Origin of the sequence: Bremerella sp. P1 (assembly GCF_028748185.1) — a bacterium.
Lineage (GTDB): Bacteria > Planctomycetota > Planctomycetia > Pirellulales > Pirellulaceae > Bremerella.
This window is the reverse complement of sequence record NZ_CP118164.1, coordinates 5,073,106-5,534,478: the sequence shown is the minus strand read 5'-3', so window position 1 is coordinate 5,534,478 and position 461,373 is coordinate 5,073,106. Positions and strand designations below refer to the sequence as shown.

The 461,373-nt window shown below is 54.7% G+C and carries 336 protein-coding genes, 2 tRNA genes, 3 pseudogenes and 1 riboswitch (2 of these 342 cut by a window edge); of the genes and pseudogenes, 169 read left to right on the top strand and 172 right to left on the bottom strand.

The window, feature by feature from the left end; genetic code table 11:
- The 12 genes from PSR63_RS22940 to PSR63_RS22885 all read right to left on the bottom strand — a co-directional run.
- A protein-coding gene (locus PSR63_RS22940; RefSeq protein WP_274328007.1) for a CpaF family protein crosses the window boundary here: on the bottom strand, window positions 1–1,317 show its 5' portion. Its footprint begins 3 nt before the window's first position; 1,317 of the gene's 1,320 nt are visible here — the first part of the coding sequence; the start codon lies at window positions 1,315–1,317; its stop codon lies beyond the left edge, outside the window.
- Window positions 1,318–1,632: 315 nt separating this feature from the next.
- The gene (locus PSR63_RS22935) at window positions 1,633–2,880 is read right to left on the bottom strand and encodes a nucleotide-binding protein (protein ID WP_274328006.1); all 1,248 of its coding nucleotides are present in this window, start codon (window positions 2,878–2,880) and stop codon (window positions 1,633–1,635) included.
- A gap of 95 nt (window positions 2,881–2,975) precedes the next feature.
- The gene (locus tag PSR63_RS22930) at window positions 2,976–4,616 is read right to left on the bottom strand and encodes a type II and III secretion system protein family protein (RefSeq protein ID WP_274328005.1); all 1,641 of its coding nucleotides are present in this window, start codon (window positions 4,614–4,616) and stop codon (window positions 2,976–2,978) included.
- Window positions 4,617–4,676: 60 nt separating this feature from the next.
- Window positions 4,677–5,855 (bottom strand): Flp pilus assembly protein CpaB, encoded by a 1,179-nt coding sequence (cpaB, locus tag PSR63_RS22925; protein WP_274328004.1) that lies wholly within the window; start codon window positions 5,853–5,855, stop codon window positions 4,677–4,679.
- Window positions 5,856–6,044: 189 nt separating this feature from the next.
- Entirely contained in the window at window positions 6,045–6,419 is a 375-nt protein-coding gene (locus tag PSR63_RS22920) for a TadE/TadG family type IV pilus assembly protein (RefSeq protein WP_274328003.1), read from the bottom strand.
- Between the two features lie 140 nt (window positions 6,420–6,559).
- The gene (locus PSR63_RS22915; protein ID WP_274328002.1) at window positions 6,560–7,126 is read right to left on the bottom strand and encodes an A24 family peptidase; all 567 of its coding nucleotides are present in this window, start codon (window positions 7,124–7,126) and stop codon (window positions 6,560–6,562) included.
- 342 nt (window positions 7,127–7,468) lie between these two features.
- Window positions 7,469–7,669 carry a Flp family type IVb pilin gene (locus tag PSR63_RS22910; RefSeq protein WP_105359717.1) on the bottom strand — a complete coding sequence of 67 codons (201 nt, stop codon included), beginning with the start codon at window positions 7,667–7,669 and terminating at the stop codon, window positions 7,469–7,471.
- Window positions 7,670–7,850: 181 nt separating this feature from the next.
- Window positions 7,851–7,928, bottom strand: a riboswitch (cyclic di-GMP riboswitch).
- A gap of 346 nt (window positions 7,929–8,274) precedes the next feature.
- A complete protein-coding gene (locus PSR63_RS22905; protein WP_274328001.1) occupies window positions 8,275–9,534 on the bottom strand; it encodes an MFS transporter in 1,260 nt (419 codons plus the stop codon).
- 110 nt (window positions 9,535–9,644) lie between these two features.
- Entirely contained in the window at window positions 9,645–11,093 is a 1,449-nt protein-coding gene (locus PSR63_RS22900; protein WP_274328000.1) for a sulfatase, read from the bottom strand.
- Window positions 11,094–11,214: 121 nt separating this feature from the next.
- Entirely contained in the window at window positions 11,215–12,813 is a 1,599-nt protein-coding gene (pckA, locus tag PSR63_RS22895; protein WP_274327999.1) for a phosphoenolpyruvate carboxykinase (ATP), read from the bottom strand.
- Window positions 12,814–12,984: 171 nt separating this feature from the next.
- Window positions 12,985–14,460, bottom strand: coding sequence for a DUF1501 domain-containing protein (locus tag PSR63_RS22890; RefSeq protein WP_274327998.1), 1,476 nt, complete (start codon window positions 14,458–14,460; stop codon window positions 12,985–12,987).
- A 65-nt stretch (window positions 14,461–14,525) separates the two neighbouring features.
- Window positions 14,526–16,934 carry a PSD1 and planctomycete cytochrome C domain-containing protein gene (locus PSR63_RS22885; RefSeq protein WP_274327997.1) on the bottom strand — a complete coding sequence of 803 codons (2,409 nt, stop codon included), beginning with the start codon at window positions 16,932–16,934 and terminating at the stop codon, window positions 14,526–14,528.
- Window positions 16,935–17,366: 432 nt separating this feature from the next.
- Here PSR63_RS22885 and PSR63_RS22880 point away from each other — a divergent pair, with 432 nt between their 5' ends.
- A complete protein-coding gene (locus PSR63_RS22880) occupies window positions 17,367–18,539 on the top strand; it encodes a XylR family transcriptional regulator (protein ID WP_274327996.1) in 1,173 nt (390 codons plus the stop codon).
- Window positions 18,540–18,581: 42 nt separating this feature from the next.
- On the opposite strand, the gene PSR63_RS22875 is transcribed toward PSR63_RS22880, so the two are convergent.
- A complete protein-coding gene (locus PSR63_RS22875) occupies window positions 18,582–20,237 on the bottom strand; it encodes a LamG-like jellyroll fold domain-containing protein (protein ID WP_274327995.1) in 1,656 nt (551 codons plus the stop codon).
- Window positions 20,234–20,767: a sigma-70 family RNA polymerase sigma factor gene (locus PSR63_RS22870; protein ID WP_274327994.1), complete on the bottom strand. Its 534-nt coding sequence runs from the start codon at window positions 20,765–20,767 to the stop codon at window positions 20,234–20,236. Before PSR63_RS22870 ends, PSR63_RS22875 begins: the two co-directional genes overlap by 4 nt.
- Before the next feature lie 380 nt (window positions 20,768–21,147).
- On the opposite strand from PSR63_RS22870, the gene PSR63_RS22865 reads away from it, so the two are divergent.
- From PSR63_RS22865 to PSR63_RS22845, 5 genes are all read left to right on the top strand, one after another.
- The gene (locus PSR63_RS22865; protein ID WP_274327993.1) at window positions 21,148–22,053 is read left to right on the top strand and encodes a DUF1559 domain-containing protein; all 906 of its coding nucleotides are present in this window, start codon (window positions 21,148–21,150) and stop codon (window positions 22,051–22,053) included.
- Window positions 22,054–22,105: 52 nt separating this feature from the next.
- Window positions 22,106–22,540 carry a carboxypeptidase regulatory-like domain-containing protein gene (locus tag PSR63_RS22860; RefSeq protein ID WP_274327992.1) on the top strand — a complete coding sequence of 145 codons (435 nt, stop codon included), beginning with the start codon at window positions 22,106–22,108 and terminating at the stop codon, window positions 22,538–22,540.
- Window positions 22,541–23,032: 492 nt separating this feature from the next.
- Window positions 23,033–24,121 (top strand): DUF1559 domain-containing protein, encoded by a 1,089-nt coding sequence (locus tag PSR63_RS22855; protein WP_274327991.1) that lies wholly within the window; start codon window positions 23,033–23,035, stop codon window positions 24,119–24,121.
- 21 nt (window positions 24,122–24,142) lie between these two features.
- A complete protein-coding gene (locus PSR63_RS22850; protein ID WP_274327990.1) occupies window positions 24,143–24,529 on the top strand; it encodes a carboxypeptidase-like regulatory domain-containing protein in 387 nt (128 codons plus the stop codon).
- A gap of 442 nt (window positions 24,530–24,971) precedes the next feature.
- The gene (locus tag PSR63_RS22845) at window positions 24,972–25,694 is read left to right on the top strand and encodes an SGNH/GDSL hydrolase family protein (protein ID WP_274327989.1); all 723 of its coding nucleotides are present in this window, start codon (window positions 24,972–24,974) and stop codon (window positions 25,692–25,694) included.
- 9 nt (window positions 25,695–25,703) lie between these two features.
- On the opposite strand, the gene PSR63_RS22840 is transcribed toward PSR63_RS22845, so the two are convergent.
- Window positions 25,704–26,960 carry a tetratricopeptide repeat protein gene (locus PSR63_RS22840; protein WP_274327988.1) on the bottom strand — a complete coding sequence of 419 codons (1,257 nt, stop codon included), beginning with the start codon at window positions 26,958–26,960 and terminating at the stop codon, window positions 25,704–25,706.
- A 217-nt stretch (window positions 26,961–27,177) separates the two neighbouring features.
- Between PSR63_RS22840 and PSR63_RS22835 the strand changes: the two genes are divergently transcribed.
- The gene (locus PSR63_RS22835; protein WP_274327987.1) at window positions 27,178–27,750 is read left to right on the top strand and encodes a hypothetical protein; all 573 of its coding nucleotides are present in this window, start codon (window positions 27,178–27,180) and stop codon (window positions 27,748–27,750) included.
- On the opposite strand, the gene PSR63_RS22830 is transcribed toward PSR63_RS22835, so the two are convergent.
- Window positions 27,669–28,643 carry an SgcJ/EcaC family oxidoreductase gene (locus PSR63_RS22830; RefSeq protein WP_274327986.1) on the bottom strand — a complete coding sequence of 325 codons (975 nt, stop codon included), beginning with the start codon at window positions 28,641–28,643 and terminating at the stop codon, window positions 27,669–27,671. The two genes, PSR63_RS22835 and PSR63_RS22830, sit on opposite strands and share 82 nt — an antisense overlap.
- A 144-nt stretch (window positions 28,644–28,787) precedes the next feature.
- Window positions 28,788–29,552 carry a hypothetical protein gene (locus PSR63_RS22825; protein WP_274327985.1) on the bottom strand — a complete coding sequence of 255 codons (765 nt, stop codon included), beginning with the start codon at window positions 29,550–29,552 and terminating at the stop codon, window positions 28,788–28,790.
- 246 nt (window positions 29,553–29,798) lie between these two features.
- Here PSR63_RS22825 and PSR63_RS22820 point away from each other — a divergent pair, with 246 nt between their 5' ends.
- Window positions 29,799–30,572: a helix-turn-helix domain-containing protein gene (locus PSR63_RS22820; protein ID WP_274327984.1), complete on the top strand. Its 774-nt coding sequence runs from the start codon at window positions 29,799–29,801 to the stop codon at window positions 30,570–30,572.
- Between the two features lie 9 nt (window positions 30,573–30,581).
- Here the strand turns inward: PSR63_RS22820 and PSR63_RS22815 are convergent, their stop codons facing one another.
- The 3 genes from PSR63_RS22815 to PSR63_RS22805 all read right to left on the bottom strand — a co-directional run bounded on the left by PSR63_RS22815 (window position 30,582) and on the right by PSR63_RS22805 (window position 34,205).
- The gene (locus PSR63_RS22815; RefSeq protein ID WP_274327983.1) at window positions 30,582–31,703 is read right to left on the bottom strand and encodes a vWA domain-containing protein; all 1,122 of its coding nucleotides are present in this window, start codon (window positions 31,701–31,703) and stop codon (window positions 30,582–30,584) included.
- 206 nt (window positions 31,704–31,909) lie between these two features.
- Complete coding sequence (locus PSR63_RS22810; RefSeq protein ID WP_274327982.1) at window positions 31,910–32,347, bottom strand: hypothetical protein; 438 nt, start codon at window positions 32,345–32,347, stop codon at window positions 31,910–31,912.
- Between the two features lie 136 nt (window positions 32,348–32,483).
- Window positions 32,484–34,205 (bottom strand): HAMP domain-containing methyl-accepting chemotaxis protein, encoded by a 1,722-nt coding sequence (locus tag PSR63_RS22805; protein ID WP_274327981.1) that lies wholly within the window; start codon window positions 34,203–34,205, stop codon window positions 32,484–32,486.
- A gap of 441 nt (window positions 34,206–34,646) precedes the next feature.
- Here PSR63_RS22805 and PSR63_RS22800 point away from each other — a divergent pair, with 441 nt between their 5' ends.
- From PSR63_RS22800 to PSR63_RS22790, 3 genes are all read left to right on the top strand, one after another.
- Entirely contained in the window at window positions 34,647–35,714 is a 1,068-nt protein-coding gene (locus PSR63_RS22800) for a DUF1559 domain-containing protein (protein WP_274327980.1), read from the top strand.
- Window positions 35,715–35,761: 47 nt separating this feature from the next.
- Window positions 35,762–36,214, top strand: coding sequence for a carboxypeptidase-like regulatory domain-containing protein (locus PSR63_RS22795; protein WP_274327979.1), 453 nt, complete (start codon window positions 35,762–35,764; stop codon window positions 36,212–36,214).
- A 283-nt stretch (window positions 36,215–36,497) separates the two neighbouring features.
- Entirely contained in the window at window positions 36,498–37,034 is a 537-nt protein-coding gene (locus PSR63_RS22790; RefSeq protein WP_274327978.1) for a hypothetical protein, read from the top strand.
- 2 nt (window positions 37,035–37,036) lie between these two features.
- Here PSR63_RS22790 and PSR63_RS22785 read toward each other — a convergent pair whose 3' ends face one another.
- The 3 genes from PSR63_RS22785 to nrfH all read right to left on the bottom strand — a co-directional run bounded on the left by PSR63_RS22785 (window position 37,037) and on the right by nrfH (window position 40,190).
- Window positions 37,037–37,732, bottom strand: a complete 696-nt coding sequence (locus PSR63_RS22785; RefSeq protein WP_274327977.1) for a hypothetical protein — start codon at window positions 37,730–37,732, stop codon at window positions 37,037–37,039.
- A 268-nt stretch (window positions 37,733–38,000) separates the two neighbouring features.
- Window positions 38,001–39,620 carry an ammonia-forming cytochrome c nitrite reductase subunit c552 gene (locus PSR63_RS22780; protein ID WP_274327976.1) on the bottom strand — a complete coding sequence of 540 codons (1,620 nt, stop codon included), beginning with the start codon at window positions 39,618–39,620 and terminating at the stop codon, window positions 38,001–38,003.
- A gap of 12 nt (window positions 39,621–39,632) precedes the next feature.
- On the bottom strand, window positions 39,633–40,190 hold the full coding sequence (gene nrfH / locus PSR63_RS22775; RefSeq protein WP_274327975.1) for a cytochrome c nitrite reductase small subunit: 558 nt from the start codon (window positions 40,188–40,190) through the stop codon (window positions 39,633–39,635).
- Between the two features lie 463 nt (window positions 40,191–40,653).
- On the opposite strand from nrfH, the gene amt reads away from it, so the two are divergent.
- From amt to PSR63_RS22760, 3 genes are all read left to right on the top strand, one after another.
- Entirely contained in the window at window positions 40,654–42,969 is a 2,316-nt protein-coding gene (amt, locus tag PSR63_RS22770; protein ID WP_274327974.1) for an ammonium transporter, read from the top strand.
- Window positions 42,970–43,185: 216 nt separating this feature from the next.
- The gene (locus PSR63_RS22765; RefSeq protein ID WP_274327973.1) at window positions 43,186–43,635 is read left to right on the top strand and encodes a MarR family winged helix-turn-helix transcriptional regulator; all 450 of its coding nucleotides are present in this window, start codon (window positions 43,186–43,188) and stop codon (window positions 43,633–43,635) included.
- Window positions 43,636–43,667: 32 nt separating this feature from the next.
- Entirely contained in the window at window positions 43,668–44,909 is a 1,242-nt protein-coding gene (locus PSR63_RS22760; protein ID WP_274327972.1) for an NAD(P)/FAD-dependent oxidoreductase, read from the top strand.
- A 23-nt stretch (window positions 44,910–44,932) separates the two neighbouring features.
- On the opposite strand, the gene PSR63_RS22755 is transcribed toward PSR63_RS22760, so the two are convergent.
- Window positions 44,933–45,799 (bottom strand): SDR family NAD(P)-dependent oxidoreductase, encoded by an 867-nt coding sequence (locus PSR63_RS22755; RefSeq protein ID WP_274327971.1) that lies wholly within the window; start codon window positions 45,797–45,799, stop codon window positions 44,933–44,935.
- Between the two features lie 31 nt (window positions 45,800–45,830).
- Between PSR63_RS22755 and PSR63_RS22750 the strand changes: the two genes are divergently transcribed.
- Complete coding sequence (locus PSR63_RS22750; protein WP_274327970.1) at window positions 45,831–47,243, top strand: sulfatase-like hydrolase/transferase; 1,413 nt, start codon at window positions 45,831–45,833, stop codon at window positions 47,241–47,243.
- A gap of 83 nt (window positions 47,244–47,326) precedes the next feature.
- Here PSR63_RS22750 and PSR63_RS22745 read toward each other — a convergent pair whose 3' ends face one another.
- Window positions 47,327–53,380: an alpha-2-macroglobulin family protein gene (locus PSR63_RS22745; RefSeq protein WP_274327969.1), complete on the bottom strand. Its 6,054-nt coding sequence runs from the start codon at window positions 53,378–53,380 to the stop codon at window positions 47,327–47,329.
- A 569-nt stretch (window positions 53,381–53,949) separates the two neighbouring features.
- Here PSR63_RS22745 and PSR63_RS22740 point away from each other — a divergent pair.
- From PSR63_RS22740 to PSR63_RS22705, 8 genes are all read left to right on the top strand, one after another.
- Entirely contained in the window at window positions 53,950–56,391 is a 2,442-nt protein-coding gene (locus tag PSR63_RS22740; RefSeq protein WP_274327968.1) for a hypothetical protein, read from the top strand.
- A gap of 226 nt (window positions 56,392–56,617) precedes the next feature.
- Window positions 56,618–58,591 (top strand): multiheme c-type cytochrome, encoded by a 1,974-nt coding sequence (locus tag PSR63_RS22735; protein ID WP_274327967.1) that lies wholly within the window; start codon window positions 56,618–56,620, stop codon window positions 58,589–58,591.
- The gene (locus tag PSR63_RS22730; protein WP_274327966.1) at window positions 58,588–60,243 is read left to right on the top strand and encodes a hypothetical protein; all 1,656 of its coding nucleotides are present in this window, start codon (window positions 58,588–58,590) and stop codon (window positions 60,241–60,243) included. Before PSR63_RS22735 ends, PSR63_RS22730 begins: the two co-directional genes overlap by 4 nt.
- Window positions 60,244–60,341: 98 nt before the next feature.
- A complete protein-coding gene (locus PSR63_RS22725; RefSeq protein WP_274327965.1) occupies window positions 60,342–61,484 on the top strand; it encodes a hypothetical protein in 1,143 nt (380 codons plus the stop codon).
- 22 nt (window positions 61,485–61,506) lie between these two features.
- Entirely contained in the window at window positions 61,507–62,721 is a 1,215-nt protein-coding gene (locus tag PSR63_RS22720; RefSeq protein ID WP_274327964.1) for an outer membrane protein assembly factor BamB family protein, read from the top strand.
- Between the two features lie 44 nt (window positions 62,722–62,765).
- The gene (gene aroA, locus PSR63_RS22715) at window positions 62,766–64,043 is read left to right on the top strand and encodes a 3-phosphoshikimate 1-carboxyvinyltransferase (protein ID WP_274327963.1); all 1,278 of its coding nucleotides are present in this window, start codon (window positions 62,766–62,768) and stop codon (window positions 64,041–64,043) included.
- A gap of 130 nt (window positions 64,044–64,173) precedes the next feature.
- Entirely contained in the window at window positions 64,174–64,428 is a 255-nt protein-coding gene (locus tag PSR63_RS22710) for a hypothetical protein (RefSeq protein ID WP_274327962.1), read from the top strand.
- Window positions 64,429–64,770: 342 nt separating this feature from the next.
- Window positions 64,771–65,424, top strand: a complete 654-nt coding sequence (locus PSR63_RS22705; RefSeq protein WP_274327961.1) for a hypothetical protein — start codon at window positions 64,771–64,773, stop codon at window positions 65,422–65,424.
- On the opposite strand, the gene PSR63_RS22700 is transcribed toward PSR63_RS22705, so the two are convergent.
- The 4 genes from PSR63_RS22700 to PSR63_RS22685 all read right to left on the bottom strand — a co-directional run bounded on the left by PSR63_RS22700 (window position 65,401) and on the right by PSR63_RS22685 (window position 69,824).
- A complete protein-coding gene (locus PSR63_RS22700) occupies window positions 65,401–66,126 on the bottom strand; it encodes a peptidylprolyl isomerase (RefSeq protein ID WP_274327960.1) in 726 nt (241 codons plus the stop codon). The genes PSR63_RS22705 and PSR63_RS22700 overlap by 24 nt on opposite strands.
- Window positions 66,127–66,252: 126 nt before the next feature.
- Complete coding sequence (locus PSR63_RS22695) at window positions 66,253–67,851, bottom strand: hypothetical protein (protein WP_274327959.1); 1,599 nt, start codon at window positions 67,849–67,851, stop codon at window positions 66,253–66,255.
- Window positions 67,835–68,803, bottom strand: a complete 969-nt coding sequence (locus PSR63_RS22690) for a glycosyltransferase family 2 protein (protein WP_274327958.1) — start codon at window positions 68,801–68,803, stop codon at window positions 67,835–67,837. The genes PSR63_RS22695 and PSR63_RS22690 overlap by 17 nt, the downstream gene beginning before the upstream one ends.
- Window positions 68,804–68,828: 25 nt before the next feature.
- Window positions 68,829–69,824, bottom strand: a complete 996-nt coding sequence (locus PSR63_RS22685) for a lysylphosphatidylglycerol synthase transmembrane domain-containing protein (RefSeq protein ID WP_274327957.1) — start codon at window positions 69,822–69,824, stop codon at window positions 68,829–68,831.
- A gap of 322 nt (window positions 69,825–70,146) precedes the next feature.
- Here PSR63_RS22685 and PSR63_RS22680 point away from each other — a divergent pair, with 322 nt between their 5' ends.
- Complete coding sequence (locus PSR63_RS22680) at window positions 70,147–71,742, top strand: hypothetical protein (RefSeq protein ID WP_274327956.1); 1,596 nt, start codon at window positions 70,147–70,149, stop codon at window positions 71,740–71,742.
- A 149-nt stretch (window positions 71,743–71,891) separates the two neighbouring features.
- Here the strand turns inward: PSR63_RS22680 and topA are convergent, their stop codons facing one another.
- Entirely contained in the window at window positions 71,892–74,648 is a 2,757-nt protein-coding gene (gene topA, locus PSR63_RS22675) for a type I DNA topoisomerase (protein WP_274327955.1), read from the bottom strand.
- Window positions 74,649–75,076: 428 nt separating this feature from the next.
- Here topA and PSR63_RS22670 point away from each other — a divergent pair, with 428 nt between their 5' ends.
- Window positions 75,077–77,653 (top strand): hypothetical protein, encoded by a 2,577-nt coding sequence (locus PSR63_RS22670; RefSeq protein ID WP_274327954.1) that lies wholly within the window; start codon window positions 75,077–75,079, stop codon window positions 77,651–77,653.
- Between the two features lie 83 nt (window positions 77,654–77,736).
- Here PSR63_RS22670 and glgB read toward each other — a convergent pair whose 3' ends face one another.
- Window positions 77,737–79,950 carry a 1,4-alpha-glucan branching protein GlgB gene (gene glgB / locus PSR63_RS22665; protein ID WP_274327953.1) on the bottom strand — a complete coding sequence of 738 codons (2,214 nt, stop codon included), beginning with the start codon at window positions 79,948–79,950 and terminating at the stop codon, window positions 77,737–77,739.
- Between the two features lie 80 nt (window positions 79,951–80,030).
- Window positions 80,031–80,555 (bottom strand): RNase H family protein, encoded by a 525-nt coding sequence (locus tag PSR63_RS22660; protein ID WP_274327952.1) that lies wholly within the window; start codon window positions 80,553–80,555, stop codon window positions 80,031–80,033.
- 422 nt (window positions 80,556–80,977) lie between these two features.
- Between PSR63_RS22660 and PSR63_RS22655 the strand changes: the two genes are divergently transcribed.
- The 5 genes from PSR63_RS22655 (at window position 80,978) to PSR63_RS22635 (ending at window position 85,052) form a co-directional block, all read left to right on the top strand.
- The gene (locus tag PSR63_RS22655; protein ID WP_274327951.1) at window positions 80,978–81,226 is read left to right on the top strand and encodes an acyl carrier protein; all 249 of its coding nucleotides are present in this window, start codon (window positions 80,978–80,980) and stop codon (window positions 81,224–81,226) included.
- A gap of 29 nt (window positions 81,227–81,255) precedes the next feature.
- Window positions 81,256–81,843 (top strand): DJ-1/PfpI family protein, encoded by a 588-nt coding sequence (locus PSR63_RS22650; protein ID WP_274327950.1) that lies wholly within the window; start codon window positions 81,256–81,258, stop codon window positions 81,841–81,843.
- 221 nt (window positions 81,844–82,064) lie between these two features.
- The gene (locus PSR63_RS22645; protein WP_274327949.1) at window positions 82,065–82,793 is read left to right on the top strand and encodes a hypothetical protein; all 729 of its coding nucleotides are present in this window, start codon (window positions 82,065–82,067) and stop codon (window positions 82,791–82,793) included.
- 387 nt (window positions 82,794–83,180) lie between these two features.
- Window positions 83,181–84,317, top strand: a complete 1,137-nt coding sequence (locus PSR63_RS22640; RefSeq protein WP_274327948.1) for a hypothetical protein — start codon at window positions 83,181–83,183, stop codon at window positions 84,315–84,317.
- 27 nt (window positions 84,318–84,344) lie between these two features.
- Window positions 84,345–85,052 (top strand): hypothetical protein, encoded by a 708-nt coding sequence (locus PSR63_RS22635; RefSeq protein ID WP_274327947.1) that lies wholly within the window; start codon window positions 84,345–84,347, stop codon window positions 85,050–85,052.
- Between the two features lie 160 nt (window positions 85,053–85,212).
- Here PSR63_RS22635 and PSR63_RS22630 read toward each other — a convergent pair whose 3' ends face one another.
- Window positions 85,213–86,331, bottom strand: coding sequence for a 3-oxoacyl-ACP synthase III (locus PSR63_RS22630; protein ID WP_274327946.1), 1,119 nt, complete (start codon window positions 86,329–86,331; stop codon window positions 85,213–85,215).
- A gap of 529 nt (window positions 86,332–86,860) precedes the next feature.
- On the opposite strand from PSR63_RS22630, the gene PSR63_RS22625 reads away from it, so the two are divergent.
- Both PSR63_RS22625 and PSR63_RS22620 read left to right on the top strand, forming a co-directional pair.
- Window positions 86,861–87,613: a gamma-glutamyl-gamma-aminobutyrate hydrolase family protein gene (locus PSR63_RS22625; protein ID WP_274327945.1), complete on the top strand. Its 753-nt coding sequence runs from the start codon at window positions 86,861–86,863 to the stop codon at window positions 87,611–87,613.
- Window positions 87,614–87,793: 180 nt separating this feature from the next.
- The gene (locus PSR63_RS22620) at window positions 87,794–88,975 is read left to right on the top strand and encodes an anhydro-N-acetylmuramic acid kinase (protein ID WP_274327944.1); all 1,182 of its coding nucleotides are present in this window, start codon (window positions 87,794–87,796) and stop codon (window positions 88,973–88,975) included.
- Window positions 88,976–89,794: 819 nt separating this feature from the next.
- On the opposite strand, the gene PSR63_RS22615 is transcribed toward PSR63_RS22620, so the two are convergent.
- From PSR63_RS22615 to PSR63_RS22605, 3 genes and pseudogenes are all read right to left on the bottom strand, one after another.
- Complete coding sequence (locus PSR63_RS22615) at window positions 89,795–90,244, bottom strand: hypothetical protein (protein WP_274327943.1); 450 nt, start codon at window positions 90,242–90,244, stop codon at window positions 89,795–89,797.
- A 198-nt stretch (window positions 90,245–90,442) separates the two neighbouring features.
- Window positions 90,443–90,919, bottom strand: coding sequence for a hypothetical protein (locus tag PSR63_RS22610; protein WP_274327942.1), 477 nt, complete (start codon window positions 90,917–90,919; stop codon window positions 90,443–90,445).
- Window positions 90,920–90,989: 70 nt separating this feature from the next.
- Window positions 90,990–91,223, bottom strand: a pseudogene (locus tag PSR63_RS22605) (tyrosine-type recombinase/integrase); the annotation flags it as partial.
- Window positions 91,224–92,184: 961 nt separating this feature from the next.
- Between PSR63_RS22605 and PSR63_RS22600 the strand changes: the two are divergent.
- Both PSR63_RS22600 and PSR63_RS22595 read left to right on the top strand, forming a co-directional pair.
- Window positions 92,185–92,961: a hypothetical protein gene (locus PSR63_RS22600; protein WP_274327940.1), complete on the top strand. Its 777-nt coding sequence runs from the start codon at window positions 92,185–92,187 to the stop codon at window positions 92,959–92,961.
- Window positions 92,937–94,145: a glycosyltransferase gene (locus PSR63_RS22595; protein WP_274327939.1), complete on the top strand. Its 1,209-nt coding sequence runs from the start codon at window positions 92,937–92,939 to the stop codon at window positions 94,143–94,145. Before PSR63_RS22600 ends, PSR63_RS22595 begins: the two co-directional genes overlap by 25 nt.
- Window positions 94,146–94,238: 93 nt before the next feature.
- On the opposite strand, the gene PSR63_RS22590 is transcribed toward PSR63_RS22595, so the two are convergent.
- A complete protein-coding gene (locus PSR63_RS22590) occupies window positions 94,239–94,871 on the bottom strand; it encodes a YdeI/OmpD-associated family protein (RefSeq protein ID WP_274327938.1) in 633 nt (210 codons plus the stop codon).
- Between the two features lie 203 nt (window positions 94,872–95,074).
- Here PSR63_RS22590 and PSR63_RS22585 point away from each other — a divergent pair, with 203 nt between their 5' ends.
- Entirely contained in the window at window positions 95,075–95,962 is an 888-nt protein-coding gene (locus tag PSR63_RS22585; protein WP_274327937.1) for a hypothetical protein, read from the top strand.
- Window positions 95,963–96,218: 256 nt separating this feature from the next.
- A complete protein-coding gene (locus PSR63_RS22580) occupies window positions 96,219–96,833 on the top strand; it encodes a class I SAM-dependent methyltransferase (RefSeq protein ID WP_274327936.1) in 615 nt (204 codons plus the stop codon).
- 7 nt (window positions 96,834–96,840) lie between these two features.
- On the opposite strand, the gene PSR63_RS22575 is transcribed toward PSR63_RS22580, so the two are convergent.
- The gene (locus PSR63_RS22575; RefSeq protein WP_274327935.1) at window positions 96,841–99,276 is read right to left on the bottom strand and encodes a heavy metal translocating P-type ATPase; all 2,436 of its coding nucleotides are present in this window, start codon (window positions 99,274–99,276) and stop codon (window positions 96,841–96,843) included.
- 493 nt (window positions 99,277–99,769) lie between these two features.
- Between PSR63_RS22575 and PSR63_RS22570 the strand changes: the two genes are divergently transcribed.
- Window positions 99,770–100,138, top strand: coding sequence for a hypothetical protein (locus tag PSR63_RS22570; RefSeq protein WP_274327934.1), 369 nt, complete (start codon window positions 99,770–99,772; stop codon window positions 100,136–100,138).
- 161 nt (window positions 100,139–100,299) lie between these two features.
- The gene (locus tag PSR63_RS22565; protein WP_274327933.1) at window positions 100,300–102,123 is read left to right on the top strand and encodes an arylsulfatase; all 1,824 of its coding nucleotides are present in this window, start codon (window positions 100,300–100,302) and stop codon (window positions 102,121–102,123) included.
- A 5-nt stretch (window positions 102,124–102,128) separates the two neighbouring features.
- On the opposite strand, the gene PSR63_RS22560 is transcribed toward PSR63_RS22565, so the two are convergent.
- Window positions 102,129–103,409 (bottom strand): alpha/beta hydrolase family protein, encoded by a 1,281-nt coding sequence (locus PSR63_RS22560; RefSeq protein WP_274327932.1) that lies wholly within the window; start codon window positions 103,407–103,409, stop codon window positions 102,129–102,131.
- 577 nt (window positions 103,410–103,986) lie between these two features.
- Here PSR63_RS22560 and PSR63_RS22555 point away from each other — a divergent pair.
- Both PSR63_RS22555 and PSR63_RS22550 read left to right on the top strand, forming a co-directional pair.
- A complete protein-coding gene (locus PSR63_RS22555) occupies window positions 103,987–105,261 on the top strand; it encodes a circularly permuted type 2 ATP-grasp protein (protein ID WP_338000655.1) in 1,275 nt (424 codons plus the stop codon).
- 17 nt (window positions 105,262–105,278) lie between these two features.
- A complete protein-coding gene (locus tag PSR63_RS22550) occupies window positions 105,279–106,232 on the top strand; it encodes an alpha-E domain-containing protein (protein WP_274327931.1) in 954 nt (317 codons plus the stop codon).
- Between the two features lie 36 nt (window positions 106,233–106,268).
- Here PSR63_RS22550 and PSR63_RS22545 read toward each other — a convergent pair whose 3' ends face one another.
- The 6 genes from PSR63_RS22545 to PSR63_RS22515 form a co-directional block, all read right to left on the bottom strand.
- Window positions 106,269–107,204 carry a transglutaminase family protein gene (locus tag PSR63_RS22545; protein ID WP_274327930.1) on the bottom strand — a complete coding sequence of 312 codons (936 nt, stop codon included), beginning with the start codon at window positions 107,202–107,204 and terminating at the stop codon, window positions 106,269–106,271.
- A 21-nt stretch (window positions 107,205–107,225) separates the two neighbouring features.
- Complete coding sequence (locus PSR63_RS22540; RefSeq protein WP_274327929.1) at window positions 107,226–109,775, bottom strand: circularly permuted type 2 ATP-grasp protein; 2,550 nt, start codon at window positions 109,773–109,775, stop codon at window positions 107,226–107,228.
- Between the two features lie 51 nt (window positions 109,776–109,826).
- Complete coding sequence (locus PSR63_RS22535) at window positions 109,827–113,240, bottom strand: transglutaminase family protein (RefSeq protein ID WP_274327928.1); 3,414 nt, start codon at window positions 113,238–113,240, stop codon at window positions 109,827–109,829.
- A gap of 269 nt (window positions 113,241–113,509) precedes the next feature.
- Window positions 113,510–115,492, bottom strand: a complete 1,983-nt coding sequence (locus PSR63_RS22530; protein WP_274327927.1) for an alpha-amylase family glycosyl hydrolase — start codon at window positions 115,490–115,492, stop codon at window positions 113,510–113,512.
- Window positions 115,476–117,608, bottom strand: a complete 2,133-nt coding sequence (locus tag PSR63_RS28170) for an HAD-IIB family hydrolase (RefSeq protein ID WP_443111057.1) — start codon at window positions 117,606–117,608, stop codon at window positions 115,476–115,478. Before PSR63_RS28170 ends, PSR63_RS22530 begins: the two co-directional genes overlap by 17 nt.
- A gap of 59 nt (window positions 117,609–117,667) precedes the next feature.
- The gene (locus PSR63_RS22515; RefSeq protein WP_274327926.1) at window positions 117,668–118,564 is read right to left on the bottom strand and encodes a PfkB family carbohydrate kinase; all 897 of its coding nucleotides are present in this window, start codon (window positions 118,562–118,564) and stop codon (window positions 117,668–117,670) included.
- A 98-nt stretch (window positions 118,565–118,662) separates the two neighbouring features.
- Between PSR63_RS22515 and PSR63_RS22510 the strand changes: the two genes are divergently transcribed.
- The 3 genes from PSR63_RS22510 (at window position 118,663) to PSR63_RS22500 (ending at window position 121,003) form a co-directional block, all read left to right on the top strand.
- Window positions 118,663–119,457, top strand: a complete 795-nt coding sequence (locus tag PSR63_RS22510) for an HAD-IIB family hydrolase (RefSeq protein WP_274327925.1) — start codon at window positions 118,663–118,665, stop codon at window positions 119,455–119,457.
- A gap of 177 nt (window positions 119,458–119,634) precedes the next feature.
- Entirely contained in the window at window positions 119,635–120,423 is a 789-nt protein-coding gene (locus PSR63_RS22505) for a lipoprotein N-acyltransferase Lnb domain-containing protein (RefSeq protein ID WP_274327924.1), read from the top strand.
- 160 nt (window positions 120,424–120,583) lie between these two features.
- Entirely contained in the window at window positions 120,584–121,003 is a 420-nt protein-coding gene (locus PSR63_RS22500) for a hypothetical protein (protein ID WP_274327923.1), read from the top strand.
- Here PSR63_RS22500 and PSR63_RS22495 read toward each other — a convergent pair.
- On the bottom strand, window positions 121,000–121,476 hold the full coding sequence (locus tag PSR63_RS22495) for a DUF309 domain-containing protein (protein ID WP_274327922.1): 477 nt from the start codon (window positions 121,474–121,476) through the stop codon (window positions 121,000–121,002). The genes PSR63_RS22500 and PSR63_RS22495 overlap by 4 nt on opposite strands.
- Before the next feature lie 76 nt (window positions 121,477–121,552).
- Here PSR63_RS22495 and PSR63_RS22490 point away from each other — a divergent pair, with 76 nt between their 5' ends.
- The 3 genes from PSR63_RS22490 (at window position 121,553) to PSR63_RS22480 (ending at window position 125,664) form a co-directional block, all read left to right on the top strand.
- Window positions 121,553–122,239 (top strand): SDR family oxidoreductase, encoded by a 687-nt coding sequence (locus PSR63_RS22490; RefSeq protein ID WP_274327921.1) that lies wholly within the window; start codon window positions 121,553–121,555, stop codon window positions 122,237–122,239.
- 7 nt (window positions 122,240–122,246) lie between these two features.
- Window positions 122,247–122,762, top strand: a complete 516-nt coding sequence (locus PSR63_RS22485) for a peptide chain release factor family protein (protein WP_274327920.1) — start codon at window positions 122,247–122,249, stop codon at window positions 122,760–122,762.
- Between the two features lie 82 nt (window positions 122,763–122,844).
- Window positions 122,845–125,664, top strand: coding sequence for a hypothetical protein (locus tag PSR63_RS22480; RefSeq protein WP_274327919.1), 2,820 nt, complete (start codon window positions 122,845–122,847; stop codon window positions 125,662–125,664).
- Window positions 125,665–125,670: 6 nt separating this feature from the next.
- On the opposite strand, the gene nadE is transcribed toward PSR63_RS22480, so the two are convergent.
- Both nadE and PSR63_RS22470 read right to left on the bottom strand, forming a co-directional pair.
- Window positions 125,671–127,683, bottom strand: coding sequence for an NAD(+) synthase (gene nadE / locus PSR63_RS22475; protein WP_274327918.1), 2,013 nt, complete (start codon window positions 127,681–127,683; stop codon window positions 125,671–125,673).
- A 110-nt stretch (window positions 127,684–127,793) separates the two neighbouring features.
- Window positions 127,794–128,189, bottom strand: coding sequence for a metallopeptidase family protein (locus tag PSR63_RS22470; RefSeq protein WP_274327917.1), 396 nt, complete (start codon window positions 128,187–128,189; stop codon window positions 127,794–127,796).
- A gap of 178 nt (window positions 128,190–128,367) precedes the next feature.
- On the opposite strand from PSR63_RS22470, the gene PSR63_RS22465 reads away from it, so the two are divergent.
- The 5 genes from PSR63_RS22465 (at window position 128,368) to PSR63_RS22445 (ending at window position 134,173) form a co-directional block, all read left to right on the top strand.
- Complete coding sequence (locus PSR63_RS22465) at window positions 128,368–128,655, top strand: hypothetical protein (protein WP_274327916.1); 288 nt, start codon at window positions 128,368–128,370, stop codon at window positions 128,653–128,655.
- Between the two features lie 38 nt (window positions 128,656–128,693).
- Complete coding sequence (locus PSR63_RS22460; RefSeq protein ID WP_274327915.1) at window positions 128,694–130,988, top strand: hypothetical protein; 2,295 nt, start codon at window positions 128,694–128,696, stop codon at window positions 130,986–130,988.
- The gene (locus PSR63_RS22455; RefSeq protein WP_274327914.1) at window positions 130,989–131,936 is read left to right on the top strand and encodes an ABC transporter ATP-binding protein; all 948 of its coding nucleotides are present in this window, start codon (window positions 130,989–130,991) and stop codon (window positions 131,934–131,936) included.
- Window positions 131,933–133,555: an ABC transporter permease gene (locus tag PSR63_RS22450; RefSeq protein ID WP_274327913.1), complete on the top strand. Its 1,623-nt coding sequence runs from the start codon at window positions 131,933–131,935 to the stop codon at window positions 133,553–133,555. The genes PSR63_RS22455 and PSR63_RS22450 overlap by 4 nt, the downstream gene beginning before the upstream one ends.
- Window positions 133,556–133,690: 135 nt before the next feature.
- Entirely contained in the window at window positions 133,691–134,173 is a 483-nt protein-coding gene (locus PSR63_RS22445; RefSeq protein WP_274327912.1) for a hypothetical protein, read from the top strand.
- On the opposite strand, the gene PSR63_RS22440 is transcribed toward PSR63_RS22445, so the two are convergent.
- The 12 genes from PSR63_RS22440 to PSR63_RS22385 all read right to left on the bottom strand — a co-directional run bounded on the left by PSR63_RS22440 (window position 134,170) and on the right by PSR63_RS22385 (window position 145,825).
- Entirely contained in the window at window positions 134,170–135,960 is a 1,791-nt protein-coding gene (locus tag PSR63_RS22440) for a secretin N-terminal domain-containing protein (protein ID WP_274327911.1), read from the bottom strand. The genes PSR63_RS22445 and PSR63_RS22440 overlap by 4 nt on opposite strands.
- A 127-nt stretch (window positions 135,961–136,087) precedes the next feature.
- Window positions 136,088–136,582 (bottom strand): hypothetical protein, encoded by a 495-nt coding sequence (locus tag PSR63_RS22435; RefSeq protein ID WP_274327910.1) that lies wholly within the window; start codon window positions 136,580–136,582, stop codon window positions 136,088–136,090.
- Window positions 136,583–136,718: 136 nt separating this feature from the next.
- Entirely contained in the window at window positions 136,719–138,233 is a 1,515-nt protein-coding gene (locus PSR63_RS22430; RefSeq protein ID WP_274327909.1) for a PilN domain-containing protein, read from the bottom strand.
- Window positions 138,234–138,240: 7 nt separating this feature from the next.
- Window positions 138,241–138,636: a hypothetical protein gene (locus PSR63_RS22425; protein ID WP_274327908.1), complete on the bottom strand. Its 396-nt coding sequence runs from the start codon at window positions 138,634–138,636 to the stop codon at window positions 138,241–138,243.
- A 17-nt stretch (window positions 138,637–138,653) separates the two neighbouring features.
- The gene (locus PSR63_RS22420; RefSeq protein ID WP_274327907.1) at window positions 138,654–139,169 is read right to left on the bottom strand and encodes a prepilin-type N-terminal cleavage/methylation domain-containing protein; all 516 of its coding nucleotides are present in this window, start codon (window positions 139,167–139,169) and stop codon (window positions 138,654–138,656) included.
- A complete protein-coding gene (locus PSR63_RS22415) occupies window positions 139,159–139,587 on the bottom strand; it encodes a type IV pilus modification PilV family protein (protein ID WP_274327906.1) in 429 nt (142 codons plus the stop codon). Before PSR63_RS22415 ends, PSR63_RS22420 begins: the two co-directional genes overlap by 11 nt.
- A 110-nt stretch (window positions 139,588–139,697) precedes the next feature.
- A complete protein-coding gene (locus tag PSR63_RS22410) occupies window positions 139,698–140,204 on the bottom strand; it encodes a prepilin-type N-terminal cleavage/methylation domain-containing protein (protein WP_274327905.1) in 507 nt (168 codons plus the stop codon).
- A gap of 5 nt (window positions 140,205–140,209) precedes the next feature.
- The gene (locus PSR63_RS22405) at window positions 140,210–140,536 is read right to left on the bottom strand and encodes a competence type IV pilus major pilin ComGC (protein ID WP_274327904.1); all 327 of its coding nucleotides are present in this window, start codon (window positions 140,534–140,536) and stop codon (window positions 140,210–140,212) included.
- A gap of 124 nt (window positions 140,537–140,660) precedes the next feature.
- A complete protein-coding gene (locus PSR63_RS22400; protein ID WP_274327903.1) occupies window positions 140,661–141,803 on the bottom strand; it encodes a type II secretion system F family protein in 1,143 nt (380 codons plus the stop codon).
- A gap of 9 nt (window positions 141,804–141,812) precedes the next feature.
- Window positions 141,813–143,504, bottom strand: coding sequence for a GspE/PulE family protein (locus tag PSR63_RS22395; RefSeq protein ID WP_274327902.1), 1,692 nt, complete (start codon window positions 143,502–143,504; stop codon window positions 141,813–141,815).
- A gap of 29 nt (window positions 143,505–143,533) precedes the next feature.
- A complete protein-coding gene (locus tag PSR63_RS22390; protein ID WP_274327901.1) occupies window positions 143,534–143,923 on the bottom strand; it encodes a response regulator in 390 nt (129 codons plus the stop codon).
- A gap of 144 nt (window positions 143,924–144,067) precedes the next feature.
- Complete coding sequence (locus PSR63_RS22385) at window positions 144,068–145,825, bottom strand: ArnT family glycosyltransferase (protein WP_274327900.1); 1,758 nt, start codon at window positions 145,823–145,825, stop codon at window positions 144,068–144,070.
- 195 nt (window positions 145,826–146,020) lie between these two features.
- Here PSR63_RS22385 and PSR63_RS22380 point away from each other — a divergent pair, with 195 nt between their 5' ends.
- A complete protein-coding gene (locus PSR63_RS22380) occupies window positions 146,021–146,788 on the top strand; it encodes a phosphatase PAP2 family protein (protein WP_274327899.1) in 768 nt (255 codons plus the stop codon).
- A 98-nt stretch (window positions 146,789–146,886) separates the two neighbouring features.
- A complete protein-coding gene (locus PSR63_RS22375) occupies window positions 146,887–147,462 on the top strand; it encodes a hypothetical protein (protein ID WP_274327898.1) in 576 nt (191 codons plus the stop codon).
- A 61-nt stretch (window positions 147,463–147,523) separates the two neighbouring features.
- Here the strand turns inward: PSR63_RS22375 and PSR63_RS22370 are convergent, their stop codons facing one another.
- Window positions 147,524–148,195, bottom strand: coding sequence for an FKBP-type peptidyl-prolyl cis-trans isomerase (locus PSR63_RS22370; RefSeq protein WP_274327897.1), 672 nt, complete (start codon window positions 148,193–148,195; stop codon window positions 147,524–147,526).
- A 123-nt stretch (window positions 148,196–148,318) separates the two neighbouring features.
- The gene (locus PSR63_RS22365) at window positions 148,319–149,728 is read right to left on the bottom strand and encodes a DUF1570 domain-containing protein (protein WP_274327896.1); all 1,410 of its coding nucleotides are present in this window, start codon (window positions 149,726–149,728) and stop codon (window positions 148,319–148,321) included.
- Between the two features lie 433 nt (window positions 149,729–150,161).
- Between PSR63_RS22365 and PSR63_RS22360 the strand changes: the two genes are divergently transcribed.
- A complete protein-coding gene (locus tag PSR63_RS22360) occupies window positions 150,162–153,428 on the top strand; it encodes a secretin N-terminal domain-containing protein (RefSeq protein WP_274327895.1) in 3,267 nt (1,088 codons plus the stop codon).
- 2 nt (window positions 153,429–153,430) lie between these two features.
- Here the strand turns inward: PSR63_RS22360 and PSR63_RS22355 are convergent, their stop codons facing one another.
- The 4 genes from PSR63_RS22355 to PSR63_RS22340 all read right to left on the bottom strand — a co-directional run bounded on the left by PSR63_RS22355 (window position 153,431) and on the right by PSR63_RS22340 (window position 159,399).
- Window positions 153,431–155,941: a response regulator gene (locus PSR63_RS22355; protein WP_274327894.1), complete on the bottom strand. Its 2,511-nt coding sequence runs from the start codon at window positions 155,939–155,941 to the stop codon at window positions 153,431–153,433.
- Window positions 155,942–155,995: 54 nt separating this feature from the next.
- Window positions 155,996–156,907: an ATP-binding response regulator gene (locus tag PSR63_RS22350; protein WP_274327893.1), complete on the bottom strand. Its 912-nt coding sequence runs from the start codon at window positions 156,905–156,907 to the stop codon at window positions 155,996–155,998.
- A 382-nt stretch (window positions 156,908–157,289) separates the two neighbouring features.
- Window positions 157,290–157,982, bottom strand: coding sequence for a pentapeptide repeat-containing protein (locus tag PSR63_RS22345; RefSeq protein ID WP_274327892.1), 693 nt, complete (start codon window positions 157,980–157,982; stop codon window positions 157,290–157,292).
- Window positions 157,983–158,178: 196 nt separating this feature from the next.
- Complete coding sequence (locus PSR63_RS22340; protein ID WP_274327891.1) at window positions 158,179–159,399, bottom strand: hypothetical protein; 1,221 nt, start codon at window positions 159,397–159,399, stop codon at window positions 158,179–158,181.
- Between the two features lie 311 nt (window positions 159,400–159,710).
- Here PSR63_RS22340 and PSR63_RS22335 point away from each other — a divergent pair, with 311 nt between their 5' ends.
- The 11 genes from PSR63_RS22335 to PSR63_RS22285 all read left to right on the top strand — a co-directional run bounded on the left by PSR63_RS22335 (window position 159,711) and on the right by PSR63_RS22285 (window position 174,846).
- A complete protein-coding gene (locus PSR63_RS22335; protein WP_274327890.1) occupies window positions 159,711–160,427 on the top strand; it encodes a hypothetical protein in 717 nt (238 codons plus the stop codon).
- 281 nt (window positions 160,428–160,708) lie between these two features.
- Complete coding sequence (locus PSR63_RS22330; RefSeq protein ID WP_274327889.1) at window positions 160,709–162,430, top strand: GspE/PulE family protein; 1,722 nt, start codon at window positions 160,709–160,711, stop codon at window positions 162,428–162,430.
- 41 nt (window positions 162,431–162,471) lie between these two features.
- Window positions 162,472–163,677 (top strand): type II secretion system F family protein, encoded by a 1,206-nt coding sequence (locus PSR63_RS22325; protein WP_274327888.1) that lies wholly within the window; start codon window positions 162,472–162,474, stop codon window positions 163,675–163,677.
- A 62-nt stretch (window positions 163,678–163,739) separates the two neighbouring features.
- Window positions 163,740–164,150 (top strand): type II secretion system major pseudopilin GspG, encoded by a 411-nt coding sequence (gspG, locus tag PSR63_RS22320; protein WP_274327887.1) that lies wholly within the window; start codon window positions 163,740–163,742, stop codon window positions 164,148–164,150.
- Window positions 164,151–164,258: 108 nt separating this feature from the next.
- Window positions 164,259–164,918, top strand: coding sequence for a prepilin-type N-terminal cleavage/methylation domain-containing protein (locus PSR63_RS22315; RefSeq protein WP_274327886.1), 660 nt, complete (start codon window positions 164,259–164,261; stop codon window positions 164,916–164,918).
- Window positions 164,919–165,401, top strand: a complete 483-nt coding sequence (locus PSR63_RS22310; RefSeq protein ID WP_274327885.1) for a type IV pilus modification PilV family protein — start codon at window positions 164,919–164,921, stop codon at window positions 165,399–165,401. It begins immediately after the preceding gene.
- Complete coding sequence (locus tag PSR63_RS22305) at window positions 165,401–166,381, top strand: prepilin-type N-terminal cleavage/methylation domain-containing protein (RefSeq protein ID WP_274327884.1); 981 nt, start codon at window positions 165,401–165,403, stop codon at window positions 166,379–166,381. Before PSR63_RS22310 ends, PSR63_RS22305 begins: the two co-directional genes overlap by 1 nt.
- A complete protein-coding gene (locus PSR63_RS22300) occupies window positions 166,378–167,982 on the top strand; it encodes a type II secretion system protein GspK (RefSeq protein WP_274327883.1) in 1,605 nt (534 codons plus the stop codon). The genes PSR63_RS22305 and PSR63_RS22300 overlap by 4 nt, the downstream gene beginning before the upstream one ends.
- A gap of 63 nt (window positions 167,983–168,045) precedes the next feature.
- The gene (locus PSR63_RS22295; RefSeq protein ID WP_274327882.1) at window positions 168,046–169,647 is read left to right on the top strand and encodes a hypothetical protein; all 1,602 of its coding nucleotides are present in this window, start codon (window positions 168,046–168,048) and stop codon (window positions 169,645–169,647) included.
- On the top strand, window positions 169,644–170,840 hold the full coding sequence (locus PSR63_RS22290) for a cadherin repeat domain-containing protein (protein ID WP_274327881.1): 1,197 nt from the start codon (window positions 169,644–169,646) through the stop codon (window positions 170,838–170,840). Before PSR63_RS22295 ends, PSR63_RS22290 begins: the two co-directional genes overlap by 4 nt.
- Before the next feature lie 268 nt (window positions 170,841–171,108).
- Window positions 171,109–174,846, top strand: a complete 3,738-nt coding sequence (locus PSR63_RS22285; RefSeq protein ID WP_274327880.1) for a secretin N-terminal domain-containing protein — start codon at window positions 171,109–171,111, stop codon at window positions 174,844–174,846.
- A gap of 1,020 nt (window positions 174,847–175,866) precedes the next feature.
- On the opposite strand, the gene PSR63_RS28270 is transcribed toward PSR63_RS22285, so the two are convergent.
- On the bottom strand, window positions 175,867–176,304 hold the full coding sequence (locus PSR63_RS28270) for a BON domain-containing protein (protein WP_443111104.1): 438 nt from the start codon (window positions 176,302–176,304) through the stop codon (window positions 175,867–175,869).
- Window positions 176,305–176,941: 637 nt separating this feature from the next.
- On the opposite strand from PSR63_RS28270, the gene PSR63_RS22275 reads away from it, so the two are divergent.
- Both PSR63_RS22275 and PSR63_RS22270 read left to right on the top strand, forming a co-directional pair.
- Window positions 176,942–178,738: a hypothetical protein gene (locus PSR63_RS22275; protein ID WP_274327878.1), complete on the top strand. Its 1,797-nt coding sequence runs from the start codon at window positions 176,942–176,944 to the stop codon at window positions 178,736–178,738.
- A 212-nt stretch (window positions 178,739–178,950) separates the two neighbouring features.
- On the top strand, window positions 178,951–179,631 hold the full coding sequence (locus tag PSR63_RS22270; RefSeq protein WP_274327877.1) for a DUF2461 domain-containing protein: 681 nt from the start codon (window positions 178,951–178,953) through the stop codon (window positions 179,629–179,631).
- Window positions 179,632–179,634: 3 nt separating this feature from the next.
- On the opposite strand, the gene PSR63_RS22265 is transcribed toward PSR63_RS22270, so the two are convergent.
- On the bottom strand, window positions 179,635–180,972 hold the full coding sequence (locus tag PSR63_RS22265) for an alpha/beta hydrolase family protein (protein WP_274327876.1): 1,338 nt from the start codon (window positions 180,970–180,972) through the stop codon (window positions 179,635–179,637).
- A gap of 166 nt (window positions 180,973–181,138) precedes the next feature.
- Between PSR63_RS22265 and PSR63_RS22260 the strand changes: the two genes are divergently transcribed.
- The 9 genes from PSR63_RS22260 to PSR63_RS22220 all read left to right on the top strand — a co-directional run bounded on the left by PSR63_RS22260 (window position 181,139) and on the right by PSR63_RS22220 (window position 190,455).
- Entirely contained in the window at window positions 181,139–181,900 is a 762-nt protein-coding gene (locus PSR63_RS22260) for a 3-keto-disaccharide hydrolase (protein WP_274327875.1), read from the top strand.
- Window positions 181,901–182,177: 277 nt separating this feature from the next.
- A complete protein-coding gene (locus tag PSR63_RS22255; RefSeq protein WP_274327874.1) occupies window positions 182,178–182,567 on the top strand; it encodes a response regulator transcription factor in 390 nt (129 codons plus the stop codon).
- Between the two features lie 777 nt (window positions 182,568–183,344).
- Entirely contained in the window at window positions 183,345–185,399 is a 2,055-nt protein-coding gene (locus PSR63_RS22250; RefSeq protein WP_274327873.1) for a PrkA family serine protein kinase, read from the top strand.
- 173 nt (window positions 185,400–185,572) lie between these two features.
- Window positions 185,573–186,676 carry a DUF444 family protein gene (locus PSR63_RS22245; protein ID WP_274327872.1) on the top strand — a complete coding sequence of 368 codons (1,104 nt, stop codon included), beginning with the start codon at window positions 185,573–185,575 and terminating at the stop codon, window positions 186,674–186,676.
- A gap of 23 nt (window positions 186,677–186,699) precedes the next feature.
- Window positions 186,700–186,900 (top strand): hypothetical protein, encoded by a 201-nt coding sequence (locus tag PSR63_RS22240; protein WP_274327871.1) that lies wholly within the window; start codon window positions 186,700–186,702, stop codon window positions 186,898–186,900.
- A 25-nt stretch (window positions 186,901–186,925) separates the two neighbouring features.
- Window positions 186,926–188,452: a SpoVR family protein gene (locus PSR63_RS22235; RefSeq protein ID WP_274327870.1), complete on the top strand. Its 1,527-nt coding sequence runs from the start codon at window positions 186,926–186,928 to the stop codon at window positions 188,450–188,452.
- Window positions 188,453–188,504: 52 nt separating this feature from the next.
- On the top strand, window positions 188,505–188,972 hold the full coding sequence (locus PSR63_RS22230; protein WP_274327869.1) for a hypothetical protein: 468 nt from the start codon (window positions 188,505–188,507) through the stop codon (window positions 188,970–188,972).
- A 159-nt stretch (window positions 188,973–189,131) separates the two neighbouring features.
- Window positions 189,132–189,986: a hydrogen peroxide-dependent heme synthase gene (gene hemQ / locus PSR63_RS22225; RefSeq protein ID WP_274327868.1), complete on the top strand. Its 855-nt coding sequence runs from the start codon at window positions 189,132–189,134 to the stop codon at window positions 189,984–189,986.
- Between the two features lie 16 nt (window positions 189,987–190,002).
- Window positions 190,003–190,455, top strand: coding sequence for a hypothetical protein (locus PSR63_RS22220; RefSeq protein ID WP_274327867.1), 453 nt, complete (start codon window positions 190,003–190,005; stop codon window positions 190,453–190,455).
- Here PSR63_RS22220 and PSR63_RS22215 read toward each other — a convergent pair.
- Entirely contained in the window at window positions 190,435–191,379 is a 945-nt protein-coding gene (locus PSR63_RS22215; protein WP_274327866.1) for a YdjY domain-containing protein, read from the bottom strand. The genes PSR63_RS22220 and PSR63_RS22215 overlap by 21 nt on opposite strands.
- Window positions 191,380–191,520: 141 nt before the next feature.
- On the opposite strand from PSR63_RS22215, the gene PSR63_RS22210 reads away from it, so the two are divergent.
- From PSR63_RS22210 to PSR63_RS22190, 5 genes are all read left to right on the top strand, one after another.
- Entirely contained in the window at window positions 191,521–193,323 is a 1,803-nt protein-coding gene (locus PSR63_RS22210; protein WP_274327865.1) for a hypothetical protein, read from the top strand.
- A 19-nt stretch (window positions 193,324–193,342) separates the two neighbouring features.
- Entirely contained in the window at window positions 193,343–194,044 is a 702-nt protein-coding gene (locus PSR63_RS22205; RefSeq protein ID WP_274327864.1) for a YggS family pyridoxal phosphate-dependent enzyme, read from the top strand.
- Window positions 194,034–194,342, top strand: coding sequence for a DUF167 domain-containing protein (locus PSR63_RS22200; RefSeq protein ID WP_274327863.1), 309 nt, complete (start codon window positions 194,034–194,036; stop codon window positions 194,340–194,342). The genes PSR63_RS22205 and PSR63_RS22200 overlap by 11 nt, the downstream gene beginning before the upstream one ends.
- A gap of 150 nt (window positions 194,343–194,492) precedes the next feature.
- Window positions 194,493–195,833: an efflux RND transporter periplasmic adaptor subunit gene (locus PSR63_RS22195; protein WP_274327862.1), complete on the top strand. Its 1,341-nt coding sequence runs from the start codon at window positions 194,493–194,495 to the stop codon at window positions 195,831–195,833.
- A gap of 18 nt (window positions 195,834–195,851) precedes the next feature.
- Window positions 195,852–199,073 carry an efflux RND transporter permease subunit gene (locus PSR63_RS22190; RefSeq protein ID WP_274327861.1) on the top strand — a complete coding sequence of 1,074 codons (3,222 nt, stop codon included), beginning with the start codon at window positions 195,852–195,854 and terminating at the stop codon, window positions 199,071–199,073.
- A 12-nt stretch (window positions 199,074–199,085) separates the two neighbouring features.
- Here the strand turns inward: PSR63_RS22190 and PSR63_RS22185 are convergent, their stop codons facing one another.
- The 6 genes from PSR63_RS22185 to dnaG form a co-directional block, all read right to left on the bottom strand.
- Window positions 199,086–199,838: a hypothetical protein gene (locus tag PSR63_RS22185; RefSeq protein ID WP_274327860.1), complete on the bottom strand. Its 753-nt coding sequence runs from the start codon at window positions 199,836–199,838 to the stop codon at window positions 199,086–199,088.
- Between the two features lie 82 nt (window positions 199,839–199,920).
- Window positions 199,921–200,883: a PmoA family protein gene (locus PSR63_RS22180; protein ID WP_274327859.1), complete on the bottom strand. Its 963-nt coding sequence runs from the start codon at window positions 200,881–200,883 to the stop codon at window positions 199,921–199,923.
- Window positions 200,884–201,020: 137 nt separating this feature from the next.
- Complete coding sequence (gene greA / locus PSR63_RS22175) at window positions 201,021–201,509, bottom strand: transcription elongation factor GreA (protein WP_338000679.1); 489 nt, start codon at window positions 201,507–201,509, stop codon at window positions 201,021–201,023.
- Between the two features lie 173 nt (window positions 201,510–201,682).
- Entirely contained in the window at window positions 201,683–202,396 is a 714-nt protein-coding gene (locus PSR63_RS22170) for a zinc ribbon domain-containing protein (protein ID WP_274327857.1), read from the bottom strand.
- A 170-nt stretch (window positions 202,397–202,566) separates the two neighbouring features.
- A complete protein-coding gene (locus tag PSR63_RS22165; RefSeq protein ID WP_274327856.1) occupies window positions 202,567–204,240 on the bottom strand; it encodes a sigma-70 family RNA polymerase sigma factor in 1,674 nt (557 codons plus the stop codon).
- A gap of 101 nt (window positions 204,241–204,341) precedes the next feature.
- A complete protein-coding gene (gene dnaG / locus PSR63_RS22160; protein ID WP_274327855.1) occupies window positions 204,342–206,336 on the bottom strand; it encodes a DNA primase in 1,995 nt (664 codons plus the stop codon).
- Window positions 206,337–206,638: 302 nt separating this feature from the next.
- Between dnaG and aat the strand changes: the two genes are divergently transcribed.
- On the top strand, window positions 206,639–207,337 hold the full coding sequence (aat, locus tag PSR63_RS22155) for a leucyl/phenylalanyl-tRNA--protein transferase (protein WP_274327854.1): 699 nt from the start codon (window positions 206,639–206,641) through the stop codon (window positions 207,335–207,337).
- Here the strand turns inward: aat and PSR63_RS22150 are convergent.
- Window positions 207,326–208,507, bottom strand: coding sequence for a CinA family nicotinamide mononucleotide deamidase-related protein (locus PSR63_RS22150; protein ID WP_274327853.1), 1,182 nt, complete (start codon window positions 208,505–208,507; stop codon window positions 207,326–207,328). The genes aat and PSR63_RS22150 overlap by 12 nt on opposite strands.
- Before the next feature lie 283 nt (window positions 208,508–208,790).
- Here PSR63_RS22150 and PSR63_RS22145 point away from each other — a divergent pair, with 283 nt between their 5' ends.
- The 3 genes from PSR63_RS22145 to PSR63_RS22135 all read left to right on the top strand — a co-directional run bounded on the left by PSR63_RS22145 (window position 208,791) and on the right by PSR63_RS22135 (window position 211,761).
- The gene (locus PSR63_RS22145; protein ID WP_274327852.1) at window positions 208,791–209,573 is read left to right on the top strand and encodes a YkgJ family cysteine cluster protein; all 783 of its coding nucleotides are present in this window, start codon (window positions 208,791–208,793) and stop codon (window positions 209,571–209,573) included.
- 159 nt (window positions 209,574–209,732) lie between these two features.
- Window positions 209,733–210,611, top strand: coding sequence for a UDP-N-acetylmuramate dehydrogenase (gene murB / locus PSR63_RS22140; protein WP_274327851.1), 879 nt, complete (start codon window positions 209,733–209,735; stop codon window positions 210,609–210,611).
- A 259-nt stretch (window positions 210,612–210,870) separates the two neighbouring features.
- Window positions 210,871–211,761, top strand: a complete 891-nt coding sequence (locus PSR63_RS22135; protein ID WP_274327850.1) for a cell division protein FtsQ/DivIB — start codon at window positions 210,871–210,873, stop codon at window positions 211,759–211,761.
- An 8-nt stretch (window positions 211,762–211,769) separates the two neighbouring features.
- On the opposite strand, the gene PSR63_RS22130 is transcribed toward PSR63_RS22135, so the two are convergent.
- The 6 genes from PSR63_RS22130 to PSR63_RS22105 form a co-directional block, all read right to left on the bottom strand.
- Complete coding sequence (locus tag PSR63_RS22130; RefSeq protein ID WP_274327849.1) at window positions 211,770–212,000, bottom strand: carbon storage regulator; 231 nt, start codon at window positions 211,998–212,000, stop codon at window positions 211,770–211,772.
- A 261-nt stretch (window positions 212,001–212,261) separates the two neighbouring features.
- Window positions 212,262–213,728: a DUF7133 domain-containing protein gene (locus PSR63_RS22125; RefSeq protein ID WP_274327848.1), complete on the bottom strand. Its 1,467-nt coding sequence runs from the start codon at window positions 213,726–213,728 to the stop codon at window positions 212,262–212,264.
- 54 nt (window positions 213,729–213,782) lie between these two features.
- The gene (locus tag PSR63_RS22120; RefSeq protein WP_274327847.1) at window positions 213,783–216,515 is read right to left on the bottom strand and encodes a c-type cytochrome; all 2,733 of its coding nucleotides are present in this window, start codon (window positions 216,513–216,515) and stop codon (window positions 213,783–213,785) included.
- A gap of 217 nt (window positions 216,516–216,732) precedes the next feature.
- A complete protein-coding gene (locus tag PSR63_RS22115) occupies window positions 216,733–218,991 on the bottom strand; it encodes an ATP-binding protein (RefSeq protein ID WP_274327846.1) in 2,259 nt (752 codons plus the stop codon).
- A gap of 4 nt (window positions 218,992–218,995) precedes the next feature.
- Window positions 218,996–220,483, bottom strand: coding sequence for a sigma-54-dependent transcriptional regulator (locus tag PSR63_RS22110; RefSeq protein WP_274327845.1), 1,488 nt, complete (start codon window positions 220,481–220,483; stop codon window positions 218,996–218,998).
- A gap of 286 nt (window positions 220,484–220,769) precedes the next feature.
- Entirely contained in the window at window positions 220,770–222,365 is a 1,596-nt protein-coding gene (locus PSR63_RS22105; protein WP_274327844.1) for an alginate export family protein, read from the bottom strand.
- 463 nt (window positions 222,366–222,828) lie between these two features.
- Between PSR63_RS22105 and PSR63_RS22100 the strand changes: the two genes are divergently transcribed.
- From PSR63_RS22100 to PSR63_RS22050, 11 genes are all read left to right on the top strand, one after another.
- Window positions 222,829–224,322, top strand: coding sequence for a CmpA/NrtA family ABC transporter substrate-binding protein (locus PSR63_RS22100; RefSeq protein ID WP_274327843.1), 1,494 nt, complete (start codon window positions 222,829–222,831; stop codon window positions 224,320–224,322).
- Window positions 224,323–224,429: 107 nt separating this feature from the next.
- Window positions 224,430–226,133: an ABC transporter permease gene (locus PSR63_RS22095; protein WP_274327842.1), complete on the top strand. Its 1,704-nt coding sequence runs from the start codon at window positions 224,430–224,432 to the stop codon at window positions 226,131–226,133.
- 39 nt (window positions 226,134–226,172) lie between these two features.
- A complete protein-coding gene (locus tag PSR63_RS22090; protein WP_274327841.1) occupies window positions 226,173–227,018 on the top strand; it encodes an ABC transporter ATP-binding protein in 846 nt (281 codons plus the stop codon).
- Window positions 227,019–227,038: 20 nt separating this feature from the next.
- Entirely contained in the window at window positions 227,039–227,941 is a 903-nt protein-coding gene (locus tag PSR63_RS22085) for an ABC transporter ATP-binding protein (protein WP_274327840.1), read from the top strand.
- 24 nt (window positions 227,942–227,965) lie between these two features.
- Window positions 227,966–228,829 (top strand): GAF domain-containing protein, encoded by an 864-nt coding sequence (locus tag PSR63_RS22080; protein WP_274327839.1) that lies wholly within the window; start codon window positions 227,966–227,968, stop codon window positions 228,827–228,829.
- 15 nt (window positions 228,830–228,844) lie between these two features.
- Window positions 228,845–230,455 carry a DmsC/YnfH family molybdoenzyme membrane anchor subunit gene (locus PSR63_RS22075; protein WP_274327838.1) on the top strand — a complete coding sequence of 537 codons (1,611 nt, stop codon included), beginning with the start codon at window positions 228,845–228,847 and terminating at the stop codon, window positions 230,453–230,455.
- 12 nt (window positions 230,456–230,467) lie between these two features.
- Entirely contained in the window at window positions 230,468–232,693 is a 2,226-nt protein-coding gene (locus PSR63_RS22070) for a molybdopterin oxidoreductase family protein (RefSeq protein WP_274327837.1), read from the top strand.
- Between the two features lie 228 nt (window positions 232,694–232,921).
- The gene (locus tag PSR63_RS22065) at window positions 232,922–234,922 is read left to right on the top strand and encodes an FAD-dependent oxidoreductase (RefSeq protein WP_274327836.1); all 2,001 of its coding nucleotides are present in this window, start codon (window positions 232,922–232,924) and stop codon (window positions 234,920–234,922) included.
- Between the two features lie 4 nt (window positions 234,923–234,926).
- On the top strand, window positions 234,927–236,282 hold the full coding sequence (locus PSR63_RS22060) for a cytochrome c3 family protein (RefSeq protein ID WP_274327835.1): 1,356 nt from the start codon (window positions 234,927–234,929) through the stop codon (window positions 236,280–236,282).
- Between the two features lie 69 nt (window positions 236,283–236,351).
- Window positions 236,352–236,960 (top strand): Tll0287-like domain-containing protein, encoded by a 609-nt coding sequence (locus PSR63_RS22055; RefSeq protein ID WP_274327834.1) that lies wholly within the window; start codon window positions 236,352–236,354, stop codon window positions 236,958–236,960.
- Between the two features lie 153 nt (window positions 236,961–237,113).
- A complete protein-coding gene (locus PSR63_RS22050) occupies window positions 237,114–237,602 on the top strand; it encodes a hypothetical protein (protein WP_274327833.1) in 489 nt (162 codons plus the stop codon).
- Window positions 237,603–237,622: 20 nt separating this feature from the next.
- On the opposite strand, the gene PSR63_RS22045 is transcribed toward PSR63_RS22050, so the two are convergent.
- Together PSR63_RS22045 and PSR63_RS22040 are read right to left on the bottom strand one after the other, a co-directional pair.
- On the bottom strand, window positions 237,623–239,035 hold the full coding sequence (locus PSR63_RS22045; RefSeq protein ID WP_274327832.1) for a hypothetical protein: 1,413 nt from the start codon (window positions 239,033–239,035) through the stop codon (window positions 237,623–237,625).
- Window positions 239,036–239,368: 333 nt separating this feature from the next.
- Entirely contained in the window at window positions 239,369–240,658 is a 1,290-nt protein-coding gene (locus PSR63_RS22040; RefSeq protein WP_274327831.1) for a DUF6666 family protein, read from the bottom strand.
- Between the two features lie 365 nt (window positions 240,659–241,023).
- On the opposite strand from PSR63_RS22040, the gene PSR63_RS22035 reads away from it, so the two are divergent.
- A complete protein-coding gene (locus tag PSR63_RS22035; RefSeq protein ID WP_274327830.1) occupies window positions 241,024–241,584 on the top strand; it encodes a hypothetical protein in 561 nt (186 codons plus the stop codon).
- A 112-nt stretch (window positions 241,585–241,696) separates the two neighbouring features.
- Here PSR63_RS22035 and PSR63_RS22030 read toward each other — a convergent pair whose 3' ends face one another.
- Window positions 241,697–242,842 carry a trans-sulfuration enzyme family protein gene (locus PSR63_RS22030; RefSeq protein ID WP_274327829.1) on the bottom strand — a complete coding sequence of 382 codons (1,146 nt, stop codon included), beginning with the start codon at window positions 242,840–242,842 and terminating at the stop codon, window positions 241,697–241,699.
- Between the two features lie 13 nt (window positions 242,843–242,855).
- A complete protein-coding gene (locus PSR63_RS22025) occupies window positions 242,856–244,055 on the bottom strand; it encodes a trans-sulfuration enzyme family protein (RefSeq protein WP_274327828.1) in 1,200 nt (399 codons plus the stop codon).
- A gap of 477 nt (window positions 244,056–244,532) precedes the next feature.
- Here PSR63_RS22025 and PSR63_RS22020 point away from each other — a divergent pair, with 477 nt between their 5' ends.
- A complete protein-coding gene (locus PSR63_RS22020; protein ID WP_274327827.1) occupies window positions 244,533–245,060 on the top strand; it encodes a CAP domain-containing protein in 528 nt (175 codons plus the stop codon).
- Between the two features lie 94 nt (window positions 245,061–245,154).
- On the opposite strand, the gene PSR63_RS22015 is transcribed toward PSR63_RS22020, so the two are convergent.
- From PSR63_RS22015 to PSR63_RS21995, 5 genes are all read right to left on the bottom strand, one after another.
- A complete protein-coding gene (locus PSR63_RS22015; protein ID WP_274327826.1) occupies window positions 245,155–245,631 on the bottom strand; it encodes a hypothetical protein in 477 nt (158 codons plus the stop codon).
- A 29-nt stretch (window positions 245,632–245,660) separates the two neighbouring features.
- Complete coding sequence (locus PSR63_RS22010) at window positions 245,661–246,692, bottom strand: DUF1559 domain-containing protein (RefSeq protein WP_274327825.1); 1,032 nt, start codon at window positions 246,690–246,692, stop codon at window positions 245,661–245,663.
- 262 nt (window positions 246,693–246,954) lie between these two features.
- Window positions 246,955–247,638 (bottom strand): DUF2293 domain-containing protein, encoded by a 684-nt coding sequence (locus tag PSR63_RS22005; RefSeq protein ID WP_274327824.1) that lies wholly within the window; start codon window positions 247,636–247,638, stop codon window positions 246,955–246,957.
- Window positions 247,639–247,686: 48 nt separating this feature from the next.
- Entirely contained in the window at window positions 247,687–249,027 is a 1,341-nt protein-coding gene (locus tag PSR63_RS22000) for an AI-2E family transporter (protein WP_274327823.1), read from the bottom strand.
- A 90-nt stretch (window positions 249,028–249,117) separates the two neighbouring features.
- On the bottom strand, window positions 249,118–250,977 hold the full coding sequence (locus PSR63_RS21995) for a sulfatase-like hydrolase/transferase (RefSeq protein ID WP_274327822.1): 1,860 nt from the start codon (window positions 250,975–250,977) through the stop codon (window positions 249,118–249,120).
- A 195-nt stretch (window positions 250,978–251,172) separates the two neighbouring features.
- On the opposite strand from PSR63_RS21995, the gene PSR63_RS21990 reads away from it, so the two are divergent.
- Window positions 251,173–252,075, top strand: a complete 903-nt coding sequence (locus tag PSR63_RS21990; protein WP_274327821.1) for an amidohydrolase family protein — start codon at window positions 251,173–251,175, stop codon at window positions 252,073–252,075.
- Between the two features lie 105 nt (window positions 252,076–252,180).
- Here the strand turns inward: PSR63_RS21990 and PSR63_RS21985 are convergent, their stop codons facing one another.
- From PSR63_RS21985 to mch, 12 genes are all read right to left on the bottom strand, one after another.
- Window positions 252,181–255,666 carry an Ig-like domain-containing protein gene (locus PSR63_RS21985; protein ID WP_274327820.1) on the bottom strand — a complete coding sequence of 1,162 codons (3,486 nt, stop codon included), beginning with the start codon at window positions 255,664–255,666 and terminating at the stop codon, window positions 252,181–252,183.
- A 545-nt stretch (window positions 255,667–256,211) separates the two neighbouring features.
- On the bottom strand, window positions 256,212–257,021 hold the full coding sequence (locus PSR63_RS21980) for an enoyl-ACP reductase FabI (RefSeq protein ID WP_274327819.1): 810 nt from the start codon (window positions 257,019–257,021) through the stop codon (window positions 256,212–256,214).
- 2 nt (window positions 257,022–257,023) lie between these two features.
- The gene (gene fabZ, locus PSR63_RS21975) at window positions 257,024–257,455 is read right to left on the bottom strand and encodes a 3-hydroxyacyl-ACP dehydratase FabZ (protein WP_274327818.1); all 432 of its coding nucleotides are present in this window, start codon (window positions 257,453–257,455) and stop codon (window positions 257,024–257,026) included.
- Between the two features lie 13 nt (window positions 257,456–257,468).
- On the bottom strand, window positions 257,469–258,920 hold the full coding sequence (locus PSR63_RS21970; RefSeq protein ID WP_274327817.1) for a phytoene desaturase family protein: 1,452 nt from the start codon (window positions 258,918–258,920) through the stop codon (window positions 257,469–257,471).
- A gap of 82 nt (window positions 258,921–259,002) precedes the next feature.
- A complete protein-coding gene (locus PSR63_RS21965) occupies window positions 259,003–260,394 on the bottom strand; it encodes a phytoene desaturase family protein (RefSeq protein WP_274327816.1) in 1,392 nt (463 codons plus the stop codon).
- A 181-nt stretch (window positions 260,395–260,575) separates the two neighbouring features.
- The gene (locus PSR63_RS21960; RefSeq protein ID WP_144974242.1) at window positions 260,576–260,827 is read right to left on the bottom strand and encodes an acyl carrier protein; all 252 of its coding nucleotides are present in this window, start codon (window positions 260,825–260,827) and stop codon (window positions 260,576–260,578) included.
- 28 nt (window positions 260,828–260,855) lie between these two features.
- Entirely contained in the window at window positions 260,856–262,109 is a 1,254-nt protein-coding gene (locus tag PSR63_RS21955; RefSeq protein ID WP_274327815.1) for a beta-ketoacyl-[acyl-carrier-protein] synthase family protein, read from the bottom strand.
- 64 nt (window positions 262,110–262,173) lie between these two features.
- Entirely contained in the window at window positions 262,174–263,169 is a 996-nt protein-coding gene (locus PSR63_RS21950) for an NAD-dependent epimerase/dehydratase family protein (protein ID WP_274334226.1), read from the bottom strand.
- Window positions 263,170–263,215: 46 nt separating this feature from the next.
- Window positions 263,216–264,166, bottom strand: a complete 951-nt coding sequence (locus PSR63_RS21945; protein ID WP_274327814.1) for a hypothetical protein — start codon at window positions 264,164–264,166, stop codon at window positions 263,216–263,218.
- A gap of 45 nt (window positions 264,167–264,211) precedes the next feature.
- Complete coding sequence (locus PSR63_RS21940) at window positions 264,212–265,900, bottom strand: fatty acid CoA ligase family protein (protein ID WP_274327813.1); 1,689 nt, start codon at window positions 265,898–265,900, stop codon at window positions 264,212–264,214.
- Window positions 265,901–266,845, bottom strand: a complete 945-nt coding sequence (locus tag PSR63_RS21935; protein WP_274327812.1) for an ATP-grasp domain-containing protein — start codon at window positions 266,843–266,845, stop codon at window positions 265,901–265,903. It abuts the gene before it with no gap.
- Window positions 266,846–266,853: 8 nt separating this feature from the next.
- Complete coding sequence (gene mch, locus PSR63_RS21930; RefSeq protein WP_274327811.1) at window positions 266,854–267,801, bottom strand: methenyltetrahydromethanopterin cyclohydrolase; 948 nt, start codon at window positions 267,799–267,801, stop codon at window positions 266,854–266,856.
- 323 nt (window positions 267,802–268,124) lie between these two features.
- On the opposite strand from mch, the gene PSR63_RS21925 reads away from it, so the two are divergent.
- Together PSR63_RS21925 and PSR63_RS21920 are read left to right on the top strand one after the other, a co-directional pair.
- Window positions 268,125–269,177, top strand: coding sequence for a tetratricopeptide repeat protein (locus PSR63_RS21925; RefSeq protein ID WP_274327810.1), 1,053 nt, complete (start codon window positions 268,125–268,127; stop codon window positions 269,175–269,177).
- An 87-nt stretch (window positions 269,178–269,264) separates the two neighbouring features.
- Complete coding sequence (locus tag PSR63_RS21920) at window positions 269,265–270,221, top strand: RluA family pseudouridine synthase (RefSeq protein WP_274327809.1); 957 nt, start codon at window positions 269,265–269,267, stop codon at window positions 270,219–270,221.
- Here the strand turns inward: PSR63_RS21920 and PSR63_RS21915 are convergent.
- Complete coding sequence (locus PSR63_RS21915; RefSeq protein WP_274327808.1) at window positions 270,179–270,970, bottom strand: PIG-L family deacetylase; 792 nt, start codon at window positions 270,968–270,970, stop codon at window positions 270,179–270,181. The genes PSR63_RS21920 and PSR63_RS21915 overlap by 43 nt on opposite strands.
- Window positions 270,971–271,026: 56 nt before the next feature.
- Window positions 271,027–272,283, bottom strand: coding sequence for a precorrin-6y C5,15-methyltransferase (decarboxylating) subunit CbiE (gene cbiE, locus PSR63_RS21910; protein WP_274327807.1), 1,257 nt, complete (start codon window positions 272,281–272,283; stop codon window positions 271,027–271,029).
- A gap of 125 nt (window positions 272,284–272,408) precedes the next feature.
- Between cbiE and PSR63_RS21905 the strand changes: the two genes are divergently transcribed.
- The gene (locus tag PSR63_RS21905) at window positions 272,409–273,383 is read left to right on the top strand and encodes a phosphoglycerate dehydrogenase (RefSeq protein WP_274327806.1); all 975 of its coding nucleotides are present in this window, start codon (window positions 272,409–272,411) and stop codon (window positions 273,381–273,383) included.
- Window positions 273,384–273,465: 82 nt separating this feature from the next.
- Here PSR63_RS21905 and PSR63_RS21900 read toward each other — a convergent pair whose 3' ends face one another.
- The 4 genes from PSR63_RS21900 to queA all read right to left on the bottom strand — a co-directional run bounded on the left by PSR63_RS21900 (window position 273,466) and on the right by queA (window position 277,159).
- A complete protein-coding gene (locus PSR63_RS21900) occupies window positions 273,466–273,798 on the bottom strand; it encodes a HesB/IscA family protein (RefSeq protein WP_274327805.1) in 333 nt (110 codons plus the stop codon).
- Between the two features lie 164 nt (window positions 273,799–273,962).
- Window positions 273,963–275,183 carry a cysteine desulfurase family protein gene (locus PSR63_RS21895; protein ID WP_274327804.1) on the bottom strand — a complete coding sequence of 407 codons (1,221 nt, stop codon included), beginning with the start codon at window positions 275,181–275,183 and terminating at the stop codon, window positions 273,963–273,965.
- Between the two features lie 60 nt (window positions 275,184–275,243).
- The gene (locus tag PSR63_RS21890) at window positions 275,244–275,861 is read right to left on the bottom strand and encodes a phosphoesterase (RefSeq protein WP_274327803.1); all 618 of its coding nucleotides are present in this window, start codon (window positions 275,859–275,861) and stop codon (window positions 275,244–275,246) included.
- Between the two features lie 251 nt (window positions 275,862–276,112).
- Entirely contained in the window at window positions 276,113–277,159 is a 1,047-nt protein-coding gene (gene queA / locus PSR63_RS21885; protein ID WP_274327802.1) for a tRNA preQ1(34) S-adenosylmethionine ribosyltransferase-isomerase QueA, read from the bottom strand.
- 128 nt (window positions 277,160–277,287) lie between these two features.
- On the opposite strand from queA, the gene PSR63_RS21880 reads away from it, so the two are divergent.
- Entirely contained in the window at window positions 277,288–278,409 is a 1,122-nt protein-coding gene (locus PSR63_RS21880) for a glycosyltransferase (protein ID WP_274327801.1), read from the top strand.
- Window positions 278,410–278,892: 483 nt separating this feature from the next.
- Window positions 278,893–279,780, top strand: coding sequence for a 16S rRNA (cytosine(1402)-N(4))-methyltransferase RsmH (gene rsmH, locus PSR63_RS21875; RefSeq protein WP_274327800.1), 888 nt, complete (start codon window positions 278,893–278,895; stop codon window positions 279,778–279,780).
- A gap of 77 nt (window positions 279,781–279,857) precedes the next feature.
- Here rsmH and PSR63_RS21870 read toward each other — a convergent pair whose 3' ends face one another.
- The 5 genes from PSR63_RS21870 to PSR63_RS21850 form a co-directional block, all read right to left on the bottom strand.
- Window positions 279,858–281,150: a cytochrome-c peroxidase gene (locus PSR63_RS21870; RefSeq protein ID WP_274327799.1), complete on the bottom strand. Its 1,293-nt coding sequence runs from the start codon at window positions 281,148–281,150 to the stop codon at window positions 279,858–279,860.
- A gap of 976 nt (window positions 281,151–282,126) precedes the next feature.
- Window positions 282,127–283,560, bottom strand: coding sequence for a cytochrome-c peroxidase (locus tag PSR63_RS21865; protein WP_274327798.1), 1,434 nt, complete (start codon window positions 283,558–283,560; stop codon window positions 282,127–282,129).
- 870 nt (window positions 283,561–284,430) lie between these two features.
- Window positions 284,431–284,503: transfer RNA gene (locus tag PSR63_RS21860), tRNA-Lys, on the bottom strand.
- A 183-nt stretch (window positions 284,504–284,686) separates the two neighbouring features.
- Entirely contained in the window at window positions 284,687–286,072 is a 1,386-nt protein-coding gene (locus PSR63_RS21855) for a DUF1501 domain-containing protein (RefSeq protein WP_274327797.1), read from the bottom strand.
- A gap of 42 nt (window positions 286,073–286,114) precedes the next feature.
- Window positions 286,115–289,399: a PSD1 and planctomycete cytochrome C domain-containing protein gene (locus tag PSR63_RS21850; RefSeq protein ID WP_274327796.1), complete on the bottom strand. Its 3,285-nt coding sequence runs from the start codon at window positions 289,397–289,399 to the stop codon at window positions 286,115–286,117.
- Window positions 289,400–289,574: 175 nt separating this feature from the next.
- Here PSR63_RS21850 and PSR63_RS21845 point away from each other — a divergent pair, with 175 nt between their 5' ends.
- Window positions 289,575–290,144 (top strand): DUF1802 family protein, encoded by a 570-nt coding sequence (locus PSR63_RS21845; protein WP_274327795.1) that lies wholly within the window; start codon window positions 289,575–289,577, stop codon window positions 290,142–290,144.
- A 480-nt stretch (window positions 290,145–290,624) separates the two neighbouring features.
- On the opposite strand, the gene PSR63_RS21840 is transcribed toward PSR63_RS21845, so the two are convergent.
- The 3 genes from PSR63_RS21840 to PSR63_RS21830 all read right to left on the bottom strand — a co-directional run bounded on the left by PSR63_RS21840 (window position 290,625) and on the right by PSR63_RS21830 (window position 295,232).
- Window positions 290,625–291,017, bottom strand: a complete 393-nt coding sequence (locus PSR63_RS21840; protein ID WP_274327794.1) for a hypothetical protein — start codon at window positions 291,015–291,017, stop codon at window positions 290,625–290,627.
- Between the two features lie 59 nt (window positions 291,018–291,076).
- Window positions 291,077–292,030 (bottom strand): DUF1559 domain-containing protein, encoded by a 954-nt coding sequence (locus PSR63_RS21835; protein ID WP_274327793.1) that lies wholly within the window; start codon window positions 292,028–292,030, stop codon window positions 291,077–291,079.
- Between the two features lie 253 nt (window positions 292,031–292,283).
- Window positions 292,284–295,232 carry a zinc-dependent metalloprotease gene (locus PSR63_RS21830; protein ID WP_274327792.1) on the bottom strand — a complete coding sequence of 983 codons (2,949 nt, stop codon included), beginning with the start codon at window positions 295,230–295,232 and terminating at the stop codon, window positions 292,284–292,286.
- Window positions 295,233–295,603: 371 nt separating this feature from the next.
- On the opposite strand from PSR63_RS21830, the gene PSR63_RS21825 reads away from it, so the two are divergent.
- Together PSR63_RS21825 and PSR63_RS21820 are read left to right on the top strand one after the other, a co-directional pair.
- On the top strand, window positions 295,604–296,605 hold the full coding sequence (locus tag PSR63_RS21825; protein WP_274327791.1) for a phosphotransferase: 1,002 nt from the start codon (window positions 295,604–295,606) through the stop codon (window positions 296,603–296,605).
- A 205-nt stretch (window positions 296,606–296,810) separates the two neighbouring features.
- On the top strand, window positions 296,811–299,438 hold the full coding sequence (locus PSR63_RS21820; protein WP_274327790.1) for a protein-disulfide reductase DsbD family protein: 2,628 nt from the start codon (window positions 296,811–296,813) through the stop codon (window positions 299,436–299,438).
- 111 nt (window positions 299,439–299,549) lie between these two features.
- Here the strand turns inward: PSR63_RS21820 and hisG are convergent, their stop codons facing one another.
- Window positions 299,550–300,401 (bottom strand): ATP phosphoribosyltransferase, encoded by an 852-nt coding sequence (gene hisG, locus PSR63_RS21815; protein WP_274327789.1) that lies wholly within the window; start codon window positions 300,399–300,401, stop codon window positions 299,550–299,552.
- 35 nt (window positions 300,402–300,436) lie between these two features.
- Complete coding sequence (locus PSR63_RS21810; protein WP_274327788.1) at window positions 300,437–300,763, bottom strand: phosphoribosyl-ATP diphosphatase; 327 nt, start codon at window positions 300,761–300,763, stop codon at window positions 300,437–300,439.
- A 217-nt stretch (window positions 300,764–300,980) separates the two neighbouring features.
- On the opposite strand from PSR63_RS21810, the gene miaA reads away from it, so the two are divergent.
- Window positions 300,981–301,940 carry a tRNA (adenosine(37)-N6)-dimethylallyltransferase MiaA gene (gene miaA, locus PSR63_RS21805; RefSeq protein ID WP_274327787.1) on the top strand — a complete coding sequence of 320 codons (960 nt, stop codon included), beginning with the start codon at window positions 300,981–300,983 and terminating at the stop codon, window positions 301,938–301,940.
- 13 nt (window positions 301,941–301,953) lie between these two features.
- Here the strand turns inward: miaA and PSR63_RS21800 are convergent, their stop codons facing one another.
- Entirely contained in the window at window positions 301,954–302,673 is a 720-nt protein-coding gene (locus PSR63_RS21800; protein WP_274327786.1) for a hypothetical protein, read from the bottom strand.
- A gap of 305 nt (window positions 302,674–302,978) precedes the next feature.
- Between PSR63_RS21800 and PSR63_RS21795 the strand changes: the two genes are divergently transcribed.
- The 3 genes from PSR63_RS21795 (at window position 302,979) to mqnC (ending at window position 305,604) form a co-directional block, all read left to right on the top strand.
- Window positions 302,979–303,545: a hypothetical protein gene (locus PSR63_RS21795; RefSeq protein ID WP_274327785.1), complete on the top strand. Its 567-nt coding sequence runs from the start codon at window positions 302,979–302,981 to the stop codon at window positions 303,543–303,545.
- A 135-nt stretch (window positions 303,546–303,680) separates the two neighbouring features.
- Window positions 303,681–304,499 carry a menaquinone biosynthetic enzyme MqnA/MqnD family protein gene (locus PSR63_RS21790; RefSeq protein WP_274327784.1) on the top strand — a complete coding sequence of 273 codons (819 nt, stop codon included), beginning with the start codon at window positions 303,681–303,683 and terminating at the stop codon, window positions 304,497–304,499.
- Window positions 304,477–305,604, top strand: a complete 1,128-nt coding sequence (mqnC, locus tag PSR63_RS21785; protein WP_274327783.1) for a cyclic dehypoxanthinyl futalosine synthase — start codon at window positions 304,477–304,479, stop codon at window positions 305,602–305,604. Before PSR63_RS21790 ends, mqnC begins: the two co-directional genes overlap by 23 nt.
- A gap of 277 nt (window positions 305,605–305,881) precedes the next feature.
- Here mqnC and PSR63_RS21780 read toward each other — a convergent pair whose 3' ends face one another.
- The 3 genes from PSR63_RS21780 to PSR63_RS21770 form a co-directional block, all read right to left on the bottom strand.
- Complete coding sequence (locus tag PSR63_RS21780) at window positions 305,882–307,927, bottom strand: prolyl oligopeptidase family serine peptidase (RefSeq protein WP_274327782.1); 2,046 nt, start codon at window positions 307,925–307,927, stop codon at window positions 305,882–305,884.
- Window positions 307,928–308,024: 97 nt separating this feature from the next.
- Window positions 308,025–311,885 carry an ATP-binding protein gene (locus PSR63_RS21775; protein WP_274327781.1) on the bottom strand — a complete coding sequence of 1,287 codons (3,861 nt, stop codon included), beginning with the start codon at window positions 311,883–311,885 and terminating at the stop codon, window positions 308,025–308,027.
- A 50-nt stretch (window positions 311,886–311,935) separates the two neighbouring features.
- Window positions 311,936–313,156, bottom strand: a complete 1,221-nt coding sequence (locus tag PSR63_RS21770) for a metallophosphoesterase family protein (protein WP_274327780.1) — start codon at window positions 313,154–313,156, stop codon at window positions 311,936–311,938.
- A gap of 486 nt (window positions 313,157–313,642) precedes the next feature.
- On the opposite strand from PSR63_RS21770, the gene PSR63_RS21765 reads away from it, so the two are divergent.
- Window positions 313,643–314,368 carry a hypothetical protein gene (locus PSR63_RS21765; protein WP_274327779.1) on the top strand — a complete coding sequence of 242 codons (726 nt, stop codon included), beginning with the start codon at window positions 313,643–313,645 and terminating at the stop codon, window positions 314,366–314,368.
- A 221-nt stretch (window positions 314,369–314,589) separates the two neighbouring features.
- Here PSR63_RS21765 and PSR63_RS21760 read toward each other — a convergent pair whose 3' ends face one another.
- Window positions 314,590–315,048, bottom strand: a complete 459-nt coding sequence (locus PSR63_RS21760) for a hypothetical protein (RefSeq protein WP_274327778.1) — start codon at window positions 315,046–315,048, stop codon at window positions 314,590–314,592.
- A 26-nt stretch (window positions 315,049–315,074) separates the two neighbouring features.
- On the bottom strand, window positions 315,075–317,099 hold the full coding sequence (locus tag PSR63_RS21755; protein WP_274327777.1) for an ATP-dependent helicase: 2,025 nt from the start codon (window positions 317,097–317,099) through the stop codon (window positions 315,075–315,077).
- Between the two features lie 208 nt (window positions 317,100–317,307).
- Here PSR63_RS21755 and PSR63_RS21750 point away from each other — a divergent pair, with 208 nt between their 5' ends.
- On the top strand, window positions 317,308–318,228 hold the full coding sequence (locus PSR63_RS21750) for a YihY/virulence factor BrkB family protein (RefSeq protein ID WP_274327776.1): 921 nt from the start codon (window positions 317,308–317,310) through the stop codon (window positions 318,226–318,228).
- On the opposite strand, the gene PSR63_RS21745 is transcribed toward PSR63_RS21750, so the two are convergent.
- A complete protein-coding gene (locus PSR63_RS21745) occupies window positions 318,229–319,680 on the bottom strand; it encodes an aminotransferase-like domain-containing protein (protein WP_274327775.1) in 1,452 nt (483 codons plus the stop codon).
- Window positions 319,681–319,847: 167 nt separating this feature from the next.
- Here PSR63_RS21745 and metE point away from each other — a divergent pair, with 167 nt between their 5' ends.
- The 8 genes from metE (at window position 319,848) to PSR63_RS21705 (ending at window position 329,450) form a co-directional block, all read left to right on the top strand.
- Window positions 319,848–322,136 (top strand): 5-methyltetrahydropteroyltriglutamate--homocysteine S-methyltransferase, encoded by a 2,289-nt coding sequence (gene metE / locus PSR63_RS21740; protein ID WP_274327774.1) that lies wholly within the window; start codon window positions 319,848–319,850, stop codon window positions 322,134–322,136.
- 261 nt (window positions 322,137–322,397) lie between these two features.
- The gene (locus PSR63_RS21735) at window positions 322,398–322,748 is read left to right on the top strand and encodes a Dabb family protein (RefSeq protein WP_274327773.1); all 351 of its coding nucleotides are present in this window, start codon (window positions 322,398–322,400) and stop codon (window positions 322,746–322,748) included.
- Window positions 322,749–323,040: 292 nt separating this feature from the next.
- Complete coding sequence (locus tag PSR63_RS21730) at window positions 323,041–323,361, top strand: hypothetical protein (RefSeq protein ID WP_274327772.1); 321 nt, start codon at window positions 323,041–323,043, stop codon at window positions 323,359–323,361.
- A gap of 225 nt (window positions 323,362–323,586) precedes the next feature.
- Entirely contained in the window at window positions 323,587–324,201 is a 615-nt protein-coding gene (locus tag PSR63_RS21725) for a carbonic anhydrase (protein ID WP_274327771.1), read from the top strand.
- 28 nt (window positions 324,202–324,229) lie between these two features.
- Window positions 324,230–325,963: a SulP family inorganic anion transporter gene (locus tag PSR63_RS21720; protein WP_274327770.1), complete on the top strand. Its 1,734-nt coding sequence runs from the start codon at window positions 324,230–324,232 to the stop codon at window positions 325,961–325,963.
- 406 nt (window positions 325,964–326,369) lie between these two features.
- Window positions 326,370–327,845 (top strand): OprO/OprP family phosphate-selective porin, encoded by a 1,476-nt coding sequence (locus PSR63_RS21715; RefSeq protein WP_274327769.1) that lies wholly within the window; start codon window positions 326,370–326,372, stop codon window positions 327,843–327,845.
- A gap of 97 nt (window positions 327,846–327,942) precedes the next feature.
- Complete coding sequence (locus PSR63_RS21710; protein ID WP_274327768.1) at window positions 327,943–328,479, top strand: hypothetical protein; 537 nt, start codon at window positions 327,943–327,945, stop codon at window positions 328,477–328,479.
- Window positions 328,480–328,616: 137 nt separating this feature from the next.
- Window positions 328,617–329,450 (top strand): TrmH family RNA methyltransferase, encoded by an 834-nt coding sequence (locus PSR63_RS21705; protein ID WP_274327767.1) that lies wholly within the window; start codon window positions 328,617–328,619, stop codon window positions 329,448–329,450.
- Here the strand turns inward: PSR63_RS21705 and PSR63_RS21700 are convergent.
- Together PSR63_RS21700 and PSR63_RS21695 are read right to left on the bottom strand one after the other, a co-directional pair.
- On the bottom strand, window positions 329,427–330,215 hold the full coding sequence (locus PSR63_RS21700) for a biotin--[acetyl-CoA-carboxylase] ligase (RefSeq protein WP_274327766.1): 789 nt from the start codon (window positions 330,213–330,215) through the stop codon (window positions 329,427–329,429). The genes PSR63_RS21705 and PSR63_RS21700 overlap by 24 nt on opposite strands.
- A 3-nt stretch (window positions 330,216–330,218) precedes the next feature.
- A complete protein-coding gene (locus PSR63_RS21695; RefSeq protein ID WP_274327765.1) occupies window positions 330,219–333,662 on the bottom strand; it encodes a pyruvate carboxylase in 3,444 nt (1,147 codons plus the stop codon).
- Between the two features lie 349 nt (window positions 333,663–334,011).
- On the opposite strand from PSR63_RS21695, the gene PSR63_RS21690 reads away from it, so the two are divergent.
- On the top strand, window positions 334,012–334,986 hold the full coding sequence (locus PSR63_RS21690) for an alpha/beta hydrolase family protein (protein WP_274327764.1): 975 nt from the start codon (window positions 334,012–334,014) through the stop codon (window positions 334,984–334,986).
- A gap of 40 nt (window positions 334,987–335,026) precedes the next feature.
- Here the strand turns inward: PSR63_RS21690 and PSR63_RS21685 are convergent, their stop codons facing one another.
- From PSR63_RS21685 to PSR63_RS21665, 5 genes are all read right to left on the bottom strand, one after another.
- Entirely contained in the window at window positions 335,027–335,434 is a 408-nt protein-coding gene (locus tag PSR63_RS21685; RefSeq protein WP_274327763.1) for a hypothetical protein, read from the bottom strand.
- 105 nt (window positions 335,435–335,539) lie between these two features.
- The gene (locus tag PSR63_RS21680) at window positions 335,540–336,298 is read right to left on the bottom strand and encodes a response regulator (protein ID WP_274327762.1); all 759 of its coding nucleotides are present in this window, start codon (window positions 336,296–336,298) and stop codon (window positions 335,540–335,542) included.
- A gap of 35 nt (window positions 336,299–336,333) precedes the next feature.
- Window positions 336,334–337,023: a phosphate signaling complex protein PhoU gene (gene phoU / locus PSR63_RS21675; protein ID WP_274327761.1), complete on the bottom strand. Its 690-nt coding sequence runs from the start codon at window positions 337,021–337,023 to the stop codon at window positions 336,334–336,336.
- Between the two features lie 156 nt (window positions 337,024–337,179).
- Window positions 337,180–338,967 carry a sensor histidine kinase gene (locus PSR63_RS21670; RefSeq protein WP_274327760.1) on the bottom strand — a complete coding sequence of 596 codons (1,788 nt, stop codon included), beginning with the start codon at window positions 338,965–338,967 and terminating at the stop codon, window positions 337,180–337,182.
- A gap of 194 nt (window positions 338,968–339,161) precedes the next feature.
- The gene (locus PSR63_RS21665; RefSeq protein ID WP_274327759.1) at window positions 339,162–340,550 is read right to left on the bottom strand and encodes a Gfo/Idh/MocA family protein; all 1,389 of its coding nucleotides are present in this window, start codon (window positions 340,548–340,550) and stop codon (window positions 339,162–339,164) included.
- Window positions 340,551–340,738: 188 nt separating this feature from the next.
- Here PSR63_RS21665 and PSR63_RS21660 point away from each other — a divergent pair, with 188 nt between their 5' ends.
- Window positions 340,739–341,782 (top strand): FAD:protein FMN transferase, encoded by a 1,044-nt coding sequence (locus tag PSR63_RS21660; protein ID WP_274327758.1) that lies wholly within the window; start codon window positions 340,739–340,741, stop codon window positions 341,780–341,782.
- An 8-nt stretch (window positions 341,783–341,790) separates the two neighbouring features.
- Here PSR63_RS21660 and PSR63_RS21655 read toward each other — a convergent pair whose 3' ends face one another.
- On the bottom strand, window positions 341,791–342,318 hold the full coding sequence (locus tag PSR63_RS21655) for an opioid growth factor receptor-related protein (protein ID WP_274327757.1): 528 nt from the start codon (window positions 342,316–342,318) through the stop codon (window positions 341,791–341,793).
- A 146-nt stretch (window positions 342,319–342,464) separates the two neighbouring features.
- Between PSR63_RS21655 and PSR63_RS21650 the strand changes: the two genes are divergently transcribed.
- On the top strand, window positions 342,465–344,012 hold the full coding sequence (locus PSR63_RS21650; protein ID WP_274327756.1) for a cryptochrome/photolyase family protein: 1,548 nt from the start codon (window positions 342,465–342,467) through the stop codon (window positions 344,010–344,012).
- Here PSR63_RS21650 and PSR63_RS21645 read toward each other — a convergent pair.
- Both PSR63_RS21645 and PSR63_RS21640 read right to left on the bottom strand, forming a co-directional pair.
- A complete protein-coding gene (locus PSR63_RS21645; protein WP_274327755.1) occupies window positions 344,009–344,332 on the bottom strand; it encodes a carboxypeptidase-like regulatory domain-containing protein in 324 nt (107 codons plus the stop codon). The genes PSR63_RS21650 and PSR63_RS21645 overlap by 4 nt on opposite strands.
- Before the next feature lie 177 nt (window positions 344,333–344,509).
- Window positions 344,510–345,571, bottom strand: a complete 1,062-nt coding sequence (locus PSR63_RS21640) for a DUF1559 family PulG-like putative transporter (RefSeq protein ID WP_274327754.1) — start codon at window positions 345,569–345,571, stop codon at window positions 344,510–344,512.
- Between the two features lie 187 nt (window positions 345,572–345,758).
- Here PSR63_RS21640 and PSR63_RS21635 point away from each other — a divergent pair, with 187 nt between their 5' ends.
- Window positions 345,759–346,526: an AraC family transcriptional regulator gene (locus PSR63_RS21635; protein WP_274327753.1), complete on the top strand. Its 768-nt coding sequence runs from the start codon at window positions 345,759–345,761 to the stop codon at window positions 346,524–346,526.
- A 322-nt stretch (window positions 346,527–346,848) separates the two neighbouring features.
- Here the strand turns inward: PSR63_RS21635 and PSR63_RS21630 are convergent, their stop codons facing one another.
- Window positions 346,849–348,423, bottom strand: a complete 1,575-nt coding sequence (locus PSR63_RS21630; protein ID WP_274327752.1) for a M20/M25/M40 family metallo-hydrolase — start codon at window positions 348,421–348,423, stop codon at window positions 346,849–346,851.
- Window positions 348,424–348,648: 225 nt separating this feature from the next.
- Between PSR63_RS21630 and PSR63_RS21625 the strand changes: the two genes are divergently transcribed.
- A tRNA-Ser gene (locus PSR63_RS21625) sits at window positions 348,649–348,738 on the top strand.
- 211 nt (window positions 348,739–348,949) lie between these two features.
- Here PSR63_RS21625 and PSR63_RS21620 read toward each other — a convergent pair.
- Together PSR63_RS21620 and PSR63_RS21615 are read right to left on the bottom strand one after the other, a co-directional pair.
- Window positions 348,950–350,164: a tyrosine-type recombinase/integrase gene (locus PSR63_RS21620; protein WP_274327751.1), complete on the bottom strand. Its 1,215-nt coding sequence runs from the start codon at window positions 350,162–350,164 to the stop codon at window positions 348,950–348,952.
- A 23-nt stretch (window positions 350,165–350,187) separates the two neighbouring features.
- A complete protein-coding gene (locus tag PSR63_RS21615; protein WP_274327750.1) occupies window positions 350,188–350,430 on the bottom strand; it encodes a helix-turn-helix domain-containing protein in 243 nt (80 codons plus the stop codon).
- Between the two features lie 180 nt (window positions 350,431–350,610).
- Here PSR63_RS21615 and PSR63_RS21610 point away from each other — a divergent pair, with 180 nt between their 5' ends.
- The 11 genes from PSR63_RS21610 to PSR63_RS21560 all read left to right on the top strand — a co-directional run bounded on the left by PSR63_RS21610 (window position 350,611) and on the right by PSR63_RS21560 (window position 367,550).
- The gene (locus tag PSR63_RS21610; protein ID WP_274327749.1) at window positions 350,611–351,819 is read left to right on the top strand and encodes a hypothetical protein; all 1,209 of its coding nucleotides are present in this window, start codon (window positions 350,611–350,613) and stop codon (window positions 351,817–351,819) included.
- A gap of 913 nt (window positions 351,820–352,732) precedes the next feature.
- Complete coding sequence (locus PSR63_RS21605) at window positions 352,733–353,608, top strand: DUF1559 family PulG-like putative transporter (protein ID WP_274327748.1); 876 nt, start codon at window positions 352,733–352,735, stop codon at window positions 353,606–353,608.
- Window positions 353,609–354,404: 796 nt separating this feature from the next.
- Entirely contained in the window at window positions 354,405–354,917 is a 513-nt protein-coding gene (locus PSR63_RS21600; protein ID WP_274327747.1) for a sigma-70 family RNA polymerase sigma factor, read from the top strand.
- Window positions 354,884–356,584 (top strand): LamG-like jellyroll fold domain-containing protein, encoded by a 1,701-nt coding sequence (locus tag PSR63_RS21595; protein ID WP_274327746.1) that lies wholly within the window; start codon window positions 354,884–354,886, stop codon window positions 356,582–356,584. Before PSR63_RS21600 ends, PSR63_RS21595 begins: the two co-directional genes overlap by 34 nt.
- A gap of 123 nt (window positions 356,585–356,707) precedes the next feature.
- On the top strand, window positions 356,708–357,274 hold the full coding sequence (locus PSR63_RS21590) for a sigma-70 family RNA polymerase sigma factor (RefSeq protein WP_274327745.1): 567 nt from the start codon (window positions 356,708–356,710) through the stop codon (window positions 357,272–357,274).
- 595 nt (window positions 357,275–357,869) lie between these two features.
- Window positions 357,870–358,871, top strand: coding sequence for a DUF1559 domain-containing protein (locus PSR63_RS21585; protein WP_274327744.1), 1,002 nt, complete (start codon window positions 357,870–357,872; stop codon window positions 358,869–358,871).
- A gap of 103 nt (window positions 358,872–358,974) precedes the next feature.
- Window positions 358,975–359,442, top strand: a complete 468-nt coding sequence (locus PSR63_RS21580; protein WP_274327743.1) for a hypothetical protein — start codon at window positions 358,975–358,977, stop codon at window positions 359,440–359,442.
- Between the two features lie 586 nt (window positions 359,443–360,028).
- Window positions 360,029–361,018, top strand: a complete 990-nt coding sequence (locus PSR63_RS21575; RefSeq protein ID WP_274327742.1) for a DUF1559 domain-containing protein — start codon at window positions 360,029–360,031, stop codon at window positions 361,016–361,018.
- Window positions 361,019–362,003: 985 nt separating this feature from the next.
- Window positions 362,004–365,162 (top strand): DUF1553 domain-containing protein, encoded by a 3,159-nt coding sequence (locus tag PSR63_RS21570; RefSeq protein ID WP_274327741.1) that lies wholly within the window; start codon window positions 362,004–362,006, stop codon window positions 365,160–365,162.
- Window positions 365,140–366,675 carry a DUF1501 domain-containing protein gene (locus tag PSR63_RS21565; protein ID WP_274327740.1) on the top strand — a complete coding sequence of 512 codons (1,536 nt, stop codon included), beginning with the start codon at window positions 365,140–365,142 and terminating at the stop codon, window positions 366,673–366,675. The genes PSR63_RS21570 and PSR63_RS21565 overlap by 23 nt, the downstream gene beginning before the upstream one ends.
- 722 nt (window positions 366,676–367,397) lie before the next feature.
- Entirely contained in the window at window positions 367,398–367,550 is a 153-nt protein-coding gene (locus PSR63_RS21560) for a transposase (RefSeq protein ID WP_443111056.1), read from the top strand.
- Between the two features lie 98 nt (window positions 367,551–367,648).
- Here the strand turns inward: PSR63_RS21560 and PSR63_RS21555 are convergent, their stop codons facing one another.
- Window positions 367,649–368,089, bottom strand: coding sequence for a GlcG/HbpS family heme-binding protein (locus PSR63_RS21555; RefSeq protein ID WP_274327739.1), 441 nt, complete (start codon window positions 368,087–368,089; stop codon window positions 367,649–367,651).
- Between the two features lie 119 nt (window positions 368,090–368,208).
- Between PSR63_RS21555 and PSR63_RS21550 the strand changes: the two genes are divergently transcribed.
- Window positions 368,209–368,970 (top strand): AraC family transcriptional regulator, encoded by a 762-nt coding sequence (locus PSR63_RS21550; RefSeq protein ID WP_274327738.1) that lies wholly within the window; start codon window positions 368,209–368,211, stop codon window positions 368,968–368,970.
- 340 nt (window positions 368,971–369,310) lie between these two features.
- Here PSR63_RS21550 and PSR63_RS21545 read toward each other — a convergent pair.
- A protein-coding gene (locus PSR63_RS21545) for an IS3 family transposase (protein WP_274327723.1) occupies window positions 369,311–370,485 on the bottom strand; the annotation gives its coding sequence in 2 pieces (ribosomal slippage) (window positions 369,311–370,221 and window positions 370,221–370,485; 1,176 coding nt in all).
- A 939-nt stretch (window positions 370,486–371,424) separates the two neighbouring features.
- On the opposite strand from PSR63_RS21545, the gene PSR63_RS21540 reads away from it, so the two are divergent.
- The 3 genes from PSR63_RS21540 (at window position 371,425) to PSR63_RS28265 (ending at window position 374,341) form a co-directional block, all read left to right on the top strand.
- Window positions 371,425–372,357: a hypothetical protein gene (locus tag PSR63_RS21540; protein WP_274327737.1), complete on the top strand. Its 933-nt coding sequence runs from the start codon at window positions 371,425–371,427 to the stop codon at window positions 372,355–372,357.
- Between the two features lie 204 nt (window positions 372,358–372,561).
- On the top strand, window positions 372,562–373,962 hold the full coding sequence (locus PSR63_RS21535) for a sulfatase family protein (protein ID WP_274327736.1): 1,401 nt from the start codon (window positions 372,562–372,564) through the stop codon (window positions 373,960–373,962).
- Between the two features lie 130 nt (window positions 373,963–374,092).
- Window positions 374,093–374,341, top strand: coding sequence for a transposase (locus tag PSR63_RS28265; protein ID WP_443111055.1), 249 nt, complete (start codon window positions 374,093–374,095; stop codon window positions 374,339–374,341).
- An 89-nt stretch (window positions 374,342–374,430) separates the two neighbouring features.
- On the opposite strand, the gene PSR63_RS21530 is transcribed toward PSR63_RS28265, so the two are convergent.
- A complete protein-coding gene (locus PSR63_RS21530) occupies window positions 374,431–374,967 on the bottom strand; it encodes a hypothetical protein (RefSeq protein ID WP_274327735.1) in 537 nt (178 codons plus the stop codon).
- A 40-nt stretch (window positions 374,968–375,007) separates the two neighbouring features.
- On the opposite strand from PSR63_RS21530, the gene PSR63_RS21525 reads away from it, so the two are divergent.
- The 12 genes and pseudogenes from PSR63_RS21525 (at window position 375,008) to PSR63_RS21470 (ending at window position 391,127) form a co-directional block, all read left to right on the top strand.
- Window positions 375,008–376,078, top strand: a complete 1,071-nt coding sequence (locus tag PSR63_RS21525) for a DUF1559 domain-containing protein (RefSeq protein ID WP_274327734.1) — start codon at window positions 375,008–375,010, stop codon at window positions 376,076–376,078.
- 38 nt (window positions 376,079–376,116) lie between these two features.
- Window positions 376,117–376,533 (top strand): hypothetical protein, encoded by a 417-nt coding sequence (locus PSR63_RS21520; RefSeq protein WP_274327733.1) that lies wholly within the window; start codon window positions 376,117–376,119, stop codon window positions 376,531–376,533.
- A 481-nt stretch (window positions 376,534–377,014) separates the two neighbouring features.
- Window positions 377,015–377,992 carry a DUF1559 domain-containing protein gene (locus tag PSR63_RS21515; RefSeq protein WP_274327732.1) on the top strand — a complete coding sequence of 326 codons (978 nt, stop codon included), beginning with the start codon at window positions 377,015–377,017 and terminating at the stop codon, window positions 377,990–377,992.
- A gap of 149 nt (window positions 377,993–378,141) precedes the next feature.
- Window positions 378,142–378,576 (top strand): hypothetical protein, encoded by a 435-nt coding sequence (locus PSR63_RS21510; protein WP_274327731.1) that lies wholly within the window; start codon window positions 378,142–378,144, stop codon window positions 378,574–378,576.
- A gap of 288 nt (window positions 378,577–378,864) precedes the next feature.
- Window positions 378,865–380,733, top strand: a pseudogene (locus tag PSR63_RS21505) (sulfatase); the annotation flags it as partial.
- 73 nt (window positions 380,734–380,806) lie between these two features.
- A complete protein-coding gene (locus PSR63_RS21500; RefSeq protein ID WP_338000654.1) occupies window positions 380,807–383,308 on the top strand; it encodes a family 78 glycoside hydrolase catalytic domain in 2,502 nt (833 codons plus the stop codon).
- Between the two features lie 111 nt (window positions 383,309–383,419).
- A complete protein-coding gene (locus PSR63_RS21495; protein ID WP_274327729.1) occupies window positions 383,420–384,799 on the top strand; it encodes a sulfatase family protein in 1,380 nt (459 codons plus the stop codon).
- 49 nt (window positions 384,800–384,848) lie between these two features.
- Complete coding sequence (locus PSR63_RS21490) at window positions 384,849–386,150, top strand: sulfatase-like hydrolase/transferase (RefSeq protein ID WP_443111054.1); 1,302 nt, start codon at window positions 384,849–384,851, stop codon at window positions 386,148–386,150.
- 1,114 nt (window positions 386,151–387,264) lie between these two features.
- A complete protein-coding gene (locus tag PSR63_RS21485; protein ID WP_274327727.1) occupies window positions 387,265–388,302 on the top strand; it encodes a DUF1559 domain-containing protein in 1,038 nt (345 codons plus the stop codon).
- Window positions 388,303–388,308: 6 nt separating this feature from the next.
- Window positions 388,309–388,449 (top strand): hypothetical protein, encoded by a 141-nt coding sequence (locus tag PSR63_RS21480; protein WP_274327726.1) that lies wholly within the window; start codon window positions 388,309–388,311, stop codon window positions 388,447–388,449.
- Between the two features lie 113 nt (window positions 388,450–388,562).
- Complete coding sequence (locus PSR63_RS21475) at window positions 388,563–389,012, top strand: carboxypeptidase regulatory-like domain-containing protein (protein ID WP_274327725.1); 450 nt, start codon at window positions 388,563–388,565, stop codon at window positions 389,010–389,012.
- An 84-nt stretch (window positions 389,013–389,096) separates the two neighbouring features.
- On the top strand, window positions 389,097–391,127 hold the full coding sequence (locus tag PSR63_RS21470) for a discoidin domain-containing protein (RefSeq protein ID WP_274327724.1): 2,031 nt from the start codon (window positions 389,097–389,099) through the stop codon (window positions 391,125–391,127).
- Here PSR63_RS21470 and PSR63_RS21465 read toward each other — a convergent pair.
- The 10 genes and pseudogenes from PSR63_RS21465 to PSR63_RS21420 all read right to left on the bottom strand — a co-directional run bounded on the left by PSR63_RS21465 (window position 391,120) and on the right by PSR63_RS21420 (window position 408,443).
- A protein-coding gene (locus tag PSR63_RS21465) for an IS3 family transposase (RefSeq protein ID WP_274327723.1) occupies window positions 391,120–392,294 on the bottom strand; the annotation gives its coding sequence in 2 pieces (ribosomal slippage) (window positions 391,120–392,030 and window positions 392,030–392,294; 1,176 coding nt in all). The two genes, PSR63_RS21470 and PSR63_RS21465, sit on opposite strands and share 8 nt — an antisense overlap.
- A gap of 383 nt (window positions 392,295–392,677) precedes the next feature.
- Window positions 392,678–393,916: pseudogene (locus PSR63_RS21460) on the bottom strand (DUF5722 domain-containing protein); the annotation flags it as partial.
- 309 nt (window positions 393,917–394,225) lie between these two features.
- Window positions 394,226–396,160 (bottom strand): sulfatase-like hydrolase/transferase, encoded by a 1,935-nt coding sequence (locus PSR63_RS21455; protein ID WP_274327721.1) that lies wholly within the window; start codon window positions 396,158–396,160, stop codon window positions 394,226–394,228.
- A gap of 32 nt (window positions 396,161–396,192) precedes the next feature.
- The gene (locus PSR63_RS21450; RefSeq protein ID WP_274327720.1) at window positions 396,193–397,341 is read right to left on the bottom strand and encodes an alpha-hydroxy acid oxidase; all 1,149 of its coding nucleotides are present in this window, start codon (window positions 397,339–397,341) and stop codon (window positions 396,193–396,195) included.
- Window positions 397,342–397,352: 11 nt separating this feature from the next.
- Entirely contained in the window at window positions 397,353–398,645 is a 1,293-nt protein-coding gene (locus PSR63_RS21445; protein WP_274327719.1) for a class II aldolase/adducin family protein, read from the bottom strand.
- A 14-nt stretch (window positions 398,646–398,659) separates the two neighbouring features.
- Entirely contained in the window at window positions 398,660–400,150 is a 1,491-nt protein-coding gene (locus tag PSR63_RS21440) for a rhamnulokinase (RefSeq protein ID WP_274327718.1), read from the bottom strand.
- A gap of 168 nt (window positions 400,151–400,318) precedes the next feature.
- Window positions 400,319–401,809 (bottom strand): aldehyde dehydrogenase family protein, encoded by a 1,491-nt coding sequence (locus PSR63_RS21435; RefSeq protein WP_274327717.1) that lies wholly within the window; start codon window positions 401,807–401,809, stop codon window positions 400,319–400,321.
- Between the two features lie 243 nt (window positions 401,810–402,052).
- Window positions 402,053–405,328: a family 16 glycoside hydrolase gene (locus PSR63_RS21430; RefSeq protein ID WP_274327716.1), complete on the bottom strand. Its 3,276-nt coding sequence runs from the start codon at window positions 405,326–405,328 to the stop codon at window positions 402,053–402,055.
- Window positions 405,329–405,710: 382 nt separating this feature from the next.
- Window positions 405,711–407,117, bottom strand: a complete 1,407-nt coding sequence (locus PSR63_RS21425) for a purine-cytosine permease family protein (protein WP_274327715.1) — start codon at window positions 407,115–407,117, stop codon at window positions 405,711–405,713.
- A 39-nt stretch (window positions 407,118–407,156) separates the two neighbouring features.
- Window positions 407,157–408,443 (bottom strand): L-rhamnose isomerase, encoded by a 1,287-nt coding sequence (locus PSR63_RS21420; protein WP_274327714.1) that lies wholly within the window; start codon window positions 408,441–408,443, stop codon window positions 407,157–407,159.
- A 181-nt stretch (window positions 408,444–408,624) separates the two neighbouring features.
- Here PSR63_RS21420 and PSR63_RS21415 point away from each other — a divergent pair, with 181 nt between their 5' ends.
- Both PSR63_RS21415 and PSR63_RS21410 read left to right on the top strand, forming a co-directional pair.
- Entirely contained in the window at window positions 408,625–409,488 is an 864-nt protein-coding gene (locus tag PSR63_RS21415) for a helix-turn-helix domain-containing protein (protein ID WP_274327713.1), read from the top strand.
- A 160-nt stretch (window positions 409,489–409,648) separates the two neighbouring features.
- Entirely contained in the window at window positions 409,649–410,569 is a 921-nt protein-coding gene (locus PSR63_RS21410; protein ID WP_274327712.1) for an AraC family transcriptional regulator, read from the top strand.
- A 575-nt stretch (window positions 410,570–411,144) separates the two neighbouring features.
- On the opposite strand, the gene PSR63_RS21405 is transcribed toward PSR63_RS21410, so the two are convergent.
- From PSR63_RS21405 to PSR63_RS21360, 9 genes are all read right to left on the bottom strand, one after another.
- Entirely contained in the window at window positions 411,145–411,405 is a 261-nt protein-coding gene (locus PSR63_RS21405) for a hypothetical protein (protein ID WP_274327711.1), read from the bottom strand.
- 356 nt (window positions 411,406–411,761) lie between these two features.
- The gene (locus PSR63_RS21395) at window positions 411,762–412,709 is read right to left on the bottom strand and encodes a hypothetical protein (RefSeq protein WP_274327709.1); all 948 of its coding nucleotides are present in this window, start codon (window positions 412,707–412,709) and stop codon (window positions 411,762–411,764) included.
- 34 nt (window positions 412,710–412,743) lie between these two features.
- Window positions 412,744–414,234, bottom strand: coding sequence for an AAA family ATPase (locus PSR63_RS21390; RefSeq protein WP_274327708.1), 1,491 nt, complete (start codon window positions 414,232–414,234; stop codon window positions 412,744–412,746).
- A 175-nt stretch (window positions 414,235–414,409) separates the two neighbouring features.
- Window positions 414,410–414,604, bottom strand: coding sequence for a DUF2997 domain-containing protein (locus tag PSR63_RS21385; RefSeq protein ID WP_274327707.1), 195 nt, complete (start codon window positions 414,602–414,604; stop codon window positions 414,410–414,412).
- A 3-nt stretch (window positions 414,605–414,607) separates the two neighbouring features.
- A complete protein-coding gene (locus PSR63_RS21380; RefSeq protein WP_274327706.1) occupies window positions 414,608–414,976 on the bottom strand; it encodes a DUF1257 domain-containing protein in 369 nt (122 codons plus the stop codon).
- A gap of 229 nt (window positions 414,977–415,205) precedes the next feature.
- On the bottom strand, window positions 415,206–416,129 hold the full coding sequence (locus PSR63_RS21375; RefSeq protein WP_274327705.1) for a hypothetical protein: 924 nt from the start codon (window positions 416,127–416,129) through the stop codon (window positions 415,206–415,208).
- Complete coding sequence (locus tag PSR63_RS21370) at window positions 416,126–417,028, bottom strand: hypothetical protein (protein WP_274327704.1); 903 nt, start codon at window positions 417,026–417,028, stop codon at window positions 416,126–416,128. Before PSR63_RS21370 ends, PSR63_RS21375 begins: the two co-directional genes overlap by 4 nt.
- A gap of 371 nt (window positions 417,029–417,399) precedes the next feature.
- Window positions 417,400–418,170 carry a S1C family serine protease gene (locus PSR63_RS21365; protein ID WP_274327703.1) on the bottom strand — a complete coding sequence of 257 codons (771 nt, stop codon included), beginning with the start codon at window positions 418,168–418,170 and terminating at the stop codon, window positions 417,400–417,402.
- Between the two features lie 622 nt (window positions 418,171–418,792).
- Window positions 418,793–420,037, bottom strand: coding sequence for a hypothetical protein (locus PSR63_RS21360; protein WP_274327702.1), 1,245 nt, complete (start codon window positions 420,035–420,037; stop codon window positions 418,793–418,795).
- A gap of 381 nt (window positions 420,038–420,418) precedes the next feature.
- On the opposite strand from PSR63_RS21360, the gene PSR63_RS21355 reads away from it, so the two are divergent.
- Complete coding sequence (locus tag PSR63_RS21355; RefSeq protein WP_261362067.1) at window positions 420,419–420,544, top strand: hypothetical protein; 126 nt, start codon at window positions 420,419–420,421, stop codon at window positions 420,542–420,544.
- Between the two features lie 213 nt (window positions 420,545–420,757).
- On the opposite strand, the gene PSR63_RS21350 is transcribed toward PSR63_RS21355, so the two are convergent.
- From PSR63_RS21350 to PSR63_RS21340, 3 genes are all read right to left on the bottom strand, one after another.
- Window positions 420,758–422,692: a recombinase family protein gene (locus PSR63_RS21350; protein ID WP_224437868.1), complete on the bottom strand. Its 1,935-nt coding sequence runs from the start codon at window positions 422,690–422,692 to the stop codon at window positions 420,758–420,760.
- A gap of 412 nt (window positions 422,693–423,104) precedes the next feature.
- Window positions 423,105–424,517, bottom strand: coding sequence for a DUF1501 domain-containing protein (locus tag PSR63_RS21345; protein ID WP_274327701.1), 1,413 nt, complete (start codon window positions 424,515–424,517; stop codon window positions 423,105–423,107).
- Between the two features lie 9 nt (window positions 424,518–424,526).
- On the bottom strand, window positions 424,527–427,568 hold the full coding sequence (locus tag PSR63_RS21340; protein ID WP_274327700.1) for a PSD1 and planctomycete cytochrome C domain-containing protein: 3,042 nt from the start codon (window positions 427,566–427,568) through the stop codon (window positions 424,527–424,529).
- A 303-nt stretch (window positions 427,569–427,871) separates the two neighbouring features.
- On the opposite strand from PSR63_RS21340, the gene PSR63_RS21335 reads away from it, so the two are divergent.
- The 7 genes from PSR63_RS21335 to PSR63_RS21305 all read left to right on the top strand — a co-directional run bounded on the left by PSR63_RS21335 (window position 427,872) and on the right by PSR63_RS21305 (window position 442,129).
- Window positions 427,872–428,945: a LacI family DNA-binding transcriptional regulator gene (locus tag PSR63_RS21335; protein ID WP_274327699.1), complete on the top strand. Its 1,074-nt coding sequence runs from the start codon at window positions 427,872–427,874 to the stop codon at window positions 428,943–428,945.
- On the top strand, window positions 428,942–433,045 hold the full coding sequence (locus tag PSR63_RS21330) for a PVC-type heme-binding CxxCH protein (protein ID WP_274327698.1): 4,104 nt from the start codon (window positions 428,942–428,944) through the stop codon (window positions 433,043–433,045). Before PSR63_RS21335 ends, PSR63_RS21330 begins: the two co-directional genes overlap by 4 nt.
- A gap of 234 nt (window positions 433,046–433,279) precedes the next feature.
- A complete protein-coding gene (locus tag PSR63_RS21325; RefSeq protein WP_274327697.1) occupies window positions 433,280–435,406 on the top strand; it encodes a DUF1588 domain-containing protein in 2,127 nt (708 codons plus the stop codon).
- A gap of 112 nt (window positions 435,407–435,518) precedes the next feature.
- On the top strand, window positions 435,519–436,892 hold the full coding sequence (locus tag PSR63_RS21320) for a DUF1552 domain-containing protein (protein WP_274327696.1): 1,374 nt from the start codon (window positions 435,519–435,521) through the stop codon (window positions 436,890–436,892).
- Between the two features lie 22 nt (window positions 436,893–436,914).
- Window positions 436,915–437,862 carry a formylglycine-generating enzyme family protein gene (locus PSR63_RS21315; protein WP_274327695.1) on the top strand — a complete coding sequence of 316 codons (948 nt, stop codon included), beginning with the start codon at window positions 436,915–436,917 and terminating at the stop codon, window positions 437,860–437,862.
- Window positions 437,863–438,156: 294 nt separating this feature from the next.
- Window positions 438,157–440,679 carry a PSD1 and planctomycete cytochrome C domain-containing protein gene (locus PSR63_RS21310; RefSeq protein WP_274327694.1) on the top strand — a complete coding sequence of 841 codons (2,523 nt, stop codon included), beginning with the start codon at window positions 438,157–438,159 and terminating at the stop codon, window positions 440,677–440,679.
- A 10-nt stretch (window positions 440,680–440,689) separates the two neighbouring features.
- Window positions 440,690–442,129 (top strand): DUF1501 domain-containing protein, encoded by a 1,440-nt coding sequence (locus PSR63_RS21305; RefSeq protein WP_274327693.1) that lies wholly within the window; start codon window positions 440,690–440,692, stop codon window positions 442,127–442,129.
- Window positions 442,130–442,156: 27 nt separating this feature from the next.
- Here PSR63_RS21305 and PSR63_RS21300 read toward each other — a convergent pair whose 3' ends face one another.
- Window positions 442,157–443,524 (bottom strand): DUF1254 domain-containing protein, encoded by a 1,368-nt coding sequence (locus PSR63_RS21300; RefSeq protein ID WP_274327692.1) that lies wholly within the window; start codon window positions 443,522–443,524, stop codon window positions 442,157–442,159.
- A gap of 205 nt (window positions 443,525–443,729) precedes the next feature.
- Window positions 443,730–444,557, bottom strand: coding sequence for a hypothetical protein (locus PSR63_RS21295; RefSeq protein ID WP_274327691.1), 828 nt, complete (start codon window positions 444,555–444,557; stop codon window positions 443,730–443,732).
- A gap of 88 nt (window positions 444,558–444,645) precedes the next feature.
- Here PSR63_RS21295 and PSR63_RS21290 point away from each other — a divergent pair, with 88 nt between their 5' ends.
- Window positions 444,646–444,966, top strand: coding sequence for a hypothetical protein (locus PSR63_RS21290; protein ID WP_274327690.1), 321 nt, complete (start codon window positions 444,646–444,648; stop codon window positions 444,964–444,966).
- A gap of 61 nt (window positions 444,967–445,027) precedes the next feature.
- Here the strand turns inward: PSR63_RS21290 and PSR63_RS21285 are convergent, their stop codons facing one another.
- Window positions 445,028–445,630 (bottom strand): hypothetical protein, encoded by a 603-nt coding sequence (locus PSR63_RS21285; protein ID WP_274327689.1) that lies wholly within the window; start codon window positions 445,628–445,630, stop codon window positions 445,028–445,030.
- A 448-nt stretch (window positions 445,631–446,078) separates the two neighbouring features.
- Complete coding sequence (locus PSR63_RS21280; protein WP_274327688.1) at window positions 446,079–447,605, bottom strand: hypothetical protein; 1,527 nt, start codon at window positions 447,603–447,605, stop codon at window positions 446,079–446,081.
- 230 nt (window positions 447,606–447,835) lie between these two features.
- Here PSR63_RS21280 and gltS point away from each other — a divergent pair, with 230 nt between their 5' ends.
- Entirely contained in the window at window positions 447,836–449,047 is a 1,212-nt protein-coding gene (gene gltS / locus PSR63_RS21275; RefSeq protein ID WP_274327687.1) for a sodium/glutamate symporter, read from the top strand.
- Window positions 449,048–449,085: 38 nt separating this feature from the next.
- Here the strand turns inward: gltS and PSR63_RS21270 are convergent, their stop codons facing one another.
- The 4 genes from PSR63_RS21270 to PSR63_RS21255 all read right to left on the bottom strand — a co-directional run bounded on the left by PSR63_RS21270 (window position 449,086) and on the right by PSR63_RS21255 (window position 455,305).
- A complete protein-coding gene (locus PSR63_RS21270) occupies window positions 449,086–450,720 on the bottom strand; it encodes an isochorismatase family protein (protein WP_274327686.1) in 1,635 nt (544 codons plus the stop codon).
- 208 nt (window positions 450,721–450,928) lie between these two features.
- Entirely contained in the window at window positions 450,929–451,843 is a 915-nt protein-coding gene (locus PSR63_RS21265; protein ID WP_274327685.1) for a dihydrodipicolinate synthase family protein, read from the bottom strand.
- 29 nt (window positions 451,844–451,872) lie between these two features.
- Window positions 451,873–453,603, bottom strand: coding sequence for an L-arabinonate dehydratase (gene araD, locus PSR63_RS21260; RefSeq protein ID WP_274327684.1), 1,731 nt, complete (start codon window positions 453,601–453,603; stop codon window positions 451,873–451,875).
- 55 nt (window positions 453,604–453,658) lie between these two features.
- Complete coding sequence (locus tag PSR63_RS21255) at window positions 453,659–455,305, bottom strand: GntP family permease (protein WP_274327683.1); 1,647 nt, start codon at window positions 455,303–455,305, stop codon at window positions 453,659–453,661.
- A 448-nt stretch (window positions 455,306–455,753) separates the two neighbouring features.
- Here PSR63_RS21255 and malQ point away from each other — a divergent pair, with 448 nt between their 5' ends.
- The 4 genes from malQ to PSR63_RS21235 all read left to right on the top strand — a co-directional run.
- Window positions 455,754–457,295: a 4-alpha-glucanotransferase gene (malQ, locus tag PSR63_RS21250; protein ID WP_274327682.1), complete on the top strand. Its 1,542-nt coding sequence runs from the start codon at window positions 455,754–455,756 to the stop codon at window positions 457,293–457,295.
- A gap of 276 nt (window positions 457,296–457,571) precedes the next feature.
- Window positions 457,572–459,215 (top strand): glucose-6-phosphate isomerase, encoded by a 1,644-nt coding sequence (gene pgi, locus PSR63_RS21245; protein ID WP_274327681.1) that lies wholly within the window; start codon window positions 457,572–457,574, stop codon window positions 459,213–459,215.
- Window positions 459,212–460,117, top strand: coding sequence for a fructose bisphosphate aldolase (locus PSR63_RS21240; protein WP_274327680.1), 906 nt, complete (start codon window positions 459,212–459,214; stop codon window positions 460,115–460,117). Before pgi ends, PSR63_RS21240 begins: the two co-directional genes overlap by 4 nt.
- Window positions 460,118–460,539: 422 nt before the next feature.
- On the top strand, window positions 460,540–461,373 hold the 5' portion of the coding sequence (locus tag PSR63_RS21235) for an outer membrane protein assembly factor BamB family protein (RefSeq protein WP_274327679.1). The gene runs 504 nt beyond the window's last position; only the first 834 of its 1,338 coding nucleotides appear in the window; it begins with the start codon at window positions 460,540–460,542; its stop codon lies beyond the right edge, outside the window.

Genomic DNA, 461,373 nt, shown 5'->3' with positions numbered 1-461,373 from the left:
GTCTTCGAGCATCACACGTTCACGGAAGGCGCTGGCCGGCAAGCGGACGCCTGCCGATTCAAGACGTTCCATGAAGTTGGGGCGAACGCCGGTCGAGATGAAGCGACCACGTGCGCGGCCTGTTTCATCGATACCGGATTGCTCGTAACGATAAATGTCTTGCATGACGACCGTTTCCTGCTCCATGCCGATCACTTCCGTGATGTGCGTAACACGTCGCGGACCACCTTGCAGGCGGTTGGCCTGAATGATCAAGTCGACGGCGCTGGCGATCTGCTGACGCATCGCTTTGACCGGCAATTCAAAGCCGGACATCGAAATGAGCGTTTCGATACGGGCGATTGCGTCACGCGGTGTATTCGAGTGAATCGTGGTCATCGAACCTTCGTGACCCGTATTCATGGCCTGAAGCATGTCGAGCGTTTCAGCACCACGACACTCACCGATGATGATTCGTTCAGGACGCATACGCAGGGCATTCTTCACCAGGTCGGTCGCGGTGACACCACCCTTGCCTTCGACGTTCGGTGGACGAGTTTCCAAACGCACGACGTGCTCCTGTTGCAGCTGAAGTTCCGCCGCGTCTTCGATGGTAACGATACGTTCGGCACCGCTAATGAAGCTCGAAAGCGTGTTCAGCAGCGTCGTCTTACCAGAACCAGTACCACCGGAAATGATGATATTCAGTCGGGCCTTGATCGCCCCTTCCAGCAGCATCACCATTTCTGGCGTGAAGGCCTTGTAGTTCAACAGGTCTTCCAACTTCAGCGGGTTGGAACCGAACCGACGAATAGAAACCGCCGCTCCATCAAGGGCAAGCGGCGGAATAATTGCGTTAAAACGCGACCCGTCGGGGAGACGCGCGTCGACCATCGGGCAGGTTTCGTCGACGCGCCGGCCTACCTTCGATACGATACGGTCAATGATTTGCAGGAGGTGTTCGTTGTCGCGAAACTTGACGCTGCTCAGTTCGAGCTTACCGCCCTTTTCGCAGTAGATCTGCTGGGGACCGTTGATCAGAATATCGCTGATCCCATGATCCTTCAGTAGAAGTTCCAGTGGACCAAGGCCAAACGTTTCGTCGAGAACTTCTTCGATCAGACGTTCTCGTTCGGTGCGATTGAGCAGGGTTTCTTCCGTATCGCAGAGGTGTTCGACCACCAGGCGAATCTCTCGTCGCAGAACTTCACCTTCCAACTCACCGATCTTCGCTAGATCGAGCTTATCCACAAGCTTCCCGTGGATCTTACGCTTGAGGTTTTCGAACTCCGCTTGCTTCGAGCCCGATGCTTTAGGATCTGTTGCCGCTGATCGCATGATCCGATTCCTTCGTCTTCTGAAATGCTGCCAAGGACGCTCTTACCGCTTAGTCGCATCTCCTCATGCAGTAGCAAGCCGAGGGGGTTAATCGAGACAATCGCATCATTGCGGTCGTCGATCGATCGACGGAGCTACCCAAAGGAGACAGGGTCCGTACCAAGCGATCGCCAGGCAACGGTCCCTGAAAACATAGCTCACGTAAAGTTGCGCGAGAGGAAGGAAGTTATGAAATTGGCAAACCGCACGGGATGTGCGGTCGCTATAACCTTCGCGGATTGCAAGAGATAATCCACGCGTGTTGATGCACCGATCTTATTCGGTTGCTTGGGCTTCCGATTCTTCCGACTTTGCGGTCTTCTCCCCCTTCGAAGAGAGGAAACCGAACCATCGGCCAATTCCGGACTTTCCGTTGGCATTCTTTTTCGCGCTATCGCCCGACAGCGACTCGGCCAAGCCGACCAGTGCCTGGGTAATACCAGCCCGCGGAGCTTGCTCGATCAGTGGCACGCCATTGTTGCGAACCTCGACCATCACGCGGTACTCGTTAGGAATCTGCCAGTAGATCTCGCTACCGATCGTTTCCTGAGCCTTCTTAAGGCTGATCTCACCGTTGTCTAAACCAACACGATTCACAATGACTCGAGTCTTTTCCTTCAACCCGTCGATTTCGCTGAAGCTCATCATCAGACGAACCACGTTGCGGAGGCAAGGCAGATCCAACTGAATGGTCATCAGGTTGATATTCGCTTCCTGCATCGCCACGATGTCGAGCGACGAGTAAGACTTGGATGTATCGATGATCAAGTGCGTGAAGGTCGCCTTCATCAGACCAATCACACGCGACAAATCGTCAGGACTAATCGGGGCTTCTTCCTGAAGCTGGACGGGGCGAGGCAGCAGATACAGCCCACTGCTATGACGCGTCAACGAACGCTTCAGCAGGTTGAAGTCGAGGCGTTTGATGTTCTGAGCAACGTCTAGCAATGTGTAGTCGGGAATCGTGTCCAGAAAGACATCGCTATCGCCCAGTGCCAGGTCGAGGTCGATCAGGGCGACGTTGTTACCTTCTTGAGCCGCCAGGATGCAACCCAAGTTGACCGCCATGCTGGTCGATCCTACGCCGCCGGTCGCACCACACACGGTGATGACCTTGCAACCACGCGACTTGGACTCCCCTTTGCCGAAGCGATGATGACCGATTCGCTCCAGGGCACTCACCAGGTCTTCGATGTCCAGCGGTTGGGTGAGAAACTCTTTGGCTCCGGCACGCATCGCTTTGAGGATGAGTTGGCCGTCGCTGGATCCACTGATGACCAAGATGCTGCAATCAGGCGTGCTTTCATGCACCTCTTGAATCAGGCGAATGGCCTTCTCAGGATCGGAATCGATCGCGACGATTCCAATATCCGGATTGGTTTGGCCTACGACGTCAGAAAAGAACTCGTAGCGTGAACACTCGGCTTCCAGCCAAACAATGTCCATCCCGAGCAGCGTTGACTTGAGCGATTCTCGCGATGAGTCCTTCGGATCGACTAGGGCGACTCGTAATACATTGCTCATGGCGATACGTACTTTCCTGACACAACACCAAACTATACGAAAAGAATTCCCTCAGGGGTTTGAGGGAATTCTAGTACGCAAAATACGCGTTCGTGTTAAAAATCAAGCGTATCGTAGCCCGATGGACCAATCATCGTGGGCATCGGTCCTGCCGGTTGAGCCGGTGCTGACGATTGTACGGAAGAAGGTCGCACTCCAGGGTTAGGCTGGATCGATACTGGGGAAGTTCGCGGCCCCGACGGAGTATGGACTCCTTGCATTCGAGTGTTCCCCTCAAACGTTGGTGCCGTGGCCGAGGTCGGCGAAGGAACCTCCATCAGAGGCGTGCCCTGCTCGATCAGTTCTCCTTCGATAACCGAAGGACCCGTTGGGCCAAGCATGCCGGTTTGGCAGGAACCAGGACCGCAGTTCGGCACTTCCATGTAACCTCGCCAGTACAGTTCGGTATCGTTGAGCGGGCCGCTCGAGGTGCCAGGCATTGCACAAGGCTCTTCGCCTGGATTCAGCGGGCCGACCAGTTCTGGCGTGACAATAATCAGTAGTTCGACTTCGTTGCGACGATCCTGAACGCGGCGGAATGCGGCACCGGCCCAAGGAATGTCAGCCAGGTAAGGAATACCGCGGTTTTCCGTTTCGATCTTTTCCTGGATCAGACCAGCCAGGGCGAACGTTTGACCAGCCTTCATTTCGACGGCCGTGTCGACCCAACGAGTACGGAAACCAGGTGTTCCATCGACCGCCAAGCTGGAGTCGACTTCGCTGACCAAAGGACGAACTTCCAAGCGAATGTTTCCGTTACCCAGGACGATCGGCACAACGTCGACGCGGGTACCAAATTCCTTAAACTCGATCGAAGTCGTACCCAGACCGGATGCAACCTGAATCGGCACTTCACCACCAGACAGGAAGCTTGCCGGACGGCCGCTCATGGCATTGATGGTTGGCTCCGAAAGCAATTTGGCCAGGTTGTTCTGTCGCAAAGCTTCGACAAAGCCAAAGAAAGAACTGTTGTTACCAATCACGCCGAAGGTGACCGTCTCTGCACCGGTGGACGTGACCGAACCACCACCTTGAGCAACGCTGGAGATAATACCGCTGACGCTTTGAACGATGTAATCGTTTCCGCTGACAGCTGCCCAGTCAAAGCCCATCGTTCGCAGCTTGGTTCGCGAAACTTCGTAGACCTTTACCTTCAGCATGACCTGCTGAACGCCACCCACGGTGATGTTGTTGATCACTTTCGGGTAGTAGTCTTCAGCCATCTGAACGATGCGGCTGATGGCGTCTGGGCGATCGACAAAGCCCGACAGCACCACGCTGCTCGCCAGGGGACGAACCTTGATGGAAGCGTTTGGAAATTCGCTTTCCAGAAGCATTTGGAGTTCACGACCATCACCGATGACAATGACGTCGACGGTGAAAATCGTGCCGTCCTCTGCCCACAGGTTGACCTGTGTGACACCAGGCTTCAAGGCCGAGACCTGAATCTTGTTCGGCGACAGTGGAGTCAACCGAATGAGATCAGGGTTGTTGACCTGAGCCTTGGGGATCTTCTCATCCAAGGTAAAGATGCGACTGGAGTTAACAATCATCTCCAACCGCTGATTTGGATTGGCGACCTGAAAGTTGACGCCGGGGGCCTCGTTCTGAGCCTGAATGCTTCCGCTAAAAGCGGTCAGCATCATCAGAGCTGCGGTCGTGACAAGTTGTCGCGCGAAGCGGTACTTGGTAATCATCCGTGATCTTCCTTGCGCCGAAATTATGATTTCCCAATCCGTGGAAAAATCTGGACGTGTTTAGGCGTCGTCCGGTCCAAAGTCTGAATCTGACTCCGCTGGCATGGAGTCACTATCATTATCGCTAGGCTTCATATCCACGCCGTCTGCGGAACCACTGTCCACAGGCTGCGAGGGTTGACCGACCGAGCCAGCTGGCAAGGTCGGAAAAGGTGCTGGCATCGAAGTTCGCATCGAGCTGGCTCGGCTCGAAGAGCCGGGGCTGACTTCCTGCGGAAGTTCTTCGATTTCGCCGAATTCAAAACGTCGCACTCCATCCGGGCTGAGCAGATCCATTGTCCATTCCGGTTCCGCCGGTGCTGGCATGGCGCCAACGGTAGGCGAAGTGAGAGCTGCTTGCGAGTTCTTCAGGAAGTCGAGGAATCCACCGCCCGAAGGCTTCTTGTCTTGAGCAACTGCCGGTTGCTTCGGCTGATTGTCCATGTCGGGATCAGCGTCTTCGGTAATACCGAGCAGTTCCGAGATCGTCGCGTCGTCGGTCGTACCTGCTTCGTCCTCGCCGCTTTCATCTGGCGGACGCAGCGACAGGCTCAGGCTACCCAATCGTGAGGCAAGGACGAGAATCTCGACCTGCTTCGGGTTGACCAAGAGCGATACGGTCTTGGCCGCGATCGAGTTCCCTTGCGAATCGGTTTCGCGATGAATTTGTTCGTTCACGGCGAACACGCGGCAATTCGTCAGAATCGTACGTGTCACCTGTTTCTTCTGGTTGCGGTTGTTCTGATTCATCACTTGCAGATAAACCAGCACGTCAACACGGTCACCTGGCAGAATCAGATTTCCAGCGGCACTCTCAGCGGTCACGCGAATCGAGTGAACGCGATACCCTTTGGGAATCAACTTGGAAGCACCCTGGTCTTCGTCAGAACCGAAGAGCTTTCCTTCCAAAATGACTTCGCCGGCGAACAGACGCGAACGAGGACGACGTTCTTCAACGTTTTCCAACTCGCGAATTGCTCCTTCGGGAATCTTGTCTGCGGGCCATGGTTCAAGCTTGATCATCTCGGGCTTGATCGGTTCGTTAATGTCGATGTCCTCAAGAGCAACGAAGATATTCTCCATTTCTACTTGAGGTACCGGCTGAGCCGACTGCTGCTCGAGCACCTGGCTGATGCCAATCGAGGCAACCAACCCGCACCCAAGGGCGATAATGATCAGAATTAGTGATTTAGGACGCATGTGCTTTTCCTTAGTACAGCTAGCCTCCCTGCCGGTGACATTGCTAGCTCTTCAAGCCCCTTTCATCGCGGTTGCGATGTATGGGGTTTCATCGGGACGTCGAGTTCAGAAGGTCACAAGTAACGTTCTGAGTCGGACGATCAATGCGTTTGGCAATTCCCGAACAATCGGTACAAATTGCATCAACGATCATTGAACGGTTTCTCTCCGCATTGCGGTCTTCGCTTCCAACGTTGTCGATCCCAGGTACATGGGAGACGGCAACCAGCTGACCTTCGCAAACGGAATCTGTACAGTGACTGTCACGGCCCCACCAAACCCAGCGTTCTCAGGTGGATCAGGAGACACAATGACATCGGCAGCATCACTGTCGACAGCTGCCGAATCCAGGATTTCATTTACCGCTGAGACAACCCCAGTGGTGGTCGCTCCGTCTAGAACAGCTCGTCGAGCCCCTTCGCGTGATGCGTTGGTTATCACTTGCTGCACCATCACCATTCGACCGTATTCAATCATTCCGAAGATCAGCAGGAAGAACAGCGGAGCTACAATGGCAAACTCCACGACCGCCGCCCCTGATCGTTTAAATCGGAATAACCGGCATCTCTTATCAAGGCCGAAATGTCGAGGACGCAAAGTCCTCTTCATCTCGCCCAAGTTAACAGATTCGGTTGCGCAGCCTGTGCATGCAGCAGGTGTTTGGCTCATACAAGCAGCCCCATCCAGAGGAAGTAACCGATGGTTCCGATGGCAATCGGAATACCATAGGGGAGCAGCAGCATAGTAGGCTTTCGCTCCGCAGCGATGCTCGAAAGCTGGTTCGGATCACGAATGGTCATGATCTCATTCAGGATGATTCGAGCGTTGTCCGAGTGCTTCTTCCAGGCCTTGCGAACGGCAACCATACCGACAGCCAGGACGGCTCCGACAATTGCCGAGATGCAGAAGGCATAGAAGGTGTGCGTTCCGTGCATCCAGGCTCCGACACCAGCCAAGAGCTTCACGTCGCCGGCACCCATGCCGCCGATTGAGTAGGCCGGAAGCAGCAGAAGCAGACCGACAACGGTGCCCAGCAAACTCCAACCCAGTCCTTCCAATCCAAACGCGCAGAAGCTGTAGACCCAGCCGCTAGCAACGAAGGGGAAGGTGATCCAGTTAGGAACCTTCAATTCAAAACCGTCGATGACTGCGGCCAGAATCAAGGTAAAGGTGACGACCCAGACGGGCCAATTTTCTGCAATTGCTTCCGCCAAGCTTACAAAAAGATCCATGACTTTCTCCTCACCTCGCGCGTCTTATGCGAGGCCGACCACTAAATGCGCAAATTAAGGGATACCACGACTTGTTTCCGGCAGCACTGCCAGCAGGCTCCGGCACAAAACAGTAGCTCACACTGGCCGTCATGCGGCCACTAAGGTCCGTTTTTTCGCCGATTTCTGCCTGTCCGGAATTGGTTTCCACACCGCGTTAATCGATGATCCCGCTAAAACCGAACTAACCTGAAAAAAGAAAAGCCCCGCAGGTCCCCGTGATAGGGCGCCCCGGGGCTTTCCAAGTGTTTCATGAAAAAACGCGTGAGCCAAAGTGGCACACGCGTCGTTGGGTTAGGCGGCTTATACCGCACCACCAGTGGTGTTAGCAGTTTGCATGTCCGTACCAATCTTGGTGAACGTAGCGTTCGCCTGGGTACCGATCGCTTGAATAGCGGTCAGACATACGATGACGATCAGAGCCAGCATCACGGCGTATTCAACCGCGGTGGGACCGTCTTCCGATACGAGAAAGTTCTGTACCTTCTGGATGAGACCTTGCATGAGAATTCTCCAACGTTGCCTAAAATCGGCACAATACTAAGGATGCTTACTACCGCTGTTCAACCACGACGAATCCATCACGCTGGTCTGCAAAAACTCGGTTGAATGCGGTCCTCTAAGGTGATGCCTCAGTCCCATACACAGCCATCAGGAAACGGACGGTTAAGTCCGTGGTCAACCCTTCGGCAGCCTGGCTACCACAATGAAGTGGTCCTTGGCTTTGCGTCCTGGCCTCGCGACCAGTTTGCCTTTGTCGGGGGACATTGGCGGCAGACCATTGCCCGCGCACCGGGATACTCGAGTTCCTAAAAAGGTGTTGATGAGTTCCAGATGAGACGAGTAATGTCCGGCAACTAATCCTGTTGCCATCCAGGTTATGCGGTGCACTCCCTGAACACCTGAAACCTATGTCACGTCTCTAGAGTGTCAAACTGCGAGCTTTAGAAAAACTCGGCAAATCACCCAGAATTTTCCCAGCGAGTGGGATAAACCATTGACAAACAAGCATTTACGCACGTATGAAAGTGCCCAAACGCCATGAAAAACGCCGCTCACGTCTTCACGTGGCGGCGTTTTTGAGAGTGATTTAATGCGCACCGTCGCGCTTAATGTGACGGTTCAGTCGCTGGAGCGTCGTCGGTTCCGTAGCCAGCCTCTTCATCCGAGGCGTCGACCTTATCATTAAACAGCAGACCAAAGATCACCATGATGACGCCGGAGGCAATACAAGGAATCAGCCAGAGCATTTGCCAGTTGGTCGCACCATCAGCGTCTGTCAGCGAGCCGAACAACCATCCCATGACCTGGGCTCCAATCCCTAAACCCAGACCCTGGGTAACCAAGACCAGGAATCCTTGGGCCTGACCGCGCGTCTCCTTCGTGCACTTCTTGTCCGTATAAATAAACCCGGTGACAAAGAAGAAGTCATAACAGATACCGTGCAGCAAGATGCCGCCGATGACCATGCCGTAGGCCAAACTGCCTTCCAGCCCTTCCGCACCGGCAAACAAACCGTAACGTAGCACCCAAGCCGCCATACCCACGAACAACATCCACTTCACGCCTAATCGTGCGAAGAAGAGAGGCATCAACAGCATGAATACGATTTCGGACATTTGCCCTAACGACATGTAACTGGCAGGTGCTTCAAAGCCGGTGTGCTTAACGAAGACTGGTGCGAATGCATAGTAAGCCGCCAACGGAATACAAATCAGGAACGATCCCAAAATGAAGATGAAGAACGATCGTTCCTTCATCATCGAAAGCGTATCGGCGCCAATGATCTCGCGAAAAGTAACGGCTTTCCCCTTCGATGGAGGTGGCGTGTGAGGCAGAAAGAAGCTGAAAATACCCAGCGCCACCCCTGCAACCGCCGTGATGTAGAACTGCTGAGCTGACGTATCGGCACCGAAAACACTACTGACGGTCAGGTTTGCGGCGATCCACCCAATAGTGCCGAATACGCGAATGATCGGAAACTGCTTTTCTTGGTCTTCGATGTTATGGAATGCCAACGTGTTGGTAAGCCCAAGCGTCGGCATGTAGCACAACACATGAACCAAAAGCGTCAGAATAAACGCCAGTGGGCTGATCGTGGCCGTGAATGGAGCGGCCAGCATCGCACAGGCACCCAAAATGTGCAGCGAGCCCAAGACCCGTTCCGATGCGAAGTACCTGTCGGCGACAAACCCCAAGAAGAAGGGAGAAATGATCGCCGCGATCGGAGCCACGGTGTAGGCCCAACTAATCTGGTCGGTCATTCCATTGGCAGCCATGAAATTACCGACCGTTACGTACCATGCTCCCCAGACAAAAAATTGGAGGAACATCATCACCGAGAGTCCGATGACCTTAGAATTCAGCATCAACCAGGTTCCTTTTAGCGTTTTTTCACGTGGAATAGCTATTTAACAGGCGGGATGTTGGGGCTCGATTGTAGCTCAGCTAGCAGTCTTCACAAACCGGGGGCAATGTTCTATTTCGCGCCGCCGCGATACTTAGGGTTAGGCTCTGGCATTTTGGCGTTCATCTTCTTCTGCCAGGCTTTTAGCTTCTCGCGAAGCTCGGTCGTCTTTTCCGGCATCGACTGGCTCAAGTCGTTCTGCTCGCCGGGGTCTTTGGCAAGGTTGTAGAGTTCGACCTCGTCATATTCGTAAAACTCGATCAGCTTCCAATCGCCGTCGCGAATCGAAGCACCCGGTGTCCAGGTCGAACCGTGGTAATGAGGATAGTGCCAATAGAAGGCTCGAGGTTCCGGCGACTTCTCCTCTTCCAACAAGTCGATCAGCGATTGACCATCGGCATGCAGCTTGGGCTGCAGCGGTAAATCGGCCAGGTCCAGCATTGTTGGGAAGAAGTCGGTGCTGACAACCGGCGATTCTGATACGCTACCCGCGGCGGTCACCCCGGGAGCACGCACGATCATCGGGCTTCGCACGCCCCCTTCATACAACCATCCCTTGCCACTTCGGAGCGGCAAGTTACACGTCGGGCCAGCGCCACGCAGGGTACACAGGCCGCCGTTGTCCGAGAAGAAACAAACGACCGTATTATCGTCCAGCTTCAACTCCTCGAGTTTATCGAGGATATCCCCAACGCTTTGATCGACCGCGGCGACCATCGAAGCGTACGCGGCGTTGTCCTGGCGGGCTCGCGATTGCCCGTTGTGCTCGACGATCGTCGGTGTCTTATCCTGAAAGGTCTTTTCGGCCTTTTCCTGGAAGTGCTCAACCCGCTTTTTGTAGGGGGTGATCGGGGTGTGAACATTGTAATAGCAGAGATACAGGAAGAACGGCTTCTCCACGTCGCGTGTCTCTAGGAAGTGAATCGACTCCTCGGTCAGTCGCTCGGTCAGGTATTCCCCATCCTTCTTGGCCTCAAGCGTGGGGTTTTTCCAAGGAGCGTAGTAACCACCAGGAGGCGAACCCTTATGATTCCCGCCGATGTTGGTATCGAAACCTTGATCGGTGGGCCAATGCCCTTCATCCCCTAGGTGCCATTTGCCCGCAAAGAAGGTTTGGTACCCCTCCCCTTTCAGCACCTCGGCGATTGTCACTTCATCTAGTGCCAGGTTATCGCGATCTTGGACCTGAAGGAACTTGCCGGTGCCCCCATTGCCAGGAATCCAGTCAGTCACATCCACCCGCACTGGGTGGCGGCCGGTCAGAATCGAGGCCCGTGTTGGCGAGCATACGGGACATGCCGTGTACGCCTGATTGAATTTCATCCCACTTGAGGCCAAGGCATCAATATTGGGGGTCTCGTGGAAGGTACTGCCGTAGCAAGTCAGGTCTGCCCAGCCGAGGTCATCCACAAGGAAGAAGACAAAGTTGGGGCGTTTGGCTTCGGCGGCTTGGGCAGTGACGCCCCAGCAACATGTGATCAGTAAGAAAAGCAGCAGGCAGGGGAAGACTCGAGTCGTCATGCCGTCTCATCTCCAGGTGGGGTTATCGCGATGCCGACAGGCCCAAACGTTTCAATCCGCGCAGGCCGATGCTTGAGCATAATCGGAATCGAGATGAGATTCACCCGGAGCCGAGATTCTTTTAGACAGAAGTTTCGGTGACTGGCCCTGCCTGACGTACTTCTTCCGTAACCCCAGAGGCGTACTTCTGGAAATTATCAATAAAAAGTGACGCCAATCTCGATGCGGTAGCAAAGTACTGGGCAGGATCCTCCCAGGTGCTTTGCGGGTTGAGCATCTCACTGGGAACCCCAGGACACGACTGAACCACATGAAGACCAAACACGGGGTCAACCGCCGTCGGAGCCTTGGCCAACTCGCCGTTGTGGATGGCATCGACAATAGCTCGGGTATATTTCAGCTTGATCCGCGACCCAACGCCGTGAGCACCGCCCGTCCAGCCCGTGTTCACGAGCCACACATTCGTGTTGTGCTTTCTCAACTTGTCGGCCAGAAGTTCGGCGTATTTGCCGGGATGCCACACGAGGAAGGGACCTCCGAAGCAAGGACTAAACGTTGCTTGCGGTTCGGTAACACCCATTTCGGTACCGGCAATCTTGGCCGTGTAACCGGAAATGAAGTGGTACATGGCCTGGGCAGGCGTCAGCCGGCTAACCGGCGGAAGCACGCCAAACGCGTCGCAGGTCAAGAAGATCGCATCGCTCGGATGCCCAGCAACGCACGGAATCTTGGCGTTGCGAATGAACTCAATCGGATACGCCCCACGCGTATTCTGCGTGATGCTGGTATCCGTGAAGTCAACGTGATGATCTTCTTTGTCGTAAACCACGTTCTCTAAAACCGAACCAAAACGCAGTGCCTGGAAGATCTCGGGCTCATTGTCAGGCGTCAGATCGATCGCTTTGGCGTAGCAGCCCCCTTCAATATTGAAGACGCCGTCATCGCTCCAGCAATGCTCGTCATCGCCGATCAACAGCCGCTTCGGATCAGCGGAAAGCGTTGTCTTGCCGGTACCAGAAAGGCCGAACAGGATACTGCTTTGATCCGAATCGGGAGCACAGGTCGCACTGCAATGCATCGACAGCACGCCCTGCTTGGGCATGTAATAGTTCATCATGGTGAAGACGCCCTTCTTCATTTCCCCGGCGTATTCCGTGCCGAGGATGACCATCTCGCGGTCTTCTAGATTGACGTCCACACTGGTCTTCGAGGTCATCCCAGGCGTATGGCGATTGGCCGGAAAACGGCCGGCGTTGTAGATCACCACGTCCGGATCGCCAAAATCCTTCAGTTCCTCGGCGGTTGGCCGGATCAGCATGGTGTGCATGAACAACGCGTGATAAGGGCGCGAGCAGATCACCCGAATCTTCAGGCGGTATTTCGGATCCCAGCCGGCAAACGCATCAATGACATACAGCTTCTTGCGCGTATTTAGATAATCTTTGGCCCGCTCGAGATTGATGCGATAGGTGTAGTCTTCGATGGGGATATTGATCGTTCCCCACCAGACGTCGTCCTTCGACTGTTCCGCTTCGACAACTCGCTTGTCTTTCGGAGACCGCCCGGTCTTTGCACCACTGTAGGCAATCAGAGCCCCGGAATCGGCGATGGCCGCGTCTTCCTCGTCTCGAATGGCTTCTTCATAGAGAGTCGAAGGGGCCATATTCCGGCGTACGTCTTCGACATCGATATCCAATCCTTTTAAATCGATCTTACTCATTGCTGCACCACTTCGTGGGGATGAAGGCCTCGCATCACATCTTGCCGTATTTTACCCCGTTTTCAGCCCGACGCGACCCCGACTAAAGCGCAGCAAAAAAGCGTCTCACTCGATACGAGCGAGACGCTTTCATAGGTATTGGTTTTCTCGAGAGAGTCGACGTCTGGAAGACTAAGAAATGATCTCGTGAATCGGATCGGTATGTTCCACGCCGACCAGCTTTTGATCCAGTCCACTGTAGAAGTAGCTGAGGTGATTCGGGTCGAGTCCCAACTGATTCAGGATGGTGGCATGAATTCGCTTGACGTGCAGCGGATTTTCGACCGCCGAGGCCCCGAGTTCGTCGGTGGCTCCGTACGAAACACCACCCTTGATACCGCCACCTGCCATCCACATGGTGAACCCGTACGAGTTGTGATCGCGACCGGTACCCTTTTCATATTCGGCTGTCGGCTGACGACCAAACTCACCACCCCAGACGATCAGCGTATCGTCCAGCATGCCCTTACGCTTGAGGTCTTTGATCAGACCGGCAATCGGCTTGTCAGTGCGACCGGCGTGGTAGTTGTGGTTCTTTTCCAGATCGCCGTGAGCATCCCAGTTATTGTCGTTGTGGTGACCGCCGGAATAGAGCTGAACGAAGCGAACACCTCGCTCCACCAATCGGCGAGCCAACAAGCAGCGACGACCGAACTCTTCGGTCTGCGGATTGTCGATACCGTACAGCTTCTTCGTGTCTTCCGTTTCGTTTTCGAGATCGACCGCCTCAGGAGCATGTTCCTGCATGCGATAGGCGAGCTCGTAACTATGAATCCGCGCCGACAGTTCGGTGTTGTCGACTCGCGAAGCGTAGTGCTGCTGATTGGCCTCTTTCATCGCGTCGAGGATACGACGCTGGGCTTCTCGGGTCATTCCCTCGGGCGTGGCCAGATCGATAATCGGTGCCCCCTTGCTGCGGAAGATCGTGCCCTGGTAGTTGGCTGGCATGAAGCCGCACGTCCAGTTTTTGGCACCACTGATCGGACCGCCCGTCGGGTCCAGCATCACGACGTAGCCTGGCAAGTTCTGATTGACCGTACCCAGCCCGTAAGTGACCCACGAACCTAACGTTGGGAAGCCGCTGAGAATACGGCCGGAGTTCATCATCAACATGGCCGATCCGTGAATTGGCGAGTCGGCCTGACACGACTTCAAGAAGGCGATGTCATCGACGCAGGTCGCCAGGTTAGGAAACAGGTCCGAGACCCATTGTCCTGACTGGCCATACTGCTTGAAGTTCCACTTCGGACCAACGACACGGCCTTCGTTCTTTTCGCCACCACGTCCCTTGGTCTTCACCGGAACGGTCTTGCCATCCAGGCCGTACAGCTTGGGCTTGTAGTCGAACGTATCGATATGGCTCGGACCGCCATACATGAACAGGAAGATGACGTTCTTGGCTTTGCCTTCGAACATCGGCTGCTTGGCGGCCAAGGGATTGTCAAAGGACGACACGCCATCGGCGGCTACGGCCTGGTTTGCCAGAAATCCATCCTTGGCCAACATGTACGTAAGCGCCAAGCCTGGGAACTTCGCCCCGGCATTCCACAAGAACTCGCGCCGCGTGTTGCCACAATAACTTGGTTTTGGCATATCCGAGTTCGACATGATTCACCTTCCTTCAAAATATATTTCATTCACTGAACGTTCACCGCTTCTCAAAGGAGAGCACGCTAGTCCAGGAAGAAGAATTCGTTCAAGTTAATCAGCATCAGGCAATACAAATCGAAAGCACGCTGGTCATCGAGACCGTGGTCTTTCTTCAAATCGTTGATCAGCGAGATGCCAACCTTGACATCTTGATCGTTTGCCTCACGAGCCATGGCGAATTGGACCGCCTCGCGAATCTGGTCTTCCGGTGTGGTCGCTCCTGTTTCGCGAACACGCTTGGCCAGTTCGGTGGATTGTGCGTTAGCAAAGTCGCCGTTGATCATCCCCAAAGCCTGGGCAGGCTGCGTGGTGACGAAACGTTCCTCACAAGGAGCGTCTGTCTCAGGAAAGTCAAAGTTCGACAGAATCGGCGTCAGCAGCGATCGTTTGACGTGAATGTAAACGGCACGGCGAGCTTGTTCTTCGTAGGAAGAATTGCCCCAGCCATCGCCTGGCTTCGACTGTCCTGCCATCACTTCCGCCGAGATTTTCGGATAGAAGCCGTGGCCATACATCTTGTCGTTCAACCGACCATTGACCAGCAAGATCGAGTCCCGCACTTCTTCCGCCGTCAGACGACGCGAATTGAACCGCCAGAAAAGATCGTTGGCTGGGTCTTGGGCCAGTCCCTTTTCGGCCCCTGCCGAAGACATTTGATAGGCCGACGAGAGCATCATCAACTTCTGCATGTGCTTGATATCCCAACCACTGCGGACGAATTCCTTCGTCAGCCAGTCCAACAGTTCCGGATGCGTCGGTGGAGTTCCAAGCTGCCCAAAGTTGCTGGACGATCGCACAAGACCACGACCGAACTGGAATTGCCAGATTCGATTGACCATGACGCGTGCGGTCATCAGGTTGTCTTCCGAGGCGATCCATTTCGCCAGGACGAGTCGACGCCCCGAGGTCTGCTGCTCGGCTGCCGGCGCCGGAATCTCTGGTTTTGGATCGTTGAAGTACTTCGGGAATCCTGGCGAGACGACATCGCCGGGGACGTGCGGATTCCCTCGCAGCATGATCGTCGTTTCTGCCGGATTCTTATTGGCCTTATTCACGGCCAAGGCGAACTCGCGAGCTGGAAGGTACTTTTCCTTATCTTTAACAGCATCCAGTTGCCGCTTCAGTTCTGCGTATTCCGAAGCTTCATTCGGGACGAGTTCGGCGATGCGATCGTCCATGCGTTCGCGACGGCGATTCGGATCGCGCTGGCGCTTTACTTCCTTCTGTTCATTTTCAGGCAATTGCTCAATTGCGGCTGAAACAATCTCGTTCAGGCGATTCTCGACTGCTTCACGTTCACGTCGATGATTGTCATGAGCCGAGATCACCTCAGGCGACGAGATCTCACGCTGACTAAACGATACATCTCCGCGATTGCCGTAAGGCTTCATTCCGCGGAAGAAGGATAGGAACTCGTAGTAGTTTTCCTGGCTGATCGGATCGATCTTGTGATCGTGACAACGGGCACAGCCGATCGTGATTCCCAAAAACGTTTTGCTGGTTGTCGAAATGATGTCGTCGTATTGATCGAACTCGTGCAGCAGAGGATCGGCTGGTTCATCATCCCAAACGCCCAACTTGTAATAGCCGGTGGCAATGATCGACTCAGGGGTTGGATTCTCGATTTCGTCGCCAGCCAACTGCTCGATGACAAATTGATCATATGGCTTGTTGTCGTTGAACGAACGAATCACGTAGTCGCGATACTTCCACGCATTTGGCTTCACACCGTCACGTTCGTAGCTGTTCGTTTCCGCGAATCGGACCAGGTCGAGCCAATGACGTCCCCACTTCTCGCCGTAATGCTCGGAAGCCAGTAGCTTATCCACCAAATTCTTCCAGGCATCGGGCGAATCATCTTTCTCGAACGCTTCGATCTCTTCCTTAGTCGGCGGCAAGCCAGTCAGGTTGTAATAAGCGCGACGAATCAGCGTTCGCTTCGAGGCTGGAGCGTTCGGCTCCAAACCGCTTTCTTCGAGTCGAGCGAGGATGAATTGATCGATTGGGTTTTGCGTCCAATCCGCGTGTTCGGTTGCTGGCGGCTTCGGGTCGGAAACAGGCTCAAATGCCCAGTGCCCTTGAAATTGAGCACCTTCCTTAATCCATGTCTTAAGAATGGCCAGCTCCTCTGGCTTTACCCCCTCACCTTCGGGGGGCATTTTCTCGAACTCGTCATGCGAAGTAATACGTCGAATGAGTTCGCTTTCTTCCACATTGCCGGGAACAATCGCAATCATGCCCGAGTCAGCTTCCGCCACGGCGCTATCCCGTTCGTCCAGTCGGAGACTGCTCTCTTGTTCTGCAGGGCCGTGACACGCAAAACACTTCTTCGCCAGGATTGGCTTCACATCGCGATTGAATTTGACGGTTGGTTCCGGAGACTCTTGGGCCTGGACCATCCCGGTGCAGACCAGGAACACGAGGCAAATCATCGCAGTTGACCGGAACCGCACAACATCACTTAAGTAGAGCATATGTAGTAACTTACAGCGTAGTTGAGGTAGGACTGTGCTTTGCTGAAGCGGAAGGCTTTCGACAAGGCATCGCTAAGGTTAAGAGAAGCTTTACTCCATCATTCTCTCTATTCTTCACATTGACAGGAAGTGAATCAATGAGATTTACCGAAAACGTATTGAGAGCCTTTTCTAGGCTGCTATCAATAGCGCCCAGCGAGCTTACGAGCACGCTTCCAAACGTGCTGTAGCCGACGTTCTCTATCTGTTTCAGCCTACTTCATGGCGGAAAGAAATTCTTAGAAAATTTGTCCTAACAATTAACTCACGATTGCGTTTGAGAATCATTTCGGCCCATAATGGGAATTCCTTTCCGACAAGAAACCTCATCGCAGACTGAGCCCCTTTTCTATGCAACGTCGTCGCGTCATGCTCATTGTTGAGACCTCTCTCGTTTATGGACGTGAGGTCCTTCGTGGTATTAATCGTTATGTGGTGGCCAATGAGCCCTGGTCGATGTTCGTCGACCTTCGTGAACTCGCCTATCGACCACCTGCCTGGCTGGAAAACTGGGACGGCGATGGCATCATCACCCGAAGCACGACCCCTGCCCTGGCGGAACAGCTAAAGGCGTGGAACATTCCCACCGTCGACCTGACCGACATTTACGGGGACCAAGGTCTCCCTCACATCGGCACCGACCACGAAGCTGTCGGGCGAATGGGCGCCGCCCACTTGCTGGAACGCGGATTCCGTAATTTCGCCTTCTGTGGGTTCAGTGGACACAACTGGTCGACCCGCCGATACCAAGGCTTCAAGGACGCGATCGAGAAAACGGCAGGCCCTGTGGAACTGCTTGAAGGACCATGGGACAGTTCGTCGGCACTTACTTGGGAACAACAACAAGCCCAACTTTGCGACTGGCTGCGGGGTCTACCTCGCCCGATCGGCATCATGGCTTGTAACGACATGCGAGGTCAGCACGTCCTGGACGCTTGCCGTCGAATCAGCGCTGCCGTTCCGGAAGAAGTAGCCGTGATCGGGGTCGACAACGACGAACTCGTCTGCGAACTGTGTGACCCGCCACTTTCGAGCGTGATGCCCAATCCGCAGCGAATCGGCTTTGAGGCTGCTGCCCTGCTCGATCGGCTGATGAAAGGGGAAGAACCGACCCAGATGAGCAAGCTGGTCGAACCACTGGGAATTGTGACCCGCCAGTCGACCGACGTGTTGGCCATCGAGGACCCACTGGTCGCTTCGGCCGTGAAATACATTCGCCAGCATGCCTGCGACGGCATCTCGGTAGTCGACGTCCTCCAACACGTGCCGGTTTCTCGCAGTATTCTTGAGCGTCGTTTTCGGAAGTTTATCGGTCGCAGCCCTCAGGCTGAGATCCGCAACGTGCAGCTCAAACGTGTGAAGCAACTATTGCGAGAAACGGATCTCCCTCTAGAACGAATCGCCGGCCTATCGGGCTACGATCACCCAGAGTACATGAGCGTCGTCTTCAAGCGAGAACTCGGCCAAACGCCAGGTCAGTACCGTACGCAAAATGTGAAGGGTGCCTCACGCCGCTTCCGATAGTTGTACGCCTGCGTTCACCTTGGCTTAATCGAAAGAGGATCCTTATGAGGGATCCTCTTCGGCCGGCATCGTCTGAATCTGATACTTCTCCATCAGCGCCAACGTCGCGAGTTGATATTCCTCTTCAGTGAGCAGTCGGTCGTAGACGACCACTTCAGCGATGGCTCCACGGTAGAAGTCCTGGCTTCGCCATCGATGGGCTCCGATGACACGCGACGAATTGGCCGCAATGTTCCCGGCAGCGGCACTCTCGATGGTCAGCTCGCCGTTGGTAAAGAGCTGAAAAAGATCTTCCTCGACGCTGTAGCGACAGCCACCGACGAAAAACTGGCCGTGCGTTAGCTGCTCGGGGCTTTGCAGTTGGTTATTGCCTTTATATTTACCGCCATGGGCATACACGCGGCCTTCGAGCCTGGGACCATCGATTACATCCAGCACCAGGATGGAAGGTCCGTTGAAGTTAATGATCTGTCCGTTCTGGTCATTCTTTTCTCGTGGTTGCGTTGCGGTGACTACCAACACCGATACCTCGTTGCCAAGTTTGAGCGGCGTGGTCGCTAAGAATTGACTCTCGTTGAAACGTAATGCTGGCCGGCCGTTCGCGGTCTCCGGTTCGAACGCGGGTCGACGGCCTGGGCCGACTTGCCAGGCGTTGCTTTCCACGTTCGCGCTGCCCATATTCTGCCAACAAATCACGCGGTCTTTGTTGTCGACTTGAACACCTATCGTCGCATCGAACCAAAGCTTGGGCCGCGGCAAGAAGTCAATTTTGGCGAGCCCTTCCTTCGGCATGGCATCCAGTGCTAACCGATCCGGTACACGAATGAACAGGCTCGGGTTATTGGGAATCTCAACATATGTCTTGTTGACCCGCGTGCGAGCGGCCATGGCCGTCGTCAGGCGAAACGACTCCGTTCCTTTCGAGGGAAAGACCTCGACCTCGCCTTCAAACACATGCGTTTCGGTGGCGCCATTAGCCCATACGAGAACGCCGAACTCGGTACCATGATCGACGATCTTCCCACTGGGCGTATTGATCTCGAAACCGTTGGCCGATGGAGGACAGACTGCCGAAATCCGTCCTTCGGTTAGAAAGGCGCTGTTTTCGGAAAGGATCTTGAGTTCGGCCGGGCCTTCGATGGAAACCTTCGCCCCACGAGCAAACTTCATTAAAGCGAGCCCCTCGGCAATCTGTAGTGTTTCCCCAATATGAAAGTGGTTCTCCTGCATCACCCCCCAGCGTTCACTCTCGAAGACACAGTCGATCCGCTGAATGATCTCGACCGGGGCCGGCAAGTTGTTCTTGGCCAACTGCTCGGCGCCGCGATCCGACATCAAATATCCGTAGCCTAATAGTCCTGCCACGAAGATCACGCTGGCAGCGAGCAAGGCCCAACGACTCGCGACAATTCGCTGCGTATCGTAAGCAGGCTCTTGCTGACTAAGCGGCATCGGCGGATCATCTTCGGTCGGCTCGTGCGCAGCACTATTAAGCAGAAGCTTGGTTGCGAACGCTTCCCCGCGATACTGTTGCGCGAGCATCGAGTTAAGGCGCGTTGCATCGGCGAACTGTTCGAGCAGTTCGGGAAACTCCGTCAACAACGACTCCAGTTCCGTCGTCTCGTGGGCCTCGATATCGCCCGAACACCAGCGGCTAGTAAGTTCGTTGAAGCGGGCTTGCTTGGGATCGGGGATCATAGTGGATTGACTCCGGGTTCCATATTCCGCTGGATACAACGTGACAGACGACTACGAATCTTCTGAAGTCGCTCGTAAATGGTACTAAGCCCCTTGCCGTGCTCAGCCGCGATTTCGCTGATCGACTTCTTTTGACGGTAATGTTTATCCAAAGTCGCTTGCTCGCTTTTCGATAGTCGCTCAATACAGCATTGTAGAGCGTCGATCTGTCGTTCCCGCTGGCCGTCGTCGTCGGATGCGGCAATCGCCAGTTCGTCGAGCTTGATGGAGATGGCTTCACTGAAGATCGCTTGAGGACGATTCTTTCGCATGAACTCGAGGGCCTTGAAACGTGCGATCCCTCGCCCCCATGCAACGAAGCTGCCTCGCTCGGAGGAGTAATCCGACCTCTTTTCCCATAAGGTGATCGCCGTCTCCTGCAATACGTCCTCCGCATCTTTTAAACGCGGGACCATGGACTGAATGTATTGCAGCAGCGGACCTTGTGCCTCTAAGAATGCCATCACGAAATCGTCATCAATTCCACGCATACCGCCTGACTAGTAACCTCTGGATGGGGTTTGTCGAAACGCGCATATCTGCTGCCATATTATCAATTGCTGAAACCGAGGGCTGATTCCGGAAAAAAATGAAAACAGCGCATTTTTTTCCGGAATGCGCCTCGGACTACGTCAATTAGATAGCGAAGGCAACGGTGGTCGCGTGAATCAATCGTTGTCCAAGTCCTTGTCAGACAATCTTTTCATTACTCATCGAACCCTTTTGATTTTCAGCTGGAACTCATTGCTCCTTTTTAAATTCGCATGAGTCTGAAAATAAATCGTTCTGACAAGACACCGAGCAAGATGCTTGCTCCGTCGATTTTCATTCTCTTTATTTTCTAGTCTTCGATTATTGCAGGAACATTTGCATGTCCCACAGAACGTCCGCCAGAGTTGGTTTTACGTTGGTAGAACTGTTGGTGGTTATCGCCATTATCGGCGTCCTTATTGCATTGCTGTTGCCAGCAGTCCAACAAGCCCGCGAAGCCGCGCGGCGTATGCAGTGCACCAACAACCTGAAGCAGTTGGGTCTGGCCGTGCACAACTATCACGACACCTTCGGCACGCTTCCGGCAGGTTGGATTCGCCCTTCGGACCGGAGCAATTTCCAAAACAACAACTTCTGGGGTTGGAGTACGCTCATCTTGCCCTTCATCGAGCAGAACTCCTTGCACGATAAGATCGACTTCAAGTGGGAATGGGTGAAGACCTCGACGCTCGGCAATCCAAATGCAGGTCTCTCAACAAACGAAATCAATGCATATCTGTGCCCTTCGGATATCACCGGCGGAAAGAATGGTAAAGAGAACGACAACGGAACGTCCAACTACCTGGGCAACTACGGCAACAAGTCGCTCAACGGAAGCGAATACGGTACCAGTGCTGACCGGGGCATCTTCTCCCGCAACAGTAATGTGGGATTACGTGACATCACAGACGGAACCTCGAACACGATTCTGTTTGGCGAAAAAACAGGCAAGACGATCAACGGCAACAACTTCCGTGCGGGCTTGTGGGCCGGTGTTCGTGACAACGATAACGGTAGCGGGCGCAAGCCGTTTCTCTGCATTGGTCGCGGACCGGGGAGTGCCACCGACTACGCGAACGGGGTCAATGGAACCAACACGTGGACCTTGGCAGTTTCCTTACATCCAGGCGGTGCCAATGTGAGCATGTCGGACGGCTCGGTTCGCTTTCTGCCTGAGACAATCAATCTGAATGCTTATCGCTTCATGACGCAGCGGGATGATGGCAAGGTCATTCCCAACGATTAAATCCATGTCGCGTTAACCAGCAGAGTTTTCTGTAGAAGGATTCAGATCAATCATGCTTAAGCTAAGCACATCCCTCTCCATCGCCGCCATGTTGATCGCGGCGATGGGCTGCGGGAGCAGTCAAGACGGATTCAACTATCAGCCCGTGACCGGGAAGGTCACATTGGACGGCCAACCTCTGGCCGGAGCGACCGTCGCGTTTATCCCTCAAAGCACTTCGCTTGAATCGGGTCGACCTTCCACAGGAATGACCGACGACTCAGGCGTCTTCACTTTGAAGTCGATGGGTGGTCAGGATGGTGCCGTTGTGGGTGAACATGTCGTTTCGATTTCGACGAAGCTCGTCGACAACGATACCAAGGAACTCCTTGCCGAAGAAACCGTTCCTATGCGGTACAACAACCGTTCCGAGTTGACATTCACCGTTCCTTCGAGCGGAACCGATATGGCGGACTTTGAGCTGGAGTCCGGCAAGAATAAGCGCTGATATCATTCAGCGAGACGTACCTGTGAAACTTAATTGCGTAAGGCCGGGGATCACCGGGCATCGTTGCCGCAACCAAGCTGGCCTCGGCTTTGATTGTTGCGATAGCTGCTCGGTTAGACCCGGCTTTTTCGCTAATCCTGTTAAGCTTCCCAATTGTCTTGCACAATCTTGCGACGCTGCCGCCTAAGATTTACACGGCTGGTCAATTCTTGATCCGATCCATTTTTGCATCGGCCTGAGGTTCTTTTCATCTCATCCTCGATGCTGAAATCACCATATCGCGTTTTTGTGCTTTTTCGGCACGATCGCGCGCGATCTAGCCACAACTTTTCTGGGATCACCAAATTCACACGAGTAAGGACGTGCCGCTGCTACTGCACGCGGCACGTGACTTGCCTCCCGATACGAAGTCAGCCGATCACTTTTTGAGATTCATTCACAGAAGTGAAACGGCAACGCGTCTTTATTTCATGTTTCGTTGGGAGTCTTCGTATGCAGAGTCGAATTTTCGCTATCCCTCGTGTTCGTCGGGGATTTACCCTCGTTGAACTGTTAGTGGTGATAGCCATCATTGGCGTGCTGATCGCACTTCTTTTGCCAGCGGTGCAACAGGCTCGCGAAGCGGCACGTCGCATGAGCTGCACGAACAATCTCAAGCAGATAGGTTTGGCGATCCACAACTATCACGACACGTTCGGTAGCTTCCCGGCCGGTGGGATGGGCTATTACAACTCCGGCGGCAACGGCGACAACAACGCTACCGCCTGGTCGTTGCATTTGTTTCCATTCTTCGAACAGAACAACATTTATGATCGCCTCAATCCTGGCGTGACTCGTCTGGATGAAGCCGCCACGCCTGGTAGTGCGGTTAACGGTGCGTCAGGTAGAGAACTGATCGACATCATGCAGACACCTATCGAGGCGTTTGTCTGCCCTTCGGACGCCGGGGACGAGATCATCCAACCGATTCAAGACGGCGTGGGACTACTGACGCGTGGCAGTGGTCGTCCGGTCATGGACCCGAGCACTAATCAAGCCAAAGGAAACTACGCCGCGGTCGCTGGTTCGCAGCGATACATCTGGACGGCCTACTGGGCTCCGCCAATTGGTGGCGGCGGCAAGACGAATTTCAACGGAGCGTTTGGCCTGGATGCGGTCGTCACCTTCTCGGACATTGTCGATGGCACGAGTAACACGCTACTCGTTGGCGAACGAGTTACCTTTCTCCAAGAACCGGCCGGGTACGACGCACCGGACGACGATGACTCCATTGCCGGGGGAAAGTGCTCCTGCGTAGGCACCAATCCATATGGCTTTGCCAATGGGGGCGGCTACCTATGGGACTCGGCTAACGCACTCGGATCGGTCGCTTACCCGCTGAACTCTCCGCTGTACACCTTCTGGTGCCGGGCCGGCTTCAACAGTCATCACCCTGGCGGCGTACAGTTTGTCTATTGCGATGGCTCCGTTCACTTCATCCCGGAAACGATTGACCACTCGCCCAACGAAGGGCACGACAACACCGTGCTGGAAAACCTGGCCAATCGCGCCGACGGTTTCGTACCCCGGACTTCTTTCTAAGGATCGAGAAGGATCAGAGACATGATTCGATTTACCTTACTTCTTACGTTTGCCTTGTGCGTTGGCTGCTCGAATTCGATGCCCAGCAACGTGGCAGATGTCTCCGGCATGGTGACGGTCGACGGAAAACCGGCTCCCGGAGCGATGGTTAGTTTTTCGCCAACAGGAGAAGGCCGAACATCGTTTGGCCTCACCGACGACACCGGGCATTACCGCCTGGTGTATACCAATGAAGTCCCAGGAGCATTGATTGGTGACCACGATGTATCGATCAACAACACACCGCCTCCCGGGAAGCCGAAACCGAGTGTGCTGGTTCCTGCCAAGTTCACACAAACAGGCAAGCTATCTGCCAAAGTCGTCCCAGGCGAAGTCAATGAGATCAACTTTGCTCTGAAATCTAAATAGCGTGACGCAGAGAGGCCAGGCTTGTTGTTCGGATGAGCCTGGCCTTTTGCATGCGCGAACCTTTCCTTGGCCATGCTGTCTAATCCAGAGACGCTGAGAAGAATCGACCTGGCGTTTCGCTCTCCAGCGAAATACTGCGGGCTCGTTTCCCGCCAGCGTCCCTGACCAATCGACTGCCAGCTCTGATTACATCTTTTTGGGTAAGAAAGCTATCTGAGCAACTACTTCGTCGGTAGGTCTTTTCTATCTTTGAAGCGATGGTTTTGCCCGTCAGCTGCGTCGTTTGTTGTTTCTTTGGTCGAACGCTATGCTGATTCTCCCAAGCGATGGCTCTCATCCAGGTCAGCCATTGCGCAAGGACTCAATTGATTGAGATTGCTGCCGGATTGGATTACCATTTCTCTGTGTCCTTCCTCCCTGCCCTCCTCATGTGAGCGAAACCATGCCGAGAGTTTTCACCGCCCTGTGCTTTGCCCTTTTGGTTACGACATCCCTGTTTGCCGCTGACAAGCCCGGCAAGTGGGCCGAAACGCCTGATCCCAATTTGCCAAACGTGCTAATCTTGGGAGATTCCATTTCGATTGGTTACACACTGCAAGTGCGCGATCTGCTCAAAGGCAAGGCGAACGTCTTTCGCCCGCACACCGCCGACGGAAAGAAGCCGGAGAACTGCAGCGGGACGACCAAAGGGGTCGAGTCCATCGACCGCTGGATCGGTGATCGCAAGTGGGACGTGATCCACTTCAACTGGGGACTTCACGACTTGAAACACGTGACCGAGCCAGGTGGAAATTCAGTATCCAATAAGCCGAGCGATCCCGTCCAGGCAACTGTCGATCAGTATGCCGCAAACCTGGAAAAGATTGTCGAGCGACTGAACAAAACCGGCGCGAAGTTGATTTTTGCCACGACCACCCCGGTTGTTCCCGGCACGACCGGACCGCTGCGTGAACCCAACTCGCCACCGAAGTACAACGCGGCAGCCATCAAGATCATGAAAGAGAATAGCGTAACCGTGAACGATCTTTTCGCCTTTTGCGATCCACAAGTCGAGAAACTTCAGCGTCCCAAAAACGTGCACTTTACCGACGCTGGTTCTCAGGCCCTCGCCGAGCAAGTCGCCCAGGCGATTCAGTCCGCACTCAAGTCGGATAGTGGCAATTAGCCGGCCCTGTTACTCCCGGACGAATTGCAGTCCGGGGTCGGACGAGTTGTTTCCCAGTAGTTTATAGACAAAGTGGTCGCGGTCCTGCATTTGGACCGTGCCCACCATCTGCGATCCATCTTCGGTCGCCATGATTAACAGCGCGTTGTCGACCGCGTAACGACCGTGGAACTTCTGGTCGTTTTCGATCAAATCGTAGTCCCATGTGAAGTTACCATCTTTCAACTCCAACTCGATCTTTCCCGTTGGCCGAGCAGCCTTCCAATCTCCTTGTAGAAGCTGCCGATCGACCGCAGGCATGTTTCCGTACTGGGTCGCAAAGTCTTTTTGCTGATCTTCATCGAGAAGAGCAATTAAGTCCGCGCTGAGCTTATCTTGTGGAGAAAGCAGCAGAACCGCTTGCAGTTGCCGCCGGGCGCTGTCTGGATACCCCATCGTGATGTAGTGATAGGCCAGCAGAAAACGAGCATCTGCTTGCCGTGGATTCGCTTTGAGGTATTGCTCCAACTGACGAAGCTCGGCCGTGTATTGATCTTGATCGCGGTAGAGACTGCTTAACGTTGTCCAGTCCCATCCTGGTGCGACCGCCAAGACGGCATGCATCACTTCGGCTGCTTCGCTGAACTTACCGGCCGAGAACAGGACCAGCGCACGGAACTCATGCAACGTGGCGTCATCTGGCATCAGTGCAATCGCCAGGTTGATATTCTGGTACGCCTTATTCAAATCACCGAAATAGAAGGCCGTTCGCGCGACCTCGAAGTACTCCAGCGCGCGATCATGAAGTTCCTGGGCCTTCGCCTGATCGTTGAGGTACGCCAGCTCGTAAGGCGATCGCATCACCGTAATCGGTCGCGAATAATCAATTCGCGTGCCACCGATCACAACGGGGCGGCTAACGTACGGATTGACGTAAACCTGGTAACCGGTTCGATAAACCATATTACCTAAGCCCCAGGCGACTAGTCCGCCGAGCCACGCGTTATCGCCGCGATCGACATAATCCCATGAATCATGGCCATGGTAGTACGTGTGGCGATCCCAGTGCCCATGATGCCAGGAACCATAGTCAGGCGTGTGCCACCATGGTCGACCATTCCAATTTTGGCTGTTAATCGTCGGACGATTTTGCCAACGGTTGTCTTGGTACCAACTGTTGGTATTGCTGTGATTATGAACAACGTTCGTACTGTTGTCCTGCACCCAGTTCTTGGTGATGTTCGTCGTGTTGTTCGTTACGTTGTTGGTCGTATTATTTTGAATCACCGTCGTATTGTTGGTGTACGAAGGGGGACGTAATCCACCATAACTTGGCTTAGTCGGACGCGTGTACGGCTGACTTGTCCCCTTCCCTCCTGTGCTGGAACTTGCCGGTGGCGTATAGGCGGGTGGGCGTGATGTTGTGGTTGGTACTGGCTTCTTTGTTGACGTAGTCGGCTTGGGATAGAAAACGACCGGAGGACGCGGCGTTTGCGTTGGAGCTGTGGCCGAACCCGACGACGGTTTTTTCGTTGGCCACATCGACGGGCGGGTACTCGGGGTAGTTGGCTGCGTCGGTCGTGGCGTGGATGACACCGTCGGCTTTTTGCTGGCCGTGCTGCTTCCCCACGAAGACGAACTGGGGAAAGTCACTTTCCCTTTCGGTGACGATGAGGAAGGAATCTTGTATGAAGACGACAGTGAAGTGGGCCGGGTACGAGAATACTTCGATGTACTAGAGGGAGCTGGTGAAGAACTGACAATCGGAGCTCTCGGCTTACCCGTCATCGTGGGCGGCGTGCTAGGAGTCGAAGGAAGAACCGATGGCTTCGACTTACTGTATTTCGAGGGAGCAGCCGCGGAAGGGCTTCCCTTTCCCGAGTACCCTTTCCCGCGATCATACTTCGATGCATCCTTGGGGCCCTTAGCCAGCGTCAGACAACTGAACGACAGGAGGAGCAACAACGTCGTGATCGAGCTTCGCAGAAACATGATTTACTCCTTGTTCGATTCCGCCGGAGCCGACTCGGCAGGCGATTCATCCAGCGGCGGCACCTCGCCAGGGGCTGGCGGTTGACGCACGATCGTCATTTCAAAATCACCCAGACCTTCGTCGCCCGCACGGCGATTGGTCGCCGCCATGTGGTAGGCATCATCGCGAAGCGGTGTCATCCGATAGATCGCAGAAATTGCCTGGCCATCGGCACGATAGCCTCGCGCGGTTGCGGTCCAGAAGCCGTCGCCGGGAATCCAGGTTGCTTCGATGTGCCCGCCTGAGGAATCAAACAGCCACGAGCGGATTTGTCGATTGAGCGGGTCCCAGCCGATTCGTTCGGTCCCGCTTGACGCGAGCAATCCTTCGATCGAGATCTTGAAATCGCGAATCAGATAGGAACCACTTTCGTCCCAGTAGCACTCGATCTCCATCCGCGAGTCATCCGACTCCTCAATCCACTGGCCAATCAACCAGTTAAGCTGCTCGAGGTGCTGCCCCGGCTCAGGCTCTAACTTTTCATCACGCACACTGGCCAAGACCCATGCATCGTCGATCTTGGAATAGACGGCAACGTATCGTGACAGCGAAGGTGTTTCCCCTTCGGCCAATACCGATGCCGTCCGCCCTTCTTCGACGGCAACCGACGGTCCGACCATGCGAACCGATTCGACATTGATCGTCAGCGATGCATCTGGATGGGCGTTGAAGAATGCCTCATATTCCTGGCGGATGACATCTTGCCCCTGGAACACCGTTCCGGATGTATCAACGAGTTCGGCATCCGGGGCAAACAGATTGGCAATCGCTTTGGCATCGTGGGCGTTGTAAGCGACGGCGTAGTCTTCGACGGCCTTCTTGATGGCGTCGAAAGGCTGGTTCGCGTCGCCGCTTTTCGGCTTACCTTCTTGGGCGTTGACGATCGCCACCGACAAGAAGAGCACCCAGATTCCCATCAAGGCAATCTTGGACTTCATCGTTGAATCCTCAGCTAATCGAAGAAAGGCTCAATCAGCTGTTCACCTTACCGAAGCCCGTGGTGTAAATCTTGTGAATTCACGAGGAGAAGAGTGTTTTTCATCAGAATTCACAAGGCCAACCATCACCCATCTCGATTGCGTTTACTTTTTCAGCTGACGCAAGACTACGTGCACGGGCGATCGATCACCATTTTGAAGCACCACGTTGAGGCCACGCTTGCCTTCGATCTCACCAATGAAAGTACGCTTACCTCCTTGAACGACAAAAACGGTGATGTAGTAGCGGCGTTCCTTCTGAACTTCATAGTCGGCACCAACCGCGAACGGAATATCGGTCGCCTTGCCGGATTCGTGCTTAATATCCGCAATAACCTTCTCATCGATCAGCGTGGCCGAAACATCGGCCAGGAGAGGATCGAACTCGAACAGTTTGATCTCCAGCGTCTCCCCTGCATCAATGGTTGACGCTGCGGGAACCGTAATCGTCCCTTGCACGAGACCTTCGGCGATCGATTTCCCGTTCACTGTTTTGACGCCTTCGCGGCTCATCTTCACCATTCGATAGCCAAAGCCTGGCCCTGCCATGCGAGTGGATGCCACCAGGTACTTTAGATCGCCGTCATCTTTCAGTTTCGGTTCAAACATGACCAGATTCGGTCCGTCGGCCATGCCGATGATGACCAGGTCTTTGCTGAAGTCGATTTCAGGTACCGCTTCGCCTGGACGCCATGCGTTCCACAGCTTGGCAAACGTCTTGGCATCGGTAACGACGCCTGACTTGGGCGCGAGCTTCTGCAAAGAATCATCGGGGATTTTCCCCTTGGCTAATTCGGTCGGTCCGGCCGCGAAAAGAACGCCGGCAGACAAAGTAACAGCGACAACGGCAAGCAAGATACGTGACAGCATGAAAGGCTCCGAAATTCATCTCAATGGGTAGTATGCTAACTAGGACGAGCGTGCTGGCCGAATGGATTTGAGAAACTTCATTATCTCTAAGAGTTCCGATCGAAATCCACGATATTCCGGAGGAAAACGCCAACCAATAGCCGGGAACGCTGTCAATCAGGGGGTTTCGATATTCGGCATGACGGGATGATCTGAGATATGGTAAAAAAGTAGCTTCCCGATTCGTCAAGCTCTTTGGTTATATCCATGCACACTGAGTTTCAGCAGCAGTTCTTCGCTCAGATGGGCCCCCGGCATCAGTTTCAGTTTTTGTACGATGCGATCCCGGATGTATTCTTCTTCACCAAAGACCGGGAAAGCCGCATGGTCTGGGCAAACCGGCAATTGATCAAACGGCTTGGAGCGCGAAGCGAAGACGAGGTGATCGGGACCAACGATTCCAAATTCTTCCCGATGGAGATCGCCAAAAAGTATCGCGCCGACGACTGCTTTGTGATGGAGACCAGTCAGCCAATCAACAACCGAGTCGAGGTCTTCTACAACGAGACGAAGATTCTCGACTGGCATATCACGAGCAAGATTCCCCTTTTTAATGCCGACGGCAGCGAGGTGATCGGTGTCGCTGGCGTCATGCGTAGCTACAAAGCGGGTAAGCGCTGGGCGGCACCTGCTTCAGAAATTGAAGGAATCGTCGAGTACATGCGAACGCCCGAAGGCTCGCTGGCGACCGTCGAGGAACTCGCGCAGAGGGCGCACCTATCGTCTCGACAACTTAATCGCAAATTCCAGGCAGTGTTTGGGATGAGCGTTCGCGATTTCAAGATCCGCACGCGACTCAATTCGGCGGCTGACGACCTCACCAAGACGGAACTTTCCGTCTGCCAGATTGCGGTCGACCACGACTTCTCAGATCAAAGCACGTTCAGCCGGTTATTCCGGAAACACATGGGCATGACCCCCTTGGAATACCGGCGAAGCTACCGCAATCAAATGGTTGCTGGTCACGACAACCAAGAGTAACGCACGCGCTTATTTGAGCTTGATACCCCAGATTCCGTTGCGTTCTTTGTTGCGCTGGATGGGGCCGTTCATCTTCATGAGTTGCTTCCCTTCGTCGGTGATCCCTACGTCTTTGTAGGTCCCGCCGTGGGCTTCAGCAATCGCGGCGAATTTATCGCGGTCCTGCTTCTTGACCTGCATGCCCATGGTGTGGATGGTGATCCCCTTGAGGGAAGTGTTCGCGAGCTCGATGTCGGCCTTATCGGTGAACGCCCCGTCTCCGAGAATATAAACCAGGTCTGGCTTCAAATTGAGCGCCAAGGTGATCGCATCTCGGCCATCGGTTCGCCAGCACATCTGAATAGTACTGAGCCAATCTCGGACAAGCTTTTTGTTCTTGTCGTTGGCGTTGAGCATTTCCGTTGCTGGCGTTGGATAGAACAGCGGGTAGGCCGTATCGCTATAGAAGACGATGTAGAACTTCTGCTTGGCTGTTAGCGAATCGATTGCCTTGTCCAATTCGACCAGGGCCGTTTCCATGCGGCCGGAAGTCATACTCGCCGAGTTATCGACCACGAAACAGATACGCTGTCCTTTGGCTTTGGTGCCAAAGAACTTTGCCATCTTGCCGACTTCATCTCCCAGCCCATCCAGATCTGCCATCAGACCGTTGGGATCCATGGCCGCAAAGTCAGCCGGCTTGGATGGCATGAGCGCTTCAATCGAAACCGATTCGGCCATCATTGCCGCGTCTGGAGTCAGCGCGGTTAGCTCGAAGGACTCCGACAGCATATCGGGAGCCTCCATCTCGACTTCCATTTCTGGCTCGATCTCTGGCTCGAACTCGACGACCATCTCTTCCAGCTCTTCCAGTGGCTCATCACTTGCCGCCAGAAGATTGAGCGTTTCAGGCAGCGGCGGCGGATTGATCGTAGCGATCACCAATGCCGTAAGGCCAAAGAAGTGAAACAACAAGCTGATAAACCACGCTGGCATGCTCCACAGAGCGGCTAACTTCCACCAATTTCGTTTAGGTGGTGCTTCTACCCCGGCAGCATCGGAAGAATCGGCCATATCAGCTGGTTGGGGTTCAGACTGTCGGACTGGCCGACGTGTGCGGGCCTGAGGCGAGGCCGTTGTGTGTTCGGTCATATCAAAATCACTCCAGCGAGCCGAATGGCAGGCTGTGGGCAGTTGATTCAAAGCGAGAAGAGACTTGCGAGACTAGCTACCTCTATACGTATTAGTTTCGCGAAAGCTGACGCGAATTATTCCAGAAACGACAAAATCTTAGGGATATTGTTGTGAACGCTTCCGTTAAGGCACTTACGAGAAAAACACAGCTCTCAAGTCTGGTATTATTCCGAGCTGCCTTCATTCTCTAAACGCTCCACCTTCGTCCCCAAATAGCTGGAGCCGGTTGGTTTGCCGGCCGGCTCGCCGATGAGCGTCATAGTTCCGTCGCTCCATTTCCAAGTGAGCCCCTTCATCCGCTTGTCATCCGGCTGAATGATGACGAGCCGATCTCCTTGCCACTGATAGACGCCATTAAAGACAGAACCGCCTGACGTCAATAGAAAGCGATCTTCTTCGAGGTGGGTCACCGTGACCGTTCGCACGAAACCATGGGGCAAAGTCGCTTGCCAGGCCCCACTAAGCTGCGATGGAAAAACATGGCGATCACCGTAGCGACCTGCTAGATAGACCGCAATCAGCAGCATCAAGATGAGCAGCGAACGAAGACTGAATCGAAACCAAGAGGTCTTTCGAGGTGGCTGGTTTTCAAATTCGTCCATCGATCAACTCTCCAGGGAATACCACTCTCCTTGTTGTATCACTCGCGTCTCCCCATTACACGCAATCCCATAAAAAATCCCCCTCAGCGCTGCCGCTGAGAGGGAAAGATTTTCAGCATTTGATTGGGGGTCTTTGTTAAACGCGGAACGTCCCCATCAACGCTTGCAGTTCATCAGCAATTCGATGCACGTCCTCGCCGGTTGCTTTGGCACTGCTGGCCCCTGTGGCCGTCTCGCGAGCTGATTGATCGACAACCACCATACTCGCTCGGATCTCTTCGCTGGCCTGAGCCGACTCCGTCACACCATCGCTAATTTGCGTAACGGCTGTAGAAGTCTGGTTGATGTGTTCGGCAATCGACTGCGTTGTGCAGTTTTGTTCCTGAATCGCGGCAGCAATCATCGTTGAAAACTCGTTCACCTGGGCCACATGGCGACCGATGTCACCAATCGAGCGCGTGGTCTTATCGGTGGCATCCTGAATCGCGGTAATGCGTTGGCGGATGTCTTCCGTAGCGGCAGCTGCCTGACGTGCCAATTCTTTCACTTCATTGGCGACAATGCTGAATCCCTTGCCTGCTTCACCGGCACGGGCCGCTTCAATGGTGGCATTGAGGGCCAACAGATTGGTCTGCTCGGCAATATCCTCAATCGTTTCGATCACGCGACTGATTTCCGATGCGGCGGAACTCAACTCGACAATGTTCGAGTTGCTCTGTTCAAGCTCATTGGCAGCCTGACCGGCAACGCTCGAGGCCTTCTCGGTATTGCCCGAGATGTCTTGGATACATGTAGCCAGCTCTTCAATCGCATTTGCGACGGTCGAGATGTTCGTCTGCATGGTCTGCGTCGAACGCGAAGCTTCGCTCATGCGAAGGCTCATTTGATCGGCAGCCGCAACAACTCGCGACGATCCCTGGGTCGTGTTATCGGCTTGTCCCGAAAGATCTCCAGCCGTATTGGATAGTCGCGAGGAGGACTCGACCAGCGTGGTCGCACTTCCTCCGACACGAATCACGATCTGCTGAACTTGCTCGACAAAGGTATTGAACCACTGCGAGAGCTCGCCAACTTCATCATTACCCTCCACCGGCAAACGCTGCGTCAGGTCACCTTCCGCTTTGGCGATATCACCCAGCATCTTCGAAACTTTTCGCAGAGGACCAGTAACCCACATGATGACAAAAGGGCACGGAATCAGGGCAATGGCCGTTCCGATAATCATTGCCAATCGAGAGTTCGCCCCGACCTGTTTCGAGGTCTCGATGCGCTGCTCGAAAAGCTCTGTCGCCGCAGTGGCAACCTGATCGATGCCTTCTTCCAGGTCATGAATCGGCACCTTGTATGGCGTCATCATCTTGTTGGCTTCTTGCGGCGGAAGCGTGCCGTCTTCAATCGCCTTTTCGCTAACCAGCCATAGGCCTTCCATGTATTTTTCATGCAGCTTAGGCAACTCGTTGGCAATCTGCTTGATCTCTGGCGAGAAGCGTGGATCGTCGTTGATGGTCTGCTTCATGTTGGTCAGCAGCGACTGAATCTCTGCCTGCTTTGCTTCCAACCTGGGAACGTACTTATCGACTTGCTTTTCCCGGTTCCCGATGTTGAGAAAGAGATCCTTTTCGTAACGACGATGCTGCAGCATCACGTTCTTGATCTTCTGAGCATCACCGTAGATCTGCTTATCATCCGATATGTGGACGAGCTCGACTTCCAGGCTGCGAAGCCCCGAATACCCGAGGTAACATGCCAGCGACGTTAATAGGATCACGAGAGAGAAACCAGCAATCAGCTTGGTGCTGAGCCGAATCGAGTTGCGTCGTTTGGATGACTTCCCAGTCGACTTGTCCTTCGGTTTCATCAACAATGCCCCTTTCCAAATTTGTTCAAATCTTCACAGAAACCCGCGATATCGATCAAACGTAGGGCATCGTTTCGTCCCGTCTGCGAATCCTCCCAGTTTTTTATAGAAACGGTCTCATCGGATTTGTTATAGCCGGAAAACAACCATCCTCGTGATACTCGTACATTCGTACCGATCGTTGGTATAAGGCGTTGATGAACAACGATTTAAATCGCCAACACTCTTCACAGTAACAGTGGCCTTTCATGCCGCGTTTTCTGCGGGATGCCACAATCGATCGCCTTATCTGCAGTTACTCTATCCGCTCCTTTCTGGTGGATCGGCCGGTTCTTAGCGAGGGAGTTTTTGGCTTGAGGATTCCCCGGTAAGTCGATAGATTGAATCGACTATCTTTTATCCTTCTTATCGGAAAATTTTTCTTTCACTGGAGATTGCGTGATGACGCAGCCCTCTCAGGTTCGGCGTGCCGGCTTCACCCTTGTTGAGCTCTTGGTCGTGATCGCGATCATCGGCGTGCTGATTGCCTTACTACTGCCGGCCGTCCAGCAGGCGCGCGAGGCTGCTCGCCGAATGAGTTGCTCGAACAACTTGAAGAACCTCGCGTTAGGTATTCACAATTATCACGATATTTTCGGCAGCTTTCCGCCTGGATTCATCGATGCCGATTTCAATCCTCCCAGCTTTTCAACGACCGGTGGTCAGGATGGCGGGTATTCCTGGCAAACGCTGATCCTGCCGATGATCGAGCAGTCGGCTTTGCATTCCCAGTTCGACTTCACCGTTCATGTCTATGGATCGACCGGCGGTAGTCACGGGGGAAGTGTGCCCTCGAATCACAATGCGGTTTCGACCCCGCTGGACATCTTCAACTGTCCTTCGGACATCAAACCCAAGACAACGACCTCGCAGCCTGATTCGTCGACCGTGGGGTATCACGCGAACATTGCCACCAGTAGTTACGCTGGTTGCCGCGGCAGTTACGAGCGTAATGCCACTCCGGGATCGGAGCTTCAGCATCACCGCACAGTCTGCAATGGGGTCCTCTTTGAAAACTCGGAGATCTCCTTCCGAGATATCCAGGATGGTGCGTCCAATACGCTGATGCTGGGCGAGATTCGCTGGCGGAGCAACAATGTCGGTTCCAAGAACAATGTTCTGTACGGCTCGGTCGCATCAGGGGGACAAGCTCGTGCCGACTACATCAACGGCAATGCCTCGGTTGACCAGTCTGCCGGACCGTTCCGTCACATTCGAGCCACTCGTACGGCAATCAATGCTCGTACGACCAATGCGGACAAGTATGGCCGCGCCTTCGCGAGCTACCACCCAGGTGGTGCCATGTTCGCGATGAGCGATGCGTCGGTTCGTTTCTTAAGCGAGGTGATCAACCACCCTGGCTACACGTGGGATGCGAACAATCCTTACGGCACCGGCGATCAAAGCAACTTTGGAACTTACCAGCGACTTGGGGCTCGCAATGACGGCTTGGTCGTCAGCAGCAACTAGTCATCATCCGGTAAGATCGCATCGCTATCCCAGAGAGATAACGGTTTATGAAAATCAATTTGACGGTATTGTTCTGTATTGCCTGCCTGGTGGTCATCACCAACCTGGTTGGCTGCAGTCGCAATGATTCGGGTCTTAACCTCGTTCCTGCCAAGGGAACGATCACCCTGGACGGCACCCCTTTGGCCGGAGCCGATGTAGAATTCACTCCTCAGAATGTCGAGGCCAATGCCGATGGCCTGGGAGGTTCCAGCGGGTTCGCCAATACGGACGATTCCGGGTATTTCGAGATGTACACGGCTTCGTACGCTGGCATTCAGCCTGGAGAGTACCGCGTTCGCATCAACAAGGTCTCGCAACCCAAAATCACCGACCCTGAGGCCCGCGTACCGGAGGGCAAAGAGATGGTCCCACCTCAGTACAACACGATGAGTGACCTGATCGTCGAGATTGGTAACGACGGCAACTCCGATCTCAAGTTCGAGTTGAAGTCTCCGTGATTCTCTTGCGCGGTCAATCCATCATGCGCAGATGAAGTTGCCTTGAAAAATGGGTTAACAGCTGTCCCGATCAAACCGCGACAAATTGCTGGGCATTCTCCCAACTTGTTGCTATTTCTAAAACTAGACGAGTCCGCCCGGGAAGCACCTGGCGAACTTCCGGCAGCGGGACGTGTCTTTTGAAATTGCCAAACAGGCAACGATCCATACATTGTTTCGCAGTTGCCATCGCACCGGGCAGCAACAGCTACGCTGATTCTTCTTCAGCAAAAAGGAGTTAGGTATGACCATCGACATGCGAGGGATTGCGCGACAAATCGTTCAAGAGTACGACTTGCCATTAGCGGGTTGCCACGGAATCGCTCACTGGGCACGCGTCTATGACAATGGCCAACGCCTGGCGGAAGCGAGCGGCGCCGACAAGGATGTGGTCGCGTTGTTTGCCTTGTTTCACGATTCAAAACGCAAAAACGAATCGTTTGATCCCAATCATGGAAAGCGGGGCGCGGAATTCGCCAAGCAGCTTCGCGGAGAACTCTTCGAGTTATCGAACGCCCAGTTTGCCCTTCTGGTCGAGGCGTGCTGCGGTCACACCAAGTGCCGGCATCACGAGAATATCACCATTGGAACCTGCTGGGATTCCGATCGTTTGGACTTAGGGCGCGTCGGCATGCGACCACACCCGTATTACCTCAATACCGACGAGGCGAAGCGTGAAGAGACCATCAACTGGGCTGACGGACGTGCCTCGATGGAAGTTGTTCCCGATTGGATTGCGGAACGCTGGGGTATCGAAACCACGGCTTTCGCCTGGGAGTGATACTAGGCCGCTTTGTTAAGCGATCGATGATACGCGGCCAAGTCATGAAATTCCTGGACGAGACGAGTTTGCATGATGCATTCGGTGGCACATAAAATCTCGGCGACTTCCTTGCCATCCATCACGCGATGATCGTAGGAAATTGTGACGTCGCATTGGTCCGTATCGCTAATCGGCCCATAGGTCAACGTCGACGTAACCGGAGCACGCGGATCGAGAATGGAGACCCCATGCCTTGCCACGGTTGTCAGGGCAAACGTTCCGAGACGCTTAATACGTTTGCTCGATGAAAAGTGGAATCGTAGCCACCACATCAACCGGCGAACGAAGAATGGATAGTGGGCCAGGCGAACCTGGTTCTTGAAAACCTCTTCGACAGGCCCCGATTGATATCGCTCGAGCAGGCCTTGCTGTCGGTCAAGCGAGAAACTTTCTGCACTCGCAATCGGCGCGAAGAACAACCAACTTTCGCCATTGGCTTCACGCGATACGACCAAGTTGCCGATGGCCTCGGGGTGCTCGTAAAGATGCGGCCATGGCCACGAAATATACGTGCGTCGAAGACTGGGAAACTCGACTGAAGTCAACGCGTAAGCCCGGAGAAAGGCAATCGCCCAGGAAACACGCCGTGGACACGCTTCCCGTGCCAAGCGCAACTCTCGCAGATTGAAGGTCTTTGTCTGCGATACCGTAGGCATCGAGCGGTGCAACCACATCAAATCCGATACCAGAGCCCGGTGAACAGGCATACCGGTCGGCAACCAACGAAGCCACGCTCGCGAAGCGACATGATCGGCAGGTATGGGATTATTCGGGTTGTTCATCCGAGCAAAAGAGGGCACCGGTCTGGGTCACAGATTACCACCCACCGCCTGCGGACCCTTAGACAGACGGAAGCCGAGGGAATACCAAAATTGCACTTCCCTTAGCAAGAGCAGCTTTGCCACCCCCGGCCAGCTAGCAGGCCTACCGAATGGGTGCCTTTTCGTCAGGGGTGATTCCTTCGACCTCAACCGCTTCGACCTCAACCGCTTCGACCTCAACCGCTTCGATCTCGACCTCCGGCGATTCCGGTGCGCGAAGCTTGATCGCTTCAATTTCGGCTTGCCGGCAGTAATCAATCGCTTCACTCAGGATCCGCGCCGCTTCCTGGTCGGCGTGGAACCCTTTGGAATTCTCACTGCTGATAAAGTCGAGCCGCCACATCCCTTTCTTCTGAAGATCTAGAATCGGAGCCAATTGTTCGTCTGTGGCCCCGGCCGCCTTGGCTGCGTTGATAGCGTCGAGCATCGATGTCATCGCGGCGGCCGCTCGTTCCATAAGATCTTGCGTCCTGGCTTGAATGATTTCGACACGTTGCTTGAGTTCCCCTTCGTTCACGTTGTGGCATGTTTGGCACGAGCGGTTAACGCTCAGCATAGGGCTACGAACGTGATGACTGCTGACCTTCATGGCCCCCTTTCGTTCGTAGGGCATATGGCAATCAGCACAGCTCACACCACTACGTGCATGAATTCCCTGACTCCAAAGTTCGAACTCTGGATGCTGTGCCTTGTAGATCTTGGCTCCTGTTTCGCCATGCTTGTAGTCAACGAAATCACTGCCATCAGGGAACTTGTGTTCGTCGTATAGCTGCTCGATTTCCTCGACCTTCAGTCCGTTGCCCCAAGGAAAGAACAGCGTTTCCTTGGTCGTGCAGTAATACTCGACATGGCATTGCGCACAGACGAACGTTCGCATCTCTTGTCGCGATGCATCCAGGTTCGGATCGTAGTCTCGCTCGCGGTTGCCACTTCTCCAACGCTCGATACTTGGCAGATGAACCACCGGATCGTAGCTCTTAGCCAGGGCAGCAATGCCTTGCACGAAGCCTGGACGCGTGACTCGTATGGCCATGGTTTCGGGATCATGACAATCAACACAGCTCACCGGATGGGCCTTGCCCTCGCCGGAAGTCCCATCCGGTGTCTTCATTAGCTCGGCGTGGGCATCGGCGTATTCCATCCTTCCCATCGTTTCGAACCCTTTAATCACGGCAGGCCAGTTGAAATCCTTTGCCAGGTCTTCCGCGGTGACATCCGTTTTGCCTTCTTCCATCAGGCCAATCCGGCGGTAAGTAGGCACGATGGACGCATGACAATGCAGGCAAGCTCCGGCCTGCTTCCGCTCGGTCACGCGTTTGGTGACCTCTTGATCGCTGAGCATGTAGGCATGCCCACGAGCTTCGCGATAGTCGAGACTAAATGCATAGCCGGCATACAATCGCTTGAGCCAGGGATGCGCTTCCAGCTTGCTGGCTGTCAATGCCTCGGAACCGCCGTATTCTGACTCCTCCGAATCAACCGTCAGCAGATAACCGTCATACTGGTCCGGCCAATTGATGCCCCACTTCTCGGGATCGGTCGTCACTTCGTCGACTTCAACCACGCGGACAAAAGGGGCGCGGGCCTCCTGTTTCTTCTCGAAGATATTGGTCAGCAGCGATACCAGCCCAAACGTCACGACGGCGAACAACAGCATCAGCCCGGCCAATGGAAGAAATGACTGCCCACGGTTTGGAATGCTGGAAGTGTTGTCAGAGTTCATGATGCCTACCTATCAACGTGAGTCCGGTTCCAAGGTGGGATAAACCCTCGAATGAAGTGAATGCCCAACGTCCGCATGGCAATGGACACAAGACATCGTCTCGTCGTGCTGGTTCGCAGGCAGCATGTTGTGAACAAAGTCGGAGTGACAATGCAAACAGGCATGCTGAGTTACCCGGCGGTTGCGAGGCTTGATGCGTAAAGGATCGGGATAATCGTTCAACGTAAACGCCAACGAATGAAAGAAGCCGTTGTCTGCTTTGGTGACCCACTTGCCGATCGGATCGTGCGAAAGATGGCAATCATTGCAGACGGCCACGTCATGATGGCTCGATTTCTGCCAGGTATCGAATGGCTCCTGCATCACGTGACAGTTGACGCAGCTCTGAGGGTCGTTGCTGAGGTAGCTCGCCCCTTTTCCATAGCCAAAGGTGAATGTCCCCAGGCCAAGCACCACGCCAAGAAGAATGGCAAAGAAAGAGGAGAAAAGCCCCGCATAGATCTTTGCTTTCGCGTACCAGTTCCTGACCCGTTGAGGGCTTCGCAACCGTGAATTCTCGCGATGAGTCATCCCGACTACTTCCCTTACCAATTCGACCTGGGCTGTTTTACCCGGGTAAGCAAGACGCTTCGCGGACAGGAATCCGCATGGTACCCCTCGCATGGTCAACCAACAAGGAAATTCCGCCATGCAAAGCAACCATTCACACAACCCTAACGAAGGGTCGATGGGCACATACTAGCCAGAAAAGACTCTCAAGATCCAGGTCCCCCCAAAAGACCAGACAAATGAACACTCTTTGCTCACCTGGATGTTTATGTGAAATCCAGCAACACAGACAACTGGTTTGAGCCGGTCCAGAATGCCGTATTGCCTTTCTTTACATTGCCCTAATAGTCCCTTTCTGGCTGGAAGTAAGGAAAATCCTAAAAGCACAAAGAATGATCACACCTGAACACAAAACGACCTATTCTTCCGCATCAACAAACACAAATCGTCTATCTCTGAATTGCCCCCTTAAGAGAGTTTATTCATGTCGACACGATCGTACGCCTCCTTTTTCCTGATCGGCATCGCCTTATTTACGGTTGGCCTGTTCACTCAGGCAACGTTCGCCGATGGCGACGTCATCGCAACTGCCACTGCTACAGATGTTGTTGAAGCCCCCGCCGATGAACACTCGATGGTGGACTATGCCTGGGTGATCTTCGCAGCCTCGCTGGTCATGCTGATGCAGGCCGGGTTCATGTGCCTCGAATCGGGTCTTGCTCGGGCGAAGAACTCGATCAATGTGGCCGTGAAGAACATGGCCGACTTTGTTTTGTCGGTTGCAGGCTTCTGGTTCATTGGCTTCGGCTTGATGTTCGGTACCACTGCCTACGGTTTGTTTGGAACCAGTGACTTTTGCGTCTCCTTCGAGAACGCACCGTGGCTGGCAGTCTTCTTCGTATTCCAGGCAACCTTCTGCGGAACTGCGGCCACGATTGACTCGGGTGCCGTGGCCGAGCGTTCTCGATTTGCGACATACCTGTTCATCTCGTTCGTGACCTCGGTGATCATCTACCCAATTTTTGGCCACTGGGCATGGGGCAGTTTGTATCACGGCGACTCGAGTGGCTGGCTGGAAAACTGGGGCTTCATCGACTTCGCCGGCTCGACCGTGGTGCACTCGGCAGGTGCCTGGGTTGCATTGGCTTCGATCTGGGTCATTGGACCACGCCTTGGCAAGTTCAACGAAGATGGCACCGCCAATCGCTTTCACCCACATAACTTGCCGCTGATGTACCTGGGTACGTTCATCCTGGTCTTCGGCTGGTTCGGATTTAATTGCGGAAGTACGCTCGAAGCCACATCCGACGTCGGCCCTATCGCCATGACGACCATGCTGTCGGCATGCTTCGCGGGTATCAGTTCGACATTTGTCAGTTGGATTTTCGGTAGCGAGAAGCTTCCTCAAGCAGAAGATGTCGCCAACGGCGTCCTCGGCGGACTCGTCGGTATCACGGCCGGTTGTGCCAGCGTTTCGGCTGGCGGAGCTGTCATGATTGGTTTGATGAGCGGCGTGCTCGTTTTTGCTGGTACTCTGTTTATCGAACGTGTTCTCAAGCTCGATGATGTTGTCGGGGCTATCCCAGTCCATGGCTTTTGCGGTGCCTGGGGAACGTTGGCTGTCGGCCTGTTCGCTCGTCCCGATGTCCTGCTCGATTCCGGCATGACCCGATTCGATTTGATCGGTGTTCAGGCAGTCGGTGTCGCGGCCTGCTTCGGCTGGTGCTTTGGTAGTGCGATCATTCTGATCTCGCTTCTGAAGTGCATCACGCCTGTCCGAGTTGATGAGCATGACGAAATCATCGGCCTGAACATTTCGGAACATGGTGCCAAGAGCACGCTGTTTGACCTCGCGGCCACCATGCAAAAGGCCGCCACAGCGGATCACATCGATCAGCGTTTTCGTGTTGAACCTGAAATCGGCACCGAAGCCGGCGACCTGGCTCATGCGTTTAATCACCTGATTGAAGCGATCACCTCCGAGCGTTCGCGAACCGAAGCGGCAGTGGAGTCTCTCGAGCGACAAAAGAGACTGGCCCAGGCAGGCCTGACCAAATACCGCTCTCAGGTCGAAGAAAGCCTGGAATCGATTGACCAGCAGCGAAACTCGTTGCAGTTGATTCTCGAAGGCTCGTCGAGCAATGCTCAGAAGCTGGTGGGTTCGGTTCAACAGATTTTCGACCGGATCGATGGCATGGTGCAGTCGCTCGGCACGATTTCGACCCAGATGCAAGAAGCCGCCTCGCTTGCCGGCCAAGGGGTTGCGACTGCCAACAGCAGTGGTACCACCATGAGCCAGTTGAGCGAATCCTCTCACGAAATCGAGAGCGTGTTGGACATGGTCCGCGAGATCGCCGAGCAAACCAACATGCTGGCCCTCAACGCCACCATCGAAGCCGCCAGGGCAGGCGAAGCGGGCAAAGGCTTCGCCGTCGTTGCCACCGAAGTGAAGCAGCTTGCCAAGGCGTCGTCCGATTCGACTGACCAGATCAGCGGCCGGATCTCGCGAATTCGACAAGATACGCGTCAGGTTTCGTCGAACCTCAGCCAAACGGCCGAAGTGATCGGTCAGGTTTATGCGATGAGTGACGAGATGAATCGCTTCATCCAGACCTCGTCCGCCGATCAACGCAGCTCGGCCGAACAGGTCCGCCAAATCGGAAGCGAAATTGAATCGATGGTCGAAGAGATGCTCGGCGGCATGAAAACCATCCGCGAAGCAAGCGAAACCATCGGCCAGCGAGTGCGGAGCTCTTACCAAGAATTCACCACCGTATTGGACGAAGCCGGACTGGCGTAACACGGCGGTCCGCAGCAAGACAACCAAAAAGCGAGCCTGATTGGGCTCGCTTTTTCTATGCTCTCCCCTCTCTCGGACCACTGCTCTATGCCTGTCAAAGTCGTGCCTGGCAAACACAGTTGTCTTGACGTTTATTGTAGCAACGCCTATCCTGGGGGTATGGGCCAAACTCCGCAGAAGCCTCGATCGCACGCCAATTCCAGGAAGTTCGACTCCTTGGAACAGGAGGTTTTTCTGAACTTATGGCGTACCTATGATCGCCTGAAAGCGTTTGAGGAACAGGTTTTCGGGAATGCAGGCCTTTCCGCCCAGCAATACAATACACTCCGCCTCTTGAAGTCGGTCCATCCAGATTCGATGCCGACGCTGGTGCTTGGATCACGATTGATTTCTCGTGCTCCGGATATGACCCGGCTGTTAGATAAACTCGAACAACGCGGTTTATTGTCACGAGAGAGACGACCTGAGAACCGGCGTGTCGTTGAGGTGACGATCACCCCCCAAGGGTTGGCACTGCTGGAAGAGCTTTCATCAGAAGTTCGCGAGTGTCACCGAAAGCAATTGGGGCATCTCTCTCCGGACGCACTCCGTCAATTGGCCTTGCTGCTGAAAGAAGCACGCGAGCCGCATGAAGATGAAACCAACCTGTCATTGGTCGACGAGTAAACGCGACCTTCATCAGACAAGTAGTTTTGAGCATGATCGATATACAGAACAAGCCACAAGTTGTCGTTATCGGGGGTGGGCCTGCAGGAGCTACGGTCAGCACCCTTCTCGCCCAGCAAGGCATTCGGGTAGAGCTTTTCGAGCGCGAGAAGTTCCCGCGTTTTCACATTGGCGAGTCGCTCATTCCAGAGACATACTGGGTACTTAAACGCTTGAACATGCTTCCTAAGCTGAAGGATAGTCAGTTCATCAAAAAGTACAGCGTTCAGTTCGTCAGCGATTCGGGCAAGCAATCGGCTCCCTTCTACTTCCACGACAACAAAGATCACGATTGTTCGCAGACGTGGCAAGTCCGTCGCAGCGAATTCGATGAGATGATGCTTCGTAACGCTGAAGAACACGGTGTGAAAACGCACGAAGGCGTGCGTGTCATGGACGTGTTGTTCGATGGGGAGCGTGCGACCGGCATTCAGATCATGGATGAAAACGGTGAGAAGCGTGACATTCACGCCGACGTCGTGGTCGATGCGAGTGGGCAAAGCTCGCTATTGATCAACAAGCTGAAGTTGCGAGTTCCCGATCCCTCGCTGAACAAAGGTTCGATCTGGACCTATTACAAAGGTGCCAAACGCGATCCAGGCCGTGACGAAGGAGCAACCACCGTTCTGCAAGTTGAAAACAAGCAGGGTTGGTTCTGGTACATTCCGCTGCACGACGACATGGTCAGCATTGGCGTTGTCGGAGACTTTGATTACTTATTCAAAGGTCGTGGCTCGCACGAACAGGTCTTTGCTGAAGAACTGGAAAAATGTCCCGCCGCCAAGATGCGTGTTGAAGGTGCCGAGCAGGTTACCAAGATCTTCGCGACAAAGGATTTCACCTACAAATCGAAGCAAGCCGCCGGCGATGGCTGGGTATTGATTGGCGATGCTCTCGGTTTCCTCGATCCGCTCTACTCTTCTGGCGTGCTTCTGGCATTGAAGTCAGGCGAGCTGGCCGCCGATGCGATTGTCGAGGGATTGAAGAAAGGTGACACCAGCCGCACCCAGTTGGCCCATTGGGAAAAAGAGTACATGGTGGGCATGGAACGGATGCGAAAGCTGGTTTGCGAATACTACGACGGCTTCAATTTCGGCCGTTTCGTTCGACGCTTCCCCAATCACCGTGGCGACATCACCGACCTGCTGATTGGTGATCTGTTTAAGGACAGTCTCGACCAGGTATTCGAGTCGATCGCGACGATGAAATCTGAGTCGGAAGAGATGGCTCAATAATGTTCGGCTAAGAAAGACGATGGCTAGCCAGTTTTGAGGCCGGCCAGTCCACCATCGACGCCAATCACTTGCCCTGTGATCCAACTATTCTGCGGGTCGACCAGCCAGCTTGTCAGAGACGCGATATCGTCGGGCTTCCCGAGACGCCCGAGCGGATGCAATCCCCTCGATGCATCTGCTGAGCGAGGTCGCGACCAGATCGCTTCTGTGAGGGGTGTTTCGACCAAGCCAGGTGCAATCGCATTTACACGAATATTCTTGCCTGAGTAGGTCGCGGCTGCTGACTTAACCAACCCTTCGACAGCTCCTTTGGCTGCGGCGATCGCTTCATGATTGGGGAGTCCGATCCGTGCGGCCGCGGATGAGAACAGAACGACGCTCCCGCCGGACTCGCGCATCACACCATATGCCGCACGAATGGCTGCGAAGGCGGTGGTGACGTTCAACGCGATGGTCTGATCCAACTCGGTCGATGTTGTGATATGAGCTGGCTTCAACAAGACCGATCCCACGGCGTTGATGATGGCATCGACATGCCCAAACTGCTCCAGAGCCTGCTTCGCGGCCGCATCGACTTGATCGAACTGCGTGGCGTCGGCCACGATATACGGAGCATCAAGTTCACCGGCAAGTGCCTGAAGCTTCTCTTCGCTACGAGACACCAACAACAGGCGATAGCCACGTGAAGCCAGTAGTCGGGCAGTAGCCGAGCCAATCCCACCGGTTGCCCCAATCACCATGGCGACGGGCTTTTCGTTTGTCATCATGAGAACCTTTTCGATCGCAATGAACTTGTTTGCATTCCGCAGCAGAAACCGTATGTTCTGACTACCCACAACGGCGAAATTGATTGGAATCAGCCTCCCTTCTGGTAGATTGACCGGTCCCATAACCGATGCTTTTCCTTCGAGGACCTACCCCATGAAGTTCCTTCGTCTGACGCTATTCCTGCTCCTTGGTTGCCTCCTGATATCCCCCGCCTCAGCGGCCGAACGTCCACCCAACGTGATTCTGGTCTTCATCGACGACATGGGCTGGGGTGACTTCTCGAGCTTCGGCAATCAGGACGCCACCACCGAGAACTGCGATCGGCTGGCGAAAGAAGGCATTCGCTTCACGCAGTTTTATGTCAACTCACCCATCTGCTCGCCTTCGCGGACGGCGATCTCGACGGGACAGTATCCGCAGCGTTGGAAGATCTCGTCCTACCTGGCCCATCGCCAACTGAACAAGCGGCGCGGAATGGCCCAGTGGCTCGATCCTTCCGCCCCCATGCTTGCCGACATGCTTCACGACGCAGGCTACGCGACCGGACACTTCGGCAAGTGGCACATGGGAGGCCAACGTGATGTAGGTGAAGCACCGCTGATCACCGAGTACGGCTTCGATGCTTCGCTGACCAACTTCGAAGGCCTGGGAGATCGCGTCCTGGCCGAGCTTGATGCCTACGACGGAAAGAAGCCACGACTGCACACGCTCGGAAGCGACAAGTTGGGACGCGGTAAGATTACCTGGGAGAAGCGTGACAAGATCACGCAAACGTTCGTCGACGCAACGATCAATTTCATCCAACAAGCTCAAGCCGATGACAAGCCTTTTTATGTGAACGTCTGGCCGGACGATGTCCACTCTCCTTTCTTTCCGCCAAAAGAACGCCGCGGTGATCAGACCAAGCGGCAGCTCTACCTGGGCGTGCTGGAAACGATGGACGAGCAGTTGGGCACGCTCTTCGATTTTATTCGCAGCGATACAAAGCTGCGTGATAACACGCTCATCCTGATGTGCTCTGACAATGGCCCCGAACTGGGCGCCGGCAGTGCAGGGCCTTATCGAGGTCACAAGACCACCCTTTACGAAGGAGGCGTTCGATCGCCGTTAATCGTCTGGGGACCAGGATTGATCGGCGGCGACAAGAGCGGAACGACCAACGAAACATCGGTCTTTGCAGCGTTCGACCTTGTACCGAGTTTGCTTACCATTTGCGGCACCAAAGCGAAGGAAGGCGTTAAGTTCGATGGCGAAGCCTTGCCGGGCGTTCTTCTCGGGAAAGCCGATGCATCGCACTCGACTCCCATCTGTTTTCGCCGTCCGCCTGATCGCCCGGAACTGCAAGGCAAACAGCTTCCTGACCTGGCTGTCCGTGATGGCCAATGGAAGTTGCTTTGCAGCTACGATGGTAGTGACGTCGAGTTGTATGACTTAGCAAAGGACAAGGGAGAGACGACCAACGTCGCCGAGCAAAACCCGGAATTGGTTTCGTCGCTGAAAGAGACCTTGCTCGCGTGGCACAAATCGATGCCGGCCGATAACGGTGGGGACTGGGAACCCAAGTAGTCCCCATGGTGAATATAAAAAAGGGGCGATCAGTCAAACTGATCGCCCCTTTTATTTTTCCGACTTGTCGTCTTGGGTGACGACTAGTTCTCCAGATCCTTGATGCGGAGCTTCATTTCGTCCGAGTTACCGACCAGCTCCGGAGCGTACATGGCCTGGGCAACGGCTGGCAAGGCACTAAACTTGCCGGGAATCTCGGCCCGCAAGCGGTAAGTCAGCGTATGCTTGCCACGTGGAAGCTGCCGCACGAAGAAGGTGACCTTCTCGTCACGCAGTTCCATGTAGGCCCCCAGCGAATTGCCGTTGTAGCCACTTCGCAGATCGACCGGCTCGCAACCAGCGGCCTTTTTGTCCTCGAACATCACGTACTCGTAGTCGTTCTTGCTCTCAATCACGAGGTCGATTTCGATCAGATCGCCACTGGTAACTTGCGACTCGTTTTCCAAGAGGGTTCGCTTGTACTTTACGACCTTTTCTTTCAAAGCCTGACCGCGTGCTCCGACCGCTTTGGCGGTCGCGTCTTCGTCGCGATCCAAGCGGTAGAAGCGTCGTTCGACTTTGACTTCCAGGCCAGCCTTGGTGATGAAGTCCTCCAGCGTGAAGTTGGTCAGGTAGGCACTGTAGTACACCGGACCGTCACCCTTACGGCGGACTTCCACCTTGTGATCGCCATCGGTGATCTGCATGCCGGTGAGTTCAACCGTGTTGTCCACCGTGAAGAGATTCTCCTTAGTGAATTCGGTTTCGGCCTTCTTCTCCCCATCGATGAAGATCTCGACGGTCATCTCTGGATTCAACTCATCCGTTGCCCGCAGGTAATCGGCCATCGCTTCGACACAAAGTGCCGTGTCGCGAGTCGACTTCCAGTAGGTGGCATGCTTACGGTTGTTTAGCAGGTACTTCACCAACCGCCGGGCAGTCACGTTATCGGCATCGGTCGCTGCCAACAGCTTCAAGTAGTAAGCATTGGCTTCGATCGCATCGCCGTACCAGTACCACCAGGCACTATCGGCTGGCGTCTTCAGGTAAGCCGTTTCGTTTTCCTCATCGGTTACCAGGTACTGATCCAGATTGCGGCGGAGCATTGCCAACTTCTCGGCATCACCCACTTGATGCAATGCCAATGCGAACAGGGCCTTGCCGTACACCGACAGGTTCGTTCGGTCACGGTAGAGGAAGCCTCGCATGGCGTTGTTATCGTGATCCAATTCCGCGAGAACGGCATAGATCACCGCGTCGAGGTTGTCCGCTTTGGACTTCCAAGGTTTCTTCTTTTCGTCGGCATTTTGCAGCTTCTGAACTTCCTGTTTCTGGTAGTTGATCAGCCACTGCTTGCCACGCTCGATCACGTCCGGCACTACGGCGGCACCATTGCGTTCCGCGATCACCAAACCACGAACGACCACCGCCGTCGTGTGCGGGTAGCTGCGTTCATGATAGCCAGAGAACCAGCCCCAACCGCCGTCCGAGTTTTGCATCTCAGTCAGCTTCTGGACGCCGCTCTTGACCATCTTTTCAAGTTCCGCGTCATCGAAGACGGGGTTCTTCAACGTGCCGTCCCACTTGGCATTCCAGCGAGCGTTCCGCTCACCCGGATCGCCAATTTCCTGGGCGTTCAGATTATTCTGATGTTCAGCGATCGATTTCAGATCGATTCCCATTTCGCCCAGCACCTTACGGGTAATGACCGTTGGCACGAAGCGATTGAGAGTCTGCTCGGTGCAGCCGTAGGGGTAATCGATCATGTACGGAAGTGCTTCCACCATCGCACCGGCCAAGCTTGGCGAGTAGCGAATGATCAGACGCGAATCTTCCGGTCGACGATCTTCGGGCACATGGATGGTGATGCCTTGCGAGTTCTGCTCCGGCTGCACGGTGCCTGCCCATGACTCGGTCTTGAGCATACCGTGAACGTAAACCGGGAAGCTTTGCTGCATGGCGTCCGATTCTTCATCGGTCAGCGCCTTCATGGTGATGGTCGCTTCCCCTTCCTGGGTCACTTTCACCGTCCAATCAACGCGAACTTCTCCACCAGCGGGAATGGTTACCTTCTGCGTCAGCGGCGTCTCACTCGACATCAATCCAGTCGGAATGTCCAGCGAAACCACAGCCGACTTTTCGGTCTCTAGGTAGTTATGAACATTGGCCGACAGGACCACCTCGTCCTTCTGCACGAAGAAGCGAGGAGCCTGAAGGCGAACGATCAGGTTCTTACGTGTGACCACTTCAGTTTCGGCCGAGGCGACTTTCGTTCCTTGTCCCATCGCCCACGTACGAATCATCCAAGAGGTCAGGTTCTCGGGCAAGTCGAGCTTGAACTCTGCCTCACCCTTCTCGTTGGTCTCGACACTGCCAACCCACAACGCGGTATCGGCAAAGTTCGACCGCACGGTCGGCTCGACCAGATCGGTCTGTCCCTGGGCGGCTTGCTGCTTGTCTGAGCCGAGCATAGCCTTCTCTTCCATCGCCATCGGAGCCGCGGCTGACATCGGCATGGCATCGGCCACAGCGTTTTTCGACATCATGCCACGAGTCCGCGATTGGAGCATCCCGCTACTGCGATCTCCAAATGCCGCACCGGCTCCATCCATTTCCATGCCTTCTGCTAAGGCGAACTCATCCGCCACGCTGCGGCCAAACGCGCCCAAGTACTGCAGAGCCAACTGCCCCTTCGGAGTCAGGTTATAGCTGTACAGATTCAGACTGTGTTCCGTTTGCGGGTGATGGTGGCGACGCCACTTCCAGAAGAATTCCTTAATGTCCTGCACATTCGACCCGCCGCTGATGTATTCAACCGACTTGTCGTACATGGTAAGAACGGCCGATCCGACGAATGGCTCGCCTGTGTGATCGGTCAGTTTGATCTTAATCTTGCCCTGGCTGCCTGGCAGATACTCGGTTGCGTCGGTTTCGACTTGCAGGTCCAGCACGCGCGTTTCTGGCGGCACAACGATCTCCTTCGCCTCGTCATGCACGCGGGCATCGGCGATCGTCAGAGCTTCGACAAAGAAATTGGGCATATCCTTCTTGAGGACGGCAATCTCATGCACGGTGCTCTTGCCCGTCAGACGAACCACCTTCGGTGGCAAGTAAACACTGTTCGACGGACGCACGAAGAGCAACACCGTGCTACCGACTCGGTTGGTGTTGATCTGCAGCTTAACCGTATCGCCGGCCTCGTATTCCTTCTTGTCAGGAATCAGTTCCAGGTCGTTGAAGCGATACTCTGATCCATCGAAACCTTGTCCGCGAATGGTGAAGATGTAACCACCTTCCTGCGTATGACCGGCCTGGTCGGTAAGTGTGAGACTTAACCGGTATTGCCCAGCGGCTGAGGCTTTCATGGTTTGGGAAACACTTCCCTCCCCTTTCATCTCGACGGGCCACTCCTGAACTACCGTCTCGATCGGCTCCTTCTTTTCGTCGTAGGTGATCTTGAGAAGTTTCAGCGTTCCCTTACCAGCAACGTCCCGGGCATCAAGCGTTTGGGCCAGGAAATGGGCGTGAATCGTATCGCCGACATCGTAGTAACCGCGATCAACCCACGTATAAACCTTGAACGGCTCGCGTGCTACCAAGACCTTGCCGCTACCGACAATCGTGCGTCGCGATTGATCGCGAACTTCTGCCGTGATGGTGTACTGATGGTCTTCGTTGCCATGCAATGCTTTGGCTAGGGCCGTATCGATTTCGACATCGACGGTACCGTCTTCGCCAATCTTGACTTCCTGCTCCAGGACAAGCTCGGGAGGATTATGCGACCACCCAATCCAGAATGGAGCTGGGCGAACGCATCCCACCCACTTGTGATAGCCGGGATACCAGGCATAGTCGTAAGCGAACCACCAGTAGCCATTGCCAAAGCACCAGTCCCAGCGAGCTGTCGGGTACCAATGGCGGTTGTACGGTGAACGCTCGACCTTGTACTTGACCGTGGCATTGGTAACCGGCGAACCGAAGTAGTACTTGGCGTTGATCTTGGCCGTGATCGTCTCGCCTAGTTCAACCGGCTTCTCGGGGGCATCAATCGTGACCTCAAATTCCGGCTTCTTGTATTCTTCGATCCGGAACTGAATGTTGCCGTGGTTCGTGTAGAGGTTGTACTGTCCCAGCTTCGCGTCGGAAGGAATCTCCCACGTGCCGTCCATACCGCCGTACTCGTCCGCGGTGAACTGCTTATTGAAGATCTCGTTTCCTTGCGGATCGCGTAACTGGATGTTAAACGACTGACCGGCGAACTGGCTGACGTCGGCCTGATCGTATTGCGAACGCCGTGTCCAGAACTTGAACTTCATCGTTTGATTCGGTCGATAGACCGGCCGATCGGTGATCCCGTAGCTGCGTACCTGGTTGTAGGTCGCATCGTGTCGGCGGCCGTACCAGATGTGCTGAAAGCCCAGAAACGCGAAGCGTCCTTTGTCGGTCCGGGCCATGACCAGCCATTGATACTGATGCGTCAGCGGGTTGTCGGCCAAAATAACCTGGCCGTCCGCATCGGTGAATTCGGCGAAGTTCTTCGTCAAGATATTGAAGCGGTTCTGATTGCGAATCTGTTCGACCTTGTAGCCGAAGTACTCGACATTGGCCTTTTCGATCGGCTTACCACTGACCGCATCGGCGACATAGTAATACTTTTTCTGGTCCAACTGCTTGCTGACGATCACCGTGTCGGCAACCCAGACAACCACCTTGCAGACGTTGCCGTCCTTCATCTTGGCCGTCACCATGTACGCGCCGGCATTGTTTAGCGGAGCGTGCACATCGATGCGTTGATCGAGGTGGCCAGGACGAGGATTCAGCTTCTCCGACCATTTGGCGACTTGATCTCCAAGATAGACGTCGCCGCCATCCTGAAAGAGAATCTTCTCACCCACCTGTTGGAATTGAACCTTCTGATAATCGATCCGGCCAGGGTTCGATTTCAGGTACTTCTTCACGTCCGCAATCAACTGCTCGATCTTGATGGCATGGGCCGTGAACTCGACTTCGGTTCCATTGCGGAACAGGTACTGCAGCGTCGCTCCTTGGCCAGCCGCATTGACCTGGCCTCCCTGGAACTGCCCCAGGTTGTTCACGATCTGCTCGAGTCGCTTGCGGCGATAGTTATTCGAGCCTGGACCTACGTCGGCAATGGCATCCTTCCAAGTCTGGGCCGCTTTGGGGTAATGTCGACGATTCTCGAAGACAGATGCCAACTGATCGTAGGCAGACCCACGCTGCGAATCCTTTTCCTGAATCAAATCTTGCCAGATCTTGATGTGATTGAACTCGTCCGGCAGCTTGAAGCGTTTGATCCCTGTTGCCAGGCGGGCAATGGTTTCGTTATCCGCCAATGTGCTCAGCTGCAAGAGATGAGGAGTTTCATTCTCGTCATCGTCATTGCGCGGGGCGAAGAACCACTGGTACTGCTGAAGCGTTTGGACACCGAACTGCGAGTTTAGAAAGCTGGCCCAGCGTAGTTTGACCTGGCCGGTACGATTTGCATCGTACTCCGCCACTTGCTCCATGGCCCAGCGCATCCGTTCGCCATCGTTTTTGGCATCGTCCCACGACTTGGGAACGTGGTAGTAAATCGGGTTGCCCTCTTCATCGACCGGGGCTCCCTGATTCGACCCGCCATAGTTGTAGCTTTCGTCGTAGTCAGGCAGCGTTTCGATGTCGGTCAGATATTGCAGCTGCCAGGCACCACGACCATAGCGGTTATTGAGAAAGAAATTCGCAACGTCCTGAAAGAGGTTGGCCATGTCTGGCTCGGCATCTTTCGTCTGCGCGACTTTCATCGCGTCGACATATAGCTGCAAGGCCCGCGTGTAATCGCGGTCGATGCTGTTCACTCGCTTACCACCACCGCGGACAGGGCCTCGCTGATACTCGTTGTCGTTGATCGCTCCCCAGTGATTCAGACTTTGATATTGGGTTGCGATTGCTTGGAGAACGCGCCACTCATCTTTCTGAGCCTCGACGGCTTTCTCCAAAAATGCATCGACTTCGGCATAGCGAGCCAGCCGCTGCAGCGATTGAATGGGTACGTAGATCAAACGAGCAAGCTCTTTCGGATCTTGCTGTGGATCAACGAAAAGCTTCTCGGCAGCTTCGTAGGCTTCTTTGTAATTTCCCTGCTTGTATAGCTCTTCCATTTTTTTCAAGTCAGGTGTGGGCCCTTGGGCCGTAGTAACGTGCGATCCGATCCAGACTGTCATCATTGCAGCACAACTGCAAAGAATGGCTAAGGGGACGGTGCGTTGGAGCGAAAAGATCATAATGGGTGCCCTCTCCGAGGTATCTGCGACATTCCGTGGGGTGAAAAGCTAATTGTCTTGCTCAGGTGTAGACGATCTAAAGCCCTCATGCGATTTCAGTTAAACACGAATTGCTCAGACTTTTCTACGACTGACATTTTATGAAGTTTTCTAGATTTCGCCCTTACAAAAATAAGTTTGCCCAGATGTCCAAGATCTTGCGTCGCGACGTTAACATAGGGGGAGTAACATCTCTTTCCACGTGCTTCGATCTCGCTACAATTGGGGCAACTCACCCCCCTGACAATGAATTATCCCCCCATCGTTGTCGATACAACCGATTTACGAAACAAAATCGGTCGCTTCCTCGTCGTACTATCAGAGGCGAAACCCAGTCCTAGTAGGGCATTTAGGCGAAACGGCAACTAGCCTTGAAGTAAACATTACGTACTCGCGAGTTTCGAGGAATGACTCAAGCAACCAATCCCTACCAAATGTGGTTGGGTCTCAACGTCACCGGTCGCCCCGACTGCTATACGCTGCTGGGATTACCAATGTACGAGACCGACACCGGCAAAATCATGGTTGCCGCGCAGAATGCCATGTCGCGCGCCTCGATTCCGATGGCCCCAGCCGATGAGCCACTCCGCCAGACATTGATTTCCGAAATCCAATTGGCCCAAAACTGCCTGTTGGATCCGGCCCAGAAACAAGCCTACGACCAACAGCTACAAGCCTACTTCAGTAGCCAGACCGCTCCGGTTGCGGCTGCCCAGCCTGCTACGGCCGCTCCGGTTCAAGCCGCTGCTCCAGTCAGCCCGGCTGCCACGGCATCTTCCGATTCAAGTGGCGATATCCAGCTGAAATCGAAGAAGCCATCCGCCGCATCGTCTGCCAAAAGCCGTGCTAAGAATTCGGCATTCGGTTTGTACATGAGCGGAGCCGCAATTCTACTATTGGCCGCAGTTGCCGGTGGCGCTTACTTCATCTTCACCGAGCCTGCGGACGAGCCCGTCGCTCAAAACGATCCTGAGCCGAAAGTACCGACGCCGCAGCCCCCTGTCGAGAAAGAAGACGAAGAGCCGGAAAAGGGCAGGAACACGCCTCCTGGTCCCAAGTCGGGCAAACGTCCGACCTCCAACGATCTGGCCAGTTCGATCCCTGGCCTAGGCGATCCTGAAGAAACGATGGCTGGCATGCCAGCGATGGACACCAAGCCGCCAGAACCCATGGCCACCGCCGAGGATCAAGCAGAGCTAAAGACGGCGATCGAAACGGCCTGGGTTGGGATCAGTGAAAACGACTTCGCCAAGTCATCGATTGCGTTGGACGAGGTTCGCAAGCTTCCGAAAACGCCTGAAGGCAAGACCGACTTCGATCGCATCGATCAGTTCGTGCAGGACCTGATGGCCTACAACAAAGCGCTCAATGACGGCACCGCATCGCTTCGTGAAAACGAAGAGCTCACCGTCGGCAGCACGTCCTTCACGGTTACTACGATCGATGACAATCGTGTTGTCATTCGCTTCGCAGGTCAAAACAAAGGATACGAACGCGGCCAACTCCCCGATGGCTTCCAGCGTGCAATTGCCATTAGCCGCTTGAAGGGTGAAGACACCGTGAAACAACGCGTGGAGGCTTCCTACCTCTTGCTCTCGCCTAAGGCCGATATCGAGTTCGTCCGCGACTTGTGGACCCAATCGGGTGCCGATGGTGGGGCGCTCGCTGCTTTGGAAGCGGGCAAGAAGAAGTACCTCGGCGGCAGCATGATGGCTTCCAATACATCGCCCAAGCCGACTGAGATGACCTCAACGCCAACCGACACCAACACCATGACCCCCATGGAGAACACTGGCTCGATGCCGGCGGATTCGACGGCCAATGTCGATCAACTAACCGGCCTAATGAAACAGGCCCGCCAGCAGATCATCGACCGCAGCGCTGCCACGGCCCAACAACTGATCGCTCAGGCGGCTCCGCTGGTTACGGCTCCGAAGCACCAAGATAAGCTCGACCACCTGAAGGAAGTGGCTGACTTGAATCAGCAGTTCTGGCAAGCCGTTTCGTCACGACTTACCAAGCTTCCGCCTGACTCTGACCTCGACGTGAACGGCACGATGATTCGTGTTGTCGAGTCGGATGCGAATCGTCTCGTAATTCGGATGGATGGTGAGAACCGCCGTTACACGCTCGCCGATATTCCTGCCGGCTTGGCCAAGTTCCTTGCCGAACAAGAACTGCCCACTCAGGCCGAAACGAAGAAGATCATCGGTGCGTTCCTATTGATGACCCCCGATGGTGGACCAGAGCGGGCACGTGAAGAGTTGGCGACTGCCTTTCTGCCGGACGAAGAAATAAACAACCTGGTCGCTGTGCTTACCGATCCCTACAAGCTTGCGGATGACCTGATCGAGCAAGCAACGATTCCGACCGAAGCAGATATCTCGGCCCCGGCGGCTGCCTTCCAGGAGAAATGGAACTCGCGGATTCAGTCAGCGCAGCGTCTTGATGATCATGCCAAAATCGGGCAAGAGATGGCCGCTGCCGCGATGGCGATGCCCAATGGTTCGCCGCAGCAGTTCGCTGGCTTCCGCTATGCCTTGGCCGAATCGGCTCGCGGAGGTGACTTTGCCACTTGCTCGCAAATCATCCACGACTGGCATACTCGTTTCGCCATCGACGAGGGGGAATGGCACCTCAAAGCCATGCAGCTAGCAGCAGGGTCGAGCATGTCCTCGAAGGTCCATGCCGCGATCGCCCAACACGCTATCAAGCACGTACCGCTGCTGGAAGCAGATGGTCAAGAAAAGGCCGCTATCGCCATGACGACGCTAGCAGAAGACTCGGCAACCAAGGCCCGTGACAAAGACTTGGTAGAAGCGGTAAAGCAGCTGAGCTCAACCCCCTAATTTGGACCGTCTTTTAAGGCCAAATTCTTGGGGAATCGATCGCGGAACATGAAGCTTCGTATTAAGCATTTCCGATTATTCTAAAAGCTACGTGCGCACTTAGTTAGCTAAGACTCTCCCCAACGCCCTGCCGAAAAGTGATATCAGGGGATGCAGTGCACGCAACCCCAGTAGTTCTAGCCATCGGAGGGCCGGAACGCGATCGATCGACGGGAAGGATACCCGAATGCCCGCAGCCAAAAAATTGACCTCCCAATTGGCGGTTTTGACCCTCGGTCTGAGCCTGGTCAGCGCGCTGTGGTTCTGGGGTGCGGCCCCGACAACCGTGGAAGCAATTCCCCATCTGATTTCGCAGCCTCATCCCTACGATGTCGATTGGCCCGAAGTCTATATGACCCTGGCCAACAAGTGTGCCGGATGCCATCGCCCTAACACAAAGCGGGTCGACCTGAGCACCTACGAGGCCCTGCTCGCCGGCAAGTCAGGCAACGATCGCCTTGTCATTCCAGGCAACCCGAAAGACTCGGCACTGCTGATGTACATCGAATGGGACGAACACGCCCAGCCTGGATCTGGCATGCCGCGTACGCCGGAAATGCCACCAGACAAGATGGAGTGGCTTACCCCAGGTCAGCAGGAAGCAATCTACCGCTGGATCGAAAACGGTGCCCTGGAATACGCACTGCCTGAGAACTGCAATATCACTCCGCTGACCGAGATGGAATTTCCATCGGCCAAGCAGTGTCAGACCTGCCATCCGAAACAGTACGACGAATGGTCCCGTTCGATGCACGCCTATGCCCAGCATAGCCCTGTGTTTGAGGCCTTCAACTTGACCCTCATGGAACGCACCCAAGGAACGCAAGGAACCTTCTGCACACGCTGCCATACGCCGGTCGGTACGGCACTGGGCGAGAATGGCAACCGCCGCAACGTCCACCGTTCGCGGGTCTCGATGGAAGGGGTTACCTGTGTCTCTTGCCACCGCCGCAGCACCAAGCACTACAAGTCGAGCGGGCGTGTCCCGATCGAACCCGGCAAGTTAGAAGACGTGTGCATGTATGGTCCCTTCGACGATGCCACCGGCGGCGAAGCGATGGCAACACACGAATCAAAAGGCCTTCCCTACATCAAGACTTCGCAGTTCTGCGGCGAATGCCACGACGTGACCAACCCACAAGGCGTCCGTCTTGAAGAAGCGTTCAGCGAGTGGCAAAACAGCCCGGCGGCCAAGCAAGGGATTACCTGCCAACAGTGCCACATGGGTCCCGTACAAGGCGTTCCGTTCAAAGACTGCGAACGCCCCTTGGGACGAGCAGCCGTGGTGCCAGACGTACCGGAAGAACAGATCCCCCTTCGCCCACTCACCGATCACACCTTCGCCGGTCCTGATTACTCTCTGCTTCCCGATACCGAGTTCCCTGAGAAGCTCGACTGGATGTACGAGGTCGATTACCGTGACTGGAATTCACTGACGGAATACCAAAAGGAAACGCTCACGGAGCTTCGCAAGAAGAACCGTCACAGCAATCGCATCGCCGCCCAAAAGCGATACGAAGTGCTGTCCCAGGCAGCGGACCTTTACGTGAGTGCTCCGGAAACAGCCGGTTGTGGCGACAAGGTTCATATCAACGTCGAAGTGAAGAGCAAGCTGTCCGGGCACAGCTTCCCCACCGGTTTTACCGCCGAACGCCAGGCTTGGGTTTCAGTCCTGGTGCATGACGAACAAGGACGGATTGTCTTCACCTCGGGCGACCTCGATGACAACGGCGACCTGCGCGACGAACATAGCCACGCCGTCCTGGCCGGCAAGATTCCATACGATAAGCACTTGCTCAACTTCCAAAACAAGTTCACAGCACTCACGTCCGAAGGCACGGATCGCTCGGTGGTTCTCTCGGTGAATCGCCACCTGAATCCCCTCAGCTTCGTGCGTCCTGCCGATGGCATCTCCGCCTCGTTCGGCCGACCTCCGGTATTCCGAATCGCCAAGGGAAGCCTGGCTCCCCTTTCCAAGCAAGGGCGAACCTATCCCGTACACCTGCCTAAGCAGCCAGGAACGTACCGCGTGACGGCCCGTCTCAACTTCCGTCACCTTCCTCCAACACTTCTAGATCGCATCGGTACGCCTCACTTGAAGCATCTGCTCGAGGTGGTCGTCCTGCAAGAATGGTGTGGCACCATCGAGGTCACTCCATGACGTCGCATGTGCAATCCAAACTTCGACATCTCTTCGCTTCGGCGTGGTGCTCGGCAATTCTTTGCTGTGGCTCGGTCGTGCTGGGAGAGGACTCGCTCTTTGGAGAGCCGCCGATTCCTGGCCAGTCGAGCGACAGGCCCATTCGGTTAACGATTCCTGAGATGAAGCATGCCAGCTTTGCGCCCATGCACGAGTCACTGCTACCTCCGCTGTCCGAAGCGATCGAGACACCTCAGGAATTGCCGCACCTGTTGCCCCTTGCCACACCAGATAATCCTCAGAGCAAGGCCTGGGAAGACGAGCCACTCCCATCACTGGATGAAGAACTGTGGCAACATGGCGGCTCGTACATCTACGCACCAGAAGGGGACCGCCTGGGCTTTCCTTGCAAGGATGAGCACACCGACTACGAAATGCTGCGGCTACCGGAAGATTACATCGATCCCGAACCCTTCACGCTATTCACACAGTTCGAAGGGGAAGGACCGATCAAGCAGTATTCGCTGGACTGGTTTGGGCCAGGTGCCTACAACTGGGAACCGCGCTTTGTCGCCTACGGTGGTTACCAAGCCAGTGCCATTGCATACAAGCAGGGCAATACGCGTAGCGATGGTCTGGGGCATCAGTTGCTGGTCGACTTGGACTTGCGTCTAACCGGGACCGAACGCTTTCACGTGCAGTTCCGTCCCATCGGCAAAGACAACACCGGCGGTTCGTACTACCGCTTCAGCGATCCGGCTGGGTACATCGATAACAGCACCGGTGTGCCTCAGCGATTCTGGTTTGAAGGAGAACTGCACAGCATGTTCTCTGGCTTCATGAGTCCATTCGCTGTCCGCGACGTGCACATGGTTGGCGGCAAGTTTCCGTTCCAGCTGCACAACCAACTGTTGATGAACGACGAACTCCTGGGGACCGTCATCAACAAGAATACGCTCTTTGTTGGCAACACCAGCAACATCAACATCCAGGCCATTTACGCGGCCAGCGATGTCGACAATGTCGCCGACGACAATAGCCGGATGTATGGAACGAATTTCAGCATCGATTACGAGCGGGTCTTCTACGAAGCGTCCTACCTGTTTGTCGAAACGCCCGATGCGCCTGGTCGCGACCAGCATTTCGCGGCGGTCAGTCGCACCAAGTTCCACGGCCGGTTCAACTATGCCACGCGGGCCCTGTTCAAATTCGGGGACGAAGCTGGTACCGGCTCAGGCGAGTTGTTTGTCTTGGAATCGAACTACACCCTTCTCATGCCTGCCCATCCGCTAGGCATCGAGTTTGGGGTGGCCTACTGCAATGTCTTCTATGCAACGGACGGCTGGAACTCAGCCGGTGGTGGCAATTTCAATCGTCTACGGGCCGCATTCGACGTGAATCCCCTGGTGGCGATTTCTTCTGGTAGTAGCCTCGGCGAGAACTACGGGGCTTCGCTGGGCATTCAGTTGTTCCGACACCACGAAGACGAGTCGATCGCCCCAGAAATCGCCTTCCAATCGCCCAACGGCGACTTGGTCTACGGGTTTGGCCTTCGCTACCAGCGAAAGACAAGCAAACGAACTTTCTTCGAAGTCTTGGGGATCGTGAATCTCTCTGACACCGAGTCGCTACGCCGCGATGGCGTGTTCGTCTCGGAAACGATTCTCTTCTAAGCCGATTCGTTAAACTTCCGCGGCAATGCTTCCTCGCGCGTCTGAATCGATTACAATCGGGCAAACCCCTGCCCTTTTCCCTTCGATCGATTCGAGCCATGATGCGACGTTACCAATCTATTGCCACTGGCTTCGCTCTGCTGTTGAGCGTCTCACCTCTGATTGCCGGTGAAGCGACCGAACTGTCTACCAAGATCAATGCGATCAGCGCTGAAGCAGCCGGCTACCCTGAAGCGGTCGAAGCGGTTACTGCCCTTGGCAAAATGAACGCCGACGCGATTCCCGAAGTGCTAGCCGCGATGCAGGAGGATCGTCCCGTGGCTGCCAACTGGCTGCGAGGTGCCGTCGAAGCGATCGCCGATAAAGCACGCCAAGAAGGCAAGCCGATCGCCAACGACATCTTGATCGAGTTCATCGAGACGAACGATCACTCGCCCAAGTCTCGGTCCGTCGCGTACCATCTGCTCAAGCAACAAGACGAAGCGGCCGCGCTGAAGCTGGTCCCTGCCTTCGAGAACGATGCTTCGCTGGAACTGCGACTCCTGGCAGTCGACAAGCTGATCGAAGACGCGAAAGCGAAGGTCGAAGCAGAGCAAAAAGAAGAAGGGATTGCGACCTACCAACAAGCACTGACGGCCACACGCAGCGCCGAACAAGCCAAAGTGATCGCCGACGCGTTGAAGAAGCTGGATGTCGAAGTTGATACGACCGCACATTTTGGCTTCCTGAAAAATTGGCACGTGATCGCCGCTTTCGAGTTCGCCAAAGGAGCCGGCTTCGATACCGTTTATCCGCCTGAGAAAGAGATCGACCTGGAAGCGTCGTACGCGGGCAAGCTCATCGACGAGATTCCTGCCCCGGCCAAATGGCAGCCACTTGAGCTAGGCAAGGGAGAGAAACGCGTCGATTTCAACAAGGCCTTCGCTCCGGTCAAAGAAGTGGTTGGCTACGCCGTCACCACCTTCGACAGCGATCAGGCACAAGACGTTGAACTGCGTTGGGGCTCGCCCAATGCGACCAAAGTCTGGGTCAACGGCGAGCTCGTTGCCTCGGACAAGGTGTATCACTCGGGCGACAAGTTCGACCAATACACGGCCAAGGCCAAGCTCAAGGCGGGCGAGAATACGATTCTCGTCAAACTCGTTCAGAACGAACAAACCCAGTCGTGGACCAACGTATGGCACTTCGAGCTACGGGTATGCGACCACCTCGGCACGGCCATTGTTGACGCCAAACCTTAACCTCTAGTGCGAAAAACGACCTATGCGTATTCTACTTAGCTTCGTATGCCTGGCCGCGATCGCCTCGAGCGCAGTAGCCGACTGGCGACAGTTCCGCGGCAACGACACCACCGGATCCTCCGCATCGTGCGTACTGCCCGACCGATGGTCGCCGGATGGGGACAACATTGCCTGGAAGGTCGAACTGCCAGGCCGGGGGCCATCGAGCCCGATTCTGGTTGACGAAAAAGTCATCGTCACGACCGCCGACGGAGCCGATCTCGAGCAACTACACGTGCTGTGCTACTCCGCCGCCGATGGCAAGAAGCTATGGCAACGCAATTTCTGGGCAACCGGCCGAACCTTCTGTCATCCGCAGACAACGCCTGCCGCACCCAGCCCCGTTAGCGACGGTAAGAATGTCTACGCGTTCTTCGGTTCGAGCGATCTGATCTGCTTGGACCTGGACGGGAACTTAAAGTGGTACCGCGGCCTCGGTCACGAACACCCCAAGGCTGGCAACGACGTCGGCATGGCCAGTTCGCCGATTGTGCTCGACGATACGGTCGTCGTTCAGATTGAAAACCAAGGCGACTCCTTCGCCGCCGGCATCAATGCTGAAAACGGTCAGACGAGATGGTTCCTGCCTCGTGCCGAACGAGCCAACTGGGCATCTCCCCTGGCCTTGAAGTCAGTCAACACTGGCGACGAAAGCGTTGCCCTCTTGCAGAACAACGAAGGCGTTACGGCCGTCTCTTCCAAGAGTGGTGAGATTCTCTGGGAACTGGGTGGCGGTGCCTCGACGATCTCAACGTCGCTTACTACCGGCGATCAGGCCTTCATTGTCTCGAAGGGCCTGACCGTACTCGATTTGAAAGATCCTCGCGTCAAACCTGAGATTGTCTGGGAAGCCAACAAGCTGAACCCTTCGTCGATGAGCCCTATCCTGCACGATGGCAAGGTTTACACCATCAATGGCAGCGGCGTACTGAATTGCGGTGACGCGGAAACGGGCGATCTGGAGTGGGCTTTGCGTCTGAAGGGTAAGTTCTGGGCCACCCCAGTTATCGCGGGCCAGAAGCTAATTGCCATCAATTACGATGGCCTGGCCATGGTGGTCAACCTATCCGGCAAGAAGGGGGAAATCGTCGAGGAAATCGACATGGGTGAAAACATCCAAGCGACCCCAGCCTTGGGCGAAAATGCGATGTACGTCAAAGGGGAACGCCACCTGTGGAAGATCGCCAACAAGCAGTAAACTAAAGGGGATACCTCATTTCCTCACTTGCTTGAAGATGCACCGTGGTCGCTGAAATTGCCATTACCCCGTGCGGTCCCATTACGGGATCGATTCGTCCGCCTGGCTCGAAAAGTCTTACCAATCGCGCCTTGATCATCGCTGCTTTGGCCGAAGGTCAATCAACGCTAACCGGCGCGTTGGAAAGCGAAGACACGGAAGTGATGATCGATAGCCTGCGCCGAATTGGTGTATCGATTCTTCACGATCCCGAAACCCACACGCTAACGGTCGAAGGAAACGGCGGCAAGTTCCACGGCGATAACACGGAAATGTTCATCGCCAACAGCGGCACCTCGATGCGGTTTCTCACCGCGCTGGCAACTCTCGGCCAAGGCACCTTTCGCCTGGACGGAATTGCCCGCATGCGAGAACGCCCGATCGGAGACCTGATCGAAGCTCTAATACAACTGGGCGCCAACATCCGCACCGAGTTTGATAATGCCTGTCCTCCAGTGCTCGTCGACGCCAAGGGCCTACCCGGCGGCCAGGCAACCATCGCCGGCAATATCAGTAGTCAGTACCTCAGCGGCCTTTTGATGGCAGCACCCTACGCTTCTGGCGAGGTCCAACTGCAAGTCGACGGCGAGTTGGTTTCCAAACCATACGTCCGTATGACGACCCAAATCATGCGGGACTTCGGTGCGACGCTTGAGGAAAACGATTGCGTTCGTTTCGTCATCCCTGGGGGTCAAACCTACCAGGGGTGCCAATACGCGATCGAACCCGATGCCTCGGCGGCAAGCTACTTCTGGGGTGCCGCCGCGGTCAGTGGCGGAAAGGTCACCGTCGAAGGACTTTCACGCGATGCCCTGCAAGGGGATGTCGGCTTCTGCGAAGCACTCGCCCAGATGGGCTGCCAGGTCGACTACCAGCCAGACAGCATCACCGTTACCGGTGGCAAGCTCCGCGGTATCAACATCGACATGGGCGAAATCAGCGACACGGTTCAAACCCTTTCCGCGGTCGCCTTGTTTGCCGACGGCCCCACCACGATTACCGGCGTTGCGCATAACCGCCACAAAGAAACCGACCGGATTGGTGACCTCGCGTGTGAGCTTCGCAAGCTAGGAGCGACCGTCGAGGAACTGGAAGACGGGATGATCATCACGCCCGGCACGCTGCAGCCGGCTCGGATCGAAACTTACAATGATCACCGAATGGCCATGAGCCTGGCCCTGGTCGGACTTCGCCAAGAAGGCGTTGTGATCCTCAACCCCGCCTGTACCAGCAAGACCTATCCTCACTTCTTCGAGGACCTCGCCCAAATCTGCGGCACCTAACCTTGACGCAACGCGTCAAGAAAAAGAAAAAGCCGCACGAAGCGGCTAAAACGAACGGCGTCGGCATGAAAGCCGATGCCTTCTCAAATCCCGAGGCAGTGCCTCAATTGGATCCGAAGGTTGCTGGGAAGTGCGTATTGGACAAACCTCCTCTTCCGAGGAACGCATCAGCCTTATGGAGGGCATCATCCACCGGGTTTGGGAGTGGTGGAGCTCCGACCATATCCGGATCATGCGAGATAAATCCAGCACCGCAATGCTGACAGGATACTTCGAGGCCAAGATACTCGACCTTGACCTGCAGCTTTCGGCCACATGTGGGGCAGGGTTGGACGAAGTACGTGACTTTACACACGACGGCATCTCCTTCTACCGCAACTGCTGAAAAGTGTTAACGAGAGACGACAGGCTCGATAACGTTCCAGCAGTATAGGAAAACCCTCACGAAAATCAACCGAAAAAACGCAGCTACGGTATATCAACGCCACTTTATGGCCATTACTAGGGAAACTAAACCCAAATTACGGCTATTCAGCTCTTCCTCCTCATTCGCTCTAAATTGACCAGATTCGGATGATATCTCGGGGATTAGGGGTTTTTGACCCAATTTAGCGGGGCAGGCTAACGATCCTCCAAGCCGTGACCTACCCTTCTAGAGAGCGGGCAGAAATCGTTCACAGCTTGAAAAAAATATTGCCAGAAACGTGCAAGAGGATCGGGGGAAACCATGCACTGGCGGAAGATTAGCCACGCGATGCGTGTGGTCGCGACGACCCTTTGTTTGTGGGGTGCCTGCTGCGCGACACTGCCTGCTGAGCCAGTCCGACCTGAGTTCCCGACTCTTAAACGCCTTGTGGAGCAGTACTTCTATCACGCCCGTACACGCCACAATCCAATTCTATTGACGCAAAGCCAGGTGCTCGACCTGATGGAGTCCTTGCAGGGGATGCGGATCTACATTTCAGGCCGCACGCAGATCGTTCGCAGCTTTCCTCACGACCGGGAGTTCTTCGCGCGTTTTGTACTCGATGAACTCGCACAAGACCCAGCGTTGGAATTCCCCGAAGACCCGACATTCCTACTGCAACGCATTGATGCCATGTGCAGCTCGCACCAGTCGATCCGCCAGTTGACACGGCTTGCCGATAAGGGAGAAAGCTTCTCGACGACGTGGGTCCCCGCCGACCCGCTTTTTCCTTCGCTCGAATCGCTGCGTCTGCAAGACACGCTCAAGAAGCATGGCGTAGAAAACGCCGCCCAGGCAAGCCCCAGACGGCGTAACTATACGATCGAGCATTTACTGGAAGCACTGGAAAGTGCTTACACACCGCCGACGCAATCAGCCGGCGCGATGACCTCATTTGACGCGTTGGGCCGATAGAATCTGAACTGGCTCACGTGGCAGATTAACAAACCCATCGCTCGATTGAACTTCGACCTTGGAAATGGCATCGACCACGTCCATCCCTTCGACCACTTCGCCGAAGACACAGTAGCCGAAGCTGCTGGAATCGTCGGTACCAATGTGATCGAACGCCGTGTTGTCGGCACAGTTGATGAAGAACTGGCACGTGGAGCTGTGAATGAAGCTGGGATCGCGCGACATGGCGATCGTGCCACGCTTATTCTTCAGGCCGTTCATGGCCTCGTTCTGAATTTCGCTCTTCGTTTCGCGAGGATTCATGCCAGCGTCGAACAAGCCGCCCAGGACCATTCCCTTGGGCTGCACATAGTGAAAGATCGTCCCATCGTAGTGATTGGTCGAAATGTAGTTCGTTAGAAAGTTGTCGACCGTCGCAGGAGCCTTTTTGGCGTCCAGCTTCAGATGGATATCCCCCTTAGTCGTAGTCAGGATGACTTCAGGAAACTCTTCGCCGCGAAAGTCAGAACGCTTTCGGGCGGTGCCAGGTGTGTCGGTCGAGACGGTGTGCGAAGCGGTATCTGTGCCGCCACTAGCCGGATCGTTGATGCTGACAGCCGGTGGATTGGCCGAATCGGAAGATCCACAGCCAGCGGTCAACAAGCCAAGACAAACAGCAAAACCGATAACGGTTGCCGACGATGATAAGTACGGGAACTTCATCAAGCACGCCTCCCTGCGCTACGCCTGAGGGTGAAGTGAACGGGTCAGGTTCGGGTCGGAATTTCTGGGAGTATTTTCAGGATTTCGGAGAATCATGCAACATGAGTTTCACCGACTGCTGGACACTCACTCCATCCACCCTAAATAACCCATGTATGTGTACATCCAAGGATGGATCCATGGATTCAATGCGGAATAGCTGGCGGATACGGCGGAAAACAGTAGCAGCACGGCAAACAACAGCTGCCCCCAACGAGCGTTCTTCCAGCGATCCAATACGGGAATCATCGCGGTCAGCCACAAGGGAATCAGCCAGAAAGCCCAGCGGAAACCAGAGGTCATCCCGCCGTAATTGCGATCTTTCAGCGGTCGGAAGATATAAAACAGGACGCAAATCAGGGTCAGCAGAACGATGAATCCGGCAACCTGGCGCAGACTCCCCTTCTCCGGAAGCCACAGGCCAAGTCCCAACAAAGAAAGAATCCACACCGGGGTGAGCGACAAGATCCCATGGTGCCCCAGCGTTACATGAAACGCGTAGACGCCGATCGACTTCTCACCTTTGTCGACCCCCTTCTTCACGCCTGGTTTCCAGTAGCTGGTGTCGTAGTCGTACCAGTTGTCCCAGTCGCGAACTTCGATGTTCGAATCGGTTCGCTGAATCGCATATCGCCGGTCGATCCCCATATCCAGGACCACCCACCGGTTGCCTGTCTCGCGGGTAATGATTTCGGCCTGATCGCTCAGCGCGATATCGTGCTGCCCGAGAACGTCTTTCAGCTCAGCAGGAACTTCGTTCTTGTCGAGCGCACCATGCATTTTTTCTTCCAGCGTCCCCAGGACCTCGCCATCGGCGCGATGAGCATACGGCGGTCGCCACGATTGGTGCGCGATGTAGTTCGTAAGCAGAGATGCTCCTAAAATCACCGCCGCGGCAGGCACACCATATAGAAGCGTTCCCGCCGGTCGCTTGATCAGCATCGCCAAGCCAAGCAGTCCGAAGAAGCTGAACGCCGGCAGATCATTCACTGCCGCACAGGCAGCAAAGAAACCCGCTCCCGCCAAATATCGGGCATCGCTTCGATCGTCACACCAAACTCGCAGACCGCAGAACAAGGCAATCGCCACACTCATCGCGGCCAGGCTATGATTGTTGATTGTGACTGCGTACGTGGTGAGAAAGGTCCCGAACGCGACTGTGGCGACAATTCCTATCCGTGCAAAATCGGACTTGGCATACCGCTCGACAATCCAGATCGTCGCCCACAAAAGTCCGAAGAGAAGCAGCCCGTTGGTGACAATCAAGATCGCACGCCCTACATAATAGGGATGCTCCGAGATCTCCATGCCGACCGTATTCTTGATTAGCCAGTATTCCCCGGCCAGCACACAGGCCATCAGCGGCGGTTTGCTGCTGTAGTAGTGGTACTTCCCATCAGGGCCTAAATGATAAACCTTGTCGATCGTGTCCCAGTAGCGGTCCTTGATCACCTCGTCGATGGCGAACGTCTGATGATCGACCAGCGAACGAACGGTCGCCCAGCGGCTGCGATCGTTCGCACTAAGAAACGGATGCCGATTGTGCTCCGCCGTCACGGCAAAGATGCGTCCCACCGCGTTACCCAGGCAAACCGCGATCAGTAGCCAATAAACGGCCCAGCGCAATCGGTCGGCGTCGGTCCAGGTGTTGTCGGACTTCCGGGAAACTCTAGTTGGCTTCGTCACGCACGCCTACCTTCTGCGAGATGAAGTACGACTTGGTCTGCGGAGCCATCGCCGAACGAATGATTTCGGCCAACAAGCCCACGGTGACAAACTGCGTGCCCAGCAGGAGCGAGACGATGGAATAGTAGAAGATGGCTCGCTTGTGCAGTTCGATCGGTTCTTCCGCCCCTACCAGTCGATCGACGACCCACCAGCCCGAGAGCCCGAACAACCCCAGGAACCCCAGGGCAAAGAACAACAAGCCGATGCCACCCAAGAGGTGCTGCGGACGTTGACCATAGCCGGTGATGAACGCTACGGTCGTTAGATCGAGGAACCCCTTCAGGAAGCGGCGCACACCGTACTTCGAGTGGCCGAACTGCCGGGCTCGGTGATTGATCACAATCTCGCCGACCTTCCAGCCGTGGGCCGCGGCCAGCACCGGCACAAAACGATGAAGCTCGCCATACAGGCGAACCTCGTCGAAGATCTCACCGCGGTAGCACTTCATGCCACAGTTATGATCGTGCAACTTGACACCCGTAAGCGTGCTGACCATCCAGTTGAAGACGCGCGAAGGTCCGACCTTATGCCATGGGTCATGTCGCACTTGCTTCCAACCGCTGACCACATCGTAGCCGGCGTCGAGTTGTTCCAGGAAGCGTGGAATCTCCTGCGGATCGTCTTGCAGGTCGGCATCCATGGTGATGATCACATCCCCTTGGGCTTCCTGAAACCCAGCATCCAGGCCGGCCGCTTTGCCGAAGTTGCGACGAAACTTGAGCCCACGAATGCGTGCGTCTTTCTCGACCAACTTCGAGACAACATTCCATGATTCATCCTTCGAGCCGTCGTCGATAAAGATGATCTCGACGTCGTAGTTGTTGGCCGTGACGACTTCGCAGATTTCTTCGTGTAGTTTTTCGAGACTCTCGTCTTCGTTGTAGACGGGGATCACCAGGGAGAGCTTCATTTGCTTCACTTTCCACGCATACTCGTTATGCAGGGTTTTGGGCGGGATCGGTGGACGAGTTTTCTTCGGAAGAAGTGGACTCCGAAGTTGTATCGTCGGTGGCAGGCTCGGGGACGGGAATGGCATATAGGATAATCGCCAACGCCACTTCTGCCAAAAGCCATGCCACCCGCAACAATACGGCCGACACCACGGCGACCACCGGACCAAAGACCGGGGCCATCATTTCCATAATCACATATTCACGAACGCCCATACCACCGGGAATGGGCGTTACGAAACCAACCACCATCGCCAGGCAAACCGTGGCGGCCAATAACGGAAACACCGTCAGGCCACCCGCCATTTGGGCATCGGCTTCGGGAATGCTGACCATCGTCGCGTACAGACTACTACATAGTAAGGTCCATCCGATGATGTTCGCGCCCCACCCCCAGGCCATGGTCCCGTAGCTCAGCCCGGATAACTTCTCTTCAATCTCGGGATTGATCCGCGAGACCTTTAATAAGAGGACAACGGTGCGGAACACCGGCGGCAACGTGACAAAGCTGGCGGCCAAGCCAATTCCGACGGCCGTCCACAGAAGCAATTGCTGCTCGGAAAACCAGATGACGACCAAGATCGTTCCGTACACCGCCCCCACGGCAACCATCGTTAACGTCTCGGCGAACACGGCGGTCGCGACAACCGAACGTTGCAGGTTACTGCCTTGCACCAACGATGTTCGCAGCACCACGACCAATGCCTTGCCCGGGACGTACTTCCCGAGGTGACCAATGAAATAGGCTCGCACAGCGCTATATAGCTGTGGGTCCTGCTTCATGGCCTTCATCAACCGGTACCAGAATAGCCCCATGGGGAGGGTTCCCAGCAGGTAGACAACCCCCGCGAGAACAATCCAGGGCCAGCGAAGTTCTTCAAAAGAAAAATTTTGTTCGTGAACTTGGGCGATCGCTTTTTCGATATTTCGCCAAATCCCCCAGGCAACCAGAACCATCACAATGATCTGAATTGCGTTCATCGCGCGCGACTTCCACACCTTCGCACCCTTGGCAGGCGTGTCATCGGGGCAATCTGGGCTTGATGGAGAAACCAAAATGCAGCTCTGACGGCATTGATAGCGGATGTGGATAACTTGGCGATGATAGTCTATTGCCTGGCGCCTGCGAACCCCAAAGGCGTTTCGTCCGTAGTGCCATACCGAACCAGAGATAGGGAATTCTCCTCGCGGCTATGCTTGCGGCAAGAATGCTGTCAAATGTCGCTTTCCCGTTTCCACAATAATAGTTAGGATTAGCGGCACAAGTTGCATGATGCACGTGCTGTGCGAGGAGTATGAGACTGTGTACGCCGCCTGCTTATTAATTACATCCGCCGTTCTTGGCGTCGATTTCGGCTATCAGCCCACCGATCAGGGCCAGCTGGAATACATTATTCAGATCGAACCGGAAGCGATCGAAAAGCTCAAATCGGGCGAAGCGATACAGGTCGGTCTACCGCCGAACGTGCAGCGCGTTCAGGTCTTTCGGGTTCAGGTCGGCGATGCCGAACTACCGAAGATTCTGCCAACGGCTTACGAAGAGCCCGTCAACGAGCGGACCAACGAGATTGGCTTGATGCCGACCGAGTCTCCGAAGTTGACCGCTCCGCCGGAGACAACTTCGGCCGCTGATACCAGACCGGCACTCGGCGAAGAACTCGCTCAGTACATTCCGCGCCAAACACGAACACTGCCCTCGGGCGCGACCGAGCCAAGCACAGCCACCAACACTCCCACGGCAAGCAATACCGGCGGCAGCTACCCGCCGATCCCGGGTGCCGAAGAACGCTACGGCGGCGCATCGACTGCCGGATCGCGGTTCTCTGTGCCAGCCACACAAGGTGGTCCCTACGGTGCGGTGCAAACGAGCGGTACCGCCCCGGTAGTTCCACCTCCGCCAAGCAGCAGTACAACTGGCAGTCAGTTCAGCACCGGCTCGACCAGCAATAGTGGCAGCACGAACTGGAGCGCAACGTCACCAAACAATGGTTCGACCAGCGGCTCAGACCTCGTCTTGCCCCCTACTTCTACCAACAGCGGCACAGCAAACCAATTTCGCTTCAATCAAACCGGTAGCGGAACCAACCAAAGTGCCCCAGACCTGATCTCGCCATCCGATTCCAGCAACTGGGTCTCGAACAACGGTCAAACCAACACCGGTTCGACCTACGGGAACAACCAGACCAATCAAGGTACCGGTCAAACCGGCGGCACCATGTCGCCACCCAATAACAACAGCAATTACACGTACCCCGGTACCAATGGGTCGCAGCAGCAAAACAACGGCACAGTTCCGGGCAGCAGCGTCAATCCTGACAATCCGTGGCTGACAGGTGCCTGGAACCAAAACAATCAGACCGGTGGCAATACGGCTCCTTACAGCCCAATGCCCAACAACCCAAACACCGGGCAGCAACCGCAGAACAATCAGCAGCAGCCCCAGTACAACAACCAACAACCGCCAGCCGGTTACAACAACCAGCAGCCTTACGGCGGCAACTTCGTCAACAACGGGTATGGTCAGCAGCCGTACTACGGCACGAACCCTAACTACCCGTACAATCCCCAGGCCCCTTATTACCAAGGACCTTACGCCGGTCAGCAACCGGTCGCACAAGTTGCCTGGAATCAGCCGGCAGCCACACCGCCAGCTCAACAGTCTCCAACCACGACGACCAACGCTTCGGTTTCTGATACCGATAAAGAAAAGGAAGTCGTCGAGAAGGTAGTCGAAAAAGAGGTCGAAACGCTGCCATCGTGGTGGCCTTTCCTGGCCTTCGGTTTCCTCCTGTCGTTCTGTGCCAACGGGTACATGTTCATCATCTCGCAAGACTTCCAACGCAAGTATCAAGACTTGTTAGAAGACGTCCGCGACCTGCGTACGATGACCAACGACTAAAGTAGGGCCCGCGTCCCGCGGGGCCAAATACTTGGTACCAACTTCGCGACCCGCGACGCGCGGGCCCTACAAAACGAGAAAAAGAAAAGGCCATCGAAGCAAACACCTCGATGGCCTTTTTTTGTTTCTTAGCTAGGATGACTCCGCTCTTAGAACGGGGCTTCGTCGCTGGTCGACTCTTCCGCTTTCTTAGCGGTCTTCTTGGTAGCCGCTTTCTTCGTCGTCGACTTTTTGGCCGTCTTCTTGGTGGCCGCCTTCTTCGTGGTTTTCTTTTTGGCGGTCTTCTTCTTGGTGGCCTTTTTGGTCGTCTTCTTCTTGGCCTTCTTCTTTTTCGTACCACCCTTGGCGGCACGATCGGCCAGAAGTTGCAACGCGACTTCCATCGTCAATTCGTCGGGCGAAGCTCCCTTGGGAAGCGAAGCATTCGTCTCGCCGTCGGTCACATAGGGACCGTAGCGGCCGTCCATGATCTTGATCACTTCTTCGGTCACCGGCGACTTGTCGAGTGTCTTGAGAGGTTCCTTCGGAGCACCGCGACGGCCGCGCGTCTTCGGCTGGGCCAACAACTCGAGGGCCTTGTCCATCTCGATATCGATCGGCGAAATCTCGGCCGGGAGCGAGCGCGTCTCGTCGTTCCACTTGATGTAAGGACCGAATCGACCGTTGTAAGCGACGATCGGCTTCTGATCTTCTGGGTGCAGCCCCACTTCGCGTGGCAGCGAAAGCAGCTTGATCGCGGTTTCCAGGTTCACGTCGCCGACGTTCATGCCTTTGAGCAGCGAAGCGTTCTTTGGCTTCTCGTCGTCGTCCGACGATCCCATCTGAACGTACGGGCCGAAACGCCCCGTCTTCAGATAGATCGGTTTGCCGGTCTCGGGGTGCTCGCCCATTGGCTCTTCCCCTTTTTCGGACTGCTCGAGAATGTCCATGGCCTTGGCCAGGTCGATTTCATCCGGCGGCAACTCATCGGGAATCGATCCACGGCGTTCGCCTTGTTCGACGTACGGTCCATACCGACCAACCCGCACAAAGACTTCTTCGCGATGCTCCCCTTCTTCAGGTGCACCCAGCGGAATCGAGTTCACGCTGCGGGCATCGACGTCCTTAATGCGTTCTTCAATGACCTGCTTAAGACCGTGGTTTTCGACGCCGAAGTAGAACTTCTTCAGGTAGTCGTTCGCGTCTGCTTCCCCGCGGCTGATGCTGTCGAGGTCGTCTTCCATCTTGGCGGTGAAGTCGTAGTCGACCAGTCGCTCGAGATGGGCTTCCATCAGGCCAACTACGGCAAATGACGTCCACGTGGGAACCAGGGCGTTCCCCTTCTTAAAGACGTATTCGCGGCGAAGAATCGTATCGATAATCGAAGCGTACGTACTCGGACGACCAATGCCCATTTCTTCCAGGCTGCGGGTCAGCGAAGCTTCACTGAAGCGGGCAGGCGGCTGGGTGGTGTGGCTCTTCGGGTCGAACTCTTTCGCGTCGACTTTTTGCCCGACAGTGACCGCTGGCAACAGCGTTTCGCGGTCGGCCAACTCGGCTTGAGGATCGTCCGATCCTTCGACGTAGGCCCGCAAAAAGCCAGGGAAATCGATCGTCTTACCACTGACGTAGAAGACCGCTTCGGCGCCGCCAATGTTGATCGAAATGCGGTGGCCACGGGCATCGGCCATCTGGCAGGCCACGGTTCGTTTCCAGATCAACTCGAACAGCTTGAACTGTTCGGCACTCAATTCCCCCTTCACCGAGTCAGGCTTGCGGAATTCATTACCCGCAGGTCGAATCGCTTCGTGAGCTTCCTGAGCGTTCTTGACCTTCGACGAGTAGAGCCGAGGCTTCTCAGGCAGGTAGTCTTTGCCGTATTCGCTTTCGACCAGCTTACGCGACGCGTCGATCGCAACCTGGGCCAGGTTGGTCGAGTCGGTACGCATGTAAGTGATGTAACCGTTTTCGTATAAGCTCTGAGCAACCTGCATCGTTCGCCGGGCCGTGAAGCCGAGCTTACGGTTGGCTTCCTGCTGCAGCGTACTGGTCGTAAATGGAGCCGCCGGCTTGCTGGTGTACGGCTTGTTTTCGAGATTACTGACCGAGAAGTCGGTATCCTTGATCCGCTGTAGTAGCGCGTTAGCGCCATCTTCATCGAGAAGCAGCAGACCTTCTTTATTGACCTTACCGGTCGAGGAATCAAAGTCGCGGCTCGACGGGACGCGTTTGCCGTCTGCTTCGACCAAAGTCGCGTCAAACGACTGGCCATCGACCTCAAACGTTGCGACCAGGTCCCAATAGGTGGCCGAATGGAACGCCATGCGGTCGCGTTCGCGCTGCACGATCAGACGCACGGCCACACTTTGCACCCGGCCAGCGGATAGTTTGGGTTTGATCTTCCGCCACAAGAGCGGCGAGACTTCGTAACCATATAAACGGTCAAGGATACGACGCGTTTCCTGCGCACGGACCAGCCCGTCGTCGATCGTGCGGGGGTGCTCCAGAGCTTCCGTGATGGCCGATTCGGTGATTTCGTGGAAAACGAGCCGATGTACCGGCACTTTCGGCTTCAAGATTTCCTGCAGATGCCAGCTGATTGCTTCCCCTTCGCGGTCTTCGTCCGTCGCGAGGTAAAGTTCGTCCGACTCCTTCAGCAGCTTTTTGAGCTTGGTGACCTGTTGCTTCTTGTCGGTCGGAACGATGTAGACCGGGTCGAAGTTCTCGTTGACGTTCACCCCCAGGTAGGCCCAGTCCTGGTCCTTATATTGCTGCGGGATTTCCTTCGCACCTTGGGGTAGATCACGAACGTGACCGATCGACGCCTCGACGAGGTAGTTCTTTCCCAGGAATTTAGAGATCGTACGAGCCTTGGCCGGGGACTCAACGATTACCAAGGCTTTTTTGCTGTTACCCGATTCCGCCATGAATGATCCAATACAATGCGACTAGTGCCGATGGGCCTACGTTGCTGTTGCCTGACGTAAAAACTGAGGTGCTTCGACGTAATGTTCTTATCTGCCAAACAGGTTGGTCAAATTTAACGCAGAGCCATACGCTTTCCGCCAGACGAAAAATCGTTGCAGTCGGCGTGAATTTTTTGAAAACTCAGCTCGGTCTCTGAAAATTCGGTGAAGCTTTCCCCTGCTTCGCAAAATTAAGGGCAATTAGCCCTAAAGGAAAGCCGCTGCTACGTTTGCGGGCTTTGATTGGGATTGTACAAACCACAAATGCCCCTACAATCGTTCGAATTGTTCATTCCCGCAAAGCATCAGTAGTGCGACTTGACTCCTAATGTCAAGGGGGCGGGACATTTTAACACCCCACCGGCGGTTCCATTTTTCGATAGGCGACAATGGCCACTCCGTTCAAAGTCTTCCGCGATAACCAGAAAATCTTGATGGTCGTTTTTGGCGCCCTGTTGATGGTCGCCTTTGTCGTCCTTCCGCCAATTCTGCAGTTTGGCTTCTTCTCCCAACAGACCGCCAACGAACGTGGCGAAGTTGTGGTAGTCGTCGACGACGAAGAACTCTACCGTCCCGACATCGACAATCTCGTTAATAAATACGATATCGTCGGGCGGGTCATGGCCGAAGCCATTGGTCAGTCCCTTATCCTGCAAGGTTCGCCTAAAGCGCCCATGCCACCTATCCCTGGTCTTCGCATTGTGCCGGCCAGCCAACAAAGCCCAGGTGGTCCCCAGTTTATGCCCGTCGGTGCGGAAGAAGCCGTGCTGTACTATGCCTGGGTAAAGAAAGCCGAAGAGCTGGGCATGGTCGTCGATGACCAGTCAGTCCGCGACTTCATGCGTGAATCGTCCGGCGGACGCTTGAGCGATTACGACTACAACGCGATTCTCACCAGCGTGACCGGTGGCGAAGGACGCGGTTTGAACTACGACTACTTCTTCGAGATGCTTCGCGAAGTTCTGACAGCCCAAAAGCTGCAGGCCCTGGTCTTCCGCGACGGTCGCGTCGTGACGCCCAGCTCGGCCTGGGTGGCTTACCGCAACATGAACCGCACGATCTCGACCGAAATGTTCCCGGTCTCGGCCAAGGACTTCATGGATCAGGTCGGTAGCCCCAGCAGTGCTCAGATCGAAGAACTGTTCAACAAGTACAAGCACCAGCCAGCCAATCCGGCGATGAACCAGATCGGTTTCATGCAAATGGACAAGATCTCGCTGGCCTACGTGAAGGGTGACATCAACGACTTCGTCGAAGCTGCCAAGGCAGAAATCACCGACGAACAGGTCGCTCAATATTACGAAGAGAACAAAGATTCGTTCCGTAAGCCGGTATTGCCTTCGGCAGAACCGGAAGCGCCGGGCAGCCCTGAAGGTGCCGAAGGGACGGAAGAGCCGGCTCCGATGACCGAAGAAAAACCGGCCACCGAAGACGCCAAGCCAATGGAAGAAACGACCGAGCCTGCCTCGGAAGAAAAGCCGGCTGAGGAAATGAAGAAGGAAGAAGCTCCTTCCGAAGAGCCAAAGGAAGAGGCTAAGCCAGAACCATCGGCGGAAGAAACACCTGCCGACGAGAAACCAGCAGAAGATAAGCCTGCCGAGGACAAACCTGCGGAAGAGAAGCCCGCAGAAGAGAAACCGGCTGAAGAAGCTCCTGCTGAAGAAACGCCAGCCGAAGAGCCTGCCAAGGAAGAACCGGCAGCCGAAGACTCTTCGCTGAACGCCACCAAGAGCAACGTTCAGCTGGTCAGCTTCCTCCAGGAAGAAGGCGAAGAGGAAGAAAAGCCCGCCGCTGAAGAGAAACCAGCCGAAGAAAAGCCGGCAGAAGACACTCCGATGGAAGAGCCCAAGGCGGAAGACAAGCCTGCTGAGGAAACTCCAATGGAGACTCCGGCGGCTGACGCTCCTGCTACCGATGCCCCGGCAACGGACGCTCCGATGGAAGAAGCACCCGTCGAGTACAAGCCACTGGCTGAAGTTCAGGAACAGATTCGTACTCGACTTGCTCAGCCGATCGCTCAGAAGCAAATGACCGATGCTTTGGCCGAAATTCGCGGTGTGCTGCAAGCCAAGTACGAAGAGTACCGCTATCTCGAAACCAAGTCGGAAAAGTCCCCTTACGACACGGACGAAATCGAACGCTTGGCGACCAGCCTGGGACTATCGTTCGGTGCGATGCCGCTGATGGACTTCTACCAGGCTTCGCAGTCGGCCCTGGCCCAGGAAGCGGTTCATGTCGACTACACCTTCGACCAGACATCCGGCCTGCGGACTATCAACCGCTCGATGGTTGCCGAAGCGTTCCAAACCAATAGCCCGCTCTTCCAGCCACGTCTGTTCCCAGGAGCTTCGCAAAGCTCGATGATGTTCCGCCAGAACATCCAGGCCGAAGTGCAGTACGTCTTCTGGAAGACGGAAATGAAAGATGGTTACGCTCCGAAGCTTGACGACGTGAGAGATCAGGTCGTGGAAGCTTGGAAGCAGCAGGAAGCCGGCAAGCTGGCCAAGGAAGCTGCCGAAAAGCTGGCCGAGCAGATCAAGTCGAAGGAAGACCTGAACAAGGCCGCCACCGAGCAAAAGGCCGAAGTGGTCGTCGCCGAGAACATCACTTACTTCAATCAGCTTTCCGGTGGTCAGGGCCTGTCGCTGGGTTCAATCCCAGGCGTGGAAGACGTCAGCCAGATGACCATGGAAGCCCTGTTCAGCGCTCCGGTTGAGAGCTCAACCGTTGCTCCAAACGCTGGTGAAGACGTTTACTACGTCGCGTTCGTCACCGCTGAAGCCGAAACCAATGAACAGCTTCGCGATAACATGATGGCCGCCATCCAAGGCACGCTGCCTGCCAGCGTTTCGCAGTACGCTTCGCAGGAAGAGAACATGGTTACCCGAGCCATTCTGCTCGACTTCTTCGATCCGAAGCGTATCGACTGGAAGATCGATCCAATGGATCTCGAGTCGCGTTCCTAAGACGCACCTGGCAAGAAACAGCAAAGGGCCGGCAGTTTTGCCGGCCCTTTTTTTGTTTGCTCTATGCTTGGCTGACCCCGTGCTTATCGCACTGGCTTCAGCACAACCGTTGCCAGAGGCGGCAGACGGAACTGGATCGATTGCTCGCGACCGTTCCACTCGATGTTATCCGTGTGGAATTCATCGGTATTGATCACGTCGCTACCAGCGTAACGCGAGTTGTCCGAGTTGAAGACTTCCTTGTAGGTACCTGGCATCGGGACACCCATGCGGTAGTCTTCTCGCGAGTTCGGCGTGAAGTTACAGACGACCACGACGAAGTCTTCGGGGTTCTTACCCTTACGGATGTAGCTGATCGTGCTGTTCTGCCAGTCGTTGCAGTCGATCCAATCGAAGCCACTGCCCTCGAAGTCCACTTCGTGCAGAGCTGGCTCGTGGACCAACATCGCGTTCAGGTCAGAAATCAGCTTCTGCATCCCTTGGTGCGATTCCCATTCCAGCAAGTCCCACTGCAGACCAGCTTCCAGGTTCCATTCGTTCCACTGGGCGATTTCATCCCCCATGAAGATCAACTTCTTACCGGGATGCGTCCACATGTACGAGTACAACAATCGCAGGTTCGCGAAGCGTTGCCACATGTCGCCTGGCATCTGATCCAGCAAGGCACCCTTGCCGTGAACCACTTCATCGTGCGACAGCGGCAGAATGAAGTTCTCGGTGAACGCGTAGATCAAGCTGAACGTCAGTTCGCCGTGGTGATGCTGACGGTAGATCGGATCCTTTCGCATGTAGCGAAGGGTATCGTTCATCCACCCCATGTTCCACTTCAGGCTGAAGCCCAAACCGCCGTCAAAGGTTGGACGGGAAACGCCACCCCAAGCGGTCGACTCTTCGGCAATCGTCATCACGCCAGGATGCTGCAGGTGCGACTGCTCGTTGAATTCCTTCAGGAACGAGATCGCTTCCAGGTTTTCGCGACCACCATATTCGTTAGGCAGCCAGTTGTCCCCTTCGCGGCTGTAATCGAGATACAGCATCGAAGCCACCGCGTCGACGCGAAGACCGTCGATGTGGTACTTGTCGAACAGGAACAACGCGTTGGAAACAAGGAAGTTCCGAACTTCGTTGCGGCCGTAGTTAAAGATCAACGTACCCCAGTCCGGGTGTTCGCCACGGCGAGGATCGTCGTGCTCGTACAAAGCCGATCCGTCGAAGCGACGCAGACCGTGATCGTCTTTCGGGAAGTGGGCAGGCACCCAGTCCAGAATCACTGCCAGGCCGTGCTGGTGGCAGTAATCGACGAAGTACATGAAGTCTTCCGGGCTACCGTAGCGGCTGGTAATCGCGTAGTAACCAACCGTTTGATAACCCCAGCTTCCGGTGAACGGATGCTCGGAAACGGGCATCAGTTCGATGTGCGTGTGGTTCTGCTCTTTGCAGTACTTCACCAATTCGTGAGCCAGGTAGCGGTAGTTGAACCAACCGTGCTCTTCTTCCAGGTTTCGCTGCCAGCTACCAAGGTGGACTTCGTAGACCGACATCGGCTTCGAGAGCTGATCTTCCTGGGCACGCTGTTCCATCCACGCCTGGTCTTTCCATTGGTGGACGCTCAGGTCTGCTACGACCGAAGCCGTCTTGGGCGGCACTTCGGCAGCGAAGCCGTAAGGATCGCACTTATCAACGGCACGATCAGCCTGGCGAACGCGGTACTTGTACTTCTCGCCGGCAGCCATACCGGGGATGAAGAGTTCCCAGATGCCGCTGCTTCCGATGCGGTTCATCTGGTGGCTACGGGCATCCCAGTCATTGAAATCGCCGACGACCGAAACGGCTTTGGCATTCGGAGCCCAGACGGCGAAGTTCACGCCGGTCACGCCGTTGACGGTGCGGAGGTGGGCACCCATCTTGTCGTAAGAATTCCAGTGCTTGCCTTCGCCCAACAGGTGAAGGTCGAAACCGGTGAAGAACGAAGGAAATGCGTAGGGGTCGTGCAATGTTTTCATCTGGCCGCTTCCGCCGTCGACTCGTAGTTGATACTGGCCTTTTTCCGTAACCCCGTCCATGGGACACATGACTTCAAACAGCCCAGCTGGATGAATCATTTTCATCTGCGTGCTCTGACCGTGTCCTGGATGGAACAGCCAAGCCTGCTCTTTTCCCGGCAGGTAGGCACGAACCGCCGCGGATTTATCGCTGCCTGAGCCCTCGACTGGGTGTGGCCCCAGAAAACGACTCGGGCTGTCTGAACAGCCGTCAATAATATCGGTTATTTTACCCAAACTACCAATGGTATGCACGTCCTACTCCTTGCCGATGCAGCGGCTGTGGGTGATTTCTACTGGGGGAGACTTGTCCAAAATTGCTTGTCCCTATTGGCCTAAGCACACGTAGCCAATGGGTTTAGTGTCGTATTCGCGTCGATTTCGTGCTGGGCATTTCGCAAAGCGAGCTGAATATCGTCCACCAGCGAAGTTCTCGCCGGCCACTCTTCAACGGATGGATTTTCCGTCAGTGACGAGCGGCAATACTTCGCTGAAATACGATGAAATTGTCGAGCGTGCGCGACACGTGACCACAAGTCGTGGTTCCGTACGGCAACACGTCGTCCGAGTCGCTGGATCTTGAAATCCTGATCTTCCCAGGTGCAAAGACCGTGGCGGATCCCGTTCAAGATGTATCGCGATGGGGTAAGCAGCATGACGCGGCTTGGCTCTGGGATGGCTTCCAAGCCACGAACCACAGCCAAAAGCGCTACGCGGTCGCCGAAATGATTTGCTTCAAAGTCGGACTCAGCAATCTCGAACTTGCGGTCGGAACTCCGCAACACAAATTGCCAACGTCCCCCTTCAATGTCACTTCGTGAGCCGGTCGCGAGGAGATATTGGGGAGTACTCTCTCTCATCGGTTCTCTTCCAGGGGGGATGGAATAATCGTCATAAGTGGTTGTCCAGGCACCAAGTGCTAGCAAAGCTGGCTCCCACGCCTTGCTTATCGGCAACCATGACCTACCCGCAACACTCTATCTAATCGTTTTTCTTTACCTTTTTATCCCTGTTTCCACGATTGGATTACGCAAACCTGCTTCCGATGCCATGACATTGGCTCGAAAGTATGAGACAAGATCTGCTAAAATCATGCCGACCACTTCCTAAGAGCGGTTCCGGGACAGCTTTCGCGCCGGCGGTACCAGCGCGGCCAGCCAGAACGCTGTCGTTGGAAGGGAACTGATCGATTGCTCTCGTACTGTGTGCCGGCCAGCAACAGGCGAGAGGTCGTCCCATCGGGCGATACCTACCGATGTCGTTGGACAGAAGGACCTACGCCGTGCAAGATCGTGAAGTGTTCGAATGGTTGCGAGACAAGATTTCACAGACTCGCCGCATTCGTCCTGAGAACGTTCAAATGGATAGCTCGCTCGCGGAAGACCTTGTGCCAGACTCGTTCGAGTTAATCGAACTCGTCTGTGCCATCGAGAAAGAGTTTGGCTTTCCGGTCGACTACGATGACTTCGCCGACATTCAGTCGGTAGGCGACGTCGTGAAGTTCATCCAGCATCACAGCGCAGCACGTTAACCCCTCCCCCTCAGAAAAGACACATTGATATGGCAGCCAAGAAGATTCTGATGCTCGTGGGCGATTTCGTGGAAGACTACGAAGTCATGGTTCCCTTTCAAATGCTGCTGATGGTCGGGCACGAAGTTTCCGCCGTCTGCCCTGACAAGAAGGCCGGCGATACCGTCGCCACGGCGATTCACGACTTCGAGGGGCATCAGACCTACAGCGAAAAGCCAGGGCACAATTTCAGTCTGAACGCGACGTTCGACGAGATCGATGCCGCTTCGTTCGATGCCTTGGTCATCCCCGGCGGGCGCGCACCGGAGTACCTGCGTCTCAACGACAAAGTCCTCGACATCGTGCGACACTTCGCCGAGAACGACAAGCCGATCGCTGCGATCTGCCACGGTCCTCAAATCCTGGCCGCCGCTGGCGTGCTGAAAGGGAAGACCGTTTGTCCTTATCCCGCTTGCGGCCCGGAAGTGGTCATCGGCGGTGGCGAGACCATCCCGCCCAGCAGCACGTTCGACAATGCTCACGTCGACGGTAAACTGGTCACCGGCCCTGCCTGGCCCGCCCATCCCGCATGGATCCGTTCGTTCCTGGAAGTCCTGGGTACCAAGATCGAGCCATAAGCAAAGAGCTTCTCAATAAGCGTGAAAACGTGACCAATGCTCGACGGTGCGCCGTCGAGCAGCGCCATCTTTGACGATGCCTGCATGACGCCCACCAGAATTCTGAAATCCAAAACGCTGGCCAAATCGTCCTCTAAATGACCAAGGCTAGGTACGATTAAAGTACTAGCTGCGCACTTGTCTGCGTGTTGGCTCTCATCCTGCTATTGGCGTGATCGACCATGAAAACACCAGCCCATCAATGGTATGTTGTTGCTGCCGTCTCGATACTGATGCTGATCACGGCGGTTATCTTTGCTGCAAGTCACAGCCGTCCGGCAGTCTCTGCTGGCGGGGAGCACGTGGCCGCCCCGGTCGTTCCCGTTCCGAAGGATGTGGCCGTCAAACAGCCGGTCGATAACTTCCTGGAAGTTGACTTCATGCTTCGCGGCTACTGTTACGCCGACTCACAGTTCCGGGACACCGAAGCCGCAGGCGGTTTCGGCCCCAGCGAGAATTCCGCTCATAAGGTCACGCGAGACCTACCCGGGGATGGCTTGTTTCTACTTGCCCAGCCGACAGAAAAGACAAGCTTCGGGGGTAAGCCTGGCATGCAACTTCTGCTGGTCAATCGAACCGACGACACGCTCAAGTTCTTCGCTTGCGATAGCCGCCTGAACATCATCCAAGAGGCCCAAGACCAAGCCGGAAACTGGCAGCCGATCGAGTACCTGCCTTCTAGCTTCTGCGGCAACAGTTACCACCACGTATATTTGCGGCCCGATTACTCCTGGCAATTCTCAGCCCCCAGGTACCGAGGCACCTTCGCGACTAAGCTCCGGTTCACAATGAACCTGGACGATGGGTCGAAGCTTCATTCCAACGAATTCAAGGGCTCGGTGAATCTCGCGCAGTTCACCACCAAGCAAGGCCACCAGGCAACCAACATCATGGATCCGTACTTGGATTGATGCCCTCGCGAGGCAAACTCTGAACCGAATTATGTTGTCAGCAGGGTGCCGTCGACGGTACGCTAGGTAAACCTTGGCCAGCTACCGACCTACATCCCTGTTAACCTCATCATGCCCAATTGCCCTCCGACTCGAAGCCCCAAGCCGCATGGTTCTCGTAATAACCGGTGGCAAAGAGATTCCCGTGTTCGCAGTCATCTAGAGCATCAGAAGAAACGTGCTTCGGATGAAAAAGATGAAGACGAACAAATCCTGCCGCTAGATCTCAAGTTCGCTGTTCGAACACGTGGCGGAAAGCAAACAGATGTGATCACTAAGTGGCGCAATGGGGAAAGAAGCTCCTGGGGCGAAACTGGAAAGAGTCCCCGCTCATATGAGAAAGGCGAATTGATCTTCACGGCCAGTGCCAGCTGGTATTGGCTAACCAAAATGTTTGAAGAAGATGGGCTTCCCTTGGACCCGGATCCCCTGACGACGATCGACATCCTGTTCGGCGTAGCTTCGTTCGACATCGTCGAGTCCAAGAAGTATCTCTACGGCTACAAGATTCTCAACATCGATTCTTCACAGCGGTTCGTCCGAGTCGCCCCGGTGATTAGGGTCGAATACGACGCGATTATCTTTCCTAACGAAAAGCCCCTTCCCAAGGGAGCCAAGAAGCCAAAGTACAAACTGCTTCTGCTGCGAGGCGGCATACGCAAGTGGTACCAGCGCGATCTGCGACAGATGATCATCTCCAATAAGTTTGCTCGCATGGCTGCTCAATCGGAAGAAGCCTTTTCCTACATGGCCCAGGCCTCGCTCATGCTCGTGGATGCCGCGACACTCGGCATCCGCAAGTCGGCCTCCAAGGTCGTCGCCGGCAGCATGAAAAGGTTAATACTCAAGCGAGCGAGGAAGCGATTCAAAGAGGCCTTGCTCAAAATACTAAAGACTCTTGATAGGCCAATCGCTAAAGCGACCCTAGTCTTTATCAAGACTTTCGCAAAGCAACTTGCGAACGACCAACAGCTCAAGAAACATTTCCAAGCAAACAAAAAAAGCTCGCAGGCACAGCCAAAATCATCGAAAGACGGTTCCTCATTCACCTTTGAAGAAACTGAGATTTTCGTCCCTGGCCCGCAATACGCTAAGTCACCCGCCTACAGCAAAGCTGCCGCTGAGGCTACTAATCAGTTCGTCCAAATCTTCGTGTCCGAGCTTCTCAATGAGATGATTGGCAAGAAGTTGAAGGCCGACGCTAGACTTGCGCGTCGTGCCGAACATATCGTCAAAGGTAAGGAGATCACGTCACACATCAGTCAACCTCTGCAAGACGAACTGAAGAAGACAGTCTTCGATTTCTTGGTGACAAAGCAAGCAACTGGCATCATCAACATAATTTCGAAAGCCTCGACAAATGCAGAAAGTGCCGACGAATTCACCGATGAAATGGAGAAGGAATTCAAAAAGCACCTAAGCGGTCTTCTTACCGATGCGATTAAATCCTCGCTGAAGCTCTTCAACTTTAAAGCAGGCGATTAGCGGCTCGCCTTTACCCCATCTCGATTCATGACCACAGATTCCACAGAAGCCCCTGAAACGACTTCGCCTGCGCGCAACCGCTGGACCAGTTTCTCGCTGCTCACCATTCTGCTGCTGCTAACTATCGTCGCATTGGCCATCTCGCACGTGCGGATGTCGTGGCAGATGGACGAGAACAACAAAGCCATGGCCACTATGGAGGCCGAACTCACGCAGCTCCGCAAAGAGACCGGCTACCTCGAGATCACCGATGAAAAGCTCGTCCACGTCGTCGCGGCTCCCACACACGAAGACCTGGTATGGCGCTGGAAAGTGTATGTCCCCGAAGGGGTCACGCTCAAATCGCACATGATGGTCAAGCAATCGAAGGGCGGCACGATGACCGGCACTTCTCGTCTGCAAGAAGGCACCAGCCAAATCGAACTGGCCATCTACCGCGGCCCCGAAGGCCAATGGAAGCAGAAGCTCACCGTCATCAACGGCGCCAGCACTTCCTCTTCCTCAGGAGACCTGCCTGAGAACTTCATGAGTTGGCGAAACAACTCGACAACCAGCACCGGCGGCTTGATGCGATCGGCCGGAACAAAGGTCTTTCAGACGGATGAAGAAATCACCCTACTGACGATGGTCGCCCGCGGCCGCGAAAAGGCTGATCCCAAAACCGGGGCCCGTGGTAAGGAATCCGAAGAGTCCACGGAAATCACCGCCTGGCTGGAACCGGAGGAAAAGCCGTAGGGTGGCCCAGAGAGATTTCTCTCTGGGTGGCCGTAGGTCACAAGCGGCTAGTGAATTCGCTTGATCGAAGTGGAATGTTCTATCTTGGGTAACGTCAGTCCATGCGCCGCTTGTCGGCTTCGCCGACCCAGAGAGGAATCTCTCTGGGCCACCCGCGATTCTAGCCAGCTGAAAGCGCCCCGCTGCGTTCCATGCCAACTGGCATGTCGCCCGTACCGCTGACCATCGTCGTTTGCCACTGGGCACCGATCATCACGCAGTTAATGCCGCTGCCGATTCCCAGCAGAGCAACGTTCTGACCAGCTTCGATGAACTGGGTTTGAGCCGCCAAGGCGAGCGTCGTTGGCAAAGCGGCTGCACCGGTATTACCTAGCCACTGCACCGTGGCGAAGTCGTTTTCGATCGGCAAGCCGAGCTTTTCCAAGACCAGCTTGCGGTGCGTCAGGCCGACCTGATGACAGATCGAGCGATCGATTTGATCGGGTGACCAGCCAGTCTCGGCTTGGAAGTCAGCAAAGGTCGCCGCGCCGGTGGCGATCCCTTCGGCCATCAGCTTCTCGGAGTCGGTCTGCATCAACGGATTGCCGACGCCTGTTTCATTCTTGCCGGCGATGCTGTGGCACAGGTCGTGGTGCTGCGTGTGTGCCCGAGCGCTGGCGGCAATCATCTGGTTGCCGGTGCGGCTTAGCTCTTTATGGCACAGCAGCATCGCGCAGCTGGCCGAACCAATCGTCAGCGAAGCGACGGCCAGCTTGATGTCATTGCGGCTGAGGTTCTCGCTGTTGTTCAGCGTTTCGATCGTGTTGTCGACCAGGTGCCGGCCACTCTCGGTTCCGACAACGATGCCGGCTTTGATCTGGCCCAGCTCAATCATGTTGGCGATCTGAATCGCCCCGTTCAAAATGCCCAGGCAGGCATTGCTCACGTCGTAAACCACACAGTCTTGTGGCAAGCCCAGCGCGTGATGCACGCGGCAAGCGGTGGCTGGCTCGAGGAAATCGCGACAGACCGAACCATGGATCAGGGCACCGACGTCCGAAGGATCGATCCCCGTGGCGGCCATTACGTTGCGAGCCGAGTGGATACTGACATCCCCAGGCTGGACCACATCGGGAAAAAATCGCCGCTGCGAAATCCCGGTCATCAGCTCCAAACGCCCTTCTGGAAGCCGTAAACGCTGGTACAAGGGCGCCAATCGCTGCTCAACTTCAGCCGAAGTAACAATTTCATCCGGCAGGCAGTAGCCCAGCCCTTCGATGCAGACATTCTGATATTTCATGCCGACTCTGACAGCGGAGAAGAACTTTCCGTAAAGCGGATATCATACCGGTTTTGGGGCACTGAGAGAACCGTCCAGGATCATTTGGAAGAATCCATTCTCGTAGCGTTAAGCTTGGATGACGCCACCGCTAGCTGGAATATATTGACCACTTTAGTTTGCCAAGACACAAGATATGGAAAAAGCTTGGCAAGCTTTAACGGATCGGTAGACTCTTCGCATCTTGTGATTGATCTGGGAACGCAGCGGAACGTTGCGATCTGATCAAGGCTCATGATAGGGAGGTCATCGCTTCAGCCAAAACCCAGGACGGGTATCTGCGATTGCTTGGTGGGCAAGCCAATAATTGCGTGTCGGACTACACGTTGACTTATCGGCCGCTTACCGACGAATGTTTTGGACGAACTTCGTTACAGCCAAGCACTTGTCGCAAATTCTTCTTTCTGGATCAAGCCGAAGTTGGTTGATCAAACAAGCCTTGGGAGGATCTTCGTTTTTTGAGCGCATGACGCGCCCGAGGAGTCCCCAGATGTTTTCCAAACCTGTTATCGGTTTGAATGCCAACTTTCGGAATGCTACCCATGATCGGCCAGCGTTCTCCTTTATCTCTGCCGGTTACTTTGATGCAGTGATCTCGGCAGGCGGGATTCCCGTGGTCCTTCCTCCGGTTGCCACCGCGGAAGACCAGCAGGCTGTTTTACAGCGGCTGGACGGTGTGGTGATGATTGGTGGTCCGGATTTGGATCCCAATCGGGACGGGTTCATGCGTCACGCTTCCATCCGCATGATGGAACCGCGCCGTGAAGAAGCCGACCGATCGATGATGAAATTGATCGCCCAGATGCGACTGCCGGTATTCGGTATTGGTGTCGGGATGCAATTGCTCAACGTTGCCATGGGTGGCAACTTGTTCATGCACATCCCCGAAGACCTGCCGGGTGCGTTGCCGCATCACGACACGATCGACAAGCATCACCGCCATGGATTGGATGTCACTCCTGGCACCCTGATGGAAAAAATCTTTGGCGATGGCGAAGTTCGCGTGAACAGCAGCCATCACATGGCCATCGATGAGTTGGCTCCTGGTTTCATCGCCTCGGCACGTAGCCCAGACGGCGTGATCGAAGCTATCGAATCGATTCACGAAGATTGGTTCGCCATCGGAACGCAGTTCCACCCGGAAGCCGAGTCGGCCTCGGCCCTGGATCAGCGCATTTTTGAAGAGTTCGTCGAAGGCGTCGTCGCCGTCAAGTCTGGCGGCGTCCGCGTGGCAGCTGCTTAATTGCAGCTGGAAACGCACGATCAGCAAGGGAAAGCAGCAGCCGCAGGCCAATGGCTGCTGCTTCCCCTCTTTTTCTTCAAATCGCTTTACCTCTGATTCGCTGGGATAGGGATGCCCTCGCAGACTCTCGGATTCTCGAGTTTCTCGGAACATGCGCGGCGATATTTCGTTGGCACCGCCATGACTCCCTGTCTGCGCTTTGTCAGTGCGGCAATTCTCAAAGTCGACTCACGTGGACTCAACGCGTGCTTCGATGTCATCCATCAGCTGAATGTTCGTACGCCGCCTGACGTTCGCGCGATGCTCGAACAAGGAGGTGCCGGTCTGACCACCGGAACCCAACTACCTGGCATGGTCTCGCGGCTGGTCTCCGAACTGCAAGTCGTCAACGTCGAGCGGCTACTCAACTCGTGTGGCGTCTCGGCGGAAAAGGTCACGGCGATCGGCCAGCGTGGTCCCGTTTGTGGGCGCGAGTTCTGGAAACAGACAGGCTCGGCAATCTCAATCGGCGATCCGGCGATTCTCGCGGAATCGACCGGGCTGACCGTCATGGACCACTTCGAGCAGCGCGACATCGCCAAGGGTGGCAATGCCCACGGTTTGGATGTGCTTCCGATGTGGTTGCTGCTGACCAAGGCCGTCGATTCGATCAGTGCCCGGCCGAAGGTTGTCATTCGACTCGATCACTCGATCGAACTGTTCTACTTGCCAGCTCGGCGCAAGAACCGTCCGATCCCAGCCATCGCCTACCGCTCGCTGGGGCCTGGGTTTGCGCTGCTGCAATCGCTGCAAAGTCTGTGCGAACAAAGGCCGAACGCATCTGCCGTGAGTCCCCATACCTTGGCCGACCTGATGCAGAAGCTGCAGATCGAACAAGTCTTGGCCGACTCGCCGCATCAAATCCAAACAGCGGTCGAAAGTATTCTGGCCGAGATGCCGGAGCTACTGGCTTCGAGCGTCGCACTTAACCAAACGATGGAATCGTATTGGGCTGATTCAATTCATCAGGCAATCGCTGAGCATTTTCCCAGTTCGCCTGAGTTCGCCGAGATCATCGTACTGGGTCGCGGTGCCCGCCGCGAAAAGCTCGTGCAGCAAATTGCCGACCGGTTTCCCGGCGTGCCGGTAACCACCGATGTAAAGCGAGGCTGGATCTCGGGCGCCGTCGGGGCTTCGATGGCCGCGATTCTGGCGACGCTGCATGTCGACCAGGTCAGTGGTAATCTGCCCGATTTGACCGGGGCCAGTGCGGCCCGCGTGCTGGGACGCATCACGCCTGGTAACCCTGGCAACTGGCGCGGAGTTCTGGCGCAGATGGAACTGGCTGCCCGGCAAACCATGCCGCTGCGCGAGGCCATCTGACCGGCAATTCTCGTCCGTGTCCTGTCCCCTCGCTCCTGCAGGAAGAGGGCTAGGGTGAGGGGGCGATCCCGGTTTCGTACAATGCGTACTCTCCGGTTCGTGCTTCTTCACGCATGGCACCGGGCTCTTTATGATCGAGCGTCGTTTCGTGCGACGCGGGCGTGACTCGTCCTCCTCAGCTCTGTCAGGACAGTCATCAAGCTGCTGCTGCAAGCGTTCGATTTCCAACTGCTTCTGGCGCACCTCTTCCTCACGTTGTGCGTAGAGTTCTCGCAGGCGCTGGAAGATCCATGTTGTCGAACGCTGACTCAAGGGGATGGAAGAATCGGCGGTACTGGGTTCGGTGGAATAGGACATGACGACATGACTTTCAAAAAAATGGGATACGGTTTTCACGCGACGGGAGCGTGGAGTTTTTGTGTTCGAAAATTCGCGAGTGAGCCGCTCTCGCACGCGACGACTCTTCGCACGCCCAAGCAGGCTGGGGACTTAGCCCACCAGAATCGAGAGGAATCCGAGGGCTGATGGATGTAACTTACGTGGCTAGCGCTTCAGTAAGGTAGTGCGCCTCGAAAGTTTTTTTGCAGGGCAGCGGATACCAGGTATCCAGCCCCACGCGAGGCCCAAGAGATCTGAAGATGCCCCAGGTAACAAGGCATGAAAACTTCAGAGCGGGGTAAGACTCCCCAGGCAAGATCTAGGTATACCAGCCTGAAGGTGCCGGAAGATAGTGCGCGCGCGATTTTCTTCCATCTGCCTCGCAACCAGCGCAATCGCGGTGAGAGAGAAGGACATGAGCCTTTCGGCCGAACGTTAAAGCTAACCGGCGCCGAAGGCGTCCGGTTGAGCGCCTTGTTGTGTGGCTAGTCCGAAGTAATTGATCCTAAACTTCATCCATTCTTCAATGTCTGGTAGGTCAGGGTCTTCTCTTAGGCCCTCTAGGTAATCCACCATGTCCAATCGATTGACGCTTTGAGCATGGGCGATGGTTTTATCAAGACCTGCGCCTAGCATGAATTGGTAATCCATGCCGCACCCAAGATCAAAATTCGACATCTTTGCGTCAAAAATCAGAACCGCATCCTCTGGGTCACCAATGACAAATAGATATAGAGCCGATTGGTAAAGATTCTCGTAATAGTCGGAGTCAATTCCCTGACGGTAGTTTGCGGACTCAATTGAGAAACATTCGCGGACCTTGCTATGATTGATGGTGAGTTTGTCTGGCCATATTGAATTCAGCCACTCTTCTCTTTGCTTGCCACTCATGGAATCACCTTTGCCACACAACTCGTGTTTAATCAGATCGTTTCCGAATAACGTGCGGGAAAGAAAAGGGGTCAGGACTTTTTTTGGGGGTTTTCGGCCTAACGACAAAAATCACCCGGTTGCCGCCAAGAGACTTCGATTTCAGGAAATGCCCGATCGGCGACTCGGGTGCATTTTTTTGTTATCCGCCGACTCGGGTTAGCTGTTCCATTCCATGATTGAATATACGGCGTGTTTCTTGGGGCAATCAAGCCGATGCCCGCCTTCTGCAGCGAGGTCTTCACCGAATGTCCATGGCATCTTCATCATGTGACGGTGTTGAAAGGTCCGATCGCATGGCGGACAGTAGACCTGCCGGTATTGCCCGCCATAGACAAGCGAGTGGCTCATAGACCAGAACAGATCGCGAACTGAGCCATCGTACTCGATGACCTCTGCATCCGTGGACGCCATACGGTCGAGCCAATCCAAAACGGCCTTGCAATCACGGTATTCCTTGTGGATTCCAGATTTCGACGACCACATGTGTGCATACTTGCTGTCATTCTCAATCCGACGATGAAACGCTTGACGCATCGCATCAAGTAGAAAGTCGAATCTACCGGGATAGACGCGGAAGTCCCAGTCGGTGTAGCAGGGCAGGTCTGCCGGCATCGTGTATCGTAGGACTTTCATGTTGTAACGCCCTTCGATTGATGCGGATAACTAGTGTTTATTCAGAACCTTTCCGAATAACGTGCGCACGTTATTCGGAATCCAGGCTGTCGAAATCAGCCGGGCTGCGGACGCCGCGGCCTCCCTGGTTCAAGACACGAGTATAAATCATCGTCGTCCTAACGTCACTGTGACCAAGGAGTTCCTGTACCGTGCGGATGTCGTAGCCCGCCTCGATCAGATGGGTTGCGAACGAGTGACGCAGTGGATGAGCCGTCACTCGTTTCGTGATATGCGCTCGACGGGCCGCTGCGGGTGGCACGGTTGATAATTGTCTCTCCGGGGTGTGCTAGTGCCGAGTGCAACACGAGTACTAGCGATCTTGTGGGTATGCGGCTTCCGTTCGCTCGCTTTTGTTAGTGATATCCAACAGCAACTATCCTTCCGAACCTGGTACTATGTGCCCTGTGTCCTTTACGATTAACCCGGCCTGGCTTCATCTACCTAGGCGTTCCAATGGCAAGAATTAACAATGGAAGCCGCACTGTAGTGAATCGTTTTTCTGTAAGCCACGCTTACGCGATAACCCCGTGACACATTCGTAATGCACGAAAACCCTCACCATCCAAAGGTACCTGGAAATGCGGCTGAGATTCGCGCTATATATCGCGACGCGTTGGCGCAGTTGAGCGAGTCAGGCACGGCTGACGCCGAACGTGAACTCGAGCGAATTCACAAAGACATCAAGCGTCGAATTCTTGAGCGAATGCACGCCGAAAAGAGAACTAGACGCGTCACGGTTAGCGAGTCATTGCTTCAGATATCTAATGAAGCTCTAGCGTGGGCACTACGCAAGATCCATGACTCAGCATGAGCAAAGCATTGGAAAGGAGCAGGTTTGGCGTTACGGCATGTCCTCGGACGGGTGGCACTGTTGGTGTATGTCTCTCTGGGGTGTGCCACTGGCCTCTGGCCAGTGCGAAGCAGGTACACGTGCTGCCAATCCCGATTCCGCATGAAGAGCACTGGCCAGAGGCCAGTGGCACACGGAAGTTTTGGTTGACAGTCGATATGATCAGGAAACCGGTTTAAGGATGGTGACCTGTTTGCAGGCGTAAGAGGACTTGGGCTTGGCAGCCGGCCAGTCACCGCAGTTCCCTGGGCTTTCGGGATAACCAAGACGTCTTGTGGCTATTCGTATCCTTTTGCTAAAGTCACCGCGCTATTAATCGACATCGAAAACGCATGTAGCAGCACCTTGACCTGGCCAGAGAATCGGTTGTGAGATGGATTTCGGCAAATCTGCACTTCTTATCGCCCATCCAGCCCACGAATTGCTCTTATATGGCTGGATGGCTGAGGCAAAGCCCACCGTCTATTGCTTGACGACGGGCGCTGCCTACGGACAGACGGCGAGAATCGGACGCACCGAGAGCATCATCGAGCAAACCCAATCCTCGCTTGGCAAAATCTTTGGTCGCTATGACGACCAGGCCCTCTACGCTTTGCTTTTGGAGGGCCGGACAGCTCCACTTGTCGATTTGACGTGGGAACTGGCCGATGCTTTGGTTGAAGACGAAGTGGAGACGGTTGTGGGGGATGCTGCCGAAGGGCAAATCCTCGTTCACGATGTATGGCGGGCGATCATCGACGGCGCGGTGCGGTTCGCTGCCGGCCATTACGGTCACAGATTGCTTAACCTTGAGTTCGCCATTGAGACGCTGCCCAACCATGTACGCGATTCGCGTGACATGGTGCTAAGCCTCGATCGCCAGCGTATCGTGCAAAAGGAGAAGGCGATTTGCCGTTACGTCGAGATTCAACCAGAAGTCGATCGCCTGAAGGGCCGCTATGGTTCTAACTTAATTCGGCAAGAGGTCGTCCGATCGGCATCGTCAGCAAGTCATTGGCTCGTTCACCAAGATAAGGCCACGCGATACGAGCAACTCGCGCGGCGCCAAGTGAAAGAGGGTCGATATCAAGTCGCGATGTCATTTGATCAACACGTTTTCCCACTGCTCAAAGAGTTGGAGGCCGAATGTCGATTGGCAAATTGCCCATAGCACGGCGCGTGTTGATTACGAACTTCGTGCTGGATCATGGCACGGGAACCGAGGCGTACGTTCGCGACCTGGCTCGACGCCTGGTTGAACTGGATCGACATCCGGTTGTCTACACACCTCGCGTGGGTCGATTTGCTCAAGGTCTAATTCACGATGGCATTCCTGTCATCGATGACTTGTCAAAATTGTCTGTCACGCCTGACATTATCCATGGGCATCATTCTCTGGAGACGGCAGCAGCAGCAACTCGATTTCCGAGTGTTCCGGTGATTTCTTTTTGTCATGATGCCGAAGCTTGGCACGACACGCCACTCAACCTTCCCAATGTCGTTCACTACGTGGGCGTAGACCAAGCTTGCTATGACCGGCTTGTAATCCAGGGAGGCATTTCGCCTGAAAAGGTTTCCTTGATTCCTAACGGAGTGAACCTGGACAAGTTTCCGGTCAGGACAGATTTTGCCGAAGCACCAAGATCCGTTTTGTGTTTTTGCAATGGCTTTTCTGACCATCATCTCGACATCGTTCGTAGCGCATCGCCTGGATTGCATGTCGAGGGCCTGGGGCTTGGATCCAACCGTTTCTCTGCCGACCCAGGTAGTATTTTGCCTCAATTTGATATCATCCTGGCACGTGGAAGATGTGCTCGCGAAGCAATTGCCAGTGGTGCAGCGACGATTGCTGCTGGCGTCGACGGAATTGCCTCCATGGTGACGCCTGACAACTATAGTTTTCTACAGCGAAACAACTTTGGACGTCGCGTACTCACGAAAGCTTTTACCGTGGAGAACATACGGAAAGAGATCGATCGCTACGACGCTGCGGCCACGAGAGAGGTGACTTTGCAGCACCGTAATCAGACCTGTTTGGCCAACACGGTTCAGCAGTTGACCGATTTGTATGACCGCGAAAAGAGCAAGTTCTCAGAGAATTCCCCACCTGTTTTGGAGTCATCCATTTCAGTGTCTCAGCTCCTCGCGTGGGCATCACTCCATGCGAACGTCGTAAAGTCCGTTGCCCCTCCAGAACAAACACCGGCTACCCTTCCAGCTAAGCAGCAAAGCTCCGAAGAGGGGAACAGCCCAACGGTTCCCACTGCCAAGCCTAAGCGATCTGCGCCGGCAAGGATCGCGCGCGAATGTAAGCGTGTCGTCCGCCGTACGCTTAGAGCGGTGTCCAGTCCCTAACGCAACCAACAATAAAGGGGACGGAGGTCGTTTCTCTCTTCGTAGCGACGGCCTGAATCGTTCAGCGGGTCCCAGGATTCCGATACGCGGTCTCTACTTCTTATTGTGCGAGCCATCGCAGCCTGGGGGCTTTTTGGTGAGGCCGCAGACGCAATCGTTCATGCCTTTGCCGTCGAGGATTCGGGGCGTGAACTTTTCGATTCTGGCGGTGCGTGTCTTCGACTGTTTAGCAGCAGCAAAGTGCATCACGTAAGCTCGTTGGCGTCCTGGCGTGAGGCCTTCGAACGCTTGCTTGAGTTTCGGATCTTCCTCGAGCTTGGCTTGCAGTTCGGCAGGAAACTCGTCAGGCCCCTTCTTTGCTTCGATTTGTTTGCCGGACCGCTGGACCTCGATGGCTTGCTCGATCAGAAACTTGAGCTTTGACTTCAGCTTCGTGATCTGCCTGGCGTCGGTAAAACGGACCACGCGAAACGTGCGGCTGTTCTCGCCGGGGGCGACCAGGATGTTGTCGGGATCCGTGAGTAATGGACCTTTGAAGAAGCTCAGCACGCAGTCATTCTTGAAGGCCGCAAGCATGACGACATTCTTACCATCGAGCGTGTAACAAGGCGCTCGCCACTTCCAATCTTCGGTCAGTTTGGATTCGAGGACAATCTTACGCAGCAGCGTGAGTTCCTTCTGCCACTTCGCGTGAGTCTGGATGTAGTCGTCTACATTGGGATTCATGACCTGGGGCTTTCTATCCATCCTTTTCGCTAAGCATCCCGCCAATCGAAGCATCACACTACCACGCCCTAACGGCCCCTGCCAGATCGGCTTAGCCTTACCGTATCTGCTACTTTCTATCCAAAAACCAGACAACCCAATCCATTTTGTATCGATAACGGTTTTGGACAGAGAAACCTCAATCATGCAAAGGACCGGGGAAGATGGCAGTGAAGTTGCGGGAGCCGCTGGTTCGACCAGTCTGGCCACCGAAGGGGTACGCAAAGAAGGTAGAAGTCACCGACGCCGACGACTGGTGGATCTTGGCCGCCGTGCACGGGTTCACCGATCCGTGGGACATCATCGTGTTCAACTTTGGCACGCGAAATCCTGACGAGGTGAATTGGTGCCTGTATCACATCCTGGGCTGCCGCAGAAAGTCGAAGAATGGCAAGAACTATGACTTCGGCAAGCCTTGCACGATCACGCAATACATCTACATTCCGCCGCCTGGCTGGAAGCCACCGACGACTGCGGACGATGATGCCTGGGAGCGTGTACGGACCACGATCAACTCCGCGTCGGTCAAAAGCCTGAACCTGTCGCTGTTCGCGTATAAGTGCTCGATCAGTGGCCACGACTTCGGCAAAGTCGGTCATCTGCTCAACACGAAACGCATCACGGCGAAATTCGATCCCACGCACAAACATGCCGCGGAATACGTTCCGGAAAGCGATCGGATCATCATCAAGACGCTGCCGACCGATTCCATCGACCGCAGCTTTATCGTGCATGAAGCGGTGCACGCGAGTTTCGACTACCGGCATAGCTCTGGTGTTCGCACCTACCAACTGGACGAAGAGTGTTTCGCTTACGTCGTGCAGATGCTTTATCTGCAGAAGTTTTACGGTGGGACATGGCCCAGCGGTTGGAGCCATGAGTTCGAAGCGAAGGCGACATGGCAAGCGGCGTGGGATATCGCCAATGCAGTTCGCGGCCCGGATCCCGTTCCACCTGCTTTGACCGATGCTTTGATGACGGCTTACAAAAAGTCGAATGCAGGCAAAGGGGTCGGCCTGTTGGATCGTCCCGGCCATAACGGCGTTCGCTAGCGCCTACACTGCTTTCTACGGAAGCTCGTGGAAAGTTGTTCCGGCTGGAAAGGGGGCAAGCGCCGCCAAGCTTGCCCCCTATCCAGCAAATCTCATTCGCCAATCTGGCACTGATTTTCGCTGTAACCTATCTTCGGTAACGGCATCTTACCGGGAACCGGCTTCCTGCCCCCTGCCCTCACCTGCCAGACTACATGGTGACTAAAAGAGGGTCTCGCAAGCCGCTCACTCAACACACACCCAGGAATTGCCTGCCATGAGCGAAGATGTTCAACAGTTTTGGAACGAGCGGTTTGGACGCGAAGAATATGTTTACGGAACGTCTCCCAACACGTTCTTAAAAGCATCGGCCCATCACTTCCCGCCCAATGCCAAAGTCCTTTGTATTGCCGAAGGAGAAGGCCGCAATGCCCTGTTCCTTGGCCAGCAAGGGCACCAGGTGCATGCTGTCGATCTTTCGACCAAAGGCAAGTCGAAAGCAGAGCGTCTGGCAGCCGAGCATAACGTGTCGCTGGAATACACTATCTGCGACCTGAACGAATTCGATTATGGCGAGAACTGCTGGGACGCGATCGTGTCCATCTTTGCGCATGTCGACTCGGCTTCACGAACGAACATTTATCAAAAGGCAATTGCTTCACTGAAGCAAGGCGGCATCTTTCTGCTGGAGTCGTACCACCCCAAACAGCTTGAATATGGAACCGGCGGGCCCAAGGACGTTGATATGCTCGTCACGCTTGAGGATCTTCGCCCTCACTTCGCAGACATGAAGATTGTGCACGAAGCGGAACTCGAGCGGGACGTCACCGAAGGGTCCTTCCATACCGGCAACGCTTACGTGACGCAGCTGATCGCCCGCAAGCGTACTTAGCCCCGCACTACTCTGTCAGGTTCGTCGCACGTAACCGCAGAGCATTACCGATCACGCTGACCGAGCTGAAGCTCATTGCAGCTGCTGCGAACATGGGATTCAGCAAGGCATGCATGCCAAACAGCGGCACCAAGATACCGGCAGCGATCGGCACGCCCAGGCTGTTGTAGGCCAACGCGAAGAACAGGTTCTGGCGAATGTTTCGCATGACGCGTCGACTTAAGCGAAACGCTTTCACCACGCCTTCCAAATCGCCGCCCATGAGGGTGATCGCCGCACTTTCGATCGCTACGTCGGTTCCGGTTCCCATGGCAATCCCGACATCCGCAGCGGCCAGCGCTGGTGCATCGTTGATCCCGTCGCCAGCCATCGCTACCTTGGCTCCTTCGTCACGAAGCTTCTGGATGCGATCGTGTTTATCTTGCGGCGATAGATCGGCCTGGAAGTCATCGATATTCAGTTTCTTCGCGATCGCTTCGGCAACCTGGGCATTGTCGCCGGTCATCATGATCACGCGAATCCCCATTTCATGCAGCGACTCGATGGCGCCTGCCGTGGTCGGTTTCAGCGGGTCACTCACGATCAAAGCCCCAGCGTACTTTCCATCAACGCCCAGGTAGACCTTCGTTCCTTCGGGCGATCCGGTCGCGTCGAACTCGATACCGTGATCCTTCAGCAGAGATGGCTTCCCGCAGACGATCTTCTTTCCATCGACAACCGCCTGAACGCCTTGGCCGGTGGCCGAATCGAAGTCGGTCGCTTCCGGTAGATTCATGTCGCGCTGCTTCGCTTCTTCGATAATCGAATGAGCGATCGGGTGTTCGCTGTTCTGCTCGACGGCCGCGGCGTACCTCAAGAGTTCCTCTTCCGAGAATCCCTCGGCGGGCTCTAGCTTAGTAAGCTTGGGCTTTCCTTCGGTCAGTGTGCCGGTCTTGTCGACCACGACGGTATCGACTTGCTCCAAGGTTTCGAGCCCCGCGGCCTCCTTGACCAGGACACCAGCTTTCGCACCTCGCCCGACGCCGACCATGATCGACATCGGTGTCGCCAAACCCAAAGCACAAGGGCAAGCGACAATCAAAACGGCGACTGCGTTCAAAAGAGCATAGGCGAGCTTCGGCTCTTCGGGCGACCAGAACGCCCAGACAATAAACGTGACGATCGCGATACCGACAATCGCTGGAACGAAGTAACCGGAGACGGTATCGGCCAGCCGCTGAATCGGAGCACGACTGCGCTGGGCCTGGCCGACCATTTGTACGATCTGCGAAAGGACCGAGCCTTCGCCCACGTTGGTCGCTCGGATGCGGAGCGTCCCGCCTTGGTTGACAGTACCGCCGATCACGTTGTCACCGGTTTGCTTCTGTACGGGATCAGCTTCGCCGGTAAGCATCGACTCATCAACGGTCGAACTACCGGAGATGACCTCGCCATCAACGGGAATCTTGTCGCCCGGCACAACCTTCAGTTCTTGCCCCCGGTGAACTTCACTCAACGGGACTTCGCGTTCCTGGCCGTCTTCGATGAGCCGTGCGGTAGGTGGGGCCAGGTTGATCAGTTCGCGAATTGCGCTGCCTGTCTTCTTTCGGGCTCTCAGTTCAATCACTTGGCCCAGCAGAACGAGCGTAACGATCATCGCCGCAGCCTCGAAGTAGACCGGTACCTCGCCTGCGTGTCGAAAGGCTTCGGGTATCGCGGCCGGAAAAACAGTCGCGACAAAGCTGTAAAGGTACGCCGCCGCGACCCCCAGAGAGATGAGCGTGAACATGTTCAGGTTCATGGTGACCAGCGACTTCGCACCACGCACGAAGAAAGGCCAGCCACACCATAAGACGACCGGTGTGGCCAGAACCAATTGAATCCAACGTGATACATCCGCAGGCACACCCAGTTCGATGCCCACCATCGGCAGCATCGCCAAGGCAAAGATGGGGATGGTCAGCGCAGTTCCCACCCAAAAGCGAATCGTCATCCAGGTCAGTTCCGGATCGGCTTCCTCCTCGTCGGACGTGACGGTTTCCGGCTCGAGATCCATACCGCACTTCGGGCAACTGCCGGGGTGATCTTGCCGCACCTCCGGATGCATCGGGCAGGTGTAGATGGTCTTGGTCTGCGGTGCCGCCGGTTGGTTTCGCTCTAAGGCCATGCCGCACTTCGGACAATCGGCCGGTACATCGCTTTCGACGCCTTCGCACATCGGACAGATGTACTTGGCTGAAGACGTTTTGTTGGCTGAATGACCTTCGTGACCATGGCAACAATCATGTTTGGCCGGGGCTTCGCCGAGGGTAACTAACTGCATCGGCGCGCTGCCAAGCTCACCTTCCGCTTCGAACTTCTTCAAGCAGTGTTCGCTACAGAAGTAGAACGTTTTCTCATCCCGAGTCGTTTTCCAGGGTGACGACTCCTGAACGGTCATTCCACAGATTGGATCGATTGCCATTTTCTTGCCATTTCCCTTAGGCGTACCTCAGTCGAAGGCGGTCTGCCATTATTGGTGCGTATCATCTCTGGTGCATACTTGTGCAAATGCTATTCCTACCAGTACTTACTTTCGATGCCAAAGACGCATCCATGGAATCGTATGGTTGGTTTTTCTTCCCAGACAACCTGCCATGCACATTTGCCATTTTTTATGTGATGGTTCAGATGCCGTCATAAGCTACCGTGAGCGCGGCAACGAATGCATTTTCGTGCAAAATTTTCTTTGCCTTTTCGATTCCTCCTTTGCTAAACTGCCCCAAAGAGGGCCACGGATGGTGTCCTCCGAAGAAGTGGCAGCTTGTTGCGGGACAACATTGGAGGGATTCGTGATTCCACAGGGTAGGCGGTTCCAGACGATGGCCGTCTTCCGGTGACTTCCTTTTCTCATCTAATCGTCACCCGGCTGAAGCTCGGATTCGGCTTGCCATGGGTGGTGTGGAGGAACGTGACCCATGTTGAAGCGATTCGGATTTTTCGAGGAGAGCAGTCGACGCGAAGCTCTACAAGACTTGCGAGAACTGCAAATGATGGGGCCTCTCGATGAAGAGGACCTCGTGCTGCAATATCTGAGCGAAGGTACCCTACTGTTCGAGGCCAATAGCGACGCGTACGACCGGCTAATGGACGATAGCGTGATGATCGGTCCGCCGGATGTCTACAGCGACGGCGAATGGTGCTGGTCAGGCGATGTGATTTACTACATCCGCAACTATCACATTGCCGTCGAGTCGCAGTTCTTTGACTGGATGCAGCGAAACAATTGGAAGTGCCCAAGAATCGTCAGCGCGGAAGCGTTGGTTCAATCGAACTGGTTGACCTGATTTTTGGTCCTTCTCTGCCCGTTTTCCAACCAAGCAAATTCGTGATGCTCTCGGAAGCAATGGCCTCCGTGAGCATTTTTTGTTGCCAACGCTTGGCGTCGAAGTCATCATAGGGACCTTCCCACCCTTGACGATCCTTATTGGACGAGAAAGCTTCTTTCATGCCCCGCCCACTTGTACTCTCGTTGCTACTGCTCCTTGTTGCGTTCGGCTCACTTCAGGCGGCAGAAAAGCCGAATGTGATCGTGATCATGACCGACGACCAGGGCTACGGCGAGTTCTCGTGCCATGGAAACCCGATCACGCACACCCCAAGTATCGATCAATTGGCCAAGGCAGCTGTCCGTTTGACGGACTTTCATGTCTCGCCCATGTGCACGCCGACCCGTGGGCAATTACTGACGGGGCTTGATGCATTTCGCAACGGCGCGATCAATGTGAGCAGTGGACGAACGCTGCTCAAGCCGGAACTGAAAACGATGGCCGATGTCTTCCAGGCTGGCGGCTACCGAACTGGGCTCTTTGGCAAGTGGCATCTGGGTGACAACTACCCGTTCCGCCCAGAAGATCGCGGCTTTGAAGAAGCATTGTGGTTTCCCTCGTCGCATATCAATAGCGTGCCTGACTATTGGAACAATGATTACTTCGATGACACGTACATCCACAATACCAAGCGTGAAAAGCGCGAAGGTTACTGCACAGATATCTTCTTTAGCGAAGCGATGAAATGGATCGAGCAAGAGGACCAGCGTCCCTTCTTTGCTTACATCGCCCTGAACGCTGCTCATTGGCCCTGGTTTGTTCCGGACAAGTACCGGGACAGGGTTCGCGAGGCAATGGAAGCCCATCCGGAAGTTACAAAGGGAATGCCGCCTGTCCAGAAGGCTAATCTCGTCAGCTTCCTGGCGATGGGCGAAAACATCGACGACAACGTCGGCAAGCTGGATCGGTTCCTGCAGGAGACAGATAAACTCGACAACACCATCGTCGTCTTCTTGACTGACAACGGCAGCACGATGGGACCGAAGTATTTCAATGCCGGCATGAAGGGCAGCAAGACAACCCTATGGGAAGGCGGCCACCGTGTTCCTTGTTTCATCCGTTGGCCCGCTGGCTTGAAGAACCCTCACGATGTCGCGGACCTGTGCCATGTTCAGGACTTGCTGCCCACCCTGGCCGACCTGAGTGGAATCGCGGGCCAGACGCCAGCGAAGCTCGACGGCGTTTCGCTGAAGCCTGTGCTGACCCAGCAGACCGCTCAACTTGACGATCGCATGCTGGTGATCAACTACAGCCGCATGCCGACCTTCAAGGTTCGCTACACCAAGGGCAACCCGGCCATTCCCCAACGTGACGGAGCTTGCGTGATGTGGAAGCAGTGGCGTTTGCTGGAGAATCGAGAGCTTTACAACGTGCAAGACGATCCGCACCAGGATAAGAACATTGCCGGCCAACATCCCGAGATCGTCGAGAAACTTCGCTCGCATCTTAATTCCTGGTGGGACGAAGTCAAAGGAGACGTGCTGACGCCGCAACGCGTGATCATCGGCCACGACGCCGAAAACCCAACACTGCTGACCGCGTGCGAGTGGCTTGATGTGTTTGTCGATCAACAGGTGCAGATCCGCCGAGGCGTGCTCAAGAATGGTTCCTGGCACCTGACCGTCGCCGAGCCAGGTACCTTCGAGTTGGAACTTCGACGCTGGCCGCGGGAAAGTGGTTTGAAGCTGGCCGATGGCTGTCCTCAACTCAAAGTCACGGACGGGACGTTCCCCGAGGGAACGGCTTTGCCGATTCAACGTGCTGAGGTGCGCGTCGACGAACAAACCATCCGCATCGATTCGATGACCAAGGACGACTCCGCATTCGTCACCCAGGCTGACCTTAGCAAAGGGCCGCTGGAGTTGCGGACCGCGTTTTTCAACTCAGAGAATCAAGAGATCTGTGGGGCGTACTACTTATATGTTCGCCGGATCAGTCCGTAGGCGACTCAGCGGATCAAGCGTTCTTTGACGAAGATGATCTCGGTGCTAACCAGGCTGCCATCCTCGGCCTGGACGGTCATGTACCAAAGCCGTGCGTCTTCGGGAGGTGCTGGGGCGATAATGATGTCTTCTTTGACGACCGCATCGGCCGTCTTCCAATCATGAGCGTTGACCGCCTTGTCGTCGACGCTCCAGTGGATCGCCGCTTTAGCGAACGTCGCTGTGTCATAGCGCAATTCGACGTGATCTCCTTTGATCTGGGGAAGATCAACCATCGGCAACGGTTCACCTCGCTTGAGCCATTGGTCCATGAAGTGACCGATTTGCGGTGGATTCCAACCACCGGGATGGCTGTGCGACATTTTCACGGTAATCGATAGCTGCTTGTGAACGTCGTCGGGGACCGCGTCGTAGCTCTTCATGTAACTATCTAGCGGATACGCAAAATCGTTCGTGCCGTTCACAAACAGAATCGGCATCGAAACCGCAGGCAAGTATTGGCGAGGATCCCACAGCGTGACCCACAACTGTCTTTGCCGAGGTGTCATTTTGGCAAAGCGATCCAGCCACTTGCTGTTGTCGGTCAGATAGCCACATCCATAAACAGGCACCGCGGCATGAAATCTTGAATCGACGCCGGCCACGATGCACGTTAAGTAACCACCCCAGCTGATACCGGTCACACCGGTTCGTTTTTTATCGATCTCGGGAAAACTGCGAATTAAAGAATGCGCTAAGATTACGTTTGCGACCGCGTGGTATTGCCATTGTTGATGTACCTGATCGTCGATGTGGCCAAACTTGTGCTGGTCGCCATGAAACGGTCCACCGTCGGGTAAACGTGTTCGATTTTTTTGATCATGGGGATTCTTGCCTTCGATCGGCCGCGAGCCTGCGAGGTCCATGGCAATTGCCGCGTAACCACGTTTCGCCCACAATTCAGTCCACTCGCGGAATGCGGTTCCCCCTCCACCGTGAATGCAAACGATGGCCGGCAAATTTCTGTCTAAATTTTTGTCTCCCAATATGCTTCCAGGTGTCGCATAATAAGCGAAGACACTTGTCGGATGTCCTTCGAACTCTTCCCCGGTGAACGTCAAAGAGCGTACCGGCGAATCGGCATCCACCCACGCGAACTTGGGGGCCTCGGAAAGTTTCGTTAAGTCCCAAGGTTGCGTTTGCGGAAGGTTAGTCGATGGCTGAATAGGATCCGCGAGAGCCGTCGAAGCGACCGGCAAGACCAAAAGAAGAAACAGCGGCAGCAGACAGCGGTAAGAGAACGACATGGGGCAAGCTCGAAGTTGGCAGGAAGCAGGTTAGGCAGACGCACATTTTAACAACGTCATGCCGGCTGAGCGAATCAATCCTGGCAATCGGCAAATTACCTTAATGTCAGTTCTGTTTCCCTTACCCCTGCTCATTTAATAGGCATGTTAAGCAACTACGGCATAATGTTCAGGCCGATTCATTTCGATGCAAAGCCATTGCAGGGAATATCTTACGGCTTTGCAGATCCCATGGCACCGCCTATATTGGCACGGCAAGTGCTTCTCTATTACTTGTCCCTTTGGGAGGACTCAGGCAACACTTCGACTCGTCATGTCACGACGACGTCTCCTCCCCGGCGGTTTCATCTGGCCCCACTGGATTTCTCATTAGGAGAAGAATGACGTGCAAGGGCAAACACAGACTCAAGGTATATCCGAGCCCAACCTCATCGCAGATTATGACGTTGGCGAATTTTACGACGAAATGTTCTCCCCTGGCGGTTCCCCTCGGACCAACTGCCAACTCCTTTATGAACATATTCAAGAGCTCACTTCCAACGATCTTCGCAAACGAAAGACGGCCGCCGAGCGGTCGATGATTCGTTTAGGAATTACGTTCAACGTCTATGGTGAAGAGGCAGGCACGGAACGAATCATTCCGTTCGACATTTTGCCTCGCATCATCCAAGGCGAGCAGTGGTCGTGGATGTCGAAAGGACTGAAGCAGCGCATCGTCGCGCTCAACATGTTCATCGACGACATCTACAACGACCAGAAGATCCTCAAAGACAAGATCATTCCAGAACACGTGGTCAAATCGGCCAGCAGTTTCCGGCCTCAATGTGTCGGCATGAAGCCGCCAAACGGCATTTGGTGTCATATTACCGGCACTGACTTGGTCCGTGACTCGGACGGCGAGTTCTACGTACTGGAAGACAACCTGCGTTGCCCTTCCGGCGTCTCGTACGTGCTTCAGAATCGTCAGTTGATGAAACAGACATTCCCAGGCCTGTTCGAGGCCCAGTTTGTCCGCCCAGTCGACGATTACTGCAGTCAATTACTCGACGCACTGAACTCGCTAGCTCCCGAAAGTGTCGAAAAGCCCGTCGTGGCCGTGCTTTCGCCAGGGATTTATAACTCGGCCTACTTCGAACACTCGTTCCTCGCCCAGCAGATGGGTGTCGACCTGGTAGAAGGCCGAGACTTGGTGGTTCGCGATCGCCGCGTCTATGCCCGGACAACCAAGGGTTTGAAACCGGTAGACGTGCTTTACCGCCGAATCGATGACGACTTCATCGACCCGCACGTCTTCCGCAAGGATTCGATGCTGGGGGTTCCGGGAATCATCGACGCTTACCGTGCCGGAAACGTCGCGTTGGCGAACGCTCCGGGTACTGGCATTGCCGACGACAAGGTAATCTACGCCTACGTACCGGACATGATTAAGTACTACCTGAGCGAAGACCCGATCCTGCCGAACGTGCCCACGTACGTTTGCTGGGACGACGCTCAGCGTGACCACGTCATCAAGAATATCGCTGACATGGTGGTAAAACCGGCCAACGAATCAGGCGGTTACGGCATGCTGATCGGTCCGCGTGCTTCCAAGGAAGAGCACCAGAAGTTCGTCGAATTGATCAAAGCCAACCCGCGGAATTACATCGCACAGCCGACCCTTGCCCTATCGCGGGCTCCCGTCATCATTGATGACCACTTAGAGGGGAGGCACGTCGACCTGCGACCGTTTATCATCTATGGACGTGACATCTACGTATTGCCCGGCGGACTGACTCGAGTTGCCCTGCGTAAGGGATCGCTCGTGGTCAACTCGTCCCAGGGGGGCGGAAGCAAAGACACCTGGGTCGTGTAGGGATTGAAAGGTTCTTCATGTTAAGTCGCGTAGCCGACTCCATCTATTGGACCAGCCGTTATATCGAACGTGCTGAGGCGGTAGCCCGCTTCATCGCGGTGAACTTGAACATCAGCATGGATTTGTCGACCGCCGGCAACCAGCAATGGATGCCGCTGGTCACCACCACTGGTGATGATGAAAAGTTCTCTGAGATTTACGGCGAAGCCAGTAAGCGAAACGTTATCGAGTTTCTGACGTTCGATCGCAACAATCCGAACTCGATTCTTTCCTGTCTGATCAACGCTCGTGAGAATGCCCGCAGCATCCGCGAACGCATCTCGGCCGAAATGTGGGAGCACATCAACCGCTTCTACCTGATGGTCAAAGATGTGGGGGATGCCGAAGGCATTTTGGACGACCTGCCCGACTTTTACGAAGCCGTTCGTAATTCGGGTCAGCAGTTCAGCGGCGTGACCGATGCAACCATGACCCACGGCGAAGGGTGGCATTTCTGTCAGCTAGGACGCTTCCTGGAACGGGCCGACAAGATGTCTCGCATTCTGGATGTGAAGTATTACATCCTGCTGCCCAGCCCGCAGCACGTGGGAAGCGCGTTCGATGATTTACAGTGGGGTGCCCTGCTCCGTTCGGCAAGTGCTTACGAAATGTATCGCCAGCGTTTTGGTCGAATTGTTCCGCAGAACGTCGTCGACTTCATCATGCTGGACAAAGAGTTCCCGCGAGCCGTTCTGCACTGCCTTACTAAAGCGAATGAATCGCTGCACGCGATCACCGGAAGCGACATCGAAGGGTTTACGAACCTGCCCGAGCAGCGACTGGGTCAACTTCGTGCTGAGTTCGCATTTACCAGCGCGACAGACATTATCGCTCGCGGCTTGCACGAGTTCATCGACGACTTCCAGAAGCGTTTGAATCTCGTCGGCGAATCGATCGGGACAACCTTCTTCAGTCTTCAAGCAGCAGCATAAGATAGATAGGGTCGCTCAGAAATCAGTCTGAGCACCCTACTTGTTCTGACTTCGCTGTTGCTGCTGCTGGGTAGCGGCAGGTCCTGAGGGCGCGCCGTTGGTCTTAGCACCCAGCGGCATCACGTCGACGCCAACTTGCATGGTCCGCGTGCCGCCACCCATAACGACCCCTTGAATGGGCGAAACGTCTTCGAAGTCTCGCCCGTGGGCCAGGGTGATGTGATCGGTGCCCACCATCACGTTATTCGTCGGATCGAAATCGATCCAACCCAGGTCGGTTCCACAAAAGACCGAGAACCAGGCATGGGAAGCATCGGCACCCACCAGGCGAGGTTTGCCCGGTGGCGGTTCGGTACGCAGGTACCCACTGACGTAACGAGCCGGCAAGCCTAGAGCCCTCAACGCTCCGATCCCCACGTGGGCAAAGTCTTGGCAAACACCGTGTCGCTGACGAACGACTTCCTCGAGCGGCGTAAAGATATTGGTCGCGTTCGAGTCGTATTTGTACTCGGTATAAATTCGCGTCGTTAGTTCCATCGCCGCTTCAACAATGGGACGGGCCCGGGTGAATGCCGCCTTGCCGTATTCGCTCAGGATGGGCAACATCCGAATGTGCCGCGAAGGGAATAGGTATTGGCGAACTTCCAGAGGAAAGTCGCGGTCCTTGGCGTGCGCGGCGAGATCTTCCCAAGCTGGCGAGGTTGTTATCGGCGCTGGGGTTTTTACCACCACGCGACTGGTCGCCGTGATGGTCATTCCGCTATGTGGTTCGCTCAACGCGAAGTAATGAACCTGATTGCCGAAATAATCGGTTCGCGAAACGACCGATCTCGGCTTGGGCTCGACCGTCAGAGCGAAATCTTCGACGCTTTGGCGATGCGTTGTGGGGACGCGCAAATGCAATAGATTGTGCGCTACCGAGGCAGGCTCGGAGTAGTGGTAAGCCGTCTTGTGTTCCACTTGATATCGCACGGTTGGTCAAAGCTTCATCTACTAGGGGCGGATCTCGACCAGGTGTGACTGGGGCATCGAGTGAACAAGATATCGCTGGGAAACAACGTCCGATAGCTTTGGAAGCAGCGATTCAATTTCTTGCAACAGCATATGCAGCGATTCGCCGGCGGACAATGCGTCGGGGGCTCGTACACGTGTTACGTCGAACATCCGGACTTCGTGCAAAAGCGACATCGCCAGACGCTGTTCGACCGTGTAGCCAGCATGATTCCCCACGTTGGGCAGGTCGTTGACGTGCTCTAACAGTTGAGCCAACTGCCGGGCAATCGACCGTGGGTTGGTCTCGTCGGTCACCAGCAGATCGAGCACGGCTCCCAGATGCATTTCTTCCAGATAACGCGAACGGTAGGTAATCAGACTGTCGGAGATCTCCAAGAGCGCTTCCAAGATGGCGGCCAGGTCTCCGGAAGGAAGAACCAGGCAGTTCCGCATCAGTCGCGAACTTTGCGTGGCCCGCTCCATGCGTCGCCCCATGTCGAGGAAGTGATAGACCTGGGTACGCGTAATGCTTTCAGAGATGATCCCTGAGAACGCTGCCAGGTCGAGGATCAGGTCGTCGAGCAAGGCCAAACAATCGGACAAATCCCAGTAGCCGGTTTTCGGCGGTTGGAAGCCTTGGTCGACGCGGTGCAGCACACGCCAGCTATCAGCCGAAACACGATCACGGCTACGCGACGTGAGCCGGAAGATCTGCGTGACGATCGAACGCAAACTCATCGAGTTCTGTTCGTCAAAGATACTGACGGCCAGGTTTCGCTCGATGGGAGGCAATTGCTTTCGCATCTCTTCGACACCGTAGCCGGTCTCGATAATGCCCATCTCGGCCATCGTCCGCATCAAGATGACCACTTCAGGCATCTCGACGATCTGCTCTTCACTGGTCAATCGCGAAATGGTTGTCCGCAGGATACGTGCCGTCACGTCGGCGCGTTCCAAGTTGCGTCCCAACCAGTACAAGTTTTCGGCGATGCGGCTGGGGAGTTCTCCGCCGGTACGCTTTAGTTCGACACCATGCTCCGGCTGCTTCAACAAGCTCACGCGAGCGATCGGAGTCGCGGATAGTACCCACGCATCCTTGCTGCGTTCGCCCACTTGCAACGAGGCTTCGAGCGGTTGCAGTTCGCCACTCAAGCGTACCAATCCGCCTGGCATCGTCTCGAACTCATGTTGCCCTAACACAGCAAAACTTCGCAGAGCAATATGGGCCGGCGTAAGGGTCTTCTTGGAATAGACCGGACTGGTCGACCGAACGACTTCCTCTTGGGCAACGAACATGTCAGGGTCTGCCTGAATCATGCGAATCAGTTTTTCCTGGTCACCATCTTTCTGAACGCGGAAGATTCCCGTTCGATTACCACGCTTTCGGTAAGCCGATTTGATGACAAGCTTCTCGATATTCTCGACTACGTAAGCCAACGAATCAGGGTCGCCACAGCGCCAGGTGGCGACGCCAGGCAGAATGAGCGGTTCGCCCAACAGGTGCTGACACAACTGCGGCATGAACGTCATGAAGATCGGAGACTCGACGATGCCCGAACCCAATGGATTGAGCACCACCACATTCTTCATGCGGCAAACTTGCAGCAGTTCCGGGATTCCTCCGGTCGAGTGGCTAATCTCGAGGGGATCACACTGATCGCTGTTAGGACGCCGAATGATGACGTCGACCGGAAGCAGGCCCCCTAACGTTTTCAGCATGACGCGATTGCCACGCACGGCCAGGTCGGCCGGTTCAACCAACGTGTAACCGAGGTAGCGAGCGAGGTAGGCATCTTCGAAGTAATTCGGGCTTTCTGGGCCATTGCTGAGAATCACGACCCGCGGATTGGTCACGCGTGAACAAGCACGCAGTACGGCCTCCTTCACTTTCATGAAGTAGCCGGCCAGACGCTGAACGTTCTCTTTATGGAAGAGGCTCGGCGTCATCCGAGACTGGGTAATTCGATTCTCGAGCGCGAAGCCGCTGCCGGACGGGGATTCGCTTCGATCCCCTTGGACCCACCAACTTCCATCTGGCGAGCGGGAAAGGTCCGCGGCGTAGAAGTAGATGTAATTATTCCCGGGTGGGTTCTGACCGTGAAAACAACGGTAATAACCCGGATGCCGGAACAGGACTTCTTCGGGAAGAATCCCGCTGCGCAGTAAATCTTGCGGACCGTACAGATCCTGCAAAATCATCTGCATCAGTTTGCCACGCTGCTTTATTCCTCGAGATATTTGATCCCACTCGCTACTAGGCAGTAGTACCGGTAGCGGATCAAGCTCCCAGGGGCGGGCGCGACGATCCTGGGCAGGGCTTCCAATACCCGCACCGATATAGGCCATGCCCGTGCGATCGAGCAATTTTTGCATTTGTTGCCAGCGACGTTGGAATTCGCCGGCACCAATGTCTCGAACGCCTTGGACGAAACTTTGCCAATGGGGCCTTATGTGCGTACCATCATTCAGTTCGTCGTATACGTCGGGAATCGGCTTATACGGGGCAAATAGATCGGCGGACGCATCATTTTGTGCGGGAATTCTGGTCACCGAAACCTCGGGTTGTCCAAAATGAGGTGTTACGCAATCCCTGCGTGGGGTTTACAGATGCTTGGTTTTACCCCGTCTCAAATCTAGCGTGAAGGGGAATTCAGTCGAGGACTCATCCGGCGGAAGCTCGACATAACCGGGCGTATGCCCCATCTTCTCAAATCTACCCCCACGGCGGGACTCGGCCTCGAAGGCATTCACAGGGAATGCTTCGGGATTATTCCCCCCTGGATGTCCTACGTGATAGCGACAACCTCCCAAACTTCGCTGGAACCATGAGTCGTACAGGTCGATCGTCAGGGGTTCATCGACCGGAATCGTGGGATGTAGGCAACTTGGCGGCTGCCAGGCCCGATACCGCACGCCAGCGACGAATTCCTGCTCGGTTCCTGTTGGATGTAGCGGAATCTTACGTCCGTTACACATCACAAAGTGCCGGCCTGGGATCGCTCCGCGAACTTTGACCTGCATCCGTTCCAGCGACGAATCGACATATCGGGCGGTAAAACCTTGCCCAGATTCTTCACCCAGGACGTACCAAGGTTCGATCGCTTTGCGAAGCTCGACCTGGACACCTCGATGAGAGAATTCCCCAATTTTAGGGAATTTGAACTCAAAGTGAGGGAGGAACCAATATGCTTCCAGCTCGAATCCGGCGTCCTTCGTCTCCTCGATTACGTCTTCAAAGTCTTGGTAATTGAAATGCGGCAGCATGAATCGGTCATGCAGACTCGTATCCCAATCGACCAGAGGCATTTTATACGGATGCTCAGCAAAACGAGCCATTAACGACCGCAGCAGCAGTTGCTGGGTGAGGCTCATTCGAGCGTGGGGAGGCATCTCGAAAGCACGGAATTCCAGCAAACCACGTCGCCCCGAGCTGCTATCCGGGGAGAATAGCTTGTCGATGCAGAACTCGGCACGGTGGGTATTTCCGGTAATGTCCACCAGCAAGTTGCGGAAGACACGGTCGACCAACCAAGGCGAGAACTGCCCCTTATCGGGGATCTGCTCGAAGGCAATCTTCAGTTCGTACAGCGCATCTCGGCGTCCTTCGTCGACGCGTGGCGCCTGACTCGTGGGGCCGATGAAATTACCACTAAACAGATAGGAAAGCGATGGATGATTGTGCCAATAGCCAATCAGGCTTCGCAGAATGTCGGGTCGCTTCAGGAACGGACTTTCCGCTGGAGTCGGGCCACCAAGCACCACGTGGTTACCACCGCCAGTACCGGTATGGGTACCATCGCGGTTGAACTTTTCGGTTCCCAACCGAGTATGGTGGGCGTCCTCGTAAACGCCGGTCGTAATGTCGACCAGTTCTTGCCAACTGTTGGCTGGGTGGACGTTGACTTCGATCACGCCGGGGTCAGGCGTCACACTCAGGTGATTGACGCGATCATCGTGTGGAGGCAGGTAGCCTTCGATGATCACCGGCGAACTCAATTCGGCGGCAACGGCTTCCACCGCCGTCAGCAATTCGAGATAGCCTTCCATGCGATCGACCGGCGGCATGAAGACATGCAGGCAGCCATTGCGTGGCTCGACGCAAATGGCCGTACGAACCAGTTGATTCATGGGGTTCGGACCACCATTGTCGCCCCAGTCACCGGGGCCAAAGAAGCCGTCCGACTCCAGGCTCTGTCCGCTCATGCCCTGAGGGCGTGATGGGCTGCGGTAAGTATCGCCACCCGTGGTCTTCATAGACCACGGCTTGCCGGAGTCGCCTCCGACCATCGCCGGCGTGCGACGCGCCATGAACTCGGCATACGATGGAAGCGGAGTTGTTTCCGTCATCGGATCTAATGGGAAGAGCGCGGCAGCCTGACCTTCGGTTTCGTAGATCAGCGATTTGAGCGGCAATCGCAAGCCCATCGCCGAGTCACCGGGAATGAGGAACAGCTCGTCACTACGCACGTGCCATTCGCCACTTTCCCAACCAGGCTGAGCGGCCCACCACAGGTAACGAACCGGTAGAACGACACCAACCGGCGACGTAATCCCCTGCTCGAAGACCTTAGCGATTCGCTTACGTTCTTCCTCGTCTTCCAGCTTAGAATCGTGGATATCGACATTCACCGGAAGGCGACGTTCCATCCAGGTGTAATAGAACGCATCTTCATAGGCGTAGTTAGCATGGTTTGGTTCGACACCGAGTTGTTCGGCCAGACGACGTGCGAACTGCATCGCCAGATCACTATCGTGGCCGTAGTTCATGCCGTCCTCGGCCAAGAGCGATTGATCATTCCAGATCGGCTCGCCATCGTGACGCCAGTAGCAGCGGAACGCCCATCGTGGCAATGATTCGCCAGGGTACCACTTACCTTGACCATAATGCAGGAAACCGCCCTCGCCGAATCGCTTGAACAGCTTACGCATCAGCTTGTCGGCCAGGCCACGCTTGGTCGGCCCAACGGCAGCCGTGTTCCACTCGTCCCCTTCCATATCGTCGATGGAAACGAAGGTTGGCTCGCCACCCATGGTCATCGTAATGCCGACCCGTTCCAGGTGCTTGTCAACTTCGTGACCGAGGGCTTGAATCTCGTCCCACTCTTCGTCGGTGTACGGCTTGGTCACACGTGGATCTTCGTGGAACCGTGTGATCTTCATGTCGAATTCAAATTCGACTTCGCATGGCTCGTGGCTTCCCGAGACAGGTGCCGCGGTGATTGGCGACGGTGTACATGCCAGTGGAATGTGACCTTCCCCGGCGAAGAGCCCCGACGTCGCGTCGAGACCAACCCAACCGGCACCCGGCAGGAAGACCTCGGTCCAGGCATGCAAATCGGTGAAGTCTTTTTCCGGACCGGAAGGACCATCGAGCGACTTGATGTCTGGCGTCAATTGGCAGATGTAGCCTGAAGCGAAGCGAGCGGCGAGCCCGAAGTGACGCAGCATTTGCACCAACAGCCAGGCCGAGTCACGACACGACCCGAGACGCTTTTCAAGAGTCTCTTCCGGGCTCTGGACGCCGTGCTCCATACGCACCGTGTAAGCGATGTCATTCTGCAATCGCTGGTTGATATCGACCAGGAAGTCGACGATGCGCCGTGGGGTAACATCGACACCCTTCAGGTATTCGGTCAGCAGCGGACCATGCGGTTCCTGTTCCAGGAAAGGCGCTAGGTCGGTCTTGAGCGGTTCCTTGTAGATGATCGGAAAGTCTTCCGCATCCGGTTCGAGGAAGAAGTCGAACGGGTTGATCACCGTCATTTCGGCAATCAGATCGACATCGACCTGGAAGTGGTCAACCGGTTCCGGGAAGACAACGCGAGCGGCGAAGTTACCGTGTGGGTCCTGCTGCCAGTTCAGGAAGTGCGGTTTTGGATTGATTCGCAGGGAATAACTGTGGATGGGCGTGCGGCAGTGTGGTGCCGGACGCAAACGAATAGTCTGAGCCCCGACGCCGATCTTGCGATCGTACTTGTACTTGGTCGAATGATGAAGGGCCGTCAGAATCGCCATAGAAGCCTCAAAGATTGTCGAATCGCGGGAGAGAAATGCCAAACCGTTTGGGCCAACATCCGGCCCGCAAACGGTAATTACGGGAACAACGCACGAAAATCAGCCACCGGCGTTTTAATCGGCACGATCCATTCGTACTGAAACGCAAATGACGCGCCAATTACCGATCATTGCTAGAAACCTACCACTTAGCAAAGGTTTCGGCCGGAGGTGCTAAAAATTTGTGCACATAGGGCCTAATTCTGAGCCAAATCCCCCAGATTTTGGCCCTAGATTCGTTCCAGCCACAAGAGACCGTACGGCTGCATCACGAGATCTTCATGCGTCGCAATTTCCTGCTCGCTGATCAGATCCTGGAAGAAGCGTCCGAGCCCCCCCGTGCGGACGTTGTTGGCGGGGACGTGCTGCTCTTCTTCCGTGAAATTAGCCAGGATCAAGATACGATTTCCCTCAAAGTGCCTGACGAAGCCCAGCACGTGGGGATTATCGACCGGGATCAGCTCCATCTGCTGCCCGGCCAGCGACGGCAGGTTCTTCCTCAGCGAGATCAATCTCTGGATCGAACGGAAGATCTTTCCGCGAATCGACCCGTTCTGATCCTCGACTTCCTGATGGAAGTTTTGCAGGTATTCCCACTTCATCTTGGGGCGATGGATCCAGCGTGTGTCTCCGGCTTTCGCCGGGTCCTGCACGAAATCGTAATCGTTGAGCATGCCCCACTCTTCGCCGAGATACAGAAGCGGAATGCCCCCGATGCTCAGCGTGATGCCATACAGCAGGCACATGCGCCGGACCGACATTTCGATCAATTTAGGATCGTGGAACTCGATGGCTTGCTCGAGGCCGGCCAGTGATGCCAACGTTCCCGAAATCCGCATGTCGCCGGTAGTTGGGTTGTGCTGAAACGGAACGCCGCGGGCAAATGATCCAGGGAATTGTCCGGTGTAAAAGTTGTTCAAGAATTGTCGATGGTCGTAGCCATTGATGCCCAACTGAGCCGCGTCTTCATCGTCGAAGGTCCAGCCGATATCGTCGTGACAGCGCAGGTAGTTCACCCACGATGTTCCATGCGGTAATCGATGACGGTGGCTCAACGACTTCTTCAGCAGACGCGTGCTACGCGTGGCCAGCGATTCCCACAACAAAGCCATGAGCGTCGGGTTGTAGGAGATTTGACACTCTTCCACTCCGATATACTTCACCACTTCGTCCGGATGAACGATGGCTTCGGACTTAAAGACCAGCCCTGGTGCCGCAATCCCTGCCAGGCAATTGAAGGCCTGAATCAACAAGTGAGCTTCAGGACGGTTCTCGCAATTGGTGCCCATTTGCTTCCAAATGAACGCCACGGCATCCAGCCGAAGGATGTCGACGCCGGTGTTGGCAATGAAGAGCATCTCTTCAAGCATTGCCCGAAAGACCGCCGGGTTACCGTAGTTCAGGTCCCACTGAAAGCTGTTGAACGTCGTCCAGACCCAGCGCTGCATCCCGTCATGCCAGGTGAAGTTGCCACGTCGAACGGTCGGGAAGATCTCTCGCAGGGTGCGTTCATATTGATCGGGAACGGTCCGGTCGGGAAAGCAGTAGTAATACTGCTGATACTCGATATCGCCAGCCTGGGCGTGCTGGGCCCAGTAGTGATCGTCTGACGTGTGATTGAAGACAAAGTCGAGACAAAGACAAACGCCTGCTTCGCGGAACTCGTCGGCCAGTTGACGCAGATCATCAATCGTGCCCAAACGCGGATCGACACTACGGTAGTTGCTGATCGCATAGCCACCGTCGTTGTCGCCAGGACGAACCGCAAACAGCGGCATCAAGTGAACGTAGGTCAGGCCGAGGTCTTTAAAGTACGGAATGCACTCGCGAAGCTTGCTGAGATTCTCGGAAAAGAGATCGACATAGAGCGCACCACCCACCATGTGTTCTGACTGAAACCAGGTCGGATCGTTGGAGCGGTGGTCGTCTTGTTCGCGCAGCTCAGGACTACGTTGCTTCCAACCGCGTGCCGCCGTAAACATGATTTCTTCCAGGTGGTAGAAGAAGTCATATCGCTTGTGATACAGCGTGAAGAGCAGGCGAAACAACCGCGGCCATTGAGCGACTAAACGCTGTGTGAATTCACGCGCTAGACCGCTGGCAACGTCTTCCTCTGACCAAAATGCCTCCAAACGCGGCAGAAGTCGCTTGAGCGAAATCTCTGCCTCAGTCTGCAGGTGGTCAGGCTGTCCATTCCTACTCGTGACGATCATTGGGTATCGTGATGTTGTCTAGAAACTGATAGTAGTTAATTCCCTCCAGGATACCTCGTGCATGATGGCCTTCCGCGAAATAGATCCGCGGCCAGTCCCGTAGCTTCTCGAGTTCAGGGCTATAATTCCCTACAACCACTCCAAGCGTACGCCCCTTGAGCATTCCCTCGTCGTTGCCGCTATCGCCGGCCACCAGCACTTTTTCCGGCGAAAAGCCCCATTTATAGAGGACATGCCGCACAGCGACGCCAGGTCCCCCACGATTGGGCAGGATGTCTAGATACATGTTTCGCGAGAAAACCACGCGGGCACGAATCCCCGCTTCTCGCAACATTCGTTTGATCTGAGGGATACTCGGAGCGACTTTCGTGTCGACGTCGAAGCTGATTTTAAATTCAGACTGCTGGAAGTCCTTCTGCACATAGATTCCATCCACGCCCTCAAACAGAGCACGTATTGCGTCAGGTGTCCAGTGCAGACCGATCTGCTTGCGCCAAGTCCGGTCGGCGGTGAGGTTTTCACCATAGTAAAGTTCCGTACCGACACCGGCGCAAATCAAGTCAGGACGGGGCAGGTTCATCTCTTCGATCAATTCCATCGCACTGTCGAGACGTCGCCCGGTCGAGATGCCGAAGCCGATGTAGTCATGCTCGCGAATCGTATCGAGCAATTCGCGAAGCGCCCCTTCGTCACCGGTCAGCGTGTTGTCCAGGTCGGTAATGACCAGGCGATCGAAGTTAGGCATCCGCCGAACTTTGGTATTACGCGCCAGCACGGGCTCGGCCGAGTGGTCGAGAATATCGTTGATGTCGCGCCAATACCGCTTGGCATGGTTGGCCCACGAGTAGTGCTTCTTGGCACCCGCCATCCCCTTTTCAGACCAGTCATCCCACTGCTTGGGCTCGGTCAGCATCCGCAGCAGCGACTTCTCGATTGCTTCAGGATCAAGTGGATCGACGAGCAAACCGTTGTGACAATTCGCCACGATATCTCTTGGCCCACCATCGTTGGTCGCAACAATCGGCAAACCTGCGGCGGCTGCTTCGAGCAGCGTCAAACCGAACGGCTCGGTGAGCGCCGGGTTGACGAAGACACCGCGCCGCTGGGTACACCAACGATAGATATCCGGCACGTCGCTAGGTGTGTGCATCTTGGGGTACGAGACCGAACCGTATAGGTCGTAATCGTCGATTCGCCCCAGGATTTGCTCGACGATGCGGCGTTGAGCCGGAGCGAGATCCTTCAGGTTCTCACGCGTGCCCATGATCAGTACCAGGTTCGAAAGCTCCTGCAAACGCTCGCTCTGGCCGTAAACACGGACGAGCATTTCCAAGTTCTTTCGCTCGTCAGGACGTGCCATCGCGATCAGCGGCGGCTTGCTTGGATCTCGCAGAAAACGTTCGATCTGCGGGCCGATCGGGTACTCGTCGTCTTTTGAGGATGGCGGCGCGAATGATTGAAGATTTACGCCGGGAGGGATGACCTCCATCCGATCCGGCTGATAGTTCTCGTACTTCTCGTACTGCAGTTCGACTTCCTGGTTGGTACTGGCCACCACCATCGAAGCCGTTTCCAAAGCGACTTCTTCCGCTTCGATTCGCTGCGCGAGCTTATAGCGGCGTTCGAGGTCTTCTTGCGACTTCCCCTTGGCTACCAACCGTTCCTGCTTGACGCGACCGAGCGAGTGCCCAGTGAAAACGAACGGGATGTGCAGCAACCGGGCAAGCTGTGCTCCGGCTAGCCCCGCATCGGCATAGTGACCGTGAATGAGGTCTGGCAAACCGGCTCGGCGAAAGTGAGCGAGCGTTTGATCGACAAAGAACTCGATATAAGGCCAAAGCGATTCTTTGCGGATGTATCGTTTCGGACCGAACGGGATACGAACGATCTTCGCGTTCTCGCAAATCGGTTCTTCGACTTGGGCGTAATCGTCAGAAACGCGGTCGTCGATAATTTGCCGTGTGAGAAGTTCAACTTCAGTAACACCGGGCTGCTTGGCCAGTTCCGCGGCCAATTCCAGGACATACTTGACCTGGCCGCCCGTATCCGCGTCGCGACCGAGTTCGGCATCTTTAGCGCGGATTAAGCCATGTAAGCTTATCAGAGCGATCTTCATGGAGAGTAATTCTTTGAGGTTGTTGGTGTTGGGAAAGCCTAGGGTGTCGGCAACGCTCCTTAACTGAAGACGTTTTCATAGAACGACTTGTCTTGGCAAGTTGCCCCATGGTTCTCGCATACTTTCCCTGCGAATCGGGACGCCGCATCGCCAACCTGTCGCAGTGGGCGGCCCGATATCAATCCGGCGAGAAGGACTGACGCGAATCCATCCCCAGCGCCGACCGTGTCGACGAGAGGATTGGGTTGTGTGACTGCAACTTCGATGCCATTGCCATCGCTTATGGCAAGAAAAGCACCCTTCGAGCCAGATGTGATACAGAAATTGGCGACTTTGTGCGCCGTACGGAACTTATCAACTGCTTTTCGAACGTCATCCCGTGTGTCGCAGGGCATCTGAGTGAGTCGATGGAGTTCGTCATGGTTCAATTTCAGCCAATCCGCTCCATCGACCAGTTCGCTCACCCACGACATATCGAACCATGGCGGTCGGACATTCAAATCGACAAAGCGCGGTAACTTGCTTTGATCGATGATCTGGCGAATGGTCGCGGCGGTTTGTTCGCTGCGATACGCGAGACTTCCGTAATACAGATACGAATACTTGGAATAGTCTTCGATCGCCGGGGGCTGGATGTAGTCCCAGGCCCGATCTTTCAAAATGTCGAAGACCGGCTCACTTCCCTTCAAAGTAACTTCCACAGCACCAGTTGGCTTGTCTTCGACCGTTTGAATTTGGTCGGCCGACATACCCCAGTTCTGCATTGCCTGAAGGACCTGCTGCCCGGGGTCATCGTTACCGATTGCCGAAACCATGCAGGGACTGAAGCCCATGCCATGGACATTCCAGGCAACATTAAAAGGAGCGCCGCCGAGAACCTGGCGGCCATCCGGGAAGTGATCGAAAAGCACTTCCCCAAGAATCAATGGCGAGCGACTTGCGGTCGAATCTGTCACGTATCTATATCGATCGGTTAGACGGATCGTTTAGTAATTGAGTAACATTGTTTTAGCATTCTCCGGTCACAAACTCAAATCGCACAAGGGTTCATCACGTGAGCAAGGTACTCGCTACCGACTTGGACGGCACGTTCATTCCTTTAAAAGACAACGCAGAGAACAAAGAAGATTTGGTTCAGCTTGCAAGAGCCTTAAAGGAAAACGACGTCACGCTCACCTTCGTCACCGGCAGGCACTTGGAATCGGTTCAAGACGCGATTACACGCTTCGCGTTGCCTATGCCTGATTGGGTTATTTGCGATGTCGGTACTTCCATCTACAAGCGGACCGAGGACGATTCGTTCGAGATTGCGCAATCGTATGTCGATCACCTCCAAAGCATTGTCGGTGAAGTGGACACTTCACGACTGCGAGAAGAGTTTGCGTCACTTGAGTCGCTCAAGCTTCAAGAAGAAGAGAAGCAAGGAGCGTTCAAACTCAGCTTCTACTGCGATGCCAAGAAGCTGCATACGATCCATAATGAAGTGCTGGATCGACTAACGCACGGACGATTGCCGTACAGCATGATCAGTAGTGTCGATCCATTTACGGGAGATGGTTTGATCGATCTTCTGCCGACCGATGTTTCCAAAGCGCATGCGCTGCAGTGGTGGACCGACCACGCCGGGATGGACAATAAAGAACTCGTCTTCTCAGGCGACTCCGGCAACGACCTGGCCGCCATGACCGCTGGCTACCGCACGATTGTCGTTGGAAACGCACCAGCCGAACTAATGGAAACGGTGCACCAACATTACGAAAGCCGCATGCAGGTCGATCGCGTCTACCTGGCAGAGAAGACGGCAACCAGCGGCGTGCTGGCCGGTTGTCGACACTTCGGGCTCATCTAGCCATCAATCGTTCGCTTGGCCGTCGCTAGCATGGCCATCAATTGGCGTTGCATTGCCAGCACGGGGAACCTATAAGTTGCGACGCGAAAGTCGTACTCAAGATTCCCCCTCAATGATTCCCCGGTGAACTCGCCCATTCAGCAGCGTCGAACTGCGCGAGGCCATCTTTGGATGGTTATGGGGATACTGTGCCTGGGCGTCTTCTCGACAGGCTGCAAAGCGATTGTTGCTACCAACAATCGCAACTGGGCGCCCGACCAGGCCAAGCTTCCCATCAGCGAAGTGAACGGTGATCACATCAAGATTCACAACGTTCGCAACTGCCGTTATGCCACGGCCGATGAGTACGTCGTGCAGTACTACGACAAAGATATTCGCCTGAGCGACATTCAAACCGTTGACTTTGTGGTGGTGCCGTTTAAGGATACGCCCAGCGTCGCCCACACTATGCTCAGCTTCGGCATGAAAGACGGCCAGTACCTGGTTTCCTCGGTAGAAATCCGCAAAGAAGCGACCGAAGAGTACTCGGCGTGGAAGGGATTCTTCAACCAGTACGAGTTGATGTACGTGATCGGAGACGAGCGCGACGTCATCAATCTCAGTTCCAATTACTACAAGAGTGACGTCTATCTTTATCGCACGGTCGCCCAACCGGAGCAGGCCCAGGAACTGTTTCTCGACGTGATCAAGCGAGCCAACAAACTGGCCGCCGATCCTGAGTTCTACAACACGGTAACCAACAACTGCACAACGAACATTGTTTCGCACGTCAACAAGATCGCTCCCAAGAGTGTCCCGTACGACATGCGAATTCTTCTGCCAGGCTACAGCGACGAATATGCGTACTCGCTTGGTCTCCTGGATACGAGCGTCCCCTTCGAGCAGCTGCGATCCGAGTCGAAGATCAACCAGCTTGCCGAACGCTATCGCGATGACGAGAACTTCTCGCAGTACATCCGCCGATAGGGGCATCCGCTAGCAGTCAATCGCTCGTTTTTCCTGTGGTTTTCCCCAGGAATTCATAATTTCTGATCAATCGACATTGCTCTATCCGAAATTCGAATATAGATACACCCTACTCTGCCACGAAAATGCCCTTAGACGATGGACCGTTAGGGAGGCCAATATGAGTGGTGTTACTTTTTCGGTAGCTGCCTTGTGGATGATTCTGGGGGCCTCGCCCTCAAAGCCAGTGGTCCAGGATCAGGTCGACCTGATCGAGGTGAACCACTACTACGATTCTCAAGGCCGCTTGATCTTCGACCAGGTCATCTTCTATGAATGGTCGCAAAGCGATGCCCGGTTCCATGTAACCGCATGGCGTCTGCTGAAGAGCTCTTGGCAAGTTCCCCGCAAGCGTTGGAGCGACGGGGCCTATACCACCACCTGGAAAGACGGCGACGTCCTGCGCAGCGTGGTTGGTAAGAACATGCGAGAGACTTGGACGCAGCACGATCCGGAACTTGTCGAGCGGGATTACCTGCCTCGCGAGTATCGCCGCGGGCTGACCCCGAAGATTGAAGCTATGGCGAACGCCGAGAATTAGCCACGCGACAATTCGATACGGAAGTCGAACACGATAACCACGTTCTCCTGAGATTCGCTTAGGAAACGACTGGGAGTCTCCCGAACTTTCTTCACCTGCTCGGTAAGTGACCTTAGCGAAGCGATGCCAAGGTCTTCCCGGACATTCTCTAAAAGCACGATCGCTTTTCCCGCGTGAACTTCCACTCCATGAAGTGAGTGTTGCCGAGCCTTCACACCGCAGGCTGTCAAATGAATGAGCCCTTTGAGCAGCTTGGCCGGCTCCCCCGCTCTGGCGTAGACGTTCCATGCGGACTCCCACGCTTCATGGGCTTCCCAATAAAAACCGTGATTAAATAGATCGACCCCGTACCGAAACGATTGCCCGGTCGTATCTCCTCCAAAAGCCGTTTCGGGCCGAGGAAACAAGCCTGGAACGTACGCGTACGGGGGAAACGGTAGATCCGGTTCGTAACGTACGGTTTCAGCTGCCATGGTTGCGTCTTTTCCTCCGGGCCATTGTAATGACGCACAGTGCGACGTTTAGAGAATCCGCTTTGAGGAATCTACCATGTCCGTCCGGAAAATTGTCGTTACCGGCGTCACCAAGGGGCTTGGCCGTGCCATGGTCGATGGATTTATCGCCGCTGGTCACCAGGTCGCAGGCTGCGGACGATCGGCCGATAGGATCGATCTGCTGCACGAACAGTACGGAGACGCTCATCGGTTTGACGTGGTCGATGTGACCAACTGGCATGACGTCAAACAGTGGGGCAAGGCTGTTCACGAGTTCTTTGGTGTGCCAGACTTGTTGATCAACAACGCGGCCATTATCAATGAAAACAATCCGCTCTGGCGAGTCCCGGTGGGTGAGTTTTCGCAGATGATCGACATCAACATCCAGGGCGTCTTTCACGTGATCAAAGTGTTCGTGCCCGCGATGGTCGAACGGGGCGAAGGCGTGATCATCAACTTCAGTTCCGGCTGGGGTCGCTCGACATCGCCTGAGGTCGGACCTTACTGCGCCACGAAATATGCCGTGGAAGGAATGACTAAGTCGCTGGCTCAAGAGCTGCCAGAAGGCATGGCTGCGATTCCCCTGGGGCCCGGCATGATCCACACCGAGATGTTGGAGAAGTGCTTCGCCGACGGGGCCTCCAGCGCGGTGAAGCCTGACGACTGGGCCTCGTACGCGGTACCGTTCATTCTCTCGCTGGGAGCAGAGGAAAACGGCCAGTCGATCAGCATTGTAAAGTAGCGACGGCATGCTCAGAGGAATCGATCATCCGGCTGCCTGGCCGGTCGAGCAGCTTTTGAAGCGATGCGAAATCAAGCGACTTCGTCGTGGCGGCCCTGGAGGGCAGCATCGCAACAAGGTTGAAACGGCGGTCATCGTTCACGATCCCGTCACGGGTCAATCTGGCGAAGGGAACGAACGCCGTAGCCAGGAAGCCAACCGCCAGGTTGCCATCTTTCGCCTACGAATCAAGCTGGCGATTCACGTGATTGACGAAATCCATCTGTCCACAACGCCCAGCGAACTTTGGCGATCGCGGCTGCGTAGTGGAAAAGTCTCGATCAATCCTACCCATGACGACTTCCCAGCATTGCTGGCAGAGGCCATAACTGTATTACAGGCCGAAGGTTGGGACGCTTCCGCAGCCGCCACACAACTGGGCTGCTCGACCAATCAGTTGGTGAAACTGCTCAAAAACGAGTCGGCAGCATTCGCGCTGCTAAACCGTGAGCGAGACCAACTCGGCCTAAAACGGCTGAAGTAGCCGCGCGACTTTCTCTTGACAGGTTTGTGCAATGGGCAAACCATGGACTGACTGAGAAATTCAAGATTTGGAGAACCCTTCGATGGCTTGCTTGAACCGACGGATCGTAATTTGCGGAACGCTTCTGCTGATGGCTGTTCTTACCCAGAACAGCTTTGCGCAACAAGTTTCCGCCATCGCCGGCGAGCCCTGGGGTGTTGCCCGAATGGTGGTCCCGTTTCAGCGGGCCGATTTCGGGGACCCGGTCGATAGCGAGGCGTTTTCGATCTCTGACCCACATGGACGTATTTTCTACCCCGTCTTCAAACCGCGTCGCTTTCTTCCGCTGCTCCAGTCGCTGTTGGGTGCCGATACGGTCACACCGCCGCAAGAGCTTGAGGTCTATTTTCTCTTTCGAGGAAATTCGCCTCTGGAAGTTACTGTCGAAACACCCACACCACAAAAGTTTCAAGTCACTCCCCGTCCCTATCGCGATGGGCCTCACCGGAGCATGACGAATCAGTGGTGGAGGACCTACAACGAAGTCGCCCGCCAACGAACCGATTCGAGCGATCACTCTCCGGTGCTGGAGACCTATCTTTCGATGATGTTGTCCGATCGTCTTCGCCTGGCTCCGCCGCCGTTAAGCGAACGATCGCTCCAGGATCGCTCGGCACTTGAGCCAAGCCAATCGCTGAGCCTGTTGATGGGCACCGAGAAAGTTCACGACGCCATGCTCAAGGCGATCATGAACAACGAACTAGCTCCTCAAGGCGAGTTGGGGCCGGTTGTGCGACCGATTCAATGGGACCCTCTCGCAACTCCGCAGCCCAAGGCGGATGTCGAGATCGAGCCGATGGCTCACTATGTTCCCGAGGAATGCTTCTACGTTCGATTCGGTTCGCTCAACAATTACCTGTGGCTCAACAAACTACTTGAGCGCAACGGCGGTGACCTATCGCGGATGATTTCCAATCGCCGAGTTGCGTTTCACCTGAATGAGGTCGTTCAGCGGCAATTAGCCCTGAAGCAATCAGAACTCGCCGAGATCTTCGGCGATAAGGTCGTGCAGGACGTGGCCCTGATTGGTCGCGATACGTACACCCGCGAAGGTGCGGCGTTGGGCATGCTGTTTCATGCTAAGCAGAGCCCGCTGCTGGCCAACGATATTAATAAGAATCGCCAAGACGCCCTGAAGAAGTACCAGCGCGAAGGCGCCACACTGGAAACGGTTCAGATTGCCGGTCGAGAGGTCTCGTATCTTTCGACGCCTGACAATACGCTCCGGTCGTTCTACGTCACTCGCGGCGACTTCCACCTGGTGACGACCTCGAAGGCGATCATCGAGCGATTTCTTACGCTGGAGAACACGTCGACCAGCCTGGCTAATTCGCGTGAGTTCCGCTATGCCCGCGGGCTGATGCCGGTCAGCCGAGACGATACGGTCTTCGTTTATCTCTCGTCGCAGTTCTTCCGAGGCTTGTACTCGCCACAATACCGAGTCGAAATTCGTCGCCGACTGCAAAGCGTCATCGAGATGGAACTACAGCAGATGGCCACCGCGGCAGCGACAAACGAAGGCTATGACGACACCTCGGTCGAAGGTCTGATCGCCGCCGGCTTCCTGCCTCCCAACTTTGGCAAGCGTTCCGATGGAAGCCACACAATTATTTCCAATGACACGCTGGGAGATTCGATTCGTGGTGGTCGTGGCCATTTTGTGCCGATTCCTGACATGGATATCATCGGTATGACCCCGCAGGAAACAACTGACTTCAATCGACTGCGCCAATTCCACATGACCGAGTGGCGGCAGATGAATCCGATCCTCGTCGGAATCAACCGCTTCAAGCTGAATGACGAAGGCCTGGAACGTATTGCGATCGATGCTCGTGTTTCACCGTTTCAACGTTCGAATTACAACCAGTTCCTCTCCTTCCTTGGTCCACCGCTGCCAACCCATATCGCGACGACTCCTCAAGACGTTGTCGCCTTCCAAGCAGTGTTGGATGGACGCTTTAGTGGTGGTGCCACGCATTATGCGGTTGCCGTTCAGGATCTGCCGTTCCCACTGGAGCAATTCGCCAACCAAGGATTCTTCAACACACTACGAATGATACAAGCGACGCCAGGTTATCTGACGGCGTTTCCGAAGCCGGGGTTGATCGATCAGATTCCGTTCATCGGCCCCGCGGCGGCTCCTGATATCTACGGCTATTCCCAGCTACCGTTTGGTCTTCTGCGTCGCGAGTACAACGGCTTTTCGACGCTGTCTTTTCATCCTGAGATCCTGGCCGACGTCACGCCCAACCTCGCGATTGTGGAAGACTCGCACCCCGCCCAGGTACGCATTCATGTCGGAGACATTTCCAACGCGCAGATTACACCGCTTGCTAATGGGTTAGCTCAATCGGTTGCCAAGCGGGGAAGCCTTGCCAATGCGGCATTCTTTCAGGAGGTCACCAATCAATTCGGCTTGCCTGAGAACGAAGCCAAGGCCTTCGCCGATCAACTCCTGAATCTCGAATTCATCGACCCGCTTGGCGGGGAGTTCATTTACGAGGTGGATGATGCCGGTGTCGGGCGATGGGTATCGACCGCTTGGAACCAAGATGGAAAAGACTTCCAAGCCAACGTGATGGAATGGTTCCGTGGACTCGAGGCCAGGCTAAACGTCGACGAAAACCTGATCGAGTTTCATGCTCAGATCGACATGCAGAACGAAAAGCCTCAGCAGGGTCTGAAACTGCCAGGCTTCAACCTGTTCGATCTGGGCGGCGCATTTGGCGGTTCGAAGAAGAAGGAAACCGAAGAAAAGCCGAAGAGTCCACCTTCGATCACACCGAAGGCGGAAGAGCTTCCCGAACCGATTCCGCCGCCAGCGCCACTACCCAAGCCAGCCGCGGGCGGGAAGCAGTTCTAAACTTGATCAGCTCTCAGACTCTTCCGGCTCAAGCTCGTTGATATGGTCCCACATGATTTGGAGCTCGACGCGGAATCCGCCGGATAAAATCGGGAATCGGCACCACGTCTTCGGATCAAGGTTCTCGTCATCCAGATGAAAACCAGGAGCGTACCGTTCCCGCTTCCATTGATTGCGGCTCCAGAGCTGGAAGAAGCGTTGAATGAAGCCGCCTAGCTCTCGCAAGGTGTAAACCGGGTAGCGTTGTCTGAGCTGCGAGAATACTTCGATCGCCGTCTGCTTGTCACGAATTGCCAGGCGTTCGATCGTATCGAGCACCGTGTACGGCATCAGATCTTCTTCATCGGTTTGTTTCTGATCCGCCGGACGAAGCTCGGCGGTTGGCTGCTGCACGTTGATCAATTCCAATGCCGACAGGCAGCCCACACCGGCAGGCCCCTCCCCTTCCATCCAGATCAGCCACTCACGTAGAAACGCCTTGTCGATGCCCGATATGGGACAGAGTCCTCCGCTCGTATCGCCATCCATGGTCGCATATCCCACGGCCGCCTCCGAACGATTACTTGTCGAGAGCAACAGAGCGTTCTTCAGGTTGGCTACCAGCCAGATACTCGGAGCACGAGTTCGTGCTTGAATGTTCTGCAGAGCGATGTCGTCTTGCTCCCAGGTGAGCGGCCGCCCGATCACTTCCTCGCCAAGCTCAACATAACGCTGAACAAGATCGTCGACGTCGATCCGGTGGAAATTGGCACCAATCGTTTCCGCGACTTCCTTAGCCGCATTGAACGTGACCTCACCGCTGTTGCGTGTGGCCTGGTAGACACACGTGAGCAGCGTTTGATTGACCTCGCTGGCATCCATAACGCCTTCGAGTCCGCCGATATAATGCAGCTTTTTGACAAACCGCTCGACGCCGAGGTCTTTTAAGGCGAATTGAACCATGTAGGCACACAGCGTCGTCACTGCAGCCGAGTCGGCACCACCGGAAAGGGAAACCACAAAGCCGTGCGAGCGGCTCTTGCGAAGGTAGTCGAACAGCCCAAGCGTGACCGCCCGGGTGAACTCTTCCTCCTTCAGGTAGTCAGAAGTCTCCCATGTATCCAGCGTGACAGGACGAACTTCCGGATCGCAGTGAGGCAACGCGAAGTCAGACTCGACAACCTGATCTCTGGCCGCGTCGAAGTTTAAGACAAACGCATCGCTCTTAGCACGGTTCATCCGATTCACGTCGATATCGACAACCGCCGTCGTCACCACTGCGTCTTGAAAGCTAAAGCGAGGCGCTTCGGCAAGTAGTCGCCCGCAGGAAGCGACCATCCCGCCTCCGTCGTAGATCGCTCGTCCCGATTCATTCCCCAGCAGGTTGGCATAGACGTAGGCCGAGTGAAAAGCACGCGATCCTTCCAACACAAAACGTCGCCGCACCTCTTGTTTGTCAAACGCAAAATGGCTGGCACTCGGATTCAAGATGAGGTCGACACCTAGTTCAGCTAAGCGACCACCTGGCCGACTAGCGACCCAGGCATCCTCGCAGATTTCCAGGCCCATCATCACGCCATCGAAATTGAAGGCAAGGTCGCCCAGCGGGATCTTCTGCTCCCCTTCTTCGTAGAACGACCGCTTACCCGTCGGCCACGGTTTAAACCAGCGAGGTTCGTAGTGGATGCCATCGCCGGCCAAGTTCTTCTTGGGCACCATTCCAAGCAGCCGCCCATTGGCTGCAATTGCCGCGACGTTGAAGACCAGCCCGCGGTAAGAGATCGGTAGCCCAAAGCACGCCACAAGACCTTCGGTAGCAGGCACCAGCTCTTGCAACTTCTCCCAGGCCATACGTCGCATGCCGGCCGACAGAAATGCGTCTTCGCAGCCATAACCGGTAATGCAGAGTTCCGGCAGACAGACGACCGAGGCGCCTTCCGCTTTGGCCTTTTCCAGGGCCTGAAGAATGTTCCTGGCGTTCCCTTCCCAATCCAATGGCGTTTGATTGAGAACTGCGGCTGCGACTTTGATGTTTAGCACGATGATGGCCCCCCGATGTTTGGTCTACCCTCCATCAAACTACCCGATGCAATGCATTGGGTCTATCGGTCAACACTGGGACACCAACACACGGAAAAGGATCACTCGCGCTAGCCGTAGCCTAGTTCATCCAGGTCTTCTTCAGTCATGCCGAAATGATGTCCCAGTTCATGCAGAATGGTTATCCGAATTTGTTCGCGGAGCCCTACGGCTGAGATCTGCCCGTTCACATAGCGGGTTTGCGACAGAATCCCTTCGCGAAAGATCTGAATTGCGTCCGATGGAACCGGCGGACCCTCAATTGATCGACTGGTTAGCGGAATCCCCGTATACAGACCGCACAGTTGACGTCGGCTATGCAGGCCCAATTGCCGCACCAGAGCATCCGACGGATAGTCTTCGACAATCATGGGCACCTTGTTTAGCAGCGTCGCGATCGTCTCTGGCAGGTTCGCAAGAACTGATTCCAGGTGAATGTCGAAGTATTCTCGAGATTGCTCGTCCATAGCGTTGCCTATCGATGGTGTGCTTGTCCCTTCAATTATCGACTTGGGGCCAGGTATTTCTACCCCGATAAAAGTTCTGAAAACTTTAGCCGCTTACAGCGCAAGATTCGCGAAATAAGGACGAAGGGAGTAATGGCAAATCGCTTGCAAACCATTCCCCCACGGAGACAATAAGGGCATGATCCAGCGCTTTTCGATTGCCAAACTGTTTCTGCTGATTACCCTCGCAGCCGTCGCCTCTCTGACGGTACGTCAGGCATTTATGGGTGCCGACTGGGCCAAGGCAGTCTCCCTGGTTGTTTTCGCGGCCATGCTATGGGTCGCGATTCATATGATGTTTGGCCTGCTCGGCTATGCCTTCATGGTGCTTGCTCAGACGTTAACGCCTGAGAAGGGGCAGTCCCCCTTCGCGACCGACGTGCCGGCTCCCCAGATAATTCCCCCTAAGAATGTCGAAAGTGAATAGTCGAGATCAGCCAATCACCGCTCGGGATACCCCACCCTATGCCTTTTCACTTTTCGTCAGCTCATCTCATCCATCGGGTCTGCCTGGGCGTACTTCTTCTGCTGGTATGCTTGACTACCCAGGGCAGCGTGCAAGCTGAAACTGGAGAAGAAATTCAGCTGCCATTCCCGCCGGACAAGCCGGTTAGCGGGCTATACCTCGAGATTGATACTCGCTGGATCGATGGAAGCGGGTACCGGCCTGTTCGTGTCACCATTGCCACGGCCAATGGTTTGCCAGCTCCGGCGGACCGACGCCTGGACATCACCCTGCAACCACAGTATTACAACTACAACAACCGCAATCCATTTCCCGCCGTTACCCAACAGATGAAGCTTTCTCAGGGGAAAACGGCGGAAACGCACACGATTCTGGTACCGCAGCAATTCATCTGGAACTCCCTTGAGGTCATCACGCGGGAAGATGGCCGGCGGCTCAAGGAACTTTCCAGCGCATCGCTTCCGATTGCCTCGATGGTTTTCAACGGACACTATACCGAGGCGTATCCCGCCACCATCATTTTCCACCGCAACTCGCCAGAGCGTAATGACCGGGCAGGCTGGGTTCTCGACCAAGCCAATCGGCGAGACAACGGAGAAGAAGTGGACGAGATCCCCGATCTTCGCATCTTCTTCAATGAGCAGACACTGCCGATCAATCAGCAGCTTAAGTCGCAACTGACTGGCTCGCCCAATCAAGCCGTTACATCGCTTACGTTCCTGACGCGAACCGACCTGCTTCCGCTATCCGACATGCCCAACAACTGGCTGGGACTTTCCTCCGCCGATTTGATTGTGCTGGAGCGCGAAGACCTGGAGACCGTGCACGCTAAGTTCCCCGAGCGGTTTGCGGCTCTTCATCAATGGCTTCTTGCTGGTGGCAACCTCTTGATCTGGAACGCTAAGAAAGATGGTTCCGACGCCATCGACCAACTTCTCACTGCCGATGCCAACGACAAGTCCCCCGCTTGGCTGCAGGTTTCGTCTAACTTGACCAACCTAGGTGAGCTAGGAATCTTCGACAAATTGCGAAATCCTCGTAATCGATTTGCCACCTCAAACCCCGGAAACTACGTTCCCCTGGCTGTTCGTAAAGGGAAATTGGTCGAGACCGACGAGCGTCGCAATGGCAAAGGGACCGACGCAGGTCCTCCGTTTCAACTCTCGGTTCGCCGGGAAGGCTTCGGCAAGATCGTCGCCGTTGAAGAAGATCCGTTTCCGGGAACGGCCGGAACCTGGGAACGTATTTTTGCCATGATCGAGGGAGATCGGCTGGCGTGGTTCCAACGGCACGGCATGTCACGACTGCGCGAGAATCTTGGCTTTTGGGAGTTTCTCATTCCCGGCGTCGGTGTCGCCCCAGTAACCACGTTCGAACTGCTAATCACGCTGTTTGTGATCTTGATCGGTCCGGTCAATTATTTCGTGCTGCGGTCGATCGGACGGCTTAACTTTCTGATCGTGACGGTCCCTCTGGGAGCATTGATGGTCACGTTCGTACTCATGTCATATGCGGTTCTATCGGATGGACTGAGTACGAAGTCACGTATTCGCACAGTCACCTTGTTGGATCAAACCACGGGACACGGAGCCAGCTGGAGTCGTCAGGCATACTACGCTGGCCTGGCAAGCACCTCGGGCCTGACGTATCCCGCAGATGCTGCCGTGTACGAGTACGAACAGTATCCCTTGACCGAACATACCGGCCAGAAACGCATGACCTGGGGTGAAGATCAGGTTCTGCAAGGTGGTTATTTTCGTTCACGAGTCACCCAGCAGTTTCTGACGATTCGTCCCTTCCAAACAGAGCTTCGCCTAAAAGTTAACACGCAGGCAGACAAGCTTTCGGTCAAGAATGAGCTTGGAAGCAAGATCACCCGGTTACTTCTTCTCGATGAAAAGGGCATTCAACACTTCGGCAAGGACATCAACCCCGATGCAGAGAAGCCGTTGTCCCTTGCCAATTCGGACGAGATCACCGAATTTCGCGCCATGATCCAAAGCAAGAATCTAGCGATCCCCGAAGGATTCCAACGTCGCGCCTACGTACGCAGTTCTTCTCGAAGAACCAACTACTACGTTCAATCGTCGAACATGCCGGAGATTTATCAAATGGAGCCCTCGTTCAATCAAGCTTTGATGGAACGGGAACTTCAAAACCAGTTTGCCCGATCTTTCCAAGCGTTGGGACCACGAAGCTACATCGCCATCGTCGAGCACTTCCCGGAGTCCCCCCTCGGGATGAAGACTCGGACAGGCGAAAAGAGCATCGAAGTTGTGATGGGGAGATGGTAAATGATCGCAACCCGTAAGCCTGTTATCGAACTTCGCCGACTGCATCGTTTTTTTGGACGCACCAAAGCGGTCAACGATGTCTCATTCGAGGTCTACCCAGGCCAGGTATTCGGTTACATCGGCCCCAATGGCGCCGGCAAAACAACTAGCATGCGCATCCTGGCGACGCTTGATCTGCCAACGGCCGGCGATGCCCTGATCGATGGTTATTCCGTCATCAACGACCCCGATCGCGTTCGTCGGCGATTGGGTTTCATGCCCGATGCGTTTGGCGTTTATGCCAACGTGAACTGTCGTGAATACTTGGACTTCTTCGCGCGTTCGTATGGACTGCGTGGCCGAGAACGTCGCTTGGCGATGGACAAGACGATGGAATTCACTGGGTTGGATGTCCTGGCCGAGAAACCCATCAGTGGCCTTTCGAAGGGGATGAAGCAGCGCCTGTGCCTGGGCCGGTCGATGATTCATGACCCGGCGGTGATGATCCTGGACGAACCAGCGGCAGGCCTTGATCCGCGAGCACGAATTGAACTGCGGGAAATGATTGCCCGACTCGCCCAACACGGAAAGACAATCCTTGTCAGCTCGCACATCCTGACCGAGTTGGCCGAAATGTGCGACGTGGTGGGAATCATCGAGCAGGGGCAACTTCTAGCAACCGGGAGCGTCGCCGATATTCAACGAGGCCAACTCACAGCCAGTCGCGTTCGTGTCCGAGTTCTCGAGAATACGGAAGGTCTCGCCCAGTGGCTCACCGAGAAGGAGGGCTACAACGAGATCGTCACCGATGGCGAGCTTCTCCATTTCTCGCACGTTGGGGAACGGGCAGAAGAGGCCATTTTGCTCAAAGAAATGATCGAGGCCGGATTCCGCATTGCCGAATTTGGGGCCCGGCACTCGACGCTTGAAGACGTGTTCCTCAATGTGACGAAAGGACGCGTTCAATGAGCACCATGGATGTCACCCCCGAACCCACGACGCAGGACGAACCATCGACACACTCCTGGTGGCAGTCGGTCGATCAGACATTGGAGTCGATCGGAGAATACTTCAATCCGATTCTGATCAAGGAGACGCGTCAGGCACTCAAGAGTCGGCAATTTGCCGTGACCTTTGCCCTGGTGCTGCTGACAAGTTGGATCTGGTCGCTGCTGGCGATCTACTTTCGTTACCCTGGCATCCTCTATTCGCCGGATGGCCCGTTCCTGATGGTGGGCTATCTCGACATTCTTCTTTTCCCATTAGTGGTGATCATTCCGTTTTCGGCGTTTCGCTCGCTTGCGTCCGAGAGGGAAGATGGAACGTTCGAGCTGCTTTCCATATCGACGCTCAGCCCACGTCAGATCACTATCGGTAAACTTGTCAGCTCGATCGTGCAGATGCTCGTGTATCTCTCGGCGTTGGCTCCGTGCCTGGCGTTCACCTATCTGCTGCGCGGGATCGATATTGTCACTATTGCCTACGTACTGATCTGTGCATTCCTCGCATCGATCCTCTTATCAGGCGTGGGGCTAGTCCTTGCTTGCATTACTCGGCAGCGGCATTGGCAGTCGGCTCTTTCGGTGATCGTCATCTTGCTGTTCATCTTTCTTTACGGGATTGGCCTGATCATCAGTTACGCCAGCGTGTACGAAGACGCAAGCTGGCGACAGTATGACAACCTTGATTTCTGGGCCACAACCGTCGCGTTTTTCTCGGTCTACGCAAGTTACCTTTATCTCATGGTCGAAGTGGCTTCGGCCCAGATTACGTTTGAAAGCGAAAACCGTTCTGCCGGCATTCGTCGTGGGCTCCTCGTTCAGCATTTTCTCGCCATTGGCTGGTTCGGCTTCCTGGCCATCCGATTTCCTCGCGAAGAGGAGATCCCGATGATATTGATGACCATCCTGTGCCTGCACTGGTTCATCATGGGGGCGTTCATCAATGGAGAATCACCAGCGCTGTCGCCACGCGTCAAGCGAACGATTCCCAATCTGTTGGCGGATCGTATCTGGCGAAACTGGTTATTGCCAGGTCCGGACCGTGGCTATTTATTCGTAGTCACTTCCCTTATTAGCGCCCTGCTGCTCGTATCCGGATTGGCCTGGATTCACACGATCACCACTTCATCATCCGCAGACGCCTTGTACGTGGCGATCTACTCCGTGGGATTGGTCGGCTACACCATCTTCTATCTGAGCGTGGGTAGGTTGCTCATTCGACTTCTGAGCTTGATTTTCCGAGCCGATATTTTCGTCTCGGTCATCCTGCACCTGATTCTGCTGATGGGCGGAGTGATGCTGCCGCTCGGCTTCCAGGTGCTCACCAACCGCACCTTGGACCGCAATTTCCATCACTGGACCAATCCCTTCTGGTTCTTCATCGAAGGGGTCGATGATCAGAGTTTCATCGGTTCGCCGTTGATTGGCATCTTTGTGTTATTCCTGGCTATCCTGTGCGGGTTCCTGTTCCTGTTGAATCTGCTTTTGAGCGGTCGCAATTTCTTACCCAAACGAGAGACCGATCCACGATTCCAGCCGGAACTCCTTCCCCCCAAGATCGAAGATGCCGCCGATCCTTTGGCCTAGGGTCAGGTTCTGACGATTATGACGATCATTGCCGGGCGACTTACGCGGTTGCCAGCCTGGCATTACAGAGAACACGTCTGCCGCGACCTATTCTTGCGAAGAGATTTTTAGTCTTAGAAAGCAAGAATTTGGACCATGACTGTTCTATCTCGATATCGACTGGCCGCTGTGGCCGTAAGTGCGTTGCTGCTTGGCATCTCAGGCTGCGGTTTCGCCCCGGCTACGTTGCCGCCAGAAGTCACCAGCCAGCCGCAAAGTACCGCGCCGGAAGCGATTGATGTAGCCAGCCAGGCACCATCAACTTCCACCAAGATGGTGACCATCGAAGAACCAATGGCGATGAGTCAGGGTGAAGGAAAACCGACCTACCGAAATCCGTTTCGCCCACCAACGGTCAAAGCCCGGACGCTGACGCCGCAACAAGCCGAGTCTGCCAACATCCGCTTGCTTGGTATTGCCAAGCGAGACTCGCAGCACATTGCCCTGCTGGAGACATCCGGCGACTTCCACAAGGCGATCGTCGGCGACTTCATTGAAGAATGGGAAGTCCTCAGCGTGACCGAGTCGGAAACGACCCTGAGGCGCGGTCTTGAGCAGGTGTCGCTGCGTATCCGCTAGCGAACCATGGGGAATCGCCGGATCACGTGCGATTCCCGGATTACTGGCTCGGCATTGGACGGCGTTTGAATCGGCTCTTCGTGGATCCACTGCGGTGCGGTTTCATACCCGTTCGGCAGATCTGCCCCTGGCGACATTCCGCGTCGCGGATCGGGACCAAACGAAGTTGGCCGTTTCCCTGGTGGTGGAGGACTCATCTTCGGCCATGGGTACTGCGAAGCCTGCGGGATCGCATCGAGCTTCGTGAACCCTTCCTCGTAGGCATCGGTGTGGCGACAATTCAGGCCGGTCGTCGGACAGGGAAGAATCTCTGTCCGTAGGAAGACCACCAGTTCACTCTCGCGAACCTGGGTCTGACGATAACGAAACAGCTTCCCGACGTACTTGATGTCCTTCAAATACGGGATTCCGTTGTCGTTGCTGATGTCCACACGCTGACGCAAACCACCAATAACCAGTACCTGACCGTCGGCTACACGAACCGTGGTACTTGTCTCTCGTTTGTCGATAATCGGCTGCGGATTGGCGCCGTCGCTGTACCCCGTCAGTCGACTAAATGATGGGACAACGTCCATCTCGATCGTTCCATCCGCGGCAATTCGCGGCGTGACGGTCAGCATCACGCCTGCTTCTCGGAATGCCGTCGTTCCGATGTTCCCCCCAGCGGAAGTTTGCGTGAGTTGTTGGTACGGGATCTCGGTGACGATTTGAATCATCGCCTTTTCGCGATTCACGACAACCACGTTCGGGTCGGCCAGCAGGCGCGAATCGTCCATTTGCCGTACGGCCTCGACCACTGCGGTCAGATCGAAGCTTCCGTTCAGGGTCTGAAACGTCATGACCCCAGTCGGATCTCCCGCAGCAACTGGTATGGCGATCGCCGATTCTAGGCCAAATACGTTCTGAGGATTGCCGTTGGCATCGGGGCGTCCCTTAAACACCGAGGCCCAGTCAACCCCCAGACTTTCCATGTCGTCCAGGTCGATGTCGTAAATAAGCGCCGTGATACGTACCTGTGGTTTGGGAACGTCTAACCGCTGCAACATTCCTTCGATCATGCGGAGGTTTTCGGGGCGATCGATGACCACAATTTGGTTTTCCGATTCCACAATCGCCGCGCGACCATCGGCGCTAATCAGCGACTGGATTGCTTCGAGCATGCTCTTGGCGTCGACGTATTCGGGACGGTAGTTCAAAACGTCGGTGATGACTCGCGTGCCTGGAGCAGCCCCTGATCCGGCGGCGACTTGATCGATGTTCTTCACGGCGTTGCGAATCATTTCGACATGGTCGGGGTAGTCCACGACGGTCAAGCTGTTAGCCGAGGCGATTGCTTGTATCGAGCCCCCGCGCGATTTCAGCGATTCAACTGCCGGAATGATTTCGACAGCACTAGCATGTTCCAGGGGGATCGTTTCAGACCGGAACATGGGATTCGAGGTGCCTAGTTCCGCCAAGGGGACGATGACCAAGCTATCACCGACGGGTCGGTAGCCGTACCCGTTTAAAAGTAGAAGTGAATCGAGGATGTCGTATAGAGGAGCGTCACGAAACGTACCATTAATGGTTCCTTCGACCTTGCTGCCGAGCACCACGTTAATGTTCCAGATCTCGCTGATTGTCTGCAACGCGTGAGGCAAGCTGGTCTCACGAAGCGTAAGATCTCCACGCTGCTTCAAAGCTGCTTGGACCCGCGGACTGATTCCTTCTGCCTGCAAGATAGCAGGAGACAAGACGAGCGACAGACCAAGAATAAGCGACAGCATTCCCATGCGCAGCGCAGACAATCGGCCGCAATCGTGCGTGGTCTCACAGCTGTGCGTTATGGCGTGTCTTATGCCTTCCTGGCGTCCTGACATTCCGTTGCTTTCACCAAATCTTGCTCATGATTTCCCAGAAAGAGCAAGGCTCTTGCTAGGACTTCTGCGATTCTTCCTTGGTTGCTCGTCGAATTCCAAACAGTTGCAGAGCGAGTTCGAGTTGAATCTGGTCCCCCTCTGCGTCTAACGACCTCAGTTTCATATCCTGAAGGTTGAGATGCGCATCGAGTGACTCGAACTTCTCGAGAAAACTCTCAATCTCACCAATCTCACCCGTCAAAGTCAGTCGAAGCTCTCGAACTTCTAATCGGAAGTCCGTCTTCTTACCACGCTTGGTGGTGGTGACTGTCTGGACGGGATGATCCTTTTCGTGCCACTGGCGAACTCTTGCTGGCCCCAAGTCGACGCGTCGCAAATGGCAATTGGATCCACGAGCAAATTGAACGAGTGAAGAACGGATAGCGTGTGCTGCGTCTTCGTCGATGATTCGCTCTTGATGAGTTTTGAGTATCTCCTGGATTTCTGCATGTTTGGCTTTGACCAGGGAAAGCTCGTTGCGATCGTTGGTACCTGACTCCAACTGGCGCATGACCTCCCCGGATCGTTCTTGTAATACCGAATATTCATCGGCGGCCGGAATAAGCGTCACAAGTGCTACCACAAAAGTTACGATTATGCCGACCATCAACGAAGATGGATGCCTCAGAAGGCGGGTAAACGCTTCCTTAAACGCTATCATCGCTCTCCCCTTCCAGGTTTTCCCAGGCGTCAATGTCGCAGTGAATCGTAAACTTTACGGCAGGGCCGGTCTTAGTTGAGCTAGGTATCGCTCCATCCACCGTCGATCGATTTACGAACGGCAAATGCCCAATCTCTTCGGCGTACGAGTAGATGCTCGCCTCCGCGGTAGCATTTCCTTCGACGGTCAAATCCCCCTCCTGGTCCAACGCGATACTCGTTAGCCATGTGTTTTGGGGAACTTTGTCCCCTAGTGCATGCACCCACTTGGCAATCTCAGGCTGCCGCAGTTGGCGACCGATCTGCTCGTGTACATTCAGTGTTTCGCGGCCTCTTATCATGGCGCTTCGTAGAAGCAAAGACTCGCGGTGAATGGGTTCTAGTTCAGCCGCTTGCATTTCCAACTGCCGCAAGTTCCACCGCTGCTCAAACAAATAGCCCCACACGACCGCGGCACAAAGAATGGCTGCCGCGATTGGACCAAAAACTTTTGCCGCTCGTGTTAGCAGATGCTCTTCCTGATCTGACTTGAGCCGCTCCATCAAGTTCGGGCCTGGCGTGGCATACTCTCGAATTGCCAATAGTCCCATGCCAGCGGCTGGATAGTGCGAAATGGGAACGCTCTGCAGCAGAGCGGTTAACTCGTTTTCGCTGGCAACCGTCTCCAATATCTGAACCGGCATTCGCAAGCGATCGCCCAACTGCTGGCGAATGGCTTCTGCTCGAGACAGCTCGCCGGTCAAGTAGACCGAAGCGATCGAGTTCTGTAGAACGCGGGCATGGCGTCGACAATAACGCTGCAATCGCTCGAGATGCTGAACGAGAATCTCTGCAATCTCTTCTTGCTGGGAAACCCCAGCTGGACGGTAGTCGAGGTAAAGCTGTCCCTGGAACGAGACGGCAATTTCAACCCCGGACTGCCCAGGGCAAACCAAGAGCGAAGGAGCTTCTCGGTCGAGCCCCATCGCCCCCATCAATCGGCACAGCGAAATCACGGTTGGCTCGACCGCTTTCACCGAAAGACCAACGGACTTGGTGACATCGAGAATCGCCTCGATCGTTTGGCGGTGAACGACAGAAACCGTCGCGTGTTGATGACGCGGGTCTTGTTGCACGATGCTACCCGCGACGACCTTCGGTCCATGCCCCAACGAAAGGTACAGTCTGCTACGTGATTCGATTTCACGAACTTCGTGCGCCACGTTGTCGTTGGTATCGCTGACAACGCGAGTAACACAAAATTCACCCGAAAGTGCGACGTAGGCGTCGTCGACGGTACGTGGGACGCTGGCCAGAATTGTTCGCAGCGCCTTCTTCAGTCCTTGCATACCGTCTTCGGTAGCTATGTCCACGCTGCCGTCTTGCCACTTCTCTTCAAGTGACTCACAGGCAACCGGCCTTCCCTCGCGCAACTGATAAAGCACAGCACGAATCTTGGTGTGACCAATCTGAAGGGCCAACACGGGTCGGTTGTCGACTTTGTTTTGTTTACGTTTTGCCATAGTCTTGTTAGCCGCTCGTACTGACGACACACTCCAAACGCCGAGTCACCTGGCCTGCTTCCCCGGTGGCCGTAACGACGATTTCTCCGGGGTCTCCATCAGCTGCCGCAACGCTATAACGGTTGCCACTTCCTGGCGGCAGTTCCACATTACTGATGCTGCCACGCCAAGCGTTATCTTCTTCAATCATCGCGATGGCATGATGAACGCCTGCCCCGGCGAGATACAGGGCCTGGTCGTAGTCAGCCGTGTTGCGATAAGCCGTGAACTGGGTGGTCAAACCATTGCCAATTCCCGCCAGAATAAGCGAAGTCAGTACCATCACGACCAGCACCAGCAATAGCGCGAACCCGCGTTTCGGAGAACGCTTGAACAAGTTCGAGTTGTGCGGATGGAAGGTCATCTGGTTGATACTGCTCGTTAAAATGCTCGAACCCAGGCACTCGCCGTAAGGGATCTGCTAGCCGTTGCTCGCTCAGGAAGCGTATAACTCACGGTGATGCGAACGCAATGGACGTCTTCAGCAACCGTTGTTGCGGTGGTGCCGTCGTACTGGTAGCCAACAAGCGTCAGCCCGGTAATATTGTTCCCGAGTAGCTGATTGGCCGTTGTTGTTCCGTAATACACGTTTGTTCCCGAGTGATCCCAGGCAATCGTTGATCCATCGGGCATCAGGACCGACAGCGATCCCGAGTTATTGCTGGCCGAACTAATCGCCGTGACTTCTTCGCACTGGCGAATCTGTCGTACCATGTGTCGCAACACACCGACTGCCGCTTCATTTCGCAGATTGTCGGTTTGATACTCGCGCCACGTTTCGTAGTTCACACGCAACAACACTGAGACTGCGGTTACCGCAGACACCAATAGGGTCACCGCGACCAGCAGTTCCAGCAGGCTAAAGCCGTATCGAATTGTGTGTGTGCTACGTACCATCTTGATAAAGCGTCATACTGGCAAGCTTGGTCGCATACGAGACCTGAGGCTCGCCGCTGTCGACTGCCGAGTTTCCGTTTTCGTCGTCCCATACCGTCACGGTCAGCACCATCAGTTGATCTTCAATACCGCCATTGACGGCCGAAGTCGATCGAGTGGCGGTGTAACGAATCCCTCCCAAACCAGGATCGGCAAACGTACCGTTGTCCGTGCCCTCCAGAAAGTCCGCTGCGGCGATGGAGAGCTGTTCTTCCAGCTTGCTCACCGCCAACAGATTCATCTGGTTCCACGTCTCCAACTCCTGTCCCGTGTGGATCGCCGAGGTCATGAAGTTCATCGCAGGTATGATCGCCAATCCCATAAGGAATGTGGCGATAACCACTTCCAGCAGACTATAGGCGTTGTTCGACTTCTTCATGACTTGTTCGTCCAATTACGGTGCACCACGTGCGCATGGGGACGTATAAGAATAGGTCACCCAGAATGGACGTCAAAAGAAATGGATCGGGGTCGTAAGCGTCGAAAAGCTTACAGTTCTTCCAGCAATCCCCACCCAGTGGCGGCGACCACGGTAATACGGTTTGTCCGATCCGGACCGGCAAATGTCATCACTGGCGAGACGGTTGCTTCCCCATGAAAGTTGAAGGTCGCATCGCTGCCAGTTTGCAGAATGATCGTTTCGCCGGAGTAAATATGTGGGCCTTCGACAATGGTCGTCGAACTACCCAAACGTTCGATCTGGAAGCCCGTAATGGCTCCGCTGGTAGAAAGCATGCGAAGGCGATGATTGTCACCGGTCGCAATGGCCGATGCCCTGGCCTGCCGCAAAGCCATCAGTGTGCGAAAGGAATCGGTTCCCCTGGCGACGTTGCCTTGAATACCAGGAGCCAGCCTGGTAGCACCGATGGCCGCCAACAATCCGAGGATCGTCACGACGGCCAAAAGTTCTAACAGACTGAAACCTTGATGCCGACTTGCCAGTGACCGCGACTTGCTACCAGTGCGGCCATTTTGGAATGCATCAAGATACGTCATCGTTCTTACAGTGCGCTAACGCGATGCGTCGTACCGTCGATCGTGTAGGTCAACGAGCTATCGGTTGGAACGGCAGGAACGCCATCCGGCAAGTAGTCTGTTCCCAGGTCGCTCAACGCACTTGGCCAGCTACCTTCGTTCACGTAGTAGCGTTCAACCGCTGCATTCAGCGTAGCAATGTTGTGCTCGTTGACACGTTGCTTTGCCAACGCACTCGAGCTGCTCACGCGGGGAACAACGATCGCTGCGATGATCCCCAGGATGACTACCACGGCCAACAGTTCTAACAAGGAGAACCCACGACGCTTTCGATTCAACTTGGTTTGGTACATCTTTTTTACTATCTATCGGGTTGAAAGTTATCTGTCCCAGCTGCCCGCCCCTTTTCTTGGCAAAAGCGACTCGGACGGTTTGCCTGCCACTTCTGCCAAGTAACTGTAGGTTGAAAGAGCGCACTTACTTTTCTACAAGGTCTAACATTCCAAACATTGGCATATAAATTGCCAGCAAAATCCCGCCAACCAGCAATGCCATCATAATGGTCGTGATCGGCTCGACGATGCGAACAAAGTTGTCGGTCTTGCGTTCGACATCCTTCTTCAAATGGTCGCGAATTTGCCGACTTGCCGGTCCAAGATTGCCTGTCTGCTCGCCAACGATCACCAACTGACTGACTACCGGCGGAAACAAGTGTCGATGTCGATCCATTTCGCGGCTTAGTCGTTCACCACGACGAACCGCTTTTCCGAGCGATCCAATGGCCTGATTGACGGCTCGATTGCCAACCGTTCCCTGGCATTGAGCCAACGCGTCGGCCAGGTGAAAACCACTTTCCAGCATGGTGCCCAACGCGTCCATAAACTGAAGCATGGCCATGTCGACCAACCAGGGCCCGACCAACGGAAGTCGCAGGAGCTTACGGTCCATCGCAATCGCCAGGGCCTGCTTCTTTCGCACCTGTCGGATAATGAAGACCAATGCGATCAATGCCAGGATGATGATCCATCCATACGATGTCGCGAAATGTCCAACATTCACCAGCATCTGCGTTGGCAAAGGTAGCGGGATCTTTGATTTGCGGTAGGTTTCCTCGAAGACCGGCAAGATGAACAGGATCATGAAAGCACAAACGCCACTACCTGCCAGCGTTACGATGGCCGGATAGCTCAGCTTCTTCATGATGCGACCGCGAAGGTCGTTGTCGGTTTCGAGCTTGTTAGCAATTCGGCGAAGAACCTGGGGCACATTGCCGGATCGTTCGCCGATGCGAATTTGCTGAATGATGATTTCGTCGAAGACGCCTTCCTGGCTCGTCAGCGCTTTCGAGAAACTATCCCCTCGTTCAATTGCCGCGTGCAGCGACATCAATAGGGTTCGCCCCCAACGCATGGTTGATTCATTGGCGATCGTCAAGATTGCCTTGGGAAGCGTGACACCATTCTCCAGCAACGTTGCCAGGTAAGAGAAAACCTCACCCAGGCGACGTGGAGAAACGGCCTTTCGCTTGCGGCCCGGCGTCAACTGAATCGAGTGCAGCCAATGAAAAAAGCCGCCAATCCCCGAGCTTGCTGCGTTTGATCGAACTGTGGTTGCTTTCATGGCTTTGGCTTAACCCATCGTCTTGAAGTACGCTTCTTCCAGCGTGGTACGACCAGCGACGGCCATCCGAATACCAGCCGTCAGAAGATCGGTCATCCCTTCCTCGACAGCCATTTCGCGCAGTTTTGCCTGAGGCATGCCCTGATCGATGGCCTCGGCCATGCGCAATGTATTGACCATGATCTCGAACACCGGCACACGTCCCTGGTACCCACTGCCCAGGCACTTGTTGCAGCCACGACCGTGATAGAAGACGGCATCCGATGGAATCTTGCAGCGGCGAGAGATCGTCTCGAGCATTGTCTGATTCGGCTTGGCCGGCTCTTTGCAGAAAGGACAAATCGTACGCAGAAGACGCTGCGCCACGCTTCCCAAGAGCGAGCCACCAATTCGGAAATGATCGATCCCCAAGTCATTCAAACGGGCAACCGATCCGACGGCATCGTTGGTATGCAAGGTGCTGATCAGCAAGTGACCGGTAAGCGCCGCTTGAACGGCGGTTGTCGCGGTTTCATGATCGCGGATTTCACCCACCATGATCACGTCCGGATCTTGCCGCATGATGTATTTCAACGCGTTCGCAAAGCCGAGTCCGAATTCGTTGTCGGAATGAACCTGAGTGATCCCTGGCAAGCGGTATTCGACCGGGTCTTCGACCGTTACGATATTACGATGAACCTGGTTCAGTTCGGTAAGCATTGCGTAAAGTGTGGTCGACTTACCAGAACCGGTTGGACCGGTCACGACCAACATACCGTGTGGTTTGTCGATCAATTCCTGCAAACGTCCGCGATCGACATCACTGAAGCCCAGTTGGTCCATACGGAAGACCTTCGAGCTTTCGTCAATCAGACGCATCACGACCTTTTCACCCAGCACGGTGGGAATGGTGCTGATACGAAAGTTCACACTCTTGCCGCCATCTTCGATGCTGATGTGGCCGTCTTGCGGTCGACGTGTTTCGGTCGTGTCCATGTCTCCCATCACTTTGATACGGGCAATCACGGCCTCTTCAATGTGATTAGGAATCGTCATCACTTGTTGCAACTGGCCGTCGACACGATAACGAACACGCATTTCCGGTTTGTGCGGCTCCAAGTGAATATCGCTCGAGCCCGAGTTGATCGCGCCCGACAAGATCGACCTTACCAGGCGAACCACCGGGGCCGACTCTTCTTCATTCAGCGCGGCAATTTCCTCTGCCTGGTCGTCCTCATCTTCATGCTGCTCTAGTTCCTGCAGCTTCATGTCGACGATCGTTTGGCGAGCGACAATCTTGTCATCAAACCCACGATCGAGCGTGTCTTGGATATCGGCGGAAAAACTCACGATCGGATCGATCGGGTAACCGGTAATCAGTTCGGCTTCGGAAATCGTCTCGATATCATCCGGAGCGGCCATCGCCAGCTGGAGGCGTCTCTTTACCAAGCCAACAGGAACCGTGGAACGGCTTCGCGAAAACTCTTCCGGCAATAGGCGAACCAACTGAGGATTCACGGCTTCGGCGACGATCGTCTCGAAAGGTACTTCAAACTGCTCGGATAAAGCCGAACCGACTTGTTCGCGAGTAACGAGACCTCGGCGCAGCAGAATGGCTCCCAGCATACCTCGCTCGGAACCCTGACTGCGGAGTGCCGATTCGAGTTGTTCCTGAGTGATGTGCCCGCGGGCTACCAGAATGTCACCAAGTCTTCCTGCCATCGTGAATCTCTGTCAATGCGTCCGTCAGACTAACTTACTGCTTGGGGAGACAAGAGCAGTTCAATCTTGTGTTCTAAAACGGCCGGATCATAAGGGGTCACCAGGTAATCCTTGGCCCCTGCTTTAAATGCTTTCTGAACGACATCAAGGCTAGGATCGGTCGAGAAAACCAAGACCGGTGTCTGATAGCTCTTTTCATGGACTTGCAGTTGATGGATCAAGTCCAAGCCTTTCAGACCGGCCAGCTCCAAGTCAACGATCGCCAGGTCGACTTGCTTCTCTTCAAACTGCGCGAGCGCAGCTTCGGAGTTTTCGACCGTATGTACCTCGAAACCTAGCAGTTCCAAACGGAAAGCCGTGATGTCCGCCAAAAGCGGATCGTCCTCGACGACGAGAATGAAGTGCTTGGTTTTACGCATGGTCGCGTCCTTCGAAATGAAGCTTCGGATGTCGCTATTCGACGCACAACCTTAGCTTTCCCTAGAAGGCAAGCAAATCGCTGGAGATTGAAAAGGGAGATGAGCCCGCAAAACCGTAATAGACGGACTAACCAGAACGATTGATCATCGTTGCCGCGAAGCCTGCTCTTTCGCGGCTAGTTCAGCCAACTGGGGTGTGGGCCGCAGGGCAATCAGGGGGTACTGCTTCAAGAAGTAAGGGGCCTGGGCGATTTCCGTCAATTGCTCGCGCAGTTCTGGCGGTAGCTCTGCCAGTTTCTCAGGCGTGGTCAAAACAACCGTGTTGGGAGCCTCGCCAAATTCGGCCTGGAGATCGGCAGGGTCCTCAGGAATAAATTTCACCGGCTGGCGGGCATAGAACACCCAACTGGACTCACTCACTCCAAAGGAGCAGAGACGCGCACCAGGCTCGGCCGCCTGGATGTCAGCCAACAGCCGGCCAATCTCTTGCCGGTCTGAAACGCGCTGGGCGACGACCGAAAACAGGCCGACTATAAACAACATCGAAGTAACCGCGAAGATGCGAAACGCCTGTTGATAGTTTTCTTGCGACTTCCGCCACCAGGCCAGCCCTCCGCCGACCACCAGAAGCAGACCAACCAGCGCGACCAATTCTTCCCCCGGCATGAACTGTCCCGCTAGGATCGCCAAAGCAACAACCAGAACCGCGCCGACTACGGTGGTCAGTCCAAAACCGAAATCCAACCAACGGGCAGATAGCTCCGTTCGCTTCTCGATCACCCGCGAAACAAACAAACCAGCGATCAGTGCCAATCCAGGGTACAGGGGAGTGATATAGCTTGGGAGCTTTGTTTGTGCGATCGAGAAGGCCCCCATCCAAACTGCGACCCAACAGCAGCAGAAGATCAGTGCCGCTTTCGACTTCGAACTGCTTCGTAGCTGCTGGCAGACGTCCCAGAGCATCGGTGCGAAAAAGACCGACCAGGGAAAGAAGCCAACGCAGATCGCAACCAGGTAGTAAACAGGCGGACCCGAGTGACCTTCAAACGAGGTCACTGCCCGGTTGAGATTGTGGTCGAGAAAGAAACCCTCGATCCAACGAAAGTCACGCGCCGCAACCCAAATGTACCAGGGCAGCGCTACGCCCAAACAAGCAACAACCGCTAGGATGGGACGCATGAACCATACGGTTTTCAAAAAGTGAATCGGGTAGAACGGTCGCAACAGGGAAACACCCCACTCCCACCAGGTGGTTGTAGGCTGAGCCGGCGGCAATCGCATGATCAGAAGAAACATGCCCATGATCGCCGTGGGCAAGATCAGTCCAACGGGGCCCTTCGAGAGGACAGCCAATCCCAACGCACCATACAAAAGCGCAACTTGCCACCACCGGGTCGGATAGTAAGAACGCTCGGCGCCTTCGCTTTCTTCGTCAACCCGGAAACTGAAGAAGACATAAGTCCACAGTCCGAGGGTAATAAAGAAGATCAAGGGAGCATCTGGTGTCGCAGCGCGCGAAGCCACTGTGAACATCAACGTGGTCGCCAGGCAAACCCCTGCCCAAAGTCCTGCGGTCGCGTTGAACAACCGCCGGCCCATGTCGTAGGTCAGCAGAACCGTCAGCATTCCGAGAAGCGCCGAAAAGAAACGGGCACTGAACTCACTGATCCCGAATGCGTTATAGGCCGTGATCATCAGCCAATAGAGCATCACGGGCTTGTGCGTACGAAGTTCGTCATTGAATCGCGGAACGACCCAGTCCGCAGCCTCGATCATTTCAATAGCGCAGCCAGCATTGCGTGGCTCATCGCGGTCCCACAATTTGGGACCACCAAGATTGGTAAAGAAAACGATCAGGCACAGGGCAACAAGAAGCCCTAGGTTTTTGTTCGCGGAGAACATGGCAGCATTCCTTTGCTTGCACACGGGTCAAGCGGGCAGTTTACCCGATGCCAAGCCACTCAGCCAATGGCACTTCGCCGCCGAAAGTCTGCCATTGGTGATTCGGACAAAAAGCGTTAATTTGGCGATAGCACGGCATTTACCAACGCCTGGAACATGCAAAACACAGTGACCACGCAACACGCAAAAGTAGAAATGGAGTCCCCCCCGCAGGCAGAACGCCCGTACGCTCCGCCGTCGTCCTCCCCTACCCTGATGGACCAAAAAGAGAAGCTGTTTCCGGCTCGATTCTTCTTCGTGCTCTCGGCGATTTTGGCGGTTTGCGGGGTACTGTCCTTCTTCATCGATCATGCCGTAAGTGGTCATTTGGCAGTCCACCCGCACGAATTCCAATTTGTGGTGGGCGACGTCAAAAAACTAGTTGCCCTCTCAGAGGTCTTCGGACACGGGACTGGTGTGATCATGGTCGTCCTGGCCGTGTTTGCGCTCGATCTGGCAAATCGTTGGAAAGTTGGTTTGCTGCTGGGCACGGCATTCGGGGCTGGCCTGATGGCCAATGTCGCCAAGTTCTTTGGAATTGCCCGCTATCGCCCACATGCGTTCGATTTTTCTTTGCCAATCTGGGAAAGCTTTTATCAGTGGTTTCCTTTTATGAATTGGCTCACGCAGGACGAGCTTCGCCAGTCAGCTCTGCAAAGCTTTCCCTCCGGACACTCGGCAACAGCCGCCGGACTTTGCGTTGGCCTCTGCTTTCTTTACCCCCATGCTCGTTGGTATTTCCTGCTGGTCGCGGCGCTTGCCTGTTTTCAGCGTGTTGTCTTCCGCATGCATTTTCCAAGCGATGTCTTTCTGGGTGCCGCGTTGGGAATGGCCACCGCGACAATTCTGCTGACCTATGGCCGCTTGCCCGAACTCGTTGCGTGGGCCGAGTCGAAGATTAGAAAAGCTAAGGCAACTGGGTAGACCACGGCGTTTCACTTTCTTGGCCAGCGATTCGCCAAAGCTGTCGAAATTTGTCAAACTCCACGCAGCGTTTCGTTTCTATCCCAATGGAGTTAATTATGGCCTCCTTTCTCTGCGTACTGGCGATTCTCACGGCTCCTCCTTCGGACGACTCAAGTTCAACGGCGACCGAATTGAATCCGGCTAAGATCGAAGCTCAGCAGCCGCTCGAGCCTCATGAGATCCGAAAGGCCATACGAACTGCCCTACGTGATGAAGCTACAAGCGATTCGTTTGCGGGTCGTCGCAAGGCGATTGTTCGTATCTGTGCCCTTTACGCCGAAATGATGCTCAACGAAGACTTCGCCGAATTCGAAAAGGAAAAGTGGCAGGCCAAGTTAGGTTCTCGTCTTCGAAGCGTTCGCAGTGACTTGGAAAAACTACGCGCGACGCAGCCGGCTCCGAGCTTGTCGGAAACGAAGTCAGCCCAAGGGGGCGGAGCGATCGATGAACGTGGAGCCGACGAACTCATTGAGTTGATTACCACGACGATCGATCCCGAGACGTGGGAAGTTCACGGCGGTAAGGGAAGCATCTTCTACTTCAGCAATTTCCGAGTGCTGGTGGTGCGACAAACGCAGGAAGTGCACGCCAAACTAGGTGGAGTTCTGGGCGGGCTGAATGCGGGGCCATAAAAAAAGCCTGCCACATTAGGGGCAGGCTTCTTAATTCAGTGCGTTCGACGAATCGCGACGCTTACTTAGCAATGTCGAGCAGTTCGATATCGAACAGCAGAACGGCATTTGGTGGAATGCCTGGACGGCCTTGAGGACCGTAAGCCAGGTTGGCAGGAATGAACAATTTCCATTTGCCGCCGACCTTCATCATCTGCAGAGCTTCGGTCCAGCCTTCGATCACACCATTGACTGGGAACTGAGCTGGTTCACCACGCTTGTACGAGCTATCGAACTCGGTACCGTCGACCAGCGTGCCCTTGTAGTGACAAACAACCGTATCGGTCAGCTTAGGAGTTGCTCCGGTACCTTCCTGAACGATTTGGTACTGCAGACCGCTCTTGGTGGTTACGACACCTTCCTTCTTGCCATTTTCAGCGAGGTATTCAAGGCCAGCCTTGGCGGCCATTTCGGCCTTCTTCTGCATCTGGTTCTGAACCAAGGCTTGGAAGGCCTGCAAAGCGGCGCTAACCTGTTCATCTGTCAGTTTCGACTCAGCACCGGTCAAACCGTCGCGGAACCCCGCCACCAGGGCATCAACGTCAAAGGGAACATCGGGATTAGCAACTTCGTTCGCGATATTGCGGCCAATGGCGTAGGAAGCTTTTTGTTCGGTCGACTCCAATTTGATCTCCTGTGCGAAAGCCGCGTGAGCGACCAGCACCATCGCAATGGCGCAAAGTGAACGGATCATGAAATTCCTTTCGGGCATTAAGGTGGGGTCCCGGGATGGGTCAGTACCAAGACCAATTCCAGGTACTGGCCGTAATTATCGGGGTTTTTCGTGGTTGGGAAAAGAGAGGGGGGGCCAAAAACGTTAGTTGTTCGCACGTAACCATTGCGATGCGAAGCGTTCGGCGGCCGAGCGATTGGGGAAAATCTGCATGCCAACCTGGGCACTTTGCTGCTGGGTGGCATCGAGTTTACGCACCTGCTCCTGCTGCCACTTTGCCGCCAAAGTTTGGCTATGGAAGACATTTGCCCGGCCATAGGTGCGATTGTTGACATTAACCCGGACCGACGCCACCACATGGGGGAACTCTTTCAGCGGGTGGTCATACGGCTGAGACTTGAGATGATCGACGACTTCTCGCTCGATCTCGGCATAGTCATCGCCAAAGTACTCCTTGAAGGCTTCCTGATTGCTGGAAACCTTTCCGTCGTTACCTCGGTCAATCGCTCCTTCCAAGGGCCGAAGTTCGCTGACCTTCTTCATAAACTTGTCGAATTCGATCTTCTTGCGCGACGCCAGGTAATGCGTTAGGGCCCATGCCGAAGCGTAGCCGGTCGAGGTCAGACTGCCGGCTCCCACCGTATCGTCAACCATTGTTCCATCGGCCTGAGTTGCATCGCGGGCCTTGAGGTACGACTCCAGCTCAAACATGCGCATGTCGTTGATGTCCCCTGCCCCTTTCCAACGCATCCGTTTTCCAAACTCGGTCGGTGCGTAGTACTCGGCGATTCCCTCCGAAATCCACATAGGCCAGCGGGACAAACGCTGCTGAACTCCGATGTTATGAAGGATTTGATGAGCGCCTTCGTGCGATATCGTGGAAATTGCCTGGCGAATGTAGAGATCCCATTTGAAGGGCGTTTGCGTCGGCTTCTCGTACATCACGACGTGATTCTCAAGCGTATCGTAGTAGGCGACCACGCCGTCCGGCAGTTGAGCAAAGTCTTTGTATTCCCGCTCAGTCGCGAACATGATCACAACCAGCGGAACGTCGGGATCGTGGACATCGATCTTCTGTCGCTTCGCATGGGCCATCACGCCTGGAAGCATCGACTCCATGATTCGCATGGTGCCCTGGGCAAATTCGCTGGAAGTGTTGTAGACGAAGATAAAGTGCCGAGAAGTAAACGTACGAAAGCCTGGGTGCTCTTCCTGAAGTCGCTTTTCAAGCGCTTTTCGATCCATACCCACGAACGGCTTATCGGTCTTCTTGACCTCGCTGATAGGGCGAGTCACCAAGCGACCATCCGGCTGTAGGATGACCAGGCTTTGTCCGATTGCGATCTGGATCTTACCGACCGCTTGTTCGCCATCTTCGGTCCGGAACTCAACGTTGCCGGTCACGTTGTAAAGCACCAAGCCAGGCTCGATATCAAGTCCGAATGCCCTTGGGTCTGGTACGGTCACTCGCCTCTGAGCGGTTGCATTCGATGTGGCCAATGCCCAGGCAACGATCACAAGGCCTAAGCAGATACGGGAGCGACGACGCGGCATTCGTGCTTCTCTTAACGGCAAAATAGAATTCTGGATGAGTTTGTGGCGGGAGGAGTGCGTCACCAGGATCGATTTGGAAATGCCTCCCTGGCATTTCATTGTCGTGACCAAACGCAATCCGGCAAGCAAATTTCATGGGGAATCGCATTCCCCCAGCTGGAATATCAAAAAGTTTCCCGATTTCTGACACTTAGGGCGTTTAGTGGGGTTTAGATTAGATTGAGAGCATTACCTAAGTTACTGTCACTGCGCTAGCTCTTGGCAAGCCCAAACTGGGCAAACCATTCGCTAACCCCTTAAATTGCAAAACCTTATGCATACGATGCTTTGCTGGCTCAATAATCCATACCGGGCATTGGCTTTCATCTTTTCGTTAGCTGTTCTCACGGCCAGCTTTCATTTTGCCAGCCTAAATGCAGCAGACCCCACGTTCGTGGGATCCCTTGCGCTCGTTCTGGAAGACGAAACGGCGAACGAACTTCAGCTGAGCGACGAGGTGCGCGGAAAGCTGAGAACCCTGGCGTACGAACGTGAGAAACAAGCCCTGGATATGGCCCTGGAACTGAAAGGGGCATCGCCGGAAGAGAAGCAGGCTAAGCTCGATGCATATGTCGCGGCGTCCGAAAAACAGGCAATGGCCCTGTTAACCCCTGAGCAGCAAGAGAAGCTAGAGAAACTCAAGGTCAAACAGGCCGGGCTTGCCTCGATTTTGGATCCTGCGATCGCTGGTCAGTTGAATCTGGCTGATTGGCAGAAAGAGGAACTAGCACGACCGCTGGCAGCCGCTCAAAAGCCAGACGCTGGCCCACGTGAAGTGGCCGAATTTGAGCGATTTGCCAATCGACTCTTGAGTCCTTCGCAACGAGCCAAGTGGGAAGAACTCGCTGGCATCTCGAACAACCCGGAAACGATTCCTGCTGATCAGGTCGTACCACCGAATCGCGAAGAGATGGCTGCGGCCAATGCCCCATCGGCCACGTCCCCGTCGGATACCGGCGCAGCACCTGGCGACAACTCAATGAAGTTCAGCTTCCGTTATCAGCCGTGGGGTGACGTGCTCGACTGGTTTGCCGAGCAGTCGGACCTATCCCTGGTCATGGACTCCCCTCCCCCAGGCACGTTCAACTACACCGACGGAAAACCCTATTCTCCATCCGAAGCCATCGACCTGCTCAACAGTATCTTGCTGACCAAGGGCTACACGTTGGTTCGCCGTGAAAAAATGCTGATCGTGGTGAACCTCGAAGATGGGATTCCGCCAAACCTTGTGGCGACTGTCTCGATGGAAGAATTGGACAATCGTGGCGAGTACGAATTGGTCAGCTGTCTTTTCGACCTGAAGAAAATGACAGCCGAAGAAGCCGAAGCCGAAATCACCAAGTTGATTGGTCCTCAAGGGGCCGTGGTTGCTCTGACGCAGTCTCAGCAAGTTTTCGTCACGGAAACGGCAGGTCGCCTGCGGACGATCCGCGACATGATTCAAGCGGTCGAAAATCCCTTTGGTAGTGACGTTACCGTTGTGGAAACGAAGAACCTGATGGCCGAAGAAATCCTGGCCGTCGTTCGTCAACTGATGGGAATGGAAGACGGATCGAACACGGCCTCTGACGGCTCCATTCGTTTGGCGACCGATACTCTCGGAACCAAGATCTTCCTGACGGGCAAGAAAGACGCTGTCGAGAAAGTCCAGAAGCTGATCAGCCAAGTCGATGTGCCTGGCGGTGGCCTAGGAAGTTCGCCGGCCGATCAATTGCAGCTGGAAGTTTATCCCCTCGGCACCCTTGATCCATCGACAACCTTGCAGGTCATGCAGACACTGCTGGCGGGCAATCCGGACGTTCGACTGGCCATCGACGAGAACACCGGCAATCTGATCGCATTGGCTCGTGGCGGCGAACATGCCACCGTCAAGGCAACACTAACCCAGATGCAACGCGACTCGAAGCAAGTGGAAGTCATTCAGCTGATGGTCGTCGATCCGCAAATGGCCGTCCTCTCGATCAACAAGCTGTTTGGAGGCTCTGGCGAGACGCCTAATCCTAATGCTCCGATCATCGATGCCGACCCGCTGACTTCTCAGCTTCTAGTGCGTGGCACGGGCGAACAAATCGATCAGATCAAAGACCTGCTCATGAAAATGGGGGAAGACCCTGAGGCTGCCCTGGCGATGAGAACGGACCGAGGTAACATTCGTTCCATTCCACTTTCTGGTACCGCAGCCGAACGAGTCTTGAATGAACTTGAGATGCTGTGGCCAACGGTCAGCACCAGTCGAATTCGCGTTGTGCGTCCTTCTTCTCCCCCGGCCGTGCGAGGCTTCAGTCCCGACACGCCGCCGGCAGAATCTCCTGCGACGACCGGCAAGTCTTCCGCTGACGAGGCCCGCAATGATCAGCCAAAGTTAGATTCTGAAGCGAGCCTATCGCGAAACAGCAAGTTTCAATTTGTGGCTTACGGGGATGATGACGCTCCCGCGGCTCCGGCCAAACAGGTTCCCGTTATCACCACGGCCCAGGGTCCCGGCAGCCCATCAAATATCCAAGCGGCCCCGCAAGCCGGCGGAGCGAAGACACCCGGCGAAATCGTGGTCATGATGGGTCCTAACGGGCTGGTGATCGCATCGGAAGATCAGGAAGCGTTAGACAAGCTCGAGGCACTCATCGAAACGCTGAGTGCTCGCTACTCGTCTTCCGCCGAGTACTCTGTCTATTATCTCCGCTACGTGAAAGCGGATGTTGCGGCTCAGATGCTGCAAAGCATTCTGACCGGCGTCGCACCAAGCGACGACGGTGGTGGCTCGCTGATGGGTGATATCGCTTCAGAGATGCTCGGTGGTGGCGGCGGCCTGATGGGCTCGCTCATGGGGCTCGGCTCCAGCAGTTCCAGCACTTCGCTTACCGGCGGTTCCCTGAGCATCATCCCGGATATGCGACTCAATGCATTGGTGGTTCAAGCAAGCGTGGAAGACCTGGACAAGATCGACCAGTTGCTGAAGATCATGGACCAGCCGCACAGCCCAGAACAGGTTGAAACCAAACGAACGCCAAGGATGATTCCCGTTTTGTTTACCAACGCTCAAGAGATTGCCAGCATTGTCCAAACCGTCTACGCCGATCGTATCGCCAGCACAGGTGGCGGACAACAGCAGCGTCAGCCTTCTCCGGAAGACTTCATCCGGGCGCTGCGAGGCGGTCGCGGTGGCCGCGAAGGTGGTGGCGGTGGTGCCCAAAGCGAACCTGAAAAGATGACGATTGGTGTTGATACCCGCAGTAACTCGCTTGTGGTTTCCGCTCCTGACCCGTTGTTTGAAGAAGTGAAGTCGCTGGTCGAAGAGCTTGATCAGGCCGGCGATGACACCAATCAGACGATGCAAGTCGTTAAGGTTCGCAGCTCGAACCCAGAAACGATCCAAAAAGCGCTGTCATCGCTGACTGGTCAGCCTGTCACGGTGAATTCGACCGGTGCGAACACTTCCAACGGCAACTCGAGCGGCTCGAACAATAATGCCGCGCCGGCACCCAACCCGGATGAAATGCGTCAACGTATGGAGATGTTCCAGCGAATTCGTGACCAGATGCAGCGTGGAGGAGGTGACAGTGGTCAGCGCGGTGGTTCTGATCGTGGTGGCCGCACCGGTGGAGGTCCTCCGGCCGCGGGTGGTCGCGGAGGATTTAGTGGTGGTGGCCGAGGTGGTCGCTAAGCCTAGATCTCAATCATGCCCCGAGTAATCAATTCAAGCTCGGGGCCAATTGCCTGAAATTGCTCAAGGAGGATCTTCAGGTCCTCCTGAGCTGAGTCGAATTTCTCATCACGCCCGTGATCTTCCATTCGTTTGGCGGCATCAATTCCTTTTTGGACAGCGAAGTATCCAAACGAGCCCTTCATGCTGTGTGCACTACGCTGAAGCTTCGGCCCGTCTTGGCTTTCGAGGGCGTCTTGCATGTCTTTCAACAGACGCTGACTATCTTCCATGAAGACGTTAATGAGCGTCACCAGTAAATCGTGATCGCCGCCGACATTCGCCAAGGCACCTGCGTAGTTCACCAACTTCAACTCAACAGGTCCCTCCTCTTCTTGTTCAATCGGTTCGGCCACGGTTTCAACTTCCGCGATTTTTTCTTCTTGGATAGGCTCACTAGCGACGGGGATTTCTCGGGTCTCGCTTGGCAACTGCTTCGCAGTTAAGACCCGTTCGATCACTTCATACAGGATCTTCGCATTGATTGGCTTGGTAACGTAATCGTCCATGCCGGCTTCCAGGCAGCGTTCCCGGTCCCCCTTCATCGCATGAGCGGTCATGGAAATGATCGGCGTCTTACGTCCCGTTTCCGATTGAATTCTGCGGATCTCGGCGGTCGCTTCAAATCCATCCATGATGGGCATCTGAACGTCCATCAGAATCAATTCGAAATCACCAGATGTCCAGGCTTCGACAGCTTGTCTACCGTCCCCTACGACGTGAACCTCGTGACCACACTTCTCCAGAAGGAGCGACGCCAGTTTCTGATTCACCAGGTTATCTTCGGCCAGCAAGATCTTGGCGTGAATCGTGACAGGCATTCCCTCGGTCGTTGAATGACGTTCCTGACGACGCGCCAGTTCCTCGTAACCTAACACCGTGACCAGCGCATCGAACAAATCGGATTGTTTGACTGGTTTGGCAACCACAGCATCAATTCGGCAAGGGAGTTCCTGGACTGCCTTTTCACTCATGACTCCATGGGTCAGCAAGATGGCCTTGGCATCCTGTCCGCCCATGTCGGACTGCAGCCGACGAAGGAACTCCGTCCCTTCGATGTTCGGCATAGAATCATCAACAATCACAACGCGTTGCGATGCCTGACGATCGGCTGACGAACTCCATTGAGCCAGAGCCACGCCGCCATCATGGAACGGATTCAGGGATAGCCCCCAATTCCCCAACATTTCGGCAACAACACCTAAGGCCGAGTCATTGTCGTCAACAAGGGTCACATGGTTCGCAAGTGCTTCTTGTGGGAAGGGAGCAAGCCGTGCGTCGGTTGCACTCCCCTTCTTCATCACGGTTGAAAAGTGAAACGATGTACCTTGATCGACTTCACTTTCAACCCAGATCTGTCCTCCCATGAGTTCGACCAGTCGTGAACAAATGGAAAGCCCTAGCCCTGTACCTCCGAACTTTCGTGTCGTAGAACCATCGGCTTGTTCAAACGCCGCGAATATCTTTTGCAGCGCCGACTCCGGAATCCCCACGCCTGTATCGATGACACTGAACTGAAGTTTGACGAAGCCTTCTTCCGCCTCGTGACTCTCGACACGCAGCACCACTTCGCCTGACTCTGTGAACTTGATGGCATTGCCCACCAGGTTGACGATAATCTGCCGTAATCGCACGGGATCGCCCAGTACTTCCGCCGGCACATCGGGTCGAATATGGCAGACCAGTTCCAAGCCTTTCCCGTGCGCGCGAAAGGCCATCGTTTTCATCAAATCGCCAAGTGCCTCGCGCAGTTGGAAGGGAATTTCTTCCAGTATGAGCTTGCCTGCCTCGATCTTTGAGAAATCGAGGATATCGTTGATCACTCCGACCAGCGCATCGGCCGAAGTCTTAATCATCTGAAGGTATTCCCGCTGAGAATCAGTCAACTGCGTTTCGAGCAGAATATCCGCCATTCCAATGATGCCGTTCATTGGCGTGCGAATCTCGTGACTCATGTTGGCCAGGAACTGCCCCTTCGCTCGGTTTGCGGCGTCGGCAACTTCCTTTTGCTGCTGAATCATGTCATTGGCCAAGGCCAACAGATGCGACTGAGCTTGAATCAGCATGTGGACTGACATCAAGCGATAGGTCTTTTCTTCGCACCGAACAGCGATTGGCTCATAGGCAATATCACGAGGGCGACTCAACGCAGCCCTTGCCGCTTCGTGAATCCCAATATTGTGAGTCAGTTCGAGAGGCTTAATGTTGATTGCGTCATACAAAAGCCGCACGGGACGCTGTGAGTACAGATCTCGCGAGAAGAGTCGACTCATGTACTCGAGAAACTTTTCGCGCGAGACGACTCCCAACAGTTGATCTTCGACCAGAATGAGAATTCCGGGAAGATCATGGTTGGCGTTGAAGATCTCTTCGACTTCTTTGGTATGCGTCGTCGCATCGACTGCGATGTCGTAGGCCGGAAGTTCGGCGACGGTCGAGTTGCTCAGCAATTTAGATAGATCGGAATATATCATCAGGTCGCCACGACGACAGTTCTCGGTTTGGGAAACGAATGGTTTGCCCTAGTCCTAGGTAGCTTCCGGTCGAACCTTGGCGAACCTTATGGTCTTCGCTGCCACATCGAATTCGAATTCATCCATGAAAGCCTGCATCAAAACCAACCCACGATTGCCGATGCGATCCAACGCATTGGCCGCATTGGGATCAGGAATCGTAGCCGGATCGATACCCGGTCCATCGAAGGCAATTTCAAATTGTGCTCGGTTCGAGGACATCTTCGCGGCGACACGAACCGTTCTTTCCTTGTAAGGTTCGCTCATCCGACGCGCTTCAACCAAAGCCAAGGCCTCAGGCTTTCCTAGTTGAAGTTGATCGATCTCATCGAGGGTTAATTCCAGATTGCCGCGGTAACAAGCACTGAACAGAGCCCCTTCGAGTGCCATCCCTAACCGAACCTGGCCGCTGTCTTCACAGACCCCCAGGCTTCCACAAATCTGCTGAAGCATTTCCACCAGGCGTTCAAACAGCGCGGGTTCGTTTTGCAATTCGAAGGTGAACTCGGCCGTCCGCATGCAGTCTGTTAGACGCTCGTAGTTCTTTTCGGCAACGCCCAAAGCACGAACCTGCTGAACGGTGGGTACCAGCCGTTCAGCAATTAATGCTTTTGGAACGTAGCAAGCTGCTCCCTGCTCCAAGGCCTGAACGGCAAGCTGTTCGCTACCGTGAGCGGTTGTCAGGATCACGGGGATTTCTGGATAGATGGTCTGCATCCGCATTACCAACTCCAGGCCATTCATCTCTGGCATGTTCAAGTCTGTGACAACCAGATCGACTTCTTCACCGTTGGCATGCAGCTTCTCCAGCGCTTCCATGCCATTTGCTGCCTTGGCGATTGAGTCGTTTGCAGGATCCTTCTTCAGAATGGCCTCGATAAGATGCAAATCGACCGGCGTATCATCGACGATCAGGATGGTGGGCATACAGAACTCTCCTACGATCCCGAAAATGAGAAAGTAAACTATCGCGGCATGTCGACTTCGCTTCGCCCTGAGACATACCAGCGGGCGAGGACACACCTTTGAACTACTATGGCTTCGGGTTTCGTTTCGCGATCAATTCAGGCCAACTCAGACTCAACCAATTTGGCAGTCCACTCACTGGCTGATCCCTTAACGATACCGTCGAATCGTTAGCATAGCGTTTACCTAACGTTCGAATTACAGGTATACCCGCCCTGGATAAGCTCATAGCCTGACATCGTTTCAAATTCACGAAACTTTCACGATATGACTTACGCCTTTGGGCTGTCCATTCGACCTGCATACCAAGGTGCCGATTAGGCTACGCGATTTGGTCGTGACATTAGCTCCAAACATTCCACCATGACTTGGATGCTGATTTGTTCTTTTTTGCCGTGGCGCCACTTCCCACGCGGACATCCATCTCGGAGCCTTCTAACACCGTCCCGCGCAGGATCGCATTAAAAAACTTGGCTCCTGTCAGCTTGGCCCCTTCCAAGTTTGCGTCGGTAAGATCTGCCCCAATGAAGATCGCCCCTTCCAGGCAAGCCTTCTTAAGGGATGCGCGGCGCAAGTTGGCTCCCTTGAGGTCCGAGGCCCGCAGGTCTGAGCGGTTCAAGTTAGCGAGTGAGAAGTTGCCGCGGAGTTTGGCCATGCTTAAGTCGCAATCCGAAAGCTTCGCCCCTTCGCAGTGCGTGCCGTTCATGTCGGCGTAGCGAAAACTACACCCACTAAAATTCCCCTCCGAAAGCGTTGCCGCTCGAAGCTTCGCGTTGGAAAAGTCGGCCCCTGCAGCGACGACATGGCCCAGATTCGCATCGGCCAAGCAGGCATCCTGAAAGCTTGCTTTTTCCAGAATCGCACGGCTCAAGTCGGCTTCGCGCAGATCCGCAATGTCTAGAATCGCTTCGATCAAGTTTTGCTCAACCAGCCACGCGCCGCAAAGCGGCAAACTAGAAAGCTTCGCCCCTGCCAAAGTCTCAAGCTTGATTTGGCGAAGCACCTCTCCGGATGACTTGTGGCGTATTTCGATCATGCCCACGACGATCAGTGAAGGTAACTATCGCCAGAAAAGCACCAAACTCTTGCGTCGGCTGCTTCGACGATAGAATGGGGTTTGCTTTGATCGAAATTGAACGTACCGGTCGTGCTAAAAGCTGTAAATCAAATTATCACGGTTGCAGAAAAGAATTGACGAACCTTAACAAACGCATAAAATACCGGGCGATTCACTAGTCTTTACCTGCTCCCAAGACTTCCTTGGGGGTAAGCACCCCATCGCCGTTGAGATCGTATTCATTGAATTCACTCACCTTCGAAGAGCTCCAGGAAGTGGTGAATTCGTGCATCATGATTTGCCCATCGGCATCTAAATCGTTGCGTAGAAACCAGTCGGGCAGTCCTTTGGGTAGACGCTCGGTTGCCGTGAGAAAGCGGTACGTCTCCTGCTTCGGCTTGTCGCTCGAATCGCTGCGTGAGGAACGACCTCGCCCAAAGCTCTCGGACCTCATCGCCAACTCTTCGACGGTAATTTTCCCGTCATTATTTTTGTCGTAGTCGGCGGGATTGCCTCGCAGTCGCGACCATTCATCCTTTTCCAAAACACCATTCTTATTGCGATCATTCTGACGCAGTAAGCTTTCGGCGTACTGCCGGAAGCGGTCGTCCCCTCCGCTCTCGCGTTTTTCCGAACTACTATCCCCCCGATCGCTACTTCGGCCCCCGTTGCTACGAACGACCCGCTCGCAAAGTTCCTCGATCGAAAGGCGACCATCCTTGTTCTTGTCATCTTGAGTCGGATCGTCTCGCCAGCGAACTTCCGACCACTCGGGGCCATCCAGGTAATGATTTTTGTTCTTGTCGTATCGCGACATGATCCCCATCACCTGGTCGACGATCGTCTTTCCGTAACGCTCTTCGAGCGACTTACCATTGACCGGCGGAGGCGCGTCGAAACCGGCCGCAGGTTTCGCATCGGATGGGGCACCAAAGCTCATATTTGCTGATTCCACTCCGGCCTCGCGTTGTTCGCGTACCTTCTGGATTGCCTTAGAGGCATCATCGATGTTGACGCTCTTGCTGTTTTCCATGCCAGTGCCATTGAGAATGCGTCGGACGAATTCTCCGCCGCGTCCTTCCAACTCATCGCCTTCGATCTTGCCGTTACGGTCTCGATCCATCCGGCGCAGCATCTCGGCCGGGTCCCATCCTCCACGATCTCGGTCGCCGCGGTCTCGGTCGCTACCTCGGTCACGGTCTCGATCACCATCGTCTCCACCACGATCGCGTCGAAAATCACCGCTAGGACCGCCTGGTCCCCCGGGTCCGCCAGGGGGACGGCCACCGAAACCACCACGAGGTGGACCTTGCGCGAACAGGGCATCGGTCGCCAAAACAACCAAAACAAGCGAAGCGACAGATAAGCCAAGACGGAATGCAGACTTAGCGATCATGAGCATGATCCAGAGTTAGGCACCAAAAGTGGATTCGAATGGGTCTGACTTACAGTGTAATCACCATCACGTCCTATCGTTAAACCCCACTTGGCAGTCGAGGGTTGTGCCGCGGACAGTCAATCCGGCCAAAAATATGGAATTTAAGAGGGAATTTCGAAATAGACCGAAACCTTGATACCTGGCGATGGTTGACCTTTTCTATGCAGATTCCCCCTGTCGGCACCATGCAATCGCACAGCGCCGCAGACCCAATACAACTTTCCCCACCTTGGGGGCAGAGATCCACTTCTATTCTGAAAGGTGCTTCGATGAGATTCTTAGTGGCTTTGGTTTGTGCTGCCGCTGTTGTTTTCGCTACCAATTCGGCCATGGCTCAAGGTCCCGGTGGACGTGGTCCAGGCGGCGCCTTCGGTGGCCCAGGCGGTGGTGGCGACCTGTTCGGACTTCTGAACAACGAATCAGTTCAAAAGGAACTTGAGGTCGTTCCTTCCCAACTGGATGATATCCGCGAACTGGGCCAGGAAATGCGTGAGAGCATGCGAGACATGTTCCAAGGTATGCGTAACGCCAGCGAAGACGAACGCCGCGAAATGTTCGACAAGCTGCGTACCGCTCGCGAAGACATGGAAAAAGACCTCGAAAAGGTCCTCATGCCTGCCCAACTAGAACGCTTGAAGCAGATCCAGGTCCAGCAGCAATCGCGGGGTCGCGGTGGCATGTCGTTCTCCAATCCTCGTATCGTCGAAGCTTTAGGGCTCTCCGAAGCTCAGCTGGAAGATATGCGTGCGAAGGCTGAAGAACTGCAAACCGAAATGCGGGAGAAAATCGAAGAACTTCGCAAGCAGGCTGACGCCGAGCTGCTTCAGATGCTGACCCCAGAACAGCAGAAGAAGTGGAAGGAAATGATTGGCGACCCGTTTGAGATGGAACAGCAGCGTGGTGGGTTCCAAGGTGGCGGCCAACGTGGTCAACGCGGTCAGCGTGGCCCAGGTGGTCCCGCAGGTAACGATGACGGCGAGATCTAACTCGTTACTGCATAGACTCTTACAAAAGAGATCGATCTACAAAAACAAACCCCTCGCCAGAACTACTGGTGAGGGGTTAACCGTTAAGATCCGAATCCCTGAACATTGAATCGGGATTTCGCGAAACAATTGGTGGTTGAAAAACGTTTAATACTTAGCAAGCTAAAGCCTATTCCCCCATTCTCCTCGAATGGTCCGCCCCTAATTTGGTGGCTGGCAATCGGTCAGGCGCGGTAACCTGATTTCCATCCTCTCCCCTTCTTTCTGTGCGACAAGTCTTCATGGTCGATGCTGGTGAAATTCTGTTGAGTTGCGGATTATTGACGCCTGAACAGGCCGATATCGTACGTAACGAACAAGAATCGAGCGCGGACTTCATCCCCAAAGCCGTCCAACTTTCCTTTGTTGAAGAGGACGAGGCCCTCAAGGCATTAGCAACCGCAGTGGGCCTCGACTATATCGACCTCAACCATACCGAGGTCGACACGGCCCTCATTAAATCGATTCCTCAGCGGCTCATATATCGCCAATCGCTGCTGCCGGTACGACGTGAGAATGGCAGTATTGTCGTTGCCACCAGCGACCCGTTCGATCTCTATCCGTTAGACGAAGTTGCTTCGGCAACTGGCCTCAGTGTTGTCCCGGTCCTGGCAGGGCGAACCGAGATTGCCAAGCTAATCAAAGCCAACCTGGGTGTCGGTGGTGAGACCGTCGAAGGGATGTTGGCTCGGAAAGAGGAAGAAGAAGCCGGCGTCGAGCTGCTGCAAGACCTCGACGACGAAGGGGGCGAACTGGCCGAGATCGAACAGGAAGCTTCGGTCATTCGCCTGGTGAACGAAATCTTGCTCGAAGCGATCGAATCGCGAGCCAGTGACGTTCACATTGAATCCCAATCCAATAACACCGTCGTCATCCGTTACCGCATCGACGGCATGCTCCACTCGCAGCCGGTGCCGCCGGAAATCAACTACTTCCAGGCCGCCATTATCAGCCGCTTGAAAATCATGTCGCGGCTGAACATTGCCGAAAAGCGACTACCGCAAGACGGTCGTATGAAGTTGAAAGTTCGCGGTCGAGAAATCGATGTGCGTGTGTCGGTGATCCCCATGATCCATGGCGAGAGTATCGTCATGCGTATTCTGGACAAAGGATCGCTCACCTTCGACCTGCAAAAGCTGGGGATGGACCGTGACGTCTACGCCCAGTTCCAAAAGATCATTCGTCAGCCGCACGGTATCATTCTCGTCACGGGGCCAACGGGCTCTGGTAAAACGACGACGCTATATAGTTCCTTGCTGGAAATCAAAGACGAAGCAACCAAGATCATCACCACCGAAGACCCGGTGGAATACCAGCTGGATGGAATCAACCAGATTCAGGTCCACTCGAAGATTGGCCTGACGTTCAGTGCTTCGCTGCGAAGCATCTTGCGTCATGACCCGGACGTCGTGCTGGTGGGTGAAATTCGTGACCTGGAAACCGCCGAAAACGCGATTCAAGCGTCCCTCACTGGTCACTTAGTGTTCAGCACGCTGCACACCAACGATGCTGCGGGTGCGTTTGCCCGTATGGTGGACATGGGCGTGGAACCCTTCCTGATCGCTTCGACCGTTGAAGGGGTCATGGCTCAGCGTCTGGTGCGTCGGTTGTGTCCTGAGTGCAAACAGCCGCACGAAGTACATCGAGTCGATCTACCGGATGACTTTCCGTGGGATGACCTGCAAGAGCAGGACGAAAAGCGACTCTTTCACCCGGTGGGTTGCCGCAAGTGCCGTGGCGTCGGTTACACCGGGCGTATGGGTATCTACGAGTTGCTGACTTCGACCGAAGACCTGCGGCAGATGGTTCACGACAACGTGAGCACCTGGGAAATCAAGCAAGCGGCCATGAAACAAGGAATGTCGACCTTGCGGCAATACGGTTGGCGAAAGGTCCTCAGCGGACAAACATCGGTTGAGGAAATTCTTCGTGTCACCAAGAGTGATAATCTTCGCGGACATTAGTACAATACGGTTCCTTCCTCACCCCGAGCCTCCCCAAAATCATGCCAGACTTCGCTTATGTCGCACGTAACCTGCAAGGCCAAAAGGTCTCTGGCAAGTTGTCTGCGCAGTCGGAAGGAGAAGTGATCAATTCGCTGAATGCGAAGAGTCTCTTCCCGATTGAAGTTAAGCAGGAGAAACAAGGGGCCCGTTTCCGCATCGGTGGCAAGCGAGTCAGTCCGCAGCAAGCGGCCACCTTCTATGCTCAATTAGCCTCACTGGTTCGCAGCGGTGTCCCGCTGATGCGATCGCTGAATGTGCTCAACGATCAGGCCTCGAATCCGGCACTCAAAGCAGTGCTGGAAGACGTTCGCGGCCGAGTCGAGGAAGGGGAACCTCTCGACGCCGCGATGGCACGACATCCGCGTGCTTTCAGCGACATGGCCATCAACATGGTTCGTGCCGGTGCCGAAGGTGGCTTCCTGGAAGACGCCCTGGAGCGTGTTGCTGCGTTTACGGAAGAGCAAGAAGATCTTAAAGGCCGAACACTCAGCGCCTTGGCTTACCCGATCTTCTTAGCTGTCGTGGGCTCGGCCATTTTGACATTCCTGATCGTGTTCTTCGTACCGAGCTTTGAAGAGATGTTCGCTCGCCTGCGAGAACGCGGTCAATTGCCGGCAATCACTGACTGGCTGCTCTGGTTCAGCGGAACGTTGAACAGCTATGGGCTGTTTATCTTGATAGGGATCATTGGCTTGTTCGTTTATTTCCGAACGGCCTTGAAATCGGAAACCGGTAAACGCCGACTCGACTATTTCAAAATCAAAGTCCCCCTGCTCGGCTCGATCATGCTGGATTTGTCTGTCGCGCGGTTCTGCCGCGTGCTGGGTACCATGCTGAAGAACGGGGTTCCCATTCTTCGCGCCTTGGAGATCAGCCGCGAAGCAGCCGGCAATCGGATCCTGGCCTCAGCCATTGAAGAGGCTTCCGAGAACATTTCGTCCGGGGAATCGCTCGCCTCGCCGCTGAGCAGTTCAGGCTACTTCCCCAAGACCGTCGTCGAAATGATCAGTGTCGCGGAAGAATCCAATTCGCTCGATCGCGTTTTGGTCGAAATCGCCGACGGCTTAGAACGAAGAACGACGCGCCGGCTCGACCTGGCCGTTCGCTTGTTAGAACCAATCATGTTGTTGGTCATGGCGTTCATCGTGTTGATCGTTGTGATCGCATTGCTGCTGCCTGTCTTCCGGATGAGCAGTGCGTTGTAGCACAAACAGTTAATCGCGCTTTCGTAAGCAAACACACCCAATTTGTTAAGGAGTAAACATTCATGACCCTTTCTCGACGTCGCCGCCGTGCGGCAGCCGGTTTTACGCTCATTGAAGTTCTGTTGGTGCTCGTGATCCTGGTGATTCTCGGTTCGATCGTGGGTGTCTCGGTTTTTGGTGTCCAGAAGCAAGCCCTCGAAAAGGCAGCCAAAACTCAGGTCGAAAGCATCGAGAGCGCTATCAAGTTCTACAAGCTGAACATGAACAAGGCCCCTGAATCGCTCGACAACCTGATCACTCAGCCTTCGGACGACAAGGGCAACAAGTGGAAAGGTCCTTACTGGGAAGAGGACACCATTCCGCTCGACCCATGGGAAAATGAATACCAGTACGAAGTCAACGGTGCAGACTACAAGGTCTGGTCGATGGGCCCTGACGGAGCCAGCGGCACCGAAGACGACATCAACGGCTAACATCCCAATTGATTGAGAGCCAAGGTGGGTGCCATGCCCACGTCCGCGTGAGCATGCCACGCCGATGTGGACATGGCACCTGCCGTATAACAAACCAGGCAATTCCCGTTGAACGCACTCGCAGCAACCCGAAACCTTCGCCACGTGCCGCAGCTCGCCGCTGCCGGTAAGCGAGAAGCGTTTACCTTGCTGGAATTGCTTTTGGTGTTGGCCATTCTGGTTGTCTTGGTGGGACTTGGCACGCCGGCGGTCTATAACTCGCTGCAAGGACATCGCCTGACCGTCTCGGCCGAACAGGTTCAAACAGAATTCATGCGTGCCCGCGTCGATGCGATGGAATCTGGTCGCATCCGCATGTTTCGCTTCCAGCAAGAGACCGGCAATTTCGCCGTCGCTCCCTTCGTTCGCAGCAGCGACGAACTGGAAAACAGCTTGGCCGGAACAAGCCAAGGGATCGGTATTTCAAGCGTTGTCCTCGATTCGGTCGAAGCAGAGACCATCAACGGTATGCTGGAAGAAGGAGTCGTCTTCGCCGGAGACAATATCGAAGCCGACATTCGCAGCTACACCTTGGAACAAGAACAAGGGGGCGACATGGACATCAGCGGATGGTCCCGTCCGATCTTGTTCTATCCCGACGGGACTGCCTCGGATGCCACGGTATTTTTACGTGGCGATGGGGGAACGATCACCTCGATCAAGTTACGCGGACTAACCGGCATCGCGCGGATTCAAGACCCTGATCTCGATGATGGGGGTGTTGATTAAATGCACGTAACGAAGCGTTATCGCAAACAAGGCTTCACCCTGATTGAGGTCATCCTGGCCCTCACCATTCTGGCCGTATCCCTGGCACTTCTGGGGCAGCTGGTTGGTCTCGGTTTTCAGAATGCCCAGCAAGCCCAAGGCCTTACCGAGGCACAAATGATCGCCGAGACGATCATGGAAGAGATTGCATTGGGCCTGCTTCCACCAGATCCAGTGACAGACATAAACGTCACCATGACGAGCGACCTTTCTACGCTCACCGTCGAACAAGACACACCCTGGGTGTACAGCATCAACTGGGAACCAGCCCCGGTCGATGGGCTGATCATGGTTGCCATTCAAGTCCGTCGCGCCGGTGCGCAGTCCGCAGCCGAGAACGACTCGTTTCAAATCGTGCGTTGGATGCGCGACCCGGAACTAGCCTTGGAAGAAATTCCTGAATCCAGCGATGGTGCTCCTCTCGAAATCGGAGGGGGTATCTAATGAAACGACAGTCACAACACGGCTTTACGCTGCTGGAAGTGCTCCTCGCTTCATCGCTGTCTGTGCTGATCCTATTGGCACTGGGCGGCGCCATTCAGTTTTATCTCTTTCAGGTAACTGAGAGCCAAACAAGTATCGAGCAAGCCCAACTGGCCCGGGCTGTCATGCGTCGCATGGAAACGGACCTGCGTAGTGCCATCTGGAAAAATGAAATCGATTTCACGTCAGTCGAAGCTCTCGCGGCAGATTCGATTGCCAGCGGAGCCGGCGATTTGGCCGCAAGTGCCGGCCTCGATCCAACCTTGGCCGAGGATGCTTTAGCAGGCTCAAACACTCAGGAACTTGCGACATCCAGCGTTCTTCCAACCACGATCGGCCTTTACGGAAACGCCTACGAACTGCAGATCGACATCAGTCGCATTCCACGAATCGACGAGTACGATCCTCAGTACACCAGTTTCCGCTCGCGCGAAATTGGGGACATCCCCAGCGACATCAAGACCGTCACCTACTTCCTCATGCAACCGGGCGTCTCCTCTTTAGGACATGGAACTGTTGGGGATGCAGGCATAACGGAAACTCAATTCGGACTCGTACGACGTGAACTTGATCGAGCAGTCACTCAATACGCCCTGAATAACGGCGATTCGACCGGTCTCGACGCATCTGCCGAGATTCTCGCGCCTGAAGTATCACTCCTCCAGTTCCGTTACTTCGACGGCTACGAGTGGATCGAAGAGTGGGACTCGGAAGCGATGGGGGGGCTCCCTATGGCAGTCGACGTGATCATCGCTATTCGTGACCATGACATGACCCAGGCACTGTTAGCCGATGGTGCGATTGAGGTTCCGGTGGCCGATACCACCAATCCCGTTGGGCAGGTTTTCCGTCGTCTGATCCGTATACCGACCGCAAAACCATACGAACCAGAGGAAGAAATCGACTCAACCGACACGCTTAGTGAGGATGCCGCGCTATGAGCTCCTCGAAGCGAAACCTCCGATCGAAGCGTGGCGCGGTATTGTTTGTCGTGCTGGTGGTCGTGATGATGATCACCCTCTCGGCGTACGCCTACACCGAACTGATGTTCATCGAGAACAAAGCCACTCACCTGACCGGTCGGCAGATTCAAGCCCGCAACGTCGCCGAGAGCGGCATCGCCATGCTGAGTGTTTTTCTGGAACAAGAGCAGGAACTCATCGACGAGCAAGGCGGTATCTACGACAACCTGGACATCATGCGAGGCATTCTCGTCTATCCGGATGACACGGCCGAATCCCGCGGACGCTTTTCGGTCCTCGCTCCGGCACTCAACGCAGACGGTTCCATCGAAGGCATTCGCTTCGGGCTGGAAGACGAATCAAGCCGCGTCAACTTGAACGCGCTGCTGATGCTTGAAGGACAAACCGAAGGATCAGGACGTGCCCTGCTTATGGCATTGCCCGGCATGAATGAAGAGATTGCCGATTGCATTCTCGACTACATCGATGAAGATGACGAACCGCGAGAACTCGGCGCCGAATTCGATTACTACAACACGCTCGATCCTCCCTACAACCCTAAGAACGCCCCGCTGGAAACGGTGGAAGAACTTCTCTTGGTGCGAGGAGTGACGCCGGAACTATTGTTCGGCCGCGACACCAACCGCAACGGCTTGGTCGATGACCACGAGTGGGCACCACCACCTGATGGCGACCAACAAGCCATGGAGATGCTCGAACTGGTACCCGACCTTGGCTGGTCCTCCTATCTGACGTTAGTGAGCATGGAGAAAAACTATTCCGATTCTGGACAGCCGAAGATCTACCTGAACGAAGACGATCTGCAAACCCTGCACGATAACATCGCGGCCATCTTCCCGGTCGAATATGCTGACTTCATCTGTGCTTATCGCCTTTATGGTGGCAGTGGAGGCCAGAGCGGCGGTGGCAATAGTGGCAGCGGCAGCGGTAGCAGCGGAGGAGATAACGGCGGGGGGTCGCTGAGCCTCGACCTGTCGCAGGAAGGCCAAACGAAGATCAACAACGTACTGGAGTTGATCGGAGCTTCCGTTCAAGTGCAGCAAGGCAATCGCACGGTGACCATGCAGTCGCCGTTCGAGGACGGAATTGTGGCGATGAATGTCTATCTGCCCAGCATGATAGACAACATGACCATTAATCCATCCCCAATAATTCCTGGCCGAATCAACATCAACCAGGCACCCTACGAGGTGCTTTTGGGTATCCCCGGTATGGACGAAGAAATCGCCGGGCAAATTCTCGAGCAACGTCTACCGGTCCCTGATCCGGAAGATCCCGTAACGCGTCACGAGACTTGGATTCTACTGCGCGGCATTGTCACCACCGAGCAGATGATTTCGCTCTCGCCCTTTGTTTGTGGCGGCGGCGATGTCTATCGAGCACAAGTGGTCGGCTACTTTGAAGACGGGAGTGCCTTTAGCCGCCAGGAAGTCGTGATCGACGCTACGCAGCCCCAACCCAAGGTCATGTTGTGGCGTGATATTTCGGAACTTGGCCGAGGACATCCGCTGGAAGTTCTCGGTGTGGAACTGGGGCTCGACGACGGACAAATCAACTGATTTCTAGGGCCTGCCGAGCATTTTTCGGCACGCTCCGATAAGCCTGCGAAATACAATAGAACTATGGCTAAGAAACTCGCAATAGAATGGGACTCGCGTTCTCTCCGCATGGTGGTTGCCCGCCAGCGCGGATCGAGCATTGTTGTCGATCAGGCACTGCACTTCCCTCTGCCTGTTCCTCCCGAGGGAACGGAGCCAACCTCCGTCGAAAGCCGTGTCACACGGCTTCTTACCGACCAGGTCGCGGCCCATGGGCTGAGCAAGCTACCAGCGATCGTGGCAGTCAACCGGTCGTCCATCGAACTTCAGGTCGTGACCGTTCCGCCGGTTCCCGAAGATGAACTCCCCGACATCGTTCGTTATCAGGCAATTCGCGAGTGCACCAGCCTGGGTGACGATGGCGTCGTCGACTTCGTGAAGATGCCGCCCACCGAGGATGGAAAGTCACGCGTACAAGCGGCGGCAATCTCCGCCAAGAACCTGAAAAGCTGCCTGAAGATCTGTGATCAGGCTCAGATCCAACCACAAAGTTTCTACGTTCGCTCGTTCGGTGCAGCCCACCTCGTAGCAAGTCAGTCTCGGCTGGTCGGGCAAACGTTCCTACTCGTGGAAACGCTCGAAGACCGCGTCGAGCTCACGGTGGTCAGCCAGGGTGAAGTCATCCTGACACGTTCGACCCGGCTACCAGGCGAACCCGACACGCAGCATTACCTCCAAGCACTGCAGGGCGAAATTCGCCGAACGATGCTCGCCGCTCAGTCGAAGAGCATTTCCGAGTCGATCAGCCAGATCGTGATACTCGGCCATACTACTTCGCCCGAAGCATGGCGTACGCTCGGCACCGAGCTGAAAGCGACGGTCGATTTCCTCGACCCACTCTCGGCCGAACATGTCTCGAGCAGCGTCGAAGTTTCGCCAGATGTCGCCAGCCATTTTGGCGCACTGATCGGGACATTGCTGGCCGATGGATCGACAAATCATGCCACGATCGACTTTCTTAATCCCCGGCGAAAACCGGATCCGCCTGATCGTAAGCGGATCTTTGTCCTGGCAGGCCTTGCCGCGGCTTCCGTCGTGCTGATGGTGACCTACCTGATGTACAGCGGAATTTCCTCGCGGGACGCCAGGATTGCCGAACTCAAGGAAGATATCGCCAAGCTGCAGAAGTCGAATAAGCCGCTGGTGGTCTTGGAAGAAGAGGTCATCGAGATCGACAACTGGGTTTCTGCTGATGTGCAGTGGCTGAACGAACTATACCGCATGTCGAAGAATCTCCCTTCCGCCGACGAAATGATCACGACACGTATCCACATGCAGCCGGCCAATAATGAAGGCGGAACCACTGCATTGGAAGGATACGTTGCCGACCAGGCTGTGATTCGCAAGATCGAAACGAGCTTGATGGACGATCATCACGCCGTTCTAGGAAAAGGCTCTCAAGAACGCGTCTACGGCGACAATTACACGATCAGCTTCCAGGAATACGTCACGATCACTCCGGACGGCACCGACCGCTTTGCCCCTCGCGACGAAGCGAACGACACGGAATCGGTGGAGGAAGATGCAAACGAATCGGCCGAAGTTTCGACGGACGCTCCTGAGGAAGAAGCCGAACCGGCCGAACCAACTACCGATACCGTGAACACCACAGGAGACCAGTCATGACCCAGCGCGAACGTGTCTTGGCCATCCTGGTGGGCGTCTGCTTGCTGATTGTCGGTGGCTACTACTTTATGAACCAATATTCCTCGGCGCTCGGTAGTCGCGATCGACAGATCGAGACCCTCGAGAAACGTTTGAGCGACGAAAAGTTCGTCGAGGCAAAGGCCGAGATGGCCATGGACCGTCTGATTACTTACCGCAAGCACGCGCTGCCGGAAAGCATTCGTGCCAGCCAATCCTTCTACCAGGAACGACTTCGAGAAACGCTGGAATCGACAGGCTTTGACGATGTGGTCATCAAGCCGCTCAATGGTCGCCGCGGTGGAAATCACTACCAGCACATGTTTACCATCAATGGCCAGGCTACGATGGAGCAGTTCGTGCAGTTCACCTATGAATTCTACTCGTTCAATATCTTGCACAAGTTCTCCAAGCTGACATTGATTCCGGTAAAGGATTCCGAACTTCTCGACATCTCGATGAACGTTTCAGTCCTCAGTGTGGACGGAACTGACGAGGTTCCTCAGCCCGATGACATTCGTCTTCCACAACTGGCCCACGGCAACTTGAAGGACTACACCGACGTCATCCTTCAGCGAAATCTGTTCGCCCCAGCCAACAAGCCTCCTTTGTTTACGTCGAAGACCGAGGTTGAAGCCGAACTGGAACGTCCCCTACGGTTTCGCTTGAGTGCCAGCGATCCCGATCGCAAAGACCGCGTGACGTTCTACCTCGGCAAAGACCCACCAGCCGGCGTCGAACTCTCCGAGAGCGGTTCGCTGCAATGGACTCCCAATGCCTTGGGGGAATACAAGATTACGGTCGAAGCCCGCGACAATCGCCTGCCTCCCAAGAGTTCCACCCAAGAGCTTTTGGTCAAGGTCGTAGAGCCGAAACCAGTACCGATGCCCGATCCGACGCCCAAGCGTCCCGAGTTTGACGAAGCGAAGTTCACCTTCTTGACCGGCACCGTTGCGGTTGGCGGTCAGCCCAAGGCATGGCTCAACAACCGCCCCAAGAATCAGCAGTTGCGTTTAGGGCCAGGCGATACGTTCTCGGTCGGCACCCTGAAGGGGAAAGTGGTCGACGTGAAAGATCGAGAGGTCGTTCTGGAAATCGAAGGGGACCTGCGTGTCCTCACGATTGGACAACCCCTGGCCGAAGCTACCACGATGGGGCCCGCCGGCGAACTTTAACCGATTCTCAAGCACGCCCTAAGAAATCAAGACAAACACTCAATGCCGTCAGCTAGCTGGCGGCATTTTTCTTTTACCGAGGGTTCACCAGCCGTCAAAGTCTAACACCGCGCGAATATTTATCGCTTGTAACGGTTGAAATCGGTGTAGGGGTAATTCCTGTACTACCGAATATTCCATGTAGTGCGAGGTGCGCGGTAATCCAGCTATTTAGCTGCGCAAATGCAAGTGAGGACAACGGATGGTCAGCCCCTTCGATCGATTCAAAATGACACGTTTACTGATTGGCATGCTCGCCATCGCTGTTAGCGGTGTGCTGTCTTACCCTGCCACTGCGCAGGAATTGAAGCCTGCCGGCAATGTGGAAACCTATCAAATCAACCCGGAAAAGCTGGACGGCCTTACAAACGTTCTCCAGCAACTCTTTTCTGGCAAACCAGACGTGATCATCCACGGAGATAAGTCCTCGGGCAAGCTCGTCATCAACGCACCAGAAGCCGTTCAATCGCAGATTGCGGATTTCGTGAGGCAGTCAGGCTATCAGACTGGCAAACCCGGACCGGTCGAGCTGAATGCTTCCGAGCTTAGGGTGCGTACTACTGAACCTAAGCCAACCGTCACCCCCGCGGAACCACTGTTTCAACGCAGTAAGGATCTGGGCGATGGTTTGGTTGAGCTTGAGATCAAACTAAACAACCTCCAAGGCGAGAACCTGGAGTCGAGCATCGCGAAGCTCATTGGCAAGCGTATTCCCGTCACCATCTCTGCCGAAGGTGCCATGGTGATGATGACCTTGCCTACCAACACCGATAAGAAGGTCAGCCTGCAGGTTTATCGCAACGAAGGAGCAGCCATCCTCCGCGGTCAGGCGGACTCGGCTCGCAGCTGGGGCGAAGTTATTCGTGCTCTAGACACGCCTTCCCACAGTGACGCTTACCGTACGACGCTCGTTTCGCTCGTCAACGCATCGCGTGACAACGTCGAAAAGGCACTCGATCCGCTACGAGATGCCGAGAATAGCCTGGCCAAGAAACACGTTTTCGAGGCTCTCAAAGACGTTGCTGGCAAGAAGAAGCTCCGCTGGAGTGGTGACCTGGCAGCGATGATCTTCCAGCCGGAACCAGAACAACCTGCTGAAGACAATGCCAACGAAGACGACAATGCTGCCCAAATCATCGGTCAACCGCAAGACGGACAACCGATCGAGATTCCCGATCAACCAAACCCAAACAACCCTCAGTTCACCATCAGCCCGGAAGAAGATGGCGGACTAATCGGCCCGGTTCAGATCGAATTCCTGGAAGGGCTGGACGTGATTGTCGTGCGTGGCCATCGCCGCGACGTCGAGCGCATCACCAATATCATCAACGACATCGAACGCCTCAGCGTCGAGACGCAACCGGTCATCGAGGTACGTGAGCTGCTGCACGCCAATAGCGAAGCGGTCGCAACGATGGTCAACGAACTGTACGAAAACCTCCTGAACGCTCGATACGGGCAGGTCAGCATTACCGCCCTGAACAAGCCGAATGCTATTCTGGTTATCGGTCGTGCCCAAAGCGTGGAAGGTATCTTGGAACTGATCGACAAGCTTGATCAGCCGGTCGGCCCTGCCAGTACCCTGAAGGTGTTCCCGCTGCAAAATCTGGCCGCCGCGGAAGCACAAACCAAGCTTTCCGAGTTCTACACGGAGCCAACCGCACTTGGTACTCGCATTCGTGTTACTTCCGATGTTCGCAGCAACTCGCTGATTGTCGCAGCCAGCCCACGCGACATGGTGGAAATCGAATACCTGCTCAAGCAAATCGACGTGCCGACCAGCGAATCGACGTTGAAGCTGGAGATCGTTCAGCTCCGCAACTCGGTCGCGGAAGACCTTGCTCCTATTCTGCAGGAAGCGATTACTGGTACTCCGGCAACCGGAGGAAATCAGCAGCAAGCCCAGTCGACGGCGCAGGTTCGTGCTGCCATGCTTTCGTTCATGACCTTGGATACCGAAGGCAAGCAGATTCTGCGATCCGGTATCCTGAACGAGGTTACGGTGACCGCCGATACTCGCTCCAACGCCCTCATTGTCAAGGCTCCCGAACACAGCATGGAATTGGTGCTGGCCCTGATCAAGCATCTCGATTCCCAGCCTTCGGCCGAGTCGCAAATCAAAGTCTTCACCATCGTTAACGGCGATGCGACGCAGCTGTCAAACATGTTGAACGAACTGTTTCAGACCGTTCAGTCAGCCAACAGCCAGGCACGTCAAACCAACGCCTTCTTCACACCTCAGGCTACCAGCTCCGGCGAATCGAGCCTGATTCCCTTGAACTTCACGGTCGACACCCGAACCAACAGCATCATCGCTTCGGGCTCCGCCAGCGACCTGACCGTTGTGGAAGCTATTTTGCTTCGTTTAGACCAAGACGAGGTCACCGAGCGTAAAAGCACGGTTGTAAAACTGCGAAACGCCCGTGCCGACTTGGTCGCGGAATCGTTGACGGCCTTGCTTGCCGAAGAAAGTCAACTTCAAACGCTCGATCCTTCAGTCGTCAGTCCCTTCCAGCAGTTGGTTCGCGAAGTGATTGTGGTGCCTGAACTGTTCAGCAACAGCCTGATCATCAGTGCGACGCCGCGTTACTTCGACCAGGTTCTGGAAATCGTACGAGAACTGGACGAGCGACCTCCGATGGTCATGCTACAAGTCCTGATCGCGGACGTTCGCTTGAACGACCTGGAAGAACTTGGATTCGAGTTGGGTCTACAAGATTCGGTTCTCTTCGACCGAAGCGTGGTGTCCTCGGGAACGCTCGACCCTGGGTATAACTGGAACAACCAGGCGCTCGGTAATAGCTCCAGCGCCGCCAGCCTCGCCACAGCCGCTGCGGTTGGTACTCAGGGCCTGACGAATTTCGCCCTGGGGCGCGTGAATAATGACCTGGGATATGGCGGCTTTGTCTTTTCGGCGGCCAGCGAATCGGTCAATATTCTCGTTCGGGCTTTGGAACGAGAGAGCCGACTCGAAGTGCTCGCTCGACCACAAATCATGACCATGGACAACCAGCCTGGCTTTATCCAGGTGGGTGAACGCGTACCGTACATTACGTCGACGCAACAGACCGTCAATGGAACGATTAACACGACAGAATTGATCAACACCGGGATCATCCTCAGCGTAACCCCACGTATCAGTCCTGATGGAGTTGTCGTGATGGCCCTTCAGGCTGAACGCTCTGCCGTTGGGTCGGAAGCCAATGGTATTCCCATCTCGATCAATCAGAACGGTGATGTGATTCGTTCGCCACGCATCGATACGCAAACCGCGACGGCCGTAGTCAGTGCACGTTCGGGTCAAACGATCGTCTTCGGCGGTTTGATCTCGAACTCAAACGAGGTAATTAATCGCCAGGTTCCAATTCTAGGCGATGTCCCGCTGCTTGGTCGATTCTTCCGCTACGACAGCTACAACGCCCAGCGTAGCGAATTGCTGATTATCATTACGCCAATCGTCGTGCGTTCCGATGCGGATGCAGCTTACCTGAAAGAACAGGAAATGTGCCGCATGAGCTGGTGCCTGGCAGATGTCGCGAAGGTATACGGCCCGGAAGCACTCTACGGAATCGATCCTTCGATGCCAATGGACGATGGCATCATCGCCATTCATCCCGATGAAAACCCGGCCGGTGTCCCGGAAGTGATACCGCATGGATATAACGCTCCGATCGCAGCCCCACCACGAGGCCCACTGCCACCACCTAGTCAGCAGTTGCCGCAGATGGGCCCACCGGGCTTCACGCCGCCACCAAGTGGTGAGCCAATGCCGTCGGTACTGCAGCCAGTTGAAGTTCGTCCCGTGAACTTCCAGCAGAGTTACCAGGCAATGCCACCGCAAATGCAGCCAGGGCAAGGCTACCCTCAACAACCGCCAGCCCAACAGCCTCAACAGCCGCCGCAAGGGCCGGTCACGCAGTACTCGCAGTACTCTCAACAACCGATGCCGCAACAGCCGGTTCGCTAATCGCTCGCACAGAACAACAAGGAATGTCAACCATGCAACGTACTGCATTCGCGCTGAGTTTGGTTTGCCTGACGGTTCTCGCAGCGAGTGGCTGCTCTTCGTTGGGCAAGATGCCATCGATGCCCTGGGAAGATGAAGAACCAGAATACAAAGTCCCCCTGAAGATGGTCGTCACGTGGAAAGACGCCGTTCGCTATAACCCGAACGACCCCCCCACACGCGGCTTTGGTGGTCGTATACATTTCTATGACGAAACACAGAAGCCTGTGCGAGTTCAGGGTAGCCTGACCATTTATGGCTATGACGACGCACGCCACGGCGATATCGATACCGAACGACCGGACCGCAAGTTTGTTTTCGATGCTGAGAAGATGCAATCCCACTACAGCATGTCGAAGCTGGGTCATTCGTACAGCTTCTGGATCCCATGGGACCGGGCCGGGGGCGAGCAGAAGGAAATCACCCTTGCTCCGTTCTTCCGCACAGAGATGGGCCAAGTCATCATGAGCGAGCAAAGCAAACACTTGCTGATGGGCGTTGCCAAAAAGGAGGAGAACCAAGCTCCCCAACCTCAATACCAACCAAGCCCGAGCGATCAAGTCATGCCGGAAGTAGCGCAAGTCAACTTCCAGCGAAACGTTGCTCCGGCACCGACTCAAGTTCAGCAGACGCAGATGCCTCAGCAGCAGACATCACAGCTTAACACGACGACGATTCAGCTACCGTCGACCATGAAAGAACGATTGCGTTACGTCGTTCCGAACCATTCGCCGACGTCTCCACAAACGATGATGCCTTCGCAATATCCACAGCAGCCGGTTATGTCTCAATTTCCGGCGATGCAACAGCAACCTTCTCAGCCGCTAATGGATCAGGCATCGGCTCAATACCAAGGGGGGCCGTATCAGAGTCGGGCCCCGCAATCCCTGCAATTGAAGCCGGGCGTCAATCTTCAGACGTTTCGGCCAGACTTTGCAGACTCGAAGGCTTACAGCAACTACCTGGCAAGCGGCCAGCAGATTACTGGTCAGCCGGTGATGGCTCCTGCAATTCAAGCTGGTTCACCACCGATGACACCCCAACTTCCAGGGACACAAACCGTTCGACCAACCGCAAATCATCTTCAGACTCCACAATCCCCGACACTGTGGCCACCCGGTCTTCCACAGACACGATAACGCCTGGGAAGCGGCCGATCTTGCGAATCCGGTGTGTGATGTCGGAACTGACCAAATCGGTTGGGATTGTGGGATGATTAAACTTCACGGTTAATTTCGTCGGCAGGCGCGGTGTATCATTCTGACCGAAGCCATTCTGGAATGCCTGATTGTTGAACAGGTTTCCAAAGGCGCCGAACCGACCAAAGCTGCTATTCCGGCCCGAATTGAGACCACCTGAGCCAAGCTGTCCCGTTCCGGTAGTACCACCACCAAATGGATTAAGCTGGTTCTGTTGCATCAGCGAAGAAGCCGCGCTGGCATCTCCCGTCCCGCCCAGACCACTGGTCCCGGTTGAACCTGATGTCCCCGATGAGGAATCGTTCGAGAACGAAGGGGCGGGCAGCGGCGTCGAGAACATATTCGTTCCAGGGCTACTGATCGACCCACCGGTATTCGAGTTCAAGCTAGAACCGAAGTTGCTACTCGGCTGCTGCAACGTGTCTGAATTGATGGATTGCCCCTGGGCATTGGCAAATGTCAGACCGCAGGTCAGCGCACCACAGATTGCCAGGCAAATAGTATCAATTCGGCTAAATCGCATGATCTCTCTCATCCTTGGCGAACATTTGGTCAATGGAAACCGCGCCAGATAACATGAATCCCCATTATCGCGAAAAGGTTCCGTGAAACCAAGTGATTTTGGTTTTTCCGCGCAGGGACGCTTACATCTAGTATCGACGCCCCCCACTCCCTAGAGCTTGAAACACCGGTCTTGGCCGTACAATGCGTGCCGCCGCCAGGAGTCATCCATGCGGAACGGATTTCCCAGCAGAAGATTCCCGAACAATCTTGAAACTTTGCCTGACCGGAATGGGTATTTCAGATGAGTTCCCAGGGACACAAACGGTTAACTCCTCACCACTTAAGGTGCCTCAATGAAATTCCGCCTCACCCCACTTCTAGGCCTTCTGCTATCGGCAATGCTCGTATCGAGCGGCTGGGCCGAACGCCCCAATGCGGCCCGAATTGTCTCGGATCAGACGTTCGCTTTCCTGCGGGTCGCTAACACGCCAGATTTTATTGCGAAAATGGAGCAGACGGCCATTGGAAAAGCTGCCAATGACCCTCAGATGCAGCCGTTCGTCAGTGGAATCTGGCAGACCCTGAAGCAGTCAGCGGCCAATGCTGAAGAACGCAGTGGTATCAAGCTTGAGGAACTTCTGAGCATTCCCCAGGGAGAATTGGCAGCCGGTATGGTTGCCATGCAGGAAGGCAACCCAGGCGTCGTCATCTTTTGCGACCTTGGTGAGGACACCCGAGTGATAGAGCGGGTCGTCAGCTTGCTGGAAACGGTTGCCGGCAACGACGGTGCCCTGATCGAGCGGAGCGAGTTTAAAGATGCAGAGATCACCTTGATTCGCGGCAACAACGGCCCCCTGGCCATTTGCATCCATGAAAACGTACTGCTTCTTTCCAATCGTATTGAAGTCGTCGAAGACACCTTGGAACATTGGTCGGGCGACCGGGAAGACAGCCTGGCATCGGACGATCGTTTCAGCACCATCGTTTCTTCGTCCCGTGGCACGAAGGATGAGCCTGCCCAGTTGATCTGGTACATCAATCCGATCGACGGTCTGCGAACCATTACGAAGAACCAATCTGGTGGCAGCTACGTCATGGGCTTCCTGCCGGTCCTGGGACTGGATGGGGTGAAAGCCATCGGCGGAAGTTACATCGCCGCAACGGAAGACTTCGATACGATCGGTCACCTGCATATCATGCTGGAACGTCCGCGGACAGGCGTGATCGAAATGATCGCCCTGAAAAACGCCTCGACTGAACCCGAAGGCTGGGTCCCTGAAGACGTCACCAACTACATGACCAGCAACTGGGACGTTGAGAAGAGCTACGGTGCCCTGGAAAACCTCTACGACAGCATCTTCGGTGACGGCAAACTAGCCGAGGACATCGATCGCCGCATCAACCAGCGAACCGGCATCGATTTCAAAACCGAAATCATCGACAACCTCGAAGGCAAGTTCACACTGGTGCAGTGGTACGAGCCGCCAGCACGTATCAACAGCCAGGCCACCTTCGTTGCGGCCAAGATCAAAGACCGAGCCATGATGCAGAAGACCCTTGATCGGATTGTCGAGTCGTTGCCTCGGCTCAACGATGTGGTTGAGAAGCGCAACTTCGGGGATGCGACCTTTTATCAGGCCAACGTTGCCGATGCCCCGATTCCTGAAGACGTACCGGAAGATCGACGTCGCCGGATGGAGAACCGCCGGGCACTACGTCCCACACCTTGCTTTGGTCTGATTGGCGACTACCTCTTCTTCGCCGATCGCCCTGGTATCGTCGAGCATGTCACCATGACCTACGGCGGCGATGCCCCGCGACTGGCCGAGGACCTAAGCTTCAAGCTCGTCCTGAATAAGCTGCAAGATCACGCAGGTGAACGGAAAGTCGCCATGGTCAGCTTTGCTCGACCGGAAGAGAGCTTGCGTATGGTCTACGAGTTAGTCCAAGCCGAGTCGACAAAGAACTTTATCGGCCAGCGTGCCGAGCGGAACGACTTCTTCAAGAACCTGCAAGGCAACCTCGATGCCAACCCTCTGCCTGACTTCAACGTCATCAGCCAGTACCTGGCTCCCAGCGGAGCGATTATGGTCGACGACGAAACCGGGCTCCACTGGATCGGCTTTTCGCTCAAACGCGACACCGAGTAGTCACCGCGATTCAACTCAGCCAAGCGTTAACGCCCCTGATGACCTCAGGGGCGTTTTTTATGGTGTGCTGCCGAGCGGCAACCACCTTGTGAACCACTTCACCGATTCGTCGAGTCTTTGCCTGCAAAATCGTTCGGATGGTTGAGAGACTCCTCGCCCCACGGTTATCCTGAGGACAATTATCTGCGAATCACTCTCTTGGATCCTCTTTCATGACCGCGTTTGGCATCACTCCGAAATCGTTCAAACTTCTCGACCAGTTGGCGGCAAACAACAATCGCGAATGGTACCACGAGCACAAAGAAGAGCTTCGCGAGCAACTACTCGATCCGTTTGCCGAGATTTTGGAAGCTACATCCGCGAAGTTGAAAAATGCGAAGCGTCCATTCTCGGGTAGTAAGCAGACGATGTTCCGTCTGTACCGTGACACCCGCTTTTCCAAAGACAAGCGTCCCTACAAAGAACATGTTGGCGGTCTGCTCACACCTTCCGGCAATAAGAAGGAAGACACGGCACTGATGTATGCCCACCTGGGATCAGACGGAGGATTCATTGCCTCAGGCTTTTACCGTCTGGAAACGAAAGACCTCAACAAGATCCGCGATCGGATGATCGAAGACGCCAAGACTTTTCGCACGATTACCCGCAAGATTGGCAAGGACGGCTACGAATTCTCGGAGATCGAACCGCTCAAATCGATGCCGCGCGGATACGCTCAGCACGCCGACCACGAACACGCCGGCTTCCTGAAGATGAAGTCCCTGATCGTCTCGCAGAATCAAACGAAGAAGGCATGGATCGACGGTACCGTGGTGAAGGAATTGGTAAAACTCCACAAGGCAACCGTCGACCTGATGCTCTTTGGGCTGGAAGCGATTGGTAAGCGAACTTGAGCGTTACTTCGACTTCATCCCAACGGTATTTTCGGCAATGATTTCGTACTTGTACGACTTGCCTGCTTCCGCCGTCTTATCGACATACTTCATCTCAAACAGCGGCTGATTCGGCGTATCGCTGTATTGCAGTCCCTGGAAAATTGACCGACCAAAGGGATTGCGAGACTTCTCTGGCAGGGTAGCAATTGGCTTTCCATCACGCAGGATCGTGAAACTTGCCACACCGCTCTCGAGGTCAGCCTCGGCGTCCCAGGTAATCACGTTACCCTCGATTTGCACATCAGTCGGGGCTGGCGGCGGGGTCTTATCGGTGACTTGTGTGTCGTGCATGTACTGCACCCAGGCCTGGGCAATCGCGTTACTTGGAAACCAGATCGACTTCTCCTTCGTGCCGGCAAACGTCTTCGCAGGCACCGGGGGATCAATTTCGTTGCCGGGCATGGGCAGGGAAACAAGCATCCCTTCCGATTCATCCAACTGTTTTAGCGGCTGACCATCTTGCTTGGGCAGGCGAAGCGTCAGGCAGGCATCCAACCAGGGGATGGCCAGGTAGCGTTGATTCCCGCATTGATGACTCGTGAGCGGATCGACCGATACGGACACGAGCCCGCCTTCTTCACGCATTTTGCCGAAGAACTTCTGTACGCCAGGCCATACTCCCGAGAAGCGGCCTTCAGTAACCGAGTAGCCTTCCTGGGTCCCCAGATTGCACATGACCGGCACGCCTAACGCCGCAGTTGGAACACTCGCGTAAGGAACAATGTTGCGACCTTCTTTCTCCTCAAACAGCGGCACACCACTACGCAGCCAGGCTGCAGCTACACGCTCGGGATGCAGCAGCACCATGCCCCCGCACCAGTGCCCACCACCGCTATGTCCCCAAATAGCCCAAGGAACGGTCGCCAGTTCGGAGTGCCCGGTCTGCTTGGCGAAATCAGCAAGCCCTTTTTGAAACGCATCGGATGAACCGTTACGTGGGTCACACCATAGCTGACAGTTCGCCGATTCAGGCTGTTCGTAAACAGGCGACAACAAAGCGCAATCGTGCTTCTTCGCTAAGGCCTGCCAATGGAGATCGAATGCCCCAGTCTGCCCGGATCGGCATGAGCCGATGCCGCAACCATGTTGATGAACCACGACGCCCCGCAGCGTTTCAACCCCTTCAGGCAGCCACAGCGTGTAGTTGACCGGGAATTGGAGTTCCCCCTCTTTCGTCGAAGCCTCGTAACGAACGCGGTAGTAAGGGGGCTCGACGGGCACTGGGTCGTTGTAGGGATTCTCTTTTTCCTGGGCGATGGCAGTCGTGGACAGCAAGAGAAGCAGCAACAGGCAGCGCATGGGGCTTTCCTAAGTAAAAGGGAGGGTAACTTGAGGTGGGGAGATTTAGTTTGACTTATCGGCCAAGCGATTTCCAGTCGCCGGCGACGCATAATTGCAATCGTTCTGAAATTGATTACCTTAAATCTGCTTCCTCCTTTCCCGCCCCTCACACTGAGGCCTAATCATGCCGAAACCGAATCTCTTCCTTCTGCTTCTCGCCGTCGCAGTACTGCCTGTCGCACTTCGCGCGGACGACTTCCAGCCCAATCAAAGCGAGATGCAGTTGCCACCTCCGGAAGGCGCGATCGTTTTACTGGATAGTGATACCAGCGAGTTCCTTAGTAAGACGGGCGATGAAATCAATTGGCCGCTGGAAGAAGGCGTACTGACTTCGACACGTGGGGAAGGACGGTCAAATCACATCGTATCCAAGCTGCACTTCCGCGACGCCGACATCCACGTTGAGTTTAATTTGCCCAAAAAAGGCAGCGGCAATAGCGGCATCTATATTCACGGCAACTACGAGCTTCAGATCATCAATTCCACCGGTAAAGAAAAACTCGACCAAGGCGACATTGGTGCGGTGTACGGCTTTGCCGCTGCCAAGGTGAATGCCGGCAAGGCCCCCGGCGAGTGGCAGGTTTACGATATCCGATACCGAGCCCCACGCCGCGATGAATCGGGCAAGATCGTCGAAGAAGGCACGATTACCGCTTGGCTCAATGGTCAAAAAGTGCAAGAGGGGACCAAGCTGGGAGATCCCCGGTCGAAGTACCATCCGTACCGTTACAATACGACCGACTACCTAAAAACGATCTGGGAAAAACAAAAGCAGACCAGCGTGGGCCCGGTTTTTCTCCAAGACCACGACAACGCAGTGCGGTTCCGCAATGTTTGGGTGAAACCACTGGACGAAGAAGCGTTCGTCTACCAGTCAGACAAGTAACATCCGGTTTGCCCCGGCCAAAGTTATATTCGCCTAGCTCCCATCGACGCGTCTAATGAGAATCGTCCAGAAAGCCATAAAACGACCGATGGAAACTCTTCGCCCCCTTCTATCTAGGTAGGTCGTACCTATTAGGAAAGCCTTGTCGTGGTAAAAGGTGGCTCCTAAATCGCCTGCCTACCGTTGCGATTTGGTGCTAAATCGAGTAGTTGTATTAAATTACCGATGAACGAATTACCCCCTTCGATAACTCTCCATTCACAAAGCAGCCGCCCGCATGAGCGAACAGGAAGCCAAGAAGGCCGAGGATAAGACCATCCTGCTGGTGGACGACGATACCGAAATCGTGGAAACCATGCGTTTTGCCCTCGAAGCGAAAGGGTATCGCGTGCTGGTTGCTCGAGACGGCAATCAAGGTCTGGCATTGGCCGAACGCGACGATCCCGATTTGATCGTGCTGGACATGATGATGCCCAAACGCAGCGGTTTTTTGGTTCTGGAAAAATTGCGTCAAACGCACAAGATCCCGACCAAAGTCATCATGGTTACGGGCAACGAAGGGAATCGCCACAAGGCCTACGCTGAGATGCTGGGTGTGGACGATTACATCCGCAAACCATTCGCGATGGATCGATTGCTTGGGGCGGTTGCTAAGCTGATTGGTTAATATTCTCAAAGCAGCCTGCGCGTCCCTTCCAATCTACGGACGCATGCGTCCCACGATTCGGGAAGCGTGCGGGTCGATTCGATATCTGAATGAGATGGAAGGTACGTCTCCTACTAGAAGTTGCCTTTCCGAAAAGGGTCTCCTTTGGATTCACGGTCCCCAACCGTAACGCAAAATGCCAGCGCATCTCACGAGATTCGCGCCGTCTAGCAAACGTAGTGAGCCCAGGCAATTTCTGGCTATTTGCTGCTCACTAGCACCCTTTCTAGTGCATAACGATCTGTCGATCTTATCCATTTTAAAAAAATTACGGGTGACCGTTCCGTAGTAATCGACAGTACCGAACTTCAATTAATTTGGGACTTTAGAATTCGTACTATTTTTCACAAGTGTTAATCTCGCCGAAAACGCCGTAATCTTTCTATTGCTTATATCCAAACTTCGGTCGATACTTCAATGAAGGGAAGGCAAAGTGATCTTGTAGCCGATCCGACTCGCATTCTTCCCATTTGTTCTTTCTTCGCGACGTTCTTTCTCAATCGCGCTCGGCGTTTGGCAGACTTTTTTTCCGAGAAGTGTGTGCGCCTGCGCGGACCGACAGAATAAGCAGGAAAGATACGACTTGGCAAGAATCGCAGAATTCGTCATACAAGACGCCATCGCCCCATCCCCAAACGTTTCGTAGCCGAAGATTGGCTTGCGATCTGGGCTGCGGACTGTGTCCACCACAGGTTCACCGAGTGGGACTCGGTTCCTAATCGCAGGAGGGATCAACATATGGCCGGCGGTCGTCAAATCGTTTCTTTTCTGGCAGAGCGCCAGAACCTGGAACAGTTCCGAAAGAAGAACTGGCAAGGAACCTTCGAGCAGTACCTCGATCTGGTCGCCCAGAATCCTTCGGTCACACGGAACGCTTTCCAGCGCTGCTACGACATGATTCTTTCGTATGGGGTGGATACCTACGAAGTTTCACGTGAGAAGAAAGTCCACTACCGCTTCTTCGACGATCCCCTGGACCATGGCAAAGACGCGATCTTTGGGTTGGAAGACTCTCAGGTTCAACTAGTCAACGCACTGAAAAGTGCCGCCCACGGATATGGCATCGAGAAACGTGTTCTCCTACTACATGGCCCAGTGGGTAGTAGCAAAAGCACCATGGCTCGGTTGCTAAAGAAGGGCATCGAACGCTATTCGTCCAAAGACGAAGGTGCGTTGTACTCGTTAGGTTGGGTTGATCACGACAACCCGAGCGACACGTCGGCTATTCACTGGTGCCCGATGAACGAAGAACCGTTGCACCTCATTCCAGAAGACTTCCGCCGTGAGGTGGTGGCCCAGTTCCAAGAGGCCAGCGCGCTTGCCGACTACCCGATCGCCATCAGTGGCGAGCTTTGCCCCTTCTGCCGCTTCCACTACATGGACAGCCTGGGACGCCACGGTGGCGATTGGACGAAGGTCATCGAGGACATTCAAGTTCGCCGGATCATCCTCAGCGAAAAGGATCGAATCGGGATTGGGACGTTCCAGCCCAAGGATGAAAAGAACCAAGATTCGACCGAACTGACCGGCGATATCAACTATCGCAAAATTGCCGAGTACGGTACCGACAGCGATCCGCGTGCGTTCAACTTTGACGGCGAATTCAACGTGGCAAACCGCGGCATTATCGAGTTTGTCGAAGTGTTGAAACTCGACGTGGCGTTCCTTTACGACCTTTTAGGTGCCAGCCAGGAACACAAGGTCAAACCGAAGAAGTTCGCCCAGACCGATATCGACGAAGTGATCCTCGGTCACACGAACGAACCGGAATATCGCCGCCTGCAGAACAACGAATTCATGGAAGCTCTGCGTGACCGTACCGTCAAGATCGACGTTCCCTACGTCACTCGACTTTCCAATGAAGTGAAGATCTACGAGAAGGATTACAACAACGACAAGGTCAAAGGCAAGCACATCGCCCCGCACACGATCGAGATGGCGGCTATGTGGGCGGTTCTGACTCGGTTGGAAGAACCGAAGAACGCCAGCTTGACGCTCTTGCAGAAGCTCAAGCTGTACGACGGCAAATCGCTTCCTGGCTTTACCGAAGAAAACATCAAAGAGCTCAAGTCACAAGCCAAGCGAGAGGGGATGCTCGGCATCTCGCCTCGTTACGTGCAAGACAAGATTTCCAACGCATTAGTCGCACATCCCGACGCGACTTCGATCAACCCATTTATGGTGTTGAACGAGCTCGAGTCGGGTCTCGGCAACCATTCCTTGATCACCAGCGAAGAGCAGCGCGACCACTATCGGCAGCTTCTCGAAGTGGTCAAGGAAGAGTACGAGAACATCGTTAAGAACGAAGTTCAGCGTGCGATTGCCGCCGACGAAGATGCGATGGCTCGCCTGTGTGCCAACTACATCGACAACGTCAAGGCATACACCCAAAGGGAACGCGTCAAGAACAAGTTCACCGGTCAGTACGAAGAACCGGACGACCGCCTGATGCGATCGATCGAAGAAAAGATCGATATCCCAGACAGTCGCAAAGACGATTTCCGCCGCGAGATCATGAACTACATCGGTGCCTTGTCGATCGACGGTAAGAAATTCGATTACAAGACGAACGAACGTCTCTACAAAGCACTCCAACTGAAGTTGTTTGAAGATCAGAAAGACTCGATCAAGTTGACCAGTCTCGTTTCCAGCGTCATCGACCAAGAGACGCAGGAAAAGATTGACGTCGTCAAACAACGACTCATCCGCGATCACGGCTACGACGACGAAAGCGCCACGGACGTGCTCAGCTTCGTTGCCAGCATCTTCGCTCGCGGAGATGTAACCGAATAAGCAAACTTAGCAGCGAGACAACGTGGTGTGGATTACCCAGCCTGGTCCTTTCTCTCCCTTGGGGGCGAGGGGATCAGGCTGGGGATCCCGCCCGTTATCGGCCACGGGAATGAACCCAAGTGGCACACCACTTTCCACAACTTCACCCACCGGCGTGAGCAAGGAGAAATACCATGGGGCTGAAGATTGATCGCGACGTACACCGCTTCCGCGAGATTGTCCGCGGCCGGATTCGTGATAATCTTCGGAAGTACATCACCCACGGCGAGATGATCGGCCGGAAGGGGAAGGACTTGGTTAGCATTCCGGTCCCCAGCCTGGATGTCCCTCATTTCAAATATGGCAAAAACAAAGGGGGCGTCGGCCAAGGAGAAGGCGAGGTCGGCGATCCCGTCGGTAAAGGAGATGACGGCGACGGAGGTGGCCAGGCTGGAAAAGACGCAGGCCAGCATATCCTCGAAGTCGATGTCCCGCTCGACGAACTCGCGGCGATGCTTGGTGACGAACTCGAGCTTCCCAAGATCGAACCGAAAGGCGACGCCAACATCTCCCAATACAAAAATCGGTACGACAGCATCCGCTCGACCGGCCCGGAATCGCTTCGCCATTTCCGCCGCACTTACGTAAAAGCCTTACGGCGGCAGATTGCCTCCGGGGTTTATAACCCGAAAAACCCGATCATTATTCCGGTACGCGAAGACACGCGATACCGCAGCTGGACTAGTATTCCGCAGCCGGAAGCGAACGCGGCGATCATCTACATCATGGATGTCTCCGGTTCGATGACCGACGATCAGAAGGAGATCGTCCGTACCGAGGCATTCTGGATCGATACCTGGCTGCGTAGCCAATACAAAGGGGTCGAACGACGCTATGTCATCCACGACGCGGGCGCGAAAGAGGTCGACGAGCACACCTTTTATCACACCCGGGAAAGTGGCGGCACGCGAATCAGTTCGGCCTACAAGGTCGCCCAACAGATCCTGGAAAAGGAATTCCCCATTTCAGAATGGAACATTTACTGCTTCCAATTTTCCGATGGCGATAACTGGGGCGAAGATAACCGCGCCTGCATGAAGATGCTCCAGAGCACGCTGATTCCGGCGTGCAACTTGTTCTGTTATGGCCAGGTCGAAAGCCCCTATGGCAGCGGCGAATACATGAAGTCGCTTGTCAACCAATTCGGCAAGAACCACGAAACCCTGATCTTGTCTCACATTGAAGACAAAGATGCGATATACGACTCCATCAAGCAATTCCTAGGTAAAGGTAAGTGAGGTTTTTCCCTGAGGTAGTTTTTATGTCGACAGCAGATTTGAATCCCGAAACGCCGCATACGTACCTCGTACGTGTGGGACACAACCAGATCACGGTCGTTTGCCAGACCGCAGCCGAAGCAATCGAACGCGCCAAGAAGCAGCTGCGCCGCGATTTTCCCCGTATGTGGGACGTGATCAGTTCCCTATCGGAAAGCAAGTTCGAGGTTAAGGAACTCGACTGATTGTCGAGCCCAAGGAGGATATCCAATGCCCATCACGCATCGCAGCTTCGCCAATTTGCCGGAAGAACTGGCCGAAGTGCAGGTCGAAATCGAGCAACATGCGCTCGACTACGGCTTGGACTTCTTCCCCACGATCTTCGAGTTGGTCGATGTCGAGCAACTCAATGCGATTGCCGCGATGGGTGGTTTTCCGACACGCTATCCGCACTGGCGTTTCGGCATGGAGTTCGAGCGGTTATCTAAGGGATACCATTACGGACTGCAGAAAATCTACGAACTGGTCATCAACAACAACCCGTGCTACGCGTACCTGCTGGCCAGCAATCACTACGCCGATCACAAGCTGGTGATGGCCCACGTCTACGGGCACTGCGATTTCTTCAAATGCAATCAATGGTTCAGCAAGACCGATCGCAAGATGATCGATCAGATGGCTAACCATGGCAACCGCATTCGCCGCTACATGAATCGTTTTGGTGTTAGCGAAGTCGAGAACTTTATTGATGCCTGCCTGAGCATTGAAGATCTGATCGACATTCATTCCCCCTTCATCCAGCGATCCCGCGGAGAGGACCGGTACAAGTTCCATTACAACACCGAAGGGGATGATTCGGGGCAGCCGGCTCGCGACTACAAACTGCCGGCCAAAGGGTATATGGACAACTTTATCAATCCGAAAAAAAAACCATCGGACGATGAAGAAGCACCACGTCCCGCCGTTGCGATTCCCGTTCCGGACGAACCCACCAAGGACGTGATGCTGTTCCTCTTGCAGTACGCTCCGCTGCGTCCCTGGCAGTTGGATGTCCTTTCGATGATTCGGGACGAAGCGTACTACTTCGCTCCCCAGGGGCAGACAAAAATCATGAACGAAGGTTGGGCCACCTACTGGCACTCGACCATCATGACTCGCCACGGCTTGCATGCATCGGAAGTGATCAACTACGCCGATCATACGTCCGGCACCCTGGCCAGCAGCCCGACGCGACTGAACCCATACAAGCTGGGCCTGGAACTACTGAGAGACATCGAAGACCGCTGGAATCGCGGCTGCTACGGACAAGATTACGACGACTGCGATGACTTCATCGAGCGACAAAACTGGAATACCGAAGTGGGCCTGGGACGCGAAAAGATCTTCGAGGTTCGTCGCATCCACAACGACCTGACGTTCATCGACGAGTTCTTCACGCTCGATTTCTGCCGACGCTACAAGATGTTCCAGTTCGGCTACAACGAGTCGACCGAATATTACGAAATTGAGAGTCGCGAGTTCCCCAAGGTCAAGCAGCAACTGCTATTCAGCTTGACCAACATGGGGCGTCCCGAAATCTTCGTGACCGACGGCAACTACAAAAACCGCGGCGAGCTGTTGCTCTCGCACCGGCATCACGGAATTGAACTCAAGATGGACTATGCCCGTGATACGCTAACCAACTTGTATTCACTTTGGAAACGTCCCGTGCATATTCAGTCGATCCTGGACGACCAGGAAGTACTGCTCAGCTGGGACGGAACGCATCATGAATGCGTGAAACTGGAATCCAATTAACCATAGCCGATCCCCTTGCAGAGAAAGGCAAACATTAGAGGAGGGCACAATCATGTCTCAAGATATAAGACAACGCCTGGATAGCCACGTGGCGCCGAACAGGAAGTTCGAAACGGCGCTAAACCAGGGAAAGGTCACGGCCACCGACCTGACGGTCGAAAAAGTCGGCGTATCAACACGCCAAATCGATTACCGATTCAACGAGGCCAAAAGTCATGAAGGGGCAAGTGACGTTGCGGAAAACCTGGTTCGCCGTGTCGACTACCTGTTGGAACCGTTGGCGATCATTGAACGCGACCCAAGTGAAAGCAAAATTCAAATCCGCTCGCAGAAACCATCCTCCGATGGGCAAGCGAGGCGTTACTACGAGGTAAATATCGACAGCCAAGGCGTTTCAATCGAACGCTATCAGGCCTCGGGGAAATCTCGGGAGAACGACGACATCAACCTCACGCGGGAATCATTCGAGCGATTGTGCCGCGATCTGGACGAAGCCGCTGTGCCGAAAGATCGGAAATAAGCGGCATCCCAGAGGCATCGCAAAAACAAAGATGGGGTACCCTCTGGGAGTGCAGGTGGCAAAGCTCTTATTACTCGCCACTACTTCGATGGGACGAAGGGATTTGATAGACTGATCGCTTGGTTAGCCACAACTGGTCCCTTGCGAGAAGTCCGATTTATGAGCCACGGCCGTCCCGGTTCCGCCCCGCTTCCTGATCCTTCGATCATTCCAACCGAAGGCTGGCACTGCAGCCACTTTTATTACACCTTCGACCGAGCCCTGCTGACTGGGTACTCGCCCGAGGAACTCGCGGCGGGCTCGAAAGAGTTGATCGATATCTTGAATCCAGAATCGGAAGCCAGCCCCAAGCGGCTTCAGGTCTCGATCGTCAGTGGTCACAAGGCCGACTTTGCTCTCATGCTGATGGACCCCGATCCGCTGGTGATCGACTCGGTACACCAGCGTTTGATGGCCAGTTCCCTGGGAGCTGCTCTACAGCCAACTTATTCGTTCGTCTCGGTGACCGAAATCTCGGAATACGTTCCTTCCATCGAACAATATGCCGAACGTCTGATTCGGGAAGGGGAAGAAAAGGACTCGCCGTCGTACGAAGCCAAAGTCAACGCCTACGCCAAGCGTCTGCCGATGATGAACAACCAACGGCTAACACCTGACTTCCCCCCCTACCCCGCCACATGCTTCTATCCGATGAACAAGAAGCGAAAAGTGGGTGAGAACTGGTTCCTGTTGCCCTTCTCGGCCCGGAATGCACTGATGGCCGAGCATGCTCAAAGCGGGATGCAGTTCGCCGGCAAGGTTTCGCAACTGATCACGGTCAGCGTGGGGCTGGACGACTGGGAATGGGGGGTCACCTTGTGGGCACGCAACCCAGAGTACTTGAAAGACATCGTCTACAAGATGCGCTTCGACGAAGCGAGTGCTCGTTATGCCGAGTTCGGTCCCTTCTACACCAGCTACATCAGCACGGCCGAAGAGATGCTGAAGCATTGCCGGATCGGAAACGCAGACTAAACCTAAGGTTCGCCGCATGTCCCCCAACCGCCCTCTCAAGCTCGACGACGTCAAAAAGCCGGAACTGACTGAGGGGGCGCATCCGTTTGCGGAAGAAAAGCCGGAAGGCAAAGAGGCGGACGCCCAGGCACCGGTCGATTACCGGGGAGCCTACGTAAACGCCGGTAAGTCGAACGGCGTACTGCTGCTCTCGATGACACTTACAGGGTTCGTAGCCAGCGCGTTGCCACTTTCCAGGTACATCTGGCCGGAAACCGGTTGGCAGTTGGCCCTGTTCGGCTGGCTTGTCTCGTGGATCATTGCCCTGCCGGCCCTGGTTTTCGCGGTGAACGACCTGAAGGCCATTCGCTTGGGCCGCTATACGGACCAAGGAAAATGGATGGTCACGCTGGCCTTCTGGTTGACGCTTCTCACGGTCGTAAATTCGATTACGACCGCTGCCGTGGTGCTATTCTTCGACGCCGGGTGAGAAGTCAGGCAGTTCCAACATAGGGTCGCCCAGGTCGATCGGCTTGTCCTCTTTTTCTCCCTCGGCTTCCGATTTCTGCTCGGCCTCTTTCTTTTCATCGGCCTTTTCCGGAATCAGAAAGAGTCGCACCTTGGTTCCTTCAGCGGGAATGTTTTCCGTGAATGCTTCAAACCAAAGGTCGTTATTGGCGTCGGTGCTGGGAACCGGCAAATCCATCATGGACGACTTAAAGTTGCTCACGCAGATCAACTCACCACCTTCGGCGGCATAGACCATCTTGCCTGGTAGCTTATCAGGATCTTCGCCAGCTTCCTTCGCCTTCTGTACTTCTTCGATCGGCACGTCTTTCCAGAAGTAGCTGCCAGGAAAGACCCAATCGTAGGTCATGACCTTTTTATTCCGCGCATCGCGCACCCAGTCTTGGGCCCTGCGCGTTTGCACCTTGCCGTCCGCGTCTTTCCATTGAACGAGGACTTCAATCTTCTGCCCCGATGGCGGTTGGTACTCTGGGTCGAACTCAACGGGCTTCCCCTGCTCGGCACCAATCGCCAACAGCCCCGCGTGGACGACATAGGCATCCGTCGCGACCGCGACGACCGACTCATGCTCTTTGGTCCCTCGCAAACAAGCGAACATCTCCAGCGAGCCTTTCCTCAGGCAAACCTCCCCATCCATAATGACCATCTTCCGCTTGGTATCGATCCATACCGGCATGTTGGGCATCAGTTTGCGGATCGCCGGTTTGGCGGGCTTCTTTTCCTCGGCTGGCTTTGCATCTTCCTTTTCAGTCTCAGCTGGCTGGGCAGTTTCCTCCGGAGGAGCATCGTCTTGCGCCCACATTTTCGAAGTCGGGATCAGCCCTAAGATCAGAACAGGCAGAATGGCCCAGGTTACGTTGCATTGGTTGCGGGAGGTCGTACCCATGGCAAAACTCGGCGGAAAAGGGGTTCAGGGGGGCGTCAAACTTCGCCCACATTGCTAAGATGGTCTATCCCACGTGGAAGTCAAAGCCGCGTGAAATCGTCGGTTAAAAATATTCTAACAAACTCTCGCTTGATGGAAGCCATGGCCACGGACATTAGCCCCCGCAGCAAGGACGACCAAGCTACGACACCTACCCCCATTCCCGCCTGGGCCAAGCTCGTAAAAGGCGCGGCATCGGGAGCCGAGCTAAAGGACTGGGATTCGTGGAAAAACTATCTGAAGAAGCGAGATACCGTTCCGCCGCTCCAATCGCTGGTCTCAGGCAAGAAGACGTCGCCGTTGGCTTGGGCTCTGTTTGCCGACGAGACGCTCGATTCGCGAACACTGCCCCTGCTGGAAACATTAGGTGAGATTGCCTCAGGTCGGACGCGTCCGACTGCGGATACAATCCAGCAGTTGGAAAGCTGGCTGAACGATCTGGAACGCCGCATCGCCGAGCGCAATCTGGTTTTAGAACTGCTGGCCGTCACCCATGCGCTGCCGAACCTGGCTTTAGTTACCAGTGCCGAGCTTTGGTGGAATCTGCTGGAAAAGATTGTCAGCCACACCAACGATGCTGTCGCTACCAATTTTGAAAACAAAGTCTTTGAACAAGGGCTAGCCGGAGAACTTCCGCTAACCCTGGCATACGTTTTCCCTGAATTGAAGGCCTGTCGCCAATTGGGCAAGCCAGCCGTACGTGTGCTCGATGAAGGCATGCAGGCCCTGACCGATGGCGAAGGAATGCCCAAGGTCGATCAGCTTCTACACCTTCGAGCGATCCTTGCGTGCTGGACACGTTCGATCGCCATGATCAAAGCGGCTGACGGCCTGCGTCTCTCGAAAGATTCATTCACGCAGTATCAATGGCTCGTACGTCACGCGCTGCGCCTGACACGTTCCGATGGCACGCAAACGTTGTCCCACGGCATCTCCAGTGCCTACAACCGCCACCTTATGCAGTCGGCATTGGACCTGGGCGATGACGAAGATGACCATGAGATCGCCAAGTTCACGCTTCCCAAAATGAAAGGCAAGGGACACACGCTCCATTTGCCGACGCCCAGCTACGAATCGGCCTGGAGCCAGTTCGCCTACCTGCGTTGCGACTGGACTCGCACCAGTCCGCGTTTGGCCGTCCGTCATGACTTGGAACCGCTGATCGTCGAATTGGAATCTCGCGAAGAGATCGTCATGAGCGGCACTTGGGATACGACTATTCTGATCGACAGTACTGCGATCGCTCCGAGTGGAAATTGGGAACAGGTTGGTTGGCAGTCCGACGACGACGGCGACTACCTGGAACTCGAACAAGAGTGGACCGACGGCGTTAAACTGCAGCGACTTATTTTCCTGGCTCGCGAGGACAAGTTCCTGTGGGTGATGGATACCGTGCTGCTCGACAGCCCGGCCGACAAAATTCAGTACCAATCGCAACCCCCGATCGTCTCGCACGCCAAGTTGGGCACGGCAGCAGAAACCAACGAAGTATTCATAGAACTACCCGGCTCGAAGGTCACACTGCTCCCGGTAGGAATCAACGAATGGCAAAGTGAAACTTCGCTCGGAAAAATCGGCGTGGTCGACGAGAAACTTTCCCTGCAACAAACCAGTAGCGGCCGTGGATTGGTTGTTCCGATGTTCTTTGACCTGACCAAAAAGGGACAGGGAAAGCCCCTTACCTGGCGACAGCTGACCGTCGCAGAAAAGCTGGTCATCCAGCCTCGAGATCGAGCGGTCGCTTATCGCGTTCAAACTGGAACCGGTCACTGGGCTTTTTACCGCTCGCTAACTGAAAAAGCGAGTCGAACGTTCCTGGGCGTCAACTTGATTGCGGAAACATTGGTCGCACGATTTGACGAAAACGGCGATATCGAGAAACTTCTGGAAGTAGAAGCTTCCTAACTCTTTCGTACGTACCCTCATGCACACGCAACTTCGCGAAAACCTGGACCGCGTTCGTGAAAAGATCGCCGAGGCGGCCAAGGCATCTGGCCGAGTTGCCGCTGATGTCTGCTTGATCGGTGTTACCAAGTACGTCGACGTCGAGACTACTCGGGCCATTTACGAGCTAGGCTGCCATGACCTGGGCGAGAGTCGCCCGCAACAACTGTGGAGCAAGTCGGAAGCCATGGCCGATATGTCGCCGCGTTGGCACATGATCGGACACCTGCAACGCAACAAGACCAAGCGTACCATTCCCCTCCTTTCGGTCCTTCACTCCGGTGACAGCCTTCGCCTATTGAAAGCTGCCAACGATGACTGGCCGCATGCGGAACCACTGCCGGCCTTGATCGAAGTGAACATCTCAGGCGAGGCGGCTAAGCATGGTTTTCCTCCCGCTGAGATTGCGCCCGCCCTGCGACAAATTGCCGCGTTGAGTCACCTGAAGATTGTTGGTTTGATGGGAATGGCTTCACTCGAGGGAGGTCGCGATCAAGCCCAGAAGGATTTCGCAGCGTTACGCCAGTTGCGCGACCAACTGCGAACCGATTGTCCTGACGAGATTTCGCTGGACGAGCTATCGATGGGCATGAGCCACGACTTCGATTTAGCAATTCGAGAAGGAGCCACGATGGTTCGCGTGGGTTCGACCTTGTTCGAGGGAATCGACGGTGGGCGTTAATGTCACCCCTCATCCCGAAGGTTGCCTTCTCGACCTGAAAGCTCAGCCGGGTGCCCGGAAAGCCGAAATTCGGGGCGTTCACGACGGAGCTTTGAAAGTCTGCGTGACCGAGGTGGCTGAGAAGGGTAAAGCCAACAAAGCGATCTTATCTCTGCTCCGCAAAACGTGGGGCCTGAAGGGCTCGCAGTTGGAAATCATTTCCGGGCAAACCGCTTCACACAAACGACTTTTGATCCGCGATCTTTCTCCGCAAAATATGTTGCAACTCTTGAAAGATTGCGGCTTAAAGGACGAATAGTGGACATTCCGTCCATTTCGTCTTGATGGCGATATGGCGATGAAATAGCATCTAGTTAGCATGCTAAATTCCATGAAACTCAAGGCTTGATTGGGCAGTAAGCCTGCGAGTTGATCCCTTTTCCTAGTTTTGTCTTTTCGCGGAAGTCTCATGAAACGGCGGGTCGGAAAACTTATCGGACTATTCGTCGTGACCCTCTTTGCACTCGCGGTCATGTACGTCAGTGGCGGGCGGAACGATTACGGTGCCCAGCAGAAGGAAACCGATCCCGGCAACACCGTCGTGGAAACGCTTGCTCCAGTTACGGTAATGCCGCTGAAGAAGCAACACATCGAGATCCTCGATAGCTATGCCGGCACAATCCAGCCGCTGGAAAGTTTCTCGCTGGCCTTTCAATTGGCAGGCCAAGTTGAATCGCTCGGCACCAACGAGCAAGGACGCCCGCTGGATATTGGTGATCGAGTCAAAACCGGACAGATCTTGGCGACTCTTGATACTCGCATCTTGATTGCACGTCGTGAAGAAGCGAACGCGAATCTGGAAAACGCCCAGACCGAATTCCAACGGCTGGTGAATCTGCGAGAGCGGAGCCCCGGTGCGGTTACGCAGACGGCCTTCCAGCAAGCAACACAGGCATTAGCTGTCGCGAGGGCGATGAAAGACATCGCGGAAAAGAACCTCGAAAATGCCCAGCTGATTGCTCCTGCTGATGGGGTGATCTCAGCTCGCATGATCAATCCCGGAGAAACCATTAATCTCCATCAACCGGTCTTCGAGTTGGTTCAGGTTGATAAGGTGTTGATGACCGTTGGTGTACCTGAGTCGCGCATCGTCGCGATGCAGAAACAATTCAACGCGACCCGGCGCACCGCAAGTTCCAACTCGGAATCAGGTACCCCAGACCCAACATCCGATTTCAAGGTTTACATTCGCAGATTTGACACTTCGTCCAATTTAGAGAAGGACACGATCCTGGAAGGGACCGTCTATCGAATTGCCGAAACGGTTGATAACCGAAACGGCTTATTTGAAGTTGAAGTCCTCTTGGATAACGCGAACCGACTTCTCAAGCCGGGCATCGTCGCGAAAGCGGACTTCGTGATTCGAGAGATCGATGGCTATAAAGTCCCAGTCGAAAGCGTCGTCTTCAATGATCGCGTCGCGAGCTTGTTCTTCGCCCAACCGGCTACGGAACACGCAACCTCGACGGTCGATTTCGTCGGCATGGATGTCGCGGAAGTCCCAAATTTTGTGGCTCATCGCATCGAAATCCCAAGCTACATCGAGCAGGGCCGGAACTTCATACTTTCTGACCTTCCCGGCAAACATGACCTGCTGATCGTCCAAGGGCAGCATCGGCTGGTCGAAGGCCGCCCGCTGGAGATCATGAGCGGCACCATGAAAGCAGGCACAACGGACTCGTCACCTCTTTCCGAAATTCCCCCAATGGCAGAAGTCTCACGCCTTGGTGGTAAGCCGTCAGGTAAATAGGCAGAGAGAACGCACACGATGAAAATCAGCGCCGGCGCGATCGATCAGCCCCGATTTGTGATTGTCTGTACGATGATCCTGATGGTGGCCGTTGTGATGGTAGCCCTCAACATTCCTGTACAACGCACGCCTGCAATCTCTAAGGCGGTTGTCCTGGTGGCCGTTCCCTACCCTGGTGCTCAGCCGGTGGAAGTGGAAGAACAGATCACCAGCAAGATCGAAGACGCCCTGCAAAAGTTGAAGAACGTTGACTTCATCGCTTCGACCAGCATGCGAGGTTCAAGCGTCACCCAGATCATCTTCCTCGATGGGGTCGATCCCGACCAGGCACGCGGCGAAGTGAAGGACCTGGTCGACGAGATCCGGCGTGACTTGCCGGTCGCTCGTGAAGTCCAACCTTCGGTTACAGACATCGACTTTGAAAACACACCGCTGATGCTGGTCAACATGACCGCCCCCAAGGGCTTCGATGAAGCGGCGTTAAAGACACTGGCGGAAGAGGTTCAGGAAGAACTCGAAACCATCCAGGGTATTTCCAATACGCAGTTATTCGGTGGTCGCGAACGTGAACTGCACGTCAACGTTAATGTCGATCTTGCAGCCGAGTATGGCTTAACTCTGGGTGACTTTCGCCGTGCTTTGGCCAATTTCCACGCCGAGATGCCTGCCGGTGAACTCGACACGGGCACATTCGATTTCCGTGTCCGTAACGAAACTCAGTTCCGTGGCGTTGACGACATCCGCAATGCAATCATCAGTCAGGTGGATGGCAAGGTCATCAAGATCGGCGACGTCGCCACCGTTGAAGACACCTACCGCCGGCTTAAGAATGTCGCCCTGCTCAATGGCGAGTCTTGCGCGACGATCATCGTCAACAAAGAGGCTGACATCAACACGCTCGCGGCAGCGATGTCCGTGAAGGAGAAAATCAACGAACTCCGTCCGCAGTACCCCAATATCAAGTTCCGCATTACCCGCGACACGTCGGCTGAAATCTCAATCATGTTCCGCGTGCTGGGTTCAAGCTTCATCTTCGGCGCCATGCTCGTGTTGGTGATCCTGGCCTGGACGATGGGGCTGCGGATATCCTTCCTCGTGCTGACAGCCATTCCGCTTAGTTCGGCGGTTGGCTTGATCGCTCTGTACGCGTTGGGCATTCCGATCTCTAACATGGTGATCTTTGCCTTCATTCTTGTGCTGGGCATGGTGGTGGATGGAGCGATTATCGTTGCCGAAAACATCCACCGTCATATCGAACGCGGTGAAGATCCCGTCGACGCCGCCAAGATCGGCATCGAAGAAGTTGGCACGCCTGTGATCATGGCTGACCTGACGACTGTGGCGGCGTTTTTGCCGATGCTGCTGGTCCCCGGCATTATGGGCGACTTCATGCGAGTGATGCCGGAAGTGGTCAGCGTGTCTCTTCTAGGCAGTGTACTGGTCGATCACTTCTTTATTCCTGTGGTTGCTGCCCGCTGGTATGGTCGCCGCAAGGCCAGCGAAGTGGTACCAGACAAGACTGTCCACGAGGCGATCGCAAGGGATGAAGACGAAGCGGAGATTCGCATTCGCCCGAACTTGGGCCTGTTCACCAAGTTCTACATCTACATCCTTCGCTGGGCTCTGCAAAATCGCTGGGCGGTCAGCACCTGTACGGTCCTCGCGCTGGTCTGGGCTGGCTTCATGATGGTCCATGTCGAGAAAGAGTTCTTCCCACCTAGCGACCGCGGACAATTCGAGGTGAAGTACGAACTGCCGCTGGGTAGCAGCATCCATCAGACGATCGCTGCGGCAGAAGCCATTCAGCAACCTTTACGTGAACTCGGTGCACGTCCCAATAGTGAGTTAGTCAACTTCGTTTCGGCTCTAGGGTCATCCGAAGGACTTGCGAGTCGTTTGGAGAATGACCCTGCGGTCGGACCAGAGTTTGGCACCGTGATGGTCGAACTGCTCTCGCCGTTAGATCGCGAGCGGCACGAGCGTGTCATCTTGGCCGAACTTCGCGAACAGTTTGATCAAACAGTCAAACAGTTTCCTGGCATGACCTACACCATTCAGGAAGTGGAAGAAGGCCCGCCTGGCGGTGCGAAGGTAGCTGTACGTTTCACCGGCGATGACTTGGAACAACTGGGCTACGTTGCTGAAGTCACGACCGATGGGATGCGTCAGATCGATGGTGCCGTCGACGTGAAGACCGACTATCGAAACTTGAACCCGGAAATCGTCGTCGAGCCCTTTCCCGAAGTCGTCGGCATGTACGGCATGTCCGAGATGCAGGTCGCCCAGGCGATTCAAACCGCCATCAATGGTGACACCACAATCGAACTCAACCTTGGCGATGAAGATGTCACGCTACGTCTGCAGGCCATGAGTGATTATCGGGCCTCGAAGGAACAGCTCGAACGAATCATGCTCACCAGTCCCACCGGGAAAAAGGCCCCCATCGGCCAGATGGCCAGACTGGATCGCGCGACAAGCCTATTCGCCGTGAATCGCTACGACCGCAAGCGTGCGGTTACTGCCAAGTGTGACGTCATCGAGAATCCTGATACCGACAAAATCTTTTCCCGACTACGAGAAGATATTCTCCCGTCACTGGGTTTCCGCCCGGCGAATGAAACGGCCGTGAGCTTTATGGACATGGCATTCATCGGAACAGTCGGGACACCGTCCGAGGGCCTGCGAGCCGAATTCACGGGTGAGAGCGAAGAGACCGCCAAGAATATGAACTATTTGAGCGCGTCGATGATCATCGCAGTGATTCTCATCTTTGCGATCCTGGTATATCAGTTCGCTAGTTTCCGCCAGGCATGCATCGTGATGCTGACGGTACCTCTCAGCTTTGTCGGCGTGGTTGCCGGCATGTTCATCAGCGATTTCCCGTTCAGCCTGGCGACATTCATTGGGCTGGTCAGCCTGACCGGTATCGTGGTGAATGATGCGATCGTGGTGGTCGACTTTATTAACCAAGGCCGCAAGCGAGGACTAAAGGTTCGCGATGCGATCATCGAAGCAGGCATCAACCGACTTCGCCCGGTGATGCTGACTACCGCCACGACGATTGGCGGTTTGCTGCCGCTGTTTTTGAATCTCAGCGGCGGGGCCGAATTCTGGCAACCGCTAACGGGTGCGGTAATCTTCGGCCTGGCCTTTGCGACGATCCTGACCCTGCTGGTCATTCCCGTCGCATATAGCCTGGCCTATTTCAATGCCGATAAGAAAGCGGCTGCTACGGCGTAACCAAGCAACCGCCTAGCTGCCGGTTTCCTGCAGTTGTGGCTCTGTAGGAATTTCGATCGGGGTGTTGGGAATCTCGATCTCAACATCTTCCGGACTGAGCAAAGCCTTATCGACCGCCTTCTTCAGTTCAGCTGCGAGGTCGATCTCGAAGTTCTCGTCGGCGACCCCCTTCTCGTCGGCCAAAGCCTTGGCAGCGGCGATCAGGTCGCGAAGATCTTCATCCGGAACTTCGTCGCGGAACTGAAGGTTGCCATCAGGCTGCTCATCGGCGATACGTCCGTCGAGCAAGGCCGTCAGCTCGTCTTCGTTGATCTTCTTCTCAAACGCCCCCTGAGCAATCCGCTGAAGCTGTTTCTTAGCGTCCGCTTTCTCTTCGTCACTTAAGCCAGATGGCTCGATGTACTTCGAGCGGGCAATCTCTACGGGAACGGCAGTGAACGCAGGCGATTCTAGGATGTTTTCGGCTACACTTCCAATCTGCTCCATCGAAATATCGCCGTCACGAAATCCTTGAGCGACGCGTGATATCTGCTCTTTCATACCGGTCTTTTGCTCGTCGGGAAGATCGAACTCGTCGATGGCGGCATTCAGCTGTGACTCGGCCACGTTCGCAGCCATCACGCCGATATTAATGTAGACGTAATAACCGACCCCACAGGCAACACCAGCGAGAACCAGGCACACGACCAGACAGCCAATGATCGCGGTGGTACAACCGCCGCCAGATTTCTTCGGTTCTTCCACGGTAAATTGATCGTTGGACATCGGTGCAAACTCCTTTTGTGTTTCGCTTCAACGGTGCGATCGGCCAGTGCGATTCGTTGAATAATCCCCTGATTTCGGTTGATTATCGCCGATTCTCCTGGGCGGGCAATAACAGCAATTCGCGGAACGCGGCAAAAGCTTGCTCAATTTTTTCTGCACTTGGGACACCTGAATGAACAAAGAGGCCGTATCGTAGCGTGATGGACTCGCCCTGCTTTAGATGCACAGGCTTCTGATACGACATCGTTGCCCCCATCCAGCCATCGTTGCGAACGTGAAAAGCACTCGGGAATGTCGGATTGTCGGGATGGTTCATCAGGGTGATCCCTTCATGGGCATCGTTCGTGATCGGCCCTGAATAGTCGACCCAGCGTGCCGGCTGACGAAACACTTCTTTCTCGTCGACTTGCCCTTCACTGTTGCGAATTGTTCCGCCGCCATCATGTACACCAATGGTCTTTGCCATTCGGACGCCCAGTGGCCCAAACGGAGTATCACCAAAGGTGACCGATCCGTTCTTAGCAGTCAGCACCAGATCGATCACCAGCAGCCATTGATCATCTTCCAGCGGGACGACCGTCATCGTTCGAGTTTCGTCGAGCAGTTTCTTTTCGCTGTCGGTATCGATCCAAATGTTGTGCATGCGAATGACGGCCTGGTCGTCGCCGTCGACGAACTGCCCCACGCGAACGTGCCGGATTTTGCCAGGCGAACGATCGGCCCAGAAGTCGACTCCATTCACGTCATGATGGGTCACCCACACAGAATTATGGTGGCTGTGCCCGTTCGGATCGTGCGGGTGTCCCATTCGCGTGAGACTTCGACCCGATGGCCCGATGATCGGATAAAGAAATGGCCGCTCTAAATCTGGTGCAAAGTGATAGCGAGTCAGCTCCTTACCGTCGCGGGTGACCGAAACCTGATCGTGCGGCAGAGGCAATACCTGCATGCGTGGGACAGGCTTGGCGTCCGGAAGCTTTTCGTCGGCAGTTCCAACGTTTGTTGTGAACAGCAGTAGCAACAAGACAAGCAGGCGGCGGGCCATCACAAAGACTCCGATCGAGGTAGGACGTTTACGGAAGGTCCCTACAGCCTATCTGCCTGACCGAAGCAGCTCAAATAAAAACGGCCTCTCCGATAAGAGAGGCCGCTTGAATTTCGTATTCGCGCTGAAATCGAGAATTATTCTTCGTCGAACTTGTATTCGATCTTCAGCACTTCCAGTTGGTACGATCCCTTGGGTGCAGGGATATCGACCACGTCGCCGACCTTCTTGCCAATCAGTTGTTGAGCCATCGGGCTGTCGATGAGAATCTTGTTGTTCATGAAGTCTTCTTCGCCAGCACCGACGAGCGAGTACACTTCTTCCTCGTCCATATCGACGTCGCGGACGGTAACCGTAGCAAAGAAGCCTACCTTGGAAGTATCGATCGACGAAGGGTCGATGATGTGTGCTTTGCCCAACTTCGACTTCAAGAGATTGATCTTGGCTTGGATCATCCCCTGCGTCTCGCGCGAGCCGTGGTACTCGGCATTTTCCTTAAGGTCCCCTTCAGCGCGAGCGTTAGCAACCTTTTCGGTGATGGCAGGCATTTCTACCTCTTCCAAATGGTGCAATTCGGCTCGCAGCTTTTCGTAACCCTTCCGGGACATGGGCATTCGATCGGCCATGCTCGACATGTCAGGAACTCCCTCAATGGAAAAAAAAACGCGACCTGGGTCAGGCCGCATGACGTTCTGAGTTGGTTTGTTACTTTTATTGTTATTGAAAGATGAGGGGTTTGTAAAGCCAGCTTCTTTAGGGAGCTAGCTGTTTCACCAAAACCGTGAAAAAAGTCACAAGATCACTCGGTTCCAGGGATATAGAGAAACGCCCCACACGACGAACAAAACACGGGTTTACCCAGCTTCAAGTCGCTGACCGTTTGAATTCGCAGCTGGACATTGCACTGGGTACAGTAGTTATTGACCACCGCCGCCAACGCTTCTTCGCCCCGGGTTTTAACGACCCGTTTGTAGTCGTCTCGAACTTCTGGCGGGATGTCTTTCTCGACCCCTTCAAGAAGTTCCAGCACGCGTGCAATTTCCGACTCCAGCCCAGTTCGTTCTTGCTCAACTTCGGCTTCGATCTTCGCCTGATCTGCTTGGGCTGATTCGACTCCCTTGCCCGCTTCGGCCAGTTTGACTTCCAACTGATCGACTTTTTCCAAAGCTTCGAGGATCTCGTCGGACATGACACTATTGGCCATCTGAGCCGCCGCGATCTGTTCTTTGAAAATCTGGAACTCGTCGTTCGTCTTGGCCGCGTTTAGCTTACCCTCGATCGCCTCGATCTTGCTTTCGCTTTCACGCAATTGAAGCTGCTTGCGATCTGCCGTCATTTTGGTGCTTTGAATCGACTCTTTGACCTCGGCGACGGTCTGCTCAGCAGCCGCGACGCGATTACGAGCAGCATTCACGCGAATCGGACATCGAGCCAGACGACTCCTCAGGTCGCTCAATTGGCGATGGATTCGGTGAAGTTCCTGCAGAACTTCGCTGTACGGTCGCTCGGACATAAGTTATCCACTCGGCAGTGATGGGTTTTCAATAATCCAAATAATGTAGCAGTAGCGTCGGTTTTAGCACACGCCACCACTTCATTTTACCCCACTAGGCAAACAAAAAAGCCCGGGCCTGAGGACAGGCTCCGGGCTTTCCAGGTTCACACTTTCCACAATGAATTCAATTAAGCCGCATCGGCCGTATGCAGGAAGCCGGCCAATTGCTGGCTGCGAACTGGATGTTGCAGCTTACGAACCGCCTTGGCTTCAATCTGACGGACACGCTCGCGGGTGACCTTGAAAATACGCCCGACTTCTTCCAGCGTGTAGGTGTAACCGTCCTGCAAGCCATATCGCAACTTGATGATTTCGCGTTCGCGATAGGTCAACGTCTTCAGCAGACCGCCAATCTTATCTCGCAAGATTTCGTTGGAAGCCTTGCGGATGGGGGTCTCTTCGTGACCATCTTCGATGAACTCGCCGAACGAGCTGTCTTCGCTTTCACCGATTGGACGATCCAGGCTGACCGGATGACGGCCGATGTCCATCACGCGGCGAACTTCTTCGACCGGGATTTCGCTGCGACGCGAAATTTCTTCCATGGTCGGTTCTCGGCGTAGTTCCTGAAGCAGACGTTTCTGCACGTTACGAAGCTTCGATAGCACGTCGATCATGTGTACCGGGATACGAATCGTACGAGCCTGATCGGCGATCGCACGGGTGATGGCCTGACGAATCCACCAGGTGGCGTACGTCGAGAACTTAAAGCCGCGGCGGTACTCGTACTTATCTACAGCACGCATCAGGCCGGTGTTGCCTTCTTGAATTAAATCCAGAAAGCTCAAACCACGGTTGCGATACTTCTTAGCAATCGAAACGACCAGCCGCAGGTTACCGCTGGACAGTTCGCGCTTGACGCCTTCGTATTGATCGAATTGCTTACGAAACTTGTCGCAACGGGTCCGCAGGCTGCGTGGGCTTTCCAGCGTCAGCAGCATCAGGTCGCGAAGTTCTTTTCGCAGATTTGCTCGCTCGTCCTTGGCTGCCGGCATGTCGCGGATGAGTTCCAGACGTGCGCGAATTTCTTCCATACGATCGGCGAAGTCTTCCAGCTGGCTCATCACGGGAATCACCCGGCGTGTTCGCAGCGAAAGCTCTTCGACCAGTTGCAGACACTTTTGACGGCGACGAATGAATCGCTTGCGAGCAGCCAGGCGTTCGTCACGTGGCGTGCTCTTGCGAAGCAGACGTTGGAAGTCGCGGCGATTTTCTTCCAACATCACCCGCAGCGTCTTCAGGTTATGCGGCATGCGTCCCTGAATTTGTTCCTTGGTCAGGTTTTCCGTCAGCGAAACCTTGATGGTGCGATCGAACGGCAGCTCACCACGGTGCACCTTTTCCAGGATTTCCACCGTGTGACGCAAAGCAAAGTCGCAACCCAGCACCAGGCGGCGGAACTGCTTACGGGTTATTTCGATCTTCTTGGCCAGGGCGATTTCTTCGGTGCGAGAAAGCAGCGGAATCGAAGCCATTTGCGACAGGTACATCCGAATCGGATCGTCGCTGCTCTTAGTGATTTCTTCGGAAGCGAAGGTTTCGGAGCCGCCATCTTCGTCCAGGGCTTCTGCAAATTCGCGAGCAGAGGGGGCCTTGGTTGCCGGGGCGTCGTCAAAATCGTCTTCCGGAGGATCGGTAACCAACTCGATGCCGCGGTTTTCGAGCTCGGTCAGCAGAGAGTCTAGCTTTTCGCTTCCGCTGGCTTCATCCGGGAGATAGTTGTTGACTTCATCGTACGTCAACCAACCTTGCGACTTGCCTTTTTCCAGAAGTACGGCCAATTCTTGATCGGCAAATTCCATAGTGAAGACCTCCTTGCCTTCCCATAAAATTCTCTTTGGTCATTTTCGCCTGCGATCGGAATGCGGGTCATACCAATCGGGGCGACGTCAAGTGGTATCCTCTACCCATCCGTGGGAAAGGAAATACCCTGGCGATTTCTTTTTTGCTCGACGATCTGTTTCAGGAGGTCGAGCTCCTCCTCAGGGGAAACCTGTTTCTGTTGCATCGAGGCGACCTGTTGTCCTTCGAAGCGATCTTCATGACGCGTTCGATAGGCAGCGACGATGCGTTTGAGTTCTTCGTCGGGCTCGCCAAATCCTCGCGACGCGGCCGACTCATCGAGTTCGATCAATAAGAACCGTAATGATTCATTCTCGATCGAATCTAAAATCCCGGGGAAGCCACAATCCTCGTGGGCATCGTTACGGGACTTAATGACTTGGTAAATGGCTTTCGCCCCTTCGCTGATCAGCTCGTCTGGGCCGATCTCGTCGAGACACCACTCAATCGTTTCCGGCAGAGCCAACATCAACTCGAGCAGCGTGCGATCCCAGTTGTCGAGATCACCAATGCGATACATCTTCTGTGTCACAACCGGCACTTCATCATACGAAACTGGTCGCTGCTGCTTGGTGCTTGAGGCCTTTCGCAGGGACGACAACCGTGTACGAAGTTCCGACTCGGCCACTTGAAATTGACGGGCAATTCGGGCCAGGAACTGATGCTCGCGAAGTCGTACTTCCGACGACGTTTCCGCGGCCAGGTTCGGCGCCTTTGCCAGCGTATTGAGTACGTCTTCCAGGGCATCGTTGGCCCCGTGAAGATCGTTGGCCAGATCGATCCCGGCCGTGGAAATGCGAATCTTATGTTCCAAGGCGTCGAGCGATTTGGCCAAATGAGCACGAAACGCTTCGGCACCCTGCTGCTGGACGAAGTCACACGGATCGAGCTTTTCAGGCAGCGTGCAAATACGCAGGTCGACCTGCTGAGCAATGAACAATTCCAGAACTTCGCTGGTTCGTTTCTGGCCAGCATCGTCGCCGTCGAGCACGAGGTAAACCGTGTCGGCATAGCGACGCAACAGCTGAATATGGCGCGGACCAAGTGCAGTCCCCAGCACGGCCACCGCGTTCTTTACGCCAGCTTCGTGCAAGGCAATCACATCGGTGTATCCTTCGACGACGATCACCTTCTTGCTGTTGGTGATGTGGTCGCGAGCCATGTCCAATGCGTAGACGTTGTCGCTCTTGGAGAAGAGTCTTGTTTCGGGTGAATTGACGTACTTGGCCGACTTCTCATCGGCATAGGCCGGCAAAATTCGTCCACCAAACGCGATCGGGCGGCTTTGAACGTCGCGGATCGGGAAGATCACGCGGCCCTTGAAGCGATCGTACATACGACCGCCTTGCGACTGACCAATCAGCCCGACCTTTTCCAGCACGGCCTGGGTGTATTCGCTTTGATTCGACTTGTTGCAGAGCCACTGCCAATCGTTGGGCGAGAAACCGATATGAAAGCGGTGAATGGCTTCCTTGGTCATTCCGCGATCGTGCAGATAACGGCGTGCTTCGTCGGCGATCGGATCGTTCAACAGCAGTTCGTGGAACAACCGTTCTGCCCAGGCCAACGCATTGTATTGGTACTTTTTGTCGTCCGGACTGCCAGCCGGGGCGACCGGTCCATGAGAAGGCAGGGCGATATTGGCTCGTTCAGCTAATAGTTCAAGAGCTTCTCGAAACTCGATCGACTCGCGACGCATGACGAAGCTAAAGACGTCGCCACCGATACCGCAAACCCAGCATCGCCACGATTGGCGCTGCGGATTGACCTGAAAGCTTGGGCGACTGTCGTCGTGCCAGGGGCACAAAGCGACGTAGCCACGCCCTTGCCGTCTCAGATTCAGGTATCCACCCAAGACATCTACGATGTCCGAGGCGGCTCGCACCTGTTCTTTTACGTCATTGTCTGGGGGAAAAGCCAACCTTTGGACTTCCTTCCAGGGTTTTGCGGGAACCCTATGCCCGAGAAATGTCGGCGTGATTGCGTCTTCCTTGCGATCACCACTCAGCCCGAGTTCGACATTCTGGGCCGTGCCTTCCGTAGCACGTGGAAGCAATTTAGTCCATTTCCCAATTTTAGGTCAAGTTCGCATTGACGCCTGCCGACAACCTTTTGGTTTCACGCTAGCAGATATCTTTTACAATATCGATTTTGGGACTTTTTGCGTAGTAGTTTCGCCGAATTGAAAAGACACAATCTGCGATCTTTTCCCCGTTAAAACGAGGGAAACCGAGTTATTATCAAGTGCGAAGTCCAAAGTTTTTTCGAGAGGACACCATTCTCTCTCGCGAAGAAATCTGAATACTTCAACCGGAAATCTCTCTCGAAAAAATCGTAAACAGAATTCAGAGCTGCAACTTGGCTTCCCGCTTTTTTCCTCCTGCCGAACAAGCCGATGAAAACGACCTGGTCATGGTGGGTGGTCGCCTCTCCTCGGAATGGCTTTTAGACGCCTATCGTCACGGGATATTCCCCTGGCCAATGTGGGGCGATTGGATGCCGATGACATGGTTCTCGCTAGATCCGCGAGCCATTATGCCGTTGGATGGACTCTATGTGAGCAAGCGACTGAAGCGAACCATCCGTAGCGGAAAGTTTCAGGTGACCTGCGACACGGCCTTTCGCGATGTTATGGAAGGATGCTCGAAACCACGGCATAAGAAAGATGGCACGTGGATCACGTCTGCCATGCTGAAGGCCTACTGCAAACTGCACGAGGAAGGCCATGCCCACAGTGTTGAGGTGTGGCACGAAGGGGAATTGGCCGGCGGTATCTACGGCGTTGCGATTGGAGGGCTATTCGCCGGAGAGTCGATGTTTCACACTGTCCGAGATGCGTCGAAGATCGCCTTGGCGGCGCTCGTTTCCCACTTGAATCAACGCGGATACAAGCTATTCGATATTCAACAGTGGACCGAACATACCGGCAGCATGGGGGCGATCGAAATCTCGCGGAGCGATTACCTAACGCTTCTTGAGAACGTGGTCGATCTTCCTGTGACCTTTGGCGATCAGCTCTGCGAAATCAAGTATTTCGGTTCGTCCCTAGCCGACTAACTTCTTTCGCAGCAGATCCAGGCCTTGCTTGGCCATCCGCGGCCCCCAGATTTCTGGATGCCCCGCCAGGCCGCTGCTGATCGACTCGACGCCATCTTTCGTGGCCAAGGCAACATAGTACTGGTCGGCCGAGTCGGCTTTGACCAGCGTTCCCAATGCCAAGCCATAGGTGGCATTGCCGACACTGCGTGCTTGAACCGCCGCTTTCTCGACGCTCTCTTTGCTGACCAATTCAACCGGCATCTCGATTGTGCCACCAAGATAAGCCTTGCGATCGGTGTCGACGGCCCCAAGCCAGAACGCCAAGAGCCCAGACGTCGAGGATTCGACGGTTGCCAGTGTCTCGCCGCGAGCTAACAAGTCGCGAATCACGACGTCCTGTAGCTCTTGCTCCCCTTCACCAAATACCAGCTCGCCAACAGCCTCATGGACCTGCTTAACCGTGTCCGCGATCGCCTCTTCACATTGCTGGGACGTTTGCCCCGAGGCCGTAATTCGCAGCGAAATCGTGGCCTGATGCACAGTGATGCCGACGCGTGGCTCTCTTCCTCGCTTGATCAGGTCGGGTAGCAAGGCTTCCATGTGGCTTTCGCCAACGCCAAAGCATTTCACGACATGGTGTCGGATGATTTTCTTAGCGGCTCCCTTGCCGGAAAGCGACGGGACCACGGTTTCGGCCCACATTTCCTTCATCTCGGCTGGCACGCCCGGCAACGCGATAAAGCGAGAATGATGCAGCCCTACGCTGTAATCGAGATCAATCCCGGGTGCTGTTCCGTTAGGATTGTGGATGATTCGACTGCCTGCTGGGAACATGGCCTGAATCTGGTTTTTTGGCGGCATCTCACGTCCTCGCATGCTGAACCGCCGCTGAATATGTTCCAGGCTCTGGTTATCGAGTTCCAGCTTGGTACTGGTCGCATTGGCGAGTGCCTGACGGGTCAGGTCATCATCAGTGGGCCCCAAGCCTCCAGTCGAGATCACCAGGTTTGCCCGGGCCAAGGCGTTCTTAATGACCTGAATGTTGGCCTCTAGATCATCTCCAACCGTCGTGTGAAACAGGACTTCAATTCCGAGTGCCTCCAGTTGCTGACTGAGCCACTGGGTATTGGTATCTAAACGCTGACCACTGGTTAATTCATCTCCGATAGCCACTATCTCTGCGATCATTCCGCGTCTTTTCCTTCTAAGGTGCACTCGCGATATGGAGCTTTCTCTGCTTCTTACGATAACGGAAGCTTGCCACTTCGACACGACCCCGAAACTTTACCAAGCCGCCAAGGTACTTCTATTCCTCATGACTTGATGTGTGAAACCGCGAATCCATTCAACGGCTTAACCCATATACGAATATCGCAAACCTGGCCTGCCGATCTCACCTAGGGGGGATGACCCCACACCGACTCTCCCCACGCCCTACTTGTCGCCGACTCCGGTAAATTTCGGATTAGGAATGCCTTCGAACGCCCCATCACCTTCGACTACCGCCATCTTTCGCGAAGCTTCTCAGGAAGCGCGAAACTTGGTGAACCAGCTCGTTGCTCAATGCGGCGAAAGCCTGGATTGGGTGGATGACTTACGTCAACTGCAGCTTGGGTATCTCGACAAAAGTTCCCAGAAAGGGGAGAGAGAATGTCAGGCAGGTTGCTCGGGGTGCTGCTTGTCGGCTCAAGTCGACGTCACAGGTATTGAGGCGATCGCTGTCAGCGACTACTTGCGCACATGTGTCGATCGGCCAACCCTCAGCCAAATCCAATCTCGCTTGGAACGTAGCACGCAGCGTCGAATTGATCAGATGCGGGGGACCGCCCGGCAACTGCCGCTGGCCTGTTCGATGCTGGGAAATGACGGTCGCTGTACGGTTTATCCCGTTCGGCCAATTATTTGTTCTGGTGTCTTTTCCACCGACCGCGACGCCTGTCTCGATGCCGAACAGACGGCCAAAGTGGGAGATTTTTCCAGCACCATCCCTTTGGACAATGACGCAATCCAGGCCACAGGTGGGATTTCGGGGACGCTACAGCGAATCCTCGTCGAACACGGTTTGGACGGCAATTTGTACGAATTCAACTCAGCCGTCCTCGCTGCCATTACAGAAAAAAACAGTCTGAATCGATTCCTGGCCGGTGAAGATCTGTTTCGAGACGCAATCTGCACCGACCCGCACTCTCCCCCCAGAAAACAGGCCGTTGGTCGACCTCACTTTCTTAAGTCGCGAGCTGCCAAACGAGCATGATCGGCTCGGTTTAACCCCTTATCCCAGGTTGCCAAAGGGAAATCGTTGCTGGTACCGTAGGGGAATCGTCGCGACGTTGTTTGCGCGCAAGGAGCGATCCACTGCTGCTGGGCGACAACGGAGCATTTTCGGGGCAACCTACTTGGGAACGATCGATCTATGGAATTCACCGCTGGCTTTGAGCACTTCGTTCGCACGGATGAGGCGTTAGCTCCCTACACTTGGCTGAAACTGGGTGGCAGCGCCGAATATTTCGCAGAACCCACGACCCTTGACGAGTTGGCTGCCCTTGTTAAACGTTGTCGCGAGAGCGAGATTCCCGCACGGGTCCTGGGCGGCGGAGCGAACCTGTTGGTCCACGATGAAGGGGTGCCTGGTCTGGTGATTCTGCTCAGCCACCCAACTTTCAGCGGAATCACGATTGACGGCAATCGCATGACGGCCGGCGGTGGTACCAAACTATCGCATGCCGTAAGTACCGCTGTGGGCGGGGGATTGGCAGGCCTGGAAGCCCTGGCCGGAATCCCTGGCACCATCGGCGGGGCGCTGCATGGCAATGCCGGCGCGAACGGCGTGGATGTCGGGCAATGCGTCGTGGAAGCCACCGTCATGACGAGATCGGGCGAAGTTCAGACGCGAACCGCCCAGGATCTGCAATTCACTTACCGACAAAGCAGCCTCGATGAACTTGTCATCCTGAGTGCCGTTTTCGAGTTGGAACCGGCTGACTCGCAAGAGCTGACGCGCCGGATGCAAAAATTCTGGATCGTCCAGAAGGCAACCCAGCCAGGTGGCGCGGATAACGTCGGATACTTGTTTTTTGACCCGCCAGGCCTTTCGGCAAGTTCGTTGATTGAGCAATCAGGCCTCAAAGGCACAAAAGTTGGTGGAGCCGAGATTTGCGCAGAACACGCCAACTTCGTCATTGCAGGTGAAGACGCAACCACCAACGATGTCATTCGACTGGCCGAATTGGTACAAAGCCGAGTGAAAGAGGTTACTGGCATGGATCTTAAGTGCCAGCTGACCATTTGGTAGCACGAAACTGCCAGCACTCCAAAGTGCCCTCACAGGGGCTACTTTGGAGGCGTTTCTTCCTTAGATCAAGATTCCCGAATCGCTGGTCAAGTTGCCTGACTTGACCAGCCGATCTGATTTAAATGGGCAAGTCTTGAAATCCATAAAAGCGTGTGGAAACGCGTTTATTGGAATCGAAAGATTCATTATGCTCTTCGAGTCGTAGCGGCGGATCTCGCCGTCAGCCAAGGATTGGCCAACTTTCACAAGGATGCTTCCATTGGGTCGCAGCACTCAAACCCCGTCGGGTTTGCTGGGCTTGGGTACACCAGCCGGGCGACAGCTATTGCTGTGCGTCGTCATCGTTGCAGCATTCTTGCTGTTGATGATCGCCGGATGGAATCATTACGCGGAACAGTTCGCCGCTCGCGAGGAATTCCTGCTTTCACCGCGCGAGATCGTTATCAGCCCGCCGCCAGGGTGGATTCAATCGGACGTCTTGATCGATTCGGTGGAACAGGCCGATCTTCCTGATCAACTCGATCTACGCGACCGGGAACTGACCAATAAGGTCGCAGCAGCAATCTCAGCACACGCCTGGGTTCGCAGCGTCCACAAAGTCGTGAAGCAATACCCGGCGAAAGTCCTTGTCGAAGTCGAATACCGCCGACCGGTTGCGATGGTCGAAGTAGAATTCGTTGATGAAGGTGCCGTTCGCCGGGGACTGATTCCGGTCGACGTTGAAGGAACGGTCCTTCCGCCCGGCGACTTCTCACGAATCCAAGCCAACGATCGCTATCCACGAATTCAGATTGATCTCAAGCGACCGATGGTCGAGGCCGGCATGAAGTGGGACAACCCACGCGTTGCCGAAGCGGCACTGATTGCGGCCGAACTGCTCCCGCACTGGAGCGACCTCAAGCTGAATCGAATCATCTTAAAGGAAGATTCAGGACAGCACTACGAACTGGAACTTACAGATCAAACACGGATCATCTGGGGAAGTCCGCCTGGCAAAGAGTTGCCACAAGAGACGATCGCCAAACACAAAGTCCAGGTCATGCTACAGAAAGCGGCGGAATCGGCTCTTTCAAGTCACGAAGCACAGCCATCGCTCGACCTGCGAACTGCCGGCCGAGCGGTAACCGGGCTGAATCCGTTGCACCGATAGTTAATCGACTACACGGTTCTCCCTGTATCTGACGAATTGAACATTTCGGTGTCCGATGTCGGCATCATAGGGGGAGTTGGCCAACGCTGATCCAGCGTGATTTCTGAGCGACGTATTGAAACACAATCCGGTGCTTCAATCCCGATTCTTACTGTCTTACCGGTGACTCTTAGCACGGTCACGGTGATTCCGTTGCCGATTTCGATCTTCTCACCGACTCGGCGGCTTAGAACTAACATAGCGTCCTTGCCTCATACTGAGTGTTGCTGCGAAGCTACGCGCCTACTTAAGGTGCCATTGCCTCATTTCGCCGGTTCCGTGCAGCGAAGTAGTCTTGTAGCGGAGGATAAAAGAAGAGGAGGTGAAGCGTAGAAGCTTCATCACTGAGTATAGGAATCTAGCTACAGATCGCGGGCAAGAAAATTAGGGAAATCCGCAATTTCGTTACAAATAGTCAATGTTTTTGCGGTGGGGCTATTGACATAAGCAGCCATAAATAATTAGCCGCCAGGTATCTGATTTAGCGTGTAATAAAGCACGTCGTGCCACAGTGGTTCGCCATTTTTCTCACGAATGCCTGGGAAATGGATCTCGTGAATATGCCCTTCGTTCAACTCGTCGAGCGTGATCGTTACGGACAAGTTGTCCGGTGCCACTTCCACCTTCTTGATCGCTGGCTTGGCATGATCCACTTCGGGGCTGCCATAGCTCGACTGATATATATAGGTGTAGGTATCGACATTAATCGCGTCGGCTTTCTTCGCCGATTCAGGATCGATCGGCTTTGTGAAATGGATGGTAAAACCATCCGGAGTGGCTTTCACATCGAGAAGGTCAAACGGCGTCACGCCAGTCCAGTTGATACGTTCCAATGAGAAGGGCTTGTTACCCCGCGAGCCCCAGCCTCGGTTCGTTCCGCCAACAAACAGATTCCCGTCTTCGGTCATCCAAAGGGGCAACGTACCGGAACCAATACCTTCCAGGAAAGGAATGCAGGCCCCCTGGTATCGGCCATTCACTTCCTCGAGGACCACACGCATGACCGTGCTGAAGGATTGATCGCCTACGAGCATTTGTCCAGCGAAAGGTCCGAACTTGCCTTCGGATCGATCATAGTCGACGCCACTGGCCGATTTACCCATCTTGTTGTAGGGAAACAGCACGGCTGCCGGCATGTACTCAGGGATCTTCTTGGCTTCGATATGGAAGCGGCTGTTGCTTTCTGGATCTGGCGGACGCTTGCCCATGTTAGGCGCCAACTTGTACCAATCGTTGCCGCCTGGATGACCGACGAAGTGGCCAGGAACCAGATGCTTCAATCCGCTCGTACCATTCCAGGGGCCCTGGTTGTCGGTGTAGAAGACATCGCCGGCAGCGTTCATGCCGATTCCGCCAGGGCTACGAACACCACTGACCGTGGGCGTCGTCGTTCCGTCTTCGTTCACTCGCAAGCACCATCCGCGGAAGGGAACCTGGCTCGAAAACGAACCGGTCAGGCAAAGCGTTACCCAAATATTCCCTTCCTTATCAAACCGCGAACCGAATGCGTATTCGTGGTAGTCGCCGGAGACACCCCAACCATCGGATACAACTTCAAACTCGTCCGCTTCCCCATCGCCGTCGGTGTCTCGAATACGTGATACATCGCACCGCTGCGTGACGTAAAGCCAGCCGTCGCGGTAAGCGAGCCCGAGCACTTCGTGCAGCCCATGTGCATATCGCTTGAAGCTCGTGTCTGTTTCCGGCGAACTCGCCTTAGGATTCGAGACCATGTAGATTTCGCCACGGCGCGTGGCAACGGCCAGTTTGCCATCGGGCATCATCTCCATCGCGCCGACTTCCAACACAACGCCTTCGGGGATGGGCAACGGCGTAATCTGGTAATACTTCTCTTGCTCGTTCTCCTGAGCACTCGCCGCAACGGCTGAGAAGAGCGTGATTAAAAGCGTGGTGGTATATCGAAACATCGGCTAATGCCTTCTATGCGTACGAATGAACGATTATGAATCTACGGGAAGGGCTTACCAAACGTACTTCAGTTGGAAGGTCGCCGGTTGAGCACCGCTGGGAACCTCGACCAGCAGGTCATTCTGCTCTGGTCGAACGGTCGCTTTGGCTCCGATAACTTGGAGCTTGAGACCTTCCCCAATCTGATACCAGCCATCTTCCAGTGCATGAATTCCGCCGCCAGCTAAGGCTCGCAGTACCAATGGCTTTTCGGTGGATGGTCCTTCAACCGTGATCTCACGAACCAGGGATGGGAACTCATTCACCTTTTCGGCTTTGATCGCGTCCGAAATGGTTTGTTCCCCGAAACGATAGCGGAATGTCGGATTGTTAACTTCATCAAGCCGGTAACCCAGGAACTGATAACCCGCTTCTTTTCCGCTTTCACCCGGCCATTTGGCGGACGGGTCGTCCAGGATGGCGAACGGAGCTCCGCCTGGAAGCTGAACGACGTTATCGCCGAGTGGACCCTGGAACCCTTGACCGCGACCAGTCCAATGACGCGATGCGTCCATGAACGCACCCTGCCAGATGAGGGCCAAGTTCAAATCATTAGCATCAAACGCAATGTTAGCCTTCTCGGGGAAACCAATGCCAATTGCCCGGCTGCCGGCACCCTGAATGAAATTGCGATAGATGACGGCCTTTCGCCAAGCCACCAATTCGATCGGCTGCTCGCCAACACCAAATGGCTTGGACGCTTTTTCCTGATCACTCAGATAAATCCAGATCGCCTCGATCTGTTGATCGGCGTCACCACTGAGGATACTTCGCATGACCGATTTACCATTGGGCCACGCGGTCGGCATGCGGGTTCCTTTGCGGAATCGCGGTGGATCTTTCACATAGGCTAAGAACCAGTCGTGATTCAGCCGCCGCGTCATGAGGGTCATATCGATCCCTTGAACGCCCGAGGCCTTCTCGCCGGCGAAGGTATGGCATTTGATGCAACCGAACACCTTGTCGCCTACCATGTGCCGACCGGTCGCCTTGATACGTCCTTCGGTCTCTGGAATTTCAATTGGCGGATGCTCTGGGAGCGTATCTTGGCTTGCAAAGAGGTCTTTCAACTGCTCTACGTTTTGACCACCGAAGTTCGGCATCACGGTCTTCATGTAAGGACGATCCTTGGCCCCTTCGCGCAATACCTTGGCCATCCAGTTCTCGGTGAGTTTCGCCCCGACACCATCAAGCGTAGGCGGAATGCGTCCCTCGTCTCCCATCTCGGCCTGAGTCGTATGAAAGTACGAATTCAGATCGGCATTAACACCGCCAATTGCATCTCGCTGGTGACAGGCATAGCAGTTGAAGGTCGCCAGGTGACGACGAACACGCTGCTCTGGCTCCCAGGCAGCAACATTCGGCTCTTGGCGACGCTTGATAGCCGAAGCCAGGCTTTGGCGTTGCCCTTCGGTTAGCTTGTAGTCAGGAGCTTTTCCAGGCGATGCGGACAAGCAACCTTGGGTCGTATCAAGATCGGCCAAGCTAGGCCCACGTAATGCCGAGCCGTCTGGCTTAATATCACCGGCGCTATGGCAATTAGCACATCCAAGTGAGGCAAACTGAACTCGCCCCTTCTCGACTTTCTGTGGATCAACCTGAAACTGGTCCGACTCATCTTCCGACGTCGACTTCTTATCACTGATAAAAACAAAATCCGAAACGTACGCGTTGCGCATTCCGTTGGGGCCGTCCATCAACACATCGAATTCGGCCTGACCACCTCCCTCGAAGTATTCAACACGCAATTCGTGCATACCTGGCTCAAGCTTGATTTTGCCCGAGCGGCGGGTCTTGGGATGAATACCATCGTTGATGACGACCTGCTTGCCGTCGATTTCCAAACGACTTCCATCGTCAGAAGCAAGATGGAACGTGTAGTCCCCCTTCTGTGCAATATTCAGGAATCCTTCAAACACGAAAGCAAAATTGTCCGCTTGCTTCGCCAGGCCAATATCGAACGACATGGCCTCGCCGGTCTCTTTCGGCTTTAGTTTGGAAAAGTCCGGCAGCTTGCTGAAATTTCCTTCGTAGTACGTGTACTGCAAGTTCGCAGGGACGTCGACGTCCAAATCCTGTAGCAGGTACTGCGCGAGCTTCGTTGCCTGATCCATGTCGAGACGAAGCGCCGGCATGCGGCCCGAGGCACGAACCTTGAGTGGGTCCTGCAGAAATGCTGCCAGCGACGGAACCGAGTACTTGGCTTCCAAAGTACCAAGCGGCTTCAAGTGAGCCGCCTCAGAGGGGCTTCCTTCACGAGGGCCATGACAGGCAACACAGCCGATTTCGTGGTACAGCTTCTTGCCTTCATTGATCTCGCGGGAACGCTTTCGCGACTCCTGTAATCTTCCTGTGGAAGCCAGGAAATGAGCCAGGTTTTCAATTGCGTCGGTTCGCTCTGCCTGAGGAAGACTTCCCAGCACGTCTGGCATCGTCGCACCTTGTTTAAGCTGGTGCGGATCTTTCAGGTACTCAAGCAAATACTCGGGACGCACTCGGTTGCCGACCAGCGATAGATCGGGAGCGGCCTTGGCAGTGAGGTTGCCGAGCTTCGCATCCGACTGCTGGTGACAAGCGACGCAATTCAGTTCACTCCACAGAATCTCGCCACCGGCAGCATCGGCCGATTGGCTATGAAACTGCTGATATCCAGGAATGATGGGACCCGACTGCGCCCAAAGAGGACCGACACTGACGACCGCGAACATCCATGCGGCCATGCTAGTCCAGCGAAACAAGCTCATCATGCGTGTTGCCAATTGTGGAAAAATATGGAAGGCGAGTATCTGTCGTGCATGGGAAGGAGAATAAGGCACCACAGAAAGAAAGGTTACGGGCCTATTTCATCGCGAGCCAACTCACGTGTCAACTAAGCCGTTGTATTTTTTTGCGTCGGCTACCAAAGATTACAATGCGGTTGAACCATTTTTCGTCGCATTTAACCAATAAGTGGAGAGACGAAACTTAGTGAGTTGTCTTTTTCTGAGCGCGATCTGCCAACGCGTCGAGTTCCTCGCGAAGCGACTCTAAAGTTGCTGGCAGCGATGGGTCTGTAAGGTCGACCTGATCGTCATCTAACTCGCGTAGCGTTTTGACGGCAGAGGTCACTCCAAAATTGGCGGCCATGCCCAAAAGCTTGTGGGCCGCAAAGGCAAACTGCTTAGGATCGCCCGACTCTTTCGCAGCAATCAGTTCGGCAAATTGCTGCTGGTAGTGCTCGCAGTAGACGAGCATCAATTTCGTGCGAAGCTCCTCGGGATAAGAAGCGAGAGGATCGTGGTCCACTACTTCCTCTGGCCGCGGTTCAACCGTCGTGCTGACTTCCGGGTCTTCTTCAGGTACGTCGCCCGGCATCACTAACTGCAGAACGGATCGAAGCCCCTCCAGCGTTACCGGCTTGGTCAGGAAACCGTCCATGCCAGCGGCTTCTGTTTTCTCACGAAATTCGTCCGTCGCATGGGCCGTCAAAGCAATCACGGTGGGGCGAGGCCGATCCGATGCGAGGCATCGTTCGATCAACTTTTGGAAGAAGTCGAAACCACTGCCATCGGGCAATTCCAGGTCGAGCAAAATGATCTCAGGCCACTTCTCGTCGAGCTTATCAAACCCATCGGCAATCGAAACGGCAAATCGATGGGGTACCGCCAGCTCGTCGAGCATGGATCCCACGACAAGGCGGTTCGCCTCAACGTCTTCGACTACCAACACGTTGGCTTTCGAGAGCGACAACATGACTTCCGCCGGGGCAGACTTATCATGACGCCACTGATCGGTCATTTCGATTTCGTTGAATGACTTCTGGAATGGTACTTCCAGGATGAACGTCGTGCCGGAACCAAGTTGGCTAACCACTCGCATCCGACCGTTCATCGCTTCTACCAGGCGGTAGGCGATGCTCAGCCCAAGACCGGCTCCGCCGTGCTTATCACGATCACGTTCGGCTTGCTTAAATGGTTCAAAGATCGATTTCTGATCTTCAAGCGAGATGCCCGGACCGGTGTCGGTCACCGTAAGATTCACCAATACTTCGTGTGCATGGTGTCGCTGCACATCGGCCTCGACAAGCACTTTGCCTTCGGTCGTGAACTTCAAAGCATTCTGAATTAGATTCACCAGCACCTGCCGCAGGCGGTTTTCGTCTCCCAACACCCACAAGTCCAGGTCATCGGATACCGTCAGTCGCAATTCCAGACCTCGCTGCTTGGCCTGGTGCGTGAACATCTCCACGACCTTTGCCAAAGTCTGCTTGGGATTTAGCGGATCTTGCCTAAGCTTGAAGTCTGAATTGACCTCCAACTTCGACATGTCCAAAAGATCGGTCAGTAACCCCATCAGTGACTGAGCGGAATCATGAATGGTGTTGAGGAGATTTTTCTGGTTGTCGACCAGACGTCCGCGAAGCAGCACTTCCGACAACCCCAGGATGGCATTCATCGGAGTCCGCAGTTCGTGACTCATCTTCGCCAAGAAGCGCGTCTTTTCCTGATTGGCTGCCTCCGCAGAATCCCTGGCAGTTTCCAGAGCGTGGGCATTCTCACGCAGGCTCGTAACCATCCGCTGAATCTGGCTGACGGCTGGTCGAAAGATAAAGAGTCCTTCGAACAAGAGCACGATCAGGGTTATCAGTAACAGTCCTCGTTCTACCTGCTTCAAACTTGCGACGCGACTCTCGGCCTCTTGATCGTACGAGTAGACGATCTGATCCATTCCCGCCAGAAAGTCTTTCTCGTTGGCCAGAATGATATCGAGCGAAGGGGTAATGTCCTGATCGTCTTGTTCCTCGGCTTTGGCAGAAAGAATGGTTGCCGCTGCCTGACGAATCGCTTGAAAACTTGGTTCTAACTCGGCGTATAACTCGGTAACCGTATCGCTGTTTTTGCCTGGCAACCCGAGTTCTTCGTTGCCCCTCTGAAGCCCTTGGTGGCAGGTCTCCCACAGCTCAAGAGACTCACGAAGATCTTTTCGGGCCTCCGCTTTTTGGTAAGGGTTGTCGCTGGTGTGAATTTGCAACGCCAGCTTGGTTATCTTTTGGCTCAACATACGCTGACGGCCAGCGATGTTGATCACGGTCGAGTCACTGAGTTGCTGTTCTAAGCTTCGCTGAACGAGAAACTGTCCCCAGATTGTAAGCAGGGCCACAGCACTCAGCGCGAGCACATACAGAATGGTCAACCGATTGGCAGAGGACCTTGCGGTGGGAATGCCTGTTCCCGGATCGGTCATGAAATTAAACCGTGCTCACGAACTCTTCGATCGCCAGCCCAAGATAGTGAATCTTCTTACGGAGACTTGTACGCGTAATCCCAAGCATACGGGCCGCCTTCGCCTGATTACCAGACGTCTTCCGAAGAATAATCGTCAGAACGTGACGTTCCATCTCCATAACCGAATCGGCGTAGAGATCGTTGGAGCCCGCCTCCATCTTCTCCATGATGAAATCCTCCCAGTCGCAGACATGCGAGGAAAGCACCTTTGTTTCTAAACTGTCGTTGTTGCGAGGCATGTCCCGCAAGGCATTTCGCAGATAATCACCCGCGATGACGGTCCCGCGCGATTCAATGAGTGCTCGGCGAAGCACGCTTCGCAGTTCGGCAACATTACCCGGCCAAGGGTAGTCGGACAAAAGCCGTAACGCTTCTGGCGACGTGCGGACCGCCCCCGATTGGGCAATGCGTTCCACTCGGCAGAACTGCCCGACGAAGTGGTCCACCAACTTCGGTAGGTCAGCACCACGTTCTCGCAGGGGAGGAATGCGGATCATGAACGCGTTCAGCAGATAGAACAGGTCATGCCGAATCACCCCTTCGGCAGTCAGCCGTTCAGCGTTCCTGCTGGAGGTAAAAATAAGCGTTGTATTGACCTGAACCGGCTCGTGCCCACCGACCCGTTCGAAGGTTTTGTCCTGGATAAAGCGAACCAACTTGCTCTGTAAAAGTTGGGGAATCGCCGAAATCTCTTCCAGCAAAATCGTGCCGCCGTGGCATTGCTCGATCTTGCCGATACGTCGATCGCCAACCCCAGCCAGACCACTGGGCTCGTGCCCGAAGAGTTCACTTTCCAGCCACTCAGCATTAAAGTCGCTGCAGACAACCTTCATGAAGGGGCGATCTTTACGACGCCCATGTTGGTAAATCGCTCGGGCGACCAACTCTTTCCCTGTGCCAATCTCTCCTTCGATCAGTACTGGGACATCGTGTGCGGCAGCACGTCCAATCGATTTGTAAACTTCCTGCATCTCCAGACATTGGCCAATCAGGTGATCGGCACCGTCAATCATAGGATCGACCTGCGAAGGCAATTGAACCGGCATCAGCATGAGCCGGCGGCTTTCGAGCGCCTGTTGCGTCTTTTCGGCAACCTTCTCCAACTGGAGAGGCTTGGCAAGGAAATCGAACGCCCCTTGCTTCATGGCTTCAATAGCCAAGTCGCTTGAACTTCGTGAAGTCACAAAGAGAACCGGCAATCGGGCATCGATTCGGTTGATACGCCCCAAAATCTGCAGACCTTCCCCGTCGGGAAGGAGATGATCGAGAATAAGCACGTCGGGACGAAATTGCACCAGTTGTTGAAGACCGGTCGTTCCCGTCTCCGCGTGCTGGACGCGAATATCTTCCTGGCTTAATGCGGTGCTAACCACGGTCGCCACGCTGGGATCGTCATCAATCACCAAGACACGGCGTTCACGTTTCGTCCCGAGATAGTTATGCGTTGTCAATTTGTTGCAGCATCAAATGTAAATAGAGAGGTTCCGCCCATCCAACTCAGCAGCTACCTCAGTTGCATGCAACTCATGTACCAGCGGCATTAGTGATCACCACAGGCACATCTCATCTACTTTCTGACAAACAACTTACGAAACGCACATTTGTGCCGCCAATGTATAATTTCCCGCAGTGCCCAATTTCTTACGCGATGCGTGCGACCTTTTTAAGCACGAAAAAAGGGATGGCGAACTGATCGCCATCCCTTTCAAGAGTCATCTCTAAATTTATTCCGAATTCTTAGAATCGCAGGGTGTACTGCGTCCAGAAGAAGTCAGCATCTCCATCGAACACGCCTGGGTTCAGAGCGTTCTGATCTTGGAAGTACGTTCCGGTGAAGAAGTGCGAGTAACCAAAGATAATGTCCGAACGTGGAGTCAGTTGGCACTTGGCGAGGAAGTCGATTTCCTGACCCAAGTAACGCGAACCGGCTGCCGTGGTGCCCGGATATGGATTGTTGGTCACCGTGTACGGCACGTCATTCGTATCTTGGCGATTGAACAAGTGGTACCAGGCGATCAGGGTCCACGAATCGCAAGGCTTGGCCGTCACCTGGACGTTGAAGTCCTCGATGTTGTTACGAGCAAACAAGTCCATCCAACCCAGGTAAGCATGTCCCAGTGGGAACAGTTGGTTGAAACCGTTGCGAGGAATTGCGTCGCCAGAAGCCCAGTCGTAGTAGACCATGACTTTTGGGCTCCAGCACACTTCTTTGAACTGGTGACCGAAACCAAGCGTGAAGAATCCAGCGTTGTGATCGTTGTTCTGGAATTCGCCAAACTGATAAGCACCTTCCAGATCATAGATGATCGAGTGCTTTTCACCATTCACGCGACTCCCAACGGTTTGGTAACGGAAAGGTCCGGCGGCGTTATTGGTGTTGTTTTCGTAACCCAACCAGTACAGGTCGATATTGCCGAGTTCGCTCTTTTTGTAGGTCATCCAGAGGCCGTAGAACGATTGGTCTTGGTTTTCCGAATCCCAATCGTACAGGCTCTTTTTCAGAGGACGCGTCAGGAAAGCATCGATATCCCACGCATCACCGCGATAATAAGCCTTGAGACCGTCGAAGCGACGACGAATGTTCGACCAGTCCAGAGGTGAAACGAGTCGCTGGCTGCCGTAAAGCAGTTCCTGACGACCAACGCGCCCGTACCAGGCACCATTGCAGGTTTCCAACAACTTCCCATCGATGAAGAAGTTGTTCATTTCCCAGTAGTTTTCGTCGATCGGTCGAGGCGGAGCGGTTTCAAATTCGCTCACAGCGTGCAGCATTTCTGCGTAAACGCGAACGTTTTCGTTGACTTCGTAGTTGGCGAAAACGCGCAGACGGTGCAGCAGGAAGTCATCGTCGACGCCATTGAGAAATGGCTTCATATTCTGTTCGTGATGATATCGAGCACGATATTCACCACCGATGTCCAAAGCACCGCAATCGCCAACACATAGCCGCTTCAGGCCTTCGCCCAACAAGCAACCGTCGTAGCACGGATCGCATAGATAGGTGAAGTCGTTGTCGAAGTAGAGCGGCTTGTAGGCTCCGGCCGCCTTCTTGTTCAGCTCGGCGACCTTCTTCTTGTCGCAGCAAGGGGCACCAGACATTTCCATCGTCGTCGCTTCCGAATATTCGACGTTGGAAGAACTGGTCGCAATCGGTACCGCCGGAATCGTCATGTCGGAAGGCGAAATCGCCTCGTCCGAGACACGCGTTACCGGTGCATTCTCAAGAAGTGCCGATTGAGGCGGCACCAGGTCTTGAGCCTGTAGTACGAGTGGTGTGGCCCCACCAAAGCAAACTGCAAACGCAGTGAGCCATGAGGTCATTGAATGGGTCATGGGTCGTTGTTCCTTCAACGAGGGTTCAATCCGCAGGTCAGTCCGTTTCGTGGGGTATTGCACATGTTCGTCCTCTTTATTCGCGGTTCTTCAGGGGATTTGGGCAGGATGATGGAAATACGTTCCTTTGGTGGTGGGGTTGAGCATCCTGTGTCCGCAGGTGGCACCAGAATGACCGCGCGCCAGATGTGTCCGCGCAATTAATGCGCTCCATGGATGCTGCACCTGCTAACTGGGTTTGCAGGGTTGCGCGGTCATTTTATTCCCTGCAGCCAAACACCTGAAACACATAACTCTTGTCATATCAGCATGTTACGAAGTGGCCATTTTATTTTGGCACACCCATTGCGTTTCTACACGGTGCCGCGTCAGCCAGGGTGCCGTGCGCATCAATGCCGCTCATTGCACCATTGTTAAAATCCTCGCCCCCTCCTTTACTCCGAAACACTTGTAGGAATCGAGCATGAACTGGACCGGACTTTGGAATCGCAACGCACTCGCAGCCGGACTGCTCGCAGTCGCTTTATTGGTAGGCTGCTCCGAATCGAAACCGACTGGCCCTAGCCTGGACGAATTAGATCTCAGTGCCCTCGCGGCCACCGTCGAACCCGAGGCTGGCACGTCGGAAGATGCCCCCAAAACGACTGAACCTGAAATGGTGGCCACGGTTGCCGCCCCAGAAAAGAACAACCTGAAGCTGGGCTTTATCAAGTTAACCGACTGTGCCCCGCTGGTAATCGCGAAAGAGAAAGGTTTCTTCGCCGATGAAGGCCTGCAAGTTGATGTGGAAGCCCAGCCAAACTGGAAGACGCTGCTGGACCGCGTGATCAACGGTGAATTGGACGGAGCTCACATGCTGTCGGGCCAGCCAATCGCTGCCACCATCGGCATCGGAACCGAGGCCCACATCATTACTGCGTTCACCATGGACTTGAATGGAAACGGCATCACCGTATCGAACAACATCTGGCAAAAGATGCAGGAGAACGATGCGAAGCTGAAGAGCCCGACCCCACCTCACCCGATTTCGGCCGATTCGCTTCGCCCCGTGGTCGACGAATACAAAGCCAGCGGCACGCCGCTGAAGATGGGTATGGTCTTCCCCGTTTCGACGCATAACTACGAACTGCGTTACTGGCTCGCCGCCTCTGGCATCCACCCTGGCATGTACACCGAAACCGACACGGTTGGCGAAACGAATGCTGACGTTCTGCTTTCGGTCACGCCGCCACCGATGATGCCTACCGTCTTGGAAGCCGGCAACATCCAAGGCTACTGCGTCGGTGAACCTTGGAACCAGCAAGCAGTCGCCAAGGGGATCGGTGTTCCGGTTACTACCAACTACGACGTCTGGAAGAACAACCCAGAAAAGGTGTTTGGCGTTACCAAGCGTTGGAACGACGAAAACCCCAACACCCACATCGCCGTGGTCAAAGCTTTGATCCGTGCCGGCAAGTGGTTGGATGAAACAGACGAGAGTGGCAAGCTGGTCAATCGCGAGGAGGCCTGCCGCATCCTGGCCAAGCCAAATTACGTGGGTGCTGACTACGACGTCATCAAAAATTCGATGACCGGCTTCTTCTACTTCCAGAAGTCGGACAAGCGTCCGATGCCCGACTTCAATGTCTTCTTTAAGTACCACTGCACGTATCCGTGGTACAGCGACGGCGTCTGGTTCCTGACGCAAATGCGACGCTGGGGACAGATTACCGAACCGAAGTCGGCCGAGTGGTACGACGAAACGGCCAAGAAGATCTATCGTCCTGACATCTATCGCAAAGCTGCGGCAACCTTAGTGGCTGCGGGTCAGATGACCGAAGACGAAATCCCGGCCAAAGACACCGACGGCTACAAGCCGCCGACGGAAAAGGGTGACTTCATCGACGGGGTCGTTTACGACGGCCACGATCCGATTGGTTATCTCAATTCCCACTCTATTGGTAACAAAGATAACTAACCGCGTAGTGGGGTGGCCGGGGGAGGCGCAGGCGGAAGCCACCTCCGGCCCGTTACCACTATGCCAGCAATACCCACTACACCGAACAAACCGTACGAAAGATTCGCATGAAGTACAAAATCATCCGCATTCTGGACGTCGCCGGGCTTCGAGTATTCGAGCCGGTCGTGCTGCTGTGCTACGGCGAAGACCCGAAGCAGCAGTTGAAACAGATTGGCCTCTACATTGCCATTCCTATTTTAGTAATGGTTGCCTGTGTGGTTGCTTGGGACCAAATTGGCCCTCGCATTAAGACGCGTGCCGGCGAGGTCCCCACGCCTGGCCAGGTGGTCAAGGCGTACGACGGCATCGCTGATTTCCACAATCGCGAATACACCAAGGTCAGCGACTACAACGAATCGGGTGAAGGTCGAGAGAAAGCCCTCGCCGCCACTCAGGAGGAAATCAAGTCGCTGGACTCTGACTGGGAAGCCATCAGTCAGCAAAGCGAAGAGCTTCTCAACAAGCTGCTAACAATGATTCCAGCCGAAGCCACCGCCGAGAAGGCGAAGATCGAAGGCGACTGGAAGAAGCTTAACGACGAACTGGCAGCTTCCGAGGCGTCGGCAACCGACGCCGCTCGCCGAAAGTTCGCTTTCGTCGAAGGCGTTTCGGCCGAGTTTGTCTCGGCCAGCCTGTCCAAGCTGTCGGTTGCCGTAACCCAGCAGGAACAGACCTACAAGCAAGACCAGCAAACGCGTGCCAAGGCATTGGTAGCCATGGCCGATAAGATTTCAGCCGACGACTACAAGCAAAAGATCGATTACGTTTCCCTGGTCAACCAGCACATGGAAAAGACCGGCGAAGAGAACGAACATCTCAAGTCACTGCGATCGGAACTTTCCGAGCGACGCGGCAAATCGCTGCCGGAGGTGGAATCGCTGAGACAGCAGATCAGTGCCACTGGGCAGAAGGCCGAGTTCCTGAAGACTCGCGTTAATTTGCTGACCGAGGGCAACCGCGAGCAGAAGGTCGCCAAGGCATCGTCCGACATGGAAGACCTGAAACGCAAGTACGCCACGGCCAGCGGACCTGAAATGTTCACATTGGCTCAGCAACTGATTCAGCGTGAAGAACGCATCAAGACAATCGCCGGTTCCGAGTTCGCCAAGCCGCCGACCTTCTTCGATCAGATCTGGACGAGCCTCAAGTGTGTGTTCACCGGTTTCTTCATCGCCACGGCCATCGCCATCCCGATCGGCGTTTTCTGTGGTATGAGCCGTGTGTTCATGGCATCGATGACTCCGCTGATCTCGCTTTTCAAACCAGTATCACCGATTGTCTGGCTGCCAATTGTGTTCTTCATCGTGGGGGCTTTCATTACCCGCCCCGACGAAGCATGGATTCAACCGTCTTTCCTCAGTTCGGCGATCACCGTGGCACTTTGCTCGCTGTGGCCCACGCTGGTGAATACGGCATTGGGTGTCTCGGCAATCGACCAGGATCACCTGAATGTGGCGCGGGTTTTGCGTCTCGGCCTATGGGATCGCTTGACCAAGATCATTATCCCTTCCGCCCTGCCCCTTATTTTTACGGGCCTGCGAATCTCGCTCGGGGTGGGCTGGATGGTGCTGATCGCCGCGGAACTTCTTTCCAGTAGCCCTGGGCTCGGGAAGTTTGTGTGGGACATGTTTAACAACGGTTCGTCGGCCACGTTCGCCCAGATGTTCGTTGCCTGTGGTTTTGTGGGTGTAATTGGGCTATTGCTTGATCGAATCATGATCGTCTTCCAACGGATGGTCAGCTTCGATGGTGCCCCAACCGCCCTGTAATCCATGATTGCCAACGTCACACCTAAAGGAAAACGCCACATGGCAATCCTCGAACTAGATAACGCAACCGTCGGGTTTGGTGAATCACACCGCCGATACACGGTGCTTGAAGAAGCCAACCTGACGGTTAACGAAAATGAATTCGTCGCGATCATTGGATTCTCTGGCAGCGGGAAGTCGACTTTGATTTCCCTGCTGGCAGGGCTCCTTATGCCTGATGAAGGGGCAGCCCGCTTCAAAGGTAAGCAAATGAAGGGGCCGGGTCCTGATCGTGGAATCGTTTTCCAGAATTATTCACTGCTTCCCTGGCTGACCGTTCATGGCAACATCGAACTGGCCGTGAAGCAAGTTTTCCCCAAGTTGAAACGGGGCGAGCGACGTGACTATGTCCAGCACTACATCGACATGGTCAGCCTGACCGGAAGTGAAGGCAAGCGTCCTTCGGAACTGTCTGGCGGGATGCGACAGCGATTGTCGTTAGCACGAACGCTGTCGATGCAGCCAGAAGTGCTTCTGCTGGACGAGCCGTTGAGCGCCTTGGATGCTCTCACGCGAAGCGTTCTGCAAGACGAAATCATCCGCCTGTGGGAAGAAGACCGCCGCACGGTGGTGATGGTCACCAACGACGTGGACGAAGCCGTGCTGATGGCCGACCGCATCGTTCCGCTGACACCTGGACCTTCGGCCAAGTTGGGTCGTGAGTTTCCGGTCACCCTCGACCGACCTCGCGATCGAGCGACTCTGAACTTCAATCCAGAGTTCAAGAAGCTCCGCAATGAGATCACACGCTACATGATGGGCATCAACGAAGAGGCAAAGCAGCTTCGTGTCGCTTCGGATGTGGTCCTTCCCGATGTCGAGCCTATTCGTATCGGCGTCGCTTAACGTTCACCTAAGGAAACGTCATGTCACAAGAGAACCGCTTCGTCGAAATGTACCGCCTCGTCAAGGCGTACCCCAATCCGTTCGGCGACGATGTGAAAGTGGTCGACGGCTTCAACCTGATCCTGAAAAAGGGTGAAGTTGTCAGCCTGATCGGTCACTCTGGCTGCGGGAAGTCGACCGTATTGACGATGGTGTCGGGCCTCAACCCGATCACTTCCGGTAGCGTGGTCGTGGCCGGCAAGGAAATCTCGGGACCTGGTCCGGATCGAAGCGTGGTGTTCCAGGCTCCGTGCTTGCTTCCCTGGATGACGGCCATGCAAAACGTGCGAATGGGGGTCGATCGTGTCTACCCGCACGCAAGCCGCGCTGAGCGTCGTCAGATCTGCGAATACTATTTGAGCGTTGTTGGTCTGGCCGACTCGATGGATAAGTACCCACGAGAAATGTCCGGTGGTATGCAGCAGCGTGTTGGTATCGCCCGAGCGATTGCCCTCAAGCCCAATATGTTGCTCCTGGACGAACCCTTTGGCCGACTCGATTCGCTGACACGAATGGAACTGCAGGACGTTATCCTGGGCATCCTCGATAAAGAAAAGATCACGACGATGCTCGTCACACACGACGTCGACGAAGCAATCTACATGGCCGACCGCATCTGCATGATGACCAACGGTCCCAATGCCAAGGTTGGCCAGGTTCTGGAACTTCCTTTGCCGCGTCCGCGCAATCGCGCTGAAACCCTTGAGCATCCGCTCTACTACGAACTGCGTGGTTCTCTTGTCTCCTTCCTGGAAGAACAAGAACGTCACAAGCACCACAAGCCAAAGTCTGAGGAGCCTGAAGAGCCAGCACCGCAACTTACGGTAACTCTGACGGACGACGAAAACTCACCGGCATCCGAAAAGGTTACGGCCAACGCTTAACTTTCAACGAGGCACAAAAAGGACATGACGACAACGATCGCACCCTCGGTGTTGACCAGCGTTTCGGTTTGGATTCATAACGAAAATGCCGGACAACTAGCACCTGCTTGCGGCTACCCAGCTGCTCCGGAAGGTCCGCCAACCCATGATTTGATTCAGGTATCGATCAACGAGCGACGTTCGGCCATTCGTAGCGTCGACGACAGCACAATTGAAATCGCCTTGCCGATTTTGATCACCAACGAAGTCGTTGCTGCGATCCTGTTTACTGTTCATGCATCGGACGATTGCAAAATTGGCTTGGAACGCTGGTCGCGAACTGAACGCGATGAACTGGGACTCGCGGACTCGGCTTACCGTGGTCTCGCTCACTTCGAGACGATCAGCCCTTACGTTAAGTTCCCACGTGGGTCTGGCCTGCCTGGCGAGACCTGGGACGATCGCAAGTCGCGTATCATTGCTCGCATTGATCAAGCAAAGGCATTCATGCGAGCCGCCGGTGCTCGCAAGGAAGGCTTACGCTACGGCCTGGGCATTCCCATCATGGCCACTGAGCACGAACTGGAATGCGTGCTGGTGATCCTGAGTACGGCTGACTTCCCGTTTCAACAGGCCATGGAAACATGGCTGCCGAGCGAAGACCAAACCGAACTCAGTCTTGTGCAATCCAGCTATGCCGTTGGTATTTCCTCGCCACAGCGGGCGACCGTCAGCTACGGCGAAGGCATCGTTGGCCAATGCTATGCGTCACGGATTCCCGTTATGATGCATAGCGCCGAGGATGACGCATCGCTGGTACCGCTATTCGATCAGGGTGCCCGCTTTGCCTTGGCACTGCCAATATTCAACGGCGATCGATTGGTCCAAGTTCTCACACTCTTTGGCTAAGTCAACGGAATTCGCATGGCCATCGGCGAACAAAACTCGGAGTTACAATCGGCACCGGAATTCAATCTGGTCGAAATGTTGTTGTCCGAACAACGCGACTTGTCAGCGGTCGAGCGATTCTCGCAGCGGCACGATCAGCATGCCGATCCCTTGTTGGCCCCGACCTATCGCGAATTGATCCCGCTCACTGAGCCCGGTCCCGGCGAGCAGTACGCATTTGAGGTCGATCTCGATGCCTGCTCCGGCTGCAAGGCATGTGTGGTCGCCTGCCATAATATGAACGGGCTCGAAGAATCCGAAACCTGGCGACGTGTCGGTACGCTGCAAAGCTCGATCCCATCCAAGCCGGTCGTGCAGCACGTGACGACCGCATGCCATCACTGTGTCGACCCAGGCTGTCTGTCGGGGTGCCCCGTTCAAGCCTATGAGAAAGACCCCAAGCTGGGCATCGTCGTCCATCTCGACGATCAATGCATCGGCTGCAAGTACTGCACGCTGATGTGTCCCTACGACGTCCCCAAGTTCAGCGAGGCCAAAGGGATCGTTCGCAAGTGCGACATGTGCCGCCATCGTCTGGCCGAAGGGGAAGCACCAGCGTGCGTTCAGTCCTGTCCTAACAGCGCCATCAAGATCACCGTGGTTGACCAGGAAGGCATCCGCAGCGAAGCGCAAGAAGGACACTTCCTGCGTGGGGCTGCGAATCCCAGAATCACCAATCCCACGACGCGTTATGTAGGCAAGTATCGCCTGGATGCCGAGATGGTATCGGCCGGGGCCCAAGAAGTCGTTCCCAACCATGCCCATCTACCGCTGGTCGGTTTACTCACACTTACCCAGGCCGCACTCGGCATGCTAATCGCCAGTGCTGCTTGCCAGTGGTTGGGAATGGGCGGCATGGTCAGTGCCGTGCTCGCAACAATGGCCGCCATGGCAGGTCTCGCTGCCTCCGGTGCTCACCTCGGACGCCCCATGTATGGATTCCGAGTCTTTCTCGGCTTGCGGACTTCATGGCTCAGCCGCGAAGCGGTCCTGATGCCAGCCTTCGCGGGCCCACTTGTAGGCTATACCGCTTCCTACTTCATTCCATTCCTGGAACCATTTCGCGGGATGATGGCATTAGCGGCGATCGGTGGTGGAGCAATCACGATCTTCTGTTCCGCAATGATTTATATCGTCACGAAGCGTCCGTTCTGGCAGTCTTCCCTTACCTTTAGCAAGTTCGGCACTACGATTGTTCTATCGGGGCTGGCCGTTTGGAATTTGGAGACGGCACTCGCCGGTCAATCGCCGTCGATTATCAGCTTGGCTCTTATCGTCGCCGCAACCATCGCACGCTTGGCATTGGAATATCAAGTCCTTTCGCAAGCATCGCGACCGACGACCGATCCAATCGCCCGCTCGGCGCGCTTGTTGCTCGGACCGCTCAAAACGTGGCACCTGGCACGCGTCGGCCTGTGGATCCTCGGTGGAATCGTCTTACCGGCATTAACCATGGCCCTCGCAAGCCCCACTTCCGTCGTTTGTGCCGGGATAGCATTGGCCAGCCTGGCTGCCGCCGAACTGATTGACCGCGGGCTTTACTTTGCCGCTGAATCCACCCCGGCCATGCCGAATTTACCCAAGTAACAGGAGGCCGACATGTCGACCGCAACGCGGACTAACCCGCTGCAACAGTTGATGTATGCCAAGGATGGAAGCCTCACACGCGACTTGCTGCTGTATCCCGGAGAGTATGGCCTCGGCAAAGTTCCCGCCGGCTCGAAACCCAACGCCACGACCACCTCGGTCTGTGGCTTCTGCTCGACCGGCTGCGGCCTGGAACTGCACCTGAAGGATGGCCAGGCGGTCAATCTTAGTCCAGCGGTCGACTGGCCTGTGAACCTCGGCATGGCGTGCCCTAAAGGCTGGGAGTCGCTCACGATCCTCAAAGCCGATGATCGTGCCACGCAACCATTGCTGAAAGGGCCTGACGGCAAGCTGGCTCCCGTCTCGTGGGACGAGGCGATGAAGACGTTCTGCTCGCGTTTCAAAGACATTCAAGCCAAGCATGGCAACGACTCGGTCGCCTTCCTCAGCACCGGACAGATCGCGACGGAAGAAATGTTCTTCCTTGGTTCGCTCGCCAAGTTCGGCATGGGAATGCTGCACGGCGACGGCAACACGCGACAATGCATGGCAACCGCGGTCGTTTCCTACAAGGAATCTTTCGGCTTCGATGCACCTCCGTTTACCTATGCGGACTTTGAAGAGTCCGATGTGCTCGTTTTCGTCGGATCCAATCTCTGCATCGCGCATCCGATCATGTGGGAACGGGTCCTTCGCAATCCGCACGATCCGAAGATCATCGTGATCGATCCTCGCCGCACGGAAACGGCCGTTGCGGCAACGCACCATTTGCCACTGCGTCCCAAAACCGACATGGCATTGCTGTATACGATCGCCAACGTGCTGATCGAGAAAGGCTGGATCGAGGAATCCTACATCGCCAATTACACCAACGGTTTCGATCAGTTCAAAGAACATGTCGCAGGTTACAAGCTGGAAGACAGCCTGACCAACTGCGGGCTCGAACCCTCCGCCGTCATGGAAGTCATCCAGGCGATTCATGATGGCAAGCGGGTTTCTTTCTGGTGGACCATGGGGGTCAACCAAAGCCACCAAGGGGTCCGCACCGCTCAGGCCATCATCAACCTGGCCTTGATGACCGGCAACATCGGCCGCCCAGGGACCGGTGCCAACAGCATTACGGGACAATGTAACGCGATGGGTTCGCGTCTGTTCAGTAACACGACCAACCTGATCGGTGGCCACGACTTCACCAAGCCGGAACACCGACAGAAGATTGCCGACATCCTTGATATACCCGTGGTCAATATCCCGACCGAAAACAGTTGGTCGTACGACGCCATCATGGAAGGCATCCGTCGCGGCGAAATCCGCGGTCTGTGGGTGATTGCGACCAATCCGGCTCACTCTTGGATTCATCAAAAGGAAGCGAAAGAAACCCTCGACAAGCTCGACTTCCTGGTCGTTCAAGATATGTACCACTCGACCGAAACAGCCGTCCTTGCCGATCTCCTTTTGCCAGCGGCCGGCTGGGGCGAGAAGGAAGGAACGTTTATTAACTCGGAGCGACGCTACGGACTGCACAAAAAAGTAGTGCCTGCTCCTGGTGAAGCGTTGGCCGACTTCCAGATCTTCCGCCTGGTGTCTCACTACTGGGGCTGCGATTCGATGTTTGCCGATTGGAAAACGCCGGAAGACGTGTTTCAGGTAATGAAGAAGTGCTCAGCGGGACAGCCGTGCGATATTACCGGAATTCGTGACTATCGGATGCTGGACGACGCCCGCGGCATTCAGTGGCCAACCAAGCAAGAAGAAAGCAGCGGTGACGATTGGATGCCGGCGCCGCAGCGGCGCCTGTTTGAAGATGGCCGATACTTTCACGAGGACGGCAAAGCACGCTTCATCTTCGAACAGCCAGAAGTTCCTGGCGAAGTGCCCAACGAGGAATTCCCGTTGCGTTTGCTGACCGGCCGCGGAACAGCAGCGCAGTGGCATACCCAAACCAAGACGTCGAAGTCAGCCGTACTGAGAACGCTGTATTCAACGACCCTGCTCGTAGATATCCACCCAGAAGATGCAGAGGCGTTGATGATTGAACCGCACGACTGGGTCACGGTGCAGTCGGCGCGCGGTGAAATTCGTGCCCGCGCCAATGTTACCTCGAGCGTCCAACCGGGACACGTCTTTCTACCGATGCACAATGAGGTAACGAATCAGTTGACTTACCCGCAATTCGATACGTATTCGCGTCAGCCTTCTTACAAGAACGCGGCCGTTCGCGTCGTGAAAACCGTTTAAGAATTAGGCATTCTGCCAATTGCAGAGGCAGACTTTTGCCTCTGCAATACGCACTGAACACAAAATGTTCACCTCAAATTGGAGCCCATCAAAATAAAACAGGACCATGTGGTCCTATTTGAAAGGCAAATCGACTTGTTTTCAGTTTTGCTGCGGACCAAGTGGCACATCCTTTGCATTTCGGCTTAATCACTTCATCGCTGCGAATGCCGCAAGGAAAGATTCCCCGTGCACAGGTTACAGACACAAAGCGAAAACCCTAGGTCGGTCTCTACCGAGGCCGCTCGGATGGTAGTCGTGGGTAACGGCATGGTAGGGCACGCATTCTGTCAGTCGCTCGTGCGTCGCGGCGCGATGCAGGAATGGCAGGTCGATATCTTCGGCGAGGAACCATACGCTGCCTACGATCGTGTTCGCTTGACTCAGCTATTCAGCGATACAGAATCCTCCCTCACCCTTTCGCCCAAGACCTGGTACGAGCAGGTCGGCCTGAACCTGGTGACCTCGCAGAAAGTCAACGCGATAGACCGCATCAATCGCGAGGTCGTTTGCCAAGACGGAAAGCGTTACCCGTACGATCGTCTCGTTCTGGCAACCGGTAGTCGCCCTTTTGTTCCGCCGATTGAAGGCGCGGAGCTACCGGGCGTCTTCCTCTATCGCACCCTCGATGATCTGCAAAAGATCCGCACATATGCCGAGAACTGCCGATCGGCCGCAATCATGGGTGGTGGTCTGCTGGGGCTGGAAGCCGGTAAGGCGGCTCTCGATCTAGGCCTCGAAGCCCACGTCCTGGAAGTCGCTCCGAGCCTGATGCCTCGTCAACTCGATACCGCTGGCGGAGCGCTACTGAAATCGCGAGTCGAATCACTCGGCGTGCATGTGCATGTCTTATGTCGTTGTGAACGAATCGAGCGTTTCGGCGAGGGTCTCCGGTTGCACTTCACCAATAGCGAGACGCTCCGCGTCGATATGCTCATCATTTCGGCGGGCATCGTTCCTCGGGATGAACTGGCCCGCGACGCGGAACTTGAGATTGCCCATCGCGGTGGTGTCGTCGTCAATGACCAACTTCGCACGTCCGATCCCCATATTTACGCGATCGGCGAATGTGCCGTACATCGAGAAAAGCATTACGGACTGGTCGGCCCTGGTATCCAAATGGCCGACGTGCTGGCCGCCAATTGCTGCGGCGAAAAGCAGGAGTTCCTGTACGGTGATCAATCGGCCAAGCTGAAGTTAATGGGCGTGGATGTCGCGGCCCTCGGCGATGCTTTGGGCGAAACACCCAACTCCCGCATCGTTGCCAGTAGCACAGAACATTCGTACCGCAAACTCATTTTCGAGGGTAACTGCGTCGTCGGTGCGACCGCGGTCGGCGAGTGGGACGAGATCGATCGCGTTCGCGATTTGATTACGCACGCGCGACGTCTGTGGCCGTGGCAAATTTCTCGCTTCCGCCGCACCGGCCGACTCTGGCCGGAAGACACGCTGAATAGTCCCTGGGACTGGCCCGACAACGCCGTAATTTGCAGCTGCGTTGGTGTCACCAAAGGACAGATTTGCGAGGCCACTCGCGACGGCGCAGCGGATGCTGCCGCGGTGACCACGCTAACCAGGGCCTCCAGTGTGTGTGGAACGTGCCGTCCGCTTGTACGGCAACTTTGCGGTGAGCGTCATCTTCCTCCGAAGACCGCTTCGTGGCAGATTCTACTTGCCAGCAGCGTAGCGACTTTGATGATCATTGTCGCAATGCTCGCGATCGGCCCCCTCCCCTTCGCCGATTCGGTTCAGTCGACCTGGCATACCGTTGATGCCCTGTGGCGAAGTGAAACTCCCAAACAAATCACCGGCTATACGATCTTTGGATTGACCGCTCTAGGCTTGGCTTTTTCGCTACGGAAACGCATCTCGCGGATTACCTGGGGGGACTTTGCCTGGTGGCGGGTAGCCCATGCCGTCCTGGCAACACTTGCGGTCGTGGGTCTCGTGCTGCACACCGGGTTTCATTTTGGTTCCAACTTGAACTTTGCGTTGGCGCTAACGTTTGTTGTCGTCAACTTCACTGGAAGTCTCACCGGGATGCTTGTCTCACTCGAGAACCGCATTACCGGAGCACTTGGCATCTGGATTCGACGCTGGCGTCCGCGTCTGGTTTGGCTGCACTTGATACTGTCGTGGCCGCTGCCGGTATTGCTTCTGTTTCACATCATTACGGTCTACTACTTCTAAATTCATGGCTTCCTGGATTTATGCCCTCGTTTGGTTGGCTCTGTCGCTACTGGTTGGAAGTAGCCTGGGGGTTGTTCTGTTGTCTGACGACAGCAAACTGAAGCAGACGTACCTGCCTGGCAAGACAACGCACGGTCATTACCAGATCGAAATGAAGTGTTCTGCCTGTCACGACCCTGAACTCGGCGTCACCAGTAAATCATGTCTCGAATGTCACGAGAACGAACTGAAGGAAGCCCTGGATACGCATCCGGCCAGCAAGTTCAACGACCCGACCAACGCCCCGCGACTTGCGATTCTGGACGCCCAGAACTGCCTCGCTTGTCACAAAGAGCACGTCCCGCACGAAACACATCCGATGGGTGTCACGTTGCCTCAGGACTTCTGTTTCCATTGCCATCAAGAGATCGCTGAGGAGCGTCCCAGCCACAAGAATCTAGAATTCAACACCTGTCAAACCAGTGGCTGCCATAACTACCACGACAATCGCACGCTCAACGAGAACTTCCTCGGCAAGAACCTCGATCAGCCGGACCACTTGGCCGAGCAGGTCGTACCAGAACGTAATGCTCTGGCCCGGTACCTGGCCAGCCAGGAAGAGCCCATTGAGCCGCTCAAGGCCAAAGATGCCAAGTTTCATTCGAGCGTCGAACGAGACGAGCAGTTAATTCGTGAGTGGGCAGGCTCAGTTCATGCGCAAGTCGGTGTGAATTGCACTGACTGTCACACCCAAGATCAGAACCTGGAAACGTGGCAAAACGTCGTGTCGCATGAAACGTGTCAGCAATGCCATGAAGATGAAGCGAGCGGCTTCCTTGCCGGCATGCATGGGATGCGACTTGCCCAGGGACTTTCACCGATGTCGCCTGGTAGCGCACGTTTGCCCATGAAGCATTCTTCACTGCATGCCGAACTGACGTGCAGTTCGTGTCATTCACCGCACGATGCGGATGTGCGTGTTGCGGCAGTCGACTCTTGCATCAAGTGTCATAACGACGAACACACGCTGGCCTACCAGCAGTCCCCTCATGCTCAGCTATGGCGGGACGAGCTTGCCGGCGACCTCCCGCCGGGCAGCGGCGTGTCGTGTGCGACTTGTCACATGCCGCGTGAAGTGCATGGCAGTAGCAAGGCCCCGAAGGTCAAAGTCCAGCACAACCAAAACGACAATCTACAACCTAACGAGAAAATGGTCCGTAGCGTCTGCATGCAATGCCACGGGCTTCAATACAGTCTCGATGCGATGCACGACCCGCACCAGATCGAAAGCAACTTCAGCTCGGCTCCGCAGCAGCAGTCGGTCGAAAGCCCGGAGATGGTTCGCAAATGGTTCGAGGAGCGGAAATCGCGACGTCCATGATTCATCCATACCCGTCATGACCTGTTATTCGCCTGTTGCCACGCAACTATTGAAATTGGGAGTCTACCTATGAACAAGTTTATCGCTTTGGCCTGTGGATTGATTGTGATTGGTGGTACCGTAGCAGCACTAACGGGCTGCGGAAACAGCACGCCGGCACCTGTAGAAGCTGCGGGTGGAATCACGCCCAAGCAATTTGCCAACGCCGTGCACGCGGTGATGATGGCCGACCGTACGGTTTATGCCAAGCACATCGTGACCCGCCTTAAAGAACAAGGCGCCGATGTCAGCGCGAGCGAATATTGGCAAGACGAAGAAGGGACGATTCCGCTTCCAGCACAGATGTTTCGAATGGGCGCCGAGATCGTCGATGGGAACGAGGAAGCGGGCTTCTCTTATGCCTTGAAGTCGCTCTGGCCATTGAACCCACAGAACGAACCAAAGTCTCCGCAGGAAATCGAAGGCCTCAAGTACATCGTTGATCATCCCGACGAAAACTTCTACGGCGAAGAAAAGCTAGGCGACAAGACCTACTTCACCGCCGTATATGCCGATAAGGCCGTCGCCAAAGCTTGCTGGGATTGCCACAACAATCACTCCGATCGTGGCGACGATTACCCGGAATTCAAAGAAGGGGACGTCATGGGCGGCGTTGTTGTCCGGATTCCATTGGACTAAAACGCACCATCATAATCGTTACGATCCGCTCGAATCGATTCGCTACACGAGAGGTTGCTGTAGCGAAGGCCATACGGACGGCTTATTGCTGGCATATAGACCGGCACGTCGTAAGCTTCCCAAGGACCTTACTGGCACCTTGGGAGCTAACGAATGTCGAAGCAAGTAAAGCAACAACGCCGCCGATTGTTTTGGGTAGATCCGATCCTGCAAGGACGTCTCGTCCTGCGCGCGATAATGCACTGGGCTGCTTACCTTTTGAGTGTCGGTGTGGTTCTACTTTTAGGTGCAGCGCTTAGCGATCTGAATGCTCCTGTCGCGGCCATATCACAAATGCTGTGGAACTACTTCGTTCCAGCCGTTTTGGTAAGCCTATTGGTGCTGCCGATCATCCTGGTAGACACCATACGGCATAGCAATCAATTGGTCGGAGCAGTCGTACGCTTCCGTCGTGCGATGCAACAACTTGCCGACGGAGAAAAAACCGGTCCACTGATCCTACGCGATGGGGATAGCTGGCAGGACATGGCAGACCAATTCAATCGCATCGCCCTGCGTATGGAAGAGCTGGAAGAAACCGCGTCAAAAACGACGCCCGAGACAACCTCTTCCTGCCATCAGGAAGAGGCCATTTCTACTTAGCTTAGACTTCGCAGACCGGCTCAGCGTCGATCACGTCCGCCACCGCCGCTGCCTCCTCGGCGACGACGACCGCCACTGTTACGACCACCCCGTTCATGTGGGCGGGATGGTGGGGCATTCTCGTGACGCTCGATGTTCTTATCAACCATTGCAGTCACGGCATCGGTCCACGAAGGAATCTTCTTGTGCTTGTCCTTCGGCTTATCCTCCTCGTCGGAATCGCTACGACGGCGACGTGAGGGTCGACGACGACCACGCGGGGCATCTTCGCGATCATCCTCGTTGTCGACATCGATATCCGAGTCATCGTCGTCATCATCGTCGTAGTCTTCATCTTCCGAGCGACTCGAGCGGCGACTACGCGGGGCTTCTTCCTGCGTCGACTCCGAGTCGGATGCCTTACGTGAACGACGACGGCGGCGGCGGCGGCGTGTTGGTCGTTGCTCTTCGTCGCCCTCGTCCTGGTCGGAACGAGAATCGCGGCTCTCAACTTCGTCTTCCAGGTCTTCGTCGCGATCTTCGTCTTCGGGAGTAGCTTCGCGAACCTTTACATCTTCATCGCTGCGAGAGCGTCGTCCGCGTCGGCGACCACGTGTTCGTCCGCGACGCTCTTTTCGCGGAGCGCGTTCCTCTTCTTCGTCCTGATCGTCTTCGCCGACATCAGCGTCCATGGCATCCGTTTCGCGAGTTCCTTCGTCCAGAAAGATACCGTCGAAACCTTCGAAGTCGTCATCACTTGTCGGACGAGACTTAGCAGCAGGACTGCCGATGATCTCGGATGCCCGGGCCTCTTCGGGCGAACGCTCTAGCGGTTTCTTGAAAGCAGCCAGATGAGGGCTTTCCTCTTTGCCTTCGTCCTTCTTGGCAACAGGCTGTTCCTCTTTGACCGTTACCTTGATCTCTTCTTCAGCCTGTGCTTCTTCCTCGTCCTCCTCTTCATCCTCCTCCTCTTCTTCTTCAGGAGAGGCAAGGCCGAGCATCGAGGACAGAGACGCCCAGTGGCTGCGTTTCTTCGCTTTCTTCTTTTTCGGCTTCGGAGGCTCTTCCGCGACGACTTCCTCGGTTGCCGCTACGATCTCTTCGTGTGGCGGCTCGACAATCTCTTCATTATCGACGGGGCCGTCGGAAACCTGCGAAAGCTCGTCCTCTGGCTCCACAGCATCTTGAAACGCGTCTTCCGCCGCTTCAATATCGGAGGCCGCTTCCTCTGCTGATGGTTCTGCAGATTCTTCAGCGACTTCTACTTCGGCCGCTTCTTCCTCGGCCGCTGCTTTCTCGGCAGCTTCTTTTGCTGCTGCTTCTTCCGCGGCTTTTTGCTCAGCCTCTTTCGCAGCGGCTTCCGCTGCTTCGGCCTTTTCGAGTTCGTCTTGCGAGATGGCGCCAATTTCGGCGGCGAGAGATCGCCAGTGCCCAGCTTTGTTCGAATTGCTCATGTATTAAATCAACGATTGCCCGGTTAACGGGCCATGCCTTCCTGCATAAAGGGGACCCCCCGGCCTGGGTAATTGCGGGCCTTTAGACGGCTCTTCGCGGCGACCTCACGCTACCTACGACAATTTCAGTGGTCGCCAACCCTCATGGCGGGGATGCTTGCATATTCTCGCCTATCATACCGCGGCGGCAGAATCTTGGGAAGGTGATTCGCTGTTTGAAGATACGGCAAACACCAGGCAACCGAAAAAGGCTTCGCAATCCCCCAAGAACGACAGCAAGCCGAGTCCCCTCGCAAAGGACTCGGCCTGCTAAATCCCCCAACGGATTGTCGATTACTCGGTTGGATACATCGAGAACGTACCGTTATGTGCCACGTTAAACAGTGGACGGTAGTAGTTCTTGCCCGCACTCGCGGAACTGCATGCACGAGGGTACCAAACCAGGTTGATTCCAATATTCCAGGATTCACTTAGGCTTTCATCCAAGTTGCCGTCGTTGTCGTTGCGAGGAATCAGGTAGAGGAAGTTCGTTTCCAGGGACAGACACTTGGTGATCGGCACGTTCGCGTCGGCACCAATCAAACCGAGTTCGTTGTCGGTCCAGCCGCCGGAGAAACGCATTTCACCACCACATACTTCGAGCGGCGTTCGGTAGAAGAACGCAAACATGTTGTGTGGCTGGTACGAGCCATTGACGAAGGTTGGAGCCGTATCACCAGGCAGAATGATCTGTTCGTCAATGTCGCTTGTTTCATCCGATGCGGTGAACCAGAAGCCAAACTCACCTTTACACTGGAATTTCCAGCTGAGTTCGCCGCGAATCTGGCTGGCATCGACGTCGTAGTACCAGTGATCGCTCATGTGGTCGTAAACCAGACCACCTTGCCAGCCCCAGTCGACGCGACGGAAGAAACCGGTCGTCAGGAAGAACTGGTCACGATGATCGTCGGTGAAACTAGCACCATGCAAGTTAGCGTTGGTCCCATTCACACCCAGCTGAAAGCCGAAACCGTGATCACGCGAGAACAGTGGAACACCCCAGTTCACGCCGTACAGAAAGCCAAAGCTACCATCCATGCCTAGATTCATAGGCCCTTTGAAGCCCTGAACGCCGGCCCGGACCGAGAGGTTTTCCAGGTTCAAACGGAAACAGAGGGGAAAGCAAATCGAATCGCATGGACCACACACACCGCACGAATCACACGAGCCGCCACAGTTGCTACCACCCTGGCATGACGTGCAGCCTGGGCCGCCGTGGTAGGTCATTGGATCATGCATGCCGGCCACAGCGTGGCCTTCCATCACGATCTCGCCTTCCATAGGCATCGTACCGGACGTTTCGCTCAAGACAGAGTAGTCCACTTGTTCGATGTCGCCGGCTTGCACCTTCGATGCGACATAACTTGCCCGCGCAACACGTTGCCGGGCTGCGAAGACACGATCTTGATCGGTCGAGAAGAGACTCCGAATCGCCTTGGCAGGCGACGGTGGACGATTGTAATCATCGGAAACCACGTGCTGCAGCTTGGCAGGTTCACGAGGTTCTGCTGCGGTCGCGAGATCCGCAATAACACTTCCGCACGCTGCGGTGAGCAAAGTCAGAATCCAGGGGAAGACTCGCATGGCCTTTCCTTCCTTCGACAATTGAAATACCGGGGGGGAGACGGTTAACGGCGGCGCAAGACTGCGCTGTCCATATCTGCGTATCGTCACCGGCAAAGTCCCCACTTTCAGAAAAGTCGAGATAATCCGCAAAGTTTTCCCAGCCCTCCGCCTGCGAGCCGCGACAGCAGCTATGCACTCGACGTACTTCTCCCAAACAACCATCTTCTGGGGCACTAGGCAAGATACAAGAGGATTGCCGGTTGATCGGGTTATTCTGTTTTTTTGCTTAGTAGCGGCTCGATAAACAGTTCCGTCAACGAAAACTTTGCCTCCGGCATGCCGCGTCACCCTGACGCTTTAATTTTCGAGAAGGATCTCAACCGATGAAAACGCAACTTCTGGCTGCCGCTGTCGTGCTGGCTACCAGCATCCAGGCCTACGGACAATCGTGTGGCTGTGAAAGCAATCATGTTGTCACCCACTCCGTTGCTAGCTGTGGGTGTGATCACTGCTGCACTCCATGCTTCAATCCACTGGGCGAACTGGTACAAGGGGTTGGCTTCACCCTGACGCACGGTGCATGTGCCGTCAAACGCACGGTTCATAGCCTGTTCCACCCGATCCGCTTCAATGGATGCGGATGCGATACGACTCCTTCGTGTGGATGTGATACCTGTGGCTGCAGCTCGAACTGGGATGGCTATGAGTCGCATCACCCCGGCGTCGAATACATTGAGCAAGGTCCTCCATCCGTGCCGACCATCCCCGGCCCGCCGATGACCCCAACCAACGAACACGCCCCAATGCGTGAACCAGGCAAATGGCAGCCCGTTGGCACCGAGTCCAAGCGAGCAAGCAACCAGGTTCCCCACTACTCGAAGCGAGTCGCAGCGAAACCGACGACGCGACAAGCTACCTACTACGCTCCCACGCCAGCCAAGTAATCGCCCCTACATGGTTAGCGAATAGGCGTCCTGCCAAACTAAAAGAAGGGGAGTCCACTTGGACTCCCCTTTTTTGCTTGCGCTGATGCGATCTATTTCGTAGGACGAAGATCTAAATCTGATCGAGTACCTGGCTCAGGTCCGCAATCAGATCTTCCGCTGCTTCCAGCCCGACTGAAATCCGGATCAGTTCGTCTTTGATCCCATGGGCCAGGCGGTCGGCTTTGTCATAGCTAGCGTGCGACATCGAGGCCGGTTGCTCGATCAATGATTCAACCGCCCCCAAGCTCACGGCGAGTTGGAACAGTTTTGTGTCGTCGCATACCTTCTTCGCGGCCGCGAACCCACCTTCGACTTCGAAGCTTATCATGGCCCCGAATCCGCCATCCATTTGCTTCGCAGCAATCTCGTGCCCGGGGTGCGTCTTCAAACCGGGATAAAGAACGCGGGTAACCTTGGGATGCTCGTTCAAGTACTCGGCGATATTCTGGGCCGTGCGGCACTGTTCGTGAACCCGTAGCTCAAGCGTCTTAATCCCGCGAGATGCCAGGAACGAGCCAAACGGGTCGAGTACGGCACCGGTTGCGTTCTGAATGAAGTAGAGCCGATCGTACAATTCCTTATCTTTCACCACCAATGCCCCGCCCAGTACATCGCTGTGACCAGCCAGGTACTTGGTGACCGAGTGCTGCACGATATCGATGCCCAGTTCCAACGGCCGAGTCAACACAGGCGTCGCGAACGTGCTGTCGACTCCGAGCAAAACGCCATGTTCTTTCGCCACCTTGGCACACGCGGCCAAATCGGTAATCGACATCAGCGGGTTGCCGGGACTCTCGACCCACATCATCTTCGTATTAGGTTGAATCGCGGCAGCGAGATTTTCGGGATTGGTCGCATCGACCAGCGTAATCCCGATGTTGCTCTTCTGCGTGATCTTGTGCAGCAAACGGTAGGTGCCGCCATAGATATCGGTGCCGGCGACGATATGATCGCCGGCTTCCAACAGCATCGTCGCACAGTGCGTCGCAGCCATTCCAGAGGCAAACGCGAGAGCTCCACAGCCCCCTTCCAACTCAGCGAGGGTGGTCTCTAAATTCTTGCGAGTCGGATTCCCGCTGCGTGAGTAGTCAAACTCGCCCCACTCCCCTGCTCCAGGCTGCACGAACGTGGAAGCGACGTGAATCGGCGGAACAACGGCCCCGGTCTGCGGATCCTTCTTGTTGCCAACATGGATGGCCTTGGTGCGAAACTGCATGGGGGATTCCCTTCTACGCGTTGTCCAACGCTTGCTTCAGGTCTGCGATCAAATCATCCGTGTCTTCAATACCACAGGCGATGCGGATCATGTTGTCGTAGATACCGAACTTGGCTCGGTTCTCGGGCGTTTGCTGGTAGTAGCTCATCACCAGCGGCTGCTCGATCAACGATTCAACACCACCCAGGCTCGGCGCGATCTTGAAAATCTTCGCGTTGTCGACAACGTTAGCGGTCTTCCGCCAGTCAGCTTCCTTCACATTAAATGTCACCAGCCCGCCGTAGCCGCGCATCGTGGCCTTGGCGATTTCGTGATACGGGTGCGAGGGAAGCCCGGGATAATAAACCTTCTCGACCATTGGGTGATCTTCGAGAAATTGGGCGACCGCCATTCCGTTCGCATTGTGACGTTCCATTCGCAGCGAGAACGTCTTCAGCCCGCGAAGCAAAAGGTAACAATTGTGTGGAGCATTGATGCCCCCCATGACGCCACGCAGCTGACGCACATCGGCTAGTTTTTCTTCGCTGCCGATGATCGCACCAGCCAGAAGATCGTTGTGACCAGCGAGATACTTGGTAGCCGAATGCAGGACGTAGTCGACGCCATATTCCAGCGGTCGCAGGTTGTATGGAGTCGCCAGCGTGGCATCGATCAGCGTTTCAACGCCGTGCTTCTTGCCGATCTCGGTGAACTTTTCCAGATCGACACAGCTCAGGTGCGGATTGGTCGGCGACTCGCTGATGAGCATCTTGGTATTGGCATCGATTGCCTTTTCCATTGCTTCATAGTCACCGGTCTTGACGGTCTTGGTTTCGACACCGAACCGGGCCAGGTGCTTGCCGCAGAATTCGCGACTACGGTGGTAACACTCGTCGAAGAAGACGACGTTGTCGCCCGAGCTGACTTTCGCCATCAACAGCCCAACGAACGCAGCCATGCCGCACGAGTAAAGTACAGCCGATTCGCCTCCTTCGATGGCGGCCAGCTTGGCTTCGGCCGTCTTCTCACCGGGGTTGCCGTAGCGGCCGTACTCTTCGCGTACCTGATTCTCTTCGATATAGCGAATAATCGAATCGGTGTTGTCGAAGGTGTAGGTCGACGCACAGAAGATGGCATCGGTGATCGCGTTGCCCGGCTTCATGCGGGCCTCGCCACCTTGCACGGCGGTGGTGGAGGTACCTTGGTTTGCTTTTTGTTCTGGAGCCACTGACATGACGGGTGTTCTCGCAAGCGATGCGGGAATGTGGCAGATCGAAGGCAGTAAGCCTTGCAAGAACGCCACGGTTCCCAAATGTTCGATAGGGCCGCAGCATGTGATCTGTTCTAAGAAAAATTGCCGCTGGGAGGAGCGACAACGGCACTTTAGCAGATAGGCTGCAAGCGGCCACAAATCCCTATTAAACCAGCTTTGAGTGTAACCGAGCGCAATCTGGCCCGCAACGGGCTGCTTTCTCTATTTTCTCACAGCGCAACCTATCTCAACTTGGGCCGATAAGTCTCCATTATTGCGAGGGGATCGCTGGTTAACGGTCAGGGAGTGTCAGTATGAAAGTTTACGTAATCGTTAAATCCAACCACTTGCGATCGACCTGGAATGCCTTTAAAACCGGTGATTCGTTTACCGTCCCAGACACGGAGTTCGGATGGTAAGACCCGCTTCATATCCCGCCCACGGAGGTTGTTCTCCCCCATGACCCGTTTGTCCCTAGCCCTTTTGTTGACGCTGTCTTTGTCCACGTCGCTCGTTGCCGCACCAACCACGACCGATTCCCAGGCCGACGAGAAGAAGGAAGTAGAAACCAAGAAAGCGGACGCCAAAGTGCCCGGCGACGACTTTCTCCACAAGCACCCGACCCTGGTGAAAATGTGGCATCACTCGAATGAAGTTCGCGGTCGGTATCAACTGCCGGCTCAGCGAATTAGCCCGGAACTGACCAAAGCCGCCCAGGACCATGCCTGGTACATGGCCCGTACTGGCCAATTCAGCCACTCGGTCAACGGTGGATTCGTTTCGCGTGCTCGACGTCACCAATACCCAGGCTCTCCCTACGGTGAGATCATCCTGTACGGTTCGCCGAGCATTCCAGAATGCTTTAACGGTTGGCTCAACAGCCCAGGGCACCGAGCCATCCTGCTGAGCGGTGCTCGCGAAGTTGGCTACGGCTACGCGATCGGCCGCAATGGTACTGCCTATTGGGTCGGCGTGTTCGGTAACTAGAACGTCTGACTGATTGACAGATCTAAATGAAAGCGGCCCCGAAGCCGATGTTTCGGGGCCGCTTTTTTATTCGATGAGAAGCGAGCGATGCGTGCTAATCGACTAGGTCGATCACACCGACATCGTTGTCCGTTTCTTCGACCGTGATTTCGATGCCAGACTTCTTAAAATCGGCATACTTCTTCGGCACCAGATTCTTTTCACGCAGGCCGCCAGGTTCGCGGATCTCGGTCACGACGTTTCCACTTGCGTCGACCAGCTGCACCTTGTGGACCGCCACCCGATGCGTTCCTGGCGTGAGGCCGTCTCCTGGGTCGAACGTTTGTGCTTCGAAGTAACCCTGGTCATCCGTGATCGCCGAGCCACCACGGCCTGCTTCGTCCACCGGCTGAAACGTCACCACGGCATCGGCAACGGGCTTGCCTTGATAAGTAACCTGGCCGGTGACCTCATAGACAGGCGGTCTCCCGCGCGTCCACTTGTCTTCACGTTTTCCGCTGCATCCGACCAGTATCACAGTGCCAACAGCAGCGATGACGACGAACTTAATGGATTCTGGAATGCGGTTCATGGCACGTCCTCCTGTTTGGATCCAACGGGTTACAGCGAGGCGTTCGTTTCGCCACCAGCCTTCGATCCAATTGCCCCCCAAACACCGAACGGACTGATGCCGGATGAGACCGGGGACGTCGACAAGTTGCCGGTGTCGATCGTTTCAGGCACAAACCGCACCGAACCGTCCGCAAACATCGACAATACCCCGCCAGGGTGCCGGCTCGATGCCGAGTAAATGCCGGCACCAGCTTGCGAACTGCACGTCGCACTGTTGGGCGGCAAAACCGTAGTGATCGCGCAATACCCTGGACGACCGTCCTGCCAACGCTGACCATGGCAACGGTACTGAGCGATCAGCGCACCGGACGTGTAATTGTTGCCGGTTAGATACGCACGGCAGGCCAATGGGTTGTTGGTCGAAGCACCCACCGCTCGGCCCAATTGAGAGCCTGGAGGAGCAATGATGGTTTCCGACATGGCCATCGTGTTGCTTAGCCCGTCGGTAATATCACGGAAGCGTGTGTAGATGAGATACCCAAAGATGCCACGCACATTCGTTTCAGGATCGGTCGCAGTGGAAGATCCTCCAAAGCTGAAGTTGTCTCCCATGCAAAGGCCATAGTTCAGCGGCGAATACTCGGCGCTTCGATCTGCTCCGGATGGCGAGAACAGGCCATCCGATGGGCAAATGAACGCATCGATCTCACCCACATAGCCTGAGGTCGCACTGCCGCTCCAGGCGATCTGCGTGTTGGCAACAATCTGATCGTAGCGTGCGTTGGCCTCGATAAATGGCAACAAACTGACGAAGGCACTGTGTCGCGTGGCCGGGGCAGCAGTTACTGTCGTCCAATCAGGGCCGCCTTGTCGCGGAGGCAGGGCGAGAAACGTGTCGTGATAGTTATGCAGTGCAATCCCGAGTTGCTTCAGGTTATTCGAGCAACTCATCCGACGGGCAGCCTCACGGGCCTGCTGAACAGCGGGAAGCAACAAGGCAATCAGAACGCCAATAATGGCAATGACGACCAACAATTCGACCAGGGTGAAGCCCAAATGACCTCGACGAGCGCGGAACATCTATAGCGACTTTCAATAGGAGATGATGGCGAGAAATGATGAAGGCAGGCAGTCTGAGCCGTGCAGAAATCAGTACTTCTTGGTAGATCTGACATACACTACAAGGCTATAAAGGCATTGTTTCATCTGCCATCTACTTTTGACAATAGAAAACATCACTATTTCGCTGATTTTCCTTGGCAATCGACTCGCCTCAGAAAGCTCATCGAATCAGCGAAATGAGAAATCGATCCTGGCGGGTCCAGTAAGCGTTCTCTGCTAGTTAACGCCCTGCTCCGGCCCCCGACAATGCCGCGCGAAGCGGGCAATTGCGTGGGATTTCTCTTCCCATTCGATATTGATGCAGCACTTCTTTCGAACGTTGGGCTAACATCCGGCGGACCTCGCGTCGTTTTCCTTTGACCCGCGGAATCTTCATCGTGTCGTAAGCGGTAGTCTGGTGCCGCATCCAGGCAATCACCGCTGACTCGGCTCGTCGCTCGATAGGAATTCGCTGGGTACGCGCTACCGTGCCGCTTCCCACTGGCGTCGCATGCGAAGTCACGGCCTTCGCCAGATGATTCGCCATGTCAGCGTAGTCAGGGTGAAAGTCGAGATAAGCCACAACGGCTCCGAAGAAGTCTTCAACGTATTCGGCTTGTTGCTTGTCGCGACGTGCGGCGGCCGCTTTCTGTTTCTTGGCGTACGCGTCGGTCGATCGTTCGGCTTCGAGCTCGCTCTTGATCTTGCCAATGGTAGCCGTCGGCGCCCAAACGCCTCGCGAGAACATCCGACGTCCCTTCTTCTCCTGCACGGCCCAGAATTGGCCGGCAGCTTTGACTCGCCGCGTCAGGCCGGCATCGCCCGGTGGCAGAAGCGACCATTCGGCCGGCACCTTAAGGACATTACCCTGAGCATCACGGACAGTACGTTGACTTGGGCCAGGAGAATAAGCTGGCTGGGGCATCGATTTCCTTTCGACGACAAGCGGATCCTTCAAATTAACAATGATCACTTACACATGATGCAAGTGATCGTCTTCTTCCGGCAAGACACCTGCCATGAGAAAACCGATGGGTTCGGTGGTTTTAAATCGCATCAGCACGATCCGCACGATGGCAGTAATGGGGGCGGCCAACAACATACCGACCGGTCCCCACAGCATGCCGAAGAATGCCAGGGCCAAAAGAATGGTCGCCGGATGCAACTGGAGTCCATCGCCCATGATCTTGGGCTCTATCACGTTACCCATCGTCATCTGCACGGCACCGGGAAGCACGATCGCCAGGGTAATCATCAGGGCGGAATCAAACTGGACGATGGCAATCGGAATGGGCAGCAGTGTCGCAATGATCGAACCGATCGACGGGATAAAGTTCAGACAGAATGCAATCAAGCCAAACATCGAAGCGAACTGCATCCCAATCATCGCCAGGCATCCCCAAACCAAAAGCCCGGTAATCGCTGAGATAAAGAACTTCGTCGCGATGTACTTGCGGACGTTGCGGTCGATCTCGGCGTAGATCCCTTTCGAGACCTTGTACGGATCGCGACCGGCGAGCATGAAGCCGACGAAAATCGACGTCAGAACCGTGCTGCTGATCAAGTTCAAGAGAGTCGCCCCAGCTTGTGTTGCCAATTGAGGTGCCTCTTGGCGAATCTGAGCGACGAGGGTACGCAGTAGTTGCTGCGTACGATTGATATCTTGGCGAGGCGAAATGGGGATGGCTACCGAACCGGCCTCATTTTCCACCACATCGTCCGACAACTCTTCCGCTGGCTGATCGGCTTCCACTTCTTGCTCGACGATAGGCTTCTCATCCGTTGCCAGTGGCTGACTGGCATCATCCGGCGTTTCCATAGGGTCGCCGGTGCCCACGTCTTCCGGTGGCAGCTGTTCCGTCTCGTCTGGGACAATCTCTGGCGATCCCACAAACGGCGGCTTCTCGCCTTCTTCCCAACCACTGATGCGGTCCATCAGTTTCGAGGCGGCCTCAAGCGGGCCTTCCAGCCGCTGCTCGAACTTCGTCATGAAGGTCTTATCGTTGGCAACCGTTGTGACGTTCTGGATGACGGTCGTTACCAGAAAGCTCATCAGCACCAGAACGAGCACGACGAGAAGAAGCGTCAGCGAGACGGAGATAAACTTGCTGAACTTGAGCCGGATCATCTGAAAGTCGACGATCGGGGCGACCAGATAGTTCAGGAATAATGCCAACGTGAACGGCACGAGCACCGCTCGGGCATACATCAGCCCGAACGAAAACGCGATGAAAGCCAACACGAGAAGTGCGCCTGTCTGAAGCCACGATTGTTCTTCGGTGAGCTTCTTGACCGACAGTCCTTCTTGATTCATCAATTCTCCCCTGTTCCCAAAACTCGCCGGTGTCGCGGTTCATTATCCCCGCGATCTACCCCGGCGTGCAATGGGATGGAGTTCGATGAATTACTGACTCAGCTTTTTCTTTAAGTCCTGCAAGAGCCGCGGAACATAGCCGCCGGTGCGAGGAGGAGCTTGTTTTGCCCCATCAGGAAGCTTTGCCAGCACCGATGCCAGCGGCTTGGCCTTTTCGTCCATGGCATCGATCGAATTGAGCGCCAGCATCGAAACATAGACGCCGTTCTCGGTCGGATCAGCCAATTTGCCGAGCGTATCTAGCGCCAGCTTCACATCCTCTTGGCTGCCGTAGCGGCCCAAGGCCTCGGCGGCGATACACCGAACGCTGGGGGAGTCGTCCTGAAGCGCGGCTTGCAGCTGCTCGTGAGCCGCTTTGACGCCAGACTCGCTCTGCATGAGCACACCCATTGCTGCCCAGTAACGCACCGCAGCATCACTTGAAGCAAACTCACTCTTGATCTTGGGCAGGGCCTTCGGATCGAGCGAGGAAGCCAACAAGGCCGCGTTCATGACGCCATCCAAGTCGTAAAGCGAAGCATCGTGTCCCATTTCATAAGGAGACTTTTTGCCGCTGCGCGAGTGGATTTGGTTTTCCGGAAGGAAACCAATATCGTGAATCTCCTTCTGCCAATTCAAAACAGCCGTTCGCAGTTCCTTTAGCTTTTCGGCATACCGGGAATCGCCGGCGAGGTTGTTCACTTCGTCAGGATCAGTCGTCAGGTCATACAGCTCCTGCGAAGGCTTCACTTGCCAGAAGTGACTTTGGGCTTCGTTCAGCTTGCCTTCATCGTACATCTTCTTCCAAACCTGGGTGGTCGGCGTCTGGAACATGTAATCGATATGCTGGCCGTAGATCTTATGCGGCATGTAGTTCTTAACGTAGACAAATTGGCCGTCCGTACATGTGCGAAGCATGTCGTACCGTTCATCCATACGGCCACGGAAACCAAACATGTACTTTGGTGGCTTCGTCTGGTATTGCCCCATGAATGCGTCACCCTGCATCCACTCTTTCGGCTCAATACCAGCCAGGCTCAGCACGGTCGGAGCGAGATCGATGAAGCCGACCAGTCGTTCGGACGTTCCGCCGACTTCGTACTCTTTCGGGGCCAGTTTCTTATACTTTTCAGGCACGTGAACAATCATCGGCACGTGCAAGCCCGAGTCATACGGCCAGCGTTTGCTGCGCGGCATACCGCTGCCGTGGTCACCGTAGTAGAAGATGATCGTGTCTTCATCCAGGCCGTCCTGTTTCAGCTGGGCCAATACGTTGCCGACCTGCTTGTCCATCTCGGTGATCTTGTCGTAGTACTGTGCCCAGTCGCGACGCACTTCCGGAGTGTCAGGATGATACGCTGGCACGCGGACGCCAGCCGGATCATGCACTGGCGTATGAGGCCGCTTGCGCAGTTGGCTCTCGTGGCTGACCGTGAAGTTAAAGACCGCGAAGAATGGCTGTCCGTCTTTGCGACCTCGCCAATGGGCTTTCCGGCTCGACTCATCCCACACGTAGCCATGCTTGGCGAGGTTGTAGTCTTCCTTCGAGTTGTTCGTGCAGTAGTAACCCGCCTCGTGCAGGTAGTATGGGAACATGTGGAAGCCCTCAGGAAGTTCCGTCTGGCTACGCATGTGCTCGGCACCCAGTGCTGGCGGATAGATGCCGGAAATGATCGTCGTTCGGGCAGGAGCACAAACAGGAGCATTCGACCAGGCTCGCTTGTACTTCATCCCTTTGGCAGCGATCGAATCGATATTCGGAGAGTCCGCGTACGTGTCGCCGTAGCACCCCAGTTCGGGGCCGTTGTCTTCACTTGTGATCCACAGAATATTGGGTAAATCCGCAGCATTGAGCGTGCTGCCGTAGGCCAAGATGCTGGTGAACGTAATCAGCAATAGATATCGCATCATGAGGGAAAGCTCTTAACGAAGTAGGTTGGGGGCTGGGATGGAATGGACAAGATTCTCAATTGAGACTCTCTATATTACCTCTTCCCCAAGCGTTTGTCATTTTTCACGAATCACGAAATTTCCTTGTTGATTCCGCTGGATTTCACCAAAATAGGGCTCAATTCCAGCCTTCCAACCTCGTGCCCCCTCTTCGTCATGCCTGAAACGCCCTACCCGATCATCGATACGCACCAGCACCTTTGGGATCCGAAGCGCCTGAATCTGCCATGGCTCGCCGGTGCCGGTCCCCATTTGAATCGCAAGAACACCATTGAGGAATACAATGCGGCGGTCGAAGGCCTGCCGATTGCTGCGGCGATCTATATGGAAGTGAATGCGGCTCCCGATCAAAAGCTGCAGGAGGCAGAGTTGGTCCGCCAGTTGATCGATTCCGGCACGTACGTCACGTCGGCGGCGATCCTCTCGGTTGACCCCGGCAAGGATAACTTCCGTGAGTTCGCCGACCGGTTTGAATCTCAGACCTGGGTGAAAGGATATCGCCAGGTGCTGCATGGGGGCGACACTCCACCTGGCTACTGCTTAAAGGCCAGGTTCATCAACAACTGTCGTCATCTCGGTGCAACGGGAAAGACGTTCGATCTGTGCATGCGACCAGCCGAACTGAAGGATGCCGCTCGCCTGGCGGACGCTTGTCCTGATACGCGTTTCGTACTGGATCATTGCGGCAATGTCGATCCGAAGGCATTCTTCGCCAAAGATGACCCACGCGAAGGATCGGCTCCGGAGAATGCTGCCCGCTGGCAAGAGGACATGTATCAGTTGGCCAAGCTTCCTAACGTCTTCTGCAAAGTCTCCGGCATCATCGCACGCGTGCCGAAAGAGTGGACGCCGGATGACCTTCGTCCGGTTGTCGAGCACTGTCGCGAAGCGTTCGGTGAGAAGCGCCTGGTCTTCGGCACCGACTGGCCAGTCTGTAATGCCGGCGGTACTGCCCGGCAGTGGATCGAAGCGATGCAGCAGATCACGTCTGATTGGTCTCCGGATAAACAGCAGAGTCTGTGGAGCGAAAACGCCAAGACGGTCTATCAGCTCACTTAGCCCGGCACCATTTTCGAAATGAAGCAAGGGCACTCCGTTTACGAAGTGCCCTTGCGGTACCGGTTAACTAGTCACCGCTGACAAGCAATGCCGTCGGAACGTCGACTACGCCATGTGACAAGGATTGAAGAGGTCGTCGACTTCGTCGTCATCCTCGGCGATCAGGTCGATACCTTCACCTTCTGGCTGACCGTCTACACCGCTGACCGCTGCGGCAGAAACCGCGATCAGGATGCTATCGGCGTCGGCCTTCGCACCACCGAAGCCGGTGTTGCCCAGGTCGTCGGTCACGATCGTCAAAGTCGCACTACCCTCGAAGGCCGAATCTGGCGTGTAAACCAGGCCGGTCAGCAGCGAGTTGATTTGATCGATCGAGCCGAGTAGCTTGTGACGGTCACTCTCGAAACCGTTGGAAAGCGTCAGCACACCACTATCGACGCTGATGGTCACCTGGACCATGGCATCAGCCGCATCCGGATCGGAAACCGAGATAGCGTTACCGTTGGCTTCGTCGAAGACGATCGGCGTGGCCGAGTCAGTCGACTGCTCGCCTGGCACCGAATTGATCGGTGCCGCATTCTCGTTTTCCACACCACTTGGAGCAGAAATGGTGATGGTCACGGTCGCATCCGCCGTCAAACCCAGAGCATCGGAAACAGTGTAGCCGAACTGAATCGTGGCTGGTTCAGCCAGGTCTTCAAACTCACCATTGGGGTCGAAGGTCATGCTTCCATCGGCGTTAAGCGTCAACATGCCGCCACCATCCAGTGCGACTGGCTGACCGACGTTTGCCGCTTCACCATTGACCGCCGAAACGGTCATCGTATCGCCGTTGTCGACGTCGCTGTCGTTCATCAGAACACCAGCCACGGTCAACGTCAGTGCGGTATCCGATTCGGTCGCGAAGGCATCGTCTTCCGCTACCGGTGCATCATTCACACCATTAACGGTGATCTCGATGTCTGCGGAAGCCATCGCCGCAACCGAATCCGAGGTAGTGTACGAGACGGTTTCCGTTGCCGATTCACCTTCGGCCAAACCATCGTACTTGCCAACCGGATCGAAGCTCAGGCTACCGTCGGCGTTGATAACAATCGTCGCACCGGAAGCCAGTTCGATAGCCGCACCGACGTTGGCTGCATCGCTGTTGACCTCGGAGACAACCAGAGCATCACCCAGGTCATTCGCCAGGACACCAGCGGCTTCGATCGCCATTGGCGTGTTGGCGTCGGTAGCGAAGCTATCCGCTTCAGCCGTTGGACCGGCAACTACTTCGTTCACCGTCAGCAGAAACGATTCGGTCGTCGTTTCTTCACCGTCAGTCACACTGATGGTGATGTTGGCCGAACCGGTCGCACCAGACAGCGGCGTGACAATCAAAGTCTTGTCGGCACCGTCACCGGCCACGATGATACCTGCGGCATCCACCAGTGCTGGGTTGTCCGATTCAACACTGACAACGAGATCTTCCGCGGCCGACTCAGCATCGGAAACGGAAAACTCGAGCGGGGCAGTCGCCGAATCCTGGTCGATCACCTGGTCCTCGACCGCGCTGATCGTCGGGGCAGTATTCTCCCCCACCAGTTCGGTTACCGTCAGCACGAAAGACTCGGTTGCAGTGTCCTCGCCGTCGCTCACGCTGATGGTAATGTTGGCTGTGCCAAAAGCACCTGCCAGCGGAGTGACAATCAACGTCTTATCGGCACCGTCACCGGCGACGATGATACCAGCGGCATCGACCAACGCAGGGTTGTCCGACTCCACGCTGACCGCCAGATCTTCAACGGCCGTTTCAGCATCACCGATCGCGAAGGCCAGTGGCACGGTTGCCGAGTCTTGATCGATCGTCTGATCTTCAACCGCAGTCACCGTGGGAACCGAGTTACCAGCAATCACTTCGTTGACAGTCAGAACGAACGACTCGGTGGTCGTCAGCTCACCATCGGAAACGCTAATGGTGATGGTAGCCGAACCGGTCGCACCAGACAGCGGCGTGATGACCAAGGACTTATCGGCACCGTCACCGGCAACGAGAATACCAGCCGCATCGACCAACGCCGGGTTGTCCGATTCCACGCTGACGACCAGGTCTTCGACTGCCGTTTCCGCGTCACTCACGGTGAAGGTCAACGGATCGGTAGCTGAATCTTCGTCAATCGCCATGTCCTCAACCGGCGAAACGGTTGGAGCCGAATTCTCAGCGACCACTTCATTGACGGTCAGCAGAAACGATTCGGTCGTCGTCATTTCCCCATCGCTCACGCTGATGGTGATGTTGGCCGAACCAGTCATACCGGCCAGCGGCGTGATGACCAACTCCTGATCGGCACCGGTACCTGTCATGACGATCGCGGCAGCATCCACCAACGCTTCGTTGTCCGACTCGACCGATACCATCAGGTCTTCTGGAGCCATTTCGGCATCACCGATGGTGAAGGCCAATGGCTCGGTCGCGGTGTCTTGATCAATACTTTGATCTTCAACCGGGCTGATCGTAGGCGCAGTGTTGGCGGCTTCCGAAACGCTTAGGGTGAAGTACTGAGCATCAGCCAGTCCATACTGATCGACCGCGAGAATACGGATGGTGTATTCACCAGGTTCGACACCATCGCCAGGAGCGATCGAAAGCGTCGCTTCCCGCGAACCCGCTTCCTGAGTCAGGGTTACGTATTCCGGCGTTTCCACATCGAGCAACATGTAGATTTCGTCGCTCTCGTTCTTGTCGGTGGCCGAGATCACAAACTCTTCAGTTTGACCAATCTCAACCGTCTGACCCGCGATCGGCAGCAAGTCTGGTGCGTGGTTAACAGCAATGGTGCTGGTAGCCACTTCACTCTCGTATTCGCCGTCGCTCACGGTGATTTCAACTAACCGAGAGGTCGGGTCAGCATCTTCGCTGGTATTGTTGTACGTCAGTGTCTTCAGCACGTTGGCATAGTTCTCGGCGGTATCTTCACCCGACAAGATGATCGAGCCATCGGCATATTCCACACTGATATTGGTCCCTTCCACGTCGATGGAGAGGGACTCCTCGGCGCCATCCATCGGGTTGGTCAGGGTGACCTTCGCCGATTGCAGCATGTCGTCGTTTTCGTCCGAGACTGTCAAGTCGCTATCCACGACACTGACTGCCCCGTGACCTACTTGAAAGACGGCATCGTAATCGATGCCTTCCTGGTCTTCACCGTTGAGGTCGACAACCGGGCGACCGACACGAACGTCGATCATCAGTTCTTCGACATCAGCGCTAGAAGGCACGCCGTTCTCGACGGCAATGATCTTCACGCTATAAAGACCTTCTTGTTCGGCAGTGGGGGTCCACTGGAAATCGCCAGAGAATGTCATCGACATTCCCTCTGGTCGCTCGTCGCCATCGGGGTCGAGCTGATACATGACCGTCCTTGGCCCATCTTCCCCTTCGCTGACGGTAGCGCCAAGTTCACCGAGGTTAAAGCTCAGTGTCTCGCCGGCGAACACCGTCTGCGCGGGAACCGCTGACAAATCCAAGTCCAGCGGAGTTCCACTCAACATACTGCGATCTTCCAGTTGTTCCCCGAGAGAAGCTTGAAACTTGGGGCGTTTGAACCGCATTGAGAATCTCCGTTTTTAGATGGGCAATCATTTCGACCACGCTCCCATGCGTGGCCGCTTCGAGTGGCATTGTGCGTCCGACTTGAGAAAGTTCCACGGTCGCAAACGTTTTTCGGAAACTTTCGCCACCGATGGCGCCCGCAATGCTGTGGCAAAAATTGCCGAGCGATCGTTGTGCCTGGATGCGTTCAGGGGTAACGCATCAGCCGAAGCTTTTTGTTCGTGCTACCGGCAAAGAATTCCGATGTGACGTAAGTCCAACGGCGAGACAACTCTTGAATACTTATCGTGCAGTTTATCAACACGTTGATATCTATTGCTTATCAACATGATGGCACGCGTCGATGCATTCAGGTAGCATGAAGAAAATCTTGGCAATTCGACTCAAGTTTTATTTCTCGAGTCCAACTGTCTAGTGATAGCAGGGCCGCCGGCGGTTAAGCAGAAGTAACCAAGCGAGTGGAAACGGTTAAAGATGGGGAATTCGCGGCAGCCGCTTGAAGCTTAAAGTGTTCAGTTTTCAGTGACTTATCGCGTGTAGCACATTAAGAATCGTGCTTGAGAACGCCAGCGATGATGTCTTTGTCGAAGTAGTTGATGCTCATCCCGGCGTCCACGGCTATGTTCTGGGCCTGGATACCGCTCGAGCGAGGACTCAACAGGAAGACGGCAACGTCAGCTGCTTCCTGCGTCGTGACAGCACTCTTGCGGGGAATGACCTTCTCAGCAAAGAGATACGCGTCGACATAGCCAGGGATACCCGCTGAAGCCGAAGTCTTGAGCAAACTAGGCCCCACGGCGTTGAACCGGACACGGGAGAAACTGCTGAAGCTTTTGGTCAAAAACGCCAGGGACGAATCGAGAGCCGCTTTGATCGGGGCCATGAAGCCGTAGTTCTCGCTGGCCATGGTAGTTGTCGAAATCGAAACAGTCACGACTGATGCGTCTTCGTCGAACAAGTCTTTGAGCGCGTTCGATAGCTTTACCAGCGAGAAGCAGGAAATGTCGACGGCTTGCAGGAACTGAGCCTTGGTCGTTTCGTGAAACGGCTTCATCCCTTCCGAATAATCGGCGAAGGCCATCGAGTGGACCAGGCCATGGATCGTCAGTCCCTGATCGGTCAGGTCATCGCGGAGCTTATCGATCTGCTCCTGGTATTCAACATCGCAGACCAGCACCTGACGATCTGCTAGCAGCTTCGCCGTCGACTCCTTACGGGCCTCGCTGCGGACCACGTAAATGACCGTGGCCCCAGCTTCTTCCAGGGTCTTGGCGATATGCCAGGCAACGCTTTTGCGATTGGCGACCCCAGTGACGACGATGTTCTTGCCGGTAAGTTTGAGAAAGTCGGTCACGGTTACGCGTTTTCCATCTTCGCTACAGTACAGGCAAAGTTGAACCGCATGGCCAGCTTGCCATCAACGGTTACCTTTCCGGTCATAAAGAACGCGTCTGCCATGCGTTCGTTCAGCTTCACGTTCATTTCGATCGTGTCGCCAGGGCGTACCATCTTCTTGAACTTCACATCGTTCAGTCGCGTGGCAACCGGCACTCCGTCCCCGTCTTGCACAAACTTCGAGAGCAAGATGGCCCCGGCCTGCATGGTCGCTTCGCACAAGATCACCCCAGGAACCAGTGGGTAGTCGGGATAGTGACCTTGAAAGAAGTATTCGTCCGGTGTGAACGTCTTGCGGCAGAGGATGTGATCTTCCGACTGCTCGGCAACTTCGTCGACCAGCAGCATAGGGCCGCGATGCGGAATGGCGTCTTCGATGGCGGTCTTCGTCATGGTGTGTCCTGCGTTACTTAGTGCTATCGGCCAACTGCGATCCGGCGGAAGACTTCATGAGGTACGAGTCGACATCGTTCGAGACGATCACCCCGTAGTTAATCGCGCCAAGCCAACCTGACATGATGATGCCCACGCTACCGGCGTGATACAAACCAGGCACTTGCTCAGGAATAGCCCGGCTCACAGCCAGACCTTCAAACTTCGTACCGAAGCTTGAGCCCAGGGCATGCTTGGTGTACCGCTGGAAGGTTTTGGGGGTCGAGACCTCGACGTGGTCGATACGCTCGCGAACGTTGGGAACGTACTTTTCAAGCGCATCAAGCGTGGTCTCGGCGAGATCGTCCTTACTGGCTTTGTACTCGTCTTCCGACAGATTCGCCCAATCTTCAAACCGAGCATTCGTACTGGAAACAACCAGCGATCGCGGACGCCCTTCGGGCCGCGTGTGCGGATAATAGAACGAGTACGTGCGACTGGTAATGTCGCGGCTAAGCAGCAGGTCGGTACGGAACGCCGGAGCCGTACTGCTGAAGAGCAGGTCGCCGGTTTCCTCGGGAATCTGCTCATCCGGTTTCATAGCGATGTAGACCTGGGTGCTGGAGTTATTCAGCCGCACCTCTTTGGCATCTTCGATAAACTTCTTATCGAAGTGCTGCTCGCCAACCAAATCAAAGATGGTCAGCTTCAGGTTCGAGTTCGAGACAATCGACTTACACTTGATCGTCTTGCCGTTGGCAACAATGCTCTGAACTCGGCCGTTCTCGAGATTGATCTTCTCGACATCGACATTAATCCGCACGTCGACGCCTGACTTCTTCAGGTCTTCGTGCATCAATTGAATGAGCCGATCGGTCCCGCCTTGGAAGGTGAAGACGCCTTTGCTCATGAAGTTCGAGAAGACGATGCCGTAGCTGATCGCCGGATCTTCCAGGGTCGAACCGTTGGCATACGTGATGGGCTCCATCAGCAACCGCACGACATCTTCGCGTCCGGGGAAGAACTTGTCGAACAGTTCTTTCGTTGTCATCCCCTGATCGTCGTAGAAGTTCATGCTGCGAGCCGTGTCGAAGAACTCCTTTACAGTCGCTTCGGGCACGTTGAACTCTTGGATCAACAACTGCGTGAAGTCTTCGCGGTTGAAGGTCGTCGACAGCGAGAACATCGGGTTATCGAAGCGGATGTTCTTCAACTGCACGATCGAGTCGGCGATTTCGCGAGTCCAATAACGCTTGCAGCTTTTGATCATCCCGATCGGGAAGCCGTGTAGCGAGATATCGAAGATGTGACCGCCTGGCCGCTTGAACCAGGTTGCCATCCCGCCCAGCTTGTAGTGCTGCTCGCAAAGCAGAACGCTACGACCTTGACGAGCCAGCGTGTTGGCGGCGGTCAGCCCGGCCAGGCCGCTGCCGATCACTACAACGTCGTACTCGTCCTGCGTGTCTTTCAGAAAGTCTTTCGGCATAGTTCTTATTCCTGTCCCCTCGCAGGCGAGGAGACTGCGCCAGGGCAGTTGCCCCAGCCGTGCAAAGGGTTGAGCATGAGGTTTAGCCAGCGTCTTGCAGGCAGTAACGGTTGGCGACCGATACGCCACTCATGATGGAACCAATGATCCCGACGTAGCCTTGATCGGTTCCGCAAATGTACAGGTTATCGAGGTGCGTGGTGCCGTCGAGGTGCTTCTCAGGGGCGCCATACACGGCACCATTCTTGTGCCAAGTGTATCGATGAATGGTCTTGGGCGTGAACATATCGACCGCAACCACATGCCGGCGAAATTCGGGAATGAACCGCACGACGCTGTCGCTGATCAGGTCGTACCAGCGATTCTTCTCGAAGCGGTACTGCTGTTCTGGCAGATTCACCCAGCGGTCGTAGTTCGCCAGGGCCGTAACACGGAGGTAGCCTTCGTCCAGGTTCGCTCCGTCCTGATAGTCAAAATTGTTCGGCGAGCAAATAACGCCGGTACGGACATCGCACAGTTCGTCTTCCGGCTTGACCCAATGAAACTTGTTCGAGTCGTTGAAGAAGACAATCGTAGAGTCGTATCCGACCTCAACCGGTTGCTTCTTGATGACCGAGATCGTTTCGACGAAGCTCAATCGGCCTGGCTGACCGACAGGAGGCTTGATGCCTTCCTCGCACATCCGCATCGTTTCCCACCAACCGGCGGATGAAACAACTTTGCGGCCCATCAATTCGGTACCGTCGTCGAGTGTCACCCCAACGCACTGCCCTTCTTCGATCTTCAGCGAAGAAACGCCTGTCCGTAATTTGAGTTCGCCACCCAGCTCGCGGAATTTCTTGACCAGGTTCTTCAGCAGCAGCCGCACCCCTTTGAGCGGACGGGCGAAGCCTTCCATATAGATGCTGCGGAACATGATGCAGAACTGGCCCCAGTCCATGTCCTGCTCACGGGCATTGCCGTACCACATCAGTGGGCACAGAAGCATCTCGACCAACAATGGATCGGTGATGATCTCGGACAAGCGAGTGCGAGCCGAGCCTGCGTAGTTGTTCGGCGTGATGTCGTCGTAGTCCATGATCTGCCCACGCAGGCGATCGAAATTATCGGCCTGCTTCGGAAATCGCTGGGCGATCTCGCTGCGTAGAAGTTCAATGTCGTTATCGAACTTCAACTCAACGCCCGGAAACATCACCTTCGAGCCCAACTGGGGGCATAAGGCGAACTCATCCCATTTGAATCGCAACTGCCGCAGAAGCCGACCGAGCGGTCCCTTCTTTTCACCCTTCTTGGTGAAGTTGGTCACCGCGTGCAGGCCGACATCGAAATCACGGCCGGCCATGCGATAGAAGGAATTCAGCCCACCAATCGTGTTGTGACGCTCGAGAATGCAGACATTCTGACCGAAGTAGGCCAAGCGAATCCCGGCCGCCAGCCCGGACATGCCTGCGCCGATAATGATCGTGTCGTACATCGTGACAAGAAAGTCCTTGTGGCGTCCGAATCGAATTCTCTCGTCCGCGAAGGGAGAGAGGGATTGGGTGAGGGGTTTTATCTAGTGCGTGACGAGATCAATCGACCGATGATTGGGTTCGCCCCTCATCCGCCCTTCGGGCACCTTCTCCCTGATGAGGGAGAAGGAACGGTGGTCGAACTTACAGATCTTTCATCTTTGGTTCGAGGTAAGCAACCGTGCTGCTCATCGATGCCAGTTCCGGGTATTCTTCTTCCGGAATTTGAACTCGGTGACGCTTACGGAGTTCCATGACGATGTCCAGGAAGTCCATGCTGTCGAGTTCTAGCTGGTCGCGAAAGGGCTTATCGTCGTCGATATCCGTGATGTCGTCATCCGGAGCGATGTCCCGCAAAATGTCCAAAATTTCTTCACGGATTTCCGCTGGCGTCATCCCGATCTGGCTCCTTCAACCGTGTGCTTTACAGCTTCTTGATGATTACTACTGAGTTAATGCCCAGCATTCCGAACGAGTTATTCAGAATGACCTGAGCTTTTCCGAGTTCGCGCGGCTGATTTAAAACCAAACCGTCGATGGCACATTCAGGATCCAACTCGTCGACGTTGATCGTGGCGTGACAAACGCCATCTTCAAACGCAGGCAAGTTGCCGGCTAGTTCCAAAGCCCCAGCCGCTCCCATCGCGTGCCCGATAAAACTTTTTGTATTGTTGACGAACGTTGTTTCGCTTTTTCCGAAGACATCGCGAATCGCCGTGCATTCCTGTTGATCGCCGAGCGTCGTGCCGGTGGCATGCGTACTGACGATATCAATGTCCGTGACATTCATCCCAGCTCGCTTTAAAGCCAGGTTAATGCACTGTACTTGTCGCTCGGGGTTGGGCAGCACGAAGTCGGTCGCGTCGGTGTTCATCGCGTACCCGGCGAGTTCGCCGTAGATCTTCGCACCGCGTTTTTTCGCATCCGATAACCGCTCAAGCGTATAAATACAGCCACCTTCGGAAACGACGATGCCGTTTCGCTGGGTGTCAAAAGGGCGCGAGGCCTTGGTAGGGTCTTCGTGATGGGCCAAGGCTCCTTGGCTCTTGAAACCTGCGAAGATCCCAAATGTTTGGATACTTTCCGACACGCCACCGGCCAATGCCAAGTCGCATTCCCCCAGACGCAGCATCTGGGCACCCTGGATCAGCCCCGCATTCCCCGCGGCACAAGCAGCACCAATCGTGTAGTGCGGGCCGACAATACCCATCGTCAGGCAAATTTCGCCAGCTGGGTTATTGGCAACCGTGCGGGGGTTGTGGTGGTGCGACCAGAACGAGGTGTCGTAGTCGTAGCCTTTGATGTTGTAGACTTCGTTTTCTGTTTCGACGTTGCCGTGCTCGGTGACGCCGATGTAGACGCCGACCATGCTTTTGTCGGTGTTTTCCCAGTCGACACCACTATCGGCAATCGCTTCGCCGGCACAGTAAATCCCGATGCTGCCGGCACGCGTTCCGCGGCGGATCTCCCGTTTCTTCTGGTAACGGGTTGCTTCGTAGTCGCAGATACCAGCCAGGGTCTCGCCGACGTAGCGGATCTCGTAATTCTGCACACCGCTCTTTCCCTCGAGCAGGGCAGCTCGGTACTCGGCATACGAATTGCCATTAGGCGCGGTCAGACCGATGCCCGTAATGACAATGCGCTGCGAATCGGGAAGTTGTTCGGCGGTGGCAATCATTTGCCCATCCTCGGCAATTTAACGGAAACCGTTCAAGCTACCGATTCCCTGGAACCTTGACAAGTCACCTGCGGGAAGCCAAATCGTCGCACAGACGCTTCATCCCCTCTTCGGTAGAGACTTTCGGCGAGTAGCCCAAGTCGTGTCGAGCAGCGGAGATATCGAAATAATGATGGGTGGCAAGTTGCCTGGCAAGGAACCGAGTCATGCGTGGTTCTTCGTGCATTCGACCGATCATTTTATAGGTCGTTTCCATGGCTGCACCGGCATAATAGGCAACGTTTGCCGAAACACGTTTCCGAATCGGGGGAATGCCTTCCATCGCCAGAATCTCGTTTATCCAGTCCCACAGACGAACCGGAGCCCCTTGAGTAATGAAATAGGCCTTACCGCCGACCTTCTCGGGCGTGTTCGCGAGCGCCCCCGCAGCTTGGATATGGGCAGATGCGGCGTTTTCGACAAAAACCATGTCGACCAGGTTCTTTCCGTCCCCAACGATCCGCAACTTTCCCGATTTTGCCCGCTGAATAAGCCGCGGAATCAAGTGACCATCGCGTGGTCCCCAGATGAGATGAGGACGCAAAGCACAGGTCACCAGGGCTCCAGGCCGATTCGCTTGAAGCACTGCCTGTTCCGCGATCGCCTTGGAATGGGGATAGTGGGCCAGCCATTTTTCGGGATATGGGGCCGATTCATCTACCCCCTTCTGGTCGGTTCCATTGAAGGTCACGCTGGGACTGCTGCAGTAGACCAGACGCTCAACATTCCAAGCCAGGCAGGCATCGATAATGTTCTGGGTGCCTTCGACATTGATGCCGTAGTAGTCTTCCCAGCGTCCCCAGATGCCGGCCAACGCGGCCACATGGTAGACGACTTCGCAACCCTTCACGGCCCCTTCGACAGCAGCCCGATCGCGAAGATCCCCCTGAATGCACTCGACGCGGAGTGCTTCGAGTTCCGGGTATCGCTGCCGCGAGAGGACTCGCACGGTTTCCCCGTGCATGAGTAGCTGCTCGACGATATATCGGCCGAGGAATCCGCCTCCGCCGGTAACCAGCACGCTCAAGTGTTGCTCCGGATGCCTATCTTGTCGTCGCTTGGGGCGTTTAGAGGCCCTGAATCATGGACTTGGGAATCTTGAACCGGTACGAACCACTTCGGCCAATCGCCTCGCCTGGCAGATCGAGGTACAGATTCTCGACCTTGCTTGGGTCGAAGTCTTCTGGCACGTCGAAGACGATCGCATCGGTCCCTTCTTCCGCAGGCTTGAACGTCTTGCTGGGGGTCCACCATTTCAGGTCGGCAAGATCATCAAACTTGAGGGGATAGTACATGTTCTTGTCGTCGTCGGAAAGCTGGGCCGTACGAATTGCCCCATTTTCCGCAGTAAATTGATTCCCATACCAGCTCTTGAAGTCAAACGTCTTGTCCGATCGATTTGACAGCTCTAGATAGACGTTCATGTAAGGCCGACCATTGGAGGTGACTAGTTCGCCTCCCTCGTCGCGACCGCGGACCTCGCCCCAGTCGATGTGGTTGATCTTTACCTTGAAGCCTTCCATGGTGGCCGAATTCTTGGCCGGGACCCAATTGATGTAGATATCACCCTTTTCGGCGGCTTCCATGACCTCTTGAATCTGGTTGCCACTGTTGGCCACGCCGTCATTCACGTAAGGGGACTCATCGACGACATCATCGCCTGAGCCGATTTCCAGAATGCCCATCGCCACCAATCCGAAGAACAGCACCACGGCCAGGAACATCGGCAGCACAACGATTTTGGCGATCTTCAGAATCAGATCGACCGGGATTCCACCCGATTCGAGTTCTTCTTCCCCTTCGGCGTCCTCTGCCCCTTCTTCCTGCTGAGTCTTGGGCTGGGCCTTCTTTCGTAGCGGTTTACTGCCGGGCTCCCTCGGTGTGATCACCGGTGCGCTGACTTGGGGTGTCGCCTGGGGAACAACAAACAGGCCCTGGCAAGTAGGACATTGGACCTGAGTCCCACCGGGACTAGTTACATTGAGAACGGTCGAACAGTGAGGGCACTTGAGATGCATAGGTTGGAAAAGCCTTCGATCGACAGACAAGGGGTCAGCAGTAGTTTAATGCGGCAGGACCGATTCGAGCCGCTCCTCAGCCCAAACCTTCAATTTTTCGCGGAAAATCTTCGAATTGTGCCGTACATCTACCGGAAAATTGGGATGCAGCAGGAAATGTTCTATTCGCTCGGTCAATGCGTTTTTATTGCCGATTTCCCGTAGTTGGTCCATCAGTTGGTCAATCTCTTGCGGCGTATCGGGGTACATCCCAGGCCACGGCTGAACGATGACAACAGGGATTTGCTCCCCAGGCTCACCCATCCCAACCAACGCACTACGAAAGATTTTTTCGTGTGTATTGAAGATCGATTCGACCGGAATTGTGAACATCGAGCCTTCGGCCGTTTCCAGGCGATGCGACTTACGGCCACAAAACCAGAAACGGTCCTGCGTATCGAGATAGCCGACGTCTCCCATCCGATGCCACACGGCGTCCCCATCGTAGATCTTGGAAAGACGCGTCGCCTCGTCACTGGTCGCGTATCGCCGCGTAATCACAGGACCGCGGACAATCAGCTCGCCAATTTCCCCGCGTGGAAGCGGATTGACCTGTTCGACCGTTTCGATGGCTTCGTCTGAAATAGCGATCACCTGCCAATCGATCCCCTCGAAACGCGACCCAACGCAAGTACCGCCCCCTTCATTGGAACGCTCGATCGTTTCGCCCAATACCTCGCTGGCCGAGATCGAAGCCACAGGTAGTGCTTCAGTTGCTCCGTACGGCGTGTACATCTCAGCATTCGGAGCTGCCTTCTTCATACGCCGCAGCACATGCGGAGGAACCGGAGCCCCAGCCGAAAGCACGCGTTTGAGAGACGGCATCCAGAGGTTCTCTCGTTCGCAGAACTGGCCGACGGCATTCCATACCGCTGGCGATGCGAAGGACTGGGTCGCTTCCCAATCGGCGACCGCTTCCAGGATGTTTCGCGGATCGACCGTCGCAGGGCGGCTGAAATCCATATCGGGGATGACCGAGGTCACCCCCATCGCGCTGTTGAACAAACCAAACAGCGGAAAGCCTGGCACATCGATGTCGCCTGGTTGAATGTCATATCGTTCTTGAATGAACTGCACTTGGCGGCGAAATCCTTCATGCCGGAACTCAACACCCTTGGGAGGCCCCGTACTTCCGGACGTGAAGATGATGGCCGCTTTATCATCCGCAGTCGCGGCGAACGGCTGAAAGTCCCCGACATCGGTTTGGCGAAGCTGCTCAAGCGTCGCACCTCCCCAGAACCATGTGCGACCGACCGTCACGTTCAGCTTGGCGTCGCGGTAACGCCGTCCGCACAGCTTGCGAACGGCATGGACAATCGGAATGCCCACAAACCCTTCTGGCTTGACCTGATCGAGACAGGACAGGACATTCTTCTTCCCCATGCCGGGGTCGATCAAGATGCTGACGGCCCCGACCTTGAACAGTGCAAATACGAGCGAAACAAAATCGATTCCGGGGCGGACCATCAGTGCCAGTCGCGTGCCAGGGACGACTCCCATCTGCGACAATCCCGCCGCGATGATCGTGCTGTCCTCTGCGAGCTTGGCGAACGTGATCGAATCGTACTGCCGATTTCCCTGGCCATCTCGCTTTCCAGCAACGGCAATCGCGGTTGCGTCGGGCCTGGTCGTCGCCACTTCATCCAGTAGCAATCCCACATTGAAAACGGTCGATATCATCGTGGCATCCGCCATTTAGCTTCTCTCTGGTCCAATGGTCCCTGACGGGAGAGGGTTCGAGGGACGTTTTGCGGCAATTTTGGCCACCACGTAATCCACGAGCTTCGCCGCGACATCCACGTCGCATGCCGCCGAAAGCCCTTTCCATCCTGGGACAGCGTTGGCTTCCAGTAAATACCAGCCCCCTTCGCCGTCCGGCAAAAAGTCAAGCCCAGCGATGTCCAGATCGAGCGTCTTTACCGCCTGAAGTGCCACCTGTGCGACCTCATCGGGAATCGACTCTGGGGTGGCGCTGGCACCTCGACTGAGGTTCGTCCGCCAACTGTCGGCCGAGGTCCGCCGCATGCCCCACATAGTATCGCCCAGCACCAACACGCGAAGATCATAGCCAGGGTGAGGAACAAACCTTTGTAGGTAAATAATCTGCCCCATCTGCTGCAGGGTCTTAAAGACGCGATGCGCAAGATCGGCATCCTCGACCCGCATGATACCCCGCCCTTCTCCGCCGAAGATCGGCTTCACCACCACCGAGGGTCCCATCGCTTCAAAAGCGACCATCGCATCTTGCCAGGTCTGACAGACATGCGTCTCGGGGACTCGATAGCCTGCGGCCGATAGTTTGGAAAGAGAGAGGTACTTATCGATCGCCAATTCCATCGACTTCGGCGGGTTGATGATCAGCACGCCTTGCCGCTCGAGCCCAGCCAAGGCGTCCATCCGAAACACGACCTGTTCCAGCGAACCCGGCGGCATCGAGCGAACAATTACCGCGTCGAAGTTTTCCGACAACATCGTATCGGCCGAGATCGACTCGCCACCGCCAATACGGGACTGCAGAGCCGAGAATTCCAGACGCTCGACATTGGCTTTGCCCGTCGCCGCTCGCTGCAGGTCCTGGAAATACCAGCTATCTTCGTTGGCCAACACGCCGATGCGTGGTAGTCGTGCAATTCGATCCATCGCCGCGATTAACCTTGCCCAAACGACTTGGCGAGCACTTCCAGGTTCCGCTGGCCAAAGATCGTTGATTTGCCATCTTGCAGACTCACCAGGCAAACTTCCGCCGGGCTGAACAGCAGCGGGTCGATTTGGTAGAAGTCGAACTTGGCGTCACGCAGAATCTTTTCAAACGGCTGCCCGTACATCGAAGACGTTCCGCTGGGCAATTTCTCGCCGAACTCGCGTAGTCGCCCCGAGATTTCGTTTACCCACAACGTCACCATGCCACCGTATAAGATGGCATCGTTCGTACGGCCGATACCCACCACATCGTCGGCGGCAATCGGCGGCAGCGGGGCAGCCCCGAAGCCACTGGCGATCTTCGAGAGATCGAACTTCAGCTCGTGCAACTTGTGGAGACACGTTTCCACGCTCCGGGCAACCACTTGGACGTGGCCTGCGATGCTGGCTGTTCGAGCCACCAGCAGGACTAGGTTCTTCGGGTCCACATGGCAGTCGGCGGCGATTTTCTGACAAACTTCATCTCCCGGAAGCTGAGACGTCTCCAGAATGCCGATCGCAACGGGGTAATCATCGGTCAGGTTCAGCTCTTGAATGACGGGCTCTTTGGCGGCTTTTACCCGCATCGGCCCCGATCCCATTCCGAAGAAATTCTCGGTTTTGATCTGCCAGCCGGCGTACTGCGAAGCAATACAGGCCATTTCGGGGCGATCGGTGCATACGTTGACAAACGTCCGCGTGCCCGGGGCATCCCCCAACGAGAACGACACTTCCCCCAGCCCAGCCAGGCAGATCTCAGCCATCTGACGGCCTGCTTCCAATCCCCCTCGACCTGCAGTCACCCCCAAATCCAGGACTTTGGCCCCGCATTCAAGCTGAACCAGTTCCGCTCCGATTTCTCGTGGGGTTTCAATAATCGGCTGTACCAGGGCATGTGCCCGCTGGTTTAATTCCAAGATCTTCTCCTCAACGATAGTTCTTGTCCCCTCGCCCCTGAGGGGAGAGGGTTAGGGTGAGGGGTTTTGACTGGACCATGGTCGCAACACAACTACCACAGGCGTCGGTTATGAGCAAAAGCGAAGCCCCTCCATCATCCCTGTCTTTCCTAAATGCTGCAATGACGTCCCGTGCGGTGTGACGGCAGTGCTATTGACGCTTTTTGCCGCATTCTCCTATACTCAGTCGCTTGTTTGTAAGCATTTTATATGAAACGCTTTAGTAGCAATCACGCTGCGACGGCGTTTCCCGCAGGCCCCACTCTTAAAGCGTTAAATCAGCGATGAAGTCGGAACGTCGGCACGAAATTCAAGAGAATTCCCTGGCTCACTTTCTCGAAGGTATTCTGGAACAAGCCAAACCCCACGCGACGATGATCGGCGGGGTCGCGTTAGCGATTTTGCTGGCGTTCGTTGGTTATGTCATCCTGAATACCGATAGCGGCGTCGTAAAGAACGAAGAGTGGAGTGCCGTTTATTCGACACTCGACCAGTCGTTCCGCGTCGGCGAAGACGATGTCAAACGCCAGGAAGTTGCTCAGGAATTCGCTACGCTCTCGACCGATTTCGGTACTTCGCGTCCTGCATTGTGGGCCGAGTACTTCTACGGTCAACAAAACCTGACACAAGCCAGCGACTTGGCGTTCAGTGATCCTCAATCGGCTGCTGCCGATATCGAGCGAGCTTTGAAGTCGTTCCAGAAGGTTTACGACTCGGCTGACCTGCCGGTTCTCAAGGTGAAAGCCCTATGGGGTATGGCCGAAGCTTACGAACTGCAAGCTACCAAGGAATCCCTGGGTAAGGCCAAAACCAACTACGAAGAAATCCTGGTTATCTGGCCAGACACCAACACCTCAATGCTGGCGGAAGAACGCATCAAGCGTCTCAACAATCAAGGGGTTGACGGTTTCTACGCCTGGTACCGCGATCAAGACTTTGCTGCTCGGGCCGCGGAAGTCGAACGCGAGAACCGGGCTCCGCTGGAAGGCGGACTGCCAGGCATGGACATGAACCTGGAAGCCCCAGGCGGCGGCCTGTTCGATACACCAGGCGCTTCTAAGCCAGGCGCAGGCAGCGATCCCCTCTTCACACCCAGCATGGACCTGAAGGGCGCTGACGGCGAAGGTCCTGCTCCGAAGCCATCTTCCTTCACCGAAAAGGAAAAGGAAGCTGCCGAAAAGCCTGCTGAGCCGATGGGCGAAGAAGACAAGCCCGCGGCGACGACTGAAGAAGCCGCTAAGCCAATGGCCGAATCCGCGGAAGAAGCTCCTGCGGAAGAAAAGCCTGCTGAAGAGGAACCAGCCAAGGAAGAAGCCGCGGAAGAGAACGCCGAATAAGAGCTCCTCCCCTTCGGCAGTCCACGCGATAAAATATCTGCATGGCCACTTTCCGGTGGCCATGCTTTCTTTCTTGAGTGTCATTTCATGCGATACACGGTCGACAAAACAGACGCCGGTCAGCGGCTCGATCAATTCGTAACCCGCCGCATTAAAAAGGCGAGCCGAGCCCAGGTACGCGAAGCGATCGACGAAGGCCAGGTCACCATCAACGATCAGGCCATGAAGCCATCGTACAAGCTGCGCATCGGCGATGTCGTCGAGTACCCCGAGATCAATGCCCGGCAGGAAGAACAAACGCCGGAGAATGTCGACCTGGACATTCTGTATCAGGACGAGCACCTGGCGGCTATCAACAAGCCCCCAGGCATGGTCACGCACCCGGCCAAGGGCCACTGGGACGGTACGTTGACCGCGGCACTGATCGCGAAGTTCAGCCAACTGAGCGACATCGGCGGGGCGTCACGCCCAGGCATCGTCCATCGGCTCGACCGCGATACGAGCGGCGTGCTGGTGATCGCCAAGAACAACGAAGCCCACGAGGCCCTCACGCAGCAGTTTGCCGACCGGATCACCGAGAAAGAATACTTCGCCATCGTCGCTAACTGCCCTGACCGCGACCGAGACGTGATCAACGAACCAATCGGGCCGCATCCTCGTTTTCGTGAGCGGATGTCAATCGTGCGGGACGATCCGGAAGCGAAAGAGGCGAAGACATTCTATGAAGTCGCCGAGCGATTTGACGGCTTCGCGGCGTTCAAAGTCTTCCCCAAGACCGGCCGCACCCACCAGATCCGTGTGCACCTGGCCCATATCAAGCATCCGGTGCTGTGCGATCGCGCGTATGGAAACCAAGCCCGCATCACGCTTGGGGAAATTGCACGAACGGATGACGAGCAGATAGTTCTTTCGCGAACCGCCCTGCATGCTCACCGCCTGAAGATTAATCATCCCGTGACCGGCGAACCGCTCGAATTCAAGGCGCCGATCCCTGAAGACCTTCACTCGACGCTGGTTGTGTTGCGTAAGTACCGCTCGGTATAGACCCGATCGCCAGGGTACAACAGCTGCATCATGTCTGGCGTCCCGATGGCCCGCGTCGTATAGAACAGCTCGCCGGCCCCGTAACCAGCCGTGGCCCCCAGGTAGACCGCAGCCCCCTTCACGCGTTCAAAGACGTACGCCTTCTCTTCGGGAAACTGTGTCTGGTAGCAGCGAATGCTTTCCAGCTTCCGCTCCAGGCAATCGGTAATGTCGTGCACAAAGCTGCCGGGAGCATCCAGCTTGTTGATCGGCTCGAAAGCGATCTTATAGTACAACTGCCGGCCAATCGTATGCACCGGCAAGTGATCGAACTTGTCGTCCCACTTCGTCAGCCGCGAATAGAAGACCGCCGCATCGGTGATCTGCATGGCCTGCCAATGATCTGGCGAAGCCATCGGCGTACGATCCCCAAACCCGATCACGACCTTGGGACGGTACTTGCGAAACTCTTTCGCCAGGGCAACGCGTGCTTCAAAGCTGTCGAACAGCTTCCGATTGGGTAGATCGAGCGTGATTCGCTTCTGCACACCCAGCACCTTGGCGGCTTCGGCAGCTTCGGCCAAGCGTGTTTCCGGGTCAGGCGAACGAGGCGTGGGTTCGCCATCGGTCAGATCGATGATCCCCACTGAATGCCCCAGATCGGCCAGCTTAGCAAGCGTTCCGCCACAGGCAATTTCGACGTCGTCGGGATGGGCACCCACAGCCAGGATTTCGATCTGGGGATATTCTTTTTCTACGTCAACAGTCAACGGATTCTCTCTTCTCCGCTACCTCTCCCACTAAGGGGAGAGGCAACAAGAGGTTATTAGCTCTTCTTCAGCGGCTTCTTAGCACTCACCAAAAACGTTGGGTTCGAGGCCTCGAAGCGGTGGCGTTCCAGTTGGTAGGTCGCGTGCGAGATGTTCACCATCGTGACCTTGGCCGATTCCATCTCGTTGTCGAACAGTTGGTGGACTTCGGCCAGGTTTTCGATGCTGCTGAGGTTACAAACGATTCGCCCGCCCGGCTTAATTCGGGTCATGGCCTGTTCACAGATACCGCGAACCTGGCGACCGGTTCCGCCAATGAAGACACAATCGGGATCGGGCAGATCGGCCCAGGCATCGGGAGCTTTCCCGAGCACGGCCTGGACGTTCTTCACGCCGAAGGCCTCGATGTTGGCGCGAATCAGGCCATGGTCTTCGGCATCCATTTCGATCGCATAGATCGAACCGTTTTCCGCGATCATGCCTGCTTCGATCGAGACACTTCCGCTACCAGCACCCACGTCCCACACGACACTCGTGTCGCCCAGGTCCATCAGGGAAAGCGCAATGCAGCGAACTTCCATCGGCGTCAGCAGACCACGCTTGGGCTTGGCCTGACGGAAGACGTCGTCCGGGTTACCGAACTTACGCTTGCCCACCAACGACATTGGTCGATCCGGCACGTCTGGCTTGCGAACGAGGATCATCACGTTGAGCGGGCCAAACGTTTGCTCGCTGATTTCTTTCAGATCACCTTGCGTGACGCATTCGTTGGGCGAACCGAGGTTTTCGCAAACATAGGCATGGAAGTAGTCGAGATCGTGCCCCAGCAGCGTCTTGGCAACTTCCCGCGGTGGGATCTCTTCGGTCGTGAACAGACCGATCGCTTCGGAAATCCGAGCAGCAGCCACGACTGATTCGAGTGGCTGGTTCGCCAGGTTGGCCAGATGGGCATCGTCCCAGCTTTCTTTAATTCGCGCAAAAGCCAACTGCATACTGCTGACGTGCGGAATGACATGGAAGCGGTCTTTGCCTAGCTTGTCGCACAGGTACCGCGACACGCCGTAGAACAAGGGATCGCCGCTGGTTAACAGAACGACATCTTTGTCGCTGTGCTTTTCCAACGCTTCCACGATTTCAGTCAGGTCGCCACTTACAGGGACCTTTTCGGCGGCAAGCTTCTCGACGTGGACCAGGACCTGAGGGTTTCCGATAATGACTTGAGCATCGCCCAAGATCCTCATCGATTGGCTCGTCAGCCCGTCGAGACCATCGTCGCCAATACCTACGATAAATATTCTGGGAGTTTTACTCACCGATTGTTCCAATTCCAAGCATCTGAAGTAGAAAAGACTTGCGTCGATTTTACGAGATGCGACGATCTCTGGAAAGTTCACCCACCCAGTCCCCGACGCCCCAATCTTTTCCAGGAGGACGCATCATGCCTACCGTAGCGGTTACCGGTGATCACTTTCACTTCCCCAAGCAGGAGTATCACGGCCTGTTAACCAAGGCCGGATACGAGGTTCGCTTTGTCGACCCCGTAAAACACGATCTCAACCGGTCCGACGTCCTGCTCGAGCAACTTGCCGGCTGCGATGCGGTAATGTGCAGCACCGAGCCCTATCCGGCAAATCTGCTCGACAAGTGCTCGGTCCGAGTCCTATCTCGTCTAGGCGTGGGCTTCGATTCAATCGATCTGGAAGCGGCTACCGCCAACAACATCGTCGTGTGCCGTACACCAGGCATTCTGCACGAGTCAGCAGCCGAGCAAACGCTGGCCTTCCTATTTGCGATCTTTCGGAATGTCATCGAACGTGACCGCCAGGTCCGCGAAGGGCATTGGAAACGAACCTGCTGGCCACGACTGGCAGGACAAACGCTAGGCCTTCTAGGACTAGGCCTGATCGGTCGCTGCGTTGCCGAAAAAGCCCTCGGCCTCGGTATGAAGGTCATTGCCTACGACCCTGTCGCGGCCCCACACGATGAAATTGAACTGGTGACACTCGATCGACTTTGGAGCCAGTCTGACATCGTCAGTCTGCACGCCCCGTGCACTCCAGAAACCGCGAATATCATCAATCACGTAACGCTTGAGCGAATGAAACGTGGTATGGTTCTCATCAACACGTCCCGCGGAGGGTTGGTCGACGAAGCGGCTTTGGCCGAAGCCCTTCAGTCGGGGCAGGTCCTTGCCGCGGGGTTGGATGTCTTTCACGACGAGCCACCACGACCGGACAATCCACTTTTGAAACTCGACAACGTCATCCTCGCCCCACATATGGCCGGGATGGATTTAGAATCGGAACGAGCCATGGCTACGATGGCTGCCGAGAACATCATGGCCCTGCATAACGGCCAGTGGCCGGCGGCAAACATTGTGAATCCCGAAGTCCAGCCGAACTGGAAGTGGTAATTGCGGCCGGACGCAGTCAAGAAATGAAAAACGCCCTCGCATTGGCCAGGGCGTTTCATGTGCTTTATCGCTCGATCGAGGCTTAGGCCTGGAACGACGAGCCGCAACCGCAGCTACGCGTGGCGTTCGGGTTGTTGAACGCGAAACCACGACGATCGATGCCGTCGTAGAAGTCGACCGTGGTACCGTCGAGGTAGAGTGCGTGCTTCTTATCGACAACGACTTCAACGCCGTGATAGTCGTACTTGGAATCCTTTTCTTCGTCGAATTCCTTCTCCAGCGTCAGGCTGTACGAGAAACCGCTGCAACCACCAGCGGTGATGCCAATACGCAGCTTGGTGCCTTCTTCGTACTTCTGATCTTCCAGGATTCGCTTGACTTCGCCGGCCGCTTTTTCGGTGATGACGACTGCCATGTTTTGTTCACTCCAGACGTTAATTAACGCAAACTTGTATGTGTTTATTATTACCGATGCCCCGAAACGGGGAAAGGGTGCAAATTTTCCTCGGGATTTCTCCAACGGCCTATTATTACCAACTCTACCCCAAAAATCGAGGGTGCGGGCTCCCGAAACCCTTGCTAGGCAATCAGCTTCCGCAGTTTATCCACCGCCCTGGCCACAACGTCAACGGCAAATTCCACGTCCTGGGCCGTATTGAACCGGCCGATCCCAAATCGCAGGCTGCTTCGCGTCAGATCCTCGGATAGTCCGATGGCTCGCAGCACGTGGCTAGGCTGGGGATTAGCCGAAGTGCAGGCCGACCCGCTCGAAACGGCGATCTCGCGGACGTTCATCATCAACGCCTCGCCATCGACCTTCTCGACCGCAAAGTTCAAATTACCCGCCAGACGGGCGTTTTCGGCCTCCAGAACGGGCCCATTCAAGTGCAAGCCACTGATCCGCTCGTTGAGCCCCGACCACAACTGCTCTCGCAAGTGGGCCAACCGCTGCGACTCCTGGTCTATCTCGGCCAGGCTCAAGCGGACAGCTTCCGCCAAGCCGACAATGCCCGGGACGTTCAGCGTTCCGCTACGCATTCCCCGCTGTTGGCCGCCGCCGAAGATAGCCGGCTGGAGACGAACCCGCGGATTTCGCTTCCGCACGTAAAGCCCACCGATCCCTTTGGGCCCGTACATTTTATGCCCGGAGAAGCTCATCAGGTCGATGCCCAAATGCTCGACATCAACGGGAATCTTCCCCACGGCCTGGGTCGCATCGCAGTGCAGCAGCACGCCTTGCTCTTTGCAGATCTGACCGATCTCGGCGATCGGATGGATCACGCCAATCTCGTTATTGGCAAGCATCACAGATACGAGCGCCGTGTCAGGGCGAATGGCGTCGCGCACCTGATCCGTATCGAGCATTCCGGCCAGCGAGTCCCCGGCCTGACGCGGCGAAAGCCGTGTGACCTCGAAGTCTTGGTGCTCCCACTGCTCGAGCGGATCGAGCACCGCTTTGTGTTCGGTCGTGACCGTCACCACATGATTGCCGCGTCGCCGACGCTGCGTCAGCACGCCACTGATGGCCAGATTGTTGCTTTCAGTGGCCCCACTGGTGAAGACAATCTCGCTGGTCTCGGCGCCAATTGCCGCGGCAATCGATTGCTGTGATGTTTCGACAAGCTGCTTGGCTTCTTCCCCGAACAGATGCCCGACGCTCGACGGATTGCCGTAGGTCTGAGTAAAGGTCGGTAGAATCGCCTCGACGACGCGAGGGTCGACCTGGGTAGTAGCGTGATTGTCGAAGTAGATGGGCACGATGGGAGCCAAAATGGTGAACCGGACATCAACGGTCACCATTGTACTTCATTGCTTCACCAGAAAACCCTCTTCCCAATCGAAGAGGGAACGCCGTGCCGATTAGCCGTAGATCGCTTTCAGGCAGATGCTCGACCAGGTCTCGAATTCTTCGAGCTTGGCCAGAAGATCGCCGACCGGACGGAATCCGGCGTCGAGGATGTCTTCTTCGTTGGGCATGACTTCCGGTCGTTCGATCTTGCAGAGATAAACGACGCCCAGGTGCACGCGACCAACTTCCGATTCATCGTCGTTGATCAAGCCGGCACAGACCATCTCGTGCGGGGCCTTGAAGCTGACTTCTTCTTCCAGTTCGCGACGCATCCCTTGCTGGAACGGGTCCTGGTCGCTGTTAGGGGCATCTTCGGAGGAGACATGTCCGCCGATCCCTACGCTGCGCTTGCTGTGCAGGCGGGACTCGCCCTGTCCCTTACCACGGACGTACTGGAAGACGTGCTTGGTGCCTTGGTCGTCTTTGTACTCAAAGATGACGTAAGGGATGAGCTGCTTGAACTCAGGCGACTTTTCCATGATGTCGCGCGGACGGAAGCTCATCTGCTCTGGCGTCAGCAGTTGATCCAGGTAGGTTTCCACATCGTCGTGAAATCCCTGGAATTGCCCGATCTCGTGGAATTTCTCAGTGGGAACCACTAAGACCTGTTCGACTTCCGCAATGCTCATCTACATTCTCCCTTCCATGTGGGGGCTTACTATGGGACGTTCCACGGGGGCTATCGTACCCAATTGCTATCAAGCTATCGACTACCCTCTCGCCTGCCCCGCTACGAGACAAGGGAATGTTTTCGCATCAGGCGAGAAGATTTACTTGGATTCATCTCAGAATAACCGTTTTCCGCGATAATTACCCGCGAAATCATCAGAATTCTGAGAAAAGTTTTTTAAAGAGCTGGAAAGCACCACTAACGGCCACGCTACAAAATCAGCATCGCATCGCCGTAGCTGTAGAAGCGGTATTCTTCGTTGATCGCTTCTCGATATGCCTGACGCAAAAGTTCGTCTCCACCGAACGTCCGCACCAGAATCAGAAGCGTCGATTTGGGCAGGTGGAAGTTGGTCAGCAAGACATCAACGGCCTTGAACTGATACGGAGGGCGAATAAACAGATTCGTTTTGCCCATCCAGGGCTCAAGCGTGCCACTTGCCGCAGCCGTTTCCAAGACTCGCGTGGCGGTCGTTCCCACGGAAACCACCCGGCCGCCGTTGGCTTTGACCTCTTTCAGGCGATCTACGGTGGCCTGATTGATTTCGCCGTACTCGAAGTGCATTTCATGCTCGTTGATGTTGTCGACACCAATCGGGCGAAACGTCCCCATGCCGACATGCAGGGTGACAAACTGCCGATCGACTCCTTGGGCACTGATCTTATTCAGGAGTTCGTGCGTGAAATGCAGCCCAGCCGTCGGAGCCGCCACGGCCCCTGGGTTTTCGGCAAAGACCGTTTGGTAGTCTTTCCAGTCCTCAGGCATCATTTCGCCGCCGCGAATGTAGTGCGGAAGTGGAACTCGCCCCACGCGTTCGAGCACTTCAAACGGGGACTCCTCGGTCAGCGGCTTCACGGCCCACTGCCCACCACCCAGGTTGGCCAGCAGTTCCAGTTCGGTATCTTCGCGTGCTTCGCGATTCTCGAGAATGACCTTCTCGCCTGGCTGGATCTTGCCGCGCGTCTTAGCCAGGACCAGCCAGTTTCCTTGCGGGTCGGTTTCGACAAACAGCCCTTGCCAGCGACCGCCGGTGTTGGCTCGCCTTCCCATCAATCGGGCCGGTACGACTTTCGTGTTGTTCAGTACCAGGCAGTCGCCAGAATTTAGAAACTCCGGCAGGTCCCGCACATGCTGGTGCAAGATTTCCTGTGTCTGACGATTAACGACCAACAGCCGCGCGTCGGTCCTTTTCTCCAAAGGTTGCTGCGCAATCAAATCGGAAGGAAGATGGTAGTCGTACTGGTCGATATTGGTCATAGAACTCGCAAAACATCAGTGAGAAACCGCTGGTCGACGTCCATCCATTGTGTCGTCCATGGTCGAGTATACGCCGCCGACCGGGAATTCGACTAGGCCCGCACGTACCGTCATTGGTTGCCAACACCATGTCTGAAGCCCCCAAACGCATTTTGATTGTCACCACGGAACTGGGCATGGGGGGTGCCGAACGATGTGTGGCCAACGTGGCCTGCCGTCTCGATCCGGCCAGGTACGAGGTGCACGTCGTGGCGCTCGCACCACCGCCAGAGCCACCCAAAGACGCGTTGGTTCGGCAGCTTGAAGCGGCTGAGATACCGCTCAACTTTCTGGGTTGTCGCACCAAGTGGCAGCTCCTTTCTGCCATCGATCGGTTGAAACGCATCATCTGCAAGACCAAGCCGGACGTCGTTTGGAGCTTTCTTTTCCACGCCAATATCGTCGCCGCGATGGCGACTCGTGCAGTGGACATCCATCGGCTGCAATCGCTGCGGGTCATCGAACAAGGGAGCTGGCGACGTCGGTTTCAATCGTGGGCGGCCCAGCGTGCTGATCGCGTGCTGTGCGTCAGCGAAGGTGTTCGTCAGTTCGCAGCCGAGACACTTCGTGTGCCTGAGTCGAAGTTGCTGGTCATACCCAACGGCATCGATATCGACGTGATCCAGCCAACGACCTACGCCGAGCCGGTCGACCGCAAGCACCGGATCATCGCCGTGGGGCGTCTCGATGAGCAAAAGGGATTCGATTGGTTGATCTTTCGACTTGCTGAGCTGCTGCGTGAGAAGCCTGATTGGGAACTCGTGATCGTCGGAGACGGTCAGCAGCTTCCAGAATTGTTGATGCAAGTCGAATCGGAGGGGCTGAATGAATCGGTTCGGCTTGTTGGATGGCAGGACGACCTCCCGAGTTGGTTTCGCGAGAGTGAGATCTATGCTCTCAGTTCCCGCTGGGAGGGGATGCCCAATGCATTGATCGAAGCCATGGCACACGGCTTACCGGTGATCGCTACGGACGTGGAAGGCGTTGGTGAACTCCTTTCCGGCGATCTCGCTCAGCAAAGGGTCACCCACGAGGAGATGCCCGAGGCCGAAACGCTACTTCGCCGAATGATGGAAGACGCAGCACTCCGCCAGCAGCTAGGGCAAGCCAATCGCCAACAGGTCGAAGCACACTTCTCCCTTCACCAAATGATCCAGTCTTACGAAACCATGCTGGACGACGTAATTTCCACCTCGCCCACGCAACGCTAGCAGCGAGATTCTGTAAGCTGCAAAACTTTTTCTACCGGGGGGCTTAATCGCAACTCTCGCGACGGCCAACCCTTAAATCCGCTAGCGTCATTTGCTAGCAAAATTTTAAAGCCGCTTTCTGGATTGACGAAAAATGCGGACCGAATATCCTCAATCAGATGCTCATCAAGCGACATCGATTGTTGATGTTTTGATTAATAACACTTTATCAACTAACGAATAACTTCTTACGTCCGAAGCTTGCTCCGCACGACGATGCCGCCCCGATTAGGCCACTATCGGGAGAACGTGTACCGTCACGGAATCAAAGATTGACGCCGGGTCGGGCAAGCCCTGTGAAGTCGCTAGTGCAGCGGTGACTCCACAAGATCCGTCGTTTTGGGGCACGGATGCGCCACGACGGATTTTTTCTCTCCCGCCCTGCCCCGCGATCGGTTGCTCCGGTAAGCTGAACGTTTTGCCCGAGTTTTCCCAGCCGATCCTATGGCCGCACCTACCGTTCACATTCCTGTTCTACCGGCAGAAGTCCTCGAGTGGCTTGACCCGCAGCCTGGGAAAATCCTGGTCGATGGCACCCTCGGCGGCGGTGGGCACACACGGATGATGGCCGAAAGACTCGGCGACAAGGGCTTTGTCGTTTCGGTTGATCGCGACGTTATCGCGTTGCAGCGGGCAGAAGAAACCCTGGTCGGACTTCCCGTAAAGATCGCACACGCCAACTTCGTCGAGATCCCCAAGATTCTCGATTCGCTCGATATCGACCTGGTCGACGGCATTCTGCTCGACCTGGGGCTATCGAGCGATCAACTGGCCGATCGTGAACGCGGCTTCAGCTTCGAGTCGGACGGGCCTCTCGATCTACGGTTCGATCTGCGTGACAAGAAAACGGCGGCGGACCTGGTCAATCATCTGAAAGAGAAGGACCTGGCCGACCTGATCTACCAGAATGGCGAAGAACGCCTAAGCCGGCGAATTGCCAAGAAGATTTGCCACATTCGCAAAGAAACACCGTTTATCACCGCCAAGCAGTTGGCGGACGTGGTCGTCAGTTGTTACCCACCCGTGGCTGGAAGTGGCCGCGGCAGAATCCACCCCGCCACGCGGACGTTTCAGGCCCTGCGGATCGCCGTGAACCGCGAGCTCTCGTCGCTGGAGACTGCGTTGGAAACGCTGCCGGATCGCTTGAAACCGGGTGGTCGCCTGGCCATCATCAGCTTCCACTCGCTGGAAGACCGACCAGTGAAGCAAGCGTTTCTCGATGACCCACGCCTCAAGCGGCTCACGAAGAAGCCCATCACGGCCAGCGATGAAGAGATTCGCCAAAACCCCCGTAGCCGAACCGCCAAACTGCGTGTGGCAGAACGCGTGTAGCGGAACGTATACCTCAAGAAACGAAAGATGCCCCGTCACGTGCGGGGCATCTTCGTACTCTGGTGAGATTTATCGCATTAAGGTTGGTATCCATCTTCCAGCGTATGCAGGAAGAGGACAATCTTCGCTTCTTGTTCGTCCGTTAGTCCCATGTTCACGGGCGGCGCGAACGGAGGAATTCTCGTCTGCGGCACTTCAGCCACTGAAGCCGGGAACAATTGATCCCGCTTGTTGTAGAACTCGACGACTTCTTCCATCGATTTGAAGATGCCATTGTGCATATACGACTTCACGAACTCTGGATAGGGACGTCGCGTAACATTTCGTAGCGTTGGCGTCTTAAACTTGCCTTCCTCATCGGCAATGATGTCTTCCGGCACGTCGCCAGGCAACAGCAGCGGGACGAGTTTGCCATCGGCGTGCAGGTCCTCCAACGTCTTGGCGAGACCACGATCAATGAAGTCAGCTCCATCTGGATTGATCTTCTTGGGCATGGAGTAGAACGGATTGTCCGGGTTCTTCGGCAAGCCAAGGTTGTGGTAGGCAAAGTCCGTGAAAAGAGGAGGGTTGTTTGGATCTCGTCCACTAAGGTGGCAACCAGCACACGCGCCTTGCCCTTCGAACAATGCGAGTCCTTCCAACTCGTCAGCGGTTAATGTCGCTTGACCCTTGAGCCAATAATCAAACTTGGAGGTGAAGGGGTTGACGCCGTCCGAACGTTCAAACGCAGCGATCGCAATCACGAGCTTATCGTAGGACTTCTCGACCACTTCAGGATCTTTGTAATCAAGCGAGTCTTCGCCCCAAACCTTTTTGAAGAGGTCGGCGTATTCACCTCTGGCAACTGCCTTGATGACTTTTTGCTTGTCCTGAACGTTCTGTTCCACTTCACTCAGAAATGGAGCCAACGCTTGTTCAGCCAAGATATCTTTGTTCGATAGACCAAGGATGGCGACACTCGGATCCAATTCCTTATGCCCGGTAGCACGGCCATCCCAAAACGTCCCGCCTTCCCACTCGATGAAGACAAAAGGTGCCGGGGGAACACGACGTAGCGGTCCAGCCTGGCCAGCATAAGCTGCCGATGGCGGCTTACGCGCACCGAACCGTGGTTTAATTGCCCCTGGGTGAATTCCGAATATCTCGTTGGCATCGGAATCGGAACTTGTAAAGCCTGTGTCAGGGCTATGACACGTTACACAGGCTTGCTTTTTCGGAATCGACAAGTTCTCGTCGAAGAAGAGCTCTAGACCTAAGTCTTCCACATCTTCAATCGTCGGAGGAGCTTGTGCCAGCCCCTCACTTGTCATCGAGAGTGCTGCCAGAAACCCGGTCAGCACAAATAGCATCGCAAAACGCCGTAACATCATTTCTCTCCCGTTTCGTCATCTGTTAGTTAAAACCAATGCGAGAAATGGCGGTCGTCGCGGAAGAGACTTCACCAGTGCACGTGCTAAGAGAAGCGAAACATGCAAAGAGTTCAGGTGTTAACAACCGTGTGCCTATTTCGGTAAGCACAGTATGCGATTTTAATTCGAGCGATCCTGCTCGTACCTTGGTTGGTCTTCCCCCAATAAGAATTCAATCCCACTTGCATGAGCGTGTTCACAAAACTCGTTCGTGCGAAAACCGGCCGGTAAGTATTCTGGTTGGCGCTAGAGCTTACTGGCCTCTTTTTTTTTGCGCTCGTCGTGGTGTCTTGTAAGCGTGGGTCAAATCCGCCTCTTAACGTTTCATCTTGAACGACATGCTGGCTTAATATCCCCCGATAACTGGCCGTCGTTTTCTGAGAGCCGTGGAGAACTTCACTAAGTCTCATCACCTTCAGATTGAAATGGTACTTATCAGTCTGACGTCGATTAGAATCGCGTACTCCCGAAATCAAACTGATGATGATTGAGGAGTCTCGTTGTGCCCTCAGAGACAATTGAGGGTTCCAGCGTCGTAGGAAAACTGCCCAGAAGTCATCTTTCAAACCATCCTTTTTCAGGCGGATCAACTTGCCAGGAGCATATCCCAGGAATGCCATGACCTTGATGCATTTTGCCTCATCGGATCATTTCTCCTGGACCTACTAATTAACCAGAGCCTTCAAACTTCTTTCTACACCTATGGATAAACATGTCAATGAATTTCGATGGGTTAAATAAAATTTTCGAGAGGATGATACTGCATCTCAGGTCGAGCAAATTGACACCCATTCACTTCGGACTTACTGCCGCGGACGATATTCAGACACAAAAGATGTTTCAGCCAAGTTGATCGCCGTCTGTGTGGGTGTACAAAAGAAGACGCCCTCGCAAATACGAGGGCGTCCTTATTAGTTATCTCAAGTAGTTTCCTCCATTATGGGAAAGGAAACTGAAAGATCGGTGGTAGCTGTGGCAACTGAGGACGCGAACTAGGCGGACGATACCCATCCGACAGTGTCGCCATGAAGGCTACGATTGCCGCTTCTTCTTCCTCAGTCATTCCCAAGTCGCCGACGATACCGCCGGTGATGTTACCGAAGTCGACCTCCGGTGGTCCCCATCCTTCTTCCGGCACGTCACGCGTGTTGTAGAAGTGGACGACTTCATCCATCGACTTTAGCCCGCCGTGGTGCATATAAGCTTTGACGAATCCTGGGAAAGGACGTTTGTTGACGTTCCGCAGGGTCGGCGTCTTGTGCCGGCCTTCGGCGTTGTCGATTTCCTCCTGCCAGGTAGTAATGTCGCCCGACGGTGTCCAGTTGGCGGGTTGGCCAAGGGTCTCTAGGGTGGGAGCCAAACCGCGATCGATGAAATCGCGACCATCAGGATTAAACCGGCGCGGCATGAAGTAGAACGGATTGTTCAGGTTCTTCGGCAGTCCCAAGTTGTGGTAAGCGAAGTCGGTGAACAAGGGTGGCTCGTCGTTGGGACCAGGTTGTTCGGAGTGGCAAATACCACAGCGTCCCTTGCCCTGATTTCCACGCGGGAACGGAGTCCTCTCTTCGTTAGGCTCTAGCAACGATCGACCATCAAATGGATTCTCGAACAGCCATAGACCAAGCTTTTCCTGCTCGGTAAGTTCGGCCTCGCCTGCAAGCCAGGCATCGAACTTCGAGCTGTATGGATTCACCTCGCTCGATCGTTCAAACGCGGCGATCGACGTGACAATCCGATCGTAGGCCCGTGAAACCACTTCCTTGTCCTGGAAGTCAAGTGAACCTTCACCCCAAACCTGCAGGAACAGGCGGCGATAGCGCGAGAAGGCTACCTTGCGAACAACGATCTTTTCGTTGGCAATGTTCTGCTCGACAGGATTCAAGAAGGGAAACAACGCTTGTTCGGCAAGTGGATCGTACTCAGGGCTATCGTCCGACTCGGGATACAGTGGCAACTGGCCAGCAGCGCGACCATCCCAGAAAACGCCCCCTTCCCAGTTCACGGCGAACGCCGGATCAGCGACGAATCGCAAGTCAGGAGAGTCACCCGCATAGGCGGCCGACGGCGGCTTACGAGGACCGAAACGATGAGGTATCGCGCCGAAGTGGGGACCAAAAAACTGATTCACAAAGAAGTTCGGGCTGACAAACCCAACTTCAGGCGCATGGCAAGTAACGCAGCCTTGTCCAGCTGGCGTCGAGAGATTGGTGTCGTTGAACAACTCGCGACCGAGTTGTTCCATAGGATCGAGTGTTTCCTGCTCAGGACCTAGCGGAAAGCCCAAGAGCCCTTGGGCCATGGCTACCTGGGTACCAGCCAAGAGTGCGAAAACACTCAGCAAGTACGTAAGTGGCTTAAATGGAAGTGGCATTTCTAAATTCCCCCGGGAAATATTCATCTCGCATATTTAGTCAAATCAAAGGTGTGGAATTGCGAGTCAGGGGGGTGGGCGGGCGATCTGCCTCCGAAGAAAAGAGAGTAGCGTCACGATACGAAGGGGCCCGAGAAGCGATGCCGATGCATTCGCTTCGGGAAGATCGAATAAGGGGTTTCGATCTTTACTATCCATGCCCCTGCGCTACAATCAAAATTACGTGTCATGAGCGCATACCAATGGCGTTCTTCGATACATCGGTCAGTAAGCCATCCGGTTGGCGCTGGGACTTACTGGCCATTTTTGTGCGCGTCCAATGCTGGACCCGCTTAGGATTCAATGGTTTGGCGATTTACTTCACGTCGCGAGGCATTCGTTCCTGCATCCAACGAGCAATTGCAGTTCACCAAACTGGCATACAGCGGTTGCTATTTGCTACTGATCTCATAAGCACTTCGCAGAGACCCAATCGCAACGTCGTAAAGACCTCGCTTTTCAACCAGCGAGCGACGTTACCTTCGCGAGAGAATACGTGGACCTGAGATTCCTCGAAATGCGATCGTGCGATGTGGAATTCATGAATCCGACAAGACACAACAGCCCAACAAACTGGGCAAACACCGATTTCTTAGAGGAAGCCCGCGCTGCCCTCTACAGGTCTGTGCAAACTGCACAATCGTTATAGGTTGACACTGAACACGGATACGTTTGTACCCGGTATCACACTCGAGTCAACGAACTTCGATGAATAAATCACCAACTAAGTGGGAGATTGAACACACCTTCCAGAGGGGACGTATAGAAACACGCAGAAAAGGCCAAGAAATGAAAAAAGCCGCCTCGCACATGGCGAAGCGGCTGCTCAAGTGAGACCGCTGGGGCTCGAACCCAGGACCTACGGATTAAAAGTCCGTTGCTCTACCGACTGAGCTACGGTCTCGCTTGGGAAGGGACCCAGTTTCCGCCGGATAGGGAGGATTGTCAAGGGGCGGTTAAGCCTGTCCTCGTCGTAACTGGTGACCGGTGGACGTGTTGCTGCAAAACGATCCTCGCTGGCTTCTTTCCAGTAGACCGCATTGCCACTGAGATGTTCACCCTTGCGGTGGGAAATTCTCCAACAGAGTTAGACGAGAATATCGTGCAGCACGTGGCCGTGGACATCGGTCAGACGCATATCCCGGCCGCTGAAGCGGAAGGTCAGGCGGCGGTGGTCGACCCCGAGCAGATGCAGCATGGTGGCGTGGAGATCGTGCATTTCGACGCGATTCTCGACGACCTTGTAGCCAAACTCATCGGTGCTGCCGTAAACCGTGCCACCTTTGACACCACCGCCGGCCATCCACATGGTGAAACCGAACGGATTGTGATCGCGGCCATTCTTGCCTTGGGCAAACGGAGTTCGGCCAAACTCGCCTCCCCACACGACCAAAGTCGAGTCGAGCATGCCGCGCCGCTTCAGGTCGGCCAACAATGCGGCAATCGGCTGGTCGACTGCCAGGCAGTTCTTCTCGTGTCCATCCTTCAGATTACTATGCTGATCCCAGCGATCGTGACCGACGTTGGGTACCGTCAATTCAACAAAGCGAACGCCCCGTTCGACCAATCGCCGTGAAAGCAGGCACAGCCGACCGAAGGTCTTCGTGGGATTGAACGAGTGATTCAAGCCGTATTCTTCCAGCGTCTGCGGGGTCTCGTAGGCGAGATCCATCAGATCCGGCACAGCCGATTGCATGCGATAGGCAAGTTCGTAGTTGGCGATCGCCGATTCCATCTGATCGTTGGTGCCCACCTTATCGAGCGTCAGTTGGTCAAGCTTGCTGAGCAAGTCCAACTTACTGCGTTGGGCAGCGGGGCTCTTGTCACGCGAGCGGATGTTGGCCACCGGTGGATCACTGGCGGCAAAGATCGAACCCTGAAATGCCGCCGGCAGGAAACCACTGTTGAAGTTATCGAGCCCGCCAGGCGGAACCAGACCACCATTAAGCACCACGAACCCAGGCAGGTTGTCGTTCTCGCTGCCTAAGCCGTAGGTTGTCCAAGCACCCATACTGGGTCGCCCCTGCAGTCCGCTGCCGGTGTGCAGGAAGTAATTGGCGTTGGTGTGTTCCGAGAAGTTGGACGTCATCGAACGAATAACGGCCAGATCATCCACGTGCTGGGCGACATTGGGAAAGAGTTCGCTGACCTCGATTCCACTCTGACCGTACTTCTGAAACTTCCAAGGACTGGCCAGCGTCCCGCCCAGGTTGTTGAACTGCGTGGGCTCTGTCTCGGCCGGGAACGGCTTCCCGTCGTACTTCTTCAAAAGAGGCTTCGGGTCAAACGTATCGACCTGGGAAGGTCCTCCGTCCATGTACAGGAAGATTACGCTACGGACCTTCGGCGATGCGTGAGGAGCCCCTAACAGGCCCAGGCCATCTGCCGCGGCCTCTCGCTGCAGCATCCAGTTGAGCGCAACCGCACCAAAGCCGCAAGCGGCTTGGCCTAACCATTGTCGGCGGCTCTGCATTCCCGAAGGTCGAGGACAACAATCCACGCGGCAACTCCCAAGTTAACGAACAAAAATAAACGGTTTCGCATTCACCAGCACGTGGGCCAAGTCACGCCACAAATCGACCGACGAAGCCATTTGCTGTGGATCGATCGATAACGTCTGGCGATGGCTTTCCAGAAACTGATTGGCAAGCGTAAGCTCCTCAGCGGTCGGTTTGCGTGAGAAGGCCTGCTCGACCATGCGCTGGATACGCAGCTGCATATCCTCTGGCGTCTGAGCGATGGCCTGCTTGGCCCAATTCTCGCACTGTTGGATCACGAACGGATCATTGAGCAGAATCAGCGATTGGGCAGGCACGTTCGATTGATTCCGTCGACCGATAGTCGTAATCGGTTGCGGCGTATCGAAGGCCAACATCATCGGCGAAAGGAAATTACGCCGGACCTCAAGGTACACGCTTCGCCGCCCTGCCCCATCGACGGGACCATTTTGACCAGGACGACCGCGACCTTGCATGAAGGAAGTCAGATGCACCTTCACACTTGGACCGTACATCGTTTCATTCAGGCTTCCACTGACCATCAACAGGCTGTCGCGGATCGCCTCGCCGGAAAGGCGTTTCACTTCGGCGCGATGAAACAGGTCGTTCTTCGGGTCGGCTTGTTCGGCTGAGCCTGCCTGAACCGATGACATCTGGTAGGTCTGCGAAAGAACGACTCGTCGGATCATTCGCTTGAGCGACCAGCCATCGGCGACGAACTCCGATGCCATGTAGTCCAGCAGTTGCGGGTGCGTTGGCAGCTCTCCGAGGACACCAAAATTGTCGACCGAACGGACAATACCTCGTCCCATCAGGTAATGCCAAATACGATTCACCGCGACGCGCGAAGCGAATGGGTTGTCGGCATCCATCACCTGACGGGCCAATTGCAGTCGTCCGCTGCCGTTAGGATCGAAGGAATCACCGCTGCCGTTAATCGCGGTGAGCAACTGCCGCGCGACGGGGTCCGCGGGGTTCTTGGAATTGCCACGGATTAGCAGACGTTCTTTTTCTGCCGAGTTATCCCACATCCCTGGGGCCGTGCGTGATTCCCATTGCACGTTGGCCAACAGTGCCTGCGATTGTTCCCGGTATTGTTTCGCCAGGTCGTCAAACGGACTGGGCTCTTCTGGTGCCAGCTTCTCCCAGTTGCGAACCAACCAGTCGGCCAGGGGTGCGTCTTCGGGAGTATCAATCGCATTCTTCAGTGTCTGCAGAAAACGCTGGGCATTCACATCACCGCTAGACGCAACCTGATCAAATGCAATCGCCGCTCTGGTTGTGTCCCGGGCAGTGGGAGGCATCTGTTCGCCGTCAACCACCATCAAGACTTCCAGCGGCTTGTCATCCATCGGCGTGAACTCGAGATGAATCGAGTGCCCGAGATAATCTCGCAGGTCGTGCCGGATCCATTGGACCTGATTCGGGTCCTTCGACTCCCAGCGGTTGCCCGACTTCCCATGCAGTGGTCCTTGAACCATCCGATGTGAATCGATCACCGCAAACGCATAGCCACTCCCTTTCACCAGGTAGTGAACGCGTCCATCCTTCAGCGTAAAAGTGTCGGTCTTAAGCGTACGCCCGGCACGATTCCAGCCGCGTGTCTTGCCGAAGTCATCCTGAACGCCTGGCTTCAGTTTCAATCCGCTCCACCGCGTGTCGTAGACCGCCGCACCATCGGTTCGAACACCGGCAACCTTAGGCTCAGCCGTCGTACTCCACAGAAACGCTCCGGTCGCTTGCGGGCCGCTTCCAAAAGCAACTCCATCGGTTCGCCACTGCGCCTCAGGCAAGTTCGCGTAATCATGAATCACAAGTCCTGCGTAATCCGCAGCCGCAGAACGTTGCTGCTCGGAAACCTTGTGAGCGTCATCCAGCACCTGGGGGCGCTGTTCTTCGGCGACGCTCAAAAACTTCGCCCAGTAGTGCAGCGGATGCTTGGCATCTTTGGCTGCTTCAGCCAAAGCCTGATTCCACGGCGAACCAGGCGTCAGCAGTTCCTTTTCCCAGCGGTCGTTCGCCTGATCGATGCCGCCTTGGTAGGCTGCTTTGGCTTTGGTTTGAAACTCTTCATTCAGTTTTTCCAGCGAGTCGGCAATCTGCTGATTGTGCTCGGCGGTTTCAAAACGAACCTGGCGATAGGCGGAGCTTTGCAGGAAGCCCATCTGGGCGTAGTAGTCGGCCTGCGAGATCGCATCGAACTTGTGGTCGTGGCATCGAGCACAAGTCACCGTCAGCCCAAGGAAAGCCTTGTTCATGACGTCGAGCATGTTGTCGAAGCGATCGGTCTCGTCCTTGCGAATGTCGACCGGCGAGTGCACCCAATCGCCCAGATGCCAGAAGCCGGTGCCCAGAACCGACTCGTTACTGCCGGTCTCCGGATTCTTTCGCGGCTGCTCGAGCAAGTCGCCGGCGATGTGTTCAACAACCAACTCGTTGTAGGGCAGATCCTGATTGAGTGCTCGAATCACGTAGTCGCGATACTCGTACGCGTTGGGAATATCGTAGTCGAATTCGTGACCTCGCGATTCAGCGTAGCGTACCAGGTCCAGCCAATGCCGCCCCCAGTGTTCCCCAAAGCGAGGCGAAGCGAGTAGCTCGTCGACCACCTTTTCAATCGCCTCCGGTGAAGGATCAGCCAGAAACGCTTCGACCTGCTGCGGCGTGGGAGGCAAGCCGGTCAGATCGAAGTAGAGTCTTCGTAGCAAAATGGCTGGCTCGGCCGGGCCATTGGGTGCGAGGTTCGCCTCTTCCAGCTTGGCCAAGATAAAACGATCGACTGGGTCTTTGATCCATGCCTCGTTCTTAACCGACGGCAACTCCGGCTTCACGACCGGTTGCCAGGCCCAATGCTCGCTCTTGCGCTGCTCGAGATCGAAGACCTCTTTACGCGGTGTGTTCTTTTCGTCACTGATCGGCCACGCTGCTCCGCTGGTGACCCACTTTTCTAGCTTGGCGATCTCTTCTTCCGGCATCCGCGACTTGGGTGGCATCTGGTAGATGCCGTCGTAATGGATTGCTTCGATCAGCAGACTTTCGTCGGGCTTGCCTGCGACGATCGACGGGCCGCTGTCGCCCCCTTCAAGCAACGCACCACGTGAAGTGAGAAAAAGGCCACCCCCAGGAGTTTCGGAATCAGGCCCGTGGCACTCGTAGCACCGCTTTGACAAAATGGGACGGATCTCCTTCTCGAAGAATTCGAGTTGGGCGGCATCAAACTGCGGTGTATCGACTTCGGCAGCAACCGCGCTAAGCGTTGTTACCGTGATCAACAAATACGCAGCCAAGCTGGACCGTATCAAGAGTGGCACCATCGTTTCCATTCAGGCAGGAGTATTTGGAGGCGGGAAGGCAGGATGGAACACCCTTACCTTAGCAATTCGGGCCTTGAATTGCCATATTTCCTCACTCTATTTTACCTCCTGAATCAACTTAGTGCTCAATTAGTCAACCTTATTAGCGAGTGAGACCAAAGGTATGGCCTGCCAACTTGCCCTGAAAGAGTGGAATGTCGTCTGCGAAGCGGTCGCACGAGGCCAACAGATTGTCCTGGCCCGCAAAGGTGGCATTGCCGAGCCAGAGGGGGAATTCGAGCTGCCCAAGAACCGCTTCTGGCTTTATCCCACGCATTTCCATGAAGCGGAGTCGAAGCTCAACGGCCTGGGTAAGAAGCTGCTGCAAGAACATCCGGAATTCGTCCAGGTACCGACGTCGCCGGAAGTGACGATGCACCTGGTGTGCGAAGTGGCCGAGGCGATTTACTTGGAAGACGAAGCCAAGCTCGATGCCTCGCTGTTCGAGCAAATCCTCAACCGCGAAGCGCTGCACATGCGTTACCACTATCGGGCCCCCGGGATCCACATATTGGTTGTGCGTGCCTACGAGGTAAGCCAGCCAACCACCCTCACACCGACCGAAGCCATGTCGGGTTGTAAGAGTTGGGTCGAGTTGCCGGAAGCCCTGGAAACGGGCGATTTACATCCGGTTCTTGCCCACGCCGATTTTGAAGTGCGCAAGAATTTACTACTTTCCGCGCTAAGGGCGTGAACCTACAATTCATTGCCCTGTCCTAAGGGGGCGTTCGCGGAGAACCGAGTTTTTGAAAATGCTCTTGTCATTTGAGAACACTTGGTTCAAAGTGAGTCTTACCTAGGGTCGCGTTAACGCAGCGCGACGTTACTGAAGACCTGCGGTCGGCTCTACACGGCGTTCTGTCCGACCAAGGGTAAGCTTTAGTAGAAAGGAGGTGTTCCAGTGGAATATGTCTGTACCAGCCGTAGAGGTGGCTCTGCCTAACGGCTACCGGCGGGTTGCCGGTAGGCAACCACATTCCTATCGGAACCTCTTCTGTTGAGAATCCGATCAGGCTACCAATGAGGCTCCGCAAGTCCCCCGTGGACTTGCGGAGTTCTCTTTTTCTTGGCGCCTAAAGTCACCGTTGGACATTACTGAGATACCTCAGTCTTGACCAACAGCGCATAAAAAAACGCCGAACAGGCAGTCCGGCGTTTTCATGGTTTAGTCTTCTTACTTCTCAAGGTCGAACGTATAGGTGTTTTCAGCCTTGTTCTCCACGGTTGCCGTGAGTGTGGTGGCCGTGTTGTACTTCTTGGGAATGTAAGGAATGTAGTTCGGCAGGCCATCTGGGGCGGGCTTGTCGCCGACCTTGTTCGCCGTGATTTCTACCTTCTTGGCTCCGGGCGTAGCAACGAACGAGAACTCACCGTTGGTGATAGGACCGGCTCCTACCGGGCCCTCGCCATCGGCGGGAATAAACAAGATTTCCCCGGTCTCGACCGGTTCCCCCTCGAAGGTCACAGTTCCCTTCACCACAATTTCGGTCGGACCACCGCAGCCGAGCAGTGGCACCATGAGGCCCAGCACAACGAGCAGGGCCATCGATTTCCACGCGTATCGCATCGTCTACCTTTCTGGAAACGAGTCTTTCAAATTCAGAACGGTCCGTTGAAGCCCGACGATTAATAGTCGCCAGGAACTTCGCCACCAGCTCGCGTTCCCAGATCTTGCCAGGTTTGCGTGTTGATCGTTTCCGAAACGAACTGCACGCTGGCGTCCATCAAGGTCACCATCACGCCGCCAGGATGCTGACTACGGGAATAAATGACCTGGGTGTTGGTGTCCTGCGCGCATGGAGCGTACGACGGGTTCGTCGGCGAACCTTCACACGTTCGCATCTTGTCCGATGCGGTGGTGTTGGGCGTAAGCCGCGTGCTGACAATACTGCTGAGATGGTCAGCTCGGTAGTAACGACCACGCCAGTCACGTTTGCCAGAAACGTTCGATTTCACCAACAAGATTTCGGCGGCCATCACCGTGTTAGCGGTACCGTCGGTGCACGACGAGAAGTCGGTTTTCGACAGGTAGTAGAACATACCGTTGGCATCGTTGTCGGTCGTCGTGGTGATCTCTTGGTTACCGTGACACAGCAAGTAGTTGCCGTGGAAGCCGTCGTCATAATCCGGCGGTGGATCCTGATTGCTGGGGTTATGCACTTCGCCCGTCTGGCCTCGGTTGGGATCCGAAGGACACATGAGCGTTTCGATCTTGGTGTTCATCAGCGCGGTCGGAAACGACGAGGAGGCTCGCGATTCCATATACGGCTTGAGCTGATCGAACAAAGGACCTTGCTCCAGGAATGGGAGCAGAGTCGGCATCCAAGACATGTTGTTCGGATTGGTGGGCATCCCTGCATTCAAACCATTAGCAAACACGCCCGGCGGGAACACCCGATGCGTGTCGTGATAGTTGTGCATCGCTAAGCCCAACTGTTTTTGATGGTTCGAGCATGTCATGCGCCGGGCCGCTTCTCGAGCTTGCTGCACAGCTGGCAGTAAAAGCGCAATGAGCACCCCGATGATCGCAATGACAACCAATAATTCGACGAGGGTGAACCCCGCCCGCCTGAGCGTCATGGCATAGTCCTTTAGATGGAAACAGAATAGATAAAGGAAAAGTCTCCTACGCACTCATTCTATAAAGTTACCGTATTCCACATCAATATATTTTCCACCACACGAATATTAATTTTGCAACACCCTCCACCCGTTAGGACGAGATTTCCGCGCGATATCGCATGCCGTTCGGATCCCAAGCAGGCACAAAAAAACGCCGGAGTGATCACTCCGGCGTTTTCTCGATTTCAACGGACTTGAAAGCAGGGGAAGCTTACGGACGCGAGAGCGTCAGCTCGGCATCCAAAACCTTCTCGATACGACGCGTCGTTTCCAACAAGTGGGCACGCGTGTAGGCATCGAGTTCCAGTTCCTTTTCTTCCAGGTCCCGCAGCTTTTCGTGCAGGTCGATCAACTGAGCGTAGGCGATCGTCTGGCAATCGGCCGGGGCAAACGAGTTGCCCATGGCCAAGGTCGACAGACGTTGCAGGTAGTCTCGCTGCAAGTTGCGACGAAGGCTGCTGATCGCTGGCTCGCGAACTGAGTATTTTCCGTCTTCCAGCGAATCGAGTTCACTGAAGATGGCATCGGTCAGGCTCTCGAACATTTCAGCCGTCGTGTACGCATCTTGATCGGCTGGGACCTTCAACTCGGCGTCGTGCATCCGCTCCAGGGTGATCGACGAGAACAGTCGCGATAGGATCATCGACTGCCAACGCGAGATCGTTTCGTGGATCGGATAGTCACCGCGAATGTCGAAGCTGGTTCCCCAGTGATTCCAGTGCGAGGGAGCCAACTTGTTGTACAACTCGGCGTCGAACTGGAATGGCTCGTCACTGAAGACCTGCTCGTTGATCAGCTCCATGACTTCTCGCTGCTTGTCCGCATCCACCACGACAAACGGTGCCGGAGCGTCCTTCTGACCCTTGTGCGAGCGATTGACATGCACACCACCGACGTAGCGGGATGCGAAGTACATCGCTTGACCATGGGTGTGCAGCAGCGTGTTAAAGGCCTGACGAACACGGGAGTAGTCTTCGCCATCTTCCACAACGCGATCGGCCAGGCCATCCATCGCCGCTTTGACGACTTCGGCTTGGTTCTTGGCAAACTCGAGTGGATCCTTGCCGAAGTCGAAGCGATTCGAATCCGGATCAGGCGAAATGCTCGTCGTGTCTTCGTCGGTCAGGAAGGCCAGACCAGGCTCGGTGCTCTTCGAGGCCAACTTGTTCAGTTCGCCCTTCTCACCGTCGGTTCCACCACTGAGTGGCTTATAACCGTATTCAATCGCCCAGACGTCGTAGACACCGATCGACTGCGGGAAGAACTGGCCCTGCTTCTCGCCAGGAGGGGCGATATGCGGAGGCACGTAGTCCATCACGCTGGAAACGGTCGCTTCGTCTTCGTCTAACTCGGCGATCTCGGACAGGCTACGGTACTTACTGGCGACAAAGTTGTGACGCAGGCCCAACGTGTGACCCACTTCGTGCATCGCCACTTCCTTCAGGCCTTCCATGATCATGCGTTCGAGCAAGGCTTCTCGCTCTTTCTTGATCTCTTCGGCCGAAGGCTTCTTCTCTTCTTCGGTGGCTTCTTCTTCCTTCTTTTCTTCCTTCTTTTCTTCCTTCTTTTCTTCCTTCTTTTCTTCCTTCTTTTCTTCGGAAGCTTCTTCCTTTTCGCCCTTTTCCTCGGACTTCTCGCCTTCTTTCATTTCTTCGTCGGACTTGGCTTCTTCCTTGTCCTTCTTCTTTTTCTTCTTCTTAGCAGTCTTTGCTTTCTCAGTATCGGCCAAGACTGCGGCGGCTCCGAAAGCGAATTGCTGCGACATACCGCCCGAGAGCATGCACTGATGACGTGGCGAGATGGAACCGACACGCTTCAGGAATTCTTCCTGGCTGTGGACGTCCAGCGGACCACCAATCAAGGCTTCGGTCGACTGCGGATTGTAGTTCTCGAAGGCCTGCTTCCAGTAGTTCAGGAAGTCGGCGTCGAAGATGATGTCGGCGTCCAGGATTTGGCCCGTGTAAGGATTCACACGGCTTGGACCCATCGCGAAACCGGCGTCCGAAGTGATCCAACGGAACGTGTTATAGCGAACGTCTTCCGGATCCCAATCGGCGTCGTCTTCTTGCTGACGAACGTGAATTGCATCGATGAAACCGGCCTTTTCGAAGGCCTTGTTCCATTCCAGAATCCCGTCGCGAATCGGCTTGCGATACTTATACGGAATCGTGTTTTCCATGTAGAAGATGATCGGTTCTTTGGGTTCCGACATCTTGGCCGATGGATCCGCTTTTTCCAGCTTCCAGCGGTTCACGTATCGCACAAACTGGTTGTCGTCCGACTTCGAGTAGTTCTTCACCGCGGTCAGGAAGTAACCAACACGATCATCGGCAACACGCGGCGTGTAGCCACCGGTTGGGATCTTGCTGATCGAGTAGTGAACGTCGATCGTCAAACCACGCGAGTCGGGCACCGAATCGATGTTGGAACGGCCGCTCGACTGATAGGTTGCTTCGACCTGAAGTTCCAGGTTCTTCTCGAAGCCCTTCACTTCGCCGAAGATCGATTTGCTGGCCGAGAAGCCGAAGCCTGGCAGCACATCGCCGATCATCGGCAGGTCGCTCATGAAGACAGGGGTCACTTCCACGAGGTCGCCACCACCGGGCCCCTTGGTTGCGATCGGAATGCTGAACAGCACGCTGTCGTTGTAGGCATGCTTCACGGCGCGGGATTCTGGCTTACCGTCCTGGGCCTTGAAACGCACGTTCTTACGAACGATGTGAATGCGATCATCCACTTTGCGGAAGGTCCAAACCCAGTCATCGCCGAAGCCCCACGACATACCGCCGTACAGCGGCTCGACCCCGGCACCGCGGGCAATCGAGATCAGCACGATGAACTCGCCGTTGTAGTGCGAGCTGTTCAATTCAAAGAACATCCGATTCCCCTTGTGATACGTGGGAATCAGCCCGTCTTGTTTCTTGAAGTCCTTCAAGATCGCAGCGTGAGCAGGCGAAGCAGAACCGCTGGAACTGCCACCGCCGGAGCTGGAAGAACTCGATCCGCCTGTCGTCGCGGCGACTTCGGATGGGACAGCCGCTTCGGCCATGTCTCCGTCCGCCTTCGTTTCGTCCGCCATGGCCAAGCTGATTGCGGCCAAGGCGAGCATCGCCGTCGCACAACAAGCCGTCGACCAACGCAACAATGTAAACACCTTCATACGGTCAACTCTCGTACAAAAAATAAGGGAGGGAGATTGCGATAAGCTATCCGAATATCGTTCTCATTGGTTTGCCTGTGACGAGGACTGCACACCGCGACGGCAGTCTTCGCCCCTCAGGTAGAGGTTTCTCACCGCGAAATCTTGCGAGATTTAGACAACGAAATTCGGAAAACTTCCCAATACGGCTATTATTAGATCGCTGGGAAAATATACCCCACTCTAAGCGACTGCCGTATTTGTTCTATTCTGCGCATGGGATTTTGGGAAAGAAAAGCCGGTTATACCAATAAAAACGATTAGAGTCACCGATTCGCCCCGTAAGCTTGCTGGTAACTCCGTCTGAAAAGTTGCTGGAAAACGCCAAAAAAATGCCTGACTACGATCCAACACTGACCCAGGTTCTCGCTGCCTTTCAGCTTCAGCCGGCTGCGATTCGCAGTATCGTCGCGTGTGAAGGAGGACTCAGCGGAAGCGAGGTATGGAAGGTCGAGGTGGCTCTGGCAAGTTACTGTTTGAAGCTTATGCCGGCCGACTTTTCGGTCAATCGTTTGCTGGCCGCCCATCATGCGGCCCATCAGCGTCGTGAACACGGCATGACCTACCTGGCCGATTACCTCCCGGCATCTACTGGACAAACCTATGCCCAGGCGGACGGTCGGTTGTGGGAACTTCAGACCTGGATGGATGGCTCGCCGCCGGTAGTTCCCTACTCGGTCCCGCAAAAGCAGGCCATGTTCGAGGCGATCGCCGAGTTTCATGCCAAACACGAATCACCCCCGCGCGAGACGGAAGTTTCGCCGGGCATCAAGACACGAATCGAGCTCTGCGAGAAATGGCGACTGAAGCACGTACGCGATCAGCTTCCATCGCTGCACAGCTTCGGGCATCCGCAATGGAAACCAGCACTCGAAGAATTCCTAGACAGTTTTGTGCACTACCACGCTCGCCTGGGATCGCTGTTGTTGTCGTTGGAACATGAGACCTACTTACTGGAAGACTGCATCGCGGATCCCCGACCTGAGAACTTTCGTTTCGACGGAGACTACCTTACCGGGCTGTTCGATTTGGGATCGATGCGATGGGACAACATCGCGTTGGACTTGTCGCGATTGGCCAGCGAAGTGTCCCATAATGGGGAAGTTGACTGGAATTTTGCCTTCCAAGCCGTTCAATTGATTCGCCCGCTTACCCCTTCGGAAGAGCGGTTAGCAATCGTTTTCGATGCTGCCAACGTGCTTCTGACGGGATTAAACTGGGTACAGTGGCTGGTGATCGATGGGTCCAGCTTCGCCAACTGTGACCATGTCAGTGCCCGGCTATCTCATCTTACTGCTCGTTTAGAGAAAATAGAGAAGCATCCGGCTTGGTAATCGGGGCGGATGCTTGTGAAACCAACGGACGTATCCGACATCACAGACTGTGGCCAGGGCGCGGTGAACAATACCCTGGCTGCCGCGGATTTCCGATTGCTTGAATTGAAGATTCCGCATTTACGAACCCACCATTTTTTCCGAAGATGGTTGAAGACCGCTATTTAGGTGATCACCAGCTTTATCCTCGCTATAGAACATTCTCATGAAGCGTTTTGCCCCCATCGCTCTCACGTTGCTTCTTTGTCTCGTGCCGACCACGATCATGGCCCAAGGATTGGGTGGAGATCTGTTCCAAGGCATTGAAGGCTTCGACGATTTCGGCGGGGGCGGCCAAAGTGATCCCAATCTGAAGGTCACCGCCAAGTACGTCGTCGATCCCTCGGGCACACATGGGCGAGTCGACATCACGGCCACTGTTGGCAGCGGCTGGTGCGTTTACTCGACCACGCAGCCCAAAGGCGGGCCGATGCCGACCAAACTGAAGGTCGAAGAAAGCCCAGGCGTAACAGCCGTTGGCGAGTTCACTGCCGACCATAAGCCCAAGATCGTTCCGCCTGACAAGATCATTCGCGTCGCCCAAGAGAAGTTCTACGAGAAGGTCACCTGGAGTGCCCCGATTCTATTTGCCCCTGGCACCAAGCCGGACGCACTGAAGCTCGAGGTCAAGCTGAACGGGCAAAGCTGCCATGACAAGGGAACATGCTTCCCGGTCTCAGGCGAAGCCGTTGCCATGTTCGACGGCATGCAGGAAGTTCCCAAGCCAGAAAATCTACTGCCTGAGAAAGCAACCACCCCAGGCGGAGCCATTCCTCCAGCCGATTACAAGATTCAAGGCGCCATGGGAGACTACTCGACCGAAGGTGGTCATGGCGTCCTGAGTGGCAAGTTCGAGCCAGCGACGGTTGAGCCAGGCGATGAAGTTACCGTGACGCTGAGCTTCAAGCCCAAAGGTGAATACCACGTCTACGCTTACTCGCCAACCGACTCGACGATCGGTTACAAGTCGACGCAAGTTGCCCTGGCGGAAGTGACTCCATGGTTGGCTACGCAAGCCAAGACCCAGAACCCGATCATCGAGAAAGCCTTGATCGAAGGCTTTCCTCCTGTGCTTTACCACGAAGGAGAAACGACCTGGAAGTTCACCGTCCAGGTTCCCATCGATGCCGTTCCCGGCAAGTACCCGCTAGTCGGCTATGTCGGCTACCAAACGTGTACCGACACAACTTGTGATCGCCCTTCCGGAGCAATGTTTGAAGGCATCGTTCAAGTCGGCGAGAAAACCAAAGAGGAGTCCGTTCCGTTCGCGTTCTCTGCGGCCAAGTACACCAAAGCCGCTGAACGAGCCAAGATCACCCACGCAGAAGTTCAAGACGCAACCGGCGACAAAACCAGCCAGTTGACCAAGCCACCGACGCGTGGGATGCCCGAAGAACACAACGCGATGGCCCCTCCGGTTCCCTTGGATGACAACATCCAGTGGAAAGTGCTCAACCCGCCTGAATCGGCCAGCCTGGGCTGGATCATCGTGCTGAGCTTTATCGGCGGAGCGATCCTCAACCTGATGCCGTGCGTGCTGCCGGTGGTCGGCTTGAAGATCCTTTCGTTTGTGAATCAGGCCGGCAAACACCGCGGCCAGGTCTTCATGCTGAACTTGATCTACTCGTTGGGTGTGATTTTCGTCTTCATGATTCTGGCGGTCGTTTCGTCGTCGCTGAATCTGATCGTCGGATCGTTCAGCTCGGGCGAGGCAGCCGCTGGCGGTGCTGACGGGCTCGCTTGGGGCCAATGGAGCGGCGACTGGCGATACATCCTGGCAATGATCATCCTCGTTTACACGATGGGCCTGAGCATGCTGGGCGTGTGGGAACTGACAATGCCCAGCTTCCTAGGTAGTGGCAGCGTGGCCAGTGCCTCGAACAAGTCAGGCTACGGCGGCGCGTTCTTCAAGGGGATCGTCACCACGCTGCTGTCGACTCCTTGTAGCGGCCCGTTCTTAGGTCCCGTGTTCGGCTATACGATCGCGGAACCACCCATCACGACGTTTATCGTCTTCGGCTCGATCGGTCTAGGGATGGCTTCGCCCTACTTGATCATCGGTATGAACCCACGTCTGATCTCCTTCCTGCCCAAGCCGGGTAACTGGATGGTGGCTTTCAAGCAGCTGATGGGCTTCGTCATGATGCTGACGGTCGTCTACCTGATGTACACCATGCCGGATGAATACGTCGTTCCAACGCTGACGCTGCTTGTCGGCTTAGGAGCCGGCTGCTGGATGCTGGGTCAGGTACACACGCTGGAGCACAAGAGCTCGAAGATCGCCACCACGATTGGTGCGTTCGTCGTCGCGATCGGCATCGGGTACTTCTCGTACACCAACCTGATCGAAGGAGACACCCACGACGGCAGCATTGCCTGGGACACGTACGCCGAAGAACGCTGGCCCGCACTGGAGAATGACATCTACGCTCGGCAGCAAGCCGGCGAGACGGTCATGGTCGACTTCACTGCCGACTGGTGCCCGACCTGCAAGGTGAACTACTACACGGCGATCAACACCGATGGCGTGGGTGAAGTCGTGAACCAACACGGGATTGTGCCTATGCTGGTCGACTGGACCAACACCACGCACGACAACAGTCCCCAGGTTCAGAAGTTCATCAACAAACTGGGCTCCAACAGCATCCCACTGCTGGCCATCTTCCCCGGTGGGAAAGCAGGCGAGGTGTACGTCTTGAGCGACCTGCTGACCGAATCGAAGGTCATCGAAAGCCTGAACGCCGCCCAGCAGGAATCAAGCAGCCTGCCCAAGCAAACGGCGATGCAGGAATAGAGCCACCGCCCAACTCTTAAGCTACCTAGCAAATCTTAGTCCCCTCTCCCCTGAGGGGAGACGAGACGAGATTTGTTAAACAACGCTTGCCGGTGCAGCCAATCCTAGACTTTACAGCCGGCAGTTGGCGATGTTCGTCTGCAGGATCGCCGACGCACCGAGTTGTTCGAGCTTCTCCATCACGTCGATGACTTCTTTGCGCTTGACCATGGCCCGCACGGCGCACCAGGCGTCGTCTTCCAGCGGGTTGATCGTGGGCGAATTGAAACCAGGCGTGATCTTTTCGGCTTCGGCCAGTTTCTCGCGGGGAATGTTGTACTCCAGCAGCGAGTAGTCGCGGGCGATCACGACCCCTTCCAACCGGCGAACAATCCGATCGGCAAGCTCTGGCTGACGCTTCTGCTTGTTCTGGATGAGTACCGTTTGGTAGCTGCCGATCTCGGCGAAGATCTTCAAACGATTCGCCGCCAACGTGCTGCCCGTTTCGACCAGGTCGACGATCGCATCGGCAATACCCAGCGAGATCATCACTTCCACCGAGCCTGACAGGTTCACCAGGTGCGGCTTTGCTCCGTTGGCTTCCAGATAGTTCTTGGTCACATTGGGGAAGCTGGTCGCGACGCGGCATGTCTTCATGTCCTCGACGCTCTTCCAGTCGGTGTCTTCCGGCACGCACAACGCCAAGCGGCATTTGCCGACGCCCAGTTCCATGCGGGTATCGACTTCGACTTCCGCTTCCTCGACGAGGTCACTTCCGGTGATCCCCATATCGATGGCACCTTCGGCACAAAGCACCGGGATGTCGTCGGTTCGCAGGAAGGTGATGTCGATCGGCATATCGCGAACCCGCGCAAACAGGCTGCGATCTTGGCGACGGAATTTCAGGCCGGCGTCGCCGAGAAGTTCGGTGGCGACTTCCGCGAGTCGCCCTTTGCTGGGAATGCCAATCCGGAAGTTTTCCATGATGGTTCGCTTGGGGTTGGATGGTAGTTGCAGAATTACTTCGGGTCGCGGGCCGCTTTTTCGTCGATACCAGAAACGCCAAACCGGCGTCCCAGTTCGCTCTCGACCTCAGCCAGGGAGATCTCGCGATGCCCCAGCATGACCATCAAGTGATAGATCAGGTCGCCAGCTTCGTAGATCAGATGCTGACGCCCTTCTTCTCCCTCTTCGCCGGCCGCTTCAACGACTTCGGCTGCTTCTTCCATGATCTTTTCACCGATCTTCGGCACGCCACCTTTAAACAACTTGGTGGTGTACGACTTCTCTGGCGGGTTGGCGCGGCGATCTTCAATCACGGCCATCAGCGCTGCCAGAACGTTCACGGAAGAATCTGCTTTCGGTTCGCCGGACAAAGCACGGCCCCCTTATTCAGGTAATGCAGTTGAGGAAGTTCATTTCGGTCACGTACCCAACCCCCTTCGTCGAGTGGCCGGGAATCTAGTATTGTAGTCAGCTAGGGGTAAACTGAAAATTGCACCCCCATCGAACCTTAACATCCGCAGAAACTAGGGTTTTTCCCTAGAATCGACCGCCGCAAGCATGACGAATCCCACGACTGACAAAGACTTTACCTTCCTTGACTGCTGGTTTCTTTCGGGGGCGACCGCCAGCGGAAAGACGCGCGTTGGCCTTTGCCTGGCAGATAAAATTAACGCGGAAATCATCGCCCTCGACTCGATGTCCCTCTATCGCGCGATGGATATCGGCACCGCCAAGCCGACCCCGGACGAGCAAGCGGTCATACCGCACCACCTGATCGATGTGCTCGATCCGAACGAAAACTCGAGTATTTTGCAGTACCTGGAGATGGCCGAAGCGACCGTGAAGGAGATCCGCAGCCGCGGCAAAGAGGTCCTCTTCGTAGGTGGAACACCGCTTTATCTGAAGGCCCTGCTGCGAGGCATGTCGGAAGGCCCTGCCCCCGATCCCGAGCTTCGGAAGGCCTTGGAAGAAGAAGCCGCCAAGGTCGGTAACGCCGCGCTGCATGCTCGGCTGAAGATGGTCGATCCCCTTGCCGCGGCCCGCATCCATGAAAACGATACCCGCCGCATGATCCGAGCCCTCGAAGTGCACCAGGCCACCGGCAAACCGATGAGCCACTACCAGTTCGAGTTTGAAGACCACGCGCGTCCCGAAGACTGCAAAGCGTTCTGGCTCTCATGGGAACGCAGCGTCCTGCACCAGCGGATCAACGAGCGCGTCGATGCGATGTTCGATGCCGGCCTGATCGAGGAAGTCCAGCATCTGCTCGATACGTATTCGCCACTCAGCACAACCGCCATGCAGGCCGTTGGCTACCAGGAAGTGATCGACTACCTTGCCGGCAATCAAGAGTTGGAGTCGGCCAAAGATCGCGTCAAAGCCCGCACGCGGCAGTTCGCCAAGCGTCAATGCACGTGGTTCCGCAGCTTACCGGAGTGCCGCGAAGTGCCCCTCACCGGCGAGTTCGACGCCGCAGCGGTCGCCCAGCAGATTTATGAAATGGGGACCGCGTCGTAAGCGCGATCGATCGCTATTCCCACCAGTTCACGTAGTAGGCCGAAAGACCCATCGTCAGCCGCAGCAACAGCGTGATCAGGATGTAGAGCGAGAAGTGCAGGAAGCCTGACAGGGGCTGGATATCGAACGAGCCTGCCGCGGCAAAGCCTCCGCCGATCAGGCAAACGACGGCCGTGATCACGTAATATGGAAGGTACTCGTTCAGGTTGGGGCTTAATTCCCAGTAGCCGACCAGAAACGCATAGATTCCCCAAATGATCGCATAGGCGGCCGAGCAGACAGCGACGCGGACCCACAGTTCCTGACCGGAATAGGGCTCGTACTCATCATCTCGCAGAAACCAGTAGCCGCTCCAACAAAGCGGCACTGCCACCAGGAACGAGCCTGCCGCGATGATCGTCGTTAGGCTGCTCTTATCTTCGGTCGAATGTCCGATGAAAAATGCGGCGGCGAAGGCCACAATCGTCGCCGTCAGCACCACCGCCAAGGCAGTCACCGAGAACTTCGCGTCCTCGCGGGCGACTGGCTTGAAGACCAGCTTCCCTTCGGCCGATTTGACGCCGCCAAACTGTTCCTTCTCGCGGAGGACAACCGTTTCGCTCAGTTCCGGAATCTTGATCGGCTTCTTACAGCTTGGGCAAGGGCCTTCACGTCCGGCAAACTTGGCACTGACTTCAAAGCGTTTGAAGCAACTGGGACATGTTACGCGTATTTTTTCTTGCTGTTCGGCCATGTTGTTCCGCGATAAGGATCGAAAGCAGGGCTGTCAGGGCGACATGAAGATAAGCTGAGCCGCGCCTTTAACTTGCCCGGGGCCCACATTTTAGTCAACTGCTGTGCGATTGATAATGTGCCTTCTCATGAAGCGACAAGTTGATATCAGGGTGAAACTTCGGCGAAAGTCCCCCTTTTTAACGGATAGACGGCCCTGAATTCATCATTTGTTCAAATCCAACCCTTATCTTGACCGGGTGAGTATGGGCTAGAAGAGCCTTCGAATGCGCAGATCTCTGCCAAATTTCTGAATTAGGAGCGAAGGTGAACAGCAGGTCCGACACCATCATGTTCCTGTGTCCCAACGGACACCGGTTGAACGCTCCTCAGCGTTTGCAGGGGCAGCCGGGAAAATGTCCCCACTGCAACGTCCGTTTTCGCGTGCCTGCCGTTACATCGGAATCTGGCCATAATACGCCCGACTTGGCGACCGCCTCGTCGGCGTCCTCTCTGCGAGATCTGGGCGAATTCAGCACCTCGGACGATCTAGCAGACCTGGGCTTGCGAGACGATGCCGAAACATCGGACGTCCTGCATTCTTCCATCGGACCTAAGCAGGCAGGTGCCCCGGTCGTCGCGGGACACAGCCGCATGTTTGTCGAATTCACGCATCTGTGGAAGACGCGCGGCGAACAGGTCTCGTTTGAAATCCACCTACCCGAGGGAGAAGTCTTCGTCCCTCATCATTACTCGCCGGAAAAATCTTCGCCGGAACTCGGTTATTTCGCACGTAAGGCGGATTCTGGCAAATTCCAGATCCATTTGATCCCCTGGAAAGCCGTTTGCCGGCTCGTGGTCAACGGGCTGGCCGACCTTCCCTTCGACGCCTAATCCGCGTACGCTAGTAGATTGATCCCTTAATCCGCATCCCAAGACGGTTTATGGGGTTACGCCGCCTGAGGATGGGCGGTTCACTTACTAGTGAGTTTATGCACTTCGTTACCAATCAACGTGCAAGATAACGCCGTGAACGCCGTCGAAATGAAGGCCCGTGTAGGGGCCGTTCGTTACTTGAACACCAAGCCCTTGGTTCACGGCCTGGGTCAGGCAGATACTCCCTTCACGCTTTCCTTCGATTACCCCAGCCACCTGGCCGATCAGCTCTCGCTGGGCCTGTTGGACGTGGCGCTCATCCCTTCGGTCGAATACTTCCTGGGAGACGGCTACCGGATCATTACCGATGCGTGCATTGGCTGCCTGGGCCCCGTATGGAGCGTGAAGATCTTCTTCCGCGTTCCCCCGCAGCAGGTTCAAACGCTGGCCCTCGACGAAGGCTCCCGCACCAGTGCGGCCCTGGCCAAGATCCTCCTGGCCGAGCGGCTCGGCGTTCGACCGCGTCTGCAAGCGTTGCCGCTGGGCAGCGACATGCGGGACTGCGAAGCGGATGCGATCCTGCTGATCGGCGACCGAGCGATCCACCCACCCGCGATCGATGCGGTCGAAGTGTGGGACCTGGGCGAAACGTGGGTCGACTGGACGGGCCTGCCGTTCGTGTTCGCCATGTGGGTTGCCCGACCTGGCGTCCCGACCGAAGCAATCGCTCAGCGACTGATGCAGGCACGCAACAGCGGCCTGGAAAACCTCCAGGAAATCGCCGAGCGGGAAGCAGCCAATTATCAGCTGACGACCAGTGAGTGCTTCCAATACTTTCACGATAATTTACATTTCACGTTGGGCCCGCAAGAGAAAGCGGCCCTGACGCGTTTTTACGACTATGCAGTTGGATTAGATCTAGCACCCAGCGGCAGGACACCGATTTACGATGATTGCGAAATTGCTCGATAAAGCAGTCGCCGGCGAGCGACTGACCCCGGAAGAAGGCCTCCAGCTTCTCGAGTCGAACGACCTGCTGGCGCTCGGACGCGCCGCCGACGCGGTCACGCGGCGTCTGCACCCCGAGAACTATCGCACGTACAACATCGACCGCAACATCAACTACACGAACGTCTGCACGGCCGTTTGCCACTTCTGCGCGTTCTACCGCAGCCCCAAAAGCGAAGAAGGCTACGTCCTTCCACGTGAAGAGATCCTCAAGAAGGTCGAAGAGACCGTGGCTCTCGGTGGCGATCAAATCCTGATGCAAGGTGGCCTGCACCCCGAGTACAAGCTCGACTGGTACGAAGAACTGCTGGGCGACATCAAGAAAGCGTTCCCACAGGTTAACCTGCACGCGTTCAGCCCACCTGAGATCCACCACTTCACCAAGGTCAACAAGATTCCCCTCAAGGACGTGCTGCAGCGGCTGAAAGACGCCGGCCTGGGCAGCCTGCCGGGCGGTGGTGCCGAGATCCTGAACGATCGCGTTCGCCGTGAACTGACGCGTGGTAAGGTCATGACCGACGACTGGCTGAACGTGATGCGTGTCTGGCACGAGATCGGCGGCCGTAGTTCGGCTACGATGATGTTTGGGCACGTTGAAACCCTGGCCGAGCGGATCGAGCACTTCGAACGCGTTCGTCAGTTGCAGGACGAAACGGGCGGCTTCACGGCGTTCATCAGCTGGACCTTCCAGCCCGATCACACCGACATGAGCCACATCCCGCCCAAGGGAACGTTCGAGTACCTGAAGACCCAGGCCGTCTCGCGGCTCTACCTCGATAACATCCACAACATTCAATCGAGCTGGGTTACCCAAGGCCTGAAGATCGGTCAGTTGGCGCTGCTATACGGTGCGAACGACATGGGCAGCCTGATGATCGAAGAGAACGTCGTCGCCGAAGCCGGCACGGTTCACTTCCTGACGCTTCAAGAGATCCGCGACGCGATCACCGAGCTAGGCTACGAGCCCCGCCAACGGAACGTCCACTACGAACTGTTCCCCAAAGAACACGAAATGAAAGCCGTTCAGGCCAACGCCCTGCGAAACAAGGAACTGGTGACGTTGTCGTAAACAAATCTTGTCCCCTCTCGCAGACCCTGACAAGTTGAGGCTGAGCAACTCGCGAGCTCCTGACATCTTAAGGGCCGGAGGCCCGGCCGAACATAGCCAGGGGCGCGAGCCCCTGGTACTGGGTCTAAAAAGAAGAAGCCCTGGAAGGGCGACCGAGAACTCGATGGTTTGTTTCGGTCGCCCTTCCAGGGCTTATTGCTTTGTATTTATCCACAACCAGGGGCTTTCGCCCCTGGCTATGTTCGATCGGCCTTCCAGGCCTTAGGAGATCTCTCTCCTACTTCTGCTTCACTTGCCAGCTCTCATCAAAGAAGTCGGCATCCACGATCTTCCCAGGCCACAGAGCATCAGGCTCGGTCGTCACGTCCACAACCGCCCAATCGGGCAGCTTGGGCACCTGGCGGGCATTGTTCAGGTACGCGTACTCGCGGTAGGTAAACCCGCTGTTGATCACCACGTACTTGGCCGGGTTCAGGGGGTTGGGGTAGATCAATACTGGGGCGTTCTCGGTTGCCTTGTAGGTCTTGCCGCCCACGGTCACTTCGTTCTGGCTCCACTGGATCGGCAACTTGTCGGCGATCTTGGCGAGCACCGCGTTGCTGCCGGGGTCACCAAACAAAACAAGGTTGCTATTGGCGATGTCGGCTTCGGTTACCTTATCGTCCGACTTGACGACCGCATCACCGCGGAACTGTTGGCGCCACTGGTCAACGAAGTGATTCATCTCGCCAACGGCCCACGTGTTGGCGGCTTCGTTCCACGGCTCGCCGGTGGGGCTTACCACGACGAAGCTATCGAGAAACGCGTCGTCGATTGGCCCTTGCATCCCCGGCACTTTCGCCAGACCGGTCGGTGCACTGTAGCCCAGCTTCCAACCGTCAGTAGTGAACTCTAACTGAGCCGACCACGATCGATCGGTTTCCGGCTGCAAGGCCACCAGATCATCGATCTCCCCTTCACTGCCTGACTCGGAGGAAGCAATCCGAATCTTCACCGGCTGATCGACCGAGAGCAGCTGTTGTCCGGCCGGAAATTTCAGTTCAAGACGGCTGACATTCTTCGTTGCGAGGGAGATCGTATTGCTGCTGGAATCGACCTTCGCGTGCACGCGGGCCTGCTTCCAATGCTCCTGCAATCCGGCGACGGAAACCCAGTGCATCCGCGGATAACGCAGGGTATAGGTCGCAAAACGGATCTCGCTAGGCGTGGTAATGCGGCCCACTTCGGCCAATGCGTCCAGCTTGGCGGAGATGATCTTTTTGGAATCGGCGTGAATCGAGTGCTTCGTTTCGGGGCCGATGATGTGCGTCAGACGCATCCCTTCGGCAGCAATTGCTTCCTCCATGACGTCGGCGGCTTGCTTCTGGATGTCGAGCTCGCCACTGTAGGCGACCGTCGGCAGGTTGAAGACATTCGCGGCGTAGCCAGGACAGTCGTACCACTGCCAAAGCTTCTTTTCGTACCAGGTCGGCTCAAGCGTTTCCTTCTGGAACACGTCTAAGAACATCGGCGTTTCCGAGAAGCCTGCTCCGGGGTTAGCGGCGAAGAACAAGTCGGGGTAGTGCACGGCCATCTGCCAGCACCCTGCCCCGCCCATCGAAAACCCGCGGATGGCCACGCGGTTGTCGTCGATGCGGTAACTCTGCTTAACGTGCTCCATCGCTTCCAGAATGTCGATCTCGCCCGCAAACTTGAACGCATTGCAGTACCGTCCAAACGGATGCAGCACGATCGTCCCGGCAGGTTGATACTGCCCTGGTCGCTTCATACGCTCGGCGATGAAGTTGGCCTCAGTGTTGCGTTCGCCGCGGCCATGCAGCCAGATGTCGAGCCGAAACTTGTCGACCGAATCGAAATTGTTATAGTTCGCCGGAATCTCCAGACCATACGGCTGCACCGTCTGATCGATCTTCGAGCGATAACCGCGAACCACCAGGCCGGTCTGATAGAGCCAAGGCGTATTGCCTTCCATCAGGGCTTCGGCCCGCTTCAAACCTTCGGTCAGGGTCTGCTTGGCGGCGGTGATATCGGCCGGCTTGAAGAACTCGCGATGCTGCAGGGCCTGACGTATGGCCCGGGAAAAGATCTCGACGTCCGGCAGCAGTTGTGGCGTTCGCGCGTCGCGACGCATCTTCAGCTGCTTGATCAAATCGTCCAGCCGTTCGAGCCCCTGCGACAGCTCCGCGGCGTCTTCCGCGGGAACCTCAATCCCTTCAGGAGGAATCGGACGGACTTTGGCCGGAATGTTATCGGCTGGGCCATCGGCCCAAAGGGGACTCGCAGACAAACAGAACAACGCAGTAAGCAGCAGGCAGTTTCGCATGAGGTCAATCCAGGCAGGGGGCGTGAGGCCGACGCAGACGGTTGTCGGCCAGGCTGGATTGATTTTAACTGCTGCTCAAGCAGGAGGAAACAATGCCCTAGGAAGCCTCGTCCTCGTCGATGATTTCTTCGCGAATGGTCACTTCGTCGTGATCCTTGCGAGGATCCTTGGTTTCGTACCAGCGACGTGGCGAGTCCCAACCGAATTCGTCGTGGTTCGTGTAGACGTAGCGAATTCGCATCTTCTTCTTGGGTGGCTTAGGGACCGGTTCTGGCTCCGGCTCGGGTTCCGGTTCCCACTTCGGCTCCGGCTGAAGGATGGCATCGGCCACGGGGGATTCTTCCTCGTGCGGTTCCTCTTCGACCGGTTCTTCGTCTAGCAGGGCGTCCCAGTCGATCTGGGCCGTGCGATTACCATCGGCATCCTTCAACCGATAGTTCACGTTACCGCTGACGTCGACACCAAAGTCGGAAAGCGACAGGTAGTACTTATCGGTGACGTCGCTCCCTTTCAGGCGGTAGCTAACATCTTCCTGCAAGATGTCGCAGCGAAGTCGTACGGGCTCTTCTTTAGGCAGTTCGACGACTGGCAGCGGAGCAGGTTCCGGCTCGACGTGCTTGACCACTTCGTACTCGATCGGCACGTACTCAGGCAGCACAACTTCCGTGTACTTCGTCGATGGCGGCGGGACCGGTTCTGGCTTCGGGTTTTCGATCTGAACGGTAACCTTCGGCTCGGGCAGCGGGATCTGCTTGACCTGCGGCTTCGGAGCCGGCTTGGGTTCCGGTTTTGGTTCTGGCTTAGGCTCAGGCTTGGGCGGTGCCAGTTCCATCTTGGGAAGCGGCTCTTCGATTTCGATCAAACCAGGACGGCAGATACCGGTGAACTTGGGCAGTGCCCGGACGTCGGCGTCCATTTCCTGGAACATCGCGGCGATGTGCTCGTGACAGGTGAAGATCAGCAGCTGATGCCCTTCGGCGGCGAACTCTTTGAAGACCTCGGCCGTGGCCTTCGATCGCTTCGAGTCGAAATTCACCAGCACGTCGTCCAGGATCACCGGCAGCACCCGGCCTTGGCGGGCAAACAAGTGAATCAATGCCAGGCGAACGCTGAGGAAAACCTGCTCGCGGGTACCTTCGCTGAGGTGAGCCAGGCTCTTCGAATCAGCACCGGCTTCTTCGACGAACAAGGTGTTCTCGTGCAGCGGCGTCCAGATGCGGATGTACCGGCCATCGGTCAGCTTCTTCATGTACGACGAAGCCAATCGCAGCGTTTCTGGCTGGCGATCGTTTTCATAAACGCGACGGATCTGCTCGAGCAGGCACGACGTGGTGGCCAGCGTCTGCCACTTCTCGATGGCCTTTTCCAGCTGAGCTTCGACTTCCGAAAGCTCCAGCTGAGCATGCATCAACCGGTCGTTCTTTTCGAGCGATTCCAGCTGAACCTTCAATTCGCCGCGACGCTCAAAGCATTCCTGCATCCGCTTTTCAGAGTGCTGGTGGTCGGCCAGCAACTTGGCCAGCTGTTCGTCGGCGTCTTTGCTGATGGTCGTTTCCAACCACGCTTCGATTTCCTCGACCGTGCTTTCGCCATCGATCTTTTCGTCGATCTTCTCGATCAAGTCTTCCAGCGTGGCTTGCAGCTCTTCGACTTCTTCCGTCTTGACGATCCAGGTCAGGTATTCTTCTTCGTCGGCGCTGTTGGCTTCTTCCAGAATCTGCTCGCGTTCGGCGATCAATTCCTTCGCTTCCTCGGCCACTCGGCGGAAGTCGCCGCGAACCTTCTGGCCTTGCTCGAACAGACCGCTTCGCTGCTTGTGCTTCCCTTCCTGACGCAGCAGGTCGTCTTCCAGTTGGCCCAGCAGCAAGAGGGCGTCGTTGGTCTTCGGCTGCACACCGACGTCCTTGGCCAGGTGCGAGATGCGACCGAGCAAGGATTCGCGTTCGCGTTCCGCGATTTCGTTTTCGCTGCGAATGGCCTTCAAGCGTTTGCGATGCTGATGGATCTGAGCCAGGAAGCGGCCCAGCGACTTCACGCGATCCGGATTGATATCGTCCGGCAGGTCGAGAACTCGCAGGGCGTCTTTCCAGTTCTTCTTGGCCCGCACGACCGCGGTTTCCATGTCGCTGATCTCGCGGGTGCTCGACTCTTGCTTCTCGCGAACTTCGCCCAGCTTGTGTCCCAGCGGAATCAGTTCTTCCAGACGAGTCAGGTGGTCTTCAGCACTCTTGAGCCGAGCCATCAGTGCCCCGTTACCGCGTGGCAACGAGATGTCGAGCTCTTTCTGTTCGGCAACGGCTTTGTCGAGCTGTTGATCCAGCAGCATCAGCTGACGCTTGGCCGAATCGAAATGCTGAGCCGTTTCGTTGTCCATCTTCCGCTTCAGGCTGTACGACGCAACCATCGCCATCGAGCCGAAGATCCAGCCGAAGTGCCCCAGGCCAGAGCCAATCAAGAGGGCATTGCCGAAGATCGACATCAGCGTCATCGAGCCGCCGGCGATGAACAGTGCCCCCAGGAAAACCATCTCTGGCTTGGGCATCATCTGATGTTCCAGCAGATCGTGCGTTTCCGCTTCCGACTCGCGGTACTGGACGCGGATTTGGTCGATCTTGTCTTCGACCTGAATGCGACGACGCAAGAGGTTCACCAGGTCGCCGGCCTTGGTGAGGGCCTTGTTCAGGTCTTCTTCGCCCAGCGAGGTGAGCGACTCTTCGACTTCGCTTTCGACGCCCAGCAGTTCTTCTTCGTGGGTCGACGTGTGACGCTTGGCTTCTTCCAGCTCTTGCGTGGCGTTCTCAAGGGTACGCAGAGGATCACGCAGCGACCGCAGTTGCTTGCGCGAAAGGTCCGGACGTTTGCCGCTGCGCGTTTTGACGCCCGTTTGTTCCCATAGATCGTCGATCTCGGAATTGATTTGGGCGGCTTCTTCTTCGTTGCGTTCCAGCTGCTGCGTGAGGGACAAGATCCATTGGCGTTGTTCCCCCAACGCATCGACTCGGGCAGCCTGACGGGCGAGTTCCTGATTCACCGGAATCGAGCTGTGCTTCTCACGCAGCTCGGTGTAGTGGGCTCGCAGATCACGGCACTTGGTCCGCTTCTTGGCGATCTGATCCTGCAGCGAATGCAGATGCCGTAGCGTCTCGCGCGACACTTCCGGCAGTTCGCCGTACGAATCGATCTTCTCCATTAGCTTATTGCGGCGATTGATCTCGGGCCGCAAAGCCTGACACATTTCGACGAACTGGGCGACCTTTTCCAGGTCGGCCACTTTGAACTGGAACTGATTGATCTGCGTTTCCAGGGCCCGGCGCTGATTCAAAAGGTTCGACCATTCCTGCGTACCGCCCCGCAGCTGATCGATTTCCTTCTTGAGCACCTGGTGACGTTCGAGTAGCTGGTCGACCAGGGCTTCCTCTTCACCGCCGGAAATCAGCCGGCAGCGCGAGGTCTCCAGTTCGCGCATCACCTCGGCCAGCGAAATACGATCGAGACCGCTGGTTAGTTCGTAGATCTTTTGGGCAGCGACGCTGTCGTCGAGCGTGGCCAGAAGCTGCATCTCGCGGAGGCCGACCGCGAAGATATTGCTGTACGTGAGGCGATCGACCCCTTCCAGCAGCGCATCCAGCTGCGCGCGGCTTTGCTTGGTGCCATCCTTCGCTTCGATCCAAACCTGTTCTTCGGTGCCGTCGTGATTGAAACGACGAACCACCTTGAAGCGGCCCATCGAACCGTTGACGCGCAGCGCGCCCCCGGGTTCGCCGCCATGCACAGGCGGCAGGTACCGGCGTTCGGCGTCAGGCTCTTGGCCATACAGCATCGTTCGCAGGAAGTGCAGCAGCGTGCTCTTGCCTGCCTCGTTGTGGCCAAACAGAACGGTGATGGTCGGCGAAAGCTGCTCGACACTCAGGTCGTGCCAGACACCGAAACCGTCGATTTGAATTTGATTGAGTTGCATCCCTTCACTCCTGAAGATGGCCCATCACTGGCAGCCGGCGGTTATGTTGGTCACTCGGCTCGCAGTAATCGGACGCCAAGGCGGCGTGCATCTTGCAGCACACGGCGGCGATTTTCTCTCGATTCAATAGAGACTGCTTCGGCTAACTGGCTTTCCTCGTGCCCCTCGGAAAGAAACTGCGTTAGCTCGATCGGCAGACTAGGATCCGCAGCCAGCTCCCGCGTCAAACGCAGGTAGTCGCCGCAAATCGATTGTTCCTGATACCACGCTTCGGGAATCACCGAGGCCGTTTCGACCGTCAGTTCGTAGGTCCACGAACCCATCGGTTCTTCGCCGAACTGCTTGTTCAGCTCGTCGGTGATCTCCTGCCAGGTTTCTTCCTTCAGCAGGTCGCGGGTCGCTTCGTTGGCGACGATCACCCGCCAGTCGATCATCAACTGGCGATTTCCCTTGGTGGTGTTGAGCGTGTTGAGCCGGTTCTTGATGATCTGCGTCAGGTCGCTCACCTTCTTGCAGTTTTCCAGCTCGATGATTTCACTTTGCCAGCGGCAGACGTCCGTTGGAATCGCTTCCATCGTGACGTCCCCTTCTTCGTCGACTTCTACCAGCGTGCAGCTGCGTTGACCGTTGTGCGTAATCAACCGTCCCTGGGGAGAGCCAGCGTAGACGGCGATTGCCGGCGAGCAGTTCAGCTTGTCACGAAGGTCTTTGCCACCCAGCGCCCAATAAGGAATGCCGCTGCGGGCAATCGCGTCGGACTCGAAGTCGCCGTTGAGAGCCCCAATGGTGAACAGGCCGGCGGCGTCGGGGCGGAACTGGCTCCAACCAGGCTCACGACCGGTATAACCTTGGGCCATGATCGTGCAGATCGCGACGTCGCCGCGCTGATGCAAGATTTCGACCGGCTTGCCGGGGCCAACCGTGTGGACGTTCGACGGCAGATGAATCGAAGCAGGCCAGCGAGCGGGCGGATCGCTCTCGCCGCCGAGCCAATAGACTTTGATGCCTGCGTCGCTGAGTGTTTCCAGCTGATCCAGCAGAAACCCGACAATGACCGGGCTGCTTTGACGCACATCTAATACGTTTCCGGTGATCAGGACGAAGTCGACTTCGTGCAGAAGCGCGTTCTCGACCACTTGCTGCATGGCCTGACGCGGCGCACTAAGGAAGATCTCGCGCAGATGCTTGGGGACTTCAGCGAGCCCGCCGAGCGGCTGATTGAGATGAATATCACCGGTTTGAATGAACCTGAACGGGGAACCAGGCGTCACGGCCTCTCTCCATGGCTGACGACCTTCAAAATATCATGCGATAGCATCATGCATGCTTGCACACTGGGAGTAGTTTAACGAAACGTCAAAGTTTCGCCTATCCAGATTTATTAAAGTAGCAAAGCTGCGTTGCCGACGAGCCCACACCACCCACCTGGGCTGCATGCTGGCAAGCCAGGAAGGATAGGCAAGGCCAGGCCGGCCGCGGATAAGAAGTAGGGCCCGCGTGTCGCGGGTCGGCACCCTGGTACCCGCTTCGTGACTACAGAAATCTTCCAGGCGCACTATCCTACTGATGTGCCCTGCCTGTAAATTACACGTACATCCATCGAAGCACTCTCGCTTCCCCTGTTGCCAATCCCAACCTCAATGTGCCGCTGGCCTCTGGCCAGTGCTCTTACAGCCAATGGGAATGGCTCACCATGTTCTCACTTCGCACTGCCGAGGGCGGCAGTGGCACACGATTCATCAACACACAGAAGCATCATGTCCCATCACCACGCATCCCAACCGGAAACACACGGAGCTGGCTCGAAAGGCCACGCTCCGCAGGTTGCCGTGCGCGATGGCAACCGACTGCTGTGCCCCTGCTGCGGGGAAGTGTTGATGGTCCTGCCGGAGAAACCTGCTTCCTACGGTGCCAGCTGCCAGGCCGTCGCCATCGATCCGGAGATCGCGGCACACGAGTTCCCCGCCGACCCGCCTCCGCCAATGCCGACCCGGCGAACCACCAGGCTTCGGCCTGCGTCACTAGACCAGCGCGAACCGCGCGAGCGCGACGAAGCCACGCGGGCTCGTGAACGCGAGCTCTATCGGCTCAGACGGCCGCTTCGAGAGCCGCTCACCTACGAGGCTGCCCGACTGTTCGCGTACACGTTCTATCGCCTGCAGGCCCTCGATCGGCAACTGCACCGAGAGATCTGCGAGAAGCAGGAAGAGATCGACCAGTTGCAGCGGGAACTGGATGGCCTGAAGGAAACGTCTTCGCGCGGAGCACGTCCACAACGTACGAAGCAGGTAAAGGTTCGTCTCTATGGCGAGTCCAAGAAGATGATCACACCGGCGCGACGGGAACGCGTTCGCCACGCGCTTCAAAGACACGCCCAAGCAGACTTGGGCGTGGCACCCGGACGAGTTCACGAAGCGAGCATGAGCATCGCGGTCGAGAAGACAAAGGAAACGAGTGAAGCCCATGAACGCGGGCCGCCTTAAAGAATCCTGTCCCCTCTCCCTCGCAGGGAGAGGGCTAGGGTGAGGGTTTCCTGAGCGACCTTGACCTCACAACGCCAGACCGACGTTCCGATCAATCTCGGAACACCGCTCGCGCATGCGCCTCCAACAAGCGAACTGCCCCTCACCCTAACCCTCTCCCCGTAGGGGCGAGGGAACAGGAGCGCGGGTGCGCGGTCATGCGCCGGCGGAAACCTCGAACATCACCAAATGATCGTCGACAGATTGGTCATCAGATTCATATATGGAATTGCCAGGCTGATGCCTGTGATCAACAGCAGCAGGATCGCCAACAGCAGGTAACCCCAGAACCAAAGTCGAGTCACCCACTGCAGCCGCCGGGGCAAGAACGAAACGGCGATTGCGATCGAGGTATCGATGAAGAGGAATGCGAACACGAACAGGAACCAAAATTTGACCGACCCGCGGGACAAGGTCACCACGGCCACGGTCATGGCCGGCAGGTCGACTCCGAATTCTTCAAAGAGATGCAAAAACCTGGGGACCACCAAGACAAACACCAGCAGCAGCACCATAGTCACGACGCCATGAATGAACCAATAGAACGCCGACACCAGTAACCGCTCGAGCGTTCCTCCCTCGGATTGATGCGAGGGCGTGGCCGCCGGTTGTTCGCTTTTTGGTGCGTCGTAGGGTTCCATAGCGGCCTCGATAAGATGTGGGCGAACTACCTTCGACGGGCCCCGGCCGATGGTCGTTTCGGTCCCGACTTGGGTGCCGCTGGCTTGCGGGCTTCCGGGGCGACGGCGTTGGGGTTGTCGGCCTGGCCTGTGAGTTCATACAGAAATCGGCTCGTTTCGGTGGGGCGAGGTTTACCCCATTTCTTGCGAGCCAGAGCGAACGAAAAGGTCAGGCGTTCCTGGGCACGAGTAATGCCAACATAACACAGCCGGCGTTCCTCCTCGATCGCCTCGTCCCCGTCCTTCAAGCTGCGGCTGTGAGGCAGGATGCCTTCCTCCATGCCGACCATGTAGACATAAGGAAACTCAAGCCCCTTGGCCGCGTGCAGCGTCATCAGGATGACACCGTTCTTCTTGAGCTGCTTTTCTTTCTCGTTATCGAAGCCGTCACCGGCCAGGGCCGTGTCGTCGAGGAAGCCAGCCAGGGTCGCTTTGCTTTTCTTCTTATCCTCGTAGGCACTCACGGCATTGACGACCTGCTCGATCGCCGCTTCGCGTGACTCGCGATCGTTCGGGTCGGGGTACAGCCTCGCAAGTTCCTGCTGATAGCCGATCGCCCCGATCAAGTCGCGGACGATATCGGTCAAAGTATCCTTACCCAAGCGAGCGGAATAATGCTTGATCAAGCGGACGAACTTGCTGATCGCCTCGGTCGTCGTGGTCGAAGAACCACCTCGCAGGGCGGCTGCCTGGGGCAGGACTTCCCACAGCGGTTTGCCTTCGTTGGTGGCGTGATCCAGCAGATCCTTCACCGTCTTCTGACCAATGCCCCGCGGAGGCGTGTTGATGATCCGCAGCAGGGCCACTTCGTCCTGGTGCGAGTTGATCAGTTTCAAGTACGAGAGAATGTCGCGGACTTCCTTGCGATCGAAGAACGACATCCCGCCGATCAGCGTGTACGGGATGTTCATCGCGCGGAACTGCTGCTCGAACGCGCGAGGCTGCTCGTTGGTGCGGAACAAAATCGCAAAGTCACGCGGCTCAACGGCTGGGTCTTGGATACGCCGGGCAATGTCGCCGACGACTTCCTCGGCCTCTTTTTCTTCGTCTTTGAAGTAGAGGACCTTGGGCTGGTCGCCACCATGCCGGGCCGCGTTGAGGACCTTGTCGTAGCGAGTGCTGTTAAACGCGACCAGGCGGTTGGCCACGGTCAGAATGGCGTTGGTGCAGCGGTAGTTGTCGGCCAGCAGCACGACCTTGGCTTCGGGCCAGTCCTCTTTAAAGCGGAGAATGTGCTTTACCTCGGCACCCCGCCACGAGTAAATCGACTGATCGTCGTCCCCCACCACGCACAAGTTGCGGTGCCCTTCGGTCAGCCCGCGGACGATGCGGTACTGCGAAGCGTTGGTGTCCTGGTATTCGTCGATCATCACGTGATCGAAGAGGGCCGCTTCCTGCTCGCGGACTTTGGGGAAGTTGGTGAACAGCTCTTCGGTGCACAGCAAAAGGTCGTCGAAGTCGAGCGCCCCGCACGACTTGAGAGCGTTCTGATAGCGGCGAAACGCGACGGCGGCGAGGTGAGCCTTGTCGGTGTCGGCGTGGGCAAAGGCCTCTTTCGGGCGAATGCCGGCCGACTTCCAACGACTGATGAAGTTGAGCAAATCGCCAGGGCGGAGGGTCTCGTTAGGGACGCGGATCTCACGCAGCACGCCGCGAGCCACCATTTCCTGGTCGCTACGATCGTAAATAGTGTACGAGTTGGGGTAGCCCAAATGGTTAATATGTCGCCGCAGAACACGAACACAATGAGAGTGGAACGTCGAAACGACCGGCTCGTCCTCGGACTGAGTGTTTTTACCCAGCAGTTTGAGGGCCCGTTCCTTCATTTCCGCGGCGGCCTTGTTGGTGAACGTCACCGCCAGGATGCGCTGCGGTTTGATCCCATGTTTAATGAGATTCGCGATGCGGAACGTCACCACCCGGGTCTTGCCCGAGCCAGCCCCGGCCAGCACCAACATGGGCCCCGACAAGGTATTTACCGCTTCCAATTGTGGCGGATTGAGTCCGTTCACCCGATTCTCGTCCGTTCGCTGTCGAAAATTTCGCTGCCCTGTCGCGAGCTTGGTCTCGCGTTGAGGACGAAGGCTAAATGGCCTCCAGAGCCCCTTGATGGTACGAAGTTGCCCTGCCGATTTTCAATGGGGTCTTGCCTAACTTTCCAAGGTTGCGGCATTTCGCGAACTACGATCAAGCGTAACCCCTGCTAGAATGGCGGTTTGAATGCACACAGAAGCGCCTAAGGTTTTGGATCCTTCGACCGCCATGTTTTCTAAGTGGAAAAAATTTTTCTCGCAAATTGTGACGCGATGGGTCGCCAACGACCATTCCACGTCAGCGGCGGCGATTGCCTTTTACGTTTTGTTCTCGCTGGCACCGATTGTCGTGTTCTCGGTCGCCATCGCGGGGCGAATCCTCGAAAACGACGCCGATGCCCGAGCCGCCGCGATTAATTTCCTGAACAGCACCATGGGCGAGCCGTACGGCACCGATATTGTCGAACAGGTCAAGCTTTCGGCCTTTAAACAGTCGACCCTGCTACCGACGATTATCCTCACATTGATCGTGATCTGGAGTGCCTCGAACACGTTCATGCAGCTTCGCAAGGCGCTTAATCGCATCAATGGGTTCGCCGCCGAGAACCTACGCGGTAGCCTGATTGCCGTAGTGCTGGGGCGGCTGCGGGCGACGTTGTTTTCGATCGCGGTCGGTTTGCTGTTGGCCTTGGCTTCGCTGCTGAGTACCTGGTCGCACATGTTGTGGGCGGAGACAAACTGGTTTCACTTTATTTCCGCCGACAACCAGGACTGGATCACCATGCAGTTCATCTCCTGGTTCACGGTACTGGTCGCGTTTTACGGCATGCTTAGGTTCCTTCCCATGCGGCGGCCGCCGTGGCGGGAAGTCCTTTCCGGAGCGGTGATCGGCACGGTCCTGTTTCAAGTCGCCAAATACGGCATCATCACCATCGCCTCGGCGAACGTCGTCGCCAAGGCGTACGCCACCAGCAGCGTGTTGGTGATCACCGTGATGTGGATTTTTATGTCCGCGCACGTGCTGCTGTTCGCGGCCGAGGTCGGACATATGCTCTTCTCGCCGGCCACGTCGCCGTTTGAGAAGTATCGAGCGAAGTCGGCAGACTAGCTATTTTCCGTTGCGGATGTACTGCCCCATGCGTTCGACCTGGCGATGCAAAAACGGCGACCAGGGGAAGCCCGTGTTAATGCGAATGAAGTTTTTGAACGCACCGCTAGGCGAAAAGATCGGCCCCGGGGCGAACTGAATCCCTTCCTCGCTCAGCGTGTGGTACATCTTCATCGCGTCGACATGCCGCGGCATTTCAATCCACAGGACGTGCCCGCCAGAAGGACGCGAAGCCCGGACACCTTCGGGAAAACAATTCCGCACGGCACGCAAAGCGTCGTCCATTTGCTCCGCAAACTGGGCACGGACTTTCCGCAAGTGGCGATCGTAGGCACCCGTCTCGAGGATCTCGGCGGCGACCAACTGTGGCGCGACCGACGTGCACTGGTTGACCACCAGCTTCATCAATTGAAACTGCTGCAGATACCGCCCCGGAATGCACCACCCCAGCCGCAGCCCAGGCGAAAGCGTTTTGCTGAAGCTGCCGCAATAAAGGATGCGTCCTTCGGTGTCGTACGCTTTGACGGCTCGCGGGCGAGGCGACCGGAACGAAAGGTCCCCGTAGACGTCGTCTTCCACCAACGGAACCTGGTAACGGTTCAGAATGTCGACCAGACGTTTCTTATTCTCTTCCGGCATCAAGCTGCCGGTGGGGTTTGAGAAATTGGAAACGATCGTACAGGCCGAAATGTCGTACTTGCCCAGCACATGGTCGAGGTGATCGAGCTGAATACCGGTCTCAGGGTCGCAGGCCACCTCCACCGCTTTCAGCCCCAGCGATTGCAGCACCTCCAACAACGCGTAGTACGCCGGCGACTCGATCGCCACGATGCTGCCAGGAGGGGCCACGCATTTGATCGAGAGATAGACGGCTTCCTTCGCCCCGCTGGTAATGACGATGTCATCCGGGCTGACGACGTAGCCAGCTTCGGTGCCACGCTTGGCGATCGACTTGCGCAGGGTCTCGTGCCCCGGCACGCCGTCGTATCCGAAGCACGCATCCGGCAAGTCGCGCATCACCTTTTGATACGACTTGTTGAGTACGGTCAGCGGCATCAACTGTGTCGACTGAACGGCCGCCCCCAGCGTTGGCTCGGCACCCGAGCCGATCGCGGCGTTCATCCGCGTGGGGATGTTCGTTTGAATAACGCACGCTTCGCCGTTGGGCTGCGTCGACGAAAGCTTCGGCAGCTGCTCTGGAGGGCGGCGGACATAGTGGCCTGACTGAGGACGGACCTCGATCGTTCGCCAGTCCTCGAGCAAGGCCAACGCGCTTTTGGCGGTATTCAAGCTCACGCGATGCTCTTCGCTCAGTCGACGGATCGACGGCAACTTCTCGCCTGGCTCAAACGCCCCGGACTGGATCAGCCGACGAAGCTTGTCCGCCAATTGATAGTAGAGCGTGTTCTCGTCTTCGCCGGTCGAAACGTCTGATTTGGAGGCCGACTTCATCTGTCACCCATGTTCCCTTGGAAATCTGATCGGACCTGACGCCAAGCCCGATCTGTAACCAAAGACAAAACCCGAATCCAAAACTGTATCCACCACCATCGTAGCGATAAACTGCTTCGACTCGCAAGTGTTATCACATTTTACCCACGATAAAGGACTGTAACCCCATGGCGATTGCAACAAATCTTGGTTTTCCGCGGATCGGAGCCAAACGAGAGCTGAAGTGGCTGTTAGAAAAGTACTGGAAAGGGACCATCGGTGCCGATGACCTGCTGACCGGGGCCGACGAAATCCGTCAGACCAATTGGAAAAGCCAACTCGAAGCCGGCATCGAACAGCTGCCGGTCGGCGACTTCTCGCTCTACGATCACGTACTCGACTGGTCTCTTCGTGTCGGCGCGGTGCCGGCGGCCTATCAAACGCCGCAGTTGGTCAGTGAGCTGGATCGCTACTTTGCGATGGCCCGCGGGACGCAAAAGGGAGCCGACCTGCCAGCCCTGGAGATGACCAAGTGGTTCAATACCAACTACCACTACATCGTGCCGGAATGGTCTGCCGATCAGGCCTTCGAGCTCAACGCCGATGCTTTCCTGGCTGAGATTGCCGCCGCTCAAAAGATTGCCCAGGACGTCCGCCCTGTGGTGCTGGGACCGGTCAGCTTGCTGCTACTAGGTAAGCTCAAGCGAAGCGATGCTTCGCCGCTGGTCCTGCTCGATAAGCTCCTGCCCGTTTACAGCCAGCTGCTCGAGAAGCTCAGCGAAGCTGGCGTGAAGTGGGTTCAGTGGGACGAACCGATCCTGGCACTCGACCTGAGCGACGAAGCCCAAGCGGCCTTGAAACACAGCCTGGCGTCCCTTTCCGAGTCACGCGGCGAGGTGAAACTCGTTCTGACCAGTTACTTCGAGTCGCTACGTGAAAACCTTCCGCTGGCGTTCTCGCTGCCGGTCGATGCAGTGCATCTCGACCTGGTCTATGGACCGGAGCAACTACCGGCCGCGCTAAAGAACATTCGCCCCGAGCAGTTTCTGTCGCTCGGACTGGTCGACGGACGCAATGTTTGGAGAACCGATCTAGCCAAGGCCCTCGAAACAGCTCAGCAGGCCGCCGCCGCGATTGGCAAGGACAGGCTACTGATCGCGGGCAGCTGCTCGCTACTGCACAGCCCGGTCGATCTCGAGCACGAGACGGCGATCGACGCCGAGGTGAAATCATGGTTGGCCTTCGCGCGGCAGAAGCTGGATGAGATCGCGATCCTCACCCAGGCTATCAACGAAGGTCCCGAGTCGGTCGCCCGGCAGCTAAAGGAAAACGCCGCGGCCATCGAAGCTCGTCGAACGTCGCGCCGCACGCATAATCCGCTAGTACGCGATCGACAGAAAGCGATTTCACCGGAAAGCTTACGCCGCCAAGCCGACTACGCCGCGCGCAAGGCGCAGCAGCAAGATCGCCTGAAGCTCCCCCTTTTGCCCACGACCACGATCGGTTCGTTTCCGCAGACCAGCGAAGTCCGCCAGGCTCGGGCCGCGTTTCGTAAAGGCGAACTTCAAGCCGACGCCTATCAAGAGTTCCTGCAAACCGAGACCGAGAAGTGCATTGCCCGGCAAGAGTCGTTGGGGATCGATGTGCTGGTGCACGGTGAGTTCGAGCGGAATGACATGGTGGAATACTTCGGCGAACAGCTCGAAGGGTTCGTCGTCTCGAAGAATGGCTGGGTGCAAAGCTACGGTTCGCGCTGCGTGAAGCCGCCGATCATCTTTGGGGATGTGATTCGCCCGACTGCAATGACGGTCGAAATGACCAAGTACGCCCAGTCGCTGACCGAGCGGCCGGTGAAAGGGATGCTTACTGGTCCGGTGACGATTTTGTTCTGGTCGTTCATTCGCGACGACCAGCCGCGGCAAGAGACCTGCGAGCAGATTGCCTTGGCAATTCGCGACGAAGCGACCGACCTTGAGTCGGCAGGCATCGGCGTCATCCAGATCGACGAACCGGCGCTGCGAGAAGGCTTGCCCCTTCGCCAGGCCGATCAGCCGGCGTACCTTCGCTGGGCGGTCGATGCGTTTCGCCTGGCTTCAAGCGGGGTTGCCAACCAGACGCAGGTCCACACGCACATGTGCTACTGCGAGTTCAACGAGATTCTTCCTTCGATCGCGGCGCTGGACGCAGACGTGATCTCGATCGAGACGAGCCGCTCGAAGATGGAACTTTTGGACGGGTTCGGCAACTTCCAATACCCCAACGAAATTGGCCCTGGCGTCTACGACATTCACTCGCCAAGAGTCCCGGCAACCAGCGAAATGGTCGGCCTTTTAAAGAAAGCGGTCGATGTGATTCCAGCCCAGCGACTGTGGGTGAATCCTGACTGCGGCTTGAAGACCCGCGGCTGGGTGGAAGTCGAAGCGGCGCTGCAATCCATGGTGGAAGCCGCCCACCAAGTACGATCGTTACTTGCCTAATTAAAGCTTTTTGCTTGACTTTTCGCACGCCGCGGCGGGAAAAATTCTCGCCGCGGCGTGCATTAATTATTGGAGAAAGCCGTTGAAAAACGGACGCTTTCGTGTCAAATTAGAGGTCTGCCCGCCAGCTATTTTTCCCACCTGCTACCTGAATCCGAGAAGGTCCCGCCTCCTATGAAGTTTCCCGGTATGGAACTGCGTTCATTTTCGCGCCGCTCTTTGTCTCTCTGTTTTGCCCTCCTTGTTGTGGGCGTGTTTTCGATGTCTGCGATGGTTCAAGCTGAAGATAAAGCCGCCGGTGATTCGGCCCGCAAGCTACGTCACGTCGTAATCTTCAAGTTCAAAGAGTCGGCCAAGGCCGAGGATATCGAGAAGGTGGAAAAGGCGTTCGCCGCTCTGCCCAAGAAGATTCCCGTGATCCAGGATTACGAATGGGGCACCAACAACAGCCCTGAAATGCTCGACAAAGGCTTCACCCACTGCTTCCTGGTAACGTTTGCCAGCGAAGACGACCGTGCGGAATACCTGCCGCACCCAGAGCATCAGAAGTTTGTGTCGATCCTGCGACCGCATCTGGAAGAAGCGTTCGTCATCGACTACTGGGCCCAGTAAGGCCTGCTGGCAGCTTCCTGCCACCAAAACCTGATCAACAAAGGGGACTGTCCAGGCAGGTCCCCTTTCTTATTTTTGGGCCGTTAAGGTTGCCGAAACCCGCCTTAACCTCCTCGCACGTTTAAATCTGCAAGAAGTGTTACATTCTGGGTTGGACGACAGCACGTAGATTACCTATCCTTTTTTAGGGACAATAACTCCGTGTTCCACGGAATTGTTGCCGATATGAACGGTGAGCAACTCCCTTACGTAAGTGGGAAAGATGCTCACTGATTTCCTCTAGGCGGCCTGCATGAAACCTCGTTGGCTATATCTTCTGTTGATTCTCGCTCTGCTGTTGCCGGCTACGCGCCCGCGGCTGACAGGTGCGATGATTGCTGGAAGCGCGCCAATTTCCGGGTCTTCGCAAGGCAACACGACTGAGACCGAGGAAGAGGAAGTTCACGAACGAACGGCCGCCTCGCGTCAAACCCACCGCATTGCTCGTGGCTCTAGCCGCTGCGTGGGACCATTCTCGATTCCGCAACGAAGTCGATTCACCTCTGCCGACCGTGGCGCTTCGTCGGTCATATTGGCTACTCACAACGGTTTCGGCGGACACATCACCTGTTAGCTCTGAGCAGGCTGCTATGCGCTTTGATGGTTCCCTTTAGCTGAATCCCGATGCGCAAATTCTTTCAGCAGCCGCTACCTCTTGGTCTCAGATACGTGAACCCTGGCGGTTCTTCGCATCTGAAATCGTGATTCCCTAGCGCCGCTTTTTCCTTGGTGTTTCTCAGCGCGGCTGCTCGGGTCTCTTCCCCTGGTGACTTTCTACTTAACAAAGAAGATCGGTTCCATGCGCGATTTGTTAGCAGGTGTGACGCAGTTCCAGAAAGATACCTTCCCCCAAAAGAAAAGCCGTTTCGCAGAACTGGCCGGGGGACAAAGTCCAGAAGCCCTGTTCATTACTTGTAGTGATTCTCGGGTGAATCCTGAGCTGTTTACCAATAGCGAACCAGGCGAAATCTTCGTCATTCGCAACGCCGGAAACATTGTCGGCCGTAAGGGTGAAGCCGACTTGGGGATGGCGGCCACGATCGAGTATGCCGTCAAGGCATTGAAGGTTCCTCAGATTATCGTCTGCGGTCACGCCAAGTGCGGGGCCATGCAGGGACTGATGAGTCCTGAAGCACTCACCACCTTGCCGGAAGTCGGCAAGTGGGTCTCGCTCTCGAAGTCGGCGCTTGAAGATGCGTCAGGCGATCCGAATAACGATCGCCTGACCCAGTTGATCGAAGCGAACATTCGGCTGCAACTTCGCAACCTGATGACCTTCCCCGCAGTCGCCGAAGCGGTCGGAGCCGGCAAGCTTCGACTTCACGGGTGGCTTTACGATTTCGAGACCGGCGAGGTGACCGTCGTTGCTCCCGATACTTTTCAGTTCACCGAACCCAACGTTCGGATTGCCTGAACGACCTCCTCTTCACGGAAGCAGATCCATGGCTAAGCAAGACACAACCCCCAACCCGTCCGGCGGCTACTTCGCGGGAACGTTCAGGAAAGACTTCATTTCGTCGATTGTCGTCTTCCTGGTCGCGCTTCCCCTGTGTATCGGTATCGCCGTTGCCGTGGGGGTTAATCCGGCACGGGCTCTGATCACCGGCATCATTGGCGGCCTGATCGTGGGTATCTTTAGCGGCTCACCACTGCAAGTCAGTGGCCCGGCGGCAGGGCTATTCGTCATCGTGGCGGACATCATTGCTCAGCAGAAGACCAAGTTTTTGGGCTTCTTCTCTGGGCCAGAAGATGGTGCCGACGGGGCAGCGATGACGTACGCCTTGTCCGCTTTGGGTCTTTCGGTGCTTGTCGCTGGGGTGATTCAGATCGCGGCGGGGAAACTGGGGATCGGGCGTTGGTTCCAAGCCGTTTCGCCCGCGGTGATCAACGGCATGCTGGCCGGGATTGGTGTTCTGATTATCGTCAGCCAGTTTCATGTGATGCTCGACCACCAGGCGATGTGGCACGGTCATAAGGCCCACGGCGGCCTTCAGTACATGGCGACGATTCCGGAAGCCTTCTGGAAATGCTTCGACCTGTCCGACGGCACGCCGCACCATCACCTGGCGGCCGCAATCGGGCTTGTCACGATCATCACGATGATCCTCTGGCAATCGTTCGCTCCGAAGAAACTCAAGCTGATTCCGGCGGCCTTGCTGGGAATCAGCCTGGCTACGGTGGTTGCCCTGGCCCTTGGTTTCGAGATTCAAAACCTGGTGATCCCCGAGAGCCTGTTTGACGAAGTCTCGTTCCTGAACACGACGCCTGAGTGGATGAACATCATCGTCGATCCTGCGGTCTACATCTCGGCCCTGGTGATTGCGTTGGTGGCCAGTGCCGAAACGCTGCTTTGTGCCACGGCCGTCGACAAGATGAAGCCCGGCCACAAGACAAATCATGATAAGGAACTGACCGCCCAAGGTATCGGTAACGTAGCCTGCGGCCTGGTTGGTGCTTTGCCGATGACTGGCGTGATCGTGCGAAGCTCGGCCAATGTCAACGCCGGGGGACAAACCCGCGGGGCAACCATCATGCATGGTGCCTGGCTGCTGTTGTTCATCGTGTTCTTGCCTCAGATTCTGACCCTGGTGCCACGTGCCGCCCTAGGTGCCTTGTTGGTTTATACAGGCTTCAAACTGTTGAACATCAAACAAATCAAGGAACTCTATAAGACCAGTTGGTCAGAGTTCGCCATTTACGCGACGACGGTCGTGTTGATTGTCAGCTTCGACCTTTTGGTTGGTGTGATTGCCGGTATCGTTCTCTCGGCGGTGAAACTGCTGGTCACGTTCACGCGGTTCGAGGCCGACCTGTACATCAACGAAGAAGAGAAGAAGGCCTCGCTCAGCCTCCACGGAGCGGCCACCTTCCTGCGGCTTCCGATTCTGGCTCAGCGTCTGGAAGAGATTCCCGACGATGTCGAACTGCATGTCGACTTGAGCAACCTGACGTATGTGGATCATGCCTGCTTCGAGTCGCTGATGGACTGGGCCAAACAGCACGAGAAGACCGGTGGCCGCCTGGTTGTCGACTGGAGCCAGCTTCACGGCAAGTTCCAGAAGGAAGTCGACATCCGACCCAATGGCAACGGCAGTGGCGAAGTTCAACGCAACGGGAAAGCCAAAATGCAGCCCAGCCCGGTTGGGGGAGGCATGGCCGGAGAGTGGACGTCATAACCGGCACAAATCAGACGTCCGTTGCTCAATAAATATGAAGACTATGTAAAGATGTTGGTAGACTGCCCTTTACCAACGAGAGCTCGGTACACTCCATCCGGTGTATCGAGTTCTTTTTTTGTCAGTTCGTGAGGTCTATTCCGCCCGCGCCAATCATTTCCTCTACGCCGCTAGCACCACTGGTGACAGTCGTACCGATTGTGCGTTCGGAATTTGCGCAATGTGCGGCCTGTTCCGAAAGCTCCTGCGGCAACTTCTCTAACACTTCTTACTGCCGATTCGGTTCTTCCGCGCTACCTGAAATCGATCTGCCTGTATTAAGGCGCGTTCCGATTATCGCATCTAACGGCATTGGTCACCTTCCGTTCAGGATGAACGTAATTCGTGAAGTATGGAAACCCGCACGATGAAAATTAGCTGGACTTGCCGCGCCCTAGGGATTTGTTTGGGCGCTTTGGCACCTGCACTTGGCTACGGCCAAGACTCCATCTACAGCGCACCTCAAGCAGACTACTCGCAAGGCGCGCCGAACTATCAATACAACTACGAGCAGCAGCCACAGCAGTTCTACGCTGCTCCAGAAGCTCCTCAAGCTCTGCCGCAGGTCGATACGGTTTCTGCCGCGTCGTACTACAACCTGCTCGAACGCGTCGAAGCGCTGGAAGCAGAAGCTGCCGAAGAGGCCTGCAAAGAAGTCGATCTGATCGCGAAGCCCACGCAAAAGTGGTCGGGCCGTGTTCACTTCGACTACTGGAACTTCCCCGATAATTCGGCCCTTCCTAACTACCTGGAATCGGGCGACGCCAACGATGGTGGCGACGACTTCATCGGCTTCCGTCGTCTGCGATTCGGCGTGAAGGGTGATGTTTGGGAAAACATGGAATACAAGATTGAAATGGAGTTTGCCAACCCGAGCAAGCTTGCTTTCAAAGATGCTTACCTGGGCTGGAGCCAACTGCCGTTTCTGAACACGGTGCTCTTGGGTAACCAGAAGCGTCCATACGGTTTGGATCACTTGAACTCCAGCCGCTACAACGTCTTCCTGGAACGTCCGTTCGTGGTCGAAGCATTCAACCAGGACGCTCGACGTATGGGTATCCAATCGTACGGTGTTTCGGACAATGAAGCCTGGAACTGGCGATTCGGTTACTTCCTGATGGACGACCTGGCACAAACCGGTGGTCAGTACGACGACAACTACCAGTCAGAAATCGCTGGTCGTCTGGCCAACACCATCTGGTACGACGAAACGTCCGGTGGTCGTGGCTACGCTCACTGGGCCGTTTCCGGTTCGGCTGCTTTCCCTGGCAGTGGCGGCGACGATCGCTTCACCACCCGCCCTGAAGCACGAACTGCCAACAAGTGGATCGACACGGGCGTTCTGGATGCTTCCAACTACCAATTGCTCGGCCTGGAAGGTGTGCTGAACATCGGTTCCTTCTCGCTGGTCGGTGAATACATGACGGCTCATGCTGATCGCGCCGGTGCCCAGCCCAACGTGAACTTCGGTGGTGGTTATGTCTACGCCGCTTACTGGTTGACTGGCGAATACACGCCTTGGGAACGCGACTCCGGTACGCTCGGACGCACCAAGCCGCTGGAAAACTTCTGGATTGTCAACCGTTGCGATGGTTGCCGCAGCTATGGCTGGGGTGCTTGGCAAGTGGCTGCCCGTTACTCGTACGGTGACTTCAGCGACGAAGATGTCTTCGGTGGTGTCGGCGAAAGTGCCACCTTCGGCGTCAACTGGTGGTGGAACCCGAACGCTCGTGTTCAGTTCAACTACATCAACGGCCGCATCTCCGAACGCGTTGTCGCCGGTGGACCTTCCGATTCCGGTTGGTACGACATGTTCGGCATGCGATTCATGGTCGACTTCTAAACCGCCCTGCGGATGAAACCCTTTGTCTGGCCCTTACCAGGGGCCAGGCAGCCAACGGAAAACAACTAAGCAAAACATTCAATACGGAGCGATCTCCATGAACCGTTACCTCGCCATTGTTGGCCTCGGACTGCTGTTTTTCGGCAGCGGGTGCTGTGCGACGAAATGCTGCACGCCAACGTGCTGCTCGTCCTACGGCAAGACTTGCTCGCCGGAAGTGAAACAAACTGAAGTCGCACACAACTGCTACGCGGACAAATGCAAAGATATCTGCATCCCGGCAGTTCGCTTCCCGTGGGAAGATTGCTGCTCGCCACTGCGTTGCGGCAAGGTGCGCTCGGTCAAGCAATTGACCAAGTGGGAATACAAGTGCCCCGACTGTGAAGTCGAATGGAACGTCATCAACAACGGTTGCTGCGGCTACGGCAATGGTTGCGGTTGTGGTAACAACTGCGGCGGAGCCTGCGGAACGGGTTGTGGCGATCCAGCTTGCGGCTACAGCGTCGATGCCATGCCGAGCGAAGCACCTCAACCGATGCCAGCGGTCATCACTCCGGAACATTCCCCTTCGGAAGTTCCGCCAATGCCGCCGGTTGTGATCGAACAAACCACCTTCTTCGCTCCAACCCGCTAACGAGTCACTCTCCCCACGACTCAGAGGAATTCCGACGCAGCCCTTGGAGGTTTCCCACCTCCAAGGGCTTTTTTCGTTCGAAGGCCAATCGGATCACCCACTAGGGAAACGGCTTTCGATCGGTAGAATAGCCCTCTATGACGCCCAACATCATTCATATCAGTTCGCCTGACGATCCGCAGCTCGTGCGTTACCAACGCGAGTTCGAGCGGAAAAGTCACATGCGAGACGGCTACTTCGTCGCCGAAAGCCAGTTTCTCGTACAGCGGCTGCTCGACAGTCCCTTTCATGTCGATTCGATTCTGGTCGATGGTGAATCCAAGATCCCCCAGTTGCCTCCGCACCGGGTCGGTCAGTTCCCGATCTACGTGCTGACGCGTAGCGATATCAAGGAGTTGGCCGGGTACAATTTTCACCGCGGGATCATGGCCTGCGGGCAGCGTCCCGAACGGAGCAATATCGATTCCATCTTCCCCGGTGAAGTGCCAGCCACGTCAACCATTCTCGCCGCCTCGAAGATCGGAGACTTCGAGAACATGGGGGCGATCATCCGTGCGGCCTGTGCGTTTGGGGCGGATGCCATCTTACTCGACGACGGCTGTGCCGACCCATTCGCCAAGCGTTCGCTGCGTGTTTCCACTGGACACGCATTCAAGATCCCGATCGTCGAAAGCGAAGATTTCACGGCCGATCTGAAGAAGCTCGTCGGACTGGGTTTCGAGAACTTCGCGACCGTGCTTTCCGATACCGCGACCCCGCTCTCCGAAGTCCGCCGCGCGCCTCGCAGCGTGCTATTGGTGGGCAACGAAGGATATGGCCTGGAAGAAGAGACGCTTGCCCACTGCACGCACGAAATCACGATCCCGATGCAGCGCGGCAGCGACTCACTGAACGTGGCGATGGCGACCGGTATCTTCCTTTACCACTTCTGCCACATGCAGACCACGTCACCAGCGGATGATCTCGCCTGAGACAATTTGCTTTTGCCCGGCGGAAGTCTGCACCAGCAGTGCACCCGTTTCGTCGATGCCGCAGCACTGGCCCGCGATGACCTGATCGGCCTGGCTCGTTTCCACAGGACGCCCCGTCAGCAGACAATGGTTCCGCCAGTAAGGAAGCAGGTCGGCCAGCGAATCGACATTCTGCCTGCACAGCTCTCGAAAGCGGGCCAAGAACCCCAGCAAGATCTCCGGCAGAAAATGCTGCTGCGTTGTGACATCGGTCAGCGCGATCGCTTTCTGCTGAACGTCCGCCGGAGCATGCTCCAAAGAGTTATTCACGTTCACACCAATCCCCACGCACAGGACAGGCTCGGCAGCATCGCGTTTCTCGACCAGGATGCCGCATACCTTTCGACCCGAGAGGTAAACATCGTTGGGCCACTTCAGCTGGAAGGCGTCCGAGCCGCTAAGCGCCTCCAGCGTCTGGCACATGGCAACCCCAGCAATGAGCGAACACCGCGGCCAGTTGTGGGGCTCGATGGGGATATCTTTTCTGCCCAGCATCGCCGTGAACGTCAGTGCCCCTTCGCCGGCAAACCAGCTGCGCGATCCCCTGCCCCGCCCTTTGGTCTGCTTACGAGCCACGACCAGCGCCGGCAGACGCTGGCTATACTCCGTCAGATTGGCCAGCGCATGATCGCTGGTCGATGACAACTCGTCGAAGACATCGACTAGGGCAAACCCAGCTTGACGCTCGATCTCGTGCTGGGCAAGTTCGGGAAACCAATCGTTCATGGCCTATGACAGTCGAATCATAAGATCGCCGGTCTCGACCTGGCTGCCCGGTTTGACGAGCACTTCTTCGACCTTCCCAGCCACTTCGGCATAGACGGTGGTTTCCATCTTCATCGCTTCCAGCGAGAGCAGTTTTTGCCCCTTGGCCACCTTCTCGCCGGGCTCGACCGCAATGGTAACGACCATGCCAGGCATCGACGAACCGATCTGCTTCGGATCGGCCGAATCAGCCTTTTGACTTTTAGGAACGTCCGATTCGAGCGAGTGATCGAGGATGCTGACTTCCCGCGGTTGGCCGTTCAGTTCGAAGAAGACCACCCGCGTTCCATCGGGGTGCGGATCGCTCACCGTCAGGAACTTCACGATCAGCGTCTTGCCCGTTTCGATATCGATCACCAACTCTTCTCCAGGCTCTTGGCCGTAGAAGAAGACCGGCGTGGGCAGGTTGCTGATGTCGCCGTATTCGACAAAGTGCTTGGCGAAGTCTTCGTAGACCTTCGGGTACAGCAAGTAAGAAACAACTTCGTTTCGCTTTGGCTTGCGGCCGAGGATCTTCTCGACCTTGTCCGAAGCGTCGTCGAAGTCGGCTGGCTCGAAGCTTTCGCCGGGGCGCGTGGTCAGGATCGCTTCGTCGCGCATCACGCGTTTCTGCAGGCCTTCGGGGAAACCGCCGGGCGGCTGTCCCATGCGACCACCCAATAGGTCTTTGACCGAGGCCGGGAAGGCCAGTTCCCGTTCGGGATTCAGCACGTCTGCTGGCGTCAGTTCGTTCGCGACCATGAACAAGGCCATGTCACCGACTGCCTTCGACGTCGGAGTCACCTTGACGATATCACCCAGCATTTCGTTCACCTGGGCGTAGATCTCGCAGATCTCGGCCCACTGATCGGAAAGCCCCAACGCGTGGGCTTGCTGGAACAAGTTCGTGTACTGACCGCCAGGCATTTCGTGGCGATACAGGTCGGCTGTCGCTGGCAGCACCGTGCTTTCAAACGGCGTGTAGAACTCGCGAACCGATCGCCAGTACTCGGCGATTTCGTCGATCTGCTTGGTGCCCAGCTTGCTTTCCTGTGGGGTGCCACGCAGCATCTCGACAACTGTATTCAGGTTCGGCTGCGAAGTGCCACCAGAAAGTGGTGCCATCGCGGCGTCGGCGATGTCGAGCCCGACTTGGGCTCCTTCCAGGATCGAAGCGGCCTGAATGCCAGCGGTATCGTGCGTGTGGAAGTGGATCGGCAGGCCAATCTCTTCGCGGAGCGTCTTGATCAGCTTGCGAGCAGCCGTCGGCTTGCAGAGCCCGGCCATGTCTTTGATGGCCAGGAAGTGAGCCCCCATCGATTCCAACTGCTTGGCCAGATCGACGTAATACTGCAACGTGTACTTATCACGTTTCGGATTGCTGATGTCGCCGGTGTAGCAGATCGAAGCTTCGCAGATGGCGCCCGACTCAATGACGGCATCCATCGCGACCTTCATGTTCGGCACCCAGTTGAGTGCGTCGAACACGCGGAACACGTCCAGCCCTGCCTGAGCGGCTTCCTGAACGAATGCCGTCACGACGTTGTCGGGGTAGTTCGTATAACCGACCGCGTTGGACGCCCGCAGTAGCATCTGGAACAAGACATTGGGGATGTGTTCCCGCATGTCGGCCAGTCGCTGCCACGGCGATTCCTTCAAGAATCGCATCGTGGTATCGAAGGTCGCCCCGCCCCACATCTCGATCGAAAACAGGTCGGCACAATTGTGAGCATACGCCGGCGAGATGTTCAGCAGGTCATTGGTACGCACCCGCGTCGCGAGCAAGCTTTGGTGGGCATCGCGGAACGTGGTATCGGTGAACAACAGCTGGTCCTGGTCGCGAACCCACTGAGCGAACTTCTCGCTTCCCAATTCCTTGAAGCGATCACGTGAACCCTTGGGCAGTGGTGCGTCGACATCGATCGCAGGCGTCGGTGCCGGGTCGCGTCTCTTGGATACCGCACGATCCTTAACCAGCGGATTCCCATTAACGGCAATATCGCCAAGGAACCTAAGCAGCTTCGTCGCGCGATCTTTACGCGGGGTGAACTGCATCAGTTCCGGTGTTTCGTCGATGAAACGCGTGGTGCACAGGCCCTCGACAAAGGTGGGATGCTTCATCAACCGGCTGAGGAACGGGATGTTAGTCTTCACCCCTCGCACGCGGAACTCGGCCAGGACGCGTTCCATGCGGCGGGCAGCATCGACGAAGCGGCGACCCCGCGCGGTGACCTTCACCAGCAGCGAATCGTAATAAGGATGCACCACGGCACCGCTGAAAGCACTACCGGCATCCAATCGCACGCCCATCCCCGCACCGCTGCGGTAATGCGTGACACGGCCATAGTCTGGCATGAACTTGTTCGAGGCGTCTTCGGTCGTCACGCGGCACTGCAAGGCAAAGCCAAACGGCACGATCGATTCTTGCGTGGGAATGCCGATCTCAGGATGATCGAGCGGTTCACCTTGGGCGACGAGGATCTGCGACTTCACCAGGTCGACGCCAGTGATTTCTTCGGTGACGGTATGCTCGACCTGAATACGCGGGTTCACTTCAATAAAGTAAAACTCACCCGTCTGAGCATCGACGAGGAACTCGACCGTGCCGGCGGCGTAGTAACCGACGGCCTTACCAATGGCGACGGCCGCATCGCACAGGCCTTGCCGCGTTTTGGGATCGAGCTTCGGAGCGGGGGCGATTTCGACCACCTTCTGATGGCGTCGCTGCACGCTACAGTCGCGTTCGTAGAGGTGGACCAGGTTGCCTTGCTTGTCGCCCAGCAGCTGCACTTCGATGTGGCGTGCCTGCTGGATGAACTTTTCGATGAAGATATCGGGGCTGCCGAACGCGTTGAGGGACTCGCGCTGGGCTTCCTTGAACGAGGCCTCGAACTCTTCGGCCGATTTGACGACACGCATCCCGCGTCCACCGCCCCCTTTGGCGGCTTTCAGGATAATGGGGAAGCCCATCTTCTCGGCCAGTTCGCGACCGGCAGCAACATCTTCAATCGCCGCGTCACTACCACCGAGAATCGGCACACCGGCCTGCTTGGCCACGTTGCGAGCAGCCGTCTTATCACCGAGCATCTCCAGGCAATGTTTCGAAGGACCGACAAAGACAATGCCGTTCTTCTCGCAGGCATCGGCCAGGTCGGGGTTCTCGGACATGAAGCCGTAACCCGGATGGATAGCATCGATGTCGTGCGTCTTGCACAGACGAATCACGCCGGGAATATCGAGATAAGCCCGAACAGGCTCGCCTTCCTGACCAATCAGATAAGCTTCGTCCGCTTTAAAACGATGCAGAGCGAAACGATCTTCATAGGAATACATACCGACCGTCCGAATCCCCAGTTCATGGGCACTACGGAAGATACGGATGGCGATTTCGCTGCGATTGGCTGCCAGAAGCTTGGTGATTTTTTTCATAGTCGGCCGTATTCAACAACCGGCTGCCCGCGAGTGGGGAGCCAGACGGGAGAGATGTTGTGGGGTGAAGCCAGCCAGTATACCAGAATGTAGGTGGAAGAAACGAGCGCAAGTCGGTCATCAATTTGATCAAATCGGACACGCTCCCTGACAGCATGAACCGATTATGCCGACGATTCGCCATGACTGGGCGATCGTTTCCAACGGGAAATTCCCAAGTCCGTCGTACTAGACAAGCAGTTGGAGTATTCGACCAGTATTGTGGAGAATCGTACAGCGACTCTCCAGGCGCATTGCGATAGGATGAATTCTAATTCGATCAACACCCCAATTGAGTCAGGAGAACATCATGGGACGCATGCCAGACGAACGGTTGGAAAAGGCGTTTGAGCAACTCAAGACCATTTCAGAAGAAGATCATGCCAAGGTCAAAGGATTGGCAGAGATCGTGAGGCCGCTGCGCAGCTTTATCCACAAGACGCCTGACGATTATGGCATGACTGGCTGGTCGGATGTCATCATTCCTTCTGAGGACGGCACTCCGCTGGAAGGTTGGTACATTCCCGCGAAGGGAGGCGAGAGCAATAAGTTGGTCATCTTCAATCACGCACTACCCATGTGCCGGTCCGGGTTTCCTGGGCACTTCGGACCACCATGGAGCAACTTCGATGCGGTCGAGATCGACTTTGTGATTCAGTACAAGCATCTGACCGATGCGGGCTACAACGTGCTGACCTATGACATCCGTAACCATGGCAACAGTAGTGCCGCCAACGGCGGACTGAGTGGTATCGGCTGCTGGGAATGGCGAGACTGTGTAGGCGTGAAACGCTACGTTGATGCACACCCGAGCTTGTCGAAAATGACCGTCGGACTCTACAGCCAATGCATGGGTGGCAATTCGCAGTACCACGCGATCCATCGGCACCCAGAGCTATTTGCGAACGTGAAGTGCATGGTCAGCCCCATGGTCGTCTCAATGACCGCGATCTACGACGCCTTCTCCGATTTGCAGGGCATCCGGCAATACCAGGAACTGATCGACCTGGAACTGTTAAAAATGGGAGCGTTCGTCGCGGCGGATATGACTCCGCATCACTGGGCGGCCAGCGTCACCATGCCGGTGCTGATGGTCCAGGTCCTGGAGGACGAATGGACTCGCAATCCGGAAGACGCGCAAAAGACATTCGATCTCCTGGGCAGCCAAGAGAAAGAACTGTTCTGGATCGAGAATACCAAGAAACGCTTCAAGGATGGATATAACTACTTTGGTCGCCACCCTGAAAAAGTTCTGGGCTTCTTAGAGAAGCACATGACGTCATAACGACTCGCCGTGCGTCGTTATAACTGGGCGGTCATTCTCGTCACGGAATCAAATCGGCAAGGCTTCCCGGAAGAGGCGGCAGATCGCCAGCGGGAAAGTTACCTGCGTCGTATTCTTTCCAGAGCGCATTTAACCATGGGTCGCTGACATCGAGCATCAGCGACGAAGAGATCAGCCCGAAGTCGTCCGAAACGTACCCGGCCAACTCCGGCGACTGGGTCAACTGCATTGTTTTCAGAAATGCTGCCTTGCGAATCTCTTGGTGAAGTCCTTTCAGATCCTCGGGAATATCGGCGTCGGGAAGCTTCTTGTAGGCAGCCATCCAAGCGGTTTCAAATGGCGGCGCGTCTCGTAAATCTAACGCAGCGTCCAGGTCGACTTCGAACATGGCCTCAGTCAACAGTTGATCGGAATGAATCCGATCGATGATCGCTTGAACTTCTTTCACGTCGCAAGTTCTCCGAAGAATGTGACCGCGCATAAAAAAGAGAACGAGCTGCGTCACTCGTTCTCTCGATAGTTGTAGCTACCCAAGCTGGGTTCGTCTAGCGAACTAGGCTCGCGAGCTGCTGGCTTGCTCGGCGAATTCTTCGTCGGTGTCAGCATCGCTGCTGGGGCCGGCACCTGGATCGCGGAAGCGGTAGCCGACGCCGCGGACCGTTTCGATCAGGTCGGCAAACTCGGCCATCTTACGACGAAGGGCTCGCACGTGGACGTCGATCGTTCGTTCCATCACGACGGTGTCTTCACCCAAAGCGGCGTCGATCAGTTCCGAGCGGTCAAACACACGGCCAGGCTGACGCGTGAGCGTTTCCAGCAAGCGAAATTCACTGCGGGTCAGTTGCAGCGGCTTGCCATGCACGGTGGCACGGTGACGGCGACGGTCGATCGTCACGCCTTGGCTGGCCACTACGTCGGTCGTGGTGGCTTCGGTACCGCGGCGACGACGTTCGAGAGCCTTGATGCGTTCCAGCAAGACCTTCACGCTGAACGGCTTGGTGACGTAGTCGTCTGCCCCGAGCGAGAACCCGATCAGCTGATCCGACTCTTCGGCTTTGGCAGTCAGCATCAGGACCATGATGTCTTTGGTCGCTGGGTCTGCTCGCAGCCGGCGGCACACTTCCAAGCCATCGACGACCGGCAGCATCAGGTCCAGAATTACCATGTCCGGCGTCTTCACTTGCGCCTGGGTCAAACCATCCTGACCATCGTAGGCGGAGAGCACCTCGTAGCCGGCCTGACGAACGTTGTAAGCCAACACGTCAGCCAAAGCTCGATCGTCTTCGACAATCAGAATCTTCATTCGGGCCATGTCTAGGTCCAATTTACAAAAACAAAAAAGGGGTATTATTCACGTGTCAGAGAGTTTCCTTCGGAATCACCGGAAAAGCGGTGCCGTACGATCTCTCCCTCTACCATGTAGATCACGTCGTCGGAAATATTGACGGCGTGATCCGAAATTCGTTCGATGTGTCGACTCGCCGAAAAGCAATGCAGAGCCGGAACCACCTGGTCAGGTCGTTCACGCATAACCTTTTGCAGCTCTTCGATAATCTCGCAGTTCATCCGATCGACCTGGGTATCCATCGCACCAACACGAGCCGCGGCAGCGCTGTCCATGTTGACGAAGGAATCGAGCACGTCCGAAACCATTCCCTTGGTCATCTCGACCATGCGGGCCAGACGCGGCGGAATGGTGAACGTGGGGAATTCAATCACGCTCTTGGCTCGCTCGGCCAAGTTCACCGTGAGATCCGCCATCCGTTCCAAGTCGTTGTTCACTTTGAGAACCGTCGCGATGCGTCGCAGATCGACGGCGACCGGTTGATGCAATGCCAAGGCTTTGAGGCACTCTTCTTCGATCTGCACCTCGCGTTCGTCGACGATGATGTCGATATCGATGACTTCGTTGGCGATGTGCGCGTTGCGTTCAAAGAGTGCCCGAGTGGCTTTCTCGAGCATTTCCTCGACGACTCCCGATAGCGACAGCACCTCGTGATGGAGGTGATCCAGATCGCGTTGAAGATGGAGAGGCATTGTGTCTTGTCGAGGAAATCGTAGGGCTACGGTCAGCACGGCTCCGCCGGCATCGGATCGAAAGCGAAGACCTCATTGCCGTATGGCGCTGAAACCAAGTGCTTTCGATGAACCTTATGTTAACCCTGGATTATTAAGACAATGTAAACACAATTGTTAATTTGTAAGAACACGGCTTCTTTTTAGGCGAACCGTAAACACGGACCCCTCATCAGGGGCGCTTACAAGCTCGACGCTACCCCCAAAAGAACCAGCCAAGTGCTTCACGATCGAAAGCCCAAGCCCGGTACCGCCCATTTCTCGGGAGCGTGCCTTATCGACGCGGAAGAACCGCTCGAAGATCCGATCCTGGGCTTCCTGGGGAATCCCGATGCCGTGATCCTGCACCGAGATGGCGACCTGGTCCCCTTCGGTCTTCCAGCGGACCAACACGTCGCCCGGCTTGCCTGAGTATTTCACGGCATTATCGACCAGGTTGCCGACGATCGTTCGCAGCCCTTCCTCGTCGGCTCGCACGTACACCTCGTCATCCTCGGCCGTTTCGACGACGAGACGAATGTCTTTGGCGGCTGCCTTGTCGCGCAAGGAATCGACGCTCCACTGGGCGATGTCCGCGACGTTCACGTCGGTGATATCGAAGACCTCCTGCCCTGCTTCCACACGGGCAAGCTGCAGCATGTCCATGATCAGGTCGTGCAGACGATCGCTTTGATCGGTGATCTGCCCCAGGAAATAGTCGCGGTTCTCAGCATCGTTCACCGCTCCCATGTGCAGTGTTTCGGCGTACGCACGAATCGCGGCCAAGGGTGTTTTGAGTTCATGCGAAACGTTGGCGACAAACTCGCGCCGCAGATTTTCCAGCCGGCGGAGTTCGGTCATATCGTGCAGCACCAACACCACACCGGGACAGGGATCGCCCGGCAAGCAGTTGGCTTGAATATTGATGACCCGGCGAAACGGCGACGAAACCTCAAACTCGGTCGAACATGCCTCGCCGGTGGACATCGCTTGCTGCACCGATTGATCGAGGGCACGGATCCGCGTGACTTCGATCAACGGTCGACCTTCGACCCGGTCGACTCGAATCCCCAGCAGCCGCCGCACGGCCTGGTTTGCCAGCAGCACGACCCGGTCGGAGTTCACCGCGAGAACCCCTTCGACCATGCTCCCCAGTACCGTTTCAATCCGGTTAGCTTGATCACGCAAGGCTGTCTCGCGCTGCGTTACCGCCAGTGCCATCGCTTGGAAGTGCCGCACCAATTGCCCCAACTCATCGCGAGACGAATTCCACAGATGCTGCATCTCGCCGTTTTCAGCCAACGCATCGCAGGCATCGGTCAGATCGATGACCGGATCTACCGCTCTTGTTTCGACCATGCGGGTAAGAAAGACGCCGGCGATGATCGTCCCGATCGCAATGAAGCCGACAACCATCGCAATTGCTCCGGACGAGCTGTCGAGATTTGTTTTCGGAGTCCCGGCACGTACGAACGCGATCGTATTCCCCTCGTAAACAACCCGCTGCGCGACCATCAGCATATTGACGTCTTGATCGGCGAGCAGTCTTTCGGAGTAGCCAAAGTTGCCGGAATCGGCGTCGCGGAACTCGCTCAGTTGTCGCAGGTTTTCCATTCGCCGAGGAGGATACAGCGAATCGGCCAGCACGCGGCCGCCATCGCTGATGATGGTGAGATACAGACCAGACTCGGCGGAGTAACGTCTCACATGGCGCTGGAGTTGATCTTCGTCGAGCCGCGCGGGGTCTTCCTGATTAAGGACACTGGCCCGCATCAACTGGACGACCGTTTCCAGATTTCGGATTCTTTCCTGACGAATGGCTGACTTACGTTCCTGGCCGGCAGCCCATGTCATTGCTACCAGGGTCACGAAGCTTAACGCGACCACCAAAAGTAAGATGTATGTTCCTATGCGTGAGCGTACCATCGCAACTCGTCAGTATTCGTCCCTGCGAAGAAATTGCCATCCTGTATCATAAAAGGGACACGCCATTTAAGCAGGGTGCAATCAGGGCTGTTTTCATGAAGTTCCATTCATAATTCGCTTCGACCACGAAAAAAGGGCGAGCCGAACCGGCCCGCCCCCTCTTGGGTTTCTTTCGATAATTCAAACACCAACGCTTAGATGGTGATCGATTCGCCTGGCATCGGAACGACGTAAGGCGATTGCTCTGCCTGCTTCTGGGCAGCTTCTGGATTTGGCTTGACCGGAGCTTCGTCGTCCATGCTGGTCAACTTGTCGAAGTCAGCCAGGGCGATTTCCGAGTTCAAGGCGTCTTCGTACTTCAGAACCTTGCCACCCTTGCCGCTGTGACCACCGGAGTAGGTAGCCATACGACCGAAGATCGCGGTCATGGTGCTGTGGGCACCGTAATCGCCTTCGTTCGGACGTTCGCCGTTACGCAGCGAAGCGAACAGGTCGTGGTGTTCTTCCTGGTGACCACCGCGGCCGCCTTGGCCGTAGCTCCAAGCCAGGTCGCCCTTGGCGTCGTAGATCTTACCGCCACTGATGTCGGCGTAACCCTTCGAGCCATGAGCGTGTTCCGAAACGCTGTTCCAGCAGCCAGGGATATGGCGGCACGAGCTCAGCATTTTCACGCCGTTGGGGTAGGTGAATTCGATCATGTGGTGATCGTAGATTTCACCGTGATCGGCACCCTTACGAACCTGACGACCACCTTGGCCTTCAGCCGTTTCTGGTGGACCATCCATTAACCAGTTGATGACGTCGAGGTTGTGGATGTGCTGTTCAACGATATGGTCGCCGCACAGCCAGTTGAAGTAGTACCAGTTACGCATTTGGTATTCGAGTTCGGTCTGCGAAGCAGAACGGTTACGAGTCCAAACACCGCCCGAGTTCCAGTAGGCTCGGCAGAAGATGATGTCGCCGATCGCGCCATCCTTCAGACGGTTGATCGTTTCGACGTAGGCCTTTTCATGGTGACGCTGCAGACCAACGGCGACGGCCAGGTTCTTTTCCTTGGCGATCTTGTTGGCTTCCAGAACGCGGCGAATACCTGGGGCGTCGGTTCCGACAGGCTTTTCCATGAAGATGTGCTTGCCAGCGTTCACTGCGGTTTCAAAGTGCAGCGGACGGAAGCCAGGCGAGGTAGCCAAGATCACCAAGTCGCAATCGGAATCGATCACTTTCTTGTAAGCGTCGAAACCAACGTATTGACGATCTTCCGGCACTTCGACTTGCTTGGCGTGACGGCTGGAAAGCGAACGAAGGCTCTGCTTCAGACGATCTTCAAAGACATCGCCCATGGCGACGAGCTTGGTATCGCCCTTGGTGTTCATCGCTTGATCAGCAGCACCGGTACCACGACCACCACAGCCGACCAAACCAATCTTGATTTGATCGCTACCAAAAGCATGAGCGCTTTGGGCAATGCTCAGCGACCCAGCGATGGCACCACCGGCGACGAGCATGGACGAACCAGTCTTGATGAAATCGCGCCGCGAAGTCTGGGCAGCGTCTGTCTTATTCTTCGAATCTTTCTTAGCCATAGATGGAGACTCTCCGTTAAGCATAAATATTAGATAGGGGCGAGGTGGGAAAATTTAGACGTGCGTCGTACCATGAGGGTAAGCTTTAAGCATACTGGATTCTACGTACCGATTCAATTATTTACTGGCGAGATAAGGGCTTGCGTGAATTTATTTGCCCCCGCCGCGCGCGATTTTTCGGAGCGATCATGACGTCACCATTCTCAAACGCGACCGTCACATGGGGGGCCTTTTTGGTCACTTTCGGCATGGCCGTCAGTCACTTGTGCGCGGGCGAGAATTCCCTTCTTACGGTCAGCCAGCCACACATGGGAACAATCGTCCGCATAGTGGCCGATTGTGACGATGCCGAGCTTTTCAAAAAAGCGACAGATGATGCCTTTGCTCGGTTCCACGAGATCGAGCAGATTTGTAGCGATTATCAGAGTGATTCCGAAGTCCTTCAGCTTTCCGCGAAATCTCCTACGCCTGAGCCAATTTCTGTGAGCGACGACCTTTGGAACGTCCTCTACAGGGCTCACCAGGTCAATCGAGCTTCACAAGGAGCCTTCGACGTCACGGTCGGACCACTGACCAAAGAGTGGCGCCGGTTCCGCCGCCGCGGCAAGTTAGACCCTACGCGAATCGAAGAAGTACGAACGTCGGTGGGCGCTATGCACATGACGCTCGACGAAAAACAGCACGCCGTCAGTCTTGCCGTCAGCGACATGCGGATCGACCTGGGAGGCATCGCTAAAGGGTATGCGATCGACGCGGCCCTTGAGGTCCTATCCAAGCATGGCATCACACGAGCCTTGGTCGATGCTGGCGGTGACATTGCCGCGACAGGCGCACCGCGCGGCGAGCCTGGCTGGCGGGTAGGCATTGCCGGACTCAACCCGAAGCAGCCGCCGATTCTCGTTGCCCACATCTCACAGTGTGCGGTCGCGACTTCTGGGGATGCTTTTCAGTTTCTCGAACACGACGGCAAACGCTACTCGCACATCCTCGATCCCCGCACAGGCTACGGCGTTGATCACCGGGCAACGGTGACCGTCTTTGCCAAAACCGCAACTGAGGCAGATGCCTGGGCCTCGGCGATCTGCGTGCTTGGCCCCGAAGAAACCCCGAAGGCCCTGAGGGAACAGCCCGGCATCGCGACCTGGATGGAAGTCCTGGTGGACGAGAAGCCAATCACCTGGGCCAGTCCGAACCTGGGTAGCTGGCTGAGCGAGCACAGTCAGACGAAATAGATTCGGAATCAACGGATCGGATCGAAGACGGGGTCTTCCAGTGCCTGCTTCCAATAGGCGAGCGTCCGTTCGGTCGCACACTGCGACTCGATGGCCGATTGGCTTACGGCCTCGAAGAATGTCTTGGCTTCCTTCTCAAACCCAAACAACCGCATACTGCGAATGACCCGCGTGATTCGCAAATGATTGTGGTTCATCGGGGAATGCCAGTTCTCGCGATTGCTGGTCAGGCTGGGGTCGGGGACGAACTCCCCATCTTCGTTGAGTTCAAACCCGAGGAAACGTCCAAACCGCGTGATCATTTCGTGCATTCGCTGACGAGCGTCGATATTCTCGCGCAAAACTTGGGCGGAGTGCTCGTCGACCAGCGGACAGTCGGGATTCACGCTGGAAGTCTCGTGCAGCGGAAACATCCATTGAATGATATCGTGATGCGATTCCAACTCGCGGTCGGTCATCGCGATCATATCGAGAACCGTCCGGCCGTGGCTGTCGGTTCCCTCGTGGCCATAGAAATCGACAACGCGTGACGTCATGCTGACTCTCCTTAAAGCGAGGCGATCACCCAACTATCACGATAGGCGATTCCTGACCGCTTGGCGAGAGAATTTGGCTGGCCTGTTGCCTTTCCCGCCCCGGCTGCGGTTCGTCCCGTTGGCACCTAGACCACCAGGAAGACTTCATGCGACATCTGCTGCTCATACTCGGCGACCAACTCGATCGAAACTCAGCCCTATTTGATGGCTACGATCCCGACAAAGATCAGCTTTGGATGGCCGAGAACGACCACGAGATTACCTACGTCCCCAGCCACAAGCAGCGGATCGTCTTGTTCCTATCCGCCATGCGCCACTTTCGTGATGAGCTGAACGATGCAGGCCGCCCGGTTCAATACCACCAGCTTTACGCGGACAAGCGGAAGGACTCTGGCAAGTCGTTTGGTGAGTTGCTTTCTCAGACGATCAAAAAGGAGAAACCGGAAGCGATTCGTGTCGTCCTGCCTGGCGACTATCGCGTGAAGCAACTTCTGGAAGAGACCGCCGCGAAGCACGATGTGCCGATCGACTTTCTACCGGACGTCCACTTCTACTGCACGGTGAACGAGTTCCACAAGTTCGCCAAAGGCCGCAAGTCGCTGCTGATGGAAACGTTCTACCGCCAGATGCGCAAGAAGCACGACATCCTGATGCGGGAGGGCAAGCCGGTCGGGGGCACTTGGAACTACGACCACGACAATCGTGAGTCATTCTCGAAAGAAGGCCCCGGCGATATCGGCCGACCGACGTCGTTCTCGCACGATGCCCTGACCCAAGAAGTCATTCAACTGGTTGAAGAACGATTCGCCGATCACCCAGGCGAAGTCGATTCGTTCAATTTGCCGGTGACGCCGGGCCAGGCTCGGCGGATGCTCTCCGGCTTCATCAAGTACCACCTGACAGGCTTCGGCAAGTACGAAGATGCGATGTGGACGGACGAGCCGTTTCTGCACCACTCGCGACTATCGACCAGCATGAACCTCAAGCTACTGGATCCGCGGGAATGTGTGAGCGCTGCGATTGAAGCTTACCAGGAAGGCACCGCCCCGCTGGCCAGCGTGGAAGGTTTCGTGCGGCAGATCATTGGCTGGCGGGAATTTATCCGCGGGGTCTATTGGACCCAGATGCCGGAATACGCTCAGAAGAATCACTTCGACCACCAGGCCGAGTTGCCGTCGTTCTTCTGGGACGGCAAAACGGACATGCAGTGCATCCGCCAGTCTATGTCACACGTTCTGAAGTATGGCTATGCGCACCACATTCAACGTTTGATGGTGCTGGGCAATTTTTCACTGACGTATGGTGTGCATCCCTATAAGTTTCACGCGTGGCACATGGCCATGTACCTGGATGCGGTCGACTGGGTGTCGTTGCCGAACACCCTGGGCATGAGCCAGCATGGGGATGGCGGTATCGTGGGCACCAAGCCGTACTGCTCGACCGGCAACTACGTCGACAAGATGAGCAACTTCTGCAAAGGATGCGTCTACAACCACAAGAAGGCCGTGGGGGCAGAGGCATGCCCGCTCACGACCTTCTATTGGGACTTTCTCGATCGACATTTTGACGAGCTTCAAAGCAATTCACGAATGAAGTTGCAGATGAAGCATGTCGAGCGAAAGAGAAACTCAGGTGAGATTGAAGACATTCGCAGTCAGGCAAACAAGCTTCGCCAAGACTGGAGCATCGATTAAAGATCGAAGTCAAATTGGTTGGCGGAACTTTGAACCTCGATGGTGTCTGGCCAGTCGACACTTTGCGGTGGCAGGACCCGCTTGGGCTTGGCATTGCGACTGGCTTCGCCCGGCGGCTGTGGGCCGCCGTAGCTGATGTTCACTTTGTGCGTTCCGACCATCGCGCCATCGACGCTTTCGGTGAATATCAGTTCGTAGCGTCCGTCGGCGTCGGTCGTCCCGAACGAAGGTCGACCGCCGATGGGATAGAACGTGACGGTCGCATCCGGCAACGGCTGACCACCTTTGGTGACCACTCCGGTCACTTTTCCAACAGGCACACCGGATCCACCGAAGCAGCCCACAACGGCTGTTAGAAGGACTGCAAGCGCGCAGCAAGTTCCAGCTTTCTTTGAAATGTTCATGGCAACTGATTGTTATGGGAGGTTAGAAATGGATGGATTTTTAGATAACCAGGAGGCCAACTCCTACGAGGAGTCAGCCCCCTGGTTCATCCCCTAATACTCACCGACCGGGACACCGTCTGCCCGGTCCATCAATGCCGTATAGGTTGCGAAGTCGACCGTTTCCGCGATGAACTTGACGGAACCGTCACCCAAGGCGAACTGAGCACCGCCTGGGTGTGCCGAACGGAAAGCGGTTTCGTTGTAGGTCACATTCTCGTTGCGAGAGGTCCCCATCCAGCCGACGCTAACCGCGTTGATCGGATACGACGTACAGACGTAGTTGGCCATGTCCTGGCCTTCGGCCGCACACGAACCACCGTTCCACCAGCCACCACGGACATAGCTTGCGCGAACGTCCTTATCTTGCTGATAGAAGTTGCCTTGCTCGCCGATCGCAATCGTATTGCTCGAACCATCGGTCACGGCAGCGAAGTCGACCTTTGATCCATACCAAGGAGGCTGGGTACCGATATACTTGCTGGCCAGATACGTGGGTACGAAGCCGTTGTCTGCCAGGCGGCCGCCCCAACCCCAGAACTGGGTTGAATGACCCGTGTTGTTGGTACCACCACGGAAAGCACATCCCGCGTTGGCAGCGTAGTCCGATATCTGAACTTCGATCTCGGCTGGTGCCCCCGCATCTTGCGATGGCTGCGAGGTTGGCTGGGTGTAGGTGCGAGGCAGAGGACTCGATGGGCAAGCGTAGATGTCGACCCGAGCTTCGTTCATGGCCTGCCAGGCAAGATTCGGAGCGGCCCAACTTGCCGAATGGTTGTCGAGCGAACCGGCTGGCTGGTTGGCCTGATCATAGGCGGCCTTCTGTTCGATATAGGGCAGGATGCGAACCATCCACGAGCCACGACGAGCGAACTTACCGTTCACATATTCTTCCGGTACATGCCCAGGCGGGAACTGGGAATGCGTATCGTGGTAGTTATGCATCGCCAACGCCATCTGCTTGAGGTTGTTGGTACACTGCATCCGGCGAGCCGCTTCACGGGCCTGCTGAACGGCCGGCAGAAGCAGGGCAATCAGAACCCCGATGATCGCAATCACGACCAACAATTCCACAAGGGTAAACCCTCGCTTCAGGTGACTCATTCGAGCTAACATAAAAGACATCTCCAGAATTCATTCATGCAATAAAAAATGAAATATGATTTGCTCAGCGAGGTGGTGGGGAATCTCGTTGAGTGGCATGATGGAGAGGCAAGGCGTCGCTTAGGAGTTTATTTCCCAACGACGTGACTTATTTTCATTGAACCCACCGATTTTGTCTTTGACCGAATCGACTTACAGCATGCCGAATAAATACAAAAACGAATGGGAAGAGCACCTCGACTATCTTTTTGCACAGGCTCCAACCCTGGCATTGGTCGAGGAATTGTTCGCCCGACTCGACGATGTCAACCTGTGCATCAAAGACCTGGAAGGCCGCTACCTAAGCGTAAATAGTGCATTCTTGCGCAGCGTTCCCAAGCTTCGGCGCGAAGACGTCATCGGGAAGACGGCCTTCGATATCTATCCCCCTGCGTTGGCCACCGGCTATCAACAGCAAGACAAGCAACTGCTCAGCCGCGGACAAAATCTGCATGATCAGCTGGAGATGATCACGAACCCCGACGGCTCGCTGGGCTGGTATATCACCAGCAAGGTTCTGGCTAAGAATGTGGAACAGCAGGTGATCGCGATCATTGGTATGTCGCGTGACCTGCATGCCCCGACCGAACGAGACGATCGCTACAACAAGCTTTCGGTCGCCCTGCGTCGCATGCAAACCGACTTCGCCAAGCCACTCCGAATTCAACAATTGGCCGAAGAATCGGGGCTTTCTGTCAGTCAATTCGAACGACTGATGCGAAGCATGATTCAGATCACCCCTTCGCAGTACTTAATTCGACAGAGGGTCGAGGCCGCGGCCGTGATGCTGCGAGATAGTGGCAAAAACATCGCAGCGGTTGCCATGGATTGCGGATTCAGCGATCAGCCTTCGTTCTGCAAACAGTTCAAACGAATCACCGGCTTATCGCCACTGAAGTACCGGAAGATGACGCAGGACGGGAAGTAGCGTTCTACCCGTCCTGCGGCCACCTTTCCAGCACTTTGACTAAGCGTCGATGGTCTCGACGACGACTTGCGTGGTCATGGCAATCAATCCCGATTGTTAGATTTCACTTGGTAGGTCAGTCGCAAACTCTCGTTATCCAGTGGCAAGCCGAAACCGTTGCGTGATACACAACCGGCCGCCTGGACAAATCTGCGAACTGCAATTTCAGTGAATCAGGATATTGCCAAACGAGGTCATCGTCTTGGCATTTATCGATACGCCAAGTGTCGAGAATCGCCAAAAACAGATTTTGTCTCGGAATGTTTGCTAGAAAACCAACATATTAGGGCTGCACTTCCGAGTCCTTGGCTTCTTCCGGAGCGATGAGAAGCGGCCGGATCGTCTTCAGTGGCAATTCAATTTGCAGCATGTGCCCGTCTCGATCGACCAAAAGCGTGGTCGGATCTTGATATCGGGTCACCAGGTCTTTGAATTGATTGCTGCTTTCCACGGGGATTCCATTCACCTCGTAAACACGATCGAGCGGCTGCAGGCCGGCCAAGGCGGCCACAGAACCAGTCGTCACGTTGGTCAGCATGATCGAGCCAGGCTCAGCTGGATCATTCGTCCACGAGATGCCCACCGGTGCTGGATTCAGATTGAGCGTTACTTCCAGCGGCAACGGCTCCTCTTCCCCTTCTCGCTGAACCTTCAGCACCACTTCCGCCGGCGCGGCTTGAACTTGGGCCAGAAAGTCATCCGTGCTGGTAAACGGGATACCGGCAAACTCAATCAAGCGATCCCCTGGCAGCACGCCGCCATTGCTGGCCGGACCACCAGCAGTCGCCGCTGCAATCAAAAGGCCTTCGCCCGGCTCTTGCTGTTCGGAGTTCCAGCGAATACCCAGTCGCGATCGATTGACCGATCGAGCGACCTCGAATCGCTGCCGTTCCGATTCCGATTCCAGGCGAGATCGCGTCCGGAACGAAGGGAAGGCGTCGCGATTGGCTTCCGCCCAAACCACTTCCGCCGTGAGGCGAGCCACGGCCTGAACGCCGTCGTGATTAATCAAGTGGGCGTCATCCTGCGGACGGTGGTATTCGCTATGAAGTCCCGTATGGAACATGAGCGTCGGGATCGAACGCGAATAGAACGTGTAGTGATCGCTGTTGTCAGTCATTTCCCAGCGGAAGTCGAGCTTCAAATCGCTGGCCATGTTGGCTCGAGAAATCTTTTGGCGAAGCCCCGGCAAGGTTCGCGTTCCGTAAACCTCGACCCCTTGGGGACGCAAACGTCCGACCATATCGAGATTGATATACAGACGAATCCGATCCCATTTGACGGTCGGGTGCTCGACCCAATACTTCGACCCCAAAAGCCCCTTCTCTTCTCCGTCCCACAGGACGAAAAGGATGGAGCGTTTCGGCTTGGCCTTCATCTCGGTGAGAGCCTGAACCACTTCCAGTAGTGCTGCGGTACCACTCGCGTTGTCGTCGGCTCCGTTATGGACATAACCAAACGGACCGAAGCTGTTTGACCGGTTTCCATACCCAACGTGATCGTAATGAGCCCCGACAACAATCAAGTCGCCCTGGTCGGCCCCCTTCTCGCCAGGCAAGATCCCCAGAATGTTTCGCGATCCGCCATGGAACAGTTGAAAGAACGTACCACCATCGCCGGCAGGCTTCAGACCGTACTTGGAAAACAACCCTTGCAGGTAATTCCCAGCCGCGCGCCCTCCCCGGCTCCCGGCCTCGCGTCCCTCGAAGCTATCGTCGGCCAAGACATCGACATGCCGCTTCACGTCTTCTTTCAGGATGGTATCCAGAGCCGCGGAATGCGAAAGCTCGCCAGCGAAACTAGCCTGAAATCCCACGAACCCAACGAGTGCGGCGATTGTCCCAAGACGTAAAATCATGCTGTTTTCCCTATGAATCCCTGAGAAGCACCTGCGTTCACCATAGTGATAAGCGGCACACTTTGAGTAAATGGGGTCATGGTTATTACAAATTTGGCGGTTGGTGGGGCCTAAGGCCCATTTTGAACAGCCTATTTCACCGTAACCATAGGCCATATTAGGAAAAAGCGAAGGAGGTCCCGTTGAGGACGAAGAGAAAAGGGTGTAGACTTTCGCTTTCCCACAGGAGAGATGGCAGAGTGGTCGAATGCGCCGGTTTGCTAAACCGGTGAACGGTGTAAAGCTGTTCCACGGGTTCGAATCCCGTTCTCTCCGCTTCCCCTTTTTCGGGGCATTGCAAGTCGTTATCTGACAATGACTTACTGAAGTGTGTCAATGAATGCCACATCAACTGTGGCATTCATTGTGTCATTCAGGGCTCTATCTGAAGAAGCGATCGCACAAGTAAAGGCTGACTCGCTTCCCGTAGCTCATACGGCACTTCCCTCTCTCTCACCTCCACGACGCGGTCATGGACAAGGTCAAATTAACTGACCGAGGACACACTGTCTTCGGCCATAAACGATAGTGAATTCATACGCTGCTGCGCTTGGTCATCTCGAAGGTGACGGTAGTGTTCGACCATCTTGCTATCCGCATGACCAAGCCAGTCCTGGACTTCGCCGACACTTGCTCCACCACCCAATGCGTGGGAACAAAAGGCATGTCGGAACGAGTGCAGACGTCCGTTATGGAATCCGATTTCGTTTTCAGGCGTGGGAAACGTGCTTGAGAGGGGCTTGATGACTTCTCGAATGAAAACTTCGAGGACCACGCGTGGGCGCAACTGCCCCCCCTTTTGTGCCTTGAACACGTATCCACCAGCTTGCTCCTGGAGTGGTCGAAGGACCTCTTTCAGCTCCGGGTGCATGGGAATAACCCGGGATCGCTTTCCCTTGGTCGTCCGCACAGGCCCAGTGGTCTTTTTTCGACTTCGCGATCGTTCATCGACGACATGAATATGATTCGAGTCAAAGTCGATGTCCGACCACCGCAGGGATGCCAACTCACTAATTCGCATTCCGGTATAGGTCAGTCCAAGGATCACCAATCGCAACCATTCTAATTCTTGTGCAGCTTCACACTGACGCACCATGGCGGAAATCTCTTGCTGACGATAGCAATAAGTGCTGGTTCCCTTGGGCTTCGGCAACTTAACACGAAGTCGCAACTGCTCTGGCAACATTTCCTCGTGAACCAGCCACAGGTTGACACTTTTAACCAAGTTCAATTCGAAGAACACAGTTCGAGGCTCGGCAACCTTCTCCCGTTCCTTCCCAAAGGCCACAAACTCTTGCTTGCCGAACTGCTGCCACTCGGTGATGCCCTTCTTCTTCGCGAACGCTTCGTGGTGAGCCCGCACGGCTCGGTATCGCTTCAAAGTTGTCGGCGAGACGCCACCCTGAACTTGCCCGCGATCACGATCATCGAGAAAGGCCTGCCATCCGTCTTCAATGGTCACTTCCCCTGAACGATGACGCTCCTCGAACTTCGGGGCGAGTCCATGCTCTTCGGCCTCGTGCCGATCCAGTTCCGTCAGGTCCTCCAGCGCCTTGTCCCAGTCCTTGGTCCCCAGCGATCGCCGAATTCGGCCAACTCCTGCGACATACGTCGTTGCTTGGAGACAGCCGTCGTTCCGTTCATTGATACTCCACTCGAAGAAGTCCTTCTTGATCTTCGGATTCTTCGTCGGTTTCGGCATTCGCACCTACCTCTCTTAAAATGTTATTTCTTTCGCTTAAACCCAGCCTTAGGGCCAGGCCGCACCGCTGTCACCGACTTTTCACTGCTTGCCGATGCTGGTGCTATGTACTCCAAAGCGTCGTACTTAAATAGGACGCGGGATCCTGGCCCCCCTGGCTGGATGAAGGCGATCTTGCCTTCACCTTTGAGTCGCCAGACCGTGGCCACCGAAATGCCAGTGAATTTGGCAAGTTCTTTCGCAGTGAGATACTTATTGGGTTCCATGAAATCTCTCTTTGAAATGCGTCGTGCGAATCACCTGTTGTCATCCGACATCACAAGCATTTACAAAAAGAAGGTGATTTAATAGGTCAGCGAGCTTGGAAGCCAACTGGCCACTTTCGAGAAAAACCACCTTTGCCATCCGTCGCGTGCCAGCCTCAGGTGTGCATTCCGAGGATCAACATGGCTTCGAAGAAGACATCCGCCCGCGCAAACAAGTCGCCAATTCTAAGTCAGGACAACGAATTGACCTGGCGACACGAACTGCCCGATAGGGCCATGTCCGATACAGTTGACTCGATCCAAGTTATTCCAGAGGCACCCAGGGCGTGGACGGTGCCATCAACGGAAGACAACCTGAACGACTTCGAGCATGAGTTAGTCAGAAGTCGCTACTTCTACCCGCTACCAATTTGGCTTTGCGAAAGCCTAGACGGCGAAGAGTTCAAGAGCAAAGTCGACCCGAAGTTAATCGACTTGGAAATGAAACTCACAGAATGGGCAGCCGAGAACAACTATGTCGCCGTCCATAACGGTCACCCGTACTACGATCCATACCGCGAGATCGATCTACCACAGATCTACCGCAGTGCGAAACGTGCCCCCAACAACCAACTAGACCAGACAAATGTAAACGCCGCCCAACTCGACAACGTAGCCCGCATTAGAAATAGAATGGTCAAACTTCCCTTCGTGAAGGCTCTGCGTGGGTATCAAGGTTGGCTTATGACCAACTTTGATTTTCTTGAAGAGCTAGATAAGCTATTGCTCAACCACGGCCCTGAACTCGAATTGAATCACTTTGATGCCACCCTATGGCATACCCAACTTCATATTGAAGGTATGCAAAACAATCACACCGATTCCCTCGAACTTCCCCAACCCTTAATTGAACTCCAAGCGTTTCTGGCTAGATGGCGGCTTTCAAGACTAGCTGGCCCTTACTACCCAATTCCCCAAGGGCCGCTCGCCAGTGGTGTCATCCCCCAAATCATGTTCGACCAACTTCAGTCATCAGGTGGTTTCTTCTACCTGCCAGACACGATTCCTATCCCCTCGCGGGATGAACTCCGGGATTTAATCACAGGTGCCCTCACGGCCGATGCTGAAGTTGACCATCTTGCTGAATGGAAAGTCCAGATCAGCTCAAGTAATCCCAGTAAGGCCCCTATTCACCGATATGCTCGACAATTCCAAATACAACATTGCTGGCGTCTTTTGCACGACAGGCACAGTAACATTATGAAACGTAATAAGACACGCCTCAAAAAACTCTTGGGCGATAGCCTCGGGGCAAGTGACTCGTCGATCAAAGCAGATTTCAAATTAATCGAAAAACGTCTTGGAAAAGATTGGGGCCACCGTGGATTTCAACTACCCGTTGCGAGATAGAAAATTCTGGTGCACACATTTGAAGACGGCATGGATAGCTAGTTGATCCCTCAAGTCTTTATGCCACAAATTGGTTCAAAATTTAGGTGCCTTCGCAGTAAGTTGAACCTTGGAAGCCCTGTGTTGATGCTGAAATCCCGAAGCCTCGAAGCTAACTCAATTCCCTTACATGTTATGACACAAATCGCCCGCTTTTTTAGCTCAACTTCATCCGGATAGCTAACATTCCGCTTCGCTTTCAGATTCTCGCCTGTTTTTTCTTTTATGCCACGCTTTGAGCTTTATTTTAGCGTCCGTTCGCACTGTCAGTTGGGTGCGGGCAGTAAGACACTGGAGATCGTCACCTAGGCACTCTTCCCCGTTTTTAATTACTGACGAACACCTGCGATGTGGCTTGATCGTCAACGCACTTTCGGGATGTGTGTTATCTAGAAAGCGCTAAAACTTCCCGAAGAAAGTCATCTACGGGAACTCGGCTAAACTGCAACTCCCTCCCTGGCTTCCAGTTGAATTCCTCGCCTAGCGCCCTGCGAGTCGCTGCCAGATCGCGCGACGTGCCACGAGGCACATCTTGCAGCATATGGCGACATAAGTGAGCGGTGCACCTCTGACAGGCAGCTTTGGGCAGAACTCACCGAACGTTTTGATCAGCTTCAGTCACTTATTCTGGTGATCAGCCGGTCGAATCTAGCATGAAAGCAACGCCACCGGTTTTGAATCGTTTTACCGTCCCAACAAGCCAACCTCCATCTTCAAAGTTTTTTCAATAATTTTCGGTAAACCCCCAAGCTTCACGTACAACACCTTACTAAGAACAAAGGTCAATACAAAAAGTATTTACTCATCACTACATTCTGCTTTTGCCTGAAGGTAATTCGCACCTGACAAAGCCCATTTCACGGGGAAACAAACCATGAAGAAGAACGCGTTTACGTTGGTCGAATTACTGGTTGTTATCGCGATCATTGGTGTTTTGATTGCGTTGCTGTTGCCTGCGGTTCAACAAGCTCGCGAGGCAGCTCGACGCATCCAGTGCAACAACAATTTGAAGCAGATTGCTTTGTCGTTGCACAACTATCACGATACGTTTCAAGGAATGCCGCCGGTCTATATCTATTTAGGCGACGACGATCCGGTTTGGGCCTGGTCCGCTTTGCTTTTGCCGTTCGCGGAACAAGAGAATATCTTCAACGCGTTGACTCCTGGACAAGTCACCCTGAAGCAGGCAATCAACGATCCGGCCAAGCTACCCGTGTTGCAGCAGACGGTTGACTTCTATCGCTGTCCTTCCGATCCCGCTCCAGAGCTCTCAACGAAAGGGACCGCAGGCGAGTTTTTGGCACGCTCGAACTATCCCGGCGTGAACTACACAGGGCCCCGCTCGCGCATGACGATTGGGAACGGCATCTTTGGTGTCCGAAATCTAAGCACTCGCTTTCGCGATATTACCGATGGCACGAGCAATACGCTGATGGTCGGAGAACGCGCTGGCACGCTGTATGGAAGTGATCCTGATTCTTACACCCATTGGGCCGGTTTTGGGAATGGAGACACCGACAACAGCAGCTTCAAAGGGGTCTTTGAAGTCGCCGGATCGACGGGGTTTCCGATCAACGAGCCAAGCACAACCGACTGGCAGTACCGTTCGTGGTTCAGCAGCCATCACCCAGGTGGTGCCCAGTTCGCGATGGGAGATGGTTCGGTTCAATTCCTGCCCGAAACGATCGACATCAACATCTACAAGAACCTCTCCAATATGAAAGACGGCAATGTGATCAGAGAGTACTAAAGGAAGCGAGCACCTAGAGCTTCGTTTGATCTGTTGTGGTTGATGGGAAGCCCCTGACCCCGACGAGGTATTTGCATATCCAATTGGCTCAATACCCTTTGTCGCCAGCGAAAAAGACGAACACTGATCTCGCCCGACTCTTTTCACTACACTTCGCAACCTGCAAGATTTCTGGACTCGACTTGATGTAAACATGACATGCAACGGTTGGCCCTACACGATAGCCCTGATCGAGAACCCCAACACGCCAGAGAAGTAAGTACGCAAGTTGCAACTTAGGGGATTAACCAGATTGATGAAATCGAATGCTTTAGTGGTTAGAACCTCTTCGAGCATTTGATTTTGCCGCCCGTTAATGCTCTGGAAAGATGAATTCACCCAAACAATTCACCCAAACAATTCACGCGAATGCAGATTACTCGCATGCCATCGATCAGTCTGAGCTCTTTCGCAAAGCCACCCTTCACATCAAAAGATCTATTCCATAGCAGCAAATCCATATTTGCGAGCAGAAACCCCATCAAAATGTACGTTTTTCCGTTACCGACAACTGTTTTCTGTTATTTCCTACAAGAGGTTCGTTATTTCCCCTGTTTAGTTGGCGAATTATCCAATACCTCACAAATCGAGGCCGTAACCAAGATGTTCACAAACTAAGCATCCTCAGCCATACGAATCGCGATTGGCAATCGATTGATCTAACGCAAAAAACACACTACTTGGGGCGCAACAACAGAGTTTTCCACTCTATGCGTAAAAGCATGCGCACCCATGTTGAATGAATATAGCAGGGCCAATGAATGAATCCGGAAAATTCATCCAACTATTAACTACTTACCAAAGTCGTCTCTATGCATACATTTTATCACTAGTATCCGACAGAAACGAATCAGACGATATCCTACAACAAACGAATGTCGTGTTATGGCAAAATGCCGATCGATATGAACCGGGAACAAATTTCGCCGCATGGTCTTTCCGCATTGCTTACTTCCAAGTTCTTGCATATCGAACACGTTCGCAGCGTGAATACCTCGTTTTTGACAACGAGGCATTGGATAAGATATCCCGACTGGCCTGTGAAAGCGACGAAACGTTCGTAGAAAGGCAGCGACACTTGGAACAATGTATTCAGAAATTAAGCACGAATCAGCGAAATGCTATTGAAAAACGATACCGTAGCGGAGCGACCTTGCAAGCAATTGCAACGGAAACGGCAAAAAGTGTAAATGCTGTCAAACAATTGCTCTTTCGAGCGCGTGAAAATCTTGCACTATGCGTCAAGAAGAACTTGGCGGAGAACATGTAGCTATGTCCTCTGAAGCAGAGAAAGAATTCGCCAGTCTTATCAGTGCCTTCCTGGACGACAAGTTGTCTATCCACGAACGCAAAACACTTGCGGATCTGGTGTCAAAAGATACAGAGCTCCAACGACGCTATGTCGAGTCTTGCCAGACGCATGCCATGATGTCCTGGGAGTACGGTGTCATCCCCGAAACCCTGCTTCACGGAACTGAATACACCGGGCATGACGTGTGCATTAAAACCAAACCTCCAACAGCAATTTGGTGTTGGCAATTATGCACGATGGCATCCTGGATTCTACTACTTGCATGTGGTGCATGGATTATTTCTCAACCCCCAAGCGTGACATTTGTTCCTATCGAACAGGGAAAACATGCACACGATGAGGCACAAATCCCCTGGGACAAACGAGAGGTCCATGCATTCTTGACTCGCACGCGCGGAGACGCCTTGCTAACTGTCCCGAGCTTTGACATAGAGATCAAGGAAGGCGAATCACTAAGAAGAGGTCGCTATTACTTTTCCGATGGGCTAGTCGAAATAACGTTCAATAGCAATGTGGAAGTTATTATTGAATCTCCCGCGGAATTCGAAATCATTAGCGACCAGAAACTGTTGTTGCATCTTGGACGTGCATCAGCGACCGTTCCACTTGAAGGAATTGGATTCATGGTGGAAACACCTTCCATCGCGCTAGTTGATTACGGAACAGAATTTTCAGTCGATGTCTCCCCAGACCGTGCAAGCGAAGTACATGTCTTCAGTGGCGAAGTGGGAGTAACACCGAAACTCGCCCCCGAAGGACATAAGGGCCTAAGGCTAATCACAAACCAGGCGACTCGCGTAGGCCCCCGTAGCGGCATTGCTGAAGGCATTGATATCGACCGCGATAGGTTTGTCCGAAATCTTGCTGATTCCCAATCTAGTATGAGTCGCTACGAGGAGTACATGAGCCAAATGCGGCCCGTACACTTTTTCAAGATGGAGCCCTCAGCCAACGGCATGACCCTACCTGACTACGGCTCACGCCAGTCGGAAGCTGTACTTCTGGTCGACCAGATGGAGTTCCTACCCTACAAGCCAGGGCGAGTTGGCAACTCACTTTACCTGCGTGGGCCAACATCTCACGCGTACGCTAAAGTCCCAGAGTTCTTGCCGATTTCCACAGGCCAAATGACCGTATGTGCATGGGTCAAGGCTGATAGCCGACCGCACTGGGCGGCCATCGCTAAGCACTGGGCAATTGAGCTTGACGAAAACAATCAGCCTTACGGAATGGGCGGACAATTCCATTTTGGCCTTCACAATCATCACGGGGACCTTGAAGTACAAGTTCGTGACAAATCCAAATCATTAATCAAAGTGCGTGAGCATGAGCCGCTTCCACTTGGCACCTGGCAGCATGTCGCCTTTGTTGTCAATGGCGAAGCCCTAACACTCTATCGAAATGGCAAGGAAGTTGGATCTTCGAAGTGTGACGGCCTTGCAGTTGATGGTCCTGTCTCTCTAGGGATCGGAGCAAAACTTACCCCAGACTGCACTCAACCTGACGAAAGAAACCCTGGCTTTTGGCACGGAAGAATCGATGAGTTGACAATATTCGATCGAGCTTTGTCTGCAGAGAGCATCACCCAAGTCTACGAAGCGGCCCTGCTCGAATTAGATGAATAGCCAAACAAAGAGTCATCAGAGAAACATCCCCAGGATATTTCACACCGAGATACAGAGTGCCCCTTAGGACGACCAACTATTGGGCGTTATGGCTTCCCAATTTGGCCGCCAGAAGACAGTAACGTGAATGACAACAACATCGAGACCCCCGATTTTCTCCTCGAGGAGGATATAGAGAACCCACAATTTGTCACGTGCTTTTCTCGCGACCACCGTAGAATTTTCGCCTTTATCTTTACCCTGCTTCCCAACCGGACTGACGCTGAAGACGTGTTCCAAAAGACGAGTCTAATTTTGTGGCAGAAGTTTGATGAATTCGAACAAGATCGTGACTTTTGTGCGTGGGCATGCGGAATTGCCCAGTTTACGGTCCGCAACTACCTCCGTGTATCAGGAAGACATCGACTGTGCTTTAGCAACGACCTGATTTCTAGCATTGCCGATGAGCGAGTGAAACGTCAACGCCGAAGCGACGAACGGACCGAGGCACTTGAACGGTGCATGGGCAAACTCAACCTGGAAGACCAAGACCTGGTTCGTATGGCCTACAGTGAAGACCATTCGATTAAAGATATCGCAGAACAGATGGAACGGGCAGTTCAAACGCTTTACAACCGCTTGAACAAAATCCGTCGCAGACTAGTTGAATGCATCGACAGCACGCTCGACCTGGCAAAAGAAAATGAGTGATGTGCTTCTTTACCCTAACCGCCTTCCCTAGATCGCAACTAGCCCCCCCAAGGAATTTTGAAAGCCGATCCCACGCAACGACGATGTTAGATTGTTTGGCACTTCGGCGACAAGATGGAAGGACATTTCGATACAAGCAATTTCTAACCTCGTGTCATATTTAGTAATCAACAGGATTTCCAGGTATTAAAACGACAAATCCAGGTAAGACATAGGTCCATTTGTACAACACTAAAACAGATATCCGAATATTCATTTCAACGGATGTCTCTAACACCATTTACACATCCCCACTCTTGAGAGGAGCCGAGTAGGTGGAGAAGAATAACCTCGTTGAACAGTTCGCGGACTGCTCGTTGAAGCGGACCACAATATCAACTGCCTAGCATTCAACCGACTTTCACTGCAGGACGGGGGCAATATGGCCAGCTTCTGGCAGACAGAAAGCCCCTGTATTTCTGACGCTCAACACCAACCTGCACATTGAGTACACAGAAACCTACTTCACCCAAGCACAGCACAATTTGGGCCATACAGTCCACTTCAAAACCTGTCTAATCTTTTTCTCGTCATGCTTTTTGTAAGGAGTTTTTGAATGACTATTCGACATCATCGAGGCTTTACTCTGGTAGAGCTACTCGTAGTCATTGCAATCATTGGCGTTTTAATTGCGCTTCTACTACCTGCTGTCCAGCAGGCGCGCGAGGCAGCACGTCGAATGAGCTGCCAGAACAACCTAAAACAACTAGGCCTAGCGCTTCATAACTACCACGATGTTATGGGGCGGTTTCCGATGAATAACTTGCTAAGCAACGTTAACACGGCAAATGGAAATAACATGTCCGTCATGATTGGGCTGCTTCCGTTCATCGAACAGTCTGCATTGTTCGATGGAATCGACATGAGCTCTAATATCACCCTGTACCCCGTTAATGGAAAGCGTGTATGCGACCATGTCATCGAAGCTTACCAATGCCCAAGTGATCCAAGCGTAAGCACACGCAATCCATCAACTGGCGCGGCACGAGGCAGCTATGCCCCAAGCATTGGTTCGCAAAAAATGGAGTCCGCTGCTGGCTGCAACCTCCTGGCAACTGTCGGAGCGTATCCGACTGGCCTAGGTCTCGACACCGACGGAGATGGCGAAGATCCTTTTAATCGCGGTAACGCCAGATCAGATTATGGGGACCAAGCAATCTCAGGCCCATTTGGTCGAGGCAATATCTCTCCATACTCGGCTAGATTCGCTGATATTACTGACGGGACGGCAAACACGATCCTGATGGGTGAAATGAGAATGGCATGCCAAACTTTTGCCCCCTGGGGATGGGCTTGGTCGGAAGGGCTCTGGTATGCGACTACCGCCCCCATCAATTTTCCGACTTGCCCAGGTGATGCAGGTTACGGATCAAATACCTGCTTCTCCAATGCCAGCAACAATTGGAACGCCATATTTGGATTCAAATCTGCTCACCCTGGTGGCTGCCAGTTTGTGCTAGGAGATGGGTCAGTTCACTTCCTTCCGGAAACAATTGACCGATTGACCTATGCCCGCTTAGGTGACAAGTCGGACGGCGGCGTTATTGGCGAATTCTGATTCACTTCAAATTTGAACTGGCTAGGCTGCAACACCATGCCCCCTAGCCAGTTCACTCGCTGCGAAACACTGAGAAAAATCCCCTGCGCAAGGAACTGATAGCATGCACCTCTCAACCGCTCTGCCTGTATTTACTATGCCTTTCCTCTTGCTGGCAGGCTGCTCAAAAGCCAGCCTGACCGAGTCATATCCAGTCACCGGAGAGGTAATCTACAACGGCAACCCTGTAGAAGGGGCCACAGTGGCACTTATCCCTTCAGGTTCGATCGGACGCTCAGGAAGTGGGACCTCTGACGCCAGTGGGCAATTTTCGATAACCACCTATGTTAGCCCCCAGCATCAGGCCAAGGGGGCGATTCCAGGTGATTATTTCGTTACCGTTAGCAAGCTTGAAGTGCGAAGCATTGACGAAACAGGGCTTGATCCGCAGGAAGCGGAAGCGGCTTTCTCAAAGCTAGGCCCTCCCAAGAATTTGCTCCCCAAGAAGTACGCGAACCCCAATCGATCAGGGATAAAAGTGAAAGTGACAGACAATCCTCCCGAACACCTCAGAATCGAGCTTAAAGACTAGCGTCTTCAGTCGTGCCTAAGGCTTGAGATAAAGCTGATACCAACTTGAGCCTCAGGCAAGACCAGCTGGCTTACAAAACAGTGAATGTCGAACCTCATCGAATAGCCCTATGGCCCCTTCGCTTCCAGCTATCCCTAAGCCCACTATCAATGCCCCCGAGATTCTATCGCCGTGTCGCTTGGGGCACTAGATGCGGCGGCGATCACTCAGAAGTTCTAAGATGCTGAGTCCAAGGCATTCATTTAGCCCCGTCATGCCGAGCCAAGCGTTTGGACTCTCATTCGATGCGATAGGCATGCAGGTCAAGTGATCGCCTGCCAACAACCGCCTTGCTCCATTCGACTCGAAACCTTTCTATATTTGCCAGCGAGATTAATCAGCAAAAGAACAGGCAAGCAATGAGATTCGCCACACCTGCGCCAAAACATTTCTCATAACGGGTTGACTCCTTCTCGGAAAATCCATTAACGCGGTATATCAAGGACATTTTTCACCAACAACCATTGACTTGCATGTCGGGCCAACTTACCTTACAGGAGCTTCCTCCAGGCATCTTCTCATCGTGTATTTACCAAGGAGCGTTTGAATGAAGACTCGGCATCTACGCGGGTTCACGCTGGTTGAACTTCTCGTCGTCATCGCAATTATTGGCATCTTGATCGCACTTCTCCTACCCGCAGTCCAGCAGGCGCGAGAGGCAGCACGGCGAATGAGTTGCCAGAACAACCTTAAGCAACTTGGCCTGGGGCTACATAATTACCACGATACAATAGGGCGACTTCCAATAAACTGGTACGGCACAACTCCTGGAAATAATATGTGCGTGCTTATTGGGTTACTCCCTTTCGTTGAACAAACAGCTCTCTATGACGGGATCGATCTGAAAAACAACAACCTGACGCTTTACCAAGTCAATGGAAAATCAGTTGGCGAGTACACGATCGTAACTTACCAATGCCCGAGCGACCCAGGTGTTAGCAACCCCACATCGCAGGGAATGGCTCGTGCCAGTTATGCGCCAAGTATTGGTGCACAGAAAATGGAGTCGGCAGCAGGCTGCAATCTTATAGCTATTGCAGGAGCCTACCCTTCTGGACTTGGCCTCGATACAGACAACGATGGCGAAGACCCGTTTAATCGCGGAAATGTACGATCAGACTACGGCGATCAATCTGTGTCAGGACCTTTTGGGCGTGGTCGATTTGTACCTTATTCGGCGAATTTCCGTGATCTCACTGACGGACTGACAAATACTATCCTCATGGGAGAAATTCGGATGACTTGCCAGACATTCGCACCCTGGGGATGGGCCTGGCCAGACTCACTTTGGTATGCCACGACTGCTCCAATCAACTTCCCGACATGCCCCAGCGATCCTCGTTATGGCTCCCACACCTGCTTCTCCAACAATAGTAGTAACTGGAACGCTACATTCGGGTTTAAGTCAGCACATCCAGGCGGCTGCCAATTTGCGATGGGGGATGGGTCGGTCCACTTTCTAAGCGAGACGCTAGACCGCTTGACCTATGCTCGCCTCGGCGACAAATCAGACGGTGGCGTCATCGGCGAATACTAACGACAAAGACATTCTGCAGATTGCAGTTGGCAAAGAGGTAGCAAGCAGAGCATGATCTGGCCAGCTCAATCAATACTCGATCTATCTAATCTCCTGCAGAAGGAGCACATGACAAATGTGCCATCGAACTTTGCTTGTCATAATTGTATTTTCATTATTGTTCCTATCAGGATGCTCAGAACACGGCCTCCCAAAGACGTATCCGGTTTCAGGCGAGGTGATCTACAACGGGAAGCCGGTTGAAGATGCCTTAGTGGTGCTAATTCCATCCAGCGCAGACGGACGTTCCGGTAGTGGACTAACAGACGCTGAAGGACAATTCACGATTTTCACGTACCTTAGTCCACAACATCAAGTTCAAGGGGCGTTGCCTGGAAACTACACCGTCACTGTTAGCAAATTGGAAGTCCGGAAAGTTGCCGAGAAAGAGCTTACGCCACACGAGATGCAAGCAGCCTACTCGAAACTTGGGGCACCCAAGAATCTGCTTCCTAAGAAATACGCGGACCCCAATCTTTCTGGCATCAGAACAGATATAACTGACAGCCCTCCATCTCATATGACCATTAACATTACCGACTAGTGATAACAATATCTGCTTACTATTCCATGAACCACTTTCATGTGCATACCGTCACCATTTTCCAACGGCATGACTAACTCACGAAGCCCCCCTGCCCCCAACGATAATCGAAATCAGGAAACTTTGTGCGGTAATATGGTCCCTGGGGCATCGGCAAACTAGCAGAACGATGCCCCAGGGCTGTTTCACAGCATTATCGTTTTTGTTGGTGCACATGTACAACATGTGCATGTTTGGCGCCTGACCGACGTGGCTAGCCACCGCATCGAATGCTCAGAGTCAAATATCCTAAACAGGCAAAGGCATCTGCTTGTTGATTTTCGGATTGAGAATTGTCCGCTTACATGCCCGCGTTGCATTCTGAATCGCCTCCTAGCCTCCTCAAAGTAGTCAAGAACATATATGGCCACACACCCACTCCATGTACGCCTCACAATTGCTCTAATCTTGCTGATAGCCCAGGCAAGTATCGCAGACGAAATCGATTTCAATCGTGATATCCGCCCTATCCTCAGTGACCGCTGCCTCGCCTGTCACGGCCCGGATGCCAATCATCGTGAAGGTGGATTCCGACTTGACCAAAGAGAGAGTGCAGTTGGTGTCGCAGATTCAGGTGAGCGTCCAATCGTTGCCGGAGATCCGGATTCTAGCGAACTGATGCGCAGAATAACAACCAGCGATGAATCCTCCATCATGCCGCCGCTCGACTCGGGAAAGACACTTTCGAATGACGAAATCTCGCTCTTGCGTCAATGGATCAAGTCTGGAGCAACATGGCAAGAACACTGGGCCTATGTCCCTCCGACGAAACAAACGCCCCCAGAAAGCACCAATCCGAAATGGATTCGTAACGAGATCGACCACTTCGTCCTCGATAAACTCGAAGCTGCGGGATTACAACCATCGCAAGAAGCGTCACGAGAAACATTGATCCGTCGGCTTTCGTTTGACCTGATCGGATTGCCACCCAGCCTGTCAGAAATTGATGAGTTTGTTAACGACACATCAGATAATGCTTACGAAAAGCTCGTAGATCGGTTGCTGCAATCACCGCACTACGGAGAACGAATGGCAGTAACCTGGCTTGACGGTGCGCGGTACGCGGACACGAATGGCTATCAAAATGACTTCTATCGCATCATGTGGCCATGGCGCGATTGGGTAATCGATTCGTTCAACAGCAACAAGCCGTATGATCAATTCATTATCGAGCAAATCGCAGGCGATCTATTGCCTAATGCTTCGCAGTCTCAACGCATAGCAACCGGGTTCTGCCGTAATAATCGCACCGTTACAGAGGCGGGCTCAATTGCTGAGGAGTGGCATGTCGAAAATGTCATCGACCGTGTTGAGACTGCCTCTGTCGTCTTTTTGGGCCTGACGATGGGGTGCGCGCGGTGCCACGACCACAAATACGATCCAATCACTCAGAAAGAGTTCTATGAGTTCTATGCCTTTTTCAATAGCACAGCAGATGAAGGCTTCTATAGCGAGAAGAGGGGAAACGCCGGCCCACAAGTGGAGACAGCACGGCCTGAACTGACCGAGTTCGATGCCAGAATTTCAGAAGCACGCCTCCGCCTGAAAAACATGGAGGAAAACCAATCTTCCAAGGACTTCATTTTATGGCTAGAAAGCCTTCAAGATCCACCGAAAAACGACTTCGCAATAGCCTCTGTACTTGAAATGCCATTGAATGGCAGTTTGGAAGTGAGGGCGGAAGGGAAGGACGCCGCTTTTCATGCGAGGATGAGCACCGAGCCGTCAAAATGGACGCCCGGTTTACTTTGGAATGCTCTCGAATTACCCGGAGATTCCAATACCTACGTCGAACTTCGCGACCTAGATGACTTTGATCGGGACTCTTCGTTTTCGATTTCTCTTTGGATTCGCCCTGAAGCACGTCTAGGAGCCCTATGGAGCAAAATGGACGATGGGGCGGCATTTCGCGGCCTAGACGCATTGATGCATGAAGATGGACGAATTTCAGTCCATCTCATCCATCAATGGGATGGAAATGCAATCAAAGTCACAACCAATCAAGCATTGCGACTTCGTGAATGGAATCATGTATGCGTTACGTATGATGGATCCAGCCAAGCGAACGGGCTAAAGATCTTTTTTGATGGCAAGGCCATTCCTGCAACTATAGACGTTGACCGACTAACCGGAAGCATCAAGACCGGACAACAATTTAGACTGGGGTCAAGGTCCAACTCAGCGTTTGTACGAGGCCACCTGAGGCAATTGCAAATCTTTGATCGGCCACTTCAAGAATCCGATGTTCGAGAAATTATCGATGCAACACTTGCTTCGAATCTTGATGCACAGGAAGAAATACCAACCAACACAAGAAAGGCTCTTCGCCACATCTTCAATGCCCGTGATAACGAGATCGGGCTGGGCCGAGAAGAGTTGGCGTCACTTATCTCGCAAAAGAAGGAATACCTAAAAGAAACGCCCATATCCACCGTTATGGTACTTGAAGAGTTACCTACGCCACGCCCGACCTATCTCCTGAAAAGAGGACAGTACGACGCCCCCGATCGCAGTTCGCCCCTAAGCCCTTCCGTACCGGCATTTCTACCACCACTTCCAGAAGATGTTGTACCGAATCGCCTGGCCCTTGCTCACTGGATTGCCGATCCAGCAAACCCTCTTACATCGAGGGTAGCCGTCAATCGAATTTGGCAGCAGTTGTTTGGAAGTGGAATTGTCCGCACCTCAGATAATTTTGGCTTCCAGGGTGCCCCGCCTACGCATCCGGAACTGCTTGATTGGCTCGCGACGGAATTCGTGCATTCGGATTGGGATGTAAAGGCAATCCAGAAAAAGATTGTCATGAGTGCAACTTATCGACAGTCTTCTAATTTATCACCAGAGTTGGCGTTACGTGATCCCGAAAACCGCCTGCTTTCGCGAGCCCCTCGTTATCGGCTTCAGGCGGAGTTCATTAGGAACAACGCCCTCGCGGTTAGTGGACTCTTATCACGTAAAATCGGCGGTGCATCCGTTAAACCGTACCAACCGGATGGCCTGTGGCAGGAGTTAGCCGGTGGGGCTAATGACGGTCCCTATGTGCAAGGTTCTGGTGACGACCTTTACCGTCGTAGCCTATACACATATCGCAAGCGTAGCGTCCCCCACGCAACAACCAGTACATTTGACGCTCCAAGCTGGGAAATATGCGTCGTGGATCGTGCTCGCACCAATACCCCACTCCAGGCTTTGGCTTTACTCAATGACACGACCTATGTGGAAGCTGCCCGTGTGCTCGCGACGAGGATGATTCGTGAGGGGGGAGATGATGTCACTGGTCAACTGCGGTTTGGTTTTCGGGCAGCAACAGGTCGAATCCCAACACAGAAAGAACTGCTACAGCTTGTGTCCGCACACGACCGCTACATTAGACTCTTCCAAGATGACCTACCTGCAGCCAAAGCTTTTATTCGTGTAGGCGCATCTAAACCCTCATCTTTAATAGATGACGTAACGCTTGCCGCCATGGCTATGTCAGCAAGTACGATTCTAAATTTGGATGAAACAATCTGCAAAGAGTGAAAACGGTTTTACAGCCTTAACACACTACCCCGAACTTCCCTCCTGGAATTATGCCGTGAATGTTATCGACCATGCCCTTCAGGCAAATCGACGAGCTTTTATTCGACAATCGGGATTAAGCTTAGGTGCTATCGCACTTCAGGCTCTCGCTCCTGGTCTGCGACAACCAACGCTTGCCGAAGACATGACTGGAGGGTTACCAAATCTCCCACATCATCAACCAACGGCAAAGCGAGTCATCTATCTATTCCAGTCGGGTGCTCCGTCGCAAATCGAATTATTCGACCACAAGCCTCGACTCCAGGAAATGAAAAAACAAGAATTGCCCGATTCCATTCGGATGGGACAACGTCTTACCGGAATGACCGCAGGCCAGAAGAAACTACCAATTGCGCCATCCATCTTCAAGTTCTCCCAGTATGGACAGAGTGGAACATGGGTGAGTGATTTGTTGCCGCACACAGCAAACGTGATTGATGACTTAACTGTCATTCGATCAATGTACACCGAGGCCATTAACCATGATCCCGCAATCACATTCTTTCAGACAGGTTCCCAGCTTGCTGGCCGCCCCAGTATCGGGGCGTGGGTTTCGTATGGCCTTGGAACGATGAATCGAGACCTCCCAACGTACATCGTACTAAACTCACGAGGAACCGGCCGTGCTGCTGGCCAACCTCTCTATGATCGACTATGGGGAAGCGGTGTGCTTCCATCGCGATACCAGGGTGTCAAACTTCGCAGTGGAAACCAGCCTGTCCTTTACCTGACGAACCCAGCTGGCTGCGGTTCGAAAGCCAGGCGTCAGATGCTCGATGACATTCGAGCTTTGAATCTGGAGAAGCATGCGGTAACTCACGATCCGGAGACTCTCACTCGTATCGAGCAGTACGAATTGGCATTTCGCATGCAAACAACCGTGCCAGAACTAACGGATATTTCAAACGAACCGAAGCACGTATTGGAAATGTATGGCCCCGATGTACATCAACCTGGAACTTATGCTCGAAATTGCCTGTTAGCGCGCCGGCTTATCGAAAAGGATGTACGGTTTATTCAGCTTTTTCACATTGGGTGGGACCAGCATGACAACTTGCCTGACCATCTTTCTAAGCAATGCCGTGATACAGATCAGGCCTCAGCCGCATTGATTCACGATCTGAAGCAGAGAGGGTTACTTGAAGACACTCTTGTGGTCTGGGGAGGAGAGTTTGGACGCACGGTATATTCACAGGGACAACTAACGGATACTAATTACGGACGAGATCACCATCCGCGTTGCTTTAGCGTTTGGCTGGCTGGCGGAGGTGTCAAACCTGGCACAGTCTACGGCCAAACAGACGATTTCAGCTATAACATCGTCGAGAACCCCGTACATGTGCATGACCTTCATGCGACCATCCTGCATTGCCTAGGTATTGATCATCGCCGCTTGTCGGTGATGTATCAGGGACTAGACCTGAAGTTGACCGGAGTAGAAGAACATCACCCTGTACATGAAGTACTGATCTAGTTAATACATGATCGACCGGGAGTCAGAAAACGACCGACTTTCAATCGCAAATACGCAAGTGCCTTTACGAGGCATTTATTCTCTAAAGTTTCGCGTTGCTCGTGACTTGTTCATGTGGCCTGCCTGATGGTCAAACTGGGACTGGCAGAGCAGGAAGTAGCTTGGCGGGCCAACATGCTCATTGGCTATTGCAAGAACACCTCAGCCGATCGATCGGCTATTGCATGATAGCTTTGTAGGTCAGGTATTCCCTAGAGCATCATGCGGGCTAGATTCACTTCATTACCCCTTTATTGATCACGTCGTACGCAATATCACGCAAGTCCCGCATGTCGAAAGTGAATTTGCACTAAGCAATTATTGTGCGATTGCCGGACTTGTTCATCCAGGACGCCGCTCTCCAGCGTATGCCGGCCCTCGGCTAGTTGCGTAGTCGGCCCCACTTCGCCGTTGACCAAACGCGTTCCACCGGTTTCGACTGAGGTCAGTAGGGCGGAAACCATTCGACCTTGGCCCATCGCGCGTTCAGTGCCTTGAGCACGCGGGCCGCTTTGCGGTGGGCCGTCAAACGGTACCAGCCCACAATCAGCGGACGCTCCGGTTCTTCGTGAAGTTAATGCAGGAACCACACAGAGTCGACCGCCGTCGCTGCCCCCTTCAACCGCGTCCATTCGGCAAATTAGTTTTTGCTGAATGCATGCTCATTTGAAGGGAGAATTCTCATGCCTCGGATACAATTCACGCCTGAACAGATCATCCAGTACCTCCGCTTCGCGGAGGTACTACTTTCTCAGGACAAGACGATTGCCCAGGCTTGCAAGGCGATCCGTATTACTGAGCAGACATACTACCACTGGACGAAAGAAGTATGGTGATATTCGTACGGATCAAGCCAAGTGGTTGCAGGACCTGGAGAAAGAGAACGCTCACTCGAAGCCGTTTGCCACCCCGTTTTCTCCTGCATCGCGACTCATCACGCCGTTGCAGGGGGCGGTCCTAAATTCTCGCACCCTGCCTTGGCAACGAGGTGATCGTTCTCGACGGTCGAACCAGAAACGCCAATAGCACCGATGATTGAGCCGTCATCTGAGTAGATGGGCAGCCCCCCGGGAAAAGTAATCAGTCCATCATTGGAGTGCTCGATGCTGAAGAGTGGTCCACCTGGTTGTGAAAGTGCCCCAATAGCGCCCGTCGGCATATCGAAGGAGTTCGCTGTTTTTGCCTTCCTTATGGCAATATCGATACTTCCCAACCAAGCTCCATCCATCCGTAGAAACGCTTTCAGGTTGTTACCGCGATCAATGACGGCGATGTTCATTTGTGTTTCAAGCTGAGCCGCTCTCTCCTTGGCCGCGACGATTATAGCTTGCGCCGCCTCTAACGAAAGACACTTAGACTGCTCTGAGGTGTTCATGCTACTCTCTTCTAACTCATCGATTGCTAAGAATATGATTCATTCACCACTCTACTATTCTGGTGAATTGCCTTGTGGGCGTCTTGGCTATTCCTAACACTTTTTTGTATAATCCTCGCATGGCGAAGCAACCACAATCCCAGCCTGTGAAGCAGGAAGCCTTCTTCGCGGCGATTAGCAACCCGATCGATTTACTGCAGCTTTTTGAGTTTCTGCCCGAGGTTTATCACTACGTGAAAGACTCGGAAGGACGCTACATGCGGGCAAACCGTGTTGTCTGTCGCGTGGTTGGCGTCGAGAGCGACAAAGAGATGATCGGCCGAACCGATTTCGACTTCTTTCCACCTGCCATCGCTGCGCAGTACATCGACGAAGATCGTCGAGTGATCGAATCCAAACGACCTCTCTCTGATCAGATATGGCTTGTGCCCAATATTAAGGGTGTTCCTGAAATCTATCTATGCAACAAGGTGCCTCTATTCGATGCGACGCGTAGGGTCATTGGAATCGCTGGAGTTAAGCGACCTTACCGTCAAAGCATCGAGTTAGGTAGTCAACATGGTCGGCTAATGAAGGTCGTCGAATTTGTCGCAATGCACTTTCAAGATCCAATTTCTGTCGCGGAACTCGCTGAGCAAGTGACCTTATCGGAAAGTCAGCTATATCGCGAATTTGCAGCTCAGTTCGGTATCACGCCCAGTTGCTACATCCGTGAGGTACGCATCGGCATATCGCGACACCTCTTAGAAACGGATGAACACTCGATGGCACAAATTGCAAGCCATTGCGGGTTCTGCGACCAGAGCCACTTTTCTCGGCAGTTCAAACAGTCAACCGGTATGACGCCGCTGCAGTACCGCAAGCGATTCAAGTCTCATTAATCATGCCAGTTTCCGCTCCACGCTGCATAAACAGTCTAGTCCTGGACGATTTGAGGCGTCTACCTTGGATTCAGGAGAAAGCACACTCGAAAGCTACGATTCACTAGAAGCTGTTTCAAAACCTACACGAACAAGTGAGCCCGCACGCTACGTGAATGAAGGCTTGGTAAATCCACGAGAGATGTTCGTACTGCACGACAAGTCGACGGAAGTTGTCAATCCATGAGATCGTTCATTCTACGATCCAGCGGTGGTGGTATCTTCGCACTTTTCGACCATCCTTCCGAGTCTTTCGTTTGCGGTTCTTGCGGTGACCTGCCCCCGCGAATGAAACCAGTCTTTAAGTGATAGTCTTCAAGGGTTCTTCCAGGGGAAGGTGCTGTAGCGTAGCGGAAGCACCTTCCCCTGGAAGAATTGCCTCCGGTGCCGGTGGGCGGTACCCCAGCGAACTGTGCGGGCGTACCGTGTTGTACTCGACTCGCCACCGTTCGATCAACACTTTTGCCTCCAGTAGCGTGTCGAAGATCTCTCGATCGAGTAGTTCATCTCGCAGCTTCCCGTTGAATGATTCGATGTAGCCATTCTCCCAGGGACTGCCTGGCTCGATGTACAAGGTGTTCACCTCGACTCGCTCTAACCAGTCACGGACCTTTGTAGCTGTGAACTCGGAGCCATTATCGCTCCGGATGAAGTCAGGCACGCCGCGTCGAACGAACAGGTCACTGAGGCGTTCCAAGACTTCCTCGCTGGTTAACTGACGGGCGACGTCGATCGCCAGGCACTCGCGTGTATATTCATCGATCAGCGTCAGCATCCGGAAGGCTCGGCCATCGTGCGTACGGTGATGTACGAAGTCATAGCTCCAGACCTCATCGCGACGACTTGGCCGCAGGCGAACACACGAACCATCGTTCAACCACAGGCGACGTCGTTTAGGCTGCCTTTGCGGTACTTTCAGCCCTTCACGACGCCATAGTCGCTCGATGCGTTTATGGTTCACCTGCCAACCTTTCCGTCGCAACATCTCGGTAATTCGCCGATAGCCGTAGCGACCGTACTGTTCGGCCAGCTCAATCATCTCCCGGACCAGGCGAGGTTCGTCATCGGGAATCCAGCGAGCACGGCGCTGCGTGGAACGCGGCTGCCCAAGCACGCGACAAGCCCGCCGTTCCGAGACTCGCGCGCGTCCCAAGGCGTCTCGCACGTGCTCGACGATTCGCCGTCGCTTGTCCGGGCTCAGAAGTTTCCCGAAGCGGCCTCCTTAAGGATCGCCTTGTCAAGCTCGGCATCCGCCAGGAGTCTCTTCAGTCGAGCGTTCTCTTTCTCCAGATCTTTTAACCGCTTGGCTTGGTCCGTACGAATGCCACCGTACTCCTTCCGCCAACGGTAGTACGTCTGCTCCGTGACGCCGATCGCCTTGCAGGCCTGGGCAATCGTCTTGTCCTGAGAAAGAAGCACCTCTGCTTCGCGGAGATGCTGGATAATCTGCTCCGGCGTGAATCGTCTTCTAGGCATTAGAAATCTCCCTTCAAATGGGCATTCACTCAGCAAATAACTAATTTACCGAATGGACGCGGTTGAAGGGGGCAGGTCACTGGACTTGGGAGAATGTCAAAGGTTCGCGACAACGCAATCAAGGCAAGACCTAAGACATCGGAAGAGGACGCGAAGCATAGCTTAATGGCATTTTTCTTGCTCAAATTGCTTTACCGTAAAGACTTGCGATTATCGATCTAGGCTCATCCAATTCTCACCCAATAGACTTTTGCCGTTGTGACCTGCCCCCTTCAACCGCGTTCATACGGCTCATGACCGGGCATCGGCCTACCTCTTCTCACAAGTTCAAGCCAACAAACCTCGGGAATTCGCTTGGATCGAATTCAGCTCTATTCTCATTGGCATTTTAGTGCTACTCCCGGCATGATCGTAGAGGTTTTTGACGATAGGGTGCATTAGATTACCCCGAAGAGTGCTTTCGCATCTTCGACAATAGCCTCTTTTGAATCACACTCCTCGCTTTGCTTTTCTCACGAATGCCCAACTCGCGTTATCTACTTGGGAATTCATCCTTGAATTATTCGTTGTCAATGAGTTTGGAGTGAGAACGGATGTGAAGTTCAAGGAACGCCGCTTCAAAAAAGGTAAGTTATGCACCTTGCCTTGAGCGAAATGAGTGTTTTCCTATTAACTTCTGGAATCTAGATCGCAAGCTCGTTGCACCTAATCTCAGCATTTTCCCGACAACGGCGAGGATTCTCAATTGGGTGTGCGAAGGAGCAGTTCGCCGTCGGCAAGTCAGTAATTCATTAAAACATCGAGTGACCAGTCCGCTCTATTTGGCGTCTCCCGATTGAGAATTCAATGGCCAACAACCTACGAAACGCATGTCAGGCTAAACAATTGTCCGAACACTACTCCGAATATGCATAGTCTTCCACGAAAGGCAGTTGTGTCATGAAAACCATTCATGTTCTGTTGTGTGCTTGCACCAGCTTGGGAATGCTTGCGCAAGCTACCCAATCGCAGGATCAGACAAGCCCGATTGCCGAACCTCAGCACCTTTCTCGGGAAACGGCGTCTCCGGAATTAGGTAATTCGTCATTAATCCGGATTCCCTCAGGCAGACTGGCAATTATTGCAGATGGCAATTCCCCGGACCCGGACGACATCGGTGCCACAGCAGTAACCATTGGCTTGTTGCACGCGTCAGGGGCCAACGACAGGCTGGTTCACCTCTCGCATTCGTGCGACCTGAAACCGACAACTCGCATTCCAGTCGCCGATGAATTGCGCCGCCAACAAGTGATGGCCCGAGTCTGTCATGAAGGGATCAACCACTTTGGTCCATTCAAGAATTTGGTCGCCTGTTTCAATTGTCGCACTGAGAGAGATGCAACTGTCACCAACCTACGTGATGCCATCAATCGCTCCTCAAAAGCCGATCCTCTGTGGATCATTGAAGCGGGAGAACCAGATATTATTGGTTTCGCGTTGCAAGCTGCCAATCCATCCAAGCGTCAATTTACTCATGTCGTCTCACATCACGCAGCGAACGACAACGCGGGCGATTTCTTCTCGTGGCAACAGATCCTCGATTTCGGTGTCGTTGAACATCAAATCGGTGACCAGAACGTTGGCCTACAATCAAAAATGCAGCCGTGGCACTGGGCCAAGACTCATAGCGACCCTCGAATACAATGGATTTGGAATCAGCTTGCCTACGCGGAACAGGACGGCGTTGTAAAATTTCAGACCGGCAAGTTTGATTGCTCAGACGCTGGAATGCTTTACTGGTGGATAACGGGTGCGAGCAATGGTGGTAACAACCAAGCGTCACCCAGTGATATCAAGGCAATGCTGAGTCGTGTCCAGCCACATGATTTGTGAGAGGTCGAGAACTTTGTCGCCCCGCTCGAGTCCCATCATCCATCGCCTGACTTTTCGGGTCGGTTACGACATATAGTCATCTGGAATACCTCTGATAATCGTTGACGCTCTTTTTCCAATTTCCTATCCGCTCACTTACTTCACAAAACGTCCAGCTTGAACAACACGAACTGATTCATAACCCACCTGACAAGAGATAATAAGATGTTCACCAAGAAGCACTTCTTCACTCTATTTTCTGTTTTCGTCATTGCATCGTTCAATACATTCTCGCTGAACCAAGCATTTTGTGCCGGCAGCGAGGAAAAAACAACGAAGCCGCTTAATGTGGTACTGCTTTACGCCGACGATTGGCGGCACGATACACTCGGAGTTGCCGGCAATCCAGTCGTACAGACCCCGAATTTGGATCAACTCGCGAACAGGGGAATGCGATTTACTCAGAATTGTGTCACAACATCCATCTGTGGCGTAAGTCGTGCGTCTCTGTTTACCGGCCAATGGATGTCGCGACACGGTAACCGGTCATTCAGTCCTTGGAAGACCGCGTGGTCGGAAACGTTCCCTGGATTGTTGCGAAGCAACGGTTATTACGTTGGTCATGTTGGAAAATGGCACAACGGAAAAATTCCCTCCGAGCGTTTCGACTTTAGCCGCTCGTACTACGGAAAGCATTGGCTCACAAGTCCAGACGGCTCAAAGACTCATGTAACCCAGAAGAACGAAAACGACGCACTCGAGTTTCTCCGAACTCGCCCAAACGACCAGCCTTTTTGCCTTACTGTTGCCTTCTTCGCGACACACGCAGAAGACTCCAACCCGCTTCAATTCTTACCTCAACCAGAAAGCATGGGTCTCTATAGGGGCGTGACGGTACCGATAGCCGAGAACGCAACGCAGGAGTCATTCGAACGCCTGCCTGACTTTGTGAGTAATGAGAAAAACGAGGGACGAAATCGCTGGCATTGGCGTTTCGATACACCCGAGAAATACCAAACGATGATGAAGAACTACTACCGCTTGGCAACCGAGGTAGATGATGCCTGCGGCCAGATCCTTGCTGAACTCAAGAAACAAGGAGTGTACGAAGAAACCGTAGTGATCTTCACGACTGACAATGGCTACTACCACGCAGAGCATGGGTTGGCCGATAAATGGTATCCCCACCAGGAAAGCATCCGTGTTCCACTCATTATCGACGATCCTCGCATGCCTCACCAAATGCGAGGCCATACGAACGATGACTTCACCCTCAACGTGGATCTCGCCCCAACCATTCTGGCTGCCGCAGGAATACCTGCCCCGGTTGCCATGCAAGGAAAAGATTTAAGTCCGTTGTACCTGTCCCAGAATAAGCCACAGTGGCGCAGTGAGTTTTTCTACGAGCATCCGATGCTTAAAAGTAACGATTTTATTCCGGCATCGGAGGCACTCGTTCGTAAGGATTGGAAGTATTTCTACTGGCCGGAATTCGATCGAGAACAGCTATTTGACCTCACAAACGATCCGATCGAAGAGAATGATCTGGCAGATGATCCTAAGCATCGGAACAAATTAGTCGAAATGCGAGAGCGGTTTGCCAAATTGAAAGCCGCTGCTAAGTAAAGACTCGAAACAACATGAACGCGAATTCCTTAGAACCTGTCTGAAAATCGCTTGCTTGGATCGGGTGACCATTGATGGATCATTCTCTTCCTAAATCATAGGATGGTTTGTCTCTCGGGGAGAATTTGGCATGGAAGCCCGATTTCCGGTCGCCAAGTCAGGCGGTCGGCCAAGTTCGACTTCGACTCACCAAGTGAACAACGCGATCTTGTTCCTCACCAAGACCGAACTTCCAAGGCGAATGCTTCCCAGGGACCTCCTATCGTGGAGGACCGTTTATTGGTATTTCTTTGAGTGGAAAAGCAACCGCTCGCTGCATCGGATTAATGGCTATGAGCGGCACTCTGGAGAGAAGCTTGGACACTTCAACCGAAAGTAAAAGCGTTTGTCCAACTGGTCAGCAAGGAGTGGCGGACGATCGGAACATTGAAGACCGACGCGAACGGCCAATGCCAGTTGTATGGCTTTCTAGAAGATTAACAAATCACAGTTCAAAGACACGGAAAGTCCCAGGCTACGAGCACCAGAATCGATCGCCAAGGCGCTTTGGTCAACCTTGAGTTCAGTTAGCCTAGCTATTTGCTTCGATAACAGGCCTTCATCACCGTTAGCGCGTTTGCAACACCACCAAATGCGGATCAATTGGAAATTCGGTTTAATCGTTTTGCAAACCCTTTGACCATTGCCGGGCACATCGTTGTTGTGCGAAACCACCATCCTATCGCGACGATAAGACGGACTCATATCGCGATGACACTGCGTCTTATCACGGCCCTCGGATCCCAAAGGGGCGAAAAGCTGTGAGCAAGTGGCCCAATTAACACCTCCCCCAATGAGATCGCGAACCTGCAAGAAGAAAATAGTCCTATTTTCACTTCGTTGCCATGGCAATGACGTCAGACGTGCCCCATTTTTATTCGCATAATTTGCCACTTTTCCTTCTAGAAAAAACAGCCGGCAGCGGCACTTTTGTCCTAGTTCGGTCAAAATAATGAAGGATCTCATTTTACCTTCTCGCTAGAATTTACCCCGAATTGAGTAAGTCGTGACACCCAATTTCACAGGCATCACTCTTCGAGAAGTGGTTGTACGGTTACCGAGCCGCACAATTGGTTATCGCAATCGCTTCTCCCTCGCAAGCATTCTTATTTTCCCTGGCTTCAATACTTCTCATTTTTCAGGAGTCCCATCAATGCATTTCTGTCCTCATGATAGTAGTTCCGCTGGTCTTCGGCGCGGATTCACACTGGTAGAGTTACTTGTCGTCATTGCTATTATTGGCGTATTGATCGCGCTACTCTTACCGGCGGTTCAGCAAGCTCGTGAAGCGGCTCGCCGTATGTCTTGTCAAAACAACATGAAGCAACTTGGCCTGGCATTGCACAACTACCACGACACGTTTGGCAGGATGCCTCCCGGAGCCATGGGATTAGACCCCGCCACTAATAAGGTGAGCTTTAAACGCGTCCCATTCGTACGCCACATGCTTCCATTCCTCGAAGAAGGAAATCGAAGTGACCTCTACGATGACAACCTCGCCTGGCACAAGCAGACCAACGCCGTGAAGGAAGCGGTAATGGCGCCCATCACGGCTTGGTCGTGTCCCAGCGATCGGAGCATCGCCCGAGAGGGAACGGATATCTATAAGGGAAACTATTGCGTCAATTGGGGGCCACGTACCTACAATGACTCCGATCCAGCCGCGTTGGATGGCACCTTTGACTTTTTCTTCGGTCCTCGTTTCGCCGACTTGACCGATGGCACATCCAACACACTAGCAATGATGGAAGTACTTCAAGCACCGGGAGTCGACAATCGAGGTCATTTCTGGAATGAAGATGCCAATTGCTCCATGGTTAGCACCATTCTCCCGCCAAATTCGACGGCGCCGGACAACATGTCAACAACATTTTGCGTCGACCAGCCGGAGTTTGGTCTACCTTGCGTTAATTCGTCGAAGGCCGCTTCACATAATGCCTCGCGAAGCCGACATCCAGGTGGAGTTCAAGTGCTTCTGTGTGACGGTTCTGTCAGCTTCGTTGCTGAAACTATCGAGCTGGGTATCTGGCGTGCTGCAAGTACTCGCTCCGGTGGCGAAACTGAATCACTCAAGTAATTGATCCGTTAACCTCTCTGCCTAAAAGGAACTTTTCGATGCGTGGTTTGACGGTTTTGATGTTTTGTTTTCTCGCATCTTCATTGGGCTGCTCAGATAGTGGTATTTCTCGGCAGGCCATCTCCGGCACAGTTGTGCTGGACGGTCAACCACTGAAGGAAGGCTCTATTTTACTAACGCCAATCACACCGAAGGGCATGACGGCTGGATGTAAAATCGAGGATGGTCGATATGAATTGAACGGTGATACTGGTCCCACACCAGGCGAGTATCGTGTTGAAATTAGTGCCTGGAAATCCTCAGATAAGCCACAACTCGATGAGGCGACCGGCCAGATGGTAGCGGACGTCGTTTCGATTATTCCAGCTCGCTATAACTCAAAATCCGAGCTGACAGCCAAAATCGAATCCGGTGCAACTGGGTCGATCGACTTCGATCTAAAAAGTGGACGTTAGACGTACACGGCCTGGCAATCAGCAGAAACTATCGGAAGCCGGACGCGCAAAGTCGTGCTCCGGCTTTTTTTATGGCCGCAGATCAACGCTTCAGCTAATCAGAACACTGATTCCCACTTTGAACTCCAGCTACTTGATGGTGTTCGTCTATTTAGGCTCGGTTCGCAACTGCAACTAGCACCGCTTACTCTCTCATATCATTGGGAGCTGCGCGTGGACGATCGGCAGGCCGCTTCTCACCGCCTAACAATACCTCGAATAGACTTACGAACACGCCTTGCCAAAGACACTCCCTCCCCAAAAGCGGCACTATCGTCCTAGTGAAGGCAACATAGTCAAGGTTTTGTTTTTTCTTCAGTCTATATTATTTCCCAATGCACATAACACTTTGCCAACCGTCTCAATCTAACATTGCCAGACTGGCGATTCCTAATAACTCATCCTGACCATCTTTTCTTTCTTTGTTCACGGAGCCCCTTCCATGCATTCTTTCGTCTTCTCCAAGAGTTCACATCCTTCTTCGCGTGGTTTCACGCTGGTCGAATTACTCGTCGTGATTGCTATTATTGGTGTCTTGATCGCGCTCTTGCTACCCGCTGTACAGCAGGCACGTGAAGCCGCCAGGCGAATGGAGTGCACTAACAACCTCAAGCAATGGTCCTTGGCAGCTCACAATTTTGCAGATGTCAACAAAGGCTACCTACCACTAGGAGCTGCCCACAAGAATGGCGCTGGCGTAGAAGTCGAGAATGGTCAGACCTACAGACGGATCACCTGGGGGGTGTTTCTTTGGCCTTACATCGAACAGCCTGCTTTGTACGACGATTACAATTTCTCGGTGGGTTTTCATCAGGGGGGCAATATCGATACGTTGCGTCAGTTCGTGTCTGGTTACAATTGCCCGTCCGATAAGACAAATGTCACTCAAGATAAATCAGACGCAAACTGGCGAGTTCTAGGGAATTACGTCGCCAACATGGGCAACACACATCTTCACCAAAATGCCGCGGACCAAGCCATTTTCAGCGGCTCGCCTTATGGTGTCAGTCACATTTATCGATTCGCCGACCTACTCGATGGTACTTCAAACACGGCGGGCTTTTCTGAGATTTTGATCGCTTCGCCCAATGAGACCGACGACAATCGCGGCGACATGTTCAATAACGAAGGTAGCCCTGGCTTCATGTCGATCAATACGCCGAACTCAACGGCCCCTGACCAGTGCCGTCGATGCAAGGATACAACGGAAGATCCAACACATAACGACTACCAAAGAATGCCTTGCACGCAAGTAAGTAACAATAATCAGTATCAGATCGCACCGCGTAGTAACCACCCAGGTGGTGTGAACGTCAGCATGATGGATGGATCGGTACGCTTTGTGCCAGAAACAGTTTCTCCGAATGTGTGGGAAGCGATGCTGTCCGGTCAAGGCGGTGAAGTCGTCGGACTGCCCTAGTCGTTAGGGACTCGCACTGAACGATGGCACCGAATTGACTGGGGTTATTCGGTGTCATGACATGAACGATTTTAAGCAGGTAAAGCCTAGATAGCGACTCTCTCGCTGTAATGGGACGTTCTCTCATCCACCAACAAGAGTATTGAACAATGACCTATCCAACAATTGTCCAGTTATCTATCGCTATCTCTTTGAGCCTGCCAATTCTTGGTTGCTCGGGTGAGCAAACAACGGCTGTTCCTATCAGCGGCACGGTGACGGTCGAAGGAGATCCCGTCGAAAAGGGCTCAATAACTTTCATTTCGGTCAGTGGGAACGTCCCTTCCGCAGGAGCAGTGATCCTAGACGGTAGATACACGGCCAAGGTCGAACCGGGTGACAAAAAGATTATGGTTTTGGGTAGCAAAGTCATCGGGCAGGAACCTGAATTCGAAGACGATCCGAATAGCTCGATGCGTGATGTCATGAAAACGACAACGCACCCCAACTACAACGCCAAACACTTAACGCCCCTAGCAACGACGATCGACAAACCTACCGACGATTTGAATTTCGTTTTGACAAGAGACGGCAAAGGGGATTAACAGAAGGTCGCAATGCGAACGGTTTGCTAGAACTTCATCAGCCATTCAAATCAAGAGGCAGAGCAAACGCGTTGAACTGGCGGGCAGTCCAGGTCTTCGCGTTTCTTTGCTCCTACTTTTGAGCCTGAGCTGGCTACTCAATCAACCCCACTCAATGCACAAGTTCTTCTCCGTCCCCCTCCCCCTGGAAAGACAACGTCCTACTCCATGACCACACCCCCACGATACTTTCCGTCCCATACCATCTTGGTAATTCTTGCCACGCTGGTATTCACATCTCCGCTCTTTGCATCTAAGCCACCTAACGTTCTCTTCATTCTTGCGGACGATCTCGGATGGAGCGATACGACCTTGTTCGGCACCACAACGTTGTATGAAACGCCCCATATCGAACGACTTGCGAAGCGCGGGATGACATTCACACGGGCATACTCTTCTAGCCCCCTCTGCTCACCAACTCGCGCCAGTATCTTGACTGGACTGACTCCCGCTCGCCATGGAATCACTTCCCCGAATTGTCATCTGCCGAAGGTGACATTGCAGGCGAGCGAGAGCCATGTGGCTTCGCCGATTCAGAAAGCAACCTCGCCCAATTCAGCCTCACGGCTCGACACCAAATATTACACTTTGGCAGAGGTACTTCGGGACAACGGGTATGCCACTGGGCATTTCGGAAAGTGGCATTTAGGAGCCGAGCCTTACTCTCCACTGGAACACGGATTTGGAGTTGACGTTCCCCACCACCCTGGCCCTGGTCCCGCTGGCAGCTATGTGGCTCCGTGGAAATTCAAAGACTTCGATCATGACCCGGAGATTACTGACGAGCACATCGAGGACCGAATGGCCAAAGAGGCCGTCGCGTTCATGGAAGCGCATCGCGACGAGCCCTTCTTTCTTAACTATTGGATGTTTAGCGTTCACGCTCCATTCGATGCTAAGACCGATCTTATTGATAAGTATCGTGAACGTATCGATCCGGGAAGTCCGCAACGTAGCCCTACCTACGCCGCGATGATCGAGAGTATGGACGATGCTGTCGGTGTGTTACTGGACACGGTCGATCGTCTCGGGATTGCGGAACGTACGATTGTCATCTTTGCTTCCGATAACGGCGGCAACATGTACAACCTTGTCGACGGCACTACAGCCACGAGCAACGCTCCTCTTCGAGGCGGCAAGGCAACTATGTATGAAGGTGGTATTCGAGGCCCTGCCATCATCGTTCAACCCGGCGCAATTCCCCCCGGTTCATCGAGCGATGAAGTCATTCAAAGCATTGACTTCTATCCCACATTGTTGGAGATGTTGTCAATCTCCCCCCCGCCACACCAAGAGTTCGATGGCGTTAGTATCGTCCCTGCCTTTAACAATCAACCAATTCCTCGCAACGAGATTTTTACCTACTTTCCGCATGCACCACGCGTACCGGACTGGTTGCCCCCAGCGGTGAGTGTCCACAGCGGCAACTGGAAGCTAATTCGCATCTTTCATGGCGGTGAAGCCAACAATCATCGCTACCAATTATTTAACCTCAAGAACGATATCGGCGAAGAGCATAACCTGGCCGGAGACCACCCAGAACTCGTCGCCTCGCTTGATGCGAAGATTGAACAGCATCTTACTGATACGCGAGCTGTCCGCCCGAGACCAAACATTAAGTTTGACCCCTCAAAATATGACGCGTCGCAAGAAGGCAAGGCTACGCTCAAGGGGGGTGGTAATTCACCCAAGCAACAATCGCCAAATCCCATTGGAAATCGCGTACTGGGCTGGCACGCCGGCGGCACTTGTAAGCTGACCAGTTCGGGTGGATTCCTAAGAGTGGACAGTTCTGGACCGGATCCGTATTTGACCCATACGTTCTCAAAACTAGTGAGTAGCGGTGAGTTTACGCTTCAAGTTACGATGAAGTCTAGTTCACAAGGAAACGGAAGAGTGTTTTGGAAGGCGGATGGACGTCCCTATTCAGCTCAATCCAGCACCGGGTTCGTCGTCGTTCATGATGGCGAATTGCGTGAATATGAGATCAAGATCTCAGCGAAAGCTCCGTTAAAAGGCCTTCGCTTAGATCCATCCAACGGCAAAGGAATCACCGATATTTCGCGAATAGAACTGCAATCCTCCGAAGGCAACACAATTCGCGAATGGGAATTCTAGCAAAGTGCCAAATGTCGGTTCCACGTGATTGTTCGTCACTCGATCTGCTCTTACTTTCCCCAGGCCTGGCCCGATGAGAAGTTACCTCCTAGTTAACAAGCATAGCCTACGCACTTTGGTGTTGGTGTTACTATTGACCGGGATCTGTGCTGCAGCGGAACCTACTACTGATTCGATCCTGACACCTAGCATTCCGCAAGATGGCGACGAAGGATTTCAGGCGATGCTTAGCCGCGGATACACACCGCTGTTTAACAGGAAAGATCTATCGGGCTGGCGTAATCCATACTCGCATGGTGAGGCCAAAGTCGTTGGCGATGAGATCCACTTGCTTTCCAACAAGAAGTTTTTTCTCGTCACCGAAAAGAAGTATTCGGACTTTCGGCTAAGTGTAGAAATCCATCTGCCGCAGGGTCCAGCCAATTCGGGAGTTATGTTTCGCTGCCATGTCGACGACGATGCGAAGGGCAAAAAGGTCTATGGCTATCAAGCGGAATGCGATGGATCGGAACGGAGATGGTCTGGAGGACTGTACGATGAAGGACGACGCGGGTGGATTTGGCCAAGCACAAAAGGTCGCTCTCAAGATCAATTTCTGAATCACGAAGATGAGTCGAAGTCAGCGTTTTCTAATCCTCTCATTGCAAACGCATTGAATCGCGACGGTTGGAATCGGTTCGAGATCGTTTGCATTGAGGATCGTATTCGAATCGAGGTAAACGGTATCCCAACGGTGACATTTCGTGACCCGTTGGATGCCTCTGGCTACATCGGCATCCAACATCATGGTGAAGACGGACAGACATACCGATTTCGCAATTTGTTCATCAAAGAACTTCCTGAGATTCCAGCGGCGAAGTCCGTGACGATTACGGAACAGCCTCCTTCTTCAGTTACCAAGTTGAGGGACGGTACGATTCTAGTGGACTTCGGAAAGGTTGCGTTTGGAAACATTGCAATGCGTGTCCCCCAAAACGGTAGAGGTGTATGCAAAATACATTTCGGCGAGAAGTTGGTAGATGGCAGAATCGATCGCAAGCCCCCGGGCACGGTTCGCTATGGTGTAAGTGAACTCCGAAAAGGGAGCGGCGAGAGGGGGACCTTCATTGTCCCAACGCCCATTGACGTACGCAACACTGAACAGGCTGGCGCTACTCGGGCTGTTCATCCGCCGGCGGTACTCACCCCAAAGACGTGGTTGCCTGTCATGCCATTCCGGTGGGTTGAGATTGAGAATTGGGAGGGAGAGTTTACGGAAGACGACATCAAACGTAGGGCAGCGTTTGCATCAAAATGGAATGATGATGCAAGCCATTTCATCTGCTCCGATGAAACGCTCAATAGGATTTGGGAGCTGTGCAAATACAGTATCAAAGCGACAACATTTGCCGGCGTTTACGTCGATGGTGACCGAGAGAGGATACCTTACGAAGCAGACGCGTACTTAAATCAGTTAAGCCACTATTACACCGATGATGATGTCGAAATGGCAGCCAGGTCGTTCGATTGGCTGATCGAGAACGGAACTTGGCCTAGCGAGTGGGCGCCGCACATGGTGTTCATGGCTCACGCTGAGTGGATGTATTCAGGCGATGTAGATTGGCTGAAACATCGCTACGAATTGCTCAAGTCGAAAACGCTGCTAAATCGAGTCGCGGAAGACGGACTCGTAAGAAGCAATCATCTAGATCAGAAACGTCATGACATTGTCGATTGGCCTCCCAAGGAACGGGACGGATTTGTCCATTCGGAAGTCAACACCGTTGTGAATGCGTTTCACCTACAAGCACTGGAGCAAATGGCCGAAATGGCCTCCGCTGTTGGCAAAAACGACGATGCACTGGCTTTTTCATCCCAGGCGACAGCCGCACGACAGGCATTTCAAGACGCTTTCTTTGATGAGAAGACTGGGATCTACCGTGATGGTGTCGGTACCGATCACAGTAGTATTCACGCGAACTTTTTCCCATTGGCGTTCGGCCTAGTACCGGACGATCATGTTGCCACAGTCACGACATGGCTGAAGAAACAGAAAATGAAGTGTAGCGTCTATGCCGCTCAGTATTTTCTCGATGGACTCTTTAGCTCAGGCTGTGACGACAAAGCGATTGCACTAATCCTTGCCGATGGTGATCGGAGTTGGAAACACATGGTAAATAGCGGGACGACAATCACATGGGAGGCCTGGGACATGAAGTACAAGCCGAACCAAGACTGGAACCATGCCTGGGGCGCAGCTCCCGCAAACCTTCTACCTCGATTTGTCTTGGGTGCTCAACCCGCCTCTCCTGGGTGGACGACTGCAAAAATTCGCCCCTGCCCAGGCCCGCTCACGTTTGCACGAGGACAAATCCCGACCCCAATAGGACCGGTACAAATTGACTGGAACAACGAGAGTGAGTTCACGCTGTCGATTGATCTTCCAAGTGACATGTTAGCGACACTTGATTTACCCGCGAATCAAGGAACTCAGAGAGTACTCATCAATGGGCAGCCGGTCGATGCGCGAAAAAGTGGAGATCGCTGGATTGTGAAAGAAGCTGTCCGCGGCGTCGTAAGAGTTTCGGTTGAATAATCCGACCGGATAAACAATTCGAATGCAAAGCGTACGCAAGTTCGTCACGCCTGCACCCGTCTAACTGAAATCACATTTTTTCCCCAAGTAACTCGAAATAGCCACAAGTCAATGTTTCGGTATCCATCATCGCTAGTACTCCTGCTGTTTCTCTCATCTTTCGCATTATCGGAAGACCGTCAAAGACAACCAGACATCGTTGTTTTTCTCGCGGATGATCTATCCTCCGCAGACCTTCCACTCTACGGCGGTACCGATATCGCGACACCATCGATCAATGGCCTAGCTGCCGACGGCGTGACTTTCAATCGTGCATTCGTGGCCAGCCCGTCATGCGCACCCAGCCGAGCAGCTTTACTAACTGGACTGATGCCGGCTCGTAACGGCGCGGAAGAGAACCATAGCTACCCGCATGATGATGTCTTGAAATTGCCACAAATCCTAAACGAACTGGGTTATCAAACAGCTGCATTTGGAAAAGTGGCACACCTACGAAGCGCATCACAATACCATTTCGATACCTATGACCTGAAGCAAGAGATTCCGGAACTTCGCACGACAGTCAAGAGCTTTTTGGAGACACGAAAAGACTCGCGTCCTCTTGCATTGTTTGTTGGTGTATCCAATCCCCACGTGCCATGGCCAAACGAATCGATGATTGATCCATCGGCCATCACTCTACCACCTCAACTTCTCGATACACCTCGTACGAGAGTCCAACGTTCGAGATATCTACAAGAGGTTATTGACCTGGACACCTATCTCGGAGAACTCCGCGAACTAACTAACAGGCATCTGTCAGAGGATCTTATTTTCGTATTTACCAGTGACCATGGAGCACAGTTCCCCTTCGGAAAATGGACGTTATACGACGAGGGCATCCACGTCCCACTGATCGTCGTTCAGCCAGGAGTCGTCAATTCTGACACGAAAACGGACGCCATGGTGAGTTGGATAGACATCCTCCCCACTCTTATTGAGTGCGGAGGAGGCACCACCCCAAGCAACCTAGACGGTCGCTCGTTCTTACCCGTCTTACAGGGCGACTCTGACACGCATCGCAAGCGAATTTTTACGACGCACAGCGGTGATCGAAAAATGAATGTTTACCTAAGTCGATCCATTCGCACCGATCGCTACAAGTTTATCTACAACCCTCATCCCGAGTTTGCGTTCACTTCGTACATCGACCTGCTACTCAGGGAAACATCGGGGGACTATTTCAATCAGTGGACTGAACTTGCCAAAACGAACACACACGCGGCGAATGTTTTAGCAAGATATCATGGACGTCCACGATTTGAATTGTTCGACCTCCAAAAAGATCCTCACGAGCAGTCCAATCTCGTAAATAATGCAGAGACAGTAAAAATTCAACAGGATTTATATTGCCAACTAAAAGAATGGATGGATGAACAAGGTGATGAACAAACAGTTTTTCACAAACCACTTCTGCTGAACGCACCCAACACATGGGTGCCACGAAAATAGTCAGTGTTTCATATTCGACAACATGGAAATAGGTATTTAGAACACTAACATGAACGCATTGCGATGGATTTACGGTTGCCTGTCAATCATCTTGTTTGTCTTCCTTGGGCATGCTACTGCGGCGGAAAATCCCAACGTTGTATTTCTGCTGAGCGACGATCAGGGATGGACTGACTATGGATTCATGGGGCATCCTCACGTACAGACCCCCAATCTGGATCGTCTTGCCTCGGCCGGCATTCTCTATGAACGTGGATACGTAACTGCGCCACTGTGCCGTCCTTCCTTGGCAAGTATCGTTACTGGACTCTATCCTCACCAAACCCAAATTCGCGGCAACGATCCGACCATGCCTGTCGGGTTTCAACGAAGAACTGAGCCCGGCAAGAAACTGTGGCAAGAACGTCGAGATCGCATGACGTCTCCGATGGCATCGCACCCATCGTTCATTAAAGCCTTGAAGCAGAATGGATACGCAACACTTCAGACAGGAAAATGGTGGGAGGGAAATCCTCTCGACCACGGCTTCACGCATGCCATGACTCATGGTGATCTTAGTCGTGGAGGTCGCCATGGCGACGAGGGATTAAAAATCGGCCGCGAGACGATGACGCCAATTTACGATTTCATCGACACGGCTCATTCGAATAATCAGCCCTTCTTTATCTGGTATGGCGTCTTCCTTCCTCACTCGCCTCACAATGCCCCAGACCGCCTTTTTAACAAATACAAAGACATCGCTCCAAATGAACCAACCGCTCGCTACTGGGCTAATGTCGAGTGGCTGGATGAAGGCTGTGGAGAACTCGTCAAGTTTCTGAAGGCCAAGGACCTGTACGACAACACAATCTTCGTCTACACGTGCGACAACGGATGGGTTCAGGACCCCGACACAAAGAATCGAAGTGTTCGCTCTAAGCGTGAACCATATGAAGCGGGAATCCGCACACCAATCTTTATCACTCACGGCGATCGCATTAAGCCGCAACGTGACTCAGAGACACTTGCGAGCAATATCGATATTGCTCCTACTATCTTGAAAGCTTGTGGTCTGGAGGCCCATTCTGAAATGTTAGGGCTAGACCTTAGAGAACCTTCACAACTGAAAACACGAAATCGCATATTTGTTGATGTTTACGACCATGATTCCGACATTGATCAACTTGACGATACCAACAACGGACTGGTAGCTCGCGTGGTCATTGATGGGTGGAACAAGCTCATCGCACGTCCAGGTCGAAGTGAATTGTACGACCTGCAAGTCGATGCAGACGATCGAAATGACTTGTCCGAAACCTATCCTGACCGTGTGCGCGAATTGGAAGACATCGTTGACAGATGGGTAAAATAGGCGGGCTGCCAAAAAGGAAGATACTTTTTTACTCGTGACCTCGCTTCATTGAATGTCAAACTGTCTTTTCAACGACCAATTATATTTTCCTGAGAAGCATACACTCCGCCTCGCGGAGACGATTGATGATCTGCTTGGGCATTGATCATTTGCAAGGCATAAGACATCTCCCTTCAAACGGGCATGCATTCGGCAAAGAACTTATCGTACGGAAGGACGTACTTCACCGTATGTCCGTGGACATTGGTAAGACGTCGTTAGATGCCATTGTGGTAGAACGTTGGCTGCTGGAGATCCAGGCTCATCAAGTGAAGCAACGTGGAATTGGAGTCGTAGGCGGACGACCTTGGGGTGACCGATTTGGAGCCGAATTGGAGCCGAATTGGTCACGCTAGCTGTAGCTGAATCGGCATGTGATACTGGTCGCCGTCAAGAAAAAGGTCAACGCATTCTGGTTGTAATCTCTCCCGGTTCTGTTGATTCGGAGAGATGGTATCCGTTCGAGTTTTGTTCCCATGGCGATAAGAGCGCTTCCAGCAATCTGATGTTCCGTACAAGTGTTCCGATAAGAAAAATGTTAAGAGAATCAGTGTCGCTGCAAGTCTTTGCGTTTTAACTAGTTGCGAAGTCCGCGTGCGACGAAATCGTCCGTTTCCATACCTCTAGACTCTTAACTGTTTAAATCACTTGTTGCTTTGCCGTCCTGACCGAGACGTAAGTCATGTGCGATCAGCGTTTAAGTATGTTTCAGAACGTGCGATTGGCTAGGCATAAGAGTCGAGAATGTTAATCGTCTCTCGAAATATTACGTGATTCGTAACTTTCAGTTCCAATTACTTACCGTCAAAATGAGGATTCAGGAGATTTCTGACATTTCAATTACGGTTGGCCCTTTGCTACCTAGTTGATGACTAAATTAATAAGGGAATGACCGAATGACCTACGGTGATGTATATGTGGGGCTCGGTTAACGCAAAATCCAGAATTTGACCAGAAATCCTTCACTCCCCACGTGAACGCGTGAGGTTTTAGAAAAACTCTTCTTTCTATAATTGAGTCCTTGTCGAATTTGAGGTGTTGTTTTATCTGCTATTTCCATTAGATAGGTCTCCCCATGTCAACCCGCCCCAAATTATCTCGTGCTGGTTTTACACTCGTTGAACTCCTGGTGGTTATCGCCATCATCGGGGTCCTGATTGCTCTGCTGCTACCGGCCGTTCAGCAGGCCCGTGAAGCAGCACGGCGAATGAGTTGTTCCAACAACATGAAGCAACTCGGAATCGCGCTGCATAATTACCACGATACGTTTGGTTCCCTGCCATCGGGTGCGATCGATGTGACAGGTCAATCGGACGGCAGTGGGTCGGCCAATGCGTTATGGGGCTGGAACGCGTTACTCTTTCCATTTGTCGAACTTGGCAATCTGCATGACAACCTCGAAGTGGGTCGTCGTAAGCTCTCAGATGCCGCGACCAATGGAACGACGATGGCAATCCTCGCAACTCCAGTAAGTGCGTTCCGATGCCCGTCAGATTCCGGCCCCGAACTTAACACCGAACAGTACAAAGGCGTTACGAACAATTCGACAGAGTCCGACACCACAGCGGGATCTGGCTGGACACCAGTAGCGACATCCAACTACATCGGCAACAACAACCCATGCCGTCAGAACTCCGGAGGCGTCGATGGCGGTGGAGCGTTCATGATTCGTCCATACAGCGCGCTGGGTACCTTCTGGATCAACTCCGACGCCCAGTTTCGAGATATTACCGACGGCACGAGCAACACGATTGTCTTCGGTGAGAGAGCATGGCAGTTGAACAACCCAATAGGCGGGAAGTTCGACGCGTTTGCAGGCAACGCATTTGGCATGGCGACCAATGCAGGCGCTTCCTGGCAGGATAAATTTCGACGTTCGGGAGCCGCGTTGATGGGCAATGGCTACGGTGGGATCAATATGCCCAATGCGACTCGATGCTTTGTCGGTTATTCCAGCCAGCACCCAGGCGGAGCTCAGTTCACCTTGGCCGATGGCTCTGTGCGTTTTATTCCTGAGACGATCGATAGTGTCCAAGCAGTCGGTGCCTTTCAGCCGTCGGTCTTCACCAATCTGCTGAATCGAGGCGATGGAAATCCCGTTGGCCAATACTAAGTTGGCTTGCCTGATGCTCTGGCTGGTGCCTCAGGCGTCTGGCCTACCGTCTACGAAACGATATGTGGCAACTTTCCTGATGAAGGCAAGGAAACTGCCGGCTTGAACGTTGTCGATCGTGACAATGTCGATCGCGGCAACCGATAAGTTTAGGCCACTGGTGTGTGTTGCCCCACCCGCGGCACTGCTAGTCGGCCGACTTACCCTTGCGAAGCCTGACTTGAGGCTATCCCGATCCTACCCCAATCGAGACGATTATCATGCAAACACCATCACTCCGTTTTGTTGTCGATACTATGAGCCGCAATGCACTTCTCACTAGAATCAAAAGCAGAGGTCTCTCGCTGCTGGGAATGCTGGCGGTTGTTCTCGTTCTGGGATGTCAGCAGAACGGGAACTTAGGTGACGTATCAGGGGTCGTATCTCTTGATGGCACCCCATTGGCGGACGTCGTCGTATCCTTCACTCCCAAGACTGGTGGCCGAGCGTCGATCGGACAAACCGACGCTGAGGGGAAGTATCGCCTTATCTTTTCAACAACTGAGCTGGGCGCGCAGCTCGGAGAGCACCGTGTCGAGATCCTGCCGGCCGATGATGAAGCTCCCAACATGCGGGTGATTCCGAAGAAGTATCAGATCAATTCTCCCTTGTCGGCCCACGTGGAATCAGGTGTTAACCAGATTGACTTTGAGCTAAAATCGAAAGAGTAGCTATCCGCAAGAGTGCGCGTTCACACGCCTCGGCTTTTCTCCGGGGGCATGCGACCGGACGCGAAGGTCGTAGACCAAGTTCTTATGGCTCGTATCACATCCATCATTGCGATTTCTATCCTCTTGCTGCTTGTGGCCGGCAGCATCGGTTGGCTTGTGTTCCATGGTTTAACAACCGCTGACTCACCGCACGCTAGCTCGCGACTCTCGGCAAGTTGGATTCGGTCCGTTAATCCACGCGTCGCTCAACTTGAGAAACGCATGGCCGCCATCAACGCCGAGCTGTCTCGTCTTGTGCCGTACACACCGAAGTTTCCTCAGCGAGGAGGCTTCCATAGTAGCGAAATCACGAACACGGATACGCCCCCTTGGGTACAAGTCGATCTGGGCGTCCGTATGCCTATCGAGTCGGTCGTGCTCGTACCGGTCTCGAGTGTGAACGAGGGGAAGGTCATTCTCGACTATGGCTTGCCGCGGCAATTCGAGGTACAAGTCAGCGACCAGAGTGACTTTTCGTCCTTCGAAATGATTCAGAGAGTGGACTACCCTAGCGTACAAACCCGCGAGGGTTTCCCAATCGTGATCGACTTGAAAGATGTTTCCGGTCGTTACGTTCGTCTGGTGGCTCTCGAGTTGTATCAGCAAGAGGGACAGAAGTTTCTGGCCTTGGACGAACTGATGGTCCTTTCAGGAGGGCGAAACGTTGCCATTCATCAAAAGGTCGCCGCTTCGAGTCAGGAAGAAATCCCACTTAAATGGTCGAACCGCTATTTGGTCGATAGCTTCTCCGTCATGCCGATTTCCTTGGGAGCCGAGGCCAGTCCTTCGACCGGTCTGGTGGTCCCGGGCGACTACACAGAGTACGAATGGGTTACCATTCGCATGCAGTTTGATCGCCCTCGCGAAATTACCGAGATTCAGCTTTATCCGTACGAACCATCCAGTACGGCATCGGCCCCAGGCTGGGGCTTTCCGCTTCGTTTCTTCATCAAGTATCGCGCTGATGTAAACGAACGGTTTCAGACACTGCTCGACTATACCGACAATGACCTTTACCACTGGAAACACGATCCCCTCGTCGTATCAGTTTCGGCACCATTGCATCGCACTCCGTTTCCTCCCGATGCGAGCGCAGACCCAGACGAAGAAGATACTTACCCTCTTGCCAACAACATCACAGCCACAGAACTCTTGATCACCTCGACCCGGCACGACAGTCGCTTTATGCCGTCGATTGTCGCCCTCTCCGAGATCCAGGTAATCACCGACCAAGGCAACATTGCTTCCGAAGCCGACATCACCGTGTCCATTGCCAAGGATCCAATTGATCCGCAGTCAATGGACCTCGATGCGCTGACCGATGGCTATAACAGTCGTCGCCGTATACTTAATTGGCCGCAGTGGTTGCCGCAAGTTCAACAGCGTGGCCTGTTGCTCAATGAACGGGATGAGCTTCTGCTTCAGCTCGACGAGGCGATGTCCAGCACGATGCAAAATACAGCGTGGGTCAGCGCCATCCTGCTGATCGTTTCGATCGCCGTGAGTTCGTTTCTGATTGCTCGCCGCGAGATCAGCTCGCGCCGCCAGCTTACCTCAGTGCGTAAGCAACTTTCCAAAGATCTGCATGACGAAATAGGGAGTAACCTGGCGACGATTGCCATGTTAACCAAAAGAATGCGTCGTACAATCGCCGGAGAGCAGCGACTGGGTGAGGTCGATCAAATCGATCTTATCGTGAACGATACAACTTCATCGATTCGCGATATGATGTACCTGCTTGAGAATGATCGATCTGACCTGTTTGAGTTCACGTTGAAGCTGCAGGAAATTGCCCGTCGTATGCTCGTCAACTACGAGCTCTCGTTCGTCATGGGAGATTACTCGCAACCGGTGCAAGTTTCCAATCTGTGGCAGAAGCACGTGCTACTGATACAGAAAGAACTCTTGACCAACATTGTTTCTCATAGCCAGGCACAAGCGGTTACCATAACAATGGCCTGCGGAAGAGAGTTTGAGCTAGTTGTGCGGGATGACGGCTGCGGTATAGCCCCCACCCGACACGACGCCAAAGAGAGTTATGACCTGCCCCCGCGAATGAAACCAGTCTTTAAGTGATAGTCTTCAAGGGTTCTTCCAGGGGAAGGTGCTGTAGCGTAGCGGAAGCACCTTCCCCTGGAAGAATTGCCTCCGGTGCCGGTGGGCGGTACCCCAGCGAACTGTGCGGGCGTACCGTGTTGTACTCGACTCGCCACCGTTCGATCAACACTTTTGCCTCCAGTAGCGTGTCGAAGATCTCTCGATCGAGTAGTTCATCTCGCAGCTTCCCGTTGAATGATTCGATGTAGCCATTCTCCCAGGGACTGCCTGGCTCGATGTACAAGGTGTTCACCTCGACTCGCTCTAACCAGTCACGGACCTTTGTAGCTGTGAACTCGGAGCCATTATCGCTCCGGATGAAGTCAGGCACGCCGCGTCGAACGAACAGGTCACTGAGGCGTTCCAAGACTTCCTCGCTGGTTAACTGACGGGCGACGTCGATCGCCAGGCACTCGCGTGTATATTCATCGATCAGCGTCAGCATCCGGAAGGCTCGGCCATCGTGCGTACGGTGATGTACGAAGTCATAGCTCCAGACCTCATCGCGACGACTTGGCCGCAGGCGAACACACGAACCATCGTTCAACCACAGGCGACGTCGTTTAGGCTGCCTTTGCGGTACTTTCAGCCCTTCACGACGCCATAGTCGCTCGATGCGTTTATGGTTCACCTGCCAACCTTTCCGTCGCAACATCTCGGTAATTCGCCGATAGCCGTAGCGACCGTACTGTTCGGCCAGCTCAATCATCTCCCGGACCAGGCGAGGTTCGTCATCGGGAATCCAGCGAGCACGGCGCTGCGTGGAACGCGGCTGCCCAAGCACGCGACAAGCCCGCCGTTCCGAGACTCGCGCGCGTCCCAAGGCGTCTCGCACGTGCTCGACGATTCGCCGTCGCTTGTCCGGGCTCAGAAGTTTCCCGAAGCGGCCTCCTTAAGGATCGCCTTGTCAAGCTCGGCATCCGCCAGGAGTCTCTTCAGTCGAGCGTTCTCTTTCTCCAGATCTTTTAACCGCTTGGCTTGGTCCGTACGAATGCCACCGTACTCCTTCCGCCAACGGTAGTACGTCTGCTCCGTGACGCCGATCGCCTTGCAGGCCTGGGCAATCGTCTTGTCCTGAGAAAGAAGCACCTCTGCTTCGCGGAGATGCTGGATAATCTGCTCCGGCGTGAATCGTCTTCTAGGCATTAGAAATCTCCCTTCAAATGGGCATTCACTCAGCAAATAACTAATTTACCGAATGGACGCGGTTGAAGGGGGCAGGTCAAGTGACCCAAAAGGGCGGCAACCCCACCACTTTCTTTAGATATCAGCCGCTTTTCTAAGTCAGCATTGTGTCATTAGTCCCAGAGAGGACAGTTAGAATAATTGCCTCTGCGTCCAAAGCACCTACAAAAGAACGCTACTCGCATTCATCTACTAGGTCAGTGAAAGAGCAGTGACACATGGCAAGACGAGAGCCATCATTTGTTGATGTTCCGTTCATGTGTGGTAATGGCTTTTCTAGGTGCCATCTCCGACCAGTTGTCGATCCCGATGACAGGCAATGCAAACTGGAACGCTTCGTTCTGTTGATCAGTTTCCGCTGCCTGGTAGACATCAAAAATTCGACGCTTTTCATGAGGCATCCCGTCTTTCTGCTTCCTGAGACCAAGGTTCAATCCACCTTCTCCGGGGTGATCGACGTGACGATGAAGGATATAAGCATCAATGCCATCCATCGCTGAAACGCGTACGTAGGAAGCCGCGAATGCGGCCGCCTGGGCAATCTCAGCGTCGTCATCGGTGCCTGCGTGAAATCCTTGCTCGGATAAGATGACTCGGCGTGGTTTTCCTTGATAGAGAAACTCCGGTCGCCTGAGATACTCCACGAGTACCTCGATGTTCCTGAAGGTAATTTTCGGTGTGTCGAAAGAGTAGGTCGCTTGAATATCATTCCAAAAACACGGATCAAACAGATTCTCTGGGTAGGGATGAAACGCTACGTGCCAAGGTATGTTGCCTTCACTTTGGATCGCCTGAGAGAAGTCGTCGAGAAACTTGCGACCTGGCATCGTCATGAGCGGGTCATTCCCTTGCTGTCCGGTCCAATGGTGATCCATTGAAATGAAGATCCTTGGGTTTCGACACTCGTTGCGTACTGCGTAATAGGTCAAGCGAACCTGATCGGCGTATTGGCGAACGACCGCCTCTGGGGTTTGCTTGCCCATGTTATGCCAGTACCAGTGAGACTGCACCTCGTTCCCGACAATGTATCCGCCAATACATCCGTATTTTCGATCGGGGCGTGAGTAGCGACGCGCCAAGAATCCGACGACAGCCCGATAGCGTCTCTGCGCCTCGGCTGACGTCGTGTTGAATGCAAACACACCCGTCGGTGAATTTACGAAGTCCGCCGACGGATGGCTCAGTTCGTCTTGTGAATGCTGACCACGGGGCATGGTCAAGAGAAGGATTGCGATGACGTTGATCCCATTGACCGTTGCCCTTTTAATCGTCGCATCGAGCCGCTCGACATGGCGAGAATCCATAAAGTACTGCTTGCCGTCTACTGAAAACTGTAGATCGATCCTTGCCTGTGCCTTCTTCGGATTCTTAGACAACAATGAGGCCAGAGAAATGTTCAAAGTCTCATGTTTCACTCCAAGATCTAACGCGTCCTGGAATTCACGAATATCTTGCAAGCCTTTCAGCGATTTTGGCCAATCGTTGGCATTTCCCTGTGGCAAGATACTCCCTAGCTGGTCTATACATCTTGCTTGCCCAATGATGTTCCCATCACCGTCTTCGATATGGAATCGATAGAACATGCGATCGCATGCGGAGTCGGAATAGCGATCCAAGGAAAGAACATGCCCGTGAGCCTCCCCTCGAAAGAGAAGTTCGACTTCTCCAATGTCGCCAGAACCGATTGGCCTGCCGACCAACGATACTTTGTCCGAGATTCGTGGCATCCCTACTCGAATCGTATCGGCGGAAGCATCGACAAATTGGATGTCGGAAGCCTGCGCAGCGTTGGACAAAACAATCGTAATGGAAAGTATGTAAATCAGTCCGATGAGTTTGTGGTATCGTTTCATGTTTGAATCTGTCATGAGGTAAATCATTTCGGCAGGTGTTTACTTGTTTCCTGTTCGGAAACGATACCAGAATGCTCCATCATTGAGCCCGACTGCCCGGGCTTTCCCCAGAGTGATCCATCCACCGTCAGAAAGAGCAAAGTAGGTAGTGTTTGGCTTCAGGGTCGGGAGATCTCTGAAAACCAGGATCTTCGTTCCTTCGGCGGGATGCCCTGGCTCGGGATCGACTTCCCATATGGCGTTTTCGACATCGCTTGCTTCGTAAAGACGTAGCGTCTTTCCACGCGAATTGTCAAAACTGATGGGTTCCGAGAAATAGAATTTCAAGTCTGTTTCGCACGGAACATTCAGGGCCGACAATGCTGGCTCGGCGCGAACATACGCTGGCATCGCCATGCGAATTCGATGAAATCCCCATCCTTCCTGGTACGTACCAAGCTTGGCTCGCCATGTCGGCGGCATGGATGTCTCATCTCTCGCAAATCGAAACCAGGAGTTACTCATCTCAGAGGTAATCGCGGGCATAGTGGATGCCAAGTCCTTCGATTCGGCGGGATCGTCGCTAATGTTGTATAGTCTCCACGGACCATCGCTGATGCTCGATATCTTCCAATCTCCTTTGACCAGGCCTTTGCCGGTCTGGTTAAAGCACCAGAACATCTCATCATGGATCGCATGATCGGGCAGCTTGCCGTCGTCGAGTAGTGGCATCATCGAATTGCCATAAAGTGGTTTCAGCGGTCTTTTATTGTTGGAAGGCGGATAGGAAACCTTGGCCAAATCAAGTAATGTCGGGTAGATATCGGTCACATGCAGACGCTGGGCACGAACTCCGCCTGACTGGCCACGTAAAGCTTGTGGCCAGCGAATGATTAAGGGAACCGAAACGCCACCTTCTTGCGCGCACGATTTATACCAGCGAAATGGCGTGTTTTTTAAATAAGACCAACCATTGGAAGTAAACGGATTGGAATTGGGCTCCCAGGGTATCTGTTCGTCGTAGGTTCGAATATCGCCGTTGCTGTAAGCCCCACCATTGTCTGCCATAAAGATGACGAATGTCTCGTCTTCGACGCCAACTTCCTTAAGGTGCTCGAGCAATTTTCCTACGTTCCAATCAAGTCGGTCAAGCATTCCGGCATAGGCTGCCATCCTGCGGCTCTCCTGCTGTTGAATCGATTCCGGCAACTCATGCCAACGCCGCACTTCGGCTTCAGGTTCGGACATCACATATCGATCATCAATCAATCCAAGCGACTTGAGTCTCTTGAACCGTTCTTCACGCAACACCTGCCAACCAGGAAGGTATCGCTCGTAGTACTTTTCCACGTTCTCCTTCGGTGCTTGTAGAGGACTGTGAGGAGCGTTGAAAGCCAGGTAAACGAAAAAAGGCTTATTCCTGGCAGCGGCCTCATCGATTCGTTCGATCGCCTCATCGGTGAATGCGTCTGAGCTATACCAACCATCCTCAACGGACTGCGGTTTACTTCGGTTACGTTGAATTGCAGGTTTGCCCCGTTCGACTCCTGTCCAGCTATCGATCGCGCCACCTAGAAAGCCATAGAACGAGTCAAAACCAGCATCAAGAGGATTTCCAGGCTGATGCCATTTGCCGGATAAAGAGGTCGCGTAGCCGGCGTCTCTCAGCATCGAAGCGATGGGTACTGACCAACGATAATTGTCCGATTGGGAATGGGTGTGACCTGTCATCAGACTCGTGCGGGTCAACACGCACATTGGATTGACATGAAACTCGCTGAAACGAAGTCCCTCGGACGCTAGTTCATCTAAGTGCGGCGTATCGATTTCGCCTCCATAGCAGCCCAAGTCGGAGTACCCAACATCATCGGCCACGATCAGAAGGATATTTGGCAGTCCTTCTGCGAAACTCTCAAATGGCCAAGAGAGTAGTACGAGAGATGCAATGAATAACAGTCGAATGGTTAAGTCAGAATTCGCCTTGAAAATATGCATTTCGAGTACCCATGCCCTTCCGGTTCCAGATTTTAGCGAGCCAGGTAGTGAGGCAGGTCGGCTGTCGTCTCACATCCAATCTGTTCCATTACCTGTTGAAGTTGACGTTTAAGGATTGCAACCGTGTGGGTTCCACCTCGACTTCCGAGAGCAGCGGTGCCATACATAAACGCACGGCCCAAGAACGTAAACTTCGCACCGGATGCGAGAGTGCGGGCAATATCTGGCCCTGAGCGAATTCCGCTGTCCATCATCACGGTAATCTTATCGCCAAATCTCGTAGCGATGGCAGAGAGCGGTTTTATTGCCGACTGTCCCGCATCCAATTGGCGGCCTCCATGATTGGAAACAATAATCCCATCGATGCCAAGATTGATTGCACGCTCCGCGTCCGATTCGCTGGCAACGCCTTTGAGGACAAGTTTTCCTGGCCACTTGTCGCGTATCTGCTTTATCTTGTCGTCGTTTAGTCTCCCTGAGAATGTTCTATCCATGAATTCACCGAGTTGCCTAAGATTCAGGCCCTTGGGCATATAGGGACGCAGTGTCTCGAACTGAGGCTGTCCGGCAAGAAGCGTTTGTAACGCCCATTGAGGCTTTCCGATGATTTGCAAGAATGTCTTAAGAGACATTTTGGGAGGAAGGGCAAGCCCGTTGCGAATATCGCGTGGTCGATAGCCAAACGTTGGCACGTCACACAGTATGACGAGCACAGGGCATCCAGACTCACGGACACGACTAATGATGCTGTCGCGGACTCGGGCTTCCGCCGGATGGTATAGTTGAAACCATGTTTGGCCTTCCGTTACTTCCGCAATCGTTTCAATACTACTCGTTGAGACGGTGCTCAAAATAAAGGGAATATTGTGTTCAAACGCAGCTCGCGCGAGGATTTCGGGCGTCTTGGGCCACATTAACCCTTGTAGCCCCACTGGCGCAATTCCAAACGGGGCGTCGTAGACGTGCCCAAATAGCTCCGTTTGCAGATGGCTTCCGTGGTGCTCAACAAGATATTGAGGTACCAGTTCAACATCACGTATTTCCGCCGTGTTGCGATAGAGATTTACATCCTCATTGCAACCGCCATCAAGGTAATCGAAGGCAAATCCCGGGATTCGCTTTCTAGCGCGTTCTCGCAAGTCACAAACGCTGGGAAATCGCTCATCAAAGTTTATTGACACTTTACTTTCGTTTACCTCAGATTAAATGCATCGCAGAGCTCGTTGATTACATCGTCAGTCATGGCTGAAACATCGCCAATTGCTCGGGCATTAACGACGGCTTCGGCGGTCGATTCAAGTACTTCCAATCGGTCAAAGGCATCCAAGACCGTTGAGCCAGTCACCAACACGCCGTCGTTCTGCAAAATCGCAGCAGGATATGACGATGAGATATAACGAGCGATACCGCCGTCGTCACGGTAATGTACGCCGTAGGGAACTCGCTTGACATCGCGTAGAAATACGTAGCTCTCTGGAATCGTACGGACATTCAATGGAACATCTGTCACGCTAAATGCTGTCGCATTTACCGGGTGAGCAAAGACGATCGCGTGAACATGCGGGTGCATGTCGTAGATAGCCTGGTGAGCAAGTGCCGCGCGGCTCGCGAGCTTGTTGTGTTCTCTTTGTTTCCCGCTCACCAAGACCAAGTCGTCTATCTCGAGCAATTCTCTATCCTGTTGAGTAGGCGTGATCAGGAAGGTGTCGTCATTGATCCTTGCCGAAAAACTACCTTCCGTGCTGATCAGTAATCGTTGGCGACAACCACGTCGAATAAAGTCACAGAGCTGTTTGCGGAGTTCTCGCTCATGGGCGACTGCTACCCCTGGCGAGTACGAGTCAAAGTCAACACTTCGGGCTGATGCTTCGTCCAACTGGGCATCACTCAAGAATCGGACTTCGCCTAGCTGCTTTGCTTTGATCAGAGTTTTTCCAGCAAACTCGAGTGCCTCAAATCGCTGAAATGCCTGGGCTAAGTCGCGTCCGCCAACGACGACCCCGTGGTTCTCGAGGATGACGCTGTCACATCCTTCTGCAAATAACTTGGCAACACTGTCGCCTAGTGCTTCGCTGCCTGGGCATGCATAAGGGGCGAAGCCAACTTTTCCACAAACACTATTGGCCTGGTAGAACAACCGAGTGTTTGGAATCTCGCGGCAAATGCTAAACGCCACTAATGCAACCGGATGAGCATGAACGACAGCTTGAATATCGGGCCGTTCCAAATAGATCGCCTTGTGAAACGGGAATTCACTAGAGGGTGGATGAAGTCCCTCGGCACGACCATCAGCATGGATACAAACAATGTCAGCCCGATTCAGCTGTCCTTTATCTACGCGGGCCGGAGAGATCCAAATGTCGCCGGTGTCTTCGCGAATAGATAGATTTCCTCCCGATGTAGTAGTCATTCGGTAACGATAGATTCGATCCATCGTCTGCATGATTTCGTCACGAGGATGAACGACTTTTCGTGGGTGACTCATTGTCAAATCCATTGCTAAACCAGTTGTCTTGTCAATGTTTCAAATCGATCTTGAGCTTCAATCCACACACTCGTGTGTTTTGGTTCGAAGTACTCTAGTGTTGAAGATCGCCGAACGACTTCTCGTATATCAGCGAGAGAATTCAAGCTCCCAGCGGATCGACATTGTACGAGCAGATTCCCGTATGCGGTCGCCTCCGACGGTCCGGCGACGACTGGGACTTGGCACGCATTGGCTACAAACTGGTTGAGTAACGCGTTTTGGCTGCCCCCACCGACGATATGCATGACGCGAACGTTCCTGCCCGTCAGTTCTTCTAGCGACTTCAGTACCGTAGCGTACTTTAGTGCGAGACTCTCCAATACACAGCGGACGGCTTGCCCTGCGGACGATGGAATCGGCTGAGATGTCGTTCGGCAAAAGTGAGTAATTGACTCGAGCATGTTGGGTGGATTCAGAAACTGTGGGCAATCAGGGTCGATCAGAGAAGTGAATGCAGGCGAGGCTTCCGCTTGTCTCGTTAAGTCCCCGTAAGACAGCTCTGTCGATGTCGATTCCAGCGAGATTCTCAACCTCTGCACGAGCCACAAGCCCATTACGTTCTTGAGCAATCGCCATGTCCCATCAACGCCTCCTTCATTGGTTACATTTAGCTTCATTGCCTTCTCAGAGAGAATTGGCGTGTTAGTTTCTACTCCAATCAGCGACCAGGTTCCGGAACTGATATAAGCCCAGTCTTGGCCATATGCTTGATCAACTGGAACTGCCGCGACGGCTGATCCGGTGTCGTGCGTCGCTGGGGCCACGACATTGATGGGCGACAGGCCTGTCTCATTGCGGACAGACTTGCAGAGCGTTCCTACCTTTGATCCGGGTTCAACGATTTCTGGAAGGATATCGACAGGTATTTCAAACGACTTCAGAAGAGGATGTGCCCAATCGCGAGTCGATGGATTCAAACATTGAGTTGTCGTCGCATTGGTAAACTCGGTTTGCGTTTGGCCACTCAGGCAATAATGAAAGTAGTCGGGAATCATCATCATTTGTTTCGCCTGATCGAGTGTTGCCCCTAATTTACGCGCAGAAATTAGCTGGTAGAGCGAATTGAACTCCAGAAATTGAATTCCGGTTTGTTGAAATAGATGTTCGCGTGGAATTCTATTCGTGGTTTCTGCAAGAAGTCCTCGCGTCCTCTCGTCGCGGTAGTGCCATGGCCATTCGAGTAATTGGCCATCGCTTCCGAGCAAAACATAGTCGACTCCCCAAGTATCGACTCCAACGCTGACAAGTTCTGCCGTTCCGCTGGAGGCAATCCGCGAGAGACCGTGTTTAATCTCACTCCAAAAACGATTCACATCCCATCGCAGTGTGCCATTCAGTTCGGTGCCTCCTGTAGCGAAGCGATGCTGCTCGCTGAGATGCATTGTCGTGCCATTAAACTCTCCGACCATGATGCGTCCACTCTCGCCCCCAAGATCGACGCCAACGTATTTCTGACTTTTCATTCTTGTGCCTAGCATTTTCGATCATTAGGAGCAGAGTCGACTTCCCACAACGCGAACGTGCCTGATTGCCAGACGCTCATCATCGTTAGCATTGACACGAGCGAAATCAGACTTGTGCAAATTTCTGCAAAAGCCCCTCACTTAATATTTGGGGTGGGAATTCAGTGACTAGGAGGCAGGGCGAACGACAGACGTGCACCGATAGTAGTCCATCAATGTTTCGATAGACAAAACGCCTCCTCCCATGCCGCTCTTGTTGATCCCGCCATACGGTATGCCCTGAGCGAATACATTGTGTGAATTGATCCAGCTATTTCCAGCGATCAACGACTCAGCGACTCGGATGGCTCGTTCACTATCTTCTGTCCAAACGCTGTTTGCCAATCCGTAGTCAGTATCGTTTGCCATTTGAACCGCTTCCTCTTCAGTAGTGAAAGAAGTCAGATAGGCAACAGGACCGAAAATTTCCTCACGTGCAGCGATATTGTCCAAGGAACCTTTAAGCAGGGTAGGTGTCACATAGTTCCCTTGGCAACCATCAACTTTCGCCACGCCTCCTCCATAGAGGCACTGAGCTCCTTCAGCCTTGCCGAGTTCTTGATAACGAAGAATGCGTTCGCACTGTTTCGGATTCACCACCGGGCCCATCTGACTACTGGGATCCAACGGATGTCCGATCTTTAGCTCCTTCATAAAGTCTCGACAGTGATCCACAAACTCATCGAATATGTTCGCGTGAACTAACCAACGAGTCGCATCACAGCACACTTGGCCAGCATGGAAAGTAATCGCTTCAACAAGTGCCTCGGCCGTATATTTGATGTTCACATCGTCAAAGACGACGGCAGCTCCTTTACCGCCCAGTTCAAGTTTTACAGGCACAAGATTTCGGCCGCATGCTTCTCCAACTAGTTGCCCCACTTGAGGTGAGCCGGTGAAGGACATCCTCTTAATAAAGCGATTATTCGCGAGTGCTGCTCCAGCCGTCGCTCCTTTGCCGGTGACGACGTTGATCACTCCATCGGGAACTCCTACTTCCTTGGCAAGTCTTGCTAGATAAATCGCGGACAGCGAAGTATCCTCGGCGGGCTTAATGACAACCGTATTCCCAGCCGCTAGAGCTGGTGATATTCCCCAACCGATCAGTAAGAACGGAAAGTTCCACGGAAAAATAAACGCGCAAGGCCCCCATGGTTTCCTTACCGTCCAGGCATCGTACCCGACCGCATTCAGTTGCGTTCGGGCCTCAACTTGTTCAGACAGTGCGACGAAATAGCGTAATGTGTCGACAAAATTCTGGACGTCGCCGACTGCCTGGGCTTCAATTTTGCCCGCGTCCAAAGCTTCTATCTGAGCGATGATCGCCTTTTGCTCTTCGACTGCGTCCGCCAACTTTAAGAGTATGCGGTTGCGTTGAGATCTACTCATTTCAGACCATGCCGGAAAAGCCTTCTTGGCAATCTCAACGGCACTATCAATTTCTGAGGGAGCAAGATCATGGATGTAGGCAATCGTCTCGCCTGAACCAGGATCGATCGTTGCGATTAGATTACCTGAGACAGCGGAGACATGGTTTCCCCCGACGAAACTGCCAAATGGAGAATGGGAAAGAAATGTTTCAACTTCCTCTCGGAGGTTGTGTCTTGTTGCAATGCTCATTGCGATACCTATACATTTCAAAAATCGTAATCGTGGAGGCTTGGGGATGAGTTTCAAGGCGAATCGCTTAGGAGCTTCGCCGAACGTGTAGGACACGTTCGTAAGCAGTTGCTTGTGTTGGCCAGCGGACGAAGAGCAACTGGAAAATAGTGACTGTTCAATTGAACCTCTAGGCGAGCGTTATTCCGCCAGATTAAAAAGCAGAAGAAGCGGTTATGACGCTACCCTGCAAAACGAAGCTTCTTAATTTTTTGCCTTTCGTTTCCGATAGAGCTTGTCATTCGGATCACCTCCTGACATCAAGTAGGCAATCAAATCGCGTAGTTCCGTTTCATTTAGATTGTCCAGCAGATTTTTGGGCATTTGGGAAATTGAAGATGGCCTTTCCTCGACAACTTCTTCCCTTGGAACAACGACGCCCTCGGATTTTGGGTCTGATGGAAAGATGCGAACGAGAGAATCACCTTCAGGTACAACGATTCCCGTCACAATTCTACCGTCATCGAGTAATACCTTAGAAGCATTGTACTGGTCAGAAATAATCCGGCTGGGATCTATGATAGATTCAAGCACGTATGATGTCGTGAACTTGTTGCGAATACTTGTCAAATCCGGCCCCACGCCGCCTCCTAATCCATCAAAGCGATGGCAGGCCCCGCATTGTGCCGAATGGAATAGGCTTCTTCCGTTGTGAAAGTCTGCTCTTGAGAGTGATGCAGATGAAGTCACTTCGGAGGCGTCTTCAATAGTCCAGGTTCGGCCAGGGCCTTTAGGGGGAAGTACTTTGAAGTCTGGAATCGGGTCAAAGTCTTCCCCCGTGATGTCTTGTAAGGCGACACGGGTTGCGTCGTTGCAATGGGTTAGTGCTTCATTTCTAATCGCTACTAAGTACCCTGGGAAACTAGCCCCACCAGAGGCTTTGCCGGCGACATTAATAAATTGAAAGAATTTACGACGAAGCTCCGCTGTCCATCCTTGATCCGCATTTCGTAAAATGAATGCGTATCGAATTGCCTGGGTTGGAGGTGGATTCTGGTTCATCCGTTTTAAGGTGTTGGCATAGCGGTTTTCGACTTGATCGACTCCTCCAAAACTTATTTCTAAGGGAGTGTTTGACTGAGCAATGAGTTTCATCCCTTTAGCTACTGCAGATGGGTCTTTCAAGTAGATCAACAGAGTCAATAACTCCGCACTCAGGTTTGGGTCTTCGCTAGGAAGCTGAACTGAGAGATAGGCAATCAGTTTTTCTCGCTCCGTGTTCGTGGGCTTGCCGAGTCTAGTAATAGTGAGTTGTATGGCACGAGCGACGCCTAATTGTTCGGGAATAGTAAGCGATTCAAAGTCGAGCGTCGTGAGAGCCTCGATTAAGCGACTGCGATGTGACTCATTTCCCTTTCGAGCTAACGCAACTGCCGATGTTATCCGTGCTTGTGGTGTGGATTCAGTGAAGACACGGTTTTCCCACTCCACAACGGGCTGCGACTCAACAGCGAGACGGGCCGCATATCGAAGGAAGCGATCCGAGCTTGATAGGTGCGGCCAAGCAGCATGAATTGCCTTAGGATTCTCTACTCCATGAAAAGCCTCGAGTCGTCGCCTTAATTCAGATTCTGGTGTCGAACGATGCGACTGGACAGGCTCCGTGGGTTGACTACCTGTATAGACCACTCGCATCAATGCTGATTCGGTGCCACGTCCGCCTGTTGTAAAATAGAGAGCCCCATCATCTCCAATCACGGCATCTGTAACTGGAAGACTTGGGCCTGAAACGAATTCTTCTACCTCCGCCGTATAGCTTGCACCTTCGGGCTTGAGGTGCACTGCTAAGATTCGTCCGTAAGTCCAGTCGAGGGCAAAAAGTGCTCGTTGATATTTCCCGGGGAAACGGGCGCCTTGTCCCGTTGTGACTCCGGTCGGAGAACCTGGGCCAATATCAACGATCGGCGGCAAAGTGTCTTCGTAGTAGGTCGGCCATTTGGCTGTTCCACTGCGCCAACCAAAGTCTGCTCCGCTAGTCACATGGCAAATTCGAGTCGGTCGATACCAAGGCAATCCTAAATCCCATTCCATATCGGAATCGAATGTAAAAAGATCACCATTGGGCGCTAATGTGACGTCGTATGCGTTTCGCATTCCGATAGCAACGAGTTCGTGATTCTCTTGTGACAAGTCGAACCGACTTATCCATCCGCCGGGTGCATAAATTCCACGCGCATGCCCGCGAGGATCCCATTGGCGTGGCAGTAACTGGTCTTCTTTCCAATTAGAGATACGGAGTCGAGGCATTGACTCGGGCTCAGGCAATGGCGTGTGGTTCCCGGCTACGGTAAATATAGAATTCTCATCATCCGAGGGAATTAGAGCATGATTACCGTGTTCTCCTCCACCAGAAACCGACGAAATGAGGCGGGGAGTATCATACTGACCGTTCCCATCGTCATCTGCAACTCGATAGATCCCTTCACCCGATTTGTAGCAGTAGAGTACGCCATCGCGAACAACCATACCTTGTGCACCGGATAGGTCGACTGGCAATCGTTCAACACGCGCAGCAGCAGTCTCGCCGTCACTATCGATTCGGATGTTGAAAAGGCCCTTGTCGCCTTGATCGCTGGCCAGAAGGTTACCGTCTTCGTCCCGCGTTAGACTGACCCATGATCCAAATTCATCTCGAGGAACGGAGTATACGAGTTCGACTTGAAAACCATCGGGTGTGCTTAGTTCCGATTGGACGGGAAATGAAGACCTCACTTTCTCATGGGGGCGTTTTTGATTCAAAGTTTCGAGCAAGTATCGAGCTTGATCCTCGTTGAGTCGACTGAGTTGCAGTTCCTTAAATTCAACCCTCATTGGCGCCCCTCTGTGCAACTGCAGCGCCAAGCTCCCTGTCTGACGAGAGCCAGGGTGATTATCGACGACATCTACGGTCGTAATTCCATTCACTTGGTGGATGAGCCGATTCCCAGCCGCAATTATTCGAATAGTGTTCCAATCCCAGTCGGTGAGATCTTCTTTCGCTGAAAAGGTCTGAGTGGCTGTCGACTTGCCAGTGGCATCAATTTGCACATACTGACCACGCTTCGCGATAATTCCGCGGCCATCGTACTTTTCGCCGTAAAGCATGCCAAAGTATTGAGGATTGGGATGCAGATCCATTTGGTATCCGCTCATCGTGAAACGGTTTGCATCTAGCATTTGGCTTCGGTACTGAACGCCGGAGTTGTTCCCTCGAAAGCGAACTTTTCCAACGAATTCAAAATCCGAGATAGGCTCGCCTTGCCAAACCAGAAAAGTATTTTCTTTAACTGGATTTTCAGCAGTACTTTCGCCCACTATCGCGCCATTTTCGACTCGCCAGAATTCGCTATTGCCGTTCCATCCTGAGAGATTTTTGGAATTGAATATCGAAGTGTTGCTGTCGTCTGCTTCGATGCATGGGACCGTTAGAAGCAGCGTTATAACGCAGAATGCAGTGCGAATGACAATGGTTGTGCGCATCATGTTGTTAACATCGTCCATCGAATAGTTGAGTTGTGAATCGGAAGTGAAACAGTCCGAAATGGTGTAGGAAGAACTTTTTCAGGTGGGTATGAATGGTAATGGTCAAGGTGCTCACGAGGAGATCTGTAGAGTAATTCCTCTTGAACGTGTCGTAAGTGTCTTCGGGATGATGTCGTTCCCGATGTTCGCGGTTAGATCTCAACCTCAGCTGCGTCCATCGGCAACTCCCGTCCCATCCAAACAGGAGTTGCGATGAACCAGCCGAGGGTCCCCAGAAATACGGTCCAACGAACGACTTCAAGGGAAGCAAACCCCGCGAAGCAGAGCGTGGTAGATGTGATCATTGCAACAAGCGCTAGACCAGATATCCATTTAGTAACAAAGAGCATTGGATTCCCCGTTATGATCTTGCGTTTGCTAAGGTATCGGGATTACGGCGTTGGGTTATTTTGCTCATCAGGAGATAGAGTATTCCGCAGATTAACCAAGCAGGAATAACCAGGTATGCGGCAAACAAGCCTTGCCAGAAAATCAAATACAGTCCTACGGACACAGGCAGGACCCAAGCAACAAAAACAGCTGCGTTGAAGGACACCCTATGGTGAATGGCGTATTCCTCCTCCATGCCTAACTTCTTCATCAGGTAGTAGTCGACGAAGATGACGGCTCCCATAGGACCAAGAATCGTTCCATACGTGCCAACAAATCCGAGCAACTGTGCGGAAAGGTTGGGAAAGGCGCCGGCGATCGTCGCTACGATTCCTGCCGCGACAGTCATCGCCATGCGGGTGCTGTTGGGAACGATACCTTGGAACGCCAACCCCGCGCGATAGATCGTGGGGTTGGCGGTAGTCCAGCCAGCGATTACCACGCACAGAATGCCTGTCCAGCCTAACACGCCCCACGCCAGGGCCCCTGGGTTGGCTGAGTGGTCTTGAGAGAGCTTTATCTGTGCCGCGAGCATCAACGCTGCAGCAATCCAAGCCATGTAATGGCCGAGAAACATACCAACTGCAGGAGCCCAACCGGACGAAGGGTATCGGGCAAATCGGAAAATCGAAAGGTCAGACATCCCAAAGTGCATCGCAGCGTTGCATAGCCAAGCGAAGATCACAATCTGCCAAAAACCAAACTGTGTTTCTCCTTCGCGTTCCTGTACGAATGCAACGGCGTCAGACCAAAAAGTGCCTTGTTGCAATGCAGAAACAGAGTTCGCATTCATTTGCACGAGAGAAATCAGGCCGCAGGCAGCGAAAACGATAATCATCCAAGGCGCCGCAAGATTCGCGAATCGAGCAACCCTTTCGTAGCCTCCAGCAGCGACCGCCGTCATGGCGACTCCCACAAAGAAAACTAAAGCTGTGAACGTGGGGGCTCCAAGGCTCAATGTGCTCTCGGGGACTTCGTAAAAGATTCCGAAAGGAATTCCTACAGCACTGGCCGAAACTGTCACCATTGCCCCTGCCAGAAAACAAAACAATACACCGTTGACAGCATTGTAAATCTTTACCAAAGAGCTGCCGGCGATGCGCTCAAGTTGGTAGTAAAGTGTGAGTCGGCGGGAAACGGCTATAGGTGTCACTAAGTATCGCCATGTGAGCACAGCCAATACGTTGCCTAGTAATAATCCAACAATCAGATCCTGAAGGCTCGCGCCAGCCGAAAGAAACAGAGGGCCGATCATGAACTCTGTACCGGCCGCATGCTCCCCGGCATACATCCCCCAGAACTTGGCTGGTCCAAGTTGTGCACTATCGGGTATCGGAGACCGATCGAACTCCTCGACATTTGCATCATCCGCACTCATCAGTATAAGATCCCCCTCGTTGTTCGCTTGGACGTGGGACTAGTAGATAGATGTAGCATCTGAACGATTCATTAGAACATCTTTTTCATACTGAAGTATGTCTCGCAGCCAAGCGTCTCGAGTTGGAACACCAGATTGCAGGCAGTAATAGTCCCAGATAGCGCCAAACGGAGCAGTCTTTTGTTCCTCGAGAAGCGCCAGACGGGTAGTGAAATCTTGGTTTGCCTCAAACTCGGCCAACCGTTTGGTCGGCTCAAGAAGAGCCATCAAGAGAGCTTTAATCATATTTCGCGTTCCAATAACCCAAGCCGCAATGCGATTTATACTGGCATCGAAGAAGTCGAGCCCAATGTGAACTCGTTCAAGATAGCCGCCTCGCACGATCTCTTGAGCGATCGCTTGCAATTCGTCCGAGAGAGTCACCACATGATCACTATCCCACCGAACGCCGCGACTGACATGCAGGACGATCTGTGGCAAATATTGCAAAACTGCTGAGATTTTGTCGGAAATCACCTCAGTCGGATGAAAGTGACCAGCGTCAAGACAAAGCAACTTGCCGCGTGAAAGTGCGTATCCAAAGTAGAATTCATGCGAGCCGACAACGTAACTCTCGGAGCCAATTCCAAACAGCTTGCATTCAACGGCGTCCAAAATATTTCGGGGGTCAAGGTCCTCGCGAAAAATCTGGTCCAAAGATTGGATGAGTCGTTCACGAGGACTCTTGCGAGAGACTGGGGTATCCTTGAAGCCATCAGGAATCCACACATTGGAAATGCATGGACTTCCTTGGGCTCGTCCAAGTTCATTTGCGATCCGCCGACAGGCTATCCCATGATCAACCCAGAATTGACGAATTCCTGAATCTGGATGTGCGAGTGTAAAACCATCCCGCGCCTTCTCATGCGCGAAAAAGGTTGGATTGAAGTCGAGCGCGATGTGATTCTCACGAGCCCAATCGATCCAACCTTGGAATTGTTCTACCGAGACCTCATTGCGATCTATATGTGAATGGAATTCACCGTAGCTAGAATGAAGATTCAGGCGATGCTTTCCTGGGATGAGGGAATAGGCCTTTTCGAGATCAGCACGCAGTTCGTGGGGAGTGCTTGCCTTGCCGCAATAGTTGCCTGTGACCGCCAACCCACCTCCAATCTCTTCATGAACGTGTTCAAATCCACCGACGTCATCGCCCTGCCAACAATGCATAGAGATGGGAATGTTTTTAAGCGTTTCCAGTGCCTCGTCGACGGATACGCCCATCTCCAAATATTGATCTCGCGCTAAGCTATAAGCATTTTCAATGCGTGTGTCGTGTGTTGTCATTTTATTTCGGAATTGATACTATTCGAGGGCAATAATCGAAATTCTCCCAGTGAGTGTATGTTGGGGCGCGACGAATCACCTTAAGGTTCGTGCCAGGAATAGCACGAAAGTGCCATTTCGTTTGTTGGTGCCAATTTGGATTTTTTGTGCGATCACTTCATCTGACAGAATTAGCGGTAACATGATTCGTACACTTCGAAGAGAAGACTGGTTCGGCCAAGACGGTTTTCCGCTTGCCGTCGAAAGACGAGATCCGCAAGAGCCTTTTGGCCTCCACAAGCATGAGTTTTCCGAGGTCGTCATCATCACGGGTGGAACCGGGTTGCACATTACCGATGAAGATTCTTGGGAGTTGCAGAAGGGAGATGCCTTCGTAATTGGAGAGGATCGGATTCACGACTATCACAATATGGCAAATCTTCGCCTGATCAATATTCTGTTTGATCAAGAGTTGTTGGCGAGAGATCCAAAAGACTTGTCACTTCTTTCCGGCTATCATGCGTTGTTTTGCTTAGAACCGAATTGGAGGCAAAGACATCAGTTCAGTTCGCATCTTACGCTGTCCCCTCGTGAGCTTACTGCTGCGGTTGAGATTGTTGACAGGCTCGACCGTGAACTCGTTAATCGGACGCCTGGATACAAATGCCTAGCAACAGCATTTTTTCAGCAACTCGTGGTACATTTGTCACGGTGTTATGGTTCATCGCAACACGAAAGCTCTCGCAGCCTACTCCGAATCGCGGAAGCAATAAGCTACATTGAACAGCACTACTCTGAGGATATTCAACTTGAAGTGTTGACAGAAATCGCGGGGATGTCGCGTCGAAGTTTCATGCGTGCCTTCGAGGAAGCTACCGGAAGTACTCCGATAGCATATCTAATACAATTGCGTCTAAGCCGAAGTGCGGAACTCTTATGGGCAACGGATAAGAGCGTTACAGAAATCGCATTCGAGGTGGGGTTCAACGACAGCAATTACTTTTCTCGACAATTTCGGAAGCGTTTTAATGTTTCTCCCAGAGAGTACCGGAACAACAGATTCTGAGATTCCTTTTTCAGGTAGTAGAATACAATAATTGAAACAGGCAGAATCGGCTTTTGGATTGAAATGAGCCATTTACCACTCAGTTCGGGCTTCAGATTTTTCTCCCTTCGGCCAGACGGACAGTGTTCAGCCGAACGGATTCAGAGGAACGAGGCGGAAAATGAATCTAATCGATCGTGTTGTGTATGAACTACCTATCTCTGACCATGAAGCAGCAATCGGCCTGTATGTGACTGGCGTCGGTCGATGTAATGCACCGTCAGGGGTAGACTATCCTCAGTTCGCAAGTCAAGAGACGCAAAAATGGAGTTGGGATAAGGGGAGAATACTCACTCAGTTCGAGTTGCATTTCATCGTTTCAGGGCAAGGTGAATTTGAATCGGCTACAATGGGGAAAACAGACCTCGGTCCGGACAGTATACTTCTTCTTTTTCCAGGCGTCTGGCACCGATTTCGCCCCAGTGATTCGACGGGCTGGAAGGAGTATTGGGTTGCGATTAGCGGTGACTTGGTTCATCGGATTGTCAGTTCTTCCGAATTCACTCCATCGGATTGCATAAGTGTGCTGAATCGTAGCAGCGGCAGGTTGTTGATTGATTCCTTTGAGCGACTTATCACTAGAGTTCAAGACGATCTCACCACGCACTCTGCGGTGCTCTCAGCTAATGTGTTAGAGCTACTGGCACTTGCATTGGATGCCGAAAAGAACGAGCAATTAGTATTCTTTAGTTCAAATGGCTTACGTACAGATCGTATCGAAGATCCGATTGTTGCGAAGACAATTGAAACGATTTGGACAAGGAGTCATCGCCCTATACCAATTGGTCAAATCGTATCAGAGATTCCAACGACACGGAGAACACTTGAGCGTAGATTCATCGACGTCGTTGGACACAGTATTCTTGAAGAAATTGTTAATTGCAGACTTATTCGTGCAAAGAAATTGCTAACGGAAACTGATCTCTCAATTAGGTCGATCGCAGTTCTGACCGGCTTTGTAAGCCAAGAGAAAATGCGGAAGGCAATGCTTTCCAGAGAAGGAGTTCCTCCAGTGGAGTACAGGGCTAAAACTCGTTCATAGCTTGAGTTTTAGGATGAAGACCGCCCAGAGACTTACTTAGCGATGTTTTGCCAAATCTAATCAGTCGACAACCCGTCAAAGGGAATATTCCGTCGTATTGCGAGAATTTTTTACGTAACTTATACCGAGATGCATCAAACTCTACTGTCCGCGAAATGAGCCTGACATCCGAACGCCGCTCGGACTTGTGGACGCCCCCCTTCTTTCAAGACGGTAGAAAGATGCCAGCAAACATCTCGCACCGTTCACTGGCAACACTGACCTGCCCACTTTAACTGCGTCAATTCTATGAATTAGTTTCCTCGATTATGACCTTTACCCCTAACTTGAACCAGTTGCGAAGTTCGTAGTATTGGGCGAAACGTCCTGGGTGAATTTGCATCGCACTTAAGTCACCATCTCTAGCAGGCTGCCAATAGCTAAGAAAATGGCCCAAGGGGGCGTCCATCTGGACGCCCCCAAGTTTGTCGCAAACACAATGAGATCAGATTCGCGTACGTGCGAAATGCAATCTTGGTCGACAGCGGCAAGTTCTAAACTCTCGCCGTCCTCGGCGCTGGCCACCTCGAATTTGACTATGATCGAGGAAGTGTCGTAACTGCTTGATCGATTCTTGAGTCTTGCGCAGCGGACGGAACCTTTCGTCCAATCCCATCTTGAAGCTGCGTGCGTGCGACTTCCACCTCATCCCAATCGACCATATTGGGGCCAAATGAAGTCTCATCATCGATCTCCGCCGGGAACTTTTCCACGAGCGAGAACCCCAATCTCTGGATGGTATGGATGCTTTCGCCGGTTGCGTGAGCGACTTTTTGGCATAGTTCAGATGCATGCATGTATGACTCCTCTATACAAGAAATAAAAATGCCCCACGGAAAGACGGTCATGCATTTCCGCGGGGCTAACTGTTCAGTTCAGAATTGATCGAAGGTCATCAGGCCTTCGCTGGTGGACAACCAATGTTCTTCCAGCCAGGCTACCTCGGCTGTCAATGCGTCTGTCCGTTTTGCGAATGGCCCCAACTTGGGTCCTCCAACGGGCGCGAGATCTGCAAACCACTGCCCAAGTCCGTCCGGTTCCACATGGGAACCACGTGCGATAGAGATTCTTCCGAGTGAATTCAGATCAATCGATTCGCCGTAAATGCAGCGGATCCCTCCCCGAGGTGCAATCACGATTTGCATGACTCACCTCACTTCGGAGAACGAATGATCCGGCGACGTGGGCGGTCGACAAGCAATTCATCGAGCAAGTTCTGGACGCTCGATAACTCCCGACTGACGGTCTGACGTAGCTGAGCACTATTGCGTAGAGACTGAGGTTGGACACCATGAACAATCTCCTGGCACTGGGCCACCAGTGCATCCAGCTGATCATTCGAGCGAATATTCAAGGACCGAAACCGATCGAAAAACTCGTTCAAATTGCTGATCGCCGTATCACGAAAGATCTTCGCGCGACCGTCCTGACTCCCCGAAAGCCGTTCCGAGAGATGGGAAACGAGCCCGGACAGCTCTTCAATGAATGCGGACTCGGCAAGCTCAACGGCCTCGTCGAAGCGTGCCTGAACGCGTTCGCACTCGGCCTGATACACGTCCGGGTTCACTAACCGAAGATAGGGTGGGACTTCAATATTTGGAAATGACCAGGAAACGTCAAACAGACCAAGGAGCGTGCGAGGATAATCGGCGCTGTTGTACAAAGCCCCAAGTCGCTCACGCGCTGCGTCTCTCAGCGAGCCATAATCCTCATCCAATTTCTGGACCGCCTCTTGTAGCTGCTGGCGTCGCTCTTCCATCCAGCCTTCGAATGTCTGCACCATGTCCTGACGAATAAGTCGAATCCCAGGTTCGGGATACGGCAAGCTCGTCATTTCCCAGATCGATCGAATTTGGTTGCGGACCGAATTCACGGCTTTGAAGCGAGGATTCTTGGTGTCGAGCAGTTTCTTCTCGGCCCGTAGGAATTCACCCTGGGCGTCGAAGGACTCAGCTGCCTGATCTTTCTGAGCACGAGTGAGAGTCTTCTGGGTTCCGAACCAGACAAAACTGACTCGGGTCGCACACATCGTGGATCGCAATCGATCCGATGCCGATGATTCGGTTCGTTGAACGGGCGGTTCTAAGGTTGTCGCCGTCATAGAGACCTCCTGGATAATGTGAAATTTGATTGGACTAGTTAGATTCTGGGTTGGGCGACAGTCGCCGACGTTGCTTGGAAGACGGCGTACTGTCTGCTCGGTAAATGCCGCCGGACTCGGCCGAAAGACAACGTCCGCTGCTCCAGTTGCGTAGCCGCTGGACCGATTCGGCGGAAGTCGCAGCAACCGGAACAACGTTCTTAGCCGCTTCCATGAGCGAAACATCGAGAAGCGCTGCCAGACGACAGCAAGCCCTAACTTCAGCCCCTGTCCAGGACTCGTCCTCCGGTAACACCTGTGACGCATCGAGTCCGAACCGCCGCACATACATCTGCCAGATCACGTCCTTCTGGGACCGTCCTGGCAAATCCAAAAAGAAAATCGCGTCAAACCGTTCGGCGCGAGTTAGCTCTGGTGGCAGTTTGGAGATATCGTTGCTGGTCGCGATCACGAAGATGTCAGATTCATGATCTGCCAGCCAAGTCAACAGAGTTCCGAGCATACGACTGCCAACACCGCTGTCCGTTTGCCCGGAACCGCTCGTCCCGCTGAGGCTCTTCTCCAACTCATCAACGAACAGCACGGCGGGGGCCATGGCGTCGATGATCTTCAATGCGCGGCGTGTTCTGCTCTCAGTTTCACCCACGATGCCGCCCATGAGCGTTCCGACATCGAGCGTCAACGTTGGCCGACCGCCTTCCGCCCCCAAAGCTTTCGCCAAAGCCGATTTGCCCGTGCCAGGCACACCGAGGAGCAAGACACCTTTTGCCTTGACGGCGTAGTTCGTGGATGAACCTGGGCGAAGTGCTCGGAGGCAAAACTCCTTCAGTGCCCCCAAGCCACCCAAATCGTCAAACGTTTCGCCACCACGATGCAGCGAGAGCAGGCCTCCTTTCAGGAGTGCCAGCGATTTGAGTTGCCAGATTGCCGACGGCTCAATGCGTCCGTGGCGAACCAAAGACAACGCGAACGCGTTTTCTGCCTCGTAGCGACTCAGCCCACACGCCGCGTCGAGAATTCGTTCCCGCTCTGCCCCTTCCGGGAATTCTTCCGCGTCTGCTGCTATCGAAGCCGCGATTTCTTCCAACTGCTGGCGAGTCGGTAGGGAATGCTCGATCACGGTAAAGACGCGTTCCAGTTCCACCGGCAATTGAACTACGGGCGACAATATGATCAGATGTCTCTGATGGACCTTACCTTGAGCCACTTGGTGGAGAAGTGCTTGGATCACTTCCGCCGATCCGAGAAACCGATGAAAATTCGCCAAAACCAAGAGCGTCGGATGACCATCACTGGGGACAGAGGCTAGTGACCGAACCGCCGATAGCGGATCGGTTACCGCGACACCTTCAGTCGATACCTGTCCGTTGAGCCCGGCGTCGATATCCCAGCTTGCCAGCTTCCAACTTTCGGTCTGACACATTTGGGCTAGTTCCGCGAGGGCATCTTCCGGCTCACAACTCTGAACCCAGAGGCCGCTGAAGCCAGCCCGTACCAGTTCCTGTATTTCGTTTGCTAAGCGCATACGGATTCCTAATGAATTGAATTAACGAGTAGAACAACGCTCGAGAGAGCGAGCGCTGAAAAGAAAGGGCTAGTTGCCCGATGGCGGTCAGCCGCGATGCGATTTCCTCATTGGTATCTCGCTGCTCACGAAGTCCCACCTTCATTTAGTCGGCGAACGCAGTGTGAACCGACGTTCAGTCGTTCTGCTCCAACTTGGTTTGGTTCTGAAGAACGGTTTGGTGAAATTCCGATGTAGCCGTGTCGGACGTTTTCTTGCCCAATGCAAGTTCCAGAAAGCGGCTGGCTTCCTGGCACTCGGCCCCTTGAAAGCCCCGGGTTTCCAGCTTGGACTCTCCTTCGGGAGAGACAATGATTTCGATCACTTTCACGGATTAACCTTCGCCTCCAACTTGAATGAGAAGTTTGATGCTGCCATCAGTTAATGGCTGCTCGGTGGTCGTGTAGCCCTGTTTTCGAGCCTGCAAGACCGCGGCCTCGACCGCGTACCTCTGGAGAAACTGGTCAAGCTCTTGCTGCCGCCCCCAACGGCCAGAATAGTTGTCATAGTCGATACGACCACTTTGCAGATTGGCGACGACCGGGTAACGCCAGTCTCGCAGTTGGATCGCCCAACCGGTTTTTCTTTCGCTAAACAGCTGGACTTCACCGAATGTGGGCTCTGGCAATTGCAGGCGCCGCGTTGCCTGGCGAATTGCTTCCAGGTCTCGAATTTCGACTTCAATGCTAACGATGTGTGACATAGAACCTCCTATTGATGCATGTGAACTAAAGATCACGGTAGTGATCTGAGAAAAGAGAATTGTGGGCAGCCATAGCCGACCCTTGAAATCGGCCAAGATGAAGGCCGCTAGAGCATGCGGAGAGATATACATCCCTCACTTAGTTATGCCACGTTTGGGCCGAAAATTTAGCAAGACAAATCAGCAAGGCGATCATGCACAATCCCGCACTCGGATTTGCCAAGTCCTACTACTGACGGTTGCTTCGCCAAGCAGGAAGAAGAAGTTTCCAGGCAAGCCAAAGAGTCACGACGGCAGCCATTCCGCCGACTAGCCATAGAATGCCAACCGCCAAAGAATCGGCGAGCTTATTGAGTGGTGCTTCTATAAGCCCTGGCCTGCGTACCACGATGGGCCTGCCGCTGTCATCGAAGTTGATTTGAGCCCCACCGAGAATTCGCTCCGAATTCGGAAGGAACGCCGCTAGGAAGGTCGTCGATCCGATCGTTTTGCCAGGATGCTCTTCAATAAACCTTCCGAGCCAGCTAAAGAAACGCTCTTTATCGCTCTGAATGACTTGTAAGAGGCCTACTTGCTGCTCTAGCGGTACGCTCTGCAAATCATCTAAGTACTTTCCCAGCGTGAGTGCGTCTTCACGACTCAGCTGACGTCCCAGCGCTACTCCACCGTCTGACCAAACGCGGACCAGTTCCATTCCAACGCCGGGATGTTTGATTTCGGCCTGAAGCACCTGGACACCGAACGTTTCGGTCGCTTCGGCCAATTGTTGACCGCGACGACCACTGGCTAGTCGGGCAGCCGCTGTCGAAACCTCCTCGGCAGGCAATTCCCTTAGTACCTGAACAATCTTGGCCGGGGCCGGAGCATTGTCGAGAGCACGAAGCACTTCGGGACCATGCTTCGCCGCCAATTCCGACGCTTCGGTGACCGCGGTTTCGCCACCGCTACGAACCAACTTGGCAGAAACTCGTTGCAGTAATTCCGGGCCAACCTCTTTGATGAGTTTCTCAGATCCTTCTTCGACGGCTTCTTTCGAGAAGAACCGCATGACCGCTTTCGAGAGTGAAGATGCGGGCGAGGCCAAAAGCCATGAAGATGCGAGAAGCAGAACGAGAAGTACCACGCCCAAAATCAAGACAGGGCGAGTTCTCACGTTTTCACCCCCAGAATCGATTGCTTGAAAATTTCCAGGTTGGCACGGTTGAGTTCATCACATGTATTTTGCAGAACATGTTTCAGGCCAGGGTAGGCGTCTATTGTGGAATTCGTACGTTCCGGGACACCATGAATCGCTGCGTCTTCGATTTGATCGATCAACGCCATGAGTTGCTGGCTGAGGTTCGCTTTCGCATGTTCCGACAGCCAATAGTCAATGATCACACCTACGATGAGCCCTCCGATCGTCCCGATACCCGTTCCTAGTGGGCCAACCGCTGATCCGCTACCACCTCCCAAGGCAACACTTCCGACAGTCGCTCCTCCGGCGGTCATTCCAATCCTGGCCAAAACGGCCATGAAGACTTGTTCCGTGGCATAACCGCCTACGCCCGAGGCCACTTCAATCACCACCGAATCCGTTACGCTATCTACTGCGGTTTCCGTGGAAAACCCGCGAACCTTCTCAGCGACCTGCTGAGAGAACTTTTGGGTGTCGAGATTCTGTATCGCAGGCAAGGAAAGCCCCGCTGTCGCCGTTTTCACCTTCCTGAGCATTACATTGCGGTTGGCTTCGATGTCTTCGCGAAGCAAGGCCAACGAAACATCGATATCGTGTTGGATCTCCTGCGCTGAGAACACATGCTTTTGCAGTTTGCCCGAGATGAATGCCTCGACTGAATTCGAACCGGTCATCCAATCACCAGGCATCCGTCGCAGCACGCCCCACTTACTTCCCAGCCCAGTCACATCTTCCGCAAAGGGTTCTACCCCTTGTCGATAGCGTTGAAATGACTCCTGGATTCGCGCGAGACAACGTTCTACGGCAGCACGGTTCGCCAAGCCTGCCTCTCGAACGGCAGGGGCAACTTGGTCGTCGAACAACTCTTGTCGCATCTCAGACTCCGATCGCTGAGACACCTCTGGTGAGGTCGACTGCGTCGATAGTTCGGGAGGATTTGGTCCCGACTTGAGCGTGAGATAGCTGATCGCCCCGAATAGACAAGCGAAAGTAAGGCCCCCTACAATTAGCAGTGTCCGTTTCCCTGATTGCATTGATTTCATACATTTCCATTCTAAAAACAAAATGAATGCATCCATGCCACACGTCCATCATCCGTGTTCCCCTCCCTTCAAACATTTAATGGAAACGAGTCCGGTTCGTCCGGCATACAGTCCATTCAAAATCTTGACAGCACAGAACATATTCGAGTCGATTACCTGCACTTTCGTCCCCGAATCGACCATCATCACCCGTCCTGAAGCGATCATCTGCTGCATGCCGATCGTATTGCCCGCGTAAGCGTATTCGGAAGCCGCGATGAGATCGTCGGGCGTACGGCGATAAATACAAAGGACCAAGGAGGGTGGGCGATGGTAACAATGGATCCCGAAGGGACGGCTAAATTGGCGATGGCCTTCGGGACACGGCTCTCATGCTCCTTCCACATAAGCTGCTGCGATCTTGCTGATATGCTGCGAGCTGTCGCCGTCGCCCTAATCGCCTCACGCACGGGAATGCAGAAAGAGATTTCGTCCTCGGACAAAGACTTAGAAACTATCACGCCAATTACCTGTCCCGCCTCCCCAAAAACAGGACCGCCCGAGTTGCCTCCATTCACCGCCGCTCCCAGTTGATAGTGCTCACGCCCCTGGAGCGGATGCGTTGTACTGAGAATACCAGTGCTTACCGCCGTCTCCAGTGTTTCGACACCATTGAACAAACCCGGGTTTCCGATAATGGTGATCGCTTCCCCTCGCTGAAACTGATAGTTCTTGGCCATCGCAACTGGGCGAAAATCGACTCGATCTAAAATCCGGAGAACGGCAAGGTCCCAATCGGGATCCTCGTACAGAAGCGACACGCGATAAGGACCGCGACGCTCTGTACTTGCCGCTGGGCTATAAGCCCGCAGATCCTTAAATTCACCAGTGGCGGGATTGAGTGCCGCGACAGCGACCACATGACTGTTGGTTACCAGCAACTGATCCCCGACAACAAAGGCGGTTCCACTTCCCACGGCGCCACGCAAAAGCAAGACCGACTGCTCATTGCCTGAACGATTTCGCGGACCGATAAAGGGGATTGGTTCGTGCCGGTTGTTGGCCGTGGAGAAATCACTGGTCGATCACGAGTCCATGATCGCTCATCGGACAATGCCGAATATCCTCCGTTTTGACTGTTTTCCGGTGTCGACGAGTTAGAGGCCGACTGGCTGGAGAAGACGACGATCATCCCAACAAGCAGGGCGGCACCTACCGGAACTCCTACAATTGCCAGCCAGGCATACGGAGAAGTACCCGACGCTCGGGAACGGCTTGCCACCGTCGACCGATGGGGTGCTGGTGGCATAGCAGGCTTTACAGGCTCAGCGACCGGAATCCGCGTTTTCAAGCCTCGAATTTTATCGGCAGCAACCCATGCGCCACCGGGGCCTTTGCGCACCTGGTAACCGGCATGCACATTGCCCTCCTCACCAAACTGCTTAAGCTGCTGCGAAGTATATGGCCCGTAAATCCCCTGCGGGGTTTTCACGTACCATTGTCTCTTCGGATCAATTTCCATTTCTCGCCCCCAAAAGAGTGCTCTAAAAGAATCGAACGTCGGAGCGTTCGCCTACCTGCTGGCCCGAATCAGAAAGCCAAGCCACACGCTAACGGTCAGGGAGTCACGTAGTAGGAATAGCGATGTTGGTAAGATGTTCCCGGGAACGAGATTTCCATCGTTGCCATGGTAGGATCTGATTCCAGCGGCTGCTTGGGGCGAAACATCTTTTTGTCGCCTCGTTTCCAATAGTCGAATTCCCACGTTTCGGTTTTTTGGAGCAGGCCCTTCCAGAAGGTCACTTTGACTTGGCAACGCGGAATACCTTCTAAGCCGTCCAGAGTGAACTCCACGCCCCGCTTCGTATCCGGCCAATAACGCTTGGTGACGTAGGGCTGATACCGTCCGGTAAATGTCAACGACTTACAGTACTTGGCGATATCGTGATCTCTGGCATCTCCTTCATACGAAAAGCTGACCGCCGTCGAAAAACGGGGAGAATAAACGGTCACCTCGACCTTCTTCACCCCGGGGACTGTGGTGTTCCCAACGGACTTCCCCAGGGCTTGGAGTCCTGTCTCATAGCGGCCATAGAGCCAGGTATTGGTGTCCCAGTTCCGGACGAAATGGACGTTCGTGCGTGTCGCTCCATCGGCGCCGGTCAGTTTCACGACGATCGTCGCGTCGCGAATTGCCGGGCCTTGGTTGTGAACGTAGAGCCAATCAAAAGGCCCCACCGGTCCCCAGGACTCATCCAAGTCAACCGTGATACGGTTGGCGGGATAGGTTAGATTCGCGGCATACTTTTTGGCAACCGGTTCCAACATCTGGTGAGTGGCATCGAGCTTCTCCATGGCCGCAAATAATGGGTAGAGCTCATTCTTGATCGCTGTCTGCATCTGCTCAGCTTCCAGCCCGCGAGAGTATCCTCCACCAGGATTCCCCATGAACCCATCGATGAATGAGTTGGCCATGAGTTCGCCCGTTCCCGGCGGCTTGGGAAGAGCATTGAGGCGCTCTACTCTCTGAAGGCATTTTGCCAGCGACGCTTCCGTCTGCCGCGTGATGTACTCAATTTGCCGATCGGAAGACTTGATGTCTTTCAGGGATAACATCGTCGTATGCCCCGATGACAGCGTCTCGGTCAGATTGCCGGGGCCCTCGAACTCATCGGGAGATGTCTTCAACGGCATGGCAAGGTGGCCTGCCAGGGTTCGGTACTCCTGGGGAAGTGCCGGTGGCGCGGCCACGACAGGCTGCGAAACCAGCAGACTGGCAATGCCCACCAGGGCCCCCAAAAGCAAAGCCGTCGATCTCGCCAGGTAAGACTCATGGCCCGCAGGCACACAATTGTTTCGCATGATCGTTCCTCAAGAAAAAGTGAGTTAGGGATCACGCAAGCGGAGGATGTTGGCTCGGCGCATAAAAAAGGGACGCCGAACCAAGTCCGCTCGTCCCGACCTCCGCCAAGAGGCACGACAAAACAGCACCCGGCCGACGTCCCCTTTCGGGGACGCGGTACAGGTTGCTGCTTTCTGTCGTTCGAGAGCCCGAGGGCTCAAGTTGGCGGTTTCGGGACGAAGCAGTTTCCTGACGCTCACGCGTCATATCGAAATGTCTGGCCGACCTTGGGTCAGCCGTTCATGAAAAATGTATTCCGTAAATGTGTTGAAATGGACGTAGCAAGATAGTTGCTCGCCATCCCCCAAGTCTACTATCTAAGATCGTTCCAGGGAAGCGATATGAATCATCTGGTAACCGGCCGCGGGAATGTCGATCATCGCGGTGAATACCACAAAACAAGTTCTGCTGTCGAATGGCGTCTTCAGCTACAATTGTTCAAATTGATCATCATCGCCAGCGACTAACTCTTCGCTTAGCTGGCGAGCTACCGTCTTAGCAATCAGTTGAATAAACTGCGACATTGCGTTCGCAATGGGTTCTGTGGCATGACTGTTGTCGGTCGAATTATTCGGCCTGTTCTCTGACATAGGTCCTCCAACTGAATTATGCGCATAAAAAAGCCCCCGGAGAAGTTCACCGTGGGCTTAGAGGAAACATCGAATTGTTTGGCAAAGAGATTAGTCCTGATTGCCAGGTTCATAGGTTTGAAACTCAAATCGCGGATGCAAGTGCCGTCGCATACGATTGAGGTTCATCGGAGCCTCGGTCACCGGGATGTATGGATCTTGCAGGCCCATTGAATCCATTTCAGCCTGCAATTTGGCTGCATTCTGCACCGCTGGCAGGGTGATCCCTAGTTCGGCGGCAATGTCGCGTTGTTTCATGCCCCCGTCTCGGAGCGCGATAACACGCTCTCGAAACGCTTCACGCTGAACTGGCTCGAACAGGTCCACCTCAAGCGACGGCGTCATGACTTCTCGCGCCAACGTAAGGTCGTTCAATCCAGGAACCAACGAACATAGATTCAGCTGAAACTTCGCGCGAATGACGATCGCCCCGCCGTCGCAGAGACGCATGGGATGAGCCTCGATACGTGGGATCAACTTGCGCATCACTCGGCTAAGTTCATATGGACACACCGAACCTTTGGCGATCGCCTCCTTGGCTAGTTCTCGTACCTGATCGGAAGTCGGAAGCACCGGCGCCACGCTAGGACGTGACTCTAGTTCTTGCAGTTCTAACTTCGCCTGCTCCAACTCGGCCTCGGTTTCAGCAATCTTCTGGGAAACAAAGTCAGAGCCCTTGCCATTCAGAATGAACTCGACCAAGCGATTCAGGTCACGTGTAAGCTTGTCGATCCGCTTTTCAATCTGGTTCCGCTCTGACTCTCGCGTGTTAGTCAGAGCTTGAAATTCATCTCGCACTTGGTTCTGAAGCGTTTCTGGGAAATTCGGCAACTTGTCGCATACTTCATAGACAGCCGTCAGAATCTTCGCAGATGCAAGAAGCCCATCGAAGGTCGCACTTTGCCAGCAATGGTAGTCACGAGCCCCCTTGCAAACCATGTGGTCCACTTGGCCATGCCCTCCCCACTGCATTGGATGACCGCAGACAGCGCAGAACACTTGCTGACCAGGAAAACGCGTGCGTTTCTTGGGAACGTTGGCTCGAGAATCGCGGCCGTTCACCTTCTTGCGCCGAAACGGTGCGTTCTTTGCGTCGAGCTTTCGGAGGAGACGGTCATATCGCTCGGCATCAATGTAAGCCAAATGCGGAACTTTTCGGACTTGAAGATTCTCTGGCGGAGCCTTTACGGAGCGTCGTTTACCAGACTTATTGTTCCGCTTGGCCATCTTACGGCCTGCTTCCCGGATACCCTTCAGAATTGGATTGTGAATCAGTCCCGAGACAGCAGCTGCAGTCCATTTTTTCGAGCGACCAAACGGACCTTTCGGGACTTGATTCTCGTTGAGAAAATCCGCCACCATCGAGTAGGACTCTCCCTTCTCAAGTCGCGAAATGATCTCCATAACGATCGGCTCTGCATCGGGATCCTTCGTCACATCCGCATCGAGAGCTTTGGGAAAAGGCTTGATATACCCCTTCGGTACCGTTTGGATCATCCCCTGAAGAAATCGGTTTCGAATACTTCGCGTAATTCGTTTAGAGGTATCCGAATTCGACTGTTCATGGTGCATCGTCGCGAAGCTGGCTTTCAGGCGCCAATCCTCGTTAACGGTGTCTAAGTTGTCGTTTAGCATTACGACCCGAGTATCGTGGTCTTCGGCCAATTCCAAGAAATCAATCGCCCGATTTCGGCGACAGATTCGAGCCAAGTCCTCCGCCATGAACAGATCAAATCGGCCTGACTCGATCGCCTCTTCGATTTCATTCAGTTCCGTGCGATCAAGCAGTTCGCCACTTCCCCGGCTTTGAATGACCTTGACTACGAATTTCTGATCAAGGTTGTCTTCACACCATTTGGAACAGATTGCGATCTGATCTTCAAGGCTACGCGTATCCTGATGGACCGTCGAGATGCGGGCCACGATCAGGACCAAGTATGTGAGGCCATTCTTTGGTGAAGGAATTCCACCGGAAAAAGAAATCATGGAGATCTCCCAAGAGATTATGTCCATGACTACCCTTCCCTTCACGCTACTTGCATCTCGCCTATGGCAGGATGATTCCCGTAGTCGTCCAGTACAGAGTGAATGGCACAGTGTGCCAAAACACGTCGCAAGAGGTGAGAGGACGGTATTCTATGCCATAAGAGCTGATAAGCCCTAAATCCTTGCAGAGGCAATGACTTCTATCTAAGTCACGTGTCTACAACGACTTGCGAGATCGGCTCTAACGAATCCCGTTCTCTCCGCTTTCGGAATAAGGCTCGCCGTAAGGTCTTTATTAAAAAGGCTTTACGGCGAGCCTTATTTTTTGTCCCAGTCGATTGGGACAAGTTCGGTCGTCGAGGACACGGAAAACCGTCCTCGTTGACTCGCTTCTGACCGAATTATGTCCCGGCTAGGCGATCACATCCTTCAAGACGTGTGCTTCTTCGACTCCGGTCAGGCGGAAGTCGAGGCCCTGGAAGCGATACGAGAATCGGTGGTGGTCGATTCCCAGCAGGTGCAAGAGTGTGGCGTGAAAGTCGCGGACGTGGACAGGATGTTCCGTTGCCGCGTAGCCAAATTCATCGGTGCCGCCAAAGGAGAAACCGTTTCGTACGGCTCCGCCGGAGAGGACCATTGAGAAGCCTTTGATATGATGATCGCGTCCTGAACCTTGTGCCATTGGTGTACGACCGAATTCGCCTCCCCACACAATCAAGGTATCGTCGTACAGGCCGCGCTGCTTCAGATCTTTGATTAGCGCTGCCGTTGCCTGGTCGACTTCTTTGGCCGTAATTTCCATCGAGCGTTTGATGTTACCGTGGTGGTCCCAAGCGCGATGGTATACCTGGACGAAACGAACGCCGCGTTCCAACAGTCGCCGGGCCAGCAGGCAATTCGACGCAAAGGTGCCATCGCCGCCGCTGGTACCATAGTCGTCCTTGGTCTGCTGCGTTTCGGTGCTGAAGTCCATCAGGCCTGGTACGCTGGTCTGCATGCGGAAGGCCATTTCGTACTGGCGAATCCGCGTGGCAATTTCAGGATCATCTACCAGGGCGTCGAAGTCCTGATTCAATTGGTTAACCGTATTGACCAGGCGCTGCTGGGAATCTTGCGAGACCCCTTCCGGACGATTCAAGTACAACACCGGGGCACCGCTCGACTGAAACTGTACTCCCTGGAATCGCGAAGGAAGAAAGCCGCTATGCCACTGCCGGGCAGCGATTGGCTGAGCCTGGCCTCCTTTTCCCACACTCGTCAACACGACGTAGCCTGGCAGGTCATCGCATTCCTGACCTAAGCCGTACAGCATCCAGGAGCCCATGCTAGGTCGTCCGGCCAGGGAAGAGCCCGTATTGAAGAGAGTATGCGCCGGATCGTGATTGATTTGATCGGTGTACATCGAACGAATGATGCAAAGATCGTCTGCGACCGATCCTATGCTGGGAAACTGCGAACAGATCCGCTGGCCACTTTCGCCATAGCTGGCGAACTCGAACTGTGGCGCGAAACAGTTGAGTGGCCTACCCTGCAATTGGGCGATCTGCTGCCCCTTGGTCAGCGATTCAGGCATGGGCTTGCCATGCATCTCACCCAGCGTCGGCTTCTCGTCGAAGGTTTCCAGGTGCGAAGGACCGCCGGCCATGCACAAGTGAACGACTCGTTTGACTCGTGGTGGATGATGGGGCGGATTGATCACTCCTTGGGACAGATCTTCGGCACGAGACTCGCCGGACAACATCGCCATCAATGCAGCGGGGCCGATTCCCAATGCGGTACGTCGCAGAAAGCTGCGACGCGTCTGAAGGTTATCGATAGTGCTCATATTTTCAACTCAGTAGCGAGTGATCGTTTCGTGGAGGTTGAGAAGCGTTCGTGCAACACCGGTCCAGGCGGCAAGCTCGGCACGGTCGACGCCTTCCGGCACCGGCGTCATGCCCACGCCGACAACCTGGTCGGCTGCCGCCGGCTCGCCGCGATAACGTGCGAGGTCGGCTTCGTACAGTTCCTTAAGCAGTTTCAACTCATCAGGGCGAGGCGCACGCATGAGCGTTTTACGAATCATCCAGGCAAGACGATCCGCGAATTCAGGCGACTCCTGGGCCAGCGTTCCGGTTGCCAACGCCCGGGCAGCTTCGACAAACGTGGGATCGTTCAACAGCACCAGCGACTGAAGCGGCGTATTGGAACGCGAGCGCTGCGCTGTACATTCTTCGCGAGCCGGGGCGTCGAACGCCAACATGCTGGGGTGCAGGAACGTTCGTTGCCAATGGGTATAGACGCCACGTCGGTATTGTTCTGGGCCTTTGTCGTGCTGATAGGTTCGCTTGGGGAAGTTCAACTGGGCCCAGTAACCAGCCGGCTGGTAAGGCTTGGCACTCGGTCCGCCAATCTCCTCATTGAGCAGGCCACTTACCGAAAGAGCGTTGTCTCGGACCATCTCCGCGTCGAGCCGCCAGCGTGATTGGCGAGCATACAGCAAGTTGTAAGGATCGCTCTTGCGAGCCTCGGCCTGCACTTGCGACGACTGGCGATAGGTCTCGGACGAGACGATCAGTCGCACCAAGTGCTTAACGTCCCAGCCACTTTCGATGAATTCGACGGCAAGCCAGTCCAGCAGTTCTGGGTGTGTTGGCGGCTGTCCCTGAGAGCCCAGGTCGTCGACCGTTCGCGCTAAGCCCTGGCCGAAGAACAACATCCAAACTCGGTTCACGAAGGTGCGCGCCACCAAAGGATTGTTCTTCGAGGTCATCCATTGAGCAAGATCAAGACGCGTCAAGCGTTCGTCCGATTGCTTTTCGACCGGCGGCAGGAAATGAGGAACAGCTGGGGCTACGACTTCTCCGGAATCGTCCATCCAGTTACCACGCGGCAGCACGCGTATGGGACGCGGATCGGTTGCGGTCGTTGCCAGGGTGGTGACGATCGACTTTTCCAGTTGTTCTTTTTCTTTGCGAAGCTTGGCCAGCTTGTCTCGTGTTTCCTTGAGCAGCGGAGTCTGTTCACGAAACGCGGCATCAATTGTGGTCTGCTGCTTTGGTGTTCTCTTCTCGGCGGAAATCGAAATCAGATCGCGAACTTCGTCCGATACATTCAACAGCGAAGCCACCGCGTCGGCATCTCGGGAAATGGACAACCGAAAACGACCGAGGTTATGCCCAGTACCATGGTTCTGACGCAGGCGAATCTCATACGTGTGTGCCGCTGCCTCACCTTCGGGGTGATCGTCGAGCACGTTGCCACCCAGGATAAGCTCTAAGGGCTTGCCGGTCTGTGGCAGAATGGCCCAGCCGTTCTTATTCCCATCGACGATGTACTGTGGCGAATGATTCGTTTGAGTATGGGAGGCGATTGCCTTGTCCCATTTCACGGGGTGACCGTCCACCAGCATCTCGACCGCATGCAACACGAGATTTCCATTGCCCGCCCGACCAGGTCCACTTTGAGGAAGCGACTTATCAGGGATCAGTTCCAGTCGCAGTGCGATCGGGCCTGGCTCGCTGGAAAGTTCCTTGGTGTCGACGGTGAGCACGTAGACGTCTTTATCGGGATTCTTACCGCTGGCCAGTACCGAGTTGTCCTCCAAGACGCTGAGCTTGGCACTACCTTCCGAGCGTGCTTCGGTCGGAGTGACGACTTGCCAGCGATTGGCGTGATCTTGGATCTTCCGTTCCCAGTCGCTTCGCGCGGCGGCAAGCTCTGGCGTTGATTGCTGAAAAACCTCTTCCGATTGCTGTATCTGTGTGCTGAGTTGCGCAAGTTGCTCGGCCTGCTCGGGCGTAGGCACTGGCAATTGGGCAACATGAACCGCACTGCGGACAATCCCCTGCTCTTTGATGTCTGCGAAGAAAGCCGCAAAGCTATAAAAGTCGTGGGCTGTGATCGGATCGAACTTATGATCATGGCACTCCGCACATCCCGTGGTGAGCCCCAGCCAGACGGCGCCGGTGGTTCGGACGCGATCGGCCGAGTACTTCGCCAGGTATTCCTTGGGCTGCACGCCCCCTTCGCCCGAAGCACGGTTCAAGCGGTTATACGTTGACGCGACCTTCTGCCAAAGCGTTGCCTCTGGCAGTAAATCGCCGGCTAACTGTTCAACCGTGAACTGGTCGAATGGCTTGTTTTCGTTAAAAGCGCGGATCACATAATCGCGATACGGCGAAACGCTGCGAGTCTGGTCGCCGTGGAAACCCAGCGAATCGGCATACCGGACCAGATCGAGCCAATAGATAGCCATCCGCTCACCATAGTGGGGCGATTGCAGAAGCTGATCGACCATTGCCTGATAGGTCTCATCAGTCGGGCTGTCCACAAACGTATCGACCATGTTACCGGTGGGCGGGAGCCCCGTGAGGTCAAACGCTAGTCGCCGGGCAAGCGTCCGCGGCTCGGCTTGGTCGGCCGGTTTCAATTCGGTCCTTTCCAGCTTGGAACGAATAAATGCGTCGATCGGATGTGCTGCGCCGGCGGGGACTTCGGGTCGCTTGAGGGACTCAAAAGACCAATGCTTTTGATACGGGGCCCCTTGATTGATCCACGCGCGTATGACGGCGACCTCCTGGGGGTTCAGCGGTTCGCCATGTTCTGGCGGTGGCATGACCTCGAATTCATCCGACGCGGTAATGCGTCGGATAAGTTCGCTTTCGTTGGCATTGCCTTCGACGATCGCTCGGTGCCCGCCGAGATCTTGGATTGCCGATTCACGGTCGTCCAGGCGCAGGTCGGCCTCGCGAGAATTCGCATCGGGGCCGTGACAGGCAAAGCATCGATCCGACAGGATCGGTCGAACGTCTCGATTGAACTGGATTGGTGAGTCAGCCCAAAGGGCCTGCGTCAGCAACAACAGCAGGCACCATGCCGTGAGGAAGCGTGTCATACGACTATCGTTCGGTAAACCGGGGAACGCGTTTAGGAGGGGAGTACAAGGAGGGCCTTCAGGCTGACGCGCCCGCCGTATGAGCAAGATCAAACGACCAAGTTGCCAGCCTGATGCTTTTCGTATTTCGGAAGTAGACCTTCCAACATCGCCCAATCTGCCAATGTATGCAACCCACAAAGCTGCTTAATGTTAGAAGGGCCAAAATGTGCAAGTAAAATATTTCATTGCTTGCAATTCTTATTTCAATGAAATAGCATAGGCCCCCGCATTCCTTGTTTCAAGTGTTTCGTGGAGATGTTGATGCCCGCGACGGTGAAAGACGTGGCCAAAGCGGCCGAAGTTTCAATCGGCACGGTTAGTCGCGTGCTGAGTGGCGAGCCCACTGTTGCAGAAGCGACGGCCCGTCGCGTCTTGGAAGCGGTCGAAAAGTTGGGCTATTCACGACTGCGAAAGAAAAGGCCAGCTGGCGTGGGGCAGCAGCTGACCAAGAAGAACATCGCCATGCTGTTGCTGGGCATGGATCGCTCGTTGGTAAACTTGCCGTCGGTTGCTTGCGGAATCCATGGGGCAGAGTCAGCACTCTCCTCCGCAGGTGCCAATGTCTTGATCTCGGACTTGCCGCATGTGAAAGACATTCCCAAGTCACTTGCGTCACCAACCTTGCACGGAGTACTGGCAAAGGCGGCACTTCAAGGGAAGTTGATCGCATCGGCCGACCAGGAGTTGATTGCCCGTCTACGTAAGATTCCGACCGTTTGGTTTCTGGGCCGACCACAAGGGGCCGACTGGGGTGATGTGGTTGAGTCGAACGATATCGAAGTGGGCCGGCTGGCAGCCGACTACTTGATCGAGATGGGACACCGGCAGATCGCGATCGTCGATCCGAAGCCCGATCATGTAACGTTCAGTCAGCGCTGTGCAAGCTTCTCATGGTTTGCCACTCAGCATGGAGCGCACGTTGAAAACATCTTTGGCGAAAGCTCGGATTGGCAGCTTCCGCTGCAACCGGTTCGCCATGTCGAACTGGTCGACGAGCTTGTCGGCAAACTGCAAAAGCTTCGCAAGAAGCCGACCGCCATCTTTTGCCCTGCGGATTGTGTAGCCGCCATGGTCTACCGGGCATGCTCGCGCCGCGGTACCAAGATCGGCAAAGAGATCAGCCTGATCTCCTGCAATAACGAACTTCCTCTTCTTACCGGACTTTATCCGGAAGTCACAACGATTGACATCTGCGCCGAGCAAATTGGTCGACAGGCAGTCGAGCAATTGATTTGGCGTTTTGACCACCCCGACTCGCCGATCGTTTCCGTGTCGGTGAAGCCTTTACTGGTCGAAGGGATGTCCGTTGCCCGCCTCACCAGGAGTAACAAATGAGAATTTGGTTTGCCCTCCTCTTCCCGTTCTTCACGATTCCCCTTGTCGCTGCTGGCAACGATGACCTACCGATTGTTCCCGAAGGATTTCAGGTGGATGTCGTCGCCCGTGAACCGATGGTGAGCAATCCCTGCGTCATGGCGTTTGATAAGCTTGGGCGAATTTGTGTTGCCCAAGGCCCGCAGTGGCGCGGCCCGACACGTCAAACGCCGGGCGACCGAGTCGATATCTTGCTGGACGATAACGCGGATGGGATTGCCGATCGTCGCCAGACATTCGCCGAGGGGTTCAATTCCATTCAAGGCATCGCTTGGTACGGCAATGATCTTTGGGTGGCCAATGCCCCGGACCTGACCGTCGTACGCGATACCGATGGCGACGACCAGGCCGATCAATACATTCGCGTATACACCGGTCTGGGAAACCTCGAACACTCACTACACGGCTTGAACTTCGGCCCCGATGGCAAGCTTTACATGTCGAAGGGGAACTCCAAAGGATATAACCGTTTGGATCAATTGGCTCCGAAGGTTTTTCGGGAAATGTGGGGACTGCCTTCCCCAGAAGGAGCTCCGGATTACACACCGCTGGAGGTCTTCACGAAAGACACCTATCAGCGAAAGTATCACACGCCGCAAGATGATTGGGGCCAGCAAGGCGGCATTCTCCGCTGTAGACCTTATGAAGACGACCAACTATTCGCCCAGGATCTTGAGATCATATCGCGCGGCTTTCGCAACCCGTGGGATATCGCTTACGACGACCACTTCAACTGGTTAGGCACCGATAACGACCAGACCCAAGGGGACAAGATCTTCGCACCCTTCTACGGAGCGCACTTTGGCTGGGGCCATCCCTGGAGCTTTCACTGGACGGGCAAAGACCACCTGCCAACCGTTCCGGCAAGTGCTCCGCTGTTCGAAGGCTCTGGTTCCGGTGTCATCCACTATCATGCCAGCCAATTTCCCGAAGCCTATCGCAACATGTTCTTCGTGGGCGACTGGATGCGGCGAGAAGTCTACGCCTTTCGACCGCAATGGGATGGCGCGTTGATGCGTTGCGAAGGGGAGTTTCCGCCTGTGTTCGCGCATGCCGATGGCGGCCGTTCGCTGCCGTCGAGCTCAGGCCGCGTGTTCGAGCCGACCGATATCGAAGTTGGGCCCGATGGAGCGTTATATGTATTGAGTTGGGGACAAGCCTACGGGGCGACGATTCAAGATGGAAAACAAGTCGACGCGGGGCGTGTCTATCGCATCCGGTATACTGGCAATCCGCTGGTCAAGTGGCACAGCGAGCACCGACAGAAGCCGATCCCGGAGTGGACCTTCGATCAACTTCTAAGCGATCTTGGCAGTGACGTACCCGGGTGGAGAGTGAATGCCCAGAACGAACTGCTTCGCCGTGGTGAGCCAGCGGAACGGCTCCTTCTCGAAGCGTGGGAGGATCAATCCCTATCGCCGTCGCAGCAAACCTGGATTCTCTGGACGATCGGGAGATTTTTGAAGTCAGATGGGACTGATGACTTTCTAGCTTCCATTGTGAGTGACGCCAACGCTTCGCGGAGTTCGCGCATTCAAGCACTTCGCATCCTGGCCTATCGTGCTGGCGAATTCACTCCAACCAAACCGCTTCCGCAAGTCGCAAAGCAACTTCTCGCTTCCCAAGATGCACGACTACGGCACGCGGCAGTCGATGCGATCTGGCAAGCCGATCAGTCCCAATGGAATGACGATCTTGTTCATCTCGCCGCCCATGAAACAGACCGAATCGTCTACTATGCAGTCTGGAATGCGCTGCGTGAACTGGCCTCACCCCAACAACGCAAAGAGTGGCTCAGCGATCCGCGGCCAGGCGTTCGCCAGGCTGTGCTACTGGGGCTGTTTCACGACGACGCAATCGACGGAGAGGAAGCTACGCCTTTTCGACAAGATCCCGACGCACAGGTTGCGTCTCTGACCAATACCTGGCTTGAAAAGACCGGCAAAGCGGAGCCACTCGTACGATTTGACCCGCCAGCAGGCGAATACGCCGGAACCATAGATGTCACCATCAGCACGCCGGTCCCAGGGGCCTTTTTGACGTACACGCTCGATGGTTCATTGCCGACGTATACCTCTTCTCGGGTCCAAGGGCCAATTCACATTGAACAAACCAGCCAACTTCGTGTGGCCATTAATCGTGGCAACGAAGGGGGCAGTCAGTTTTCCGCAGCCGACTATGACATTCGTGAGGTTGTCCATTATCGGCATCGACCATTTGTGACTTCGCCCCAGTCACGTACGGGACGCCATTATGAATTGGACTGGGAAGGGTTGTTGCCTGGCAAGCGTCACTACACGGATCGCGACTATGTGATCCGACAAGTGCCAAGCGAGCTTGCCAATCTCCCCTTTTTACGTATGGCCAACAATGATGATCGATCGAGCGGTGCGGAGTTCCTTTCGTTCGAGCTTCTCGAACCTTGTGACATCATCGTGGGAGTCGACGCACGCAACCCTGAGCCGCTTGCGTGGATGAACGTGAACCAAGCGGACGGGTTCGAGGACATGGAGTTGGAACTGGCGACGACCGATCCGATCTTTCGGCTGTACCGCAAACACTTCTCGCCAGGAACGGTTACCCTTGGAGGCAATACGAACCATCCTCAGACCGATACCGGTCGAGGGCACTACCTGGTAATTTTCGATCGACAAATCCTCCCGTCGCCTGGCCCGAAAAAGAAGGTCACGCTCGAGGATGCTCTGGCCAAGTTTGCGACGGCAGATCCCGAGCGAGGGCGAGAGCTGTTCCTGCATCCTCACGGAGCCGGCTGCTTCAAGTGTCATCGTATGGAAGGAATCGGCGATGTGCTGGCCCCCGACCTTTCTGATATTGGAAGCCGAGCGAAGACTCCCCAGGTATTGATCGAATCGATTCTGGAACCCAGCAAGGTGATTACCGAGGGCTTCGCCCAGCAACAGATCCTGACGTTTGACGGCAAGGTAGTCACCGGTGCCGTCGTCGAAGAAACCGGGCGATCGCTAAGCGTTGTCGGTTCCGATGCGGTCCTGCAGGTTATCGACAAACAGGATATTGAAGCACGAAAGGGTTCCCACGTTTCTCCCATGCCCAGCGGCTTCGGCGAGATGATGAATGCGCAGCAGATCGCGGATGTCGCGGCATGGCTAATGACACAGCAAGTGATCGGTGATCGCGATGGTTTTTCATTCAAGGAGACGCAGAACCAAGTCGACATCTATTTTGCCAATCAGCGTATCGGGACCTACCTCAAGCAGCACCCCAAGCTTACCCGCCGTGCGTTGGTCAATGTGACAACCCCCAGCGGAATCCAAGTCACTCGCAACTTTCCGCCGCGCAAACCGGAAGACATCGACCCTGGCTACTCTGCCGAAGAGGGTATCATTCACCCGGTGATGCACCCGGGAATCTGGATCGGGTTCGGTGACGTCAACGGAAACGACTATTGGCGACTGCAGTCCAAAGTCATCTTTGACAGCTGGGAGCAGCCGCTCCAAGGCGACCGAAATTCCGGTAGTTTCACCGCTCTAAACCGCTTGATGAGTCAGGATGGGAACCAGGTTGTTTGCACGGAGACAACACGCTACGAATTCCAGCGAGTCGATGAGGGAATCGTCCTGCGTCTTTCGGCAGAGTACCGTTCTGACGACCACGACTTTTACTTCGGCGACCAGGAGGAGTCTGGCCTCGCTATTCGTGTGGCGTCACCTATCCGAGTTCAAGGTGGCGGCGGAACGATTGTGAATGATCGGGGTGAAATTAACGCGGCAGCCATGTGGGGCAAACCAGCCAAGTGGTTCGACTACTTCGCCACGATCAACAAGCGTCGAGTCGGCCTCGTCGTCGTGTCGAGCAGTGAAAACACTCGGCCGTCGTGGCTGCATGCTCGCGACTACGGCGTGGTGGTTACCAACCCGTTTCCCAAGCAGCCCAAAGAGCGTCGCGAGCCGTACGTGAAGACGTGGGTCAAACGCGGGGAGCCACTTCACCTTTCCTATATGATCCTGATCTACGATATCTCTCCGGACGACCTGGCAGGCCATCAACATGTCATCGAATCGTTTTTAAGCTCGGGTAGGTGACAAGTCGAAACCACGCGACATACGGCGGTACTAGCGATTGCATCGCCGGATTGCCGGGATCGTCTTGATGAACCTCGGTGTTTGGCCCATCTCACATGGCTCTGGGGATCGTGGCAGGTGGATTCCGCTACATCACGAGTTACGAGCTAGCGAAGCAAGATTTGCTAAACGCTCTGTGAGCTGTTTATATTTCACGTAGCGCTCGTCCCATCAATCCAATGTGAGACTCCCCTCATGCGCGCTCTCGCCATTGCAATTCTGCAGCTCCTGGCAGTTTTAGTTCCCTGTGCAGCCCGGGCAGCAGACCAGAATGTCTCTCCAAATAAGCTGGGCGTCTTAATCGAAAAGTACTGCCACGATTGCCATGGCGGCGAAACGCAGGAAGGAGACCTGCGTCTCGACAACCTCTCTTTCGATATGCAAGTCAACTCCGAAAGTTGGAACTTGATTCGATATCGACTGATCACGGAAGAGATGCCGCCTGACGACAGTCCCCAGCCTTCGCACGGCGAACGTCAGCAGATGGTGCAGTGGTTGACGACCGAGTTACGGGCAGCTCGAGTCGAGCTCATGGAGCCTGAAGGATTTCATCTGCCCAAGTTTGGGAACAAGGTCGATCACGAATCGCTGTTCAACGGAACGATATCCGGTCCCGCTTTTACACGGGGTCGACTCTGGCGCATGAGTCCTCATGCGTACGATTCGCTGACCAAGGGAGAACTGGCCAAGAATGTCAAAGAGATTGCCCAACCCTTCAGCGAGATGAGCGAGCCAGGCCTTAAGGATTACGCTTCTGCATTTTCGATCGATGAGCCCACGACAGACCAATTGATTCGAAATGCACAAGCGATCGTTGCCAGTCAGACACGTGGTGAACTGGTCGATGGAAAGTGGGTCGCTAAAGGCTATCCGCAACCGGTGAAAGAGATGGTTATGCTCTTTCATGAAGAAAACCAGCCGCTCTCGGCCGAGCTCAAGACTCGAGCCATAGAGAAGCAGTTTCAATTGATCCTCAAGAGAAAGCCGACGGACGACGAACTTGAGCGCTACTTGCAGTTCCTTGACCAAAACATCGAGGCTTCCGGGCCTCAGCTGGGCGTACGGACAACGATGGTTGCCGTACTCCTTTCCCCGGAAGCCGTGTTTCGCCTGGAACTGGGAAGTGGCACGCCAGACGAGTTTGGTCGCCGCATGTTGTCCCCCCAGGAACTTGCCTACGCGCTTGCCTACGCATTAACCGATCGGCAGCCCGATGGTCAGTTATTACAGGCAGCTGCCGAGGGCCGATTGCAATCGAAAGAAGACGTTCGGCGTGAGATCGATCGCATCTTCGATTCTGAAAAGATTCAAAAGCCGAGACTAATGCGGTTCTTCCAAGAGTATTTCGGCTATCTGGCGGCGACCGATATCTTTAAAGACAAAGAGCTCAACGCTCACCATCACCCGACAACTCTCGTTCAGGATACCGAACAGCTTATCCAATGGATTCTTGATCGCGACAAGGATGTATTGTTCGAGCTATTAACAACCAACAAAGCGTTTATTAACTTCCGTCAGGATCCGAAAAGAGGAACCGTCCAACCGGCTCAGCCTAAGAATCTTATCCATACTTCGTACGGTTTACCGGTCGATTGGAAATGGACTCCGAACCAACCTGTCGAGCTTCCGCCGGAGGAGAGAGCCGGCATCTTAACGCAACCTTCGTGGTTGGTCGCCAACTCAGGCAATTTCGACAATCACCCAATCCTGCGTGGAAAATGGATTCGTGAACGACTACTGGGCGGAACGATTCCCGACTTGCCCATCACCGTCGACGCCCAACTTCCCGAAGAACCGCAAAATACCTTGAGATATCGGATGAGAGTGACTCAGGAAGAGTACTGCTGGAACTGCCATCGCCAGATGAACCCTCTCGGATTGACCTTTGAAGTGTACGACCATTTCGGACGCCATCGTACGCTGGAGCATGTGGTGGACCTGGAGGCGACGGCGAACAATTTGGACAAGAAAGGTAATCCACTTGGGAATGTCTATCGGCAGATTCCTGTCGACGCTACCGGCACGTTGGCCGGCACTGGCGATCCTCGCCTGACTGGCGACTATCGCGATGCCGTTCAGATGATTCACCAATTGGCTAAATCCGAACGAGTGCGACAAGTCTTCGTCCGTCATGTTTTCCGTTACTTCTTAGGACGCAACGAACAGCTGAGCGATAGCCCTACTCTGATCATGGCAGATAACACCTACGTGGAAAGCGAAGGGAGTTTTCGTGCGCTAGTGACTAGCCTGCTAACCAGCGATTCCTTTTTGTATCGCATCGATAGCTTCGCGGATGATGCGAATCCGCAAAAAAATGATTGATACGACGAAACCTCCGCCGAACTTAGGTCATTTGATTATGGCTTATTAGGTTTTTATGTTGCCGTACCGGCGATTGGCTACCGCTTCTCCTCTTCTGCCATTGGAGCCGAAAATGAACCTGACGCGTCGAAACATCCTGCAGGGAATTTCGCTCGGAGCCTCAGGCATCCTGCTGTCTCCGTTCGTTCGCCATCTTGCCGCCGAGGAAGCTGGTAATTTCGAGCCGAAACGAATCGTATTCGTGATGGAGGGAAACGGCTTTAACCCCAATCAGGCACAGCCGACCACGATTCCGCGTAAGAACAGCGCTCAAAGCCGCAATGATGTTAGCGAGTTACAGGATATCTCCTTGGCGGACCACGAATTGTCCGAGGCGATGCAGCCCCTCAGCCCTTTTAAGGATCGATTGGCCGTCATTCAGGGGCTCTCCAGTCGAATCTGCGGAGGTGGCCACTCGAATAACTTCGGGGCCCTAGGCGTCTATTCCAGCAAAGCTGGGGCATTTGGCGAAACCATCGACATGGCTTTGGCAAAAGCACTGCCATCGATCTTTCCGCAAGTCGGTTTGGGCATATCTGATCGACCGGAGCATTCAATTATCTACAACACTTCGGCGCTTGAACGAGGCAAGAAGGTTCCGACGCAATGCCGTCCAGACCTGGCCTATCAACAACTGTTTGGCAGCGTCGCCGATGGGGCAGCGGCGAAGACTTTTCATTCCAAGACCAACCTATTGGACTTCATGGTTGATGACGTGAAGCGATTGCAGCGTCAGCTGAACTCGACGGAGCGCGAGAAACTGGGCAGCTACCTGAGTGCGTTCGAGTCGATGCGAAACCGCCAGGGCCGATTACTTGATAATCAAGAAGCACTTCAGAACAACAAGCCCCAAACCAACGACAAGTACTTTAGCGACGTTGAAACGGACCGCTTGGAAGCGCAGTTTGATATCGGCGCCGCAGCGCTGATTAGTGGACTGACCAACGTACTTACGATCGCTTCAGGCTGTGGCGATCCTTATTTCAGCGTGAAGTTTACCGGCCTGGGAATCAACTTCGGCAAGCATAGCATCGGGCATGGTCAAAGCTATGACGGAATGACCTGGGAACAGCTATCGATAAAGATTCGCCAGTTCCACTTCCAGCTCGTGGCACACTTGGCCGACAAACTACAGCGAGTTCCCGAAGGAAACGGTACGATGCTCGACAACACAGTCATCGTCTATCTTTCCGATGCGGCTGAGGGGCATCACAGCCGCTGCTGGGAATGGCCAATCGTCGTGCTAGGCGATTTGGGAAGTCGCTTGAAAACCCGCGGGCGATATCTGTGTTACCCGCGTTACGGAGAGACAGGGCACCGCACGGTTGCCAACTTCTACACTTCTCTGCTGCACGCGGCCGGTGCTCCGCGTGATCGTCTTGGACAACCGGACCCGAAACTTGATCACCTCGACCAGGATGGTCCCCTGGATGAACTTATGACCTAGATCCGACCTCACCAAGAATTTGATGTCAGATTCAGCAACACCCCAGCCGCTATCGACCTGGAACTTCCTTGGAGTCCTTGCCGTCTGCCTGATTGGTTCCTCGACAACGTGGGCCGATGATCCCGTGCGTACGCTTTCTTCGCAGGACATCCAGGGAACCACGGCAGGCGAACGCACCATCAACAGCGTGAAAATCCCATTCTGTTGGTGCCCGCCAGGCAAATTCACCATGGGAAGCCCTGACCAGGAATCGCATCGACACGACGACGAAGGTCAAGTCGAGGTTACGTTTGAGCATGGTTTCTGGATCAGCCAACATGAAGTCACCGAAGCCGAATACAAGTTGATCACGAACCGGTCCCCCAGAAGCTCGCTGGGCGAGAACTATCCCGCAGCCGATATGCGAAGTGGTGATGCACGACGCTTTGCTGAAATGCTCACCAAGCGTGAAAAGGAGGCCGGTCAAATTCCCGATGACTGGGAGTACGCGATGCCGACGGAAGCCCAGTGGGAATACGCATGTCGAGCGGGAACCTCAACGAGCTTTTGCTTTGGTGATTCCGAGCAAATGCTTCCCGAGTTTGGCAATTTTGCGGACAAACAGCTTTTGAGTTTTGACCCTTCTGAATATCGCTATTCCGATTCTCGGCTTGACGATGGTTTTCCCACGTTGGCGCCTGTCGAGAGTTACCGTGCCAATCCATGGGGCATCTACGATATGCACGGAAATGTTTGGGAATGGTGCCTGGACGAATATAGTCCTAAGCTACCGCGTGGTAAGAATCCGCAAGGTCCCGAAAGGGGAAATGGCCAAGGCCGCGTCATTCGTGGAGGAAGCTGGCTTAGCCATTACCACTACTGCCGATCTGCCATGCGGAACGCTCATCACGATCTCAACTCGGCTCCTTATATCGGCATCAGGATCGTGCTTTGCCCCAAACTGCGGAATAGCGAACGCGAACGGCAATGATTTACCCATAAAGCCGAGCACTCTCCGCAGCGAAATGTTCCGCACAATCTGATGTGACCCCCGGAGTGGAACGTCGCCAGCATGTGGCTCTACGACATGTGACGGGAGCAAAGCTTCTTCTCCAGCTACTCGATCGTCTGGAAATCATGATGTCACGTGATTTTTGAGAAACCTGCGAGTCGGGATGGGGTTTAGAGTGTTCAATGGCCGGAAGCACCGGCGCTACAGCATCAGGGCAATCCACTAGTTGATAACTCGTAATTTACGGCGACTGGTAGGGGGGTTCACTTTTCAATGCGCAGTCTATTCCTCTTCGCACTAGCTACCTTTGCCGTGTTCCTTCCGCTTGGCGGCCTCGCTGCCGACGAGCTTTCGGATGCCGAATCGTTGCAGTTTTTCGAGAAGAAGATTCGCCCCGTATTGGTGCAGGAGTGTTATTCCTGCCACTCCGCTGAAGCGGATGAAATTGAAGGCGGCTTAGTACTGGACACGCGTTCCGGGAGCCGGCGAGGGGGTGATCGAGGCCCGGCTGTGGTGCCTGAGAGTCTGAAAGAGAGTTTACTGATCGAAGCGATCCGGCACGCTAACGATGATTTGCAAATGCCCCCCCAAAAGAAGCTATCTCCCGAGGTCATTGCCGACTTCGAGAAGTGGATCACGCTAGGCGCGTTCGATCCCCGCGAAGGGGAGTCCGTCGAAGTTCATCGATATGGTATCGACATCGAAGAAGGTCGAAAGCACTGGGCTTTCCAGCCTCCACAAGACCAAGCCATCCCTGACGTTAATCGCGGTGACTGGCCCAAGACAGAAATAGACCGGTTCGTTCTCGCCCAGCTTGAATCTCACGGCATCTCACCGGTTGATGATGCAGATAAGAGAACGCTCCTGCGTCGCCTGAGCTTTGATCTCACCGGTCTGCCTCCAACGGAGAAGGAAGTTACGGCATTCGTAACCGATGACTCCCCAGCGGCGTACGAAGCAGTGGTCGACCGACTACTGGCATCTCCACACTTCGGAGAAAAGTGGGCTCGTCATTGGCTGGACGTCTCGCGGTATGCGGAGAGCACCGGTAGCACGGTGAACTTCTTCTACCCTCATGCGTGGAGGTATCGTGATTATGTCATCGATGCCTTTAATGATGACAAACCGTACGACCAATATGTCAAAGAGCAGTTGGCCGGCGACCTAATGCCGTATGAGAACCCCCAGCAGCGGGCGGAACACATGATCGCCACCGGCTTCCTGGCTCTGGGTACCAAGACTCTTAACGAGAGAAGTGGCCTAAAGCATGAACTGGACGTAGCCGATGAGCAGATTGATGTGACAACCCAGGCATTTCTGGGCGTCACGGCTGCCTGCGCACGCTGCCACGATCACAAGTTCGATCCGATTCCTCAGGCAGACTACTATGCCTTGGCAGGCATTTTCCGCAGTACGGAAACATGCTATGGAACGATTCGTTATATCAACGCACAACGTCCTAGTAGGCTTTTGACGCTACCCGACGATGCCGATTTTGACGTAGCGGTTTCCGATCTTTCCGATCGAGAACGCACCCGCATCGAAGATCAGATCCAACAGATTCAGGAGCAGATTCGTGATCTGCGCGATCCTGTGCAACGATTCCTGACTTCCGGCAGAATCTCGCTGCTGCAAGCCCAGCTGGATCTTTACGAAAGCAGCGGCGAACCTAAGATGCTGGCGATGGGGGTACGTGACAAACGCTCCGGTCCCCAGTTTCGATCTGGCCGTCCGTTCGCATTCGGGCAAGGCGCCAACCGTTTTAGCTACGATGGCACACAAGTGATTTCGGACAGCCCCGTGTACAGTCGGGGCGAGTACGATTCGCCTGAAAAGGGATCGATACCGCGTGGCACTTTGCAGGTACTTTGCAGCACGCCGCTTGAAATCTCGCGACGCAATAGTGGTCGGCTCGAGTTGGCAGAATGGATCGTCGCTCGCGACAACCCGCTGACGGCACGCGTGATGGTCAATCGCATCTGGCTTCAACTCTTTGGCCGCGGATTAGTGCCCACCGCCGACGACTTTGGACATGCCGGCCAAGCGCCTTCCAATCCAGAACTGCTGGATCATCTCGCCATTTCCTTCATGAATGATGGTTGGAGTGTCAAGCGACTGATTCGCCGAATCATCACGAGTCGTGTATATCAGCTGAGTTCTACCAGAGAAGATCAAGCGTTCCGAATGGATCCTGACAACATCCTACTGTGGCGAATGTCACCGCGGCGTCTCGATGCCGAAAGTCTTCGTGACGCCATGTTGGCGGTCAGCGGACGCTTGGAAGCGAAACCACCGATCGGCTCTGCCGTTGCCACGCAAAGTGACGGGCCGGTCGATCGGTTTGGCTTCGTTCCTATTTCGCGATCGATCGATGATCCAGACAACGTCCATCGATCGATTTACCTGCCCGTCATTCGAGACAATCTGCCTGAGTCACTCGCTCTGTTTGATGCGGCTGACCCTTCCTTGATTACCGCCCATCGACAACAGACGACCGTTCCATCGCAAGGCCTGTACCTCCTCAATAACGACTTCGTTTTACGAGATTCGGATGCGGCAGCCCAACAGTTGTTGAAAATCTCGGATGAGAAAAAACGAATCGAAGCGGCATTTGTGCAGTTCTTCGGTCGTGAGGCGACCGCGCAGGAACGCGATCAAGCCAAGGTCTTCCTTGCTTCTTACAAGGCTGATACCCCCGTTCGCATTCGCTTCAATCGACAAAACCCTGATCAGGCTCGCTGGAGCGCCTTTTGCCAGGCGTTGTTTGCGAGTGCTGAATTCCAATATCGACGGTGAGACACAAAACATGCACTCACGCAGAAATTTCCTACAGTCATCCGCTTCCGGTTTCGGCTACCTTGCGTTTGCAGCACTTGCGCATAGCCAGGCTGCTCATGCCGAAGAGGCGATGGCCAATCCGCTTGGCTCGAAGAAGACTCACTTTGAGCCCAAGGCTAAGCGTGTCATCTTCCTATGCATGGAAGGCGGTCCCAGCCACCTGGACACTTTCGACTACAAGCCACAACTTCTTGCCGATGATGGCAAGCCAACGCCACGAAACCAAGGAGGCGGCCGAAGCGGAAAGCTGCTGGGCTCACCCTTCCAGTTCAAGCAGCACGGAGAGAGTGGGCTTTGGGTAAGCGAGTTGTTCTCGAATGTTGCGACCCACGCGGACAAGCTCTGTGTCCTCAACGGAATGCATACTAACTTGCCAGCGCATTCCCAGGCATTCCTCCAACTCCATTGCGGCATCTTTCAGTTTTCACGCCCCAGCCTAGGTGCGTGGGTCCTCTACGGGCTAGGGACAGAAAACACAGACCTGCCGGGATTCGTCTCGATCAACCCACCCCGAAACAATGGCGGAGCGGCAAACTACGGATCTTCGTTCTTGCCGGCGATGTACCAGGGAACACGGATCAGTCGAAGAGGATTCGGTTCCGGAGAGACGATCAGCAACTTGAAGAACGATCGTCGTAGTCGAGACGCCCAACGCACCCAACTCGACTTGATTCAATCCTTGAATCGCTCAACCGCCGACTCGCTTGGCGGCAGCCCAGAAATCGAAGGATTGATCTCTTCCTACGAACTCGCTTTCCGAATGCAAAGCGAGATGCCGGATGTCTTAGACATCAGCAACGAGACCGCCGCGACACTAGAGCTGTACGGAATTGAACAGCAAGCGGGACAGCAGCGTCGTCGGCCGGGCATGTTTGGTGGTGGAGGATTTGGCCGCCCCACCGGTGGAACCGACACGTTTGGGCGTCAATGCCTTTTGGCTCGGCGGCTGATCGAGTCCGGAGTCCGGTTTGTAGAATTGACGATGAGAGGCTGGGACCATCATTTCAATTTGGCGGAATCGCTTCAGGGCAGTTGCAGTTCGGTGGATAAGCCCATCGCTGGCCTGCTGGCTGATCTCGAACAGCGTGGATTACTGAAGGATACGCTTGTCCTGTGGGGTGGCGAATTCGGCCGATCACCCTACGCCCAAGGTGATGGTCGCGATCACAACAACAAAGGCTTCTCAATGTGGATGGCGGGTGGCGGCGTCAAAGGAGGCCACGTTCATGGTGCGACCGATGAATATGGTTATGAAGCCATCGATGGACGAGTCCATATCCATGACTGGCACGCCACAATCCTGCATCTTCTCGGACTCGACCACGAGCGACTCACCTACCGCTACGCCGGTCGCGACATGCGTTTGACCGACGTGAAGGGCAACGTGGTGGACGACATCATCGCGTAAATTGAACGCGATGATATCGGGGCCTCACTACCTGACTGGACTGACGGCCGGTGGCTTCCAAGATCCGTCGAGCACATCTTGCTTTGGCCAATACAATCTCAGATTCATGCTGAATCCACCTGACTCTGGCGTTGGAAGCCAGTTGTTTTCCTTATCCTTTCCGGGTGAATCTCTTTGAATGTAAAGGGTTAACGATCCATCGTCGCCAAAACTCAATGGATCGCAATCTCCAATGGCGTAACGGTTGAGCGGGTTGTCGGCGAATGCCTGTTGGTCGTTGTACATCGTCAGCGACCAAAACGCGCGAACGGGAGGAATTTCCTCTTTCGTAAAATGCAACACATACGTCTTTTCCGCGTCGAACGGCGTGTTGTCGGAATCGACGAAGGCGGTGGGATAGACCGCGTCTTCAATGACGTTGGCTCCTAGGCCTCCATAAGCGATCAATGCACGGCGATAATAGTCTGTGCCGTAGGTCCCAATGGGCGACATCAGCATCCCCCAGTTGTTGACCACAGTTCCGGCACTGGCCAATCCGCCTGTGAGGAGTTCCTGGCAGTGTGGTATTGCCTTATTGAGAGCGGCTTGAACATTGGCAGGCAACTTTGCGAAATCGAATGGCTTGCCGGGTTCCAACCCAAGGCGTTTCATGCGGGCCAGAATTGGGTAATCGTTGGGATGGGGCGGATTGTCTTTCGTCAGTTCGATAAAGCGGCCGTAGAACTGGGCAGCATCCATCCGGGCTACCTGTTCTGTTGGAGGGTCCGTGGAAACGTTGGAATCTACTTTGCCCTTGGGAGGCGTGTAGTCTTTTCCCCATGCTGAGAGCGGAACCGCCTTAAGACCTGCTTGGAACTCATGAACATTGGCGAAATCACCTTCACCATTGGTTTGCGTTCGGCCGATGATCCAGCCCATGCTCGTAGGTGCTTTAATGACTTCCATGTCGCTGGGAAGTGTGCCTTCCCAATGGGGACCAACAATTGCGAATGTCTGCTCAGCAGTTCCCGTTGTTCGCTTGCCAGGCGAAGCAAATACGTCGCTCCACAAGTCGAGCATGGGAAGCAGGTAGTAACGATCCTGAGAATCTGGAGCGTGAATAACGAGGGGCTCCTTGGTGACGTCGAACCACAGAGTCGAGTAAAGCGTATCGGCATTCGGCCGCACGACATCAGTAAAGTTCGCATCCGGAAATCTAGGCGCATTCGCGAATTGATTCACGGGAGCCTGTAGACTGGAAGGGTCAGCCACCTCACAGTTGGTACTAACCTCGCGTGTGACATCCATAATCACCAACGGATAGGCGTAGAAGTACGCTTCGTTCGCGATCTGGGCTACTTCTTCTTCGGTCAGTCCATCGTCCGCTTGAACCGAGGAACATGGAGCAATTGTCATGAGAAATCCAAGCACGGCACCTGCCGCAAAAAATAAACGCCAGTGCGTGAGGCAATCGAGATATTGCAGACGTAACATGATGTACTCCCATCTCGTTAGGGGCAGATTTCGAAAAAGACGTCACTCATGCGGAACACTCTGTTCTCAAGCAGGAGCATGTTAGCTCCACGCTCCTACTCGAAACGTTTTCTCTCAAGGTCACCTCCTATTCCGCAGGAGGCGACTCTTCCGATTCATCGAGTCTGACCAGCAACGCCTCCTGCGTTTCATCGGGTCCGAAGTGTACGAGGATATTGGCCTCGTCCTCCGAAAGGTTATAAATACCGGTTTCCATAATCACGTCCGGGTTCGTTCCGTCGGCCGCCTTCCATACGGCACGCTGCGTTTTCTCGTCGACCATGCCTTCCACGGGATGGGTCACGCCGGTCGATTCGTTATAGAACGTTCCCCCAATCAGGCCGTCTTTGCGAATCGCCAGTTGCAAATACATGCTGCTTGCGTTTACCCCTTCCTTGGTGATCGCGAAGACGCCCAGCGGCATCCAGTCGTCGGCTTGGGCTTGCTCGTCAGTCGTTTCCGGTGCAGCGGAAGCAATTTCCGAGGCTTCGTTGTAATACTGCTCGGCCGAGCCATACTCGTTGCCATTTACGTAAACGACGTTGTTTTCGTAATAGACATTTCCGCCGGAGCCGTATTGGTAATAGATCGGGTTCGTCCATTGATAGGCGACCCACCCAGTGATTGCACCGGCCGTTGCCCATTTCCACCAGTGACCATGATCGTGATAGTTTGGATGGTTGGGATACCACGGGTGATACGGAGGACGATTTACCGGGGGACGGAACCCAGGCGGCCTTGTCCCAGGAGGTCGCCCATCGGCAATCGGCGGCTTGGCTACCGGGCGGTCCCCAGTTCCAGGACGCATAGGACGATCACCTGTGCCTGGAGGCTTTGGTCGGTCGGCCGTATCAGGTATGGCCGGACGCTGACTTGCCGTCGGTGGCGTTGTACCAGGCTTGAACCAGTCGGGCATCGATGGCTGTTGTCCCGGCTTGATGTTGTTTTGGATCTTACCTCGATCTACGCTTGGACGAGTGCCGGCGCTGGGCCCAGCAGGTCGAGTGGATGGTAGTTGTCCGGTACCAGGCCGCGTGGATGGCAACTGGGAAGAGCCAGGCGTCGATGGACGAGGGCTAGGTTTTGGGCTAACACTTGGTGTCGAAGGACGCGGAGACGGCTTGGGACTGACACTAGGTGTCGACGGCCGAGGCGTCGGACGCGGTGAGACCGATGGTGTACTTGGCCGCGTTGAAGGACGTGGCGAAACGGACGGCGTACTCGGGCGTGGCGCAGGACGACTCATCGATGGCGAACGGTTCACTGATGGACGAGCACCGCCAGCACTACGTCCACCGCCTCCACCACCGCGTCGCTGCGCCTGAACATCATGAGCGACCAGGCAAATAGCGGTCACGGCTAAAGTCAGGGTTAATAGATACTTCTTCATTTCGATTCCTCCCCGCTGGTTCCGCCATCGGTCTTCTTCGTTGCATCCTGCCGAACGACGGTCACTTCAGGAATGCTTGGCTGCAATTCGCCAGCGACTTCCCGACCAATCGATTGCCAGGTCACGGTGTTTTCGTCCACGTAGGTAATGATGTTGGTCGCCGAAGCTCTTTCTCCGGATGCCAGTCGGAACGAAGTCTTAACGATCCATCGGTTGTCGTCTTGATACCAACGTCCCTCGCCGATGCCTCCTTCGGAGTCGAAGGTCCACGAACGAATACGCTGCTCGACCGGATCCCAGCCAACAAACTGATCACCATGAAGCGTGACTTCATCGTCGACCATCACACTAAACGTGCGTTTGAGGAACTTTCCACCTTCTGCCCATGAGCACTCGGTGACAATCCGCGATTCCTCCGCTTCATCAATCCAAGTTCCTACCATCCATCCCAATTCACTCAGTGGCGAATCGTCGGCAACCGCTACGGCGGAAACCGTTGTTTCTTCAACCGCTAACGGCTCGTCAGCGGTCTTGTCCTGCCCGACTACCCAGGCGGTAATCAACAAGACCATTGGGATTAACATAGCGAGCTTCTTCATGAGCGGTCTCCCATTGAGATGAATCGAGTAGATGCAACTCCGGCACCATCAAACTGCCGTCGCCAATAGAAAAAGCTCCCGAAGAACCATCGCAAGATGGCACTTGGGAGCTTCGTAGATTTAATCGTGTTCATCGTCTTCTTCCCTAAAAGGGGAAAACGAACGTTAGTAGAAAGGCATCAACTGTACCTTCTTCTTCCTTGTTACTCCTTTCACAAGGTATTCACAAGCGAAAACTGTCGATTCGCATTAAACACATTTTAAACATGATTTTATGTGATTAGTTCATCAACTTGCGCAGCGATCGGTCATGCGCAAAACGCTACATTGCGACTCAGAATCCGCGAAAGCCTGCGTGGTCACTGATGACACGCATATTCAAGATTGCCGATGCCAAATCGCCTGCGTTTTGGCACTCACAAGTCGATCATTGAAGCTTCGATGGGATTTAGAAAGCCCACTGAAATTGGGTTTGGAAACCAAGCCCTTCGTTGTCACTCAACGAGATGTAGGACGTCTCTCGCCAAGTCAATTCACAGCCGATTCGGAACGTTGCGTTAACATCCCAAATTGCGTTTGCGAATACCGTGCTGTTGCGGGTACGTCCTGCCGCAGAGATCGCTGGATCGAGATCTCGATCCAGCGGGTTGTCGACACCGTAGCCAAAATGGCTGTGAAGGCAGGGAGTCCAGTAACAATAAACCTCGCCGAAACCGCCCGATGTTCGGATGGACTGGAGGGTCGTCGCATTCAGGTTCTGCAGAATCCCACCGTTGTAAGTACCGAGTCCCTGTCCGGTATACATTTCACCCTGGAACCCCCAAAAGTCATTCACTTTCCAGCGATAATCGACCGCCACGCCCCAAACATTGGCCACTACCTGACGGACAGCAGGCTCAGTCGATCGAAGTTGTCCGACGACCCCAGAAACCCCAACTTCAAAAGGACGTTTCGCAGCCGCTCCCTGACCTTGGACTGCCCCAAGACCAAGGGCAATTCGTCCCTCGACGTTCGGCCAACCATTATCTTCCAGAAGACGAAACTTGGAATCGATGGTCGAAACAACAGGCTCGCTCAACGCAAACTGAAGCGTCCATTGCTTTTCTTCTGACGGATAGAGAAAGCGTTCAACACGCAATTGGCCACGAAATGAATTCCCTGCGTTGCCTGAAGCTGCGAGTGCGGAAAACGGCAACACCGTCGGAATGCCTGGACTAAAGACGTCGAATTGCAGACCCGCAGCAAAACGCCAATCTTGATTACGCAATTCCCCAAAGGCCTGCAATGGCAACAAGCCATATTGGTCCGCCACGACGTTGTCGTTGAAGAACATGGTAATGAGGGTTCCGCCTGATTGAAAGCCGCCGAACTGAGGTCCGGTGAATGCCGCGCCAAGCGTACTCTGACGTGCGTGAATACTGACGTAGTTATTTTCAAATCCAGGCGAGACCCCGGGAGCAAGAAAGAAAGGGGTCCCGGGAGAAATGGCCCGAGCCCCGCCAAACAGCATATCAAGTTTCAGTGCTCCGAAGACGCTCACGTTGAAATATGGACTCAGCGTAGATACGTGAGGGCATTCGATGCATGGTGCTTCCGGCAAGGGGCATAGGCACGGATAGCATTGACAGTGACAGCAGTCGCATGCAAATCCTTCCGAGGGAAGATCAAGACAGCCACACGACGTGCTTTGCCCACAGGTAAACTGGTTATTGCTAACCAGAGCAATATCGCCTTCGATGAAACTGTCCTGAGGAGTATTCTGTTGCATCTGCTGTTGGGAATCTCGTGCCCGCAGGAATGCTAATTCCTGCTCGATGGCCAGCAGCCGATCTCGCGGAACTTCGATCGTATCAACGACTTGGTGTGGGTACTCTTCCGCGAACACATTGGTCAACAGGCAAGGAGAAGACAGAACAGCAAGCGTGCCTAACACTGCCTGTAAACATGCAAATCGGCTTAGAAGTTTCGCAAACATTGCAATGTATTCCTCCCTCAGGAAGTCCATGCACGCGTTCCAGAACCCACTTCGGATGCTATCGAAGATGGAATGCTTTGCTCACCACGCATTATGGGTAGCAACCAACCGTATGATCGGAATTATCATGGCACCCAGTACAACTAGTGCTGAGATATCCGGATAATGCGTACAGTTTGACTAGCTTATCGGCTGCTCAAGCCATTGAACTCGTGTTGAGGGGGAGAAGAATGGACGACCCAATCGTCGTCGATGTGAGCATGGCCTGGACCGTGATTGTCGCGATCGTCGTCCTTTACGTTGGCCGGGCTCTTAGCAGTAGAATCCCATTCCTGAAAGCCTACAACATTCCCGAAGCCGTCAGCGGCGGATTGGTTTGTAGCTTGCTGGTCGCGGGCCTATACTTCTTCACGAATCGTCAGATCTCGTTCGATCTCGCCTTGCGGGATGTCCTTCTGCTCGCGTTCTTTAGCACGATCGGTCTCTCGGCTAAGTTTGCAACGCTGGCCGCGGGTGGCAAGTCGCTGGCGATGCTCGTTGTGTGCGCTGTCGTGATGCTATTCCTGCAAGATGTTGTTGGTATTGGCGTCTCGATGTGTTGCGGCGTCCATCCCGGCTATGGACTCTTGGCAGGCAGCATCGCGTTCGCCGGCGGGCACGGGTCTGCAATTTCGTATGGCCAATTGGCAGCCGATCAAGGGCTGCCTGGTGCGATGGAACTAGGGCTGGCCTGTGCCACATTTGGTCTTATCGCAGGTGGGCTCGTTGGCGGCCCGCTTGCTCGAAACTTGATCTCGACATTCAACCTCGAAGGGAATGCAACCGACCAGGCTTTTGTCCCAGGACCAGAAGAAACCGAGGAATCAGGTCCCGTCACGCTGAATGGCATGCTCGATTCAATATTCCTGATCACGGTCTGCATTGCGATCGGAGCGATCGTCAACCAGTGGCTCGGAGAGCGTTGGGGCGTTCCTCTTCCCGGCTTCTTAACCGCCATGTTTGTGGGGATTGTAATCACCAATTCGTTTGACCTGCTACGCATCTCACTCGACAAGCCGTCGATCAGTCTTTGCAGCGACGTGAGCTTACAACTCTTCTTAGCGATGAGCTTGATGAGCCTTCAACTATGGACACTGCAAGGAGCCGTCGGACCGCTGCTATTCATCCTGGCGATGCAGGTCACCACGATCGTTATCTTCGCACGCTTCGTCGTCTTTCCTGCGATGGGCATGGACTATGATGCTGCCGTCATTTCCGCAGGTTTAACCGGGCTGGGTCTCGGAGCGACGCCTGTCGGCATTGCCAACATGCATGCCGTGACCGAGAGATACGGAGCGTCCCAGAAAGCGTTTCTGATCGTTCCGCTGGTAGGTGCGTTCTTCCTCGATATTGCCAACGCGGCGATCATTCAAATGTTCCTGATGCTCCCGATCTTCCATTAGTCAGGCGTTTCTGTTGGCATCCAGGTACTTGTAAAACGCTACCACTTCTTCGCCGGCTCCGCGGGTTTATCGAAACTAAACTCGTTCGGAATCGGTTGACCTGCGGCCCAATAGACGCTGTTCAAGAGCAGTCGTTGAAACATGGGCTGATCGAAGTCGGTCTTGTGCCCCAATGACGTGAAGAACGACTTTCCACCGTCGGCGCGTTGGAACGTCCAGGCAACCGGCTCTTGGTCTTTGCCCTCTATCTGACCAGTCAACAGGAGCGTCGCAGAGTCGGCAACCGGGGACGTCTTATAGAGCGAACCACGCTGCGTGTAACGATCGCTCGGAACGCCGTGCAGGATCGGATGATCGGCTGAAACAGGCACGATTTCGACCACGGACGTTACCTTATTGGAATGGTGTCCGTGGTAGTTTCCGCCGAATACCTCCGGGTCAAACGCTTCCCAGGTTGCCGTTCCTTCCGGTGGCTGCTTCCCATGCAAACTAAACGCATGACAGGCAGTCCGGATTCCGATCACTGGCTTACCTGCAGCAACATACTTGCGTAGGGCTTCCATTTGCTTCACCGGCAGAGCACGACGGCGAACGCTCAACACCAACACATCGGCACTCTCCAGTGCCGCATCGAATCCAGGGATATCATCGCGGTTGGTATCGTTCTCAAAGCAATAGGTCACGCGAAAATCTTTACCAAGGTAAGCGGCCCCGAAGTCCGGTAATGTGCGATTGGTTTCGTATTCAGCCTCCGCCATAGCTATCACAACATGCGGACGGACATCGCCCTTGAAGACAAACGGCTTGCCTCCTATCAGCTGATCGCTGGTGACGGTCGGTGCGACGAACTTCTCGATGTGGGAAATAATCCGATCGGTGCCAGTAAAGTGGCTCACGAACGGCCAGGCTCCAGGGTTATACATGGTGTCGGTCATGTCGCGCATCAGTACCACGTTCTTGCCGTTCTTGGCTAACTGCCGCAAACCAAACGGTCTTCCAAGCACGCACATATTGGTATGAACACCGGTCAGGATGACATTGTCGATCCCCTTCGCGGTAAGAATACTCCAGACTTCATCCCCCTTGTCGCTGATGAAGTCCTTTTCGGCATCGATGGTTAGCAGGTCGGTCTGTTTCGACCAAGGCACTTTCGGGTTCAGCCCTCGACTCTTCAGTTCGGCCGCCCACTTGGCGTGCTGCTCAGGCTCATCATCTTCACCACCATCAGACTGATCCAACGGATAAACGCCCTTCTCTTCGGACGGGATCTGGTAGCACCACTTCGTGATTTCTTCTGGCAGTGTAGGCGCCGGGGCAACAAGCTTGGCGCGCGCTCTGGCGGGATGCTCAGCATAGTGCTCCATGCAGCCACTGGGCGCGTGAATGATGATCACGCCCTGTTCCCGTGCGTGGTTAAGAACGCGATTGAGACGCGGTGCGAACTCTTGGGCCCGCAGGACCGCATTTTGACAATGATGAAGATCCCACACATCACAGACGATGATGGCCGTCTCCGATGGCTTCCAACTTTCTTCGCGAGTCAGCTGATGGTATCGCCCACTGTCTGGGCTGGTTTCCTGTTGATAACGAAGCGTCATCTCCAGGTCGCCTGCTACGCAAGCGGTGGTGAACAGAAGAGCGAACAGGCACGAGACAATTTGCGGCTGGTACATGAACGAGTTCTCATGTAGATGCGTGGCAGGGAATCGGAGGCAGGTATCCGCAGGATAACGGCCAATCGGCTGAATCACAACTAAATCGCGCCATCTCTTCCCGATTTAGCCCAACCGAGCCTTCCCGTAGCCGGACCGCGCAGCAGAGATTTGGTCCGGCCGAAGTTTTCCGCCGATCGCTTGCCAAGCCTAAGACTCGACCATCAGCCTAGCTGATCGATGCTTGAATCTGTTTGATCGATGCGGAGATTTTCTCTTGGATCGATGCTTCTGGCTCGGAAAGCAGTGGCGAGACAGGTCCGGTCTGTGCGATTCCAGCAAGTTCGGTCGCACGATGCAAAATCGTGATTGGACCGAGCGAATCACGCAATTGTTCCAGCGGTAGGAACTTCTCACGGATGGTTTCGGCCTGGTCATAATCTCCAGCCTGAATCGCGTGCAAAAGGTCCATCGAAAGCTTCGGGAAGACGCAACCACAGCCGGTCGTGAAGCCACCCAGCTTAAAGTCTTGCATGTGCACGATCGCCGGTTGGTCACCCAGACCGCTCAAAATAAGCTTCGTGTCGATCTTGCTAGTAAGTGCACTCAGGTAGCTGTCCTGCGTGTAGTCCTGGCGAACAACAGCATACTTGATTGCAGAGATTAAACCGTCATCCACCAGCGATGTGGCATCTTCCGCAGTCATCACGCCGTCGTATTTCAGATACAGTACGATCGGCTTCCCCAACTTCTCCGAAAGATGGCGAACCCCGGTGGCAAAGCCAGACGACGTGATCACATCACGCTGCGGCAAGACCATCACCGTGGGGAAGTCGAATTCCTTCAGCACGTCGGCCTGATCCATCATCGTTCCGTACGCTGGCCCCACGGCAGGAATGACCAGTGTCTTCTCCGCAGCCAATTCGCTGACCAGTTCCAACGCCGTGCGGTACTCCCCGAGCGTCAGGTGGTAGAAGATCGCATTGCCGCCGTAAAGCAGCGTCGAGATTCCCCCCTGTTCGATGTGACGAATGATCTTCTCATTCTCCGACCGGCTCAGCGTGCCGTCGGCACTCCGAGCAAGGGAAGGAACGGCCCAAACAGAGCGAGCAATCGTTTCGGATGTTAGTGGTTGAGTATCCATGGCCTATCGCAATTCCTGATAATGGCTTCTTAATAAATTTCGGGATCGGGCGTTTCTTCCCCGTGATGCAGGAAGTCAAAGTCGCAACCGGCATCGGCTTGGGTAACATGTTTGAGGAACATGGCACCATACCCGCGTTCGTATTTTGGTTTCGGTGCCGACCAATTCTGTCGGCGTTTTGCCAATTCCTGATCGTCCACCAGCAGATCGAGCCGACGCTCTTTAATGCTGAGTTGAATCAGATCTCCGTTGCGCACCAAAGCTAACGGACCACCGACAGACGCTTCCGGAGCGACGTGAAGGACACACGTGCCGTAACTCGTTCCGCTCATGCGAGCATCTGAGATGCGTACTAAATCTCGGACTCCCTGCTTCAACAAATGATCCGGGATCGGCAGCATTCCCCACTCAGGAAAACCAGGCCCACCTTGGGGCCCTGCGTTCCGGAGAATGAGCACTGAGTCGGCGGTGATGCCAGTGTCGGGATCATTGAGTTTTGCTTTTAGATCGGCATACGTGTCAAATACAACCGCCGGTCCCGTATGCTCCAATAAGCGCGGTGACGCGGCAGTCGGCTTGATGATACAGCCTGAAGGAGCCAAGTTTCCGCGAAGCACAAAAGTGCCACCAGTCGGGGAGATTGGATCTTCGGTCGATCGGATAATATCGGGGTCGATCACTTCGGCACGTTCAATATTCTCAGCCAATGTCGAACCATTCACGGTTCGGCAGCTACCTTGAATGTGATCGCCTAGCTGTTTTAGCAGTGCTGTCAGTCCACCGGCATCGAAGAAGTCCTCCATCAGGAACTTTCCGGCGGGGCGGATGTTCGCCAAGACAGGCGTCGTTCTCGAGAGTTCATCGAATCGCTTGAGCGTCAAATCAAAACCAGCTCGGCGAGCCATCGCGATGATGTGCACAATCGCGTTGGTTGAACCGCCAATCGCCATACTGGTGACAATCGCGTTATCGAACGATTCCTTCGTCAACAGATCGGACGGGCAAAGCTTTTCCTGAGCCAACTGAACAGCTCTTCGCCCAGTGGCTACGGCCAGGCGAGCATGTTCTGAAATCACGGCAGGAACGGACGAAGCCCCCGGCAGTGTTAGCCCCATCGACTCGGCGATCGCTGCCATGGTTGATGCGGTTCCCATTGTCATGCAGGTTCCAGCCGAGCGAGCGATACAGTTCTCGATTTCACCCCAGGCTTCATCACACAAGTTGCCGGCTCGACGCTCGTCCCAATACTTCCACGCATCACTTCCACTTCCGAGCGTTTGATCTTTCCAGCGAGCTTTCAGCATGGGACCGGCCGGCAAAAAGATCGCAGGCAGGTTGGCCGAGATGGCGCCCATGATCATCGCAGGCACCGTCTTATCACAGCCCCCCATTAACACGGCCGCATCAATCGGATGGCAGCGAAGGACCTCCTCCGTTTCCATGGCCAGCAAATTGCGATAAAGCATGGTCGTGGGCTTCATCATCATTTCGCCCAGCGACATCACCGGTATTTCAACCGGGAACCCACCCATCTGCCAGATACCGCGTTTCACCTCTTGCACACGTTCGGGGAAATGGGAATGGCAGGTATTGAGGTCGCTCCAGGTATTTAGAATGGCAACGACTGGCTTGCCGCGATAATCCTCGTCGTCATACCCCATACCTTTGAGCCGCGAACGGTGCCCGAACCCACGAAGGGAGTCCGGATCAAACCAGCGGCCACTGCGAAGTTCCGATTCGTCTGACGGGTTGGATGCCATCGATCAATCAATCTGCGGGGGAGTTTTGCGAAGCTCTGTCGGCCATCGCGGTGAGTTAAACCAGTGGAAAAAGAATAGCAAAAACTAGGGTCGCCAGAAACGACACCACCCCCATGATGGTCAACAGGACGGTAAAGGTCTTCAGGGTTTCCTTCTCGCTAAACCCACTCATACGGCTGATAACCCAAAAACCGCTATCGTTCATCCAGGGAAGTGGCTTCGACCCGCAGCCAATCGCCAAGGCCAAATAGACCGGGTGAAAGGGCAGCCCAATCTGCATGGCGACCGGCACGACGATCCCGATTGCGGTAATCATAGCCACCGTTGCCGAACCTTGGATCACGCGAATGATCGCTGTAATCATGAATGCGGTGACCAACAGGCCTGTCCCGCCGACAGAACTGGGCAGCGACTCGGCAATCACCGCACCAATATTCGTCTGACGAATCATCTCGCCAAACGCGCCCCCGGCACATGTGATCAGGACCACCACGCCCCCTTCGCTCAGGGCCTTCTGGACCGACTTGCTCAGCCCGACCCAGGTCATAGCCGGCTTGCAAAACAAGGTCGCCAGGGCCAACAAGGCACCAATCGAAAGGGCAATATTCTTATCCCCGAGAAACGAGATCGCTGTATTCCAAATCTCGTTGGACGATGACGGGAAGGCCGTCTGGCTGACCGTCTTCAGCCCCAACAGGATAATTGGAATTACGATCGGAAGAATCGAAAACCCAAATCCTGGCAGGTCCTTTTCGTCGTTGGGCTCTTCGGCGATCGCTTCCTGGGCCTCAATTCTGAGCGGGATCTGCCACGTGCGATTCGCCCACAGCATGTAGAAGTAGCCAGCGATAACCCCCCAGATCCCAACACCGATACCTCCGAGAATCATGGCGCCAATACTTACGTTGAGTTCCGTGGCCACAAACAACGGGCCCGGTGTGGGTGGCACAAGGGAGTGAGCCAGCGTTCCCCCCACGACAATCGACAGGACATATTTCAAATAGTCGCGTCCGGTACGCTGTGCCATGGCCTGGGCCAGCGGCAACATGAGAAAGAACACGGTGTCAAAGAAGACGGGAATCGCCAGAACGAAGCTACTGATCACAAATGCCAGTGCCGTCCAGCGTTCCCCCATCGCGTGACGAATCCCATAAACAATTCGTTCGGCCGCACCACTGGCCAGCAGGCATTGACCAATGATCGACGCCATGGCGATTAAAATCCCAATCTTTACGAACGTCGATCCCAAGGCACTCGCCACGCGATTGATTGCACTGCTACCCGATAGTTGCTGGGCTTCTCGATACGTGTCCTGAGAAACCAAGCGGGCGTGGGTCACATCGACATCGCTCGGGATTTCCTGGGCAGCGTAGGCTTTGGTAGCTTCGCCTTCTTCCTCGAATCGGTCGACCCATATCAAACGCGGCTCTTGCTTGGCCTCGCCGCCTGGGGGATCGAAGGTGATGTAGAAGCCACCTGGCTTCTTGGTCAAACCTTCGTCGATGTCGGTGAGAGTGATCTGATTTCCCTCAATTCCTGAGATCGCGGCAGTCGAGCGATGCAGCACACTTTGCGAGACGGAAAGAGAAGTCGTTGCCGCTGCGACCGCCAATGCTCCGAAAAACAGCGCGAGAAAGGCATGCATGCGTAAGAAGAGAACGCCACAGATGACGATCAACACTCCTAGGACAATCGCGAGCATATCTTGGCTTGCCTGATCAGTTGAAAGGACGGAGCGGGAGGAGGAAATCAAGGAGGGACCACTGGCACGGCTTTCCTGCGCCGAGAATCCGGACGCCCAAAAAGCCTAACCGTCGATGCCAGAAGGTATCAGATCGCAAGGATTCGCACAATTCCTGAGAACGGTACTTTGACGCATTCCCAGCCATTGGCATTGGCTGAACGGGAGTCTCTTTAACAATAGAGCCGGCATTAGATATTGCGTGCGATCTTGTTTACCCACTCCTCTGGGAAAACCTCGCCAAATTCCTTTCGGAAGCCTTCAAATAATAACGTTTGCTTGCAATGATCATCACTAACAAACGCACGAGACACCCATTTGCACGGCATCTAAGAGTTCGCTAACCCAGTGAAACAAACGGCGTAAACGGCCCCTTGCTTACGCTGTTCCCTTTTTGGAATCGGAAAAAATGGCAGATGATGGTTCGGTGGGTCATATCCCTCCCTTTCCTGATGGATATCGCGGTTCGGGAATTTTGCTCCACGTGACCTCCTTGCCTGGTCCCTACGGGATCGGCGACTTCGGACCGGAAGCGATCCGCTGGATCGACCTCCTGCATGAAAATGGTCAGTCATGGTGGCAAGTTCTGCCGCTTGGTCCCACGGGCAAAGGCGGTTCTCCTTACCTGCCCCTTTCCTCATTCGCCATTAACGAGATCCTCGTAAGCCCCGACTGGCTAGTCGAAGACGGCTGGATCGCTGCGTCGGACGTCGAGACGCACATTCCCGAAGGCAAGGTCGATTTCGAGGGAGTCACGACCTTCAAGTACGAACTGCTTGAAAAAGCCTGGGTGAGCTTCAACGAATCGACAACGGAAGAACAGCAGGCAAGCTATCAGCAATTCTGCGAGCAGCATCAACATTGGCTGGAAGACTACGCACTCTTTCGTGCGTTGAAAGTGAAGTATGACGACGCCGATTTCCTGACTTGGCCGCACGAACTGGTCAATCGGGATCGCAGTGCCATCCAGCAGGCCCATCAAGAGCTGGCAACGCTGGTCCGCAAGTTTCGCTTCTTCCAGTTCTTAATGGCGGGTCATGCAGGACGAGTCCGCGATCATGCCAGGGCAAAGCATGTCCGCATTGTCGGGGATGTGCCAATTTATGTCTCTGCGGAATCCAGTGAGGCATGGGCAAACCCCAGCCTATTCATGCTCGACGAAGACAAACGGCCGAAGTTTGTCGCGGGGGTTCCACCAGATTACTTCAGTGCCCTCGGCCAACTTTGGGGCAATCCGGTCTACAACTGGGAAGCCCATCGCAGCAACAACTTCCGCTGGTTCATCGATCGATTGAAATCGTTGCTGGAATATGCCGATGCGATACGTCTCGATCATTTCCGAGGCTTCGCCGCCGCCTGGAATGTCCCTGCTGAGGCCACCACAGCCGTCGACGGAGCCTGGGTTCCTGGCCCAGGAGCCGACTTGTTCGAAGCAATCCAGACCGAACTGGGCTCACTGCCGTATATCGTCGAGGACTTGGGAACGATCACGAAAGACGTCTATGAACTTCGCGATCAGTTCGAGTTGCCTGGAACGCTTGTGTTGCAGTTCGCCTTCGATGGTGACCCCAACAATTTTTACTTGCCCGAGAACTACGTTCACAACGCGGTCGTATATACCGGTACACACGACAACGCAACGACCCGGCAATGGTACGAGGAACTGCCTGACTCGGCCCGAGAGGTTGTCTGGCGGATGCTTCATACCGATCCGGTCGCCCCAGAGGACGTCGCCTGGCAATTGATTCGCACAGCCTGGTCGTCGGACGCTGCTTTGGCAATCGCTCCGCTGCAGGATGTGCTCAATCTGGGCGGCGAAGCCCGAATGAACGTCCCCGGCGAGGCAGACAACAATTGGAACTGGCGATGCCCTACTGACCTGTTAGACAGCCACTATTTCGGCTGCCTGAAAAAAGTCACCGAGCAAACCAATCGTGTCGAGAAGTCGTAGTTCTCTTGATTCGATTTCATCGATGACGCCAGCCTAGACGACTCCCGCTTTAAATGGGTTTCTCCAGATCTTCATCAACCGCACTTCCAGGCAGATTGCGGTTTTGTCAAAACTCTTCATTGGTACGTGAGAATCGCTCCACTGGCAGTCGATCTCACAAAGGTTATCTTGGTAGTTAGAGGGAAGTCTTTTCTTCGACTTCTCTTAACAAATATGGTCAATTAGAAGTTATTCGCCCCGCGAAGATATCGCCCAGGCTTGAACGACAAGGAATTCATGATGGCATCGACGACGACTCCCCTTACGCAGCTCAACGCCTGGAAAAGCTTGACCGAACACTTCAAGGCAATTCAATCGACGCACCTCCGTTCACTCTTTGAAGAAGATGCTCAGCGTGGAGAGCGACTCACGGCAGAAGGAGGTGATTTGTTCTTCGACTATTCGAAGAATCGAGTCACCGACGAAACGCTTAAGCTGCTGATTCAACTCGCCGAAGAGTCTGACTTGCGAGGGCGAATCGATGCCATGTTCAGCGGCGAAAAGATCAACATCACCGAAGACCGTGCCGTCCTGCACACGGCCCTTCGCGCCCCCAAGGACAAGACCATCATCGTCGATGGCGAGAACGTCGTTCCCCATGTCCATGAAGTACTTGATCGGATGTCTGCCTTCTCGGACCGCGTTCGCAGCGGCGACTGGAAGGGACACTCCGGAAAACGTATCGCCAACGTAGTCAACATTGGCATCGGTGGCTCGGACCTTGGCCCAGTCATGGCCTTCGAAGCCCTGAAGCACTTCAGCCAGCGCGACATGGTGTTCCGCTTTGTTTCCAATGTCGACGGAACCGATTTCGCAGAAGCGGTCCAAGATCTTGATCCAACCGAAACCCTGTTCATCGTCGCGTCAAAAACGTTCACCACTTTGGAAACGATGACCAATGCCAATACGGCCCGCGACTGGCTGTTGGCTGCGTTCGACGGCGATTCGTCGGCGGTTGCCAAGCACTTCGTTGCCGTTTCGACCAATGCCGATAAGGTTTCGGCGTTTGGCATCGACACGGCCAACATGTTTGGCTTCTGGGATTGGGTCGGCGGACGTTACTCGATGGATTCCGCGATCGGCCTCTCGACGATGTTGGCCATCGGCCCTGACAACTTCAAGGCCATGCTCGATGGTTTCCATCAAATGGACGAGCACTTCCGAACAACTCCATTCGAGAAGAACATCCCTGTGTTGATGGCTTTGCTGTCGATTTGGTACAGCAACTTCTTCGGTTCGGAGTCGATTGCCGTATTGCCTTACGAACAATACTTGAAAAGATTCCCTGCCTACCTCCAACAGCTCACCATGGAGAGTAATGGCAAGTACATTACGCTGAGCGGGAACCGCGTCGACTACACGACCGGCACCATCTACTTCGGTGAGCCCGGGACCAACGGTCAGCATTCGTTCTATCAGTTGATTCACCAGGGGACAGAACTCATTCCGTGCGATTTCATCGCATTTGGCAAGTCGCTTAATCCCTTAGGACGACACCACGACATGCTGATAGCCAATGTTCTGGCCCAGTCAGAAGCGTTGGCTTTTGGCAAAACGGAACAGCAAGTGAAGGAAGAAGGCACGCCTGACTGGCTGGTCCCCCATCGTGTATTCGAGGGCAACCGTCCGTCCAATACGATCTTCGCCGATGAGCTTTCCCCGTCCGTCCTGGGGCAACTCGTTGCCCTGTATGAGCACTGTGTCTATGTCCAGGGAAGCATCTGGCAGATCAACTCGTTCGACCAATGGGGCGTTGAACTAGGCAAGCAACTCGCCCAGCAAATCATTCCCGAACTGGAAAGCGCAGAGATGCCAGATCTTCAGCACGACAGTTCGACCAACAACCTCATCCGCCGTTATCGCGCTGCAAAGGAGAAATGATGTCCATCATCAACACCACCAGCGAGGAGTTCCTGAAGTTCCAAACTACGCCTGGCTTTGTCGCCGCGCTCGATCAAAGTGGCGGCAGCACTCCCAAAGCCCTGCATCTTTATGGTATCGAAAAGGATGCGTGGTCCAACGAAGAAGAAATGTTCGAGCTGGTGCATCAGATGCGGACACGCATCATGACCAGCCCCAGTTTCAATGGCAACCGAATTCTCGCCGCGATCTTGTTCGAGAACACCATGGATCGCGAGGTCGAAGGCATGCCAACGGCCGACTATCTCTGGCATGAAAAGAAGATCGTGCCCATCCTTAAGGTCGATAAAGGCCTCGCTCCCGAGGACAAGGGTGTCCAACTGATGAAGCCCATGCCACAACTCGATGAGCTTCTGACTCGGGCCAAAGCCAAGAACATCTTCGGTACCAAGATGCGATCGGTCATCAAATTAGCCGACCCCATCGGCATCAAGGAAATTGTCGACCAGCAATTCGAAGTTGCGGAGAAGATCATCGCGGCCGGATTAGTTCCGATCATCGAGCCCGAGATCGACATTAACAGCCCTGAGAAAGCCGAAGCCGAAGCCCTACTCAAAGAGTACCTTGCCGGCCACCTGGGCGATCTTCCCGATCATAAGTACGTGATGCTGAAACTCACGTTGCCCGAGGAAGACAACTTCTATCGAGCCTTTGTCGAGCATCCTCAGATCCTGAAAGTCGTTGCCCTCTCGGGCGGTTACACGCGTGAAAAAGCAAACGAACTGCTGAGCCGTAACCAAGGGGTCGTGGCTAGTTTTTCTCGTGCACTGACCGAAGGTCTCAAGGCTCAGCAAACCGAAGAGGAATTCGATACCATGCTGGATCAGTCGATTCAGAGCATTTACGAAGCTTCCATGGCGTAACTCCATCGAAGTGGCACCAATCGGCCGATCAAAATCTGCTTGATCGGCTCCTACACTTGCGGTGCAGTTGACTTCAGAGAACCCCTTAACCTCTTCTATCACACGACTTAGAAGACGAACGTGTTTTTCGGTAGACCGCCGTTATTTTCTCGCGATAGCCTCTTGCAACGTTCGCGATGGTTGGTATCCTGGATGGGTACTGAGATTCAATATCAACAACCTTGCTGCCGCCAGCCTCTTTTGCCAGCGTCCAGGCACAACCATCAGACAATCACGTAGACCAACTGCGCGAATTGTTGTTTCTTGAGGATGCTGTGTTCCCTTTTATCGCCTTCATCGCTGGGCACGTACGACGTGCCATACGCAGTTACTTACGCGCAGCGGAGCGAACATCACCAATGAACATCCGCCAGGAATCTTCCATGAAATTCATGTTCCTCTCGCACCTAACATCTCTCCTTTGCGTGACATCAATTGCTCTGCTGCTTGCCAGTGAGTCGGTCGGCGAGGAACTTCGAGCAGCCGCTTGGCCTTCCTTTCAGAATGGGGGACATCTGTCGGTGAGCGGCGGCGCTTTGCCAACACGCTGGTCCGCGGAAGAAAACATCGCATGGAAGGCCGAACTTCCTGGCTACGGGCAATCGACTCCAATCATATCTGGAAATCAGATCGTTGTAACATCGACCAGCGGCCCCAACAAAGAGAACTATTACCTGGTCGCCTTTTCACTCGAAAACGGGGAAAAGCTGTGGCAGAAGGAGTTCTCCAATCCGAGTCCTATCGAGAACACCACATATGTCAGCCGTGCCGCACCGACTCCGATCGCCGATGATGCAGGCTACATCGCCTACTACGAAGGTGGACTGGTGGTAGCCGTTACGAATAACGGAGACATACGTTGGAAACGCGACTTGGTCGAAGCGTACGGAGCGATTGCCTCGCGGCACGGTCTTTCGTCGTCGCTAGAACAAGACAAGGACTTGGTCTTCGTGTGGGTCGAACGTTCGGAAGAGCCGTACCTGGCCGCTCTCAACAAGTCGACTGGTGAAACCGTTTGGAAAGTTGAGGGACTTGGCTCCACCTCGTGGAGTACGCCTCGCTTGGTTCCCGTGGGCAACACCTTGCACTTGGTGTGCAGCGCCAGCGGGAAGATAGCTGGATTCGATCCCAACAGCGGTCAACGGTTATGGCAGTTCGATCAGATCGCCAACAACACAACCTGTACGCCCATTCCGCTTGGCGAAGGTCGTTTTCTG

Coding starts and splice junctions, on each gene's coding strand:
- PSR63_RS22935 (WP_274328006.1), bottom strand. CDS start 2,880: ATGAGCAATGTATTACGAGTCGCCCTAGTCGATCCGAAGGACTCATCG.
- PSR63_RS22930 (WP_274328005.1), bottom strand. CDS start 4,616: ATGATTACCAAGTACCGCTTCGCGCGACAACTTGTCACGACCGCAGCT.
- cpaB (WP_274328004.1), bottom strand. CDS start 5,855: ATGCGTCCTAAATCACTAATTCTGATCATTATCGCCCTTGGGTGCGGG.
- PSR63_RS22915 (WP_274328002.1), bottom strand. CDS start 7,126: ATGGATCTTTTTGTAAGCTTGGCGGAAGCAATTGCAGAAAATTGGCCC.
- PSR63_RS22910 (WP_105359717.1), bottom strand. CDS start 7,669: ATGCAAGGTCTCATCCAGAAGGTACAGAACTTTCTCGTATCGGAAGAC.
- PSR63_RS22905 (WP_274328001.1), bottom strand. CDS start 9,534: ATGCTGAATTCTAAGGTCATCGGACTCTCGGTGATGATGTTCCTCCAA.
- PSR63_RS22900 (WP_274328000.1), bottom strand. CDS start 11,093: ATGACGACTCGAGTCTTCCCCTGCCTGCTGCTTTTCTTACTGATCACA.
- pckA (WP_274327999.1), bottom strand. CDS start 12,813: ATGAGTAAGATCGATTTAAAAGGATTGGATATCGATGTCGAAGACGTA.
- PSR63_RS22890 (WP_274327998.1), bottom strand. CDS start 14,460: ATGTCGAACTCGGATATGCCAAAACCAAGTTATTGTGGCAACACGCGG.
- PSR63_RS22885 (WP_274327997.1), bottom strand. CDS start 16,934: ATGATTTGCCTCGTGTTCCTGGTCTGCACCGGGATGGTCCAGGCCCAA.
- PSR63_RS22880 (WP_274327996.1), top strand. CDS start 17,367: ATGCAACGTCGTCGCGTCATGCTCATTGTTGAGACCTCTCTCGTTTAT.
- PSR63_RS22875 (WP_274327995.1), bottom strand. CDS start 20,237: ATGATCCCCGATCCCAAGCAAGCCCGCTTCAACGAACTTACTAGCCGC.
- PSR63_RS22870 (WP_274327994.1), bottom strand. CDS start 20,767: ATGCGTGGAATTGATGACGATTTCGTGATGGCATTCTTAGAGGCACAA.
- PSR63_RS22865 (WP_274327993.1), top strand. CDS start 21,148: ATGTCCCACAGAACGTCCGCCAGAGTTGGTTTTACGTTGGTAGAACTG.
- PSR63_RS22860 (WP_274327992.1), top strand. CDS start 22,106: ATGCTTAAGCTAAGCACATCCCTCTCCATCGCCGCCATGTTGATCGCG.
- PSR63_RS22855 (WP_274327991.1), top strand. CDS start 23,033: ATGCAGAGTCGAATTTTCGCTATCCCTCGTGTTCGTCGGGGATTTACC.
- PSR63_RS22850 (WP_274327990.1), top strand. CDS start 24,143: ATGATTCGATTTACCTTACTTCTTACGTTTGCCTTGTGCGTTGGCTGC.
- PSR63_RS22845 (WP_274327989.1), top strand. CDS start 24,972: ATGCCGAGAGTTTTCACCGCCCTGTGCTTTGCCCTTTTGGTTACGACA.
- PSR63_RS22830 (WP_274327986.1), bottom strand. CDS start 28,643: ATGAAGTCCAAGATTGCCTTGATGGGAATCTGGGTGCTCTTCTTGTCG.
- PSR63_RS22825 (WP_274327985.1), bottom strand. CDS start 29,552: ATGCTGTCACGTATCTTGCTTGCCGTTGTCGCTGTTACTTTGTCTGCC.
- PSR63_RS22820 (WP_274327984.1), top strand. CDS start 29,799: ATGCACACTGAGTTTCAGCAGCAGTTCTTCGCTCAGATGGGCCCCCGG.
- PSR63_RS22815 (WP_274327983.1), bottom strand. CDS start 31,703: ATGACCGAACACACAACGGCCTCGCCTCAGGCCCGCACACGTCGGCCA.
- PSR63_RS22810 (WP_274327982.1), bottom strand. CDS start 32,347: ATGGACGAATTTGAAAACCAGCCACCTCGAAAGACCTCTTGGTTTCGA.
- PSR63_RS22805 (WP_274327981.1), bottom strand. CDS start 34,205: ATGAAACCGAAGGACAAGTCGACTGGGAAGTCATCCAAACGACGCAAC.
- PSR63_RS22800 (WP_274327980.1), top strand. CDS start 34,647: ATGACGCAGCCCTCTCAGGTTCGGCGTGCCGGCTTCACCCTTGTTGAG.
- PSR63_RS22795 (WP_274327979.1), top strand. CDS start 35,762: ATGAAAATCAATTTGACGGTATTGTTCTGTATTGCCTGCCTGGTGGTC.
- PSR63_RS22790 (WP_274327978.1), top strand. CDS start 36,498: ATGACCATCGACATGCGAGGGATTGCGCGACAAATCGTTCAAGAGTAC.
- PSR63_RS22785 (WP_274327977.1), bottom strand. CDS start 37,732: ATGCCTACGGTATCGCAGACAAAGACCTTCAATCTGCGAGAGTTGCGC.
- PSR63_RS22780 (WP_274327976.1), bottom strand. CDS start 39,620: ATGAACTCTGACAACACTTCCAGCATTCCAAACCGTGGGCAGTCATTT.
- nrfH (WP_274327975.1), bottom strand. CDS start 40,190: ATGACTCATCGCGAGAATTCACGGTTGCGAAGCCCTCAACGGGTCAGG.
- amt (WP_274327974.1), top strand. CDS start 40,654: ATGTCGACACGATCGTACGCCTCCTTTTTCCTGATCGGCATCGCCTTA.
- PSR63_RS22760 (WP_274327972.1), top strand. CDS start 43,668: ATGATCGATATACAGAACAAGCCACAAGTTGTCGTTATCGGGGGTGGG.
- PSR63_RS22755 (WP_274327971.1), bottom strand. CDS start 45,799: ATGGGACCGGTCAATCTACCAGAAGGGAGGCTGATTCCAATCAATTTC.
- PSR63_RS22750 (WP_274327970.1), top strand. CDS start 45,831: ATGAAGTTCCTTCGTCTGACGCTATTCCTGCTCCTTGGTTGCCTCCTG.
- PSR63_RS22745 (WP_274327969.1), bottom strand. CDS start 53,380: ATGGAAGAGCTATACAAGCAGGGAAATTACAAAGAAGCCTACGAAGCT.
- PSR63_RS22740 (WP_274327968.1), top strand. CDS start 53,950: ATGACTCAAGCAACCAATCCCTACCAAATGTGGTTGGGTCTCAACGTC.
- PSR63_RS22735 (WP_274327967.1), top strand. CDS start 56,618: ATGCCCGCAGCCAAAAAATTGACCTCCCAATTGGCGGTTTTGACCCTC.
- PSR63_RS22730 (WP_274327966.1), top strand. CDS start 58,588: ATGACGTCGCATGTGCAATCCAAACTTCGACATCTCTTCGCTTCGGCG.
- PSR63_RS22725 (WP_274327965.1), top strand. CDS start 60,342: ATGATGCGACGTTACCAATCTATTGCCACTGGCTTCGCTCTGCTGTTG.
- PSR63_RS22720 (WP_274327964.1), top strand. CDS start 61,507: ATGCGTATTCTACTTAGCTTCGTATGCCTGGCCGCGATCGCCTCGAGC.
- PSR63_RS22705 (WP_274327961.1), top strand. CDS start 64,771: ATGCACTGGCGGAAGATTAGCCACGCGATGCGTGTGGTCGCGACGACC.
- PSR63_RS22700 (WP_274327960.1), bottom strand. CDS start 66,126: ATGAAGTTCCCGTACTTATCATCGTCGGCAACCGTTATCGGTTTTGCT.
- PSR63_RS22690 (WP_274327958.1), bottom strand. CDS start 68,803: ATGAAGCTCTCCCTGGTGATCCCCGTCTACAACGAAGACGAGAGTCTC.
- PSR63_RS22685 (WP_274327957.1), bottom strand. CDS start 69,824: ATGAACGCAATTCAGATCATTGTGATGGTTCTGGTTGCCTGGGGGATT.
- topA (WP_274327955.1), bottom strand. CDS start 74,648: ATGGCGGAATCGGGTAACAGCAAAAAAGCCTTGGTAATCGTTGAGTCC.
- PSR63_RS22670 (WP_274327954.1), top strand. CDS start 75,077: ATGGCCACTCCGTTCAAAGTCTTCCGCGATAACCAGAAAATCTTGATG.
- PSR63_RS22660 (WP_274327952.1), bottom strand. CDS start 80,555: ATGAGAGAGAGTACTCCCCAATATCTCCTCGCGACCGGCTCACGAAGT.
- PSR63_RS22650 (WP_274327950.1), top strand. CDS start 81,256: ATGGCAGCCAAGAAGATTCTGATGCTCGTGGGCGATTTCGTGGAAGAC.
- PSR63_RS22645 (WP_274327949.1), top strand. CDS start 82,065: ATGAAAACACCAGCCCATCAATGGTATGTTGTTGCTGCCGTCTCGATA.
- PSR63_RS22635 (WP_274327947.1), top strand. CDS start 84,345: ATGACCACAGATTCCACAGAAGCCCCTGAAACGACTTCGCCTGCGCGC.
- PSR63_RS22630 (WP_274327946.1), bottom strand. CDS start 86,331: ATGAAATATCAGAATGTCTGCATCGAAGGGCTGGGCTACTGCCTGCCG.
- PSR63_RS22625 (WP_274327945.1), top strand. CDS start 86,861: ATGTTTTCCAAACCTGTTATCGGTTTGAATGCCAACTTTCGGAATGCT.
- PSR63_RS22620 (WP_274327944.1), top strand. CDS start 87,794: ATGACTCCCTGTCTGCGCTTTGTCAGTGCGGCAATTCTCAAAGTCGAC.
- PSR63_RS22615 (WP_274327943.1), bottom strand. CDS start 90,244: ATGAGTGGCAAGCAAAGAGAAGAGTGGCTGAATTCAATATGGCCAGAC.
- PSR63_RS22610 (WP_274327942.1), bottom strand. CDS start 90,919: ATGAAAGTCCTACGATACACGATGCCGGCAGACCTGCCCTGCTACACC.
- PSR63_RS22600 (WP_274327940.1), top strand. CDS start 92,185: ATGGATTTCGGCAAATCTGCACTTCTTATCGCCCATCCAGCCCACGAA.
- PSR63_RS22595 (WP_274327939.1), top strand. CDS start 92,937: ATGTCGATTGGCAAATTGCCCATAGCACGGCGCGTGTTGATTACGAAC.
- PSR63_RS22590 (WP_274327938.1), bottom strand. CDS start 94,871: ATGAATCCCAATGTAGACGACTACATCCAGACTCACGCGAAGTGGCAG.
- PSR63_RS22585 (WP_274327937.1), top strand. CDS start 95,075: ATGGCAGTGAAGTTGCGGGAGCCGCTGGTTCGACCAGTCTGGCCACCG.
- PSR63_RS22580 (WP_274327936.1), top strand. CDS start 96,219: ATGAGCGAAGATGTTCAACAGTTTTGGAACGAGCGGTTTGGACGCGAA.
- PSR63_RS22575 (WP_274327935.1), bottom strand. CDS start 99,276: ATGGCAATCGATCCAATCTGTGGAATGACCGTTCAGGAGTCGTCACCC.
- PSR63_RS22570 (WP_274327934.1), top strand. CDS start 99,770: ATGTTGAAGCGATTCGGATTTTTCGAGGAGAGCAGTCGACGCGAAGCT.
- PSR63_RS22565 (WP_274327933.1), top strand. CDS start 100,300: ATGCCCCGCCCACTTGTACTCTCGTTGCTACTGCTCCTTGTTGCGTTC.
- PSR63_RS22560 (WP_274327932.1), bottom strand. CDS start 103,409: ATGTCGTTCTCTTACCGCTGTCTGCTGCCGCTGTTTCTTCTTTTGGTC.
- PSR63_RS22555 (WP_338000655.1), top strand. CDS start 103,987: ATGATTCGTTTAGGAATTACGTTCAACGTCTATGGTGAAGAGGCAGGC.
- PSR63_RS22550 (WP_274327931.1), top strand. CDS start 105,279: ATGTTAAGTCGCGTAGCCGACTCCATCTATTGGACCAGCCGTTATATC.
- PSR63_RS22535 (WP_274327928.1), bottom strand. CDS start 113,240: ATGGCGATTCTGACGGCCCTTCATCATTCGACCAAGTACAAGTACGAT.
- PSR63_RS22530 (WP_274327927.1), bottom strand. CDS start 115,492: ATGATCGTCACGAGTAGGAATGGACAGCCTGACCACCTGCAGACTGAG.
- PSR63_RS28170 (WP_443111057.1), bottom strand. CDS start 117,608: ATGAAGATCGCTCTGATAAGCTTACATGGCTTAATCCGCGCTAAAGAT.
- PSR63_RS22505 (WP_274327924.1), top strand. CDS start 119,635: ATGGGGATACTGTGCCTGGGCGTCTTCTCGACAGGCTGCAAAGCGATT.
- PSR63_RS22500 (WP_274327923.1), top strand. CDS start 120,584: ATGAGTGGTGTTACTTTTTCGGTAGCTGCCTTGTGGATGATTCTGGGG.
- PSR63_RS22495 (WP_274327922.1), bottom strand. CDS start 121,476: ATGGCAGCTGAAACCGTACGTTACGAACCGGATCTACCGTTTCCCCCG.
- PSR63_RS22490 (WP_274327921.1), top strand. CDS start 121,553: ATGTCCGTCCGGAAAATTGTCGTTACCGGCGTCACCAAGGGGCTTGGC.
- PSR63_RS22485 (WP_274327920.1), top strand. CDS start 122,247: ATGCTCAGAGGAATCGATCATCCGGCTGCCTGGCCGGTCGAGCAGCTT.
- PSR63_RS22480 (WP_274327919.1), top strand. CDS start 122,845: ATGGCTTGCTTGAACCGACGGATCGTAATTTGCGGAACGCTTCTGCTG.
- PSR63_RS22470 (WP_274327917.1), bottom strand. CDS start 128,189: ATGGACGAGCAATCTCGAGAATACTTCGACATTCACCTGGAATCAGTT.
- PSR63_RS22465 (WP_274327916.1), top strand. CDS start 128,368: ATGATCCAGCGCTTTTCGATTGCCAAACTGTTTCTGCTGATTACCCTC.
- PSR63_RS22460 (WP_274327915.1), top strand. CDS start 128,694: ATGCCTTTTCACTTTTCGTCAGCTCATCTCATCCATCGGGTCTGCCTG.
- PSR63_RS22455 (WP_274327914.1), top strand. CDS start 130,989: ATGATCGCAACCCGTAAGCCTGTTATCGAACTTCGCCGACTGCATCGT.
- PSR63_RS22450 (WP_274327913.1), top strand. CDS start 131,933: ATGAGCACCATGGATGTCACCCCCGAACCCACGACGCAGGACGAACCA.
- PSR63_RS22445 (WP_274327912.1), top strand. CDS start 133,691: ATGACTGTTCTATCTCGATATCGACTGGCCGCTGTGGCCGTAAGTGCG.
- PSR63_RS22435 (WP_274327910.1), bottom strand. CDS start 136,582: ATGCGCCAGTTGGAGTCAGGTACCAACGATCGCAACGAGCTTTCCCTG.
- PSR63_RS22430 (WP_274327909.1), bottom strand. CDS start 138,233: ATGGCAAAACGTAAACAAAACAAAGTCGACAACCGACCCGTGTTGGCC.
- PSR63_RS22425 (WP_274327908.1), bottom strand. CDS start 138,636: ATGACCTTCCATCCGCACAACTCGAACTTGTTCAAGCGTTCTCCGAAA.
- PSR63_RS22420 (WP_274327907.1), bottom strand. CDS start 139,169: ATGGTACGTAGCACACACACAATTCGATACGGCTTTAGCCTGCTGGAA.
- PSR63_RS22415 (WP_274327906.1), bottom strand. CDS start 139,587: ATGAAGAAGTCGAACAACGCCTATAGTCTGCTGGAAGTGGTTATCGCC.
- PSR63_RS22410 (WP_274327905.1), bottom strand. CDS start 140,204: ATGACGTATCTTGATGCATTCCAAAATGGCCGCACTGGTAGCAAGTCG.
- PSR63_RS22405 (WP_274327904.1), bottom strand. CDS start 140,536: ATGTACCAAACCAAGTTGAATCGAAAGCGTCGTGGGTTCTCCTTGTTA.
- PSR63_RS22400 (WP_274327903.1), bottom strand. CDS start 141,803: ATGAAAGCAACCACAGTTCGATCAAACGCAGCAAGCTCGGGGATTGGC.
- PSR63_RS22395 (WP_274327902.1), bottom strand. CDS start 143,504: ATGGCAGGAAGACTTGGTGACATTCTGGTAGCCCGCGGGCACATCACT.
- PSR63_RS22390 (WP_274327901.1), bottom strand. CDS start 143,923: ATGCGTAAAACCAAGCACTTCATTCTCGTCGTCGAGGACGATCCGCTT.
- PSR63_RS22385 (WP_274327900.1), bottom strand. CDS start 145,825: ATGTTCTCCGCGAACAAAAACCTAGGGCTTCTTGTTGCCCTGTGCCTG.
- PSR63_RS22380 (WP_274327899.1), top strand. CDS start 146,021: ATGGAGTCCCCCCCGCAGGCAGAACGCCCGTACGCTCCGCCGTCGTCC.
- PSR63_RS22375 (WP_274327898.1), top strand. CDS start 146,887: ATGGCCTCCTTTCTCTGCGTACTGGCGATTCTCACGGCTCCTCCTTCG.
- PSR63_RS22370 (WP_274327897.1), bottom strand. CDS start 148,195: ATGATCCGTTCACTTTGCGCCATTGCGATGGTGCTGGTCGCTCACGCG.
- PSR63_RS22365 (WP_274327896.1), bottom strand. CDS start 149,728: ATGCCGCGTCGTCGCTCCCGTATCTGCTTAGGCCTTGTGATCGTTGCC.
- PSR63_RS22355 (WP_274327894.1), bottom strand. CDS start 155,941: ATGATATATTCCGATCTATCTAAATTGCTGAGCAACTCGACCGTCGCC.
- PSR63_RS22350 (WP_274327893.1), bottom strand. CDS start 156,907: ATGCCCACCATCCTGATCGTCGATGATACGCCGGTCGATTTGCATCTT.
- PSR63_RS22345 (WP_274327892.1), bottom strand. CDS start 157,982: ATGATCGAAATACGCCACAAGTCATCCGGAGAGGTGCTTCGCCAAATC.
- PSR63_RS22340 (WP_274327891.1), bottom strand. CDS start 159,399: ATGATCGCTAAGTCTGCATTCCGTCTTGGCTTATCTGTCGCTTCGCTT.
- PSR63_RS22335 (WP_274327890.1), top strand. CDS start 159,711: ATGAGATTCTTAGTGGCTTTGGTTTGTGCTGCCGCTGTTGTTTTCGCT.
- PSR63_RS22330 (WP_274327889.1), top strand. CDS start 160,709: ATGGTCGATGCTGGTGAAATTCTGTTGAGTTGCGGATTATTGACGCCT.
- PSR63_RS22325 (WP_274327888.1), top strand. CDS start 162,472: ATGCCAGACTTCGCTTATGTCGCACGTAACCTGCAAGGCCAAAAGGTC.
- gspG (WP_274327887.1), top strand. CDS start 163,740: ATGACCCTTTCTCGACGTCGCCGCCGTGCGGCAGCCGGTTTTACGCTC.
- PSR63_RS22310 (WP_274327885.1), top strand. CDS start 164,919: ATGCACGTAACGAAGCGTTATCGCAAACAAGGCTTCACCCTGATTGAG.
- PSR63_RS22305 (WP_274327884.1), top strand. CDS start 165,401: ATGAAACGACAGTCACAACACGGCTTTACGCTGCTGGAAGTGCTCCTC.
- PSR63_RS22300 (WP_274327883.1), top strand. CDS start 166,378: ATGAGCTCCTCGAAGCGAAACCTCCGATCGAAGCGTGGCGCGGTATTG.
- PSR63_RS22295 (WP_274327882.1), top strand. CDS start 168,046: ATGGCTAAGAAACTCGCAATAGAATGGGACTCGCGTTCTCTCCGCATG.
- PSR63_RS22290 (WP_274327881.1), top strand. CDS start 169,644: ATGACCCAGCGCGAACGTGTCTTGGCCATCCTGGTGGGCGTCTGCTTG.
- PSR63_RS22285 (WP_274327880.1), top strand. CDS start 171,109: ATGACACGTTTACTGATTGGCATGCTCGCCATCGCTGTTAGCGGTGTG.
- PSR63_RS28270 (WP_443111104.1), bottom strand. CDS start 176,304: ATGCAACAGAACCAGCTTAATCCATTTGGTGGTGGTACTACCGGAACG.
- PSR63_RS22275 (WP_274327878.1), top strand. CDS start 176,942: ATGAAATTCCGCCTCACCCCACTTCTAGGCCTTCTGCTATCGGCAATG.
- PSR63_RS22270 (WP_274327877.1), top strand. CDS start 178,951: ATGACCGCGTTTGGCATCACTCCGAAATCGTTCAAACTTCTCGACCAG.
- PSR63_RS22265 (WP_274327876.1), bottom strand. CDS start 180,972: ATGCGCTGCCTGTTGCTGCTTCTCTTGCTGTCCACGACTGCCATCGCC.
- PSR63_RS22260 (WP_274327875.1), top strand. CDS start 181,139: ATGCCGAAACCGAATCTCTTCCTTCTGCTTCTCGCCGTCGCAGTACTG.
- PSR63_RS22255 (WP_274327874.1), top strand. CDS start 182,178: ATGAGCGAACAGGAAGCCAAGAAGGCCGAGGATAAGACCATCCTGCTG.
- PSR63_RS22250 (WP_274327873.1), top strand. CDS start 183,345: ATGGCCGGCGGTCGTCAAATCGTTTCTTTTCTGGCAGAGCGCCAGAAC.
- PSR63_RS22245 (WP_274327872.1), top strand. CDS start 185,573: ATGGGGCTGAAGATTGATCGCGACGTACACCGCTTCCGCGAGATTGTC.
- PSR63_RS22240 (WP_274327871.1), top strand. CDS start 186,700: ATGTCGACAGCAGATTTGAATCCCGAAACGCCGCATACGTACCTCGTA.
- PSR63_RS22235 (WP_274327870.1), top strand. CDS start 186,926: ATGCCCATCACGCATCGCAGCTTCGCCAATTTGCCGGAAGAACTGGCC.
- PSR63_RS22230 (WP_274327869.1), top strand. CDS start 188,505: ATGTCTCAAGATATAAGACAACGCCTGGATAGCCACGTGGCGCCGAAC.
- hemQ (WP_274327868.1), top strand. CDS start 189,132: ATGAGCCACGGCCGTCCCGGTTCCGCCCCGCTTCCTGATCCTTCGATC.
- PSR63_RS22220 (WP_274327867.1), top strand. CDS start 190,003: ATGTCCCCCAACCGCCCTCTCAAGCTCGACGACGTCAAAAAGCCGGAA.
- PSR63_RS22215 (WP_274327866.1), bottom strand. CDS start 191,379: ATGGGTACGACCTCCCGCAACCAATGCAACGTAACCTGGGCCATTCTG.
- PSR63_RS22210 (WP_274327865.1), top strand. CDS start 191,521: ATGGCCACGGACATTAGCCCCCGCAGCAAGGACGACCAAGCTACGACA.
- PSR63_RS22205 (WP_274327864.1), top strand. CDS start 193,343: ATGCACACGCAACTTCGCGAAAACCTGGACCGCGTTCGTGAAAAGATC.
- PSR63_RS22195 (WP_274327862.1), top strand. CDS start 194,493: ATGAAACGGCGGGTCGGAAAACTTATCGGACTATTCGTCGTGACCCTC.
- PSR63_RS22190 (WP_274327861.1), top strand. CDS start 195,852: ATGAAAATCAGCGCCGGCGCGATCGATCAGCCCCGATTTGTGATTGTC.
- PSR63_RS22185 (WP_274327860.1), bottom strand. CDS start 199,838: ATGTCCAACGATCAATTTACCGTGGAAGAACCGAAGAAATCTGGCGGC.
- PSR63_RS22180 (WP_274327859.1), bottom strand. CDS start 200,883: ATGGCCCGCCGCCTGCTTGTCTTGTTGCTACTGCTGTTCACAACAAAC.
- greA (WP_338000679.1), bottom strand. CDS start 201,509: ATGGCCGATCGAATGCCCATGTCCCGGAAGGGTTACGAAAAGCTGCGA.
- PSR63_RS22170 (WP_274327857.1), bottom strand. CDS start 202,396: ATGTCCGAGCGACCGTACAGCGAAGTTCTGCAGGAACTTCACCGAATC.
- PSR63_RS22165 (WP_274327856.1), bottom strand. CDS start 204,240: ATGGAATTTGCCGATCAAGAATTGGCCGTACTTCTGGAAAAAGGCAAG.
- PSR63_RS22150 (WP_274327853.1), bottom strand. CDS start 208,507: ATGATCGCAGAGATAGTGGCTATCGGAGATGAATTAACCAGTGGTCAG.
- PSR63_RS22145 (WP_274327852.1), top strand. CDS start 208,791: ATGCCTTCGAACGCCCCATCACCTTCGACTACCGCCATCTTTCGCGAA.
- murB (WP_274327851.1), top strand. CDS start 209,733: ATGGAATTCACCGCTGGCTTTGAGCACTTCGTTCGCACGGATGAGGCG.
- PSR63_RS22130 (WP_274327849.1), bottom strand. CDS start 212,000: ATGTTAGTTCTAAGCCGCCGAGTCGGTGAGAAGATCGAAATCGGCAAC.
- PSR63_RS22125 (WP_274327848.1), bottom strand. CDS start 213,728: ATGTTTCGATATACCACCACGCTTTTAATCACGCTCTTCTCAGCCGTT.
- PSR63_RS22120 (WP_274327847.1), bottom strand. CDS start 216,515: ATGATGAGCTTGTTTCGCTGGACTAGCATGGCCGCATGGATGTTCGCG.
- PSR63_RS22115 (WP_274327846.1), bottom strand. CDS start 218,991: ATGACCGATCCGGGAACAGGCATTCCCACCGCAAGGTCCTCTGCCAAT.
- PSR63_RS22105 (WP_274327844.1), bottom strand. CDS start 222,365: ATGACCCATTCAATGACCTCATGGCTCACTGCGTTTGCAGTTTGCTTT.
- PSR63_RS22100 (WP_274327843.1), top strand. CDS start 222,829: ATGAACTGGACCGGACTTTGGAATCGCAACGCACTCGCAGCCGGACTG.
- PSR63_RS22095 (WP_274327842.1), top strand. CDS start 224,430: ATGAAGTACAAAATCATCCGCATTCTGGACGTCGCCGGGCTTCGAGTA.
- PSR63_RS22090 (WP_274327841.1), top strand. CDS start 226,173: ATGGCAATCCTCGAACTAGATAACGCAACCGTCGGGTTTGGTGAATCA.
- PSR63_RS22085 (WP_274327840.1), top strand. CDS start 227,039: ATGTCACAAGAGAACCGCTTCGTCGAAATGTACCGCCTCGTCAAGGCG.
- PSR63_RS22080 (WP_274327839.1), top strand. CDS start 227,966: ATGACGACAACGATCGCACCCTCGGTGTTGACCAGCGTTTCGGTTTGG.
- PSR63_RS22075 (WP_274327838.1), top strand. CDS start 228,845: ATGGCCATCGGCGAACAAAACTCGGAGTTACAATCGGCACCGGAATTC.
- PSR63_RS22070 (WP_274327837.1), top strand. CDS start 230,468: ATGTCGACCGCAACGCGGACTAACCCGCTGCAACAGTTGATGTATGCC.
- PSR63_RS22060 (WP_274327835.1), top strand. CDS start 234,927: ATGGCTTCCTGGATTTATGCCCTCGTTTGGTTGGCTCTGTCGCTACTG.
- PSR63_RS22055 (WP_274327834.1), top strand. CDS start 236,352: ATGAACAAGTTTATCGCTTTGGCCTGTGGATTGATTGTGATTGGTGGT.
- PSR63_RS22050 (WP_274327833.1), top strand. CDS start 237,114: ATGTCGAAGCAAGTAAAGCAACAACGCCGCCGATTGTTTTGGGTAGAT.
- PSR63_RS22045 (WP_274327832.1), bottom strand. CDS start 239,035: ATGAGCAATTCGAACAAAGCTGGGCACTGGCGATCTCTCGCCGCCGAA.
- PSR63_RS22040 (WP_274327831.1), bottom strand. CDS start 240,658: ATGCGAGTCTTCCCCTGGATTCTGACTTTGCTCACCGCAGCGTGCGGA.
- PSR63_RS22035 (WP_274327830.1), top strand. CDS start 241,024: ATGAAAACGCAACTTCTGGCTGCCGCTGTCGTGCTGGCTACCAGCATC.
- PSR63_RS22030 (WP_274327829.1), bottom strand. CDS start 242,842: ATGCAGTTTCGCACCAAGGCCATCCATGTTGGCAACAAGAAGGATCCG.
- PSR63_RS22025 (WP_274327828.1), bottom strand. CDS start 244,055: ATGTCAGTGGCTCCAGAACAAAAAGCAAACCAAGGTACCTCCACCACC.
- PSR63_RS22020 (WP_274327827.1), top strand. CDS start 244,533: ATGACCCGTTTGTCCCTAGCCCTTTTGTTGACGCTGTCTTTGTCCACG.
- PSR63_RS22015 (WP_274327826.1), bottom strand. CDS start 245,631: ATGAACCGCATTCCAGAATCCATTAAGTTCGTCGTCATCGCTGCTGTT.
- PSR63_RS22010 (WP_274327825.1), bottom strand. CDS start 246,692: ATGTTCCGCGCTCGTCGAGGTCATTTGGGCTTCACCCTGGTCGAATTG.
- PSR63_RS22005 (WP_274327824.1), bottom strand. CDS start 247,638: ATGCCCCAGCCAGCTTATTCTCCTGGCCCAAGTCAACGTACTGTCCGT.
- PSR63_RS22000 (WP_274327823.1), bottom strand. CDS start 249,027: ATGAATCAAGAAGGACTGTCGGTCAAGAAGCTCACCGAAGAACAATCG.
- PSR63_RS21995 (WP_274327822.1), bottom strand. CDS start 250,977: ATGATGCGATATCTATTGCTGATTACGTTCACCAGCATCTTGGCCTAC.
- PSR63_RS21990 (WP_274327821.1), top strand. CDS start 251,173: ATGCCTGAAACGCCCTACCCGATCATCGATACGCACCAGCACCTTTGG.
- PSR63_RS21985 (WP_274327820.1), bottom strand. CDS start 255,666: ATGCGGTTCAAACGCCCCAAGTTTCAAGCTTCTCTCGGGGAACAACTG.
- fabZ (WP_274327818.1), bottom strand. CDS start 257,455: ATGACGAAGACCGCCATCGAAGACGCCATTCCGCATCGCGGCCCTATG.
- PSR63_RS21970 (WP_274327817.1), bottom strand. CDS start 258,920: ATGCCGAAAGACTTTCTGAAAGACACGCAGGACGAGTACGACGTTGTA.
- PSR63_RS21965 (WP_274327816.1), bottom strand. CDS start 260,394: ATGTACGACACGATCATTATCGGCGCAGGCATGTCCGGGCTGGCGGCC.
- PSR63_RS21960 (WP_144974242.1), bottom strand. CDS start 260,827: ATGACGCCAGCGGAAATCCGTGAAGAAATTTTGGACATTTTGCGGGAC.
- PSR63_RS21955 (WP_274327815.1), bottom strand. CDS start 262,109: ATGATTGCCACCGCCGAACAACTTCCCGATTCGCAGCGCATTGTCATT.
- PSR63_RS21945 (WP_274327814.1), bottom strand. CDS start 264,166: ATGCATCTCAAGTGCCCTCACTGTTCGACCGTTCTCAATGTAACTAGT.
- PSR63_RS21940 (WP_274327813.1), bottom strand. CDS start 265,900: ATGGCGGATGCCACGATGATATCGACCGTTTTCAATGTGGGATTGCTA.
- PSR63_RS21935 (WP_274327812.1), bottom strand. CDS start 266,845: ATGGATCGAATTGCACGACTACCACGCATCGGCGTGTTGGCCAACGAA.
- PSR63_RS21925 (WP_274327810.1), top strand. CDS start 268,125: ATGAAGTCGGAACGTCGGCACGAAATTCAAGAGAATTCCCTGGCTCAC.
- PSR63_RS21920 (WP_274327809.1), top strand. CDS start 269,265: ATGCGATACACGGTCGACAAAACAGACGCCGGTCAGCGGCTCGATCAA.
- PSR63_RS21905 (WP_274327806.1), top strand. CDS start 272,409: ATGCCTACCGTAGCGGTTACCGGTGATCACTTTCACTTCCCCAAGCAG.
- PSR63_RS21900 (WP_274327805.1), bottom strand. CDS start 273,798: ATGGCAGTCGTCATCACCGAAAAAGCGGCCGGCGAAGTCAAGCGAATC.
- PSR63_RS21895 (WP_274327804.1), bottom strand. CDS start 275,183: ATGGTGACCGTTGATGTCCGGTTCACCATTTTGGCTCCCATCGTGCCC.
- PSR63_RS21890 (WP_274327803.1), bottom strand. CDS start 275,861: ATGAGCATTGCGGAAGTCGAACAGGTCTTAGTGGTTCCCACTGAGAAA.
- queA (WP_274327802.1), bottom strand. CDS start 277,159: ATGACCAATATCGACCAGTACGACTACCATCTTCCTTCCGATTTGATT.
- PSR63_RS21880 (WP_274327801.1), top strand. CDS start 277,288: ATGTCTGAAGCCCCCAAACGCATTTTGATTGTCACCACGGAACTGGGC.
- rsmH (WP_274327800.1), top strand. CDS start 278,893: ATGGCCGCACCTACCGTTCACATTCCTGTTCTACCGGCAGAAGTCCTC.
- PSR63_RS21870 (WP_274327799.1), bottom strand. CDS start 281,150: ATGATGTTACGGCGTTTTGCGATGCTATTTGTGCTGACCGGGTTTCTG.
- PSR63_RS21865 (WP_274327798.1), bottom strand. CDS start 283,560: ATGCCACTTCCATTTAAGCCACTTACGTACTTGCTGAGTGTTTTCGCA.
- PSR63_RS21855 (WP_274327797.1), bottom strand. CDS start 286,072: ATGCAGAGCCGCCGACAATGGTTAGGCCAAGCCGCTTGCGGCTTTGGT.
- PSR63_RS21845 (WP_274327795.1), top strand. CDS start 289,575: ATGGCCTGCCAACTTGCCCTGAAAGAGTGGAATGTCGTCTGCGAAGCG.
- PSR63_RS21840 (WP_274327794.1), bottom strand. CDS start 291,017: ATGCGATACGCGTGGAAATCGATGGCCCTGCTCGTTGTGCTGGGCCTC.
- PSR63_RS21835 (WP_274327793.1), bottom strand. CDS start 292,030: ATGACGCTCAGGCGGGCGGGGTTCACCCTCGTCGAATTATTGGTTGTC.
- PSR63_RS21830 (WP_274327792.1), bottom strand. CDS start 295,232: ATGAAGGTGTTTACATTGTTGCGTTGGTCGACGGCTTGTTGTGCGACG.
- PSR63_RS21825 (WP_274327791.1), top strand. CDS start 295,604: ATGCCTGACTACGATCCAACACTGACCCAGGTTCTCGCTGCCTTTCAG.
- PSR63_RS21820 (WP_274327790.1), top strand. CDS start 296,811: ATGAAGCGTTTTGCCCCCATCGCTCTCACGTTGCTTCTTTGTCTCGTG.
- hisG (WP_274327789.1), bottom strand. CDS start 300,401: ATGGAAAACTTCCGGATTGGCATTCCCAGCAAAGGGCGACTCGCGGAA.
- miaA (WP_274327787.1), top strand. CDS start 300,981: ATGACGAATCCCACGACTGACAAAGACTTTACCTTCCTTGACTGCTGG.
- PSR63_RS21800 (WP_274327786.1), bottom strand. CDS start 302,673: ATGGCCGAACAGCAAGAAAAAATACGCGTAACATGTCCCAGTTGCTTC.
- mqnC (WP_274327783.1), top strand. CDS start 304,477: ATGATTGCGAAATTGCTCGATAAAGCAGTCGCCGGCGAGCGACTGACC.
- PSR63_RS21780 (WP_274327782.1), bottom strand. CDS start 307,927: ATGCGAAACTGCCTGCTGCTTACTGCGTTGTTCTGTTTGTCTGCGAGT.
- PSR63_RS21775 (WP_274327781.1), bottom strand. CDS start 311,885: ATGCAACTCAATCAAATTCAAATCGACGGTTTCGGTGTCTGGCACGAC.
- PSR63_RS21765 (WP_274327779.1), top strand. CDS start 313,643: ATGTCCCATCACCACGCATCCCAACCGGAAACACACGGAGCTGGCTCG.
- PSR63_RS21760 (WP_274327778.1), bottom strand. CDS start 315,048: ATGGAACCCTACGACGCACCAAAAAGCGAACAACCGGCGGCCACGCCC.
- PSR63_RS21750 (WP_274327776.1), top strand. CDS start 317,308: ATGCACACAGAAGCGCCTAAGGTTTTGGATCCTTCGACCGCCATGTTT.
- PSR63_RS21745 (WP_274327775.1), bottom strand. CDS start 319,680: ATGAAGTCGGCCTCCAAATCAGACGTTTCGACCGGCGAAGACGAGAAC.
- metE (WP_274327774.1), top strand. CDS start 319,848: ATGGCGATTGCAACAAATCTTGGTTTTCCGCGGATCGGAGCCAAACGA.
- PSR63_RS21735 (WP_274327773.1), top strand. CDS start 322,398: ATGTCTGCGATGGTTCAAGCTGAAGATAAAGCCGCCGGTGATTCGGCC.
- PSR63_RS21730 (WP_274327772.1), top strand. CDS start 323,041: ATGAAACCTCGTTGGCTATATCTTCTGTTGATTCTCGCTCTGCTGTTG.
- PSR63_RS21725 (WP_274327771.1), top strand. CDS start 323,587: ATGCGCGATTTGTTAGCAGGTGTGACGCAGTTCCAGAAAGATACCTTC.
- PSR63_RS21720 (WP_274327770.1), top strand. CDS start 324,230: ATGGCTAAGCAAGACACAACCCCCAACCCGTCCGGCGGCTACTTCGCG.
- PSR63_RS21715 (WP_274327769.1), top strand. CDS start 326,370: ATGAAAATTAGCTGGACTTGCCGCGCCCTAGGGATTTGTTTGGGCGCT.
- PSR63_RS21710 (WP_274327768.1), top strand. CDS start 327,943: ATGAACCGTTACCTCGCCATTGTTGGCCTCGGACTGCTGTTTTTCGGC.
- PSR63_RS21705 (WP_274327767.1), top strand. CDS start 328,617: ATGACGCCCAACATCATTCATATCAGTTCGCCTGACGATCCGCAGCTC.
- PSR63_RS21700 (WP_274327766.1), bottom strand. CDS start 330,215: ATGAACGATTGGTTTCCCGAACTTGCCCAGCACGAGATCGAGCGTCAA.
- PSR63_RS21695 (WP_274327765.1), bottom strand. CDS start 333,662: ATGAAAAAAATCACCAAGCTTCTGGCAGCCAATCGCAGCGAAATCGCC.
- PSR63_RS21690 (WP_274327764.1), top strand. CDS start 334,012: ATGGGACGCATGCCAGACGAACGGTTGGAAAAGGCGTTTGAGCAACTC.
- PSR63_RS21680 (WP_274327762.1), bottom strand. CDS start 336,298: ATGGCCCGAATGAAGATTCTGATTGTCGAAGACGATCGAGCTTTGGCT.
- phoU (WP_274327761.1), bottom strand. CDS start 337,023: ATGCCTCTCCATCTTCAACGCGATCTGGATCACCTCCATCACGAGGTG.
- PSR63_RS21670 (WP_274327760.1), bottom strand. CDS start 338,967: ATGGTACGCTCACGCATAGGAACATACATCTTACTTTTGGTGGTCGCG.
- PSR63_RS21665 (WP_274327759.1), bottom strand. CDS start 340,550: ATGGCTAAGAAAGATTCGAAGAATAAGACAGACGCTGCCCAGACTTCG.
- PSR63_RS21660 (WP_274327758.1), top strand. CDS start 340,739: ATGACGTCACCATTCTCAAACGCGACCGTCACATGGGGGGCCTTTTTG.
- PSR63_RS21655 (WP_274327757.1), bottom strand. CDS start 342,318: ATGACGTCACGCGTTGTCGATTTCTATGGCCACGAGGGAACCGACAGC.
- PSR63_RS21650 (WP_274327756.1), top strand. CDS start 342,465: ATGCGACATCTGCTGCTCATACTCGGCGACCAACTCGATCGAAACTCA.
- PSR63_RS21640 (WP_274327754.1), bottom strand. CDS start 345,571: ATGTTAGCTCGAATGAGTCACCTGAAGCGAGGGTTTACCCTTGTGGAA.
- PSR63_RS21635 (WP_274327753.1), top strand. CDS start 345,759: ATGCCGAATAAATACAAAAACGAATGGGAAGAGCACCTCGACTATCTT.
- PSR63_RS21630 (WP_274327752.1), bottom strand. CDS start 348,423: ATGATTTTACGTCTTGGGACAATCGCCGCACTCGTTGGGTTCGTGGGA.
- PSR63_RS21620 (WP_274327751.1), bottom strand. CDS start 350,164: ATGCCGAAACCGACGAAGAATCCGAAGATCAAGAAGGACTTCTTCGAG.
- PSR63_RS21615 (WP_274327750.1), bottom strand. CDS start 350,430: ATGGAACCCAATAAGTATCTCACTGCGAAAGAACTTGCCAAATTCACT.
- PSR63_RS21610 (WP_274327749.1), top strand. CDS start 350,611: ATGGCTTCGAAGAAGACATCCGCCCGCGCAAACAAGTCGCCAATTCTA.
- PSR63_RS21605 (WP_274327748.1), top strand. CDS start 352,733: ATGAAGAAGAACGCGTTTACGTTGGTCGAATTACTGGTTGTTATCGCG.
- PSR63_RS21600 (WP_274327747.1), top strand. CDS start 354,405: ATGAATGAATCCGGAAAATTCATCCAACTATTAACTACTTACCAAAGT.
- PSR63_RS21595 (WP_274327746.1), top strand. CDS start 354,884: ATGCGTCAAGAAGAACTTGGCGGAGAACATGTAGCTATGTCCTCTGAA.
- PSR63_RS21585 (WP_274327744.1), top strand. CDS start 357,870: ATGACTATTCGACATCATCGAGGCTTTACTCTGGTAGAGCTACTCGTA.
- PSR63_RS21580 (WP_274327743.1), top strand. CDS start 358,975: ATGCACCTCTCAACCGCTCTGCCTGTATTTACTATGCCTTTCCTCTTG.
- PSR63_RS21575 (WP_274327742.1), top strand. CDS start 360,029: ATGAAGACTCGGCATCTACGCGGGTTCACGCTGGTTGAACTTCTCGTC.
- PSR63_RS21570 (WP_274327741.1), top strand. CDS start 362,004: ATGGCCACACACCCACTCCATGTACGCCTCACAATTGCTCTAATCTTG.
- PSR63_RS21565 (WP_274327740.1), top strand. CDS start 365,140: ATGAAACAATCTGCAAAGAGTGAAAACGGTTTTACAGCCTTAACACAC.
- PSR63_RS21560 (WP_443111056.1), top strand. CDS start 367,398: ATGCCTCGGATACAATTCACGCCTGAACAGATCATCCAGTACCTCCGC.
- PSR63_RS21555 (WP_274327739.1), bottom strand. CDS start 368,089: ATGAACACCTCAGAGCAGTCTAAGTGTCTTTCGTTAGAGGCGGCGCAA.
- PSR63_RS21550 (WP_274327738.1), top strand. CDS start 368,209: ATGGCGAAGCAACCACAATCCCAGCCTGTGAAGCAGGAAGCCTTCTTC.
- PSR63_RS21540 (WP_274327737.1), top strand. CDS start 371,425: ATGAAAACCATTCATGTTCTGTTGTGTGCTTGCACCAGCTTGGGAATG.
- PSR63_RS21535 (WP_274327736.1), top strand. CDS start 372,562: ATGTTCACCAAGAAGCACTTCTTCACTCTATTTTCTGTTTTCGTCATT.
- PSR63_RS28265 (WP_443111055.1), top strand. CDS start 374,093: ATGGAAGCCCGATTTCCGGTCGCCAAGTCAGGCGGTCGGCCAAGTTCG.
- PSR63_RS21530 (WP_274327735.1), bottom strand. CDS start 374,967: ATGAGATCCTTCATTATTTTGACCGAACTAGGACAAAAGTGCCGCTGC.
- PSR63_RS21520 (WP_274327733.1), top strand. CDS start 376,117: ATGCGTGGTTTGACGGTTTTGATGTTTTGTTTTCTCGCATCTTCATTG.
- PSR63_RS21515 (WP_274327732.1), top strand. CDS start 377,015: ATGCATTCTTTCGTCTTCTCCAAGAGTTCACATCCTTCTTCGCGTGGT.
- PSR63_RS21510 (WP_274327731.1), top strand. CDS start 378,142: ATGACCTATCCAACAATTGTCCAGTTATCTATCGCTATCTCTTTGAGC.
- PSR63_RS21500 (WP_338000654.1), top strand. CDS start 380,807: ATGAGAAGTTACCTCCTAGTTAACAAGCATAGCCTACGCACTTTGGTG.
- PSR63_RS21495 (WP_274327729.1), top strand. CDS start 383,420: ATGTTTCGGTATCCATCATCGCTAGTACTCCTGCTGTTTCTCTCATCT.
- PSR63_RS21490 (WP_443111054.1), top strand. CDS start 384,849: ATGAACGCATTGCGATGGATTTACGGTTGCCTGTCAATCATCTTGTTT.
- PSR63_RS21485 (WP_274327727.1), top strand. CDS start 387,265: ATGTCAACCCGCCCCAAATTATCTCGTGCTGGTTTTACACTCGTTGAA.
- PSR63_RS21475 (WP_274327725.1), top strand. CDS start 388,563: ATGCAAACACCATCACTCCGTTTTGTTGTCGATACTATGAGCCGCAAT.
- PSR63_RS21470 (WP_274327724.1), top strand. CDS start 389,097: ATGGCTCGTATCACATCCATCATTGCGATTTCTATCCTCTTGCTGCTT.
- PSR63_RS21455 (WP_274327721.1), bottom strand. CDS start 396,160: ATGCATATTTTCAAGGCGAATTCTGACTTAACCATTCGACTGTTATTC.
- PSR63_RS21445 (WP_274327719.1), bottom strand. CDS start 398,645: ATGAGTCACCCACGAAAAGTCGTTCATCCTCGTGACGAAATCATGCAG.
- PSR63_RS21440 (WP_274327718.1), bottom strand. CDS start 400,150: ATGAAAAGTCAGAAATACGTTGGCGTCGATCTTGGGGGCGAGAGTGGA.
- PSR63_RS21435 (WP_274327717.1), bottom strand. CDS start 401,809: ATGAGCATTGCAACAAGACACAACCTCCGAGAGGAAGTTGAAACATTT.
- PSR63_RS21430 (WP_274327716.1), bottom strand. CDS start 405,328: ATGGACGATGTTAACAACATGATGCGCACAACCATTGTCATTCGCACT.
- PSR63_RS21425 (WP_274327715.1), bottom strand. CDS start 407,117: ATGAGTGCGGATGATGCAAATGTCGAGGAGTTCGATCGGTCTCCGATA.
- PSR63_RS21420 (WP_274327714.1), bottom strand. CDS start 408,443: ATGACAACACACGACACACGCATTGAAAATGCTTATAGCTTAGCGCGA.
- PSR63_RS21415 (WP_274327713.1), top strand. CDS start 408,625: ATGATTCGTACACTTCGAAGAGAAGACTGGTTCGGCCAAGACGGTTTT.
- PSR63_RS21410 (WP_274327712.1), top strand. CDS start 409,649: ATGAATCTAATCGATCGTGTTGTGTATGAACTACCTATCTCTGACCAT.
- PSR63_RS21405 (WP_274327711.1), bottom strand. CDS start 411,405: ATGCATGCATCTGAACTATGCCAAAAAGTCGCTCACGCAACCGGCGAA.
- PSR63_RS21395 (WP_274327709.1), bottom strand. CDS start 412,709: ATGACGGCGACAACCTTAGAACCGCCCGTTCAACGAACCGAATCATCG.
- PSR63_RS21390 (WP_274327708.1), bottom strand. CDS start 414,234: ATGCGCTTAGCAAACGAAATACAGGAACTGGTACGGGCTGGCTTCAGC.
- PSR63_RS21380 (WP_274327706.1), bottom strand. CDS start 414,976: ATGTCACACATCGTTAGCATTGAAGTCGAAATTCGAGACCTGGAAGCA.
- PSR63_RS21370 (WP_274327704.1), bottom strand. CDS start 417,028: ATGCGACAAGAGTTGTTCGACGACCAAGTTGCCCCTGCCGTTCGAGAG.
- PSR63_RS21360 (WP_274327702.1), bottom strand. CDS start 420,037: ATGCGAAACAATTGTGTGCCTGCGGGCCATGAGTCTTACCTGGCGAGA.
- PSR63_RS21355 (WP_261362067.1), top strand. CDS start 420,419: ATGAATCATCTGGTAACCGGCCGCGGGAATGTCGATCATCGCGGTGAA.
- PSR63_RS21350 (WP_224437868.1), bottom strand. CDS start 422,692: ATGATTTCTTTTTCCGGTGGAATTCCTTCACCAAAGAATGGCCTCACA.
- PSR63_RS21345 (WP_274327701.1), bottom strand. CDS start 424,517: ATGAGCACTATCGATAACCTTCAGACGCGTCGCAGCTTTCTGCGACGT.
- PSR63_RS21340 (WP_274327700.1), bottom strand. CDS start 427,568: ATGACACGCTTCCTCACGGCATGGTGCCTGCTGTTGTTGCTGACGCAG.
- PSR63_RS21335 (WP_274327699.1), top strand. CDS start 427,872: ATGCCCGCGACGGTGAAAGACGTGGCCAAAGCGGCCGAAGTTTCAATC.
- PSR63_RS21330 (WP_274327698.1), top strand. CDS start 428,942: ATGAGAATTTGGTTTGCCCTCCTCTTCCCGTTCTTCACGATTCCCCTT.
- PSR63_RS21325 (WP_274327697.1), top strand. CDS start 433,280: ATGCGCGCTCTCGCCATTGCAATTCTGCAGCTCCTGGCAGTTTTAGTT.
- PSR63_RS21320 (WP_274327696.1), top strand. CDS start 435,519: ATGAACCTGACGCGTCGAAACATCCTGCAGGGAATTTCGCTCGGAGCC.
- PSR63_RS21315 (WP_274327695.1), top strand. CDS start 436,915: ATGTCAGATTCAGCAACACCCCAGCCGCTATCGACCTGGAACTTCCTT.
- PSR63_RS21310 (WP_274327694.1), top strand. CDS start 438,157: ATGCGCAGTCTATTCCTCTTCGCACTAGCTACCTTTGCCGTGTTCCTT.
- PSR63_RS21305 (WP_274327693.1), top strand. CDS start 440,690: ATGCACTCACGCAGAAATTTCCTACAGTCATCCGCTTCCGGTTTCGGC.
- PSR63_RS21300 (WP_274327692.1), bottom strand. CDS start 443,524: ATGACAATTGCTCCATGTTCCTCGGTTCAAGCGGACGATGGACTGACC.
- PSR63_RS21295 (WP_274327691.1), bottom strand. CDS start 444,557: ATGCCCGACTGGTTCAAGCCTGGTACAACGCCACCGACGGCAAGTCAG.
- PSR63_RS21285 (WP_274327689.1), bottom strand. CDS start 445,630: ATGAAGAAGCTCGCTATGTTAATCCCAATGGTCTTGTTGATTACCGCC.
- PSR63_RS21280 (WP_274327688.1), bottom strand. CDS start 447,605: ATGTTTGCGAAACTTCTAAGCCGATTTGCATGTTTACAGGCAGTGTTA.
- gltS (WP_274327687.1), top strand. CDS start 447,836: ATGGACGACCCAATCGTCGTCGATGTGAGCATGGCCTGGACCGTGATT.
- PSR63_RS21270 (WP_274327686.1), bottom strand. CDS start 450,720: ATGTACCAGCCGCAAATTGTCTCGTGCCTGTTCGCTCTTCTGTTCACC.
- PSR63_RS21265 (WP_274327685.1), bottom strand. CDS start 451,843: ATGGATACTCAACCACTAACATCCGAAACGATTGCTCGCTCTGTTTGG.
- araD (WP_274327684.1), bottom strand. CDS start 453,603: ATGGCATCCAACCCGTCAGACGAATCGGAACTTCGCAGTGGCCGCTGG.
- PSR63_RS21255 (WP_274327683.1), bottom strand. CDS start 455,305: ATGCTCGCGATTGTCCTAGGAGTGTTGATCGTCATCTGTGGCGTTCTC.
- malQ (WP_274327682.1), top strand. CDS start 455,754: ATGGCAGATGATGGTTCGGTGGGTCATATCCCTCCCTTTCCTGATGGA.
- pgi (WP_274327681.1), top strand. CDS start 457,572: ATGATGGCATCGACGACGACTCCCCTTACGCAGCTCAACGCCTGGAAA.
- PSR63_RS21240 (WP_274327680.1), top strand. CDS start 459,212: ATGATGTCCATCATCAACACCACCAGCGAGGAGTTCCTGAAGTTCCAA.